Raw genomic sequence first — 376,968 nt, 5'->3', positions numbered from 1 at the left:
AGAACAGATTCCGATGCAACCCCTAATTTCAAATAAATGTTTGTTTGCTTAAAAAACGCTCACAATTAGCGAAATTACCGTGTTTTTTACTATATACAGTAAAAGGATGGCTGATACTGAGTGTAACTGTTTGCGAAAACCCTATAAATGGGTACCATAAGTGCGCTTTATATTCTTATAACCATAAAATCTTTTTAGGTAGAGTCACATGAATCCATCTTTTATTTTGAATATCTTTATCACAGTCATTTTCGCTATTGTTATATATGTCATCTTACCCATGGTAGCAGCGGATATCCCCAATCACTTAGCTGCAGCCCTAGGCATTTTAGTGGGTGGCTTAGTCGTCCCCGCGTTATTGAAAATGTTTCCATCATCTAACGCAACAGGTGAACAAGGCAATTCATCAGAAGTCTCCACACTCTATGTAGGAAACCTTCCCTATCGTGCAGATGAAGAAGCTGTTCAAGAACACTTTGAACAACAAGGCAATGTAGTTTCCGTGCGTTTGATGAAAGATCGCCGCACTGGTAAAAGGAAAGGGTACGGCTTTGTTGAAATGAACGCTAAGGGAGCAGATAAAGCAATCAAAAATCTAAATGACTCGACTTTCCAAGAACGTACTTTAAAAGTGCGTTTGGCAAAAGAGAAAGTTGAGGACGAATAGTTCCATACAATAAAAAGAAGGCCAGCATCAAGCTGGCCTTTTTTTTACTTAGCTAAATTGCAATCTAAGATTACCCCTCTGGTTGATAACCTTTAGGTAAATTGTTCACCAGCTTTTGATTAAATTCATTGAATCGATTAATAGCGGATATTAAATCTGGGGTAGCCACATCTTCACCTAATTTATTTATCAGTTCGTTGATCACATTTTCATAAGACTGACTATCTTCTAGATGAAGTCTTGACCCATCTAACACATTGAGCAGTTTATCAAGATAGTCAGCAATGGGTTTTACAGCTTTCGCTGGGTTACTATCTACACTATCTTCATCAAACCGAGACACAGTTTCGTAGGCTTTGATAACTTGTGTATTTTCTACCTTTGTTAACTGCAATGCAAAACTAGATAACTCTTGTTCATCAAAACCGAGCTCTAAGGCTTGGTTAAAAGCGGTCTCAATATCACCATTAAAAAACTCTTCAGCAAGTTCATTGGCATCAGAAACTAATTGACCAATAGCTTTGAGTTCGTCTTCATCTAACTCACCTTTAACTGAGAACGAAAAGGAGTTTTCTTGATAAAACACTGCGTTTTGTTCAATTACTGCAGTATTAGATTGTGGATCTTCTGCCTGCTCGGGATTCACATCAGATTCTTCTACAGGTCCCGTTGTTGGGTTCTCAGTTGTAGCGTTGGCATTTGACGCTTCATTAGTCTCGCCTGGTTCCGGCACAACAGTCTTATCAACTAACTCTGTTTCCTGTACTTTTTGCTCTACCTGTCGTTGACTTAACTCAAATTGCTCTAAGTCTGCAAACGTAATTTTAACTGTGTCGCCATCTCTGGTGCGAATACTCAGTTCACCAGACTCTTGTTTTGCATAAGAAACACTGGTGGAACTAACAGTAGACTGTGCAGACTTTTCCAAATCCAAAGCTTCAGGATTAAAAATATCTCGTTTAAGATTGGCAATACCTTCTTCTATTAAGCTTTTACTCTTACTAATGCCGTTAGCAATTTCTTCATTCAAAAAACCTGCTAAATCCTGTTCCGCTAGCTTAATGCCTCTTAATACCCCAGATGAAGCTTGTTCAAAGAGATCTTCGAGTTCACTGTCATCGGCCCCTCTATTTTGTGCATTCTTAATAGCACCACCCACGAAACTGAGCACATTTTTTGCAATTTCTTCAAAATCAAATAACGAGTCTTCAGACTCTTTAGATTCAGGAATAGAAAAATTAGGCTTATGCCTATCAACCTCTAGGGTATTGTTGAAAGAATTGGTATATATCTTTACACCCAAAGAGGTACTGGAACTATATTGATCCACTCTTTGTGCTACTTGGTTATTTTGTCCGCTGATAGCTTGCTTTAATCCAGCATCGCGGAGCTGATTCTTAACACTATTGTCGTTACCCAAATGTTGGGGTTTATCACCTAAGAAGGCTTTTAATTGACTAATATTCATGGCAGATACCTCACTATCCTTAACTTAGTATATCGGCCACTACCTTCACATTCTTTAGTTAAATTTGCACAAAAATTATACGGCCTAAGAATTTTACTTTTTTATAGATATTGCAGAATGAATAAAAACACTTTACCTTGCGCCTTTTTATCCCCCGAAAAGATTGAGGCAACACATGCGGCCAACTGAAATTCAAGCTGATAATTATGTTGAACAGCTGAAAAATAAAACAAACCTTATAAAAGAAAGTTTTGCTCAGCACCCTATGCCTCAATTGGAAGTGTTTGCATCCGAGCCATTGCATTATAGGTTAAGGGCCGAGTTTCGGCTCTGGCACGATGGCGATGACCTTCATCATGTCATGTTTGACCAAACTACAAAACAAAAGTACCAAGTCAATAACTTTCCTCCAGCCAGTCAGCTTATTAATGATGTGATGGTTGATTTGGTTTCATTACTGAAAGTAAACGACACGGCCCGAAGAAAACTGTTCCAAATTGACTACTTAGCCACACTAAGCGGGGAAATCATTGCCTCTTTGCTGTATCACAAAGCATTAGATGAACAATGGACTGCAGAAATGCAAAAAATTCGTTCTACATTAAGGCAAAAGTACAAAATAGATATTATTGGTCGAGCAAAGAAACAAAAAATTATACTAGATAAAGACTATGTCTCTGAAGAATTGACAATAAACCAACGTAACTTCGCCTTTAAACAAATTGAAAACAGCTTTACTCAACCTAATGCACGGGTCAACATCAAGATGATTGAGTGGGCTTTGGATATTACTAAAAATAGCCAAGGCGACTTACTTGAACTTTATTGTGGTTCGGGAAATTTTTCGGTGCCCTTAGCCCAAAATTTTGAAAAAGTTCTGGCAACTGAAATTTCTAAAACCTCTGTTGCAGCGGCGCAAGACAACATTGCATTTAATAACATAGACAACTTAAAAATCATTCGCATGTCGAGTGAAGAATTTGTTCAAGCCCAACAAGGCGTTCGTGAATTTCGGCGTTTAGAGGGCGTTAACTTAGCAGATTACCAGTGCAAAACAGTGTTAGTTGACCCCCCACGCGCCGGTTTAGATGACGGCACGGTCGAGATGATCAGTCAGTATGAAAATATAGTGTATATTTCATGCAATCCTGAAACACTTAAACTCAATCTAGACACCTTGTTACTGACACATACCATCACTCGATTTGCCTTATTTGATCAGTTTCCCTACACTCATCATGCTGAATGTGGGGTCTATTTACAAAAAAGCAGTTAGCCCGCAGTTTGTTCTGCTTTAGCTTGCAAAGCACCGTTAACAACAAATCTTAATTGTAGCTTTAGACGCTCAGCAACAATAACTTTTTGCTCATACGATGCATCAAGTGCTTCAGCTCCAGCACTAAAAACTAATTTCACCATTGCTTCAGCTTGTAGGTTGGCAATGTTATAGGGCAAACCGGTAGTAGAGATAGTGTAATCAGTGAGCTCTACATTAAAGTGTTTTATTTCTCGCAAAACGGCGGCTCTAAACGCCATTGATGTACCTGTGTGTTCTCGTAATAATAAACGGAAAACATTGTTATTAGCGGTAATAAATTCCATAAAGGTATCCACTGAGGTATTGATCACACCACCACCGGAAGCGATCCTCACTCTAGCTTGACGCATCAACTGACGCAAAGCTAAACCAGCTTCATCCACTAAGGTTAAGCCTAATTCATCTATATCTTTAAAATGTCGATAAAAAGAAGTGGGTGCGATACCCGCTGCTCGCGCAACCTCTCTAAGACTGATACTCGACAAACTTCGTTGTTCATCTAATAATAAAAATGCCGCTTCGATAATCGAACGGCGTGTACGTAGTTTTTGTTCTTGACGGTTCAATAGTGACAACCTGTTGTTGGTGACCGAGCCAATATTCATATAATTCTAACGTGAAAAAAGTAAAACACATACCGAAGAAATTTAACACTTTATACATATATGACTTGCGAAACGCTAAAGGCAACGTAAAATAGCGTACACATGTAAGCTGAATTTAATATTTTTAAATGAAAAAACCCCGCCTGATTCTTACCAATATATTGGTTTTTACTATTACTGGCTTTATAGCTGCAGTATTGGTACCTTTTGAAGCACTAACAAATGGCTTCGATGCCGTTGAAATTATTGCGTGTGTCTTTTTAATTTATTTTTCAGGCATGTCAATTACTGCCGGCTATCATCGACTATGGTCACACAAAGCATACCAAGCCAATATATTTGTAAGAACAGTTTTGGCTATTGGTGGAGCAATGTCACTGCAAAATAGTATTTTGCATTGGTGCTCCGATCATCGTATCCATCACAAACATGTAGACGATAATGACCAGGATCCTTATTCCGCCAAAAAAGGGTTTTGGTATTCTCATATTGGCTGGATGTTAAGGGAGTATCAAATCCACCGTTATGATGATTACAACAATTGCCGTGACTTACAAAAAGATCCCATAGTGATGTGGCAACATAAGCACTATTTAAAAATTATGCTTAGCGCAAACTTTGGCATCCCCCTATTACTCGGTTGGTTAAATGGCGATGTGTGGGGCATGTTGTTATTAGCTGGGGTATTTCGCCTAGTTGTGGTTCACCACGTTACGTTTTTTATTAACTCCCTAGCGCACATCTGGGGCAAGCAACCCTATACCGATAAAAATACTGCTAGAGATAACGATATCTTAGCATTTTTTACTTTTGGTGAGGGCTACCACAATTTCCACCATATATTTGAATATGACTACAGAAATGGTATTAAGTGGTGGCAATTTGATCCCACTAAATGGTTGATCAAAGGTTTATCTGTTATTGGCTGGACCAGTAATCTTAGACGCTGCCCCGAAGAAAGAATTGAAAAAGCGAAAGTGGCCATGCAACTCAAATTAGCCCAGGAAAAAGTATCTAAATTGCCCAATGCAGATGAAATATTAGCGAAAGTGCAATTTGAATATGAACTTTTAGCACAGCGCATGACCGATTATTACGCCGCAAAAAAACAACTGATGGAAATTAGAAAACAAAGCTTAAAGCGCAGCTATGAAAACCTTGAAGTACATTACAAATATAAAGAGTTAAAACAAAGTTTAGCCTTACAAAAACAAAAATGGTTGCAGCTCAATCAATTTGACTTTTTGCCCACCATGGCAAAATAACAGCTGGGAAAAATCAAATAGATAAGGTCTCTTTTGAGACCTTTTTTTTACAAGTAGAATCGAGTTGGGGATGCGATGACAGCTAAAATAGACATTGTCTCTAAAATTCACGATTGTACTGAATGTGCACATTCATTGCCTTTTCCACCTAATCCAGTATTACAACATTCAAATAATGCAAAGCTTATTCTGATTGGCCAAGCACCTGGCATTAAAGCCCACCAAACGAATACACCATGGAATGATGCCTCAGGCGTTAGATTACGAGAATGGCTAAACCTGCCTGAACATAGATTCTACGACAAAAATACCTTATCTATCGTACCCATGGGATTTTGTTACCCAGGAAAAGGTAAGTCTGGTGATTTACCACCTAGGAAGGAATGCGCACCCAAATGGCATCCGTTTCTAGTTCAACAGGATCCAAGCAAAATAATCCTTTTAGTCGGAAAGTACGCACAAGATTATTATTTAAGAGACAAAAAATCACTGACTGAACGGATTAAAAACTGGCGTAGCTACCAAGCTCAATTTCTACCTTTACCCCATCCTTCACCGAGGAATAATATCTGGTTGAAAAGAAATACCTGGTTTGAAAACGAAATATTGCCACAAATGCAAACAAAAATTAACGAAGTGTTGCTGAGGGAATCAACCTAATTCGGTTTTACAACACCTCTCGAAATGAATCAGAGTAAGTTAGAGATACAAATGTGGGGGATCACTCGTTTAAATTGATTCATCAAAGTGATGCTCTACATCAAAAGTGTTAATAAATACGCCTTGAGTTAATTGTCTTGTGTACCTAAAAATTCGACTAGTTGCTCATATGGCATAGGTTTCGCGAATAAATAACCTTGGGCTTCATCACAACCTAATTTCAACATATAACTTGCCTGCTCTCTTTTTTCAACACCTTCAGCTATCGTAGACAAACCAAGTTTATTGCCAAGGGTGACTATAGTTTCGGCAATAAATGCCGATTTACCTGGCTTTATCTCATTCACAAATGAGCGGTCCACTTTTAAACGATCAAGAGGCAATTGTTGTAGATAACTCATAGATGAGAAACCCGTACCAAAATCATCAATAGCGACTTTTACACCAAACAATTTTAATTCTTGTAAAGCTTCAATCACAATTTGGGGCTCATCCATTACCACACTTTCAGTAATCTCTAACTCAATTCTATCGGGCTGAATATCAAACTCCATGATGATATTTTTCACAGTTTCAATAAAACTTGGATCTCTAAATTGGGGCATAGAAATATTTACGGCCATGCGTAACCCAGTGTGACCTTGGTCAGTCAGCGCTCTTAACTTCCTACATGACTCTTCCAATACCCAAATCCCAATATCAATTATCAGGCCAGAATACTCAGCTAAAGGAACAAATACCGCAGGCGAAACAAACCCGCCGTCAGACGTGGGCCAGCGTAATAATGCTTCCATCCCTACTATTTGTTCAGTGACTAAGTCCACTTGAGGTTGATACCAAAGTTGTAACTTCTTAGCCTGGAAATCTCTGGTCAGTTGCCTGATCATATCTAAACGCCAAGTTGTTTCCTCTTCCATCTCTGGCGCGTAATATTCATAGTTTGTATTAAGATTTTTCTTGGCTTTATTTAATGCAATGTTGCTATGTTTGAGAATATTAATGCCGCTTTGTGGCTTTCCATCTAATCGACAAAAACCAAAACTAGCCGAAAGTGGTAAGGTATGTTCACCTGCTTTAAATGGCGCCACAAAAATTTCATTTAATGTTTGGGGATTAACAAAAAATTCGGCGCCAATTAGGCCAAAGACATCTGATCCAATTCGCCCTATTTTCACCTTGTCTAAAAATGTTTCTTGTATTCGATTGGTCACTGCAAGCAAAGTACTGTTACCGGCATCTTGGCCTAGCCCATCATTAATATCAGCAAAATGATTGATATCAATTAACCCCACAACTGAATTTTCAGATTTGCGTTTAGCAACAACACTATCATCCAACATATTGATAAATTCACTGCGATTAGGCAACTTAGTTAACCAATCTCTAAAGGCTGCTGTGCGGAGTTGATGGAATAAATTGACGTTTTCATAACCAATAGAAATACTAGATAAAAATACTTCGAGTAGTTGTTGGTCAATGGAATTAATTTCTTTGCCTATTTGTAAATAAACGGCAGCCTCGTAACCCGAGCTATTGAGATAGAGCACCGAAAATTCTTTCTCAAATATGTGTTCTTTCAGTTGTAAACAGCAAGTCACAAATTTTACAATGCGTGAATTGTGTAAACTGTCTAGTCTTTCATTGATATAGGAAGCAAATTCACCTGCCGCGCCTAATATATATACGCCATCATCTTCTTTATCTAATACCGAGCCCGCTTTAGCACAGACAACCCCACCCGCTTCCAAACCAATAAGTGAGCTAATTTGAGTGACTACACCTTCACAAAAACTCTTAACAGAATGTTCTTCCATTAGGTTTGCAGCAGAGACAATAATTTTTTGTAGGCCTAAACGACTTTGATTAATGGTCAATATTTGTTGATAAGAACGCAAAGAAGCAATAATGGTTGTCACCAATTTACTGCGGGTTAGCTCAGTTTTAGTTTTGTAGTCATTGATATCGTAATCTTTAATGACTTGTTCTTCGGGCGCATAGCCAGGCTGCCCTGTTCTTAAAATAATGCGTGGTTCCATAATCTTTAATTCTTCGCGCATTATTTTTGCTACATTTAGGCCTGCATCATCAGACTCCATCACCACATCGAGTAAAATAATGGCGATTGAAGATCCCATTTCTTCAATTATTTTTAATGCTTCAGTACCAGAATAAGCATGGATAAAATGCAAAGATTTATCGTTTACAACCAAATCTGACAGAGCAAGCCTAGTTACAGAATGTATTTCTTCATCATCGTCGACCACCAATACATTCCACACACCAGTAATCTCTGGTGTGAATGAATGGACATCTTCTGATAAGAAAATTAATTCATCATTGTCATATTTGCTTGAGCTCATTTACATTCCATAAGTTCGAGATCCTACTGCATGTAATAACCATGCCATAGGTTTGACATTCATTTACATTCAATTCAACAAAACACAAAGAAAAAGCTATGAGGGTATAAAATTACTTACCCGTATAATTAAAGTTAACATTTTTATTTGCTCATGTAACATGAATTAACGCAATATACAGAGCAACAATACAAAATTTATTGCAGTGATTTAAGTTTCATGAAAATAGAATCTCATTCTCCGCCCACTACAAACCCGTTAAAACCAATGCATTCACAAAAAGTAGATGCCAGTGTGGACTCAGCTAAGGGGCAATCAGAAAATAAGATAAATAGGCAATCTACTCAAAAACGTATCTTACATTGGTTTTCTCAAGCTGGCGTGCGTGAAGATACCCGCCCAATAACATCCACTAGCAGCAATGAAAAAATTAAACGTAAGAAAGAACTATTGGCTCAACGAAAATTAAAAAATCTAGAAAATATCCTAGCGAGAGCCTTGGATTTTTGTCTAGATGAAGGAAAAGAAGAAGACTTAGATCCTGATTGGTTTTTTAGTTTCGTAAAAATGGCGGAAGAGATTTTTTCTCCTGCCATGCAGGAACTATGGGGCAAGATATTTGCAGTCGAGACGGCAAGACCGGGTAGTTTTTCTTTAAAAACCTTAGGTATATTAAAGCAGCTCACTCAAAAAGATGCGCAAATTTTTCGTCATGCAGTCAATCTCACCAGCCGCCGTAAAGGTGAAGCGACGCCTAAACTTTTGCTTGGTTATTATCAAAAAACCAGTCTTTGGTCATTCTTCAGCTCCCACAAAGAACTTCAACTTAACTTGGCCACATTTGGCTTAGGGTACCCTGATATTTTGTCACTAATGGATTTAGGTTTAATTCACAATAGTGAAATTGAATCTGGCGAATTACCAACAGGGGTGACGGCAGAATGGCGTTGTGCAGGACAAACATTAAATTTAAATGCAAAACGCACCGGCACCACTTTGGTTTATTACAAATTTACCACTACAGGTGCTGAATTATGTAAATTAGTAACCCAAAAGCGACAAGATACTTACGTAAAGTCGCTCAGAATCACGCTAGGCAATGCGTTTGATATACTGTAGTTAATTCATAGTTGCTAGCGCAACAAATGAAATAGTGCTTGGAAAGCGCTAAATGCCATCGCCAAATTCATGCAGACCACATTCTCTTTTTAATCCAAAGAAACGAGTATCTTGTTCACTCATACCTTCTTCCAAAGAACGTGTACTGTGCCAATCACCAATAGACACATAGCCTTTTTCCCACAACGGGTGGTAAGGAAGATCATGTTCTTTTAAATACATGTGAACATCTTTGTTTGACCAATCAATAATAGGGTAAATCTTATATTGATTTTTCAACTGCTGCACAACAGGCAAGGTCTCTCGCATATCTGATTGACTGCGGCGTAAACCCGCAAACCAACTTTTAACTTGTAGTTCATCGAGCGCTTTTTGCATAGGCTCAACTTTATTCAAGGTATTGTATTTTTCTATGCCTTCTAATCCTTGCTCCCACAATTTCCCCATGCGCGCTTCTTGCCATGCAGATGACACATCAGCACGATAAACTTTCAGATTAAGCTTAAGGCGTGCTGTTAATTCATCCACAAACTGGTAGGTTTCAGCAAACAAATAGCCTGTATCAGTGAGCACCACAGGAATATCAGGATGCTGCTGGGTCACCATATGCAACATTACTGCAGCTTGTGCACCAAAACTTGATGACAACATAAAGTTCTGTGGCAGATTTTCTAAAGCCCAGGTCACTCGTTGTATAGCAGACTGTTTTTCTAAGCGACTATTGGTTTGCGCCAATTCGTCACCTGAAAGACTCAGTTTTACACTGCCTACAACCTTAGATTGAATAGCTTGGGTCATCATAGAAGTCCTTGGCTGAATCAATAACAGGTTTAATCACTTCAGCTCTAATAAGAAAATCACCAAAAGCTTCGCCGGCGTTACGCTCTTTTGACCAACGGCCAATTAAACTATCCAACTCACTCATGATTTCTTTTTCATCAATATTCTCACGATACATTCTAGGAATACGTGTACCTTGACGATCCCCCCCTAAATGGAAGTTGTATTTTCCTGGACCTTTACCAACCAAGCCAACTTCTGCCAGCATTGCACGGCCACAGCCATTTGGGCAACCGGTAACACGATAAATAATACTTTCATCGGGCATACCATGTTTTGCCAAAATCCCTTCAATTTGAGTTACTGCATCAGGTAAATAACGTTCTGCCTCTGCCATGGCTAATGGACAGGTGGGTAACGACACACAAGCCATTGAATCTTTACGTTGCAAACTGACTTCATCTGACATTAGTCCGTGTTCACGGGCTAGCTTTTCGATTTCAGCTTTCTGCTCTTTAGGTACACCCGCCACGATCAAATTCTGATTGGCAGTAAGACGAAAATCGCCACTATGAATTTTTGCAATTTCCGCACAGCCCGTTTTAAGGGTTTTGCCTGGATAATCCAAAATACGGCCATTTTCGATAAACAGAGTAAGATGATGTTTGCCATCGATACCTTCAACCCAACCTATACGATCACCTCGAGAAGTAAACTCATAAGGTCGACTTTCTGCAAAAGTAGCACCTGAGCGTTTTTCTACTTCTGCCTTAAAGTTTTCAACACCCACTCGTTCTAGTGTGTACTTAGTCTTGGCATTTTTACGATTTACACGATTACCCCAATCTCGCTGTGTGGTTACCACAGCTTCAGCAACAGCTAAAGTATGCGCTAAACTGATAAAACCAAAATCGTCGGCTTTACGTGGGAAAGTGGAAGTATCACCATGAGTCATGGCCAATCCACCACCTACTAATACATTAAAACCAACTAATTTTCCGTTTTCAGCGATAGCAACAAAATTCAAGTCATTAGCATGCACGTCAACATCATTTTGCGGCGGAATAACCACTGTTGTTTTAAATTTACGGGGTAAATAATGATTACCTAAAATAGGCTCATGATCTGTTGTTTCTGTTTTTTCACCATCCAACCAAATCTCTGCGTAGGCGCGTGTTTTAGGCAACAAATGTTCACTGATTTTTTTTGCCCACTCATAAGCGTCTTGATGTAACTCAGACTCTACAGGATTAGAAGTACACAACACGTTGCGATTAACATCACCTGCAGTGGCAATAGAATCAACACCCACTTGATTAAGCATTTGGTGCATAGGTTTAACGTTAGGCTTTAACACTCCATGAAACTGAAACGTTTGACGAGTTGTTAAACGAATACTGCCGTAAATGCTTTTTTCTTCTGCAAACTTATCAATGGCTAACCACTGCTCGGTAGTAATAATACCACCGGGCAAACGTGCTCTTAACATGACGTTTTGTAGAGGCTCTAATTTTTGTTTTGCGCGCTCTGCTCGAATATCGCGGTCGTCTTGCTGGTACATCCCGTGAAAACGAATCAGTTGGAAGTTATCACCAACAAATGCACCGGTTAAATCATCATGCAAATCTTCTGCAATGGTGCCACGTAAGAAATCACTTTGGCCTTTCAGGCGTTCGTTATCGGCTAACTTGCCTTCAACTACGAAATTTTTGTTGTCAGTACTCATTAATAAACGTCCTTCTGGTAACGTTTTGCACGGCGCAAGTCAGAAATATACTGTTCTGCTTGCTCTTCGCTTTTGGCACCATGTTCAATCACAATTTGCACTAAAGCGTCTTGTACATCTTTGGCCATATGGTTAGCGTCACCACATACATAAAGGTGGGCGCCCTGCTCAAGCCATTTGTATAACTCTGCACCTTGCTCAAGCATTCGATGCTGCACATACACTTTTTGTTCTTGATCTCTGGAAAATGCCAAGCTGACTTTATTAACGACACCGTCTTTAACAAAACGTTGCCACTCTGTTTGATACAAGAAATCCTGAGTATAATTGGGATTGCCAAAGAACAACCAATTCTCACCACTTGACTCTTCCGCTTCACGTTGTTGCATAAACGCTCTGAAGGGCGCTATTCCTGTACCTGGACCTATCATAATAACAGGGGTATTGCCGTCATCGGGTAACCGGAAATTGTCATTTGTTTCAACAAATACATTTACTTCACCACCTTCATCTAGTCGTGTAGACAAAAAGCTCGAAGCACCACCTTGGTGGGCATGACCATGGGCCTCGTATTCAACTAAGGCAACGGTAAGGTGCACTTCATCTTCTACTTCAGCTTGGCTAGAAGCGATGGAGTAGAGTCGTGGAGTCATGCCTCGCAATGTGTCAACCAGCTCTTGTGCAGTTAACTTTGCAGGAAAATGACGAATGATATCGATGATTTGGCGCTCTGCTAAAAACTCTCGCAATACCGACTTATCATCTAATAACGCATTAAGTTCGACACTTTTGGCGTATTCTGCATACTTGCTGACAAAAGTGGGATAACTTTGAGTTAGCTCTAATTGATTCACCAAAACATCATTAAGACTGTATTCATCACCTGACCAGTTAACCAAGGTATCAGCTTTTAAATCAAGGGCAGCGATTAACTCAGCCACTAGGGTTTCATCATTTTTAAACCACACACCTAATGCATCACCTGGTCGATATTGAATACCTGAATCTTCAAGGGATATTTCAATATGACGGATATCCTTCACTGAATCTCGACCTGTTATCTTCTGACTTTCAAGTAAGGTTGCAGTATAAGGCGATTTTTTAGTGTATTGATTGGCAACGGCAGCATTAGAATTCATCGTTAACGATGGCGCAACAGAGCGAGCACTCTTCGCACTTAACTCGTCTTTCACTTGGTGAGTGACAGTGTCAAACCAAGCCGTAGCAGCGGCGTCATAATCTACATCACAGTCAACACGATCTGTAATGCGAGTTGCTCCGAGATCCTGTAAACGTTTGTCGAAATCTTTGGCTGTTTGGCAGAAATATTCGTAGCTTGTATCGCCTAATCCTAAAACAGCAAACTTTAACTCATTAAGTTTAGGCGCTTTTTTGCCACCTAAAAAGCTGTGCAGTGCAACAGCATCATCAGGCGCTTCGCCTTCGCCATGGGTACTGACAATAACGACAAGATGACTTTCAGTCTTCAATTGCTTCTGCTTATAATCAGCCATACTGGCGATTTTAGCGGGAACATTAAGCGCATCTAATTTGGCTTTATATTCCTGAGCAACGGATTTAGCGTTACCGGTTTGCGAACCATATAAAATAGTCAAAAACTTTGCTGGTCCACTATCGGGTTGTGATAACACTGTAGATTGGCCATTTTGCGCCAAACCAGCCAGATAACCACTTAACCAAGTCAGTTGTTGTGGATTGAGAGTGGCCGTAGCCTGATTTATTTGAGACCACTGGTTTTCATTTAAACCTGCGGCAAGCCCATTGGCTTGATTTATTACTGAAGACATAGAATCGCTAACCGTTATTAATACAACTATAGGTTAGCGATATAAGGACATAACCGGAAAGAATAAAAACTAATTTTTTATAACCAAATCAGATGAAATTAAAAATGCACCTCTAAACCAGCGTATACGCCTTTAAATTCAAGGTTAGAGTAAATATCATCTAAGTCATCCAACTCTAACTGAACAGCCCGATAACCTAATTGAAAAGTGACATCTAACGCCAAATTTTCCATCAAGCTATAAGTCAAGGCTGCTTGGTAATCTGACAAGGTGTGATCATCAATATTTAAGAAACTGCCTTCTGCAAAAGCACCAAAGCCACTAAAGGGAATGCCTATTGCCAACCGCGAATAAAGCATTGGAACAGGCCCAGAAAACGCTTCTCTAGACGTAGAAGAAGGATTATCTTTTTCAGTAACTAAAAGTTCTCCATCAATTTGTTTTGCATTAATGCCTACATCAAAACTAATTAAATCATTATCAAACAACTCGTAGTACAAAATAAAATCTGTAGTTGTTAATTGCACATCGGCGAGCACATCAGTGTTATCAGCATAAATTTCACCACCAAAGGTATATTGGGAATTTAATGTTGTTTCACCTGAGGTGTCCATTAAGGTTCGTTGTATCTTTATATTGGGAATTAAAGGAACCGGATGTTCAAAGGCTACATAAATGTTCGAATTGGTTTGATCTTCAAAATTAAAATCCGCATTGGTGCCATCACTTGAAAAACCACCTGTGGTTTGCATATTCCACCCCTGCGCCCCCGCATAGAGGCCAAGCAAGGTATCAGCTTGTGCAGTAGCACTGGCACCCGAGACAATTAAGCCTAACGTTAGGACTGTCTTTTTCATAATTTAACCTTGATTCAATAGTTCGCTTAGCTCAATTAGAGCAGCATTTGCCCGAGAAATATAGTTCGCCATAACTAATGAATGATTAGCTAAGGTACCAAAACCACTGCCGTTTAATATCATTGGACTCCAAAGAGACTCTTGTGTGGCTTCTAGCTCTCGAATAATTTGTTGTAGACTCACTGCAGCGTTTTTCTTCTCGAGAACTTCAGCAAAATCCACCTCTACTGCCTTTAAAAAATGTATCAATGCCCAACTTGCCCCTCTGGCTTCATAAAAGTTATCATCTAACTTCCACCAGCTGGTTTTTTCAGCCAACCTATTCGCCGTAGGGGTAGATTGCATAGCTTGAGCATCACCCGCTAAATTTGTATCAAGACGTTCTTGACCGACACTGGCACTCAAACGTTGTGAGAAACTGCCCAAGCGTTTTTCTATCTGTTTAAGCCAATCTCTCAAATTATCTGCCCGGGCATAAAACTGGCCCTGTTTTTGGCGACTGTCAGCAAGGCTACTTCTGTAGGCATATAAATTATCAATGCCTTCTTGATATTTTGATTCTGCTGATGGCAACATCCAGCTTAAACTATCTATATTAAATTGCGGTTGGGCTTTAGTTAGAAAGGGATTTTCTAAGGATTGACTTTGTGAGCGACTAAAATCCTGACGCATGGCTAAGGCCAAATCGCGGGTCATTTCTAAGGCACCAAATTCCCAACTAGGCATATTGTCCATCATGACACTTGGTGGCAAGACATCATTTGACAAATAGCCTCCAGGTTTATTTAACAAGGTTTCACTGACTTTTATCAAACTCGTAGTGATAGTGTAACCTGCAACAACCGTTTCATTTTTCTGACTTGCTTGTTGTTGCGCCACAAGTTCAGGTTCAAATAATTCAGGCTCGAAACTCCAATATACTGACACTATCCATAATAAGAAAATAACAAGTGCAAACATGCTTAATAGCCATTTGGGGGTAAGATACTGTTTCATATTTTCTCCTAATGATGTTTATGTACAGAAGGCTGAGTGACATTAGCCGTGATAATAATGGACTCCCCCGCTTTGGTCAGCAATGTAATAGTAACAGACTGATCTTGATGCAAAGGCTGTTTCAATCCAAACAGCATAATATGCAGACCTCCAGGAGAAAACTGCACACTTTCACCGGGCTGAATAATCACCTCTGACTGTTGTTGCATACTCATCATATCATTCACCATAATATGATTATGTATTTCTGCTTTAGCGGCGAAGTCTGCAGAAGCCGCTATCAAAATTTGTTTTGTATCGGAACGGTTCTCAATTGAAAAATAAGCCGCGGTATTTGGCACTCCAGGGGGCAGTAATCTGACGGTTGCGTTTGTTACTATTACCTCAGCGAAAAGGGAACCCGTTACTACACTACTCAGCAATACAATCAATCGAAGCATAAACCACCTAAAGATAATAAATATGCTTTCAATTATTCAGTAATTCTATTTAACATGCCAACCATTAAACACAAAAGTTTGACCTAGGTCTTATGTTAATTTCAGTAGGCGGGAGTTTGTTTGTCTCTCACTAAAAGAAAAATCACTAAGGTAAATAAGATAACCGGCCAAAACACGCTTAATCCAGCAACAAACAATCCAATAACTGCTGCAATTAAGGCAAAAATAATCGCGGCAAAAATACTAAATGCGATAATAAAACCCACTACTACTAATATTGCGACTATAGCTGTCACTGCAAGAATTGAGGTTATCGGCTCAAAATCATATTCGGCAAAAGAAAAATGTAAATCCAGCCACTGGGTTGCTAGGTGACCCAAACTATAGGTCAACACTATCGCTATCAATACCGCCAGAACGATGTTTTTAAACATACCCTACTCCTATCTGTTAGGGATCAAGACTGTAGCAGTGATGTAGGCAATCGCAGTAACCATTGGCAATGTTATTAAACAGACCACAGCCACTATACGAACTAACAATCTAGGCACACTCCAATGTTTAGCTAAACCAGCACATACGCCCGACACTTTACGATGTACTGAATCTTTATATAATCTGTTAACTTCATAATAACGCTTCATTTTTTACTCCTTTGTCTTTAAGTTTTGGCTGTTAGTGGCAACGATTGATTGCCACTAACACATTGTTCAATCAAAACTAAGCCACCTTTTTACGTAAAGCTTCTAACTCTTGCTCAATTTGGCTCTCAGCTTCAAGTTGATTGAACTGTGCATCTAAGCCTTGTGATTCATTGACTAAGTCGTAGGCCTCTACTTGTGACTCTAGGTCATCAATGCGACGTTCATATTGTTCAAAACGAATAATCGCATCATCAACCTTGACTGAATGCGCTTTATTTTTAGCTGTCATTCTTACTGCTACCGAACGCTCTCTCACAATCAGAGACTTTTGCTTAGCACGCGCCTCCACTAGTTTGTCTTGCAATTTCCCCATATCAGCTTGCAATTTAGACAGCGATTCTTCTACTACGTTTTGCTCCTCGGCTAAAACAGTCAGTTTTTGCTGACAAAGATGCTTTTCACCTAATGCTGCTCGAGCCAAATCTTCACGATCTTTCTCTACTGCTAAAGTTGCCTTTGCCTGCCATGAATTGATTTGTTGTTGCAGTTTATCTTCCTGGCGTTGCACCTGTTTTTTCTCAGCTAAGTTAGTCGCTGCTACAGAGCGCAATTCCACCAAGGTTTCTTCCATTTCTTGGATAAGTAATTTAATTACTTTGGATGGATCTTCCGCCTTATCTAAGATGGCGTTGATATTGGCTTGTACTATGTCTGACATTCTCGTAAACATACCCATTTCTATTTCTCCAATCATATTAATCAGTTTTACTGCTGGGCCATTCCAGCACTACTCAATCTATTACAAGTGTTGTGCCAATTTAACAAATAGGAATAAATAATTGATTTATATGGATTTTTATTCAGATATTGGAAGTAGGCTTTAATCTGTTTGTTGCGCTAACCTAACAATTTAGTCAAATCGACTAAATTGTTAGTGAAAATCACAAAGGATATTTTCTAGACTTCCTATGTGTAAATTTCACTCTAAAGGCCATCAAAGGATCTTCGTTATTTGGGCTAAGTGACAGAAAAAATTTGAGCTCCAATTTGATGAGAGCGAGATGACATTGATTACCTGTATTAGGCCACCAAAAATGTTAACAGTATGTAACTAGATACTAAAAACAAGGAACTAATATGCTATAAATGCGTCAAATAAATTCCTGAGATGCGGTTTAGGTGTAGAGGTAATTGTTATGACCGGTAAACGTTTTTTAACTTTTCTTGCCCATAGAGGTATTCCCGCCAGTTGTTTTGCCCAACGTTTGGGATGTCGTTTATCATCCATTAAAAAGCTTCAATCATGTGACAAAGTTCCCCGTCACTATATTAATATGTTGATCAGAGAATTTGGTGTGTATTTGAATGGTCGCGATTTAGATTTGTTAACCAACACCTAAATTTCCTTGCCGCAGTGATGGGAACTGTCAGGCTATGATTAAGCCGCCTACCTTTCAAGATGCACAATTAAGCTCATAAGGTTTTTTATTACTTTTGTTGAGATTTTGCTTTGAAAGTCATTAATTCAAATGAACACTCGTTCAATAATGACCATTGTATTATTGACATACAAAACAGTTCAGTAAGCTAACAAAGATCTAAGATTTATTTTTTGCGTTGAGAGATTAAGACTATTGGACTGGAAAGTTTGCTAAGGTCATAAAAAAACGGTCAATACTACTATTAGAGACCGTTTCTAAAACTAAGGATGCTGTTACATTTAGTTTGCGCTGAATTTTTGCGTAGACACTCAACAAAACTAAAAATTACCGCTCCTGCCACGTAGGCAATGACTGGCGTCAACAACATGATAAATAAAGATATTTGATTAAACATAGTCAATTCCTTATTCAGCTTGTGATTGAGTTGCCTCTACATTTTTAAGATCAGTGATGGTAACTTTAGCGGCATAATTCTTTTCTTCATTAAAACTAACGTTGTTAGCAACAGTCAATACAGCTGAACGTACGTTGTTTTTCACTTCTTGCTGTGCCACTTGCATCGCTTGATTTACCATGCTGCTTACGTATTGTTCTAACGAAACGTTTTCGGCTTGAGCTGTAGAAGCAAAAGCTAAAGTAGAAGTCAGTGCGATGGCAGCAATTTTAGATTTAGTAAACATGATAATTTCCTTTTGGTTTAGTGTGTTAATAACTGTTTTAAATCAGTTATTGTATAAGTCGCATTATCCTTTGCGATAGTTGTGCCAATCATGAAATTAATTTTATCTATTTGATTTATATAAAATTTTATTTTTATACTCGACATTTTAGCTATGCCGAAATAATGTACGATCCTAAAATATGGTTTTTTTTACCATTGCTTTGGTCAATTTAACCAATTACTTCAGTTTGAAATTGTTTAGCTTTAAATTGCGCCTCTAACAATACATCCAAGGCATCAGTTAATAGCTCAACACCTGCATTAGCTTTGGTGCCATTTTGACTCAAGTATCTGCGCCAAATACGCCCACCAGCTTGTCCTTGAAACAAGCCCAACATATGTCTTGCGATATTCCACGGCCGAGCGCCTAAAGCAATTTGCTGCTCTACATAGGGCAACATGGCCATCACCACTTCAGCTCTAGTTTTACAGACTTTGCCAACAGTGTTGCCTTGATAAAATCGCGCGTCCACTTCAGCTAAAATAAAAGGATTACTGTAAACCTCTCGGCCGATCATCACACCGTCTAAATGATTTAAGTGAAGCGCTACATCATCCAAGGTTTTGACACCACCGTTTAGACTGATGTGTAAATCTGCGAACTGTTGCTTTAATTGATAAACGCGGTCATACATCAATGGCGGAACATCACGATTCTGCTTAGGACTTAAACCTTTTAACCATGCTTTTCGGGCATGCACAATAAAAGTATCGCACCCCGAAGCCGCAACAACCTCAATAAAGCGTGTTAAATCTTGGTACTCATCCATATCGTCAATGCCGATACGGGACTTAACGGTAACAGGGATATCAACCTCAGCCTGCATACTCTTTATACATGCTGCCACGACTTCAGGTTCAGCCATTAAACACGCACCAAACCTGCCATTTTGTACCCGATCAGAAGGACAACCCACATTAATATTCACTTCATCATAACCGTACTTTTGCGCCTCTGCTGCACAGCGCGCCATATCAGCTGGATCAGAACCTCCCAATTGCAAAGCTACAGGATGTTCTTCTTGGTTATAAGCAAGATAATCACCTTTGCCAAAAATGATGGCGCCAGTGGTCACCATTTCAGTATACAAAAGTGCGTGTTGTGAAATTTGTCTTAGAAAATATCGACAATGTTTGTCGGTCCAATCCAACATTGGCGCAACAGAAATAGTGCGATTGATGGGTTCACTCATAGATTGCCTCGCCATTGGAAAATTAGGGCGCGCATTTTAGCTGATTTCGCCGGTCAGCACTAGTGAAGCTTATTTAGGCTAAAGAGATCTTATCAAAGCTAGTGATTCAGCCATCTGATTAACAAAATCAATTCTAAGTAAAAGTCATTATTAGTCGCTCCCTTGTTTATTGAAATTATTGTAAAAATACTCTATGCGCACATGATTATTTTATCGTTATTTTTCCTTAAGCAAACATTCACATTAACGATAACCGGTGATATAACAAACACTAACACTTTAAGAGTGCGGCCATGCTGTTGCGGTTGCGAGCAATGTGAAATGAAATCACGATAAATATAAGCACGGGACAACATGTCATTTTTCAAGGAACTTAAACGCCGCAATGTAGTAAAAGTCTCAAGTGTGTATCTGGTCACTGCTTGGCTGGTGATACAAATCATTTCCGTTATTTCCCCTTATCTGCAGTTACCTACACTGTTTGGCACCATTGTTACTGTGGTGCTAATAATAGGTTTTCCTATTGCCTGTATTTTTGCTTGGGCATTTGAATTGACCCCAGAGGGTATTCGTCCCACCAGCGAAGTCGAGCAAAGCACTTCCATCACCAACCAAACAGGGCGAAAAATTAATCTGTGGTTAGTGAGTGTGGTGGTGTTATTACTTGTTTATCTTGCTGTCGATAAATTGTGGTTATCTTCTCCAGCCACACCAGTAGTGCCGGAAGCTGAATTAGTTACTCCCCAAAACCAAACCAAAGTGCTGGCAGTATTGCCATTTTTAAACCTGAGTAATGATCCCGAGCAAGACATCTTTGTTGACGGCCTGACCGAAGAACTACTCAATACACTGGTGCGTATTCGTGATTTAAAAGTACTGGGGCGTACCACCAGTTTTGCCTATAAAAATGTGCAAAAAGATTTAACCGTGATTGCTGCTGAGCTCAAAGCTGATTATTTGATTGAGGGTAGCGTGCGTAAAAGTCAGAACAATTTGCGCATTACTGTACAACTAATTGATGCTCAATCGGGGGCGCACCTTTTCTCAGATACCTTTGATCGTAAACTCGAAGATGTGTTTGTATTGCAAGAAGAAGTCAGTGATCAGGTGGCCTCGGCGCTTAAACTCAAACTTATCCATCAGGATGACCGCTATGCAGCGGCTCTTGATAAACTGGATTATAAAGCCGTTGAACAATTGGTTATCGCCCGTGCTCTAGCAAACCGTAAAACAACCGCGGATATTAATCAGGCCAAACTGATCTTAAATACCTTGCTTGAACAGTACCCTGATACATCAGCCATTTTGGGCCTAGCCGCCTATGTGGGAGTTGTTGATGTGTCTAATACGGAAAATGATGATGTGACTGATGTGCAGATTTTTGGCTTTGCTGAGCAAGCTTTAGCGCTCGACTCTTTAAACCGCGATGCGATTTACTCCTTGGCAGTAAGCTACGACGATTATGCCCAACTAACCGATAAAGCCGTGCAACTTTACCAAAAGGCGATTCGGGCCTACCCCTTTGATTATGATTTTCAGTTTCAGTATTTTACTACTCTTGCAAGTCGTTATGCACCTTGCGAAGATATTGCAAAATTTGTCGATAGTATTGCCCCTGCAGCGCTAGAGTTAGTCTACAAAAACCGCCTGCAATATTTTGTGCTAGATTGTTTGTCACCTGCAGACGCGCAAGATTTTAAACAAAATGCCACAACAGAAGACGTATCTCGTTACGTCTCATACATAAACCCTGAGCTAGGCTTATTGACCGCGCAACGCTTTCATGAAGAGAACCCCAACCAACGCAACACTCATAACTATTTTTATTACTTAAACAAACTAGGCCTACACCAGCGCGCCCAAACATTGTTAGACAATATCGATATGACCAGTAACGGATACTGGGGGACTTTTAGTTATACCGCGGCTTATATTAATGGTTACTCTTTGCCCAACAAATCATTTGATGAGTTATGGAATGCACTGGTACCCAATCAATATTTCAACATTTTTTCAGAAGACGCCATGGTATTAATCGATATTGCCCGAAAGAGTGAACAGCTTGGTGAGTTAAGAAAACGCGTCAAGCAATTGATCCCGCCTACGCCCTCAATTGAGCAATTAAATGTTACAGTTTCGTACATTAGCGTATTACGCAAACTGGGCGACACAAATCAAGCAAAAAAATTAGCAGAGCAAATGTTACTGCTGTTGGAACAATATAAATTAGACCACCGTGCATCTTATGATTTTTACCAATACATGGCTGCATTTGAATTTGCCTTGTCTATTCATGCTGGGCAATACGAGCAGGCACAAAGCTTATTGCAACAACTGCCAGAAAATTCTGGTATTGGATTGTGGGGCCTAGAAGAAGTGCGCTATGAGTTTAATGATATAAGTGATAAACCGGTTATTCAGGCTCTGCAGAGTAAAATTGACAGCGAGCGTCAACGCTTACGCAAAAAGTATGAATTTGAGTAAGGCTTAGATATTTTCGGGTTGTAAGCGCTCGATCGCGCTGCTTAGGCAGTCAGAAAACTCATTATTCAGCCAACTGACTAACATAATATATCCTAAGTAAATGTAACTGGTCATAACCCACTTGTTCATTCAGCGCGTCATATACAGGCTTTAAACGTTCATGGGAATGCTCTGCAAATGCAGCTAAAGCCAAATCAATCTCGCCTTGGTTCAAAGCTGATTGCTCTAATAGTTGATTGGGTTTTGCAATCTTATGCCCATCCTGAACGTAACGGTATAAATGATTAAGGATAGTGCCGTCTTTTACCTTAAATTGTGTCGCCAAAGATGAAATAGATTGGCCTTGTTGATAAGCACTGACTATTTCAGCACTGCGACTATTAGAATGAGTTGCACTACTTTTACTCACAGTTGTTTTGCTGGCAGTTTGAGTATTAGCGACTTCCTGAATATCATTTTTCTGGCAGAACTCACTGATAAGTTCGAGGAAATGCTGACCATATTTATCTAACTTGGCTTGCCCTACGCCATGGATACGCAACAGGCTTTCTTGAGAATGAGGAAAATAATAAGCCATTTCGTTCAGAGTACGATCCGAGAAAATAGCATACGGAGGTAAGTTTGCCGCATCGGCTAACCGCTTGCGATCGGCTTTTAATATTGCAATTAATTTTTGATCACCTGGGTTGGCGATTGCTTTAGAAGCATGACTGCTTGCCGCAACAGGTTGTTGCAACAACGCAAAAAATGGCACCTTACCTTTTAATACATCTGCAGCTTTTTGGGTGAGTTTTAAGCCGCCAAATTGTTCTTCTTGGTTAAGCAACCCTTTTTGAATGAGTTGCCGTGCCAGCGCCATCCACTGCTTTTTAGTAAACTCATTGCCGATGTTGTAGGTTGAAAGCAAGTTATGCTGGTTTTGCAATACTTTCTCAGCGCTAGAGCCGCGCAATACATCAATAATATGACTAGCACCAAACCTTTGACCGGTGCGATGCACGCAGGACAAGAACTTTTGAGCAGGTACGGTTAAATCAGATTTTTCTTTGCTTTCATTGGTGCAGTTATCACAATTAGCGCAATTTTCTTTAGTCGATTTTTCCCCAAAGTAGGCGAGTAGAGGCGTACGTCTACAATCTTCGGCTTCAGCCAACGCTAACATTTGATTGAGGTGCATATTTGCCAAACGTTGTTCTTGTTCGTTACTCATTTGCTCAATAAAGAAACGAATTTTTCCTGTGTCACCGTAGCCAAATAATAATAAACACTCAGCGTCTAAACCATCACGACCAGCACGACCAATTTGTTGGTAATAGCCTTCAATATTTTGGGGTAAGTCGTAATGCAATACAAAACGCACATCGGGTTTATTAATGCCCATCCCAAAGGCAATGGTGGCAACTATGATGTGCACATCATCACGAATAAAACGTTCCTGATAATCGTTGCGTTTAATACTGTTCAGTCCTGCATGATAAGGCAGCACTGAGAATCCATCTTGTTGCAGTTTAGCGGTGAGTTCATCCACTCCTTTACGAGATTGACAATAAATGATCCCTGACTGTTGCGGGTGTTGTTCAACAAAACTTTTACATTGTAGATAAGGGTTGTCTTTAGGGATCACACTGATAAACAGATTCGGGCGATCAAAACTGGAAATATATTCACTACTGTCTTTGATATTGAGCTGCTGCTTAATATCCTCGCGCACTCTGGGTGTTGCTGTTGCAGTTAAAGCGATACAGACCGCATTTGGAAAACGCTCAATAAGACGATTAAGCTGACGATATTCGGGCCGGAAGTCATGGCCCCACTCTGAAATACAATGGGCTTCGTCTATGGCAATACAAGCTACATTACAATTTGTCAGTAGCTCTAAAATATTTGCTTGCAGCGCAGTTTCTGGGGCCAGAAACAATAACTTAATTTGTTGCTGTTTGATGGCATCCAAGTTTTCTTGGTAATCAGAGTCCGACAGCGAACTATTCAGAACACAGGCGGGTATAGCGAGTTCATTAAGTTGCCTGACTTGGTCTTGCATCAAAGATATAAGTGGCGAAATAACTATGCTCAATCCTTCAAACACCACTCCTGGTATTTGATAACACAGGGACTTACCACCACCAGTAGGCATAATAGCCAAAGTATTCTGATGATCTAAAACGTTATTAATAATCCCTTGTTGAGATTCGCGAAACGCTTCAAAACCAAATACATCTTTGAGCACAGTGTTTGCTTGGCTGAGCACTTATTCTCGTCCTTATTTGTACATTAATTACTATTTACCTTATTTACTGATTATAACCTTCTAGGCTTGTGTGACGAACTTTCCTTTTGAAATAGTCGTGCAAGCAAAAAACTAGCACTAAAGAACAACTGTATATCGAGGGTGTTTTTAGTTTAAACTTGCTGCAGTTTTATAGCAGTAGTGATGTTTTACAGTATGTTTTCGAAGACTTTTTCCGCATTGTGTGGTGCCTTATCCTCATTAGGTTATTTTATTAACACTATATTTTGGTTGGTACCGATTTTAATTTGTTCATTTTTTAAATTAATTCCTATCAAAATATGGCAAACCTTTATGTCCTACTTGTTGGATGGTTGTGCCACATTATGGATATCAGTTAATAGCGCTAATCAAAATCTATTTAGCCGTACAAAATTTGAAGCGACTGGACTTGAAGGTTTAAGTCGAAAAGATTGGTACTTGGTCATATCAAACCATAGGTCTTGGGTTGATATCCTAGTTTTGCAGCGTATTTTTAATCACAAAATTCCTTTTCTAAAATTTTTCCTCAAAAAAGAACTGATTTGGGTCCCCTTCTTAGGATTGGCTTGGTGGGCATTAGATTTCCCTTTTATGCATAGATATAGCAAAGCTTTGTTAGCTAAATATCCTCACTTAAAAGGTAAAGATTTAGAAAACACCCGTAAAGCTTGCGAAAAATTTACTTTTAAACCCGTCAGTATTATGAACTTTGTAGAGGGTACCCGTTTAACTGAACACAAACGGTCTCGTCAAGGGGCGCAGTTTCAACATTTACTAAAACCCAAGGCAGGTGGTATGGCGTTTGTTTTAGGCGCCATGGGAGAACAGCTCCATAAACTACTGGATGTGACTATTCATTATCCAGAAGGCACCCCAAGTTACTGGGAGTTTGTCTGTGGTAAAGTCAAAAAGGTGCAGGTAAAAATAAGAGTGTTGTCTATCCAAGATTTGATAAATAGCGATATTTATGGCGCTGATTATTTTGACGACCACAAACAAAGGGTCAAGTTTCAGCGTTGGCTTACAGAGTTATGGGAGCAAAAAGATCGAGATTTGCAGGCGCTTTCGGAAGAAAAAGCTCAAAATGTTTAGTGTGTTTCCCCGTTTTATTGTGTTTCCAGTACATTTGACATTACAAATGCTCAGTCTGGCTTTTTGGGCGATAAACATTACTTTACTCGGCCTGATTAAACTCATTCTGCCTTTCTCATTTGTCTCTAAGCCGATTAATATCATACTCAACTTCATGATGTGTGCATTTGGTTTTTGTAGTGTGGCCTTAATCAAAATAATGAACAAAGTGGAGTTTGATTATGTGATTGAAGGTGAGCTCAGCAAAAAAGAATGGTATCTAATCATATCTAATCACCTTAGTTGGTTAGATATTATTTTATTGACGGATTTTGCTGCTGGTAAAATTCCTGCGCCAAAGTTTTTTCTGAAAAAAGAATTAATTTGGCTGCCCTTTGTTGGTCTCGGCGCATGGGCATTAGACATGCCATTTATGCAAAGATATAGCAAAACCTTCCTACAAAAAAATCCCCATTTACAAGGGAAAGACATAGAAACCACTAAAAAATCTTGCGAAAAATTTCGCCAGCTACCAACTACTGTGATCAACTTTGTGGAAGGCAATCGTTTTACACCAGAAAAACAAAAACTGAAACAAAGTCCATTTGCACACCTTTTACCCCCTAAAGCTGGCGGCATTGCATTTACTCTTGCCACTATGGGGGAATTATTTACTAGTGTGCTGGACATGACTGTAATCTATCCAGATACAAAGGGTAGCCCAATGTATGCAATGTTAAGCGGCCGCCTTAAAAAGGTCATTGTTAGAGTTAATGTTCATCCAGTTACAGACGAAATTGTGGGCGATTATTTTAACAACGAAACCTTTAAACAAAGTTTTCAGAGCTGGTTAAATTCAGTTTGGCAGAACAAAGATAAACTTATATCGAAATTAAAAGAGACAAACTAAGTGCTAAATAATCAATTCCTTACAAATAGTTTAGTGTCCCTCTTAGAAAAAGTGGGCGTGCATACCACACCTGATGATTGGATATTTCAAGGCGTTGCTTTGACAGGTATCTTAATATTTGCAGGCCTTAGTAGCTGGATAACTAAAGGTATCCTCAATAGTAGTCTCAGGAAAATAGTCAGCAAGAGTAAAAACGGTTTCGACGATGAACTTCATCAGCATGGCTTTTTTAGACGTATCGGTCATATCATTCCTGCATTAGTGATCTACTTACTCAGTCAGCTATTAATTGAAAACTTGTCTTTACTCGCCTTCTTGCAAAAATCTTCGATTATTTACCTGCTTATTTCTACAGTTATGGCGGCCAGTGCGCTACTCAATACAGTTGAAGACACTTACAACGCATCAAGTTTAGCTAAGAAAGCACCTATTACTGGATTTATCCAAGTGGGTAAATTATTTGTGGTCATCATTGCTGGTTTGTTGATTATCTCTAATTTAATGGATAAATCACCATTATTGCTGCTGTCAGGTTTAGGCGCATTAACTGCCATATTGCTACTACTTTTCAGAGACACTATCTTAGGTTTTGTTGCAGGTATCCAAATAGCCGCAAATCGTATGGTCAACACAGGCGACTGGATTGAAATGCCCAACTTTGGTGCTGATGGTGAAGTGTTACAAGTTGGCCTGACTACAGTAAAAGTACAAAATTGGGATAAAACGGTTTCGACTATCCCAACTTATACCTTGATCACTGATTCCGTCAAAAACTGGCGAGGCATGACAGAAAGTGGTGGCCGTCGAATTAAACGTTCGCTGAATATCGATATTCAAAGCATCCGTTTTTGTGATCAGGATATGTTAGATGAATTTGCTAAAATTCGTTATATAAAGAATTATATTCAAGGAAAGCTTGAAAAGTTACAACGTTTCCACAGCGAGCAACACATAGACACCACTGATTTAGTGAATAGCCGCAGGCTTACCAACATAGGTACTTTACGCGCCTATATGCAAGCATACTTAGAAAATCACCCCGATATCAACAAAGACATGACTTTGATGGTGCGTCAAAGACCACCTACAGAACTAGGGGTGCCACTAGAAATCTATTGTTTTAGTGCCAATAAAAACTGGATTGAATATGAAGGGATCCAAAGCGACATTTTTGACCACTTACTGGCCATTTTACCTGCTTTTAAACTAAGAGCCTATCAACGTGTTAGTGATAGACCCTAATTTTCTAATCTCTGGCCTTAAGCAGTCGCTAAGGCATAGACAAACACCGCGAATAGCGCCAAAGCAGACACACCAAAAAAGCTATATTCAACTTTGGACTGCATAACGTTATGACCTTCAGGTGTAGGTAAAAAGCTCATGATGAGGCTGCTAATACCCAAAACAAAGGTAATTAATGTAAAACCAAATAAAATGGGTTCGTACCAATTGCTCACTAGTCAATTCCTATGTATATAAAACTTGGTACATTATGCACCAAAAAAACAGAATCCCAAAAGACATAAAAGTAATATCTCCTATGTGTCGCTATATAATACAAGTGGCATAAAACCCCATTTATTAGCGAAACCCACTAACCACCTGTTTATCATCTACTAGATCCAATATCAAAATATCAATAACTAATTGTTTTTTATGACTTTTAATTTATGGCCTAAGCTTTGCTCTGTTTGATGTGTCAATCAATACTAATCACTTAGGAAAATTTTATGCGTACAATGATAATTGCAGGAGCGTTAGCTTGCTGTTCACTTCCAGTATTAGCAAATCAGTGTAACGTTGAATTCAACGGTAATATGCAGTTAGAGAACAATGTATTGGAAGTCACTTTAGCCAACAATACCCGTCTTAGCATTGCTCAGGATAAAATATTGTATGTAGATGGTGTTGCATTAACTTTGGATACCCAACAACAACACTGGGTAGATAACTATTATGACGGTATCAATCAAGCGGCCCCGCAAGCTGCAGCAATTGCGACAGATGCAGTTGCGTTAGCCAGTACCGCGCTGAACGAAGTATTTACTGAATTATTAGGCACAGATAATACCGCGTTAGCCGAATTGTCAGATAAATTGCACGATCTTGACCATCAGATCCAATACAACTTTTATGCAGAAAATGGCGATATTCGTTTGCATTCTGGGTCCTTTGAAAACGGGGAGTTTTTTGGTGAACAATGGGAAGCACAATTTGAAGACGCAATTGAAGGCTTAGTCACAGAGTCAATTGGACACATAATGGTAGCCATTGGCACACAACTTATTTTCAATGGCGGAGATATGGATAAGTTCGAACAAAAAATGCAACGTTTTGGTGAACAAATGGAACAAAAAATAGAATACCAAGCCGAAGCACTAGAAGAGCAATCTGAACAATTATGTGACACCTTAGTCAAAGTCGACGATGCAGAAAACCAGTTACAAATGCACATCAAACAACTTTCTAGTCTTGATGTCATTCAAGTTAGCAAACATTATAAAGCAATGTGATAGCTTAGGGCTTATGCCCAGTGAGATGAAATATATTAATGCAAATTGCAATTATAGGATGTGGCTGGTTGGGATTGCCTCTTGGCCTTAGTTTACAACAAAGTGGTCACAGTATTGTGGCCACTAGTCGTTCTGAAGCAGGCTGTGCAAGAGTAAACTCACTAGGATTAACTTGTTTACAGTTTGAGCTAGGGACATCACTTACAAATAGTAAATTTGCGGCTATTTTCAACTCGAATTTGCTCATTTTAAATATTCCTGTGGGCCGCAAGACTGCCACTTCTGAAGTATTCAGTGCCAATATGGATGCCTTATTAAGGCAAGTTGTCGATAGCAAAATTCAACAAGTTATATTTATCAGTACTAGCTCAGTATACGGTGACCAGAACGGTGTTGTTTCAGAAAAATCCCCCACCTCTCCTAATACACGATCTGCGCAAATCAATTTAGAAGTTGAACGGCTTGTACAAGACTACTTTGCCCCTCAATGCTGCATACTTAGGCTTGCTGGGTTAGTGGGTAAAGATAGGCATCCTGTCAATTATTTAGCAGGAAAATCCGCATTAACAGCGCCGAAAATGAGGGTAAATTTAGTGCATCAAGAAGATGTCATTCAAAGTATTAGATGTATTATTGAAAACCGGGTTTGGGGAGACACTTTAGTGTTAAGTGCAACAGAACATCCTACCAGACAAGAGTATTACACTTGGGCCGCAGAGCGGCTCAACTTAGCCCCCCCTGTATTCAACGAAGAACAAGAACCAGCTGTCGGTAAGTTAATCGATCCAACGAGAAGCTTAAATTTATTAGGTATGACGCTTAACTACCCTAGCCCTTACGATATGCTGTAAAATACTATGCAAAGTCTCCGCTAACACCCAGCATAAACTTAACGCCTCTGAGCTTCTAAGCTAATAGCCTTAAACAAAAAAGCCAAACTTTTTAGGTTTGGCTTTATTAGATTAGCTCAGGCAGGTGTTACCCAATCAGAGCTGCACCAAAATATTTTAAGGCGATAGTATTGATGAGTACTAAAAGCAAAATAACAGGAATAAAAGTACCTACCGAGAAGTCAACATAACGTTCAAACCAGCTGTGTTCATAATTAGGCGCACCTTCATCTAACTCTTTATTAAAATTCGACTTTTTCCAACGATAAATCACAAAAATACAAATTAACAAGCCATTCAATGGCAAAATAGTGTCGTAAAACACATCAATTATCACATCGAAGAATGACTTAGATTGCCCTGCATAACTGATAAACCCAGTGAAAAAATCCAGTATCCCGAATGATGTGGCAGCCATTACCGAAAAAATGACCAGTAGTAGCCCCATCCAACCAAGAGCCTTGCGGCGGCTGAATTTTTTCTCTTCCATTAATGCCGCCACTGGTACTTCAAATATTGAAACAATGGAGGTAATCGCAGCAAAAAACACTAATAAAAAGAAAAAACTAGCAACAGCACTGGCACCCACATAACCAATAGTGGCTTGCAATGCTAAAAATATTTTAGGCAAAAATGTAAATATCATGCCCACCGACGAGTCACTTAAATCATTAGTGTTGATATCGGGATTAAAAGAAAATACAGCTGGCAGAATCAACAAACCGGCGATAAAAGCCACAGCGGTATCTAATAAAGCCACCATTTTTGCTGAGCCGGGAACATCAGTCTTTTTATCCAGATAAGAGCCATAAGTGATCATGATCCCCATACCCAAAGACAACGAAAAGAATGCCTGAGATAAGGCACCGTTAACCACAGCAGCGTTAATTTTGCTGAAGTCAGGTATCACATAATACTTTACGCCTTCAAAGGCATTGTCTAGCGTCAGAACAAAAATCACTAACGCGACTAACATAATAAACAAGGTAGGCATCATAAACTTAGCCGCCTTTTCAATTCCTTGTTTTACTCCACCTTGAAGAATTAAATAAATAATGGCTAATACTGCGACCATGTAATAAAACAGGTCAAAACCATTGATAAAGGAACCAAAAGTATTGGGGTCCGCTAGCATCTCAAGGTTACCAGTTAAGGAATGAAACAAATAACCGAAAATCCAAACAGTGATGACTAAATAAAATACTGCAATCATGAAAGGGGTGATAATCGACAACCAACCTGCCAATTTCCAGCCTTTATGACCGTTTGTCATGGTTGAATAGGCACCCAATGGATCTTTACGACTATTCCTACCTACAGACATTTCAGCCAACATCACAGGCAAACAAATAAAGGCCACAAAAATAGCGTAAATCAACAAAAATGCGCCGCCACCATTTTTAGTCGCTGCTACGGGAAAACCTACCATGTTACCTATGCCTACGGCTGAGCCAGCTGCAGCTAGAATAAAACCTAAACGTGAACCAAACTGTTCGCGAGGAGCGCTCATAACCTATCCTTTTTTATTTTTATAATTTGGCTAGATATTACCAGCAGATTTTCAGAAAGTCTTTTATGTTACGAATGCTTTGATTATAAAAAGTGATAAAAAATCTTTACGGCGGCATCTCGGGATTCACCAAGGGATCTCACTGCCCTGCCAATCAATATAGTGGGGGCCATTTTCAGGACTTAAGTTAGGGATAATTTTCAGTAACTGCGAGACAGTAAAATCAGCAGTAAATAACTTGCCTTCTGGCACCTTTGACTGAAAAGGTTTAGATAACTCTGTGGCAACGGTTCCTGGATGATAGCTGACCATACAGATATTTTTTGCCCGCCTTTGACACTCAATTTGTGCACACTTTATTAGCATGTTGAGTGCAGCTTTACTGGCTCGGTACCCATACCAGCCGCCCAAATGATTGTCGCTGATACTTCCGACCCTTGCACTAAAGAAAACTAAAGTAGAAGGTTGCGAGCCTTTAAGCAGCGCTTCTACATGTTTTAACCACAGTGCTGGTAATATGCTGTTAACAGTGAAGTAGTAACTGAGTTGCTGTTGTTGCAGATCTTCTAGGCGTTTTTCAGGCATAGTTTTTTTATTATCATGACCAGTACCCTGCCCAGTACTCTGTAAAACACCGATACAACACAGCACTAGACTAAATTGAATACTAGACCCTTTAAGCTTTTGGCAATATTCGGCAATCAAATTTTCGTTGTCAGAGTCTAGAGTGTGATAATACACACCTTCAATTGGCGCTAAGGGTAATGTCCGGGAAACGGCATAGACAGCTTGATACTTCTCTGACTGATAAAGTTGTTTGACCAGTGTTTGTCCAATGCCTCCTGAAGCCCCTATAACCAGCGCATTACCTTTAAACATTAGTTTTCCTCTGCTTAGATTGGCAAGGAACGCAGGGTTTTTTAGCAGTTAAAAGATAAGAAATGCGGTAGCGATTTTTAGCAAACAAGTTATAAGCACTATCAGCAAACCATCTTATAACAGGCCATCGTAGTGGCGCGTAAACCCAGCCTTTACCGACCAACTTCCAAGCTAAGTAAGTGACATCCAAGCCACTGATCAAGCTTCCATCCTGCAAATAACCATGAATACGAGCATTTAATGCTTGCCAATCTAACTGTGGATAATCTGCAGAAAAGGAAGGCTTTTGAATATCAACAAAAGTAATGTTTTGTTGTACATCCAACTGTTTTAACTTGTTGATTTCTAATAAACACAAAGGGCAAAAACCATCATAAAAAAGTGTAAGGGGAGAGTTCTGTTTCATTTAGTCTGCACCATTGTTTAGATTTGACACTTTTTACGTGAAAAGAGGCCGAGTGGATTACATTCACTCAACCTTTTTCTATTAGCAGCCTCCGTTTTGTAATTAGAAAGTCTCTCTCGATACTATTTTTACTCAAGTTAATTGCCTTGGTGATTGAACAATAGGCTTTTTCAGGTAATTGCAAACGACTTTCTAATTCGCCACAGGCTGCATGATAAGGCTGATAGAGGTGGAGCTCATCATTAAGTGCTAACACATCAGTATAAGCCTGTTTAAGTTGCCCGCCATTTGCCTTGGCGATTGCGAGGTTTAGTTCAATAACAGGGGAAGGAAGCAGTTGTAACAAACTCATATATAACAATTGAATTTGCCGCCAGTCTGTAGCTTCCCAACTTGTAGCTTTAGCATGTAGCGCACTGATAGCAGCCTGGATCTGATAAGGACCGCGCTGCTTACACTGCAAAGCTAGTTGCATAAAATGATTAGCTTGCTCAATCAGCTCTTGATCCCATAATGCTCTGTTTTGCAGCTCAAGAGGAATGTAAGGCTCATCAACTGAACTACGCGAGCTGCGACGTGCGTCATGAAATAACATTAACGCGGCTAATCCAAACACTTCAGCATTGGGTATCAACTTTACCATTAACAAGCTCAATCTGATGGCTTCGTTTGCTAAATCATGTCTGGTTAACGATTGGCCTTCGTAAGCAGAATAGGATTCGTTGTAAATAAGATAAATCACTTTCAATACAGAGGGCAATCTAATCTTAAGTTGCTCCGAATGGGGGATCTCGTAACTGATCCCTGCATCTCTGATTTTTTTCTTTGCTCGAGTAATACGCTGACCAATAGCCACTTCAGAAGTAAGATAGGCGCGAGCAATTTCTCGTACATCTAAGCCACACAAGGTACGTAAAGTGAGTGCTACTTGCGCCGCTTCATTTAAGGCTGGATGACAACAAGTGAAAATTAACCTCAACCTTTCGTCTGGCACGTCATAGTCTGTTTCAGCCATAGTATCCGGCTGCATATACAGAGAGTCCTCAATCAACTGCAACTTATATTGATTTTGCTGAGAGTGCTGTTGACGTAATTTGTCGATTAATTTGCGCTTAGCGACTAAGTGCAACCAAGCACTTGTATTGACAGGAATGCCTTGAACAGGCCATTTATTGCTCGCCTGTTCGCAGGCGTCTTGCAGCGCATCTTCGGCTAACTGCAAGTCTCGAGAGAAATACACAAGGGAGGCTAACACTTGACCCGATTCAGCGCGAAAAATTCGCGCTAGTCTATCCATAGTCAAAGTATTCTGCCCTTGTAACGGCTACTATTGTTCAAATACCATCACCGGCCTGACTTCAATAGTGCCATAACGTGCACTAGGAATTTTTGCAGCCCATTCTAGGGCTTCATCAAGATCTTTACACTCCATTAAATAGTATCCACCAAGCTGTTCTTTGGTTTCAGCAAAAGGACCATCCGTCAATTCAGATTGACCATTTCGCACTCTTACTGACGTAGCTGTGCTAACGGCCTCTAAGGCATTGCCACCCAGCATAATACCTGCCGCCTCGAGCTGCCCTTCAAATACCTGATATTGCCCTATCAAGGTTTCTACATCTACATCATCTTGATCTTCACCAGCATAAATCAAAGCTAAAAATTGCATATGTCTTTCCTTATTAAATGAATAAAAGTGAGAAACAATAACTGTCTCTCATTATATCGACGAAGCAGCAGAGCATATTCAGACAGGATCTAAAAGAAATTTACTATTTTTAAGTCTTAATTTATAGACACGTCTAACACTACCTGCCCTTTTAGTAAGTCTATTTGTGAAAACAGCTCACTTAAGAGGCGCTGATGTATAGAGGAGCGAAGCATTGTTTATTGCGAAAAATGAATAAAAAAATCGGCTGGCTGAAATATTCGTTTTAAACGATGACAAACAGCTATGCAGGTATTTTTCTGAGAATGAGTGAACAACAGCAAATTGCCTTTGCTGTTGTTACCAAAGCTGGTGCGAACTAGTCGAACCAGCTTGCTTGTATGGGCACACTGAACAGCAGCGGTGCAAATATTTCGTAATGTTCGCGATTTTGTTCACACTTAACGTTATTTAAATACACGGCCTTCCAAGGATCGTTAATTAACCAAAGAGTGTTTTCAATCACAGCCACCCCCTCAATTGAGGCATTATCCATAAGTTCATAGTTTTCACATCCTTGGCTATGTGCTTTGGTCTCAGCAAAAAATTCCATCGGTACAATGACTGTTTCTTTTTTGCCAGATAAATCCACTACCCATAATGTTTCATCGTTTCTGGCAGCGGCGAGTAAAAATTCGCGACCATCAGGTGTTTGGTAATAATCCATGCCATTAATAGGATGGTTACCACTATCAAAAACAGGCAACTTCACATCAAATGCTGTTACAGCTGCAAATTCATCTGATTGCCAAAAATCACTGTGCATTTGTATAGAAAGTACTCTCGCCTGCTTTTTATTGTCTTTTTCAACACCTAGATACAAGGTTCTATCCTGACCAAATGCCAGTGCCTCTACACCATCATTAGGAAAATCGCCAATCTGCATATCAGCACTAAACTGAATGGGACGTACATGGGTCATTAATACACTATCGTTTGTTTGTAACTCGAGTCTGACAAGCAAAGTTGGGTATTGAGTCGAACCTGAATTGCTATATTTTTGCTGACAAGTTTCTGACATAGGTGTGGCGTTGGACGCGTCTTCAGTGACGATATAGAATACTTTGTCGTTTTCAGGATCAACCACCAAGGCTTCTAGATCAGGGTTATCACTGATATAAGCAGCAAAACAACTTGTCTGCAATTGTTCTGATAATATCATTGGAAAATCTAGACCAGTTAACAAGGCTTTTTCTGAAAATATAGAACGCAAGCGTAAACGTTGCGACGGGTGGGCACTACGATCACTCAAGGTCAACAAGCCATCACGCCATTTCACTAAACCAGAAGTCTGTGGGTTAAGCATAACTTGCCCATCTTGTTCCATTATCCAATGGCCATTGACTTGCAATTTTTGCTCTATTTTTTTCTCTGAATTTTGCTTTATTGGTTCCGATTCGGGGCTTTGTCCACAGCCAATCAATAATAAACTGCCAATCCCTATGATAAAACCCACATACGTTCTCATATACGGTCTGTTCCCACTGTAAAAAACCATTAAATTAGAAAATTAGTCTACCCTACTCAAAAACATGAAGAAATATAAAACTAACCATTTGGTCATTATTTGTTGTCACTGTCATTTCTGACTTAACTTGAGGTTGGGATCAGCCTTACCATAGAGAACAGATATAAAAAGCCGCGCCACAAAATATTTTTTGTATAATACAGCTGTGTAAATTCACTCATTTATAGAGTTAGGAAACCTAATGAAATTAACATGGTTAATAGTTTTCATAAGCTGGACGGTTTCAGTTGCTGCTTCACCAACCAAGCAAGTAGAACTATTTATTGCTGCTTACAATCAGCATGATATCGAAAAAATGCTTGAAAAAACGACTCAAGAAGTGAAATGGCTATATAACATCAATGACAATCTAGTGATCGAAACAGAGGGCAAAGACGCTTTGCGAACAGCAATGAATAGGCACTTTAAACAACACTCCAATGCTCGCTCACAGATCAAGCAGTCTTTAACGCTTGGTGAAACTGTGGTGGTAATAGAAGAGGCTTTTTCAAATGATGGCGCAAGCTCTCAATGTGCTTTGTCAATCTATCAAATGAAACACAAGCTGATTCAATCAGTTACCTATTATGCTGCCACAACTTGTGATTAGTAACTTTGACTTCCCATTTTCTTAAACATTTCGATTAGGACTACATGATTAATAACGAATTAAAAATAGGTTTATTTTACGGCTCAACCACGTGTTATACCGAGATGGCCGCCGAAAAAATCCAAACACAGTTTCACCACTTAGTGGGAAGTGCTTGTGTTGAACTATTCAATATTAAAGACACTGCATTAACAAAAACAGAAGAGTTCGACATCCTTATTTTTGGTATTTCCACTTGGGATTTTGGGGAGTTACAGGAAGACTGGGAAGCGACATGGCAAGATATACAAGGACTAAACTTAACTGATAAAACCGTGGCTATTTTTGGTTTAGGTGACCAATTGGGTTATGCAGAGTGGTTTCAAGATGCTGTAGGCATGTTGCACGATGAACTTCTGATACTAGGTTGCGACGTTGTTGGGTATTGGCCCAATCAAGGGTACGAATTCGAAGCTTCAAAAGCGCTCACTGAAGATAAACAATTTTTTGTTGGTTTATGCCTTGATGATGAAAACCAATATGACATGACCGATGAGCGTATCGACAATTGGTGCAAACAGTTAGTTGCTGAAATAAACCTGCTGTAGTTATCACTTTGCACACTTCTGACTCACGTATCCACAAACCCTACTATCGAAACGGTCCTTCTCATCGAGATGGGGCCGATGTGAGTTTTCAAGATATTGTTAAAATTTTTGGCTTTCGTACTGTCACAATTGGTAAATGGGTCACGGCAACAGAACAACAAATTGCCGCCAACCTATTTTTTGATGCCTTGTGTGATTTGATGGATATATTGCAAGTACCAGAGGCAGTCATTTCTCTAAATGGAAGTTTGTCATTGGCCTTTGGTAGCGGTGGAAGAAAACATAGTAGCGCCCACTATGAGTCCAACTCCAAAAAGTTAGCCCTTGCGAAAAATGCTGGGGGTGGTGCGCTCGCTCACGAATGGTTTCATGCATTTGATCACTATATTTGTGACAAATTATTTGTGCACACATCCCATGAACAGTTTGCATCCGAGTGTTGGTTACAAGACAAATCGCAAATATCCCATCAATTAAATGAGAAACTTAGTTTGTGCTTCGAAAGTATTTTTTTATCTACAGATAAATACCAACCAAATAACTATGTTAACCGCAGTGCTCAAGCAGACAGATTACTGAAAATATTTTACTACGCGCGCCCCCAAGAACTTGTTGCACGTGCCTTTGAGGCCTGTATTCAAGACCACCACATCAAAAATGCATTTCTAGTTCAAGGCACTAAACAAAGCCCTGAAGCTAAGATGGGGATCTATCCAGATGAGGCGCTCAGAATAACATTTTCTAAAAACCTACTGGATTATTTTTATCATTTGGGGCAGGCTATGGCCAAGTCTAAAAACTTTAAATAAGAGTATTTTGTTAATTTTAAGCTAATTAATGGATGCTCTATAGCTCAACTGCCTTTATACTAGGCAGTCTCGTTTTAACCCAATTGGCGATTTATACCGATGAAAAGAAAAAAGCACGGCAGTTCTGACGACGAAGCTGCAATTGATATGACTCCCATGTTGGACATAGTGTTCATCATGCTTATCTTCTTTATTGTGACCACTTCTTTCGTGAAAGAAAAAGGTTTAGAAGTTAATCGCCCTAAAGATTCTAATACGCCTCCACCACCGACCAATGTTCAGTCGCTGTCAATCCGTGTCGAAGAAGACGGTACGATAGTACTCAATGGCCGTCAGGTAGATATTCGACGCGTTGAAGCCAATATTCAAAGCTTCTTGGCTGAAAACAATCAAGACAGCGCGGCTGTTCAGGCTCACCCAAAAGCTAAACATGGTGATGTAACTGAAGTTATCAACGAAGTGAAAAAAGCCGGAATCGCAAACGTTTCTGTATTAGTTGCTAAATAAAACCTAACAACTAAGGTAAATAAATGCAAAACGCCGCTATTGGATAAATAGCGGCGTTTTTTTTGGCTTTAAATTAGATTGAATTTAAAGCCATCAACTGAAATAGGCATTACTCAAGGTCTAATGGTTCTGGCGACAGTATAATGCCTGTAGTGTCGGCATATAAATGATCTTCTGGTAAAAATGTCACGCCACCGAAATTAACTGCGACATCAATTTCACCAAATTCTTGTTCATCCGCACTAACTGGAATTGATGCAATTGCATGGATACCAATGTTAATTTCTGCCAAATCATCAACTTCACGCACACTGCCGTAACAAACGATCCCCTCCCACGCATTTTCAAATGCTAACTGAGCAGCACTAGAGTCAATTAACGCTCTGCGCATTGAGCCGCCACCATCAATCAACAAAACCTTGCCCAATCCAGGTTGCTCTAATGCTTTTAGGACTAACCCCTTGTCCTCAAAACATTTGATGGTAGTAATTTCACCACCGTAAGAAGCTCGCCCGCCAAAACTCACAAACATGGGTTCAACCACGTCAACACTGTCGGCAAAAACATCACAAAGAGTAGAAGTATTGTAATCCATGATTGTTCCAAATATAACTGAGTCAGGTTTTAGTATACTGCTAGTGCACAGCAAATCCAGCGTAAACAAGTTTTAGAAACACTTTCGTTTTTTCATAAAGCCTGTCCAAAACCGTCATTTAGTATCCTTATTCCCTAAATAGGCAGTTTGAGGTCAACCTAGGTGTGAGCCATCACATTTATGTCTTTAATATAAGGTGATGCTGCCTTTTAATGCGTTAAGTGGCTAGTTTTCACACGAGTTCAAGTTAGTTATTTGATATTGCATAAAATAAGCAATTCTAAGCTAAGACCTCTTTGTTTTTACCCTAGGTAATGACATGATTACGACCTAAAAATTAATTGGGTTGTTGCAATGGCGCACAAAGTAAAATTAAAAGTAATTGGCTTAACTTTATTGGCAGTATACATACTCACTGCATGTGGCCAAAAACGTGCTTTATATTTGCCTGAAGAGCCAGCCACAAACAACACCTCACTGGACTCACAACCATCAACTGAGTCTACCGAAAAAGGAGAAGATTGATTGGACTACTTTGCCTATAAAGACCAACAACTATTTGCTGAAGATGTATCCCTTGAAACCGTGGCTCAAAAATACGGTACCCCTTGTTATGTATATTCAAAAGCCACAATTGAACGGCATTGGCTTGCATTTAATAAAGCTGCGGGCAGTCAACCACATTTAGTTTGTTACGCGGTAAAAGCCAACTCAAATTTAGCTGTATTAAATGTCATGGCCAAACTGGGTTCAGGTTTTGATATTGTTTCTGGAGGTGAGTTAACACGTGTGCTCAAGGCTGGAGGCGACCCCAGTAAAGTAGTGTTTTCAGGCGTGGGTAAAACCCATGAAGAAATTGCCTTAGCCTTACAACATAATATTAAGTGTTTTAATGTCGAGTCACGGAGTGAATTAGCGCGTATCAATGAAGTCGCTGAGCAAGCAGGTAAAAAAGCGCCGGTCTCTATTAGGGTCAACCCTGACGTCGATGCTAAGACTCATCCATACATTTCTACTGGATTGAAAGACAACAAATTTGGAGTCGAACGCCAACAAGCTATCGAAATATACCAATATGCCAACAGCTTACCCTTTTTAAATGTGGTGGGTATTGACTGTCATATAGGTTCTCAACTTACGGATTTAGCACCTTTTGTTGATGCCCTAGATATACTACTTGCCTTGATTGACGAGCTAGCTAAACAAAATATTCATATACAGCACCTTGATGTAGGAGGTGGACTGGGTGTGACCTATGATGATGAAAAGCCACCACATCCTGACCAATATACACAAGCAATTGCTGAGCGGTTAGTGGGCCGAGAAGAATTATTACTAATCTTTGAACCGGGTAGAGCAATCATGGCCAATGCCGGAGTGTTATTGACCAAGGTCGAATTTTTAAAGCAAGGTGCAGAGAAAAATTTTGCTATTGTTGATGCTGCAATGAATGATCTTATTCGCCCAGCACTTTACTCTGCATGGCAAAGTATTATTCCTCTCAACACCTCACTTACTAGACCTAAGGCTGTTTATGACATAGTAGGGCCTATATGCGAAACCGGTGATTTTCTAGGTAAGAATCGTGAGTTGTCAATTGCGCCTGACGACTATCTTGCAGTGCGCAGTGCTGGTGCATACGGTTTTGTTATGGCCTCTAACTACAATAGTCGCTGTAGAGCCGCAGAAGTGTTAATTGACGGCAGCAGTATGCATCTGGTCAGAGAGCGCGAAAAAATAGAACAATTATTTGAAAGTGAGCACATACCAACTTAGTTTTGGTTGTAGGTGCTTACTCATTAATTAAATCATTTTTTGCGATTATTTAGCCTGTAGCTCGTTAAAGACATAGTCAGTCTTTCGCTGAGATGATATAACTATTTTTATAATATCAATCACGTTAGTTTTAATGCGTGTTGACAAAAAATTTAGCTAAGTAGTCGCAATGCAAATCCAGTTTTCAAAGATGCACGGTCTGGGAAATGATTTTGTTGTTATTGATAACGTAACACAAAACGTTTTTTTTTCTAAAGAGAAGATCCAACAGCTCTCAGACAGAAATTTTGGTATAGGATTCGATCAGCTTTTGATGGTTGAGCCACCATACGATCCTGACCAAGATTTCCATTACAGAATATTCAACGCAGATGGCACTGAGGTATCTCAGTGTGGTAACGGTGCGCGCTGTTTTGCTCGCTTCGTAAAAATGAAAGGTCTAACCAACCGCAATAAAATTGTGGTTAGCACTAAAGCCGGTCGTATGGTGCTCTACCTAGAGAAAGACGGGCAAGTGACGGTAAATATGGGCGTACCTGAGTTTGAGCCAAGCTTAGTACCAATAAAAGCCAATAAGCGTGAAAAAATTTACATATTGAGAGCCCAAGAACACACGTTTTTTTGTGGTGCAGTCTCTATGGGTAATCCACATTGTGTTTTGTTAGTAGATGATGTGGAAACAGCAGATGTGGCTACAATGGGGCCTTTGCTTGAGAAACATGAACGTTTTACCGAAGGTGCAAACGTTGGTTTTATGCAGATAATTAATCCCAGCCATATTAAACTACGTGTTTATGAAAGGGGTGCGGGAGAAACACTAGCTTGTGGTAGCGGAGCATGCGCAGCAGTGGCTGTAGGTCAATTACAAAACAGATTGAGTAAAGATGTAAGAGTTGATTTACCTGGGGGCAGTTTAAAAATACGTTGGCAAGGCAAAGACAATGTATTAAAAATGACTGGCGCTGCAGAGCATATTTTTGATGGATATATAAACTTATGAGTAAAGAGTCGCAAAAATAAAATGGATATAACGACTGCATATGAATCTGAAGAACTAATTGACGCCGAACAAGTCGCTGCTTATTTACTTGAGAACCCTGATTTTTTTGTGCAGTTTCCACAAATTGTAGAGAAAATCAGTATTCCCCATGCACATAAAGGCAGCATTTCTCTGGTAGAACTGCAAAGTGAACAGTTGCGTAAAAAAGTCAGAACTCTGAGCCTTAAGTTAAATCAATTAATTACTATTGCTAAACAAAACGAAGCCATTTACCGCGTCTATGCCGACTTAAATTTACGCATTCTAAAATGTACCAATCTGGATGACCTGAAATTTATTTTGGAAGAAGTGATTCAGGAAAATCTACAGCTGGCATCTGTGACACTCAAACCTTTCAAAGGTGCACATGCTTTACCAGAAATCCAACAACGTCTATTTATTGAAAAACGCTTTAAGCGACATAGGTTTTTCTTTGGCCGTTTAAGTGAACATGAACGTAAATTGTTGTTTAATGATCAGGATGCTAATTCAGTTGCCTTATTACTCATTGGTGATTTAGGAGAACTCGGAATTTTAGCTATTGGTAGCAAAGATCCTGGGCATTTTAATCCTGACATGGACACCTTACTGATCACGCAACTTCAGCAATTTTTAGGTATATTGTTACCCAAATTGCTGACCTATTAGCTAACAATGTTAAAGCCAAGCTTATACTCTTGGTTAGAAAAATATCTAGCGTATCTTAAGTACGAAAAGAATCTAGCCGATAATTCCATAGAAAATTATCAACGGCAGCTGAGTGTTGCTTTTAATAAACTTGAAATTGCATCTTGGGAAACCTTCACTGTTTCGGATGTGCGCAATATCCTAAACGAAGCCCGTAAAAGTAATTTAAGTGCTCGCTCAATTGCATTACGTTTATCTGCTATCCGTGGGTTTTGTTCCTTTCTCGTTCAACAAGGTCAACTTACACAAAATCCCGCTTCATCGATCCAAGCTCCCAAACAAGCCAAACCCTTACCCAAACAATTAAATGTTGATGAAATGCATCAATTGCTGGATATAAAAGAAAATGACCTTCTGGCCATACGCGATAAAGCAATGATGGAGCTTATGTATAGTTGTGGCCTACGTTTATCGGAACTAGCTAACCTGAATATCAGAAGCATACAAACAGACAATCAACTTAGGGTAGTGGGAAAGGGTAATAAAGAACGTTTGTTACCAATAGGTAGAATTGCCTTGGAAGCTTTAGGGGTATGGTTAAAAATAAGACCAGAATTAGCGAGCAGTGAAGAAACGGCATTATTTGTAAGCATGCGTCAAAGTAGACTTGGCACCCGGCAAATTGCGAAACGTATGAAATTATGGGCTAACCGACAAAATCTAGAACAATCTGTTAATCCTCACAAACTGAGGCATAGTTTTGCCACTCATGTCTTAGAATCAAGTTCTGATTTAAGAGGTGTACAAGAGTTATTGGGGCACGCTAATTTGTCTACCACCCAAGTGTATACTCATCTGAACTTTCAACACCTAGCTCACGTATACGACAATGCACACCCCAGAGCTAAAAAATCTAAATAACAATTACACTTAAAAAAGAACAGATAGTCCTAAATGATTTATTATAAAAAACTTAAACCAATTCAAGCTATTACCTTCGACTTAGACGACACGTTATATGAAAACACTAGTGTGATTGTTAAAGCAGAACGTTCTTTAATTGAATTTATGCATGCTCAATATCCAGTCACTAAACACTTAAACAAGACATTTTGGCGCACTCAACAAAAAGCACATATTTTAGCCAATCCTGCCATTAAGAATGACATTGGTGAATTGCGGCGGCTTTCTCTAGAATCTGGATTTTCGGCATTAGGTTTAGTCGGCGATGCGCTAGATACCGCTACAACAAAGAGCTTCGAACATTTCTATTTTCAAAGAAGTAACTTTACTTTAAATAGAAACATTCATTCTTTATTAAAAGATTTAGCTGAGAGGCTACCTTTAGTGGCCATTACTAATGGTAACGTTGACTTAAAGCAGATTGGACTTGATGAGTATTTTTGCCGCAGCTTTAAAGCAAACATAACACTTCCAATGAAACCTCATAAAGCCATGTTTGATGCCGCCCAAAGCTACCTTAACATCCCGCATGAAAACATTTTACATGTAGGAGACAGTTTATCTAAAGACGTTTACGGCGCCCTTAAAGCAGGTTACCAAGCAGCTTGGTATGCAGAAGACAGAAGTATGTATATTCGCAATGAAAGATTACAGATCTTACCTCATGTACAACTGAGTCAGTTAAGCCAGCTTTTAGACCTTATTTAAAACTGATGACTGCATTTAGTCCTCTAAAATATTTTGTTGCATGGTTTCACAAGGTTTTTGGCAAGTAGGCTTACCGACAATTTTAGCGGGTATACCGGCTACTGTTACATGAGGCGGCACGTCACTGAGAACAACACTTCCCGCCCCAACTTTGGCCCCTTCACCTATATTAATGTTACCTAAAATTTTAGCGCCAGCCCCTATCATTACACCTTCACGCACTTTAGGATGTCGATCACCCGCTTCATTACCTGTACCACCAAGGGTCACTGACTGCATAATTGAGACGTTATTTTCAATCACTGCGGTTTCCCCTACTACAATTCCTGTCGCGTGATCAAACATGACTCCTTGCCCGATTATTGCAGCAGGGTGAATGTCTACCGAGAAAGCTTCAGAATTGCGACTTTGTATAAACAAAGCTAAATCCTTTCGATCATCCAACCAAAGCTGATGGGCTAATCTGTGTACTTGAATGGCTTGAAACCCTTTGAAGTTCAGTAATACAGTCAGAAATGAATGTACAGCTGGATCGCGCTTAAATACGGCTTGAATATCAGCAATTGCAGCCATGACTACAGCAGGTTGCATCAGATAGCATTGTTCAAACATTTCTCTCACAGATAGCGAGCTCATTACATCATCGGCCAATTTATTTGACAAAATAAAACTTAAGGCCGTTTCGAAATTATGATGCCCTAAAATACAGGTGTGTACATAACTCGACAACAATGGCTCTTTTTCAATCAAATGCTCTGCTTCGTCTTTTAATTGTTGCCAGAATTCAATACTCATAGTTTCTCTGCCATCTAAATTAAGCAATTACACTCTTATATAGGGATGACTTTAGTGTATTTAAATACAGTGTTGCTGATATACTGGAAAAATATTTTTCTAATGTATTCTTTGTGTAATGGATGTATCTCGACTTCTTGACCAGTTAAACGACAAACAACGCGATGCGGTGGCCGCTCCTGCATCTGACATGCTTATATTAGCTGGCGCAGGCAGCGGTAAAACCCGAGTTTTAGTGCATCGTATTGCGTGGTTAATGGAGGTTGAGGGTATTGCTCCCTATGGTATTTTAGCAGTGACCTTTACCAATAAAGCCGCTAAAGAAATGCGTGGCCGTATTGAACAACTGCAGGGCAGCGCACTCAATAACATGTGGATTGGTACCTTTCATGGTATCGCTCATCGTTTGTTACGCACTCATCATGCAGAAGCCAATCTACCAGAAAACTTCACCATTTTAGATTCAGACGATCAATACCGATTAATTAGACGTGTACTTAAAAGCCTAAATCTTGACGAAAAACATTGGGCTCCCAAACATGTGCAATGGTATATCAATGGCAATAAAGACGAAGGGTTACGTCCACAACACATCGAAACACACGGTGATGCAACACAACAAAAAATGCGTGAAATTTATCAAACCTATCAACAAACATGTGATCGTGCCGGATTAGTTGATTTTGCAGAGTTATTACTCAGGGCTCATGAACTATGGCTAAATAACCCAGCAGTGCTGCAACACTATCAAAAACGTTTTAGAGCCATTTTGGTAGACGAGTTTCAAGATACAAATAATATTCAATATGCTTGGTTACGTATACTTGCCGCCCCAAGCAACAATATGATTATTGTTGGCGATGATGACCAGTCTATTTATGGTTGGCGTGGTGCAAATGTTGAAAATATTCAACATTTCTTGAGAGATTTTAAAGGTGCAAAAACCATAAGGCTCGAGCAAAATTACCGTTCTACTGGCAATATATTAAAAGCAGCAAATGCCGTGATTGATAATAACCAAGGTAGATTAGGTAAAAAACTGTGGACCGAAGATAGCCAAGGTGAGCTGATTTCTTTGTACGCTGGCTTTAACGAATTAGATGAAGCCCGTTTTAATATTTCGCGCATAAAAGAATGGCGAGACAATGGCAATGCCTTATCAGATTGTGCGATTTTATACCGCAATAACGCACAATCACGAGTATTAGAAGAGGCATTATTACAAGAGTCTATCGCATATCGCATATACGGTGGCTTACGTTTTTTTGAACGCCAGGAAATTCGCGATGCCTTAGGTTATCTACGTATAATTAATCAGACCATAGATGACGCAGCCTTTGAACGCATTGTGAACACCCCAACACGGGGACTAGGTGATAAAACCCTATCACAAATTCGCGAGCTAGCACGTGATGCAGAATTATCCATGTGGGATGCTAGCATACAAATACTTGCAGAAAATCGCCTCACGGGTCGTGCTGCGAATGCGCTTACTGCATTTACAAAATTAATCACACAACTAGCCCAGGACATAAAGGCGCTTCCCTTAGAACAACAAGCCGATCACGTGATCAAACACTCTGGCTTATTTGCCATGTACAAAGCGGAAAAAGGCGAAAAAGCCCAAGCCAGAATTGAAAACCTGGAAGAATTAGTCACTGCATGTAAACAATTTGTAGTGCCAGAAGAAGCGGATAATATGACCCCTATGTCTGCATTTTTAGCCCATGCTTCACTTGAAGCCGGAGATAACCAAGCCGATAGTCATCAAGACGCCGTACAAATGATGACCATTCACACTGCCAAAGGTCTAGAATTTCCACTGGTATTTATGGCTGGTGTAGAAGAAGGCATGTTCCCGAGTCAGATGAGCAACGAGGAACCCGGCAAAATAGAAGAAGAACGCCGCCTTTGTTATGTAGGCATGACGCGCGCCATGCAAAAGTTATATATCACTTATGCTGAAAATAGAAGAGTCTATGGCCAGGATAAATATCATACCCCTTCGCGTTTTATCAAAGAGATACCCAGCGACTGTATTGAAGAAGTGCGATTACGCACTACCATAAGCCGACCAGTTCAAAATCGCTTTACTCCAGTTACCGGGCATACCGCATTCGAGTCAACAGGTTTCCAATTAGGTGAGCGAGTATCACATCCAAAATTTGCTGAAGGCACAGTGTTGAATTATGAAGGCAGTGGCGAACATGCAAGAGTACAAATAAATTTTGATGAATTTGGCAGTAAATGGTTAGTGATGTCATTTGCGAAATTAACTAAAGTCTAATTTTTCGAGAGCTTGGTATAAATTAATCTGCTAAATTAAATGTTTAGCTATAGAACTCACTCTATGCAACGTAAAGTATTAATAGTCGAAGACAGCAAAACCAGTATGGATCTGATGCGTAGACTTATTACCAAAGCTAAGTTGCGTCCGATTTGTACCTCTAGTTTAGTAGAAGCTAAGCATGTTTTTTCTAGCTCTGCCCCAGAGGAATACCTTTGTGCCGTAGTAGACTTTGCTTTACCAGACGCCCCCAATGGTGAAGCCATCGACTTTGCGATTGAATCGTTTTTACCCACTATAGTGGTTACCGCTACACTCGATGAATCTACAAGAACTAAGATTCTCAATAAGAATGTGGTGGATTATATTCCCAAAGAAAATGCCCAAGTGTATGACTATCTAACACGTTTGTTGAATCGGCTAGATAAAAATAAAAAAATAGGGGTGTTAGTAGTTGATGGTTCTAGAGTTAGCAGGCAAGCAATGACTGCTTTACTTAGAAGACATAATTTTATCACTTTTGAAGCGGCTGACGCCAAACAAGCTATGGCGTTTTTACACCGTAATTCGAATATTAAACTCGCAATAATAGATGACAATATATCGGGCATTCAGTTGATTTCCGATCTTCGAAAGCTTTATTCCAAAGAAGATCTTGGCATCATTGGTATCTCCTCAGATACAACAAGTGGCCTGTCTGCGAGGTTTATTAAAAGTGGCGCCACTGATTATTTACATACCCCTTTTTGCCATGAAGAATTTTTCTGTCGTATTATGCAAAATGTAGAACGTCTGGAAAATATTGAGACAATTAGACGTGTTGCCAATTTAGACTACTTGACAGGTCTGCCTAACAGACGGCATTTTTTTACAAGAGTCGCTGCTAATCTAAAAATCACGCCCAAATACCAAAGTTTAGCTATTATAGATATCGATCATTTCAAGCAAGTGAATGACACTTTTGGCCATGATTGTGGTGATTACACCTTAAAAGAACTTGCTAAGTTAGTTGCAGATTTTTTTACAGATTACACTGCTGCAAGATTTGGAGGGGAAGAATTTTGTGTCTTCTTTTCCAATGTCACACCGGAAAAAGTGCAAGATATAATGGAAAAATTCCGTAAGGCAATAGAGAGTAAAACCCTCAGATTTGAAAAACAAAATTTGTCATGCACAGTTAGCGTAGGCGTAACCCACAAAAGCAAAGGTGGCATCAATGCTATGCTACGTTTAGCGGACGAACACCTGTATAGCGCAAAAAATGGCGGAAGAAATCAGGTGGTAGGGGACGACCCCGTCGATGGCGACCCCGTCGAAGGCGACCCCGTCGATAACTAACCCAAGGTTAAGAACGCTTATTCACAATTCACTACTCTAGACTTCCTATAAATTCTTGCCGAATCATAGACATAAATCAGTAGTCCAGTCCAAACGAATACAAAAGTCACCACTCGAGCAAGATCCAGAGGTTCGTGATAATACAACACCGCCAGCAAAAACATTAGGCTTGGGCCCACGTATTGGAAAAAGCCTAGAGTGGTAAAACGAATACGTTTAGCTGCTGCAGTAAAACATAACAAAGGCGCGGTAGTCACTATACCCGCAAGTATTAGCTTGATATTCAGGTCTAGAGTATTGGCGAACATATTGCCACTTAAGGGTTCTATAATGACCCAATACAACAATGCAAAGGGCAACATAATGCTGCTTTCAATCATTAATCCTGGCATTGATTCTACATTGGCTTTTTTACGCAATAACCCATATATACTGAAGGTTATAGCTAACGCAAAGGCAACCCAGGGGATTTGTCCGTGACTAAAAATTAAAAACATTACCCCCGTTAACGCCACTAAAACCGCTAAAAACTGCAAACGTGTTAATGTCTCTTGGAAGAAAAATCGAGCAAGAAAAACGTTAAAAAGAGGATTAATAAAGTAGCCTAAACTGGCTTCTAACAAATAATTATTGTTTACCGCCCAGATAAAGGTCAACCAGTTCAGTGCCAACAACATGCCACTTATAGATAAGATTATCATTACTTTTGGATCGCGGATGGCCATTAGAACTTGGCTAAATTTATTTAGAACAAGTAACAACACCCCCAGTACAAGGGTGGACCAAATAATTCTGTGCATCACAATCTCTAAAGCTGGCACACTGGTCAACAGCTTAAAGTACATGGGTGCTATCCCCCACATTGTATAAGCGGCTAAAGCAAAAATAACACCTGCCTTTACTGATTTATCGTTCAACTATTTGACCTAACTTCAACTGAGTTTAATATGGCGGTGCAGTGTGATTGAAGCAATCTGCAAATGCAAACTAATACCTAATTGGGATAGGGTACAAACATGAAAAAAATATGGGATGTATTTTGGCGATTTTTACTATTAGGTTGTATCAGTTTTGGGGGACCGGCGGCACACATTGGGTACTTTCAGCGTACCTTTGTTCAAAAACTCGCTTGGCTTTCGAATGATGCTTACGCCAAACTAATTTCAATAAGTCATATTTTGCCGGGACCTGCCTCAAGCCAAATTGGATTTGCAATAGGCCTTCAAAAGGCCGGATTGGCAGGGGGAATTGCCGCTTTTGTTGGCTTCACCTTACCTTCATTTATCTTAATGTACTGGTTAGCAGTTTCTGTAAACTTAGATAACCCAGCAAATTGGTTAGTATCAGTGAGTAGCGGCTTAAAATTATTAGCCGTAGTTGTTGTGCTAGACGCTGTCATAACTATGTTTAGAAGTTTTTGTAAAAGCCTTTTGTCTTTTTTAATAATGTTACTGAGTATTTTTCTGCTAATCCTATATCAGTCTTTTTACTCACAAATGTTGGTGTTACTTATTGCTTTGCTCATTGGTATCTTCAGCACTAACACGACAGCTATCCCGTTTAGTGTAGGTCAGGGTCTAAAAAAGATATCTTGGCTGCCAGTGCTACTATTTATCGGCCTATTTTTAATGAGTTTAGGGTTGAGTCAAGATGATTCACTTATAGGTCTATTTGCGACTTTTTATAAAAACGGTAGCTTAGTATTTGGTGGTGGTCATGTAGTGTTGCCTCTATTGCAAACTAGTGTTGGCAATACTCTGACTGAGCAACCATTCCTTTTTGGTTATGCCGCTGCTCAAGGTATGCCCGGACCAATGTTCACTATGGCGACCTTTATGGGTGCGCAATGGTTAACTTCAACACCACTCATTGGTGCCATTTTTGCCACATTAGCGATCTTTTTACCTGGTTTTTTATTGATTTTAACCATTAACAAAAGCTGGCAATCCCTAGTCAAACACCCCAAATTTATCAGTGCATCTGCAAGTATCAATGCCGCAGTTGTTGGTTTTTTGGCATTGGCACTTTATGACCCTGTTTTTATTCATGCCGTTCACAGTTATTTTGACTTGGGGATAGTCATGATCGGTTATTTAATCCTAAAAATATTTAGACCACCTATTTTATTGTTGATAGGTGTTTTTATCGGCCTTAAATTTTATTGAAAAAGTATTGTTATCAACTGTTAAATTTAGGCAGAGGCAGAATATTGATTACGGCCGGCTTGTTTTGCTTTAAACAAATTTATATCAGCCTTATCGATTAAATCAATAGGATTAGAGGCGGCATTTTTTTTGTGAGTGGGACTAAAGGCCGAGATACCAATACTTATAGTAACTATAGGGTAGGAGGCCTCTTGAGCAGATTGAATATTGCGATTTTTCACAGTTTCGATTAATTCTTGTGCCACCTGCTTCGCCCCTTTCAAATCTGTAAAGGGTAGTAATAGTACAAATTCTTCACCGCCATATCTGGCGGCTAGGTCTCGCTCTCTTCTTTTACTAGAGGCAATAATAGAGGCAATTATTTTTAAACATGTGTCCCCTTCTAAATGACCAAATTCATCATTAAACAGCTTAAAGTGATCGATATCGATCATCAGTGCGGCGATAGAATGGCTCCCCCGAACAGCCGCATACCATTCCTTATTTAACATAGTGTCTAATTGCATTCTGTTGGCTAAACCTGTTAGCCCATCAGTACATGAGACTTGGGCAAGTTTTTTCTGTTGGGCTACCATTGTCATCTGGTTAGTTACACGAGAAACTAAAATACTTGAGCGTATTTTTTTGTGTATATAGTCTACAGCCCCCATCTGTAAACATTCATCCTCTTCATCGAGGGTTGGCGTTTCGGCCAAAAACATAACTGGAATATGTGCAGTCAATTGACTGTTTTTAACAAAGGTACACAACTCTTGACCAGAGATGATAGGGGTATTCACTACACTTAAAACCAAATCAATATCTTTAAGCATAATACTTTGTAATGCGACTTTGCCATCTTGAGCTATTTCTATATTAAAGGATTTAGCAAAAAGCGAGGTGAGTGTGGATACGCTGACAACATCATCGTCAATAATGAGTAATGTAAGGTGGTGCCGAAAAGCGGTCATAACATCCCTGAATAATACTGCAATTAGCTGCTGACTGAATATTGTTTAGGTTAATTTACCTTAATAAAAAGCTGAAAGCTGTCTAAATCTTACACATTAATAAAAGCATTTTATTACTGAGATTGCGAGTAAAAAAGGTATTAATTTTGCGACAATATTATTAAATACAATATATTCCTGTCCTCATCGCGATATTAACTGTGATTTTGAGCCAGATAACCCCTTCAACAGATGACATTATGTATGTGAAAACATTTAATCACCAATAAGCACCATTGTTTAGGCTGAAGTGAATCCATTAGTGCAGTATTATTATACTAGGTATACAATTTGACTAATTTAATCCCTGTTAGCAAGTGAACCTATAGACAAAAACAAGTAAACTTGGGCTTTATTTATTCCTTTTTGAGCTTCAGTTGTCAGATCTCCCAGTACAATCTTCGCCTGCAATCACCGATGCGCAACATATACTAAAACACACCTTCGGCTATGATCATTTTCGAGATGGCCAAGCGCAAGTTATTGATCAAGTTTTGCAACAAAAAGATGTATTGGTACTTATGCCTACTGGCGGCGGTAAGTCTTTGTGTTATCAAATTCCTGCTATGCTGCTACCCGGCCTGACCATAGTAGTGTCCCCCTTGATATCCTTGATGAAAGACCAAGTCGATGCTCTTTTAACCTATGGTGTTAGTGCCGCTTACATAAATTCAAACTTGTCTCCACAAGAAATGTTTGAAGTGTATAAAGGTATGCAAGATGGCAAATATACTCTCATTTACGTGGCGCCTGAACGGCTTATGCAGTTGGAGTTTATTCAGCGGCTACAAGGGTTGACCATTAGCCTTATTGCAGTAGATGAAGCTCACTGTGTGTCCCATTGGGGCCACGACTTTAGAAAGGACTACAGACTACTTGGACAATTAAAGGCTAGGTTTCCATATATTCCTATTATGGGGCTGACTGCTACTGCTGATCTCGCGACCCGTGCAGATATCACCCAACAACTTAATCTACAGCAACCTTTTATTTTCAAAGGCAGTTTTGATCGTCCTAATATTCGCTATAACCAAGTCACGAAATATAAGGCCACAGACCAAGCAATAGCTTTTGTAAAGCAACAAGAGGGAAGCGGTATTATTTATTGTAATAGCCGCAAAAAAGTGGATGACCTGAGCATGGCTCTGGCCAAAAACGGCATAAATTGTGCGGGTTACCATGCGGGTCTTGAAGGTGAGATCCGCGACAAAATACAGCGTGATTTTATACAAGATAAAGTTGACATCATAGTAGCAACAGTGGCATTTGGCATGGGCATAGACAAATCCAACGTGCGTTTTGTTATACATTTTGATCTGCCCCGTAGCATTGAGTCCTATTACCAAGAAATAGGTCGAGCGGGCAGAGATGGCATGCCTGCCGAGGCGTTATTATTATTCGATGAAAAAGACGCAGCCCGAATTCGCCAGTGGATTTCAACGGGTGAAAATCTACAAAGAAATAACGTAGAACTGCAAAAGTTTGCAGCCATGGAAGCCTTTGGTGAGGCGCAAACCTGTCGGCGCCAAATATTACTCAATTATTTTGCGGAATACTCTGCAGGACACTGTGGCAACTGCGATATTTGTCTCGACCCACCTAAAGCTTTTGATGGTACAGTAGAGGCACAGAAAGTATTGTCTTGTGTGTTTAGACTAAAACAATCTGTTGCCAGTCAGTATTTGATTGATGTACTCAGGGGCAAACAGCTCAAACGCATTCTAGAACACAATCATGATAAATTAAGCACTTTCGCTATTGGCAAAGATAAATCTGACGCTTATTGGCATAATATTATCAATCAATTGATCCACCGAGGATTTCTTCGGGTGGATATCACTCAAAATGCAGTATTAAAACTCACTGAAGAAGCTAGGCCGATATTACAACAAACACAGGAACTTCAGCTTGCAGTACCAAGGCTAAGTCTCGATTTAGGTAAAAAGTCACAATTTGCGGCACCAGAATATGACCGGGCGCTGTTCGCCAAACTCAAACATCTACGTAAAGTCATTGCAGAACAGGATGATGTGCCACCTTTTGTGGTATTCAGCGACGCTACCTTAGCTGATATGGCTGATAAATTTCCTGAATCAGAGTTCGATTTCTTAGATATACATGGTGTGGGTCAAACGAAACTCGAACGATATGGCGAACGTTTTATTGCTGCTATTACTAAGCATCTTTCTAGAAGCTAATAACCTGCGTATATCATCAAGATTGTCCTCAAAAGGTTTACTTTTTAGGGTGATTTAGCGCATACTAATCGACCGTATTTGAGCTGATAAAATCGATGCCTGTAAAAGCTTTTCCAGAAAAAAACGCGGATGCTAAAGTCGAAAAACTGAAGATCCCGCCCCACTCCATTGAAGCTGAGCAATCGGTATTGGGTAGTATGCTAATATCCCCTGACTCATGGGATAAAGTCGCTGAGCTTGTGGTAGAAGAAGACTTTTACAACCGTTCACATCAAATCATTTTTCGCGCCATTATTCGTCTCTTAACAAAGAGTCATCCAATTGATTTAATTACTGTTTCTGAAGATCTAGAAGGATTGGATGAGTTAGAAGCCGCCGGTGGTTTTGCTTATTTAGGTGAACTAGCTAAGAACACTCCGAGCTCGGCTAATGTGTCAGCTTATGCACAAATAATTAAAGAACGTGCCGTAGTTCGAGAATTAATCGGTGTTGCCCATGAAATTGCTGATACAGGTTATAATCCTGAAGGTCGTAATAGCGGCGAAATTCTCGACATGGCCGAAAGTAGAGTATTCGAGATTGCCGAAAAACGAACCGGCAAAGACGAAGGCCCCAAAAATGTCGAAGCTGTTTTAACCAAAACCATCGACCGACTTGAAGTCTTAGTTAAAAGCAATAAAGAAGTCACCGGAGTATCGACTGGTTATACCGACCTTGATAAAAAAACCAGTGGTCTGCAACCTTCAGACTTAATTATTGTTGCTGCTAGACCCTCTATGGGTAAAACCACCTTCGCCATGAACTTGTGCGAAAATGCGATGCTGCTTGAAACAAAACCAGTATTAGTTTTCAGCTTAGAAATGCCCTCAGAACAAATTATGATGAGGATGTTGGCATCTCTTAGCCGAGTTGATCAAACTAAAATTCGTACTGCTCAGCTAGACGATGAAGATTGGGCAAGAATGTCTAATACCATGGCTATGCTAAAAGACAAAGACAATCTATTTATTGACGACTCTTCAGGTTTGACTCCCATGGATGTGCGCACCAGAGCGCGGAAATTAGCCCGTGAAAAGGGCGGTATCAGCTTGATCATGATCGATTATTTACAATTAATGCAGGTACCAGGGTTAAGCGATAATCGAACCTTAGAAATTGCTGAAATTTCACGTTCTCTAAAATCATTGGCAAAAGAATTAGAAGTCCCAGTCGTTGCCTTATCACAGTTAAACCGAAGTCTTGAGCAACGTAGTGATAAAAGGCCCATTAACTCAGATTTACGTGAATCAGGTTCGATCGAGCAAGATGCCGATTTAATTATGTTTATTTATCGAGATGAAGTATATAACGAGCAAAGCACCGACCAAGGTGTGGCTGAAATTATCATAGGTAAACAGCGTAATGGCCCCATAGGAACATCGCGATTAACCTTCCAGGGACAGTTTTCTCGCTTCGATAATTATTCTGGGCCAGATATTCAAGATCAGTACTAATTATTGATAGCTTTTAGTCTATTCCTCCCCGTTTAAAAGCAAAAAAAAGAGATGCAATTGCATCTCTTTTTTTAAACAGCGAGCCGTTATCTTTTAACGTTAACTCTAGTACTTGCAGACACTTTTACTACAATACGACGGTTTGCTTCATGTGCTTTAGCCGTATTTGAAGTATCTAACAACTGAGTTTCACCAAAACCTATAGCGATTAAACGTTCAGACTTAATACCATACTTTTGGATTAACAGAGTTCTAACCGCATTTGCACGCTTTTGAGATAACATAAGATTGTAATCATCAGAACCCGGCGCTGAAGCATGACCTTCAATCACTGCATCTGTAGCAGGGTAACGATCCATGAAATCTGCAACTTCTTGGAACTGAGAATCACCGGCGTTACCAATAACTGAACTATTATTAGCGAACAATACTTTTACATTGATAGACACTTCTTCTTCAGTGAATACGCTACAACCTTTAGCGTCGACTTTATCTGTCAGAGGGGTATCAGCACAATTATCAACATCATCTAACACGCCGTCTTGGTCTGTATCTAATATTAAACTACAACCTTTAGCGCCAACCTGTGTACCAGGTGCAGTATTTGGGCACATATCGATATTATTTGGAATACCATCGTCATCAAGATCGTTTTTACAGCCATAACTGTCTACTACTGTTCCAGCTGGTGTATCAGGACAGTTGTCTAAACGGTTAATCACCCCGTCGCCATCTAGATCCAAAATACAACCCATACTGTCTACTGCTGTACCTGCAGGCGTGTCTGGACATTGGTCCTGACTATCAACAACACCATCATTGTCACCATCTTTAGGCATTGAAGGCGTTGTTGCGCCACCAAAAGCGTAAGCTAAACCCAATTTAATCCCAACATGAGTATTATCATTATCACTAGTTGCGCTATTACCACTGGCTATCGTTCTGTAGGCTGCCAATTCAGTAATAATTTTTAAACGATTACCTAAATCCCAATCTTTAGTGGCATCCCAATACTGTCCGATATCCCAATTATTACCTAAACTCCAATGTTTACCTATACCAAAGTTAACCATTGCATCGTTATCAGAAATTTCTACCTTTTTTAATCCACCAAAAAAATAAACATCATTTTTAGGCAAAAAGTATAAGAGGTCGACGCCAATTCGCGTGCCATACTCATCTAAAAAATTATTAGATACATCCATATTGATGTAAGAAGCTTCTAGCCTAACTGCCCACTCAGGAGTGAATTTAAATCCAAATTCTGCGCCCACTCCATAACCATTATCGAGGAAATCGGGACTTTCATTTTCGGCTGTATAATATTCGACAAAACCAGCAACCCATTTATCATTTTCTTTTGGCTGCTCTTGTGCATTTACATTTGCACTTAAAGCTGCAGTTATCGCACTTAAAACTAATAGTTTTTTCATCTTAACTTGTCCCTTATTGTTCATTTCAAATTTAATTGGCACACTATTTACAGGATCATATATAGATGTATACCTTTATCGCAACTACTTTATTGTAATTAGACTGTCATTCACCACAAATAGTCGCAATTAAGCGACGATTTGCGGCTCGTATTCGATGTTCTCCTAATATTATGCCTTGCCATAAGCCTAAGCCAAGCGCTCCGTCTACAATGGGAATAGTCAAACTATTACCTAATAAACTGGCTTTAATGTGAGCCGGCATATCATCTGCGCCTTCATAGTTATGCACGTAGTACGCCATATTGTCGGGCACCATTTTATTGATATGCATTTCTAAATCTTGGCGCACAGTAGGATCGGCATTTTCATTAATGGTTATACTAGCACTGGTATGTTGAATAAATAAGTGTAGCAACCCCACTTTTACTTTTTCCAAACCTTCAAGCTGACTGATCACTTCGTCAGTGATTAAGTGGTATCCTCGACTCTTGGGAGATAAAATTATAGCTTGTTGTATCCACATATATTTACTGGCGTACTATTTGTTAAAACACATTTCTAAGTATAACTTTCCAGACTCATGTGAAAACGGCATTACCATCTTTTTCCCATCCACTTGATGTTTAATCGTATGATTGATTCCTGAAACCACTACAGGTGTCGCCATTCCAAAATCATAACCTTTTTGTCCTAGTTCATTTTTAGCCCCACCACAAATCATATTAGTGATTTCGCCCACCATATCCTGTACGTCTGAATCGATACTATCGGGCTTTTCTCCTAACATTTTCTGCATTATTTCTAATACTAATCCCTCATCAAAAGAAATTGACATTGAACCTTGAATATTATCACCTACCATTCCAATCAGCCCGGAAACCTCTCCCCTTGCTTGATTGTCACTTTTCTTTTTGGGTTTACCTGGTACTAACTGTATTTGAGCCATGGTATTCATTACATTCAGTAACGCGGCAATAAAAGGGTTAATAAACTCGGCATTCATTGGATTAATTTTTCCTTCTTAAAGGTATGCTCATTGGCAAGCAGCACAAGTACCATGAGCTTCAATTGTTTGGTTCACTACACTAAAGCCAACTGACTGGGCTTGTTTATCTAAGGTATCTTTTAATCCAACAGATTGAATTTCTGTTACATCACCACAAGTATCACAAATCAAAAATTGCACAGGATGGTTACAATCGAAATGGTGGCAGGCAACAAAGGAATTAGTGGATTCTATTTTATGTATTAAACCGAACTCCATTAGAAAATCTAGAGTTCTATATACTGTGGCGGGTTTTGCACTAGATTCAGTGAGTTTTAATGCATCCAGTAATTCATAGGCACCTACTGCCCCTTGTTGTTCAAGCAATAACGCATAAACCTTTTCTCTCAACAGCGTAAATCTTGCACCTTTGCTTTCACAAAATTGCCTCGCTTTATACACTTGAGTCACAGTAGGATGCTGGCCAGTATTAATCACATTTATTCCTTCAAAACAAACCGTTAGATAATAACACTAATTTTTGTAGGTTGCGTATTATAAACATTGATAGTTTGTTAACAGCATCCAATTTGAGCAAATAATAAAGCTAGAATACAATTATCGGTGTATATTCCAGTGTCGTGTTTTACTGTGTTAACTTATAAAAAAATATGACATTTCTGGTAGCTCTATGATCGAACAAAATATAAAAGTGACGGCTGATACAAAAGCTATTTGGTTGATTTTTAGCGGTGAAAAAATTTTTCAATTCACTGAAAATTCGGGATTAATGATAGACACTTGGGAAACACTCAGTTTTGCCCATGCATACCAAGATCAAATAGTTAAAATAGGTAGTCACGACGATTTACCTTGTTTTTTAATCGATATGGGTAACGAACATATCGAACACGATGAACTTTCCCTCATCAGTATGCGCGCTTTACTTATGCAAAACCAGACGAGTTTTTTTGGTGTGGCCTCGCGCGCATGGCAGATTGCATTATTTTTGCGTACGCATCGATTCTGTGGCCAATGTGGCAGCACTATGCAACAAATTGATTGGGAAATGGCAATGCAGTGTTCACGCTGTCAACATCGCTGTTACCCAAGGATTTCTCCTTGTATTATTGTATCCATACGGCATAACAACAAAATATTGCTAGCCCAAGGAAAACCTCAACGTTCTCGGCAAATGTTCTCTACGCTAGCGGGCTTTGTAGAAAGTGGCGAAAGGCTTGAACAAGCGGTACATAGAGAGGTATTTGAAGAAGTGGGAATAAAAATTAAAAACCTCCGCTACTTTTCGAGCCAACCATGGCCTTTCCCTCACTCATTAATGATGGGTTTTTTAGCTGACTTTGATTCAGGTGAAATACAAGTAGATGGTAAAGAAATACTCGAAGCCCATTGGTTTGACCCAGACGAGTTACCCAATACCCCCCCTAAATTATCGATTGCTGGACAACTAATTCAGCATACCTTGGAAGAAATAAAACAGCAGAAAAATATTACGATCCCGCCTCATTCTTAATACAAATTCAGAACATAAAAAACCCCACATAAGTGGGGTTTAAATATTTTAGCGTCTTGGTCTCGTCAACGAGATTCTTGTTTTTGGTTGCTTGCGCATCAGTGTTATAGCAGACAAAACTCTTGGTATGCAAGTTTTTACGAAAAATAGTCCAGTTTATCCTTTTTTCAGCGAATAAAATCGCTACAATACAGCCAATTAAAGCCTATCAGCCTAATTTTGGGCAAATTACTCCCAGTTTGAGGAAATTAATGCAGCCATTGCAAAACGACCGATATTTACGAGCATTGCTACGCCAACCAGTCGACATTACACCAGTATGGATGATGCGCCAAGCTGGTCGATATTTGCCTGAGTATAAAGCCACTAGAGCAGAGGCAGGCGATTTTATGTCGCTATGCAAAAATGCCGAATTAGCTTGCGAAGTAACACTTCAGCCGTTACGCAGATTTGACCTCGACGCCGCCATCTTATTTTCTGATATTTTAACTATCCCAGATGCGATGGGATTGGGGTTATATTTTGAAACTGGAGAAGGCCCTAAATTTTCACGTCCTTTGACTTGTATGGCTGATATTCAAAAATTACCCGTATTGGACCCTGAAGTTGAACTGGGTTACGTTATGAATGCCGTTCGTACTATTCGTAAGAATTTAAATGGCACTGTGCCTTTAATCGGTTTTTCTGGCAGCCCTTGGACCCTAGCGACTTATATGATTGAAGGCGGCTCTAGTAAAGCCTTTACCAAAATCAAAAAGATGGCTTTTAGCGATCCACAAGCTCTACATCTATTACTCGATAAGTTAGCCGACTCAGTTATTTTGTACCTAAACGCACAAATTGCTGCCGGTGCTCAATCTGTAATGGTATTTGATACTTGGGGAGGCGTATTATCAGGACGTGATTATCAGGAGTTTTCATTACAGTACATGCATAAAATTGTTAATGGACTGACGCGAGAAAACGACGGCCGTAAAGTGCCAGTTACCTTATTTACCAAAAATGCTGGTTTGTGGTTGGAGTCTATTGCAGCTACAGGTTGTGATGCAGTTGGCTTAGACTGGACAGTGGATATGGCTGACGCAAAAGCACGTATTGGCGATAAAGTTGCACTGCAAGGTAACATGGATCCTTCTATGTTATATGCGCCTGCCGCCCGTATTGAACAAGAAGTGCAGTTGATTTTGGACGGATTTGGTAAAGGCAACGGCCATGTTTTTAACCTTGGCCATGGTATTCACTTAGATGTGCCACCAGAGAATGCCAAAATATTTATTGATGCGGTGCACAAATTAAGTAAACCTTTTCATCAATAAGTAAAGGAACCACACAACACCTTTGAAAGCCGATCTCTGGTTTTCTTCAATAATGAAATGGTCGCTATGCTTCCGGCCATTTCACTTATGTCTTCGCCTTCAAACTCTGCACATGCATATCCAGAAAATCCCGCGTCTGTGAGTATTTTCATGCACCGGGGATAATCAATGGTCAACTCTTGTCCATTGGGTTTAAATCCATAAGTTTTGGCACTGACACCTCGAGTATAGGGTGCCAGATCCTCTAATCCCTGAAAGTGTCATCACGTCTTTGTGATGATTGATTCTAGGCACCGATGAAAAGATCACTGGCTTAAGGCGATTTCAAACAATTTTCTAGTTTTTTGAGGAGCGGCATACAACTGGGGGATAACGGAAATGGCCGCCAGAGACGACGCTGCTTTTACACGATTTCTGCGATTCATCAACTACCCTATTATTTGGGATAACTATAAGCAACAAGCCTAATCTTGCTTAGTAAATGTTACTACCTCACCTGAAGCGCAGAGCTGCTGCGCTTCAACTTTACTGCAAGCTCGATCGATTTTAAGTAAACCAATACCTGCACCGTTTGAAAGTGTCGTTAATTTGTGGTCATTAGGTCTGCGGTGTCTAACTAGCATATTGCGCCTTTGGGTGAACCAATTAAGTGGCGAATATTTACTGTATAAAATGCGGTTAAGTTTATCGAACCACTTTAACAATTTATCGGGAAATTCATTTTTGATCCCGCTACTGGTTATCTGAGTGATGTTGGGGCTGTTATTTCTGAATCTCAAAGTAATGTCATACACAAAAGAATAATGCACATCTCCCGACAGAATTACAAAATTAGGAGGCGTTTTGCGATTGCGAAAAATATTGAGCATCACACTGGCAGTACCTTTATGGGCCATCCAGTTTTCAGCATCAACAGTTAAGGCTTTTCCAAAAAAGGTAAAAATACGCTGTATAGTTTCGATCAGCTTCACACCAAAAATTGGTGCTGCGGACACCATGATCACAGATTCTTGACCAATTAACTCCTGCTGTAATTCACATAATGCTTCCCAATCCATTAAACCTGAGGGTTTACTTAAACTAGATTCGGAACGCCAGCGTTGGGTACGTGTATCTAAAACCACCAGCTTAGGTAAAGTGTTTAAGCAATAGTGCCATTGTTCCCATTCAAGTATTTTCTGTACAAGAATGTCATGTTGTTGAATGCCACTTGCAGTGAAAAATTCACGACAGGATTCAAACAAAGGTTGTAACTTTGCGGGGTCATTACCCCAGCCCTGACATAACCAATACCCCAGTAATGCGTTGCCTACTATGCGTTTGGCAAACAAGTTACCGTATACAGCTTCCTCCCAGCCACGGGTTAAGTTCCAATCATCGGTAACGTCATGGTCATCAAAAATCATATACACCCGCACATGGGCTAAGGCGCGTCTGACTTTATCTAATCCAGCAACGAAGTTTTCAACAATGACTTGTTCTTCAGCAAATTTCTGTTTAAAAGATTCAGGGATCGCCTCATTACTGATATTCGCCAATTGCCACATTTCAGGTGACCAAGTCAGAATATACATAGCCATCACTTCAGCGAACGAAATTAAGTGATTGCTTGCATTGACCGATGTAAAAATTGGTTTTCTCTTAGCTGCAAAAAACTGGGTATAGGTATTAGCCGTGCTGGGGTCATCAGGCAATAATTCAGGACGTTGATAATAACAATGTGGGTGTTCAAATAGCGCTTGGCTATTATCAATAGTTGCCCCTTCAAGTTCTTCATGAAAAAGCCCTAATCGTTCTATTGTTTGCCCAATAACAACTAATGTAGGCCCTGCAACATCATCGGTATAAACCTGATCACCAGACATCATTAATAAGTCTGGCAATTCGTTTTGCCCTGATAACCCTAACTCAATTTGTTGATCTACAATCACTAACCCATCGTCACTATCATGATGAGGTTTACGACAAGAGCCATGTAACATTTTCCCAATTTGGGTGCGGATTACAAAGCTGGGAAAAGCCTGACCTGAATAAAGCAAAGACGGCAGCAACTCGCATAGAGAACTTTTATTCCCATTTTGATCTTGCAAGCTGATGTCGTAACTTACTCGACTGCCACATTCAATATCTGCTGTGGGTTCAAGTGTAATCAGATTCACAAAAGCGTGAGTGCCAACTTGCACTTGGCTCAATTGTTTATGATCTAATTGAGCATCAAACCAAGTTATTTGCCCTTGCTGACTAAATAACTTAACTGAGAAATCATAAGCTTGGTCTGTTATTAACCAAAAACAAACTTGCTTGGCATTAGCTCGCCGAACGATAGGGCCTGCGAGTATTTTTGGCAAAGATGCAGGTGTATTTTTAAACAAAGTATTAAAGCGCGTATTTATTCAAATATGGCATTTAGATAGGCCGCGATTCTTACACCAGCCATTTGTAAACGCTGTTTAACAATAGGTAGATTTTGATATTGATAATCCCATGATAATTTATCAGTTTCTGGATATAACGTCGCCCGTACCTTAGCACTTTCAGCTATCCATACCTTGGGATCCAGTTCCCCCCATTCTTTGGCTTGTTGTTCTGATATTTTACGACTTAATATTTGTGTCCATTCTGTATAAGACAACTGTTGCCTATCAATCAAACCTGAATCCCAGACCCGATGTAAATTAGAGTCTTCCCAAAAGAATGTTAATTTTACATCGTTTCCGCCTCTATCGATGCCATTACCTGCGTGAAATGGTTGATGTAAATCACCAATAATATGCACGATAAACCTGATGGCGAGCTGCTTTTCAGCTAGGCTAGATTTTTTGCTTTTTAGTTGTTTAGTAAACATTTCCAAAGCAGTCACCGCATTACCTTCTGGTGGCGGGGCGACATCTGCATAAGCCTTGCCATCAAACACATTCACATAGTGCCAAGGGCTAGCGGTTTTTTTCCAAAATTCACTAGGATCAGAACGCATTTCATCTGCATAAGTCGAAGCCTCGGCTAAATCTTCATTGAATAATAATTGGCTAATGGCAAGTTGCGTTTTCGGCGTTAGATACTGCTCGGCAATCGCCCCAGTGACCCTATGACCCACCTGCCCCCAGCTTAATGCTTGAAAACTCATCGCAGCTGCTACAGTACCTATTATTAGTGTTCTAAATTTCATGCTATTGCTCTTCTATTACTTATATTTTTGCTAATTCTTCAATCAACAAATCATGGATACCACCAAAACTGCCGTTACTCATAACCAGAATATGATCTCCGGGTTTCGCATAAGAAACGATAGATTTGACCAATAATTGCATGTCTTTATATAACATCGCGGTTACGTCACTCTGTGCCAGTAAATCATCCATCGACCAACTTAAATTGGCAGGTTCAAAAATAAATACCTGGTTAGCCTGTGACCATGAAGCAGCCAGTGTATCCTTGTGAACTCCCATTTTCATAGTGTTAGAACGAGGCTCTAACACTGCCAAAATACGGCCATCGCCAACCTTAGCTCTTAAGCCATCAATAGTGAACGCAATGGCTGTAGGGTGATGTGCAAAATCGTCATATAGGGTTATACCATTCACTTTGGCTTTGATTTCCATGCGACGTTTTACGTTCACAAACTGCCCAAGTGCGGCAACGGCTAATTCACTTTTAACACCACTGTGTTTTGCAGCTGCGATGGCCATCAATGCATTGTTAACATTATGCTCACCCATTAAATCCCAATGCACTTTGCCTTGAGATTGCCCTTTAAACAACACTTCAAACTCACTGCCCTCAGGGTTACTGTTTTGTACCTGCCAATCACCACCAGTAAACTGCACTGGTGTCCAACACCCCATATCTAGTACTTTGAGTAAATTGTTGTCTGATTTGGGTAAAAGCACTAAACCGTTATTAGGTACCATACGTAATAAATGGTTAAATTGTTTTTGGATGTCACTTAAATCAGAAAAAATATCTGCATGATCAAATTCAAGGTTATTCATCACTAATGTACGAGGGCGGTAGTGAACAAACTTAGAACGTTTATCAAAAAAAGCACTGTCATACTCATCTGCTTCAATGACAAAAAATGGGCTTTCACCCAAACGCGCAGACACATCAAAATTTTGTGGAATACCACCGATCAAAAACCCAGGTTTTAAGCCCGCATACTCTAAAATCCATGCCACCATACTAGCAGTACTGGTTTTACCGTGGGTTCCTGACACAGCTATTACCCAGCGATCTTTTAGTACGTTTTCTAGCAACCATTGCGGGCCACTGGTGTAAGGCAGGTTTCGTTCCAATACATATTCAACCGCCTCATTTCCACGGGATAGCGCATTGCCTATCACCACTATATCTGGTTCATTTTTAAATTGTTTTGTATCGTAACCTTCAAATAACTCAATACCTAAAGACTCTAATTGTGTGCTCATAGGTGGGTATACATTGCTGTCAGAGCCGGTGACTTTATGTCCTAGCTCCTTAGCAATAGCGGCAATGCCCCCCATAAAAGTGCCACAGATACCTAAAATATGTAGATGCATAGATTGCCATTTAAAATGTCTAAGGACGATAGACTACCAGAACAAATAACCCTAACCCAATCAACAATGTAAAAAATTACGTCGTTTCTATGACTCTATTTCGAAGCCCAGTGGGGATTGGTTATAAAGAATACGTTTAGGTTACTGAGTTTCTAAGTTTTTGGAGGTATAATTGTTTCAGCAGTGTTTACAATAATAAAAATCTTGCTGCCCTTGTATACAAATTCAAGACCCTACAACTAAAAGGTATTTATACATAATGAAAAGACTTAACTCGCAACTTCAAGAAGATGGCGCACCTATGGAGCTAATCCTGCTATTGAGAACATTATTAGCAGGCTGTAAAGAAATCGCATTTAGGGTCAGTCAAGGATCTCTAGCCGGAGTATTAGGTTCAACATTAAGTGACAATGTTCAAGGAGAAAGACAAAAGAAGTTAGACGTCATTTCTAACCAAATTCTAAAAGACATTCTGAGTGAATCAGGTTATGTCAAAGCCATTTCTTCAGAGGAAGAAGACAACGTTGTACCTTGTAATCCGGAAGGCAAATATTTAGTCAGTTTTGATCCACTAGACGGTTCATCTAACACCGACATCAATAGCTTAATTGGCACCATATTTTCAATTACACACGCACCACAATGGATGGATGCAGATGATCCTTCAGCATTCTTACAGCCCGGCACACAAAGTGTTGCTGCAGGTTATGTGTTATATGGCCCATCTGCGATGCTCGCCTTAACAACTGGTCGTGGTACACACCTTTACACCCTAGATAAAACTCACGGCGGTTTCTTATTAACCACGCCCAATGTCAAAGTGCCTGAGCAAACGTCTGAGTTCTCAATCAATGCCTCCAATCAACGCCATTGGGAAGCGCCTATTCAAGCCTATGTAAGTGATTTATTAGCAGGCACAGAAGGTCCCCGAGAAAAGGACTTCAACATGCGTTGGGTAGCGGCAATGGTAGGTGATATCCACAGAGTATTATGTCGTGGTGGAATTTTTATGTACCCCTACGACAAACGCGACCCTGAGAAAGCCGGTAAATTACGCTTATTATATGAAGCCAATCCTATGGCTTTCCTAGTAGAACAAGCTGGAGGATTAGCCGAAACGGGCACAGGTCGTATTATGGAAGTAATGCCAACTGAAATCCATCAACGTGTACCGGTTTTAATTGGCTCGAAAGAAGAAATAGAAACCTGTCTAAGCTACAACAAATAACATAATATTAAGTTGTAAATAAACGAATTAAAAAAGCCTCAGATGAGGCTTTTTTAATGTGTGACTAAACTTATAAGAGGGGGGCAATAACCAAACTCACTATCGCCATGACATTAATTAAAATATTCATAGATGGACCAGATGTATCTTTAAAGGGGTCACCAACTGTATCTCCCACAACCACTGCAGCATGAGTATCAGAACCTTTTCCACCTAAGTTACCTTTTTCTACATACTTTTTAGCATTGTCCCAGGCACCACCAGCATTAGCCATCATAAGAGCAAGTAACACACAGCCCAAAAGTGCGCCTCCTAACATACCACCTAAGGCATAGGCTCCTAAACCAAACCCTATTAAAGGTGGCACCCCTACCGCTATCACACCTGGTAAAATCATTTTTTTCAGTGCCGCTTGAGTTGCAATATCAATACAGCGAGCATTATCAGGATCGGCCGTACCTTCCATTAATCCCTCTATTTCTCTGAACTGCCGACGAATTTCATGGATCATTTCAAAAGCGGCATCCCCCACAGCGGTCATAGTGATGGATGCAATTAAGAAGGGCAGTAATCCACCAATAAAGAGTCCAATCAGCACCATAGGATTACCCAAGTTCAGGGTAAAGTCGGGGTATTTATTCACTAAGGTTTCTATAAAGGCAGCAATGATAGCAAGAGCAGCAAGGGCCGCTGCACCTATAGCAAAACCTTTACCAATAGCCGCAGTGGTATTCCCTAGTTCATCGAGGGAATCAGTTATGGCACGGGTCTCTTCTCCTAACCCTGCCATTTCCGCAATGCCGCCTGCATTGTCAGCCACCGGACCATATGCATCAATTGCCATAGTTATACCCACAGTTGCTAACATGCCTACTGCGGCAATACCTACACCATATAACCCTGACAATTGAGTAGAGGCAAAAATAATCCCACAAATGGTCAGTACTGGAACAACGACTGATTGCATACCTACCGCCAAGCCAGTAATCATAACAGTTGCGGCGCCAGTTTCCCCTGATTCAGCTATCTTACGTACCGGTGTTGAGGCGGTGTAATATTCAGTCACTAAGCCAATAATAATACCACCTACTGCACCAGCAACTACCGACCACCAAACATTGTCATTGACACCTAGTTTGGCCACCACAAAATATGCCGCAACAATAAAAATCACTGCCGCTGACATAGTTCCAGCGCGCAAAGCCACTTCTGGTTTACTGGCCGACAGCAATTTCACCATTACGATGCCTGCTACTGAACACAATAAACCAGTTGAAGCCAATGCTAAGGGCAAGAACATTAAAGACTCACGGCTTCCTAATACACCCACAACCATAGTAGAAGCGATAGCAATTGTAGCAATCATTGCGCCACAGTAAGACTCAAAAATATCTGACCCCATGCCCGCTACATCTCCCACGTTGTCGCCAACATTATCAGCAATAACACCAGGGTTACGTGGGTCGTCCTCAGGAATACCTGCTTCAATTTTTCCTACTAAGTCAGCACCTACATCAGCACTTTTAGTAAAAATACCGCCCCCAACACGTGAAAATAGAGCAACGATTGACGCGCCCATACCAAACCCATGGATTACGTGGGCAGTATCAGGATCGCCGCCAAAAAACCAATAAAGCGCCCCTAATCCTAAAAGCCCCATAGATGCCACACAAAGTCCCATAACTGAGCCCCCCATAAAGGCAATAGTCAGAGCCGCGGCAGGCCCCTCATCATGGGCGGCTTGGGTAGTACGCACATTAGCCTTAGTAGCAGTAAACATCCCCATGTAACCTGCAAAAGCAGAACACAATGCGCCAGCTACAAAAGCGATAGTGGTGTATTGACCCAAAGAAAAATACAAAGCAATTCCTACCACCAAGGCAAAAAGAAACAACATTTTGTACTCACGATGCATAAACACCATAGCACCGGAATGAATGGCTTCCCCAATCTTTGCAATCGCTGGATTGGAAACAGGAGATTTTTTAATAATGAGGTAAATTACAAAAGCACAGAGTAGGCCAGCAAATCCCAAGATAGGTGGCAAGTAGAATAGTTCAGTCATAAAGGTTCCCAGAGTTAATGTAACTATGAAACAAAGTAAACCATAGTGAGCAACGCTAAAAATGGCTTCACTTTGCAATACATTTACGCCAATCTCTCATTGCCTACTTCAATCATGAGTAAATGGCTATTTTATTGTTTTATTTACAATTTATTTACATTTGCATTACAACTATAACGAGATAATTGTCTTTAGTTCAAGTTTTAATCAATATTTGTGCTTAGGCGACGTTTTAATTACTTTGTTGAGTTTCATCTTGTGTCTCTAAGCTTTATAATATTGCTCATTAAAATTCAACAATTTTAGGTAATACTATGAGCCTCAATGCTGTATCAGCTGGTAAAAATTTGCCAGACGAAATTAATGTAATAATTGAAATTCCTGCACACTCTGATCCTGTCAAATATGAAGTAGACAAAGAATCAGGTGCGATATTTGTTGACCGTTTTATGGCAACTTGTATGCACTACCCTACTAACTATGGTTATGTCCCACACACTTTGTCTGAAGATGGCGACCCAGCAGACGTATTAGTGATTACACCTTTCCCACTTTTGGCTGGCTCAGTTATTCGTTGTCGTCCAGTAGGTGTATTAAAAATGACTGACGAATCAGGTATAGATGCAAAAATTCTTGCTGTACCAGCTGATAAGTTATCAACAATTTATCGTGGCATTACTGATATTGATCAAATTCCTGAGTTAACTAAGCATCAAATTCAGCATTTCTTTGAGCATTACAAAGATTTAGAGCCGAACAAATGGGTGAAAATTGATGGTTGGGAAGACGCTGCAGCTGCTAAAGCAGAGCTCGTAAACAGCGTGAAGTTGTATGAAGCAGCCATAGATAAACCGGCATTCTAATTTTATTTGAAAATTATATGTGTTGTCTAAGCCGGTTCCTTTAACCGGCTTTTTTATTTGTGTGAATAAAAAATAGTATGCGACAATTAAAATCAATCGTTATTTAGGTCAAACTATTGTGCATTTTTTTTCCTTACCCAAACGCTCTGAAATACGCAAAAACCCACAATTCCTATTACTCGTTATGGCCTTTGTTATGCCATTGGTTTTTTCAGTGTGGAATGCCTTACTCAACAACTTTGTTGTAGAAAAAGCCCAGTTCAGCGGCGCAGAGATCGGCATGTTGCAAAGCTTGCGAGAAGTCCCCGGGTTCTTAGCCTTTACCGCTGTATTTTTATTATTGGTGATAAAAGAACAGACTCTTGCCTTACTCGCACTTGCGGTAATGTGTATTGGTGTGGCGGTCACCGGCTGGCTGCCCTTTGAAATAGGGCTTTATTGCACCACTGTGCTTATGTCAATTGGCTTTCATTATTTCGAAACCATCAATCAATCGTTAACTTTACAGTGGTTGCATAAAGACAAAACTGCACACTTTATGGGAAAACAATTGGCTGTTAAGAGCTTCGCTTCTTTATTAGCTTATGCCTCTATTTGGGTTCTAATGGAAGGGTTTAATGTGGCTTATACCACCATGTATATGTTGGCTGGAGGGATTGGCCTACTGATTGTATGTGTGATGTGGGCGAGTTTCGACACCTTTTCCCATGGCTCAATTCAACATAAGCATATGTTCTTACGGAGGCGTTATTGGCTATATTACGCCTTAGTATTTTTCAGTGGAGCGAGGAGACAAATATTTATGGTATTTGCTTCCTTTATGATGGTTGAAAAATTTGGCTATTCTGTGGGTGATGTAAGTCTACTTTTTATTATCAATTATGTATTTAACCTACTGTTTGCGCCGAAAATTGGAAAATGGATCAGTAAGATTGGAGAGCGCCGCGCATTAACCATAGAGTATCTTGGTTTACTTGTGGTCTTTATTAGTTATGCCTTAGTAGACGATAGCCGTATGGCAGCGGGTTTATATATAATAGATCACCTGTTTTTTGCAATGGCCATCGCAGTGAAGACTTACTTCCAAAAAATCGCCGATCAAAAAGACTTTGCCTCCACCGCTGGCGTCAGCTTTACAATCAATCACATTGCAGCGGTTGTGATCCCAGCATTACTCGGTATGGTGTGGTTAAGTTCACCTAGCCTAGTCTTTTATATAGGTGCGGGTTTTGCGCTTTGCTCTTTATGTTTAGCGCTGAATATTCCCAACACCCCAAGTCTAGGTAATGAAGTTATCAAAAATCCCTTTTTTTGGGCAAATCAAATACAGGCCAATAAACACTCATGATGAAAATTATCCAGGCAACATGTTTAATAGTCACTTTGTTGAATCAGGTGACCTTTGCTAAAGAACCACTCGAACTTTTTTGGGAGGACATGGTGCCAGCAGATTATCAAACGCCCGACACGCCCTTGAGCCACGATGGCAGTATGATGCAAATGGGAGTTGATGCCCCTATAGTCGAAAGTCTAAATGGCAAATTGGTAAAAATACCGGGCTTTGTTGTTCCTTTGGAAGGCGACAATATCAACACCAGTGAATTTTTATTAGTACCTTATTTTGGCGCCTGTATTCATGTGCCGCCCCCTCCTGCCAACCAAATCGTTTATGTGAAGTTTTCTGAAGCTGTGCCGATAGATAATCTAAACGATGCCGTTTGGGTGACAGGTATATTAAACACTCAAGGGTGGGAAGGTGACATAGCAACAGTGGGATATTCTCTAGTAGGCATCAATGTAAGTCCATATGATGGATAGAAAAATATTGTATAAGTAGTCAATCATAAGAAACTTTTGTTGAACAATAATTTGTCTATACTGAATTTTAGAGATGATTTTTAATAAGTGACTGACACACTCACAATGCTGAGTCGCAGACACAATATAAAGGTGATTTGATGAATTTTTTGACAAAAATGTCTATTGCGCAAAAATTGTTTCTTATTCCAATCATTGGAACTGTAGGGTTTTTATTATATTTAGGTATTACTACCTCCACAGCCTTAAAAAACGTCGATTTGTTAAAAAACGTCATTGATGTGCAATATCCAGCCTTAGACGTCACCAAAAATGCATTGGTTAAAATGGAAAAGGTTAAAGAAACCTTAAGCAGTGCTGTCACCACAGGTGATGATGAATCCTTAGAGAATGCCCAAAATTACGCCAAAGATACTCAAAATTTATTGCAAAATATTAAGACTATTGATCCCAAACTCAGCACTGATATAAATGGCATTTTGAAATCCTTTAATGACTACTACAAACTCGCATTTAACGTGTCTAAATCAATGATCGATGGTACCGCTGACTATGCAAAGTTGGGCGAACTGTCTACTACCATGAACAACAACTATGACAACGCCTTTAAAAACCTAACTAATTTTAAAGATGTGCGCACTAAAGCCTTCCAAACGGATATACAAGAAGCAAGTGACAGTGGCCGTGCGACTATTTTAATTGGTGGGGCCATGGCCTTGTTAACTATCATTTTATTATTTGCTACAGCGGTTCCTATTGTTAATGGCATCAAAGGCAGTATTGTCCAGGTAGTTAATTCTCTTAAAGATATAGCCCAAGAAGACGGAGATTTAACGGTAAGAATCAAGTCAAAAAACCAAGATGAAATTGGTGATTTAGTGCATTGGTTTAATGAGTTTATGGAAAAACTTCAAGGCGTCGTGAAAGACATTGTTAATGCCTCCTTACCTTTGTCAAAATTAGCTCAAAATTTGAATCAATTGACTGATGACACCAATAAAACCATAGATGTCCAACAACGTTCTGCTGGGCAAGCAAAAAATGCGGTAGATGAAATGAGTCACAGCGTCGTTGCGGTTGCTGAGAGCGCCGCAGAAGCAGCAAATGCTGCCAGTGATGCATCTATAGCAGCGAGTGATGGACAGGCCGTAGTTAATGACACTGTGCTCAGTATTCAAGAGTTGGCAGCTAACGTAGAAGACACGGCAGAAGTCATCAGGAAGTTAGAATCCGATTCCATTCAAGTAGGAGTGGTACTTGATGTGATAAAAGGTATTGCAGAACAGACCAATCTACTAGCGCTTAATGCAGCAATCGAAGCGGCAAGGGCAGGTGAACAGGGCCGTGGATTTGCAGTAGTCGCAGATGAAGTGCGCACATTAGCGTCAAGAACTCAGCAATCTACAGAGCAAATTCAGCAGACCATTGAACAACTACAAAATGCCGCCCGTTCTGCTGTTAGTGTTATGGCGAAAGGCACAGAACAGGCTGGGAACAGTGTAGAAACCGCCAATAAAGCTGGCGCAAGTTTATCGGTTATTACTGATACAATTAATCGTATTACCGATATGAATGATCAAATCGCTCGATCTACCGGAGAACAACAGAACGTAGCCAAAACCATCAGCAGTAGTGTTGATGAAATTCATAGTCGCACTGAAGAAACAGCCACCAGTTCCAGAGAGCTAGCATCGGTCAGTTCAGAACTGGCAAAATTGGCGCAGCATTTAGAAGGCATAGCAAAACAATTTAAGGTGTAATGTTTTAATTAATAGCCAAAAAAAACCGCTTCAGCGGTTTTTTTTGGCTATTAATTAAGAGGGTAAAAATTCTCTAAAAGAATGTCTTTTATGTCATCCCTTATCGCTACAGATTGTTTCGTTTTAAAATCAAAATGCACTAAAGTGGTTGTGCCAGTTACACACTTAATTTGCTGCTGCCACAACTCTTGGTATACATCAAATGAACTCGTCCCTATGCGGCTAATGTAAGTTCTCACTTGTACTTTATGACCATAATAAATCTGCTCTAAAAAATCGACTTTATAACTGGCCAAAATAAGCGGCCAGTTTTGCAGATCCAATTCAGGGTTAAATAGTTTAAAAATAGGCTCACGAGCACTTTCAAACCACCCCACCAGCACAGTATTACTTACGTGGGCTAAAGCATCTGTTTCGTAAAAACGTACATTAAATTCTTCACTAAACATATTTCAAAGCAACTAATTTAGTAATAAGGGTTTAAGGAAGCGTGCAGTGTGAGATTCTGCCACATTACAAATATCTTCAGGGGTGCCTTGTGCAACGATTTGGCCTCCACCCGAACCGCCTTCAGGCCCAAGATCTACTACCCAATCTGCCGTTTTTATCACATCCAAATTATGTTCAATCACAACAACAGTATTGCCATGGTCACGTAATCTATGCAGCACCTCCAACAACTGTTTAATATCATGGAAGTGCAGACCTGTTGTAGGTTCATCTAATATATACAAGGTTTGCCCTGTATCGCGCTTCGACAATTCTTTCGCTAATTTAACCCGTTGAGCTTCACCACCCGACAAGGTCGTTGCCGCTTGCCCCAAGCGTACATAAGACAGCCCAACATCCATCAAGGTTTGTAGCTTGCGGGCAATAGCAGGGATAACATCAAAGAATGGGCGGGCTTCTTCTACCGTCATATCTAATACCTGATGAATATTCAGACCTTTATACTGAATCTCTAAGGTTTCTCGGTTATAACGTTTGCCTTTACATATATCACAAGGCACATATACATCCGGTAAAAAGTGCATCTCGACTTTGATCACGCCATCACCTTGGCATGCTTCACAGCGTCCACCTTTGACATTGAAGCTAAACCGCCCGGGTTTATAGCCTCGAGACCTAGCTTCTTGGGTACCAGCAAATAATTCACGCACCGGTGTAAAAATCCCCGCGTAAGTCGCAGGGTTAGAGCGTGGAGTACGCCCAATAGGACTTTGGTCAATGTCCACTACCTTGTCCATAAACTCCATACCGGTAATGGTTTTATAAGGGGCAGGCTCACCTGTGGTAGCACCGTTTAATTCTCTATGAGCAATACGATAAAAAGTATCGTTTATTAAAGTGGATTTACCTGATCCAGAAACTCCAGTTACACAGGTCATTAATCCAAGTGGCGCTTTAAAGGTCACATCTTGCAAGTTATTGCCGGTAGCGCCAGTGAGTACTACCCATTTATCTTGATCAATCTCAGTGCGTTTCTCTGGAACTTCAATTCTTTCTTTACCAGATAGGTATTTACCAGTAAGCGAGCGCTCACTGTTTTTTATATCTTCGATAGTACCTTGAGCAACAACTTCGCCGCCATGTACACCTGCGCCAGGGCCAATATCTAAAACAAAATCCGCAGCGCGAATCGCATCTTCATCATGCTCAACCACTATGACTGTATTACCTAAGTCACGAAGATGAACAAGAGTCTCAAGTAACCTTTCATTATCTCGCTGATGCAATCCAATAGAAGGTTCATCAAGCACGTACATCACCCCGACTAATCCCGCCCCTATTTGACTCGCCAACCTAATTCGTTGAGCTTCTCCCCCCGACAAGGTATCGGCACTGCGTGAAAGAGATAAGTAATTTAGGCCTACATTAACCAAAAACGTTAACCTATCATTAATTTCTTTAAATATTTTTTCTGCAATTTTTAATCTTTTGCCCGTTAACTTCAAGTTACTGAAAAATGCCAATGCATCGGCAATCGACATATCAGTAATAATATTTAGTGGCGTTTCGCCTACAAATACGTTTCTGGCTTCTAATCTCAAGCGAGTACCTGAGCAACTAGAGCAATGTTGCTGACTTAAATATTTTGAAAGTTCATCCCTGACTGCATTAGATTCAGTTTCTTTGTAGCGTCGCTCCATATTGGGAATGATCCCTTCGAAGGGATGTTTACGCTCCATAATGTCGCCACGATCGTTGATATATTTAAATTTCAACGAGGTGCCTTTACTACCGTATAACACTGTATCTCTGGCTTTTTCATCTAGCTCTGCAAAAGGCACAGTCAAATCAAATTTGTAGTGTTCCGCCACTGCTTGCAACATCTGAAAATAATAGTAACTGCGTTTGTCCCAGCCTCGAATAGCCCCGCCAGACAAGCTAATTTCTTCATTAGCGATTATGCGATGCGGGTCAAAAAACTGCCGAGTCCCCAAACCATCACAACTTTGGCAAGCTCCGGCAGGGTTATTAAAGGAAAACAGCCTAGGCTCTAACTCAGCCATGCTATAACCACAATGAGGGCAAGCAAAATTAGAAGAAAATACCAGTTCTGGTTTGTCTGGCTCGTCCATAAAAGCCACTGTTGCGGTACCGCCTGATAAATTTAAGGCGGTTTCGAAAGATTCCGCCAACCGAAGTTTTAAATCTTCACGTACCTTAAAACGGTCGATAACCACATCAATAGTGTGTTTTTTGTGTAAATCTAATTCAGGAGGATCCGACAAATCACAAACATTGCCGTCTATTCTTGCTCGAATGAAGCCTTGTGCCGCCAGGTTTTCAAGTGTTTTAAGGTGTTCCCCTTTGCGATCTTGAATGACGGGAGCAAGTAACATCAGTTTAATATCGGCTGGCATATCCAATACGCGGTCAACCATTTGACTAATGGTTTGTGCATCTAATGGAACATGATGCTCAGGACAACGTGGCTCACCTACCCTTGCATATAATAATCGCAAATAATCATAAATTTCGGTAATGGTCCCCACAGTAGAGCGGGGATTGTGGGACGTGGATTTTTGCTCGATAGAAATAGCTGGCGATAAACCTTCAATGTGGTCCACATCAGGTTTTTCCATCATAGATAAAAATTGTCTCGCATAGGCCGACAAGGATTCGACATAACGCCTTTGCCCTTCGGCATACAAGGTATCGAAAGCCAAAGAAGACTTACCCGAACCAGACAAACCTGTGATAACAGTTAATTTGTCTCTGGGAATATCTAGATTGATGTTTTTTAGATTGTGGGTTCGAGCACCGCGTACTTCAATTCTATCCATTTTTAACTTTTATCACATACAAAAGAAGAAGTATTACACACTCTTGAAACCAGCTCTACGGCAACTCAGATTATCTTTTAGTAGGCATAATACAACTAATCAAAAATGTTGTTTAAATTGTTTGTCAAAAAAGAATCTATGCTAGACTAGTCGGCTATTTTGACATCCACCTTTTAGATTTTTTTGATAATAGATTAAACCTTGAATTCCACCGAACTTCGCAGCGCTTTCTCTCTTGCCTTTGTGTATGTATTACGCATGCTTGGCTTATTTATGGTAATGCCAGTCATAGCCATCAGCGCCAAAGAATATCCCGATTATTCAGCTTTTTTAGTGGGTTTGGCCATAGGTGGGTATGGATTAACCCAAGCCTTATTACAAATTCCCATGGGTGTGTTATCCGATAAAATTGGCCGTAAACCTGTTATAGCGGGCGGCTTAGTCATTTTTGCTATTGGTAGCATTGTGGCAGCAACGGCAGATACTTTATTTTGGGTTGTAATCGGACGTTTTCTGCAAGGAGCGGGGGCTATTGCTGGCGCAATAATGGCCTTGGCCGGTGATTTAAGTCGCGAGAACCAACGACCAAAAGTGATGGCGATAATAGGGATTTCGATTGGTTTCTCATTTTACCTAGCATTACTTTTAGGCCCAATTATTGCCAGTAAATTTGGCTTAAGTGGTATATTCTTGATGACGGGTGTGTTGGCAAGCCTATGTGTATTTTTAGTGTTGTTTGTTGTACCTAATGCAAAAAATATTGCGCCTAAGGGCGACACCCTGCCAATTTACGAAGATCTAAAAAAACTATTTACCCATCCACAATTAATACGACTTAATATCAGTGTGTTGTTATTGCATATGCTGATCACTCTGTTATTTGTACAAATCCCAGTATTTTTGGTCGATTTAAATTGGCCACTTGCCACGCATTGGGAAGTGTACTCAATAGTATTAGTTGCTTCGGTTGTTGGTCTTATTGGGCTCATGGCTCTCGCGGCAAAGCGTAAACAGGCCGTCATGCAATTCAGTGTCGCAGGCATGGCGATAGTATTTACACTGTTAATTTTCGGCCAACATTCGATTATTTATTTAATGCTGTTGGTTAGCTTGTTTTTCACCTGTTTCAATTATCTCGAAGCCAATTTTCCAGCCATGGTTTCAAATATCGCCCCAGCGGGGAAAAAAGGCTCAGCTATGGGTGTATATGCTAGCTTTCAATTTTTTGGTGCATTTATTGGCGGCGTGTTATCAGGCAGTATTGGCGAGTTATTAGGCACTCAATGGGTATTTATTCTGGCAAGTGTTTTATGTTGTGTATGGTTGCTTTTGATCAAAGGGATCAACGCGACTGAAAGGCTAAAAAGGTATACACTTAAAACAAATGAACCAACAACAGATCTGACTTTACAACAGCTATCAACACTAAATGGCTTGGTTGATATAACAGTAGTTCCCAATGAACAAGTTATGTATATAAAAGCAGAACAAAATTTCGATATTCAACAAGCTCGACTTGTACTGAATTTAAAAGATTAATTAGGAGGAAACATGGCGAGTAAAGGTGTTAATAAAGTAATTTTGGTGGGCAACTTAGGAAAAGATCCTGAAGTAAGGTATACCCCTAATGGTAAAGCTGTGGCCAATTTGACCTTAGCCACATCAGAAAGCTGGAAAGATCAAAGTGGCCAGATGCAGGAAAAGACTGAATGGCACCGTGTTTCCATGTTTGGAAAGTTAGCCGAAATTGCTGGCGAATATTTGCGTAAAGGCAGCCAAGTTTATATTGAAGGTAAACTTCAAACTCGTAAATGGCAAAACAAAGAAGGTCAAGACCAGTACACAACTGAAATTGTATTAGACCCATTCAATGGCGTTATGCAAATGTTAGGTGGTAGAGGTGGCAGTCAATCTGAAGGGGGTTTCCAAGGGCAACAACGTCCTGCAGCGGCACCACAACAACCCAATCAAGGCTACCAGCAAGCGCCTCAACAAGGCTATCAGCAAGCACCCCAACAGAATCAGCAATACCAAAAGCCACCAGCTCAAGGTAATCCCCAACAATCAAATCAAGGTTTTAACCAAGCGCCTCAGCAAGGCCAATCAGCCCCAATGGCTGAACCAGATTTTGATTTTGATGATGACATTCCTTTTTAGGCTGGAATATAAAACTATCAATATAAATACAAGTATTTAATCAAAACAAGCCCAGCAAATTGCTGGGCTTGTTATTTTTACAGCTAAATTAACAGCCCAAAGTTGGACAGTTTAGCCATATTTTTGGTATTGCTAGTGCGTTATTATCCACATTATATAAAGGTCTCAGTGAAGTTGTGACCTATCCCTCTAATGTAGATAAGGTTCAATGCAGTGAAAAACATCTTAGCTTTGCCATTTTTAGTCATCTTAAATATTCCCTTCTTTGCTGCGGCTGGGATCATTAATTTGGGGACTGCCGATAGTTATATTTTTGCTGCAGCGAATAACGAGCAATGGGGAGGCAGCTTATTACTTGGATCGGAGGCGCATATTTTTGGAAGTGTGGCGGCATCAAACACTTTAGAGTTAGGTGCAGGTGTAATTGTTGATGGTGATGCATGTTCCGGTACCACTAATGATTGGGGGGCAACAGTTGCTGGGGCAACAGGTTCATGTAGCAACTTTACTCAGTTGGCCAATGATATAAATGGCGCGGCGGCGCAAGCATTAACATTTTCAGGTGCTAATTTAGGTAATTTATCGGGAAGCTCTGAAATCTTAGGGAATGGATTTCAGTCATTTTTAATCAATGATTTACTGCTTGCTGGCGGCGATACATTAACTGTCACTGGCGGTGTGGACGACTATTTTGTTTTTAATGTTTTTGGCGGTGCAAAATTAGGTTCTGGTGCCAATATATTATTGCAAGGTGGGGTCGCCGCTGAAAATGTTATCTTTAATTTTGTGTCAAACCCTTCATCTCAAAGTTTTGAGCTCGGTGGTGCAAACATCAGCGGTACCTTTTTATCATCTGGGCGCTCCTTTGTGATTGGAGATGGAGCAACTCTGAATAATTCACGGTTCTATTCTACACAAAGCATTATTGCAAACGTTCAAGATGTACGTTTCCAAAGCAATACTGTGACTCAAGTAACAGTACCTGAGCCTGCAACATTTGCTTTTTTTGTTTTAGGTGTCTTGGGGTTGACCATGAGTAGCCGTAAGCGACAATCCTAATTGGTAAGCATTAAATATCTAAAGATTAAGTTAATGCTAACAACAGCTGTTTTAACTCGTCAAAATTTGGAATATTTAAACACGCTGCTTTTTGTTCTAAGACACTAAAGTCACGATGGCCTGCAGCCGAAAAATATAAACATGACAGCATAAATAACACTAACTCATCTTGCTCACTACCTTTCGCAACCGCTTGACTGACTTTATCCAGATGACCAATTTGTTTGACTAAGCTTGCATCTATATGCCATAGCGACAACATCAATGAAGACGCCGAATAGAGACTGATCCCCATGGACTCTCGAATATGCAAATTCAATGAACCTAAGTCGTCTATTCCTTGCAATGAATACAGCATCATTTCATGTTTATAGGCACTTTTATGACTTAATAAAAAAACGCCTAATAATGAAAACACTAATACCTGCTCTGTTAACGCAATATCGAAATTAAGGTTTTTTGCTACCCTCTTGCGTACAAGTTGAAAGAATTTAGGTGCTAATAAAAAAGCTTGGCTATATTGTTCAATAATGACCTGTTCTAAATGGTTTTGCAGCGCGTCTTTTACAGCAAATACCACTGCAAAATTCACTATGGTTTGAATGCCTAAATTTCGACTGATTGCTTCTTGAAGGTTTTTCGGGGTTTTGCCATATATAGCTTTACTAGCCTGCCCCATAATTCGACCAGAAAAAATAACGTCTTGACTAACAATATCAATCACCCGTTGCAGATTGAGATTATCTTGATCTTTTTCACGCAAAAGCTGCTGGCAACTATCAGGCATAGGAGGCATATTTGCTGCGATTTCGGTCAGTTTTACATAATTACTTTGGGCACTACTGGCTAACGATAATTCACGAAACTGTGATGGAGTAATACCGAATTTTTGTCGAAAAGCGCGCTCAAAAGTAGACCGCTCTGAGTAGCCAAGTCTAATAGCTAACTCTTCAATTTTAGTTTGTTTAGTTAATAATACGTTTACGCAAAGTTCATTTAGAAACTTACTTTGAATCAGTTTATAACTGGTTTCTTCTTGGGTGAGCTTACGCCTAAAGGAGGTCATACTAATGGCCAATTCAGAGGCACATTGTTCAATAGTTAACGATGCAGGCAAATCTCGTTCGCTTAATAAGCGATTAACAGCCACTGTGAGTAACAAAGAGGGTTGTGAACTATTCATCAGCACTTTTTTAATTAATGTGGACTTCCCAATTTTATAGGCACACAAACAGGAAAGAAATTAGGTTATTTTTACAGGATAAAATCTTACATTAGCATGTAAAAAAAACCTAATTTACACCTTGGACTACTTTTTGAAAAAAGGATTTGGTACTTCTAATAGTCAAATACGACAATTATTATCTGTGGATTAGTGATAAAACACGCCCACGGCAAGCTGGTTCATGAGCTTGAGTCACTGAATAATAAACATTTAATATCGATACCGAACAGAGCCGTAAACAGCCCGAGACTCACCTACAAAATAGCGATAACTACCAAAGCCAAAATCAGCTCTTTCTGCATAATCTTTATCGCTTAAGTTAGTCACTCTTATGCTGGCATCTACTGTTTTATTTAATGCCCAGCCCGTTCTCAAATTAAGTAAGTTATGACCGCTATATTCAGCGCTGTTTTCTGGATTAAGATAATAATTACCTTGATGCACCCACTCCAGTTCAATAAAACTACCTGAATCAGCCCGCCAACCTAGTTGTAAACTGCCCATGTGTTCTGGAGCGGTATCTATTTCTTTACCCTTTATATTGATCTGACTAAGCCTAAGATTCGAGTCGTATTGGTGTTTAGCAAAGGTGCCATTGGCAGACACATAGAAATTCTGCCAGTGATAATTGAGTGCTAACTCCACTCCTTGATGCGAGGTTTCACCATTACTGATATTTTGCCTATCGGTATCTTGAAAAATAAAGTTATTTTTTTCCATAGAGAACAAGGTGAGGTCGTAGAAAATCCCTTGTGTCTGGCCTCTTAACCCTAGTTCAAAGGAATCAACATTTTCTGCCTCGAGTTCAGCCAATGTTTGTCCGGCTTGAAGTCTAAATAACTCAGCAGCTTGGGGAGCCCGATAACCGGTAGAGTATTGTGCATAGAGTCGCTTATTTGCGGTTAATGCGTAGTTTGCATTGATTTGATAGGACCATTCATCATAATCGACTATTTGATCTTCAGGCCGTGTAAATCGGCAATTTTCTACTCCTTCGGCACAGGCACTTCCAGCGGTTAAACGATTGTCATAGTCGTACTTAGTGCGCTCATACCTTACACCAGCACTAAGATTTAACTGCCGACTCGCAGACCATTGAAGTTGCGCAAAGGGTGAATATACAGTGGCATTCACTTTGTAATCGTAATGCACACCGGCGGGTATTGTAGGCGAAAAGTCTTCAGCTTGCGTCTCTGTTAATTGCCCATTCGTCAAGTCGACGTCAACACCACTGAGCCAAGTTAAATCACCGTAATCCTTTTGGAATTGTAATTGTGCACCTAGGCTAGTCTGACTGTTTTCTTCTAATGGCTGCCACAGCAGAAAGTGTTGTAAAAATTGCATATCAGCCCACCTAACATAAGGCGTTATGGTGAGGCTCGTTGAGTCATTTTCTACATAGCTAATTTGACTATAGATGCGCATGGACTGACTATCACGAAACGCTTCTGGGTTAGGATTTTGTCTTTTGAGTGCAGCGTCTTTATAGGCTTCAAAACCACTTATAAAGCCAGCCGTTTCCTGATTTAGATTCGTAGCCGCTAGTACACTTTTAACCTGCCATTTCCCTTCTTGATATTGATGTATCAGATTCAATTTTTGTTGTTCAAAACCACTGTCTTGTAGATACCCACCGTCTTTTGTGATGTTGCCGTAAAATAACAGCCCCTGATGTTCATTTGTTGTAGCTAAACTGAACATGCCACGGGAATAGTCATGGGGTCCAATACTCAATGATAAAAGTGAATGCTCTGATTCAAAAGGATCTGGCGTCAGAACATTAATAACGCCATGTACTGCATTTGAACCATACATAGTACTTGCTGGACCCCGTAACACTTCAATTGAAGATGCCTGCTCGGTATTGGCATCAAATAATTGATTAACGTTGCAAAAACCCGGTGCTCGTAATGAAATACCGTCCTGTGCAATAAAAAATGCGCCACAACCACCCGCTCCGGTTAACACTGGAGAACGAATTGCGGTTAGGTGTTCTTGGCCATTTCCTCGGCTAATCCAGCCGCCAGGGATCCGCACCAATGCCTGATTAATATGTTGTTGCTCAATCAACCTTAAACTTTCATCATCTAACCAACTAATATTACTACCAATATCCATAACATTATTGCTAGCACGGGTCGCAGTGACTGTGATGTTGTCAATGTCTTGCTCTTGAGTTATCCCTGAAATCGGAATATTCAATAATATTAAAGCGAAAAAAGGAATTTTGTAGTTCAAATAAACTCCGAGGGTAAGTGTTTTATACATTAAACCTATCAAATTGTGAGTTATTGTACGTTGCAAACCTATGACAGCACCACCTTAGGTTCACTGTTCTTTTATAGGATAAGTGGCTATTGGTATTATTTCGCTGATTACAAAAAGAGTTTAGGACGATTTTTATCACGACACTTAAAAGACTAAAAATACATCCAATGGCGCGGTTGATGTTGAAATCAATGTCATTCTAGGTACAAGTGATCTAGGTATTGCATCTGCCGTGGCCTTAGCTAAAAAGCAAGGTATAAGGTATTTCTTTATCGAACACAAATCATCTAGAGTAATCATGCAACTTCCTGAAAGTATTAAACATTTTAAGTCACCAGATAAATAACACCTTTAAAATCAACCTTGCTAATGGATAATAACCCCTGATTCTTTGGGCTTAATATTTCATTGCTAATTGACCTTATTAAGCACCTTGCATTTGTCTGTAATTCATCCTTTTTTTTGTCATAAATCATTGGAATTGTTAAAAAAACTGTTCTTAACCATTGCCCATATAAAACTAGCGCTTTAAGTCGTTTTTTGCTGTAATGGAGACTAGTAATTAAGAAACAAAGTCTGTGACATGCAAATTGGTTGGCGCGAGTTTATTAAAAGTCGATTTAGTAAGGCCTCAAAATTTCATTCCGTTGGGATTGAAATTGGTGTTGATGAATGTCATGTGTCTACCCTGCAAAAAATTAAAGGCCAGATTAATTGGGTAAAACAAGACTCACTACCCATCGAAAACTGGCAAACCTCCCTTAAAACCTACGTTCAAAATAATAATCTTACAAACACACAGTGTAATGTCGCCTTTTCCATTTCGAAGTATCAACTGTTACAGCTAGATAGGCCTGCGGTGGAAGACGCAGAGTTGAACCAAGCCTTGCAATGGGCAGTTAAAGAACAATTGTTTAGTGACGATGAACTTGCAATTGATTATTTTGATACCCCTGCTGCATCTAACCTCACAAAATTAAATGTTGTAGCTATCAGTAAACGAGAGGTTATAGAAGTTCGCAATGGTGTATTAAAAGCGGGGTTGGCACTGAATATAATTGGAGTTGAAGAACTTGCAACTTGTAATTTAATTGCACCAAGTGATGACGCCATTATTATTTTAAAACAAGAAGAAGGTGGGCAACTCAGTCTAAATATTATTAAACAAAACGAATTATACTTTTCTCGGCGTTTACGTGGCTATGAAAACCTCGCCAATTTTTCACCTGAAGAATTAAAAATGGGTGTGGTTGATAACCTAAGTTTAGAAATTCAACGTTCTATGGATTATTTTGAGAGCCAGTTACGCCAAGCCCCCGTCAAGAAAGTCTATATTTCTTTAGATACCATTCATCAGGACGTGCTTGCAGACTCCATAAAAGAAGTGATTTTTGTGTCAGTGGAAAAATTCATCCCTAATGTGCCTCAAAATACTAATAAACCAATAGCACCATCAAGTCTTGCAGGCTTAGGCGCAGCAATTAATAACGCGAGTTTGATTGCCTGATGAAAAATAGAATTAATCTTTACCTTCCAGAGTTTCACCCAAAGTTACGTTTGCTTTCTTTACACCTTGTTATTGCTACTTGGGTTTTAACCGCTATTTTTTGCGGGTTGCTGTACTTTTATTTGGCATCTGGACTGCAAAATCTTCAATCTGATGTGGACAAAATAAAAGGTGATAAGCAGCAGCAAGAAATATTAGTAAAAGAATTACAAAACGCTGTAGATAACCTAAAAGTTGATCCCGCCCTGCTGCAACAAGTTGAAAAAAATCAGCAACTAGTTAACCTTAAAAAACGCGTGTTAAATGAACTGGCTGGTCAAGAGCAGCTAAAATCAAATGGTTTTTCTAACTTGATGTTAGATCTCGCAAGTCACAATCAAACTGGGTTATGGTTAACCCATATAAACCTAAATGGTGTAAGCGTCGTAATGGAAGGGGCAGCGACAGATTCTGCCCTTGTACCCAAATGGCTTAGTTCTTTGGGCCAAACTGATTATTTTAGCGGCCAAGAATTTGCAGAGACTAGGCTGTATCGGGACTCGGAGAAACAACTCAATTTTATAATTTCCACAGGAAAAGAATCTAAAGTAGAAAAAGGATCTAACAATGAGTAGCGAAAAAGGGTCCGATAATTTATGAAAAATCAGTATGACCTAAAAACAGAATATAGAAAACTATCAGGTAAATTCCACACACTGAGTTTACGTGAACAGTGTCTAATTCTGCTTTGCGGCCTAGTGATATTAATATTACTGATGTACACCTTTGTATTTCAACCATTAATTGTTAATTCAAATAAACTACAACAAAACAATGTGAGCACAAAAAGAGAGCTCGCTTCCTTGTCAGTTCAAGTCGCACAATTAACGGAGAAACTAAACACGGATCCAAACGACCCAGTCAATGAGAGAATCGCTGTTTTAAAAAATGAAATTCAAAGTATGACTACGCAGTTAGAGACACAAACTCACAACTTAGTTCCTGCAAATAAAATGGCAGGCATGTTAGAAAGTGTTTTAGCCGGTAGCAAAGGGCTAAAACTCATTGAGCTACAATCGATTGCCCCTATTCCAATAATGTTGGGGACTGTCGAAGAGGACGAAGAGCCAAAGGCCGGGCTATACCGCCACGGTGTTACTCTTATATTTGAAGGTCAATATTTTGATATTCAACAATATCTAGAAGAATTAGAATCATTGCCTTGGAAGTTTTATTGGAAAAAGTTCGACTACTTAGTGGGTGATTATCCTACTGCGAGTGTTGAATTAGAAATATACACACTTAGCACCAACAAAGCTTTCATAGGGGTCTAAGGGCAGATGCAACCTTTAATCATATTATTAGTTTTTAGCTTTGCCAGCGCGCAAGCCAATACACTGCAAGATCCGACTAAACCTAGTCAGAATCAATCGAACTTTACTGGCCAAGACCCCAATACAATGCTAGCAATGGCTTTAAAATTAACCGCCATCATTAGTACCAATCAGAATAAGCAAGCTATTATTAATGGAAAAAGCTTTACTCAAGGAGAGCTGGTGCAAGGATACAAGGTGATTTTTATAAGTGAAAATCACGTGATTTTAGAAGGTTCTGATGGTCCACAGACACTTTATGTCAATAACAACAACATTAAAAAAGACACAAATAATGGTTTCTAAAAAATTACTTCTTTTGAGCATAATGGTGGCTATTTTTTCATGCCAAAGTCCGCAAAAAACCACACCGGTATCTCATTCTTTGGATTCTGCGATTTCCGAGTATGAAAACGAAACCAAAGCTGTGCAAGATCGCCAGCCATTGGAATCAGTACCTGACGAAATTAATCAAGCATTACTCCCCAGTCCCAGTGACACGCCCAGCCAATTATTTGGCGAATCTAAATATGATATCAATGCCCAAAAAGTGGGGGCCGCCGCCTTTTTTAGTAGCATAGTCAAAGATACGCCGTACAGTGTCGCGATCCATCCTGATGTGACTGGAGATATATCACTGGACCTCAAACAAGTGTCACTAGCGGAAGTGTTTGATTTAGTTTCTGAAATTTATGGTTATGAAATTGAGCGTAAGCGAAATATTTATCGTATTTATCCCTCTGGAATGCGCACTGAAACTTTCGCCATAAATTACTTACTTATGACTCGCGATGGCTCAACTCAAACCAGTATTACTTCTGGAGGGGTATCCCAAGAGTCAGGGAACAACAATAGTAATAATTCGCAAAATGGCTATAGTGGCAACTCAAGTAATTCCGGAAGCAGTAGCAACTTCGGCTCCAGTAGTAATATCAACGGCACCAATATTTCTACTCGCACTGAAACAGATTTTTGGGCCGAACTTTTAGCGACTTTAGAGTCAATGATTGGTGAAGGTGACGGCAAAAGTGTGATGGTGACACCTCAAGCTGGATTAGTCACAGTGCGCGCTTTACCAAAAGAAATTAGAGCGGTAAAAGCGTTTTTAGACGTGTCTGAAGACATTATCCAGCGACAAGTGATTCTTGAAGCCAGAATTATTGAGGTGGCATTAAATGATGGCTATCAACAGGGTATTAATTGGGGACAAATTTTAGCCAACAGTGGTTCCACTGATTTTCAGTTTTCCAATACTGCAGGTAACATAGGAAACAGTATTAGTGCCGCCTTAGGCAACATCACCAGCTTGTCATTTATTAATAAAGACTTTTCCGGCGTATTATCACTATTATCTACTCAAGGTAATGTGCAAGTATTGTCTAGCCCTCGCGTCACCGCCATCAATAATCAAAAAGCGGTGATTAAGGTGGGAGACGATGAATATTTTGTCACCGATGTCTCTAGCCAAAGTACTATCTCTAGCAGTACCACATCAGTGGTTCCCAACATTGAGTTAACCCCTTTCTTTTCAGGCATAGCGTTAGATGTGACACCACAAATTGATGCTGATGGAATGGTGTTATTACACGTACACCCTTCAGTAATCGAAACTGAAGAGCAGGAAAAAATAGTAACCTTGAATGAAGAGCAATATGTACTACCTCTTGCTCAGAGTAATATTCGCGAATCTGATACTGTTATTCGCGCAAAATCTGGTGAGATAGTTGTGATTGGTGGATTGATGCAATCTATTATTTCTGAATCAGAATCAAAGACTCCTTTACTCGGTGATATTCCAATTTTTGGCAATCTGTTCACCAATAAAAGTAACAGTGAAATTAAGAAAGAACTGGTGATTTTGATCAAACCTACTGTGGTAGATAAAGACACATGGAAACAGCAGTTAAGACGTAGCAGGGATCAAATGGCCGATTGGCTGCACGTGGATTAAATCATGTATCTATACCATTACGGTATTAAAGAACTACCTTTTACTTTAACGCCTAATACCAGCTATTTTTTTGGCTTGCCTAGTCATAAAGAAGCCATTCAAGTGTTATTGACGGCACTTAAAACTGGCGAAGGTTTTATTAAAGTAACTGGTGAAGTTGGCACGGGTAAAACCCTAATTTGTCGTAAATTGTTAAATGAATTGCCGCAACATTTTGTCGCGGCATATATTCCCAATCCTTACCTCACCCCTACAGAATTGCGCCGTGCTGTCGCGAGTGAGTTACATGTGTTATTAACAGATCAAGCTGACCAACAGGAATTTACTCAGCGCATTCAACAACGTCTTATCCAAATTAACCATGAAAACAAAGGTGTGGTACTCATTATTGACGAAGCACAAGCACTACCAATAGAGAGTATTGAAGCCCTTAGGTTGATTACCAACCTTGAAACTGAATCCCGCAAGTTGCTGCAAGTAGTGTTATTTGGCCAGCCAGAATTAAACGACAAGTTATCTTTACCAGAATTAAGGCAATTAAAACAACGGGTAACCTTTTCTTATACCTTGCAACTAATGGATGCGGATCAGGTTTATCAATACGTTAGACATCGAATGAATGTTGCCGGTTATCGTGGTGGTGAGTTATTTGATCGAAAATGTTGTTCGTTGCTTTATAAAGCCAGCCAAGGAACCCCCCGAATAGTCAATGTGTTATGCCATAAAGCCCTAATGTTAGCCTATGGCGAAGGCATGCAAAAAATCACGCCATTACACGTAAAACTTTCCATTAAAGATACTGAAGCTGCGAAGCAAAGTAATAATATTGTTGTAATTTCATCTATTGGCTTGTTAATTGTGATGCTGGCTATTAGTTTTGCCTACTTGGCTTGGTCAGGATTCGCGATATGAGTGTAGTGAACAAGATGCTACAAGATCTAGAAGCGCGCCAAACTCAAACTGATGAGATTCAGGCTGATTATCAAGCTCCACCCAAAAAGCAATCAAAGCTTTTGGTTTTGTTGCTGCTGATTTTGGCTCTGGCAGCGATTATTTTTGCCTTAACAGATATAGATAGCCTGTTTGGCGACACTAAAAGCAATCAGGTTAAAGCCACCACAGATTCTCAAGCCTTACCAGCGAAAGCAACGAATAAAATGACAATGGTCTCTGAAAAAGTAGCCCCAGCTCCTATCCACGTAAAAGACATTAAAAATCAGCCCGTTAAGGCCAATATTTCAACTCAGACTCCAGATACAGAGATACAGTTGCCTAATGAGGTTTTAGCTGAGAAAGCCACACCACTACAAAAATCTCATACGGCTACAAACCAAATACAACCTATAGACTCTCAAGGTGAGTCTATAGAAACAACCACTAAGGCAGAGCCCCTCAACGAAACGGCTGCATCTAGTTTTAGTAAAACGGATACTAGTCAGGAAAATAACAGCAATAGTTTAAAACAACGCATAGTCGAAAGCCTCAATGATGATGACCTAGACTTGGCAAAATCATTACTGTATGAATTATTGGAAACTGAACCTACTAATATTAAAGCGAGAAAAAAACTCGCCTCATTGCAATTTGCCCAAGGAAATTATGCCCAATCCAAACAACTTCTTGTTCAAGGAATTGAGTTACATCCTGTTCAAAGTGATTTGAGGTTGATGTTGGCGCGATTGTATATGGTGCAAAAAGCCCCCTCACAAGCAATCAATATATTGACTGAATTTCAACCGAGTACAGGCAATCAAGTAGAATACTTGGGTTATCGGGCGGCGTTAGCGCAGCAACTAAAACAAACAAAATTAGCAATGTCAGATTATCAATCTCTGACAATAATTGAATCGACCAATGCAAAATGGTGGTTAGGCTTAGGGATAGCAAAAGATCAATTAGGTGAAACAAATATGGCGGTGAAGGCTTACACTAAAGCCCTATCCCTCGACCAATTAGATAGTTCGGTGAACGATTTTATCCGACAACGAATTTCAGTACTAGCAGGCGCACAATGAAACCTAAAGCCAAAATACGCTTAGGCGACCTACTTGTCCAACAAGGTATTATCAGCGAAGAACAGTTGATGCAGGCGCTTGCGGCACAAAAAGAATCGGGCCGTAAACTGGGTTATATGTTGATAGAGCTAGGATTAGTTACCGAAAATCAGCTTCTCTCATTTTTATCACAACATTTGAATGTGCCTTTAGTGGATATCAGCAAACATGATGTGCAGCTAGCTGCGGTAAATATGTTGCCTGAAGTACAAGCTCGCCGGCACCGCGCTTTAGTGCTTGAAGATAAAGGCGACAGATTGTTAGTAGCAATGAGCGATCCCGCCGATTTAGCGGCTCTTGACGTTTTGTCTAGACTTTTGCCTAAACCAATAGATGTCGCTGTGGTGAGCGATACTCAACTGATTCAAGCCTACGACAATTTATACCGTCGTACCGAAGAAATAGCCTCATTTGCACAAGAGCTTGCAGAAGAATATCAAGATGATGCCGAATTCGATTTTGATTCAGGCGTGGGCGACGAACAAGACACCGCAGTAGCTAGACTATTACAATCTATTTTTGAAGATGCGGTTCAAGCTAAAGCGTCAGATATTCATATTGAACCGGATGAATCATTGTTACGGATCCGCATGCGGGTAGACGGCGTACTTCAAGAAAATGTTATTCAAGAGAAAAACATTGCTTCGGCCTTAGTGCTTAGGCTTAAGTTAATGTCAGGTCTGGATATATCTGAAAAACGCCTCCCCCAAGATGGCCGAACCAGTATGCGAATCAAAGGGCACTCTATCGATGTGCGGGTATCGACAATGCCAATTCAGGCAGGTGAATCAGTGGTAATGCGTTTACTCGATCAATCTGCAGGTCTACTGACTCTTGACCAAACGGGTATGCCGAATAACCTATTAACTCGTTTTAGAAGCTTATTACATCGACCACACGGTATGATTTTGGTGACTGGACCAACAGGTTCAGGTAAAACCACCACACTATATGGAGCGCTTAGCGAATTAAATAAAGCGGCATCAAAAATCATTACTGTCGAAGACCCAGTCGAATATAGGCTGCCAAGAATTAATCAAGTTCAAACTAATAGTAAAATTGGTCTAAGCTTTGCGAATATATTACGTACTACATTACGTCAAGATCCAGACATTATTATGGTCGGCGAAATGCGTGACCAAGACACTGCCGAAATAGGGTTACGCGGTGCATTAACGGGCCACTTAGTTTTATCCACCCTGCATACCAACGATGCAATTAGCAGCGCAGTGCGATTATTAGATATGGGGGCTCCGGGTTATTTAGTTGCCAGTTCATTGCGTGCAGTTGTAGCGCAAAGGTTAGTGCGTAAAATTTGTAACAATTGCAGCGAAGATTACCGCCTCAATAACGAAGAACTACTTTGGTTGAGCAACTTGGATGACAATTTACAGGCCATCAACTTTAAACGTGGTAGAGGTTGCCAAAGCTGCAATAAAACAGGTTATAAAGGACGTATAGGTGTATTTGAATTACTTGAAATGACCGAAAGCATGATGAATGCATTAAAGCTAAATGACACTATCTCCTTCTCACAAGCGGCACAAAACAGCCCAGGCTTTGTGCCACTGGCGAAGGTGGCCCTGATGTATGCCAAAATGGGCATTACGACAGTTGACGAAGTGCTTAAGTTAATAGAAATGGTGGCAGATGAACGAGCAATTTCTAAACCAGTGAATAGTGACGCTATTGAACAAGAACTAGCACAAGTTGTAGAAGAACAGAGCGCTAATGAAGCGACTAGTAAAGACGAGCCCAACTCTTCTGGCTTTTCCTTTGAACTAGAACCAATAGACAAACCTCCAGGAGGCGACGGTGGCTCAGTTTAGCTATACAGCAAGAAAATCAAGCGGTGAACTTGCCACAGGTGTTTTGGAGGCTGCTGATGCCTCATCTGTGGCGCAAATATTAGTTGGGCGAAGCTTTACTCCCATAGAGATCACTGAAAATAGCCAAGAACAAACGGCTGAATTAACCAAGGTTTCTTTTTTTACACCCAATATTACACTCGATGACTTAGTCATTTTTTCGCGGCAAATGTATTCTTTAGCCAAGTCTGGGATACCTATTTTGCGGGCAGTGAAAGGTCTAGCTGATACTACTGGCTCGAAACGTATGGCAATTGCGCTAGATGATGTGGCAGATCAATTGGAACGAGGTCGTACCCTTTCTTCAGCGTTGCACAAACATGACGATGTATTTGGGCGATTATTTGTCAGCATAGTACATGTGGGAGAAAACACCGGTAAACTCGATGAAGCCTTTTTACAGCTATCATTTTACCTTGAGCGCGAGCAAGAAACCCGTAAACAAATTAAAGCGGCGACCCGTTATCCTATGTTTGTATTGATTGCCATAGTGATTGCAATGGTGATCATGAACATGGTGGTCATTCCTATTTTTGCCGAAATGTTTTTGTCTTTTGGTGCAGAGTTGCCGCTGATGACACGCATTTTATTGGCTACCTCTAACTTTTTTATGACTAAATGGCCCTATTTAGTTGTGGGTACCGCTCTTGGAATATTCCTGTTAATTAGATACTTACGCACAGAGAAAGGCCGTTATAAATGGGACAAAACTAAGTTAAAGTTGCCAATTGTAGGCAGTATTTTTGAGCGTACTTTATTAGGCCGATTTGCCCGTAGCTTTTCTATGATGTTGGTTTCAGGTGTACCACTCACCTCAGCCCTCAACTTAGTAGCAGAAGCTGTTAACAATGCCTTTATGGCCGAACGTATCTTGAATATGCGTAAAAATATCGAAAAAGGTGAAAGTTTGTCCCGAGTGGCCAACAGTAGTCAATTATTCACGCCTTTAGTATTGCAAATGATCAGCGTTGGAGAAGAAACAGGACGAGTCGACGAGCTATTAGCTGAAGTAGCAGAGTTTTATGAACGAGAAGTCGACTACGACTTAAAAAGTCTCACCTCCAAAATAGAGCCTATATTAATCACCATAGTAGCTGGTATGGTATTAGTGTTAGCCCTAGGTATATTTACTCCAATGTGGGACATGATGGGGGCCATAAAAGGCTAACATTATGAACAAAAATCAAGCAGCAGACGAGCGCAACCGTAGTTTATTTATCAACATTATTGTAGTGGTGGTATTTATCAGTTTAATGTTGGGCTTTATAGTGTATCTAAACGATGGCTCCACTAACCTTAGGCGCCTTGCTTTAGAAAACTTAGCTGAACAATTTTCTACTAGTGTGAGTAATTCTCATTGGCAGTGGCAAGGAGAGGGGCGGCCTGAGATTGTAATGTTGATCACTTATGCTAATAAATTAGGTGAGAATAACACCTTAATCGAAACAGATAGAAAACCTATATTTATGAGCCATCTAGGCTGGCCAAAGGCTGAACCAACCTCTAAGGGTTGTGCTGACATTTGGAATATGGTGCTAAATATGCCTATGAACATAGATGGCTTTAAAATTTTTGCAGAATATTATGATGGACTAAAACTCAGCAATAATGCATTAGATTCAGTCTGTCGCTATCGATTATCAACAGGCCCATACTTCGAATACAAAGTGTTTTCGGGTCAAGTCTTAAAGATTAAAGAATGACTACCCTATTTAAAAAAATAACAAGTGAAAAACCTTGTAGGAGCGCCGCTATGAATAACAAGATTAAGAACAACAACGTCAGCGTTGATACAAATATGCCACCCAAAACTGTACATTATGGCTACCGCCCCAAAGTCACTTCGGGTTTTACATTAATTGAACTGGTCATAGTTGTGGTTATTTTGGGTTTATTAGCAGCAACCGCTTTACCTAGACTGCTCGATGTCACTGCAGATGCTGAAGATGCTACCGTAGATGGAGTAGCTGGCGGTTTTGCCACTGGAGTAGGGTTAGTTCGAGCTCAATGGGAGTTAGAAGGGCGCCCCAAAGAAAATAATGGCACTAATTCAACCTTTGTCACCATTGAAAGCCTTCAAGTGGGTATTGACCAAGATACAGGTTACCCCACAGGGCAATTAGATACAGACAGTAGCACTGAAGATGACCAAATGAGCACCTTAGACTGCGAAAGTATTTTCAATTTAATTATGCAAAGTGCGCCGACTATATCTTCTGATTGGAATGACAGACCATTTGAAAATTTCAGGTATTTTACTAATGTAAGAACAGGTGTAGGTTCAGGCGGTAATGATGTTTGTTATTACTACCTAACACAAACTGTTAAAAACCGTACAACAGAGCCGACAGATAACTTAGCTGGCAATGGTTTTATCTACGATCCACGGATTGGCCAAGTAATAGTGTTTAGTAATAATTAGAGCTGCGAGCTGCGAATTAAAACTAAAGAAATTGAACCACAGAGATCACCGAGAACACAGTGGAAAAGCTAAACAATGTTAATTGATTTTTTCTCAGTGTAGTTCTCTAAGGAGAGTAGATTTTAGCTCAAATAACATACTTAGGCATAAACAAAAACAACCAAAAAAGTGCAATTAATTAGTGTTAACTGGTGTTTTAATGGTATAAAACATCTAATAATTTCAGGGACTTATAGTTTAAAAATATTCCTTTGAGGACAAGAAATGCAGCAACAACGTGGTTTTACATTAATCGAATTAATTATCGTGATCGTCATACTAGGTATTTTGGCTGTCACCGCAGCACCTAAATTTCTTGATATTCAAGGTGATGCAACCGCTTCTACCTTACAAGGTGTTAAAGCGGCAGTGCAAGGTGGCTCGCAACTGATATTTGCAAAATCAGCTATTGCAGGCGAGCAAAAAAATGCCAATGATGATGATAGTGCAACGAGAACAGATGACGTTTTAATCAATGGTTCAGACAGAGTTGAAACAGAATATGGGTACCCAGATGCAGATAACCAGACAGCGAACATGGTCAACATCTGGGTCGATCTTGATTTTACTAATGACTGGGCATTTTTTGATAGTAGTTCAGACGCAGTTGCAGCCGGCAAATTTGTAATCACCCCAATAGGTAAAACTGCAGTGGCGGCAGGTGGTGATGCAGATACAAAATGCCAAGTTGTCTATACTAATGGTTCCCCAACAACTTCACCTACTGTTATTACAGAAACAGAAGGTTGTTAGTCTGTTACAACAAATTATAGAAATAGGGAGCGAGTGCTCCCTATTTTGTTTACACCACATGCATTTGAGTTTTTTCACCCAAAAGTTAGATTGATGTTAAATAATCAAGGTTACTCATACAGATACCATGGCTTTACTTTGATAGAGCTTATAGTGGTGATTATTTTAATTAGTATTTTGTCTGTATCCGTTTTCAGTCGTTTCACTGGCACTTCAGGTTTTTCAGAATATACCTATCAGGCCAGACTTGTATCTGCTCTGCGTAATATGCAAAGTCGTGCATTGTATGACAATCGCGATGGTTATTGTTTTAAAATCAATATTGATACTACAGATGCGGCTTTTGGCCCCCCAACACTAGATTATATTAGCGAAACTGCGACTGCAATGAGCGGCACCTGTTCCATCAGTATCGACTTTAGTAATCCTAATTATCTAACCACTACCCCAACAGAAATGGCTGGTGAAGGGGTAGGCTTATCCACCCAACCCAGTTTTAATTCTATCGATTTTGATGATTTAGGCCGCCCAATATTAGAAAATGCAGACTGCAATGCGACATGTAAGATCACTTTGATTGGCGAAGCTGCTGTGTCAGTGTGTATTGAGTCTCAGGGGTATATTCATGCATGTGAATAAAGCAGCTGGTTTTACTCTTATCGAGCTTGTTATCGGCATTATAGTATTTTCTATTGCTTTGGTTTTGTTTACCTCCTTAATTGTTCCGCAAGTGATACGTAGCGTGGATCCTATTTTTCAAGTGCGTGCTGCTGAATTAGGCCAATCTATAATCAATGAAATTGCCGGTAAATCCTTTGATGAAAAATCAGATCGAACTGGCGGTGCCAATTTTTGTGATGCTGCATGTATTGGCAGTATTAACTTAGGTCCCGACGGCAGCGAAACCCGTGCTACTTTTGATGATGTAGACGATTATAATGGCTTAAATGAGTCTGGTGGCGCGATTAAAAACACCTTGGGTGAAAGCAATACACTAAATGATTACAATTTATATGAAGGTTTTAGTCTCAGCGTAAGTGTTGTGTATGACTCAGACATGGACGGTGTTGCAGATACAGTTGTTGGTAATACCAAATTAATCACGGTGACTATTACCACTCCTAATGATGAAGATATTATATTTTCTAGCTTTCGGAGTAATTATTAATGTATCGGCCTACTAAAAACGCAGCCAAAGGTTTTACCTTAATTGAATTAGTGACAGTAATCATAGTGTTAGGTGTAGTTTCTGTGGGTGTTTCAGGGTTTATTCGCACTGGAGTGGAAATTTATAATGACTCTACTGAACGTGATCAACTTCTAGGAGACAGCCGTTTTGCAGTTGAAAGACTCACACGAGAGTTACGCATGGCAGTCCCTAATAGTGCTAGGGTAAAGACAAATAATTCTGGCACAATTCAGTGTATTGAGTTTGTTCCTTCAGAATGGGTTAGTTTTTATACTAGCCTGTCAGTGCTACCAGATACATCGACTTCAGCCACTATAGTAGAATATGCGAATAACCCGGCGGGCTTTGAACTTAAAGCTGGAGATTTCGCTATTGTTTATCCTACTAAGACTCAAGAGAGTAACCACGATGTATACCACTTAGCCAATGGTAAACGTAAAGCAATTACCAGTTGCGCAGATACCGGAGCCGATACGGGTTGCGACACTGCAGATGACCCAGGGGGAACCGCAAAGTTAACTATTAGTAGCGCCTTTAAAGATCATTCACCTGCATCGCGCCTTTATATTGCGAGAAAAACCGTAAGTTACTGTGCCCATCAAAACAACCGCAGTATCTATCGAAATGAAGGCAACATAACTGAGGAGCAAGTTATCTATACTTCAGGTACTTTAATGGCTGAACATATTAATAATGATTTTGCTAACAGCAATGAAGCACCGTTTAGAGTGTATGAAGCCACATTAACTAGAAATAGTTTGGTGCATATTTTACTGGCCTTTGAACACAACGAAGAAATCGTGAATTTTAGTAGCGAAGTGCATGTCCCCAATGTGCCCTAAAAATAAACAGCCATACTCATTGGCAAATAAATCGACTCAAAATGGCAGCATGCTGGTCATTGCTTTATTTGTGATAATTGTATTGGCGTTGTTGGGACTCACAATGACCCGATTATTATCCTCATCTTCAGAGGCTATTATCCATGAAGTTTTGGGTCAACGCGCATTAAATGCCGCAAGAGCTGGAATAGAATGTGCTGTGGCAGAAGAGTTTGGTGCCGGTTGTAACCATCCAAGTTTAAAAGTATTTAATGATGTTCCAGGGTTAGAAAATTGTAGCTACAGTGTCAACCCAGTGTCTAAATTGGTTGAAGACGGCGCTAAAACCTTTACTTTTTGGACTTTTTCCGGCACTGGTCAATGCACAGCGGGTAAAATAAATGTGACACGTTTTGTTTATATTGATGCGATGCTGGAGGTAGATTAACCATGAGACTCCTTACCTTCTTAATCATTTATTTATTTGCCGTTACTCAGACTCTAGCTGCTGAACAATGCAGCGCCATATTTCCTGATGGCGCATCCACACATAGCGCCACTGGTACTATAGACTTTGAATCCAATGCCCAGTTGTTTGGTAGTGATGATAATCTACTTGCCACTACCGCTATTAGTAAAAATGGTGGCTCCTCCTTCAATACCTGTGACACAGCTGACTGCACAGCAACAGGCTCCCCTTCAGTTGCAGCATCTGGCATTACTTTTCAAACGACACTTAGCACAACTGATGTCTCGATAGGCTTCAATCAAGCTGTAGTCATTGGAAATGAAACTAATCCAGGAAATGAGTTTGACGAAATTAATCCCGCAGGGTCTTCTCAAGCTAGCATTAGCTTTTCAGACACGCAGAGCGAGTATTTTGTCGATAGTTTAGTTTTGGGATCTGAAAACACCTTGTATCTACAATCTGGTGCTACCTATTGGTTTAATCAATTTACTCTAAGCAGCCGAGCAAATATCATTATACAGGGTTCTGGCACTGCCATTATTTATGTCAATCAAAGTGTAACAATCACCTCTCGCGGCCTTTTTAATTCCCCTTCTATAAATAGTAGCGGAGATGCGAGTAAATTGGTTATCTATGCATTTTCTAACGTAACCTTAAATAATGACAGCACTTTTACAGGTAGCCTATATGCCCAAGGTAACCTTACTCTTATCTCGTCTAGTTACATCTTTGGTGCAGTGAGCGCCGCTAATATAGATTTTCACAGTCAATCAACCATCACCTCTCAAAACGACGAAGTGGCAGAAACTGATTTTGGAGCCATATGTAGTAATACTGTCACGCCATTAGCAGAATATCGTTTCGAAGAAAGTGATTGGGATGGCACAGCGAATGAAATTATTGACAACACCGGAAATGGCCATCATGGTCAGGTGCTTTCTAATTCTACCCCTGAATTTTTGACACCCGCTTTAACAGGTAACCTCGGCACTTGTAGTTATGCCGTTCAAAACGATGGTGTAATTCAAATAACAGGATTGCCATTAGACACCACTACCAACGATGTCAAAACTACTGTTACCTTCTGGATGAATTGGGATGGTACAAACAGTACTATGCCTATAGGTTGGGATACTCACGATATTTGGATAGTGAGTGGTTCCATAGGATTTAACACTGGAAACGGAGATGTGTTTGGTACCTCAAGTGCCGGCTTGGCTAATGGTTGGCACCATATAGCCGTAGAATTTACCAACGGCAGTGTCACCAACAATAAAATGCACATAGACGGCGTGGAACAAGTGCTCACGCAACGACAGAGTTCACCTAACAACAGTACAGCTTATGTGGATAGTGAACTGAGAATAGGTGGCTGGTCAAGAGGTGGGAACTATAATTTTCACGGACTAATAGACGAAGTACGTGTATATGAAAGTAGTTTGTCGACAACCCAAATAGAAAACATCATGGAAGAGCGGCACCCTTGCCCACCAAGGCCCATTGCTGAATATCACTTTGATGAGTTTAATTGGTATGGGACTACAGGAGAAGTTACAGATAGCAGTAACTATGGACACGACGCCACGCCATTTAATGCATTAGTGACCAACGATATCAGCCCAGTTATTGACGGCGATCCTGGCACTTGCGGCTACGGCCAATTTGATGGCATAGATGACTATGTACAATTGCCGTCAACATTTCCTGATTTAACTGAAAGCCTTACATTTACCGCATGGATTAATGCCGCAGATTTAGATTCTGGCTCACCTATTTTCCTTGATGACCAAAATAACTCACAAGGTTTTGGTTTTAGCCTCGGAAATGGAGGGCCAGGTAAGTTGCGATTTTATTCCCGAGCTGTTGACCCCGTTATGGTGGATACTCAAAACGCTGTAATTAGTGAGGATGATTGGTACTTTGTAGCGGCTGTTCATGATGCCACCACTAAGACAGTGAGGATCTTTGTTAATGGTGTTGCCCTACCTCTCAATACTGGTGGTAGTGACAATACAATTTCTACCTACACTGGCACATGGGGCAGTGACCCAGGTCCGGCTAGTATTGGTGGTAAAACCAACGACTCTAGTGAATCCGGCCCTAGTTTCCATTTTAATGGCGCTATTGATGAGCCAAGAATATATTCGACCGCCCTTAGTGCTGCAGAAATTTCAGCCATTATGGCTGAAACACGAACCTGCCCAACCCCTCCCACCTTGTTATTAGAATACCGTTTCGAAGAAAACAGTTGGGATGGCAGCCCGGATGAAATTCTCGACAACAGTGGTAATGAACATCATGCACGAGTTAGCAAAGATTCTGTACCTGAGAGGGCCTCGCCCGCACTACCAGGTAGTTTAGGCACTTGTGGTTATGCCAGTCAAAATGATGGCGTGATTCAGGTAACAGGACTGCCATTAGATACAACGACAAATGATGTAAAAACCACTGTGACCTTTTGGATGAACTGGGATGGTACTGACAGCATCATGCCCATCGGCTGGGATATTCATGATATTTGGCTCGTTAGTGGTTCCATAGGGTTTAACACGGGTAATAGCGATGTATATGGTGTTTCGAGTGCTGGGTTGGCCAATGGTTGGCACCATATTGCGGTTGAATTTACTAACGGCAGTGTCACCAACAATCGCATTCATATAGACGGCGTAAAACAAGTACTCAGTCAACAACGTGGGTCTCCAAATAAAAGTCGAGCTTTTGTGGATAACGAACTGCGCATAGGCGGCTGGTCTAGAGATTCAAACTATAATTTTCACGGATTAATAGACGAGGTACGTGTATACCAAGGTGTACTGGCCACGGCCGAAGTCGTAAACATTATGAACGAACGACATGAGTGTGCAGCCATTGCGCCCGATCACTTTGAAATACAGCACGATGGTCAAGGTTTTACCTGCGAAGCCGAAACGTTGACCATTAAAGCCTGTGCCAATGAAAACTGCGATATCTTATATGATCAGGAAACTGCAATCACGCTGGCGCCTTCCGGCTGGTCAGGTGGTGATACTTTAGTATTTACCGGAGAATTAACCTCTAGTTTAAATGTAACGGATGAAGGCACTGTCACTTTGGCGAAAACCAGTGCTAATCCTGATGCCGAATTACGCTGTTTTAACGGTGGCACTGAAAGCTGTGACATAACTTTTTCAAATGACGGTTTTGAAATTTACGGTGCAAATATTGGTGATCCTTTGCCTGATCAATTAGCTGCTAGTAACTTTAATAATGTCAATGTACGCGCAGTTCGCAGTGTCGATAATGTGTGTGAAGCTTTGCTAGAAGGCACCCAAGAGATTACTTTATCTTACAACTGCGAGTCACCTGGTCAATGCCTAACCCCCCTCAATGTCATTGAGATAGTTGGAGACGGAACAGGTGAGAATAGCGGCAACATTGAAGTAGAGTTCAATGCTCAAGGTGTTGCTAGTTTAGCCTTACTCAATTATCCAGATGCAGGTCGGTTAACCCTGAGTGTGGCAGCGCAGATTGAAGGTGTCACCTTTGATAATTCAGACCAAGAGCCCGTTGATGTTTACCCTAGTTACTTAAACTTAAGTGTGGCTGAAACCGAATTAATTTATGGTGGCACAGGCAACCAAAATAACTATGTAGCAGGTGAAAACTTTACCTTAGTGATCGGCGCCTATGGTAGCAACGATAAATTATTGCGGAATTATCAGGCCGAGAACCCAGAGTTAAAAGTTCAGAGAGTTTCTCCAAGCAGTGTTGGGGAAAATGGTATTTTCAAATATTCAGATTCTGGCACAACAATGACCAGCACCAGCGCTACTTTTAATAATACTTCTGGACTGAGTTTTAGTGAGGGTGAACATCGCTACGCACTTGCAAATTATACTGAAGTAGGCCGTATTGCAATTGATGTGCAAGACGCAAATTACCTTGGCAATGAAATTGGATTTGCTGGCGAATTGACACTAGGTGATTTCTACCCTGCGTATTTTCAAGTCGCTCTAACTGAAACCCCGACTCTAGCCGATACCTGTAACAATACATTTAGCTATATAGGTAAAAGTATCAATTTTGAAACTTCTCCAGAATTTACTCTGACTGCCTACAATGCCCTTGGTACTAAAACATTAAATTACAGTGATATATATTGGAACTACCAACCAGAAAAACCTTCAGTCACGGATTTAAGTTTTGTTGATAGCTCAACTTATGCCGCATTGAACTCTGCTAGTGTGATTAATTTGGGCGACATACCCGTGATTGCCAACAATGATAATTATGATGCTTCTGGAACGGTCACCATAGACAATGGCAGTTTCCAATATAACAAGGTGGATCCAACAGACGATAGCATTTTTGCTCCTGTCTCCCCTTTTAATGCGCAGCTAACGCTAGAATTTAGCAGTGACTTTTTTGTCAGTACCTTTATTGACCAAAACGGAATTGAAGATACGATTTGTTATCAAGCCAGTCATACTGACGGTACTTGTTTAGGGTGGGACATAGAAGAAGTAACAGGTACCCAAATACGTTACGGTCGTTTGGTATTAGAAAGCACCTATGGGCCTGAAACCGAATCACTTAACGTACCCATAAAAACCGAGTATTTTAATGCTGGCCAATGGTTGTTGAATACCGATGATAGCAATTGCACTAGTATCGAATTCACCGAAGAAAACAATCAAATACAACTATCAGACACAAGCTACGCTCGCTCCTTTAACAGCGTAATCAGTGCTGGAGTGTTAATAGAAGGTGTTTCTGTGGGCAACCAATTCACTCTTGAAGCACCTGATGAAACAGGTGAATTAGATATCTGGTTAGATCCCACAGCTACAGGGGTCACTTGGCCAACTTACCTTAATTATGATTGGAATGGTGATGGCTTCATAAATACTGATGATTTCCCTGAAGCGACCGTCAATTTTGGCCTATTTCGAGGCAACGACAAGATCATTCATTGGAGAGAAGTGTTTAATTAAACCTAATTTACCTTAGGTGAAGCTAATAAAATAGCGATTGCCCGCGTAACATGCTTGCTCTTTTTGTTGTAACTCAATAGCATAGGCTACGCAAAGTTGTGATCTGGTAACATTACGCCTGATTTATGCCATGACAATAAAAGTAGTTGCTATCAAGCAACCAGTTTGGAACCGAATAATGAACCGTATAGCTCAATTTTCTCTTATTATTGCCCTTTCGCTTAGCCAAAATATTTTGGCTGCTAACTTATCGGTTGCAGATGTTGAAAATAAAATATCTGCAAAACAATCCGAATACAACAATTACAACAGTTCACTTGAAGCTCAGATTGCCAACGCTGCAAGCTTAGAAAGAGAACTTGGGGAACTTCGTCAAAACGCCACACTTGCAGATGCAGATAGACAATCGGCTCTGATAGAGATGAATTTACAATATGAAAAAGTCATAGATGATCCTGAGTTAAATATATCTCCGGTCATTGAAACTTACGCAAAGGCGGTACGCACCCACAAAGCCATCAAAGATGCCATTACCGATAAATACAATCAGTGGCAAAGAGAGCTGCAAGAAGTGGAACAAATGCAAATCTCAAAACACAGTTTACTTAACACTATTGAGGGCTTAAAAGAGCAACTAAACAGTGCTCGCATCGACCGCTTGTATCAAGAGTTTAATCGCCAAGAAGCCATAGTCGTCAGCCATAATATTGCCTGCGACAAGGATGAAACCCTAGCAAAATGTATCACTCGCGGTAAATCCCTAGCGAAGCAAAAAGCGTCCAAGCGATTTTTAGACAGTGTCTACGAAGGCTTAAGTGAATCCGTTGAAGCTGAAAAAAGAAGACAATTATCCGATGCTTCCGTGCAAGTATTACGCAGTGAAGTGGCTGATAGTAACTTTAGTGGTCAAGGTAATTATAACATTAAGATGAACCTGCAACTTCAAGGTAATTTAAAACGCTCTGAGGGCTGTGAATTATTAGGGTTAGACAGACGTTATTGTGTCAACTTTAAAGGAAGCGAAAGTACCGAGGTAAGTAGCGTTAAAATGTCACCTATGGCTACTGATGAATCAGTAATGTACGAATTAACAATACGCTCTAACGTCTTTGATGATGAGGTATTCATTGATGGTGTGAGCTATGGTTCGACTAAACTACAAGTGATGTTGCCTTCAGGTGAACATGATATTGAAGTGGTTAAACGTGGTTATGAATCAAGTCGTCAAAAAGTCACTTTGTCTGAGTCTAAAACCCTGAAAGTCGAATTAAATCGTTCCCAATATACTTTTAGCAAAGGTGAACGCATTCAAGATATTTTGGCCGGAGACATACCAGGACCAGACTTAGTGGTGATACCCGCAGGCAGTTTTCGCATGGGAGATATCACGGGTGTTGGACTAGACAATGAACGCCCTGTGCAAACACAGGACTTAAAACAATCTTTTGGTATCAGTGAAACAGAAATTAGCGTCAAGGCCTTTGAAGTTTTCGTAAACTCAACCAGTTATGTGACTGATGCTGAAAAGCAAAAAGGTTGTGCCGCATACGAAGATGGCCAAGCAGTATGGAAAGAGGACCGCAACTGGCGGGCACCTGGTTTTGCACAAAATGAAAACAATCCAGTGGTATGTGTCAGTATGCACGATGCCAAAGCCTACGTAGAGTGGATATCACAAGCGAGTAATCAAGCTTATAAATTACCCAGTGAAGCGCGCTGGGAATATGCCGCTAGAGCGGGTAAGGAAACCGATTATTGGTGGGGTGAAGGCGTGAGCACAGACAACGCTAACTGCGGTTGGTGTGGTAGCCAGTGGTCAAATGTTAGTACTGCACCCGTTGGCTCTTTTGAACGAAATGATTTTGGCTTATTCGATACAGTTGGCAATGTGTGGGAATGGACCACCAGCAAACAAGTGAACGGTAACTCAGTGGTGCGTGGTGGGGCTTGGAATTTTGCACCACGTTTGGCACGAGTGTCGACTCGGATGGAATTAGACAGTAGTTTCCGTTCAAACTATATCGGTTTTAGAGTCGTTCGCGAGCAATAACGCCCTGCAATCAAGAACGAGTATTCGCGAGTCTGAATATGCCTACATTTTCCGACTCGTTATTATTCACTTATAATAAAATGATAGAAATTTCTATTGCCTCTTGCCCTTGATACTCGACCTCACTTTTGTGCACTTCGCCATTTACATCAAAATACGCTAAACATCCCATGACTAAGCCTACCGCTAGATCTTCGAAGTGACGAGACGATAGGTAATACATGGTTAATTCCTGTGGGGATTTTTGCTCATAGTAGAAACGTGGCAACTCAGCATCAGGGTAGAGTTTTGTTACCTCAACATGAATATAATTATCAATATTCTTTAAAAACTCAAAAGGCTCAGTGACACCTTCGAAAAAGTTAGGGTAGCGATTAGAAAACCGCTCAAATAAATGTTTACCAAATATCTCTAGCAAAGTTCCTACAGGTATATCAACGGCTTGGCTAAGGTTTGTTGCCATAGTGACAATTTCTTGATGATTATAAGAGCCAACTGCAGTATATGCACCGTTATTGGGTAAATCGCTTTTTTCTATTATGTCCTCGAGAATATCTGTAGAAAAAACACTTTCAACCATGTCCTTAAACTCTGTGAAAATCATCCCCTTCACAATTCTTTTTCCTTTTTAAGGTAGTTTTGTAAAGTGTCTAAAATACGCCCAGAATTAAAAGGTTTAACTATAAAACCATTTGCCCCACTTTTAATTGCAGAAGTCACATTCTGCGCCGAACTTTCACCAGAAACCATCACAACCATCAGATCCGGATGCTTCTTTCGAATTTGTTTCAAGACCTCAAGACCACTGGTATGTGGTAACTCAATGTCTAAATAAACCAAGTTCACATTATGTAAGATTATTTTTTCAGGTATAGATTCACCCGTGGATGAGTGAAAAAAATTGACGTCGATTTCCTTTTTGTATTCACGAATGCAAACTAATAAAGCGGCGCGTAATAACTCCCTGCTGTATTCGACATCATCTACTAATAATATATTAATCGTTATACTCATTTAACACTTCCGCTAGCTTTTGGTTGAGATGGCTACATTGTTGCACAGCCTGAACATACTGCTTTTGTCTCAGTAATAACAAAGATTCAGCAGCTAGTTTAGTCAAATCATCATAACCAAAACTCTCCGCAGAGCCTTTAATAATATGTGCAGAATTTATTAAGCCTGTATAGTCTAGGTTCTTTATGCTTGCGGTAATTTCTGCGTTTTGTTTAGTTAACTCCATAAAAAACAACGCTTTTATCTTAGGGTCTTGAGCGAACACGTTAGCTCTTTGTGTCTTTTGAGAAATCGCACTGTCAGCAGTAGACAAATGTCGAGTAAGTACAGAGTACAACTTTGTTAACTCAAGCGGTTTGCTCAACACACCACTAAAGCCAATAGCTTCATACTCCTGTATATCCGAGGACATGACATTGGCTGTCAGTGCATAGATAGGGGTATTGACTCCTAGTTGCTGAAGTGATTTTAGCGCCTCTTTTCCATCCATCACTGGCATATAGATATCCATCAAAATTAAATCATACTCTCCTGATAACGCCATTTGTAAACCTTCTAAGCCATTCTTCGCTGAATCTATTTTGGCGCCAGTTTGCTGTAGATTAAAGGATATCAACTGTCGATTTACTTCGGTATCTTCTACCAATAAAATATTGCCGACTAAAGAAGGAATACCCCCAGGTTGTGAAACAATTCTGTCTCTGTTTTTAATTGAGTTGCATTGACCTTCACATTCTTCACAGGCGATAGTTACCGAAAATTTTGAACCAACGCCTAAAGTAGATTGCAGCTCAACCACGCCACCCATTAATTCCACTAGACTTTTAGTGATAAATAGACCGAGCCCAGTTCCACCCAAATTGCTGCTGATATGTGTGTCAGCTTGTCGAAAATATTCAAATATCAAGGCTTGTCTTTCTGCAGCTATGCCTTCGCCAGTATCCACTACATCAATCTGCAAAGTGCTAGTGGTGGCTTGGAATGTCACATGGACACTAATACTTCCTTTTTTGGTAAATTTAATCCCATTGTTTAGCAAATTATGCAAAACCTGCTTAAGCCGAGTGGGGTCTGCGACTATCCATTCAGGAATGACAGATTCGATGACCATTGCAAAATCTAATTTCTCTTTTTTACAATTAAAGAGATAAATTTGTTCTATGTCTTGTAATAAATTTGGAAGATTAAATCTCAATGGTTCAAGTGTTAGTTTTTTAGTTTCAATCTTACTAATATCTAAAATCTCACCTAACAATGTCGTTAAATGACGGCCACTTCCAACAATAGTGTTCAGATACTTAGTACTGTCTTCGTGACTGACTTTATGTTGTAACAATACTTCAGCAAAACCAATAATAGCGGTCAAAGGAGTCATTGTTGCATGGCTCATATTAGCCAAAAAAAGGGATTTTGCTTGATTTGACTCACGGGCTTCAGACTTGGCTTTTTCTGCTTCTCGAGTGCGTTCTACAACTTGTTTTTCTAAGTTTTCTTTGAGTTCTTGCAACTCTTGATTACGCTGAAACAATTCAAGAGATTTTTGTTCTAAAACAATTTCAGCAGCTTGCCGTGCTTGCCGCTCACGTTGATAACGTTTTTCCAGTCTCTCTTCATTCATTTGTATTCTTAGGTATTTGTCATTCAAATGGCCAACCTACTATAGCCAAAAATTGCATTTTGTAGTTCCTTTTAACGCTTAATTCACAAAAATCTAGTGAAACCGTTATTTTTATGGTCTTGTTGATGCTCTGTACTTGCCCAAATCACGGTGCATTGGTACAGTTAGCGGAATATTTTTCTTATCAACCAAAGTGCGGTTTTTACATGTTCAAAAAGCTACGGGGAATGTTTTCCAACGATTTATCAATCGACCTCGGTACTGCAAATACACTTATCTACATCAAGGATCAAGGTATTGTTCTCAATGAACCTTCTGTTGTCGCAATTCGTCAAGAACGCGCAGGCGGACCAAAAAGTGTTGCAGCAGTGGGGCGTGAAGCCAAACAAATGTTGGGTAGAACTCCCGGTAACATAAAAGCGATTCGACCCATGAAAGATGGGGTGATTGCCGACTTTTATGTCACAGAAAAAATGCTTCAACATTTTATCAAACAAGTTCACGACAATAATTTTTTACGCCCAAGCCCAAGAGTGTTGGTGTGTGTACCTTGTGGTTCAACTCAAGTTGAAAGACGAGCAATTCGTGAGTCAGCGTTAGGAGCTGGTGCCCGTGAAGTTTATTTGATTGACGAACCTATGGCCGCGGCAATTGGAGCTGGTTTGCCCGTTTCAGAAGCGACAGGCTCTATGGTTGTCGATATTGGTGGCGGTACTACAGAAGTAGCGATTATTTCACTTAACGGTATCGTATATTCCTCTTCAGTTAGAATTGGTGGTGATAAGTTCGATGAAGCGATTATTTCTTATATTCGACGTAACTTTGGTTCGTTAATTGGCGAGGCAACAGCTGAACGTATTAAACATGAAATTGGCGCAGCTTATCCCGGTGAAGAAGTAAAAGAAATTGAAGTACGCGGCCGTAATCTAGCTGAAGGAGTACCTCGAGGCTTTACATTAAATAGCAATGAAATTCTTGAAGCCTTGCAAGAGCCTTTAACCGGTATTGTATCTGCTGTTATGGTGGCCCTTGAACAGTCTCCACCTGAATTAGCATCTGATATCTCTGAGCGTGGTATGGTGTTAACCGGCGGCGGAGCCTTACTTAAAGACCTTGATCGTCTTCTTATGGAAGAAACAGGTATTCCAGTTGTAATCGCAGATGATCCACTAACTTGTGTCGCCAGAGGTGGTGGTAAAGCATTTGAAATGATCGACATCCATGGAGGCGATCTCTTTAGCTACGAGTAGCAGTATTTGATATTTCATAGTAAACAAGGCGACACCATGTCGCCTTTTGGCAGGCAATAATGAATTTAATGTTTTCAAGTGGCCCCTCCCTGCCTAATAGGTTAGCTCTGGCTCTAGTACTTTCAGTGTCTCTCATTATCTTTGATCACAAATTTGATGGTTTCGGCACCACCAGAGTGTATCTCAATTCACTTGTTAGCCCATTGCAATATTTAGCCAATTTACCCGGTCAATTACTTAACGCTAGTGCAAGTCGATTTGTTTCCCACGAGCGCTTATTTAATGACAATGCAAAGTTAATTCATGATGCCATGCTAATGAACGGCCAACTACAACGATTAACTTTTTTACGAGAAGAAAATGACCGTTTACGTAGCCTGTTAAATTCCCCAGTACAAGACAATACCCGTAAAGTTGTTGCAGAGCTTATGGCGGTAGACAACAACCCCTATAGTCATCAGATAGTGATTAATAAAGGTGCCATTAATGGAGTATTTGAAGGGCAACCCGTTTTAGATGATAAAGGTATTGTAGGGCAAATCATGCAAGTCAGTTCAACCAATAGCCGCGTGTTACTTATAGCAGATGTCACTCATGCCATTCCGGTTAGGGTGGCCCGCAATAATGTACGTTTAATCGTTTCGGGTTCTGGTAGTTTGGATGAAGTATTGATCCAGCATGTTGCCCATAGTAGTGACTTAAAGGTAGGCGACCTCTTGTTATCTTCAGGCTTAGGCAATGTGTATCCAGAAGGGTATCCAGTAGCCACTATTACCTCCATTATTCGAGATGAGAGTAGACCCTTTTCACAAATTAAAGCAAAACCAGTTGCACAGCTTGATCGCTTAAAATACCTATTGTTACTGTGGTCAGAACGCTCTCCAGAAGAAGAGTTAACGGACGAGGTAACAGTAAAATGAGCATCCGCCATTATGCGATTGCGCTGAGCATTGTTATTGCCTTGGTATTACAGATTATGCCCATGCCGGCTATGGCTGACTTATACCGCCCAGATTGGGTATTATTAGTATTGAGTTATTGGGCACTGGCGCTCCCCAACAGAGTCAATGTGGGGGTGGCTTTTTTTACAGGGCTAATTCTCGATATATTGCTTGGCACCAGTATGGGTGTCCATAGTTTCGCTATGTGTTTATGCATATATGTATTAGCTGCCAATTATAAACGCTTACGAAATTATTCCGTTTGGCAACAATCGATCATCATTGGCATTATGGCCTCCCTATACAACTTAGTGATTTTTTGGCTACAACATTTAATCACTGACATTTACTTCTTGTTTGATTATCTATGGCCCGTTGCCAGTTCAATGGTGATATGGCCTTGGTTATTCTGGTTACTGCGTAAAATTCGTCGCCAACTGCGCCTACATTAATGATGCTACTTCTCGCTTCACAGTCTCCACGCAGAGCTGAACTACTTAAACAAATAGGCATTCCATTCAGTCAATATCCAGTGGATATTAACGAAACCGTACTATCTCATGAAACCCCAGATCAATACGTGCGAAGAATGGCTCAAGAAAAATCTAATTTAGGCTTTAAAAGAGCGGGAGCCAAAAAGTTAGTATTAGGCGCAGACACTATAGTCGTAGCCCAAGGCAATATTTTAGGTAAACCAATAGACAAAACTGACGCTTTGCGGATGTTGAACATATTGTCCGATAACACCCACCAAGTGTTCACCGCAGTAACTATAACAAGCGCTAAACAACAAAAAACCCTAGTAGTTGAAACTCAAGTCTGTTTTGGCCCTCTAACTACACAACAAATGTTAGGGTATTGGCAAAGTGGTGAACCACAAGATAAAGCTGGAAGCTACGGAATACAGGGGTTAGGAGGGCAATTTGTGAAATATATTAACGGAAGTTATAGCTCGGTTGTGGGGCTACCCTTATACCAAACAAGATTATTATTGACTGAATTTGGGATTTTAAATGAGTGCTGAGCTATTAATTAATGTTACCCCCTCTGAGTCTCGTGTCGCTTTGATTGAAAATGGAATTTTGCAAGAAATTCACATAGAAAGACATACTAAGCGTGGTTTGGTTGGCAATATTTATCGAGGAAAAGTCAGTAGAGTATTACCTGGTATGCAAGCGGCATTTGTAGACATTGGCTTAGATAAAGCAGCATTTTTACATGCCTCTGACATTGCCATACATAGTGAAGTGGAAGAAGAAGTGTCACCCAGCCATATCGAAAAACGAGATATTCGTGAGCTTGTGAGAGACGGACAAAACATTGTTGTTCAAGTTGTTAAGGATCAAATTGGCACTAAGGGCGCAAGGCTTACCACTGATATTACTATCCCATCACGTTATTTGGTTTTTATGCCAAGTGTTGAACACGTCGGTGTGTCCCAACGTATTGAAGATGAAGCAGAAAGAGAGCGTCTAAAAGCCTTAGTGCAAAGTTTTTGCAGTGAAGATGGTGGTTTTATATTGCGTACTGCTGCCGAAGGGGTAAAAGAACAAGAGCTCACTCAAGATGCCGATTTCCTAAAACGTTTGTGGCAGAAAATTCGCTCGCGAATGAAAAATAAATCCCATATTTTGTATGAAGACTTACCGTTAGCTCGTCGAGTGCTCAGAGACTTTGTAGGCACAAAGTTAGACCGTATTAGAATTGATTCAAAGTTGTCGCTACAAGAATTACAACAATTTACCAAAGAGTATGTGCCAGAATTACATAAACTATTGGAATATTATCCCGGTGAAAGACCCATTTTTGATCTGTACGATGTTGAAAATGAATGCCAGCGCTCATTAGAAAGGCGGGTGGATTTAAAATCTGGTGGTTATTTGATCATCGACCAAACTGAAGCCATGACCACAATTGACATTAATACTGGCGCGTTTGTGGGTCATCGTAATTTGGAAGAAACCATTTTCAATACTAATATTGAGGCCACTCAAGCAATTGCACGACAACTTAGACTACGTAACTTAGGCGGCATGATCCTTATCGATTTTATCGATATGACAGTAGAAGATCACAAAAGAAGAGTGATGCACAGCCTTGAATTAGCCACCAGTAAAGATAGAGCAAAAATCAATATTCACGGTTTTACTGTGTTAGGTTTGATTGAAATGACCCGCAAAAGAACCCGCGAAAGTCTAGAACATATTTTATGTGGCGAATGCCCAGTTTGCAAAGGCCGCGGCTCTATAAAAACTGTAGAAACAGTGTGCTTTGAAATTATGCGTGAAATTGTAAGAGTGAATCGAGCATACGATGCAGATAAATTTGTGGTTTATGCATCACAGAAGGTGGCCGACGCATTGTTAGGGGAAGAATCACACATGTTGGCTGAGCTTGAAGTGTTCGTCACCAAACAAATTAAGGTTCATACTGAGCTTTTATACAATCAAGACAAATTTGATGTTGTTATGATGTAAGCAGATTAAAAACGTGAAAACCAATACCATTCGATACCATCATGATGTGAGCAGATTATAATCGTGAATACCAAAACCAAGGGGGCGTCATTTTATGTCGCCTATCTGATCAAAAAACTCTGGGCATTAGCAGCCTTGAGCTTGGTTGTGGTTGCGGTTACGCTCAGTGTAGCGCGTTATTCTTTGCCCTATATGAATGAACAAAAAAACTATTTAGAACTATGGTTATCTGGTCAAGTTGGGGCACAAATTAAAATTGGCGAAATTACCGCAAGATGGCAAGGTATTGGACCCGCGATAGTACTGCGTGATATCCAGTTAATTCAAAATGAACAATCACCACTTAATCTTACAATTGCAGAAACGTCCATTGAAATTGATTTTTGGCAATCCGTTTTAGCTTGGCAAATCCAATCTAATAAGTTTGACTTGCGAGAAATGGAATTGACTATTGATGTGGCCTCTATTAATCAGAAAAAAAATACCTATCCCATAGTCGATGCCTTAGAAAAACTATTTCTACAGCAGCTTCAGCTGTTTTCTATCAGTCAAAGTAAAATAATTATTAATACGACAAATGAGCAACAGCAAGTGGTGCTCATTGACCAAGTGTCATGGGTGAATAAAGACGAACACCATCAAGGTGTCGGACAAATGCAAGTAGAAGAAATTGCCAAAAATTCCTCATCATTTATTCTCGATTTATATGGTAACCAAGAAACACTTTACGGCACCTTTTTCGCCAAAGGTGAAGAAGTGGATTTATCCCCCTGGATTGAACAATGGATCCCAAGCGAACACAACTTAGTTGAGAGTCGTGGCAGTTTTGTTATGTGGGCGACCATAAAAGATAAATCACTCCAGTCAGTGCAACTTGATTTGTCTAATAGCCGCTTCGACTGGCAAAACCCAGAAAAAGATAGCGCAGAAAATAACGTTAGGTTAGCTGTACTAGGCGGCCAGATTAATGCCAGCCCGGTCAATAATGAATGGCTATTTAATCTCAATAATTTGACCATGCAAATAAACGATAATGTACTGGTATCAAACTGGTTAGGTAAAATAGACCAAACCGGTGCTTTGTCGTTACAACATAAGCAACCACTGCAATTGGCGGCTGTATTACCCATGTTAGCCTTAGCATTGGAGCCTAATCAAACAGCAGCAATTGAATCACTGCAACCTCAAGCAATATTAAATTCATTAGACATTCATCGCTCGTTAGGCGGTGACATGGCAGTTAAAGCCGCAATCACTGACTTAACATGGCAACAAACAAGCTTTGTTCCCGGCATGGCCGGTTTAGCGAGCGATTTAAACTGGTTCAATGGTAACGGACATTTGCATCTAAAAAGTAAATCAGGACAACTGACCATAGACAAGTTGTTACCAGACAATATTGAATACCAGCGTTTTTATGCTGATTTATTTATTCAGACTACTGAAAACAGCATCAATATTATGTCTGATAACGCCCTATTTAAAAGTGATCTGATTAGTTTTAGCCCTAACGTTTTCTATAGTAGCAACGATAAACATTTAGCTTTATCAACAACTATTGAAGCGATTGATGTACTGCAGTTACCGCAACTTTATCCAACAAAACTAATGGGGGTAGACACTAAAAACTACCTAATTGACGCGCTGCAGCAAGGCCAGATAGAAAACGCCCAATTATTATGGCATGGCCAAGTCAACCACTTTCCTTTCGAACAAGGCCAAGGCATTTTTCAAGCACAAGTTAAAGTGAATAATGGGAAATTAAAATTTGCTCGGCAATGGCCCGCACTGAGCAATTTTGATGTCAATTTACTTTTCGAAAATAAAAGTTTGACCATGACCAGTCAAAAAGGCCGATTATTAGATGTTAATCTCACCGACTTGTCTGCAAAAATTCCGCAACTAGATGCAAACGCAGAATTGATTATAGATGCCGATGCCCAAGCCAAGGGGCAGCAAGTGACTGATTTAATGCTGCAAAGTAATCTAGCAGATACTCTCGGAAAAACCTTACAACAAGTCCAGGTGAATGGCGCGTTAAAAACCCAATTAAATTTAATGATCCCACTGTCTGGTGATGAGTTAGTTGCCAAGGGAAAAGTGTTTTTAACTGAAAATAAAGTCGAACTACCTAGCCTAAATATTGTTTTACAACAAGCCAATGGCACAGTGAGTTTTGTCAATAACAAAATAAACACTAGCGATCTTAGGGCGCAATTATTACAGCAACCAATCAAACTCAAATTGACCGGAGCCCAAGAGGACCAAGGTTACCAAACAAATATTAATATAAAGGGGGATTGGCAGGTTACGCCTTTACTGGAATCTTTCTCTCCTGGCTTGGCAAAATATCTATCAGGCAACAGTGGCTGGACTGCTGATATCGCTCTGACTCTGCCAACCCAAGGTTATGAATATTCTGCACAAATATCCAGCGACCTCACGCAAGTTAGCTCTAATCTGCCTGCACCATTTGCTAAGACCTTAAAACAGTCATTGCCTCTACTAGTGACTAGCCAAGGTAATGAACAAGCCTCGTCTATAAAAGTGACTTTAGGGCAGGACGTAGAGTTTAACGGTAATTTACCCCATAAAGATATGCAGTTCTCCCGAGCACATTTAGCCATTGGTCAATCAGATTTAATGGGCATGGGCTTGGGCTTTAGTATTTCTGCAAATATGCAAGAGTTAGATGCCACTCCTTGGTATAACGTCATTAACTCCCTTATCAATGATCTACCTGACAACAATAATCCCCCCTTATTAGAGGCACCAAAACGTATTTTTATTAATGCCGATAGCGCGCTCATCGCGTCACAGCGATTTACTGGGTTAGAGATGGTGGCAAAAAATACCAGTGATAGTTGGCTTTTTGATGTCAATGCCAAAGAAACTCGAATGGAAATGACACTCTATAAAGATTGGCTGAATAAAGGTGTTGATATTAAGGCAGATTTTATTGAATTGACAAAATGGCAGAGCAGTCAATCGATTAACGACGCAGATCAAACTGATACTCCTATGCAATTTGTTGCCAAGATTGATACTTTACCACCCGTAAGCTTTTCTTGTTCTCGTTGCCGCCTCATGGAAAACGATCTAGGAAAAATTGATTTTAATCTGTCCCGCTCTGCTACAGGTATGAAAATAGACCAAGTACGTTTAAATAATGACCATGGCTTATTTTATGGCTCTGGAGATTGGTTTTTAAATAACGGGCAAAGCAGTACACGTTTAATTGGGGAGTTTAGTAGCTCGGATTTTGGCGCTTTCCTCAAAGGTTTTAATTTGGACTCAGGGATCAAGGATTCAAAAACTAACTCCAAATTCGACTTAAGTTGGAAACAAGCACCATACGAATTTAACTTCGACACCCTAAACGGGCAAATAGAATGGCGCTTAAGCGATGGTTATTTAACTGAAGTAAGTGACCAAGGTTCACGAATATTTAGCCTGCTTAGTCTTGATTCCTTGGTCCGTAAACTGCAACTTGATTTTAGAGACATATTCGCCAAAGGATTTTTCTACGATAAAATTACTGGCAGTTTTCAGCTAGAAAATGGTATCGCTTATACTCAGGATACCTTAGTTGATGGTGGGGCAGGTGAGATCTCTATGCATGGTTACACTGACTTAAACGCCCAGCAGCTTAATTACCAAATCGGGTTCACCCCAAATGTGACATCTAGCTTACCAGTGATAGTCGCATGGATGATCAACCCCGCTACAGCGCTAGCAGCACTGGCGCTGGATCAAATGCTGACATCTGCCAAAGTCATTTCTAATATCAAGTTTTCATTAACGGGGAATTTGGATGATCCACAACTCACTGAATTAGGCCGAGATAGTAAAGAAGTGTCCTTGCCAGCAAGAATACAGCCAGAGCTTGAACCAAAAACACCGAACCAATCTATCAATCTTCAATTAGACACACAGGTTAACAACCAAAAACCTGTTGAGGGAACAAAAAGTGGTTAATGTCCGCCCAAATATAGTCGCCATCCAAATGACATCGTCACCGATAGTGGCAGATAACCTTGCATTTGTTGAGCAACATCTACAATTATTGCCGCCACAAAGACCCTGTTTAGTGGTCTTGCCAGAATGTTTTGCTTGTTTTGGAGGGGGTGATCAATTGATGTTAGATATTGCTGAAGACTTAGATCATGGACCGATACAACATAAGCTTAAAGAATTCGCTAAACAGTATGATGTATGGATAGTTGCAGGCAGTTTGCCAGTATTATGTGCAGCAACGAATAAATTTACAGCTTCTAGTTTACTTATTAGTGATCAGGGAGAGATAGTCGAAGAGTATCAAAAAACACACCTCTTCGATGTACAAGTGGCTGATAATACTGGCACCTATTTAGAATCTCGCTTTACCCAGTCAGGTAATAAACTTATCGTTACTGATACGCCTTTTGGGATTCTTGGTTTAGCCATTTGTTACGATATACGCTTTGCGGGTATGTTTGCAGCTATGAATCAAATTGCACAACTCGACGTTTTAGCGTTGCCTGCCGCGTTCACTCAACAAACCGGACAAGCTCACTGGGATGCATTACTGCGGGCACGTGCTATTGAAAATCAATGTTATATTGTTGCCGCAAATCAAACTGGCAAACATAGGAATAAACGACAAACTTTTGGACACTCCTGTATCATCTCACCTTGGGGTGAAAAACTCGTTGAGTTACCCCATGATACCGGCATGATCCATGCTCAAATTGATCACCAATTACTCGCTGAAATCCGCACTAAAATGCCAGTATCTCAGCACAACAAATTCAGGAGTCACCTTGTCTAATTTGGTAGAAGAGAACTTACTAGATGCATCAAATCTAACCCGTGCCACATTAGAAACTGCGCTAGATACCATATATCAACATGATAATGATTTTGCTGATTTATATTTTCAGTCCAGTCAACATGAAACCTGGGTGCTGGAAGACGGCATCATAAAGGAAGGTAGCTACAACATAGAACGTGGCGTGGGAGTGCGTGCAGTAAGCGGTGAAAAAACCGGTTTTGCCTACTCTGATGATATTTCCCCAGAAGCATTACTAAAAGCGGCAAAAGCCTCAAGAAGTATTGCAAGTACGGGTGGTAAACATAAAGTCACTTCGCTCAAACAAAGCCGCCCAACTAGTCGCTACCATGACGAAAATCCACTTTTAGGCATGCAAGAACAAGAAAAAATTGCCCTATTGCGAGCCGCAGATGAATACATACGTAAACAAGAAAGTGCCCTTAGCCAAGTGGTTATTAGTATCAGTGGTGTGTATGAAGAAATTTTGATCGCAGCGACTGACGGCACATTTTGCACCGATATTCGACCACTTATCCGTTTTAATTGTTCAGTATTGATGGACAAAGATGGCCGCCGTGAAAGAGGTAGTTCTGGTGCCGGTGGACGTTTTGCCTATGATTATTTTCTCACTGATGATGGCGGCCGCCCTCGCTACCAACAAATAGCCGATGAAGCCATTCATATGGCCAGAGTGAATATGCAGGCAGTACCTGCCCCCGCAGGTCAAATGCCAGTTGTATTGGGTAGTGGTTGGCCAGGCGTATTGTTACATGAAGCGGTAGGCCATGGTTTAGAAGGAGACTTTAACCGTAAAGGCGCCTCTACATTTAGTGGTCGTATCGGCGAACAAGTTGCTGCTAAAGGCTGTACAGTAGTGGATGATGGCACATTAGCCAATAGACGAGGCTCACTCAGTGTTGATGATGAAGGTACTCCCACTCAATACAATGTGTTAATTGAAGACGGTATCCTAAAAGGCTATATGCAAGACAAACTCAATGCTCGTTTAATGGGCGTTGCTCCCACTGGCAATGGCCGACGTGAATCCTATGCGCATTTACCTATGCCACGGATGACCAATACTTATATGTTGGGCGGAGAATCTTCACCAGAAGAAATCATTGCATCTATAGACAAAGGGATTTATGCGCCTAACTTTGGCGGTGGTCAGGTTGATATCACCTCAGGTAAATTTGTATTTTCCACATCGGAAGCCTACCTAATCGAAAAAGGAAAAATTACCACTCCTATCAAAGGTGCCACGTTAATTGGCAACGGCCCAGAAGCGATGCAAAAAATCTCTATGATAGGTAATGATTTAGCCCTTGATAAGGGCGTAGGCGTATGTGGCAAAGACGGGCAAAGTGTGCCCGTGGGTGTGGGTCAACCCACCCTAAAAGTAGATGAGTTAACTGTTGGCGGTACAGCTTGATACCAAGCCGTACCATTATTAATTAGTTAAGCGTCACCACAAAGGTTACCACTGAAACTATCCCACTTGGCGAAACCACCTCAGCATTAATGGTTGCGGTGGTCGCAAACCCACTGGTTTCACTAAGGTTATTGGTTAAAGTAAATTTAACGCTCGATGCACCATTTGCATTTGTTGATCTCATTACCGAACTAATTTGCCCTGCTAATAAGCCGGCGCTCGACGTAATGGTTATAGTCGAATTACTTGCTATTGGTTGGACAGCAGTATCTGAGAATTTCAAAGTCAAATTGATAACGTCACCACGCTCAAGTGCCAAGGAAGGCTCTGAAGCCGATTGATGGTTACTGAAAATTACCGAGTTTCCTTGATTCAAGATATCTAAAAAGGCCGCTGAGCTTGCTGACACTAGTTCCAAGGAACGACGCACATGTAGCGTATTCGTATTAGAGCTGCTGTCACCACATGCACTAGCAGAATTACACTGAGGCCCATTAAAGAGGCCATCAGGGCCATCGAATTGACCGTTACTGTTATAGTCTAAAAATATTTCAGATGAGTCTTTAATATTATTGGCATTATCATCTCGCCATGCTTCGCTATGATCTACAAAGCCAGTTTGTCCGAATTGACTGGTGCTAAAACCACTGTCGGTATTATCTATAATCGCGGAACCATCAGAGTCATCATAACTATTATTACCATTAGCATCGAACAAAGTTTCATGGCCAATGGCAGTTGCTAAAATGGTGATTCTATGGTCTGTCGGTCGAGGGTCGGCACTTGTCCAAATAACACTACAGGTGCCACTTGTTGTGATGCAACTAGGCTCAATAAAACCACCTTCAGTCGTAAAACTTACGGATGTACCATCGGGTACTGGATTATTAAAGGTATCCGCTAAACGTGCGACGACATTAACCGTTTGACCACTGATGTTGTCTGCCTCTGGGTTGAGGTTATCTGCTGAAAGAGTAAAACTGTTTTGGTCGGGTAAACCGGTATTGACTGCTAGTAAGTCCGATTGAGTCAAAATAGTAGTGCCAGAATCACTGAGCACTTCAGCAGTCACTCTCACAGAAGTCGGCACATTTCCTGAGGTTACTCTCGTACTGACCTGCCCCTGAGAATTGGTGATGCCTGTGGTAGGGGATAAACTCAATCCACCTGTTTGGGTATTCAACGAAAATGTTACATTTTTCTGCGCAAGTGGATTACCTAAGGCTCCATTCACCTGAAAAATCAGGGTAGAAATAGTTTGGCTATTTTGTCCGCCAGTTCCTTGCAATACAAGTTGAGTGGGCTCAGCCGAAACAAAGGTTATTGACCCTACGGATTCAGCAAGGATAGAAATCGAGCGGGTAATAGAGACGGTAGAATCATTCACAACAAGTGATGCAACTATCACATCCTCATTGCCGTCTCCACCTGCACAACTGAGGTCTTCATAGGTGGCAAAAGCCTCGCCATTAACAGTATTCACTTGTTCGTCGATATTAGCAAAACCATCTTCGGCACAACTAGAAGTGAAAGTAATGGGAGTTTGCGTCAAAATGCGTTGATCATTTTCGTCCACTATCGCCAATGAAACTCCCAATGTTGCGCCCGCACTAATTTCAACATTGCCGTTTGCGTCAGTAGCACTTATGCCTAAAGTATTTTCCACAAACACACCATCAGAATTAAAATGGCCCACCCTAATGATTTGCTCATTCACATTGTCTAATGCTTGTATCTCAAAATTAAGTGATGCCAATAATTCTTCGCCATTGACTAATGTTAAGGCAGACAAAGCCGCAGCGCCAATATCTCCGTCTTCTGGCGTTAGTGTGACTTGTGCCGTTCCAGAATTATCTGTTAGGGCATCAGTTGTATTGAGACTCCCCTTACCCGCTGTAAAAGTAACAATAAGGTTTTCTACTGGTTGTGCATTTTTATCCTTCACAACAGCTCGAAGTTGAACTTGTTCGTTCTCTTTAAAGCGGTTAACTGACACACCATTTTTGAGGATAGATAGGTCAATAGTTAAGTCAGACACCACAGTAATGTCAGCAGCCAAAAATTCGTAATTTTTTTGTGATGTGACCTCATCAAAACTTGCCTCCAAAGTCAAAGCACCCACATCACCTGTACTGCTTTCTATATAGATTTGTGCAATACCATTACTATCGGTAAGTTTGGTTTGCTCAGAAAGCTGCCCTAATCCCGTTGAAAAACTGACTATTTCACCGGATACAAGGTCTGAACCTTGCTTTAATGTTGCCTGTATACATAAAGTTTCACCGGCGATAAAACTGGGTTCTGACGTCTCACCACATTGTTCGTCAAGAATAGCTAACGTAATGGTATACGAATCTGCGGTTGTTCCTGAACCAAAAGGGTCGCTGCCATTTTCCCCTGACACACCGCCACAACTGCTTAATAAAAACACAGCAAAAAAAACAAAAAGAAAATTCATCCGCATAAATATCACCCGTTTATGGTTTGTTTTAAATATTGAAAAAGCTCACGAGATGCTTTGGGTGGCTTATTTTCAGCTTGTTGCTTATTCGCTTGACGCACATATTGACGCAGTTTTTGCCGATCCAGTATGGGATAATCAGCAATAATCGAATCAATTTTTTTATCACCCTGTAGCAAAATTTCGTCCCTCAGGATTTCAATTTCATGAAACGCATTATTGAGTTTTTTATGGGCCGACTTAATGTTACTTAACGCCTGCTCTATTGGGGCTATATCGGTATTGCGCATGATCTTGCCAATCAACTGTAATTGACGTCGATATCCTTCCTTTTTGCGCAGAATTTTCCTAGCAAGCATCACCGCATCCAGCAACTCTTCGTGCATAGGCACCTTGGCTAAGGAAGATTGACCAAGATGAACCAAAGACTCACCTAATTTTTGCATTGCAACCATTTGGGCTTTAATTTGAGTTTTACTGAGTTGTTCGTCTTCTTCACTTACGTCGAATTCAACTTCTATATCTTTGTTTTTTTTTGGGGCGACCATGACATTATCTTTAGTGATACACTAATGAAGATTGTAACCCTCAACGCAATAATAAACTACAGTGTAGCCAAATAATGAAGGCCTTATGCAACAACAATTAGCTGAAATACAGAGCATAGTAGAAGACGTTTTAAAATTAGCCAAGGACAAAGGCGCGACTCAAGCAGAAGCTAGCATGTCAAAAGTTGAAGGCATTGCGGTGTCTTCGCGCTTAAAAGAAGTGGAAACAGTTGAATTTACCAACGACGGTGGCTTAGGTATCACTGTATACCAAGGTAAGAAAAAAGGCAGCGCATCAACTGCAGATTTATCACCCCAAGCATTGGCTTTGACAGTAGAAAAAGCCATTGAAATAGCCAAACATACCAGTGACGATGACTGCTCAGGTTTAGCTGACAAAGAGCTCATGGCCTTTGATTATCCGGATTTAGACCTTTTTCATCCAGTTGAACTTGATACTGAATTCGCCATACAACAAGTAATTGCCGCTGAAACAAGTGCATTAAACGTAGACCCACGCATTACCAATTCAGATGGCGCATCTTACAACGCCAATCTAGGCACCAAAGTATATGGCAATAGCCATGGCTTGATCGCTGGTTATAACAGTAGCCGTTACAGCATGAGTTGCGTGGTCATTGGTGAGCAAAACGGTGATATGCAGCGTGATTATAGCTATACAGTTGGCCGTGAAGCTAATAAGTTAACTAGCCCAGTGCAAGTAGGTCGAGAAGCGGCACAGTTTACCTTGGACAGACTAGGTGCTAGGAAAATTAAAACCTGCAAGGTGCCAGTGTTGTTCGATCGAGAAATTGCCGCAGGTTTATTTGGTCACTTTATCAGTGCGATAAGTGGCGGAAGCTTATATCGAAAATCCTCTTTTTTGTTAGATAAATTGGGCCAACAAGTTTTACCGAGTTGGTTCAATATTGTAGAACGCCCACATATTTTGAGAGGGTTGGCCAGTTCCCCTTTTGATCATGAAGGCGTAAAAACCCAAGATATGGATGTAGTCAGCCAAGGGCTGCTCAACCATTATCTTCTCACTAGTTACTCAGCCCGCAAACTCAAAATGCAAACCACAGGTCATGCCGGTGGAATTCATAATTGGTTTATTCAACATAGCGGCGAATCCGATAAAGAAATGCTCAAGAAATTAGGCACAGGTTTATTTGTAACAGAGCTAATGGGTCAAGGTGTCAATATTGTTACCGGCGACTACTCTAGAGGTGCGGCGGGTTTTTGGGTTGAAAATGGTATTATTCAATACCCTGTTCATGAAGTGACCATAGCGGGTAACTTGGCCGACATGTTGCTGAATATAGTGGCAATTGGCGCTGAACAAGAGACCCGTGGCAGCGTGCAAACGGGTTCAGTATTGATGGAACAAATGCAGGTTGCAGGAGAATAGGCTTAATCCCTAGCGGCACTCAATAAGACAACTAATGTTGTCTTATTGAGAAATGTCCTCTGGGGCCGATATATAACCTTGATAACCATTCGCTCGCATAGAAGTAAATTGTTGTAATTGCTCTTTATTTTCAATACCGGTAATGATCACATCAATGTTTAATCCATTAGCGACATTAATTAACGCTCTACACATTTCATTGCCTTGATTTAGTTTTTCGTAGAACGCAAAAGACTGATCCAGTTTAATGTAGTGCGGTTGTAATTTTTGAAGGTAATCAAGTGAGCCCATTTGACGTCCACACTGATCGACACCAACTTTTGCTCCCGCTAAGCGTATTATTTCTGTGAGTTGTTTACACTGTTCAAAAGCGCTAATTAATGCCGATTCAGGCATTTCGAACAACATTTGGTCTGTGTGTTTTGACTGTTGCAGAAACTGAGTCAACCATTGGGCAAACTCAGGATCTTGTAAGCTATCATGAGTTAAGTTAATCGCCACGGGTTGCTTGGTCTGCGCCATTATTTTTTGTTGCTCAATAGTTTCTAACAAACATCTGTCAAGTTGAGCGCCTAAGGATAACAATTCAATAAAGGGCATAAACTCCGCGGCACTCACTATCTTATCGTCAATGCTTAATCGACAATATAGCTCCCGTTGAATAACCTCCTCAGAGTGCATATCACTTACAGATTGCCATTGAAACATAAACTGATTATTGTTTATTGCGCTTTCCAGCTTAGTACGCCATTGCTCTCTGCTATATTTTTGCGGTTGCTGTGCATCAATCCAATGGCTGACTTTGCCTTCCTTAAGAGCTTGTTGTAAGGCATTATCTGACTGAGACAACAAATCAGAAGGCTGCATGTTATCAATACGTTGGCTTACCCCCAAGGCAAACCTAGTGTTGGCATTACAACCGGCCTTGGAAATTTCCTGATTGATAATCCTGATCAGCGTTTGTAAATAACGTTCGATTTGGTGATGTTCTGCTTTAGTAAGCAAAAATGCGAACTCAGTATTGGCTATCCTAGCGATGACACCTTCAGCAATATCGGGTAATTCCGCCATCATCCTTTCAGAGAGCACCTTAATGATTTGATCTCGACCTTGATAACCGTATTTACTATGGATGTCTTCTAGCCAATCGAATTTAGCTAAAATAAGCCCTCCAAATCCCGGCTCATTTAACCAATTATTAATTTGCGCAGATAGGTACTGGCGATTAGGTAACTGTGAAACCTGATCAATCAGTTTATCTTCTTTGAGCGTAGTGACTTGTTGATCTAACGTAAGGAACACCTGCTTTAATTGACCAGACATTGAATTAATCGCAGTGACCACGTCCTTTAATTCTGTGGTTTGCGGTAAAGCGATATCCTCCCCAAAATTTCGCTGCCCGAGTTGCTTAGCCTGTAGTGCAATGTCGTGTAAGGGTTTTAAAATACGATTTAATCTAAACCTGAGCATAAATATGCTTATGATAAACAACAATGACAAAATCATGATTGTATCGTTCATGATCCTCCAAAGTTGCTGATAACCTAAAGCAGGGTGAGCCTCGACTTCAAGGGTAGCCAATTGCATCCAACCAGAAGTAATAACACTTTCCTTTTTTTGTACACCAAATACTTGCAAATTAATGAGCCATTGGGGAACACCTTCAATAACAACCGGATTTTCCCAGGTTTGTTGCTTGCCATCCGCTAACCACTTTAAGGTGACTTTACGATAGAATCCCCCTTCGAATATTACATTAATCAAAGTTTCCGCAGATACCATATCCCCCGTTTCTATATGGGGTTGTAACATTAATCCTAAGGAGGTCATGGTGTTATTAAGGTCAGACTGCATTTGCTGACGCATAAAGTCACGGGTTTGCGTAAACTGAAAATAAACTAAACTGATCATGACCAGTAAAAAAAGGCCAAATAGAAGTGAGTTTATTTGTCTAAATAGGGTCATTGCTTTAAAACTCCAATTTAATCTTGGGTTGTTTGAGTTTTGCCGTGTTTATCCGCTGGCGCAAATCTTGCCACCGCTTAAGACGCGAAGAGTTTCCACTCAAAACACTTTGACCTCTTTCTTTATTTAGCCATAACTGACTAGCGTTAAAGCTGAATACAGGAATAAGATCATTACGTTCATTAGCTGGTTTGATTACACCATCTATATTATCTAAAATTAGGGGGATAGAAGCCGGTGTGTCGTAGTATGCAAGCACCATATGATATTGATTAAGGTGCACGGCTTTGACCATAGTAATTCTCATTTTTTCATCGGCTACACCCAACTCCAGCAAAGTAAAATATTTTGCAATTGAATAGTCTTCGCAATCTCCCCCGTTTACACCGATAAACTCAACAGGAGTAGCCCAATAATTATTCACCCCCCATAATTTAATATCGTCAATAAAATGGAAGGTATTGAAAAAGCGATTCACTTTTTCTAGATTGTCATTTTCTAACGCATTTGTGTCTGGAACCATTAAATTGAGCCAAGCATTACCGCGTTTGGCAGCCCGTTCGCCGTAGCTTTGCTTTAAGGCTTCCACAATTTTGGGACCATCTAATGCTGTTATTTGATCGGCATAAAGCGCAGACAAAAAGGTCATACTTAGGAATAATATGTGAACTGGCTTTTTCAATAACGTCCTTGTTATAAAACTGCTGCTCCTCATATTACTCCCTAATTATCACTGGACTTGGTCAACCATATAGATAGTCCAAAGCATTTCATCCACAGTCACTGTTTTGCTTAACTCAGCGATAATACGCCTATTCGTTTCGTGTGCAGCGGCTGTATCTCTATTATCAGCCAGACGCTCAAAACCGTAACCAATGGAGGAAACTCGCTCAGGGGATATTTTAAAATCATTGACCAAAACCGATGCAACGGCTTTTGCTCGATTTTCGGATAACACTTGGTTATGGGCTGCACTCCCTACTTTACTGGTATGCCCCTCAATAAATACTTTCAGGTCCTGCTTTTCTGCGAGCATTTCTGCTATCTGCTGAATTTTCGGAATGGCTGTAGACGGCAACATATAAGAATCATGAGCAAATTTAATATCCACTTTAAGAGGAACGATATGACTGGTTTTTGCACCACAACCGTAGTTATCAATTATCGCACCCACTATAGTATTCGCACATTTATCCCGGGCTTCAATGACCCCATCCCGATCGTAATCATTTAAGTCTTGTAACTGTTTAACACTAGGCTCCAATTTAACTATGCTGTTGCCAGCACAACCTACAAGCAACCAAGCTCCACAAAGTAATAAAGATACTTTTTTTGCTGAAAAAACCTTAGAAACCGGTAAATTATCCAGATTTGGTTTAGTGCTCATAATCATGTTCTCCTTGCCATGCTGTGGAACGAGTGACCCGCAACGATTCCAGTAATTGTCCAGTTACATTCAACAATCTGTATCTGGCAATCAATTCGTCGAAATTGGCATCTAAATAATCTTTACGTGCCTGAAACAACTCATTTTCTGTATCTAACAAGTCGAGTAGGTTTCTTTGCCCCAAACTAAATTGTTGTTGATAGGCCTCTTGGGTTTCTTTTGAAGTAACTACATGTTGTTGAAGGTATTGTTTTTGTAATCCCAACATTTCATAGGCATTCCAGGCTAAGCGAAAACTCTCAGTGACCTCACGATGAGCACGGTAATTTATTTCTTGTGCTTCTGAAGTTTTATAGGCCGCTCCGCGCTCTAGAGCCACATCTTTGCCTCCTGAATAGAGGTTATAACGCATACGTACCATCACGCTTAAATCATTACGATGGCCACCAACATCTGCGCCGGTTCGATTAAAACCGTCTTCACCGGCGATGTCATTGTCGGCATTTGCAGCCACTTCAAGAGACAATTTGGGATAATAATTGGCTTTAACCGAACCACTATAGGCGCGCGCCGCTTGAATATCTTTTTGGGCAGATTTGATAATAGGGTGACGTTCTATTGCAAAGCGCAATCCACTGGCACTGTCGGTTGGTAACATATCAGCATCTGGTACCGGCATAACTAAATCATCTGGCATAATGTTAGTGACGCTAATAAATTCTGCGCGAGCATCTTCATGGTTATTACGGGCGGCAATTAAATTTGACTGGGCGCGAGCTAAACGACCCGTTACTTGAGACAGATCCGCTATGCTGCCCATTCCAGAATCAGTACGTTCCTTTATCTGACCATAAATTTCTTTATGCGAATCGACGTTTTTTTCGGATAAAGTGACTAATTGCTGGGTTTTTAAATAATTTAAATAGACCTGACTCACTGACAACGCCAAATCTTCAGCTGTACTGACTAAGGTCCACTGTTCAGCACTGGCTTCAAACTTGGTACGTTTAACTTCGTGACTAGTGAACATGCCATCAAACAGCATTTGCTGTATGCTGACACCAAACTCGCCTCTTCCAAGTTCGGTTTCACCATCATCAAACCCCAAATCCGATAAGCGGTTTCCGGGGGTATTAGTGTATTCGTATCCATATCCGGCAGTAATGTCGACTGTTGGTAAATACCCAGCTGAGGCGCGATTCACATCTTCTTCTTTTGATTTGAAACGAGCAAACGCCTGACGAATATCAGGGTGAGTATCCAATGAAAGGGCTACTGTTTGTTCTAAGCTTTGTGCATGTAGTCCTTTTGCGGACATTGCAAACAGGCACAACGAGCAGAGTGCTACTGTTATACGCATAGTGATTTACCTTTTGTCATAAAAAATTCCTTGTTTTTGTTCTATTAGTGAAATGACTTGTACGTTATCGTTCCCTAAGTGCGGCTTCATTAGCCCGCAATAGTGGATTTAATATATATTCTAAAATGGTACGTTTACCTGTTATCACGTCTACGTTTGTCATCATTCCCGGAATAATTGGCATCTCTTCTTGGTTTTTGTTTTTAATGCTTGAAGCGTCAGTACGGACACGAATCACATAAAAACTATTCCCCTCTTCATCTTGGGTGGTATCGGCACTAATATGTTCAACTGTACCAGTTAATCCCCCGTAACGGGTAAAATCATACGCAGTTATTTTAACTACTGCGGGTAATCCTGGGTAGATAAATCCAATATCTCTAGGTTTAATTTTAGCTTCCACCATTAACCTGTCTTCAGTAGGGACAATTTCCGCTATGGTTTGGCCTGGTTTTATCACTCCACCTAATGTATTGATATGTATAGTTTTCACTGTACCAACTACTGGCGATAGAATTAAGGCCTTAGTAACTTTGTCCTGTGCACTGACTTGAGATTCGTTAATGCGTGAGAGTTTATTTTGTAATTCATTCAGTTTTGCCCTTACTTCATTGCGGTAAGACAATACCGTTTCGCGGCGGTTTAATATTGCTTCTTGTAAAGCCGATTTTAATTGCGGGGTTAACAATCGCACACCGTCTAGCTCACCTTTAAGATCATTGACTATGCGTTCTAATTTATACAATTCAATTTTTGACACTATGCCTTTTTCAGCAAGAGGTGTTGTTAAGGCTAGTTCTTTTTTTGCCAAGTTTAAGCTGATCCCTAGCGTATTGATTTTAGATTCGAGCTCCGTTATTTCCTGCTCTTTTTGTTGAATTTGTTGACCTTGGATGGCTAACTGATTGATTAAATTATCTAATCTGCCAGAATATTCTTCTTGTTGTTCCCGCACCATAAATTCTGCATTGAGATTTAAGTCTTCAGGATAGACAGGGACTTTTTTAGTGATTTCAATTTGCAACCTCCAGTCGTCGCTATTTCCCACCAAGATACTGGAAATTTCGGCCCTTAAACGAATAATATTAGCCCGCAAACTGTCAACCTCTTGTTTTTGTTCCGCAAAATCTGAACGAAAACGGGTGTCATCAATTCTGGCTATAGGTTGATCTTTGGTTACTGGCATACCTTCTTGTACAAACCATTGTTGCAAAACGCCGCCATCTAAACTTTGTATAATTTGCACTTGGGAGGAGGGGATCACTTTGCCCATTCCAGAGGTCACCTGATCTAATGCAGAAAAGTAAGCCCAAACAATAAAACTAACTAATAAACCAGCCATAGACCAGATGATTAAACGATGCAAACTAGGCACTTCAGTTAACATTGCACCGTATACATCGTCGGCCATTTCCAAGTCTTTTTGGCTCACCTTCATAAGTTGGCCGCCGCTTTGTTTTTACCGTCTTTAAGTTTCTGCAAGACCTCGTCTTTAGGTCCGTCTATCACTAATCTACCTTTCTCTAAAACGATAATCCTATCCACTAAGGTCAATAATTCCATTTTGTGAGTAATTAATAATAAAGTTCGGTCTGTCGCAGTGGCACTAATAGATTTAATAAATTGTTGTTCGGCCCGAGCATCTAAGCTGGCTGTTGGTTCATCTAACAACAAAATTTGCGGTGCATTTAGAATCGCACGAGCCAGAGCAATCGACTGGCGCTGTCCGCGAGATAAGTTATTACCACTTTCACCTACTTGTTGATCAAGCCCCTGAGTTTCGTGATCGGTAAAGGCATTCACCCCTGATTGTTGTACCGCTCTAATAAGCTGATATTCAGTGACTTGTTTGGTACCAAATAAAATATTGTCACGAATAGTGCCATGAAATAAGATGATATCTTGAGGTAAATAACCAATATTTCGGCGTAGATCACTAGGGTGTATCTGCTGATGATTTAATCCATCAAAGCGAAGATTCCCAGAACTAGGTTGATACAAACCCAACAATAATTTTGCTAAGGTTGTTTTACCTGAACCATTGCGTCCAATTATGGCGATTTTTTCACCTGGCTTGATATCCAACGACATAGGATGCAAGGCTGCGTTTTTAGTATCAGGGTAGGTGAAACTGACATTTTCACCACTAATATTACCAGACAGTTTAGGGCGACTTGCGAGATGGGCTTTGTCTTCGAACTCTCCTTCTTGTTCCATTAAACTATCGAGCTGCCTTAAAGCACTAACGGTTTGATTTGAACGTGTCATTAAACCAGCAAGTTTGGCAACAGGTGAAATGGCACGCCCTGTTAACATCACCGCGGCTATTATCCCCCCCATAGAAATCAGATTATCTGCTACTCGATAAACCCCCAATACCACTACACCAATGACTGAAATCTGCACGATAAAACTTGCAAAGTTGATCACCGAATTAGTGATCATTTTAGATTTAAGTAACCAACTGGAAGTATGGCCGATCATCTGTTGCCAGGCATTTTGTACTACACCTTCAGCACCGTTGGCCTTAATTGATTCTAACGCGCCCAAACACTCAATTAAGTGGCCATGGCGTAGACTTGAAAACTTATTACTTTCTTCAATTGCTGCCCTTAACTTAGGTTGCGTCATAATGGTGTAACCAATAATGAGTACAGAAGCAACAATTGGAAATAAAACTAAATCACCTGCCACTAACCAGATACAAAACATAAATAACAATGCAAAGGGCAAGTCCACTAAAGCGGTAATGGTTGCCGAAGAGAAAAACTCTCTCACGTTGTCAAACTCAGTGATTTGTTTCGCCATGCCCCCAATACTTGGAGCACGTTTCTCCAATGGAATACCCACAACTTTTGCAAACAATTTGGAAGAAACTTCTATATCAACTTTTTTCCCTGCCACATCAATTAAATAACCTCTTAATTGTTTCAATATAAAGTCAAATATGTAAGCTACACCTGCGCCAATGGCCAAAATCCATAGAGACTCAAAGGCTAGATTGGGAACTACTTTATCGTAGATATTCATTACAAAAAGTGGTGAAACTAAAGCAAAAATATTCACCATAATAGATGCAATAATCACATCTCGATAAATTGGTGTTGCGCTTTTAACGTGTTGCCATAACCAATGTTTTTTCGAGTCATTGATATACACATCAAAATTTCTATCGCCACGATATTGCTGCTTGATAAGAAACAAATAACCAACAAAATTAGACTCTAGTTCTTCAATGGTAAGTTGTTCCTCGCCACCCGTTTCAGGCAAGGTAACTATAGCTTTATTTTCTTCTATATTGAGCTCTTGTAACACACAAGCTTGTTTGTCTTTGAGCATCAAAATGCAAGGCAGTAGCATTGAAGGTAATTCGTTTAACCCTTTCCTAACTAACTTTGCACTAAGGCCAGCTCGCGAAGCCGCTTGGGGTAAAAGTTCGGGGGTCAGGTGACTACCAGTAAGAGGAAGTCCAGCCGTTAACGCCTCGGCAGAACATGGATCGCCAAAGTGTTCGGTTAATAACACTAAACTGTCTAATAAAGGATCTGAAGTTAAACGCTGTGATGCGTTTATTGTCCATTGAGTAGATGGTTGCACCGAGGATTGCACTTAGTTTTAGATTCCTTAAAACAAAACACAGCAAACATAACACAATCAATTAAAATATGACTGTGTTATGCAAAATTGTACATTAAAAGAATCCTACTATAACAACTCCGCCGAGTCGAATTCAGCAATAGGTGCATTTGTAGCTGCAGCCTGATCACTTATTATGGTGCCGCCTCCCTCCAATAACCCATTAGTCACGGTTGCCGAAGAACTGAACTCTTGGTCGCTCTGCTCTTTCGACAATACCTTAGCGTCATCTAAAGGTGAATCTTTTAATGAACTGGTAAGCTCAATATTGACTTTAGAAGGGTTATCTTCTCCGATTGCTGCTAAATATGTCTCAAGACCGTCAGTGTTAGCTTCGGTTAATATATCGTCTAAACCGTCTAAGTCTGGTGAGAATTTAAAGGTAGATTTATCTGTATTTATTAAAGATTCTGAATCAAAATCAGTGTCTATTAAACCACTTGTTTCATCAAAAAATGCTGACATACCTTTAGCCAAGGTTGTGACTGGTGCAACAATTTCAATGGATAAATCGGCAGTAGAAGTTTCAGAGTTAAGTGAATCCCCGTCTTGGATTGTGTACGTAAATTCTAACTCAAGGTTGCCTTCACTATTTACAGGGATACCATCTGCAGTAATATCTGCTAACGTCAACCCGTCTTTTTCAACGAAGCTATACCCTCCGTTGATTTCCATAAATAAGCTACCAAACTCAGTTACAATTTCGATAGGGTTGCTAGACGTATTGCTCACATTTAATAGATACACTCCCCCCGAATATTCAACCTGCGTAACGGCCGGGGACCCAGAACCATCCGATCCAAAATCGTCTCGAACATCTGATGAGCTACCTCCCCTAGCTAAACCAGTAACATTCCCTGTGACAGTCCTAGGCTCACCTGCTGTAAATACAAACGAACTCGCATCATCATTAGCGGTAGGAGCATTCGTTTCAACTGCTATGGATACTGTGGCTGTATCAATATCAATGCCATCGCTAAGAGTATATTCAAAAGTCAACTCAGGTGAACCTCCGAGGAAACCTTTATTTTCATAGGTAAAGTCTCCATCGGCATTGATTTGCAATATACCATTGTCTCTAACACCATCGAATACCACACCGACTGTTGACGTAACGGCAGCAACTACTCCATCAATGATCGTAAAAGTCGCAAAACCAGTAGTAGGATTAATTGCTAATTCAACATTATCAATATGCGTAACACTTAACGCAGCACCATCACCACCGTCGGTGTCAATTAGACCATCGCCATCATTATTCGTAATGATATTACCGCTCACTGTTAGCCCTTCATCTACGCTAAATGTATCGTCCTCGGCAACAGGTGGTAAATTCAAATTAGCCACATTCACTGTCACCGTGGCGGTATCGGTGTCGCCGTCTGCATCGGTGATCGTATAAGTGAAGGTGTCTGCACCCACAAAGTTGTTCGCTGGCGTATAACTGAAGCTACCGTCTGGGTTCACGTTGACCGTGCCGCCATTGGTCGAGACCGCATCAAAGGCCGTCACTGTGGTCGGGTTATCACCTAAGTCATCGTTACCCAGTAACGTACCGGATAATTGGGTGTTTTCATCCATTCTAAAGTTGTCGTTTACCGCATCGGGCAGTAAATTCACGTTAGCGACATTGACCGTCACGGTGGCGGTGCTAGTGTCACCGTCGGCATCGGTTATGGTATAAGTGAAGGTATCTGAACCCACGAAATCTGTTACCGGTGTATAAGTAAAATTACCCTCAGCGTCAACGCTCACTGTGCCACCATTGGTTGATGTACCATCGAAACCTGTTACTGTTGTCGCTTCATCACCTAGATCATCGTTACCTAATAGACTGCCGTTTAGCGAAGTATTTTCATTTATGTCGAAGACGTCATCTACAGCTTCTGGCAGGTTATTATCGTTGGCGATGTTCACTGTCACAGTGGCAGTACTAGTGTCGCCATCTGCATCGGTAATGGTATAGGTAAAGGTATCTGTACCTACAAAATCCGCCACTGGGGTATAAGTGAAATTACCATCCGCGTCTACAGTTACCGCACCTCCATTTGTTGAGGTGCTATCAAATTCCGTGACTGTAGTTTCTTCGTCACCTAAATCATCATTACCTAAAAGAGTACCCGTTAATTGAGTGTTTTCTTCTATTTCAAAGGTATCATCAACGGCCTCTGGCAACTTATTAACGTTTGCAATGTTTAGGGTCACCGTTGCTGTACTCGTGTCGCCGTCGGCATCAGTAATGGTATAGGTAAAGCTATCTGAACCTACAAAATCTGTTACTGGGGTATAAGTAAAATTACCTTCGGCATCTACAGTTACCGTTCCACCATTTGCTGAAGTACTGTCAAAATCGGTTACCGTGGTATCTTCGTCGCCTAAATCATCATTTCCTAAAAGGCTACCAGTGAGTTGCGTATTTTCATCCATAGCAAACTCATCATCCACTGCTTCCGGTAACTGATTGACATTAGCGATGTTCACAGTCGCAGTTGCAGTACTGGTGTCTCCATCTGAATCAGTAATGGTATAGCTAAATGTATCGGTTCCTACAAAGTCTGCTACTGGCGTGTAAGTAAAGTTACCCGAGCCATCAACTGTTACTTCACCACCATTGCTAGAGGTACCATCAAATGCGGTCACTGTGGTTGCTTGGTCACCCAAATCATCATTACCTAAGAGAGTTCCCGTTAACTGGGTGTTTTCATCCATAGAAAAGGTATCATCAACTGCCTCTGGCAAAGCATTGGCGTTGTCGATTGGGTCAACTAATGTAGGGACTTCTGGGATACCAGCCGCATTGTCTAGTTCAGTGGTATCGTAACCAGCGCCGGCTAATAATTGATTGCCATCTCTAGCCAAGGTAACAAAACTTGTTCCTTCATTATCGTTTAAACCACCAGCTGCGGTATCTGGCACGTCAACCTCATCGCCGGACTCGATTAGTGCTTGAATTGCGTCGATGTCCGCCTGTGAATCAGTGGGAAAATTTTCTTCGGAAGTTTGTGATTGTGCTATTGCTGTTTCCGGGGCCGCCGCCATTGTTTGAGCATCGCTTGCCAATAATTCTCCAGACTCACCGGTTATTTTCTGTTCTGTGCCATCCGCAAATATCAGAGTGATTTCACTACCTAGAGCAAAGGTTAATACTGTGCCAGGCACTAGACTATCCCCTATTTGCAATACGGTATTTTGTGAGGTTCCACTCTGAACTAATCCTTTAACATCAACTATTTGAGAATCTTTTGAAATAGTGAAATTTTGCATAGATAACATTCCTAATAATTTACTTAAATCACATATTAAACCGAATAAGCCTTCCAACTGAACAGGGCTTCAACTTAATTCTAGTGCTACTTAGTAGTTCATCTTAGTATTTAAATTTATTAACACAGGTAATCAGGGTAACAAAATATCCTTACGATCATCAGTGCAGTTTTGACTAAATAAGCGTCAAAATCGTATGTAATATGATACGCAAGTATGAAAATTAACCGTTTTAATTACCTCATGTCATCAATAAACACTTAGAAATAATCAACGTTTAACTTAGCAACGAAATTTATTAAGATACTAAGATGAGGGAAACTAACAAAAACACCTTGAAGATCTTTAGTGCTATTTGGCTGTATAAGTCGATAATGAGGTATATCATCTTATACATATGAATGAATTTTCTGGGAAGTAGACTTGGACTATTTCAGTATAAAAATAGTCCAATCAACAACTAACGTTTAAGTCTGCGGACTCCTAAACCAAGAAGTGCTAAACCAAAAATAGTAAAGGAAGCTGGTTCAGGTACATCTATAATTCGTTTAAAAACATAATTAATAACATCACTACCAGCTCTATCATTTATATAAGCTGATGAATCACCCGAGCTCTGATACAAGCCATCACCATTACCATCAGCTACAATCGACTCACCTTTTGCGATAGCTACACTACCAGCAAACTCATCGTAGTAAGCAAGATGATCTACCGATGTAATTACAGTTGATGTTGCGAATACTTCGTTGGCCCCTAATGCAAAAAGCATTGCTGCAGCTTCAAGACCATTTAAAGGATTGGCATAGTCACCCCAGCATGTATTCATATCTGCACCAATTAAGTAACAGCTACCGTCAGCGTCATCCCAATCTGGTCCATCTGCTAAATTATATAAACCCACATATGACCAATTAATGCCATCAGAGTCCTGTAGGGTATCACCCACAACTAGGGTTGCGTTAGCTTGACCAAACATCCCAATTGACATGGCAACTGCAAAAATCACTTTTAAGAATTTACTACTCATAACATTCTCCAATTATTAACATCGCATCTTGATGCGACTAACCTTGCTATCTAACAAGCATTTGACCGTAATAGTGGTCTTACTAAATCTTAGCTTAGTGGTTATTTTATATACTTATCGAATTTTAATAACAATACAACAGATAAATCACTACTAATGTATAACTGTACAAAACATCTTACCGTATTGGATACTATACATTAGTATAAAATCTAAAATTGAAGATTGATAAACTTCAATTTAATTCATCGTTAAATTACAACCTGTTGTATTACTACCAAGTCAAATAGGAAACAACGAAGCCAACCTAGACACAACCAAGCAGCATACATGCCATATTTAAAAGTAATGTTAAATCAGCAACTTACACAAACAGGGTAATTTAATTTATCTAAAGTTGTTAAAAATACTGACATAATTTTACATTCAAGGTCGCGCGATCAACTCATGAATTTCTTTTAATGAAGGCAGTCTAAAGGACTCTTGATAAAACAATCGGTTGAGCCTACCCAATAAATTAACAGCTCGACTAGGATCATGGGATTTACGCCTAGAATCACTCGAATTTTGTAGAAACTCCCAAGGTTTCAAATTCCACTCTAAAACCTGTTCATTTGAAATTTTCTGTTCCGCGATACTACTCAAAATACGTTCGGTTTTACTTTCTTGGATGTTAATAGAGACATTGTGATAACGGTTGCTTAGTGGCGCACTGACAGCCTCAATAGCGTAATCAATACCTCGCCAAATTTCATCGTGACTAGGGTGCACACCTCGTGGTGCGTAATAACCCATTACTTCCCACTCTAACTCTGCATTATGCTTGGCGATGGAACTGCCAACTAAGGGGGAAAATGAAAGATCTGGTCGAGCGCCGATATTATATGCATCAACCGAAAGCCCTATATTGATGGCGATATCACCAATATTTTTTTTATCTAAATAAATGGCCTCAAATGCAGCTCGTTTTACCCCCATCCAGCCATAAACAACGGGGGGTACACTCGCGAAGTGACGTACGTCATCGGGTAGATCTTCACCATACTTATCGATAAACAATGGGGTGGGATCCAGTTGCACATTTTCGTCGGGTACCCACACTTCATATTCTTGTCTGTTATCACCTTTACCACGACTTTTAATTCCGTAGGACAAGTTCCGAGGTCGACAAATACTTCTATCCTCATCAACTTTATGAAAAAACTCTGAGCGAAAACGTTTGATAAAAGGTGCATCTAAACCTGCAATCGCTGCAGTAGGGTAACGAAATCCAATATCACTGTTATTGACAATATAAAGTCCAGAAACTTCTCGCTGCAAAATATTCTTCACCCCCGCAAAAGATAGATAGTCTTGTACTATTAAACTTCTCTCTGGTTCAATAGTTAATCTGCGGCCATCTGCGGTGATGAATTTGGGAGTTTTGTGGTACACATAGTCGTTGAGGCCAAGACTTTGTGCATAGGAATTTCTAGCCATCGCCAACTCGCTAAAAAGCGCATCGTGGTTTCGAATATGTTTAAAAAGAGGCCTGTGCTTAACCATAAATGCTCTACAAGTCTGAATTTACTTTATTAATTTTTAATAAGAATTTGTCCAAAAAATCCCCCGCAATACCCGTAATAGATAGACTTGTTTACTACTCATTGAAAGTATTCGAATCGTAGATGACTAAATAAAATCTAAATCAGGTTCAATTCACGGGCTCGATTAACTGCATTAATTCGTTTATCCACAACAAGTTTTGTAAAAATATTTTTTAAATGAAATTTCACTGTATTACCAGTCATACCTAAATTTCTGGCAATTTCTTTATTCGCTTTTCCCATTGCTAAATCTTTCAACACATCCATTTCCCTTTTACTTAACGCCATAGTATGAAACTCACCCATAGGTGTCAGTTGGAGACTTTTATTGAGTGCAACACATGAACGTAAGAAATTAACTTCAAGCAATCTGTCTGAATTCCCAGCGTTTAACTCAATGGCAACAAGCATTAAATCCATAGTAGTAGAAAACTTGAGAAAAGGAGTTTTTATCGACTCACTCGCCGCGAACTGCGCAGCTTCGAGTATATGTTCAACACCTGCTTCAACGGCACTTTTGGAATAGCCCACCGTCCCTTTCAAAACAAGTAATCGAATTAAATATAAAGTTGCCCCAATACTGCGCACTATTTCTAACCCAATATTCAAGCGACTTTCTAAACTTTCAGTCTTATAACCCTCTAAATAAGCCGATCCTAAGGAAAGTGTAATTTCACAAAAAGGTAACCAATTATACCGATAATCTTCTTTATTCAAACATACCCAATCCTCAGAAATTTCTTCAATTGCAAGCGTTATTAAATTGGTATCATGACTTATAAGAGCTGCGGTCAAGCGAAGGGATAATTCGAGTTCGGCTAATCTTTTGATCTGCCTGCTGCGCGCCGTTAAAGTAATTAAATGAATGACGTCCCACGCAAGTTCTTTTTTTTCGTAAATCCTCAAATTCTCGATAATTGATGTAAAACCTGAAGCGTATATTTCAAACCACCCATCAGTATCACAGGCGTTAGACAACAACTCTAACATTTTGACTGAATCCAACTGGCTAGGTTCTTGCCAAAAATTTAGTGCCTGTATATTAATATCACAATTTGTTTTAAGGCGGCTATCATTACCAAAATTGATTTCTGCCATGTTTCCAGCTTCTATTAAATACGCTTGCGACTTATCTAGATTGGCTTGGTGCAATTCAATTTGACCTAAATGAATACAAAGATAGTTCACACCGAGAATAGATTCGGCTTGGCGCATCTCCTGAATCCCAGCTTGTGCTGCCTTTTTTGCAATTAAAAATTTACCGCAAGCAAGAGCGCATAGAGTGAGGGAAGCCCTTAATATAGCTAGTCCTAGGATATCTTTTTTATTCAGCTTACTAGCAACACTTTCTAGCTTGGATATTGAGTCAGGTGATCTGTAATCATCTTTATACAGACTTAAAAGCGAATGAAGTACATAAAAATCTCTCTTCGGTGCTGTAGCTAAACCGACTTCTTCGTCAATAATCTGAATCTTTTTCAGCTGTGCATCTGCCTCTTGAATATTTCCATCTTTCATCATTAAATAAATGTAGGCTAGTCGCACTTGTGGATGGCGCTCAAAATCTTTCACCGAAAAGTTACGTAATAAATTGCGCATCAAACCTACACCACCATAAAGCACAAGCTCCCAACCACCCGCTTTTAGAAAGAGAGCCACAGCTCTGTCTACATCACCAGATAGTTTTGCATGTTTGACAGCTTCATCAATTTGGTTGGATTGCTCAAACCATAACGACGCTTTGCCATGCAGGTCGTAAACCGTTTCCTCACTGTCTCTTTTTAAGTTATTTAACAGTAAATCAGAAAATAAATGGTGATACCTAAACCATGTTTCTTCAATATCAAGAGTGACAATAAGTGATTGAATATTTTTTGAATCATAAATAAGTTTAGGTACATCATCGATACCAGAAACCGCTTTGGCTAAGCCCACATTAAATTTGTCTAAAATAGAGGTGCAAAGTAAAAATCTCTTTTCTAGCGGGGTCGATCGATCGAGGATTTGCTCGGTAAAGTAGCTTACAATATATTGTTGCTTACCGCTGAAAAGGTTGACGATTTCCTTGTTGCCTTTATTTGCCACTATCGCTAGCTGGATTGCTACCGCCCAGCCTTCAGTCTGGTCCAATAACATTTCAGCGCAGTCTTCGCCATACTCATCGCCCACATAGTCTTTTATTTCTTTTAAACTAAAATATAAAGACTGCTTTTCAACTTCAAATGCTGTGCCATTAACCACTTTAGAACCAACTTGCATATCTGGCTGTGAACGAGAACTTAGAATAATATGCAGATTAGCAGGAGCGTGTTCTAGTAGTATGGATACGAAGTGGTTTACTTCGGTACTCTCAGCTTGATAATAATCATCTAGGATCAAGAAAACACTTTTATTAATGTTAACCACTGCATGAATTATTTTTGACACAATTGAATTTATTGAGAGTTCAACCAGACATTGTTCAGCAGCAAAAGTTAACTGCTCCATATCCACACCCGCTCTATCCAAAGCCATAATCATGTAGCTGGCAAACCGCCTAACATCTGAATCGGAGTAATCCAGTGATACCCAACCTACAATATTGCCTTTTTTTAATGACGCTTGGTACCATTGGGTCAGAACTGAAGACTTGCCAAACCCCGCAGGAGCGGTGATCAGCCCTAAGGGATATTGACTTGCTTCTTCCACACAAGACAACGCAGAACCTCTGTGCATAAGAGAGTTTTTTGTCTTTGGCGGTGACAACTTGGTCATAAAGAACCAAGGGGTAGGACTAGAAATTGAGTTGGTCTTTTTAACCATGATTGATTTAACGTAAAGCCCCTATGTTCTATGTGTTGATTACACCTCAATCAGTTTTTTTTAGCAAACCATTTGTCACTTCTAAAGTCATCCTACCTAACCAGCCACCCATAAGGGTAGTTGTAAGATTATGACCTAGATTGTAATACTCTATCGGTCCGACACATTCATACGTGACTGATACACATAAAGAATTCTCACCAATAAATAAAAAGAGAGAAAAGGCATGCTTAATAATTCAAGTTTCCACAAACGCAAAACGTTAATATCGCTTTCCGTTACTGCTGCACTTTTAACGATCCCCCAGAGCTTGATGGCACAACAGCAAAGCCCACAAACAGAAAACGCTGAGATAGAACGTATTGTGGTTGAATCTAGAGGTAGAAAAGAAACCATTATCGAAGTGCCACTCTCTGAAAAATACTTTTCATCTCAAGAAATTTCTGACGCAAGAATTAAAGCCGTAGATGACTTTATTGGCCTAACGCCAGGTATCACTATCGCTAACTCACAAGATGCGGGGACAAACTTCATTACCATTCGTGGTGTATCACAAGTACGAAATGGTGAACCACCTGTAGCCGTTATAGTCGATGGTGTATTACAGACGAATGCTCGAAGCTTCGACCAAGGATTATTCGACCTTGAAAGTATCGAGGTTTTACGGGGACCACAAGGAGCACTATACGGCCGAAATGCCACACAAGGTGCCATCATAATTAATACCCAGAAACCAACCGATTATTTAGAAGGTTATATAGAAGCTGGTATAGGCCGAGGTGATGAATATAAAATTGAAGGCTCGATAACTGGCCCCATCAGTGAAAGTGTGCGATTCAGAGTATCAGGAAATTATACCGCCAGTGATGGTATTTTTGAGAATGTCGCCACAGGCCAAAACGTGGGTTTTAAGGAAGAGTTAAACTTACGGGGTCATCTCAATTTTATTGTCAGTGATGAGCTGCAAATCGATCTTCGAGCCAGCTACACAGATACCACAGCCGACGCCTTACAATTTTCCTTTCAAGGAGTGACCACTGACCCAACTACAGGTGAAGTGGATGGTTTTACCAACATAAATGATTCAAATGTTGTACAAAGAAGACTGTCTGCCAATAACCTTGGCTTTGATGAGCGTGAAGTTAGCCAATTGTCATTGCGAGTAAACTATGAGACAGACTTCGGCACTTTAAAAGCCGTGACTGCCTACGATACTATCGATCAATCAAGTGGCGGTGATCAATTTCCTTACACCGCGAATTCCACCGCAAACCCAGGCTTATCATTTTTCGATGGCACTCAAACACAAAGCGTAGATATATCAACCATGAGCCAAGATATTCGTTTTGTGTCCAACGATGACCAAGCATTCAGATGGATGGTTGGTGCTTATTATCTATCTACCGACCGTTTTATTGCGTCTACAACTGGTTTTGATTTGGACAACGGAATCCTTCCCATTACCAGTACACCTGTTTTAGGCGGGACCATTAATCCTACAGGTACTTATGCTGCTGATGATAATGAAAATACTGCCTATGCAGGGTATTTCAACTTCGCCTATGACATAACCGAAGCGCTTGAGTTCTCTTTTGCTGGTCGATATGACCGTGATGAAAGAGAGCAGATAGTCGACCCTCAGCAGGGTGGTTATGACGTTGATGGTAACTTGGCTTTTGCAATCGGCGAAGCCGGGGCAGTCAATAAAGCCACCTTTTCTCACTTCCAACCTAAAGTCAGCCTACGTTACTTGTTAAGTAATGATGCATCTATCTACACCTCTTGGGGTGAGGGTTTCAGAAGTGGTCAATTCAATCAAAACGGTGTGGGTGTTTCAGCAGAAGCACTGGGCTTAACAGGCATACCCGATGTATTAGACAAGGAAGTAACTGAAACTTTCGAAATTGGTTTTAAAGCTGATTTCTTAGGCGGTGATCTAAAGACTGCTGGCGCACTATTTAATACGAATGTTGAAAATGCGCCATTCTACGTATTTGTTGGGGTTTTGGGTGCTCAAGTATTAGTGGGTATTGAAGAAGTCGATATTACTGGTGGTGAACTTGAAGCCGCCTACGCATTCACAGATGAACTTACAGGTTATCTTGGTTATGCCTATGCAGACAGTGAAGTTAAAGAGTATCAACTTGACCCAACCGCCGTGGGTAATAATGCCCCATATGTTCCAAAATCAACCATCAATGCAGGATTACAATATCGTACCAACCTAACCACTAACCTAGACATTTTTGCTCGAGCTGATTATGAATCACGTGGTAAGCAATTCTGGGATCCTACCAACTTGACTGAAAGAGACACAGTTAACTTAGTTAATTTTGGGCTCGGACTCGAAGATGTCGAGGGCACCTGGGCTTTAACAGCGTCAGTTAATAACCTTTTTGATGAAGAGTATAACGCTGAATATGTCACTGGAGGCTTTGCTTTTTCTGCGCCTCCAGCAATATGGCGTCTAGATTTCAGATATAACTTCATAGATTAATCCGTTATAGAGTCTGAAAAATAAACACTTAAATATAGATTTTAAAAATAGGTAAATATATGAAGTTGATACGTGCAGCAAGTGACATTGGTGGAACCTTTACAGATCTTGTTTACTACACAGTAGACGAGAAAAGTGGTCTCGCTACTGACATCAAAGCAGTCAAAACTCATACCACCCCTACTGAATTTCAGCAGGGGGTCATGGACTCTTTTGACAAAGCCAAAGTAAACCTCAATGAAGTAAAATTTTTCGCTCATGGTTCAACCGTAGTGATTAACGCCCTAACGGAAAGAAAAGGCGTTAAGACGGGTTTAATTACCACACAAGGGTTTAGAGACATATTAGAAATAGCCCGAGGCAATAGACCGGATTTTTTCAACTTACAATATCAAAAGCCCAAGCCTTTTATTCCCAGATATTTACGTCACGAAATCAAAGAACGCATGGATTTCAAGGGAAATATACTAACCCCTATAGATACACAAGATTTGCTCCCCATACTCAAAGCGTTTAAAGAAGAAGGTGTTGAGGCAATAGCCGTATGCTTTTTGCATAGTTATATAAACCCTCTACATGAAGAGTTGGTAGCAACATTTATCAACAAAGAATGGCCAGAGGTGGCGTTAGTTGCATCTCATCAAATATCCAGAGAGTGGCGAGAATACGAGCGTACCAACACTGCTGCTCTTTGTGCTTACGTGCAGCCCATTGCCGAAAAGTATTTAACAAAAATGCAAGCTGCACTAAAAGAACGTGAATTTGATGGTTCGTTTTACGTAATGCAATCAAACGGCGGGATCGACACAGTAGACGCGGTGAAAAAAACACCTATATCTATTGTCGAATCTGGCCCAGCCAGTGGTGTGTTAGGTGCTGCTTCGCTGGGCAAACTAATAAATGAAAACAATATCATTGCCTTTGATATAGGCGGTACTACTGCTAAATGTTCACTGATCGACCAAGGAAGGGTCAATATTACCAACCAATATATGATCGAAAAAGATGACTTGTCGGCGGGGTACCCGGTGATGACACCAGTGGTCGATATTGTTGAAATCGGTAATGGCGGCGGCTCCATTGGCTGGGTTGATGAATACGATAAAATGCATGTCGGCCCCCAGAGTGCCGGCGCATTCCCAGGCCCAGTTGCGTATGCCAATGGAGGCACCGAGCCGACAACCACAGATGCCAACTTAATGCTGGGTAGGATCAACCCCAATTATTTTATTGGTGGTGAAATTACTGCTGATATGGAAGGTGTTCGCAAGGCATTTGAAAATTTGGGCAATAAGTTAGGTTTAACTGCAATAGAAGCAGCAAGAGGCGTCATTCAGCTTGCTAACCATAATATGAGCAACGCTCTAAAATTGATTTCAATCAATAAAGGCTATGATCCTAGAGATTTTGCTTTACTCGCTTTTGGCGGAGGAGGATCTATGCATGCCTGCACGTTGGCAGCTGAGCTCAATATTCCTAAGGTCATCATTCCCGCTAATGCGTCGGTTTTTTCTGCTTGGGGTATGTTGATGTCCGACTTACGCCGAGATTACATTCGCACTCAACCTGTTACTTTCGGTGTTGAACATGCAAACGCTATTTCGAATACGCTAAGCGCCATGCAATCTGAGGCGATAGAAGCATATGAGAAAGAAGGTGTGCAAAAACAGGATATATATTTCGAACAACTCCTAGAAATGCGTTATACAGGTCAAGAACATACGGTGCAAGTTAACGTCGAAGGGAGCGATATATCTAGCGATTATATAATCAAACTGAAAGCGAATTTTAATTATGAGTACAAGAAAAAGTTCACCTATGAATTAACTAACTCCATAGAATTAGTCAGCTATAAAGTCACGGCCTATGCAAAAGTCGATCGCCCTTCATTGGCTAAAATCACTTCAACAGGCCAAATAGAGGATGCACTAAAAGAAACTCGTGAGGTGGACTTTGATCGTGCCGGGATCCTCGATACACCTATTTACAATCGAGATTTATTCTTTGCTGGAGCGACTTTTTCAGGTCCTGCAATAATTGAAGAGTCCGGAAGCACCACTGTTATATTACCTAATCAGCAAGTGCTTGTTGATGACTACGGAAATCTGCATATAGAGACGGAGGCGACTAGCCATGACTAAGCCAAATATTGATCCTATTACCATTGAAATAATCCAAAGTTCAATGAAAGCGATTACCGATGAAATGTTTATCACTATGAGAAAGACGGCGATGAGCTCAGTCATTTACGAAGTACTAGACTTTGGTGTGGCTATGTTTGATAAACATGGTCAACTTGCCAGTTCAGGATCTGGCATTCCCGGATTTATTGGGATGCTTGAACCCGGGGTGCAATCAGTCAGAGCTAAATTTGACGACACATCTATTCATCCTGGCGATATTTTTATTACCAACATCCCCCATAACGGCGGCGTCAGCCATTTAAATGATGTAGTGTTGATATTACCGGTATTTTTTGAAGGTGCCCGTATTGGATGGTTAGCCAACAAAGCCCATTGGGTCGATGTAGGTGGAGCATTCCCTGGCAGTATCAGTGCAGAAGCCACGGAGATTTATCAAGAAGGATTACAACTACCTTGCATAAAAGTCATAGAAAAAGGCAAAGTAAATCAGGCAGTAGTTGACATAATGGAGATCAATAGTCGTCAACCGGAAACCACGGTTGGTGATTTTTGGGCCGGTATCGCCTCGATGCGTGCAGGCGAAAAAAGATTTCTTGGTTTAGCCGAAAAATATGGTGCCGACATATTAGATTATGCCATTGCAGACTATATACAGCTGGCTGAAAAAATATCTAGGAAAGCCTTAAATACACTCCCTGAAGGCGTTTATCATGCCAGTGAAGTCACCGACGACGAATTAGATATTCAAGTCACTATAACTATCTCTAAAGACGAATTTCTGGTTGATTTGACCGGTAATCCGCCGCAACAAGCCAATGCACTCAACGCATCATTTGATGCCACTATGGTTGATGTGCAAATGATATTTAAAGCTATCGCCAGTCCACAAACATTTGCCAACTCTGGTAGTTTTAAACCAGTTCGCTTATTGGTAGACGACGATTCTATGTTCGCGGCTAAATATCCTTCAGCTATGAGCGTTTATTATGAAACAAGCATCATGGTCTTTGATTTATTATGGAAAGCTTTAGCCACAGCAGTACCTGAATCACTTCCAGCGGGTCACTACGCTTCGATCTGTGGGACATTTTTGGGTGGACCACACCCAGACACAGGTGCCGCCCTAGGAATTGTCGAACCTCAAATAGGTGGTTGGGGAGCAAGCAATAGTAGAAACGGCGTGAATGCACTTTATACCGGTTACCACGGCGATACATTTAACGTGCCCGCTGAAGTATCGGAACAAAGAAATGGCATCATGATTGAACGCCTTGAACTGAACGATGAGCCAGGAGGCGAAGGAAAATTTATCGGCGGTAAAGGCATCAAATTATATTATAAAATCCTAGCAGATAATTGGTGGATCACTATGGCTTACGTTAGATCTTGCGTGGGACCATGGGGCATGGAAGGCGGGCTGAGAGGCTCCCATAATTACATCAATGTAGTAAAAAAGGACGGTAAAAAAACACGGTTTAGAATTTGTACCGCATTAACTTTAAATAAGGGAGATGTGATTGAAGTATTTACTGCAAACGGTGGCGGTTTTGGAAAACCTTCTGAACGCCCTAAACAAGCTGTGTTGCAGGATATAAAAAATGGTTACATTACCCCTGAACGAGCAAAAGAAGTATATGGGGTTAGCTGACATCTCATTTAACCAACACTTCGCTGTAGAGACTTCTGTTGGTAATTTTGTCATCGAGTTAAAAGTAAAGCAGGCGCCAATAACGTGCGCCTACTTTATTCAACTTCTGTCGAGTGGAACATTAACAAATGGCACTTTATTTCGTGTGCTAACAGACAAAAATCAACAAGCGGCACCTCGCATTAATGTCGTACAACTGGGTAGTGACAAAAAGCTAGACGAGTTACGCACCACTATTGAACATGAAAGCACATCGATTAGTGGGTTATCCCATAAGAAGTGGTGTGTATCATTAGCTAGGTTCAACCCGGGAGAGGCATATCAGAGCTTTTTCGTTTGTATGCGCGACGAACCTGCGCTCAATTTAGGAGGAACTAGGCACCCAGATGGACAGGGATTTGCTTGTTTTGGCGAAGTAGTTAAAGGATATGAAGTAGTAGAAAAACTATACAAAATAGCCGGACATCAAGAGATGCTTGAACCAGCGATTACTATCGACTCGTACCATTTGGTTAACTAAATAAAACTCGATGTGCACACCTGTTATAACTCCTTAAATAAGAAAATAATATGTCACAAAATTTAGTATCCGACAAAATGCAGCATACCGTTGGAGAATGGTTCACAAAAATACACTTCAACCGCAAGCATTTGTTGATAGGTATGTGCCTATTTATGGCTTTTGCCATCGAGTCATGGGAAATGATGATCCTAATCTACAACAGTGGCGCGATAGCACAAGAATTTGAGCTTTCGACTACTCAAGTGGGCTCCCTTATTTCTGCCTTATTTTTAGGCATGATCCCCGGCGCTTTGTTTTGGGGCAGGTTAATGGGGCAGATAGGGCGTAAAAAAACCTTAATATTAAGTCTTGCTCTGTACGGGATATTCCCTCTCATCAGTGCATTTTCAACCTCTTATGAAATATTATGGGCTACTCGTTTCTTATGTGGTGTGGTATTAGTCGGCAGTTTAGTGGTCACATTTCCGTATTTCGAAGAAATAGTTCCTGTTGCATCAAGAGGCAAAGCCACGGTTTATCTGTCATCTGGTTGGCCTGTAGGTGTGTTAATCGCTATCGGTATTACCTTCGCCCTAGAACCAATGGGGTGGCGCGTTATAGTTGGCATGGGTGCATTCACATCACTGTGGGCCATAATCATCTGGAAATTTGTCCCAGAATCACCTTATTGGTTAGCAGAAAAAAATGATGCTGATGGTGCTGCACAATCCATAACCATTCTTTGTAACGGGCAATTTAATCACCCTAAAGTGATATTAGAAAAACAGCATTCATCTCCATCTGGCAACTTATTAGATTTATTTAAAGGAGCTGTAGCTAAAACCACATTTTTACAAATAACCATCAACTTTTGCTTTTCTTGGGGCTACTGGGCCATGGCCAGTTGGATGCCACTATTACTCAGTAAAAAAGGACTCAGCACACCTGAAGGTTTGGGATTTTTGGCCATATCTGCGTTATTTATGTTCCCCGGATATATATCCGCCAGTTATTTAACTGGGAAATTTGGAAGAAAAAAAATAATGGTGATTTACGTGTTTATGGCGGCTATTGCAGGGTTTGCCTTGGCTAAATCAACCAACGTTAATGAACTATATTTTTGGAATTTTACTTTATCGTTTTTCAGCCTCGGCGCTTGGGGTGTATGGAATACATGGTTAGGCGAAGTGTACGATACTCGAAATAGAGGAAATGGTACCGCCGTAGGTGTTGTATCTCAGCGGGTTGCTAATTCTATTGCACCGATAGTCATTGGCTCGATTTTAGCCAGCAGTAGCTTTAACTTCACCGTCGCCTTTATTTCTATGTTTTTTATATTAACACTAATCGCAACCTTATTTTTAAAGGAAACAGAGGGTGTTTCCTTAAAATAAGTTTTCACAACTATTGATAATTATATATAAAAAAGCCGGGAAAACCGGCTTAACATCAGTACTTATCGAACCGTTAAACCGATTTAATATGAAAGACCCCAACCTCAACCTCTATCACTTCTACCTTAGTACCAGAGACAATAAGTTCGTTAGCTTTCAGTTTCCAGTCGATACCTGAATAACGGTAAACAGGTGTCAATTCAGGGGCAACATCTTCTACTAATACAAAACTATGTCCTACCAAATCACCTTTAGCTTTGGTTGTGTCCACCTTAGATTGCATATTTTTTAAAGGTTTCCACAACAAAACAGCTGATAATGCTGTCACAACGCCTGTACTTAGCATTGCCGCCAACAAGGTATCTGGAATAATACCCACATACAGTAAACCTGCAGTGACCACAGCTGCGCATCCAACAAAAAATAATACAAAGGTCGAAAAACCCAGTACTGCAATTTCAATGACTAACAAAAGAATGCCGAGAATGAGCAAACTTTCAGCTAAATTATTGAATGCCCAATCCATACATTACCCCTTATTTAATTGATTAATAATGGTCATGGCTTGAGCAACTACGCCAGCAGCCTCAGTGGAACCATCGGGTAACAATACGACTGACGATTCTTTGGCAATGGCATGTTTTGCTTCAATGGCTTTAGTGGCCAAATCAAGTTGAATCGCTTTTTGCCCTTCTTCTGTGGCAGCCGCTTCACCCACTTGACGCAATGCTTCGGCTTGCGCGGTCGCCACTGCCACTATTGCTTTGGCTTCACCTTCAGCTCGCAGAACCTGTTCTGCTTTATCGGCTTCTGCTGCTAAAACCACCGAGGCTTTTTCACCTTCAGCACGGTTAATCGCCGCTTGTCTGTCACCTTCCGATTCTAAAATTTGCGCTCGCTTCACTCGTTCCGCTTTCATTTGTGCTTCCATGGCTTCCATTACGGATTGAGGTGGCACTATGTCTTTAATTTCGTAACGAAGCACTTGTATACCCCAAGGGCCAGAGGCTTCATTAATAGCAGCAACAATATTAGTATTTAATACGTCTCTTTCTTCAAAGGTTTTATCTAACTCCATTTTACCTAATTCAGAGCGCATAGTGGTTTGTGCAAGTTGTGTCACAGCAAACTCATAATCGTCTACTCCGTAGGTCGCTTTATAAGGATCAAGTACTCGAAAATACAATACGCCATCAACGTGCAATGAAATATTATCTTTAGTAATCGCATTTTGCTCTGGCACATCCACCGCTTTTTCTTTGAGAGAGCGGTCAGCAGAAATTCTGTCAACAAATGGTAAAATGAAATTCAGACCGGCTTCTTTGGTCGATTGGTATTTGCCAAAGCGTTCAATTACGTAGGCGCGATTTTGTGGGACAAACTTAATAGAGGTCTTGAGTAACACCACTACAAACACTAAAACCAGAGTTTGTGCAGTAAAGATATAATCGAGTAAAACTTCCATAACTGACTTCCTTATTCGACACGGCTATATTTGCCGCAACTTAAGATATATGGCCAAATGATACAATTATCAAGCTTTATCGAATTGCTAGTTTAGCCATGCATAACTGAATTTCATAAACACCGAACGTTCACTTTTGGTCAGGGATGTCAGCTCGTCATCTTGGTAAGCTGAGTCAGAATAACCCACAAAAAATTTGCTGAGAGGGTTGAGCTTGTATGAATACAAAAGCTGCGTACCTAGTCCTTTACTAATGGAGTCAACATCAAAGGTATAGTTTTCTTGATTACGTTCAATATCAGAATACACCAAAATCAATCGCAAAAACTGACGTTGATTAAACTGATAGGTGGCGCGGAAATCTGACAGGTTAGCAGTAAACAGTGGCTGATTTTCTACATCAAGGTTTTGATAGGTGTGACGGAGTTTAAATTGTAAACTTTTGCCTAAATTCCAGTGAATAGTTGGGCGCACTAATAATAGTTTTCCCAATCTGTTGTTATCATAATCGATATTATCACCGAAACGAGAAAACGTACTGAGGTACCAGGATGAACTTGGACGCATCTCAAAATAGAAACTCGCCATTTGTTCAGTAAACAAAGTAGTGTTGTTAGTAATACTTAATTTACTTGGATCATCACGCAGGCCAACTTTGTCGCGTGTAAGCAATCCAATTTCAAAATAGGATTGCAATTGACCATTCATGCTCAGATAAGCTTCCGCTTCTTTTTCAATTAACTCTCCGTTGTCGTTATGGCTGATATCCCAATCACCGGACAGTCTAATTTTATTCCACCAGGTGTTTTCACTGAACCAATTATACCCAGCACCAATTACAGACTGATGGCGGTCGGCCAAAGAACCAAAACCTAAATCTGTACGAATACCCGCGCCACGGCTATTACGATATAAAGAGAAATCCCAATTGCGCTCTTCATGGTCATAACTGACCGTATATGCTTTACCACTAAACGCCTGATTTTTTTTCAAACGTAAGGCAGTTTCTGAATAATCGTCATCTTGCTGACAATTGTCGTCACAAAAGTCTTGGTAGAGATCTATTGGGTATTGAGTATCAGACCTTAATATTTGTGCTCGAAAGGTATCTTTATCAGTTAATTGATATTTAGCATCAATGCCGTTTACATGGTTGTAATACCCCTCAGCATCACGCAGTGTGCTAGTCCAGCCTATTGACAATTGTTCAGATAAATCATACCGATAACGTAGCGCCAAATTGAGGGACGCTTCTTCATAAGAGGCGATACTTGAGCCTAAGTTTCCCGGCACTAAAAAAGTGCTAGATTCATCATTAGCGACAAATAAGCCAAAAGTATGTTGGTCAACTCGTCCGGTTACTTTAGCGCCATAGTCAGGCGCACCTACGTTGCGGGTATACACTAAATTGTAATTACTTGAAAAATAATCAGAGTTTTCTAAGAAAAAGGTACGTTTTTCATCAAAAAATAGCGCAAAGGTGTCGTTAATACTCAGTTGAGCGACATCTGCCTCCACCTGCGAAAAGTCTGGATTAAGCGTGGCTTGAAAAGATATTTCTGGGGTAATGCCCCATTTTAAATCCAAACCTAATTCTTTATTGTCTGAGTCTTCCCACGCTAAGCTGTCTTCGGGCTCTCGACTCTGCCCTTTGCCTAATACTAGTGTTGGCACAATCGCCAAGTTTTTACCTTGTTTAGCTTGTTTAAAACCGCCAATCGATCCCATCTGACATAAGTCACAAGCGTTGTTCCGATCTAGTGGCATATTTGAAATACGTAAACGATCGGTTCTTGGGTAATAACGAACCAGTTCAGCTCCCCAAACCTTATGTTTATTACCCTCTTCAAAGTTTAAAATGCGCAACGGAATAGCCATCTCAACCTGATAACCAGCAGCAACAATTTTACCTGCTGACTGCCAGATACCATCCCAGCTGTCACTTTCACTGCCGGTCATTTCATTTTGAATTGAATCCGCTTGGATGCCGAAAGGATTAACAAAAAATTGATAGGCTAAGCGACTGTCGTTAAAAGTATCAAGCTTAATCCCAACCAAATCATCACTCCAAATGCCATCTCGGTCTCGATAAAAAGCGTTAATGTCTTCTATATTTGGATCCTCAGCAATAAAGGCCACATAGAGAGTATTACCGTTCTCAAACATTTTAACTTTAGTGGTTACCGGAGGACGGGTATTTTCAAACGGGCGAGTAACGTAATTAAGCGCTAGCTCTTTCGCTTGTTGCCATTGTTTATCATCAAGTTCCCCATCCACCTTAATCTCTCCCACTATGTTGGGAATATCTAGTAATGCGAAGTGAGGTAAATGATGGGGTTTAGAGGTGGCTTGCTTGGCGATCGTGACATTTATACTGACAAAAAAAAGCAGCAGACAAATCAAAATTTGTGGCATTTATAATAGGTTCCGGTAACAACTACTGATCCAAAATGGCGTTTTTGGAAAATTGCAAAAAGACTAGACCAAATGCACTACAAAATCTTCTTTATTCGTTAAATCAACCAGTTACTTAGGTGAGTTACATTTATTCTTAGAATTCACATTACCTTGAGTTGCTAGTGGCAACCATGTTTAGCTTCATATTAAGTGTTATCAGTAGCAGTGAAGGTATGACTACTTGAGCGCCACATCAATACAATTAATTACCTGACCAACAGTTGCACACTTATCTAAAATCAAGCGTGCAACTCTGTAAATAGAAAAATTAAAACTGTAAAAAACTAGTTCAATTTCAACTCGCGAGTCATATTTTCGTTTTTGTCTCGATGCACTATTATATTATCTTCAATGCGTATGCCGCCAAAAGGCCGCATTTTATCGACTAGGTTCCAGTTAATAAATTTGGATTGTTCACTGCCTTTTAAATCACTCAATAAACTATCAATAAAATATAAACCTGGTTCAATCGTAAATACTTGTCTTGCTTCAATTGTGCGGGTATTTCGCAAGAACGGATGTTCCTTAGGGGTAGGATTAGGTGTACCTCTGTCATCAGAGACATGGCCAGCAACATCATGCACTTGTAAGCCTAAGAAATGCCCAATGCCATGTGGGAAAAACGTATTCACAATTCCCGATTCCAGCACATCATTAGTCGCTAGATTCACCATACCTGCATCACTTAGAAGTGCAGCGATTTGACGATAGGCACTGCAATGGATCTGCACATAAGACACTCCTGGCTTTAGCTCATCCACACATTGTTGGGTAATTAGATGCACAGACTCGATTAAGTCTGCAAACATTCCCGTCTCTTTGGCATAGGTACGGGTAATATCAGCAGCATAACCATTAAAATTTGCCCCCGCGTCAATTAAGAATGAACGTGAATCACAAGGCGCATCAGTGGCGACATCGGTATAGTGCAAAATTGATGCGTTCTCATTTAGCGCAACAATATTGTTATAGGGTACTTGGTTGTCGCCTTGTCTAACCGCACACAGATAAGCCAGATTAATATCAAACTCACTCAATCCCTGTTCAAACGCAATTTTAGCGGCACGATGTCCATCAACTGCGATTCGATTCGCTTCGCGCATACACACTAACTCGTAATCGGTTTTATAGGCTCTCTGGTAATGTAGGTAATGCATGACTCTATCAGGGTTAACTAAGTCAAAACCCAACGCCTTAGCGACTTCTATATATTCGCCGATATAAGCATACTTACTTTTATCAAAAGGTAAGTGTTTTTCCACCGCATCAGCTTGGGTTAGCAATACGATGTCAAACTGCTGCGCCCAAAAGTCATTGGGCTCATCAGGTACTTTATGCCAGAAATCTTTTGGTCTATAAAACACCAACTTGGGTTTATCCACCCCGTTTACTATCAGCCAACAATTAGGGTTATCAATTACTGGCAACCATGCCTTAAATTGCGGGTTCACTTTAAATGGGTAATTGTTGTCATCCAAAAACAACCGCTTACTTTGCCCCGAATGGATGATCAAGCCGTCAATGCTCTCTCGTTGCAGCGCTTCGCGAGTTCGGCTTTGTAATTCAGATATATGTTGCGGATAAGTTTGCTTTAATAGGGATAGAAGTGACATGCTAGACTCTCATCAAAAAATATAGCGTTAGATTAACATAAGCTTAAGGACTCTTGACCTTTGATACACAGTCAAAACTTTTTTAACTTTTTGGTTGTATTTGCATGGTAGCGAGGTCTTTAAATAGGTTTTCACTCCCCCCTAAATGTTGGCTGTATATTTGCTGGTATGCCAGCACCGCCATAACGTAGTTTCGGGTTTCTTTATAGGGAATGGTTTCTATCCACATGTCTAAGGGAATATTGCCTTTTTCAGGCAGCCACTGCTGCACTCTTCGCCAACCAGCATTATAGGACGCCGTGGCTAAAATAGGATTATTATCCATTTTATCCATTAGGTAACGCATATATTGCGTGCCTAGTTCAACATTGATGTTCGGATTAAACAGGCTATTTCTTTTGACTTTTTTCTTAGCCAGATAACGTGCCGTACCCGGCATCATTTGCATCAAGCCGAGGGCTCCTGCATGAGAAGCGGCATCTGGCATAAAAGAGCTTTCACGTCTTACAATGGCATAGGCCCAAGCAACATCAATATTGTTTTTCTTAGCGTTACTTTGTAGTTGGCTATCGTAAGCCATGGGGAAACGTCGGCTCAAATCATCCAGATAACCTGATTTAGAAAAGCCAAAAATAGCTTGGTCATGCCAATTGTTCTGACTTGCTAACACGGCTGCGGTGACTTTTTGCTGCTGGGATAATTGGCTTTGTAAAAAAATCCACTCACGCCTTGCACTGAGATTTCGACCCAAGGTTCTGAATTCAAAGGCTCGTTGGGCAGCAGGCATCGACGCTATTTCATCCAATTCATCTTGGGCTATCTGCAAGGGATTATCATTCATGCTGGCCATTTCAGATAATTGTCCGCTGGCCAAAAAACCATAATAGTGACGTTGTTTGGCTAATTGTTGTAAACCTTTGTCAGACAATTCTTTAGCGCCGACTTCCCCATAAGCGCGCGCTTTCCAATACTGAAACATATTGCCATCGACAATTTCTCCAGGCACAAAGTTTATGACATCCAACGCATGCTGCCAGTTTCGTTGCCGTAAAACATGGGCTAAATGCCAGCGTAATAATTCAGCATCAGGTTCAAAATCTGTCGCCTTTTCTAACCAAAGTTCAGCCTGTTCGTGGTCCGCAAGGGCTAAAAAAATAGCAAAACGATGAGATATTTGTTTGAGCTGAGAGGATGAAAAAACAAATCTACTCGACAGTTTTTCCCAACTACGTAAAGCCAAGTCTCTATTACTGCTGATTAAACGTTTTAACCCATAGACCTGTATCTCAGTTTCCTTCTCGGGGAATTTACCGGGAAAATTGGATAAACGAGAGACTTGACTAGATGATCGACGCACCTTTAGCCAAAGATCAGCTAAATATTGTTGCTCGGTTGGCAGCAGAGTTTTTAAGTAGGGGATAAGCGTGTGGTTACCTCCATCCGCAGCCAAGGATAACCTTTTCCAGACTAATTCTGGTGTGCGTTTTCCTGCTTTTTGCCATTTTTTGAACAATAGGTCACAGTCACTAGGCTGCGACTTACCCACAACCCATAGCTCTTCAGCCAATTTAAATGCCTGTTCATTTGATGGGTCTTTTTGCAGTAATAATTCAGCATATTTGCAATTTAACGCGGTATTGCCCATATCCCGATAAAAATGACTAAACAGCTCAGGTTGATCTTGTTTGCTTAAATAAGCCAACCATTTTTTGCGCAAAGGTCTATCTAAAGGGGCGGATTCATATTGAGCGAGAAAACTCTCAATTTGATTTTTATTCGCCATAAAGGGAAATTTGCTGAGTGTTTTTAACTCGACATAGGGTTTAAGTGGATACCCCTCCAGTTGTTCCATTATTTTTTTAAACGCACTGCTATTTGGATTGTGCGCAAGCCTCTCAGCTTCAATAAAAAGCTTTCGTTGCTGATCAATTTCGAGCACAGGTGCGGCTAGTACAACTTGTGTCAACAAGATACTAGTGATGGCCAGATGAAGAAAATAACGAATAGTCACAAATTCCAATACTTAAAGAAACCTTAGCTAAGATGTTACACCTGATACTAGCAAACTTGTTTACTGATAAATGCGTGTATTTTGAAAAATTCACACATTAACTGGAATGACCAGTTGAATTGGCTATATTTACCCGCATGTAAAGACTATGACTGATTTTGTTGAAAGTTGTTAAAACTAGGTTGCTCTTTCGATTGGTTTTAACAACAATTCATAAAAATTTGTATTCGGAGGGCCCTAGGCCTGCTCCCAACCCACGCTTTGGCAATAGCCACAGGAGATGATAATGATATACCAAGGTAAAAGCCTCACGGTCAAATTACTGCAAGATGGCATTGCAGAATTAGTATTTGATGCCCAAGGTTCAGTAAACAAGTTTGATCAACAAACAGTAGCTGATTTAGATGCTGCAACACAGGCCCTAGTAGCCAATTCAGATGTTAAGGGTGTAGTGGTTAAATCTGCAAAATCCACCTTTATTGTGGGTGCTGATATTACTGAATTTACTGGTTTATTTGATATGCCAGATGAAGAAGTACTGACTTGGGTAAGTAAAACATCCCAAGTATTTGACCGTTTTGAAGACTTACCTTTTCCTACCATCGCAGCGGTGAATGGTTTTGCACTAGGTGGCGGTTGTGAAATGGCCTTAGCCTGTGATTTAAGAGTGGCAGATACCACCGCCAGCATTGGCTTGCCAGAAGTGAAACTTGGCTTAATGCCAGGTTTTGGCGGTACGGTGCGACTACCTCGTCTAATAGGTGCCGATAACGCACTAGAGTGGATGACAACTGGCCGTGACCGTAAAGCCGCAAAAGCCCTAGCTGAAGGGGCAGTAGATGCTGTCGTAGCACCAGAAAAGCTCACTGATGCTGCGCTTAGCATGCTTAAAGACGCAATCGCTGGAGATTTAGATTGGCAAGCCCGTCGAGCAGAGAAAAAAGCACCTCTGCAACTCAACCAAAACGAAGCCATGATGAGCTTTTCAACGGCAAAAGCCATGGTTGCAGCACAGGCCGGTAAACATTATCCAGCGCCACATATGATGGTAGAGACAATTTCAAAAGCAGCTGGCCTTGATAGAGACGGTGCACTTAAATTAGAAAACCAAGGTTTTGCAATATTAGCGAAAACCGACGCAGCCAAAGCCCAAGTAGGTATTTTCTTGGCTGATCAGTTAGTAAAAAGTAAAGGCAAAAAACAAGCTAAAGCAGCTAAAAAAGCCATCAATCAAACAGCTGTGTTAGGCGCAGGTATTATGGGTGGTGGCATTGCTTACCAGTCTGCTGTAAAAGGCACACCTGTAATAATGAAAGATATTAACCAAGCTGCTTTAGACTTAGGTTTAAAAGAAGCCGCCACCATTTTAGGTAAAGGCATGCAGCGCGGTAAAGTAGACGCGACCAAAATGGCAACAACCCTGAATAACATAGTTCCAACCTTAGAGTATTCAGCCATTAAAGATGTCGACTTGGTCATTGAAGCGGTTGTTGAGAATCCTAAAGTCAAAGGCATAGTACTGGCCGAAACCGAGCAACATGTATCTGACGATACGATTATTTGCTCTAACACTTCAACTATCTCAATCAACCATCTAGCCGAAAGTTTACAAAAACCAGAACGCTTCTGCGGCATGCACTTCTTTAACCCTGTACACAAAATGCCTCTAGTTGAGATTATTCGCGGTGAAAAAACCTCAGAAGACACTATTTCAGCCGTGGTTGCCGCTACACTAAAAATGGGCAAAACCCCCATAGTAGTGAACGATTGTCCGGGGTTTTTAGTGAATCGTGTGTTGTTCCCCTATTTCGCTGGATTCAGCAGATTGCTAATGGATGGCGCTGATTTTGTCGCCGTTGATAAAGTCATGGAGAAAATTTTTGGTTGGCCTATGGGTCCAGCATTTTTACTCGATGTGGTAGGTATGGATACAGCTGACCATGCTTCTAGCGTGATGTCAGATGGCATTCCAGAACGTATGCAAAAAATTGCTAACGACCCTGTGACGCTTTTATACAAAGCACAACGTTTAGGACAAAAGAATGGCAAAGGTTTCTATAATTTCAGTCTAGATAAACGTGGCCGCCCGGTGAAAGTAGCGGCACCAGAAGCTTACGAATTGTTCGCGCCTCACTGCGCCGCTAAACGTGATTTCGATAAAGACGAAATTATTGCACGGGTAATGATCCCTATGGCCAATGAAGCCATTCGTTGTTTAGAAGAAGGCATAGTTGCCAGCGCAGCTGAAGCCGATATGGCGTTACTTTATGGCCTTGGTTTCCCTCCATTCAAAGGAGGCATTTTCCGCTATATCGAAACAATGGGTTTAAGTAACTTTGTCGCATTAGCCGATAAATACGCTGACTTAGGTCCGGTTTATCAGATTTCTGATGGTGTGCGCGAAATGGCTGCATCAAACAAATCATATTTTGCACAATAGTCAGAGGAGAAGATCATGAAAGAAGTCGTAGTAGTAGATTGTATACGTACACCTATGGGTCGCTCTAAAGGCGGTATTTTTCGCAATGTGCGCGCAGAAACCTTATCTGCACACTTAATGTCAAAATTGGTCGAACGTAATCCCAATCTTGATCCTAATGACATAGAAGACATCATTTGGGGTTGCGTGCAACAAACCAAAGAGCAGGGTTTCAATATTGCTCGTAATGCACAATTATTAACCGATATCCCTCGATCTACAGGTGCGGTAACAGTAAACCGTTTATGTGGCTCATCTATGCAAGCTTTACACGACGCCACCAGCGGTATCATGTCCGGTCGCGGCGATGTGTATATGATAGGTGGTGTTGAACACATGGGACACGTGCCTATGGATTTTAATCTAGACTTTCATCCTGGCATCGCTAAACATACTGCTAGAGCATCCGGTAGCATGGGTATGACAGCTGAATTATTAGGTCGTCAAAATGGCATTACCCGGGAAATGCAAGACGCTTTTGGCGCCCGCTCACATCAACGCGCCAATCAAGCCACAATCGAAGGCCGTTGGGCAAACGAAATTGTCGCCACACAAGGCCATGATGCTGATGGCATATTAAAATCCATTAGTGTTGATGAAGTGATCCGCCCTGATTCTACTGTAGAAACCATGGCTGCCTTAAGACCGGTATTCGATCCAGTCAACGGAACAGTTACAGCTGGTACATCATCAGCCTTGTCTGATGGCGCCTCTGCTATGTTGATCATGTCTGCCGACAAAGCCAAAGCTCTAGGATTAACGCCTCGCGCTAAAATTCGTGCTATGGCAGTGGCTGGCTGTGATGCAGCTATCATGGGCTTTGGTCCAGTACCTGCCACCCAAAAAGCGTTAAAACGTGCTGGCATGACTATGGCTGACATTGAGCTGGCAGAGTTTAACGAAGCCTTTGCTGCACAAGCCCTGTCTTGTATTAAACAACTCGGCTGGATTGACAATTACGATGACAGAGTCAACTTGAATGGTGGTGCCATTGCACTAGGTCATCCTTTAGGTTGTTCTGGCTCGCGTATTTCTACAACCTTAATCAATCTAATGGAAGCCGAGGATAAATCTATCGGTTTAGCCACTATGTGTATTGGATTAGGTCAGGGGATTGCAACAATATTTGAGCGTGTTTAACTAGCTAAATATCCAATTGAAATAAGGCATTACTGTTACTCTAAGTAATGCCTTAATTTGGATTAATGAGTGCTAGGAATGCTCAAGTCACCTCGATGTGTGATGTATATAGGCAGGGCAAAAGTGCCGAGGTCTAATTTCACTTTAAGTGTGTAGGAAACAGCTTTGTCTCTTTTTTTCAAAAGATCACCAATAAGACGAATCCCCCCAAACAAATCTGCTTGAACATTGAGTTTTATGTCTGCTTCGCCATAAGCTGGCACTATGGGAAGTTGATTAGCGACACCAGAAAACACCTTATTACCTTCAATGCTAGCACTGTAGGACATGCCTTTTAAATTCAACGATATGCTGTTTGGATTTAGCACTCGCAAACCAATTTCAAAGGTGGGGTTAATGCTAGCACCAGGCAGTAATTTAAAGGAATTGACACTGACATCAGGCTCCTCAAAGTTAGGATTTAAACCAACGCATGCCGACAAGATAAAAGTAGCTATGAAGGCGATGAGTGGCTTTACAATGAGTTTCATGGTGTGTCTCCTTTAACATTCTAGAAAATTTAACGTTAAAGCCTAATCGCACCAACCCTAGATTCACTGCTTGATTGCAAACAGGCTCAACACCTGTTTAATTAGTCTATTTGTAGAGCGCCACTTTTTGTTTAATCACTTGAACTAATCGTTGTTTAACATGAGGTGTTAGCCCAAGACTGATTAAAAACGATGAAAACGCAGAAATAAATACAATACTCTTAAGGATTTTTACCCCAGTGAACAACATGGTTATTATCAAAATAGCAGCATAAGCTAATCCAATCATTCCCAAAAATAAGCACAAGCCTTTTAAATCTTTATTCACAATTTCCCCCTATTTTTACAGGCCATAATGGCTTACTCAAATACATTGGTCATTAATAAAAATGTAACTGAATTTATCAACACAGCCAACTGCAGCAGTTGCCACATTATTACTGTCAATCTGGACGAATAATTAGGCTAAATGTAGTTTAAAAAACGCTAACGTACGTGACCAAGCTAACTCAGCGGCTTTCGGATCATAACGACTAGTAGAATCATTGTGGAAACCATGTTGAGTATTCGGATAAAAGTGTGCCTTGTACTTCACATCATTGGCTTTTAATGTTGCTTCGTACTCAGGCCAAGTTGCATTCACTCTTTTATCGTTTTCAGCAAATTGCAGCAAAATAGGCGCTTTGACATTTTTAACTAGGTTACCTTTTGCAGGTGTGCCATAAAAAGGGACGGCGGCATCAATAAGCTCGGGAGTTGCAGCGGCCAACATATTGCTTACGTAACCACCAAAACAAAACCCCACAACTCCTAACTTACCTGTAGTGGAAGCATGTTGTTTCAGGTAACTGGCAGCGGCTTTAAAATCATGATCAATTTTTTCGCTGTCCATACTGCGCTGCATAGCTCGGCCATCATCGTCATTACCCGGATAGCCACCCAAAGGGAAAAGTGCATCGGGTGCAAAGGCAATAAAACCTTGCTTAGCCAAACGTCTTGCTACATCTCGGACGTAAGGATTGAGTCCACGATTCTCATGAACCACTAATACTGCTGGCGCTTTACTAGTCATTTTGCTCGGAACAACCAAATACCCACGACCTTTGCCGTGTCCTTTGGGCGATTCAAATTCTTGGTAAGTCCCTTTAATATCCTCGTCGTTAAACGACACTTGCTCAGCGAGCGCATAATTTGGGGTCAGAGCACTGGTTACCGCTCCAAGGGTAAGTCCTGCAACAGACAATGAGCCCAAACGGCTCAGAAAAGTACGTCTATCGATATCTCCATGAGCATAATCGTCATACCAATCAAAAGCTTGTTGTGGGATCTGTGTAGGGGCAATATGTGGCATAGAATGTCTCCAAAAGGGTGAAGTTGCGGATAATTAGCATAGCCGAAAAAAACACAAAAAGATCACCTTTACAAAAAAAGCTTTTCCAACCTCTTGCGTTAAAAATTTCACCTTTGTGTTTACAGCTTAAAACCATAAAACATCTAGCCACTTTAATAATCGTTGACTGTCTCGACACTGATTATAGGCGCCAATGTCACGGCTAAACCCAATATAATTAGTGGTTAGCAAAATACTAAAGCAAACTAAAAAAGGGAATTAAAACACTCTAATTTCGTGTATTCACTGCTAATCATGGTGAGGCTGTAAATTTCACCTCACACCTTGTAAACATCTCTTCTACAGGGTGTTTACAAAAGCAACCATAGTCGTAAAGTATACGGTACTTTGCCGCAACTCCAGCCACAAACTGATCAGTTAGATGAACTAACAATACAAGCCTAAATCTGTAAAATGCGCGCCTCACTTTATTCGCGTGTTTTTTCGCCTATTTTTATTTTGAGGTATATCAGTGAATTTTCCTAAGCACAGATTTTATGAAGACGTACTCGCACTTTTTTGTGCAGGGGTATTAGTGTCTTTCGGTGTGGTATTGTTTGGCACACACAACTTACTGACTGGTGGCACTGCTGGCATCGCCATTATTGGCACACATATTATTGATATGAACTTTGGGCTACTATTTTTCTTGGTGAATATACCTTTTTACTACATCGCTTGGACCCAATTAAGTAAACGCTTCACTATTAATACCTTTATTTCAGTCACTATGGTGTCTGTCATGACAGAACAGATAGGGCATTTAATTACTATTAAAAGCATTCACCCGTTATTTGCCACCATAGCTGGCGGCATGTTAATTGGTGTGGGTTTATTGATTATGTTTAGGCATAAATCCAGCCTTGGCGGCTTAGGTATTTTAGCCTTGTATCTACAAAGTAAATTTAATATTCGCGCCGGTAATTTTGGATTATTGGTCGACTCGATGATTCTAGGGTCATCGATGTTTATTTTTAATTTCGATATTGTGATTTTATCTGTGATTGGTGCTATCACTCTAAATCTATTAATCGCAGTCAATCATAAACCAGGCAGGTATCAAGCTTATTTAGAGCCTAAAAAATCGAAAAACAAAGACACAACATTAGAAGAAGAGTTATTAAAAGTCGCTCGTTGAGAAAGGCTTTGAAACCCTAAAAAGCCCAAAATATTTTAGTATATTTTGGGCCCTTAATTTTAGAGAATATTAGAAATTAGAAGCTAGAAGCTAGATGCTAGATGCTAGATGCTAGATGCTAGATTTTAGCTTAACGCTCGTAACATCCATGCGGTTTTTTCATGAATCCGCATTCTGTCAGATACTAGGGCAGCGGTAGATTCGTCATCTGCTTGCTGGGCGCTAGATAACACTTTACGGCAGGTTTTTACAACGGCTTCATGGCCAGCTAGAAGTATTTTGACCATTTCCGTTCCGGAAGGCACACCATCTACTTCTTTGATCGAACTCAAACTAGCAAATTCTTTATAAGTGCCTGGTGCAGCCACATCTAGGGTACGGATACGTTCGGCGATATCATCAACCGCTACAGCCAACTCAGTATAATGTTCTTCGAACATTAGATGTAATTCTCTGAATTGCGCTCCGGTAACATTCCAATGAAAGTTATGGGTTTGCAAATACAAAGTATAAGAATCTGCTAACAGACACTTCAGCCCCTGAGCGATGACTTCTCTGTCTTTCTCATTGATACCAATATTGATATTACTCATTATTTTTTTTCCTGTTGGTAGAGAATGTAGAACAAGATTAGGCCTTATTAGGTTAGATTGCTAATGAATATTCTTAAACAATTCAATCTATTAAACTAATCAGCACTAAAATCTTAATAGGTTATTCACATTAACTGGCAAACAGCTGTTGCATGTCCTGAAATGCTTTAAATTCTAAAGCATTGCCACTAGGATCATGAAAAAACATCGTCCCCTGCTCACCTATCTGCCCTTCAAATCGTATGTGCGGCTCAATCACAAAATCTATGGAACTGGCTTTAAGTTTATCGGCTAATTGTTGCCAATCTTGCCAAGGCAAAACCACACCAAAATGTGGCACCGGCACGTCATGATTATCGACTTGGTTATGATTAGGCAAACTTGGCATCGAACTCACTAGGTGAGTCACCAATTGATGTCCAAAAAAATTCCAGTCAATCCATTGCTCGGAATAACGACCTTTTTCACAGCCTAATAATCCGCCATAAAAAGCATTTGCGTGTTCCAAATCGATCACTGGGATCGCAAGGTGGAAAGGAGTCAGTGTCATATCTCACCTATATCAATTTTTTCAAAAGCTTAAATTTCTTATCTGTAAAAGGCGGATATCGTAATGGCACATCAAACCAAAAACTGCGCTTCATTACCGTTTTTAGGTGACTAAAATTGTCAAATCCTATTTTACCATGATACGCACCTGTACCACTGTTACCCACACCACCAAAAGGTAAGTTAGGATTAGCAGCAAACATAAATCCGTCGTTAATACAGACCATGCCGGCGCTAGTGGACCTTAAAACTTGCTGTTCGAAGTGAGTATTTTTACTGAACAGGTACAAAGCTAATGGTTTTTCACGTTTGTTTACATAAGGTATTGCCTGACTAATAGTATCTACCGTAATTATGGGTAAAATCGGCCCAAAAATTTCTTCTTGCATAAGTAAACTGTCAGCGCTTGGGTCTAACACTATTGTGGGTTCAATGTATTTGTTAGCTATATCATGATGGCCACCATGCACTACATTTTGCTCTGCCAAGTACTTGATGATGCGGGAACAGTGACGTTCACTTACTATCCGCCCATAATCTTTAGAAATTGCCACATCGGCACCATAAAACGCAGTGATTTTGTTTTTAAGTGCTTCTATTAGTTGTCCAGCAAAAGACTTTTCTACTAGCACATAATCAGGAGCAACACAGGTCTGGCCTGCATTCATCCATTTACTCCAGACTATTCTAGCGGCGGTAACATCTAAGTCGGTGGAGCTATCAACGATACAAGGGCTTTTTCCACCCAGCTCTAAAGTAACAGGTGTGAGAAATTCAGCAGCAGCTCGCATCACAATCTTACCGACTACATCACCACCGGTATAAATAATATGATCAAATTTATGTTTGAGTAATTCAGTGGTCTCCTCTACTGCGCCTTCCACCACATCTATGGCATCATTATCTAAATATTGCGAAACCATTTTTGCCAATAAGCCAGACATATTGGCTGATAACTCTGAAGGCTTAATTAGCGCGCAATTACCGGCAGAAATAGCTGCAACAAGTGGTGACAAAACCAGTAACAAAGGATAATTCCATGCACCAATAATCAAAATGGTACCTAAAGGCTCTGGCAATATATAACTTTTACCCGGTTGAGCGACAATTGGGGTTGAGACCTTGCGGGGTTTCATCCATTTTTTAAGATGTTTAATTGAATGCTCAACCTCGCTTACTACCCCCCCTAGCTCAGCAGTCCATGATTCCATATCACAGCGACCTAAATCTTTTTGCATCGCAACAAAAATGTCATCTTGTTGTTCAAGCACCATCTTTTTGATTTGTTCGAGCTGCGTAACACGCCAAGCAAATGACTTAGTATTGCCAGTGGCAAAGGTGTTGTTTAATGACTGAATCTTAGGTGCAATATCAGCAACTAAAGTGGCAGTGAATGCTGCAGATTGAGTGTTAGTTTGCATCGAATACCTCTGGTGATTTTATCCACTACATATCTTATCCCATAAAGTGCCAAGAGGATCACCTGGGAATTGAATTAATTCACCCTAGGCAAAGCCTAAACACCACAACAAAAAAACTAAGCCTGATTGATAACAGGTTTAAATAAAATCCCCTCTGTGCAAAATATGATTAATTAACGAATATTTTTACCTGAACAATTTGTAACGCACCTCACAATTTTGTTATTTGGGCTATTACCCCTCTCATTCCAAGGCATTCACCAAAGGAAAATGACTCTCTAGAGAAATCAAATCAAAAGTCACTTGTTGTACTTTCCCTAATGCCACCTCAGCACCATCAGCACATACAACAAACTCATTCCCCAGACGCTAAATCAAAAAACACATTGAGCCTCAACGGCACCTATGGCCAGAATGTTTGTTTGATTCACTGCTAAAAACTCATTATATTCGATGAACAACCGCTTATTTAAAGAACAAAAAAAATACATCATTAACAATCTATCACTTTCAGCCGTTATAAATTAATCAGCGCGGTATTAGGGAATAAATAATGCAATTAATTCGCTCTCAGGTAAGAAACAAAATTCTATTGCTATTGGTTTGCTCGATGTCGGTCATTGTTATGACAGTATTTATAGGCGTTGCGTCTATCAACGATGCGATGACTGGTTATTCTGAAAGTGTTAATAAAGACACAAAAATCATGCTAGAAGTCGCTGATTTAAATGTACAATTTAAGACGCAAGTGCAAGAGTGGAAAAACACCTTGATCAGAGGGAAAGATCCAGAGCAGTTGCGTAAATATTGGGAACGCTTTAATCAATCAGCCATTAAAATACAATCGAGCTATCAAAATTTATTACAGACCATGGACAATAGCGATCCCGCTATGGTGTATATTCAAAAATTTTCCCAAAATTACCCTGATATGTTATCCGCTTATCGCGCCGGATATGATGTGTTTATAGAGTCCAACAAAAATATTGCACAGGCAGATAGCAGCGTTGCCGGTATAGATAGGGAACCCACAGAGAATCTCATTTTAGCCGTAGATGCCGTCAGTAAAAGTATCTTAGGACTCAAAGCTAAAAATGAATCTAAAGCACAATCGACGTTTTTATTTACTAAAGCCAGCACAGTCATCATCATTATTCTTATATTGGTAGGGATCAGTTGGTTTATCAACGCTAAAATTATCTCCCCACTTAAATCCATAACCTTAGCATCTCAAAAAATCGCAGAAGGCGACTTTACTGATGAAATCAATAACAAAAATCCTGATGAAATTGGTCAAGTTGCCAGAAATTTTATACAAATTCAGGAGGGGTTAAGTAAAGTATTACAGCAAATTTTCAACGATATAAAAGGCTTAGGGAAGATAATTGAAAACATGTTTAACGCTTTCAAGAAGGTAAAACTAAGTTTAAGCATTCAAACCCAAGAAACCTCAAAGCTTGCCGAGAATATGCAAAAACTGTCTGAGTCGAATAATTCCGTAAGTAATGCAATTTCTGAGGCGAATTCATTGGTCAGTGACAGTGCCGAGCTCACAGACGCTGGACAGGCTATGTTTAAGGAAAACTTGAACACCAGTCAAAATATGCTCAAAGCCACAAATCATGCTTCAAGTATCATTGCTGACTTAAAAACAGATACCGACAATATTGGAAATGTTGTTAATGTTATTAATGGTATTGCAGATCAAACCAATTTATTGGCACTCAATGCTGCAATTGAGGCAGCTCGAGCAGGAGAGTCAGGCAGAGGATTTGCAGTAGTGGCAGACGAAGTGAGAAGTTTGGCCACTAAAACCCAAGAATCAACCAAACAAATATCTGACAATATTAGCAAACTACAGAGCGAAGCTGATAGTGCGGTACAGGCAATGTCTCAGGGGAAAGATCAAGCTGAAATTAGCTTGTCACAAACAGAAAAATCCCAAGAATTTATCGATTCACTACACAAAATCATCATGCAAATTAGGCGTTTACATGGTGTTATCGAAGTAGAAATGGATGGTCAATTGGAACAAACAGATACCATTAATCAAGCTATAAACAATATTGAATTACAAAATACTCAATCGCTGCAAGAAGCCCAAATCATGGAAGAAACATCGGAAAAACTAGCAGAAATTTACCAACATATTGAGTCATCAACAAAAGAATTAAAGATCAGAACTTAATGCTACTTTGCCGCATAACAAAGGCGGCAATCACAACTTTGTAATCTAGCCATTTAATCCATGGTTCGATGCACATCACCTTCTAAACTTTCTACATCACTTAAGATGATATTGCCGTCGTATACGTCATAGCTAGAAAATCCCTTTGAAGGGTATTTTTGGGAATTCTCTGTGTTGCTCAATGAAACCGCGTTTAAGTAATCAATACCCTTTTCAGAACTGCCATAATACAAAGTATTAGCATCAATTTTCACATGAAAAAAACCATCAGGTAAGGTTACTTGGGTGCTGCTAAATTTCTGTTGTTTAGCGTCTGCTTTAGTACTTTTAGTCATAACATGAGTGCGAAATAAAGCGTTGCTTCGCCGTTCAATAAAGTAACTATATTCAGGATGTTGCTGATCAGATAGCCCATAGGCCCATTCGCCACTTATCTCTTTAACTCTATTATCCTGCAAACTAATCACTACTAACTCAGGTATACCATTTTTAACCTTAGTTATCGCAGCATCATGTATCGACAACCAATCTACAGAGATAATTGGGGCGTTACTCGTAAAAATAAGATGTTCAGGTTTGAGTGTGGTTAACGGGACCAACTGACTCAAATCGCTTGTGGGGATTGCGTATACTTTATTTTCTACGTTTAACAACACACGCTTATCATCCCCAGAAATAGCCATGTAACCTAACCAATCAGATGAGGAGAAGTTGCTGACTATCTCGGCTTTATTGGTGTGGTAGTTTCCTAGGTAGAGTTGCTGGCGGCCACTGCGTTTTGAAATAAACAAATACTCTAAACTATGATGGAATAGCGTGGGGTAAACATCTGCAACTGCTGAGTTGTCAATATTATCTACTTGGCTTGGTGCAACTAACCAGCGGTTACTAAAATTTTTCTGCTCTGTACTAAAAAGTAAGTTCTTTCCATCTGGAAACAGTGACATTCTTGGAGACAAATTTTCAGAAACACTCACAAACTGGCTGGCATTTTTGCCATACAAATCACTCTTAATAATTTGTTTGGCAGGCGCTGCGCCATAGTAGTAAATTTGCTCTGAATCATGATGCCAAATCGCTTCACTAACATGATAGTCAAAGGTCAAACCTTCAGTCATTTGGTTATCAAGTAAATTGAGTACTAATAACTGGGTTTTGTAATCGCTATCAGCGCTCATTACCAATAGTTTATTGCCATCAGGTGATATATCAATACTGTAATGACCTCTACCCCGAGGTTCAACTTGGGTAACAAAACGATGTTTTTTCGTGGTTAAATCATAAGCATAGATTTGATTTGGCCAAAAATTCTGAGGTTGGGCTGCGTAATAGACGACTTTTTTACTAATATGGTAATCAAGGTCTTTAATCCGTTTACCATTGCAAGCAAATAACTTTTTAGTATTGAGCCATTCTTTATTCTTGCTAATCAAGGCTTGATAAACACCACAACTGTCTGGCTTTTTATCATGGTAGAGAAGGTGAGTAGTTTCTTTTTCTAGCCCAGCAACTACAGCAAAAATATTGCTAATGCTGGTGTTCCCTATGTCGACTTCGGTTATTTTTGCGGTATTAACGTCTTTTATATAGAGTGAATATGCTGTGTTTTCGGACGTTCTTTTTAAAAAGTACAAGTCATTAGCATTGGGGTGCATTCGTGCCGACTCTTCCGCACCATTTGCACGCGTTAGCGAGATGCTATAGCGACTTGTATCTTTGTTGTTACTTTTAAATATTTGCCAAATAACCCAAGCAAAAAATAGCAACATTAGGGTAATGATTGTTTTGTTAGGGTAACTCTTTAGTTTGCTTGGTTGATTGTTAGCCGTTTTTTCGGATTGTTCGCCTTTAGGCTGGTCTATAAGAATTGAGTTTGGGTCTTGAAGCGTACTCACTTCACAAATGAGTCGATAACCGCGTTTTGGAATGGTTTGAATGTACCTAGGGTTTTGGGCGTCGTCAGACAGTAGCTTACGCAAGTTGGCAACCATCTTATTGATGGCATTGTCGGTAACAAGGGAGTTTTCCCACAATTTATCTAAAATATCTTGCCTAGAAATAATGCTATTAGGGTGATCTACAAATAGCAGCAATAGCTCAAACAATTTAGGTTCTATGGCTAACTCATCGTCACCGCAAAATAATCTTGCCTGTTTACAATCAAGGATGAATTCGCCAAGCTGGAGCATAAGTTATTGTTTCTAATCTAAATTCGTTACATACCACACTAAGTTTATCACGTTGTTAATTCGTAACAAAAGCCAACCACATGAATAAATTTCTAATCTCTATCGCATTCAAAGCGAACTAGCAGAATTCACCTTTTGTTCACCTTTTTTCCTCGAATATTCATTACACGAGGAAAAGAAAATGTAACTGTAATTCAATATTTATTACCTAAAGTTACAGGCAAGACTACTTCTATGATTAAACTAATTGTTAGCATTTTTATTGTTGCACTGCTCGCTAATATTACTCATGCCAAGGTACGAGGTGAGTCCAGGACTGAGCGCTTAGCGTCAAAAATATTGGCGGAAGAAAGGGAGTTATTAATTTATCTTCCAAATAACTATCAACAAAATACAACGCTAAACTACCCGGTACTATTTTTACTTGATGGTCAGAGAAACTTTGCTCACGCAGCTGGCACCTTAGATTTGCTAAATCAATCTAATATGGCCCAAGAGATGATTATTGTCGCCATTTTAAATACCCACCGAACGAGAGACTTTACCCCAACGTATGATCAGAGTTATAACCAGTGGGGCATATCGGGTGGCGCAGATAATTTTCTTGATTTTATTGAACAAGAACTTATCCCCTATGTGAATAAACAATACCGCACTAATCACTTTAAGATACTGTCTGGTCACTCCTTAGGCGGTCTATTGTCTATTTATGCATTGCAATCTAGGCCAAAACTTTTCCAAGCCTACTTCGCTTTTAGCCCCAGTTTATGGTGGCATGATCAAATAATATTCAAAGATGCCAAAAACTTTTTAACTCGTACTGCAACGCTACATAAATATTTATACATCAATATGGGTAATGAAGGTGGCCATATGTTGAGTACCTTTGAACGCTACAAGCAGCTGTTAAAGGAACATGCGCCTAAAAACTTGGCATTTAATGCTGAGTTAAACACCGCGGAAAACCATAATACAACCGCACTTGTTGGGCATTCTCTAGCCTATCGTTACTTAAATACCACATTACAAGCGCCTAAAGACGTGGTCGCCAATGGCATACCTGCTATAGAGCAGTTTTTCAAAACTCAGTCTGAAAAGTATGCTTATCAGTCGATACCTAGTTACCGAGCTATCAACAGAGCTGGGTACAATGCTTTAAATAAAAAGGACTTTGCAACGGCCATCAAAATATTCGAAGCCAACGTAAAAACCTACCCGCACAAGGCTGATGCTTACGACAGTTTAGCTGATGGCCTTGAAGCAAATGGCGACCTTAACAATGCGTTAAAGGCACGAGGCTTGGCTATTACAAAAAGTAGTAGTGAAAATGTTGAAAGTAATGCCTTTAAGACTCGCTACGTCAATCTGCTCAATTCAATCACCGAAAAAAACGCCAATTAACCTAAGAAGGAAATGTACATGCGTTCATTTATATTACTGGTTGTATTTTTAAGTTTTACTGCTCAATCTCACGAAACCATTTCCCGAGCTGATATTGGTGAATTTTATATAGAATACCAATCGAAAGGGGACTCAGATTTTGTCATTTTACTCGAAACGGGCTCTGGTGGTGATCTACATCGCTGGGATAACATCTTTGATGACTTAGCGAATTTAGGTCACACTATTCGGTATACAAGAGTTGGTAATGAAAATCCAAGCCAACTTAAAAGACAGTTTAGTGCAGAAGAATACTCAGCCCACCTTGATGCCTTCTTAACAACATTAAATATTTCAAAGCCTATAGTCGTTATTTCCCATTCCTACGGAGCACTGATTACCCGGATGTTTGCAGCCAACTTTCCAGAAAGAGTGGCTGGCATGTTGTTAATTGATCCTAATACAGAAGCTGATAACGACATTATGCGAAGTATTAATTTAGAAGAGGCCAATAGAGAAATTGCAGGCTGGATTGAGCAAGGTTCGAAAAACGGCATGGCGAATGACTTTTTAGATTTTTGGGCTAGGCGACACATGCCCGGTTATCCTCAGATAAAAGATATCCCAGTCACTGTGCTTATCAGTTCAAAAAAATATGAACCCACTCCGCACATTTTTTTCACTGATGAAGGCCGTGCTAAAAAAGCAAAATGGCATAAAGACTGGGTCTCGAATTTCCCACAAGGTAAAGCAATTGTCACCACCCAAAGTGGACATTCTATCGATCTGACAGAGCCTGAATTAGTCTTTAACGAATTAAAAATTATTATCAACACATTGAAAATGTCACTGCAACAATAGAGCATGACAAAATTATTGGCTTGTAATGCCTACTCCCTTCAGTTTAATTCCGCTGACGAGTATTGCTGCCCCAAAAGAAATGTTTACTAACGCAAGAAAATAGTCATTTCCACAATAAAACAGGCATCAATAGTGTTCTTTTGGTACATATACCTTTATTAGATTTGGCTTAGTTGTACTTATATTTTCACTACCCAGCAATATTTTCAAACACATTGAGTAGACCCCCTATTGAGTCTGAATATAAATTGGCAGAGCCCCCGACACCTGACAACTTGTAATTGTGCATAATCTAGAAAAGTGGTTTAACTAAGCGTTATTTGCCCGCCTAGTGTTAAGACGAAAAGATTGATCGTCTATTTACTATTTAACGCGCCACAAAACAACCAAACGAAAGCAACTCGAAACAAGCACATTTCAACAATTCAAATTAAATCAAAATTTAATCATTTTAATTCCATTGCATTTCATTTATAGTTTATTTTGAAACGCATTAATCTTTCATCTTGTTTGTTGTAGTTTCAATATAATAAAAAAAAAGGTGATCGGCGTTATATATACCATTGGAAATGTTAATGGCACATTCGTAACGATATTAAGAAAAAATAGCCGTCTATATATTAATAATTAGGCATTCACCAAAGAGAACATTCAGCAGAGCAATTACTTATGAAGAATTTAAAATATATTTTTGTACTTAGTTTACTGGCTACAACTATAACGGGTTGTTGGGAGCAGAGTCTGGACAGTAATGTTGAGCCTGTTGATGAAGCCCTAGTAGCAGCGGTTGCCGCAGCAGAAGCAGCAGCGGAAGCAGAGGCCGAAGCTGCAGCAGAAGCCGCTGCAATTGCCGCCGCCGAAGCTGCTGCTGCCGCGGCTGCCGAAGCAGCAGCGAGTGCCAATGTAGCGCTGATCACTGAAACAGATGATGATATAAGCCCTCTTGGCAATGATATTGATTATGTTTCTTACAAAATAGTGGGCACCGACTTAGTCATATCACAAGCGCATAAAGCACCTAAAGATGCTTGGCACACCATACGGGTATATTTGAACACTGATGATAGTGACACTACTTCTACGCCAATGCCCGGCGGAGCACCAAGCCTGACTGGACTGGTTGCTGAGTATGGTTATATTTTTGAATACACGGGAGAAGGGTGGAATTCATCGAAACAAGTTGTATCCGAAGGTGTTTGGAGTAGTGCGGACTCAACTGCCACCGCAACAGGTGGCGATACTGTCATTACTACTATAACGATCCCGTTAAGTGAAATTGGGGATCCTGATGACGTAACAGCAATCAAAACTATGTTTGTTGGTACAGGAGCTGGTTGGGGGAATGACCAAGCACCAAATGACGGAATGTATCAACATGTCAAACCAATCGTAATCGAAATTGAAGAAACAGATGAAGATATCAGCCCACTTGGTAATGATATTGCCTCGGTTTCAGTTGCCATGGACGATGCGAGTTTAGTCGTTACACAAACGCACAAAGCAGCCAAAGATGCTTGGCATACCATTCGGGTATATTTGAATACTGATGATAGTGATACAGCAACTACGCCATTGCCTGGTGGAGCAGCAAGCTTAACTGGCTTAAGTGCAGAGTATGCTTATAACTTTGAATATACTGGAGAAGGTTGGAACCCTTCGAAAAACGATGCAGATCAAGGCGTTTGGGTCGCAGCTGAAACTACAGCAACTGCACAAGGTGGTGATTCTATAATCACAACTATGACCATTCCTTTAAGTGAAATTGGTAATCCAACAGATATAACCACAATCAAAATGATGTTTGTAGGCACCGGAGCGGGTTGGGGAACTGATCAAGCACCAGACACTGGTATGTTTGATTACTCTGCTGAAGCACCTTAAGCACTTATTATTTAGCTAGATAAAACGGTGTCTTAGTTAGACACCGTTTTGCTTCAAGCCTTCACAAGGTTAATCCTCTTATTACATGCTAAATGCCACTGTTCAACAAGTAATAAGACTATATGCCCATAACCAAAAGACTGGATCGCAATAGCAGCACAGATCTTTTTCGGTTCTATCAATTTTATTGGCAAACTCGCCACATTATTTCCAGCACTCAGGTTAAGCCTGACGGATACACAGCAGAGTAATGACTTATGAAAAACGCTAACAGTATATTGGCTCTTAGTTTACTACTCACCACTCTAGTAGCTTGTGGGGGCGGCGGTAGCGGACAAAAAGCAGACATTGATGCGCCTATAGCGCCAGTACCTGAACCAATACCAGAACCAATTCCCAGCACTGAGCCAGAAACTGAACCTCTAGCAGGCTTTACTGTGATTAAAAAGCAGTATTTAAAGTCTGATGAAGATATTGCTAACCCTGGCAGAGGTTTTTATCAGCATACAGAAACACAAACGAGCTCTTTTAGCCCATTGAGCAAAGCCGAATTAATCGCGAATAGAAACGACTATCAAGCCTCTGATGGGAGTTATAGCGTAAAAAGCACCATAATTTTACGGGCCTTTATATTAGATAACTATGTGAACAATCCCATATTGTCTAATCAGACTTTAACCAACATTCAGGGCGATTTTGATATTGCTCGTGCAGCTGGCATTAAAATGATAGTGCGTTTTTATTATCATAAAAATTCCACTGCGCCTTACGGCGATCCTGAAAAAGAAGTCATTCTTGCCCATATCCAGCAATTAAAGCCAATCTTGACTGCTAATGCCGATGTTATATTGGCGCTGCAACAAGGTTTTATTGGTGCTTGGGGTGAACAATACTATACCGACAACTTTAGCCCTGCTGGCGATGTCACAGCAAGTTATACACAGCAAAACTGGATTGATAGAAATGAGGTAATAACAGCATTGTTAACTGCCATCGATGCACAAACTATGCTGCAAGTGAGAACGCCACAAGCCAAACAAAAATTCATCTACGGCGCAGATGCAGCCATTACTTCAGGACTAAACGGCACCCCGGGGAGTTTAACCGCCGACAACGCTTTTAGTGGCCAAGACATTGCCCGCGTTGGTTTTCATAACGATTGTTTTTTGACTGACGCTTCTGATACTGGCACCTATGCAGATTATGGAACGGCTGGTGGCACTAAAAAAGGAAATGCAATAGGGATCTTTAAAAACTACCACAAAAATGACAGCCAATTTGTGTTGGTTGGTGGCGAAACCTGCAAAGACGAAAGCTGGGCAACACCGCCTGAGCCATATGCCAATGATTGTAGTGATAACGTGGTGAATACCATGGACGAACTGAATTATAGCTACCTAAATGCTGATTATAACAATTCCGTTAATAATGATTGGACCGAAGGTGCCAATGCCTGCATGGAAGAGATTAAAAACAAGTTGGGTTATCGCTTTTCGATGACCAGCTCTACCGCCGTGATGACAGCTAAGGCCGGCAATTATATCCCATTTTTATTAACCATAAACAATGAGGGTTTCACATCACCTGTCACCCCCATGGAAATACGCCTTATTTTAAAACACCAAGTCACAGCCGCAGAAACAACCATAGTGTTAGACGTTACTCGTAATGATATCCGCACTTGGCAACCAGGCACGACTGAACTCGGTGAATATATTAAGTTGCCAGATGACTTAGCGATAGGCGATTACGATTTATCTATACATATAGCCGACATGTCGAATAATGGTGCAATTGCGGCACGCCCTGAATACAGCATGCAACTGGCTAATATTGACACTTGGGATGCAACCAGCGGATACAATAACTTAGCGCAAACTATCAGTGTTGAGCCTTTTATGGCCGGTGATGTTAAAAATACGCAACCTACAGAGCCGTTAATTACGGTCCCTGAACCTACAACTCCAGCCGAGCCATCCATGGTTAATATATCCATCGATGGCGACACTAGCGATTGGGATAATGTTCCCTTGCTTGCGAGTGCTGAAAATCAACAAGCCTTGTCCCTAAAAGTAACAGATGATGAAACCTACCTATATGTGGCTATTGTAGGCATAGGAATGGGGCCACACTTCGATCTTTTTATCAATACAGACGGTGATAGCGCCACTGGCTTTCAATCTTTCGATTGGCCGTTATCGGGCGCGGATTATTTAATTCAACAAGACACAGTTGGTGTTATTAATTTACATAAATCAACAGGTTCTGATTGGAGTTGGCAACAACAAACCACCACTAGCATTGAAGCGAATAGTACCAATCAATTTGTTGAGCTAAAAATCGAAAAAGCTAACTTTGAAGGTATGAATGCCAGCATAAGTTTCGGCTTAAATGATATTGATGCGCAGTGGCAAGTGCAATCGCGCTTACCATTAACCTCAGAAGTCATGGCACCTTATACTTTGTCAGCGGTTGAGTAAGACCTAGAATGATGTAAAGCCTAAGATAAACGCTTTACAAGAATTGGGGCAGTTAATCTGGTAAGGGTTAACTGCTTTTTTGTTTCTCAAACAATTCATTGGCAAACAAATTGCGTTACAGAAATAGAGTCTGATAGTTGGCTTTGGGCGATCAGAAAACAGTCGACGACGATCACCCCTATTGCTGGTTTACTTAGATTGCGGTCAGTGACATCCTCTCGACTATCTACCGGATGCAATCTGTTCCAACCGCTAACCCGACCAGTAAGCTATGACCGGCCGGTATTACCAAAAAATTGACCGTCATTTGAGGTCAATAATTATAGGTGAACACTGCTTCAGTACTCATTAAAAAGAGCACTGTAATTTGTCAGTTTTTTTGGTCACAAAAAAGGGGTTAATAGAATTAACCCCTTAGTATTATCAATGTAAGAAACGAATGTTTATTCCATCCTTAACTTATCTCGATTAAAACTTATATCGAACACCTGCTTTTGCAGTTCTGCCCCATTCAGCATAACTACCTGGTAAGTTAGTTGTACCATTATAACCATGCCAGCCTTCATCCAATAAGTTATCTAACTGGACATAAGCCTCTAAACCTTCAGCAACGTAAAAGGTTGCTGACGCTGATGACCATGTGGTTGGGTCAGCCATACCTTTATAAGTGTCAGTAACACTGCCATCGGTGTCAAAAACGTTAAGTGGCGACCAATGACTGGTGACAAATGCCTCGGTATGATATGCCGATAAATTTAAGCTCATTTTATCGCTGTTGTACATCAAGCTTAGAGAGTAGGAGGTATCAGGTATATTTTCTAAAACACCCACAGAAAAGTCATTAACAATCGATTCCGTATCAATATAGGTATAGTTAGCTACAACACCAAAACCAGAATCAAAGAAATGTTGTAAGGCAAATTCATATCCCAATATTTTTGCTTGGTCTAAATTTCTCGGCCCTGCAATTGTGAATGCTACTTCTTCATAGATACCTGAAGGCGCCCAACGTATTGGGTTTTCCACAAGGTATGTAGGTTTATCTTCTGGATTAGCTTCATAAAGATCGATTCCAGATTGCACAAAACCTCTAATGTCTTTTTGAAATATTGCCGCACTAATTGAAGAACCTTCTTTATAGTACCATTCAACTGATATGTCAGCTTGCTCAGCGGTTACAGGGCTTAAACTAGGGTCACCAATTTTAGTGATATACCATTGATTATACGTAAGTGAGTCATGATCAACCTGTGTCGATAGCTGATCTATGCCTGGCCTTGAAATCACTTCAGCATATGACAAACGTACGAGTAGCTCTTCAGAAAATTCGAATTGTAGATTCATGGAAGGAAGTAACTTGTCGTAATCATTTTCAACTGTAATGGCAACTGTAGGCCCGTAATCGACTACTGATGCCCATATAGTTTGTGGTGCCTCTGAGACACTTAAAATAGGTGAGTCATAGCCTGAAGAAGTAACGTCAGTTTGCACATATCTTAGCCCGAGGTTACCAGAGATATTCACACTATCTAACTCTAGACTAAAGTTACTTTGCACATACAATGACACAGTTTCTTCTTCAACAGCCCCCGACAAATTAGAGTTAAAAACCGGAAATAATGCATCTGAATAACCCTCAACATAGGGCTCACCCGTAAGAGGGTTGATTACATTAGCATTGCCATCGGCCGACTTAATGGCTTCGAATGCTTTTGCCACATCAAAAACGGCAAATTCGCGAGGAAAGTCACCACTGGCACCATCTAAGAAATTATCAAAAGGGAAAGCCCTTACCACATCGGCATCAACATCATCCCAAGTAAAGGGTGCACCACTATATAGCGACATGTTGGCGCTATTATCATATTGTTCCCGCTCTTTAGTACGCTTGTTATATACCAAACCGTATTCAACACTATCGACAATAGGCATGTCCCAATAAATCTTGTGACCTAAAGAAGCACCAATAACTTCGTCATCAATATTGATGCCTTCCAACCTAGTAAAATGTGGGCCAAATTGACCGTTTCCAACGATATCACTGACCTGGGTAATGCCACCCTCATTATCGGCAAAATCAATACTAATACTTGGTAACCCACCGTCTGTTAATTCCATTCTTGCTGTTGTTTCGCCTGCAACTACAGGGACAGATACAACAAATCTATCTTTACCACCGGCTTCACGTGTGGCGCTAGATATATAAACATCACCAGTAAGAACTGAATTGTCGGTGACATTATAAGTAAAGTTTGCACCCAAATTTAGTGTATCTACAACACGATGTTCTTCAAGAGTGACAAGCTGGGGTAATAAGTTTTGTACTGTAATACCGGTAACCATTGTACCTAAAGGGTTTAATTCAGTTTTTATCCCGCCATATGTAGCATCTGAGCCACTAGCGATTACATCTGGAAAGAAATAAGATTCAGTGTACCCTTTACTCGGTGTATCTAAGCGGGTCCACAAAGCATCAACTACTATATCAAGGTCATTATTAGGTCTGTATTGGAAAGCAGCAGAAATCGCTGTACGCTCTTTGTTTTCTTCGCGAGCGGTATAAGCAATAGTACCTGGGAAGATAAGCTCGTCATCCGCAGGGTCATTGGTAAGTCCATCACCATTGCGGTCCCAAGACCAGTTGGTACTTGTTGAAGGTTCCCACCAATTATCTGATAACTCATCAGTTCGGGTTGGTGCTCTGCTGTATAGAGCAGAAACCAAAATTCCCATAGTATCATCATTAAATGTATGACTACCGACACCCGTTAGTTTGTAACCGAATTTATCAGCCTGTTCGCCATATATCCCTTCTGCTCCAAACGAGCCGTGCGTACCAGCGTTGTCGAACGGTCGTGCAGTTTTAAGGTTAATGGCGCCACCAATACTGCCTTCTAATTGAGAAGCAGTAACTGATTTATGCACCCAAGCTTCAGATATGACCGATGATGGTAAAACATCAAAGGCAAAATCACGGCTTGAAGAATCTGTAGCCATGATACGATTATTAATAGTAACAATACTAAATTCTGGCCCCAATCCACGAATACTAACGCCTTGGCCTTCACCACCAGATGTCCTATCAATTGTGACACCTGTGATATGCGATAACGAATCCGCCACGTTAGCATCTGGAAAAACACCTAATTCTGAAGCAGTTATGCCGTCGACAATAGAATCGCTTTGGCGTTTGATATCTAACGCCTTAATAAGGCTTCGTTTCGTAGAAGAAACGGTTATAACTTCAACTTCATCTTCTGGGTCAACTTCATCTGCAGCATAAATATTTGCCGAACAACAAAGCAAACTTATCGCCAATGTTAATTTCGTTTTGTTAAATTTTTCGTTCATGTTCTCACCGCTGGATTTTAGTTTTAATTATATGTCGGGAACTTTTGTATCAAAAACGAACAATGAAATCAAATGAAATATCCATTTTATTTAAAATAAAGTGAAAGATAATGAAATTAGGCATTGCGATTTTTTGTGTTTCCTTATTGAACTTTGACTTTGAATTTACACGAAACATTTCATTTGAAGCTTAGGGATATAGTCATGTTTAAACAATAAAACGGCCGAAAGACAGCGTAACTCATAAATTCGACTAATGTCCAAGCCGGCTACCCTACTTATATTTAGATAAGTGGGGTAGCCAAAGAAGGTGAATTTCATTGGGCAATAAAAAAGGCCGCAAAAAGCAGCCTTATAAAACATCCCAAAACTTAATTTAAGTATTACACCTCAAAAGGATGTCGTAATACTATTGTCTCGTTTCTTTCTGGACCTGTTGAAATAATATCAATTGGTACACCTAAAAGCTCTTCAATGCGCTTAATATAATTTTTAGCCGCTTGAGGTAAGTCATTATATTGAGTCACACCAAAGGAGTTTTCACTCCAACCAGGCATGCTTTCGTATACAGGTGTTATCAAGTCATATCCGTCTGCAGCCATAGGTGGCACATCACTGATGTTACCTTGCGCATCTTTGTAGCCAGTACAAATACTTAAACTTTCTAAGCCATCAAGAACATCCAGCTTAGTTAAGCAGAAACCTGTAATAGAATTAATTTGTACTGCACGTTTCATGGCCACTGCGTCAAACCAACCTGTGCGTCGTTTTCGACCAGTAGTGGCCCCAAATTCATGACCTTTTACACCAAGATGTTGACCGACTTCACAGTCTAACTCAGTTGGGAAAGGACCTGAACCTACGCGAGTGGTGTAAGCTTTAACTATACCTAACACATAGTCCAAATTAAGTGGACCAAAACCAGCACCAGTAGCAACGCCGCCTACTGTTGTATTAGAAGACGTCACATAAGGGTAAGTGCCGTGATCAATATCAAGTAATGTGCCTTGAGCGCCTTCAAACATAATAGCATCGCCACGTAAACGGGCTTTATCTAATACATCGGTAACGTCAACAACCATGGCTTTTAATATATCTGCCACAGCCAGTGCATCGGCCAAGACTTTTTCATAACTGACCGGCTCAACTTTGTAGTAGTTAGTGAGCATAAAGTTATGGTATTCAAGAATTTCTTTTAATTTGACGGCAAAGTCTTGAGGATTAAATAAGTCTCCTACCCGTAAACCACGACGTGAGACTTTATCTTCATAAGCCGGACCAATACCACGACCAGTGGTACCTATGGCTTTTTTGCCTCGCGCTTTTTCGCGGGCCACATCTAGTTCTACGTGATATGGCAATATAAGCGGACAAGCTTCGCTAATGACTAAGCGTTCTTTAACAGGCACACCGCGGGCTTCTAGCATAGCCGTTTCTTCAAGCAGCGCTTCGGGACTTAGCACCACACCATTACCAATAACGCAGGTCACGTTTTCACGTAGAATTCCTGAAGGAATAAGATGTAAAACGGTTTTTTCACCGTCTATGACAAGTGTATGACCAGCATTGTGGCCACCTTGATAACGCACTACATAAGTTGCTTGATCTGTGAGTAAATCAACAACCTTACCTTTACCCTCATCACCCCATTGGGTGCCGAGTACAACAACATTTTTAGCCATGAATAAGACGGGAGTCGTAAAATTAGGCGGGGATTCTAACAAAAAACAATCTGCATCTAAATAGCAAAATCGTGCAGCTTATAATCAATTGCATTACGACGCCTAAAGCGCCCTAAAATATCAAAGCAAATAAAACAAACTCACCACACCTACAGTGACCAAAATACCTCCCGTAGAGCGTAATTGATTAACGGGCTGCTGCGAGATTTGTTGTAGGAAACGTTGCCATTTTTTGGCAAATAACATCGGCCCAACCCCTTCTACAACTAACACCATGGCAATCGCCATCAGAATTACTTCGCCAAAAGAATACATGTATTACCAATCTGCATAAATAAGAATGGCAGCTAGGATAATACGTTAGATGTCTAACGCAAATAAGTAAAAGCGCTTAAGCCAACTCTACACCCTGAGGATTAAACTTATACCCTACCCCCCAAACAGTTTGCACTATTTGCGGTGATGTGGCGTCTTGCTCAATTTTGGCTCGTAACCTATTGATATGGGAATTCACTGTATGCTCGTAGCCGCTGTGATGATAACCCCAAACCGACTCTAGCAATTGACTGCGGCTAAACACTTGATTGGGATGACTCGCTAAATGATGCAACAGTTCAAATTCAGTCGCGGTCAGTTCAAGTTCATTTTCTTGAAAAACCACTTGATGGTTTTTTTGGTTGATATGCAAAGCCCCAATCACTAAGTCCGCATTGCTATCAACCACTTGGGCATTATTGTTGGCGGCCTGAAAAACATGTACTTTACGCATTTGCGATCTGACTCTAGCCTGAAGTTCCCGCACACTAAAAGGTTTAGTCATATAGTCATCGGCGCCTAACTCTAAACCTAAGACTCGGTCTGTCTCTGAGCTTTTTGCCGTAAGCATAATAATCGCCTGTGAAGGCTTTTGCTCTCGCACTTGACGGCAAATATCTAAACCACTGATGCCTGGCAACATAACGTCTAAAACAAGCAATGAGTAATCATTCTCTAATGCCATTTTTAGCGCTTTGTCACCCTGATCTTGCACTGTAGTCACCACACCCAACTCCTGTAAATTAACACGAATAAGTTCGGCTATATCTTGATCATCTTCGACCAATAAAACACTGTCAGACATGTAATTTATTCCTAGTAAGTTTGAAAAAACGCCCAATAAACAATGTATTGAGCGTTTTAGAGTTCAAACTTTTGTCGTTAAAACTTACTCAATACGTGTGACCATAATACGTACTGCTGGGTTGTCGAACTTATGTTGTACTGTTAACACAGAATGACTTAACCCGTCATCTACAGTGACAACACCAGGGTGCATAGCAACATAACCCGTATCTGTTCTGGTAGCGTTAAACCCTTCACCACCATCTGCTGGTCCCGGCATTGTACCAGCGGCTTCAGAATTCACTTCTGTACCCGCATCATACACTCCTGCTGTAGCTGTCCAGCTGTCTCCCACCGCCAATGTACTTAGGTCTAATGCATCAAGACCGCTAAAGGCGTCATTTGTATTCACTAACATAGTAGCCACTGACAATTTTGCATCTGTCATATCTTGAATAGTCACACTAATGGTTTCACTGCCACCGGGACCAATGGCACCTGCGCCTGAAGCCGAAGCCATACCTAAGGCCAACAAACCACCGTTCATGCCACCCTCTGCCATTTGCTCTAAAGCAACTGAAGGCACTTCTCCTACCGAAAACAAATGCCCGTCAGCATGTAAAACAACCGCAGCCGGAGACAAAGGTTGAGAATTAGTTAAGTTGGTGACAGTCACTTCATAACTCACGTCAACCGGAACGGGTTCTGGTGCAGGCACTTCAACTATCACTTCGACTTCTTTGATAACTTCAACTTCGTCGTCACTACAAGCACTTAATAGAACAGGTAACCCCACTAAAAATGCTATTCGTTTTTTATTTAATCTTAAACGTTTAATCATGACAGTCTCCTTAGTTAACGGTCACTGTGACTTTAGCAACAGGGTTTAACCAGCGGTGAATAGAATTAGTCACGTCACTTGTGCCACCAGCTAAATCGTCATCACCAATATTACCTGGGTGAATATGTACATTTGTATTACTACTAACAGCCGTCACACCACTGCCGCCAGTACCTAATGTTAAAAAAGGAGGAGCTGGCATACCCGGCGTTCCCGGTTCACCGCCACCCACTATTTCATCATTGGCTTCGGTACCTGCATCGTAAGCATTTAGATAAACAGTATAAGTGCCCGCCTCTGCAGGAATGGCCCAGTTATCCAGACCAATAAAGCCGTCATTTGAAGGTAAGATCATCGCAACAACAGACAGCACAGTATTGCCATCAGCCGTCATAAATGAACCTGAAACAGATTCTGTTGGCCCTAAAGGCCCCGCAGTAGGCTCAGCTAAAACGTCGGCACTAATTGACGTCGCTATGGTAGTGAGTCCGGCTAAACTGCCACCCTCTGCCATTTCTTGGATCTCAGGGCTAGCTTCTTCACCGACTTCAAAAAGGCTGGCATCTGGCGAATGAGCTACGGCAGCGATAGGCGTGAAGTACATACCTTGAGTAAGGTTTTGAATGGTAATGGTGACATCTGCTGCTAAAGTTTGGCTAGAAGCAAAAACTAATGCGCTAGCAGCGCAAATTTTCGTAAGCTTGTTCATATTATTTCTCGCGTTAAATTAAGTATATTGACGTTGCGAGATAGAGTCTGCAGGGAAGGTATCGCGAAAGTATCACAAAAAGAATACGAATTTATAAAGGCCGATATTTAGGACTCAATAGCTTATTGAGGGGCCATAAAAAAGGGCATAACAGCTGTTATGCCCAAGACCTTACACACATGAAAACAATTTTATTAGTAGTGTCTTACATTAATAGTTGCCAGATATTGGCTTGTAAACTTGAAGTGGTTAATTTTTCAATTTTTGCAAAGCCTGACTTTGCATCCTATTACCTGACAAAGTACAGGCATACAGAGCGGCGCCAATAACAGGGGTATAAACTGGTGCAGAAACCACATAGTGACACGAGTATTGCTGCAAAGCTTCAGTAAAGGGTTCTAGAATAAGTGCTTTCGAACAAAAAACCCCACCTGAATACGACACCTTCACAGGCTCATCTTCCTGGAATTTTAAGGTTTCCTTAGTACTATTGACGATCCGCGCCAACTCATAGCCTGCGTCCTGCATAATCTCTCTAGCTAGTGTGTCCCCTTGCTCCGCTGCTATTGATACAAGTTTTGATAACGCCGCAATTTTACTACGTTCACCTTGCCATTGTGTTAAGACCAAAGCAGTAATATCCAAGTCGATATCAATATCAAGCTCTTGTTTTACGATCTTGTACAAAGGACCTTTAGGTAAACGGCCATCGGCCATTTGAGAAAACCTATTTAAACACTTTATTCCTATCCAGTAGGCTGAACCTTCGTCACTAAATAACTCTCCCCAACCACCACATCTGGCACCCTTATTTTTTCTTACACCGTAAGCAATTGAACCCGTACCGGCAACGATATTAATACCGTCCATACCACCAGACGCAGCGGCCCAGCCGTTAACCATATCGTTGTCACAGCGATAAAGATTTTTGGGTAAAATACCTGAGGGAATCAAATCAACAATTTTATCTACCTTGCTATCTTCACCAAATGCAGGCAAACCCAAAAATGCAAAAGTGAGATCCTTTACTTCTTTTTTGGCTTTAGCCAGTGTTTTGAGGATACCTTCATGTATTACCTTTTCTGTACCGTCAATTCCTACCTGAATGTGATAACAAGTAGGCTCTTGATGTTCTGCGAGCACATTTCCATGCTGGTCGATGAGCACAAAAGCCGTTTTTGTGCCACCACCATCAACCCCTAAATACATGCCATTTTACCTTTCATAAGTTTATCCTGCTTACAAAGCGTGAATATTCACACCCTGTACCACACGGTTAATGGTACCTGAGGAACTAGGGTTATCAGGTGTATTGCCAATAGCCAACGAGTGTTGCAGGGCATACATTTGAGCACAAACAATAAAAGGGAATAATAAAAAGGTATCGTTCACATTGGCGACGCCATCCAACATGATACATTCCCCTTGTTTAAACACAGGATCATCCTTAGCCGTAACAGACAAAATTTGCCCAACTTCTTGGTCCTTTTGTAACTCTGCCAACAGCTCTAAATCATACTGTCGGGTATATGGGTCATTTGATATATAGATAACAACTAAAGTATCACTGTTCACTACAGCTTTAGGACCATGACGGAAACCGAGGGGAGAGTCATAACTTGATAGTGCTTGGCCATCTGTTAGTTCCAGTAATTTTAATGCACTTTCTTGAGCAAGCCCTTTAGATACACCACTTCCCAGATATACCACTCGTGTAAACTTCTTCATAGCCACACTTTTCAACATTAGATTATAGGTTTTCAATAATGCTGACGTGGCGTTTATAGACAGCGCTAAATCCTGGCCAAAGTTATCCGACGGGCAGAATACGTATAGAGCAGTTAACAACATACAACTAAAACTTGACGTCATGGCGAAACTTCTATCGTTTGTTTCTTCGGGCATCAACAACGCCAACTTGTTATCGCCTTCACAACACTTAAACAGCGCGCCTTGGTCGTTACAAGTAATAGCAAGCTGAGCACAATCATTGAGTAACTTTTCAGCACATTCAAATGCTGCAACACTTTCAGGACTGTTACCCGAACGCGCAAAAGACACCATTAAGGTAGGCACATCAGCTTGAAAATACTCATGGGGGTTAGAGACTAAATCAGTGGTAGGAATGGCCTCCACCCTTACCCCTAATTGTTTCATTATAGCGGGGGCAATACTTGCTCCCACAAAAGCAGATGTTCCCGCGCCCGTCAAAATGATGCGAATATCTTTCTTAGCTAAAATAGGTTGTAGAAAGGCGTCAATTTGCGGCTTATTTTCTTCTAACATCTGTAACGTTTTAGCCCAAGTTTCTGGCTGCTGCTGTATTTCCTTAGCAGTCCAATAAGCATCCGTTTCCCGTAGTGTTGATTCTGAATAATCTAAGTAGGTCATTATTTTTAGTTTTCCTTCGAAATACGTATTAGTTGCCGAAACAGGCCGCTGAATATTGTGTCAATACTTCAGAAATTTTATGAAAAATCAATTCTTTAGTATCCCTAGCAATTTCACCATTAACGATGGCGAGGTATTGATTGGGCATATATTGACTAATTAAAGTAAGTGGTGGTGGGTTATTGTCCAAGTTTTTAAGCAATTTATCTAAAGCTGCTGTTACTTCTGGTTGCGGCCAATAATAACGGATACGGTCACTCAAACTGTATTGACAATCGAGTGTCTGCGCTTTGGGGTCTTCTGAATAATACTTTTTCCAATAAACGGGGTTTTCTTGCATAACTTGCAATAAGGTTTGTTTTAAGTTTGCTCGGTTACCTTTCTCAATCCATTCTTGTTCAATTAAATCCAGAGCCCAACAAGCTTCACGCAAGGCGTAGGTTAACCAAGGCCCCACTTTTAATATTGCAAAATGTCCTTTTACCAAATCACACAAATGTTGTGCAGTTTGATAGTCAGTTGAATGCGCTTCGTATACCATCAATGGGTCGCGCTCAATATATTCACTCAGTGAAACTGCACGTTCTGGTTTGAATGCCATGACTTTATGGTGATCAAACTCAACTCCAGGCTGCACTACTAAACCAATTATTCTCGGCCAAGTATCTTCTAAGCCAGCGTTTAAAAATGCACTTTTATGGATAGAAATTGTTTGGGTAGCCGCCTCAACAGAAGTAGGCGTCAATTCATCAAGCCCTTCGTGGGCCCCTCCGGGAACAGGTACTTCAGTTCCAATTATATAAACAGGCGCTTCTCCACCACTGATTTTCCAGGCATTTTCAGCAACCCGACATAACCTTGCGGCGCGCTGAGCAACAAGGTCGTCACCTAAAGGCACAGGATCATCAGCACAAGACATGGAGCAATCTAAGTGGATTTTTCTGAATCCGGCTTTAACGTATTCTGCAATTAACACGTCTGATTTAGCCATGGCTTCTTCTGCAGTAAGATTTTGCCAACAGTTAGGACCTAAATGATCACCGCCAAGAATAATCTGTTGCTGAGGTAAACCCACTTTGTCTGCAATAGAATAAACAAGCGCACAAAAATCAACGGGTAACAGTCCAGTGTATCCACCATCTTGGTTTACTTGATTGGAAGTCGCTTCCAACACTAAACACTCTTTATTCTTTAACGAATGCAACATCGCCGCTTCAATTACCAGCGGGTGAGAGGAACATACAGAGTAAACACCTGTTACATCTCCACTTTTATGTTGCTGAACCATTTCTAACAACGCTTTCAAATGAATCCCCTTAAATCTAAATCATAAATAATTCGTAACGCTTAGGAGTATCCTAACGCAAATAAATACAAAACGAAACATAATTATACTTCACAAAGTTATTTGAAAGAACAAAAAGCAATAAAACCTCCAAAAACAGAGTTGAAATGTATAAATAGAACCAACTTTACTTCATTTTATTATCTACCCACCTTGACAGAGGTTTCAGTTGGCTTCATTATCAACCAAATTCGAAGACACAACATATTATTTATAACTCACAACAAAACATAATAAATGAGAGGGTAATCGTTATGATTAGGAAACTAGAGAACAACTTTAGAAAAACCGCCATTACTACTGCTGTATTAGCAACCTTTAGCGCTACTGTTACCGTTGCACAAGAAGTAGATGAATCAGAAGTGATTGTAATAACTGGCGTAAGAAGCAGCTTAGCTGAGTCATTGGCCAATAAAAAAGATGCAAAATCCTTGGTCGATTCAATTGCTGCAGAAGAACTTGGTCGCTTTCCTGACGATAACGTTGCCGACTCCCTATCCCATATTGCTGGTATTACAGTAAGTAGAACCCGAGGTGGTGAAGCCCAATATGTCAACATTCGGGGCCTTGGACCAGAATTTAGTATCGTTACCCTAAATAATCGTATTCTAGCCACTGATGACGGTGGTCGAAACTTTGCCTTTGACGTGATTCCATCGGAAATGATCAGTGGCGCGGATGTGTGGAAAACCGTGCAAGCCAAAAATATTGAGGGCAGTATTGGTGGCGCAGTTAACCTTAAGTCGGCACGCGCTTTAGATAACCCCGGAATGCAAGGCATAGTATCTGTCACTGGGGATTACAATGATTTGTCAGAAGAAGTGGGTAAAAAATTCAATGGTGTATTTAGTAATACCTTTGCCGATGACACTGTAGGCTTAATTGTCAGCTTGAGCTCTTCATCTGGAAACGAAAGAGCTGATGAAATGTTTGATAATTATGTTTTTGGTATTGACGATGGCATTAATTATGACGTCAATAAAGATGGTGTAATCAGCTCAAACGAAGAAAATTTAGTGGTTCCTGGTTCCTACGCTTTAGGCTCTTATGCGACGGATTTTAATCGTACTGGCTTGACGTCTTCTCTGCAATGGCGACCAAATAGTCGTCTAGAGTTAACAGCCGATATCATGGTAACCAAATTGGAAGCCGATGCGACTGGATTTACCCAATCCTTTTATATGGTGGATGAAAGCGAGGAGCAAAATCGCTTATCTAATATAGTGCTAGACGGTAACGTTATCACTCAGATGGACATTGCCGATGTCAGTATGGAAGTGGTAACGCTAGACGACCACCGTACTGTTGATACCAGCATGTATGCATTTACCGCAGAATATATGTTAAGCGACGATTTAACGATTAAAGGTGACATCTATCAGTCAAACTCTGAACGTGATTCTGGTGGTAAAAATACTTATGTAGTAGCCGGTAATCCAGGTACGCATACAGGTACCTATAAGTTAAATGAAGGGGGATTACCTGACTATATTCCCAATTGGACTGAAGGTCGTTCATCCGATGATTTTGGTAACGATGACTTTTCACCACACTGGGCAGCACGTGACGGCAGCGATATAAAAGATCAAGTCACCGGATATACCTTAGATGGTGATTGGCAGTTTGATCATGAATTCTTGGTTAATATAGATTTTGGAGTCGCTTACACTAGCCGCAACAAAACCAATACCGCCTATGATAACTACACAGATGGCGCCTGTAACTATTGTGGTTATCCTTTCACTTTTGGCGAAGTGGGCGCTGAAGTTGTATTACCTTTCCCTTATGACAATCTATTTGATGGCGAAGCTGGCAACATTCCCCGTTCTTTCCCAATTTTCAGTATTCCGGCCTATGCTGAGGGACTCGCAGCAGCTGATGGTATGACCCTCACTGATTATAACGGTAATACTCGTACTTTTGGTGCGAACGAATCAGCACTATGGGAACCTGTCTATAACCCAGTCAATTCTTATGACATTACTGAAGACACCACTGCAGTGTATTTCCAGGCTAATTTAGAAGGCGAAAATTGGTATGCCAATGTTGGCGCAAGATGGATAGACACTGAGGTCAGCGCCTCCTATTCTTATAACAGTATTTTGTCTATTCAAATAGTCGATCCTAACTCATCTAACCCATCATGGGATGTGGAATACTCTGACAGTTCTGACCAAGCGGCTAAAGGTAGTTACAGTAAACTACTACCTGCTATTAATGCTGGGATCTACCTGAAAGAAGACGTATTACTCAGAGTTGCGGCAGCTCAATCATTATCTCGCCCAACCCTAGACCAATTAGCACCATTAACAACCGACAACGCACAGTCTGGTTTGTTTACCATGGATATCAGCGGCAACCCCGCTATTGAACCTGTTTTTTCAGACCAATATGATTTAGCCCTTGAATGGTACTTTGATGATAACAGCTTACTTGGTGCATCGATCTTCAGAAAAGATCTAGAAGGTTTTATCACCTCGAATACCACCAACATAGAAATAGCCGGAGAGACCTTTACTGTCACACAGCCCATCAATGGTGATTCTGCTGAAGTAACAGGTTTTGAATTAGTACTACAAAAATTCTTTGAAAACGGCTTTGGGGTAACCGCTAGTTACGCATACACAGATTCAAGCACTATTGTAGACGGTGAAGATGCGGGCGCCTTAACGGGAGTAGCTGATAATTCTTATTCATTATCTCTTATTTATGAAAAAGACAAAATCAGTGCTCAGATTGCACTAGATTACACCGGTGAATTAGTATCAGACCCTTTTAGTCCATTAGGTGATAGCTACCAAAGCACCATGGAAGAAGTATCTATGGTAAGTGCTTCACTCAATTATAGCTTGAGCGACAATGCACAGTTATTCATTGAGGGTAATAACTTGTTAGGTGAGTCCAACCGTATCTTCCAAGGACGTAGCGATTTACCTGGTAATATCCAGATATATGGCAGAACCATTAAGTTTGGTGCACGTTACAACTTCTAGTAGTGGAAATTTCAAGGAGCTTAACAGACGATGTTTGGCTCCTTTATTTTAGATCTAGATTTTATTATTGGGTATTCAAAATGCTAGTTTAATGTCATCCAGAATAACAATAATCTGTAGTAAACGTCTTGCTAACCATCATCATTTGCGGCATCAACCATAAATCAATAATAAGAAGAGAGAAACCAACTATGCAATCTAAAAAATGGCTAATTTTTGCAGTAATAGCGACTTTATCTTGGGGACTTTGGGGAGCACTAACCGGCCTATTCGCAGATGCAAGTATTCCGTCAACTATGGTGTATGCTATCTGGGCATTAACTATGATCCCACCTTGTATCATTGCGCTAAAGTTAATTGGCTGGAAGTTAGAACGCGATCCCCGCTCGATTATATTGGGTTGTACTATTGGTCTATTAGGATCAGGTGGCCAAATGTTATTGTTCCAAGCGGTCAATGTCGGCCCCGCATATTTAATTTTTCCGATTATCTCTTTATCACCCATTATTACTATCGCCTTGTCTTTTGGTTTACTCAAAGAGCGCACCGGGAAGTTAGGAGCAGTAGGCATAGTACTTGCCCTGATCGCCTTGCCATTATTTGAATATTCACCGGGTGGTGGCGAGCAAACTGAAGGCGTTTTGTGGTTTGTGTTAGCACTAATCATCATGGCTGCGTGGGGTTTGCAAGCTTACTTTATGAAGTTTTCAAACGAAACCATGAGTGCTGAAAGTATCTTTTTCTACATGACCATCACCGCACTGGCATTAATTCCTGTGGCTTACGCCATGACTGATTTCGAACAAGAGATAAACTTTAGCCTTGCAACCCTATCGACTACTGCTGGCATTCAAGTCCTGAACGCTATTGGAGCCTTATGTTTGGTTTACGCTTTTAGATTCGGTAAAGCCATAGTGGTTTCTCCACTCACCAATGCAGGCGCACCTCTTATCTCTTCTGTTCTGGCAATTATTTTGATGGGTGTCATACCTTCTGACATGAAAGTCATAGGCATCGCCTTAGCAATTATTGCAGCCATTATTCTTGCCATTGAGCCAGAAGAGAAAGCCAATGTTAACCATAAAGTCCAGTAAACAATGACTGTTATGACGCACTCTAGACTAAACAACAAATTACAACCTAGTGTAGCGCTAATGCTCAGCATTGTTTTGGTGGCTTGCTCTGAAACCCACACTTCAGAGCCGCAACAAAGCTCCCCTGCAGCGCTCGAGGAACACTACACTATGGAGGATTTTCCTAGAGTAGAAAAAATTGATGCCCATGTGCATGCGAACAACAATGATCTGAGTTTCTTAGAACAAGCGAAACTGGATAACTTCACTTTGTTATCAATTAATGTTGATTACCCTGATTTCCCCAACATAGCCGAACAACGCAAGATTGCACTACAGCTTAAAAAGTTAGACGAAGAACATTTCAAATTTGCTTCCACTTTTTCAATGAACAACTGGCAACATGAAGACTGGCAACAAAAAGTGATTGAAGATATCGATTTAGCCATTAAGCAAGGAGCAAAAGCGGTAAAAACATGGAAAAACATCGGTATGACTTACAAGGATAAGACAGGGCAATTAGTGATGATAGATCACCCAAGTTTTGATTCTATCTTCGGGCATATGAAAGACAAAAACTTGCCGTTGATTGGGCACCAAGGTGAGCCCCAAAATTGTTGGTTACCCTTAGAAGAAATGACAGTTAACAACGACAGACAATACTTTGCCGCCCACCCAGAATTCCATATGTATTTGCATCCAGAATTCCCTAGTTACGAAGCTCAAATGGAAGCCCGTGACCGTATGTTAGCCAAAAACTCGCAGCTTGCATTTATGGGAGCCCATATGGCGAGCCTAGAGTGGAGCATCGATAAACTTGCTCAATTTCTTGTTTCTCACCCTAATGCTGTAGTTGATATTGCGGCCCGTTCTGGACAAATTCAGTATCAATCTAAACATGATTACCAAAAAGTACGCGACTTTTTTATTAAGTACCAAGATCGTATTTTATATGCCACTGACTTAACTCATGGCCCAGGAAGAGATGCTGCAGAATTCAAACAAGAAGTACAAGATAAATGGCGACAGGATTGGAAATATCTGAGCACACTAGGTGTATCACAAGTGCCTGAAGTGGATGGGGATGTGAAAGGCTTAGCCCTACCAAAATCAGTTATAAACAAAATTTATCGCCTAAACGCACAACGCTTTTTTAACATTAAACAAAGCTAAAAGAGCAACTTAAGGTATTTACGATTTAATTTTAATGGAGTTCAAATGAACATTAAGTTTCGAAAAAAAATAGCTATCGCGCTGTGTAGCTTAGGCTTTGTTAGTGGCCTATTTGGCTGCAGCCATACCGTTAGCCAAGCGACAATTCAACCCGCCCAAGAAGAAGTAATTTACGCTATCCAGAGTGCCTCAGTAGCCGTTGAGTTTGATAAAAATTTGCACAGTCGAATGGTGTCAAAGCTCGCTTCCACGCCACAAATACTTGGCAGTTTTCAAGCTAGTGAATACGTCATATTAGAAAGTGGCTCAGTTGTATCTGATTTTGAGTTTATCAGTGCAAAGGAGACTAAAATAAACACCGAGCTAGGTGTAGGTACGCAATTCTCACTAGTTGGACAAGCCTCTTCAGGCTTGCAAAAAATAACTAATGTCAGTCGTTTTGCACGTTTTCCTACAATGTTGTTTTTTAATATTACTTACAACAATACCTCTGGCAAACCAATCAAAATAACTAAGTGGGTGAATAACCATTACAGCCTTGATGTAAAAGCTGATTCTCCCTCGAACATAGCTGATTTTTGGTCTTATCAAGGTGCGTCATTTGCCGACAGACGTGACTGGGTCATGCCTCTTACTCCTGGTTTTAGCCAGCACAATTACATGGGTATGAACGCCTCTGATTATGGTAGTGGCACTGCGATTTCAGACGTGTGGCGGCAAGATGTAGGTATCGCAGTTGGCCACAGCGAGGTTGACCCTAAATTAGTATCGATTCCTGTTAGTTTTCCGGAAGGAAGTCGTGCCGCACAATTGCATATAGAACTCGAAAAAACGCTTTTATTGCTACCCGGGGAATCCACTCAGACCATTGAAACCTTTGTTAACCTGCATACCGGTGATTATTACGCGACGTTGAAAAACTATCGTAATACCATGGCCGACAAAGGGTTAAAAATAGACGACATTCCTGACTCAGCATATGAATCCATTTGGTGTGCATGGGGCTACGAGCGTGATTTTAGCGTCGATGAGGTATTGGCCACGTTACCTAAAGCCAAAGAAATGGGCTTAAAATGGGCGGTTCTTGACGATGGCTGGCAGACTGCTGAAGGCGATTGGTATTTGCACCCAGATAAATTTCCGAACGGCGATGCCGATATGCAAGCTTTTGTAAAAGAAATTAATGATCAAGGTTTAAAAGCTAAACTATGGTGGGCTCCATTGGCGGTCGATCCAGGTACAGATTTGTTACATGAACACTCAGACATGTTACTTCTCGATGAGTGGGGAGCGGTACATGATGTAACTTGGTGGAATAGTTTTTACCTATGCCCCGCATACGAAGGCACATTGGAATATACCAAAGAACTAGTCAAAAAAATGATGGGCACTTGGGGTTATTCTGGATTAAAAATTGATGGCCAACACTTAAACGGTGTACCTCCTTGTTACAACCCTAAACACAATCACAAATCCCCAGAAGAATCAGTAGAGAAACTCGCAGAGTTTTGGAAAATGGTTTACGACACGGCACTTGAAATAGATAAAGAAGCGGTAGTTGAAATATGTCCATGTGGCACCTCTTACGCTTTTCATAATTTACCTTACATGAACCAAGCGGTGAGTTCAGATCCACTGACTTCTTGGCAAGTGCGCTTAAAAGGCAAAACCCTAAAAGGTCTGATGGGAGAATCGGCGCCTTATTACGGTGACCACGTGGAACTCAGTGACAACGCCAGTGATTTTGCCTCTTCTATGGGAATAGGAGCAGTAGTAGGCACTAAGTTCACTATTCCTTCTGATAACAAAGCAGCTGAGGCCTTTTTATTGAGCACTGAACAAGAGCAAGAATGGACCAAATGGATAGGTCTGTATAATACAAAAATGTTGCCTAAAGGCGAATACTTAGGTGAATTATACGATATTGGTTTTGACCTACCTGAAGCCCATGCCATCGCAAAAGATGACCGCTTATACTATGGTTTTTATGCAGAAAAATGGGATGAAAAGCTAGAATTAAGGGGCTTAAAAGCCCAGCAATATCAGGTGTTTGACTACATTAATAATAAAAACCTAGGCACAGTAACAGGACCACTTGCCAAGTTACCTGCTAAGTTCGAGGATTATCTACTATTGGAACTGATCCCCCTTGCAAACGCCAAGTAAACCAATGAAATCGTTCAAACAACTAATAAGCTTACTTCTTATAACCCATTTAGGCTTGTGCGTTCATAACGCACAAGCCGTGGTTATTAATGATGATGCTCCTAACTTCACACTTAACTCATTACAGGACCAGCAGCCAATAACGTTGGCACAGTTTAAAGGTAAGGTTGTGTATTTGGATTTTTGGGCGTCTTGGTGCCACCCATGCCGACAATCATTCCCTTTCCTTGCGCAATTACAACAGCAATATCAACAAGATGGTTTTGAAGTAGTATCAGTTAATTTAGATAACAACCCAAAACTAGCGACTGACTTTCTTAAACAATTCCCAGTCAACTTTACCCACCTTCAAGGTTTCGATACGGGTATTAGTGAAAAATATGCCATTGAAGCTATGCCAAGCGCTTTTTTTATTGACGCAAAGGGTCGTGTAAGGCTTATTCACAAGGGCTTCAAAGCCAGTCACAAAAAATTTATTAAGGCGGTGTTAGAGAAATTACTAGCTGAGAATTGAGACTAATAACTGGCAAAGTGAAACCAATAGTTGTTTAAATGTTTCATTGTGACTATTATCCTCAACAATAGACTCAGACCGAAAGTTAACACAAAGGAAGACGAATGCGCGATACCAGCCAAAGACGAGTAGAAATTTCTAGGATGCTCAAAGAAAAAGGCAGTGTTCAAGTACCTAGTCTTTCTGAAATGTTCAAGGTTTCCACTGTGACCATTAGAAAAGATCTTAGGTTTTTAGAAAAACAAGGTCTAGCAACACGCTCATATGGTGGGGCTATGTTAAAAGACAGTACCTTAATCGAAACAGAAGTCACAGTGAACGACAAACAAGTTCTACACGCAGTAGAAAAATGCAGTATTGGAGCGGTCGCCGCCAACTTAGTCGAAAATGGTGATTCAATAATACTCGATTCTGGCTCAACAACCTTACAAATTGCCTCTCATTTAGAAAACAAAGAAAACGTCACAATAGTCACTAATGGCTTGAATATTGTGAACGAATTATCCCATCATGAGCAACTCAATGTGATGCTGTTAGGTGGTACCTTGAGACGTAAAAGCCAGTCTTTTTTTGGTAGCTTGGCAGAAAACACCTTAAAGGAGCTACATGTAGACAAGCTGTTTTTAGGTGTGGATGGCTTCCATATGGAACGAGGCATCACCACTCATTTTGAAGCTGAAGCCTTACTCAATAAATTAATGTGCACAGTCGCCAGTGAGGTCATAGTTGTCACAGATTCATCCAAATTCGGCCATGTATGTTTACACAAAATATTGGAGCCAAGTGGGGTCAGAAAAATTGTGACAGATCAAAACATCCCCAAAGACTACCAAGAAGGTCTACAACGACTAGGTATTGAAGTCATTATTGTAGAAATATAGCGTTACTCAGCATAACCACTACCTAAGGCTCTAAATGGCAAGGTTAATCCCAGTTCGGGTACTTGCAATCCCACCCATTGAGGGAATGTGTTGCTGTTAGGGCCTGGAAATAAGGTGTATTCATTAGCCCAAGGATAACGAGCAACGGCATCAGAAATTTTCGGGATCAACGCACTGGCTTTATCACCTTGTATCGATAAGAGTTTTTCTGGTTTCGCTCCATACCAATAACGATCCGGTGTCGCTGTTTGATACTCACGTAGCGCTGGCAAACCACTCTTGACTCTCCAACCTACCACTTCATAAACGGTATACTCGGTGGCATCTTGTGGTTTAACCGCCATCCATGTATGCACTGCAAACCAACCTCGCCAACTAAACGCATCGGCTGCATAGACTTCAATAACAGCATTTCTCTCTGTGGTTGGATCAGCCGCTATGCCTGCAGGCTCTCGACTTGCATCGCGCCAATCAGAATTGCTACAGCTTACCAATAATCCAAGAAGTAATATTACTACTGCACTTTTATTCAAAACCCACCTCAATTGATTGGATATACCTATGACCTAAAAGAAAACCGCTCAGTGCAGACTGCCCACCTTAGTGCTATTTATTTGCTGGAAACTTGTCTGCATTGTTGACTCTAATTGAAATTGATTAAGGGTTACACTGTAATAGAGTCTTTAACTGCTACTTTTTCCCATAAATGGGAGCAGTTTTTAACGAAAGCTTGATGAATCGGATGCGCTTGGTATTCACTCTGCCCCGCTAAATCATCAAACATCATCAATTCAGATACCTGAAAGCTATTATCAACCACATCACGCTTTTCAGTGGTAGCCGGCAACCCTATATGTAAAACCTTTACTGTTGGGACTTGTCTTAGTGTTTGCAATCCTGCAATCAATTGATCACGGTCAGCGGTAGATTCTGGATTTTTCAACCAAAAATAAGCGGTATGGATCAGTTGTGTTTTTGTTGCCATTAATTGCTCTCCTTTTACAGAACCAGCAACAATACTTGCTCCGGTTATGGCCATAAATTGTCTTCTGCTTAATTTACTCATTTTGACTCGACTCTTTTTATTAGGCTAAGGGCTTCATTATTACTTTTCAGACTGGGTAGTCAAACTTTTTGCAATCGTTTACAAGTATTCCAAAAGAGCACTACTCACTGTATTTTCGAATAACCGCCACTTTGCCATCTTCAATTTCCAATACTTCAACTGTGTCGTAAGAGAGCCTCATAAGTTCTCCCGTTTGCGGGTGTTTTCCAGCTAATTGAGTGTTGTATTTAATCACCACAACTTGGTACCCAACAACGACAGTTGCCAGTGTCGCAGTATATTCAGTATGAGTACCTAGATAATAAAGCATCCCTTCCAACATCCGCTGTTTGCCGTCTGCCTCTCTGGTGGCATCCGGATCATAGGGTAAGTGCTGATGACCCACATCATCTTTAAGCAGACTAAGGTAACGCTGTATATCACTCTTAGTGGCCTGAGGAGATTGTGTAGCTTTCCAAACATTAAAATAATGATGACCGAATTGCTCAGTATCAATTGTACCGGCAATTGCAGCGGCATTAACTGATAAAAATAATAGGCCCAACAACAATACAATTTTTTTCATCTCAAACTCGGCTTTTTTTACAGTGTAACAATAGCAGTGCTCAATTGCGGCTAGTCATCACCCTCAACTTTTATCCATTGCTGATTATGTTTTATCACTTCAAATCTGGCCCATTGATGAAACTCAGAACGTAAACAAATATTAGTCTCATAACCACCGTCACCAGCCAATACTTTGTATATAACTTGGTCCAGATGAGGCCGACTGTTGATTGGCGCCGCATCAACAATTTGCCGGATACTCCATAAGCTACCTATTTTTCCATTACTATAGAAGTGCCCAGCAATAATTTCAGAAGGATGAGTAATATTTTTTTCGGCGTGTTGTTTAGCTAATTCTAACAAATCAGCCAATCCTTCAGGAGTTATATCTACGTAGGAATCTAATTCCTGCATAGCAGCAGCAAAGTCTTCATGGGTTAATTCAAATTGCCTGTCCTTGGGCTTAGTCATAACTGTTTTTTTAAGTTTATGGGCTAAATGAGCAGGATAACGACGCCAAGCAAAAAGTGCATTATATACAACGCTCAGTAGCAAAATCACCACTAAGTTAACAGCAATAGGAAGCAGTAAATATTGGTATCCCAGATCCGTTATTGCAGGCCCCCCAATCACCACTGTCAGTGCTGTAGCGCCACCGGGAGGATGAATGCAGCGTAAATAGTACATAGCCCCAATAGCAATTCCCACTGCCAACCCAGCCACAATAAAAGTATTACCAAATAATTTAAAACAGCTAATACCGATTAAACCTGAGATAAGATGACCACCTGCTACTGCCCATGGTTGCGATAGCGCGCCATGAGGCACCGCAAAAAGTAATACTGCACTGGCCCCCATAGAAGCAATCACTAAAATGCCGCTACTTGGATCTAAAGTACCTGCCTGTATTAAGCTATTGGTTATCCAGATAATGCCTGAAATGCTGATCAAGCCACCCAAGGCTGAAATGATTTTTTCGGTGTGGCTAGTGGAGTTGGCAGTAAAACCACCAAGTAATAGTAACTCGTTAACTAAATGTTTTAACGTCATTTTTTAAATTTTCGCACCAAATTGGTGCTGGATACTAAAAGAAAAATAGTCCTTTTTGCAAGCTATTCGTTATGCTGTTTGCGCAATAAACGTGCAATTTTTTATAAGCACTTAAATTTCAAAATACAACTCAAACCAAAGAGGGGGATAACAAGATAACCACTAAACTAATTGGTCAAACTTAACTTCTGGCAGACACTCAAAACCAGGTTTCGCAAAGAAATAGCCTTGCATCAATTCTATGCCTGCATCCCTTAACCATTGCATTTCTTCTAGAGTCTCAACCCCTTCCGCCAGTGGGATAACATCTAGGTCTCGCAACATATTCAAACAATTTTTTATAATAAATTGTCGTGGTCTGTCTTGGTGGATATTACGAATTAACTCCATATCAAACTTTATAATACAGGTCTGAAAATCAGCTAATAATCCCAAGCCTGCATACCCTGACCCAAAATCATCAATTGCAGTTATGAAACCCAGTTTTTCGTAATATTTCACGATTTTCTTAACGACACTAACATCCTCAATCTTTTCAACCTCTGTAAACTCAAACATGATTTTATCTGTTGGAAAGTTATATTTTTTGGCTGCGTCTAATGTTGTACGAATGCATCGTTCGGGTTGATAAATGGCTTTTGGTAAAAAATTTATGCTCAACATAGACTGAAGTTTAAGCTGAGCTGCCAGTGAAATGGCCTTAACTCGGCATAACTGATCAAACAAATAGCGGTTTTCATCGTTCACTTTGGAAATAACCGAATAAGCGGACTCTTGATTTAACCCACGAACTAGCGCTTCATAGCCAAATATTTCACTTTTATAGCAGTTAACAATGGGCTGAAAAGCCATGGTGAAGTCAAAGTCTAGGCTGCCTTTATCAGCACATTTGTTACACGAGAATCTGTCATAAATGATGGGCTCTTTGCTCATTTTGATTCCTTCCTAAGTAATCAAACCTTAATGTTTAGTCTGCTTCAGTACACTATCATATCTTATCATTAACATAGTGCTTCGCTAGTAAGCAATTGAGGGGCCAGATACAGTCTCTGGCTACCCAATTAGAGCATTTTGTTAGCCATCGCGATTGCCTCTTCTACTGTCCCTGAAAATTGTACTTCTTCTGATTTATCACTTATTCCAACACGATGTAATTTCGCTGCCATTCGTTGCTGTAAATTACTGATGATTAGGAAAATATGTTGTTTAGCTAGGCTCTCTGTAATTGACTCCATTGCAACAATAGCGCTCATATCAAGCATGTTAACCTCTGTCATATCGAGTATGACAACCCGAAGGTTTGGCGTCACTGTGGAAATGGCTTGTAGTGCTTTTTGTGCAGAGCCAAAAAACAATGAGCCATTAATGTCGTATATAGCAATGCTATCTGGCAGATCACCATAATCGGCATGGTTTTTCTCAACCCTAGTTGTACTAGTGATTGTGATGCTTCTACGAATAAACAACATAGAGGCCAGCCCTATACCCACCGCAACGGCAATAGTCATATCAAATAGAACGGTTAGCAAAAAACATAAGATCAAAACAATGACATCATCTCTTGGGGCAATTTTAATCGTCCGAATAAATTCTTTTGGCTCACTCATATTCCATGCAACCACTAATAATAGTGCCGCCATAGAAGCCATAGGAATGTAGGCTAACAAAGGCGTAAGAGCGAGTATCGAACCAAGAATAAACAAACCGTGCACCACAGAAGCGAGCGGTGAACTGCTGCCTGCTCTAATACTTGCGGCAGTGCGGGCAATGGCTGCAGTGGCAGGTATCCCTCCAAAAAGCGGCGCGATAAGATTACCTAGACCTTGTCCAATCAGTTCATCGTTAGAGTTATGTTTTTTTCCTGTCATTCCATCGGCAACCACCGCACATAACAGCGATTCAAGGGAACCCAATATCGCAATGGTAATGGCTGATGGTAATAACAGCTTGATCAGTTCAAAGCTTAGACCAATAGGGGTACCGTCGGCTCCCGGTAAATTCCATGGCCACTCGAAACTTGGCAAGATTGCCGGAATACCATTACCAGTGATGCCATTTATCTCATAGTGAAAGCGACTACCAATTGTCGCAACGGAAAAGTCTTGTGTGAATTGGCTAAGTAACCAAGCGGTAACAGAACCTACTAGGAGGGCGATTAGGTGCCCTGGAATTTTTGAGCGAAAGCGCGGCCACAGTAATAGTGTGGTAATGGTTAAGCCACCAATTAAAAGCTCTTGCCAATCAATGCTGGGGAGTGAATTCACTATCAAAATCAGTTTATCAAGATAATCTCCATCTAGAGATTCGATATTCAGGCCGAGAAAATCTTTGATCTGAAAGGTGCCAATAACCACACCTATGCCCGCAGTAAATCCAATGATTACTGGATAAGGAACAATTTCGATAAGTTTTCCGAACTTCCCTAATCCCATCATTATCAAAACAATACCGGCCATAAAACCACTAACCAATAAACCGCCTATCCCAAACTGCTGAACAATCGGCAATAACACCACCACAAATGCAGCAGTAGGGCCTGATATATTGACTTTTGAGCCACCGCCTATGGCGATGACAATGCCAGCAACAATAGCTGTGTACAAACCATGTTGTGGAGGAACACCACTAGCAATGGCGAGCGCCATAGAAAGGGGCAGTGCAATGACCCCAACCGTTAAACCAGCAAGAATGTTAGCTTGAATATCGGAAATTTTCATTCCGCCACCGAAAGATTTCCTAAATGCAGAAAACAAGCTGTACTCCTTTTATATGCTCTAACAAATAATAAAAGTGGTTCCCATGTAAATTCCGTCAAATGCTCCGGTACAACAGCATCAATAGAAAACAACCGTACATAAAAGAACCAGTGAAAACATTTATCAATCTAGCCTTTACAATTCCTAGAAAAGTAGTGGTAACAGATAAATGCAAAATTGATTGACGCTTAAAGCCCAACAACTTCATATATTTAACAAGCCGCAAAACCGTAGTTAGTACCAACTAACAAAAATTTCGAAAAGCAGAGAAGCGTTAGACACAATACTCCTAAGCTTTTAGTGAAATATTTAGCAGCTAATTATAAATTACCACGGCAATGGCGTAATTCTAAATAACCAATCGTTCTTTTATACTTTTGACAACTTAATCTCGTTTAGAAATATGAAAGTGAGGCTTATCAAGTTTGGAATAGACAACTCGACTACTTGTAGATAATCCTTCGAAGTAATACTGCGTATTGTCATAAAGCTAATCTATTATTTATAGTGAAGTTTAAAAATTCACTAGGAAACAAACTAAAAGTCAGCTTTTATTTTTAATTTAAATGCCACATTAATATGCTGTATTCCATCAAAGGTTTTCACATCGGTTAACCAACTAAATTGGCCTTGAGCGATTGATTGTTGTTTTTCTCTGGCAGATAACTTGGGATCATCTAAAAAATGGATCTTGTGCATCCATTGTTTGCCAAACTCTTCAGATACAACAGTAAAATGAAAATGACCACCTTCACGACCTAAGTGATCAGCGGCGGGTCTAATGGTCTTAAACTCAAATTTACCTTGATTGTCAGTTTTTGCCCATCCTTGTATACGCCAAGTCGATAACTCTCTGTCATTCGCACCAAAATCGAATCCCGCATGATCTCTATGATATACATGCACCAGCACGCTATTAGCGAATGTTTGTCCATCAGGTTTAAAAATCTGTCCATGCACAACAAGGGGTATGCCTGGTTCGTTGGGCGACACTATGACACTGCTAACACTCACACTTTCAGGTCGCATAGCAACCGCTTGGTGCCAACTTTTTAGCCATTGTGGGTCAACTTGACCTTGGCTTTGATTTGGTACAGATAAAATAAAAATCACTAACGTTAGCTTAATGGCATGACTGTCATTAAAAGCCAAAGAGTTTAGGGCGGCACGTTTAACCTTAAACAACATAAAATAGATACCTCATTTCAATGAATGCAATCCAAACATATTGCCCTCAGTATCTAACGGCAAAGTGACAAAACCATAACCTCCAATCGCCATTTTGGTTGAGTGCACTTTGCCTCCGGCTCTTTCTAGTCTTGCTGCTTCGACGGCACAATTGTTACAGGAAAAATAAGTAAAGGACATATTGCTGCTAAAAACAACAAAACACTTTGAATGCTTGGTTTTATAAGGCCAAACGTCAGTATTGCTTATTTTTAATAGCAAAAAACCGGCATTTGCCGGTTTATTTGAAGACTTCTCAATCCTAAAGTGCTTTGAGAATTTATTAGCCTAATACAACAACCCATAAATTTTACGACGATACTTCGACTTCAAAGGATCTCCATCAGGCAAGGCATTTATCATATCTAGAGTCAGCTTTTTCGCTTCACCAAAATTAAGGTCTTTATATAAGACAGATAAGATAAGCTCTAAGGCTTCTTCTATTTGATTGGCTTGATGCAATTGCACTGCAAGTTTCACTTTAAGCTCTAGATCATCAGGATTTTGTGCCAATTGCTCTTGTAAGGCTTTTATTTCAGGAGACTCAGCTGCTTGTTCAGCTAACTCAATTTTACCCAAAATACTATTATATAAAGCATCTTGGTCAACCAAGCCAATTGTGTCTAACAAAGCTTTGGCTTGTTTTATTTGCCCCAATTCAACTTGGCAATCGGCCAGTAATAACTTGATATCAGCCCTTTGCCCATTCATATTATGGGCTTGTTTCAGCACAGTATAAGCTTGCTGGTAGTCTCCAGCGCTGACTAGCTCAACCGCTTGTTCATACAAAGCGTCTTCTGGCTTGGGTAAGTGTTTCTCAAATGCAGCAATAATTTCTGCCTCTGTTTGCACACCGGCAAAACCGTCTATGGGTTGGCCTTCTTTTACCAAGATGACTGTAGGTAAGTTTTGCACACCAAATTGCCCAGCGATTTCTTGCTGTTGCTGACAATCAACACGGGCATGTAATAAACTTCCGCTAAATTTCGCAGCCACATTGGCTAACACTGGCGCCAGCTGTTGGCTGGGTTCATAACCTTCAGCCCAAAACTCCACCATCACGACTTGTGTTTGCGAGTCCTGTAAAATAACTTGTTGGAAATTTTCTGGGGTAATATCAACCACATTGTTCATAATAGAGTCCGTATACTTTTGCTTGAACTTTGGATGGGGCCAAATCATTGAAACTCAAGGCATTGGTTGTTTTAGATAGTGATTAAGTGCAAAATTTAAACTGTCGCCTAGTAGACATTTTGCGTTGATTCGCTATGTTAAATTTGTAATCAAACAGCAAGCTAGAAGTAAACCGCCATGACCCAACAAGCGCCTGTACAATTTAACAGTTTTGCCGAATTTTATCCTTATTACCTGTCTGAGCACCAAAACATGACTTGCCGACGTCTGCATTTTGTTGGTTCAACTTTGATTTTATTACTAATCGCCTATGTCGCCATCACAGAACAATGGATGCTGTTATGGTTATTACCTGTTTTGGGCTACGGCTTTGCTTGGGCTGGTCATTTCTTTTTTGAACATAACAAACCAGCCACCTTCAAATATCCCCTCTACAGCTTGATTGGTGATTGGGTTATGTTTAAAGATATGTTACTCGGCAATATCAAACGTTAGGCTTTTTAAGCTTAACTATTTACATATTGGTAACGATTTTACATCAAACACTGGTAAACCAGTTTTTAAATAGCTGCTTTTTATAAAGTCAATATGGTTTGCTTAAAAAAAGTACAAATTTGTTTGATTTCTAGCCTTTCCAAGCCAACAAAAAACCCTTAAACTTGCGCCCCTTTTTAAAGCACGGTCGATTTTTGCACAATTAAAAGTGAAGGAAAGTCATTCTATATTATGCAGATTGGTCCATATGCTCTAGAAAACAATTTGATGCTAGCTCCCATGGCGGGAGTGACAGACCGACCCTTTAGGCAACTATGTAAACGCCTTGGGGCTGGGTTGGTAGTATCAGAAATGCTCTCGTCCAACCCTAGGGTTTGGAATTCAGATAAATCCAAACAACGGATGGATCATGAAGGTGAAGAGGGTGTGCGTTCGGTGCAAATTGCAGGGTCTGATCCTGAATTAATGGCACAAGCAGCACAGTTTAATGTAGGTAACGGCGCGCAAATTGTTGATATCAATATGGGTTGTCCGGCTAAGAAAGTGAATAAAAAGTTAGCAGGCTCAGCATTGCTGCAAGATCCACTACTGGTTGAGAGAATTATTCAGGCGGTAGTAAAAGCAGTTGATGTGCCTGTTACCTTAAAAATACGCACAGGTTGGAATGTTGAAAATCGCAACGGCTTATTAATAGCCCAAATTGCACAAGACAACGGCATTCAATCATTAGCGGTGCATGGTCGCACCAAAGCCTGTATGTACAAAGGCGACGCAGAATACGACACCATTAAGGCAATTAAACAAGCCGTGTCTATACCTGTAGTTGCCAACGGTGATATAACCAGCGCGCAAAAAGCTAAGCACGTATTGGAATACACCGAAGCAGATGCGCTGATGATCGGTCGCGGGGCTCAAGGACATCCTTGGATCTTCCGCGAGATCTTGCACTATCTGCAAACAGGTCAAATATTGCCTGCGCCTGACATTGATGAAGTGAGTAGCGTTTTGCTGGAACACGTCGCCAATGTTCACCAGTTTTATGGTGATTTTATGGGGTGCAGAATTGCTCGCAAACATGTGGGCTGGTATTTGGCTGAACACGACCAGCAAAGGCTGTTCCGTGCAAAGTTCAACGTCATTGAAGATGCAAGGCAGCAACTTGATGCGTTAACTATGTACTTTGATAAATTGGCAGGCGAACCAGCACTTTCATCGGTGACTGAAGACGTTTCACCTGCTGCTTAATATGACTAACTTAAAGAGCTCGATTGTATATGTTCGAACAAAATGTAACTTCTCCATTTACCACTACGGTAACCACACCTTCGCAAACACAGGCTCAAAAACCTCTTCGTGATTCTGTTAAACAAGCGGTAAACAAGTATTTAAAACAACTTGATAATACCAACATCGAAAACTTATATGAGCTAGTCATGGCCGAAGTAGAAGCGCCAATGTTAGAAGAAATAATGACTTTCACACGTGGAAACCAAACAAAAGCATCTACTATGTTAGGTATCAACCGTGGCACCTTACGTAAGAAGCTAAAACAATACGGCATGAACTAAGTTTATTTGCCTAGTTTTAAGAGCACCTTTGGGTGCTCTTTTTGTTTGTGACAAGCATGACCAAATAGTCAACAAACAAAGATACCAATTTATCTGCCAAAACCTTTGCCCTTTACTAGTGGAATAAAAATGCAACAAGACTCTCCAGCAACTTCTATTCGTCGCGCCCTGTTAAGCGTATCTGATAAATCCGGCCTACTTGAGTTTGCCCAATTCTTGGCAAGCCAAGGTGTAGAGCTTTTATCAACTGGTGGTACTGCAAAATTACTCAGTGACAATGGTTTAACCGTCATTGAAGCATCAGATTACACTGGTCACCCAGAAATTATGGATGGCAGAGTGAAAACTTTGCATCCAAAAATTCATGGCGGCATTCTGGCTCGCCGAGGACAAGACGAACAAGTCATGGCTGACAACAACATTCAACCTATCGATTTAGTCGTAGTGAATTTGTACCCTTTCGCCGCGACCGTTGCTAATGAAGACTGTAGCTTAGAAGACGCCATTGAAAACATCGATATTGGTGGCCCTACTATGGTACGTGCCGCAGCTAAAAACCATAACGATGTTACTATTGTGGTTAACGCTAAAGATTACGCTCGGGTTACTGCCGAAATGCAGTCCAACAACAACTCTGTTACCAAAGCCACACGTTTTGATTTAGCCATTGCCGCATTTGAACACACAGCTGAATACGATGGCATGATTGCCAACTACTTCGGCGCCATGATTGAATCAAGCGAATGTGCTACAAACTGTGGTCATCAGCACAGTGAATTCCCGCGCACTTACAATATGCAATTCACTAAAAAACAAGATTTGCGCTATGGTGAAAACAGCCATCAAAGTGCCGCTTTTTATGTTGAAAATACTATTCAAGAAGCATCGGTTGCTACAGCGACTCAGTTGCAAGGTAAAGAATTGTCTTTCAATAATATTGCCGATACCGATGCAGCGTTAGAGTGTGTAAAGGAATTTGATGTACCAGCCTGCGTTATTGTTAAACACGCCAACCCTTGTGGTGTTGCTTTAGGTGATGACATTTTAAGTGCATACAATCGCGCTTATCAAACCGATCCTACTTCAGCTTTTGGTGGCATTATCGCTTTTAACCGCGAACTCGATGCAGCCACGGCTCAAGCAATAGTTGATCGTCAATTTGTTGAAGTGATTATCGCTCCAACTATTAGTGATGCTGCTGTAGCAGTGGTTGCTGCCAAGAAAAACGTACGCTTATTGGCGTGCGGCGATTGGCAAGGTCAGTTAACCGAAGGCCACGACTTCAAGCGCGTTAATGGCGGTTTATTAGTCCAAGACCGTGACTTTGGCATGGTTGAAGAAGACGAACTTCAAGTGGTCACTAAAGTAAAACCCACTGAGCAACAGTTAAAAGATTTAATGTTCACTTGGAAAGTCGCCAAGTATGTGAAATCAAACGCTATTGTGTATTGCAACGACAGCATGACTATAGGTGTAGGCGCAGGTCAAATGAGCCGCGTATACTCTGCAAAAATTGCTGGCATAAAAGCGGCTGATGAAGGCTTACAAGTTGAAGGTTCGGTCATGGCATCTGATGCATTCTTCCCATTCCGTGATGGTATCGACGCTGCTGCTGCTGCAGGTATCAGTGCCATTATTCAACCCGGTGGCTCAATGCGCGACCAAGAAGTGATTGATGCCGCAGACGAACATGGTATTGCTATGGTCTTCACTGGGATGCGCCACTTTAAACACTAATAGTTTAGTTCAATAAGCGGAGTCACCATTGGGGTTAGTTACCCTCAATAATATTGGCTCCGTTTTTTGTTACCTCTTGAGCATATTGTCGATACAATCTAGTTAATCCTAATGTGAATATAAGAGAGAAGATTATGTTTAAACATGTATTAAAAGTTGCAGTTTCTATATCACTACTAAGCTCAACCCCTGTGTTTGCTGATGCCATTATTGATGCCGTGAGCAATGAAAACCGCCCCGCTGAGCAAAGAATTCGCGATGAATACCGCAATCCGCAACAAACTCTGCGCTTCTTTGATGTTCAAGCAGATATGGCTGTGGCAGAAATTTCCCCTGGTGGAGGTTGGTACAGCAATATTTTAGCGCCATTACTTAAAGACAAAGGCCAATATTATGCGGCACATTTTTACCTTTACGATGGTGCGCCAGGTTATTACAAACGTCTGCTTGATGGGTTTAAACAAAAAGTAGCGACAGACCCAAATTATAAAAATGTCAAAGTCACCGCGTTTCATCACATCAAGGCACAAGACTTTGCTCCTGCTGGCTCTTTAGACCGCGTGTTGACCTTTCGCAATGTGCATAATTGGTATATGGATGCGGGACAAGAAGGTATCGAACAAGCGTTTATCAGCTTTGCTAAGGCTCTCAAAAAAGGTGGTGTGCTTGGCGTGGTGGATCACAAACTACCCGAATCAGCCACTGACGAAATGCAAAAGAGATCCGGTTATATGAAACAATCGGCCGTAGTAGCTGCAGCGAAGAAAGCGGGGTTAACCTTAGTAGCTGAGAGTGACATTAACCTCAATCCATTAGATTCATCTGATCATGAGAAAGGCGTTTGGACCCTTCCACCTAGTTTACGTTTAGGCGACAAAGACCGCGCTAAATATTTAGCTATCGGTGAAAGTACTCGAATGACTCTAAAATTTATAAAACCTTAATTAAAGAAAAACTAACACTATGAAAGTATTGATTATTGGCGGCGGTGGTCGCGAACATGCATTGGCTTGGAAAGCGGCTCAGTCAGCAAAAGTCTCTGAAGTTTTCTTAGCACCAGGTAATGCTGGAACAGCAGCCGAAGATAAACTTACCAATGTTGATGTGGGAGCAGAAGACGTTGCTGGATTATTAGCTTTTGCGAAACAAAACCAGATCGACCTAAGCATAGTCGGCCCTGAAGTACCTTTAGTGTTAGGCGTAGTGGATGCGTTTCAAGCCGAGGGGTTAAAGATATTTGGGCCTTCTCAAGCTGCAGCGCAATTAGAAGGTTCAAAAGCCTTTACTAAAGACTTTTTGGAACGTCACAAAATTCCTACCGCTGACTATCAAAATTTTACCGAAATTGAACCTGCCATTGCTTATGTGCAAGAAAAGGGCGCACCAATTGTAGTCAAAGCCGATGGCCTTGCTGCTGGTAAAGGTGTAATAGTGGCCATGACATTAACCGAAGCAGAAGATGCTATCCGTGACATGTTGGCGGGTAACGCTTTTGGTGAAGCCGGAAGCCGCGTGGTGATCGAAGAGTTCCTCGATGGTGAAGAAGCCAGCTTTATTGTGATGGTGGATGGCAAAAACGTTTTACCTTTTGCCACCAGCCAAGATCACAAACGAGTAGGCAATGGTGATACCGGCCCGAATACCGGAGGTATGGGCGCGTATTCACCTGCGCCAGTTGTGACCCCCGATATCCATCAGCGAGTGCTAGAAGAAGTGATTTATCCTACCGTTGCTGGCATGGCTGAGGAAGGTAATACCTACGTGGGCTTTTTGTATGCAGGGCTAATGATAATGGCCGATGGTACGCCTAAAGTCATTGAATATAATTGCCGTTTTGGTGATCCAGAAACGCAACCCATAATGATGCGTTTGCAATCTGACTTAGTTGAATTGGTCGAAACCGCCCTAGATGGCAAACTTGACCAAATTCGAGCAGCCTTTGACGCCAGAGCTGCTGTAGGCGTAGTCCTTGCTGCAGGTGGTTACCCTGGCAGTTACAATAAAGGTGACGTTATAGAAGGCTTAGAACTTGGCGATGCTAACAGTAAAATATTCCATGCTGGTACTAAAAGTGTTGACGGTAAAATCACGACTAATGGTGGTCGTGTACTCTGTGCAACGGCATTAGGCAATACCGTGACCGAAGCTCAGCAAAATGCATATCAATTAGCTAAAACCATTAGCTGCAAAGACATGTTTTATCGTGATGATATTGCTTATCGCGCCATTGCTCGTGAGCAAAACAGCTAACTAGTCTTTGCTATTTAATGAGTAAAAAAGGCGCCTCGGCGCTTTTTTTGTTTACATAACTAAACCTATTCTTCGCACCTACTACTTGATAGCAATAATGGACTATTGACTTAGAAATTCTGTTTTAAGATTTTCTATATCGGCAATTAAATAAGCCATAGAGGCGCTATTTAAACCATTGTAAATGCCACGGATATGGCGGTTTTTATCTATTAGTAAAATACTTTCAGTATGCAGAAAATCATTGGTATTTTGGATATTTCCTAAATCATCACTGGCAAAATAAGCGGTTTTAGCAAGCTTATAAATGGCATCTTTATCACCCGTTACTACATGCCATTTTCCACTTTTAATATCATGCTCATCGGCATAGGCTTTCAATATTTCAACCGTATCTGTAGTAGGACGAATAGAGTGTTGCAGAATTTTTACCTCAGGGTCTTCAACAAAGGTTTCTTGCACTTTAGCTAACTTAGATCTGATCATTGGGCAAATACCCGGGCAGGTGCTAAAGAAAAATCCAGCAACATAGATTTTATTTTCGAAGCTTTTTTCGGTAACGTTTTTACCGTCCTGATCTACAAAACTGAATGAAGGAATTTGATGAAAATTTTCGAGTTTTGCACTAGTTGGCTCGATCCAATGAGGTGTAAATTCTTTACTGTTGTAAAATGGCAAACTCTCAGCAGATACGTTCAATGCGACCACAAGTAGTAGTGTGCTTGTAACTAGCTTAATAATCTTGCGATGCATAATAATCAGGAGAGATAACTTCATTTTCGAGTCCAACACAGTTATTTGCTTTTCTAAGTCCATAAATTCGCCCATTTTTATATTCAAAATTACTGAACAAAGTCCCATTTTTACGCCAAGCCTGTTGTAATCCAACAGGCTTGCCCGCTAGGGTGTTATAGCGTTTAAACTTAGCGCCACTTCGATACCAATGCCAAGCGACCCCTTCTGATTTCCCTTTTACAAAAAAGGTTTCGGAACGAGGATTGCCATTAAACCACCAACTTCGGGTAATGCCTTCCCTCGCCCCCGACACATAATGTGACTCATAACCTAACAGTCCATCCGCAAACCATTTTCTGGCATATCCATGACGTCTACCATTAACAAACTGGTCTGCGGTAGCAAGCTTACCGGGAGTATGGTAGCTCACCATTTCGCCAGTGAAAGCTTGGTTTTGGTAAACACGCTGGCCTTTTTGGTTGATTGAAATTTCTGATTTATCGACAATCAATGGCCCCTGTAGATGTATCCAAACAGATATACAAATGACTGCCAAGGCGACCAATAAGCAACAAACCTCAAAAATACCTAGGCGGCTTTTAATTAATATCACTCGGGGTGCCTTGGAAGTTCCCAGGGAAAATCAAATAATAATCGCCGTTGAGATATTGCTCAGTTGAAACATGATAATGGTACTCTGCATCTTCTGCCCCTGACCCTGTGTACAAGGTCACTGTGCTGTGGCCATTCGACTCATCAAGGTCAGTGGGATAGTCCCCCACAGCGTAGCACCTACGTCCAAAAATAAAGAAGCCATCTGCCATAATACCAACCAATGCATCATCATCATGAGAAATAGCCTTCGGCTCTAAATGATAATGATAGGTTTGGGGGCCAGTATGTGCGCCATTACGATCGAAACCTTGAATAACACCAAGAGACACATCACCGTTACCTTCAGAATCATTGAAGATTGGAGCGCCACTCAATGCAATACCAATTGCACCAAGGGGAGTGGCAGAGGAGCTGCTTGCTAGTTGTGGAGAAACCGAAACGGTCAAGTTAAAATCGTTGGTATAGTCCTCAATATCTCCTGGCGATCGTTGCGCAGCGAATAAAGAGGCATCTTCAGGCTCAACATATAAACCGCTAGCATTACCTGCGTCCCAATAAGAGGAAGTATGGTCCGGTTTTCCTGCAGATTCTAAAGAAACGCTACATCCGTCTTCAGATAACACAACTGTCACATTAGGTGCAGCCACAAATTCCAGAAAGGCGCTCGACAATTCTGTCGCTGGTGTATCACAGGCTGCTGTTGTGCCCGTGCCAGTACCGGTGTCATTGTCTGAATTAGAGTCGGTGGCTGTTGCGGAATTGTTAGAGTCAGACGAGCTTCCCCCACAGGCGCTCAATACTGACAAAACCGCCACACCAAATAGTGCTGCTAAAAAGTTTTTATGAGTAAACATGACTTTTCCTCTAGAGGGCTATCCTATTATTTAGGTACATTTTTAGTAAATGTGAGCATTAACCTGAGCAGAAAAATAAGTTCTTAGTTGCCAATAAATGTCAATTTCGTCTCGGCATTGGGCTAAATATAATCCAGAACGCCTAAGGAAAATGTGCAAAATTTAAGGAAGCGACTTGAAAGAATTTTTGAATGCCATTCTTGGGTGGCACAACGCAGAATTGAGAGGCTGCTAGCACTTCATGAGAAATAATTAACTGAGTTAACTAAATCTAAGCCTAAACGCCGTGCTGAAAGTCACGCAATGCCTGATTAATTTCCTTTTCTGTGTTCATAATTGGATCGAGATAACAGCACAGTGCTTCTAAAACCTTTACTCTAACTGCTTAGATTCGGGTTACCATACCCATCTATATCAATTTTTTGTTCACCTTATTTATACGGAGAGTGTTATGACTCAAGCTGCCTACGAACAAGCTATTAATCTTATTGATAACGCCAACAGTCAGGATCCTAATATTGTGCAAGCTGAAGGTAAAGCTTGGCCAAAGGAGCAGTTATATAGTCGACGCATGTCCGACATGTTAGCGCGTTACAAGCCTGATGCTGACTTTGTAATAAAACTGGCTATTCACGGCCAGCATATTCAACGCTGGCAATCTCCCCGTAGTGCTTACCCTATGAATAAGCAGGGCTATCATAAGTGGCGTAGTGATCTTTATATCTTTCATGCTGATAAAGTGGCCAGCATCATGGTTCAAGCGGGTTTTAGTGAGCAAGAAATTAAACGGGCTAAAGATGCTGTAGCTAAAGTGGGGATTAAATCAAACCCTGATACCCAGTTACTGGAAGACGTGGTTGGCTTAGTTTTTATTGAAAATTACATGCTTGATTTTGCTGCCAAGCATCCTGAATACACAGAGCAAAAGTGGATAGATATCATCCGTAAAACCTGGAAAAAAATGTCTGCTGATGCGCATGAATTTGTTTTAGCTGGCAAAATAACCCTACCAGAATCACTAACCCCAGTGATTTTAAAAGCCGTGGGCTAATTCCTTCGAAAAAGTATTTGGACCACAGAGATGTATGGGCTGCTGTTGGTAAAAGTTTGCTTACTTATTACGCTCCCCTCCAAGGGGGAGGGAGTCCATACATCTCTGTGGTGAGAAGCTTTCGTCTTTTGCTTTCACTGCTTTTTGCTCATAGACGACTGTCGGACACAGTCGCGCTTTGGCACTAGAAAATTCCAGATTCAGAGTGAATAACAACTAATACAATTTAAGCATTTTGTACCCGTGCAATTTGATTATCTACATCCATTAAATGCCCGGTTTTGAGCCACACTTTTGCACCTTTGTTACCCGCTTTTGCTTTGATTTCACTATTTATTGGCACTCGTAACCAGCTTTCTTTAACCAAAGTGTCGCTTTGCTCATCTAAGGTACCTTCCAATACAAGTAATTCTGCGCCACCTTGCACATTTAGTGATATTTCTGCTTCAGGCTCAAAATACAACAAACTCACCTCTTCGAACGCATCTTTATATAAAGGTGTCACAGCAACTTTGCTAAAATCTGGATGTGCAATCTTTGCCATAAAATCAGTTTGTAAACGTATTTGAGTTCTGTTTTCCATTTGAAACTGCCATAGTTTTACAAAGATAACACAACCATTTTTAGAGCCTGGTTGATGCCGAGATTGTGGTGGGTTTCTTATATAGGAGCCAGTAGGAAAATCGCCATGTTCATCTTGAAATACACCATCAAGTACAATAAATTCCTCGCCACCTGTATGCACATGAGGTGAAAATTCACTGTCGGGGGCGTAGCGCACTATGCTTGTTGCACGTGCAATTTCGTCGCCCACTCTATCAAGCGGTCTTCTGTCTACACCAGGCATAGGTGATGGGATCCACTCAAGTGACTCACTATGTACCACAACACGTTGGCTAAAATCGGCTGCAATTTTCATATCTGACTCCTAAATATTAATATCTGTACTTAACCTGCAACACTTGGGCGCTTAGCTACATTTTCTTGCCATGCAACTAAATGTGTTAGCTCACTAGGTATGGCTATTTGTGCAAAACCTGCAAAGACTAACCCAGCAAATAACGTTATATCTGCAACACTAAAGGTGTCACCAGCTACAAATTGTGAGTTAGCTAATACATCATTAAAATACACTAAACCTTGACTGGCTTTTTCTCCTTGTTTATTACCCCATTCTTTATTTTGATAGGTTTCAAGCACTGGACCTAAGCCATCTGTGGCATGGTGGAAATACGTACCTGCCGCATCAAGTACTGTAGACTCGGCACGTTTTTGCATCATGCTGATGATTGCGCGTTCTTTGGCAGTAGTGCCTGTTAAAGAATCGCCTGCAAATTCAGTATCGATATACTCAATAATTGCCGAACATTCAGATATGTACGTGCCGTCATCTAATTCAAGCACAGGCACAGCACCCAATGGATTTTTAGCCAAAAAGGCATCCGTACGGTGCTCACCATTCATTAAATCTACAGCAATGAACTCAACATTCGAAGTGGCATTTTTTTCTGCTAATGCAATACGGACTCTAAGTGGATTGGGAAAGTTTTCTACGTCATATATTTTCATGGATTATCTCTACTAAATGAGTTTTAAAAAAGAGCTACCAGCCTTACCTACCTACTGATAGGTAGTTTATATTATTTAATTTATACTAAGTCAACTTTTAAAATGAAGAGTGGAGATCAAACATGGCGAAAATAACGTGAAAAGAGTATCTGAAAATAATGAAGATCTGCTCTTGCTTGTAAATAATAATTTGCCAGTTGATAATGCCATCACACTGATCGGAAATAGTAAAATGACCAAAAAAGAAGCTCTATTAAAAGCGGCAGAGGATAAGGTACGCCAAGGTGGCTACAGTAATTTTAGCTTTAGGGAGCTTGCTAACGAAGTAGGTATTAAAAGTGCGAGTGTGCACTATCATTTTCCAACAAAAGCCGATTTAGGCGCCGAGGTCGCACATCAATATACTAATTCGTTTTTAGCCGCATTAGGCGATCCCAACAATATTAAAATAAACGGCACAAACCCTATCGATGTATACACTCAACTATTTAGAAGTGCATTAATCACCGATGACAAAATGTGTTTATGTGGATTATTAGGTGCGCAAAGTGAAAGCCTACCAGACAAAGTACGCCTCGAAGTAAAACGTTTTTTTAATGAAAATTTGGCTTGGTTAACGACTGCACATAATGCCAACGGCGAACCTGATCCGGTACACGCAGCTATTGTTACTATTAGTTTGCTTGAAGGCGCCATGATGATAAGCAAAGCCCTTAACGATCACAGCTATTTTGAAAGTGTAACTCAGTAATTTTACTCTGCACTTTGGTGATATTGGCTATCCTCGAAATACTCATATGAGATGTCGAAGGTCTTGTTTTTACCATTCCTTCTTTGCTTGTTCGATTTAAAAATAAATAATATTTTGAACAAAAATACACAGGTCATAGGTCTTCTCTGAGCTAATCTATATCGAGATACCCATGAAATTACCAATACCGTTATTTAAAGCTAAGGCAATAGAATCCAAATACCCTTCCATTTCTAATCAAGTACAGCCTTCTTTATCCTTACTCACAACTATAGTGATGTTTATCAGCCTAATATTTGTTTCCTTAGTTACACTCACATCTAAGGTTAATGCTGCCGATGCTGCATGGCCTTCAAAAACCTCTTATCGTTATGCAAGCATACAAGGAAAACAAATTTTTTACCGAGAAGCCGGTGAACAACATAAACAAACTATAGTGTTATTACATGGTTACCCGTCGTCGTCACATACTTATCGCGAACTTATTCCGCTGTTGTCTGGGCGTTATCATGTTATTGCCCCTGATTATTTAGGCTCAGGTTATAGTGAACGCCCCGATCCAGCAGCGCAAAAATACACCTTTGATTTACTGGCAGAATACGTAAATGGGTTACTTGAGCATATTAAAGTAGAACGATATAGCTTATATATTCAAGACTTTGGCGCGCCGGTTGGTTTTAAAATGTTACTAAACCATCCAGATAAACTAGAAACACTTATTGTTCAAAATGGTAATGCATATTTAGCGGGGTTAACGCCATCTAGACAGGCGTTCTTTAAACAGGCTAATCAAGATAGATCACAAGCTCAGCTAGATAAACTTTATTCGTTTACTGGAGAGCCAGCCATTATCAACAAGCAGTATTTACGTGACGTACCTAACAACTCAGCTATTATGAACCCAGATAGTTGGACTCACGATTTACATTTTTTACAGACCCAAAAAGACCGACTAATTCAAGTTCAATTGCTGCAAGATTATTACAATAACCTGCTAGATTATCCAAAGTGGCAAGCCTACTTAAGAAAGCATCAACCACCCACACTGATTGTCTGGGGTAAGAAAGACCCAGCCTTTATTGCAGCTGGTGCGCAAGCCTACTTAAAAGATGTGCCAAAGGCAGAGTTACACTTATTAGATTCAGGGCATTTTACAGTGGAAGAAAAGCCGGTAGAAGTCGCAAAATATATAATTGGTTTTATGGAGAGCAGCTGCTCTAAGATCGAAAAGTAGTGGATGATGTCAAATGTCGGGGATTGCATTATGCGCGTTTATACAATTAGTTATGAGTTTTCAGTTTGACAGTTCCAGCAAATATTAAAGGATCCAGTATTTTCTTCATCATATTGAGTACACACCTAGGTTTTGGACCGAGTTTTTATTCGGCAACATTTGAAATTGTTTTTACTTAAGAATTAGAGGAATTTGTTATGCGTCAAAAAGTAGAGTTTATCAGTGGTAATCACACACTCAGCGGGCTTTTAGAAACACCCGAGTCGAATGTTAAATTTTATGCTCTCTTCGCCCATTGTTTTACCTGTGGTAAAGACGTGGCAGCGGCATCTCGTATTAGCAGGGCACTGACTGCTAAAGGTATTGCCGTTTTACGCTTTGACTTTACTGGTTTAGGTAATAGTGATGGTGACTTTGCGAATACAAATTTCTCTTCAAATATACAAGATCTAGTCTCAGCAGCAGATTTTTTACGTAAAGAATATAGCGCACCAAAATTACTCATAGGCCACAGTTTAGGTGGTGCGGCAGTATTGGGCGTCGCTCAGAAAGTGCCTGAGTCAGTGGCGGTTGTGACTATTGGCTCGCCATCAGATGCGGCACATGTGACCCATAATTTTGCTGCTCATATTGACGATATAGAAGCAAACGGTGAAGCTGAAGTAAATCTTGCTGGTCGCAAATTTAAGATACAAAAACAGTTCCTAGACGACATTAATAGCTACGATACTGGGCATATCAGTAAACTCAAAAAAGCTCTGTTAGTGTTGCATTCACCGGTAGATACTATTGTTAACATCTCAGAAGCTGAAAAAATTTATCAAGCCGCGCTGCACCCAAAAAGCTTTGTAAGCTTAGACAGCGCAGATCATTTATTAAGCAATAAAAATGATTCTGAATATGCTGCAGCTGTTATAGCAGCATGGGCAAGTAGGTACGTACCAAATGATGCAGAAACCTATCAAAGTAAGGTAGCTCAGGGGCATGTTTTAGTGGAAGAAAAAGATCACAAGTTCACTCAACATGTTAGCACTGCAAGCCACTACTGGTTGGCAGATGAGCCCGTTAAAGTCGGTGGTAAAAATGCAGGTCCAGATCCTTACGAACACCTACTTGCTGGTTTAGGGGCATGTACGTCAATGACATTAAGAATGTACGCTCAGCGTAAAAAGCTGCCCATAGCACATATAAAAGTAGAACTAACACATACACGCAATTACATCGAAGATTGCGACAATTGTGAACAGCAAAACGGCATAGAAGCGATTGTGCGTAATATTAGTTTTATTGGCGATTTGACAGAACAACAAACAGAAAGGTTTTTAGAAATTGCCGATAAATGTCCAGTTCATAAGACATTACACAGTAATGTAACTGTTGTTAGTAAGCTGGTTGAATAGTGATTCGAATGTATTAATAAAACCTCCCAGACGGTTACCCACTTCAATGCAATTAAGGTGGGTATCACCTTTTAACAGCACGCTTCGCGACATATGTTTTTTGCTACCCGATTGACACGCTTTAACATAGTCACTGGCTCATTCTAGCTCCAAAACACTGCAATGAACTCAACTATACTTCGCATCAATCTTCTTCAACGACCTTAAAAACAATCCCAATCCCCCTACAGCTAATACCAAAATCACAATCAACTCAAAAGTTGTCATTGTACGTAGGTTAAATCTTACTGATGAAATTACACCAAAAATTAGGGCGGTGATTGAGCCCAGGGTTAACAGCCAACCTAAAATGTTTTTAGCGTTAAAAAAGACTAGGCCTATGCCAAAAATAAAGGGGATCATGATCATGCCGCCGGTGACACCGAAGTTGTTACCGAAACCGAATAACCTTGAACTTAGGCCAAAGTTGGACGAGACAGTGATGGAATTAAGTAGCAAATAAAAACCGCCACACATCATAATCACGCCAATAAAAAACTGACCAATACCACCTGAACTGCCACCTGCACCATTCATATCTATTACCTTTCTAAGTTATCTTGTCTACTGTGGCCAATTTAAACATGATTTTCAAATTACTTTTTCTTCTTAAAATCATCTTCTGAGGCACCTGACCATACCTTGCTTAACAGATGCATAGCAGTGGCCACGCGATTGATGGGTTTAATTAAATCTGTGGTATCCGACTGTTGCATATCTATTTTTATAGCTTCTAAAGAATTAGAAATGTGACCTAATTGTTGCACCGCTTGGGTGGTGGGGTCGCCTTCAACTTCTAGGCTTTTTTTACTGCCAAAGGCACTACAGATATGTTGCCAACGGGTGGTTTTTTCTGAATCCATCACCCCCCTCAATATGGCTAATTTAAGTAAGTTTTCTTCGGCGCCTGAGGTGAGGGTTTGTGCTTCACCTGTGTAGTGATCGCCTATCAATTGCATAAGTTCGTCATGATTCATTACAGCCGAGATCTTTTCGGCCATTTTGTTCATGTTCCGATAGCTACCTTGCAATTTGAAGGGCGGTTCTTCACGGTAATCTTCAGCAGTGGCCGCTGAGCGAATATATTCAAGGTTCACTTTTAAGATCACGTCTTGAATGGCCGTTAGATGTTTCAAGACACTAATGATTTCATTCACTTCAGCGCTGCTGTATTGATGACTCAAGTCACTACTATTGTTGTTACCACTTTGTGCCATAGCCACTAATTTATACACATCTTGCATGTCACGCAGTGCTAAAGGAGCTAACACAGGATTCGAGGTGAGGGCATTTTCGATATAACTAAGGGCGAACTGCTCCTCTTTACCACCGAGCACATCACCCAAGTTATAAATATCGGCACGGTTGGCTAACATGTCGGGCACTTTAAACACATCGCCAGATTCGGTATAAGGGTTACCGGCCATCACCACACAGAATTTTTTGCCGCGCATGTCATAGGTTTTAGCTTGGCCTTTCCAGACACCTTCAATGCGTCTAGTGCCATCACACAATGAGATAAACTTTTGCAAAAACTCTGGGTGAGTATGTTGAATATCGTCTAAATACAACATCACATTGCTGCCCATTTCTAGGCCAAGATTGAGCTTTTCGAGCTCTTGCCTTGCGGTAGCATTGGGGGCGTTTTCGGGATCGATTGAGGTAACATCATGGCCAAGTGATGGGCAGTTTATTTTCATAAACACTAAGCCTAAGCGATCCGCCACGTACTCCATCAAAGTCGTCTTACCGTAGCCCGGTGGTGAAATTAGTAATAATAAGCCCATTAAATCGGTACGTTTGTTTTCACCTATAGTGCCCATTTGTTTGGCGAGGTTATCACCAATAATCGGCAAATAGACCTCGTTAATTAAACGGTTACGTACAAAAGAACTAAGGGGCTTGGCTTTGTAAGCGTCAAGTTGTAATTCCTTTTTACTGGCCTGCATTTCTTGCTGGCGCAGTTGATGGTAACGATGAAAATTCGCTACATGCCGATTGTGGTATTGGTTGAGTCGTTCGCTGTATTCATCTAACGCAATATTGAGCTGACTGTTTTCAATGTTTTTATGATCGCTGAGTAGCCCATCTACTGTGATGTTCAGATCAACTTTACTCGGTCTAACATTGAGTTTGCCATGGCAAATAAGTAAGGCCGCGGCCTCTGGTAAATAATGAGTTAATTGTGCCTTGTCTTTTTCGCCTAAGGTAGCCGCAAGCCAAGCGTTAGTTAAACTCCATTGCTCTTCTAAACCTGCAATTTGAGTTTGTTTAGGTTCGGCTTGTTCAAGCAATTGATTAAACTGCGCCATGGCGCTTTGGAATTCATGTAAATGCCCTAGGGTGTCTAACTGTTTAGTGAAATTTTCAGACAAACTTTTAGCGGGTTGACTACTGATAAACGCCAACTTAGGCTGGGCTAATTCAGCACTTAAATAGTCAGTGCTTTGTGCAATTTCATGCTCTTCAAAATGAAGTGAAAACTGCAAACAAAAGGCTTGAATTTTTTGCTGGAGTGTTTGCTGTAATTGTTCAAACCCATTGCGGCTATTAAATGATTTGGCGAGCAATTGGGCACTAAAAGCATGGCTTTGCCAAATTTTTTGTTGGTTTTTTTCGCGACTCGAAAAGGCCCAAAATAACATGGCCAAAGCTCGTGATTTAGGCGAAAAACGCAGTAAATCTGCTTTTTGATGCACTGGTAAAATAGCCTGCAATAGTTTGACAGCATCGGAATCATGCACCCCTTTTTCGTAACCTTCTTGGTAACGTTCAGTCATATACTGGCGCACTAATTCCAGCAATGCTTTGGGGTCATGACACCTTTCATACAAAGCATGAATGGATTGACCATTTTGCTGTAACTCACCATCACGAATAATCAGTGAGGTTAAATATTCGACTCGGCTTACCCTATCATTTTCAGAAACTAAGGCTTGTTGCCAGTAAGGTTTAAGGTCGTTGAGTTCTTGACTATCTAAACGTTCAAAATAGTCAGTCCCCACTAAATGACGGTATAAGCCATCGTCTCGGGGCAACAGAGTTAAATCAAGATTTTGTGAATTGACGCTAAATTTGTGTTTACCCAACTTAATAACAGCGCCGCCATCTTCAAAAATATCCTGTTTATCTCTAAGACTGCGAATACCTTGTTCTTTGGCTGCTTTTAATTGGGCTTCTAAATCGTCAGCTTTAACGGGGTCGTTCAGTTCGCGCAACTGAGTGACAAGATCAGCAATTTTCATCACCATAGGATCAGAAGCAAAATAGGTATTGAGTTGGTCTGCATCCTTAAATGACTGCGCACGCCTGCTCACACCTTTTAAGATTCTTTCTGCGGCACCAAATAAGTTTTGCGAGCGGCGCTGTTGGTCTTCTAGTAGGCTTTGTTTACGACTTTCAAATACGCTGTGTAATTCTTCCCGCTTATCCATAATATCGCTGAGAAACTGGTCATATTCGCTAAATTTGGACTCTAACTCTTCTAACTGGATCATTAATCTGGATAACTGCTCATCGGCTTTTTCGGGCGTATCCACCATAGCAATGGCACTGTTGATACTTTGAGAAAACAACCTAAACTGAGCAGCAAATTCGGCTGATGATTCACCTGAACCTAACTCTTTGCGGCGTTTTTTGCCCTGAGCTTTGACTTGGTTAAGCTTGGCGTAAATTTCTGAAATATCATCGAGAATTTTAGTTCTAATGGTGGCATCGTCGACTTTTAAACCATTAAGGATCTCGGTCAATAAATCTAAACCAATAGACAAGTTATCCAATTCTTCAATGAGCGGCTTTATATCCACCACCAAAGTCACTTGGGCTAAGCTATTTTCTAGGGTGGTTATTTTGTCATGATAAGGCTGTAAGGCTTTATCCGCCGCTAAAAATTCAACTGTGGCACTGCTGACGCTCTCAAATTGTTCACTTACTTGGGTATCTAATTCAGCGATACGCTGGCGATTGATGTAGCGCTGCTCTTTGAGAGTGATTAAATGCCCGCGTTGTTGTCGCAACGCCGTTAAACATTCGACATATTGTTCTGGTGATTGCCAATCGCTTATTTTAATGGTGGCTAATACATCAGCTTGTTTTTGCTCGGCTTGAGTAAGGGCTTTGTCAGCTTGCACCCGAATTTGTTCGACTTTTACAAACTCATCAATCACCAGTTCCGCCGTGGCGGTGATTTGTTTAACCACTTCACCTAAACCGTCTACTTCTGGCTCGGCTAACCAGTAATAACTATCAAACATAGTACGGCAGGTTTTGATTAGATCTTCATATAAATTACGGCTTGGATTGGGATTGGCCACACTGCGGTTGATGGCGATTAAATCAGAAATTCCGCGCACTAATTCTTTGTTGCCAATGCGGCTGAAAAAACTATCGGATGTAGGTTGTTTAGCAGCATGCTCTTGACTGAAATACGGGGTTTCCCACACTTGCATGGGATGAACACGGGTAGCTTCGTCTTCGGCAACAAAGACCACCATAGTGCCATTTTCAAACACGCTGTAACCATGGGCATAAATGGGGTTTTGTAACTCTTTACGAATTAGATTGTAAGAGTACAGACCCACTAAGCCCGACTCAGGCTCGTAAAATACATAGAGTACGTCTTCACCATTGGGCGAACGAATGGTGCGTTTAAACTGCAAGCCTTGAATTTCATCTGGGAAAGATTTAGTTTCACCATTTTGTAGATAATAACCGCCAGGGAAAATAATGCCGTGGTCTTCCGGCAAAGACACACAAGCTAAACCAATAGCATCGATACGGTTCACTTGGTTAGTGCGGGTATTAAAGACTAAAAAGCGATACTGTTTTTCTCGATACGGTTGGATTTTTAGCAATATTAAGCTGCCAATTTGTGCATATTGGATGTCGGCATCTGCTAGGCTTTGGGTTTGATCTTCAACCGATTCGTTATAGATACCCAAACCATCTTCAGTATTGTTTTCTACCTTAATCGTTAATTGACCACCTATGGTTTCGACAAACACCTGATCGAGAATATTAACGTGTGGATGTTGCCCCGTCTCATGGGTTTCTCGCCCAGCTTTATGCCATTCAAAATCATGGGAGGCGGCAACCTTAATCGCTCGCTCGCCGCGGTTGTCGATGTAACTGGCGCTACCGTCTTTATTGACTCGCCATTGAAATACTCGAGTGTCATCAATCTTTCGGCCAATTTGAAACACCGCAAACAGGGTTTGATTTTGTACCTTAAGCTGTATTAATCGCGCTTCTTTGTAATAGACATACAACTCGTTAAATTCTTTAACAAAAGTGCTATCTGCTAAAAAACTGCCAGCCAAGTCTTGGGCGTCCAATTCAAAGCCCGAGTCGTTTTGTTTGAGTTTGTACAGGGCAAACACATCTTGGACTTTGGTTTCTTTTTTTAGCCCAATAAAAACGTTGTAACCAAATAAGATATTATCGCCTACAGGCACTATATCCCTAGCCACACAATTATTTTCGGTGCGCACCCGCACCCGGCTAAGCACATCAAGTTTGGCTTGACCAAACTCTGCAATACGCGCCTGATTAAGGCTTTCGACTTTTTGTTTAAGCTTAGATGCTTGTTCGGTTAAACGGGCGCGAATGACTTCATAGGCACCGCCTTCGGCTACTGCTTGATCAACTTGATTTTGATCAGTCGTAGTTTGCTCTGTCATAGAATATGCTCCCAGCTAAATAATATGGGCAGCGAGCGCTGCCCAGGACCTGTTGATTAGCTCGAAGGGTTGTCTGTACTGCTAGCTTTTTTACTTAATGCTTTAGTTACTAAATCCATAATTTGTGGGTTATCTCCCCCTTCTTTAAGAAATTTAGCGACTAAGGCTGTGATAGCCGTGTCTTTAGCATTACCACTGGCACCACCAAATCCGGCCACTAACTCTTTGGCATCTTCTACAAAACTGGCATCACCATTAAAGTGGTCAGCAAAGGCAGTTTGTAAGGTTTCACTCTTACCTATGGTGCCATCAATTGCTTTACCCACAGACAAAGACTTAACAAAACTATCTAAATAACTAGTGTCACCACCGACAATATCGATATTGGCTTCTTTAAGGGCTTCAGAAAGTACCAATGCTTGCTGTTTGGCAATTTCAACATTAGTGGTGATGGATTCCATATTTTGTTCGTGGTGTTTGTCTAAGCGCATTCTAAATTCTTCATGAGCACGTTGTTGTTCAGACATAGTTCCCATGGCTTCAAACTTCTTGGTCATGCCTTCGGCTTCGGCAGCGGCTTTCTTCGCCATCACTTCGGCTTCGGCTACACCGGTTTTCTCAACAGCATCCGCCATGGCTTCTTGGACTCGTACATCTGCCATGCCTTCTTGCTCTTTGGCTATGGCTTTTGCTTCCATCACCTTAGCTTCAGCAAGGCCTGAAGCCGCAGCAAGTGCTTCATTACCTTCTGCTTCTTTACGTTGTGATAAAGCGCGTTTTTCAGCCACATCTAAATCTGCCGCGGCTATTGTGGCTTTCTCTTTAGCGAGGAATTCACTGGATTTTTCTGCAGCTTCTGCCGCTTTAATATCTTTCACTAAGGCTTCTTCAGCATCTGCTTCAGCTGCTATTACTTTTGATTTTCTTAAACGTTCAGCTTCTGAAATTACCCGTACATCGTTAATTTCTTCTTCTTTTTCAGCCACGGTTTTATCCACTTCGACGCGGCTACGAATGACATCAGCAATCTCACGCTTTTCATGCTCGAGTAATTTTTCATTGGCTATACGTTGCAAGGAGGCTTCTTTTTCACGTTCAATTTGTTCTAATTCACGGGCTTTAATCACCCGCTCTTCTTCAATGGCGACGGCTCGTAAACGATTGTTCTCAGCGACTTCTACTTCACGTTGTTTGTTTTGTTCTTGTACTTCAATTTCTTGTTCTGCTTGCACTCGAGCTTGTTCTGCTTTGAGTTTTTCTTCGTGTTGCACTCTCTCAGTTTCAGCTGATTCACGGGCCACAACCGTTTCAACTTCACGTTTTTGTTTGGCTTCGGCATCGGCTTGTTGACGTTCAAGTTCAAGGATGGCTTCGCGAGTTTCCACGTCTTTACGTTTGATTTTCATCTCTTCGTCACGCTGGAATACATTGGTTTGAATGTGTTGTTCAGCGGTCAGTTGAGTTATTTTACGAATACCTTGAGAGTCTAAAATATTATTGGGATCGAGTTTTTCAAGGGGGGTTTGTTCAAGGTAATCAATGGCCACATCTTCGAGTACATAACCGTTAAGATCGGTGCCAATATTATCAATGATCATATCCCGAAACTTGTCACGCTTAGCGTATAACTCTTCAAACTCTAGGGACTTACCTACGGTTTTTAAGGCTTCTGAAAATTTTGCACTAAACAAGTCTTCTAGAGTCGCAATATTCGAGGCTCGCTCACAACCAATTGCCTGAGCAACTTTCATGACATCGTCACGGTTTTTATTCACCTTAACAAAAAAGCCTACTTTGATATCGGCGCGAATATTGTCATTACAAATCAAACCATCAGAGCCACTTCTGTCCACCTCAATGGTTTTCAGGGAAATATCCATGATTTCCATTTTATGGAATACCGGGATCACCACACCACCAGTAAAAGTGACAGTGGGTTCGTTACCCATTTTATTAATGATCATGGCACGACCCTGCTCAACCTTTTTATACAGGCGAGCTAACATCAAAATAATCCCCATCACTAGGACAAAAATTCCTACTGCAAGAGAGATCCAGAAAATTACATCACTTTCGGCATTCATGTGTGTTTACTCCGTTAACTACGACTAAATTTAAGAAAAGGGGGTTATAGATTGGTTGATGACATTGCCATCACTTCGGCTTCAGAAGCTACGATATAACTATCGTCCTCTGTTGAATATTCTAATAAAACAATACGGCTGCCTTTGCACAAATCATTAGGAGTATTCGCTCTTACTGTATACACCATGCCATCATCCGCGGCCGCTTGGCCAAACGACTCAGTCACAGTTTGAGTGGTAACAGTACAAATCACACCGTTCAAATCTTTCTTAGATACGGCTTCATGGGTATGAAAAATTTTACGTAAAGGTTTACAACTAAGGGCGGCGATGGGCAGAGCCACTATCACTGCAAACATTGCAATAATAAAACCCAAAGCGGTAGCTGACACTATGCCATCAAATAGCGGTGTCAAATATTTTCTAGCTAAATAGGTAAAAGCAAAAGCGTAAATGTCAACTAAGGTCAGCGCTATTGAAAGGGGCACACCGTTAAGACCAAAGGTTTCAAGCCACCCTCCTAGGGAAGAATCGGCATCACTCTCTGCATCGACCTCTATATCAAAAATTTCGATATCCACTAGGCCAGCAAAGGCTAATAGCCAAAATAACATTAAGACAATCAGCGGAATGGTGAATAATATCGTAGGGAAGCTAAACACTTCGCTTAGAAAAAGTTCCATTTTGAGATGCTCCGGCATTAGGTTTTAAGGAATCAACCTAACCTCAAGGGTCACTCGTCAAATTACGTTGAGAACCAAGACTTGTCAAATGAATGTGCCGAAAATGGGCTGATAAGAAGTGTAAAGAAACACAAAAATAACGATTTAATAAAAACGGCTTGCCTGCTTTTTAGAGAAAGCAGGCAAGCAATACAAGTTAATTTAAGTGTGTATTAATCCCAGCTATTAACCCATTGAGACGTTCTGCATTTTTACCAATATCGCTTTTACCTATGCGCGACTTGCTTCTGGCATCGAGCAGGGTCATCTGGCCATCGCTTTGAATACGAATAACAACATCATCAACAAAGCCGAAAAAAGTAGTTGTATCGAAAGCTTCAATCAAACCACTGCTTTTGTCAGAATTAACCAATTCTAAGCCCATAGTATTCACTGCTACTAGCGCCGCATCAAAAACTTGATCCCTTGTTTGCTGATACTTTTGTGTTTGCAATTCAGGATAAGCAGCCCGCTGTTGCTTAGCGATTTCTTCACCTTGATATTCAGCAGGGTTAGGCGCATCTGCTCTAAGCGGCAAAATCGCCACAAATTTAGGCGGGTTAACTAAATCGGTACTGATATCGTGAATGGGAGGCACTGATTTGGCTTTATTCATCATGCTAAGTGGTATGACTATCGCCACAGCAGCACATATCACAGCCACACCTGTTGCCGACCAAGAGAGTGTTTTACGCATAAAAATGACTTGGATTAGCGCCAGAACAATAGCCACAGCACCTACTATAAGCGCAATTCGCATGGCTAAAAACGCGTTCATTAGTCCCAATATTTCCGCCTGATATAACGGACCAGATAGCAACAATAATAATAAGGCCAATACACCTGCTATTAATGTAAGAATTTTCATGAAAAGAATGTCCTGTAATTTATTAACACAATGATAATATAGAAATTAAGTCTATATACCTAATTGATTCACTTAAAGAGTAACCATCACTCACTATGATTAATGATACTTGGATTAGGCTTGGGGTTTTCATTTCAGTGCTTGTGATAATGATGCTCTGGGAATACCTAAGACCCAATCGTCTTTCTCCTGTTAGCACAGGGAAACGCTGGTTCAGCAATTTCTTTTTAGTTTTACTTGGCTCGCTAGTTGCTAGATTAATGGTACCAACTGGTTTGGCTGCAATGGCAATCTATGCACAAAACGATCAGATTGGATTGTGGAATCAAATATCGGTGAGCCTCTGGGTAAGTGTGCCTGTTTCAGTGTTGTTATTTGACTGTTTAATTTATTGGCAACATCGACTTTTTCACCGCGTGCCAATGTTCTGGCGTATTCATAGAGTTCACCATGCTGACCCTCACCTTGACGCCTCAACAGGTTTGCGTTTTCACCCGATAGAAATAGCGCTGAGTTTAATCGTAAAAATTGCAGCGGTACTGTTACTAGGTGCACCTGTATTAGCCATTTTGATTTTTGAAGTGTTGCTTAATGCCACATCTATTTTCAATCATAGTAATATTAAACTCCCGACTAAACTCGACAAGTTATTGAAAATATTTATCGTAACCCAGGCCATGCACCGTATTCATCACAGCCAAGTGGTGCACGAAACTGACAGTAACTTTGGATTTAATCTGTCTATCTGGGACAGGTTATTTGGCAGTTATATTGAGGACGCGGCAAATGGTGATGAGGGTATCAAATTGGGTTTGAAAGAGTATGCAAGCCCGCAAACCAATACCAACCTAAAAGCTTTGTTGTTGATGCCTTTTCGCCAAAAGCCAAACCAATGAACCAAGCTTAGGTCTATTGCGCCGCTGTTTTAATGCATTTTGTGTAGGGTTGATATCTGTCGTACAGCCAATTAAAAACAAAGGTATAAATTAGAATAAAAATTAAAAATCCAGCCTCTAAAGTGACAGCGGCTAACCAAGATATATTTAAATACCAAGTTAATGCAGGGAGAGTAATAACAACCATACCCAATTCAAAACCCAAAGCATGGAAAATCCGCACCCATCCCCCTCTTTCTATTCGATTTTGACCGACCCATTTATCAAACACTATGTTGTAAATGTAGTTCCAAAACATAGCAAACAAAGATAAACCCATACCAACTATCAACATTTTTTGGGTTTCCAACCCAGCAATAACAACTGTAGCAGGCACGACTAAAGCTAATGCTGTAACCTCAAAAAAAATGGCCTGAAAAATCCGCTCCATTACTCTCATTGATTATTTCTTTATTTAGTGACGATGGAAGTATTTTCATCCAAAATAAAGATACAATATAGTGAGATAGCATCTGGAAAAGCGATATGTTTAGTATTGAGCAACTTCAAGCCTTTGTTGCAACGGTGGAAACTGGTTCGTTCTCAGCAGCAGCCAGGCATTTAGGTAAGGTTCAATCGGTAACCAGTCAACATATAATTAATTTAGAAATAGATTGTAATGCCACATTATTTACGCGCACTGGCCGCTACCCAAAACTAACTGAAGTTGGTAAAAAATTACTTCCACAAGCTCAAGCATTACTTAGTCAACATCAGCGTTTTAAAAACTCCGCCTTTGCACTAACAAACCATACACCAAACGAGATCACTATTGCCCTCGATGAAGGCATCCCTTTCCAAAAACTCACTAATATTATTAGTGAGTTGGAGCTCAAATATCCGCAAACCACACTCGAATTTTTAAGTGCATCCAGCCTCGATATTATCGATATGCTTAGCAATGATCAGGCTTTAACGGGTGTTGTTTTCAGCGAGCTAATAATTCCTGACTTTTTAGACTTTGAATGTATTGGTGCAGTAAAATTTGATTTATACATTGCTCAATTTCACCCATTGGCAACTCAAGTATGTAAAAACATTGATGATTTGAGAATGTATCGTCAATTGCTGATTCGCTCTCGCAATACGCTAACCAGTAGCTTTCAATTAAAAATAAGCCCTGACATTTGGTATGCAGATAATTACTTTTTATTACTAGAGTTGGTACTGCAGGGCCATGGTTGGTGTTTGCTTCCAAATCATGTGGCAACTGAATCGGTACAAAACGGCAGCCTAATAAAGCTACCACTAGAATTTAAAGAAATGGGCTGGCTGGCCAATGTTGATGTATTGCAACACCAACGCCATAGCAACCAAGATGAATTTAAAGTGCTCAGGAATTTATTACGAAATCTTTTATGATGTGTGACTAAAATGAATAGCGATGCATCCACAATGATAAATGTGGGCAATCAGTGATGACCAATAGGAATTGGCCACCATTAAAGCAAAGATACTAATAGAATATTTGCTAAGCCATTTAAAATAACTTACCAAAATATCTTTATTTACAAAGACTTAATCATCCCTATCAAAAGAGGGGTCCGGTTGATGGCGTTTTTTGGACTCACTGTTTTTCAGTCTTTTTTCACGTTGCTTTTTTTCAAGCTCAGCTCGAATTTTGGCGGCACTTTTATTTTTTGATGAACCGATTATTTCTTCTTCATCAAAGTCGTCTAACTTAACACGATTGTCTTTACCCATGATACTTAGCTACTTTAAATTAATAAATACTCTATGTTAGGGTTTGATTGTAATGCCAAAATTTAAAAAAATCACCTGTTCAAATATTATCGTATGAGCAAATGAAAAATACAGTCTCACTTTAGCTGTTATTTAACCAACTCTGGATTATTTACTACTTAATACCTTCAGGACAGGTTGCCGCTTTCCATTCACCAATAGTAGTAATATTATTTTTCCCCATAGCCCCCATATCCGCTATGACCTGGCTTTCTATACGCTTTGAGTTAATTGATTTAGTACTAATAGTCATGGTCGTTGCTCCACCTGCACAAGTCAGAACGCCACTAAACTCCTCTGAGGTACTTTTATTCACTTTTAGATCACAATCATTACCCGCAGACTTAAATGATTCCTTCATTTGCTTTTCCATATTATTAAGTGAATCTTGGGTAATACATTGTTTTACGACAGGTATCTTCATTCGACTGGACATCATTGCGCGAATGGTTTCTCTTTGGGATTCAGGAATACTCGCCAGCATAGCTTCAATGTCCATCTCAGACGTTGTTTCCCAATAACCTAACTCCATATTTAACGGCACCAGTTCAACTTCGGCCTTAACTTGATGAGTCGCAATAACTAACAATAATATAAATAGTTTTTTCATCACAATTCCTTTTAATTGAGTTTATTGAGTCAATCTAACCTTTATTAATTTAGCCTGTTAAGTGTTTGGTATCCAGTCATTATCCTCACTGCTGCGGTAATCATACAGGCTGCAGTATAGACCAATGCTATAGGAATAAAGTTCTCAGGGAACAAACAAAACAAACATAATACAACTATGGTTTCGAACCCCTCTGCCAATCCCCCCATATAATGCATACTTTTATTAGGGTATTGCGGATTGTCAATATTGTGTTTGCTGGCCATGATTGCAAAGGCTAAAAAGCAACTTCCCGTTGCTGTAAACGACAACATTAATAAGCTGCCCGCAATAGCATTTTGTTCTGGATGACTGACAATAAAGGCAAAAGGGATGGCAGAGTAAAAAATAAAATCCAAGCTAATATCTAAAAAACCACCTGCATCTGTGGTTTGTGTTTGTCGGGCAACCGCGCCATCTAAGCCATCGCTCAATCGGTTCAGCAATATAAGGATTAATGCAAGGTCAAAATGTTCCGCAATAATAGCAGGTACCGCCATCATCCCTAACACAAAGCCACATACAGTCACTTGGTTTGCAGTGATACCCAAACGAACCAAAGGTTTGGCAGCTAACGCTAGGGGTGGTCTAATAATTTTATTCAGTAAGGGATCAATCATTGCTTATTTTTGCTCTAACGTTTGATAATAATCAGCTAAACATAATTGTTGAGCTGCATCAGGAATGTCTTCTACATCATGAGACACCATAACACTGGGAATGTTTTGCTCGGCGAGTTGCTGAAATGCCCAAGTCCCCATTTTTTCTCTAGTACTGGGATCTAGTGCTGCAAAGGGTTCGTCTAGTAACATCACTTGCGGCTGATTGGCTAATGCTCTAATCAATCCCACCCTAGAACGCTCACCACCACTAAGGTTTTGAGGATAGCGACTTGCAAGATGCGTTAAGTTAATTTGCGCAAGTAAATCCATAGCCGCAGCCCGTCTTTGTTTTTTAGAGGAGCGCAGCGGAGTTTTAGGTAAGGCAAAACAAATATTATCCAGCACATTGAGATGGGGAAATAAATACACATCTTGCATCAATAACCCAACTCGTCTTTGTTCGATAGGCAATTCGGTTAGGTTGTTGCCCGACAGAATAATCTTGCCTTTCATCACTACATGCTGAGGAATATTGCCCAACAACCAATGTAATAAGGTTGATTTTCCGATACCACTAGGGCCAGTGATCACCAGTAACTCACCTTTATGCACCTGAATGTTTGGCAAAGTGATACGCCATGTTTTGGTTTCGATTTGGCAATCAATAATCTCTAGCAACTTCCCCTCCCTTAGTATTCATTTCAACACTGCCTCGAAATCTGCGGGCCAACAAGGCTGCAATAAAAAATGCCATAAAAGGTAACAGGGATTGCAATAACACATAGAGTGCAATCAGATCTTGCTGACTGCCAGTGCCAATGGCGACCGCTTCAGTAGTGATAGTTGTCACTCGTCCTGCCCCTATCATTAAAGTAGGTATGTATTGAGCGATACTCACCGAAAATGCAATGGCAAATGCAGTAAAAACAGCGGGTAATAGCAACCTAAATCGCACCAACCACCAGCTTTCCCATACTGAATAGCCAAAACTTGCAGCTAACAATTCAAAACGAACATCAACATTCTGAAACGGGCCTTTTAATACTAAATAGGCATAGGCAAAAGTAAAAGGTAGGTGGGATAACACTATCCAACCACTATGGTAACTGCCTTGTGACCAGATATGCACAACTTGCCAACCTAACACCATACTCAACTGGGGTAAGATGATAGCTAACAACCAATAATAATCAGGCCAAAATTTTCCTGTTTGTCTTTGTAGTTCCAATGCCAATAAGGCTAAAGCGACCCCAAACAAAGCTGACAATACACCGAGCAACAATGAGTTTTGTAAAGGTAAGGCAAAAAACACCCATTCATCTTGCCACAATCCCATGCTTAGCTCCTTAAACGCCAAGCCTTCACCCTGCCAGTTAAAGCCCAATGACCACAACGCGAATACCACCACCATAATAGCGGTCAACACACCTAATATAGGTAACCAGGCTTTAAATACAGGATTAACGCTTCCCACAAGGAAACGACTACCTTGGGTTGCTAGCGCTTTACATCCAGCATGGGCAAGCTTTTCATGGGCATATAGAATGAATACTGACACCGCCAGCAGTATCAGCAACAGAACATTAGACCAAAACGCTAAGGCTTGATCACCAGCAGCAAAGCTGGTTTGCCAACGATAAACCGATACGGCAAATAGCTCGGGTATATTGGGTCCAACCAACAAACTCACATCTACCACCGACAGCGTATAAGCCGTAGCAGCTAACAAAGCTAAACGAGATTGTTTAAGTAGCGCCGGAAACACCAAAAACCACCAACAACGATAGGCTTCATATCCCAAAGCTTTACCCTGAATTAGCCAATATTTGATCGGTAACTGGCGACCAATAGCACTAAAAATCAATAGGAAAAAAGGGACTTCTTTTATAACTATCGCCATCATCAGCGTAGACAACCCCTTGCGTGGCAATCCTGAATCAGCAAAAAATACGCTGCCATCACTGAACAAAAACACTAGGCCGAGAGCAATAGCCAGATGAGGTAACGATAAAAGTGGTGCGAGGTATTTTTCAAAGGAGCGTAAGCGTTGACTATTGTGATACTGGCTATACACCATAAATGCAATATACAAGGATATTAAGGTGCTAAATATGGCACTGAATAAGGTCATAAAAATCGAAATGGATATACCTTGATAGGCCAAAAAAGGCTTAATATCGGCAAAACTGAGCTGCTCTGGTGGCCACAATCCAATTACTATGCCTAAAATTGGCAGCAATGAAATGAAAGACACCAGCAACCATCCACTGGCGAGCGCTAATTGTGGGATTCGCACTAGCGGCGCTAGCCGCCGTATCGTTGCTGCCATACGTCCTCAATAATCACATGCCATGAACTGTGAAGTTCAGGATGAGCAGGCATAGTGGCATTTTCATCAAACAGAGAAGTAATCACAGCAGGATCACCCCATACACCAGTAAACTTTTCTTGTTGGGCTTTTTCACTCAACATAAAGTTAATCACAACTATAGCCGCATCTGGACTAGGTGCAGACTTAGGGATCGCCAAGTTATGACTATTGGTGATGGCACCATTAGCAAAATAGCGCCTCTCGCTGGACTCAGAAATTTGTTGAGTATTTTTTTCTTTTAACCATTGGTTCGGATTAAAGCTTACTGTCATTGAGAGATTTTTTTGTTGATACAATAAAAATTGTTCCGCTGCCGAACTCGGAAAAGCTTTACCTTGCTGCCATAAGAAGGGGTGTAACTTATCTAAATACTGCCATAAGGCTGGCAGCAACTCCTCTTTGGCTTGCTCTGTCGCGAATTGATACAAGCGAGGATCAGCTTTACTTAAATCGATTAACAATTGTTTTAAAAAAGTGGTGCCATGAAATTCCGGCGGTCTAGGGTAAGTCACGGATTGTGGATGATTTTTAGCAACATCTAACAAAGACTTGGCACTAAGTTGAGGTTGCGGATACGCAGCTTTTTCCGCAATCAAGTTAAATTGCCCAATACCCCAAGGTACTTCAAAGCCGTCCATAGGCTCACCAAAATCGACGGTTATAGGTAATTTATCCACCGCTAAAGAAGCAGAATTAGGAATAGCTGTCCATAAATCACCCAATAAAAATCCCTGCTCCTTGAGGTAGGCAAAATTTTCACCATTGACCCAGATTAAATCAATTGCGCTAGTTCGACCGTTTTCAGCTTTGAGTCGTGACACTGGCTCAGAGGGGTCAGTGACTTTAACGTGAATTAACCTAATTCGATATTGTTGGGCAATTTCTCTGGTTGCCCAACGCAAATAATCGTTCACCGCCTTGGAGCCGCCCCAGGCATAAAAATACACTGACTGCCCCTGCGCGGCCTTTAAGGTTTGTTGCCATTGGGCATTGTTTTGTTGAATAACACTATCAGCCTTTGTACCGGAATTAGCATGGCTGGTAGCTGCGTATAAACACACTAAACAAGCAATAAATAGGCGGCTTAAAACCTTAAAAAGTAGCGATGTCATTTAACCGCCAATCATAATCTAGATAACGAATACTATAGTTTTGTTTTTGCAACCAAGACAGTTGTTGAGGATAGTCGGCCAGATCCCCTTGATACGCTTTAATAAGGTCTTTAAGACTAGTAAACCCTTGCTGCCCTTTCTCAAAATCCTCTCCGTACCATTTAAAAATAGACGAAAGGTACACCTGATTTTCACTTACCTTAACAGTATTACGTTGATCGTCAGATAAAAACTGCGACATTTGAGCATCTAGTTGCTGTTCCAGTTTATCAGCGACGAAAGCTTCCTGCCGCAAGGGAGGACAACTCACAGCAGCACACACTAGGGCTGCATGAATACGTGGACGTTCAAACCACTTACGGATCATATCGTGTTCAATTGCGTCTAAATTGCGCTTTTTATCCAGCAGGGTAAAAAACGATTGTTTCCATGGGCTAGAAAAAAAACTGCCTAAGTCTTTAATGGACTCAGCTTTGCCACTCTGAAACTTTGGGTAGTTCTGAACAATCAGCTGTAAGGTAAAACCGTTATAGGCATTGATCAGAAAGCTAAGCTGCTCATCACTTTTCCAGAGCTGGTATTCACTTTGTTTAACTGCAGATAATTGTGCCAAATATTGGTTTAACTGTTCAGGCTGCTTAAAAAGTTGCCCATAATCTACCCGGGTTTGTTTTTTATTAAGCGACAGTTTGACTACTTCACTCAACACTTGAGTGAAGTTTTGGTGCTGATGGTCAAACGCTTGCACTTGACTTGAAAGCATCATCGAAGCTGCCATAAATAAATAACACACCATTTTAGTTCTAATGAATTTATTAGTCATTTAGTTACGACGCCAAGTATGAAAACGTTCAACAAATGCCAGCAACTTTTCAGGTGTGTGGGCTTTTTTCCAGTTCCCTGCGGCGTACTTGCTCGCTTCAGCCATAGTGGGGTAGATATGAATAGTGCCGAGAAGTTTATTCATACCAAGATTGTATTTCATTGCTAGCACAAACTCTGCAATGAGCTCCCCTGCGTGGGCCCCAACAATAGTTGCACCAAGTATTTTATCTTTACCTGGAGGCGTCAGCACTTTTACAAACCCACGAGCATGATCGTCTGCTAAGGCTCGGTCTAAGCCACCAATATCATAACGGGTCACTTCGTACGCTATATTTTGCTCTTTTGCCGCTTGTTCGTTTAGCCCCACAGTGGCAATTTCAGGATCGGTAAAGGTTGCCCAAGGAATAACCCGATAATCCACTTTGAATGTTTTAAAGGGTCTAAATAACGCATTTACCGCTGCATACCAAGCCTGATGGGCTGCGGTATGGGTAAACTGATAGGGCCCCGCAACGTCGCCAGCGGCCAGTATATTGGGGTATTTTGTTTGTAACATCTCATTGGTCACCACCACTCTATTGGTTTCAATGCCCAGCTTTTCGAGACCAAAACCTTTTAAGTTAGCCATTCTACCCACTGCGATTAATATTTCATCAAAGGGTAACTTCTCTTGTTTACCGTCTTTTTCCAAAACAATAAACTTACCTTCAGCGGTTTTTTCAATGGCGGTAGCAGTTGTATTTAAGCGTACATCTACACCGTCTTCGATTAATTGATCATATAAATATTGGGCGGCGTCTGGATCTTCCTTAGCCAGTAATTGCGGCAACATTTCTACTTGGGTGACTTGTGTGCCCAAACGACCAAAAGCTTGAGATAATTCACTGCCTATAGGACCGCCACCTAACACAACTAGGCGTTTAGGTTGTTCGGTTAAATCCCACAAGTTATCAGCCGTTAGGTAATCTATATCCTGCAGACCTGGAATAGGCGGTACAAAGGCACTGGCACCAGTAGCAATCACAATGTTTTTAGTAGTAAGGGATTGCACCCCATCAGCAGTTTGAATATCAACTTGCCAAGGCGAAACTATTGTTGCGCTACCTGTCACGACTTTTACCCCGAGGGACTCATAACGTTCGATAGAATCATGGGGCTCAATGGTTTTGATCACATTATGTACTTGGTTCATCACCGTTTTAAAATCAACTTCTGGTGCGTGGTAATTCACACCTGCATTGGCAGACACTTTATGGGTATGGGCTAATTTACTGGCATGCAATAAACTTTTTGAAGGCACACAACCTGTATTTAAGCAGTCGCCACCCATTTTATGTTTTTCTACTAAAGTGACCGATGCTTTAACTGCCGCTGCAATATAAGCTGTTACTAATCCTGCAGAACCTGCACCAATCACCACCATATTGCGGTCAAAGGTTTTTGGCTTTTCCCAGCCTTTATACACCCGTTTTTGTTTGATGAAATTTAGAATCAATTTAGCAATAATAGGGAAAATACCCAGCAACACAAAAGATAAAATTAATTCTTTGGAGGCAATGTCAGACACCGCTTCTATTTCAGCCAACTGGGTACCAGCATTAACATACACAGCAGTACCAATAAGCATACCTACTTGGCTAACAAGGTAATAAGTGACCGTTTTGATACTGGTCACACCCATCACTAAATTAATAACAAAAAATGGGAAAATAGGTACCAGTCGTAAACTTAATAGATAGAAAGGCCCATCTTTTTCAACACCTTTATCTATTGCCTTAATACGCTCAGAAAAAGTGGCTTTAACCCAGTCCCTAAGTAGAAATCGAGACACCAGAAATGCCAATGTAGCACCGATAGTTGAAGCAAAAGACGCCAAAAGTAATCCAAAACCTAAGCCAAACAACGCCCCCGACCCTAAGGTTAAAATAATAGCACCTGGCAAGCTAAGGGCTGTGGCGGCAACGTAAATAACAAAATAAACAATGAATGCCTGCAACCAATTTGACTGAATATAGTCAGCCAAATCTTGTTGGTGCGCTTTTAAACTCTCCAGCGTTAAATACTGGCCTATATCAAAAATAAAAAAAGCGGCGATCAACATCACTATAGTGACGAGAAGTAACCCTCGTTTAAAATTCATTCAGTTTTGTCCTTTGGTAGCACTAGTAAATCTGTCTATGTAATACATTTTAAATTTGTTTACACAATTGAACATGACAAGACCCGCGCTTAACCAGTTTAATTTCGTGATAATTACAACAGTGGCTAGTGAATATTGGTATTTGTTTGAAACAAAGAAGGCGGTAGTGCTCCCTTTTCTACCCATTGATTGAGCGCCAGCGCAATGCTGCGTACGTCATAAAGCGCGTTGTGAATATGTCCATGCAGTTCTAACCCCAAATGACTCGCCAATTCCCCACTACATAAATGTGCGCCATCAAGCTTGGCCTTACGAGCCATGTTATGTAAATTATAAAAATTCCCTGTAAAATCAGGCATATGAATACCATTAAACAAACAGTTATCAATCAAAATACGCTTATCATTACCCCAAGAGTAACAAGGTAAGCTACCTTGCGAACAAAAAGAATGGAATTGTAATAATGCCCCTTGAAAGTCGATGCCCATGTCATCCAACACGTGTTGCTCTATACCCGTTAGCTTGATGATATAGTCACTTAAATTAGGATTGATCACTGGTTTAACTAAGGTATTAAAACTAGAAATAACTTGCGCGCCACTTAGAGATAAAGCCACTTTTACCGCAGCAATTTGAATAATCTCTCGATGTTCCCAATCAAGAGACCAGTTACGTTGAGCAGATCCTTCCCAAGCGGTGAATTCGGTATCAAAGATAATAATTTGCATGGCTCATTAATCCCGAATGACCGCTTAAAGTCAAACCCGAAATGATTTTCGAGGCTAATTTTAAGTCCTCCAAAAAGAACTAACACTTGACCAGTGTGCCAAGCTTGCTTATAAATGACATCCATTAAGCAAGTAAAGTGCGTTGAATGTCTGTAAAACATCCTATTATCGCGATCACTGGTTCGTCTGGTGCTGGTACAACTATGACCACCAATGCCATCAGACATATTTTTCGGAACTTGTCGGTCAATGCAGCAGTAGTGGCAGGGGATAGCTTCCATCGATTCACTCGCCCTGAAATGGAAGTTGAAATCCGCAAAGCACAGGAACAAGGCCGGCACATCAGTTATTTTGGCCCTAAAGCCAATGACTTCGAAATGCTCGAATCTCTATTTACCGAATATGCAGAAACCGGAATGGGCAAACATCGTCAATACCTGCATACCTTTGACGAGGCAGTGCCGTTTAACCAAATGCCCGGCACTTTCACGCCTTGGCAAGATTTACCTGAAAACACCGATGTATTGTTCTATGAAGGATTACACGGTGGTGTAGCCAATGACGAGGTAGATGTTGCCAAACACGTTGACTTGCTAGTAGGCATGGTGCCAATAGTTAATTTAGAATGGATTCAAAAAATAGTTCGCGATACCACAGACAGAGGCCACTCTCGCGAAGCGGTTATGAGTAGCATAGTACGCAGCCTAGACGACTATTTTAAATACATCACACCTCAATTTTCACGCACCCATGTTAATTTTCAGCGTGTCCCAACTGTAGATACTTCTAACCCTTTCAGTGCCAGAGAGATACCCAGCCAAGACGAAAGTTTTGTAGTGGTGCGTTTTCGACGGGAGATGAAAAATGTGGACTACCCTTATTTACTGAAAATGATTGATGGCTCGTTTATGTCCCGTATCAATACTATTGTTGTTCCCGGCGGAAAAATGGGCCTTGCGATGGAGTTGATCTTAATGCCACTGCTGGAAGAATTATTAGATAAAAAACGTCGCGCTGGATTTCAAATGGATTGGGTGAGTGAAAAGTAGCGCTTGTACCTATGAATACTGAACAAAAACTCTCGGTAAAAGTCCGCCTCTTGATTGGCATTATTGCCATACCATCACTGATTTTAGCTGCAATGATTATTTCGATGTTGATTAATCAAACCCAAGGCGAGGTGACTTTTTTCGAAGTGATTTATTCATTAGTAGGGGTGTTTGCTATGTACATTGCTCTGACCGGTAAAAAATTCTTTTAAGTGCAACTCCCCCTGATTTTTACTCTATAACAAGCTTTGCATTACCCTAATTTCTATCAGAACATGTTCACACGGCGCCGAATTTCAGCGCCTAATGGTCATCAATCTAAAGCCAGCTCACTAAAACCAAGCTCTGTCACCTTTTTTATAAGGTAATTCACCGTTATATTTGCCCGGAACGGCCTCATAGCGTAACACCTCGGTCGCCCCTACTTTTGAGGTGAAAAAACTAAACAGGGTTAACTGCTTGATCAGAGTAAAATAATGGGGAAGCGGTTTATCATCACTACTATTTCGGTTGTAGGGGGTGACAGGTAAATAGTAAATTTTTTGTTTATTATTATAAGCTTTGGCATCAACATCCAATTGCGAGACAAACTCAGTTTTCTGTTGACTACTCAATAATAAATACGGCGAACCATAAACTTTATTAGCCTGTTCATTGAGGGATTGTAAACCTTGTACGAGTGAGTCTCGTTCTCGTAAGGTATAACAATCATTCGCTAAAATGAGTGCCATTAATCCCACATTGGCGTCTTTGGCACCGGGAGTGCTGGTGCGCGGTAAAATAACTTCGGCCACTTCATTAAACAAGATAACATCGTCTGACTTAAATATTGTTTTGCTTAGCGGTACTTGGCTTTTCATTTCGTAGCCAATCGCATTGCCCCCCACCATGGCAGCTCCTGTTGTTGCCATGATCATTTTTATCAGGTCGCGTCTATCCATCATAGGTTCCTCTTCTTAAGTTCTTCAACCGCATAATTCGCCGCTCTAGCAGTCAACGCCATATAGGTTAAAGAAGGGTTAACACAGGAAGCCGATGTCATGCAGGCACCATCAGTAACAAACACATTAGGCGCATCCCAGATTTGGTTATGTTTATTGAGTACCGATGTTTTGGGATCTTTACCCATTCTGGCGGTTCCCATTTCGTGAATGCCTTTACCTATTGGTGATTCGTCGTCCCAACCTCGCACATTTTTAACCCCTGCGGCCTCTAACATGTCTATTGCATCTTGTTTCATGTCTTTACGCATGCGTAACTCGTTTGCTTGTAATTCAGCATCCATCGACAAAACAGATAACCCCCATTTATCTTTAACACTTTTATCTAAGGTCACTTTGTTTTTGTGATCTGGCAGTATCTCACCAAAGCCACCCATGCCAATATTCCATGACCCGGGTTCAGCCAAAGCGTTTTTAAAGTCGGCCCCTATACCTAACTCTGCCACATTTTGCTGCCAGTTTGAGCGAGACGCTGACCCCTGATAACCAAAACCACGCACATAATCACGTTTGTCCGTACCCCAGTTACGAAATCTAGGGATATAAAATCCACAAGGACGTCTTCCAGAATAATATTTGTCCTCATAACCTTCTATGGTGCCGTGTGCACCCACAGCTAAATGATGATCCATAACGTTATGACCAAGCTCCCCTGAACTCGAACCTAAGCCATTTTCCCAAACATCAGTGGCAGAATTCATCATGATCCAAGTAGAATTCAAAGTTGAAGCGTTTAAGAAAATAATTTTACTATTAAAGACATAAGTGAGATTGGTTTCTGCATCCAAAACTTCAACACCAGTGGCTCTTTTGCTGTTTTTGTCATACAGCACTTGAGTTACTATGGAATAAGGTCTAACAGTCAAGTTGCCGGTTTTCATGGCCACGGGTAAAGTCGAGGATTGGGTGCTGAAATAACCTCCAAATGGACAGCCAAGCCAACATTTATTTCTGTATTGGCAGCCCACCCTATTTTGTTCGGGCATTGGCTGCGTGATGTTCGCGGTGCGGCTATGTATAAGGTGGCGCATGCCTTTGTAGACTTTTGCTATACGTTTTGCGACATCTTTTTCAACCAAATTTAATGGCACTGGAGGTAAAAACTGACCGTCTGGCAGCACATCTAACCCCTCTTGGGTGCCAGCTATACCTGCAAATTTTTCTACATAGTCATACCAAGGCGCTAAATCTGTGTAGCGAATTGGCCAGTCAACGGCTACCCCATCCTTTAGATTGGCAGTGAAATCTTCAGCATTCCAGCGATAGCTTTGTCGCCCCCAAAGTAAAGAACGCCCACCAAGATGATAACCTCTAAACCAATCAAAACGTTTTACTTCAGTGTAAGGGTGTTCTTTATCGTTTGCCCACATACCACTGGTCATTTCATTGAGGGTATATTCTCGAGCTAACTTAGGGTTATCCGCTTTCATTTGTTGGGTAGGCAACCCTCTATGGGGGTAATCCCAAGTCTCATGCATGGCATTAGTATAATCTTTGATGTGTTCAATGTTGCGGCCGCGCTCAAGCATTAATACTTTGAGGCCTTTTTCTGCTAACTCTTTGGCTGCCCAACCTCCGCTGATTCCAGAGCCTACAACTATTGCATCGTATTCATTCGTGGCCATATCTTTCTTTCCTACTTAATCAATTAACTGTTAACGCTACACATCACATATTTGGATGGCTTGCCGTAAAGACTGTGCTCGCCCTTCAGGCGTTTTCGGAGTGGGAATAAACTCTTGCGCTAAATAACCCTGATAACCTGTTTCTAAAATCGCTTTGACAATGGCGGGATAAAATAGCTCTTGAGTATCGTCTATCTCATTGCGGCCAGGTACACCTGCAGTATGGTAATGACCAAAATACTGGTGATATTCACCAATTGTACGAATGATATCGCCTTCACTAATTTGCATATGATAAATGTCATAGAGCAATTTAAAATTAGGTGAATCTAGTCGTTTGCATAGCTCAATCCCCCATGGCGAATTATCAGCCATATAATCTGGGTGGTCGATTTTACTGTTGAATAGCTCCAACTGAATAAAAATGCCCTTTTTTTCTGCCGCAGGTAAAATGCGCCTTAAACCTTTGACTGCATTTTCTAACCCTTCTTTGGGATCCATTCCTCTAGCGTTACCGCTAAAACACACTAAATTTTTGTATCCTGCCTGCGCCATCAGGTCAATGTGGGCAAGATAACGTTTTGTTAATTCATCATGAAACTGCGGATGGATCCAACCATCTACCAAATTTAACTCCGCGCCATTACACATAGACGAATCAATATTATGCTTTTTAAGAGTTGGCCAATCTTCTGGCCCTACTAAATCGATAGCACTGAACCCTAAGGACTTAACCAACAAACACAGTTGTTCGATGTCTAAATCACCATAAGTCCAACGACTAACAGAATGCTGAACATTGCCCTTGAGTCCATCACTACTATGATCTGTAACCATTGGCTGTGGCGCCTTTCCAGCTGCAACTTTACCTGTTATCAAGGCCGCGCTTGAGAGCACCATGCCTTGTAATACTTTACGCCGAGAATGACTCATACTTTTACCGTTTATTTAATCAATTAAATACAATTGGTTTTTAAATGTAGCCTGTAACAATGTATTGAGGTTAACAATTTTACAACACTTTATTTCCATAATGATAATTAGGTTTTATTGGTGAGTCGATTAAAAATATGCTCTGGTGTCACTGAATCCCATGTAATAAAGTATTGAAGTGGGCGGTGCAGAATAAGGTTATGACAAACTTTGTAACAATCCATCTTGCCTAGGCATTAAGGCAACCTTTTGAATTAAACGCCTTTCACATATAGTGTACTTAATCGCATACCTCACTTTGGATTTTGTCATGGGTCAAGAAACAACAAAAATTTTAGTCGTAGATGACGACATGCGTTTACGTAGCTTGCTAGAACGATACTTAGTTGAACAAGGGTACCAGGTAAGAGCGGCAGGCAACTCTGAACAAATGGATAGACTGTTAGAGCGTGAAAATTTTCATCTTATGGTACTTGATTTGATGTTACCCGGAGAAGACGGCCTAACCATTTGCCGGCGTTTGCGTCAAAAAGAAAACGAAATTCCCATAATAATGCTAACCGCCAAAGGTGATGAAGTTGACCGTATTATTGGCCTTGAAATGGGTGCAGACGACTATCTTCCGAAACCTTTTAATCCCAGAGAATTACTCGCTAGAATTAAAGCAGTGCTGCGCCGTAAAACCATTGAAGCGCCCGGAGCCCCCTCTTTTGAAGAACAAGTCATTGAATTTGGTAAGTATTCTCTTAATTTAGGTACCAGAGAAATGAACGTTGAGGGTCAAGCAATGACACTCACAAGTGGTGAATTTGCAGTGCTAAAATCACTGGTGACTCATCCTAGAGAACCCTTGTCTCGTGATAAATTAATGAATCTAGCGCGAGGACGAGATTACAGTGCCTTGGAACGCAGTATCGATGTACAGGTATCCCGTTTACGCAGAATGCTTGAAGAGGACCCTGCAAATCCCCGTTATATACAAACTGTTTGGGGCCTAGGTTATGTATTTGTGCCCGATGGTGAAAGTAATCCTGCGTAATCTTAAGTGAGATTTCTACCTAAAAGTGCCTTTGGGCAAACTGTTTTGTTAATTGGTATTTTACTGTTTATCAACCAAGTTGTGTCTTTGGTGTCTGTGACCTTTTATTTTGTTAGCCCTAATGTGCAGCAAATCAATAATTTACTTGCGACACAAATCAAACTGGCCTTTGTGGAAGACATTGATAGTCAAACCCCACAGCTAGACCCGCGATTTTACCAAACCGCGGGCATGCAGGTTTACAACTTCTCTGATGCTATTAAAAATGGCTTAGAACAAGCCACGCCTTACCAATCTTGGTCGAGGCAAATGTCAGATAGTTTAGGTGGCGAAGCAAAAGTCAGAATCACCCATGGTGAACCCTATTTATATTGGATCAATCCACCGCAAAATCCTGATATCTGGATCACTATTCCTATGGTGGGTTTGGGGCAAGGCGATGGCTCACCTCATTTGGTATACCTATTGATGATTGGCATTCTCAGTGTAGGTGGTAGTTTAATTTTTGTAAGGCGCTTAAACCGCCCATTAAAAGCCCTACAAGATGCCGCCTTGCTGGTAGGAAGAGGGCAAGTGCCAAAACCTTTAAAAGAAGAAGGCTCTACTGAATTAATAGCGGTAACCCATGCGTTTAATCAAATGTCGAAAGGCATCAAACAGCTTGAAGATGACAGAGCGCTGCTAACCGCTGGTATATCTCATGATTTACGTACGCCTCTGACGCGGATCAGACTCGCGTCGGAAATGTTACCTGAATCACAAGATTGGGTGAAAGAAGGCATAGTCCACGATATTGAAGATATGAATGAAATTATCGATCAATTTATTGATTATGTGCGCCAAGACCAACAAGAATGTATGGAAGAAAGTAATTTAAATGAGTTGATAAAAGACGCCACACAAGTCAGAAATATAGAAGAAAATCATATCATCACTTTGGACCTAGAGCCGCTGCCTAAAACACTGATTAGACGAGTGGCATTAAAAAGAGTCTTAGACAACTTAATCGAAAACGCCTTTAGGTATGGTAGCGACAACATCGAAATCACTTCACGACACAATAAAAAAGAAAAGAAGTTGTGTTTTGCTATTCGTGATTTCGGCCCGGGTATTCCAGAAGATCAAATCCAGAGTCTTTTTGAACCCTTCACCCAAGGAGACAAAGCCAGAGGAAGTTTAGGCTCAGGCCTAGGGTTAGCGATTATAAAACGTATAGTTGAAATGCACTCTGGTAAAGTTACATTGCAAAATCATCCTCAAGGAGGCTTAATTGCCACTGTAACTATTGGTTACCACCTAATGGGTTGACCCATTAATGCAAGGACTTATACGATGAGCAAACCACTTAAACTATTTGCCATTACATTGACTTGCTTAATGTTGTCGAAAATCGCTTTCGCGAAAAAAACCTATGAAAAGCAAGAACCTCCTCGAGAACTCACTGTAGAACAAGCCGAAACTGCAGCCGCGAATTATAAGAAGTATTGTGTGTTATGCCACGGAGAAAACCGCGAAGGACACAAAAATGACCACGCGCCGTCATTGCGCGCTAAAAGTTTATTTGAATCAGGCGTACCCCATTCGATATTACGTCCCATTTCTTATGGCCGAGAAGGCACAGCCATGGGAGGTTACCTTGATGAAATGGGAGGACCAATGACACTTGATGAAGTCTGGGATTTAACCTATTGGTTATTCTGGCAATCTGGCGCTGAACGCGTAAAACTCTCTGAAAATCCCGTAGAGGGGGATGTCACCAGAGGAGCTGTGGTATATCAAGAAAATTGCGCTTCTTGTCATGGTGTAAATGGCGAAGGCGTAAATGCGCCTGCCTTAGGCAATCAGTCAGCGTTAGCCCATAACAAAGATGAGTTTATTCGTTATGCCATTGAACATGGCCGCCAAGATACCCCTATGTTAGCCTTTGATGAGAAGTTATCTGCAGCTGACATAGACAATGTCACCGCTTTTATCCGCAGCCGAGCAAGTGGCTGGACGGCTGAAAAAGTCGTATTGAGTGTTTTACCTACACCCGATCAATACATACTTAATCCAGAAAATGAGGATCCAAACTTTACCTTAGACCAAGGAATGTATGTTTCTTCTAAAGATTTATACCAAGCCATTCAAGAAAAGAAAAAAATGGTATTGCTGGATACCCGAGTAGCCTCTGTATGGCAAAGAGCCCATATTAAAGGCGCCATACCTTTTCCTTATTACACTGAGCTAGAAGGGCACTTAGTAGACTTACCTAAAGATGTACAAATTGTCGGTTATTGCTCCTGTCCAAGAGCGGCGACAGAGTATGTCATTAAGCAACTAAGAGAGCTTGGCTACAACAAAACCGCAGTATTATATGAAGGGATTTTTGGTTGGATGAACTTTGGTTACCCAGTGATGCGTGCAGAAGGCATAGTTGATGAAGCAGAGCCACAACACTGATAAAAACAACACGACTTGTTAAGGCGAGTGTTTATCCGTAATTTTGGCATAAATTTACTGTTCAAAAAAGTGCTCGAAATTCTGTTGTAACTGTTCAAAGTATTGGCCCACGTGTAAGCCATCTACAAGTGCATGATGGACTTCAACTGATACTGGCATGGCTATTTCCCCTTGGGTGTTTTTATATTTCCCCATCACAATTCTGGGTACTGAATCATGTTTGTCTTGTTTTTGTGCATGGGAAAAACTGCTGAAATGTAGCCAAGGTAACACCGAACAAAAAATCTTATTGTTGGTGTTATTAGATGATACTAAAGACTTATGACCGTTTTTTATTTTCTCTAATTGCTGAGCCGCGTGCTGATAAAATACTTCAAAATGACTGCATCTACCAAATTCACAAAAACTAAAACTTTCATCACTGTTTAGCACAGTACAACTTAATTCCAACTCCTCATGGATATCGACTTGGTCTTTATTAATGCGATACCTAAAAGGTGTGATTTGATTTGCTGTGTAGCCCAGAAGAAATAAAGAACAGATAAAAAAAGAAAGCTGATTTTGTTTACAGTAATCTAGCGTTTTAGTGACATCAACCGTGGCACACACATTAAAAAAGGGCTGTTTAAACTCAGAATAAAACTCAAAGTGTTCTTTTCTATTCCAACTACTAAGGTTAATTTTTTTCATATAATTCAATGCTGTATCGGAATTGCGAAGATATTAACCTGTTTACATCTGTTATATAAATAGGTGACTTGAATATATTTAGTGATGGCAGTTTGAAGTCGTGCAGGTTTACCAAACCAATTGAGTATATCAAATCATCACAACTCGATTTCTTCCTTCTTTTTTACCTTGGTACAAAGCTTTATCTGCTAAATCCACACAGTGCTCAATAGTAGAAAGTTGTTCACCTTTAAGTGTACAAATACCTAGAGTGGCCGTTATGTCTAATTGGACGTTATTGTTTAAACTGATGTTTGCTTGTTCAATACTCAGGCGAATGTTATTTGCAATGTCATAGGCTTTTTGTGCGTCTATATCTTTTATCACCACAATAAACTCTTCCCCACCAAATCTGCCCGCCAAGTCACTTGCATTGCGTACATTCTGTTTTATCAATCGTGCAACTTGCTTTAAACATAGGTCTCCAGCCAAATGACCATAACTATCATTGATAGTTTTAAAGTGATCGAGATCTATCATCATCACAGACAAAGAACGCGCTTCATTTTTGGCTTGGTCAATCGCAGTTTGTAAAAAACTCATCACTGAGCGACGATTATTCAAACCGGTTAATAAATCCGTCTCGGCTTGCTCACTAATTTGATTACCCAAAGCGCTATAAATTCGATTAAATTCAACCCCTAATTTTGTTGCCATAAAAACCGCCAAACATAACCATACGGCGCGTGACGCTGTTTTACTGTGCGGAACATTTTCATAAGTAAAATCTGGAAAAACACCAACACTCAAGAACAGGCCAATCACCACAATGATGACCGTCAGGCCAGTCAGCCAAGTATATTTGGCATTGCTGACCAAGGCGACAAAAATGGGAATAATAGGAAATAAATAGGCAAATTGACTATTTATACCACCAGATACAAAAGTGATAGGGGCTAGCACCAGCATACCTACATTGGCTAATAACAGGGGATGCCAAGACTTAGGTTTAGTGTATTTTAAATAAACAAATACACCGCCCATTGCTATTGAATTAACTATTCCTACATAAGTAAATAAAACGTCTTGCTCAATCATCAAGGGCCTAATGATTGTTGCCAATGATGTCATGAAAAAAATTAAAAAAGCGGTTTTTAAGGTGATTACATGCCTAATTTTTTCAATAAACACTCAACTGTCCTTACTCAAATCGGTGTAAGCTTAACCTCAGACTAAACGTTATCATTAAAGTTGACTAAACAACTACCCCTGCCCAACGGGAATATTAAAAGTACCCGCATGAATACTCTCTACATCAATGGCATCAAAGCTATATTCAGTATGGCAATATTGACAATTCATTTTGATATCACCGTCTTTAGCGATAATCTCCAACAACTCCTCTTTACTTAATCCAGAAAGGGCAATTGCGCTACGTTCCTTACTGCAATTACATTTAAATACTACTTCTGTTGCTGGGTATAGCTCAATATCTTCTTGATGGTACAAACGATGCAAAATATCTTCAGCGGATAACCCAAATAACTCTTCATTTTTAATGGTATCTGTGAGAGCACTAAGATGTTCAAACGCAGTGTCGACTTTATCTGTTGCTTGACTGCTAGTAGGTAAAATTTGTAAGAACATGCCACAGGCTTTAGCTTGATTTTTTATGAGCTGAGTTCGCAAAATTACCTTAGTGGCTAGCTGTTCAGATTGTTCAAAATATCCTTCTATACATTCGGCCAAAGTAGGCCTGTCTAGCGCGACCATGCCCTGATAACGTTCTCCGTGTTCTGGAGTAATAGTGATCACCAGCACGCCTTTTTGAATCAATTCATTAAAATTTGTAGGCAGTGTTTTTAAGGCTTCATCCCAACGAGCGACTCCCCTTAATTGTTGGTTGTGGGTGCCATTGATAACAGCATAACTGAGCGCGCCTTCTCCTTGAATTTGGATGGCAATATCCCCTTCAAATTTCAACGTCGCAGTTAATAAACTAGCCGCAGCCATTAGTTCACCTAAAAGCTGCTGGATAACAGGTGGATAGGGATAAGAATCGAGAATAGCCTGAAAACTTTTTTCTAAGCGCACCATCTCCCCTCTAACGTTGCCTTGGTTGAAAAGATATCGATGAAGTTGGTCAAATGCCATGTTGTTTACCTTGCGAATTATTGTTGTTTAAATTGTATGATTTGGCGACGTTGTTTTTTATCTGGTCGATGATCAGGTCTAGGGCTATGAAAAATGCTTAGTTTACGTGCTTCTGCGTTACTTGCACGCAACGTTTCGCTGGCCTGGGTTTCCTGATACATCAATTGCGCAAGTGGCGCCCCTTGCCGTTGTTCTTTTAGCTGCATCACAACGACCTCTTTTAAATCATAACCTTGGGGAACTTTTATGCTTGCCCCCAACTCTACTATTTTGCCGGGTTTACTACGTTGCCCGTTGTATTGCACCTTGCCAGATTGCACAGCATCTCTGGCAATGGAACGAGTTTTATAGAAACGGGCAGCCCAAAGCCATTTGTCTAAGCGTACACTTTTGCTTTCATCTAGATTTTTTTGCATAGGTTAGACTCTTTAAATTTGTAATTTTTTGTAACGATCGAAGATTAAGGTTGTCGCTTTTGCCCCTACTAGTTATCATTGCCAAGTTACGCTTTAATTTTAAACATCCCACCGAGAGACAATGACAGTCGTTAATCATACCGCTAATCAATTATGGCTCCAACTAGTCAAAAACCAACAAAAAATAAATTTGTTGGTGGTGATGCTATTGGCAATTTTTTTACTTGCTTATGCAGCCGAGCTGACATGGCGATTATGGCCACAACCTGCTAGCAATAGTAGGCTAGAAAACATGCCCAATGGTCAACCTGTCATAAAACAAAGTTCTAATAACAATTTAAATTTATTAGACATCAAACGACTTAATCTTTTTGGCAATTATAATGCTGCACCTGTTGCCGTTAAAGAAGTCACAGACGCACCAGTCACAAGGCTTAGCTTGACCTTAACGGGCGTAGTTGCCAGCTCTTCAGAGGATGAAGGTGCTGCAATTATTGAAAACCGTAAGCAACAACAAACCTATGGCATTGGTGAAAAAATTGAGGGCACTAACGCTTCGTTGCAAAAAGTGTATGCTGACCGGGTCATTATCAAAAATGGCGCCACCAATGAAACTTTGATGTTGGATGGTGTGGATTACAAGAAAAATGTCGTGCAAGTGACGAGTCAAGAGCCTGTATCTAGTGGACCACAGAACAACTCTGATTCAGAACGCCGAACATTATCCGATGCAGCCATTCAAGCCAGTAGAGATTTGCAGGAACAACCGGCGAGCTTTATTGACTACATTAACGTATCGCCGCACCGCCCTAATGGAGAATTAACTGGGTATCAGGTGAGTCCTGGCAAAAAGCCTGCTCTGTTTCAGGCCGCGGGGTTAAAATCTGGTGATGTGATCACCGATATAAACGGTTTAGATTTAACCGATATGCAACAAGCATTAGAAGCGATGAACATGCTCAAAGAATTGCAATCGTTGCAAATGACTGTGCAACGCGAAGATGAACTTATTACTATTTACCTTGATCTACCCCAAGGGGAAGAGGAACCAGAAACATGATTTTTATGTCACGCAAACGCTCCAATGTATTTAAAGGATTACTCCTAGTTGTTGGCAGTGCGTTTTTTGCTGTTTCGAGCCTAGTGGCCGCAGCGGACTATTCTCCCAATTTTAAAGACACTGAAATCGGTGAATTTATTAACATAGTGGGTAAAAACCTAAAAAGGACCATTATTGTTGATCCCAATGTACGGGGCAAAATAACGGTACGTAGTTATGATCTTTTAAGCGAGGAACAGTACTACCAATTTTTCCTCAACGTTTTGCAAGTATACGGTTATTCAGCAATAGAGATGTCTAGTGGTGTGATTAAGGTCATACGTTCAAAAGACGCAAAATCATCGAATATTCCCGTAGTGGAAGGCAGCCCATTTGACGGCGATGAAATGATCACTCGCGTTATGCCCGTATATAACGTACCAGTTAGAGAGCTCGCTCCTTTACTTCGCCAGCTTAATGATACTGCAGGGGGGGGTAACGTAGTCAGCCACGATGCATCCAATGTTATGATGCTTACTGGCCGCGCCGCTGTTGTGAATCGTTTAGTTGAGATTATTGAACGTGTCGACCAAGCAGGTGACGAAGAAGTTGAAATCGTTGAGTTAAAATTTGCATCGGCTGCAGAATTAGTGCGTATTATCGACAGTATTAATAAATCTCAAGGCAAAACCAACGCTAGTGATAAATCGGCTCCAAGAGTGGTCGCCGATGATAGAACGAATAGCATCATTGTAAGTGGCGATATTAAAGCCCGTACGCGTTTAGTTAACTTGATTGAGCGTATGGATTCTGAATTAGAAAGCAGTGGTAATACCCGAGTCATCTTTCTTAATTATGCAAAGTCAGAAGATTTAGTAAAAGTACTCCAAGGCGTAAGCGCCAGCATTCAAGCTGAAGGTCAAGGCGCGTCTAAAACTCGCCAAACTACGACTCGTGACGTCAGTATAGACGCGCACCAAGATTCAAATGCATTAGTCATTACCGCTGAACCAGATATGATGCGATCACTAGAAGAAGTGATACGCAAGTTAGATGTACGCCGCGCGCAGGTGCAAGTAGAAGCCATTATTGTAGAAGTGTTTGAAGGTGATGGCACCACTCTAGGGGTACAATGGGCCAACGAAAAAGGCGGCGGAACACAGTTTACTAACGGTGTAGTAGGCATAGGTTCACTGGCGATTGGTGTAGAAGAAGCGGCAGATAGCACCACCACCACTACAGGCTTTGATGACGATGGCGACCCCTACTCCTATGACTCTACAACTGAAGGTGATTTCACCACTTTGGCAAGTCTGCTCGGTGGCGTAAATGGCTTTTTATTAGGTGGCGTCACTAACGGCTGGGGAGCCGTTTTACAAGCGGTTAGTACAGATACTAATTCTAATATCCTAGCCACACCTCACCTGACCACTATGGATAATGAAGAAGCGTTTTTCATTGTGGGTCAAGAAGTGCCTATTATTACTGGCTCAACTACGGGTTCAAGCAATTCAAACCCCTTCCAATCGGTAGATCGTCAAGAAGTGGGGATCAAATTAAAGGTAACCCCACAAATCAACGAAGGCGACGCGGTACAACTGTTAATTGAGCAGGAAGTATCGAGCGTCAGCGGTGCGACATCAGTAGACGTTATTATTAACAAACGCGAAATCAAAACCTCAGTGATTGTTGATGATGGTGGCACAATAGTATTAGGTGGTTTAATCGACGATGCGGTACAAGAAAGTGTTTCAAAAGTACCTTTGTTAGGAGATATACCAATCATAGGACACTTGTTTAAGTCGACCTCTACTAGTGTAAGTAAACGTAACTTGATGGTGTTTATTCGCCCAACTATTGTCCGCGATGGCGTGACTATGAACGAAATTAGCCAGAAGAAATACCAATATATACGGGCTGAACAACTAAAACGTCAGTCACAAGGTATTCCTTTAATGCCCTTTACTGAAGGTCCCTCTTTACCTGAATGGGATGAGACCTTAAGTCTTCCACCTTCATATGAAGAATACCTTCTTAACAAAGACAAAGCAGAGGATAAAGACTAGTTATGTCATCCGCCAACCTAAGCGCAGCGGATGCTGAAGAGCAGGCCTTGCTGGAATCGGGCGCAGATCTGGACACGCCGATCGACGAGCCCGAGCATAAACAATTAGCATTTAGCTTTGCGAAACGTCATCAAGTATTACTTGATACTGGTGAAAAACCTGCCATTTTGTTTCACACTCAAAATACTAAGTTTCCTGTATTTGCTGAAGTGAGACGCTTCTTAGGTGCAGAATTTCGCTTGAAGGAAATCGAACTCGATAAGTTTGAGTCCATACTTACCAGTGCTTTCCAAAGAGATTCATCCGCAGCTAAGCAATTAATGGAAGACATCGGTAACGAAAGTGATTTGTTTAGTCTTGCTGAAGAATTGCCCGATACTGAAGACTTGTTAGAAAGCGAAGATGATGCGCCTATTATTAAACTCATCAACGCCATGCTTGGCGAAGCGATCAAAGAAGGCGCCTCAGATATTCATATTGAAACTTTCGAAACACAACTGTTAGTGCGCTTTAGAGTAGATGGGGTTTTGCGAGAAATTTTGCGTCCTAATCGTAAAATGGCCTCGATGTTAGTATCCCGAATCAAAGTTATGTCGAAAATGGACATTGCAGAAAAACGTGTGCCACAGGATGGTCGTATCACCTTGCGTATTGCTGGTCGCGCGGTGGACGTCCGAGTTTCCACTATGCCGTCTAGTCATGGCGAGCGTGTGGTATTACGTTTACTCGATAAAAACAATGTTCGCCTCAACTTACAAGACTTAGGTATGACTAAGGTCAATCGCGATTTCTTTTCTGACCTAGTACGTAAACCACACGGTATTATCCTAGTTACAGGCCCTACTGGGTCAGGAAAATCTACCACTTTGTATGCGGGTTTAAGTGAAATAAATTCCAAAGACCGGAATATTTTAACGGTTGAAGATCCCATAGAATTTGACTTGCAAGGCATTGGTCAAACTCAGGTAAACGCCAAGGTTGATATGACCTTTGCCCGAGGCTTAAGAGCAATATTGCGTCAAGATCCTGATGTGGTCATGGTGGGTGAAATTCGAGACCTAGAGACAGCACAAATTAGTGTACAAGCAAGTTTAACGGGCCACTTAGTGATGTCGACTTTGCACACTAACACCGCTGCTGGTGCTATAACCCGTTTAGAAGATATGGGTATCGAACCTTTCTTATTGTCCTCTAGCTTATTGGCGGTATTGTCACAACGTTTGGTGCGTACTTTATGCCCAGATTGTAAAACGCCCCATATACCCAGCGAACAAGAATGTCAGATTCTAGGCATAAAATCAGCTGATGCTTCTGGTCACGCTATCCATTCACCTAAAGGTTGCGCCGCTTGTAACCAAACTGGCTATAGAGGCAGAACGGGTATTCACGAATTGTTAGTGGTAGACGAAGGTATACGCGAGCTGGTGCATACTGGGCATGGTGAACAAGCCATTGAAAAATATATTCGTAAAAATACCCCCAGTATTCGTGATGATGGTTGTGCCAAAGTATTATTGGGCATTACTTCACTAGAAGAAGTGCTGCGAGTCACAAGGGAAGATTAAATGGCTGCTTTTGCATATCAAGCCATGGACAAAGGTGGCAAAAATAAGAATGGTGTTTTAGAGGGCGATAACCCTAGGCAAATACGTCAACAATTGCGTGAAAAAGGGTTAATCCCCATGCAAGTTGAACAGGTAGCTGATAAAGAGCGTAAGTCTCAAACAAGCTTTACGTTATTTAAAAACAACATATCTGCAGCAGACTTGTCACTATTAACTCGCCAATTATCTACATTGGTGGAAGCGTCTTTACCTATTGAAGAGGCTTTGCTGGCGGTCGCCGAACAATGTGAAAAACCACGTCAAAAGAATATGATGAGGGCGGTCCGCAGTAAAGTGGTAGAGGGTCACACCTTAGCTGACGCTATGGCAGAATTTCCCCATGTGTTTGATGATTTATTTCGAGCTATGGTGGCAGCAGGTGAAAAATCAGGGCACCTTGATACAGTGCTTAACCGTTTAGCCGATTACACTGAAAAGCGCCAACAAACTAAAAGCCAAATCACCCAAGCTATGGTTTATCCAAGCATTATGATGTTTTTTGCCTTTGCCATAGTCATATTGCTATTAACAGTAGTAGTACCCAAAATTGTTGGTCAATTTCAAAATATGGGGCAAGCACTGCCTACCATTACGCAAATATTGATTGATGTAAGTGACTTTTTACGAACTTATGGCTTAGCCCTAGGCGTTGTATTAATGACACTTATAGTAATAATCAATAGCATGCTTCAAAAGCCAGTAATGAAAAAACGCTATCATAAATTTATTCTGGGTTTACCTCTTATTGGAAACTTATCCAAAGGTTTAAATACTGCGAGATTTGCTCGTACTCTGAGTATTTTGACCTCCAGTGCAGTACCGTTATTAGAAAGCATGCGTATTGCGAGTGAAGTGCTTGAGAACTTACATATAAGGGATGCGGTCAACACCGCGGCGGGTTTCGTAAAAGAAGGTTCAAGCTTGAGAGCCTCCTTAGATCAAACCAAGATGTTTCCACCTATGATGATGCATATGATTGCATCGGGTGAACGTAGCGGTGAATTACAACAAATGTTGTCACGGGCAGCAGATAATCAAGACAGACAATTTGAATCTTTGGTGGGTGTGTCACTCAAAATATTCGAACCTATACTCATTGTGACTATGGCAAGCGTAGTATTATTTATTGTACTGGCAATCCTACAACCTATTTTAGCTTTAAACTCTATGGTGAACATCTAATGAAACAACTCGACTCTGTAAACAGAAACAAACGTAAAAACGCCGGTTTTACCCTTATTGAGGTAATGGTGGTATTGCTTATTATTGGCATAATGGCGGGTATGATCGCACCACAAATATTGGGCAACCAAGAGGAAGCGCAACTTAAATCCGCAGCAATTGATATCCAAAGTTTAGAAAATGCCTTAACTCAATATAAATTGAGCAATAACGTATTCCCGACTACGGAACAAGGTTTAGAAGCATTAGTAAGCGAACCGACGGTCGACCCTATTCCTCGCAACTATAGAAAAAATGGGTATATCACGCGTCTTCCTAATGATCCGTGGAATAATCCTTACCAATTAATTAGCCCTGGGGAACTTGGTCAGATTGATATTTTTTCTAATGGCCCAGATGGCGAACCAGGCACCGAAGACGATATTGGTAACTGGAATATCAACGACTACTTAAACTAATTCAATTAATTGCCAATTAAGATGACCATTCGTCGTTCTCCCATAGCAAAACAGTTTGGTTTTAGCCTGATTGAAGTCATGGTGGTGTTGTTTATCATGGGTATGGCAACAGGTGCTGTGATGCTCAGTTATTCCGGCGAAAGTGGTCAAGATTTACTCAAAAAGCAAAGCCAACGTTTGCAAGTAGTCTTTAACATGGCGTCGGATTACGCGGTACTCAACCAAAAACAATTGGGTTTAAGGGTCGAAAGTAAAGACAACATTTATTATTTTATGTACCTCGATGAAGAACAAGAATGGCAAAAACTTGAGCTTGATGAAACCTTCAGTGACCATCAATTGCCAGAAATGTTTAGTTTGGATTTGTCTTTAACAGACTTACCATGGGAAACCGAAGACAGTCTTTTTAGTAGCGACGCATTTGATGAAGGGCTGTCAGTATCTGAGGATGGAGTAGAAATAGGTGATGAAGAAGAAAAGAAGCTAGACCCTCCGCAAGTTTTTATTTTTTCCAGTGGTGAAATTACGCCATTTTCTGTTACTTTAGCTTACGAACCAGCCTTCAGTAACGACCTACCTAGTTACTTCCGCGTTAATGGCCAAGATAACACCCCTTTAACACTAGAAGGGCCCCTAGATGCGCCCTAACACTCACCTTGATTTAAGTAAAAAACAAAGTGCTGGGATGACCTTGCTTGAAGTACTAGTTGCCTTGTTTATTTTTGCCCTAACAGGCACGGCAATTATGAAGGCTGCAAGTGATCATTTAATTGGTGTAGGACAAATTGAAGATATCACATTCGCTACTTGGGTGGCCAATAATCGTCTCAACCAACTGCAAATAGATACCACATGGCCAATCAAAAACAATAAAAAGGGCGAGCAAGAAATGGCTGGCCGCAAATGGTATTGGCAACAGCGAATAAGTAAAACCAGTGACGATGAGATGGTACAAGTAGAAGTCTCTGTTGGCTTAGACGAACAATACCAAGGCACGGTAACCTCAGTTAGCACTTTTATTGCTAAGCAAATTTGAATATGAGCCTCCCTTCCAAACAACCAAACTATGGTTTTACCTTAATAGAGATTCTGGTGGCCATGGCAATTTTCACTATCATTGGATTAGCGAGTACAGGTGTACTCACATCAGTCATTAATAGTGACCAACTTTCATCAGAACGCTTTGAAAAATTGGAAGAGTTACAAAGGGCAATGCTTACCATGGAGCGCGATATATTGCAGATTGTGCCTCGTACAGTCCGTGTTAATAACGAGTCCGTTAGTGCCGTTCTCTCTGGGGGTGAAGACATATTAGACAGTGATACAGATGGTCTTAGTTTTGTACGAGTTGGCTGGTATAACCCACAAATGTTACTACCTCGCAGTACCTTACAAGCAGTAGGTTATCGAGTACAAGAAAAACAACTGCAGCGCCTATACGGTAATTATGTCGACAATGTAATTGGTTACGAACCTAAAATTAAAATCCTACTTTCAGACATAGAGGACTTTAGAGTTTCTTTCTTAACGGATATAAAACAGTTAGAAGAGCCCGAAAAATGGCAAGAGACCTATGCTAATAGTGCCCTTCCATTAGCTATTTCCATCACTATTGTGAGTAAAACTTTTGGTGAAATTCGTCGCGAATTTATGTTGGCAAACGGCGCATGAATCAGTTTAAAAGCCAACAAAGGGGCGTAGCCCTTATCATAGTGTTATTGATAGTGGCAATCGTAAGTGTGCTTGCTACAGAAATGGGTAGCCGTTTGCAGTTGCAAATAAAACGCGCATCTAACATTAAAGAAAACACTCAAGCCTATTGGTATGCAATGGGGGCAGAGCAGTATGCGCGTAAATCCATCAAACAACTGATAAAATTAGATGGCGAGGTGATACACCTTGAACAACAATGGAACCAAGAATTTGCCTACCCTATTGAAGGGGGAGGCATTCAAGCACAATTAATGGATATGCAAAGCTGCTTTAATCTGAATGCTTTACGAGAACCCCAGGCAGACGCTAATAACGCGACATCGGGCACGACAGCTACCACCTTGTTACCGGAACGTATGTTAGCTTTTGAACGTTTATTGCAGAATGTAGATCCCGCAATACCAAGTTATAATATTGATATGCTACGTGACTCTTTAGTTGATTGGTTAGATCAAAATGAGAGTCCCACTGGGTTCGGTGTTGAAGACAGTGAGTATGAAAGTCTGCAATTCCCGTATGTTGCAGCCAATAACTATATGGTACATAAGTCAGAATTACGCTTAATTAATGGAGTGGAAGTCTCGTGGCTCCGCGAGTTACTTAAACTGGTTTGTGTATTACCAAATGACAGTTTATTTTTAATTAATGTCAACACCGTGAGTGAAGAAAATGCAGCTATCATTTCTGCCGCTACTGGGCTTCCCTTAACCGACGCACAATCTTTACTTGCCAATCGTGGTTCCGAGGGTTATCAAACCACGGCTTCTTTTTTAGAAGACCCCAGCATTCAAGCATTGGAGCCAAAGCTTAGTGAAGAACAGAAATTATGGTTTGATGTAAAAACATCACATTTTATATTACACACTAAAACAAAGTACAATGACGCAACTTTTGCGATGCAAACCTTATTTAAGGTCGACTCTAATAACAATGTAAATGCCATCAGGCGTGATTTTAGTGGATTTTGATGGGCTGGTTTTCAATGAGAAAACATTTTTTAATCCATAACAAGCAACAGGGTATATAAACCTTATGGAACAGTTAGTAGTGCGTTTAGGCGCCGATCCAGATGAAGCAATTCATTGGATAGTATGGTCTAACCAAGAAGACGAAATTATTGCCTCTGGAGTATTACCAGATGCAACACAGTTAACCACCTTAGCAGATAGGGCTGGTAGTAGGCCAATTTGTGCCTTAGTACCTACCAGCGATATTTTGCTTAAATGGGTTGAATTACCTGCAAAAGCAGGGCGTAAAGCAATTGCTGCTATTCCTTACATGTTAGAAGAAGAAATAAGTGGCGATATTTCACAGCAATTTTTTGCCATTGGCCCCAAAAATGGTAATAAACAAGCTGTTGCCATTGTTAACAAAGAAAAGTTACAAAGCTGGCTAAACATTATCGAAGCAGCAGGATTATCCTGTGACCAACTTATACCTGACGTATTGGCTTTACCATTAGCAGATAAAAACGCCTGGTCTATATTAGAATTAGGTGAACAACTCTTAGTTCGCAAGGACGATTGGGCCGGTTTACAAGGAGAGAGAGACTGGCTAATCCAAGCCATTAATCATCTTGCTCGACAATACGCAAATGAGAACGAACAAGCACTTTTAGTGAATGATTATTCTGGCGCCGACTTAACCAATGTGGAGAATCTAGAGGTGACAGTCATGCCACTAGAAATGCCAATGAAAGTCTTAGCAAAAGGCGCTGGATCCACTAAATTCAACTTGTTGCAAGGTGAGTACAAAGTTAGCAAAAAAGTTGGAGGCGATTGGAAAAAATGGCGTTTAGCTGCAGTGTTGGCAGTGATTGCACTGTTTACTAGTTTAATTGATAAAAATATAGAGCAGAGTCGACTAGACACACAATTGACCCGTTTAAAGGCGCAGGTGAGTAGCGAATACAAACGCGCATTTCCTAATGCGGGAGCGTATCGGGATCTTAAAAGCACTATGGAGCGCCAAATGAGAGCGCTAGAGCAAGGTGGCGGAGGCGGTGTCTCAATATTAATTATGCTAAGCCAACTCAAGCCAGCCTTTGAAGAATCTAACATTAAACCGCAAACTTTGCGCTTTGATAGTAGTCGAGCAGAGTTGCGTATCCAAGCAGTAGCCAGTAATTTTGGCGCATTAGATAAATTTAAACGTCAGGCAGAAGCTCAGGGATTTACCGTGGAGCAAGGCTCTATTAACCAAAAAGATAATCAGGTAATCGGCACCATGTCGATTAGGAGTTAATATGGACAAGCTCAAAAAAATGTACTTACAACTCAATGGTCGTGAACAACGATTAGTGCTGATTTCTGCAATTCTGGTAGTGGTGGCCATATTTTATTGGGGTATTTGGTCGCCACTCAATACGTCACTAGAGCGAGGAAAGGTCGCAGTCAAGCATCAAACAGAATTACTTGATTGGGTGCAAAAAAATGCGAACAGAGCAATTCAACTTCGCAGTAGTGCAGGCAAAAATGCATCTTTTTCAGGATCCTTGCCACAAGCGGTTAACCAATCTGCCACTCGTATGAATATTGCTATTTCACGGATGCAACCTCAGGGTGAGGAATTACAGGTATGGATAGATCAGGCCCCATTTAATGACTTGTTGAGTTGGCTAGAGTCACTTGAAAAAACCGGTATAAGTATATTAGACATTGACATCGCAGAATCAGATTTACCGGGGCAAGTTAAAATTCGTCGTTTAAAATTAGGGAAATCATGAAGTCAGTATTGAAATGGGGCGGTTTAAGCCTTGTAGTGTATTTTGTATTTTTAATCGTTAAATTACCTGCAGTTCATGTTTTAACACAAATTCAGCTACCCAAAGGGGTCAGTGTTAGTGGCATCAGTGGCACAATTTGGAATGGCCACGCAAGAAGAGTACAAGTAAATGGATTACCAATCTCCAATGTTGGCTGGAATGTCTCCTTTTTGCCACTATTACTTGGAGAAGTACAAGCTGATATTAAAGCTGGCGATTTACGTGACATAGATCAAATCTCTGCAAATGGATATGTGAGTACCAATGGAAAACACGTCGAAGTTAAGAATTTATTAGCTTACTTACCAACCAACTTGGTGATCAGTTTATTACCTTTGCCAATTCCTGTTCAAGCTGATGGACGTTTTAAAGTGCAACTTGATGACGTTGATTATGAAACCGGCTGCCAACAATTCACAGGAAAAGGTCAATGGCTCAACGCGAACTTTACTGGTACCTCTGGGGTAATAGACTTAGGGACTTTTGATGCCAATTTAAGTTGTGAGAATGGCAGTATTGTAGTTGATGTCAAACAACCTAACAGTTTTGGGTTAACCGCAAAAGCCACTATTCCAGCAGATATGAAATTTAAGATTTCAGGGCGTTTCAAACCCGATGCTAACTTACCAACAGAAGTGCATCAGGCCGCACAGTTTTTTGGTAAGCCTGATGCAGATGGGTATTATCCCATTAAGTTTTAAAAGGATTTAGCAGCTTAACTAACCTTAGTCGCCACTCAACCCAATATAGGGCTGGCCTCAATATCAGCCAATAGATAGCGATAATCCTGTATTGAAGGGAAGTCAGATATGTCTCTCACTGGTTGTTTGCTATCTGGGTTGCTAACCGCTAACAAATGTTTAATACCAAAGTCTTGAGCGGCTTTTAGGATCCCTAAACTGTCATCAACAAATAATGTGTGTTTAGGGTTAAATCCGAGTCTAGTATGCAATTTTTGCCATAATTCTTGAGACTCCTTTGTGACTGCAAATTCGTGGGTCGAAATTAATTGGTCAATATGTTGATCTAGCTGAGTATGTTCAACTTTCAGTGATAAGCTGTTTGGATGGGCATTAGTCACTAATATTACTTCTCGCCCCGATGCTTTTAATGCATCTATAAAAGGCAAACTGTCATCTCGCATACTGATGAGATGCTCTATTTCTCGCTTGGCTTCGACAATATCAATATCTAGTTTTTCGGCCCAATAATCTAAACAATACCAACTCAGCGTTCCCATCACCTGTTGGTACTCTAAAGTCATTTTATCTTTAGCTGCCTGCAGTGGAATGCCAAGCTTTACCGCTAACTTTTTAGGCAAATGTTCTAACCAAAAGTGATTGTCATAGTGCAAATCAAGTAAGGTGCCATCCATATCGAGCAACACAGTGTGAATATCTTTCCAAGCAAGCTTTGACAAGTGGCATGTCCTCTATTTAACAGGTATATTTAAAACTCTCGGGGCTATTGACCTTTCATATATCGATGACATATGAAAGGTCAACAGCCCCTTTAATTCATCGATTTAAAGCTTATTTGACTTCGAACACTCAAAATCGGCTGCTATATTAACGTGAAAAATTCATGAGCAACACAGACAATAAAAAATCACTGCCACAAATTCACTCTCGCAATGTGGTAGCCAATAGTGGACTATTTAAAATAGAACAAGTCGATTTAGAGTTTTCCAACGGCGAAACCCGCATTTTTGAACGTATGTGTGGTAGTGGCAGAGGTGCCGTAATGGTGGTGCCTTTTATTAATGACCATGAATTTTTATTGGTTAGAGAATATGCCGCAGGCACTCATAGTTACGAATTAGGCTTCCCAAAAGGCTTAATTGACCCAGGCGAGTCGCCAGAAGTCGCCGCCAATAGAGAGTTAAAAGAAGAAGTAGGCTTTGGTGCAGAAATGTTACACCTGCTTCAAAGTGTTAATATGGCCCCAGCATTTTTTGACGCAAAAATGACGATTTATATTGCCGAAAATTTGTACCCTGAAGTTTTACCCGGCGATGAGCCTGAACCTTTAGAAGTGGTTAAGTGGTCGATAAATAATATTGACACTTTGTTAGCCAAAGAAGATTTTATAGAAGCAAGGTGTATTGCTGCATTGTTACTTGCTGAGAAATGGAAGGGGGCGCGCTAATGCCGACAGAAAACGCACAACAACTTTTAGAGATAGCTAAAAAAACAGCTGTTAAAGCAGGAAAAGTGGTATTAGAAATATACGACAGCGGTGATTTTACCAGTTTTCAAAAAGAAGACGACTCACCAGTCACCACGGCTGATTACAAAGCTAACGAAGTCATTATGGAAATGTTACAAGAGGCCACCCCTAACATTCCAATCATGTCTGAAGAAACCGAATTGGGTGCATTAGAACTACGCAAAACGTGGACTAGGTATTGGCTAATTGATCCTATTGATGGCACCCAAGAGTTTATCGCCCGTAGTGGTGATTTTGCCGTTAACATCGCACTAATTGAAAACAATGTACCTGTTATGGGAGTGATTTACTGGCCCACAGGTGAAACTTTATATTCCGCATTAAAAGGTCATGGCGCATTTAAAGAATGCCCGGTAGAAAGCAAACAAATTTTTGTACGTAACTTAAAAGCGCCTAATGATGACCCAGTAATAATTGCAATCAGTCGCAGACAAGCTCGCGAAAAAGTGATGTCGAGCCTAAGTGAAGATCGTGTTTATCAAACCCTACCTGCGGGCAGTTGTTCCCTTAAAGCCTGTTTTATTGCAGAAGGAAAAGCAGATGTGTTTCTACGGTTTGGCGTCACTGGTGAATGGGATACCGGTGCATCTCAATGTATAGTGGTCGAAGCGGGGGGTAAAATATTAGCACATGATTTTGCACCTTTAAGCTACAACCTTCGTGAAAGTGTTATTAACCCAGACTTTTTCATTATGGGCGATCAGAATGTTGATTGGCAAAGCATAGTCAAATGTGAATTTGGTAATGACAATCAACTTGTTTAACAACATCATTTATATCTAACTGAGTTAATTATGAAATCTTTATGTACAAGCACTATTTCAGTCGTTTTATTTTTGTTTTGTTTTTCTGCCAACGCCAATTGGATGTTGATTGATAATGAATCGAGCTTAAGTTTTGTATCGACTAAAAATCAACATGTGAGTGAAATTCATCATTTCAGAAAACTGCAAGGAGAATTTAGTGCTGAAGGGAAATTACACATTAAAATTGATTTAGGGAGCATAGATTCTGGCATTGAAATTCGCGATACACGTATGCGTGAAAAACTCTTTGTAGTGAATAAATATCCTACTGCTAATTTGAGCGCCCAGTTACCTGAAAGTGTACTCACACTCGAAAAAGGCAACTCGATATTAGTTACACTTCCAGCGGAATTAAGCGTTATGGGTATCAAAAAAACCATTAATGTTACAGCGCAAGTTACCCGTAAAGCTGACAATGGCATAGTGGCCACCAGCACTCAGCCAATATTAATATTGGCTACGGATTATGGTTTAAGCTCAGGGATAGAAATCTTGCAAAAATTGGCAGGGTTAAGTGGCATTGGGCTAACTGTGCCAGTTAATTTTAATTTAGTTTTTGTGGCTCAGTAAACCATTTTGTTAAGGCTGTAACTAAGTCTCCGATAATTCATATTCCCCAAGCTGTTGCTTGGGGATGATATTCACTGTTTCATGTAATTCAGAATAAACTAAAAGCACTTCCCCTAAGGTTAACTGTACCAACACTTGTTGCACTTTGTCCTCCAATGACACATCAGCTTCACCATATTCGGTACCTTCACGTAGTACAAAACCTTCAATAATATTCAATAACGTATCTTTGCTTAAGTCTGAAATTGGGATAATCATAATGGGTTACCAGAAGATAAGGGAGTAGCCCTGTCAGCAATAAAGGGCTTAAAGAAAGTATTGGCCCTTTGCTGCATCCAAATTTTAGGTCGCCATGGTGTACCTTGCATAAAACCTACGTGGCCACCGTTTTCACTTACTTCAAGACACACACTTGGCGATAACGTCTCTATATCAGGCACAATACTTTGATGCATAAAAGGATCATCTTTCGCATGTACTACTAAGGTAGGCGTACCAATACCCTTAAGAAAATTCAGCGAACTACATTTTTGGTAATAATCGTCTGCACTTACAAACCCATGCAGTGGTGCAGTGATATGCTCATCAAAATCTCGAAAATTCTTAAACTGCTTAATCTGTGACTCTGTCACTTTGAGTAACTTGCCATAGTCGATACTTCGCATCTTAATTAGGAGATTATTCACCATGCTTTTTAATAAATATGCCTGATAAACTTTTGAGAACCCCTGATTGATACTATTTGAACAAATAGCTAAATCGAATGGTGTAGATACCGCCATTGCTGCTTTTACAATGGTTTGTTTGGGTTGTTCACTTAATAATTTAAGTAACATATTCGCCCCTAAGGAAAAACCCATGGCTGCTTTAGGTGTTTCCGGAAATTTCTGCTCAAGCCAGTTCAAAAAATACCACGCATCTGCTGTTTCGCCAGAGTGATAAGCCCTAGGGGTCACATTTTGCTCACCGCCACAGCCACGGAAATGCATAAGCACCACTGCATAACCTTGCTTGACAAAATTCGCCATCATATCGTTAGTGTAGTGGGAGCGAATTGATCCCTCCAAACCATGAAATAGGGCAATTAAACCTGTCGATTTTTGAACATCCCCCGCCCAAATTAAATTAACAAAGTCACCATCAGGCAAAGCTAACTTTTCTTTACGATAGTCAAGCTTGGCGCGTTTTTGTATAAAGCGCGGGAAGATAGTTTGTACATGTCTATTTTTAGCCCACCATGGTGGTACAAAATCACTTTCGACAATTTCACCATAACGGACATTTTGGTTAGTTTGGGACTCAGGAAACATTAACAACTAAAGGGTGGTTTATTATTAGGATAGGGTACCTCAATTGCACTAAAACTTAAAAATCTGTTTTTCTTAAATACAATTTTAACCACAGAGGAAGGTAGAAATGGACAGAGCAATGATAATTTTGCTCTGCCACTTTTGAATTAACTTAGGTGATTAAGGGCAATTCCCTAAGCTCCAGATTATATTATCTGTAGAGTATAGGGTATTGAGCCCGTAGGTTGAGCCTGACATGGCCTCATCAGACCCTTGTGCAAAATAGTTTGGCGCATAAGGGCTGCCTGAACTGTAGGCCCTGCCGGCGGTTTTATGGTAGTAGTTATAGGTGCTGTGTTCGACACATGTTTCGCCCCCTGAACCACCACTTCCGCCGCCTGAACCACCACCTGAACCACTGCAAGCTTGTACTGGTCCGGCACAAGAGGCATCGTTATCCTGCCATAAACACTGACTTGTTCCTGAACTCACTTCGAATAATTTAAAGGCAGCGGTGCTGTATTCCAAATAACAATTGGCGTAGTTGGTATAATTGAGTCGCCCCGCATTAATATGTTGCGACAAGGTAGCAGTCTGTCCTGCGTCAATAGTAAAAGTAATGTTATCTGTACTGGTCTGGGCCGCTTGATCACTAGCTGTTACGGTTGCTGTGTTATTGCCACCGGATAAGCTACATTGAGTGGCAGAATAGCTGGTTTGTGTAATAACCGCAGCAACATTACCGTTGTCAAAGGCAACACTAACAGATGCTAAGTCATCATTGGTATCGACTACATTGCCGCTAACGGTTGCACATTGGCCTGAAACACTCACAAGTATATTGCTGAGCACTGGCGCTGCTGGAGGCGGAGGAGGCCCTACACGAATAGAGCTGTTGTTGGGTACAGAATCTTTTCCTTCATTGTCGGTAGCCAGCAAACTCACTTGGTAAAGGTCATCGGCAAGTGCGGTACTGGTGATCACAAAGTTGCCCACTGAATCTACAGAACTTGTGCCACTGTTTAAACTACCATTTACCCCCGCAAAACTTGCGCTAACCTGTTCCACAGTGCCTTCAGCGTCCTGCGCATTACCACTTACCACAATTTGACTGCCAGAAAGGCTTAACTGAATATTACTCAACACAGGGCCAGCGTTACGGTCAACCCGCTGATTGTTAGTTGCAAAGTACTGTCCCAGATATTCGGCATAATTGATGCTGCTGCCACTTATATAAGAGCCACTGGCGCCCTGACCACCCGACCAAGCATGATCAACACCATTGAACCACAATTTGGATACGCGACCGTCTTGCCATAAAGTTTCATCACCCGTTCGCCCCGCGCCTTCGCTAATAGTATTACTACCAGGTAACACACTCACATTGTATAAATCAGCCATACCCTCGGCATTCTGTGTGTTGTAACACAGGTTCACCGTAGAATCCTGATCCCCTTGGGCTATAGACGCAATTTGACTGGAAAAATGGCTGGAATAAGAACCAGCATATTGCTGACAACGAGCTTGTACATCTGCTGATTCGCAGGGACCAAGCGCCCCATTTGAACTGGTTCCTATGCTGGGACCTGCGCTAATCCCCATGCCCGCGAAAATATCAGGAGCCAAACACGCTGTGGTGTTGGCGAAGGCTGCACCTGAAGATAAACCTGCGATATACACCTGATCAGGGTCTATTCCACGGCTACTATCGCCCGTCAGCGTAGTAGCCAGAGAAATAAGATTTTTGTAATCGCCGTTAGTGCGAGACTTGGTTCCTTGCCAATATGACCAGCAACTATAACCGGCTTTGTTCATAGCGTCTGGTACAGCGATCACCATTCCGTGACTTTCCGCCGCTGACTCGAGATTGGCTGTTAAGTATGCATCAACTGACTGCACACAACCGTGCAACACAATCATTAATGCCTTACCTTGCCCAATAGAAGAAGTGCTATCAGGAGTATAAATATTGACTTTAGTAAAACCACCTAACGACTGATTATTTTGCCAACTACCCGCAAATAAGTGATTAGAAAGAAGTAGTGCGCCTATAACGGGCAGGTATAGTAAAACCTTACTAAGGCCGTGTTTAGTTATCATAATATGCTCCAAAATATTTTTATTATTAAGTCATGGATTATTAACCAGGGCACAACTTCAGAAAATGTACTCTATGTACGTCAGGTCAATTATTTACTGCAGCAAAGACTATAGGCGCTTAAAGTTTAAACAGATGTAGGTATTTAGTACTACATCTCAAAAACACTTATGAATTGCTAGGGTATATTTGATAAAAGTGTGTGATGACCACTCTTTGATTTATTTCTAGATAAAAGACAGTTCGAACGATTATTTACCCTAGTCGTATTGGGTGGTTTGGTAGGTGTTTAATAAAAGGTAAAAGTTACTCACAGCCTTATTGCCTGGTATGTTTTAGCATCACTTTTAAGTATCAGGTTTACTATTTAATATTCGAAGTAAAAGTCCAAATTGAATTTAGAATAAACACTACGTTTTTAACTGTGCAAGAACCTTCAATGCTCGGCGTGCGCCGCTCTGCGCAGTGAAAATCTTTAGCTATTATCTAAATGATATCCACAGGTGCACCCAAATCGCACTTTTTGCATACCAGTTTATGACCGAGCATAGATTGTCGGCCATCTGCTGTGGTAACCCACGGGCGGCTAATCCAAGGTGGATTATGTCTGACGTGTTGAAAATGACCGCAGGTTAGTTCAGCTACCCAGTCATTTTCTTCGTCTTTGTGGTAACCAGCAATGGGGCTATACATTTATTTAAAAAAATTCATTTTAAGCTGTGTGAGCGTTTAAAACGTCTGACTTTGATTCTTACATTTTTCATGGGGGAAGAGGTATTAAATTGGATCATACGACCTAACGTCCACTTGTCATACCAAGGTTTTCCATACAACTGTTGATCATCAAGCTTGTCAATTAAGGTTAAAATATTTGAGGTGACTTCTATCCATATCGAAAGTAAGTCAGTGAAATTAATTTCGCGATGCTGGTATTGAAAATGTTGTGCTAATAGCCCTAACTGATTCCACTTAAAACCTGTTTCGGGAAAGTCTACAGGTCTATTTTTTGACGCTTCTTCATGCCATTTAAGCACCAACTCTCCCCAACCAATAAGATATGCCAAGGTGTCGCATATGCTGATGCAGGTGTTTTTTACATTGCCCTCTATTTCACAGATACGAGAATACTCTTCTGGAATACTCAGGTAATCCTTCTCAAGTTTACAAAATGAGTCCCGTATCGCTGCTATTAACTGCGGCTTATTTAGCGCAATAGAAGTCATATTTAGTCCTGGGAATGACTCTTACTCGGCTAACATATTATCAAATTCTTGCTGTTTAATTTCTAACGTTTCCTGAGCTTCTAACCAATACATTTCTGCTTTTTCTAGACTAGATTTATTATCGGCTTGCTCTACTAGTACTTGTTTGAGTAGAGCTTTATTTTCGGCGTTATATAACTCGCTATCACCAAGCTGCTGTTCAAGGGCGGCTAGTTTTTGTTGCGCATCAGCCATGGTTTTTTCGTGTTTCTCAATGGATTTTCGAATAGGTTTAGTTGCTTGTCTAAACTCTGCTTCTAAGCGTTTAGTGTTTTTACGATCAGGTTTATTACTAGTTTTCTCACTTTCTGTGGTAGTGCCTTTATCTCCTTTGAGGATCCAGTCTTTGTAGTCGTCTAAATCACCATCAAAGGTTTGTACTTGCTTGGAATCCACTAAGTAGAAATCATCACATACAGAAGTTAACAAAAACCTGTCATGGGAAACCAATACCATAGCGCCTTCAAAACCTTGTAACGCAATATTCAGTGCATGACGCATATCTAAGTCTAAATGGTTAGTGGGTTCATCTAGTAATAGCAAATTAGGCTTTTGATAAACGGTTAAGGCTAACACCAAACGAGCTTTTTCACCCCCAGACATAGGTGCTACCTTGCTTAGAGCAGTATCACCTCGAAAGCCAAAGCCACCTAAATAATCTCTTAGGCTTTGCTCGGTGGCTTTTTTGTCTAATCTTTGCATATGCGCTATGGCTGAATCATCGCCACGTAAAAACTCCAATTGATGCTGTGCAAAATAGCCAATTCGTAACCCGGCGGAGGTTTCATACAACCCCTCCATGGGAGACTTTTCACCGGCTAACAATTTGATTAAAGTAGATTTACCCGCACCATTTTTTCCTAATAAACCGATGCGACTTCCCGGCACTAGGTTCAAATGCAGTTTTTCTAAGATAATAGTATCTCCATACCCTACTTTGACCTGCTCCATTTTAATAAGTGGATTAGGTAATTTAGGAGGACTGAAGAATTGGAAACTAAACTCGGAAGCAGCCATTACAGGTAGTAAAGTTTCCATTTTAGCCAATTGTTTTACGCGACTTTGTGCCTGCTTAGCTTTACTGGCTTTGGCACCAAATCGATTGATAAAAGATTCGAGGTGGGCTATTTGATCTTGTTGTTTTGCATATTGTAAACTTTGTAAGCGTAAACGTTCGGCACGTTGTTTTTCGTAAGCATCGTAGTTACCCGTATAACTGACCAGTTGCTGCTGCTCAACACTAATAATTTCATTCACTGTACTGTCCAAAAATGACTTATCGTGAGAAATCAGCAGTAACGTCCCCGTGTAGCGTTGCAGCCATTTTTCTAACCAAATAACCGCATCTAAATCGAGATGGTTTGTGGGTTCATCTAACAATAATAAATCAGAATGGCATAGTAACGCTTGGGCTAAATTTAAACGCATTCGCCAACCACCTGAAAAAGCGGAAACAGGGTTTTTCATCACATCATTGGCAAAACCCAACCCCGCTAAAATTGTCGCTGCGCGGGCATCAATATCATAGGCACCTACATGTTCTAACAAACCATGTAAATGAGCAATTTGTTCACCATTGTGGGCTTGTTCAGCTTCAACCAGTTGAGTTTGAAGCTTTCTATATTGTTTATCACCGTCTATCACATAATCTAGGGCAGAGCGTTCGACAGCAGGCGTTTCTTGCGCAACGGATACAATTTGCCAATTTTTTGGGATATTAAAATCCCCTTGCTCGGTATGCAACTCCCCCTTTATTAACGCAAACAAAGAGGACTTACCACAGCCATTGGCACCTATTAATCCCGCTTTATGACCAGGATAAACGGTGGCATTGGCATCTTGCAGCAATACTTTAGTGCCGCGCATTAAAGAAACATCTGAAAATTGGATCATGTAAACCTGTTATAAACTTTTTAGTTAATGACTCGTATAGTCTTATATTAATGGTACTTAAACGAATACGAGGTAACACTCAAATTTGAATGGGGGTATCATACCAAGATGAACAACCGAAAAAATCTCTTAAACCATGGTTAATAAAATTAAAAAACGTTTTGTCGCTGGAGCGACCTGCCCAAAATGCCGCGCGCTCGACACTATCATGTTGTATTTCGAAAATAATGTAGAAAAATTACAGTGTGTAAAATGCAATTATTCAGAATCTCAAGCAGACAAAAAAGTGGCAAAAGCCACACGGGTCAGTGAGAGCGTAATTGGGGTGTTTAAGCCAGAATAGTCGTTGGGACTGCTAATAGTGTGGCGGAGGCATTTCCTCTTTTTCAGAGGCCATATTACTTGGCTCGATGGCGCTGATTTTTGAGACCATTTGTTTGAGTTGAAATTGCAAATCATCGATTTGTTTTTGCTGTAAAATCAGAGCTTGGTTTAGGCTTTCGATGGTGTCTTCTTGAAACGCCATTTTCATTTGTAATTGTTCGATATCTGTTTGTACTGTATTCATTCGTTTTCTATCTTCCACTTTTCTAGTAGGCCACTGCTACTTTCTGAAATTATTTCACTTTCATTCATAAAACCAACTGAATGCACAACCGCCGATGCGGGTTTACTACCTTCACGGGCGGAGACTCGCCATTCATCTAGCTCCTTACCTGTGTTCACATCCCAGCGATTTATCCTTCTTGCTGGTGAACCTGTTAGTAAGTACTTGCCGTCATCAGAAAACACAGCTACCGTAAATATTCGTTGTCTTGCCATATATTGTAAATTACTGACTTCGTTACCTGTAACCAAATCCCAAACCCTAGCATCACGCTTACTGTCAGCGGTAAACGCATAGCGACCTTGATCATCTAGTGACACTTTAGTGACTCTACTGGTGTGCTCAAACTTGTGAATAACTTGTCCGGTTCGCGTATCCCATAAATAGGCCAAATAATCGTTGCCACCTGTTAACGCATAAAAACCATTGGGTGAAATATCCACACTGTTAATTTTCTCTTGATGGCCTAAAAACTCTAAACGTCTTCCTGTTGAAGGCTCAAAAAACATTGCCTTGCCACTGCCTCGCCCGACCAAAATTCCTCGACCTTGGTTTGAAACAGCAATATCTCGAATGCTGGACTCATCAATACGCCAAAATCCTTCGGGCTCTCCAACATTTAAATTCCATAGAGCAAATGCTTCTCTATCCGATGTCACCACATATGAATTATCAAATGCAATATGAATATTTGTCACGGAATTATTGCCATCATCCTGATGTTGCCATACGAATCGCTGTTCATTAGTAGTCAAATCCCAGACCGTAATACCATTGTCGATAGTGGATACAACAGCAATAGTATTGTCTGCCGAAATTTGAGACGCATGAGATCCCCCTTCAGCATGGCGAAATGAACTGACAGGGACATTACTTGAACCACCACAAGCAATAAGTATTAAGGCGCAAAGCAATATTCCAAAGTAATGAGTGTTAAGTCGTAAGTTCAATGGGTTTCCCTTTGGTCATATGGCATTTAGTATATGCGTTTGCATAGCAATCACATACCGCTAGTTGGAGAATTATAATGAAAATGGCCTCAATCACTTTTTTGATTGTTTCAATATTAATATTATGTGCATGTCAGCCGCCTGATGATCCAATGAAAGTTGAGATGGTAGCCCTTGAAACAGACCTACAAAAGCAGTCTTATGCTATGGGCGCTAGCATGGGTCAAATTATAGAAAATAAAATATCAAATCATAAGGCAATAGGCATTGAATACGAAGAATCTTTGTTGGTTAAAGGATTTATTGCGGCTTTACAAAATCAATCACAACTAAATAAAGAGCAAATTCTTTCTATCACCCAAGAAGCAGAAACCCTTGTGCGAGAAAAGCAAATCGAACTAAAAACTCAGAAGGGCAATGAAAATAAAGCGAAGGGCATGGCATTTTTAGCCAATAACGCTAAACGGACTGACATTATTGTTCTCGATTCTGGTTTGCAATATGAAGTAATTAAAAATGCTGAAGGTCAAAAACCTAAGGCCACGGATACAGTAACAGTCAACTACCTAGGTACACTGCTAGATGGAACTGAATTTGATTCTTCTTATACACGGAACAAACCGGCCACTTTTCCGTTAAACCGTGTAATTAAAGGCTGGACTGAAGGCTTACAATTAATGAGTGTGGGCGCAAAATATAAGTTTTATGTGCCTTCACACTTAGCTTATGGTGCCCGTTCGACTGGCAAAATCACAAGCCATTCAACTTTAATATTTGAAGTGGAATTACTCGAAGTCATTACATCAGATAAACCTGCAACGAAATAATCTAAGTTAGCAAGATTTACATTGCTCAATAAAAAGCCGGACACGTTACCGTGGCCGGCTCTACTTTATCATATTGATAATCAGCTAATCTCCGTGCTGAACCTTATTCCCTTACTTTGTTGCCCTTCAAAAGGGCTGTTTATCCCGATTTAACCGGGTAATTTAAAGCGTAAATAGTTGTCTTTCGACTAAATATGTTTTCAACTTATATGTTTGGATGTCGTTGTTTACCTCAAATCAAGTGTTGCCATGTTCAAAGGTAGTATGACTTGCTCTCTAATTTTCAGTTGATTCAATAAAGAGCGTAAAAAAGGGCAACTCATTTTTACGCTAGGTTCATCAAAGTGTTTATTCTGTAAGGGTTTCCGGTAGTTTTTGATTAAAACTTACTACACTTTGATTGATTCTAAGCATAGTCGATAACCGAGTTTTAACACAGCAAATATTGGCAATTTATTGTAATAAATTGCACTAACAAATTTGTTTTTATTACCTCTTAGTGTTGCAACTTTTTGATCATCGTCTACTGCTTTAAAAAGACCAATCTGGCGAGGGTTGTGCAGCAAAACAGCCCATTTGCACATAGTTCAAATTCAGCTAGAAGCAACTCATTTCTGTCATCGAAATATGCTGTAAATACCTATTAAAGCTAAGTTTTAATCCAATTATAAATAGACCCTTTGGTAAAAGCCCTGGAAAATCTATACTAGCCACAATCGAACGATACTTTGAGCTAAATACAAGATTGAAAACAAAGCTAATAACACCTGAAGGTTATAAAAAGCTCTACGATGAACATGACCATCTGTGGATGAAAAAACGTCCCGAAATCACAAAGATTGTTAGTTGGGCAGCGAGCCTCGGAGATAGATCTGAAAATGCTGATTATCAATACAATAAACGGTTATTACGCCAAATAGACAGGCGAGTTAGGTTTTTAAGGAAACTTCTCCCAGAACTACAGGTTGTGCACCACTCTCCAGCACAAGATGGCAAAGTGTTCTTTGGCGCTTGGGTAGAGATTGAAAATAACGAGGGTCAAGTCAAACGTTTTCGAATTGTTGGTCCAGAAGAAATTTATGGTGAGGATAGGAGTTTCATATCTATTGATTCCCCTATGGCAAGGGCGCTAATCAAAAAATCTGTAGATGACGTCTGCACAGTTAAAACCCCCAGCGGCACCAAAGAATGGTTTATAAATTCAATTAAGTACACAGATGCCTTTGAGAAAGAATGACGTTATTGCCACTTTTATTGATCTAGTGCTGGTAATTTCACTCTTGCACCCCTATATAAAGGCTTAAATGAAAATGAATGACATACAGGGTCTTCGATGATGATAGTGGAAAAGATTGCGCTAGAATTACAAGTACAAGCGCAACAGGTACAAGCTGCAGTAAAATTACTAGATGAAGGGTCTACAGTACCTTTTATTGCTCGCTATAGAAAGGAAGCAACTAATGGTCTTGACGACATAGCCCTAAGAAAATTAGAGCAACGCTTAACCTATTTACGCGATTTAGAAGACCGACGCCTAGTCATTATTAAATCAATTGAAGAACAAGAAAAAATGTCTCCTCAATTGAAGGCGAGCTTACTCAAAGCAGACAATAAAACTGAGTTGGAAGATATATATCTTCCATTCAAACCTAAACGCCGCACTAAAGGTCAAATTGCCATTGAGATGGGATTAGAACCTTTGGCTAATGCATTGTTTGACGATCCTCAGCTTACTCCTGAATCTGAAGCCCAAGCATACGTGAAAGCAAATGGTGATGTGCCAGACACTAAATCAGCCTTAGACGGTGCAAAGTACATTTTAATGGAGCGATTTGCAGAAGACGCACTATTGCTGCAAAAAATTCGTCAGTATTTAAACAAACATGCCCACATTAAAAGCCAAGTAATTGCTGGCAAAGAAATAGAGGGCAGTAAATACAAGGATTATTTTTCACATTCAGAACTGTTGAAAAAAGTACCTTCACATAGATCTTTGGCCATGTTTAGAGGCAGAAACGAAAAATTTCTGCAAGTCAGTCTAGATGCAGATCCTGAGAAAGATGAAGGAGATAAAAGTTCGTATTGCGAGCAAATTATCGCTGAACACTTCAATATTAAATTTGCCAACAGACCCGCAGACGCTTGGTTGGCATCAGTGGTGCAATGGACCTGGCGTGTCAAAACTCTTTTGCATATGGAAAACGAATTATTTGGCGCAGTGCGTGAACAAGCGGAACAGGACGCAATTAATGTGTTCGCCAAAAACCTAAATGATTTGTTAATGGCAGCACCTGCCGGTCCTAAGGTCACTATGGGATTAGATCCGGGTTTGCGGACAGGTGTGAAACTAGCGATTGTAGATGCAACTGGCAAGGTTTTAGCCACCTCTACTATCTTTCCTCATGTGCCACAGAATCTGTGGGACAAATCGTTACGCACCCTAGCAACCTTATGCAAGCAACACAAAGTACAACTTATCAGTATTGGTAATGGTACGGGATCAAGAGAAACAGATAAACTTGTAGCCGAAATGATTAAAGCCAATCCTGACTTAGCTGTGAGTAAAATTATAGTCAGTGAAGCAGGAGCCTCAGTTTATTCGGCATCAGAATTGGCTTCAAACGAATTGCCCGATATGGATGTTTCCCTTCGTGGTGCGGTGTCTATTGCTAGGCGATTACAAGATCCATTAGCTGAATTAGTGAAAATTGAACCTAAAGCCATAGGCGTAGGACAATATCAACATGATGTTAGCCAAAGTAACTTAGGAAAATCCCTCGGTACAGTGATTGAAGACTGCGTAAATGCTGTTGGCGTTGACATCAACACGGCATCAGGCGCTTTGCTAAGCCACGTTTCAGGTTTAAATCGTACCTTAGCGAATAATATTGTCAGTTACCGGGATCAACATGGGGCGTTTAAATTTCGAAAAACCCTACTTGAAGTCGAACGACTTGGACCGAAAGCCTATGAACAGGCGGCAGGTTTTTTGCGAATTATGGGAGGAGCGGATCCACTTGATGCATCTGCTGTGCATCCAGAAGCCTACCCTGTCGTTAATTCTATCGTCGCACATGCTGGTATTGCGATGAACGATATAGTCGGTAATACCGAAGTCCTGAAAAAACTTAAACCTGAAGAATTTGTTACCGATTCGTTTGGCCTACCCACTATCACAGACATTATTAGTGAACTTGACAAACCTGGTCGCGATCCTCGCCCTGAATTTAAAACGGCTAATTTTAAAGATGACGTGCAGTCCTTAAAAGACCTAAAAGTCGGCATGATTTTGGAAGGGGTAGTGAGTAACGTTGCCAACTTTGGCGCTTTTGTCGATGTAGGTGTGCATCAAGATGGTCTTGTACATATAAGTGCTATGACAGACAAATTTATTTCTGACCCCAGAGACATAGTCAAAACGGGAGATATTGTCAAAGTAAAAGTGATGGAAGTGGATGTCGAGAGAAAACGGGTGTCTTTTACTATGCGAATGGGCGATACACCTAACCAAACCGCTAAAACATCATCTCAAAAACATACGTCAGATAAAAAGTCGCACACTCGCGGGGCTAAAAATAATCAACAGCAAACTCAACCTAAACAATCAAATCAAATGATGGGTAATGCATTTGCCGATGCTTTTGCCAAAGCAAAAAAATAACTGTTTTCAGTAATTCTTAAACAATCAAGCCCTCAGTTGAGGGCTTGATTGTTTTACGTAAACTAATTTTAAGCAGACTGTTGAAGCCCCTCAGCCCGAGGACTTGTCACTTGATTATAAAAGCTCTCAATCACTGACACTCTGCGAGTAATGTCTAAGTCTCTATTTTTGAGAAATTCATTTACAACTTCCAAATCAAAGTCAGACTCGTCGCTGGGTTTCTGTTCGGCTTCTAACTGACCGATGTCCAGTGAACGAGTCGGAATTCCCACATCAATTTCATCAACAATGTCTTCAAGTGAGGGTACTTCTCCAATAACAGTATTTTGTTTTGTTTCGCCATTTTGAACTTCAGGTATCGCTTGATTATAAGCCTCTTGAGCTTCTTTGGCTCTTTCAGTTGCAATTTCAGTACGCGCTTCAAGAGCCATTTTAGAGGCTTCAGTTGCTACTCGTAAATCTTGCGCACTAGGCTCTGCAGGAGCCAAGGCTGCGGCTCTCACCTGTTGTGCCTTGCGAATAGTTTCCTCTGGGGTTGATGCTTTTGAGATATCGATTGAAACTTCTCCCTCTACCGCATATCTCTTGCCATCAGGTCCTCTTTCATATTCGTATTGGGGTGGATGAGCATATTGTCCACCCAGTGACGCGTGGGCTTGTTCATGGGCCCTGACTTCTGCATCTCGCTGTTTTAGCTCCGTCAGTTGCTGTTGCTGCGCTAGTTGTTGCTGCTTATCTTCGGCATTTTCTTTACCTGCACTGGCATCTTGCCCATTGTCTTGTGTTGCATCATTTTGAGTATCGAGTTGCTGTCCCGCTTGAGGAACGGGTTTTTCATAGGTTAGAGGTTGTGGAGATTTACCAGGTGTTTTAACCTTATCAGCTTCAGAACCCACAGCAGTTTCAGCAGCAGACTTTTCATTGGCGGCAATTTGTGGCACGGCCTCACGTTGAGTATTATCCCTGCGCACAGATTCAGTATTAACGGTGCCAACATTAAATACTGTAGGAGTGGGTACGGGAGGTAGAATATTCATTACTTAGTAACCCTAACTAGGCCAGAATATCCAATATTGTGCCGATAGTACCGTTTGCAGTATCGACTACTTTTGCCGAAGCTTGGGCATTATTTAGATTGACGGACAACCCGACTAAGTTTGAGGTAATCCCTTCACTCCCTTGAGGAAGCGTTTGTTTAATTGCATTGAGCTGGTTTAAGGTCGCATTTGCCAAAAACTCTTGAGGGTCACTAGAGGGCGTTACAAAAGCGGATAAACTAGCTAAGTTTGACGCATTTTGTGTGATGCCGTCAGATGCTCTTTGAATACCTATAGTGCCGCTAACGATGGCAGAATTCACGTTATTACTAATGTTCATTTTTGTACCTCTACAACCAAACCTCTCATGCTCAATTATTAACCATTTTTGGTTTTTTTCAAAGCTTTACCTCACCTTAGTGATTAAACAATCACTTTTGCTAGTTGTTTTGCAAAATCCTCAGTGTTTGAAATAAAAGGAGCATGAGCTGCATCAGGGATAACATCTATGGTTACTTTAGGGTTGAGTTGCTGAAGCATGGGGGTGACTTCCACTGGCACTAGGGTATCTAAACGACCTAAAAATATCTGACAGGGAATGACTAATGTTGTGAATTGTTCGCGAAGATCAACGCTTTGTAACATATCTAAACCTTCAGCTAATGCCATAGAGGAGGGTAAAGGATAATTTTGCAGCGATTGTTTGATAGTTTTTGCATCTTGCCTAGCATTTACACTTCCCATGGCTTGCACTGCCAAAAAGCGTACTAAGGTTTTAGTAAAATCTTGTTGGAGCTGCTGCCTAAAGAAATCCAGTACTTTAGAATCGATGCCCGGCCATGGGGCATGCTTAGAAAATTTAGGACTAGAACAAATCAAAACCAGTTGTTTAAGCTTTTCTGGCTGAGAGTGAGCTATTTGCTGGGCAACTAAGCCACCTAAAGACCAACCAATGAGAATGCAGTTTACTGGAAGATGAGCTGCTACCATAGTTGCGATAGTTTGCAGGTTATACGGAATGGGTAATTGTAGATGATTTACCCCATATCCAGGTAAATCAATAGTGGTAATACAAAACTGCTCTTTTAGCATATCTATCAAGGGCTGCCAAACTCCACTATTCACACCCCATCCATGTAAAAAAACCAAATTTTTACCACAGCCCTGTGTTGATATTTTTAAACTCTCTGACATTTCTTCTACACTAAACCTCGGGAATACTGATTTTACATTGAGCACAGGGACGATAACCAAAATGAAAATCACTCTAGTTCAAAATTGTTTAGTGTGTAAACAATCTAGCGACACTTCAATATGCCAGTTCTGCTTTGATGATCTTACCCTATTTGATATGGACCGATACCAACATAATTTGATGTTATCGCCAAAGGTGAACTTAGGATTGTCAAAAGTAGATTTCCCCCAAGTATTGGCTCTCGCTGATTATCAATGGCCATTATCGAAATTACTGACGGCTTTGAAATTTTCAAAACAAATTCCAAATGCTCAAGGCCTGGCGACACTTTTTGTTAAACACTGCTTAAATTCTATCCCAGCTTTGCCGCAACTGATTATTCCCATGCCACTATATAAAAATCGATATTTATATAGAAAGTTTAATCAAAGCATAGAATTAGCTAAACAAATTTGTAGGCAAACTCAATTAGATATGGACACTTCTATCATTAGCAGAAACAAATCTACCTCGCCTCAAACCAACTTATCGGCCGCCCAAAGACGCAGAAATATGCAAAATGCCTTTGCAGTCAGTGACGCCGCGCAACTGCGTTTGAAACGCTATAAACATATCGTTTTATTTGACGATGTCATCACCACTGGCAGCACTATGAACTGTGCTTACCGCACTTTACTTAAGCATAATCCTCATTTAAAAATTGATGTTTGGAGCATTTGTCTTACCCTTGCGCATTAATAAACCCAGCCATAAAGATGGCATTGCTCATTAGCCGGCTAGTGCCATACCAAACGCCTCTAAAATTAACATTTGTGGCAAAACCAATGACTTTTCCTTTGCCAAAATTATGCGACACAATTGCAGCGCTTCTAGCAATATGATTCTGTAACTCTTCAGCACTGTAGCCACCCATTAGTGGCGATTTAACATAGTGAGCTACAGTCACAAATGGTTTGTCAGGATGGCGCATCACCAATGCACTATTGCGAAACATAGGTAAGCTTTTTGACTTAAAACCAAAGGCCAGTGGATGACTTATATCCAACTCTGTCTCAAATACGGCGCCTGCGATTCTCTGTTTCGCTTTTAACGCATCCTGGTCTTTATAAGCCAATCCAGTTGTATCAAATGCCAACTTGATTTCATTGGTACTTTTAAAGCTAGTCTTAAGCCAATTTTGATCAGAAAACCAATTTGCAGCTGATTTTTGACCAATGAGAACGCCACCGGAATTCAACCAAGCTTCCATTTTCCTGACGGTTTTATCTGGTACTTCTTTATAAGTTCCTTCGACCCAAATCATATGGGTATAACTTTCCAAGGGAAGCTTTCCCAATTCCGCTAGGTCGGTGATTGAAACAGGCATATCTACATGCTGATCAAGATAATGCCATACTTCCCCAATTTCATATTGAGATGTACCTCGTCCCCCCACTAACAAAACTTTAGGTAGCGTAACGTTGAGCATTTTTCGGCTACCTAAATCAATACCTTGGCGGGTTAACCCAGATGTCACTGAATGAATCGCAATATCTAGCCCTGCATTCTCTGCTGCAATTATGTTTAGCAAATTTTCAGGTTGTGCAAGTGCAAGGGGGACAATTACCGCTCCCGCCGAAAAACTCATACCACCTTGAGCCGTTTGTGCAAAAAACGCATCTCCGGCAATTTTCACATTAACTTTATTGGCCAATAATCGCTGCAACAGTTTGGGTGCTTGATAATTTTCCCAAGAAAACGCATAAGCATAGGCACCAGACACTAATTCAGGGGTAACAGTTGCGGGCTTTTTGGCTGATTGAGTATCTAGCTTTGGTTGCCGCTCAACGGCTTGATATTGGATATTGAAGGCGAGTGGTAAATTCCAATTCGACACATCATAAAAAGTATTGTCATCAAATGACTTACGGAGTGAAAATAAAGACTTTATCAGTCGATACTGAGGTTGATCTAGGGGCACAAACATACTATTAATTGTATCAAATACTTGCCCATCTACCTTTACGTCCTTACTCAAAGGATAATATTGAATCTGATGAGCTGACAAAATTTCTAACATCTTTGAAAACCGAGCCTGGTCAAATTTCTCATTTAGAATATAGCCGGCAATTTCATCATCTTTGATTAACGCCTTAGTTTGCTTAGCAAATTCTAGTTGGTAGGCTAGAATGGCTGGTTTATTAGCTAAAGCACCAGCAAAAGTCGAAAGCGAAGTGGTGACTTGATTCTGTATGGTATCAGTAAACGCCAAGGCGCCATGAGCAGTGTCTTGCAAATGCCCTCTACTGCTGGCTTGTTCAAACAAAATACCAATACTTCCGTGGGCATCAGGATAGGTTGAGCCTTTGCCATAATAAAAATCATCATAACTCTCTTGAGTAAAATATAGCTGTTGAGTTTTGTCTAAGGCAGCGGCATGAAAATCCCCCAGAGCAGTAGTCAAGTCAACATTCTTTAATGGTGTCCATGGATTTTTCCTAGAAGGAATTCCCGGCTGGAAAAAATAGGTGCTGTTGCTGCCCATTTCGTGAAAGTCTGTTAATACGTGTGGTCGCCACTGTTGGAATTGTTTAATCCGCGCCCGAGACTCTGGATGAGTTAACAGCAACCAATCTCGATTTAAGTCAAACCAATAATGATTAGTCCGTCCTGAAGGCCAAGCCTGCTGATGTTCTCTGTTATTAGGATCAGAAACTAAATTGTTACTTTTATGCATATTAGCCCACTGAGCAAACCGCGAAAGCCCATCTGGATTGACACTTGGGTCAAGTAAAACAACATTGTCATTAAGTAGCAGATCTATTAATTCACTCTCACCAGCAGCAAGATAATAAGCAATCAAAAGTGCCGCATTCGAGCCTGAAGGTTCGTCACCATGCACGCTATAACCCATCCAAATAATGAGGGGATCATCTTTGTCGATGGACTGACCTAAATTTTGAATATGTTTGGCTTGGATTTTAGCTAAATTTTTCTGATTTTCAGGGGAGCTAAACGCCAACAAGTAAAGTGGGCGATTTTCGTGAGTACGTCCAGTTTCAACTAAACTGACTCGGTCTGATTGTGAAGCTAAGACTTGCATGTAATTAACTATTTGGTCATGACGCACATGCCACTCACCCACAGTAGCGCCTAATGCTTGCGTAGGAGTAGTAATCCCAGCTTTATATTCAGTGTCAATTGGCAAATATGCGGTATCAACAACGGCTGCAACTTGAACACTATTAAACAACAAACCAAATACAAAAACCCGAAACATCCAATCCATAACAACAGCCCTTACAGTCAACACTTGCAAAAATGGTCGCACGTTTTAGATACAATTAACATAAGGAAAAACCATTACTTGAGTGTTTTAGTCAAGTAATTTTGTTATTATGCAGCTATACACATATTAGAGGTAGATTGCCCATGATTAATATTTCAGAAACAGCGCAAGCACATTTCTGTAAGCTGCTCGCAAACCAAGAACCAGACACCAATATTCGAGTGTTTGTAGTTAGCCCTGGTACGCCTAGTGCTGAGTGTGGCGTATCTTATTGTCCACCAGATGCCGTAGAAGAATCAGATACTGTATTGGAATTTAATGGTTTTGATGCTGTTGTCGATTTGGAAAGTGCACCTTTCTTAGAAGAAGCTGAAATTGATTTTGTCACTGATCAAATGGGCTCTCAACTTACCCTTAAAGCGCCAAATGCTAAAGCACGTAAAGTTGATAGCGATGCCCCCTTAGCTGAACGAGTCAGTTATATGATTGAAGCCGAAATCAACCCACAACTTGCCAGCCATGGCGGTAAAGTAACCTTAGTAGAGATCACCGCAGAAAAAGAAGCCGTATTACTATTCGGTGGAGGCTGTAACGGTTGTGCTCAAGTCGATGTCACTTTAAAAGACGGCATCGAAAAACAAATGTTAGAACAATTTTCTGGTGAATTAACAGCCGTTAAAGACGCAACTGAACATCAAGCTGGTGAGCACTCTTACTACTAGATATACCTCTACCTCTGAAAGGAAACTAGCATTAACTGGTTACAGCGTTTAGGTGAAGATCCAAATAAAAGCTGGGCTTTTTTTAAACGCGGCTTAGGCATTTTTTGCTTAGGCGCTGGCATGATATTAATAGGCACTAAAATAGTGCCTATTATTCAAATTCCCGGATTAGTACTCTTGGCTGTGGGAAGCTATTATTCTATTAAAGGTTATTTAGGTATTTTGGCACACCGCATGACCGCAAGCTTTAAACCACCACCTTCTGAGTTCGACAAAGATAAATAAAGTAACCTCCTAAACTGATTCCTCTAGTCAGTAAAAAAAGTAACATTGCTAACCATAGACCTTGATTTTCATCATCTAAAAACACCCAAAAAGTGGGAAAATAAACAACTAACCCACACAACAACATACTATTTCGCATGGCTTTTGCCCGTGTTAACCCCACAAAAACACCATCAAAGAAGAAGCACCAATGAGCAATGATGGGCAAACAATACACATACATTAAATAATCTTTCATGGCTATTTGCAGGTTGGGCTGGTCAGTTAAAATCGAAATAATTTCACTGCCCAAAGCCACAAAAACCAGTGAATAAAGTACAGCCACAAAACTGGACCATAACAACCCATGTAAAGTAACGTAAATAATACCCTTGGCATTTTTTTTACCTTTTTGTTCACCTACTAAAGCTTCAGCGGCATAAGCGACACCATCAAGACCGAGAGCAATTAGGGTAAAAAATTGCATTAAAATGGCATTAATTGCCGCGGCAGTTGAACCAAAGCCCACCCCCTTAAAAATAAGAAAGGCAATACAAGCCTGTAAGACAAGATTACGAAAAAATGTATCACCGTTAAGAGATAATAAAGGTCGAAGGTACACAAGTGAGAACCATTTTTTTTGTATTAATGGTTTACCAATAATCTTTAGTGCAGCCGTCAAGCTCACTATGGCAATAAAATACTCGGCCACCACGCTGGCAAGGGCCACACCAAATACGTCTAGTCCTAAGCCAAAAACAAACCAAAGGTTCAAGGCTAAATTCAATAGATTTGCTAAGACTTGTATAAGCAACACCTGTTTGGCTTTCTGCTGACCAATTAGCCAACCAATTAGGACCAAATTCAATATTGCAGCTGGCGCCCCCCAAATACGGGTCGAGAAATACTCTGATATAACGGCTTCAATAACAGGACTTGCATCAGCAAAGAACAACCCCAAGGTTAAAATACCATCTTTAAGTAGCAACAAAAAGCAACCCAACACAACACTAATTAGCATACCTTGAAACAAACTTTGGTTTAGCTGATTGGGATCTGCACTGCCTTTTGCTTGTGCGCTTAGTCCCGTGCTCGTCATTCTCAAAAAACCACATAACCAGTACAGTTGCGTGATAATCAAAGACGCGACCGACGCACCAGCAAGAAAATGCGCCCCCTGCATGTGTCCCAACACTGCGGTGTCAACTAATCCCATCAAAGGCGTCGTGACATTACTTAAAATCATTGGTATCGCAATAACAATAATCTTTTGATGCAGACTAATCTGAAAGAAGTTTGATAAAGTAGTATTGTTTTTCATTTAGTAATCATTAGGAAATGCATGAGGAAATATTGGAGTATTATTGTTGCGACTTTAACATGTGCGCTGCTTAGCATAAATACTTGGGCGACAGACAATGCAGTCATACTGTTATATCACCATGTCAGTAAAACCACCCCAAGGTTAACATCAGTTTCACCTGAGACTTTTCGCCAACATATGCAATATTTGGCTGATAATCATAGTGTATTACCTCTCAAACAAGTTATTGAAGCCTTACAAAACAATCATCCATTACCAGATAAAACAGTTGTTATCACCTTTGATGATGGTTATGACAATATTTATGATAATGCACATCCTATCCTTAAGGAGTTTGCATTTCCGTATACCATTTTTGTGAACCCACCTCTTATAGGTGAAGTAAATTATCAACTCAATTGGCAACAAGTAAAACGTATGGCCAAGGAAAATGTGAGTTTTGCCAATCATGGCAAACAACACTCTCATATGCTCACTAAAGAGGCCGGGGAATCTCAGCAAGAATGGCTTGATCGCACTATGCAGGATATTGATGATGCCGAAAAAATATTGCAGCAACACCTTGGCTACAGTCTAAAATATTTTGCTTATCCATATGGAGAATTTGACGATCAATTAAAAAGGCGACTCAGGGCACAAGGTTACGTAGGATTTGCTCAGCACAGTGGCGCTATTGCTTCATACAGTGATTTTGCTGCATTGCCACGATATCCCGCCGCTGGGGTATACAGTAATATTCAAACTTTAGAAGTAAAATTGAATAGTTTAGCCATGCCAGTGTCAGACGTTTACATGAAAGACCCTAAGGTTATGCCACCTTTTCACAATCAGGTGGTAACTTTTAATGTTAAAACTGATGACCTTTCCCCACAACAAATCAACTGCTTTCAGAATGGTCAGGTGCTAGACAAATCATTGAGTAAAAATACCATTTCAATAAAAATAAATTCTATCACGCAACCGGGCAGGCATAGGGTCAACTGTACCGCTCCTAGTATGCAGAAAAAAGGGAGGTATTATTGGTATTCACAGCCTTTTTTCATGGCCACAGCTGAGGGTAATTGGTTAGATTAGCAGTTTGCTTAGATGAAAATAGGAGCCAATGCCTAAGGTTTGCATGCTTGGGCTTACCGCCGATTCGCCTTTTTTTATAAACCCATGGCCTAAATAAAAATTGACTGCTTGCGTATTGATACTTTCCACATCAAGACATAACTCAGACTTGCCAAAGTTTAGCGCTTGCTGCTGCATGTACTCTAATAATGCCGTTCCAACACCTTTTCTTTGATGTTGTTCAGACACACCAAAATGACCAATACACCATTCATGCTCTTTAGGTTTGGGGATACAATCTTGTAAAGCTTGGCTCGACTGCAGTACGGATAAGGTATGAGCAATGCCGTAAAATTTCGTTAGCGCGGCCAAAGTAGTCTGGTGAAAAGACTTGGGTAATTCAGTGTGCCATGCGCTCAAACAGCCAACAACTAACTTGTCGACCTCGGCAACCCAGTGATTGTTATAGCCGTATTGACCATCAGCGTTTAATAAACAGCTTTGTAAAAAATTTGCCGCTGACAACTCATGGTTAATATCAAATATTGCGCTAATAGCAATAGGGGCAGAAGAAAAAACTAAGGCCCCTAAAGCTTTGGCATCTCCTTGATGAGCTTGCCTAATCTTCATGGCATCACTGTTTATTGGGCAACAATTGCCGGCATATCTGCGAGTATTTTTTGCCCTTCGCTAATGGGTAACTTTCCCACAACAAAGTCGGGCTTAAAACGCCCCACAACTTGAGCCTTTGGATTGACTACCACCACAGAGGAGCTGTGATCTACCAAATAGTTTGGGTTATCGGTACTTTCAGACATGGAATACATCATCCCCATAGCTCGCACCAAAGGGAATAACTGCGCATGCTCTCCACTAACGGCAATAAAGTCAGTGTGGAAAAAATTGATATATTCGTTTAAACGTTCTGGCGTATCACGTTTAGGATCCACGGACACTAAAATGACTTGAATTGGAAAGTCTGCGGGTATGTTTTGTAATTCCGGATAGATACCTTTTAATTCTGCCAAGGTAGTCGGGCAAATATCTGGGCAATAGGTATAACCAACAAACACTAGACTCCAGTGCCCTTGTAAATTTTTTGCAGTGAATACCTGGTCATTATGATCTACTAACTGAAAATCTGGTAACACTCTAGCAGCGGGATACAGACTCACATATTGGGTTTCTTTATCGCTTCCTGGGGGAGCGATAAAGATGGCCACCACTATGCCTATAATTAGAGCAATGAACGCAATTAGACCTGCTTGAAATTTACTCATATTGTGAACCGCAAATAATGATCAACTAAGAGCACCACAAACAGCACCATGAGATGAATAATTGAAAACTTAAATGTTTGCATTGCCGTTTTATCGGTGGCAATAAATTTTAACTTCCATGCGTAATATAAAAACCCTGCATTTAACAAAGTAGAACCAATAAGGTATATCAAACCAGTCATGCCAATTAAATAAGGCAGCAAACACACAACGCAAAGTAAAACCGTGTACAACAGAATGGAGGTTTTAGTAAAATCGATACCGTGGGTCACTGGTAGCATAGGTATTTGTGCTTTGGCATAGTCTTTTTCACGATGAATAGCCAAGGCCCAAAAATGTGGTGGCGTCCAGATAAAGACAATAAGCACTAACAACAAAGCGTGAGCGTGAACCTCCCCGGTAACCGATGTCCAACCCAATAATGGCGGGATCGCGCCTGCTAGGCCACCAATGACAATATTTTGCGGCGTAGCACGTTTTAAATACATGGTATAAACCACAGCATACCCAAGCAAACCTGCAAGCGTTAACAAAGCTGTTAAACGATTAACCCATAATTCGAGAATGATATAACCAACCACAGTTAAAAATGCAGCAAAAATGAGTGCTTTTTGTGGACTCACTTTACCTTTGGCTACCGGGCGATTAAAGGTACGCGCCATCTTGCCGTCTATTTTTCGATCCACCACATGGTTGACCACAGCTGCTGCTGAAGATAAAAATCCGATACCCGTTAATCCAGCAATAAAAATCTGCCAACTTATCCAACTATCACTGGCTAAACACATACCAACCAAAGCAGTTAATAATAGTAATAACACAACTTTGGGTTTGGTTAATTCATAATAATCTTGGCAAGTAGACCATAAATTAAATTGATTGTTTTGTTGACTTGCGGTCACGCCCTTACTCACCTTTTTCTCCTAAGTTTTACGATACAGCGTGTAACTAATGGCGACTAACACCAACAACAGGCAGGCTGCTACGGCGTTATGCATCACAGCTACAGCAACGGGTAAACTAAATACTACATTGCTTACACCTAAAATAATCTGTACACCCATAACTACTACCATTAAGGCAGACAATCTTTTAATAAAGCTTGAGCTAGCTACCGCATACAACCTGATACCTAACCAAGATAAATACAAAAAGGTAATCAACGCGCCTAGTCTATGCACAATATGCATAGTCATACGTTCATCATAATCATGGGCACCAAATTCGTAATTTTCAGCCTCAGGAATACTAAAAGCCCCTGCAAAGTCTAGTCTCTCATACCAAGTACCTTCACAAATAGGTAACTCAGTGCACGCGAGCGCCGCGTAGTTTGCGGATGTCCAACCTCCTAACGCAATTTGTCCAATCAATATGATTATGCCTAAAATCGCGTATTTCCCGAACTGACGTGTTCTCTGGTCACCACCAGGAATGCGGTAGGGTGTAAGCCTTAAGTACAGTAAGAACAAACAAGAAAGAACTGTAAAACCGCCTAATAAATGCCCCATTACGACTATGGGTAATAAATTAAGGGTCACTGTCCACATGCCCAAAGCACCTTGGAAACAGACTAGAAATACCAGCAAAAGTGGTAATTTTACCGGTTTATTATAGGCTCGACTAAATAAGCTGTTAATGAAAATAACCAATATTAAAAAACCCAAAGCACTAGCAAAGTAACGATGAATCATCTCATTCCATGCTTTGTGTTCTTCAAAGGGGCGTTCTGGGAAAGCTTGTTGTGCTATTTCGATATTTTTAGTGGTGTTAGAAAAACTTAGATGACCATAACAACCTGGCCAGTCAGGACATCCCAAACCAGCGTCAGTTAAGCGAGTGTATGCACCAAGTACAATCACCACCATGGCTAAAAGAATGCTAAAAAACACCAACTTTTTCATCTAAGTATCCTCTAGCCAATACGCGACAGTTTAAGTACCTTGCGCATATCCGACAAAATATCACGACTATGCAGAATCGCTTGTTCTTTATCAGTTTGTAATGGATAACGCAAAAACACATTATTTAGAGTATCAGCAATGAAAATACCATCAGTGGTGGTTTCTTTAAACACTTGTTGTAGACTTTTTAAGTCGGTACTTAACAAACGGATATTTTGTTTTTTTGTCAGTACCGCGAGCTGCGCTAGATTACTTTGTTCATGGGAAATAACCACCACTTCAGCTCTATCACTTTCTTTACCTAAAGCGCTATGCACTTGAGCAATACTATATAAGGCATTTTCACAATCTAAAGAGCAGTCTTGGGGTAAAACGTAGATTAACTTCCACTTGGGTTCCTGTTGTGTACTTTGTAAAACGCTCATGTCTATTGGAGGTGAAATCAGCTCACCTTTATTGGTCACACCTTGATTAAACCAGCCATTGTCTAGGGCAAGTTTTGCCAACAATACAGGTAGTATAAAAACAGCAGCTAGGAGCAACATCATTGTTTTATTATTTTTTTTGGTGGTACTCACTTTTTATTCCTTTTAAATTTATTTCTTTGGGCAATCATAAATACGGCTAACGCGGCAAATGCCAATAAAAACCATTGTACTGCGTAAGCTAAGTGTTTTTCTGGCGCCATCACCACAGCTTGCCAATCTCTTACAAAAGCTGAATGTTGCTGTGCATTTAAAAGCACCACAAAAGGTAATATCTGTTGATTATAATGTTGCTGAATCACCTTGAGATCTACTTGTTGTATAACCTTTGGCCAATTACCGTCAACTAGGGCCGTTTCTTCTACCATGGCGTTATTTAAAGGCAAGGATATAACACCAGCATAACGAGACTTTTCGCCATCAATTTGAATCTTTGGTAAAATTTCTCTGCTATTAGTGGCTGCGACCCAACCAAAGTTGGCAATAATAGTGCCTGAAGTCGTTTGCAAAGGCACTAGTACTTGGTAGCCCACCCTACCTTTATGGATCTTATTATCCACCAAAAAAAATCGAGTGACTTCTGCGGTGCCCTCAAAACTGATTGGCATATCGAGCATATTATCTAGATTACTGCCTAACACTTGTTGTAAATCGACTTGGGCAGTATTACCAGCTTGTTCTAAAGCTAATAATCGCTGCGTTTTTTGCTCTGCCCTTTGTAATTGCCAACTTCCTAAGGCAAACATAATGACAACACATACAAAAGTTACTAAGGTAGCTACAATGGGTAAACGCGAAAGAAAAGTCCACATTTCAGCTTAGGATATCTTTAGGAGTAAATAGATGTTAATCAAAATACTTGTTGGCGGGTTATTAGTATTTATGGTGTTCAATTTATTTAAAGCCATGATGATTATGCTCAAAGACAATCCAAATGGTCCTTCTATGAGTAAGTATATTGGCCGAAGAGTACTTACATCAGCCATTATTGTTGCACTTATTCTATTGGCTGTTGCCACAGGGCTCATTACTCCAAACCCAACACCACACTAAATATTGTAAAGAGCCACTGCAATTCAGTGGCTCTTTACTCTACTCATTCGCTTCGCTAAAAGATATACACAACAGCAAAGAGTATGACCCAAACGACATCAACAAAATGCCAATACCAACTAGCGGCCATAAAAGCAAAATGGTTATCGGGAGTGAAGTGTCCTTTGAAGACTCGAAGTAACATAATAAAAAGAATTATTGCGCCAAGAGTAACGTGAAAACCATGGAATCCAGTTAATAAAAAGAACGTATTGCCGTAAACACCGGATTGTAAAGTTAGATTCATTTCAGTATAGGCATGAATATATTCCTCAACCTGCATCACCATAAAAATAGCGCCCAGCAATACAGTTAAACCAAGCATTAGCTTGAGTTTGCCACGGTTGTTATTTTCTAGCGCAACATGTGCATAGTGACAAGTCACTGAGGAAGTAAGCAGTAACACAGTGTTAATCAGAGGCAAACCCGTCCAAGGCATCGCTTCTGTTGTGAGGCCGCCAGGTGTTTGTACAAGTGGCCAAATAGCTTCAAAAGCAGGCCATAATACTTCGCCAGTCATATCGTTATTCGATGCACCGCCTAACCATGGCACAGAAATAAATCTAGCGTAAAACAAAGCCCCAAAAAATGCGCCAAAGAACATCACTTCTGAAAAAATGAACCAAGACATACCTTGTCGATAAGAACGCCCCAGCTGAGCACTGTACATACCACTCATAGATTCATGTATTTGATTTCTAAACCAACCTACCAACATGGCAATCAACACTATAAAACCCGCACCTAAAATATAAGCACCATAGCCTTCTTTACCGCGGGTACTTTCAATTACAAAATTGCCCGCCCCAACAGCCATTAAAAATAGCGCAACGGCGCCCATAAAGGGCCAAGGACTTTCTGCGGGAACATAGTATTTTTCGTATTCTTTTTCTGACATTGTGTTCTCCTTCATTCTCAATTCATTGCAACAACATCTGCTGTTGCAGTGACGTTGTATAGAGTATATTGCACAGTAAAATAGGTAATATTTTCAGGCAGTTGAGGGTCGACATAAAATTTCATTGGCATCAACATTTCTTCCCCAGCCTGTAACTTTTGTTGCTCGAAACAAAAACATTCCGTTTTATTCATGTATAACGCCGCTGGCCCGGGCGATACTGATGGTACTGCTTGACCAACAATGTCAGTCGTTGCTGGATTTTTTACGTAAAAATTAACTTGGTTGAGTTGACCAGGATGCACTTTAACTTGCCTAGTCTCTGCCCTAAACTCCCAAGGCATACCAGTGTTAATTCGCGTAATAAAATCCACTGTAATTAAGCGGCTCTCATCAATTTCCACCGACTCATATAAGGCAGCAGTATTTGAAGTTTTGCCATTAATGCCCAATGCATCACAAAGCACATCATATAAAGGCACAAGCGCAAAACCGAAGCCAAACATACCCACAACAATGGCTAATAATTTAAGTACCATTCTGTTGTTTTTATTGTGTGTGTTTGACTCGCTCATTGAAAAAATCTCTACCTATTTAACAACAGGTGGCGTTTCAAAAGTGTGATAAGGCGCTGGAGAAGGTATTTCCCATTCCAAGCCTTCCGCTCCTTCCCACACTTGGGCAGAAACAGGCTCACCTTGTTTTTTGCAGGCTTTAATTAGCAATGCTAAGAAAATTAATTGTGATAAACCAAAAGCGAAACCACCAATACTGATCCATTTATTAAAGTCTGCAAACTGCAAGGCATAATCTGGAATACGTCGTGGCATACCAGCCAATCCAACAAAATGCATAGGGAAGAACAACACATTTACCGAAACCAATGAACACCAAAAATGCCATTTGGCTAAGCCAATATGAAACATTTTCCCGGTCCATTTTGGCAACCAGTAATACACTGCCGCCATGATTGAGAATATGGCTCCAGTCACTAATACATAATGGAAATGTGCTACCACGAAGTAAGTATCATGATATTGGAAATCTACCGGCACAATTGCCAACATTAACCCCGACAAACCACCTATGGTAAATAACACAATAAAGGCGATTGCAAACAACATAGGCACTTCGAAGGTCATAGACCCGCGCCACATAGTTGCAACCCAGTTAAAGACCTTCACACCGGTAGGGACTGATATCAGCATAGTAGCAAACATAAAGAATAGCTCTGCGGCCACTGGCATGCCTGTTGTAAACATGTGGTGCGCCCAAACGATAAATGACAACAAGGCGATAGAAGCCGTCGCATAGACCATAGAGGCATACCCAAATAGCCTTTTGCGAGCAAAGGTAGGCACAATCGCCGAGATAATACCAAAAGCAGGCAAAATCATTATGTACACTTCTGGATGACCAAAGAACCAGAAAATATGCTGGAACATGACAGGATCGCCACCACCAGCTGCGTCAAAGAAGCTGGTTCCGAAGAATTTGTCCGTCAACACCATAGTTACTGCACCTGCTAAAACCGGCATTACCGCAATTAACAAAAAGGCAGTAATTAGCCAGGTCCAAACAAAGAGTGGCATTTTCATCCAAGTCATACCTGGCGCACGCATATTGAAGATAGTTACAATAACGTTAATTGCGCCCATAATCGACGACGCACCCATGATATGAACAGCAAACACAAATAGTGCAGTGCCATCGTTACTATAAGTCGTAGAAAGAGGAGCATAGAAAGTCCAACCAAAAGCAGGGCCGCCACCTTCCATAAACAAAGAAGATAAAAGAATCAGGAAAGCAAAGGGTAAAATCCAAAAGCTCCAGTTATTCATTCGAGGCAACGCCATATCTGGCGCCCCTATCATCATAGGTATTAACCAGTTTGCGAGACCTGTAAAGGCGGGCATGACCGCACCAAACACCATAATTAAACCATGAACTGTGGTCATTTGATTAAAGAAATTAGGGTCAACTATTTGCAATCCAGGTTGAAACAATTCTGCGCGGATAACCATAGCCATTGCACCACCAGTTAAAAACATGATGAATGCAAACCACAAATATAAGGTACCAATATCTTTGTGGTTGGTGGTATATAACCAACGTTTTATACCTGGAGGAATATGATGGTCATGGTGATCATCGTCGTGGTGGCCAGTATTCTGGTGATCATCTATGTGAGTGTTGTCAGTAGCTGTTGTCATGGTCACCTTCTCCTATTGTCCGTTCATGGCTGAATTGATGTCTTTGGCTTGTATTAAGTCGCCAGTATCGTTACCCCAAGCATTTCGCTCATAAGTCACCACTGCGGCAATTTCAGACATAGTTAATTGTTTAGAATAGGCTTGCATAGCCGTTCCTGTTACACCATTGAGTAAAATATCGATATGCTTAGGTTGGTCTGCAATAGCAATTTGACTGCCTTTTAACGCTGGGAACACACCCGGTAAACCTTCACCATTTGGCATATGGCAAGCAGCGCAGTTAGCGTTGTAGATTTTTTCGCCAGCATCCATTGCTTCTTCCATTGTCATATTCATAGCCAAAAGCCTTTGCTCTTCTGCTTTGGCTCGTTCTTGAATAGCTTGTTGCTCTGAAATCCACTTATCATATTCAGCAGGTTCTTTGGCAATCACTACTATGGGCATAAAGCCATGATCTTTACCACAAAGCTCTGCACATTGGCCTCGATAAACACCAGGCTCATTCACCTTAGTCCACGCATCGTTGATAAAGCCAGGATTAGCATCCTGTTTGAACCCAAAGTCTGGCACCCACCAAGAATGGATTACATCATCTGAGGTAATAAGAAAACGTACTTTTTGACCAGTAGGAATAACGAGAGGGCGGTCAACTTCCAGTAAATAATTTTCACCTTTAGGCAGTTTGCCTGAAATTTGCTCCGCTTGGGTGGCCATTTTTGAATAATACTCAACGTCATTATCCATATATTTATAATGCCACTTCCACTGTGAACCCGTTACTAAAATGGATACATCAGGCTCACTGGCATCTTCCATATCAATAAGTAGGTTCATCGCAGGGACAGCCATAAAAATCAAAATAATAAAGGGGATCACTGTCCAGGCAATTTCAACTTTTACGCTTTCATGAAAGTTAGCAGGCTTGGCGCCCCTAGATTTCCTATGGAAATACATAGAGATAAACATTGCGATAAAAACACCAGCACCTATCACTACGCAGATAATAAACATCAACATATGCATGTCGTAGACACCAGCGCTGATATCTGTGACGCCTTTGGTCATGTTTAGCTGGTATTGCTCAATTTTATCACTTGTTTCTGCAAAAACCGGCGCTGTCATCAATGCGGTAAGCATCGTTCCAGCCTTGAACAAAATTCTTTTCACATGGCACCTCATATACGTTAAACGTACTTTTTATTTTTCACTGAAACATCAACTCTAAAACAGTTATCTCCACCATTTGAGTTAACGCATAGTTAATTTCTTGTTATTTTTTACTACTGGAATGTTAAGAGTCGCTCATTTAATAGCTAATAGTCTAGCTTTTTTATATAACTTACAACCAACTGATTGTTTTTTAAACAATAAATTGTTAATAAATGATAAATAACGGAAATAAGGAGGGAAATTGATTACAAAGTGGGTAAAGAAGTGAAAATGCCATTAAAAATGGCGCATTATTAAAAAATAACACGCCCCATCAAAATTACATCCAATCAGCGTTACGAATAACCCCAACTGCGATACCTTCGATATTGAAAGGTTGTGTCGCCAAATCGACTTTAATTGGAGAAAACGCTTCGTTTTCAGCATGCAACAACACCTGTCGGCCTTTTTTCTCAAGTCGTTTCACAGTGACATCTTCATCCACTCTGGCCACTACAACCTGTCCGTTGTGGACATCAGTGGTGCGATGCACTGCTAGCAAATCACCATCTAAAATACCAATATCTTTCATACTCATACCATTAACACGGAGTAAGAAATCAGCGCTGGGTTTAAACAAGCTAGGATCCACTCGATAATGCCCTTCAATATGTTCTTGAGCCAAAATGGGCTCGCCTGCAGCTACCCTACCAATCAAAGGTAACCCAAGCTCTTCAAGTTGGTCTTCAAGGGGTATATTCAATTTAATACCACGGGACGTGCCAGGCAATATTTCTATTACACCTTTACGAGCCAGCGCTTTTAAATGTTCTTCCGCAGCATTAGCGGATTTAAAACCTAATTCTCGAGCAATTTCAGCCCGAGTAGGTGGCATACCTGTATCCAACATAGTATTTTTGATTAGTTGGAGTACTTCTTCTTGTCGTGCAGTTAGTGGACGCATAAACAGCCTGTTTTTCTATACAGTTGATGTCAGTATATACAGTTATCTTTAAATCTCAAATTTGTTTTTATGTGCTGGGTTAGGGCTGTAGGTTTCAGATTCAGTGAATTTATTTCCAAACAGGTGAAACTCTTAATTGACAAGGGCTTGAATGCCATATTTGCGTTCGCGTTTTTCAAAGGCATAACTGCCGCCTTCAAGAATGTTACAAATACTGGCTCTAGTTCCTTCATTACTTATTACACACCCATCCTCCAAAGCGCCAGCTTCATAACTAATAACTTCGCCTTCATTTGATGCAACGATAATCTGTTCTGCATCAGTATTAACAACTAAATTTGCATTATGAGTAACAATTATTACTTGACGGTATTTTTTAATTTCCCTAAATAATGGAACAAGTTGCTCCATTATGAATTCATTGTCTAAGTCATCTTCTGGCTGGTCAAAGACGAATGGACTACCAAATGGGTCAGTAGCCAATTTTAAACAGACATAAAATGTACCTCGCTGTCCTACACTTAACTTATCGACAGTTTTACCCTTATATTCAAACTCTGCATTTACATACAAGTAATTTTTAATACTCTCTGGTGAAAAAAGATAATTGAGGAGTTCAAATCTACCACCTTGATTAAAATATTCTGACTTCCAAAAAAAACTTTCAATCGTAATTTGTTCCGGGTCACCTTCACAATTAATTTGTTTATTTCCTGCAATTAATTCAAAGAAATCTTCCGTAGAGTTAACATTAAAGGTTTCTTTTAAGCGTTGAATAGAGGTCTTTCCCTGTGAGCTTCTAAACTTCCCTTTGTTGATGCAATTTTCAATTCCTTCATAAAATGCTTGTGCATTAAAAATAACTGAGCCTTCAATATGAATATCCGAAAGTATCCCCATTACTAAATTATTCTGGTTTTCATCCCATTCGGCTTTTTTCGCCTTTAAACTGGCGAATGCATCATCAATGCTTTTCTTTTTAGAATCTAAAAAGCTTTTATATTCCAATACCAATTCAGCACGTCTTTCAACGTAAGCAAGTCCTTGTCGTGATTTTTCTTCAATTTCACTAAGCTTTGAATTTGCTGTATCAATAATTAATTGAGACTCGGATACCTTTGAAAGTAGCGATGAAATATCTTGGTTAATTCCTTGCTCTTTAAAATTAACAATAATTTCATCATTTTTAGTCGTAAGCATTTGAATTTGAGTACTAAAGTGTTGAATGTTTTGTTTGATTGAATCAGTTGATTCATCAACTGCAATTTCAGGGATTGGACTTAAAAGTTCATTTCTATCATTTGTTTGATTAATCTTTTGATTAATTTCATTTGAGTATCTATCAATTGTCGAAAGTATTCCTCTCAACCCCTCTATTAGCGTTTTATTATTATTAATTAACTGCGAGTTTTCTTGATACTGTTGAATAAGTTTATTATTTTGAGAGTTTGTTAAAGTCCCAATTAATTTTTTATGTTGCTTAATTAATTTACTCTGAAACCCAGTTGTATTAACTCGCTCATTTTGATGGTTCGTTTGTTCCCAATATTCAACAAAACCTCTATATTTTCCTATTATTTCAGTAAGTTCATCGGTAATAACTTTGTCAAAACTTACATTAAGAATATTAAGCATTCTTTTAATTTCATCGCTTAATAAAACAGGTTCTTTACTATATTTTTGAATATCTCCTTGAGATACGTGTAAATATGAGTAGGTATGATCAGTATCATTAAATGTAATTTCTGTGCCATCCCCTTGGTCAAGGTCAATACTTAATGCTTCTACTTTGACTTCCCTAGCATTCTCAGATTGAGAATTATTATTAAATAACGAATGCATTGAATCTAAAAACAAGCTTTTCCCTGTGCCTCTACCGCCAATAATGGCAACCATGTTCGGATTTAAATCAATAATACTAGGCTCAAATTTTATAATTTGATTAGGGAATATTTCTCCTCCTAAACGCACAGATTTAAACCTTGGTTTCTGAAAAGTTAATTCAGTAAAGTCATCCGTTTGTTGAACACGAGAGTCAGGTTCTATTAAAGTTTGCCGCAAACCTTCAAAAGTTGGCTTTGCCTTTATCCAAGTATAATTTTCACCAATACCAAAGCTTCGATTGTCTGACTCGCCATGACCATCTAAGCTATGAGCATCTGAACAAGCGAATACTGGTTTTGGTAACGCTCCATCGTATCGATTGAGATTGTTTAAAAAGAAATCTCTATCTTCTGCTCGCGCTAAAATGATTTGACCTTGCTTCTCTATTTCGATTGCTAAAGCACGAGATCTACCTTCTTTCATATCAGGTCTAAAACCACCATAACCGTTTGGACAAACAGCTATCAAGTAATCTAAGCCAAAAGTTAAATGATCACTTAAATGTTGTAATAGCAATTTAAAATCAACTATTGCATCTGATAGTTGGAGACCTGCTCTATCCATTGAACTATGAGCACAATAGATAGTTTTATTTTCAAATGTAGTATTTACCAAAGGCAAGGTCGATAAAGCAGTATTTATAGCTTCAGTTGTTTTTGTTTGAGAAAATAAGCAATGGACATTAATCCATTCACCATCTTTATTTTGTTGGTTAATTCTAAACTCAATATTGCCTAAAACTGTTATTGGAGCTAGTTGCTTAGTTATTTCTTCACGAATAATCTCCAATTCACTATCTTCAAAATAAAAATAATTGGTTATTCCTACTAATGAAAGTTGGTGTTCCTTAAGCTTGGCAACATATTCTTCAATAGTTGTATCACCATACCCATTCGCTTGATGAGTCATTGGAGAATGAATGTGTAAATCCCACTTATTCCATACTGAACCAATCATTTACTACTCCTTGTAATTTTAAATATCCAATTTAGGCAGACTTTTCACTATTTTCATTGTTTCCAAACTGACAGTGATAACACGTTTGAATAGCTCTAATGGATATTTTGCATTGCCCATAGTTTCAACTGCCCAATCATTAGCATCATTAGTAATTTGCGAATTTTTATCCGTAGATACGCATTGACGTTCAATTACCCAATCTAGTGCTGGTTTCCCATTAACAACATATTCATAAGCTTCGACTGGAATGTTTTTAATCGTGATTTGATTATTGTATATAATAGTGGTTTGGTCTTTTTCTTTGCCGTTTTTGGAATATTTCATTTTAGTAACGTAATAATCTTCGTTATCAAATTCTTTGATTGATTTACCACCTGTATCCAGTGTTACGGGGTAACAATCTACAGTTTCATAATTTAGGTGTAAGTCAGCTAAATCACGACCAGCTCTAGAGAATAACCAAAAATCATTTTCTGTTTTAACGAAAGGAATTCTTGGTAATGTTTTGGTTAGATTTTCTTCGAATCTGTCGTGGTAATCGGTTGAGTGTAAGACACCATAGATATAATAGAAGATGCTTTCAGAATCAATTTTTTCATTTGCATAAAATTTTTGAAAATTAGTAACCACATTATTATGAATCGCATCTACTCGTTCCAATTTTCCATTATCACTAGCTTCATATAGATATAGAGGAAACCCTTGACCACCTGAATGTTGCAGATTCAGGTCTGGTAAGCCGTCTAGCATAAGGGCAGTTAATTTCTTTCCACTGTTTCCTGAACCACTCAAGTAAATAAGTTTATTTTTCGCCAATGCATTTGGAAAAATATTTGGCATTTGACCTACACGATGATTGAACATGCCATCGTGATAAAGCCATTGTTTATTGAAAGGTCGATAGTATGATTTGATGATATTTTGCTCAGAATACCTTGCAACAACACCTTTACCTACTTTGGGCAATAGACTGCTAGACCAGCTTATTTTAGTAGGGTCATTATTAACAAAGCTTTTTAAGTTCTTCGGTAATATTTCACTATAACGGAATACTTCATCATTATAAAATGAAGCCATTTTCTCCATATTGGATGCAAGTTTCTTTTTAGAGGCGTTATAACACCATGCATCACGTGCTGTCTCTATTCCCCTTGAGTAGTTTTTAAAAATAAAGTCCTCTTTAGAGCCTTTTTCCTTAGTTCCCACTACAACATGTTCATAAAAACTATCATCTCGTTGATTAACCCAATCATGATATTTATCAGGGACAATCTCAGTCCATTTACTTTCTTTTGAAATGCCATTCACACTCACGAACTCACTAACAATATCTAACTTTTGCTGTTGTGTGAGGTAGTCACCAATATCATGCCAGTAGATCTTGCCCTTTTCTTTTGACTCAGGTTTTTTCACTAGAAGTGTAATGGCGATAGGTGCTCTGCTGCCACTACCGAAGATTTTACCACCTTCTTTTCTAGACAATTCACCAGATGTCCTTTGATTTCCTCTCAAATGAAACACATATAGATTACTGTATTCTTCAGCTAAACATTTTCTCACGCCATCGGCTGTATTACCTTCTAGAAAGCCTGCATTGGTCACAAAACCAACTATTCCTTTATTCTCTATTCGGTCACTAGCCCAACGTATTGCTCTGATGTACGAATCGTATAGAGCATTTTTATTCGTAGCGGTTGAATGAGCTGCATAAGTTTCACGAATTCCTGCATCCAACTTTTCATAGGATAAATTTGCATTGTTGTCATTGGCACTGGTTTGTCCTGCTGAATACGGAGGATTACCAATAATCACTTGGATATTATCCAAGTTTTTCTGACGAATTCTGCGCTGACTATTATCGGATAAGCGCTCTTGAATCAGGTCATCTTTTTCGTAAAGCTGAAAGGTATCTGTTAAACAGATGCCATTGAACGGTTCATAGTGAGTTAAATCACCTGTTTCATCTTGCTTGCCAACCAATGAGTGATAAACTGCCTCAATGTTGATTGCCGCAATGTAATAGGCTAATAACACTATCTCGTTGGCATGGATTTCATTTTTATATTTATGTTGAAGCTGCTCTTTAGATATTAGGCCACTTTGTAATAAGCGAGTAATAAAAGTTCCCGTACCAGTAAATGGATCTAGGATATGCACTCCTTTACTGCCAAGGGTCTGACCAAACTCTTTTTGGAGTAAGTCATTAACACTATGAATAATAAAATCAACCACCTCTACAGGGGTATACACAATGCCCAATCGCTCAGTCATTTTAGGAAAAGCATTTCGAAAAAACTTGTCGTATAACTCTACGATAATTTTCTGCTTAGCTGAAGCATCATCAATCCCTTCAGCTCGCATTTCAACGCTGGCGTAGAATTGCTCAAGAGTATCAGCCTCTTTATCTAAACGATGCTCATGTAATAGATCTAACACTTCTTGCATGGCAAGAGATACAGGGTTGTTAGTAGCGAAACTATGATCTTTAAATAAAGCATCAAACACTGGTTTCGTAATTAGATGCTGTGCCAGCATCTCAATGACTTCTGAAGGTGAAATCGCTTCGTTTAGGTCATCTCTTAATTCTTCGACAAAATTATTAAAGGCTTGTGCTTCTTTAACATTCTCAGGATTTTCAACAATGGTTTTAATTCGTATGATGTGGGTATCAGCAATTTTGGCAATATCATTTGCCCATTGCTCCCAATGCTTTCGGTTACCACACTTTTTAACAACTTGGGCATAAAGCGCACGTTCAACTTCCGTTACCTGAAAGTCAAATCCGGCTTGTTCAGCGTTGTGCTCTCCGTATTTTTGCTTAGCCCTACCTTTACGTTCACTACCAATTAAAAAATCACCTTTACCAGCTTGTTTTTTAGACTTGGCTTTTTGTTTAGGTGAGATTTTGTCGGTAATGGAAATAACTTCCATCTTGGATGGCGCTTTACCAATTAGATCAAGCTTGTTAATCATTGCATCAAAGCGATCATCATGTGATCTTAATGCTTGCAGAACATCCCACACAACCTTGAATACTTGGTTATCATTAAGCGCTTCATCAGGCTCCATTCCAGTTGGCACTACTACGGGCAATATTACATAACCACGAGTTTTACCCTCTGACTTACGCATAACACGACCTACAGACTGAACTACATCAACCTGAGAGTTTCTTGGTGTTAAGAATAAAACCGCATCTAATGCAGGAACATCAACACCTTCAGATAAACAGCGAACATTACTTAATATTCGACAAACGTTGTCATCTGTTTTTTCTTTTAACCAGTTTATTTTTTCGCTTTTTTCTGACGCATTCATGCTCCCATCAACGTGCTCTGCTTCACAAAATAAACCATCATCAATATCACTAGCTTCTTGATAAGCTTCAACAACGGATTGAAATACAGCGGCAATATTTTTAGAGCTAACTTTATGTTTTGTTGATTTGCGTTTAGAAGTGCTTTGCGGTTCGATCACTTGGCAGAAAGCCACCGCTTTTTTCATTGGCATGTCATCGTCTGCCAAATCTACCCTTGTATCAAGTTTACTTAACGCCTTCCAACAGCCTATTATTTTGGCGGCATCATCAACTTTCAATTCGTTATTTTCATCTTTTAACAATGATTGTATTCTGCGGCTGATATGAGCTTCATCAACAGTTAGCACTATTACTTTGTAATCACATAATAGGTCTCTTCTAACGGCCTCTGAAAAGGTAATTGTGTGCAAGTCATGGCCGTATAAAGTAGGGTCATCCATAGAGCAGAGCACGACATTGTCTTTTTCAGCATTAGCTTTCGCTGAATTGCCATATAGACGAGGCGTGGCAGTCATATATAAACGTTTTTCAGCCCGAATGAAATTTTGATCATGCACTCGAACAAAGGCACTTTCATCGTCATCAGAAAACGTTGCACCTGTAGTACGGTGAGCTTCATCACAAATAATAAGGTCAAAATCAGCGAGTCCATGTTCCTTTTGAGCTTTGCTTATTACTGCAATTGAATGATAGGTAGAATAGACAACGCTCATATGCTCGTTGTCATGACGTAGTTCAAATTCTTTGGCTAATTTGTCTGCTTGTGTTGTTGCCGGGTAACGAAGCTCATGAACAAACGTATGGACAACATCATCTTCATTTTTATCTTTTTTCTTACCTACATCTGAATCTGAACAAACAGCAAAACTATGAAGCGGAATTTCACTTTGTTGTGTCCACTCTGTTAACGTTTGAGACAATAAAGATAAACTTGGGACAAGAAATAAGACTCTTTTACCTTTTCCTGTTTGTTGCTCTGCCAACCTTAAACTTGTAAACGTTTTACCCGTTCCACAAGCCATAATTAACTTACCACGGTCAGCCTTTTTAAACTCTCGGATTACGTTGTCGATAGCGGTTTTTTGATGAGGTCTAGGAGCAAACTTTTTAGTTAGTATAGGGGCTTTATTGGACTCATATTTTGACCAATCTATTAAACTGTTTTCTAAATCATTTAAGTCTATTTTTGACACCGGAATGTGCTGATCCGCCATTGATTCTTCAGCGTGTATACTCCAGTTAGTGGTCGTGGTGACAATTAATCTATGTGTGAAGGGCTTTTTACCTGAAGCGGTAAAGAAACTGTCTATGTCAGACTTTTGAATTCGATAATCTTCGGCATAACATTTACATTGAATAGCATGATATTCATTCGTAGCGTCTGTTTTAGCCACTAAGTCAATGCCTGTATCTCTTGCATCTAAGCCCTTTTCAGCAGCCCAATCCGAGTACAACCAAATGTTGGAATATAAATCTTTATAAGTTGGTTCGTTTTTAAAGTAGGTAACAATGAGTTCTTCGAAGTAAGTACCTTTTTCTCGTTCTGTTTTTGACGTTTGGCGGTAATTTTCTAGTAGTTTACTTAACGGAGTCATGAGTGGAATTGTTCCCTAATATTTAAAATCAGTTTTGGGCTACTAAACAAAAAATGAAAGGCAACCAAATATCAATGTTTATAAGAACAATTTATCACAATCACTTTAATTATAAATCATCTAAATGTTATCTAAGGTTTAGCTTTCATTGCGGGACGTAAAAAAATATGTATTGGTTTCGTTGTGTGTTTTGTCCTATATGAGTTATCAATAAGATGACATTGAGGCAGAAAAATAATTGATGAGTTCAGGGAGTTCTTATTACTTATTGTTTTCAATTTGCCAACTAATGCGACTTTGAGAACAATCAAAACATCTCTTATTATGTTGCCCAATTAACTATGCTATGCCTATATGCTCCTATTTATTAATAAACTGGGAATGAGCTTCTATCAATCTATTTAAAAATGTCATAGCAGCTTTGCTTAAAATATACTTATCCTGAGAAACTTTAAATATAAGGCTCCTACTAGTTAAGTATTCCAACGCCTTGTCCCAATTATCTATCCTTAAAGCCTTTAGTGAACTTGTTAGCAAATCGTCTTGCTTTAATGTATCAATATCGGATTCTTTCAGCCCAAACATTGGATCTTGCAACTGTGCTAAATCGCCTACTGTTGCATAGTACCTTCCAATAAAAAGCAAGATAGATTGAATCTTCATGGCATTATCATCTGATTCATCGTTGTTAGCGTCACGTAGATCTTGAGTGAAGTAAAAGTCTCCTTCTTCATCAAACTTTAGATCAAACCCCATATGCTTAAAGAATAGGGTGAAGTGCTTAACTTTACTAAATACTAGAGTGTATAAATCATCATCTACTATACAGCCGTGGACATCGTCATATCGTTGTTTGTTAAGCACTCGCCCTTGTGAGAATAGTCGATAAATCTCGGTACTTTTGATGTAAGAAATCTCTTCAAAACTATAAATCACTTCGCTTTCCATTAGTCAGCCTCCTGCAAGATGACAATCCTATATACGTAATATTTATTTTCTTGTTGAATGAATGCTTTGTTGTTTGTCTTAATAAGACATTTACCGTCAAGTGTCTTTTTCATGAAATGGACAACCGCATTTATAAGATCAATAAAGTGATATTCTGGTAATAAGCTTTGAAGGCGGTAATGTAAGGTGGCTATTACGTCCTTTGATTCTCTCAACGCGAGCTTTTCTATCAAGTCGTATATTGCTTTTGCTCTTTTTAAGCGATCTTTCGAGGTGAAAGAGACCAAAGCTTGACCTTCTGCTTCAATATCTTCGTTTGATAGAAGTAATTGGTCTTGAATTCGATACTCAAGATCCTTAAATATGTTGTAAAAGTAAGAGCTATTGTTTTCAATTTTTAACCCTTTTGGTCTCGGAATTCGCTTCACATTTTTCATGAAGGGAACTTCATCTGCGAAAGAGTTATCTATTTTTGTACGATTTACACGACCATCCTGAGTCTCTTCATACTTTTTTCTAAAGCGCTCAAAATGCCACTCCATCGCGTTAAACTGGGTTAAACTTTTCTGCGTCTTGCGAATAAAACCGTTTATCTGATTTGAAACGTCTTTTAGCGGGTTAATAATGTTGGTAAAACTGAGTCCATAGCGAAAAACTTGGTCAGAAAGCTCATGTTTACCATGTGCATCAAATAACAACTTTATTGAGTTGATTGTTGCTAGCAGATTACCTCCATCGATCAACTTCACATCAGGATTAACAAACCGTTGGGTAGGCAGAATATGTCTTTCATATAAATGCGTAACATCATCTAGCACTTTTTGCCTGTATTCAACAAAGTCGATTCCGTCTTTGCTCACTTCAAACGATAGCTTTTCCAAGTCACTATTAATACTCTGCATTCTAACTAAGTTTCGTTTAAGCAAATCAAGCAAGCTACCCAGCTTATGAAAGAGTTCTTCTACTAATTCTGTATAGTCATAATCCATTGAATTGAAACTACAGTCATCAGATAGAAGTTTATTTTGAATATGCCAAAAAGAAGCGAGTTCAGCTTTTAATTTTGCATCTGTTAGTTCTTGATATAGAGATGTTTCGCAAAGCCTAAAAATAGAGACAACGGATTCTTGAAACATCAAACGGCTAACGTTATCAACCTGATCTTGATCAGCAACGATGTGTGACTTTGCCAAATTTTCCGTTGCATAAGCTATCTTGAATCGTTGCTGCTCTAGCTTATCAAGGTGCTTTATACTTTCTAACACCTCAAAGGCAACGGCACCCTCACTAATGAAACGCTCATTTTGAGCATCCATTTTTTTAATAACATTAAACATAATGTTAGGTCGTTCTAACATTATTTTAAGTGTTTGGATGGCGCTAAATTGTTTCATTTACACCTTCCAAAAGCTCAATCTGCTCATCTTCTACAAATGATTCAAACGCTTCTTCATTGTAAAATGACTGTGGGCCATCCCAAACTACTCTCGCTCTCTCGGCTGTGTATGGTTTTGCTGTTTTTAAAGCGTCAACATCATAATGATTTCCGATCATGTGAACCAATTCTGCACCAGAGCTATGAGTTCCAGCGGTGAAAAGATAAAAACCACTGTCCTTAATATCATTTAATAGCCACTCGTACTGATTTACATTGATATTTGCTGCCTCATCCATTATTACTGGAAGCTTCACCATACAACTATCAGCACGTAATTTTGCGAGTAAAATCCGTACAAGTTTAAGGTTAATCAGTGCTGTGGTAGACGTTGATTGTTGTTTTGTTTGCCAACTGTCATGACCATCTTTCTTGACTTTATAACTGACTTTTTTGATTACGTCAGACATTACTAGCTTGTTACGTTCACCATCTTTGAAAAACGCATTGCTAAACGCTTGAAGCCTCAGATAAAACTGCTCAGAAAGAGCTTGCTCACTAAACTCGTTATAGCTTTTCTGTATTTCAGAAATGAGGTTTTTAAAACGTTGGTCAACATGGATAGACACTTCAATTTGAGTTAAGTCATTAACCGAAATACCTTCAAAAGAGCGGTTAAGTTGATTCTCAAAGCGGCTAATATGCTCAAAATTTTTATCTAGAATATCAACGTAGTTGCTGACACTTTCATTGTGAGATTTGGTTTTTGATTTTAATAACTGCCTTTGACCTTCAAACTCATCATAAACTTGCTTTACGTTGGAGTAAGCTTGATAGATGGTGCTAGGCATTGGGCTTGGGCTAAACAGATCGTTATCTAGATCTATAAATTCATCCCTTGCGAATTCTCGCAGTCCTTCAAGAATCTTCACTCGCAAATGATCGACCTGTTGCAAGTCATTTTGGAGTAATGACAAATATTCTGGTGTCACAGTAGCAGCATTGTTAAAAACACTCTGCTTATCGAGTTGTTTTTGAATTTTAGGATAGGCTTGCTTAGTACCATTGGCAGTTCCTTGGAGCGTAAATAGCTCGGTTTGTTCGTTGCTGAAAGCTACCTTTTGATGCTTTTCAAATTCTATTTTCTCTGATAATTCAGCTTCTCGCTTTAATAGGCTTTCAACTTGGGGCGTAAACTCGGCAATCACAGCTTGGTTATCACAAAGTTGCTTGTTATAAACCTTTAAAGCACCGATATTATCGTTCAGTTCAGATATAACTGCTTTTTCACGCGCTATAGCCTTTAACTCCCTGTCTAGTTCCTGAAGCTTTTTCTCAACAATTAAAGGATTTGTGGAATCTTGCATTTCAAGTGCAGACTTTTCAGAAAGATCTGTATTTATCTCTGACACAATATTGTCTAATTCTCGCTGTAGGTCTCGACTCATCCTTGTGTTGGATTTTTTAAACTCTTGTCCCCAAAAGTTATATAAATACCCTTGATCACTAAATAAGCCTTTAAAACCTTCAATTGCATCTATTTCATGCTTGTCCAATTCCTTACCCGGATTCGCCAATACCAGTCGTTGATTTATGGAATTAAGTAGTTCCAAGGTATCATTAGGTAACTGTTTTTGAATCGCAAATTCAGAGTTTTTAATTTCTAGCTCAATATTTTGTTGAGTAATTTTATTTTGAGCGACTAGAGCTTCAAGCTTTTTGATTCTTACACGTCTTGCATTTTCATCTTTAAGAGATTGAATTTTATCTTGTGTTTTAATTATTTCTTCATTGAGAATTTCTAGCACTTGTTGCTGACTATAATCTTCACCATAACGACTTAATTCAGACTCTCCCTTATCAATATCTTTTTGAGTTTTAGTGATGCTTTGCTCGGCCGTTTTAATGTTTGCCTTAGCAGTAAACAAATTTTGACTAATTTTCTTAACTTGTTCACTAATAGGAGATAATTGCTGTTGAAGCTCTTTTATTCTATTTGCTGATGTAGTTACTGATCCACTTACCTGTTTTAACTTACTGTTCAGACATAAATAAAAATCAACAAAACGACTCTCAACTTCAGACAATTCACTATACCGAGCAAAATTAGAATTAAGGGCCTCAAACTCTTTTGTCTTATTTTCAATATCAGTTAACTTTTGCTCTTCCAGCTTAAGAGAGTCATGCGCTGCTAAAAAGTTTTGAATATCAAAGTTCAGCGCATCACTCGTCTCTTTTTTTTCTGACTCCACGATATTAGCAACAGCTTTAGCAACTCCTTCATTTGATGTTTCCATATCGAAAAGCATTAAAATTAATGCTCTCAACGACTCTACGTTTTCATCAGATGCATCATTAAGTGGAAAGAGGCTATAGCGCATTTCAGTTTCAGACAGTATGTCTCGTGCATACATCAAGTCCTTTAATTTTTGAGGATCTTTAACTGAAATACAGTACTTATCTTTGGCCTTAATCTTGGCAAACACATCTTGAGTCGATAGTTTTTCTACTCTAGAGCCTATGGTATGTTCGTCATCTTCTTCTACTTGCCAGAATAAATGCTGAATTTTTTGGTAAGGTAAAGCAGTAAAAATACGCTCAAATGAAAGGTTCTTTCCTCTATTTAAAATCTGGCAATGAGTGTATCGTTTGCCAGCAATAACTTTTTCTACTTCAATAATTAAATGCGAGTACTTGCTTGGGAAATAGTGACCAAATGACTCGTTTTTATCATATTCATAGCCATTTGAACTTTTGAAATTAAATTTATCTTTAGCTCGATTAAAATTAACCTCAGGCAGCAGAAATAAACGAATACAATTTAGAAGACTCGATTTACCAACGTTACCTTCGCCAAGCAAAATAGTGTGTTTATCCAATTCGATTTCAGAATAACAAAATCCCGCTGAGTCCACTAAAACTAGCTTTTTAAGAACAAAATTAAATTGGTGAGACATGTTGATTTCCTTATTCAAAAGCTAAAATAGCTTCTTGTTCCATAAAAAGTTTTGTTGTTAAAAAAAGCCTATTAAGTCTTTTTAAACCTAGATCTTCTGCGGCTTTTACTGCCTTGAGGTATTGATCCTTATTTTTAGGTTTTTTAACAAAGTAAATATCTAAATCGTCAGAATTTGGCTCTAAAAATTGAGCTTTACCGCCAACTATGTTTTTCATAGCCTTAAAAATTTTTAAACCACCAAAGTCATAGTCGAAGAAACATAAAACAGACTCGTACTGATTTAAAAATTCTTGGTTATATATGTTGGTAACCTGATTGCCTGAGCCGAAAACTAAATCAGTATTTTCAAATGATAATGAAAGAGAAAAAACTTTGTTCATTTGAGAAAGTAGAGCATCTCTTGAAAAGAAAAGTTCGGAGTTCTCTATTATGAGTACTTGCTTTTTAGGTTGAAATTTAAAGGAAGCATTTTCTTTATTACACACAACAGTGTCAGGATGAATATCATCACATTGTTGGTGGTAAACGAATAGATAACTTGTCGAGGTTTTTACCTTATGGGAGTTACCTAGCAATGTAGCACTAACTCGACTTTCTGGCTCTATCGTCAATTCATACAGGCGCTTTAGTAACTTTTCACATGATATTGTTACGATTACTGAATTTTTTCTAAGAAAGTTAACGGAAGCATTTCTTTCTACATCTTCTTTCAAACTTTCAGGTAACAAAGATAAAAACGCTGAAAAATTGAAAGCTTTCCCATGTTCAATTTTTTCCAAATATTTAGAAATTCTTCCGTCAAACATTAGCTATCCCCGACTTGAGATTCTGATTCTTGGTAGCCGGGAGCAATGGCTAGGTTTTCTGCACCGTATAATGTTTGTCGGTTCCGAAGCCAAAGCTGATATTCACCGCCTGCCAGATTTGCATCTAAAGTACAGTCAACATTCCAACGCCTTAAAAGATATCCAGCCAATGCTGCTCTTACATTCAACTCCAAAACACCGTTTTCCATTCCGTAATCCATAGCTATTGCAATCGGATATTGAACATTATTTGGATGCGCTACGAGCTGCAAAGGCATCATTCGCATCCACTGGTGATCCTCCAATTTGTTTTCATGAGATTCAAAATTCTGAGTCTTAATGGTCACCTTGCTGATCCTCGTTAAAACAAAGTCTCTGAACGATTTGCTTTTACGATCATAAGCTCTAACATGCCAACGTAGTCCATTATCGACAATAGAATGGGGCACAAGCTCTCTAGATTTTGAACCACTGCTTAACGAGGTGTAAATGATACTGACAGATTTTTGATTAAGAATTGCCTGAACAAGTTTTGCTACGACAAATATGTCAGGTACATTTAGTTGACTAGGAGCCTCAACCGGAAATTTAACATCCCCAATTGCGTCAAAGCCATCTGAAATATTGTTAGCAAGTTTTATTAGAGTTTTTCTGGCATCGTGCTTAAAAAGCGGTTTGAATTTATTTGTCTGATAATATTGCTTGGTGGGATTGTCTAGTTCTGCATTGTCCGGCGCTAACTCTTTATAAAGTGAAATATCGCGAGTAGCATTCGCCATTCCCATCTCAAATTTCTTAGTTAAATCACTACGACTAAAAGATCCTTTAAACATTAGCAAAAAATCAATAAAAGCAAGCCGCTGTTTTTGGGCGTAGTTCACATTTATGCTTTCCAAAGTACTCATTAACAAACCAACATATAACCATAATGATTACATAATAGTACATTAATGATTCCATGTGTCAATTAGATATAAATTTGTATTTTTCGATGTATCAGTAATAAATAATCCTCATTAACTACAATTATCATCAAATATCGCTACATATCATTAAACTATCAGTTTTTGTTTTTTTCTAATTTCATATGATTTAGACAGACAAACAGCGAGGAGAAAAGCATGTCTAATCAAAACAACAATCACAAAGGTAATCAAGGAAATAGCAATAAAGGTACTTCAGGAACTAATCCCGCGTATGCTAAAGTTAATGGCAATCGTGGGAAGCAAATGAACCCAAATCAAAACAAATAACTGGTAATGGAGTGACAGGTAATTTATCGCCTGTCACATTTTAAGGATAAATGTGGAAGCAAAAAATACTAAAAAGAACAAACGCAAATTCAAACAGACAAAGCAGCTTGTTAGATTAGCAATCAATGATGGATGGACTCAATCAGAAATAGCAAAAGCTTGTCGAACTCATCAGTCTATCGTTAGTGACTGGTACAAGGGAGTTAATCAAGGAACGGAACAGCAGTTAAAGACACTACTTGAACAATATGGTCACAAATTAAGAAAAAATTCATTTAGAATATATTGGAATATTGAGCCGGAAACCAATTCTCAAGTTTTTCACAAGGTTGAAGGTAAAGTTATTTTGAGCGAAGCCTTTTATGATGCGAGAAGAAATGGGGCAAAGTTAGAAAAGAAAATCCCCCAGCTTAAACTAGTTATTCATCATCAAGGCAACAATAAATTTAGGATTGTCTATCAAAGCCGCTTAACATTCTCAAACACTAATAACGAGTTAGAATCAATGGTTGAGGATGCTATTTGGGGGTCTACTATTTCAGTGCAGTATGATTTGCCTGAGCTATTAAAGATTATTGATAAATATGCAGAAAAAAACCTAGTTAAATACCCAAGTGATGCGAATACATTACCCTTCATTGTTAGACAGGCACTGCTAAATCATGGGTTTAATGTTGAAGGAATTGTTGAATACCCTGCCATCTGGTAATGTACAAAAAAATACAAAAAAGGAACTTGGCACCTTAACGCCAAAACATGTGGGAGACCGCAACCGTTTGAAATACCTTTTTTTGGTAAGCCCTGTAACTAGCCAGTCCGCTACCACAGCGCTATTCAAACAATTGGAGCACATTGTTATCGCTTTGAATTAAGCTAGGCCAAAGGTACTGCCGATCAGCCAAAACATAACATGTGATATGGAATAGGGTGGGTAAAAAGGTCAGCCGTCAGTTTCTGACCGCTGGCTTTTATTCTATTCTGAACGCTACTCAATGGTGCCGATATTTTTTGATTTTTTTAACACTCCATTATTTTAACGTTTATTAAATCTCGACAATTAATAAACATTAAATTATACAAATCAATAACTTGACTCATCCAGCCTGACATTATCATAGCAATTTTTGAAAGACTAATAATTCATCGTAGGGTCAATTTATGGTTCGCAATATTCTTTTAAAATTCCACATTAAATGGCTAACCTTTAGTAAAAATACTCTACCTTTTTAAACGGTAAAATTATGGATAAATTAGAAAATAAACAGTTCTGTGAGTGCTTTGGCTGTGATAGGCAAATGCTGGTTGGAGACAGTTGCCATAACATCACCTATAGCTACGACAAAATTGAATCGTGCCACTTCGCTTGCCCGGCTAAAGCAGTCGCTTTGGGTTCATGGTTGCTTTGAAAAGATGCTGGATAATGGCGAATACAGCGTATTGTAAAAGATGTGGCGAAGTAGTCATTGTTCTACCAATGAATAACGTTAAAGGCAGTGTGTAAATGCGGCGCAAACTAAAGCTCAGATATCAAAAGAAGCGCTATTTAAATCATTTGAAGTTGAAAGCCGATCTTGCTCCCTCCTTATTTAACCCTAGTGAGATAACATACGCTTCTATTACTCAAGTAAAGCGTAAAGGGCAGTATTATCACCAGCAACGACTTTATCTAGAACAAAAGATGAATGCGCGACAACTTAAAAAACATCGAAAAAAACGGCTTAAATCAGGAGCAATTAGCAGCAGGTTTACTGCTATCTGCAAATTACCATTGAAACCAGCGTCTGCTAAGTATCTAAAAATAGGCTAACTTGATGAGGTTGGGTTAGTTGTTATTCACAAACTCATTAATAAGTTGCTCAAAATCAAGCGATTCATTGTTTTTACAGGCGACCAATAATTTTGCTACAAGCGCCTTATTGACAGGAAGACCATCAATTCTATGGTTCGCAATAGCCTCTTTCACATTGTTATAGCTAGCACGCACATTTTCAGAAATACCTTTCTCAATATTTTCACTATTAGCGCAACCATTTAAGGTTTGTACTTTTTTAGAAGAAAAAGTGGTACTCATGATTTCCCTTGTCGCTTATAGCAGTAGGGTTAATTATAACTCAGCGTTAAAATACATCAAAAAAGTGAATTCGATTTTGGCAACTTTGTTTATGGGGCTTGGAACTCCAAAAGCCCCTAAAAGGCGTGAATTGTCTATTTACGTAATAATTGCTGACTCAAGTTTTGCGAGCGGCTCTTATCTTTAGCTGATATGTCGGGTAATTTGATACCTTCGTCACCTGCTACCTCCGCAGGACCGTAATCATCGTAAACTTCGCCCGTATCAGAGTTGATGGCGTAAAGGTTATCTTGAGTTACATCAATGTCATACTGCAAGCCCCAATAATACCAAAACCACTTTTCTTCATTGGTTGTTGAATCCTCAATGATTTGAGTAATAATCCATCTATTGGGATTAATCATCGCTTCAGCTTTCTGCCAGTCTAAAACGAGTGCTTTAGGTAATGTGACAAAGTTAGACTCTTTGTAATAATTAAAGAACTCAAACGCCTCTAGCACTTCAAAGCATTCACTTTTAAAATATTGAGACCAGCGGCGCATGCTCCCGTCATCAAACTGCTGACAAATAGGTTTAATTATTGATGGGCTTGGTAGTGTGATTACACTGCTGTTAGCGAGTTCTAAACGAAGGAATTCGAAAAACTCTTGGTACGACAATATATATTGATATTCCTCAGCAACTTCTCGATGCATACTGCTTAGCTCCTCGTTAGCCAGCAGCTTTTTATACCAGTATTCACCACTTCGATTATCTGGATTTTCTTCATATTCAGCCAACATTTGAGCAGTAAATACGACTGCCATTAAGATAGCCTCACTATCACCAGAGACGATGAGTGATTTTAACGTTTCGAGAATACGCTTTTCTAACAACTCCTCTTCAAATGAAGATTCACTGTAAAACGAGTAAATATCATCTAAAGAAATAGTATCGTATTGCTTCCATACTTTTTCCATAGACTGGCATACCAGCAATGCATTGCCTACATCAAAGCCAATGCCCTGCACGCGATCAAGGCATTGCCTATTGGCTATTGGCTAGTTCAATATTATCAACGTTGATAACGGTAGCAGCTTGAAATGCGGCATAGCTTTTAAAGCCACAGAATGCGGCGAAGGCTTCATATAAATGGCTTTTTTTAATAGCGGTCAGGGTGGGTTTTAGCTCGGTATGAGCTGCAAATATCAAAGGTTTTAAATTTTTCATATACATATCCATATGCTTGAGACAGAGCAATTCTGTTATCAATCATTGCTACACGCGATTACAACACGATCACTCAAGCCATGTATGCATTCTTTAATATTTAAGATAGAAGCGAATATGCTTTTTGCCTTTTCGGGCCGTTTTGCTGTTTTTCACTCGCGTGCAAGTGAGGCTAGCGCCACTAGCAAAGATAAATGATTTAGGGAAATGAGGCAAATTTAACGTCAAAAATATAAAAACTTCGCGATTTCACCTCTGTTTTTTAGATTTAATGATCGCGTCTGTCTGATTTTTAATCGAAACTAGTTATAACCAAAAGCAACAGAACCATTTAATTTTTATAAAAATAATTAATAAGAAATATTATCGTATTTTCATAAGCTTAATGCAAAAAGCCACTAATTTTCACTCCTTTTTTGTAGCTCGACATACAAACCGCATTATACATTTATGTATAATAAATCCTTAGATAACATGAAGTTACGACAAAAAATATACTAGTCTTCTAATTGCAGCAGCCATTTTTTAGTTCTAACATTTTATTCCATTAAAAATTTTGGAAACTAAAAAATGAAAATATCAAAACGTAAAAATTATCTACTGACACTTAAAAAAATACCGTCAACGATAGGGCCAAAACCTATTCCTCCAGTTCAACCTAAAACGTTACTCAGGTTTCGCTTCAAAAGTCTTAACCAGTTAGGTGGAGGGGATCATGTCTGTCGATAGACCCTTCGGTAAAGCCAACACCCATAAACCTGACATTAAACATTATTCTCCCAAATTACGGGCAATGGTCAGTTGCGATAGTTTTCTTGAGAAAAAGAAGTGCTTAGTAATCGACCTTGATAACACTGTTTTATCGTATATGACTCAACCTGATTCAACTTACTTTGAGTTCGAAGGGACGGTGTGTCGTTATACTGCTGATTTCATCGTGCGAACAGAGAACGGCTATGAATTTTGGGAATTAAAACCTACTGCGAAAACATTATCTGAAAAATTTAAACGCAGGCAAGCGATCCTTGAGTTACATTTCAAAAATGTACTAAAAGTCCCCCTTCGCGTAGTCACGGAAGTAGGACTCACAAAGCGTGAATTCATCTCTAATTGTCAGCTACTTTCAGCATTCGTAAATCATTATCAAGACGAAGATATTACTCAAAGAATTATTTCAGACTTATCTGAATTTTCTCATCCTCGCGTGCGTGACGCAGAGCTTATTGCGACTAATTATGGACAATCACCGGATTACGTTTGGGCCATGCTGGCCAATAAAACCCTTAAATTTAATCACGATTTATTGCTAGACCGTGCCACGCAAATAGATATGGAGGCAAGTGACCATGCCTTTTAATCTAGAGTTTAGTGCCTCTATTCAATGCATAGCCTTGAGGCAACAACTGCAAAAATCAAAACGGTATCCCGACGAAGACATTTTTGATCTTTATTACGACTACAAGCAGCTATGGAAGAGCGCAAATTCAAATTCCAAATTACTTACATTACGCGAATTTGAAATGGCCACTCTTTTCATAAAAAAACCAGATTTTAACCCCCAATTTCATCTCAAAACCTAGGAGCATTACATGCAATATACAAAACCTTGGGTAAAACTTCCTTTGGAGCGTTCTTATACCCTTGTCAAAAACTTCTTATGTCATGTCAATGGCATTGGCATTGGCATTGACATTGACAATAAAACGATACCACTTCGCAGTATTTATAGGGCGTATTTAAGCAGTTTACTTGCGAACACAACACCTGTGACTGACAAACAGTTTTTAAACCTTTACCGCCAATTTCAGAAGCATTATCAGTTTAAAAATAGTGGTTCACAACTAGGGAGAAAAAAAGATGCACGCTAATGCAATGTTGTTACGAGAGAACATGCGTATTGATTGGAAAGGCAAAGAAGCAGTCATTCGCAGTGCACAGCCTGATTTCTTGGTAATTGAATACGATGATAAAAAGAAAGATATGCTATCTGGAGACATGGCATATGATGCTTATCTTCACGGTGAAATCACCTTGGTTGAGACCAAACCTTCAGTCGTATACATGCCGTTAACCAACCCTGCGCACGTTGAGGAAGCCAATCGGATGAGTGCTTATCTTAAAGAGCTTGATTCTCGTGCATTCAGTGATTCAATACGCACTAGAGTTAGCGTTACCCAATGCGTATCTAAACGCATCAATGACATGCAACCACCTTCCGAGGGGACATTATACCGTTGGCGTAAAAAATGGTTAGCAAACAACAAAAACGTCATTCCCCTCGTTATCAAACCCAAACAGCAGCGGAAGAAACAGATTGCACAAGCAGAATTAGATTTAGCGTATGAAGTGATTGATGAGGAATATTTACAACTGAATGGTGCCAATAAATTTCAAACTTACATTCGTTTTCAAAATCGTTACGACGCAGAGCTTAAGGATGTAAACAAAAGAAAGTGTATGTGCGCAGAATCATTTTATAAATTGATCAGAGAGTTAGATCCAGCCGAAGTCATTCTCGCTCGTGAAGGTAAAAATGCACTTCGAAGACATGCTCGTACTAGCAATGAGGTTTTTATTACTGACCGTATTATGCAGCATGTAGATATAGACGCTGTTCATTTAAACCTAGGTTTACTGGACGATAATGGCAACTACCTAGGCACAGTTATTCTTTATCTCGCAATTGATGTTCACTCTCGTTACATCGTGGGCTACAAACTTTGTTATGGGATAAACGTTGCTGAAGAATCTTCGGCGGTTATTGAGTTACTTAAACATATCAGTCTTCCCAAAAAACGTAATGGTAACTATCAATCTACTTGGTACGATCTTGGACCACCGACGGAAACATTTGGTGATGCGGGTAAAGCATTTTGCTCAAGTTTGATTATCGCTTTTAGCGCAATGCTCGGCTCTAGTCATACAACCACACAAGCTGGTAGTCCTTGGAAAAAGCCCTTTATTGAGCGCTTCAACAGAACGCTGCGTTCACAGTTTGCCAGTAAAATTCCGGGCTATTTTGGTAGACGTGTCGATGGGAAAACACTTGATGGCACTATCGAGCAAAAGGCTTGTGTATCGGTGACAAAGTTTACACAGTATTTAGAAGAGTACATTTGTGATTTTTATCATCAAAACCCACACAAGGGATTAGACGGGCTTTCGCCGCAGCAAGCCGTTGAAAGTCAGCTAGACAATTTCAAGCCACGCACAATTCCAGATATCAATCAAATAAACGCATGTACAGGTGTGGAGCGAACGGCAACGATTCAAGAGCGCAATGGCATCCAAGTGAATCGTATCAGTTATCGTAACAACGAGCTGAAAGCGATTTACGATAAACTCGTTATGCAGGGTAAAAAGCGTGAAGTCAAAATACTCTATAACCAATTCGACATTTCAAAAATCACACTCATTGAGCCTGATACGTTAACACTTCTCATTATTCCTTGCCGCGATAAGCGTATTCAGCCGGGAACAACCTTAAAAGAATATAAAGCGGGTTTGCCTGTTCAGACCGAAGAAACGAAAGCTTTTCCGTCGAAGCATAATGCTCATAAGCCAAAAGCGAAGAAACGCAAAAATACTAAAAACACCAAGCCTACTGAACCGTCTTCTGAATCTTATACAGAAGCAGAGTTAGAAAATATGGTTGAGCAAGGCAAGGAGCGTTTTGGACAAGATCATACGGGTAAACAGTTCAAGGCTGAGTCAAAAAATACTATTCCTGAATCAGCTAGCTCTAGCCGTTCAGGTCGTAAAACTAAAAGCAAGATAGTTTAATTATGTTAAAGCAAGAAACAATAGAATTTAATAACAAAGCATCACTACATCCAAATTTTGAAGCAGGCATTAATGCTCTTTCAAATGTGATGAAGTACAAAGGAGTTAAGTCATATGGCGTGATGATTCTGGGTGATCCGGGATGTGGTAAAACGTTCCTGCTAGATACCTTCCAGCGCATGCACCCAGACATTTTCACCCGTCGAAAAACAGAAGTACCGATGGTGCGCATAGATTCTCCACCGGAAATCAATGCAGGGTCGATGTATAGTGAATTACTTGAGGCACTTGGCGACCCATGTGCCGATGAAGGGGCACCCAAATCGCTCAGAAAAAGACTAAAGAAACTCCTTAAAAACCTTAACTCTAAGCTTATGAGCATTGATGAGGCCCATGATTTTTTACCCAGTTCTGGGCTTTCCAAGACATCGATAGTGTTAAAAGTCATCAAATGGTTAATGAACAACACCAATGTACCGCTAATTTTAGCAGGGAAGCCTGAAACCAAAAACTTACTTGATTGCGATGACCAGTTAGAGGGTCGGTTTCTGGAAGTCATCAAATTAGAAAATTTTTCATGTATTACTACTGAAAAATCATTAGATAGTGCCGACTTTTTCGATGGCCTGTTTTCGGTGTTTCCTCGACAAACAATTGGGTTGGAGTTCTTAGATGAGTTCGAATCTGCTGACGGTGAATTTCATTACAAGTTAAACAACAATTTTAGTAATTTACTGCGCTTTATCCTCGCCACATCTGGTAACCCTAGGTTGATTAACAAATTGCTGTTGGAGGTTATTGAATCAACTAATAAAGAAGATGTCCTCGCTATTGCTGACTTTGCGACAGCGTGGGAAAAAATATTGCAATCAAAGATGGTATTCAAATTCAATCCTTTTACCGCAGACCTATCTGTAGTGAAGAAAAATGCCAGTGAGAGAGGCTTGTATGAAGAGTAAGCCCAAAATTCTATATCGCCCTTTGCCTACAAAGAAGGAAGCTGTCAAAGGCTATCTAATGCGAGTTGCCTATGAGAATGGGTATGACTTTCTTAACTTATTAAGTAAAGCTATTGGTCATAGTATTGGTCCAGCGCTTTATTTAAATGACTTACCTGAACATAATAAAGTCAACAAAATTCTGAGACACCATCTATGTCTAACGCCCGAAGAATTTGGGCTTTGTGATATAAAAGATCACTCGTTGAGACAAAGCAATCGCTCAGTTATCAATATTACGGATAACAGAATAAAGTTTTGTATTGAATGCTTAAAAGAGACGCCCATGCTGCTTAAAAAGTGGGAAGCAATTCATACGACACACTGTATTAAACATAGATGCGAGCTAGTACACACCTGTCCTAGCTGCGATAAACCTTTTACCGAGAATACAAAACTATTTGATTGCTGCTCACGATGTGAGCTGAAATGGGCAGATATAAATATGGTAAAAAGTTGTCCCCCCGTTTTTCAGCAAATTGATGAAGGTTTAACAGGTGATAAGCAGGTAGCATTCAGAGCTGCGCTTTATCAAATGATTGTTTTTGTTACTAGGCCATTTGACTTGCAATTAGCGGTATATCAGCAGTTTCCAAAATTTATTCTTGAAGCCGACATGATTCAGTATTTTAACTACGCATTTGCCATGTTAACTAATGAGCAGTTCACAAAATCTATGTTAAATCGACGAAAAGAGATTGTCAGAGCACAAGGAAACATACGACTTTTATTACCGCGACTCTCATATTTCGACGAAAAAATTCATCAGTCGATTAAAAGTGTTGAGATGCTTGAACTACAAAATACAGATGAAGATTTAAAGCTTCCAGATGGGTTGGATAATGCAAGTCTTCATAAAAATAGTGAGGATATCCACTCAAAAGACTATCCATTTAAGATTAAACATAACGCAGTAGCTGATTTACTTGGTGTTAGTGCTATAGAGCTAAATCAATTAGCAGGAGAGGAGGTGATAAAAGGCTTTGAATTTATAAGTATGAAAAAACGTAATTGGTTTGACATCCGAACTGTAGAAGACAGCTTACAATCAATAGATCCTTATGTTGAATATTCTGACATTAGCCATAAACAATGGATAAACCTTTACGGCATGTCATCATCATTGCACCGCAATAATCTATCTTTTGCTAAAGCGCTTAAATTAGTCATTTCAAATGGCTTAACAATTATCACTAACAAACATAACTGGCAGCTTTCTGATCTGAAAGTTTGTAGAAATGATGCGGTTAAACTTTTTGAAGCACACTTTATTGCATCTTTATCTGGCCCAATTCAAAAAAGAGATATTCTCAACTACTTCCAATTCAATGGAAAACAGTTCGAAGCGTTCAAGTCATTATTTAAAGATGAGCTTATTTTTGAAAAATGTGATTTTGGCTATATTCCCGGTGAGGCGATAAAACGACTATTCGATAATTACATTTTGCTAAACAAGCAATGCCAATTAAAAAAAGTAAATTTGAAAAAATGTGTCAATGAACTAAAAGCCGCTGGGTTATTACCGGATAACTCTAAAGTTGCACAATCGAACCTTTTTCTCTATAAAAAATCTTCCCATATTCAAGCAGCAGTTAATGCAATCACCCTTCGTTTAGCTCGAAAATAAACGTCCACTTTTCATAGAAAACACTCCATTTTCACAATTTAAGCTATACTCTCTCAAAGCCCTATAGATAGTGCTTTACGCGATTTCGCCCCCTAAAAAACAGATTGCATTTTAGCTGGATTTTTCAGTAGCAAATGCAGGGTTAGTTAGAAAAAATGAGATTCCTTAATTGGAAACTTTTAGCTAAGTACTTGATAAATATAGAACCTACGGTTTCACTTTTCAGTAGCACCTACAGGGCAGAAATAAAATGGTTGTGTCCGATTATCAAAGATAAACAGCTAGGAATGTCTGTGGTATCCTTCGCAAGTTTTTTAACTGCGAGCAAAATAGTATGTTGTGGCTACATAAATTGCTGTTGGCAATTGTATCCGTACCGGTAAAATGGCTGGTAAAGGTAAACAGTATTCCAAGTGATCTAAGATCCGAATTGGGCATAGACAAAGATCGGCCCATTGTTTATTTGCTTCGTACCCATTCTGTTACAGACCAATTAGCGTTAAAAATGTCTGCTGTAGCCTTGGGGCTACCCAAGCCCACACTAAATATTATGATTGCGGGTCAAAGCCATTCTTCCTGTTTATTTTTACAGAAACCGCGCTCTGTGTTCAATCGCAAAACCACAGACACTTCTATTCAAGAAGATGCGGCCAAACTATTCAAGCTGCACAGAGAAAATCCAGATTTGGATATTCAAATAGTGCCAGTGTCTATTCTTTGGGGTAGAGCCCCAGATAAAAACACTTCTGGATGGTCCGACGTTATCGCCAACCAAATGTCCCCAAGTTGGCTACGTAAATTTTTTATTGTGTTGTTTTTAGGTAGAGACAATTTTGTGTGTTACAGCAAAGCCGTTTCTTCAAGAAAAATGATCCAGTTAAAAGGCAGTGATGAGGACATCGCCCATAAGTTAATCCGCGTGGCCGGTACTCATTTTTATCGACGTCATCAAAACTTGACTGGTCCTAACATTCTTGAACGCCATCAATTATATAATGGCGTTTTGGGTGCTAAATCGGTACGTAAAGCTATCGTCGAAGAAGCGCGAAGTAAAAAACTAAGTCATCAACAAGCCAAGCAACAAGCAAAAAAATACGTTAATGAAATTGCTGCTGATTACAGACCCGGGCTAATCAGACTGGGAGAGAGAATTTTAACCAAAATTTGGAACAAAATTTATAACGGCATCGAAGTTAGGCATGCTGAAAAAGTGCGAGCGTTAGCACAAAATGGCCACGAAATTATCTATGTACCTTGTCACCGTAGCCATATGGATTATTTACTGCTCACCTACGTTATTTACCACCAAGGTTTAGTTACACCACATATCGCTGCTGGGATTAACCTTAACTTTCGTCCTGTTGGTGGAATACTACGTAAAGCTGGTGCGTTTTATTTGCGCCGCAGCTTTGCTGGCAACAAACTCTACACTGCGGTGTTTCGTGAGTACTTAGAATTGTTGTTTAACAAAGGGTATTCAGTAAAGTATTTTCCTGAAGGTGGACGCAGTCGAACAGGGCGACTATTACCACCTAAAACGGGCATGCTGGCGATGACATTGCAGGCATTAATCAAAGGTGTTAATCGCCCAGTGAGTATAGTGCCGGTTTATATTGGTTACGAACATGTGATGGAAGTATCTAGCTACCTCAAAGAACTCAATGGCACAGGAAAGAAAAAAGAATCTTTCTTACAGATATTTTCAGCCATTAAGAAACTCAAAAATTATGGCTATGGTTTTCTTAATTTTGGCGAGCCCATTAATTTAACCAATTACCTCGACCAACAAAGGCCTAATTGGCGCGATGAACAAGACAATAATAACGACAAAAAGCCACAATGGCTGACTCCTGTTGTCAACAATCTTGCCACAGATGTGATGGGTCGAATCAACCAAGCCGCAGCCATTAGTGGTATGGCAATTTGTGCTATTTGTTTGTTGTCAGCAAAAAAACATGCGATGGCTCAGACTGAGTTAGAACAGGCCATTGAGCACTTTTTAGAATTGTTAAGTGACGCTCCTTACAGTGTACTGGCCACTATACCGAAAATATCGGGTAAAAAATTACTGGAAAACACCCTCAAGCTGAATAAATTCACTGTATCAGAAGATAATTTTGGTAAGATAATCTCACTAAAAGATCGCAATGCCATTCCTCTTACCTATTACCGAAACAATATTTTGCATATGTTTGCGCTACCGGGGCTAATTGCGGCAATAGTCTTTGCCCACAATGGTTTATCAAAACAACAAATTCTAGATATGGTGGGCAAACTCTATCCATTGTTAAAGCGAGAGTTGTTTATTTATATGAGTGTTGCTCAAGCAGCAGATTATACTGAATCTTTAATCAATAAAATGTTAGAAATGGGGATGCTGGAAACAGACGACACCAAAGTCCAACCACCTGCTGCAACCAGTCAATCCTTTTATTCCGCTTGGTTACTGAATCGTAGTATTCAAGAAACGCTGCAGCGATATGCTGTGGTACTCACGTTATTATCCAGACAAGAACAAGTCAGTCGATCAGAATTAGAAAAGAAAAGTGCACAATTTGCCGAGAGATTAGCCGCATTACATGGCATTAATTCCCCTGAGTTTTTCGATAAAAAAGTACTAGGTACTTTTATCAACGCATTAAAAGAGAATGCATTGATTGAAGCAGATGACAATGGTCAGCTACACCACACCGAACAGAGTGTGATATTAAAAACCGATGTCATTAACTTAATCGAACCTGAGATAGCCCAGCGTTTACAACAGATTTAGTTGCCTCAAACTTATAAAAAACTAGTGGAGTTGAGAGTTTAAAAACTTATATTGTTTACTGATTTTATCTTCTTCATTACAAACACTGAGTAAGTCTTGAATAAAATTATGCAATGCTCGACGTTCAATTTTTTGAATTTGAGCCTGCTGTTTTTCATTTAACATGTGATACATAGATGCGGCACCAAAGTCGCCGAAAATGATATTGGCGTCTTGGTCAAACAAAGTGTTATGTGCATATAAGTCGCCGTGGCAAACCAGATTTTGATGTAAGTGTGTAAATACAAGCTGCATTTGTTCGACTATCTTACTGATCTGCCCAATGGAAAGTGTAAAGCCGACTTTAAAAGTATCCCGAGTACAAGTATCAAAGTCAGGTGGTAAACCTAGATTGTTATAATGTTCAGGGATAAGCTCCATAACCAGAGCTAAACAGTGTTTTTCATTTATCTGTGCCAGTGGCTTAATTAGATTCGCATGCTCACCTACTTTCAGACAGGCTTGCAATTCATCTTCTGGGTATCCGTCGCTAGTCAATTCACTTTTAAATACTTTGATTGCGACCTCTTCAGGAAAAGCTGCGGTAGGCGAATTCCAAACTGCTTTTGAAATCACACCCGAGGCCCCTTGTCCAAGCACATTGTGCAAGGTTAGGCTTGAAGAAGCGACGCTAGGAATGCTCTGAATATCACTTTTAGTACGACTAAAGGGATTACCACTGAATGCTAACCAAGCGAGTTTAGGTAAGTTTAGCAATTGATCTGGAAACTGAGTGATATCGTTCGCTGAAATACGCACTAACTCTAGGTTATACAATTGCGCCAAATTAGCAGGTAATTCCTTAAGTTGATTGCCAGACAAAGCTAATTTTTGCATTCTTGGGCGTTCACCCAAAGAGTCTGGTAAACGAGTTATCTGATTGTCTGTTAAAATTAACCAGCGCAACTTGACTGGTAATGATTGCTCAGGAACGTCCTTAATTTTGTTGGCTTTAAAGCCTATCATTTCCAAACTTTTACACTGCCCAAGACTCTCAGGCAAATCCTCAAAAAGATTATTAGAGGCAAAAATTATCTTCAATTTATTGAGTTGTTTAATCTCAGCGGGTATTGATTTAAGTTGATTATTGGATAAATCTAATATTTCTAATGAATCAGCTAAAGATAAAATTTCAATTGGAAAGGTAGTGAGGTTTTCTGACAAAGTTAAATGAGAAATACCCATCAATTTACCAGACTTTAGCTGTAAGAGTGTTTGCAAAATGCAGGATCCATAATAAGGCTAAAACAAAAGCCAAAAGACTACTAAAAAAGACTTTGAAAAGATAGAAACGACTTGGAGACGGCTGAAGAGTTTAGTAGTAATCCACCTTTATTGCCCAAACACCGACCAACCGGTTTTTCGGGTAAGTAACTCCAACGCTTCTGTGCCAAGTTTACTGTTGCCAATAGTATCCAGCCCCGGTGACCATACTGCGATAGAAGCTTTGCCTGGCGCGATAGCGAGTATGCCTCCACCCACACCACTTTTACCGGGTAGCCCCACTCGATAGGCAAACTCCCCAGAACCATCATAATGACCACACATCAACATCAACGCATTAATACGTTTTGCTCTATTAGGTGACACCACTCTATAACCTGTAATGGGATTAAGACCATCATTAGCTAAAAATAATCCTGCAGTAGCAAGCTGGGCTGTGGTCATGGCAATAGAACAGTGATGAAAATAAGTACCTAATACCGCATCAACAGGATTTTGAAAATGTCCAAAAGAAGCCATAAAATGCGCCAAAGAAGCATTCCTATCACCGGTCATTTCTTCTGAACGCGCCACCTTTTCATCAATGGCGATACTTTCATCATCAGCTAAATAGCGCATAAATTGCAGGATTTCTGCTAAGGTTTCTTTGGGTTGATGACCTTGAATAATGGCGTCTGCAATGGCGATTGCCCCTGCATTGACAAAAGGGTTACGTGGTTTTCCCTGTTCATGCTCAAGTTGCACAATAGAATTAAAAGGGTCACCTGAAGGCTCTCTGCCCACTCTATTCCACACCCTTTCACCAAGTTTTCCTAAGGCTAAGGTCAAAGTAAATACTTTAGAAATACTCTGAATTGAGAATAAAGTTTGCGCACCTCCGGCGCTATAAACTGCTCCATCGGGTAAAGCCACACTGATTGAAAACTGATCAGGGTTAACACAAGCCAATTGGGGAATATAACTAGCGACTATGCCTTTATCGGTTTTAGAGGCTATCTTTGCTGCAATTTCATCAACTATTTTTTGCATTTATAACTCAAAAACACCATTTAAGTCAGACAAGAAAAACTTATATGCAGGGTTATCCGTTTGCTCTTCATACAAATAACCTAATTTGGCTAAATGTTTATCAAATTCACCTCTATCAGCATCGACTATATCAAAACCAGCCAACACTAGACCATCTGCAGCGCCATGATTACGATAATGAAACAATGTAATATTCCACCTTTCTCCCAAGGTATCCAAAAACTTCATTAAGGCCCCAGGATACTCAGGAAATTCAAAGGAAAATAACTTTTCGTTTAGTAGACTAGGAGGCCTGCCGCCTACCATGTAGCGCACATGTAACTTAGCCATTTCATTTTCAGATAAATCAAAACTTTTATATCCATTAACGCTTAGCGAGTCAGTTAACTGGGCTAATTCTTCACGGCCTTTTTTCAACTTAATACCGACAAAAATATGGGCTTCACGATCAGTAGAATAACGGTAGTTAAATTCAGTAATGGCGCGCCCGCCTAGCAGCGCACAAAAATCCCTAAATGCGCCAGTGCGCTCTGGTATTTTAACGGCAATCACCGCTTCTTTTTGTTCACCTAACTCGCAACGTTCAGAGACATAACGTAAGGTATGAAAATTAATATTTGCGCCACATAAAATTCCACCGATTTTTTTGCCCTGCATGGGATTGCTTTTAAGGTATTTGCGTATACCTGCAACCGACAAAGCCCCAGCAGGTTCAGCAATCACACGAGTATCATCAAATATATCTTTGATGGCTGCACAAATTTCGTCTGTGTTGACGGTAATGACTTCATCAACGTATTTTTGGCATAAACGAAAAGGTTCTTCACCAATAATTTTAACGGCCACACCGTCAGCAAAAATACCTACATGATCAAGGGGAACAGGTTTACCTGCTAACATTGCTGCCTGTAAACAGGCTGATTCATCAGACTCGACTGCGATAATTTTAAGATCAGGCTTGAGCTGCTTCAGAAACACCGAGATACCAGCAATGAGACCACCACCACCCACAGCAATAAACAACGTATCCAAATCAGGATTCTGCTCAAGTAATTCACGGGCTATGGTACCTTGCCCTACAATCACATCCTCGTCATCAAAAGGCGAAACCATAGTGTAACCATGCTCTTTCGACAGACGTAAAGCTTCTTCTTTTGCCTGATCGAAACTGGTGCCATGCAACACTATATCGACAAATTCACCGCCAAAATCTCGTACTGCTTCTACTTTTATATCTGGCGCAGTAGCGGGCATCACTATTGTGGCTTTTATGGCTTTTTTCCTCGCTGAATAAGCCACACCTTGGGCATGGTTACCAGCCGACGAAGCCACTACACCTTTGGCGAGTTGTTCATCTGATAATTGGCTTAACTTGTTATAAGCACCGCGCAACTTAAAAGACTTAACCGGTTGCTGGTCTTCTCTTTTCAGCCAAATTTCGTTACCTAAAGAAGCAGATAGTTTTTCTAGCTTTTGAAGATCCGAATTCACCGCCACATCATAAACAGGGGATAACAATATACTCTTTAAGTATTCATTGGCTGAACGGCTCATTTAATCTTCCAATTTTGATGCATCTCGCACCGCACCTTTATCGGCACTGGTGGCTAATAAAGCATAAGCTTTAAGGGCAAGTGACACTTTACGAACACGAGAAACAGGTTTCCATGGCCTTTCACTTGCGTCCATCTTCTCGCGACGCGTTTGTAATGCTTGATCGCTGATATCTATGCCAATTTTACGTGCTGGGATATCGATAAGGATAGTATCACCTTCTTCGACTAAACCAATTCCACCACCACTGGCTGCTTCAGGTGCACAATGTCCAATAGACAAACCTGAGGTACCACCAGAAAAACGTCCATCAGTAATAAGTGCACACTCTTTACCTAAACCCTTGGCTTTAAGATAAGTAGTAGGGTAAAGCATTTCTTGCATACCTGGACCACCTTTAGGACCTTCATAACGAATGATCACCACATCACCGGCAATCACCTGGTCGTCCAGAATTGCTTTTACTGCCTCATCTTGGCTTTCATAGATACGTGCGCGACCAGTAAACTTATGAATAGACTCATCAACGCCCGCGGTTTTTACAATACAACCATTTTCGGCAATGTTACCGAATAACACAGCTAAGCCACCTTCTTCACTAAAGGCATTGGCGCGGTTACGGATACAACCATTTTCGCGATCTGTATCGGCTGTAGGATAACGACAGTTTTGACTGAAGGCTTTAGTAGTACGAATGCCAGCAGGTCCTGCTTTGTAAAATTCCAATGCGTATTCATTTGCAGGATTAGTGATATCCCACTCAGCTATCACTTCACCTATAGTTTTACCTAATACGTGTGGAGAATCGGTATGTAACAATCCGGCACGGTTTATCTCAGCTAAAATACCCAATACACCACCAGCCCGGTGCACATCTTCCATATGATATTGGGGAGTAGAAGGGGCGACTTTACATAAATGTGGTACTTTACGAGATAACCTATCGATGTCATCCAAAGTGAAAGGTATTTCTCCTTCAACGGCAGCGGCTAATAAATGCAATATGGTATTGGTTGAACCGCCCATAGCGATGTCTAAGGTCATAGCGTTTTCAAATGCTTTAAAGTTAGCGATATTTCGCGGCAACACCGACTCGTCATTTTCCTGATAATAACGACGACATAACTCAACAATTTGTGAACCCGCTTGTTTAAACAAACCTTCACGATCGGCATGTGTGGCCAGCATTGAACCATTACCTGGTAAAGATAACCCTAAAGCTTCAGTTAAACAGTTCATTGAGTTAGCAGTAAACATACCTGAACAAGAACCACAAGTTGGGCAAGCAGAACGTTCAACTTGTTCACTCTCTTTGTCGCTCACCTTGTCATCAACACCCGCCACCATAGCGTCCACCAAATCCAATTTAATGATTTGATCAGACAACTTAGTTTTACCGGCTTCCATTGGACCACCAGAAACAAAAATAACCGGTACATTCAAACGCAAAGCGGCCATTAACATGCCGGGAGTGATTTTATCACAGTTGGAAATACACACTATAGCGTCAGCGCAATGAGCATTAACCATATATTCAACTGCATCTGCAATAATTTCCCGTGATGGCAAGCTATACAACATGCCGCTATGGCCCATAGCAATACCGTCATCCACTGCTATGGTATTAAATTCTTTGGCTACGCCACCAGCCGCTTCTATGCTGCGCGCTACTAGTTGTCCCATATCTTTTAGGTGCACATGCCCAGGCACAAATTGAGTAAATGAATTAGATACGGCAATAATTGGCTTACCAAAGTCCCCATCTTTCATGCCTGTGGCTCGCCATAGGGCGCGAGCGCCCGCCATATTGCGTCCTTGGGTACTGGTGGCTGATCGTAACTTTGACATGGTATGTACTCTTTAATTAAATTTATTAAAAATGGCTACTTGGTTAACATTAACCAAACATTGATAAAGCTGTTGTGGGCAATCTATTTCTTAAACTTAGAAGGTAATAACAAAAAACCCCTCGAACTTTCGTGCGGGGGGTTTTAGAATTAACCTCTACCGGCACTATCCCCGCAATAAAATAATCACTAGCCCGTGGACTAGATATGTTGTCACCGCATTGCGCAAAAAAGAATAGAGCATCACATCACAAATTTTATTTATCATTACTGGTTATAGAAATAGCATGAAGGAGATATTTTGATCAAGCATTGCTATATGCCTTTTTAGCGGGTTATATACCCAGACCACCTGAAAAAGGTGGATAAAAAATAACGGGGTTATAAAAGGCCTTAGATAACAATAGTCCTTTTTTAAGACGACTGAATAAAAAATAACAAACCTTAGGGGGCATATGGAAACTTGGTTACATTGGGTTGATTTGGCAGGTGTGGCTGTTTTTGCAATCGCAGGCACCCTAATGGCATATAAAAAACACATGGACGGTTTTGGCGTTGTAGTGCTCGCGTCTGTTACTGCCATTGGCGGTGGTACGTTACGCGACATGATTTTAGATTTACCGGTATTTTGGGTACAAGATCCAAGTTTTTTTTATGTGATCATCCTCGCAGCTTTCTCCACTATTATTTGGTTGCGTAGCAAAGACACCTTTCCTCTTCGCTACCTATTTTTTGCCGATGCCATTGGATTAGCCTTTTTTAATGTCATGGGTTTGCAAAAAGCGTTAACTTACGGAGCCTCTCCTTTAATTGCCATTGCATTAGGTACAATGACTGGAGTTTTTGGAGGGTTAATTCGAGATGTCATTTGTCGAGAAATTCCTATGGTGTTAAAAGGTGAACTCTATGCCACCGCCTGTATTTTAGGTGGAGCAAGTTATATCTTAGGCTTACAACTAGGTTTAAGTACTGTGAGCTGTATGATTATCGGCTTCTGCATTACCTTGTTCTGCCGTTTAGGTGCAATGAAATGGAACTGGCATCTTCCTGTTTTTAATCCTCATGATTCAGTGAAGGATGAATAACTCGCAATTTTAAGATGATTAGCTAGCCTTAAGACTCACCCTGTATGCAAATGGAGTTGCTTCATGTCTTTAGCTGTCGTTTATTCAAGAGCAAGTGTAGGCATTGATGCGCCGCTTATTACCGTTGAAGTACACCTATCCAACGGCCTTCCTTGTTTTAACTTAGTCGGTTTGCCAGAAGCATCGGTTCGGGAAGCCAAAGACAGGGTCCGCAGCGCCTTGATTAATTCGGGCTTTGAGTTCCCAGCTAAACGTATCACTGTAAACCTAGCCCCAGCAGATTTGCCTAAAGAAGGCGGTCGTTTCGATTTAGCCATTGCTATAGGGATTATTGCTGCCACCTTACAGCTGCCAGAAAACCAATTACACAATATTGAACTGGCAGGTGAATTAGCCTTATCTGGAGAAATTCGTGCCATTACAGGAGCTTTACCTTTTACTTATGCCTGCACCCAAGCTAATCGCACCGCCATATTGCCCTTTAAAAACGCCCCAGAAGCCTCTCTGATTAAACAGGCCCAAATTGTCCCAGCGACACAATTATTAGAAGTGTATAGCCACATAAGTGGGCAACAAAGTTTAGACCTATATCACACCCAAACAGTCACTAAACTGGCTGAGTATGAAAATGATTTACAAGATGTTGTTGGTCAAATTGCAGGTAAACGAGCCTTAGAAATTGCCGCTGCCGGTGGCCATAACTTACTTTTTACCGGGCCACCAGGCACTGGTAAAACCATGTTAGCCAGTCGCCTCATCACCATTTTACCCCCTATGACAGATGAAGAAGCACTAGCCACTGCAGCAGTACATTCTATTGTGGGTAAAGCTGTGGATCCCGCCACATGGAAACACCGCGCTTTTCGTCACCCTCATCACACCAGTTCAGCCGTAGCCTTAGTGGGCGGCGGCAGTATTCCAAGACCTGGCGAGATAAGCTTGGCCCATAATGGCGTACTTTTTCTTGATGAACTCCCCGAATTCGACAGAAAAGTATTGGACGTATTACGAGAGCCATTGGAGTCAGGCACAGTGAGTATTTCAAGAGCCGCTCGGCAAGCGCAATTCCCAGCTCGGTTCCAACTAGTCGCCGCCATGAACCCTAGCCCAACAGGCAGTTTAAACGATGGCAGGTGTTCGTCTGAACAAATATTACGTTACTTAAACCGTATTTCAGGACCTTTTTTAGATCGCATAGATCTGCAAGTAGATGTACCTAAATTAGCCAACAATGAATTTTCAGAACAAGTCAAAAGCCGCGGTGAAACCAGTAAAGTGGTACGTGCCAGAGTGATCAAAGCCCACCAACTACAATTAACTCGTTGCGGTAAAACCAACGCTCAATTAGGCAGTAAAGAAGTCCAAAAATATTGTGAATTAAGCCAACAAGATCAACAGTTTTTACAACAAGCAGTAGAAAGATTAGGCCTGTCATTACGCACCTATCACAGAGTATTAAAAGTCGCCCGCACTATTGCCGATCTAGCCAGCACCCCACAAATTCAAAAACAACATCTAGCTGAAGCGCTGCATTATCGGGCGTTTGATAGGATGTTGGCACAGTTAACTAATAACTAATGTTTGAGGCACAGGTTAATAAAAGGGGGATTTCCACCTTAACGCCGGGAACTCATTTACCCTAGCTCTTGTACTTTTACTCAGAAAGTTTACACTTCTGGCTACTTGTCGGAGTGCCCTCGAGGCTGAGACCGTAATTATACGGGATCCGTTGAACCTGATCAGGCTAACACCTGCGTAGGAAACAAAAGTAACTGATTGTTTACCATTTAACCTTATTGGTTAAATAGCAAACTCATATTAACGCCCTAAGTGAATTGCTCATTTATCGGTGTGAATTGAATTAAGTTGCGCAACACTTCTGACAAGCAAATATCCTCTTAACTAACGAGATTTTGCTATGTCTAACAACCCAAGTCGACGTGAACGTCGCGAACAAGCCCAAGCATTTATTGCTAATTTACAACACCAGTCTTACCCCAATTCAACACGTATTTATCTTAATAATTCAGAAGGTGATGTGCGTGTAGGCATGCGGGAAATAGCCTTAAGTGATTCCATCATAGGCGGCAGCAAGGACAAGCCTGACTTCGCCAAAAATGAACCTATCCCAGTTTATGATACTTCTGGTCCTTATACCGATCCAAACATCAGTATTGATGTGAATAAAGGTTTACCCAAATTACGTAGTGCCTGGATAGAGCAACGTCAGGATTGCGAAACTTTATCGGGATCCAATGCTAATTACACCCAGCAACGTTTATCGGACGAGACCTTAGATGAGTTGCGTTTTGAGCACCGACCTTTACCTAAGATAGCCAAACAAGGGCGATGTGTTAGCCAAATGCATTATGCTCGTCGCGGTATAGTCACCAAAGAAATGGAATACATCGCCATACGTGAAAACATGGGCCGTCAACGCATCACTGACGAGATATTACTGCAACAACACCCCGGAGAATCATTCGGAGCCAACCTACCAGAACAAATTACCCCTGAATTTGTACGCCAAGAAGTCGCCCAAGGCCGTGCAATTATTCCCGCGAATATTAATCATCCTGAAAGTGAACCTATGATCATAGGGCGAAATTTTTTAGTTAAAATTAACGCTAACATTGGTAACTCTGCGGTAACTTCGTCTATCGAAGAAGAAGTGGAAAAACTGCTCTGGTCAACGCGCTGGGGCGCAGACACCATAATGGATTTATCGACGGGTCGTAATATTCACGAAACCCGTGAATGGATCATTCGCAATTCCCCTGTACCTATTGGCACTGTACCTATTTACCAAGCGCTGGAAAAAGTCAACGGCATTGCAGAAGACCTCAACTGGCAAGTGTTTTACGACACCTTAGTCGAGCAAGCCGAACAAGGTGTGGATTATTTCACTATCCATGCGGGTGTCTTATTGCGCTATGTACCCATGACCGCCAAACGTGTTACTGGCATTGTGTCACGTGGTGGCTCTATTATGGCTAAGTGGTGTTTATCTCATCATCAAGAAAGTTTCTTATATCTTCGTTTTAGAGAAATCTGCCAGTTGTGCGCCCGTTACGATATCAGTCTTAGCTTGGGTGATGGCCTGCGCCCTGGCTCCATTGCAGATGCCAATGATGAGGCGCAATTTGCCGAATTACATACATTAGGTGAGCTGACTAAAATCGCTTGGGAATATGATGTTCAAGTGATGATTGAAGGTCCAGGACATGTGCCTATGCATATGATTAAAAAGAACATGACTGAAGAATTGCAGCACTGCCACGAAGCGCCATTTTATACCTTAGGGCCGCTTACCACTGATATTGCTCCGGGTTATGATCATTTCACCTCAGGCATTGGGGCAGCTATGATTGGTTGGTTTGGTTGTGCCATGTTGTGTTATGTCACCCCCAAAGAACACTTAGGCCTGCCTGAAAAAGAAGATGTCAAACAAGGGTTAATCACCTACAAAATTGCAGCCCATGCTGCCGATTTAGCCAAAGGTCATCCTGGCGCGCAGATCAGAGATAACGCCTTATCAAAGGCCCGCTTTGAATTTCGCTGGGAAGACCAGTTTAACCTATCTCTTGACCCAGAAACCGCCCGGGACTATCACGATCAAACCATTCCGCAAGAATCTGGCAAGGTTGCGCATTTTTGTTCTATGTGTGGCCCTAAATTCTGCTCCATGAAAATAACAGAAGAAGTCAGAGCTTATGCAGCCAACCTAGAAAATGAACAACAAATTGCGATAAAAATGGTGGATATGCAAGGTCATACCCAAGCGGTACACACCAGTCAATCCGCTATCGAACAGGGCATGCAAAACATGTCGCAGGTATTTAAAGATAAAGGTAGCGAATTGTATCACCGTGCTGACCAAGTGCTCGAAAAGGAAAAGATTTAGTGGACTCGCCCAATAATCAAGCGATATGCATGGCACACCCAAGTGAAGCTCAAACTCAGCATACGCCGCCTGTCATCTGGTCGGTGGCGGGCAGTGACAGCAGTGGTGGCGCCGGCATACAGGCAGATATTAAAACGGCACATGACTTTGCTGTGCATGGGGCGACTATTATCACTGCCATTACGGCACAAAATAGTTTAGGGGTAAGTCACCTTGATGTAGTGTCTGAACAGAGTTTTACTCAGCAACTTGCCAGCCTTACAGAAGACATCCCACCTAAAGTGATAAAGGTGGGTTTGTTAGCATCAGTTGCTCAAGTTAACACCTTAGCCACTTTGATTTTAAAATTTTGGGATACTGGCTCTGGTTTACAACCACGCCCTTTTGTTGTCTTAGATCCTGTTCAAGTCGCTTCAACCGGTGATGTAATGGCGGGCAAAGAGGTAACTGAAGCAATAAAAAACACACTTCTGCCTTTAGTCGACTTGCTGACTCCAAATCTAGTGGAGTTAGCTGTTTTATCTGGCATTGCCTGTGAGGATTTATCTGGGCAGAAATTAGCGGTCGATTTTTTAATTAACAAAGGCTGTAAAGGGATATTGGTCAAAGGTGGCCACGGCAATAGCCAGTATGCTATCGATAAGTATTACGGCCCAGAGCGCTCATTTAGTATGGGCTCTTTGCGTCAAAACAGCCTACATACTCATGGCACGGGCTGTACACTAGCATCAGCTATCAGTGCCGCAATAGCCAAGGGATATCTATTAGACGACGCCCTTGTTATCGCTAAAGCCTATATCAATCAAGGTATTAGATTATCTTATCCATTAGGGCAAGGTACAGGGCCAGTGGCCCATGGTGGATGGCCAGAACAGGCGGCAGACTTCCCTTATATCACCACTACCGAAGACTTAACGCCTAAAGAGCATGAAGAACAGCTAGGCTTTTTACCTTGTAACAAACAGTGGCTAGGTTTATATCCCGTGGTCCCGAATGTGAAATGGTTAACGCTATTATTACAAGCGGGAGTCAAAACAATTCAATTGCGCGTTAAGGACCCTGCAGCAAAAGATTTAGAATCTCAAGTCTATGAAGCAGTCGCCTTGGGACGCGCTTATCAAGCCCAAGTTTTTATTAATGATTACTGGCAGTTGGCAATTAAATACCAAGCCTATGGCGTACATTTAGGTCAAGAAGATCTGCTTTTGGCTGACTTACCTAGCATAAAAGCAGCGGGGTTACGTTTAGGTATTTCTACTCACGGATACCATGAATTACTCATAGCTAAACAACTCAAACCGACCTATATCGCCCTTGGGCACATATTCCCAACCCAAACAAAACAGATGCCATCTAATCCACAAGGTTTAAATAACTTAAAACGCCATGTGAATTTATGTGAGGGTGCAGCCACTGTTGCTATTGGTGGTATTTCAGAACAAAGAGTCAAGGCTGTTCAGCAAACCTCAGTGGACGGCATTGCCATGGTGTCAGCGATTTTACAAGCGCCTAATTGGCAGGCAGTAACCAAGAAATTATTGAAACAATTACTGCCTACTGCAACTAATAACGTTATTGAAGTGGCCCAGCCATGAACAGCAGACTTTCACAACAAGAGCAGTTGCGTTACGCACCACAAATGTTACTACCAGAACTAGGCGAATCAGGTCAGTTACGCCTTAAACAAGCCCAAGTGTTAATTGTAGGCATGGGCGGCTTAGGTTGTCCGGCAGCTATGTATTTGGCAGCTGCCGGTATAGGCCGTTTAGTGATGGCTGACTTTGATACAATAGAACGCAGTAATTTGCATCGACAGATTTTATATCAGAACCAACAAATTGGCAGTAACAAAGCACAACAGGCCGCGATAAACCTAAAGGCCATGGCCCCTGATGTTCGATATCAAGCGGTGACAGAAAAAATCACTGAAGAGAACATAATGAGTCTAATAAAAGATGTGGATTTAGTGCTCGATTGCACCGATAACCTAACAACTCGTTTATTAATCAATCAGGCTTGTGTGCGCTTACAACGGCCACTCATCAGCGGCGCTGCTAGTGGTTTTCAAGGTCAGTTATTAATGCTACCCATGACTTTTAACTCCCCTTGTTATCAATGTATCTACCATTCTACCCCAGAGGATCAAAGCAGTTGTCTACAAGACGGCGTGGTGGGCCCCTTGGTAGGGGTCATTGGCAGTATGCAGGCCTTACAAGGGATTAAATATCTCATTCAAATAAGCCAAGAAGCGAAGTTACATCTATTCGATGCTATCCACATGCAATGGCAAAGTTTGGCAATAGAAATTGACCCAAACTGTGCAATTTGTGCAACCAAAGATTTAAGGAACAACCATGTTTATTAAAGTAAATAATAACACGATACAGATCCCGCCATCATGCACTTTGCAAATATTGATAAACCAACATTATGGGCCTGAAACTGATATAGCAGCAGCCATTAATGACAGTGTCATACCCCACTCTAGATGGGCGTCAACGGCTCTGAATCAAGATGACCATGTCACGCTATTTCAAGCCATAGCAGGGGGTTAAATCTATGCCATTAAAGATTGCAGATAAAACATTTTATTCACGGTTATTTACCGGTACAGGTAAATATTCAAGTGCCGAAGTCATGGCTAATACTATCAAAGCAAGCGGCAGTGAATTGGTGACTGTGGCGTTAAGACGTGCTGATTTACAACAAAAAAATGACAATATACTAAGCCACCTAACACCACTTGGGGTGCAATTACTGCCTAATACATCTGGTGCTCGCACAGCTAAAGAAGCCATATTTGCTGCCCAATTAGGCCGCGAAGCATTAGGCACTCACTGGATAAAATTGGAAATTCACCCCGACCCCAAGTACTTAATGCCTGATCCTATTGAAACTCTGTTAGCTGCCGAACAACTCTGCGCTTTAGGTTTTGTGGTACTACCTTATTGCAGTGCTGACCCGGTTTTATGTAAACGTTTAGCCGAAGTGGGTTGCGCTGCAGTTATGCCTTTGGGCGCTGCAATAGGTTCTAATCAGGGCCTTAGCACTCGTGCGATGTTAGAGATTATTATTGAACAAGCACAAGTGCCAGTCATCATAGATGCCGGCATTGGTGCGCCTTCTGATGCCACCTTAGCCATGGAAATAGGAGCCGATGCGGTATTAGTAAATACCGCCATGGCCGTATCCCCCGACCCAGTTGTTATGGGCAATGCTTTTAAATTGGCGGTGCAAGCAGGACATAACGCCTACCAAGCTGGCTTGGGTGTGCAATGCTCTGGTGCCAATGCCACCAGCTCACTAACAGGTTTTCTCAACGAGATGAGTTTCTAAGACATGCAATATCTACAAAGCAGTTTTTATCAGCAATGGCTGGCGCTTGACGACAGCCAATTACAAGCACATCTCACTCAAGCCAAAGCATCAGACGTGACCCGAGTACTCGCTCAAGCCAATATTGAAGTCGCAGATATGCCTATTTTGTTATCTAAAGCAGCCCAACCTTTTTTAGAACAATTGGCGCAACGTTCACAAGCGTTAACTCGCCAGCGGTTTGGTCATACACTGGGATTTTTTATTCCTTTGTATTTATCAAATTTGTGCGCAAACGACTGCTCTTATTGCGGTTTTTCTATGAGTAATAAACTCAAGCGCACAACTTTAACGCCGCAACAAGTCGAAGCTGAATGCCAAGCTATAAAGGCACTAGGCTTTGACAATATTCTATTAGTCACAGGCGAACACGAAACCAAAGTTGGTATGGCTTATTTCACCCAAGTACTGCCTATCATCAAGCGTTACTTTAGTTATGTCATGTTAGAAGTACAGCCACTATCGACCGAGCAATATAGTGCGGTACGACAGTTAGGTGTCGATGCTGTTTTAGTGTATCAGGAATGCTACCAGCAAGATGTTTATGGGAAGCATCACCTAAAAGGCAACAAAACGGATTTTCGGTGGCGCTTAGAAACCCCGGACAGATTAGGCCAAGCCGAAATGGACAAAGTGGGATTAGGCTGCTTATTAGGCTTAACTGACTGGCGCCTGGACTGCTTAAAACTCGCAATACATTTAGATTACATGCAAAAACGTTATTGGCGAACTCGCTACTCTGTGGCGTTTCCGCGCCTTCGCCCTTGTATGGGTGGCATAGAACCGCAACATCTGCCAAGCAACGCTCAGTTAGTTCAGCTAATTTGCGCCTTTAGATTACTTAGTCCCCAATTAGACATAGTGATGTCCACCAGAGAATCAGCCACCTTGCGAGATAATATTCTTAAGCTAGGCATAACCCAGATAAGCGCAGGATCTAAGACTCAACCAGGGGGCTACGCTGACCAAACTGAAATTCTGAGCCAATTTGATATTGACGACGAACGCAGCCCCGAAAAAATGGCAAAGGTTGTGACTGCAGCAGGCTTAGAAGTTGTCTGGAAAGACTGGGATCCTAGCTATTCTGCTGGGTAAAAACGGTGTTTTTTAAGGCATCAACATCCCCTTTTTGGGGGGAAATCTTGTATGCGATTAAACATCTATTTACATGACACATATAGTGACTCTGAGTACTAGAAAAGCCTTATTGCAAAACTATGTTTAAGTGATAACTCGATAAACCTTTTTCAAAATCATCAATACTGGGATCCTGATAGTGCATGATGTAATCGTCATAATCATCACTATCGTCGCTTTTCAGCAGAATGACCTCAGTTTGAGATATATAACTATCGTTATCGATGATGCCTTCATAGCCATATAACACTGCTGAAATAGGCAGAATACCTGTATTAGGTCCAAACATAGTCCATTTTGCCTTGGTTGCAGTAAATTCATAAGAAAACGAAATAATAGCCATAGGGTAATTTTTTATTTCGCTATAGTCATAATTACCCTCATCCGATAATTCGCTAAAATTAACGCTATCAATATTAACCTTTTCTTCAGGCGCAGAGTTCGCTAATGCAGTACTATAATCGCTTGAGATAACTTGACGTTGACTGGTTATGCTCGACTTACCAAACACAGATGATGTTTCGCTTATAGGGTATGTCGCTATGGTTTTGTATAAAGATTCATTTACATACAGATGGCTATTAAAGACCAAAGTAGAGCTCGCATTTTCAGCAATCCCTGCCGTAAAGTGCTCATCGTCTACAAACAGTTGTGACTGGGTTAATGTTTGATGTGTTTCATCTAGATTAATCTCTTCCCCCACTTCAACCGCAGATAGTGACCATTCATCAGAGGCTTCCGAAAAGTCATTCATAAAATCAGCGGCGCCAATTAGCTTATTGCCATCATTAGTACCTTGAACCATAAAAGAAGTAATAGGCCAGTCTTGGTCAACCTCGCGGCAAAGAGTTACATTACCAAATCGAGTAGATTGGGTACTGACCGACTCCCAATAGTCAAATTCCTGAGAACTATCGACTGCAGTCACGTCCGTTATGGTTCTATGTCGTACCAAAAGATCATGACTTAAACACTCGCATCTAGCATTGTCTTGTAAGCTGTCATAGGTAGCTCGATATACTGTGGGGGTTGCGGAGTTAGCTTGATAATAACTAACGATATCTAAGCTTTCTTCACCATCACCTTCTTGGCTTTTACCTACTAGAGTAAAATTGATGTATTTGTCTGTAGTAGTAAATGTAATGACCCCTTCTTCATCCGCGCTATAACTTTCCAACCATTGCCAGTTTTCGTCTTGCAGTAGCAACTCAATTTGAGTGAAAGGCGTTTCCACTGAACACTGGTTAGCAAGTGAGGCTCGTAAAGAAAATGTGTAAGTGATTCCAGATGAAATGCTGCCATCGCCATCACTATCGCTAGCACCACAAGCTTGTAAAATAGAAACTAAACATAAAGTCGAAAGAGCGCGAATTATTTGAATATACATGGGGCCGCTTTTTTAAATAGTCTTTAAATAAGAATGTGTGCCTGGCGAATAGTTAATTGCCGACAATACAATAGGTTATTTTAGGAACATCACTTTTGATGCACTGCAAAATTGCCTTAGGGTAAACTATAAACTCAAACTATGTGGCAAACAGCGCCTGTAAAAAAGCATTTGCACAAAGTTTCCTTTTTTGAGCCATATTTCCCCTTATTACAGATAACTAGTCATAAATGATTAAATGCTAGGGGTGTCCGAATCTAGGAAACCTGAATTTTGGAGCGCAACAACCAGTATGCGAGGCGACTAAACCTCTCTAACATACTGTTAAAAAGTGTATTTTTAAGAGGAATAGCCGTTCTTAACTGAGGATTTTAAAAGCGTAAACAGCTTTAATTTTTACTGAGAAATTTCAAACTAAGTGATGGGAAACACAGTAGTGGCCATGCCATGAGTTAGATTTGTATGAATAGCGATAAGCTACAAAGCCATCAACATCATAGTCTCCAAATGCGCAGTTTGTGGAAACATATCCATCATAGCCGCGCGTTTTACTTTGTAGCCTTTTGCGACTAAATACTCAGCATCTCTGGCCAAAGTGGCTGCGTCACAGGAAACATATAAAATCTGTTTAGGTCTGAGTTTAACTAAGGTCAGTAAAAACTCAAAAGCCCCGGCTCTTGGAGGGTCGAGTAGAACTTTTGTGACCCCTAAAGAAGTGATAGTTTTTGGGGCGGGTTGGGTTAAATCAGCAGCGATAAACGACAGGTTATCCAACTGATTCTTTTTAGCATTGACTTGACCCGCAGCCACCATACTAGGTTGCACTTCTACCCCAACCACTTGTTTAGCCCGCTTCGCTAAGGGAAGCGAAAAATTGCCTACACCACAAAATAGATCTAACACCACATCGTCTTGATTTGGGGTAAGCCAGTCCATAGCTTGTGCCACCATTTTTTCATTCATAGTAGCATTCACTTGAATAAAATCTTGTGGATAATAGGTCAGATTAAAACCATCTAGTTGATAGTGACGCATGTCTTGTGGAGGCACTTTGGCTCGGTGCTCACCAGGCGTTTGCCAGTATAAATCAACTTGTTGTTGTTCGGCCCATAATTGCCATTTCTGGTGTTCCTCGCTGCTAATAGTAGCCGTTAAGCGCAGCAATACAGATAATCCTTTAGTGTCTTCTAATAATTCTATATGACCAATTTTTGCGGCAACAGAGTCTTGCTTTAACTCAGCCTTTAAGTGCCTAAAAATACCTTGTAGTTGCGGTGTTAATACTAAACAGTTATCAATTGAAACAATGTTTTGTGATGATTTTGCACGAAAACCTAGGCGTAATTGTTGATCTTTAACTCGCACCGCAAGACGGGCTCGTCGGCGATACCCAAAAGGCGAGTCGGTTAATTCTGTCAACCTCTGGTCTGGACATACTTTACGTAATTGCCCTTGCAACCAGTGCATTTTTTCTGCCCGCTGCTGCTCTATTGTTAGATGCTGAAAACTACAACCACCACAGTGTTCATAATGGGGGCACTCGGGCACGACCCGATGCGCGCTCTTTTGCTGGATATCAAGCAGTTTAGCCTCGTCATAACGACGGTTTGATTTAATCACCTGCGCAGTAACAGTTTCACTGGGTAACGCCCCAGCTATAAAAGTCACTTTACCTTGGGAGCGTGCGACACCTTTTGCTTCGTGCGTCAGGCCATCAACCGTAAAATGCTGCACAGGCCCTAGGGCTTGGGAAGGATTTTTACGGCCTCGTTTGTTGTTAGCCGCGCTTTTACTTGGCGACTGGGAGAAAATTGAAGGGGCGCGTTTTTTCAATACAATGACTTTTAAATACTAGGCAATGAAAACTATTATACCAGCACATTTGCTTTTGCCCTTTGAATCAAACAAAAAAGTGTCAAATTCGTTAGATGATTACTCCTAATACTCGACTTCAACACAGGCTTATCGCAGCACGTTACCCTTAAACCTTTTTTGCAAAATAAGTCATTATTTCAGCTTTGCTCAGTTCTTTGGTTTTATTCGAAAAACAATAATAATCAGGGCGTTGATCGCTAAAATATTGCATCTCCATTTCCAACTCTGTTAAGTTTTTAAATAGGCCAACAGGCATATTGTAATCACCGCTTTGTTTGAATCTAAAGAATAAATGGGTGCCACATTCAGTACAAAATCCTCGAGAAGCCCAAGATGATGAATCATACATTTTAATGTTATCGCTTCCTTCAATTTCTACTTGAGTGCCACATTGCACTGCGAAAAAGGGCGCGCCACCCCATCCTCGGCATGCATCACAATGACAGACAGTAAATTTGGGGTTGATTTCATTTGCGGTAATTTTTACTGCGCCACAAAGGCAGTTTGCTTTAGCACTTAACATTGCATACTTTCCCGAATGAATAGACATAAAAATAGCGGAAACCTTTTTGTTTCCGCTTAACCTGTGAAGAAAAGGCGAACAATATTTCCTAAGGCAAGCCAAATTCAGTTTGCCTCCGCTGATTCAGGCGACTACTGCTCCGTTTCTTGCACCATACAAAATCCATTAAGCTTGTTACCGTCTAAATCTCTAAAGTATCCGCCATAAAAACCCGAAGTTGCTCCTTCAGGCCGAAAACCCGGCTTACCTTCACAAGTACCTCCTAGCGCTAATGCTTTATTATAAAAAGCTTGCACTTGCTCAGGCGTTTCTAAGGCAATCGCCACCATATTACCATTGCCAACTGTGGCGGGCTCTTTGTTAAACGGCAGGGTAACTCCAAGTGATGGTTCATTCTCGGCAGTAGCCCATGCTATAAAGTAATTCGGTTCCTCCATAAATCGCTTAGCACCTAAAGTACCAAGTAATGCGTCATAAAATGCCCCTGACTTCGCCAAATCTACTGTGCCTAAAGTTACGTAACCAATCATAAATATCCCCAGTGAGTTGTTTAGTACCTCCACATAGTAGCGGTTTCCTACTGACAGTTACTGTCAGTAGTGTTTCAATAGACTAGATATTAATCATCAACAAGATTTGAGGCCTTGAAAAATGCGAAGAGCTGAGCGACTGAACGACATAGTTCATCATTTGCGAAGAATGCACCAAGCTGTTACCGCAAATGCTTTAGCTGAATCCTTTGAAGTTTCGACACGCACTATATACCGAGATATTCAGAATTTAATTGATTCGGGCGTGCCTATTAATGGTGAGGCGGGGGTAGGGTATGTCATTGATAAAAACTATCACTTACCACCGATAATGTTTGATGCCGATGAATTAGAAGCCATAGCCCTAGGTATTGGTATGGTAGGAAACTGGACAGATGAACAATTCGCAGCCAAAGCACAAAGTGCTTTTAAAAAAATCCAAGCCACCTTGCCAGCGCCCTTAATTCAAGAACTGCATCAAATCAGTACGTTTTCGGCCCCTAGTCATTACAAAATTCCTTGGGAGGTGAGCTTTACCCAAGTAAGAGAGTGTATTCGCCGTAAAAACAAGGTTCAATTCAATTATCTAGACTTACAAAACCAAACCACTCAGCGGATCATTTGGCCATTAGCCCTTGTATCATTTAGCCCAGTTTGGTTATTGACTGGATGGTGTGAGTTACGGCAATCATTTCGCAATTTTCGCCTTGACCGACTATCCGAATTCATAACTTTAAATATCCATTATCCAAATGAAAGAGATAAAAATTTAGCGGCTTATCTAGCGCAAATTAAGCATGAATAATCATATTAATATTTTCAGGCCTTATCTTGTCAGTTTAAAAATTAGGCCACATCAAAATCTATTCGCTCCATTAAATCATGTCTTATTAAACATCTACAATATCAAGAAACTTTGATGCCCTTTACAAATGACCAACGGTCAAATATAGTGACCACCAGTCACTTGTTTGGATGTAAATTGCGTGACACAAAAAAAACGCGTAGTGGTTACCGGTGCAAATGGCCATCTAGGTAGCAATATTGTTAAGCAACTAATTGAACTCGGCTACTATGTTAGAGCGACTGTTAGAGATCTGAATGATCAGCAAAAAACCAGAGTTCTCAAAGCTTTGGGTGCCGAGATTGTTGAGGCTAACCTACTTAATAAAAGCAGCTTAATATCTGCATTTAATGGCATGGATGGCATTTTTCAAATTGCCGCGGGCTTTAAAATGCATGCTAAAAATCCTGAGCTAGAAATACGTAAACCTGCAATGGATGGTACAAATAACGTTATTGAGGCCGCTGCTGAATGTCAGATTAAAAAAGTCATTTATACCTCGTCTGTCGCCTCTGTTGGTTCATCTAAGAAGGGACAAATAAGAAATGAAAGTCACTGGAATGATGATTCCCATGAGTTTTATGCAAAATGTAAAAATGATGCAGAAAGGCTACTTTGGCAAAGAGCGAAAGAGCTTAATATCAATGTGGTTACTATTTTACCAGGCATGATCATAGGCCCTCATTTTAACAAACATACACCATCAACTTATTTATTCGACAAACTCTTGCACGAAAATATGCCGATGATATTACCTGTAGAATTTGCATTAGTTGATGTGAGAGATGTGGCAATTGCCCATATTAAAGCATTTGAAAATGATAAAGCTAAAGGTCGTTATATTGCTGCCGGAGTACCAATTGCAATGCAAGAAGTCATTGGGATCATTAGCAAACAAAGACCCTCACTGACTTTACCAAGCAAATATGCACCGTCATTTTTATATCCGCTTCTACCCTTTTTTGATAAAATGGAATCACTTTTTAGCGGCCGAATGCGCACTGTCACTAAAGGTGTAATAAAGGAATACCTCAATGGTAGTGTACAAAATTTTGATACCGGTAAAATCCAAAACAACCTAAACTGGTCGCCTCGACCGGTGGCACAATCTATTAGAGACACTCTTAACTGGATTGAAGAAAACAAGATACATTTGGAGCAATAAAATAAAACGCGCATATTCTCAACAAGCTAAAGAATTAAAGAAAAATGTCATTCTTGATGCAGCTCAGGACTTACTAAACAGCGGTGATTTTCCATTACCGTCTGTTAATCAAATAATCAAACAAGCCGGTATGGCCAAAGGCACTGTGTATCTTTATTTTTCGAGTCGAGAAGAGATCTACTTATCGTTACTGATGAATTATTTTACCGAGTTTGAACATGAAGTATTGCAAAAGTTGGACGGGATTAAAGAGCAAGAGGTCAGCCAAGTTTTGGTTGATGCATACCTTCAATTTGCCAAGCAATCACCTAAGGCCGTTTACCTTGCTTGTATTGCACCACTCATATTAGAAAATAATTTATCTGCACAATTTATTTGCCAGCTTAAAACACACATCCGTAACCTTACCTTGCAAATTTTACAAAAAATTTCGGATGTCAGTAATGAAGACAACATTGAAACCTTACGTATAAAATTTTTACTCAGTTACAATCTTTTTCTCGCTTCTTGGCAGCATTGTCATCCTGCCCAAAGTGTTCTAAATGTCCTTAGAAATGAAGGGTTGGAAAATATCTTATATGATTTTGAAAAAGAATTTTCACGGGGATTTCATGCAATATGGCAGGGTATTTAAAGAAAATTATTGATACAACCCGTAATACCCAATTAGAACATACTAGTGAATGTCTACTGAAGAGTGATCTCACCAATGATTGCAGCAAATAGAATAAGCTAGATCACAGTTATCAAGATCAGGGTATGCGCTTCATATGAATTATTTCGTAAACTTTAACAATTAAACAAAGCCTGAATAGCCGGCTCATCGGCCCTTTTTTGTAAACAACACAATCCCAATTGATAGGTTTCGATATCATCTAACGTAATGCGATTCACTTTTTGGCCTATGCTGGAATAGTCCAGCACTATCTGCGGCACTATTCCCAAACCACAACCTAAAGCTACCATACTCACTATGGCCTCATTCCCAGCAACTGTGGCATAAACTCTTGGTCTGATACCTTGTTCTGCAAACCAATGATGTACAATACGTTTAGAAGGGCCCGACTCGGGTAAGATGAACGAATGTTGACGCCAATCCACTTGCTCTAAACGATTTAATAAGGTGTCTTTAGGGGCAATAAGCAACAAGGGTATTTCACCGAGCGATAAGAATTTTAGTTCGGCAGGAAAGTCAGGAGTGTGAATAGCAATAGCTGCATCCACTTCTTGTTGCATCACTTTGCTTACCGATAAGGCAGGGTCACCGGTACTTAATTTAATTTCTACTTGAGGATATTTGTGACGAAAATTATCTAAAAGGCTAGGCAAATGACTTTGGCTTGCTGTCACAGAACAAAATAAACTCAGCTCACCTTGTAAATGCTGATGTTCTTGTTGTAATTCCCACTTCACTTTTTTCCATTCAGTTAAAATTTGTTGAGAGAAACTCAGCAATTTTGAACCGGCAGCGGTGAGCTTCACCTTACGATTATCCCGTGCAAACAAAGTAGTGCCGCACTCCTGTTCAAGTCTTTGAATTGCCCGACTCAAAGTAGAAGGACTAACAAACATTGATTCCGCGGTTTTACTAAAATGTAAACTACTCGCTAGATGTTGGAACAACTCTAAACTGCGAATATCCATTAACCTGACCTGCCTTAAGTTGACACCATTGCGTATTATGCAACATTATATTGCAAATATATCGTTTTAAACAACATCGTTTTAGATCTAATATCTAAACATCGCAAGTGACCCAATAACTTGCACTAAACAAGACTAGGAATTTATACATGGCAAATTATTTCAATACATTATCTTTACGTCAGCAACTTGACCAAATTGGTCGTTGTCGTTTTATGCAACGTTCAGAGTTTTCAACAGGTTGTGATTTTCTTAAAGGCAAAAAAATTGTCATAGTGGGTTGTGGCGCACAAGGTTTAAACCAAGGTTTGAACATGCGTGACTCTGGTCTAGATATCTCTTATGCCTTGCGCCAAGCTGCAATTGATGAAAAGCGTGATTCTTTCCAACGTGCAAATGGCAATGGCTTTACCGTTGGTACCTATCAAGAACTTATCCCTACTGCTGACATTGTTTATAACCTTACACCAGATAAGCAACACTCAAGCGTAGTAGAAGCGGTTATGCCTCTTATGAAACAAGGCGCCACTTTAGGTTATTCTCACGGCTTTAATATTGTTGAAGAAGGCCAACAAATTCGTTCTGACTTAACCGTTGTTATGTGTGCACCTAAGTGCCCAGGTACAGAAGTTCGTGAAGAATACAAACGTGGTTTCGGCGTACCTACTCTTATCGCAGTGCACCCTGAAAACGATCCACAAGACCAAGGTTGGGATATCGCTAAAGCATTAGCATCTGCAACTGGTGGAGACCGCGCAGGTGTACTTGAGTCTTCTTTTGTTGCCGAAGTAAAGTCTGACCTAATGGGTGAGCAAACTATCCTATGTGGCATGCAACAAGTGGCAGCTGTTTTAGGCTATGAAAAAATGGTCGCAAATGGCATCGACCCAGGTTATGCCGGTAAATTGATCCAAGACGGGCTAGAAACCATCACCGAAGCGTTAAAAATTGGTGGCGTCACCAATATGATGGACAGACTGTCTAATCCAGCCAAAATCAAAGCCTTTGAATTATCTGAGCAATTGACTGAATTACTTCGCCCTCTTTTTGGCAAACATCAAGATGACATCATCAGCGGAGAATTTTCGCGCACTATGATGGAAGATTGGGCCAATGGTGATGCTAACTTGCTTAAATGGCGTGAAGAAACAGGCGAAACAGGGTTTGAAAACTCCCCAGCATTTGATGGCAACATTGATGAGCAAGAATATTTCGACCACGGTATATTTTTAGTGGCGATGATCAAATCTGGTGTTGAACTCGCTTTTGATGTGATGGTAGAAGCCGGTATTTTACCAGAATCTGCTTACTACGAGTCTTTACATGAAACACCATTGATTTCTAACACTATCGCTCGTAAACGTTTATACGAAATGAACGTTGTTATCTCAGATACTGCAGAATACGGTAACTACTTATTCGCCAACGCAGCTATCCCTCTTTTGGCAGAGAAACTTATGCCTAGCATAGGCACTGACCTTATTGGTAAAGCTTATACCACTGCTACTAACAGTGTTGATAACAAGAAGCTTGTAGATATCAATAAAACCATCAGAGAGCACGGTGTTGAAACTGTTGGCGCTAAGCTACGTGGTTATATGACTGATATGAAAACAATTGTTGAGTCCGCATAAGCGACCACCAATTAACAATTTGAAACGATTTCTGTCGTAAGGTGCTTGATAAAAGCCCTCTTGCCCAGCCATTTTGGCTGGGCTTTTTTATATGTGTGGCTACGAGAAGCCTCACTTAAATAGACGTCAAAGCAATATGATTAATAACGAATTACGAAGAGATCAATAACACTTGTTGACCAAATGAATGATAGTTTTTTGAAGGTGAAATAATTTAGCCGATGCAAGATGTAAAAAAGCGCTATGTATACACCCAAACTGGGTACAACCTATACACAGCGCTTAAAATTGAATGTTCAAGGGTTGAATAAAATCAAACAATCTATTCACTACATGAGTAAGATAAACAAAACTTGCTGAATAAAAGATGAACAACTTATGAACTGAACAACAGATAAGTTGTTTTAAGGCTCAATTGCGTACCAATACAGTACAAACGACAACCCACCAAACCCCAAAAAACCTAAGGCTATGGGTGTAATTGAAGACTCAATAAAACTCCCTACAAATACCGCGGTAGGCACTGAAACAAGGCTACTTAATGAGCCAATAATAGCGGCGCCTAATCCCGCCATTTTACCCAAAGGCTGCATGGCCATAGCATTGATATTACCAAACATAATGCCGATGCAGAAAAACGCACAAAACAACACAGTCACAAATTGCCAAAAGGGCGGCACACCGTCGTTAACTAAACATAAAACACTCAATATCCCCGAAAACAATAACCAACCTAACATTGCCCATGTACACAAGGTGCGCATGCCTAAACGCATGACTAAGGTACCATTAATAAAAGAAGCAAAGCCTATTGAAAAAGCTAACAAAGCAAAATACAAAGGAAACAATTCGCCGGTATCGTAAATATGCTGAAATAACGTTTGAGATGAGCTGATATAGGCCAGAAATGCCCCAAAAATAATCCCAGAGGAAAGGGTATAAAACATCACCAGTTTATGAGTAAGAATAAACTTACTTGAAATCCACAATTGCGACCAACTAAAAGGCAGGCGTTTTTCTTTAGGCAATGTCTCAGGTTGACGAATAAAAAACCATAATCCAGTCAATAACCCAAAAATCAAAAAGGACGAAAAAATATACTGCCATGAGAACCAAAATAGTATGGCTTGGCCAAAACTAGGCGCCAACATAGGGACAAGTATAAAAACCATCATAATAAAAGACATGACTCGCGCCATGGCTTCACCTTCGTATTTATCTCTAATTACAGCTAATGTGGCAATCCGCGGCCCTGACACACCAAAGGCTTGGATAACACGGCCAATCAGCATCACTTCTAACGACTCTGCATAGATACAAACTAGGGAACCGATGGCAAACACAATCAAACCAGAAATTATCGCATAACGCCTGCCTTTGTCGTCAGATAAAGGCCCATAATAGAGTTGACCAAAGGCCATGCCGAAAAAAAACAAAGACACGATTAAATGGGTTTGCCTAGAGTCAGTAATTTCTAGGTCTGCGCCAATTTGAGATAATGCAGGCAATACCGCATCTATACTCAAGGCGACCAAAGACGTCATCAATGCCATAAGCGCAACAAACTCAAACAAGCCAATATCGGGCTTAGTTTTGTTTTTAGTGTTGAGAACTATGGGATTTTGATTGGATGACATGATTAAACCAGTGATTTTTACGGCCAAGGATTCTAGCACTACCTATCAGTTATGCTTAGAATTTTTAGCTAACTCTTTAAGTAGCAACTTATAAAAACGCTTAGTCTGCTAAGTGCTTTTTCAAAAAGGCATTCATGCCCTCAAAAGCGATGTACCTATTGCGTTGGATTCAAGTTAATATTTTTTAAGGCAAATAAAAAAATAGTAATTGTATAGAGAAAAAGTGGGCGTTTATTTCGAAGGAATCTGAAAACTACTCAAACACAGCACTGAATTTTTGCTTTTAAGCACATAAATTGTGCCATATTCAGTTTCTTCTATGGTGATGCTGCCTCCGCCCATTAAAGCCAATAATTCCGGTGTGGTGTTGCTATGACCCACAACTAACACATGATCCTGTGTTTTTAATTCGCTAACCAATTCGGCTAAATTCCGAGGATCATAAACATTTGTTTCTAAGTTTTTTAACGCAGCAACAGGGCTGGCAGTCTCAAGAGTTCGGTTGTAATTAGTCGAATAAAGATGATTCAGAGTTTTATCCGTAAAAAACTCAGCTAGAGCAACGGCTCTGGCTTTTCCTACTTCGGTTAAACTGGGATTATCATTTTGTTGCTTTTCAAAATGACGTACAAAATACCATGTTTGTTGTTCAGCAAAGCTAAGTGTCGAGATAAGCAATAAACAACCACCTAGAAAATATCTGAACATTGACCTATTTCTCTTCTGTAACTTTTGATAAATCTTTTATTCGCCCATTACGCAAACTGTATATCCAGCTATGTACTTGTAATGATTGCCCTCGCTTGTGTGCATCTTTAACTATATTGCTTCGTTTAACATTATCAGCTTGTTCCAGCACATTTAGCTCACAAAGCCGAGCTGACTTTTCGTGCTCGTCAAGTCCGGAAAGCTCCTCTCGATGTTTATACCCAATATCCCTAATATGCCCTAACCAGTTGTCTATTAAGCCAAGCTGCTGATCTTGCAAGGCAGCTTCCACACCACCACAACCGTAATGGCCGCACACAATAACGTGTTTTACTTTCAGCACGTCCACCGCATATTGCAGTACAGACAAACAATTAAAATCAGTGTGAACCACTAAATTCGCTACATTACGGTGTACAAAAATATCACCGGGGATCAGACCCACAATTTGATTAGCAGGAACACGGCTATCAGAACAGCCTATCCATAAATATTCAGGTTTCTGACGTTTGGATAACTTGTTAAAAAATTCAGGATCGGTGCTTTTTAGCTCTTCCGACCATTGTTCGTTGTTTTGCAGAAGTTGTGTTATATCGCTCATTAACCCTCACCTTGTTGAGGCGCAGTATAAAGAAACTGACAAGCACCACAAGTCCAACCTCTATGACACTACTATTCGTATCAAGATGACTGCAGCAGAGCTTCTGTTATCTACGCTTATTATTGATAAATTTGTTTAAAGAGTAATGGGTTTTGCCGATAGTAACACCTTACTTCATAGGTGTTTTTAAACGCAAATATTAGATCTGCGTCATATGACTAATTGAGGAAGAGGACACAAAGTCAATAATAGAGCAACCTAAAAAAGCATAAGACAATCCTATGAATGAAACTAAATGTGCTTCTATCCTATTAGCTGCTGGCTTGTTATTCAGCTCGCCCCAGCTATTGGCAAAAGACTACGAAGAGACTGAAATTAAAGGGCCTGCAACACCCAGCAAAGCCGGAGTAGTGCCCGAAAATATTGATTCGGCGACGCCTGGCTTAATGCCTATTAAACCGCTGAAGGATATTCCTGAAAATGTACTAGCCATTCTTGACGCCTTACCAGAAGCGAAAAGCGAATTTATAAAAAGTGGTAAAAGCAGCGGTATATTAAAATCAGATATTCTATTTGATCTACTCAGCTCGGCTTCTGCCACTGAGGCCGAAGAATATGTTGATACCATAATATCCATCCACGACCAGGTGGAATTTAAAAAAGGACGAGATATTGAATCGATAGAACTTAACAAAGACTCTCCTGAATTTAATAGCTGGCGTTTAAAACGACCTCAGACGATGAACCCCGACAGAGAAGCGGGCCCAATTTCATTAGGCCGTTACTTAGGTGGTGGTCGTTCAGGCATTCCAACCTTTGCCAATGCACCCGTTGCCCTTACACCTGAAGATTTAATAGCCGGTAAGGTCGATGTGGCAATACTAGGAGCACCTTTGGATATGGGATCTGGATGGCGAGATGCTATACATGGTCCAAGAGCAATGCGAATGCTACGCAGAGGTACGGGAGGCCACGACGTATCAACCCTAATCAATCCAAGTTCTGTACTCAACATAGTGGATTATGGCAACGTTGCGATTGACCAATTAAGCACCGAACGCAGTGTACAAGAAGTGCGCTCTATGGTTCGCGAAATTGCTGAAACGGGCGCTATCCCCATCATTATTGGTGGAGACCATTCCCTCGAATATCCAAATGTTGCAGCCATGGCAGACGTCTATGGCAAAGGCAAGATAGCGGTTGTACATTTTGATGCACATTTAGATACTGGAAGAGGACGAGTTCATTTACTTAGTCATGGGCAACCAATTTATCGACTGATGAAAGAAGCGCACGTGCGCCCCGAAGATTTTATACAGGTAGGTTTACGGGCTCACTATAGTAAAAGTTATTATGAGTGGGAAAAAGAAATCGGAATGAAATATCACACTATGGCTGAAGTTGAACGCCGTGGGTGGGATGACGTAATGGAAAGAGTCATCAAAGAAGCAACCGAGAATACAGATTATCTCTATGTCTCTTTTGATGTGGACGTGCTTGACCCAGCATTTCAGCCCGGTACAGGCACCCCTGTTTCAGGCGGATTAACAATGCGCGAGGCTATCCCAATTGTTCGTAGACTTTGTGCTGAAACAAAATTAGTGGGCTTTGATATTGTCGAGCTTGCACCGGCTCTTGACTCAACTTATGTCAGTGCGCTGAATGCAAACAGTTTGATGTTTGCCTGCATGACCGGTATTGCCATGCATAAAAAAGGCATAACCGAAAAAGGCTATATAAGCGAGCTTTCATCAGAGCATGGTCAAGACGATTATTATGGAGATAAGAAATGAGCCTTAAAACATATCTACCCAATACCTCTCTATCTTCGATAGTGATTTCAATGACTGCAATCTGGTTATCTGCATGCGCCAATAACATAGATAATAGTGTTTCCTCTAACGTCAAATTACCCCCTACAGACAATGTGAAACTGCAGCTTTTAACCGACGAGGAATTAGCATTTCTGCGAGATCCAAAACGTTTACGTTGGTTTAATCTGACTGAAGAAAAAGTGCTCAATCAATTGGCCCAACGAGATGAGCAAGGGGTTAAACAATACGTAACCGATATGATGGCAACTATGCGTGCCGCTAGTTTTCAAGATGGCCAAGACAGTACCAGCAACATTAAAAACGGTATTCTCGAGCCTTTATCAACGACAGCTGATGCAACGAGCATTCCTCTGAATGTTGATGCACAAGGTTATAATAAAAGTAAAATTATTCAGCCAGCCATATTCGACAAATACAAACGCACACCTGGCCCTATCAATTTGCAGCGATATATAAATGAACAAGATGGTATCCCTACTTTTGCAGACGCACCAGTCGCGATACGTACTGAAGATTTAGTAGCTGGACAAGTGGAAGTTGCCTTTGTTGGCGTACCGCTTGCGCTAGGTTCTGGATGGCGTGATTCACAACATGCCCCAACTGTGCTCAGAGGTATGTATGGCCTTGGCGGTTATGACATAGCGGGAGGCGTTGATCCAACCCTCACTCTTAGCATCGCCGATTTTGGCAATATCGCCACCTCTTACTTGAGTACCGAACTCAATATTAACCATATCCGCGAGCAAGTTTCAGCCATGATAGAGGCGGGGACTATTCCGTTTATTGTTGGTGGTGACCACTCTATTATGTATCCCAATGTAGCTGCCATGTCTGATAAATACGGTAAATCCGCGTTTAGCGTGGTGCAACTTGACGCACATTTTAACGGTTCTCGTGGTTTAGACCATTATTACTCAGACGTACAAAGTGTGTCGCGTTTAATCGAAGATCAAATCATTGAACCTACAAATTTAATTCAAGTAGGCCTTAGAGGACCTTCTCAAGATAAAGAAGCACTTGAATGGCTGCGCGAAATCGGTGTGAAGTACCACACTATGGTTGAAGTAGAGGAAAAAGGCTGGGAGACAGTACAGAGTAATACTATTGCACAAGCTAAAGGGACTGAATCAACTTTTGTCTCTTTTGATATGAGCGTATTAGACCCCGCATATGCGCCAGGAGCAGGCAGACCCATACCTGGTGGTCTTTCTATCCTTCAAGCCCGTTCCTTAGTGCGCCGTTTGTGTGCAGAAACCAAGGTAATAGGCTTTGAATTGTTAGATGTTGCACCATATTTGGACACGTCCTACAAAACAGCACTAAATGCTAATTACATTATGCATGCTTGTTTAACCGGTATCGCCATGCGAAAACAAGGCATAACAGGCACTAACAGCTTGGATCCCTTGGCCTTTCAACCCTAACGCAGCGGCATTAAGGTAGACGTGAATAAATAATTAGCGGAATAAAACAATATTATCCATTTAGGGAATAATACTTGCTTTTAACATTGCTTAACAAAAGCAATTGATGCGGGTTTTATTCTCTAAATGGTGCAATCCTATTGACGTTTATGGTGCAGCGTTTTTTAAACGCTTTTAAAATTCCCTCAAACAATAATAGATTAAAGCAGTGTTGATAATTTATGTATACGGTTCTTGTAGTAGATGACTCGCCTGATTCGCTGAGTTTGATAAATGATATTTTAGAAAAAGAAGGTATTAGCACTTTGGTAGCCCTCGAAGGGAGCCAAGCCATCACAATTGCAGAACAAATAAAGCCTGACATTATTTTGCTCGATGCGGTGATGCCTAAAATGGACGGATTCGAAACCTGTATTCGTTTAAAACAAAACCGGCTTTTGAATCATATTCCAGTTGTCTTTATGACTGGCCTGAAAGAATCAGACAATGTGTTAAAAGGCTTGAACGCAGGAGGGGTTGATTACATCACTAAACCCGTTAACCCTGAAGAGCTGATCGCACGCATTAAAACTCACATCAATAATGCACAAATAACCTCAAGTGCACAAAAAGCATTGGACAGCATTGGGCAAACCCTATTTTCAGTCAGTAAAACAGGCCAATTAATGTGGGCCACACCACAAACTCACAATTTTTTGTCAACCATCCCCCATGCTGACGACTGGTTAAGCGAGCAATTGCTGCCCTTTGTAGCTGACATAACACGCGGGCCCGTAAAAAATGGCTCTACCTTTAAATTAAAATATGAAGGTGGCTCCTGTGAGTTAGCCTTAGTCTCCAGCCAACCTTCTGGAGACTGCACCTTTCGTATTGGACTCTATACCGAAACATTAACGGGTGAAGAGGTATTAAAATCAAAGCTCAGCATTACCAGTCGAGAGTCTGAAGTACTTTACTGGTTGTCTAATGGCAAAACGAATAAAGAAATTGCCATTATATTAAACATAGGCTCTCGTACCGTAAATAAACATTTAGAGCAGGTGTTTTCCAAATTAGGGGTTGAAAATAGAACCACAGCAGCGGGTATCGCTATTCGCACATTGGCGCAGTCTTAGGGTTATCTTCAGTGCTATTAACTCACAAAAAAAACATGCAAAAACAAGCCTTTAGTGCATTTACACAAGGCGATATAAAAACCGCCCATAGCCTAAGTGTTGAGGTTATTTCCCACGACCCTAACGCCGACGAGTCGTATTTTTTGCTAGCGCTAATTAACGTGCAAATCCATCAATATGTAAAAGCGGGCGAACTCTTCAAACACGCCATTAAAATTAATGATTGCATACGATATCGAGTAGAATTAGCGAAAGTTTATTCATTGCAAGGTATTTCAGATGCTGTCATAGCGATTGTTAATACTATTGATATTCACCAAGTGAAATCATTTTCACAACTCAACACCTTAGGCGTAACACTGAGTATAGTGGGTTTACATAGTCAGGCTTTGGCCTGTTTTGAACGAGCCATAGATCAAAAGCCAGCACCCGAAACCCTTTATAATTATGCGGTATCTGCGAAATTCTGTGGACAGTATAAACAAGCAACAAAGGCGCTTAATCAAGCCATTGCGCTGAAACCCGGTTACCATCAGGCACATTTTGCTTTGGCTGATTTGACAGAAGGAACGGCTTCACAAGCTCATATTGTGACTTTGCAAAATTTATTATCATCCGAAAAACTTAGCACAGAACAAACTATGCATTTAAGTCATGCACTGGCCAAAGAGTTCGAAAAACAAAAAGAATACGGTTTAGCCTATCAGACCTTGCTACAAGCAAAGCAGCAGAAAAAAGTCCACTCGCCTTACCAACGTTCGGCTGATAGCCAGTTATTTGAAGGGCTTAAAGCTGTCTTAGAAAAACCCGTTACTCCTAGCAACTCAAATCTAGGTAATAATAGTGAACGGCCAATTTTTGTTGTAGGCATGCCCCGCTCAGGTACCACTTTGGTAGAACGAATCTTATCGACTCATAGCCAAGTGACTTCAGGGGGTGAATTAGAGGATTTTAGCTTATTGATGAAACATGCAAGTCAATCAGCGAGTCATTCAGTACTTGATGCTAAGGTGTTTTCTGCACACAACAATATCGACTTTGCAACCTTAGCCAAAGCCTATTTAACCCGAACCGCACACATTGGTAAAGGCCAAGGTAAGTTTGTGGACAAACTTCCCTTTAACTTTTTTTATCTACCCTTTATTCGCAAGGCTTTTCCTAAAGCTCGAATAATATGCTTAATGAGAAATCCCCTTGATACCTGCGTGGGAAACTTCAAACAACTTTTTTCTATCAACAACCCTCATTATAACTACACCCAAAGTTTGGAAGATTGTGCGTGGTTTTACCAACAGTTTGAAGCTTGGGTGAGTACTTGGTCAAACCAAGACACACAATATACGCATATGCTTCATTACGAAGAATTAGTCGCTAACCCTGAATTACATATAGGGCAATTGCTGGAATTTTGTAATTTACCTTGGGAACCTGAGTGTTTAAATATCCAAAGCAATACTTCACCAGTGTCGACAGCAAGTAAAATGCAAGTGAGGGAGCCGATTAATCAAAAATCAGTGGGAAGATGGACAAATTTTAGGCCTTACACATCACAAATTGAAACAATTTTCTTATAACTGAATAAAATTGAAATAGCCCTGCGCGCCTTTAAATATAGACATCAACAAACAGTCACCTCTAAATTCAAAATACTGAATGTAAAATCTTTGTTCAATTCTAAGTCAAATGACGTAGACACCGAGGGAAATACACGAGTTCTCAAGTTATACCGCTAACAACATAATGACATGGCAGTGAAATGGAAAGCTGAAATAAGCATTTAGAACATTTTAATTTTACGGTTTTTCTGAACTGCCACGAAATAACTGAACAGCATAATAAGAGACTCACATATGAAGATTACAGGTCAAAACAAACCCAGCAAAGTCGCCATGGCAATCAGTATCGCTCTTTTACCTATTAGTGGATTGTTGACCAGTCAAACTGCATCTGCACAAGAAGTGCCGCTAAGTGCAGCCATTAGCTCAGTAGAAAGAATTGAAGTAACCGCTACAAGACGTTCTGGCACAGTACAAGATGTCCCAATTAATATTTCTGCGCTTTCACCCGACTTAATTGAACAACAAGACATAAGTGAGCTAGAAGACATTGCAAAATGGGTACCTGGCTTAACTATTACTGACCAAGGTGGACGGTATGATGCCCCCATCATAGTCAGAGGTTTAAACACCAACTCATCGGGTCCTGGCTCAGACGGAGGAACCGTAGCGACCTACGTTGGCGAGATACCTTTATTCGTAAACATGCGATTAATTGACATGCAACGTGTTGAAGTACTAATTGGACCTCAAGGCACTTTATATGGTGCAGGTACCTTAGGGGGCGCGCTTCGTTACATCCCAAATCCAGTTGAACTCGATATGACATCAGGTTCTATCTTTGGAGATATTTCGCAAACAACAGAAAGTGATAGTCTAGCGGGAGAGGGTGGTTTCGTATTCAATTTACCCTTGATATCCGACGAGCTAGGTGTACGTATGTCATTAAACTACTTAAATGACCCTGGTTTCATGGACTATACCCATGTTGTAAACGAACCTGGCGTATCGTTACCGGATCCTGATTGGACTGATCCTGAAGCTGTTGCTGCTAACTTACACTCAGTCGCTGACGCGAATGGCGAAAAAACCTTAACAGGAAGAATTGCTCTACGCTGGCAGCCTTCTGAATGGTTTGATAGTACTTTGTCTTACTTTTATCAAAATATGGAATTAGAAGGCCGCTCTATATCTCAGTACAATTCACTTTCGTCAGAAAGTGAATTGTATGGCACAGTGGGTAAATACGAATCTGCCTATCGCTATTTAGAACCATTTGAACGTAAAAATGATCTACTAAGCTTAGAAATGAGTGTTGATTTAGGCTTTGCAGAACTAGTTTCTGCAACAGGTATTACTTCTACAGAAAGAAGTGGAGCCCGTGACCAAACCGACTTACTCATCCGCCTTGCTTATGGATACGAAGAATTTCCTGCCTTTGCAGCCTATACCGATGACGTATCCTCTGATGACACATTTACCCAAGAAGTACGCTTAGTATCAACTTCTGACAGTGCATTTACTTGGATAGTTGGCGGTTATTACAATAAGGCCGAGGGTGAAGGTTATAGTAAAGAACTGACCCCAGGTTTTGATGAGTTTGCCATCGATGTATGGGGAGCCTCTGGTAGCTTGCGTCCTGACTCAATTGAGTATTACTCTCGCAGTGAAAACGAACTGACTGAAAAAGCAATATTTGGTGAATTGAGTTATCAAATAACAGATGACTGGGACGTAACCATTGGAGCAAGAAAATATTGGTATGACGTGTCAGCTTCTTCAGCGGTTGATTTACCTTTATATTACACCGTATTTGGTGACAGAAGTCCTGATTCGTTGGAGTTTGACTATGACACTGTTGCAAACTCAAACGATGGTAACCTATTCAAAATAAACACTAGCTACAAAATTAACGATGACATGTTGGCTTACATGACCATTAGTGAGGGTTTTCGTATAGGTGGTGCTAACGATGTAGCAGCCTGCCCCTCTAATATTGACGAAATTGAAACCCAAATCATATGTGCACTGCCTAACGAGCAACTCTATTTACCAGATACAACTACCAACTATGAATTAGGCCTAAAAACATCTTGGTTTAAAAACAAGTTTTATCTAAATGCGGCGTTGTTTAATGTTGACTGGGACGACGCTCAAGTAAGTGGCGCGACCGTTAATGGGTCGGTAGGGTACACAGCTAATGCTGAAGGCGCTAACTCAAAAGGGTTTGAGTTGTCATCAAGAGCGGTTTTTGACGATATTTCTGTTTACGCCACTTACTCTTATGCCAAGGCTGAACTCAAAGCAGACGCACCGTATTTATTCGGCGTCTTTGATGAAGACGTTCAATACTGGTATGACGGTGCTGACGGAGACCGTTTACCGGGCTCTCCAGAAAGCTCCTTCTCTTTAGGTATAGTGTATACGGGTGAAGTCATGGGTAAGATGCTGGACCTATCTTATGGCTTAACGGGACAAAGTGATGTGTACTCAAAAGTAGGTTTAAAAGATGACGGTGAAGTATTACCAGGCTATGGACTGAGTAATATTACCGCTAAATTATCGGATGAAAGTTGGTCAGTGACTTTTTATGTCAACAACCTATTTAATAAATACACTTTTACATCAGTTAGAGGCGACTTAAGTCAAGTCGGTTTAGGTAAAGAAATCGACCAAAATCGCTATGATTTAACTAGGGGCTATGGACATTATGTCAATACTCCGAGAACTGTAGGCTTGAAATTTAAATATAACTTTGAGCTCTAGTTGCAACAATTGGTCTAGTAAACAGCGGGGAATTCCCCGCTTTTTACTAGATAAATTAACTGATAGTAAAGAAGATGATTATGCCTAAATACAATAAATCGGTTTTGTCATTAATGATGGTTTGCTCACTTATATCAAGTGTTAACTCATTTGCAGATGACCTCACAGATTTGAACATGCCAGCCTCATTTGAAGCAAAAATAAAACACATTTCAACCACTAAAATAGACATCCTAAAATCCCCTCTACCAGCAATGTTATTAGGCAGTATGGAGCGATTTTATAAAGCCATGGAAGGAAAAACCCCTGAAGAAATTGAGCAATTTCTTGATGGAATGATTGAAGTTGAACAAGCAAATCAATTCAACCCCGACACCGACATGGCGTCAATTCCACTTAATACCGAATCGAAACAATTTAATGCTTGGAAAGTAAAACGTCCACAAAGTCTAAATCCCAAACGTGAACCAGGCCCCATCCACTTAAGTCGTTATATGCAATCGCGCCGTGCAGGTATTCGTACTTTTGCCGATGCACCTGTTGCTATTTATCCAGAAGACTTAATTGCTGGTAATGTTGATGTTGCCATAGTGGGTGCACCACTCGATATGGGATCTTACTATCGTGGCCAGCGGTTTGGTCCACAAGCCATGCGTAATGAGTACGGTGCTGGCGGTGTTGATATGAATACTATGGTTAACCCTAGCAAAGTATTGAATATTGTTGATTATGGAGATATTGCCATCGACAATATGAGTACTGAAATTTCTGTACATCATGTTAGAGAGCGAATCAAAGAAATTGCTGAAACAGGCACTATCCCCTTTATTGTAGGCGGTGACCATAGCTTAGAATACCCTGACATTGCAGGTTTGGCAGATGTTCACGGAAAAGGCAGCTTTGGTGTGGTACATTTTGATTCACATTACGATGCTGGTAAAAACAACCCCCATTGGTTGACTCATGGACAGCCTGTTTATCGTGCGGTTAAAGAAGGGCATGTTAATCCAGAGAACTTTATTCAAGTAGGTTTGCGAGGCCCATGGCCAAGTGCTGAGGGTTTTGAGTGGATGCGCAATAACGGAATGCGTTACCACACTATGGCTGAAATTGAAAAAAAGAGCTGGAAAGAAGTAATGAAAACGGCCTTGGCAGAAGCACGTGAAGGTGGCAAAAAGCTATTTATTTCATTTGATGTAGATGTGATTGATCCCGCTTTTATTCCCGGCACTGGTACACCCGTGCCAGGTGGTTTAAACATGAGAGAAGCTATCCCAATTGTTCGAGCACTGTGCTCAGAAAACGACATGGTTGGTTTTGAAATAGTGGAACTGGATCCATTACTAGATCCAACCTATCGTTCGGCCCTAAATGCTAACTTTATAATGCACGCTTGCCTAACGGGTATTGCTATGCGCCGTGAAGGTATTACCAATGGTGATTATTGGTCGGAACTGACCACCGAACATATGCAACCCATGGCCGGTGAAAAAGGACGTGAGCAAAATCTACGTGAAGTGGTAGATTTTGACTACGCCAAACCGAAACAATAACCTAGATAAATACGCAAAAAGCATGAAGGTAAGTGGCTGAAAAGCCTCTTGCCTTCTTATGGTTAAGACGAATTAAGTTGAGAGAATATATGATAAGAAAGCTGTTTCAAGACCCTTTAGTTTTATTTGTTTTTTTCGGCGCGTTGGTGTTTTCTATTTATGCCTATCTTGAGCAAAGTGATAATAATCCGGTGGAATTAAGTGATAGAAACAGACAGTTATTTACCGAACAATTTGAACTGTTAACCGGTAGACAAGCGACACAAGCGGATATTGCTAAAATAGAGAATGATTATATTCAAGAAGAAATATTATTTAGAGAGGCTTTGGAAGCAGGTATTCATTTAGGTAACCCTGAAATACGCGGCACCTTGGTAGAAGAAATGCGCTACCAAGCCACTGGTATCTTTAATGAACCAACAGAAGAACAACTCGTACAGTATTACCTCAAACATATTCAACGATACGTCATAGAACCAGCCATCAGTTTTCAACATGTATTTTTTAATCAATCCCCTGATAAAAGCATGCTTACATTGCTAGCCAATGGAGAAAAAGTGACAGGTGATGAATTTTGGCGTGGACGGATTTTACCAGACTACGGCATAAGTATGATCAGAGGAATGTTTGGTAAAGACTTTTTAGAGCGTCTACAAACGGAGCCTTTGGATACTTGGTATGGCCCCCAAAAATCAATGCTAGGTTGGCATTTTGTAAAAGTAATAGGGACACAGGCAGCCTCACCACTCACCTTTGCAGAAGCCAAAATGCAAGTACAAAACGATTACACTGTTGATGCAATAGCCACTTCTATTGATGACTACATTAGTCAATTTGGTGACAAATATCAGGTTATCCGTCATGTTAATTAAGCGTATAACCCAGTTATTTAAAGTCGTTTTTTTTGCTACGGGATTAACTTTGGTATCAGCCTTACCGGCAATTGCTGACGTTTTTGTATCTGCAGATTTTAGAATTACTCCTGGCGAAGAAACAGGTTCCTATGTATTAAACGCACAATTACCAACTGCTATCATAAATAACACCGATGTGGTTTTTCCAGAGTCTTGTACTTTACAGGGGTTTAATCGCCAAGCATTTGCCGATAAAACTCAGCTAAGGTACGACTTTCAATGTACTCAAGCTTTTAATCAAAACGCCGCAATCATCACTCCTTGGTTTATTGACGGTGCTAAAGTGTTATTGAACATAGATGGCCAATCTACCAGCTTCACTCTTAAACGCAGTTTAGATACCACAGAAATCCCCCTTAACCATACAACTGAGTTAACACTCAGTAAAAGCGAAACCGTAAAACGTTACTTGTGGCAAGGAATGTTGCACATTTGGTTTGGCTGGGATCACCTAGCCTTCGTTTTGTGCTTGTGTTTACTCGCTAGTCATTGGCGTTTACTTACACTTATTACCACTTTTACAGTCGGGCATTCTCTCACTTTAGCCCTAGCGTATTACCAAGTAGTCAATATACCTATCGCGCCTATAGAAATACTCATCGCTTTTTCGATTATGTTAATGGCGCGTGAAGCACTGGTGAGTATGAAATGGAAGCGCTTAGGTTTGCCAACAAAGGCGTTGACTGCTTCGGTGGGCATAGTGCTTCTTTTTGGCTTAATTCATGGTTTAGGCTTTGCCAGTGCCTTATCAGAACTAGGCGTACCGCAAAATGAAATAGGCTTAGCATTGCTGTTTTTTAACCTAGGCGTAGAAGCAGGACAAATACTGTTTATTGCGGCTCTGTATGCGCTATCAAGAGTCTTTTTAACACTTAAAAATAAACAAATTGATTTCTATTTACGCATCAGCGTTTTATACGTCGTCGGTATTCTTGGTTCATTTTGGGTATTTGAACGCCTACTCGGATTTCCCTTTGCTAACCTCAGTTAAGTCATCAAGAGTCTGAATGATTTTTTGAAATTGGCACTGTTGAGCAAAATCTCTTAGGGATTGGTAAGCCTTATCCGGAAATGTATATTCTTCATTAATTTTATTCAGTTTACTGGTAAAGCCGGATAAGTAACCAATTTCTGCTAAAACTTTTAACGCATTGTATTGATTTTTACCCGTGATAGGTTTGGTTGTTATGGGAATTGTGGCGTCGATTACCACGGGTTCATCTATGTCGTGTATCCAAGTTAAATTGAGCCAATGCCCTACTTTTTCTAGCAGTGCATTCACCATAAAAGGTTTTACTAGGTAGTCATTGTGACGACCAATGGCCGTATTAGATACTTCTAGATCTCTTACATTGGCAGACACTATGACAATAGGCTGATTAAAACCGGCGTCCCGCATTTGTTTGGCCGCTTGCCAACCGTTAACATCGGGCATTTTTAAATCAAGTAATATCAAGTCTATTGATTTGTGGTTTAACGCCGACATGGCACTAAACGCTGAATCTGCCGTTTCTACAATAAAGCCAACTGGGCGCATAATATCCCGTATCAGATCTCGCTGAGCCTGTTCGTCATCGACTACCAATATACGTTTAGCTTCGCCTTCGTATCCATTTATACTGCTTTGCGCAATACCTTCGTTTTGAATGGGCTCAATTTTTGGGAGTAAAAGACTCAATTTAAAAATACTACCTTTACCGACTTCACTTTTAACACTGATATCTCCCCCCATTAATTCTGCAAGTGCACTCGATATCGTTAGGCCCAAGCCTGTACCAGCAGTCTTATTTTGGCTTTCTAACACTCGCTCAAAGGGTTTAAAAATAATCTCTTGGTCGCTAGGAGAAATGCCTTCTCCGGTATCTTCAATTGAAAAATATGCCACTTCATTTCGGTACTTAAGGCTAAAACAAACAGAGCCTTGTTGGGTAAATTTAATGGCATTAGATATCAAATTAATCAAAATTTGTCGTAACCGCTGTTTATCTACTGTGACATAGTCGGGAAGATACCCAGGGAAGTGATAGGTAAAATCTAACCCTTTCGATACCGCTTGTAAGCGAAACATATTGACCAACTGCTCAAGTAAGGGGCGCAACTGCACTTCATCTCGATGCACATACAAACGACCCGCTTCAATTTTTGATACTTCCAAAACGCCCTCAATAAGATCAGCTAAATGTTCACCATTGCGTTTCATAGTATTAATTGAGAGACGCGTTTCTTGGCTGAGGGTGGCGTCTTTTGACAATAATTGTGCGTAACCTAATAAGATATTGAGCGGAGTACGTAATTCATGACTTAAGCCAGCTAAATAGCGACTTTTTGCTTGGTTTGCTGATTCAGATGACTTAATAGCAAGTTGATAAGCCTTACTGGTTTTTTCATGGGCACTGACTTCATTGGCCAATGCTGTGGTTTGTCCTCTAAGTTCAGTCAATGCCTCACGGTTACTGGTTCTAGCAAGCGTAAACAACCAACTAACCACACCAACAACGATTAGAATAAAAAAGAAGGTTTTGATTAATAACGACACAAAAATTGCGTCTTGCTGGGCATTGGCGGCCGGCATTTGTTTGTAAATTAAAAACAATATAAGTGCAATGATACTACTGAGTATGGTGGTCAATAGGGCCCATTGGGCTATTGATGTAGAGAATACGTTAGTCGTTTTTTCACTGAAATAGCGCTTAAGGACCGCGCGAACTTGTGCGGAAAACGTAGCATCGCTTCTGCATTTATCACCACACCACACATCAAGAGAACAACACAAAGAACATATAGTTTGATGATAAGCAGGGCAATACGCCATGTCTTGTTCATCAAATTGATTTTCACAAATGCAACATGTAGGTTCTACTTTTAGCGTTTCCTCAGGATGAGTGTCCTCTACCAAATAGTATTTACCCTTAGTAATAATACCTATGATGGGAACTGTAATGAATGGAATCAAAAATGCAATATACGAACCTAAAGCTTGAGCCAACTCCCCCATTAATCCTGAATGAGCAACAAACCCCGCAACCGAAGCAATAATCATTGAAAAAGTACCAACAGGATTAATGTCATAAAGCTTAGAGCGCCTAAACTCTATATGCGGCGGACTTATGCCTAATGGTTTATTAATGATGAGATCAGCAACCACTGAACTTAGCCAGGCTAAGACCAGCACCGAATAGACTTGCAGCATACTCTCAATCGTTTGATACACACCTAGTTCCATTAGGAGCAAAGCAATTAGAATATTAAATACCATCCACACGACTCGCCCAGGATGGTTATGAGTTAAACGGCTAAAAAAGTTTGACCAAGCTAACGAGCCAGCATAGGCGTTGGCCACGTTAATTTTCAATTGCGACAAAATAACAAAAATCGCCGCTATGGCCACACTAAAAGTATGTTCGTTGAGAATGTATCCAAAAGCGATTTGATACATATGGGCTGGATCACTTGCAAGTGAGCGATCAATACCTTGCTGTAAAATAAAGTAAGCTAAAAATGATCCTAGAAACAGTTTTGCGGCACCAACAATCACCCAGCCAGGCCCAGCAAAAATAACGGCCAACCACCATTTTAACGGTTTTTTATCTTCTGATGTGGCAGGTAAGAAACGCAAAAAATCGACTTGTTCACCTATTTGCGCAACCAATGCAAGTAACACCGCTGACGCACCGCCGAATAAAAGAATATTAAAGCTTGCGCCACTTTCACCGGCATCGCCGGTAAAATTGATCCATTCGCTCACATTGCTGGCTGGGTGATTAAATACGTATAACAAAGGTAACAGTTGCAACACCAACCAAATGGGCTGTGTCCACACCTGAAAGCGGCTAATGTTGGTGATCCCATGGGATACCAAAGGAATCACCACCAATGCACTGATGGCATAACCTACCGACAGTGGAATGTTTAGCCATAAAAGCAAAGCCATGGCCATTATAGCGGCTTCTAAAGCAAAAAAAATGAAGGTAAAAGACGCATAAATAAGCGAAGTAATAGTAGAGCCCATATAACCAAAACCAGCGCCCCTACTGAGCAAGTCAGCATCGATGCCATACCTAGCGGCATAATAACTAATAGGCAAACCACTTATAAATATAACTACCACTAACGCCACTATTGCCCAAGCAGCGTTAATAAACCCGTAATTTAATGTAATTGCACCACCTATAGCCTCAAGCACCATAAAAGAAATGATGCCTAGAGCAGTAATCGCAATACGTGAATAAGACCATTTACGGGCCCGTTTTGAGGTGTAGCGTAACGCAAAATCTTCCATCATTTCGTTTGCTACTAGCTGGGTATAAGTACGTCTAGTAAAGGAAGACACCTGCTTTACAGGGATACTTTGATGCGGATGTTTGGCTTTAATGTGCTGAATACCTGTAATGAGGAAAATAAAAATAGCGCGAGTGCGACAAGTCTAGGTCCTTCGATGTTCATCAGCAAGAGGCATATACAGGCATTAACTAAGTAATTTGACTGATGTCTTTTCAACAAGCTAACCGCAATAATCAATTCATCACTTTTGGTAAGCAAAATATTTAACCGAGTACTTTATTTCGCCAAGTACGTTATTCCAAATGTACTAGGGCTAAGAAGTCATCTACAAGGATCCATCATGAAATTAAGAACGATAATAATGATCAGTACTGTTGTGGTAAACACAGTGTTGGGATCATTCGCCTTTGCACAAGAAGACACCATCAAAGTCGGTGTACTACATTCGTTATCAGGCACTATGGCCATTAGTGAAACCACTCTGAAAGACACAGTGTTAATGATGATTGAAGAGCAAAATAAAAAAGGTGGCGTGTTAGGCAAAAAACTTGAAGCTGTAGTGGTTGACCCTGCATCAAACTGGCCATTATTTGCAGAAAAAACCCGTGAATTATTAGCCAAAGACAAAGTCAACGTGATTTTTGGCTGCTGGACGTCTGTATCTCGTAAGTCTGCGTTGCCTGTTTTAGAAGAGCTAAATGGATTACTTTTTTATCCAGTGCAATACGAAGGCGAAGAATCCTCTAAAAATGTGTTTTATACGGGCGCAGCGCCTAACCAACAAGCGATACCAGCTGTGGATTATTTGATGAATGATATAGGTGCGACTCGTTGGGTATTAGCAGGAACAGATTATGTGTACCCACGTACCACTAACAAAATTCTTGAAGCTTATTTATTAGCTAAAGGCGTAAAAGCAGAAGACATTATGATCAACTACACACCTTTTGGTCATTCTGATTGGCAGGGCATAGTCTCAGATATCAAAAAATTTGGATCTCAAGGTAAGAAAACAGCAGTTGTTTCAACTATCAACGGTGATGCCAACATTCCATTTTACAAAGAGCTAGGTAACCAAGGTATTTCTGCTGAAGATATTCCGGTGGTGGCTTTCTCTGTAGGTGAAGAAGAACTGTCTGGTTTTGATACTAAACCTTTAGTAGGTCACTTAGCCGCTTGGAATTATTTCCAAAGTGTTGAATCTGAAAGCAACGATGCCTTTATTGAACAATGGCAAAAATATATTGGGGATGAAGATCGTGTCACCAATGATCCGATGGAAGCCACCTATATCGGCTTTGAAATGTGGGTTAAAGCCGTTGAAAAAGCCGGTACTACTGACGTAGATGCAGTTGAGCAAGCCATGATAGGTGTCGCTGTACCTAACTTAACCGGTGGCACAGCAGTAATGAATGCCAATCATCATTTATCTAAACCTGTTCTTATTGGTGAAATCCAAGAAGATGGTCAATTCGAAGTGGTATGGGAAACCCCAGATACTGTCATTGGTGATGCTTGGTCAGACTTTTTACCTAGCTCTAAAGATCTCATATCTGATTGGACTGCCCCAGTAAGCTGCGGAAACTTTGATGTCAAAACAGCTAAATGTTCAGGTCAAAACTTCTAAGTTTTATGTGTGAGGACGGCGACTGATAATATTTTAGTTCTTTCAGTCCCTGGTTGTTCGGCTTCTCATTTTTTCAGGGGAAGTCGGACTTTTTTAGTTCAAACCGACACTTAGCAAGGAACAGGTAATGCACCGACTATTTATATTATTGCTGCTGTTGTTCATTTCTGGGCAAAGTGATGCTTTGCAGGCAGACCTAGATACAAAAGCCAGTGCAGAATTGACTGAGCTGGTTAATCAGTTACCTAAAACTAAATTAGGTAAAATGGCACCGCTTATTCAGAAAATATCCCAGACCAAACAACCGCAAACTCGAGCCGTATTACAATTTATGCTAGACGGCGATTTGTATTTTTTAAGAGCCAATAAACAAGTTGTGCATGCTCAGGCTACCGAGAATCGCCTTTATGAAATTACCGATGTCTTAAGCCAAGAATCACTGACTGCGGTCAAAAAATCGCGACTCTCTAAAGTAAAAACCAACAATCGCTTACGCAGTGCTTTGCGTAATATTATCGCCAAAATCGATTTAACCGACGACAACAAACAAATACGCTTGCAAGCAGTGCAGCAATTACTTAGCTCTCCAAGCAAAGAATCGGCAGCTATCATCACTGAGTTAATAGCAGACGAAAAAGATCAAGAAGTACAATCGTTAATGGCCACTACCTTGTCGTTACAACAACTTAAAGCCGGTGATTTTGATGAAAAAATTGTAGCCCTTAAAGAACTCAGCGGTTCACTAGAGCCCACAGTTAAAAATGAAATGGTACGTTTACTCGCCAACCTGCCTGAGAAAGAATTAACGACACAACAACAAAGCCTTAAAGTCGCCTTAAATAAAGCCTTAGCTGAAATCGAAAACAGTGCCAGCTTCTACAGCGCAATAGAAACCGTATTTTTTGGCTTAAGCCTAGGCTCAGTATTACTGTTGGCAGCAATAGGACTGGCCATTACTTTTGGGGTAATGGGGGTCATCAATATGGCACACGGCGAAATGATCATGTTAGGTGCCTATACCACTTACGTCATTCAAATAGCCTTTCCCTCCATGATTGAATATTCATTACTGATTGCTGTACCCGCAGCATTTTTGGTATCAGGATTTGTAGGGATATTAATTGAACGTGGTGTCATTCGCTTTTTAAAAGGTCGACCACTGGAAACGCTATTGGCCACTTTTGGCATTAGTTTGATTTTACAGCAACTGGTGAGAACTATTTTTTCGCCTCTAAACCGACAAGTGATTAGTCCAGAATGGATGAGTGGTTCTTGGCAAATCAACCCCATCTTTTCTCTCACTTATAATCGTTTGTACATCATTCTATTTTCAATCTTTGTATTTGTGTCTTTGTTGCTGATCCTTAAGAAAACTTCTCTGGGTCTGCATGTACGCGCAGTCTCGCAAAACCGCGATATGGCGCGAGCCTTAAGTATCAAGAGTGACTGGGTAGATGCCATTACCTTTGGACTTGGTTCTGGCATTGCCGGTGTCGCTGGCGTGGTATTAAGTCAATTAACCAATGTAGGGCCTAACCTAGGGCAGGCCTATATCATCGATTCATTTTTAGTGGTGGTATTTGGTGGCGTGGGCAATTTATGGGGCACTTTAGTAGCCGCCATGTCTCTAGGCCTGACTAATAAGTTTCTAGAGCCACTAACAGGCTCAGTTTTAGCCAATATCATCGTATTAGTTGGTTTGGTGTTGTTTATTCAAAAACGACCCAAAGGACTATTTCCACAAAAAGGGCGGTCGGCAGACTAATGAATAACTCTATCACTGAAGACAGCAATCAAAAGTCACTGTTTCGTAGTAAAGATCCTCTGCATCTTACTATTGGCCTTTTATTTATCACCACTGTGCTGGTGACCTTAGGTAATCTCATTTTTCCTGAGTCATCGGCGTTTCATGTGAGCGATTATACCGTCAGTTTGTTAGGCAAATACCTGTGTTATGCGTTACTGGCCTTAGCCGTAGATTTGGTTTGGGGATATTGCGGTATTTTAAGCTTAGGTCATGGCGCATTTTTTACCTTAGGCGGCTATGCCATGGGCATGTATTTGATGCGCCAAATTGGAGATCGCGGTGTATATGGCAACCCAGATTTACCGGACTTTATGGTCTTTCTGAACTGGACCGAATTACCCTGGTTTTGGGCAGGATCCGACAGCGTAATATGGATGGTGTGCATGGTGTTTTTAGGCCCAGGACTATTGGCCTTTATTTTTGGTAGTTTAGCATTTCGTTCACGTGTGAGCGGGGTGTACTTATCAATCATGACCCAAGCGATGACCTACGCCTTAATGTTGGCATTTTTCCGCAACGAAATGGGCTTTGGTGGAAACAATGGTCTTACTGACTTTAAAGAGATCTTTGGTTTTTCATTACAATCTCCTAGTACTAAGTTGGGCCTATTCATTGCCACTGCTATTGCCTTAGCATTTGCATATTGTGCTTGCCATTTTATCGTTAAATCCAAAATGGGCAGAGTAGTCACAGCCATTCGTGATTCTGAAAGCCGAGTAAGATTTGTGGGTTACAAACCTGAGCATTACAAAGTGTGGATATTTGTGGTCTCGGCCATGTTGGCTGGGCTTGCAGGCGCGTTATATGTGCCGCAAGTGGGCATTATTAATCCGGGTGAGTTTTCGCCACTGAATTCTATTGAAATGGTGATCTGGGTCGCGGTAGGTGGAAGAAATTCCTTATACGGTGCAATTATTGGAGCAATTATTGTCAGCTACGCCAAAACACGCTTTACCGCAATTATGCCAGAAGCGTGGCTCTTTGCCTTAGGCGGATTGTTTGTATTGGTGACTTTGTTATTACCTAAAGGCATCGCAGGGTTACTCCCCAGTATTAAACAAAAATTTGCCAAAACAGCTGATGCAGTGGAGGCAAAATCATGACTGCCAATAAAGCAGGATCGCCCCTAACGGCCCATGAAAACATTGTGCCTGATACGCGCCATGGGGTGATTTTATATGTAGAAGACGTCAACCTGAGTTTTGATGGTTTTAAGGCATTAAATAACCTCAACCTCTATATTAATGATGGTGAGTTGCGCTGTTTGATCGGCGCAAATGGTGCAGGCAAAACAACTTTAATGGATGTGATTACTGGTAAAATCCGCCCCGATACTGGCAAGGTAAATTTTGGACAACAAGTCGATTTATTACAGCTGGATGAATCAGAAATTGCGCGGGCGGGTATTGGACGAAAATTTCAAAAACCCACTGTTTTTGAAGAATTGTCGGTATTTGAAAATATTGAACTGAGCCTTAAAGGTGATAAAGGTATTTGGACCGCCTTATTTCACAAATTAAGCGGCGAACAAAAAGACCGCATCGGTGAGATTTTACACACTATTGGCTTAGTGGCTGAGTGTCACTATCCAGCAGGTAGATTGTCACACGGGCAAAAGCAATGGCTTGAAATTGGCATGTTATTGGCCGCAGAACCAAGAGTGTTGTTGGTGGATGAGCCTGTAGCAGGTATGACAGGGCAAGAAACCGAACGTACTGCAGAATTACTCACCTCTTTGGCAGGCGAACACTCAGTCGTGGTAGTCGAACACGATATGGCTTTTGTGCGTTCAATCGCCAGAAAAGTATCAGTATTGCACCAAGGTTCGGTCTTGGCGGAAGGTACTATGTCTGAGATTCAGGCCAATCCCGATGTAATCCGTGTGTATTTAGGTGAGGAGCAAGGTTAATATGATCACATTAAGCGCAGTCAATCAGAAATACGGCGGCACCCAGATTTTATGGGACTTGGACTTGACCATTAAACCAGGCTCTCGTACCTGCATTATGGGCCGCAATGGGGTCGGCAAAACCACTTTGTTGAAAACCATTATGGGGCTGCTGCCTATTAGTTCCGGCAAACTCACTTTTGGTGATAGAGATATCAGTAATAGTTCAGTTGAATTACGCCCTGACATTGGTATAGGCTATGTGCCTCAAGGGCGGCATATCTTTCCGCAGTTAACCGTGGAAGAAAACTTAACAGTCAGTTTGAATTGTAAGCGTCAAACCAGTAAAACCATACCAGAACACGTATTTGAACTGTTTCCGGTATTAAAGGAAATGTTACATAGACGTGGCGGTGATTTGTCTGGTGGTCAGCAACAGCAACTTGCCATTGGACGCGCTTTGGTACTCAATCCAGAGGTGCTTATTTTGGATGAACCAAATGAAGGCATTCAGCCCAATATCGTGCAGCTAATCCGTGACGTCTTACTTAAATTAAATAAGGAACAAGGCATGACCATTATTTTGGTCGAACAAAAATTGCCTTTTGCCCGAGCCGTGGGTGAAGAATTTGTATTGATGGAAAAAGGCCAAGTCATTTCGTCTGGCCCGATGACAGGGCTAACAGATGAGCTGGTGGGCCAGTATTTAGCCGTTTAAAACAGTGCTTACATTGAGTAACGCTCCTTAACTTAGGTAACCGATGACCGAAGCAGCAATAGATAGAGTAAAAAGTCAGTGGTTAGCAAGCTTAGAATTGCAGTTGGGTCACTCATCTTATGGCACCCAACTGACAAAAACCAAACGTTGTGGTCCCTTAACAATTCAAAAAGCCTTTTATCCTGAAGGTAGAGATTGCGCACATTTGTATTTGTTACATCCACCAGCTGGCATAGTGTCAGGTGATGAATTACAGGTAAAAATTGATGTGCAACCTAAGGCGCACACACTCGTCACCACACCTGGAGCAAACCGCTTTTATCGAGCCCGTACTAATTTAGACATAGGTGATCCTAAGCAAACTCAAGTGACCCAAATTAACTTAGACGCGAATGCCAAGTGTGAACATTTCCCTCTTGAAACTTTGGTGTATAACCAAGCCAATGGGGTGAATAATGTTGCAGTAAAACTCCACAATTCCAGCGTCTACTGTGGCTGGGACATGACTTGTTTAGGCCTGCCTAGCTCAAACGAAAATTTTACTTCTGGGCGTTTTACACAACTCAATACACTATACTGTGACGACATTCTGATTTACCACGATAAAGTATTGATAGAACCCAAAACTAACATTCAACATCACGCCGCAGGATTAGCCGGCAATACAGTATTTGGCACATTTCTAGCTTATGCTGGCTGTGAACAGGTCAGTCATGAACAAAGGTCACAACTGATTGAAGAACTTAGAGAAGTAGTGGATAAAAATAATGCCAACACTTTAATTAGTATTACCGATATTCGGCAACTGTTAGTGATACGTTATTTAGGGCAGCAAGCCCATGAGTGTAAAGGATTATTTATTGAACTTTGGAAACTAATACGTCCTTTGTATATCGAAAAACAAGGCGTACAACCCAGAATTTGGTTTACCTGAAGCGTTAGGCCTGTTGAGCCCAGCTCTTAAATGTATAGTCACAAATGTAGAGATTAAGATGGATTTATTACCAAGAGAAAAAGACAAACTGCTATTGTTCACCGCAGCATTATTAGCCGAACGCCGCCTTAAACGTGGGGTTAAGCTTAATTATCCTGAAGCTATGGCCTATATTTCTATGGAAATCATGGAAGGCGCACGAGATGGTAAAACAGTGGCAGAAATGATGGACTATGGCCGAACCTTATTAACTCGAGACCAAGTGATGGAAGGCATTGCAGAACTTATCAAAGAAGTCCAAGTTGAAGCGACCTTTCCTGATGGCACTAAGTTAGTCACGGTCCACAATCCCATTGTTTAGACACTTTTCATGAACAAATTATATAAAGGCCGCAAAACATGATCCTAGGCGAAATCAAAACAGACTCAGGCGAGCGTGTACTCAATGTTGGCCGCGAAAAGATTGCCATCACAGTTGCCAATTCAGGTGACAGACCCATACAAGTGGGCTCGCACTATCATTTTTATGAAACCAACGCAGCACTGAGCTTTGATCGCGAAAAGTGCAAAGGTTATCGCCTCGATATTACGTCAGGCACAGCAGTTCGCTTTGAGCCGGGGCAAGAACGTCAAGTTACCTTGGTTCCTTTTGCTGGAAAGCGCCATGTATATGGCTTTAGAGCCTTAGTACAAGGAGCATTATAATTATGGCCAGTATAGATAAACATGCTTATGCGCATATGTTTGGTCCCACAGTGGGCGACAGAGTGCGCTTAGCTGATACCGATTTGTGGCTCGAAGTAGAACAAGACGCCACTACCTATGGCGAAGAGGTCAAATTTGGTGGCGGTAAAGTGATCCGTGACGGTATGGGTCAAAGCCAAGCCTCATGTAAAGATACGCCTGATTTGGTGATCACCAACGCCCTAATTGTCGACCACTGGGGCATAGTCAAAGCCGACGTAGGTATTAAAGATGGCCGCATCGCTATCATAGGTAAAGCGGGCAACCCTGATATTCAAGACAACATTGATATTGAAGTGGGTCCTGGTACTGAAGTGATAGCCGGTGAAGGTCAAATACTCACAGCTGGTGGCATCGACGCTCATATTCACTTTATTTGCCCACAACAAATTGACGAAGCTTTGATGTCGGGTGTCACCACTATGATAGGTGGCGGCACAGGACCTGCTACAGGTACCAATGCCACAACCTGCACACCGGGACCTTGGAACATTCACAAGATGTTGCAAGCCACCAACGATTTCCCTATGAATTTTGGCTTTTTAGGCAAAGGCAACGCCAGTTTACCTTTGGCCTTAGAAGAGCAAATTGAAGCTGGTGTTTGTGGCCTAAAACTCCATGAAGATTGGGGCACTACACCTGCGGCTATAGACAACTGTTTATCGGTCGCCGAAAAATACGACGTGCAAATTGCTATTCATACCGACACCTTAAATGAATCCGGTTTTGTGGAAGACACCATAGGCGCATTCAAAGGCCGAACCATACACACCTACCACACTGAAGGTGCTGGTGGTGGGCATTCTCCCGATATTATCCGAGCCTGTGGTGAGGCCAATGTCTTACCCTCGTCAACTAATCCAACACGTCCTTACACCATCAATACTATTGATGAACATTTGGATATGTTGATGGTATGTCACCACTTGGATCCATCGATTCCAGAGGACATTGCCTTTGCCGACTCACGTATTCGTAAAGAAAGTATCGCCGCCGAAGACATCATGCACGACTTAGGTGCCATTAGTATGATTGCTTCTGACTCACAAGCTATGGGTCGTGTGGGTGAAATGATCACCCGTACTTGGCAAACAGCCCACAAAATGAAACAACAAAGAGGCCCGTTAGCCCCAGATACGGAGCGTAATGATAATTTTAGGATCAAGCGTTATATCGCCAAGTACACTATTAACCCTGCAATCAGCCACGGCATTAGCCATGAAGTAGGCTCAATTGAAGTAGGTAAATTGGCCGATTTAGTATTATGGAAACCGGCCTTTTTTGGCATTAAACCGTCGATGATCATCAAATCGGGCTTTATTGCTGCGGCGCCTATGGGTGATGCCAATGCCTCAATCCCTACGCCACAACCCGTTTATTATCGCCCTATGTTTGGGTCATTTGGTAGCGCTTCTGCAAAAACCTCTATGACTTTTATGTCTAAGGCGTCTATCGACTTAGGGGTGCCCGAAAAAATCGGCATGACTCGTATGGTGGCAGAGTGTAAAAACACCCGAAATATCGGCAAAGACGACATGATCCACAACAGCTGGCAACCAGAAATTGAAGTCGACGCACAAACCTATGAGGTACGAGCCAATGGCGAACTACTTACCTGTGAACCCGCCACTGTATTACCATTAGCCCAGCGCTACTGTTTATTTTAATTGTGCTGCGTAGAACGTTCTATTTTGTACAATACATTAGGAATTAATTAAAACATGTTGCAAGCTTTTGAACGCCTCTCTCACAGTCATGATCCCATTGATGATTCAGTCACCTTAGATCATGACACCCGAAAAAAGGCACGTATTAAAATCACCACTGACCAAGGACAAGACTTGGGCATTTTTATGCAGCGAGGCCATCCTTTGCTGGTGGGAGAAGTACTAAAAACCGAGTGTGGTTTGCTTATTGCGGTAAAAGGCAAAGCAGAAGAAGTGTCTACAGCTATCGCCACCGACTGGATGGACTTCAGCCGCATTTGTTACCACTTAGGCAATCGCCACACCACTTTGCAAATTGGTAAGTTATGGGTGCGCTTTAAACCCGACCATGTATTAGAAGAATTGGCAGAAAACTACGGTTTATCAATTAACCGCACACCGGCGATTTTTGAACCTGAGAACGGAGCATATGGAAGCCAAAGTCATGGCCACAGTCATTCCCATTCACATGACTAAAAACAGCATGAGTCAAAACCCTTTGCGTCTTAACAGGTTACTGCAACTATGCAGTGCTAATTTACCTGTAGGTGGGTTTTCGTTTTCTCAGGGGTTGGAATATGCAGTAGAAATGGGCTGGGTGCATGACCCAGCGTCTACCAAAGAATGGATCGCTTTTAATTTAAGCCAGTCCATTGCACATACTGACTTAGCCTTGTTAAATCGTTTACAAAAATCCTTGGCAGAGGATGACTTTGTTAGTTTTCATCAATGGAATCAACACGCTTTAGCATGCCGTGAAAGTAACGAGTTATATTTAGCCGATGTCGCTATGGGTAAAGCTTTGATGCGTTTGCTCAAAGATATTCAAGGCATAGACAGTCAGCAATATGTTGCGTTAATTAAAGAGAAAGAAATCAGCTTTGTGAGTGCCTTTGCTTTAAGTGCTTATCTATTTGGCCTTGAACTCACCACCATGCAAAGTGGTTTTTGTTGGGCTTATATTGATAACCAAGTGGCAGCAGCCACTAAATTAGTGCCATTAGGACAAACCCAAGGGCAAAACTTGTTATTCGAATTAAGCGAACAAGTTGAACATGCGATTGAACAGGCCAATCAGGTGAATGATGATAATATTGGAGCCAGCTTACCGCGTTTAGCCATGGCCAGCGCCTGGCATGAAACCCAGTACACGCGTTTATTTCGGTCTTAGCTTCTAGCTTCTAGCTTCTAGCTTCTAGCTTCTAGCTTCTAGCTTCTAGCT

322 protein-coding genes and 1 riboswitch are annotated in these 376,968 nt (G+C 40.5%); of the genes, 162 read left to right on the top strand and 160 right to left on the bottom strand.

Annotation, left to right across the window (positions count from 1 at the left end; genetic code table 11):
* Nucleotides 1-208: 208 nt before the first annotated feature.
* Nucleotides 209-667, top strand: a complete 459-nt coding sequence (locus tag AAC000_RS05855; RefSeq protein ID WP_339720900.1) for an RNA-binding protein — start codon at nt 209-211, stop codon at nt 665-667.
* 70 nt (nt 668-737) lie between these two features.
* Here the strand turns inward: AAC000_RS05855 and AAC000_RS05850 are convergent, their stop codons facing one another.
* On the bottom strand, nt 738-2,135 hold the full coding sequence (locus AAC000_RS05850; protein ID WP_339720898.1) for a DUF5610 domain-containing protein: 1,398 nt from the start codon (nt 2,133-2,135) through the stop codon (nt 738-740).
* Nucleotides 2,136-2,310: 175 nt separating this feature from the next.
* On the opposite strand from AAC000_RS05850, the gene trmA reads away from it, so the two are divergent.
* On the top strand, nt 2,311-3,411 hold the full coding sequence (gene trmA, locus AAC000_RS05845) for a tRNA (uridine(54)-C5)-methyltransferase TrmA (RefSeq protein ID WP_339720896.1): 1,101 nt from the start codon (nt 2,311-2,313) through the stop codon (nt 3,409-3,411).
* Here the strand turns inward: trmA and fabR are convergent.
* Nucleotides 3,408-4,019, bottom strand: a complete 612-nt coding sequence (gene fabR, locus AAC000_RS05840) for an HTH-type transcriptional repressor FabR (protein WP_339720927.1) — start codon at nt 4,017-4,019, stop codon at nt 3,408-3,410. The two genes, trmA and fabR, sit on opposite strands and share 4 nt — an antisense overlap.
* Nucleotides 4,020-4,186: 167 nt before the next feature.
* Between fabR and AAC000_RS05835 the strand changes: the two genes are divergently transcribed.
* Both AAC000_RS05835 and AAC000_RS05830 read left to right on the top strand, forming a co-directional pair.
* A complete protein-coding gene (locus AAC000_RS05835) occupies nt 4,187-5,323 on the top strand; it encodes a fatty acid desaturase (RefSeq protein WP_339720895.1) in 1,137 nt (378 codons plus the stop codon).
* 75 nt (nt 5,324-5,398) lie between these two features.
* Complete coding sequence (locus AAC000_RS05830) at nt 5,399-5,983, top strand: uracil-DNA glycosylase family protein (RefSeq protein WP_339720893.1); 585 nt, start codon at nt 5,399-5,401, stop codon at nt 5,981-5,983.
* A 128-nt stretch (nt 5,984-6,111) separates the two neighbouring features.
* On the opposite strand, the gene AAC000_RS05825 is transcribed toward AAC000_RS05830, so the two are convergent.
* Nucleotides 6,112-8,343 (bottom strand): EAL domain-containing protein, encoded by a 2,232-nt coding sequence (locus AAC000_RS05825; RefSeq protein WP_339720891.1) that lies wholly within the window; start codon nt 8,341-8,343, stop codon nt 6,112-6,114.
* 219 nt (nt 8,344-8,562) lie between these two features.
* Between AAC000_RS05825 and AAC000_RS05820 the strand changes: the two genes are divergently transcribed.
* Nucleotides 8,563-9,462 carry a TIGR03899 family protein gene (locus AAC000_RS05820; RefSeq protein WP_339720889.1) on the top strand — a complete coding sequence of 300 codons (900 nt, stop codon included), beginning with the start codon at nt 8,563-8,565 and terminating at the stop codon, nt 9,460-9,462.
* Nucleotides 9,463-9,510: 48 nt separating this feature from the next.
* On the opposite strand, the gene AAC000_RS05815 is transcribed toward AAC000_RS05820, so the two are convergent.
* From AAC000_RS05815 to pspA, 9 genes are all read right to left on the bottom strand, one after another.
* Nucleotides 9,511-10,260, bottom strand: coding sequence for a phosphoadenylyl-sulfate reductase (locus AAC000_RS05815; protein WP_339720925.1), 750 nt, complete (start codon nt 10,258-10,260; stop codon nt 9,511-9,513).
* On the bottom strand, nt 10,238-11,968 hold the full coding sequence (gene cysI, locus AAC000_RS05810) for an assimilatory sulfite reductase (NADPH) hemoprotein subunit (RefSeq protein ID WP_339720887.1): 1,731 nt from the start codon (nt 11,966-11,968) through the stop codon (nt 10,238-10,240). The genes AAC000_RS05815 and cysI overlap by 23 nt, the downstream gene beginning before the upstream one ends.
* Entirely contained in the window at nt 11,968-13,776 is a 1,809-nt protein-coding gene (locus AAC000_RS05805; protein ID WP_339720886.1) for an assimilatory sulfite reductase (NADPH) flavoprotein subunit, read from the bottom strand. Before AAC000_RS05805 ends, cysI begins: the two co-directional genes overlap by 1 nt.
* 98 nt (nt 13,777-13,874) lie before the next feature.
* Nucleotides 13,875-14,633, bottom strand: coding sequence for a TIGR04219 family outer membrane beta-barrel protein (locus AAC000_RS05800; RefSeq protein ID WP_339720885.1), 759 nt, complete (start codon nt 14,631-14,633; stop codon nt 13,875-13,877).
* Between the two features lie 3 nt (nt 14,634-14,636).
* Complete coding sequence (locus AAC000_RS05795) at nt 14,637-15,629, bottom strand: DUF2333 family protein (protein ID WP_339720884.1); 993 nt, start codon at nt 15,627-15,629, stop codon at nt 14,637-14,639.
* Between the two features lie 8 nt (nt 15,630-15,637).
* Nucleotides 15,638-16,069: a copper chaperone PCu(A)C gene (locus AAC000_RS05790; protein ID WP_339720883.1), complete on the bottom strand. Its 432-nt coding sequence runs from the start codon at nt 16,067-16,069 to the stop codon at nt 15,638-15,640.
* Nucleotides 16,070-16,170: 101 nt separating this feature from the next.
* On the bottom strand, nt 16,171-16,503 hold the full coding sequence (locus AAC000_RS05785; protein ID WP_339720881.1) for a hypothetical protein: 333 nt from the start codon (nt 16,501-16,503) through the stop codon (nt 16,171-16,173).
* A gap of 9 nt (nt 16,504-16,512) precedes the next feature.
* Nucleotides 16,513-16,713, bottom strand: coding sequence for a PspC domain-containing protein (locus tag AAC000_RS05780; protein ID WP_339720880.1), 201 nt, complete (start codon nt 16,711-16,713; stop codon nt 16,513-16,515).
* A gap of 76 nt (nt 16,714-16,789) precedes the next feature.
* Nucleotides 16,790-17,449, bottom strand: coding sequence for a phage shock protein PspA (gene pspA, locus AAC000_RS05775; RefSeq protein WP_339720923.1), 660 nt, complete (start codon nt 17,447-17,449; stop codon nt 16,790-16,792).
* A 460-nt stretch (nt 17,450-17,909) separates the two neighbouring features.
* Between pspA and AAC000_RS05770 the strand changes: the two genes are divergently transcribed.
* Nucleotides 17,910-18,113 carry a hypothetical protein gene (locus AAC000_RS05770; protein WP_339720878.1) on the top strand — a complete coding sequence of 68 codons (204 nt, stop codon included), beginning with the start codon at nt 17,910-17,912 and terminating at the stop codon, nt 18,111-18,113.
* A 283-nt stretch (nt 18,114-18,396) separates the two neighbouring features.
* Here the strand turns inward: AAC000_RS05770 and AAC000_RS05765 are convergent, their stop codons facing one another.
* The 3 genes from AAC000_RS05765 to dusA all read right to left on the bottom strand — a co-directional run bounded on the left by AAC000_RS05765 (nt 18,397) and on the right by dusA (nt 20,069).
* The gene (locus tag AAC000_RS05765) at nt 18,397-18,549 is read right to left on the bottom strand and encodes a hypothetical protein (protein WP_339720876.1); all 153 of its coding nucleotides are present in this window, start codon (nt 18,547-18,549) and stop codon (nt 18,397-18,399) included.
* Between the two features lie 10 nt (nt 18,550-18,559).
* Nucleotides 18,560-18,835: a hypothetical protein gene (locus AAC000_RS05760; RefSeq protein ID WP_339720874.1), complete on the bottom strand. Its 276-nt coding sequence runs from the start codon at nt 18,833-18,835 to the stop codon at nt 18,560-18,562.
* Nucleotides 18,836-19,046: 211 nt separating this feature from the next.
* Nucleotides 19,047-20,069 carry a tRNA dihydrouridine(20/20a) synthase DusA gene (gene dusA / locus AAC000_RS05755; RefSeq protein ID WP_339720872.1) on the bottom strand — a complete coding sequence of 341 codons (1,023 nt, stop codon included), beginning with the start codon at nt 20,067-20,069 and terminating at the stop codon, nt 19,047-19,049.
* A 354-nt stretch (nt 20,070-20,423) separates the two neighbouring features.
* Between dusA and AAC000_RS05750 the strand changes: the two genes are divergently transcribed.
* Nucleotides 20,424-22,553, top strand: coding sequence for a tetratricopeptide repeat protein (locus tag AAC000_RS05750; protein ID WP_339720870.1), 2,130 nt, complete (start codon nt 20,424-20,426; stop codon nt 22,551-22,553).
* 61 nt (nt 22,554-22,614) lie between these two features.
* Here the strand turns inward: AAC000_RS05750 and recQ (AAC000_RS05745) are convergent, their stop codons facing one another.
* Complete coding sequence (gene recQ / locus AAC000_RS05745) at nt 22,615-24,801, bottom strand: DNA helicase RecQ (protein ID WP_339720868.1); 2,187 nt, start codon at nt 24,799-24,801, stop codon at nt 22,615-22,617.
* Nucleotides 24,802-24,984: 183 nt separating this feature from the next.
* Between recQ (AAC000_RS05745) and AAC000_RS05740 the strand changes: the two genes are divergently transcribed.
* Genes AAC000_RS05740 through AAC000_RS05730 form a run of 3 tightly spaced genes read left to right on the top strand, consistent with a single transcriptional unit; the run spans nt 24,985 to nt 28,045 of the window.
* Nucleotides 24,985-25,914 carry an acyltransferase gene (locus AAC000_RS05740; protein ID WP_339720866.1) on the top strand — a complete coding sequence of 310 codons (930 nt, stop codon included), beginning with the start codon at nt 24,985-24,987 and terminating at the stop codon, nt 25,912-25,914.
* Nucleotides 25,907-26,803, top strand: a complete 897-nt coding sequence (locus AAC000_RS05735) for an acyltransferase (protein WP_339720865.1) — start codon at nt 25,907-25,909, stop codon at nt 26,801-26,803. The genes AAC000_RS05740 and AAC000_RS05735 overlap by 8 nt, the downstream gene beginning before the upstream one ends.
* Nucleotides 26,804-28,045 (top strand): mechanosensitive ion channel family protein, encoded by a 1,242-nt coding sequence (locus tag AAC000_RS05730; protein ID WP_339720863.1) that lies wholly within the window; start codon nt 26,804-26,806, stop codon nt 28,043-28,045.
* A gap of 17 nt (nt 28,046-28,062) precedes the next feature.
* Here the strand turns inward: AAC000_RS05730 and AAC000_RS05725 are convergent, their stop codons facing one another.
* Entirely contained in the window at nt 28,063-28,260 is a 198-nt protein-coding gene (locus tag AAC000_RS05725) for a hypothetical protein (RefSeq protein WP_339720861.1), read from the bottom strand.
* A gap of 273 nt (nt 28,261-28,533) precedes the next feature.
* Here AAC000_RS05725 and AAC000_RS05720 point away from each other — a divergent pair, with 273 nt between their 5' ends.
* Both AAC000_RS05720 and AAC000_RS05715 read left to right on the top strand, forming a co-directional pair.
* Nucleotides 28,534-29,316, top strand: coding sequence for a DUF2884 family protein (locus tag AAC000_RS05720; protein WP_339720859.1), 783 nt, complete (start codon nt 28,534-28,536; stop codon nt 29,314-29,316).
* Between the two features lie 38 nt (nt 29,317-29,354).
* On the top strand, nt 29,355-30,167 hold the full coding sequence (locus AAC000_RS05715) for an SDR family oxidoreductase (RefSeq protein ID WP_339720858.1): 813 nt from the start codon (nt 29,355-29,357) through the stop codon (nt 30,165-30,167).
* A gap of 127 nt (nt 30,168-30,294) precedes the next feature.
* On the opposite strand, the gene AAC000_RS05710 is transcribed toward AAC000_RS05715, so the two are convergent.
* The 6 genes from AAC000_RS05710 to AAC000_RS05685 form a co-directional block, all read right to left on the bottom strand.
* Entirely contained in the window at nt 30,295-31,716 is a 1,422-nt protein-coding gene (locus AAC000_RS05710; protein WP_339720857.1) for a sodium-dependent transporter, read from the bottom strand.
* 126 nt (nt 31,717-31,842) lie between these two features.
* Nucleotides 31,843-32,595: an SDR family NAD(P)-dependent oxidoreductase gene (locus AAC000_RS05705; protein WP_339720855.1), complete on the bottom strand. Its 753-nt coding sequence runs from the start codon at nt 32,593-32,595 to the stop codon at nt 31,843-31,845.
* Complete coding sequence (locus tag AAC000_RS05700) at nt 32,588-33,001, bottom strand: DUF393 domain-containing protein (RefSeq protein WP_339720853.1); 414 nt, start codon at nt 32,999-33,001, stop codon at nt 32,588-32,590. Before AAC000_RS05700 ends, AAC000_RS05705 begins: the two co-directional genes overlap by 8 nt.
* A gap of 67 nt (nt 33,002-33,068) precedes the next feature.
* On the bottom strand, nt 33,069-34,298 hold the full coding sequence (locus tag AAC000_RS05695) for a sigma-70 family RNA polymerase sigma factor (RefSeq protein WP_339720851.1): 1,230 nt from the start codon (nt 34,296-34,298) through the stop codon (nt 33,069-33,071).
* 30 nt (nt 34,299-34,328) lie between these two features.
* On the bottom strand, nt 34,329-34,670 hold the full coding sequence (locus AAC000_RS05690) for a YciI family protein (protein ID WP_339720849.1): 342 nt from the start codon (nt 34,668-34,670) through the stop codon (nt 34,329-34,331).
* A gap of 358 nt (nt 34,671-35,028) precedes the next feature.
* Nucleotides 35,029-36,177, bottom strand: coding sequence for a hypothetical protein (locus tag AAC000_RS05685; protein ID WP_339720848.1), 1,149 nt, complete (start codon nt 36,175-36,177; stop codon nt 35,029-35,031).
* A 241-nt stretch (nt 36,178-36,418) separates the two neighbouring features.
* Here AAC000_RS05685 and AAC000_RS05680 point away from each other — a divergent pair, with 241 nt between their 5' ends.
* The 4 genes from AAC000_RS05680 to AAC000_RS05665 all read left to right on the top strand — a co-directional run bounded on the left by AAC000_RS05680 (nt 36,419) and on the right by AAC000_RS05665 (nt 38,729).
* Nucleotides 36,419-36,826, top strand: coding sequence for a nuclear transport factor 2 family protein (locus tag AAC000_RS05680; RefSeq protein WP_339720846.1), 408 nt, complete (start codon nt 36,419-36,421; stop codon nt 36,824-36,826).
* 44 nt (nt 36,827-36,870) lie between these two features.
* Nucleotides 36,871-37,413: a flavodoxin FldB gene (gene fldB, locus AAC000_RS05675; RefSeq protein ID WP_339720844.1), complete on the top strand. Its 543-nt coding sequence runs from the start codon at nt 36,871-36,873 to the stop codon at nt 37,411-37,413.
* Between the two features lie 8 nt (nt 37,414-37,421).
* The gene (locus tag AAC000_RS05670) at nt 37,422-38,222 is read left to right on the top strand and encodes a CLCA_X family protein (protein WP_339720843.1); all 801 of its coding nucleotides are present in this window, start codon (nt 37,422-37,424) and stop codon (nt 38,220-38,222) included.
* 99 nt (nt 38,223-38,321) lie between these two features.
* Complete coding sequence (locus AAC000_RS05665; protein WP_339720842.1) at nt 38,322-38,729, top strand: biopolymer transporter ExbD; 408 nt, start codon at nt 38,322-38,324, stop codon at nt 38,727-38,729.
* A 109-nt stretch (nt 38,730-38,838) separates the two neighbouring features.
* Here the strand turns inward: AAC000_RS05665 and rraA are convergent, their stop codons facing one another.
* Nucleotides 38,839-39,324, bottom strand: coding sequence for a ribonuclease E activity regulator RraA (gene rraA, locus AAC000_RS05660; protein WP_339720841.1), 486 nt, complete (start codon nt 39,322-39,324; stop codon nt 38,839-38,841).
* A 354-nt stretch (nt 39,325-39,678) separates the two neighbouring features.
* Between rraA and AAC000_RS05655 the strand changes: the two genes are divergently transcribed.
* The 6 genes from AAC000_RS05655 to AAC000_RS05630 all read left to right on the top strand — a co-directional run bounded on the left by AAC000_RS05655 (nt 39,679) and on the right by AAC000_RS05630 (nt 44,437).
* Nucleotides 39,679-39,849, top strand: a complete 171-nt coding sequence (locus AAC000_RS05655) for a hypothetical protein (protein WP_339720840.1) — start codon at nt 39,679-39,681, stop codon at nt 39,847-39,849.
* Entirely contained in the window at nt 39,850-41,100 is a 1,251-nt protein-coding gene (lysA, locus tag AAC000_RS05650; RefSeq protein WP_339720838.1) for a diaminopimelate decarboxylase, read from the top strand. It abuts the gene before it with no gap.
* A gap of 169 nt (nt 41,101-41,269) precedes the next feature.
* Nucleotides 41,270-42,100 carry a diaminopimelate epimerase gene (gene dapF / locus AAC000_RS05645; RefSeq protein WP_339720836.1) on the top strand — a complete coding sequence of 277 codons (831 nt, stop codon included), beginning with the start codon at nt 41,270-41,272 and terminating at the stop codon, nt 42,098-42,100.
* A 21-nt stretch (nt 42,101-42,121) separates the two neighbouring features.
* Entirely contained in the window at nt 42,122-42,787 is a 666-nt protein-coding gene (locus tag AAC000_RS05640) for a DUF484 family protein (RefSeq protein ID WP_339720835.1), read from the top strand.
* 6 nt (nt 42,788-42,793) lie between these two features.
* Nucleotides 42,794-43,687, top strand: a complete 894-nt coding sequence (gene xerC / locus AAC000_RS05635; protein WP_339720834.1) for a tyrosine recombinase XerC — start codon at nt 42,794-42,796, stop codon at nt 43,685-43,687.
* Nucleotides 43,688-43,720: 33 nt separating this feature from the next.
* Nucleotides 43,721-44,437 carry an HAD-IA family hydrolase gene (locus AAC000_RS05630; RefSeq protein WP_339720832.1) on the top strand — a complete coding sequence of 239 codons (717 nt, stop codon included), beginning with the start codon at nt 43,721-43,723 and terminating at the stop codon, nt 44,435-44,437.
* Nucleotides 44,438-44,452: 15 nt separating this feature from the next.
* On the opposite strand, the gene cysE is transcribed toward AAC000_RS05630, so the two are convergent.
* A complete protein-coding gene (gene cysE, locus AAC000_RS05625) occupies nt 44,453-45,232 on the bottom strand; it encodes a serine O-acetyltransferase (protein ID WP_339720830.1) in 780 nt (259 codons plus the stop codon).
* 118 nt (nt 45,233-45,350) lie between these two features.
* Here cysE and uvrD point away from each other — a divergent pair, with 118 nt between their 5' ends.
* Together uvrD and AAC000_RS05615 are read left to right on the top strand one after the other, a co-directional pair.
* The gene (gene uvrD / locus AAC000_RS05620) at nt 45,351-47,519 is read left to right on the top strand and encodes a DNA helicase II (RefSeq protein ID WP_339720828.1); all 2,169 of its coding nucleotides are present in this window, start codon (nt 45,351-45,353) and stop codon (nt 47,517-47,519) included.
* Nucleotides 47,520-47,582: 63 nt separating this feature from the next.
* A complete protein-coding gene (locus AAC000_RS05615) occupies nt 47,583-48,857 on the top strand; it encodes a diguanylate cyclase (protein ID WP_339720827.1) in 1,275 nt (424 codons plus the stop codon).
* A 17-nt stretch (nt 48,858-48,874) separates the two neighbouring features.
* Here the strand turns inward: AAC000_RS05615 and rarD are convergent, their stop codons facing one another.
* The gene (gene rarD, locus AAC000_RS05610; protein WP_339720825.1) at nt 48,875-49,774 is read right to left on the bottom strand and encodes an EamA family transporter RarD; all 900 of its coding nucleotides are present in this window, start codon (nt 49,772-49,774) and stop codon (nt 48,875-48,877) included.
* A 99-nt stretch (nt 49,775-49,873) separates the two neighbouring features.
* Between rarD and chrA the strand changes: the two genes are divergently transcribed.
* Entirely contained in the window at nt 49,874-51,022 is a 1,149-nt protein-coding gene (gene chrA / locus AAC000_RS05605) for a chromate efflux transporter (protein WP_339720824.1), read from the top strand.
* Between the two features lie 26 nt (nt 51,023-51,048).
* On the opposite strand, the gene AAC000_RS05600 is transcribed toward chrA, so the two are convergent.
* Nucleotides 51,049-51,972: a diguanylate cyclase gene (locus tag AAC000_RS05600; RefSeq protein WP_339720823.1), complete on the bottom strand. Its 924-nt coding sequence runs from the start codon at nt 51,970-51,972 to the stop codon at nt 51,049-51,051.
* Between the two features lie 416 nt (nt 51,973-52,388).
* On the opposite strand from AAC000_RS05600, the gene recQ (AAC000_RS05595) reads away from it, so the two are divergent.
* Nucleotides 52,389-54,209: a DNA helicase RecQ gene (gene recQ, locus AAC000_RS05595; RefSeq protein WP_339720822.1), complete on the top strand. Its 1,821-nt coding sequence runs from the start codon at nt 52,389-52,391 to the stop codon at nt 54,207-54,209.
* A 95-nt stretch (nt 54,210-54,304) separates the two neighbouring features.
* A complete protein-coding gene (gene dnaB / locus AAC000_RS05590) occupies nt 54,305-55,702 on the top strand; it encodes a replicative DNA helicase (protein WP_339720820.1) in 1,398 nt (465 codons plus the stop codon).
* 86 nt (nt 55,703-55,788) lie between these two features.
* On the opposite strand, the gene AAC000_RS05585 is transcribed toward dnaB, so the two are convergent.
* The 4 genes from AAC000_RS05585 to AAC000_RS05570 form a co-directional block, all read right to left on the bottom strand.
* Nucleotides 55,789-57,135, bottom strand: coding sequence for an OmpA family protein (locus AAC000_RS05585; RefSeq protein WP_339720819.1), 1,347 nt, complete (start codon nt 57,133-57,135; stop codon nt 55,789-55,791).
* A 106-nt stretch (nt 57,136-57,241) separates the two neighbouring features.
* Nucleotides 57,242-57,661 (bottom strand): secondary thiamine-phosphate synthase enzyme YjbQ, encoded by a 420-nt coding sequence (locus AAC000_RS05580; RefSeq protein ID WP_339720818.1) that lies wholly within the window; start codon nt 57,659-57,661, stop codon nt 57,242-57,244.
* A gap of 15 nt (nt 57,662-57,676) precedes the next feature.
* Nucleotides 57,677-58,141, bottom strand: a complete 465-nt coding sequence (locus AAC000_RS05575) for a chemotaxis protein CheX (protein ID WP_339720817.1) — start codon at nt 58,139-58,141, stop codon at nt 57,677-57,679.
* A 30-nt stretch (nt 58,142-58,171) separates the two neighbouring features.
* Complete coding sequence (locus tag AAC000_RS05570; RefSeq protein WP_339720815.1) at nt 58,172-58,621, bottom strand: transcriptional repressor; 450 nt, start codon at nt 58,619-58,621, stop codon at nt 58,172-58,174.
* 193 nt (nt 58,622-58,814) lie between these two features.
* Between AAC000_RS05570 and nudC the strand changes: the two genes are divergently transcribed.
* Together nudC and hemE are read left to right on the top strand one after the other, a co-directional pair.
* Nucleotides 58,815-59,657, top strand: a complete 843-nt coding sequence (nudC, locus tag AAC000_RS05565) for an NAD(+) diphosphatase (protein ID WP_339720814.1) — start codon at nt 58,815-58,817, stop codon at nt 59,655-59,657.
* Nucleotides 59,658-59,908: 251 nt separating this feature from the next.
* Nucleotides 59,909-60,973, top strand: coding sequence for a uroporphyrinogen decarboxylase (gene hemE, locus AAC000_RS05560; RefSeq protein ID WP_339720812.1), 1,065 nt, complete (start codon nt 59,909-59,911; stop codon nt 60,971-60,973).
* On the opposite strand, the gene AAC000_RS05555 is transcribed toward hemE, so the two are convergent.
* The 4 genes from AAC000_RS05555 to mpl all read right to left on the bottom strand — a co-directional run bounded on the left by AAC000_RS05555 (nt 60,967) and on the right by mpl (nt 65,508).
* Nucleotides 60,967-61,125, bottom strand: a complete 159-nt coding sequence (locus AAC000_RS05555) for a hypothetical protein (protein WP_339720811.1) — start codon at nt 61,123-61,125, stop codon at nt 60,967-60,969. The two genes, hemE and AAC000_RS05555, sit on opposite strands and share 7 nt — an antisense overlap.
* Nucleotides 61,126-61,437: 312 nt before the next feature.
* The gene (locus AAC000_RS05550; RefSeq protein WP_339720810.1) at nt 61,438-63,345 is read right to left on the bottom strand and encodes an alkaline phosphatase family protein; all 1,908 of its coding nucleotides are present in this window, start codon (nt 63,343-63,345) and stop codon (nt 61,438-61,440) included.
* A 17-nt stretch (nt 63,346-63,362) separates the two neighbouring features.
* Nucleotides 63,363-64,139 (bottom strand): S1/P1 nuclease, encoded by a 777-nt coding sequence (locus AAC000_RS05545; RefSeq protein ID WP_339720809.1) that lies wholly within the window; start codon nt 64,137-64,139, stop codon nt 63,363-63,365.
* A gap of 19 nt (nt 64,140-64,158) precedes the next feature.
* Complete coding sequence (gene mpl / locus AAC000_RS05540) at nt 64,159-65,508, bottom strand: UDP-N-acetylmuramate:L-alanyl-gamma-D-glutamyl-meso-diaminopimelate ligase (RefSeq protein WP_339720807.1); 1,350 nt, start codon at nt 65,506-65,508, stop codon at nt 64,159-64,161.
* 259 nt (nt 65,509-65,767) lie between these two features.
* On the opposite strand from mpl, the gene AAC000_RS05535 reads away from it, so the two are divergent.
* Complete coding sequence (locus AAC000_RS05535) at nt 65,768-66,736, top strand: class 1 fructose-bisphosphatase (RefSeq protein ID WP_339720806.1); 969 nt, start codon at nt 65,768-65,770, stop codon at nt 66,734-66,736.
* Between the two features lie 70 nt (nt 66,737-66,806).
* Here the strand turns inward: AAC000_RS05535 and AAC000_RS05530 are convergent, their stop codons facing one another.
* Nucleotides 66,807-68,801 carry a sodium-translocating pyrophosphatase gene (locus tag AAC000_RS05530; protein ID WP_339720805.1) on the bottom strand — a complete coding sequence of 665 codons (1,995 nt, stop codon included), beginning with the start codon at nt 68,799-68,801 and terminating at the stop codon, nt 66,807-66,809.
* 314 nt (nt 68,802-69,115) lie between these two features.
* Between AAC000_RS05530 and ppa the strand changes: the two genes are divergently transcribed.
* From ppa to AAC000_RS05510, 4 genes are all read left to right on the top strand, one after another.
* Entirely contained in the window at nt 69,116-69,664 is a 549-nt protein-coding gene (gene ppa / locus AAC000_RS05525) for an inorganic diphosphatase (RefSeq protein ID WP_339720804.1), read from the top strand.
* A gap of 184 nt (nt 69,665-69,848) precedes the next feature.
* Nucleotides 69,849-71,012 carry an MFS transporter gene (locus tag AAC000_RS05520; RefSeq protein ID WP_339720921.1) on the top strand — a complete coding sequence of 388 codons (1,164 nt, stop codon included), beginning with the start codon at nt 69,849-69,851 and terminating at the stop codon, nt 71,010-71,012.
* Nucleotides 71,009-71,482: a DUF3299 domain-containing protein gene (locus tag AAC000_RS05515; RefSeq protein WP_339720803.1), complete on the top strand. Its 474-nt coding sequence runs from the start codon at nt 71,009-71,011 to the stop codon at nt 71,480-71,482. Before AAC000_RS05520 ends, AAC000_RS05515 begins: the two co-directional genes overlap by 4 nt.
* Nucleotides 71,483-71,622: 140 nt before the next feature.
* Nucleotides 71,623-73,242 carry a methyl-accepting chemotaxis protein gene (locus AAC000_RS05510; RefSeq protein ID WP_339720801.1) on the top strand — a complete coding sequence of 540 codons (1,620 nt, stop codon included), beginning with the start codon at nt 71,623-71,625 and terminating at the stop codon, nt 73,240-73,242.
* 50 nt (nt 73,243-73,292) lie between these two features.
* Here the strand turns inward: AAC000_RS05510 and AAC000_RS05505 are convergent, their stop codons facing one another.
* Nucleotides 73,293-73,691, bottom strand: coding sequence for a thioesterase family protein (locus AAC000_RS05505; protein WP_339720800.1), 399 nt, complete (start codon nt 73,689-73,691; stop codon nt 73,293-73,295).
* A 12-nt stretch (nt 73,692-73,703) separates the two neighbouring features.
* Nucleotides 73,704-76,532: an excinuclease ABC subunit UvrA gene (gene uvrA / locus AAC000_RS05500; protein ID WP_339720799.1), complete on the bottom strand. Its 2,829-nt coding sequence runs from the start codon at nt 76,530-76,532 to the stop codon at nt 73,704-73,706.
* 201 nt (nt 76,533-76,733) lie between these two features.
* On the opposite strand from uvrA, the gene AAC000_RS05495 reads away from it, so the two are divergent.
* The 3 genes from AAC000_RS05495 (at nt 76,734) to AAC000_RS05485 (ending at nt 79,748) form a co-directional block, all read left to right on the top strand.
* Complete coding sequence (locus tag AAC000_RS05495) at nt 76,734-78,071, top strand: MFS transporter (protein WP_339720798.1); 1,338 nt, start codon at nt 76,734-76,736, stop codon at nt 78,069-78,071.
* 12 nt (nt 78,072-78,083) lie between these two features.
* Nucleotides 78,084-78,689 (top strand): single-stranded DNA-binding protein, encoded by a 606-nt coding sequence (gene ssb / locus AAC000_RS05490; RefSeq protein WP_339720797.1) that lies wholly within the window; start codon nt 78,084-78,086, stop codon nt 78,687-78,689.
* Between the two features lie 213 nt (nt 78,690-78,902).
* The gene (locus AAC000_RS05485; RefSeq protein ID WP_339720796.1) at nt 78,903-79,748 is read left to right on the top strand and encodes a PEP-CTERM sorting domain-containing protein; all 846 of its coding nucleotides are present in this window, start codon (nt 78,903-78,905) and stop codon (nt 79,746-79,748) included.
* A 25-nt stretch (nt 79,749-79,773) separates the two neighbouring features.
* Here the strand turns inward: AAC000_RS05485 and AAC000_RS05480 are convergent, their stop codons facing one another.
* Together AAC000_RS05480 and AAC000_RS05475 are read right to left on the bottom strand one after the other, a co-directional pair.
* Nucleotides 79,774-80,931 (bottom strand): AraC family transcriptional regulator, encoded by a 1,158-nt coding sequence (locus AAC000_RS05480; RefSeq protein ID WP_339720795.1) that lies wholly within the window; start codon nt 80,929-80,931, stop codon nt 79,774-79,776.
* A gap of 252 nt (nt 80,932-81,183) precedes the next feature.
* Nucleotides 81,184-83,211 carry a TonB-dependent receptor gene (locus AAC000_RS05475; protein WP_339720794.1) on the bottom strand — a complete coding sequence of 676 codons (2,028 nt, stop codon included), beginning with the start codon at nt 83,209-83,211 and terminating at the stop codon, nt 81,184-81,186.
* A 613-nt stretch (nt 83,212-83,824) separates the two neighbouring features.
* Between AAC000_RS05475 and AAC000_RS05470 the strand changes: the two genes are divergently transcribed.
* From AAC000_RS05470 to AAC000_RS05385, 18 genes are all read left to right on the top strand, one after another.
* Nucleotides 83,825-84,748, top strand: a complete 924-nt coding sequence (locus tag AAC000_RS05470; protein WP_339720793.1) for an MSHA biogenesis protein MshI — start codon at nt 83,825-83,827, stop codon at nt 84,746-84,748.
* A complete protein-coding gene (locus AAC000_RS05465; protein WP_339720792.1) occupies nt 84,748-85,362 on the top strand; it encodes a PilN domain-containing protein in 615 nt (204 codons plus the stop codon). The genes AAC000_RS05470 and AAC000_RS05465 overlap by 1 nt, the downstream gene beginning before the upstream one ends.
* Nucleotides 85,363-85,383: 21 nt before the next feature.
* A complete protein-coding gene (gene gspM, locus AAC000_RS05460) occupies nt 85,384-86,061 on the top strand; it encodes a type II secretion system protein GspM (protein ID WP_339720791.1) in 678 nt (225 codons plus the stop codon).
* A 6-nt stretch (nt 86,062-86,067) separates the two neighbouring features.
* Nucleotides 86,068-86,406 (top strand): hypothetical protein, encoded by a 339-nt coding sequence (locus AAC000_RS05455; RefSeq protein ID WP_339720789.1) that lies wholly within the window; start codon nt 86,068-86,070, stop codon nt 86,404-86,406.
* Nucleotides 86,396-88,051 (top strand): pilus (MSHA type) biogenesis protein MshL, encoded by a 1,656-nt coding sequence (gene mshL / locus AAC000_RS05450; protein ID WP_339720787.1) that lies wholly within the window; start codon nt 86,396-86,398, stop codon nt 88,049-88,051. The genes AAC000_RS05455 and mshL overlap by 11 nt, the downstream gene beginning before the upstream one ends.
* Before the next feature lie 3 nt (nt 88,052-88,054).
* On the top strand, nt 88,055-88,963 hold the full coding sequence (locus AAC000_RS05445; RefSeq protein ID WP_339720785.1) for an AAA family ATPase: 909 nt from the start codon (nt 88,055-88,057) through the stop codon (nt 88,961-88,963).
* A complete protein-coding gene (locus AAC000_RS05440) occupies nt 88,960-90,066 on the top strand; it encodes a tetratricopeptide repeat protein (RefSeq protein ID WP_339720783.1) in 1,107 nt (368 codons plus the stop codon). Before AAC000_RS05445 ends, AAC000_RS05440 begins: the two co-directional genes overlap by 4 nt.
* A complete protein-coding gene (locus AAC000_RS05435; protein ID WP_339720781.1) occupies nt 90,063-91,934 on the top strand; it encodes an ATPase, T2SS/T4P/T4SS family in 1,872 nt (623 codons plus the stop codon). The genes AAC000_RS05440 and AAC000_RS05435 overlap by 4 nt, the downstream gene beginning before the upstream one ends.
* Nucleotides 91,921-93,141 (top strand): type II secretion system F family protein, encoded by a 1,221-nt coding sequence (locus AAC000_RS05430; RefSeq protein WP_339720779.1) that lies wholly within the window; start codon nt 91,921-91,923, stop codon nt 93,139-93,141. The genes AAC000_RS05435 and AAC000_RS05430 overlap by 14 nt, the downstream gene beginning before the upstream one ends.
* 4 nt (nt 93,142-93,145) lie before the next feature.
* Nucleotides 93,146-93,676, top strand: coding sequence for a hypothetical protein (locus tag AAC000_RS05425; RefSeq protein WP_339720777.1), 531 nt, complete (start codon nt 93,146-93,148; stop codon nt 93,674-93,676).
* Nucleotides 93,677-93,771: 95 nt separating this feature from the next.
* The gene (locus AAC000_RS05420; protein ID WP_339720919.1) at nt 93,772-94,395 is read left to right on the top strand and encodes a type II secretion system protein; all 624 of its coding nucleotides are present in this window, start codon (nt 93,772-93,774) and stop codon (nt 94,393-94,395) included.
* Between the two features lie 264 nt (nt 94,396-94,659).
* Nucleotides 94,660-95,187, top strand: a complete 528-nt coding sequence (locus AAC000_RS05415; protein WP_339720775.1) for a prepilin-type N-terminal cleavage/methylation domain-containing protein — start codon at nt 94,660-94,662, stop codon at nt 95,185-95,187.
* 93 nt (nt 95,188-95,280) lie between these two features.
* Nucleotides 95,281-95,826 carry a prepilin-type N-terminal cleavage/methylation domain-containing protein gene (locus tag AAC000_RS05410; protein ID WP_339720773.1) on the top strand — a complete coding sequence of 182 codons (546 nt, stop codon included), beginning with the start codon at nt 95,281-95,283 and terminating at the stop codon, nt 95,824-95,826.
* Nucleotides 95,813-96,355 carry a type II secretion system protein gene (locus tag AAC000_RS05405; RefSeq protein ID WP_339720771.1) on the top strand — a complete coding sequence of 181 codons (543 nt, stop codon included), beginning with the start codon at nt 95,813-95,815 and terminating at the stop codon, nt 96,353-96,355. The genes AAC000_RS05410 and AAC000_RS05405 overlap by 14 nt, the downstream gene beginning before the upstream one ends.
* The gene (locus AAC000_RS05400) at nt 96,355-97,218 is read left to right on the top strand and encodes a prepilin-type N-terminal cleavage/methylation domain-containing protein (protein ID WP_339720769.1); all 864 of its coding nucleotides are present in this window, start codon (nt 96,355-96,357) and stop codon (nt 97,216-97,218) included. The genes AAC000_RS05405 and AAC000_RS05400 overlap by 1 nt, the downstream gene beginning before the upstream one ends.
* Nucleotides 97,208-97,645, top strand: coding sequence for an MSHA biogenesis protein MshP (locus AAC000_RS05395; RefSeq protein WP_339720767.1), 438 nt, complete (start codon nt 97,208-97,210; stop codon nt 97,643-97,645). The genes AAC000_RS05400 and AAC000_RS05395 overlap by 11 nt, the downstream gene beginning before the upstream one ends.
* Nucleotides 97,646-97,647: 2 nt before the next feature.
* Complete coding sequence (locus AAC000_RS05390) at nt 97,648-102,639, top strand: LamG domain-containing protein (RefSeq protein WP_339720766.1); 4,992 nt, start codon at nt 97,648-97,650, stop codon at nt 102,637-102,639.
* 178 nt (nt 102,640-102,817) lie between these two features.
* Nucleotides 102,818-104,689: an SUMF1/EgtB/PvdO family nonheme iron enzyme gene (locus AAC000_RS05385; protein ID WP_339720764.1), complete on the top strand. Its 1,872-nt coding sequence runs from the start codon at nt 102,818-102,820 to the stop codon at nt 104,687-104,689.
* A 70-nt stretch (nt 104,690-104,759) separates the two neighbouring features.
* On the opposite strand, the gene AAC000_RS05380 is transcribed toward AAC000_RS05385, so the two are convergent.
* From AAC000_RS05380 to AAC000_RS05370, 3 genes are read right to left on the bottom strand one after another with little or no spacing between them, the layout of a single operon-like run.
* A complete protein-coding gene (locus AAC000_RS05380) occupies nt 104,760-105,293 on the bottom strand; it encodes a heme NO-binding domain-containing protein (RefSeq protein WP_339720917.1) in 534 nt (177 codons plus the stop codon).
* 5 nt (nt 105,294-105,298) lie between these two features.
* Nucleotides 105,299-105,703, bottom strand: a complete 405-nt coding sequence (locus tag AAC000_RS05375; RefSeq protein WP_339720762.1) for a response regulator — start codon at nt 105,701-105,703, stop codon at nt 105,299-105,301.
* On the bottom strand, nt 105,687-107,321 hold the full coding sequence (locus AAC000_RS05370) for an ATP-binding protein (protein ID WP_339720760.1): 1,635 nt from the start codon (nt 107,319-107,321) through the stop codon (nt 105,687-105,689). The genes AAC000_RS05375 and AAC000_RS05370 overlap by 17 nt, the downstream gene beginning before the upstream one ends.
* Before the next feature lie 206 nt (nt 107,322-107,527).
* On the opposite strand from AAC000_RS05370, the gene AAC000_RS05365 reads away from it, so the two are divergent.
* From AAC000_RS05365 to tldD, 8 genes are all read left to right on the top strand, one after another.
* Entirely contained in the window at nt 107,528-108,571 is a 1,044-nt protein-coding gene (locus AAC000_RS05365; protein WP_039989107.1) for a rod shape-determining protein, read from the top strand.
* A gap of 59 nt (nt 108,572-108,630) precedes the next feature.
* Nucleotides 108,631-109,491, top strand: a complete 861-nt coding sequence (gene mreC / locus AAC000_RS05360; RefSeq protein WP_339720758.1) for a rod shape-determining protein MreC — start codon at nt 108,631-108,633, stop codon at nt 109,489-109,491.
* Nucleotides 109,488-109,964: a rod shape-determining protein MreD gene (gene mreD, locus AAC000_RS05355; protein ID WP_339720757.1), complete on the top strand. Its 477-nt coding sequence runs from the start codon at nt 109,488-109,490 to the stop codon at nt 109,962-109,964. Before mreC ends, mreD begins: the two co-directional genes overlap by 4 nt.
* A gap of 2 nt (nt 109,965-109,966) precedes the next feature.
* A complete protein-coding gene (locus AAC000_RS05350) occupies nt 109,967-110,536 on the top strand; it encodes a Maf family protein (RefSeq protein ID WP_339720915.1) in 570 nt (189 codons plus the stop codon).
* Nucleotides 110,526-111,989 carry a ribonuclease G gene (rng, locus tag AAC000_RS05345; protein ID WP_339720755.1) on the top strand — a complete coding sequence of 488 codons (1,464 nt, stop codon included), beginning with the start codon at nt 110,526-110,528 and terminating at the stop codon, nt 111,987-111,989. The genes AAC000_RS05350 and rng overlap by 11 nt, the downstream gene beginning before the upstream one ends.
* 63 nt (nt 111,990-112,052) lie before the next feature.
* Complete coding sequence (locus AAC000_RS05340) at nt 112,053-115,967, top strand: YhdP family protein (RefSeq protein ID WP_339720753.1); 3,915 nt, start codon at nt 112,053-112,055, stop codon at nt 115,965-115,967.
* 28 nt (nt 115,968-115,995) lie between these two features.
* Nucleotides 115,996-116,799, top strand: a complete 804-nt coding sequence (locus AAC000_RS05335; protein WP_339720914.1) for a carbon-nitrogen hydrolase family protein — start codon at nt 115,996-115,998, stop codon at nt 116,797-116,799.
* Nucleotides 116,792-118,234, top strand: coding sequence for a metalloprotease TldD (gene tldD / locus AAC000_RS05330; protein WP_339720751.1), 1,443 nt, complete (start codon nt 116,792-116,794; stop codon nt 118,232-118,234). The genes AAC000_RS05335 and tldD overlap by 8 nt, the downstream gene beginning before the upstream one ends.
* Before the next feature lie 22 nt (nt 118,235-118,256).
* Here the strand turns inward: tldD and AAC000_RS05325 are convergent, their stop codons facing one another.
* Nucleotides 118,257-120,698 (bottom strand): Ig-like domain-containing protein, encoded by a 2,442-nt coding sequence (locus AAC000_RS05325; protein ID WP_339720750.1) that lies wholly within the window; start codon nt 120,696-120,698, stop codon nt 118,257-118,259.
* Nucleotides 120,699-120,703: 5 nt separating this feature from the next.
* Nucleotides 120,704-121,243, bottom strand: a complete 540-nt coding sequence (gene yjgA / locus AAC000_RS05320) for a ribosome biogenesis factor YjgA (RefSeq protein ID WP_339720748.1) — start codon at nt 121,241-121,243, stop codon at nt 120,704-120,706.
* Between the two features lie 85 nt (nt 121,244-121,328).
* Between yjgA and pmbA the strand changes: the two genes are divergently transcribed.
* On the top strand, nt 121,329-122,654 hold the full coding sequence (pmbA, locus tag AAC000_RS05315; protein WP_339720746.1) for a metalloprotease PmbA: 1,326 nt from the start codon (nt 121,329-121,331) through the stop codon (nt 122,652-122,654).
* 42 nt (nt 122,655-122,696) lie between these two features.
* On the opposite strand, the gene AAC000_RS05310 is transcribed toward pmbA, so the two are convergent.
* The 10 genes from AAC000_RS05310 to AAC000_RS05265 form a co-directional block, all read right to left on the bottom strand.
* A complete protein-coding gene (locus AAC000_RS05310) occupies nt 122,697-124,619 on the bottom strand; it encodes an EAL domain-containing protein (protein WP_339720745.1) in 1,923 nt (640 codons plus the stop codon).
* A 4-nt stretch (nt 124,620-124,623) separates the two neighbouring features.
* Nucleotides 124,624-125,334 carry a transglutaminase-like cysteine peptidase gene (locus AAC000_RS05305; protein WP_339720744.1) on the bottom strand — a complete coding sequence of 237 codons (711 nt, stop codon included), beginning with the start codon at nt 125,332-125,334 and terminating at the stop codon, nt 124,624-124,626.
* A 15-nt stretch (nt 125,335-125,349) separates the two neighbouring features.
* Nucleotides 125,350-126,006: an OmpA family protein gene (locus AAC000_RS05300; protein WP_339720743.1), complete on the bottom strand. Its 657-nt coding sequence runs from the start codon at nt 126,004-126,006 to the stop codon at nt 125,350-125,352.
* Nucleotides 125,996-127,366 carry a TolC family outer membrane protein gene (locus AAC000_RS05295; protein ID WP_339720741.1) on the bottom strand — a complete coding sequence of 457 codons (1,371 nt, stop codon included), beginning with the start codon at nt 127,364-127,366 and terminating at the stop codon, nt 125,996-125,998. Before AAC000_RS05295 ends, AAC000_RS05300 begins: the two co-directional genes overlap by 11 nt.
* A gap of 64 nt (nt 127,367-127,430) precedes the next feature.
* Nucleotides 127,431-128,804, bottom strand: a complete 1,374-nt coding sequence (locus AAC000_RS05290; RefSeq protein WP_339720740.1) for an HlyD family type I secretion periplasmic adaptor subunit — start codon at nt 128,802-128,804, stop codon at nt 127,431-127,433.
* Nucleotides 128,801-130,975, bottom strand: coding sequence for a type I secretion system permease/ATPase (locus AAC000_RS05285; RefSeq protein WP_339720738.1), 2,175 nt, complete (start codon nt 130,973-130,975; stop codon nt 128,801-128,803). Before AAC000_RS05285 ends, AAC000_RS05290 begins: the two co-directional genes overlap by 4 nt.
* 96 nt (nt 130,976-131,071) lie before the next feature.
* Nucleotides 131,072-134,266, bottom strand: a complete 3,195-nt coding sequence (locus AAC000_RS05280; RefSeq protein WP_339720736.1) for an Ig-like domain-containing protein — start codon at nt 134,264-134,266, stop codon at nt 131,072-131,074.
* A gap of 460 nt (nt 134,267-134,726) precedes the next feature.
* Entirely contained in the window at nt 134,727-135,296 is a 570-nt protein-coding gene (locus AAC000_RS05275; RefSeq protein ID WP_339720734.1) for a PEP-CTERM sorting domain-containing protein, read from the bottom strand.
* Nucleotides 135,297-135,722: 426 nt separating this feature from the next.
* Nucleotides 135,723-136,841 carry a hypothetical protein gene (locus AAC000_RS05270; RefSeq protein WP_339720732.1) on the bottom strand — a complete coding sequence of 373 codons (1,119 nt, stop codon included), beginning with the start codon at nt 136,839-136,841 and terminating at the stop codon, nt 135,723-135,725.
* 137 nt (nt 136,842-136,978) lie between these two features.
* Entirely contained in the window at nt 136,979-139,570 is a 2,592-nt protein-coding gene (locus tag AAC000_RS05265) for a LuxR C-terminal-related transcriptional regulator (protein ID WP_339720730.1), read from the bottom strand.
* Between the two features lie 340 nt (nt 139,571-139,910).
* On the opposite strand from AAC000_RS05265, the gene AAC000_RS05260 reads away from it, so the two are divergent.
* The 5 genes from AAC000_RS05260 to AAC000_RS05240 are packed head-to-tail and all read left to right on the top strand — an operon-like array spanning nt 139,911 to nt 147,869.
* Nucleotides 139,911-142,181, top strand: a complete 2,271-nt coding sequence (locus AAC000_RS05260; protein WP_339720728.1) for a TonB-dependent receptor — start codon at nt 139,911-139,913, stop codon at nt 142,179-142,181.
* 59 nt (nt 142,182-142,240) lie between these two features.
* Nucleotides 142,241-144,322: a hydantoinase/oxoprolinase family protein gene (locus AAC000_RS05255; RefSeq protein WP_339720726.1), complete on the top strand. Its 2,082-nt coding sequence runs from the start codon at nt 142,241-142,243 to the stop codon at nt 144,320-144,322.
* Nucleotides 144,315-145,973: a hydantoinase B/oxoprolinase family protein gene (locus AAC000_RS05250; protein ID WP_339720724.1), complete on the top strand. Its 1,659-nt coding sequence runs from the start codon at nt 144,315-144,317 to the stop codon at nt 145,971-145,973. The genes AAC000_RS05255 and AAC000_RS05250 overlap by 8 nt, the downstream gene beginning before the upstream one ends.
* Nucleotides 145,924-146,493 carry a peptidylprolyl isomerase gene (locus tag AAC000_RS05245; protein ID WP_339720722.1) on the top strand — a complete coding sequence of 190 codons (570 nt, stop codon included), beginning with the start codon at nt 145,924-145,926 and terminating at the stop codon, nt 146,491-146,493. The genes AAC000_RS05250 and AAC000_RS05245 overlap by 50 nt, the downstream gene beginning before the upstream one ends.
* Nucleotides 146,494-146,543: 50 nt before the next feature.
* Entirely contained in the window at nt 146,544-147,869 is a 1,326-nt protein-coding gene (locus tag AAC000_RS05240) for an MFS transporter (RefSeq protein WP_339720720.1), read from the top strand.
* A 73-nt stretch (nt 147,870-147,942) separates the two neighbouring features.
* Here the strand turns inward: AAC000_RS05240 and AAC000_RS05235 are convergent, their stop codons facing one another.
* The 5 genes from AAC000_RS05235 to AAC000_RS05215 all read right to left on the bottom strand — a co-directional run bounded on the left by AAC000_RS05235 (nt 147,943) and on the right by AAC000_RS05215 (nt 155,415).
* The gene (locus tag AAC000_RS05235) at nt 147,943-148,395 is read right to left on the bottom strand and encodes an NfeD family protein (protein ID WP_339720718.1); all 453 of its coding nucleotides are present in this window, start codon (nt 148,393-148,395) and stop codon (nt 147,943-147,945) included.
* A gap of 3 nt (nt 148,396-148,398) precedes the next feature.
* Nucleotides 148,399-149,334 carry a slipin family protein gene (locus AAC000_RS05230; RefSeq protein WP_339720716.1) on the bottom strand — a complete coding sequence of 312 codons (936 nt, stop codon included), beginning with the start codon at nt 149,332-149,334 and terminating at the stop codon, nt 148,399-148,401.
* A gap of 87 nt (nt 149,335-149,421) precedes the next feature.
* Nucleotides 149,422-151,749, bottom strand: a complete 2,328-nt coding sequence (locus AAC000_RS05225; RefSeq protein WP_339720715.1) for a DUF5916 domain-containing protein — start codon at nt 151,747-151,749, stop codon at nt 149,422-149,424.
* A 326-nt stretch (nt 151,750-152,075) separates the two neighbouring features.
* Nucleotides 152,076-153,404, bottom strand: a complete 1,329-nt coding sequence (gene pepQ, locus AAC000_RS05220; protein ID WP_339720714.1) for a Xaa-Pro dipeptidase — start codon at nt 153,402-153,404, stop codon at nt 152,076-152,078.
* Nucleotides 153,405-153,486: 82 nt separating this feature from the next.
* On the bottom strand, nt 153,487-155,415 hold the full coding sequence (locus tag AAC000_RS05215) for a transglycosylase SLT domain-containing protein (RefSeq protein WP_339720912.1): 1,929 nt from the start codon (nt 155,413-155,415) through the stop codon (nt 153,487-153,489).
* Between the two features lie 286 nt (nt 155,416-155,701).
* Here AAC000_RS05215 and fadB point away from each other — a divergent pair, with 286 nt between their 5' ends.
* Together fadB and fadA are read left to right on the top strand one after the other, a co-directional pair.
* Nucleotides 155,702-157,855: a fatty acid oxidation complex subunit alpha FadB gene (fadB, locus tag AAC000_RS05210; RefSeq protein ID WP_339720713.1), complete on the top strand. Its 2,154-nt coding sequence runs from the start codon at nt 155,702-155,704 to the stop codon at nt 157,853-157,855.
* A gap of 15 nt (nt 157,856-157,870) precedes the next feature.
* Complete coding sequence (gene fadA, locus AAC000_RS05205; RefSeq protein ID WP_339720712.1) at nt 157,871-159,034, top strand: acetyl-CoA C-acyltransferase FadA; 1,164 nt, start codon at nt 157,871-157,873, stop codon at nt 159,032-159,034.
* Between the two features lie 62 nt (nt 159,035-159,096).
* On the opposite strand, the gene AAC000_RS05200 is transcribed toward fadA, so the two are convergent.
* The 3 genes from AAC000_RS05200 to AAC000_RS05190 form a co-directional block, all read right to left on the bottom strand.
* Nucleotides 159,097-159,564 (bottom strand): LEA type 2 family protein, encoded by a 468-nt coding sequence (locus AAC000_RS05200; RefSeq protein ID WP_339720711.1) that lies wholly within the window; start codon nt 159,562-159,564, stop codon nt 159,097-159,099.
* 106 nt (nt 159,565-159,670) lie between these two features.
* Nucleotides 159,671-159,892, bottom strand: coding sequence for a hypothetical protein (locus AAC000_RS05195; protein WP_339720710.1), 222 nt, complete (start codon nt 159,890-159,892; stop codon nt 159,671-159,673).
* 132 nt (nt 159,893-160,024) lie between these two features.
* Entirely contained in the window at nt 160,025-160,915 is an 891-nt protein-coding gene (locus AAC000_RS05190) for a dienelactone hydrolase family protein (protein WP_339720709.1), read from the bottom strand.
* Nucleotides 160,916-161,426: 511 nt separating this feature from the next.
* Here AAC000_RS05190 and AAC000_RS05185 point away from each other — a divergent pair.
* Nucleotides 161,427-162,092 carry a YitT family protein gene (locus AAC000_RS05185; protein WP_339720708.1) on the top strand — a complete coding sequence of 222 codons (666 nt, stop codon included), beginning with the start codon at nt 161,427-161,429 and terminating at the stop codon, nt 162,090-162,092.
* Between the two features lie 125 nt (nt 162,093-162,217).
* On the opposite strand, the gene AAC000_RS05180 is transcribed toward AAC000_RS05185, so the two are convergent.
* The 3 genes from AAC000_RS05180 to AAC000_RS05170 all read right to left on the bottom strand — a co-directional run bounded on the left by AAC000_RS05180 (nt 162,218) and on the right by AAC000_RS05170 (nt 164,655).
* On the bottom strand, nt 162,218-162,685 hold the full coding sequence (locus AAC000_RS05180; RefSeq protein WP_339720707.1) for a Dps family protein: 468 nt from the start codon (nt 162,683-162,685) through the stop codon (nt 162,218-162,220).
* A gap of 130 nt (nt 162,686-162,815) precedes the next feature.
* Nucleotides 162,816-163,235, bottom strand: coding sequence for a VOC family protein (locus AAC000_RS05175; RefSeq protein ID WP_339720705.1), 420 nt, complete (start codon nt 163,233-163,235; stop codon nt 162,816-162,818).
* Between the two features lie 7 nt (nt 163,236-163,242).
* The gene (locus tag AAC000_RS05170; protein WP_339720703.1) at nt 163,243-164,655 is read right to left on the bottom strand and encodes an aldehyde dehydrogenase family protein; all 1,413 of its coding nucleotides are present in this window, start codon (nt 164,653-164,655) and stop codon (nt 163,243-163,245) included.
* 553 nt (nt 164,656-165,208) lie between these two features.
* On the opposite strand from AAC000_RS05170, the gene AAC000_RS05165 reads away from it, so the two are divergent.
* Nucleotides 165,209-166,843, top strand: coding sequence for a methyl-accepting chemotaxis protein (locus AAC000_RS05165; RefSeq protein ID WP_339720701.1), 1,635 nt, complete (start codon nt 165,209-165,211; stop codon nt 166,841-166,843).
* A gap of 53 nt (nt 166,844-166,896) precedes the next feature.
* Here AAC000_RS05165 and AAC000_RS05160 read toward each other — a convergent pair whose 3' ends face one another.
* A complete protein-coding gene (locus AAC000_RS05160; RefSeq protein WP_339720699.1) occupies nt 166,897-169,032 on the bottom strand; it encodes a winged helix-turn-helix domain-containing protein in 2,136 nt (711 codons plus the stop codon).
* Nucleotides 169,033-169,266: 234 nt separating this feature from the next.
* Here AAC000_RS05160 and AAC000_RS05155 point away from each other — a divergent pair, with 234 nt between their 5' ends.
* The 4 genes from AAC000_RS05155 (at nt 169,267) to AAC000_RS05140 (ending at nt 175,634) form a co-directional block, all read left to right on the top strand.
* Nucleotides 169,267-170,433 carry an alpha/beta hydrolase-fold protein gene (locus AAC000_RS05155; protein WP_339720697.1) on the top strand — a complete coding sequence of 389 codons (1,167 nt, stop codon included), beginning with the start codon at nt 169,267-169,269 and terminating at the stop codon, nt 170,431-170,433.
* An 18-nt stretch (nt 170,434-170,451) separates the two neighbouring features.
* Nucleotides 170,452-171,273 (top strand): alpha/beta hydrolase, encoded by an 822-nt coding sequence (locus AAC000_RS05150; protein WP_339720695.1) that lies wholly within the window; start codon nt 170,452-170,454, stop codon nt 171,271-171,273.
* Between the two features lie 669 nt (nt 171,274-171,942).
* A complete protein-coding gene (locus AAC000_RS05145) occupies nt 171,943-173,154 on the top strand; it encodes a hypothetical protein (protein WP_339720693.1) in 1,212 nt (403 codons plus the stop codon).
* Nucleotides 173,155-173,411: 257 nt separating this feature from the next.
* On the top strand, nt 173,412-175,634 hold the full coding sequence (locus AAC000_RS05140) for a DUF4832 domain-containing protein (protein ID WP_339720692.1): 2,223 nt from the start codon (nt 173,412-173,414) through the stop codon (nt 175,632-175,634).
* 468 nt (nt 175,635-176,102) lie between these two features.
* Here the strand turns inward: AAC000_RS05140 and AAC000_RS05135 are convergent, their stop codons facing one another.
* The 9 genes from AAC000_RS05135 to AAC000_RS05095 form a co-directional block, all read right to left on the bottom strand.
* Nucleotides 176,103-178,985 (bottom strand): TonB-dependent receptor, encoded by a 2,883-nt coding sequence (locus AAC000_RS05135; RefSeq protein WP_339720691.1) that lies wholly within the window; start codon nt 178,983-178,985, stop codon nt 176,103-176,105.
* A 383-nt stretch (nt 178,986-179,368) separates the two neighbouring features.
* Nucleotides 179,369-180,667 (bottom strand): adenylosuccinate synthase, encoded by a 1,299-nt coding sequence (locus AAC000_RS05130; protein WP_339720690.1) that lies wholly within the window; start codon nt 180,665-180,667, stop codon nt 179,369-179,371.
* 120 nt (nt 180,668-180,787) lie between these two features.
* Nucleotides 180,788-180,982 (bottom strand): DUF2065 domain-containing protein, encoded by a 195-nt coding sequence (locus AAC000_RS05125; protein WP_339720689.1) that lies wholly within the window; start codon nt 180,980-180,982, stop codon nt 180,788-180,790.
* Nucleotides 180,983-181,058: 76 nt separating this feature from the next.
* Nucleotides 181,059-181,787 carry a response regulator transcription factor gene (locus AAC000_RS05120; protein WP_339720688.1) on the bottom strand — a complete coding sequence of 243 codons (729 nt, stop codon included), beginning with the start codon at nt 181,785-181,787 and terminating at the stop codon, nt 181,059-181,061.
* A gap of 84 nt (nt 181,788-181,871) precedes the next feature.
* Nucleotides 181,872-182,609 (bottom strand): spondin domain-containing protein, encoded by a 738-nt coding sequence (locus AAC000_RS05115; RefSeq protein ID WP_339720686.1) that lies wholly within the window; start codon nt 182,607-182,609, stop codon nt 181,872-181,874.
* Between the two features lie 10 nt (nt 182,610-182,619).
* The gene (locus AAC000_RS05110; RefSeq protein WP_339720685.1) at nt 182,620-183,318 is read right to left on the bottom strand and encodes a spondin domain-containing protein; all 699 of its coding nucleotides are present in this window, start codon (nt 183,316-183,318) and stop codon (nt 182,620-182,622) included.
* Nucleotides 183,319-183,567: 249 nt separating this feature from the next.
* Nucleotides 183,568-184,527, bottom strand: coding sequence for a BadF/BadG/BcrA/BcrD ATPase family protein (locus tag AAC000_RS05105; RefSeq protein WP_339720683.1), 960 nt, complete (start codon nt 184,525-184,527; stop codon nt 183,568-183,570).
* 30 nt (nt 184,528-184,557) lie between these two features.
* Complete coding sequence (locus AAC000_RS05100) at nt 184,558-185,709, bottom strand: SIS domain-containing protein (protein ID WP_339720681.1); 1,152 nt, start codon at nt 185,707-185,709, stop codon at nt 184,558-184,560.
* A gap of 28 nt (nt 185,710-185,737) precedes the next feature.
* On the bottom strand, nt 185,738-187,015 hold the full coding sequence (locus AAC000_RS05095; RefSeq protein WP_339720679.1) for a D-tagatose-bisphosphate aldolase, class II, non-catalytic subunit: 1,278 nt from the start codon (nt 187,013-187,015) through the stop codon (nt 185,738-185,740).
* 293 nt (nt 187,016-187,308) lie between these two features.
* Between AAC000_RS05095 and AAC000_RS05090 the strand changes: the two genes are divergently transcribed.
* The 6 genes from AAC000_RS05090 to agaR all read left to right on the top strand — a co-directional run bounded on the left by AAC000_RS05090 (nt 187,309) and on the right by agaR (nt 195,854).
* Complete coding sequence (locus AAC000_RS05090) at nt 187,309-190,047, top strand: TonB-dependent receptor (protein WP_339720677.1); 2,739 nt, start codon at nt 187,309-187,311, stop codon at nt 190,045-190,047.
* A 191-nt stretch (nt 190,048-190,238) separates the two neighbouring features.
* Nucleotides 190,239-191,141 (top strand): DMT family transporter, encoded by a 903-nt coding sequence (locus AAC000_RS05085; RefSeq protein WP_339720675.1) that lies wholly within the window; start codon nt 190,239-190,241, stop codon nt 191,139-191,141.
* A gap of 12 nt (nt 191,142-191,153) precedes the next feature.
* Entirely contained in the window at nt 191,154-192,293 is a 1,140-nt protein-coding gene (locus AAC000_RS05080) for an amidohydrolase family protein (RefSeq protein WP_339720673.1), read from the top strand.
* 45 nt (nt 192,294-192,338) lie between these two features.
* Nucleotides 192,339-194,459, top strand: a complete 2,121-nt coding sequence (locus tag AAC000_RS05075; protein WP_339720672.1) for a glycoside hydrolase family 36 protein — start codon at nt 192,339-192,341, stop codon at nt 194,457-194,459.
* 4 nt (nt 194,460-194,463) lie between these two features.
* Nucleotides 194,464-194,973: a TlpA disulfide reductase family protein gene (locus tag AAC000_RS05070; RefSeq protein ID WP_339720671.1), complete on the top strand. Its 510-nt coding sequence runs from the start codon at nt 194,464-194,466 to the stop codon at nt 194,971-194,973.
* A 104-nt stretch (nt 194,974-195,077) separates the two neighbouring features.
* Nucleotides 195,078-195,854, top strand: a complete 777-nt coding sequence (gene agaR, locus AAC000_RS05065) for a transcriptional repressor AgaR (RefSeq protein WP_339720669.1) — start codon at nt 195,078-195,080, stop codon at nt 195,852-195,854.
* Nucleotides 195,855-195,856: 2 nt separating this feature from the next.
* Here the strand turns inward: agaR and AAC000_RS05060 are convergent, their stop codons facing one another.
* From AAC000_RS05060 to AAC000_RS05020, 9 genes are all read right to left on the bottom strand, one after another.
* The gene (locus AAC000_RS05060; RefSeq protein WP_339720667.1) at nt 195,857-196,387 is read right to left on the bottom strand and encodes a DUF3750 domain-containing protein; all 531 of its coding nucleotides are present in this window, start codon (nt 196,385-196,387) and stop codon (nt 195,857-195,859) included.
* A 131-nt stretch (nt 196,388-196,518) separates the two neighbouring features.
* On the bottom strand, nt 196,519-196,920 hold the full coding sequence (locus AAC000_RS05055; RefSeq protein ID WP_339720666.1) for a Dabb family protein: 402 nt from the start codon (nt 196,918-196,920) through the stop codon (nt 196,519-196,521).
* Nucleotides 196,921-197,020: 100 nt separating this feature from the next.
* Entirely contained in the window at nt 197,021-197,485 is a 465-nt protein-coding gene (locus tag AAC000_RS05050; protein WP_339720664.1) for a nuclear transport factor 2 family protein, read from the bottom strand.
* A gap of 50 nt (nt 197,486-197,535) precedes the next feature.
* Nucleotides 197,536-198,516 (bottom strand): HPP family protein, encoded by a 981-nt coding sequence (locus AAC000_RS05045; protein WP_339720662.1) that lies wholly within the window; start codon nt 198,514-198,516, stop codon nt 197,536-197,538.
* Nucleotides 198,517-198,678: 162 nt separating this feature from the next.
* On the bottom strand, nt 198,679-199,449 hold the full coding sequence (locus AAC000_RS05040) for an EAL domain-containing protein (protein ID WP_339720660.1): 771 nt from the start codon (nt 199,447-199,449) through the stop codon (nt 198,679-198,681).
* Between the two features lie 128 nt (nt 199,450-199,577).
* A complete protein-coding gene (gene dauA, locus AAC000_RS05035) occupies nt 199,578-201,269 on the bottom strand; it encodes a C4-dicarboxylic acid transporter DauA (protein WP_339720658.1) in 1,692 nt (563 codons plus the stop codon).
* Between the two features lie 540 nt (nt 201,270-201,809).
* Complete coding sequence (locus AAC000_RS05030) at nt 201,810-202,460, bottom strand: hypothetical protein (protein WP_339720656.1); 651 nt, start codon at nt 202,458-202,460, stop codon at nt 201,810-201,812.
* 12 nt (nt 202,461-202,472) lie between these two features.
* Nucleotides 202,473-202,640, bottom strand: coding sequence for a hypothetical protein (locus tag AAC000_RS05025; protein ID WP_339720654.1), 168 nt, complete (start codon nt 202,638-202,640; stop codon nt 202,473-202,475).
* A gap of 147 nt (nt 202,641-202,787) precedes the next feature.
* On the bottom strand, nt 202,788-203,633 hold the full coding sequence (locus tag AAC000_RS05020) for a co-chaperone YbbN (protein ID WP_339720652.1): 846 nt from the start codon (nt 203,631-203,633) through the stop codon (nt 202,788-202,790).
* A gap of 177 nt (nt 203,634-203,810) precedes the next feature.
* Between AAC000_RS05020 and AAC000_RS05015 the strand changes: the two genes are divergently transcribed.
* The 6 genes from AAC000_RS05015 to purD all read left to right on the top strand — a co-directional run bounded on the left by AAC000_RS05015 (nt 203,811) and on the right by purD (nt 209,683).
* Entirely contained in the window at nt 203,811-204,128 is a 318-nt protein-coding gene (locus AAC000_RS05015; protein ID WP_339720650.1) for a DUF962 domain-containing protein, read from the top strand.
* 231 nt (nt 204,129-204,359) lie between these two features.
* The gene (dusB, locus tag AAC000_RS05010) at nt 204,360-205,373 is read left to right on the top strand and encodes a tRNA dihydrouridine synthase DusB (protein WP_339720648.1); all 1,014 of its coding nucleotides are present in this window, start codon (nt 204,360-204,362) and stop codon (nt 205,371-205,373) included.
* A 29-nt stretch (nt 205,374-205,402) separates the two neighbouring features.
* A complete protein-coding gene (fis, locus tag AAC000_RS05005; RefSeq protein ID WP_007619851.1) occupies nt 205,403-205,696 on the top strand; it encodes a DNA-binding transcriptional regulator Fis in 294 nt (97 codons plus the stop codon).
* A gap of 129 nt (nt 205,697-205,825) precedes the next feature.
* Nucleotides 205,826-207,433 (top strand): bifunctional phosphoribosylaminoimidazolecarboxamide formyltransferase/IMP cyclohydrolase, encoded by a 1,608-nt coding sequence (gene purH / locus AAC000_RS05000; protein WP_339720645.1) that lies wholly within the window; start codon nt 205,826-205,828, stop codon nt 207,431-207,433.
* Between the two features lie 134 nt (nt 207,434-207,567).
* Entirely contained in the window at nt 207,568-208,377 is an 810-nt protein-coding gene (locus tag AAC000_RS04995; RefSeq protein WP_339720643.1) for a methyltransferase, read from the top strand.
* Nucleotides 208,378-208,396: 19 nt separating this feature from the next.
* A complete protein-coding gene (gene purD, locus AAC000_RS04990; protein WP_339720641.1) occupies nt 208,397-209,683 on the top strand; it encodes a phosphoribosylamine--glycine ligase in 1,287 nt (428 codons plus the stop codon).
* 102 nt (nt 209,684-209,785) lie between these two features.
* Here the strand turns inward: purD and AAC000_RS04985 are convergent, their stop codons facing one another.
* From AAC000_RS04985 to AAC000_RS04975, 3 genes are read right to left on the bottom strand one after another with little or no spacing between them, the layout of a single operon-like run.
* Nucleotides 209,786-210,460, bottom strand: coding sequence for an SCO family protein (locus tag AAC000_RS04985; protein ID WP_339720640.1), 675 nt, complete (start codon nt 210,458-210,460; stop codon nt 209,786-209,788).
* On the bottom strand, nt 210,417-211,031 hold the full coding sequence (locus AAC000_RS04980) for a toxin-antitoxin system YwqK family antitoxin (protein WP_339720639.1): 615 nt from the start codon (nt 211,029-211,031) through the stop codon (nt 210,417-210,419). The genes AAC000_RS04985 and AAC000_RS04980 overlap by 44 nt, the downstream gene beginning before the upstream one ends.
* Complete coding sequence (locus AAC000_RS04975) at nt 211,018-211,887, bottom strand: YHYH protein (protein WP_339720638.1); 870 nt, start codon at nt 211,885-211,887, stop codon at nt 211,018-211,020. The genes AAC000_RS04980 and AAC000_RS04975 overlap by 14 nt, the downstream gene beginning before the upstream one ends.
* A 451-nt stretch (nt 211,888-212,338) precedes the next feature.
* Between AAC000_RS04975 and AAC000_RS04970 the strand changes: the two genes are divergently transcribed.
* A complete protein-coding gene (locus AAC000_RS04970) occupies nt 212,339-212,938 on the top strand; it encodes a DUF4202 domain-containing protein (RefSeq protein WP_339720637.1) in 600 nt (199 codons plus the stop codon).
* Nucleotides 212,939-213,164: 226 nt separating this feature from the next.
* Here AAC000_RS04970 and AAC000_RS04965 read toward each other — a convergent pair whose 3' ends face one another.
* On the bottom strand, nt 213,165-213,857 hold the full coding sequence (locus AAC000_RS04965) for a cupin domain-containing protein (protein ID WP_339720635.1): 693 nt from the start codon (nt 213,855-213,857) through the stop codon (nt 213,165-213,167).
* A 29-nt stretch (nt 213,858-213,886) separates the two neighbouring features.
* Nucleotides 213,887-214,507, bottom strand: coding sequence for a glutathione S-transferase (locus AAC000_RS04960; RefSeq protein WP_339720634.1), 621 nt, complete (start codon nt 214,505-214,507; stop codon nt 213,887-213,889).
* A 232-nt stretch (nt 214,508-214,739) separates the two neighbouring features.
* On the opposite strand from AAC000_RS04960, the gene AAC000_RS04955 reads away from it, so the two are divergent.
* The 3 genes from AAC000_RS04955 (at nt 214,740) to AAC000_RS04945 (ending at nt 217,892) form a co-directional block, all read left to right on the top strand.
* Nucleotides 214,740-215,258: a TetR/AcrR family transcriptional regulator gene (locus tag AAC000_RS04955; RefSeq protein ID WP_339720910.1), complete on the top strand. Its 519-nt coding sequence runs from the start codon at nt 214,740-214,742 to the stop codon at nt 215,256-215,258.
* A 172-nt stretch (nt 215,259-215,430) separates the two neighbouring features.
* Nucleotides 215,431-216,492 (top strand): alpha/beta hydrolase, encoded by a 1,062-nt coding sequence (locus AAC000_RS04950; protein ID WP_339720632.1) that lies wholly within the window; start codon nt 215,431-215,433, stop codon nt 216,490-216,492.
* Nucleotides 216,493-216,689: 197 nt separating this feature from the next.
* A complete protein-coding gene (locus AAC000_RS04945; protein WP_339720630.1) occupies nt 216,690-217,892 on the top strand; it encodes a bifunctional alpha/beta hydrolase/OsmC family protein in 1,203 nt (400 codons plus the stop codon).
* Nucleotides 217,893-218,060: 168 nt separating this feature from the next.
* Here the strand turns inward: AAC000_RS04945 and AAC000_RS04940 are convergent, their stop codons facing one another.
* From AAC000_RS04940 to AAC000_RS04920, 5 genes are all read right to left on the bottom strand, one after another.
* Nucleotides 218,061-218,468 (bottom strand): hypothetical protein, encoded by a 408-nt coding sequence (locus AAC000_RS04940; protein WP_339720628.1) that lies wholly within the window; start codon nt 218,466-218,468, stop codon nt 218,061-218,063.
* A gap of 59 nt (nt 218,469-218,527) precedes the next feature.
* Nucleotides 218,528-223,609 carry a DNA repair ATPase gene (locus AAC000_RS04935; RefSeq protein WP_339720626.1) on the bottom strand — a complete coding sequence of 1,694 codons (5,082 nt, stop codon included), beginning with the start codon at nt 223,607-223,609 and terminating at the stop codon, nt 218,528-218,530.
* A gap of 56 nt (nt 223,610-223,665) precedes the next feature.
* Nucleotides 223,666-225,693, bottom strand: coding sequence for a hypothetical protein (locus AAC000_RS04930; RefSeq protein ID WP_339720624.1), 2,028 nt, complete (start codon nt 225,691-225,693; stop codon nt 223,666-223,668).
* 44 nt (nt 225,694-225,737) lie between these two features.
* Nucleotides 225,738-226,376, bottom strand: a complete 639-nt coding sequence (locus tag AAC000_RS04925; RefSeq protein ID WP_339720622.1) for a hypothetical protein — start codon at nt 226,374-226,376, stop codon at nt 225,738-225,740.
* 196 nt (nt 226,377-226,572) lie between these two features.
* Entirely contained in the window at nt 226,573-227,283 is a 711-nt protein-coding gene (locus AAC000_RS04920; RefSeq protein WP_339720621.1) for a DUF1499 domain-containing protein, read from the bottom strand.
* Nucleotides 227,284-227,378: 95 nt separating this feature from the next.
* Here AAC000_RS04920 and AAC000_RS04915 point away from each other — a divergent pair, with 95 nt between their 5' ends.
* On the top strand, nt 227,379-228,179 hold the full coding sequence (locus AAC000_RS04915) for a sterol desaturase family protein (protein WP_339720619.1): 801 nt from the start codon (nt 227,379-227,381) through the stop codon (nt 228,177-228,179).
* A 13-nt stretch (nt 228,180-228,192) separates the two neighbouring features.
* Here AAC000_RS04915 and AAC000_RS04910 read toward each other — a convergent pair whose 3' ends face one another.
* Nucleotides 228,193-228,618, bottom strand: a complete 426-nt coding sequence (locus AAC000_RS04910) for a PACE efflux transporter (RefSeq protein WP_339720617.1) — start codon at nt 228,616-228,618, stop codon at nt 228,193-228,195.
* 86 nt (nt 228,619-228,704) lie between these two features.
* Between AAC000_RS04910 and AAC000_RS04905 the strand changes: the two genes are divergently transcribed.
* Nucleotides 228,705-229,580 carry a LysR family transcriptional regulator gene (locus tag AAC000_RS04905; protein ID WP_339720615.1) on the top strand — a complete coding sequence of 292 codons (876 nt, stop codon included), beginning with the start codon at nt 228,705-228,707 and terminating at the stop codon, nt 229,578-229,580.
* Nucleotides 229,581-229,736: 156 nt separating this feature from the next.
* On the opposite strand, the gene AAC000_RS04900 is transcribed toward AAC000_RS04905, so the two are convergent.
* From AAC000_RS04900 to AAC000_RS04860, 9 genes are all read right to left on the bottom strand, one after another.
* Nucleotides 229,737-229,922, bottom strand: coding sequence for a hypothetical protein (locus tag AAC000_RS04900; RefSeq protein WP_339720613.1), 186 nt, complete (start codon nt 229,920-229,922; stop codon nt 229,737-229,739).
* A gap of 154 nt (nt 229,923-230,076) precedes the next feature.
* Nucleotides 230,077-230,571 (bottom strand): DUF3617 family protein, encoded by a 495-nt coding sequence (locus AAC000_RS04895; RefSeq protein WP_339720611.1) that lies wholly within the window; start codon nt 230,569-230,571, stop codon nt 230,077-230,079.
* A gap of 44 nt (nt 230,572-230,615) precedes the next feature.
* Nucleotides 230,616-231,230, bottom strand: a complete 615-nt coding sequence (locus AAC000_RS04890; protein WP_339720609.1) for a CDP-alcohol phosphatidyltransferase family protein — start codon at nt 231,228-231,230, stop codon at nt 230,616-230,618.
* Between the two features lie 3 nt (nt 231,231-231,233).
* Nucleotides 231,234-231,890 carry an ATP-binding cassette domain-containing protein gene (locus AAC000_RS04885; protein WP_339720608.1) on the bottom strand — a complete coding sequence of 219 codons (657 nt, stop codon included), beginning with the start codon at nt 231,888-231,890 and terminating at the stop codon, nt 231,234-231,236.
* Nucleotides 231,874-233,541: an ABC transporter permease gene (locus tag AAC000_RS04880; protein ID WP_339720606.1), complete on the bottom strand. Its 1,668-nt coding sequence runs from the start codon at nt 233,539-233,541 to the stop codon at nt 231,874-231,876. Before AAC000_RS04880 ends, AAC000_RS04885 begins: the two co-directional genes overlap by 17 nt.
* On the bottom strand, nt 233,517-234,695 hold the full coding sequence (locus tag AAC000_RS04875; protein WP_339720604.1) for an ABC transporter substrate-binding protein: 1,179 nt from the start codon (nt 234,693-234,695) through the stop codon (nt 233,517-233,519). The genes AAC000_RS04880 and AAC000_RS04875 overlap by 25 nt, the downstream gene beginning before the upstream one ends.
* Complete coding sequence (locus AAC000_RS04870) at nt 234,676-235,518, bottom strand: DUF547 domain-containing protein (RefSeq protein ID WP_339720603.1); 843 nt, start codon at nt 235,516-235,518, stop codon at nt 234,676-234,678. Before AAC000_RS04870 ends, AAC000_RS04875 begins: the two co-directional genes overlap by 20 nt.
* Nucleotides 235,519-237,660, bottom strand: coding sequence for an FAD-dependent oxidoreductase (locus AAC000_RS04865; protein ID WP_339720601.1), 2,142 nt, complete (start codon nt 237,658-237,660; stop codon nt 235,519-235,521).
* A 125-nt stretch (nt 237,661-237,785) separates the two neighbouring features.
* The gene (locus AAC000_RS04860) at nt 237,786-238,388 is read right to left on the bottom strand and encodes a 3'-5' exonuclease (protein ID WP_339720599.1); all 603 of its coding nucleotides are present in this window, start codon (nt 238,386-238,388) and stop codon (nt 237,786-237,788) included.
* A gap of 146 nt (nt 238,389-238,534) precedes the next feature.
* On the opposite strand from AAC000_RS04860, the gene AAC000_RS04855 reads away from it, so the two are divergent.
* Together AAC000_RS04855 and AAC000_RS04850 are read left to right on the top strand one after the other, a co-directional pair.
* A complete protein-coding gene (locus AAC000_RS04855; protein ID WP_339720597.1) occupies nt 238,535-239,437 on the top strand; it encodes a phosphoribulokinase in 903 nt (300 codons plus the stop codon).
* An 11-nt stretch (nt 239,438-239,448) separates the two neighbouring features.
* A complete protein-coding gene (locus AAC000_RS04850) occupies nt 239,449-239,649 on the top strand; it encodes a hypothetical protein (protein ID WP_339720595.1) in 201 nt (66 codons plus the stop codon).
* 120 nt (nt 239,650-239,769) lie between these two features.
* Here AAC000_RS04850 and AAC000_RS04845 read toward each other — a convergent pair whose 3' ends face one another.
* From AAC000_RS04845 to AAC000_RS04835, 3 genes are read right to left on the bottom strand one after another with little or no spacing between them, the layout of a single operon-like run.
* Nucleotides 239,770-240,381: a gluconate 2-dehydrogenase subunit 3 family protein gene (locus tag AAC000_RS04845; protein WP_339720593.1), complete on the bottom strand. Its 612-nt coding sequence runs from the start codon at nt 240,379-240,381 to the stop codon at nt 239,770-239,772.
* Entirely contained in the window at nt 240,378-242,063 is a 1,686-nt protein-coding gene (locus AAC000_RS04840; RefSeq protein WP_339720591.1) for a GMC family oxidoreductase, read from the bottom strand. The genes AAC000_RS04845 and AAC000_RS04840 overlap by 4 nt, the downstream gene beginning before the upstream one ends.
* A gap of 36 nt (nt 242,064-242,099) precedes the next feature.
* The gene (locus AAC000_RS04835; protein ID WP_339720589.1) at nt 242,100-242,996 is read right to left on the bottom strand and encodes a TIM barrel protein; all 897 of its coding nucleotides are present in this window, start codon (nt 242,994-242,996) and stop codon (nt 242,100-242,102) included.
* A gap of 310 nt (nt 242,997-243,306) precedes the next feature.
* On the opposite strand from AAC000_RS04835, the gene ompR reads away from it, so the two are divergent.
* From ompR to AAC000_RS04820, 3 genes are read left to right on the top strand one after another with little or no spacing between them, the layout of a single operon-like run.
* Nucleotides 243,307-244,035: a two-component system response regulator OmpR gene (gene ompR / locus AAC000_RS04830; protein ID WP_339720587.1), complete on the top strand. Its 729-nt coding sequence runs from the start codon at nt 243,307-243,309 to the stop codon at nt 244,033-244,035.
* 6 nt (nt 244,036-244,041) lie between these two features.
* Nucleotides 244,042-245,343: a two-component system sensor histidine kinase EnvZ gene (gene envZ / locus AAC000_RS04825; RefSeq protein ID WP_339720585.1), complete on the top strand. Its 1,302-nt coding sequence runs from the start codon at nt 244,042-244,044 to the stop codon at nt 245,341-245,343.
* A 24-nt stretch (nt 245,344-245,367) separates the two neighbouring features.
* Nucleotides 245,368-246,477, top strand: a complete 1,110-nt coding sequence (locus AAC000_RS04820) for a c-type cytochrome (protein ID WP_339720584.1) — start codon at nt 245,368-245,370, stop codon at nt 246,475-246,477.
* A gap of 54 nt (nt 246,478-246,531) precedes the next feature.
* Here AAC000_RS04820 and AAC000_RS04815 read toward each other — a convergent pair whose 3' ends face one another.
* The 4 genes from AAC000_RS04815 to hslR all read right to left on the bottom strand — a co-directional run bounded on the left by AAC000_RS04815 (nt 246,532) and on the right by hslR (nt 249,716).
* Nucleotides 246,532-247,167 (bottom strand): chloramphenicol acetyltransferase, encoded by a 636-nt coding sequence (locus AAC000_RS04815; protein ID WP_339720582.1) that lies wholly within the window; start codon nt 247,165-247,167, stop codon nt 246,532-246,534.
* A 129-nt stretch (nt 247,168-247,296) separates the two neighbouring features.
* Nucleotides 247,297-248,337 (bottom strand): GGDEF domain-containing protein, encoded by a 1,041-nt coding sequence (locus tag AAC000_RS04810; protein WP_339720579.1) that lies wholly within the window; start codon nt 248,335-248,337, stop codon nt 247,297-247,299.
* A gap of 72 nt (nt 248,338-248,409) precedes the next feature.
* The gene (hslO, locus tag AAC000_RS04805) at nt 248,410-249,300 is read right to left on the bottom strand and encodes an Hsp33 family molecular chaperone HslO (protein ID WP_339720577.1); all 891 of its coding nucleotides are present in this window, start codon (nt 249,298-249,300) and stop codon (nt 248,410-248,412) included.
* 17 nt (nt 249,301-249,317) lie between these two features.
* Nucleotides 249,318-249,716 carry a ribosome-associated heat shock protein Hsp15 gene (gene hslR, locus AAC000_RS04800; RefSeq protein WP_339720576.1) on the bottom strand — a complete coding sequence of 133 codons (399 nt, stop codon included), beginning with the start codon at nt 249,714-249,716 and terminating at the stop codon, nt 249,318-249,320.
* Between the two features lie 121 nt (nt 249,717-249,837).
* Here hslR and gspC point away from each other — a divergent pair, with 121 nt between their 5' ends.
* The 12 genes from gspC to AAC000_RS04740 all read left to right on the top strand — a co-directional run bounded on the left by gspC (nt 249,838) and on the right by AAC000_RS04740 (nt 261,243).
* Nucleotides 249,838-250,776 carry a type II secretion system protein GspC gene (gene gspC, locus AAC000_RS04795; RefSeq protein WP_339720575.1) on the top strand — a complete coding sequence of 313 codons (939 nt, stop codon included), beginning with the start codon at nt 249,838-249,840 and terminating at the stop codon, nt 250,774-250,776.
* Nucleotides 250,773-252,821 carry a type II secretion system secretin GspD gene (gene gspD / locus AAC000_RS04790; RefSeq protein WP_339720573.1) on the top strand — a complete coding sequence of 683 codons (2,049 nt, stop codon included), beginning with the start codon at nt 250,773-250,775 and terminating at the stop codon, nt 252,819-252,821. Before gspC ends, gspD begins: the two co-directional genes overlap by 4 nt.
* A 2-nt stretch (nt 252,822-252,823) precedes the next feature.
* The gene (gspE, locus tag AAC000_RS04785) at nt 252,824-254,386 is read left to right on the top strand and encodes a type II secretion system ATPase GspE (protein WP_339720571.1); all 1,563 of its coding nucleotides are present in this window, start codon (nt 252,824-252,826) and stop codon (nt 254,384-254,386) included.
* The gene (gene gspF / locus AAC000_RS04780; protein WP_339720570.1) at nt 254,387-255,607 is read left to right on the top strand and encodes a type II secretion system inner membrane protein GspF; all 1,221 of its coding nucleotides are present in this window, start codon (nt 254,387-254,389) and stop codon (nt 255,605-255,607) included.
* Entirely contained in the window at nt 255,607-256,065 is a 459-nt protein-coding gene (gene gspG / locus AAC000_RS04775) for a type II secretion system major pseudopilin GspG (RefSeq protein WP_339720569.1), read from the top strand. Before gspF ends, gspG begins: the two co-directional genes overlap by 1 nt.
* 21 nt (nt 256,066-256,086) lie before the next feature.
* Nucleotides 256,087-256,713 carry a type II secretion system minor pseudopilin GspH gene (gene gspH / locus AAC000_RS04770; RefSeq protein WP_339720567.1) on the top strand — a complete coding sequence of 209 codons (627 nt, stop codon included), beginning with the start codon at nt 256,087-256,089 and terminating at the stop codon, nt 256,711-256,713.
* A complete protein-coding gene (gene gspI / locus AAC000_RS04765) occupies nt 256,703-257,101 on the top strand; it encodes a type II secretion system minor pseudopilin GspI (protein ID WP_339720565.1) in 399 nt (132 codons plus the stop codon). The genes gspH and gspI overlap by 11 nt, the downstream gene beginning before the upstream one ends.
* A gap of 2 nt (nt 257,102-257,103) precedes the next feature.
* The gene (gene gspJ, locus AAC000_RS04760; RefSeq protein WP_339720563.1) at nt 257,104-257,736 is read left to right on the top strand and encodes a type II secretion system minor pseudopilin GspJ; all 633 of its coding nucleotides are present in this window, start codon (nt 257,104-257,106) and stop codon (nt 257,734-257,736) included.
* Nucleotides 257,733-258,746, top strand: coding sequence for a type II secretion system minor pseudopilin GspK (gene gspK, locus AAC000_RS04755; RefSeq protein ID WP_339720561.1), 1,014 nt, complete (start codon nt 257,733-257,735; stop codon nt 258,744-258,746). The genes gspJ and gspK overlap by 4 nt, the downstream gene beginning before the upstream one ends.
* 64 nt (nt 258,747-258,810) lie before the next feature.
* Nucleotides 258,811-260,022 carry a type II secretion system protein GspL gene (gspL, locus tag AAC000_RS04750; protein ID WP_339720559.1) on the top strand — a complete coding sequence of 404 codons (1,212 nt, stop codon included), beginning with the start codon at nt 258,811-258,813 and terminating at the stop codon, nt 260,020-260,022.
* Nucleotide 260,023: 1 nt separating this feature from the next.
* Entirely contained in the window at nt 260,024-260,503 is a 480-nt protein-coding gene (locus AAC000_RS04745; protein WP_339720557.1) for a type II secretion system protein M, read from the top strand.
* A complete protein-coding gene (locus AAC000_RS04740) occupies nt 260,500-261,243 on the top strand; it encodes a type II secretion system protein N (protein ID WP_339720556.1) in 744 nt (247 codons plus the stop codon). The genes AAC000_RS04745 and AAC000_RS04740 overlap by 4 nt, the downstream gene beginning before the upstream one ends.
* Nucleotides 261,244-261,278: 35 nt before the next feature.
* Here AAC000_RS04740 and yrfG read toward each other — a convergent pair whose 3' ends face one another.
* Nucleotides 261,279-261,962, bottom strand: coding sequence for a GMP/IMP nucleotidase (gene yrfG, locus AAC000_RS04735; RefSeq protein WP_339720554.1), 684 nt, complete (start codon nt 261,960-261,962; stop codon nt 261,279-261,281).
* Between the two features lie 164 nt (nt 261,963-262,126).
* Between yrfG and nudE the strand changes: the two genes are divergently transcribed.
* The 3 genes from nudE to AAC000_RS04720 are packed head-to-tail and all read left to right on the top strand — an operon-like array spanning nt 262,127 to nt 264,147.
* Nucleotides 262,127-262,690, top strand: coding sequence for an ADP compounds hydrolase NudE (nudE, locus tag AAC000_RS04730; RefSeq protein ID WP_339720552.1), 564 nt, complete (start codon nt 262,127-262,129; stop codon nt 262,688-262,690).
* Complete coding sequence (gene cysQ, locus AAC000_RS04725) at nt 262,690-263,535, top strand: 3'(2'),5'-bisphosphate nucleotidase CysQ (RefSeq protein ID WP_339720551.1); 846 nt, start codon at nt 262,690-262,692, stop codon at nt 263,533-263,535. Before nudE ends, cysQ begins: the two co-directional genes overlap by 1 nt.
* 30 nt (nt 263,536-263,565) lie before the next feature.
* Entirely contained in the window at nt 263,566-264,147 is a 582-nt protein-coding gene (locus AAC000_RS04720) for a YceI family protein (RefSeq protein ID WP_339720549.1), read from the top strand.
* Nucleotides 264,148-264,168: 21 nt separating this feature from the next.
* Here AAC000_RS04720 and AAC000_RS04715 read toward each other — a convergent pair whose 3' ends face one another.
* The 6 genes from AAC000_RS04715 to AAC000_RS04690 all read right to left on the bottom strand — a co-directional run bounded on the left by AAC000_RS04715 (nt 264,169) and on the right by AAC000_RS04690 (nt 270,689).
* Nucleotides 264,169-264,405 carry a YheU family protein gene (locus AAC000_RS04715; RefSeq protein WP_339720548.1) on the bottom strand — a complete coding sequence of 79 codons (237 nt, stop codon included), beginning with the start codon at nt 264,403-264,405 and terminating at the stop codon, nt 264,169-264,171.
* On the bottom strand, nt 264,402-265,457 hold the full coding sequence (locus tag AAC000_RS04710) for a hydrolase (RefSeq protein WP_339720546.1): 1,056 nt from the start codon (nt 265,455-265,457) through the stop codon (nt 264,402-264,404). The genes AAC000_RS04715 and AAC000_RS04710 overlap by 4 nt, the downstream gene beginning before the upstream one ends.
* A gap of 159 nt (nt 265,458-265,616) precedes the next feature.
* A complete protein-coding gene (locus tag AAC000_RS04705) occupies nt 265,617-267,536 on the bottom strand; it encodes a PHB depolymerase family esterase (RefSeq protein WP_339720544.1) in 1,920 nt (639 codons plus the stop codon).
* Between the two features lie 484 nt (nt 267,537-268,020).
* Entirely contained in the window at nt 268,021-268,227 is a 207-nt protein-coding gene (locus tag AAC000_RS04700) for a DUF3565 domain-containing protein (RefSeq protein ID WP_339720542.1), read from the bottom strand.
* A gap of 14 nt (nt 268,228-268,241) precedes the next feature.
* A complete protein-coding gene (locus tag AAC000_RS04695; RefSeq protein ID WP_339720541.1) occupies nt 268,242-268,757 on the bottom strand; it encodes a ClbS/DfsB family four-helix bundle protein in 516 nt (171 codons plus the stop codon).
* A 21-nt stretch (nt 268,758-268,778) separates the two neighbouring features.
* On the bottom strand, nt 268,779-270,689 hold the full coding sequence (locus AAC000_RS04690; RefSeq protein ID WP_339720539.1) for an ATP-binding cassette domain-containing protein: 1,911 nt from the start codon (nt 270,687-270,689) through the stop codon (nt 268,779-268,781).
* Between the two features lie 136 nt (nt 270,690-270,825).
* Between AAC000_RS04690 and AAC000_RS04685 the strand changes: the two genes are divergently transcribed.
* Nucleotides 270,826-271,032, top strand: coding sequence for a YheV family putative zinc ribbon protein (locus AAC000_RS04685; protein ID WP_339720538.1), 207 nt, complete (start codon nt 270,826-270,828; stop codon nt 271,030-271,032).
* Between the two features lie 12 nt (nt 271,033-271,044).
* On the opposite strand, the gene AAC000_RS04680 is transcribed toward AAC000_RS04685, so the two are convergent.
* A complete protein-coding gene (locus AAC000_RS04680) occupies nt 271,045-271,257 on the bottom strand; it encodes a SlyX family protein (protein ID WP_339720537.1) in 213 nt (70 codons plus the stop codon).
* Nucleotides 271,254-272,189: a hypothetical protein gene (locus tag AAC000_RS04675; protein ID WP_339720908.1), complete on the bottom strand. Its 936-nt coding sequence runs from the start codon at nt 272,187-272,189 to the stop codon at nt 271,254-271,256. Before AAC000_RS04675 ends, AAC000_RS04680 begins: the two co-directional genes overlap by 4 nt.
* Before the next feature lie 134 nt (nt 272,190-272,323).
* On the opposite strand from AAC000_RS04675, the gene AAC000_RS04670 reads away from it, so the two are divergent.
* The 3 genes from AAC000_RS04670 (at nt 272,324) to AAC000_RS04660 (ending at nt 276,734) form a co-directional block, all read left to right on the top strand.
* The gene (locus tag AAC000_RS04670; protein WP_339720535.1) at nt 272,324-273,073 is read left to right on the top strand and encodes an FKBP-type peptidyl-prolyl cis-trans isomerase; all 750 of its coding nucleotides are present in this window, start codon (nt 272,324-272,326) and stop codon (nt 273,071-273,073) included.
* Nucleotides 273,074-273,818: 745 nt separating this feature from the next.
* On the top strand, nt 273,819-274,310 hold the full coding sequence (greB, locus tag AAC000_RS04665; RefSeq protein ID WP_339720533.1) for a transcription elongation factor GreB: 492 nt from the start codon (nt 273,819-273,821) through the stop codon (nt 274,308-274,310).
* 99 nt (nt 274,311-274,409) lie between these two features.
* Complete coding sequence (locus tag AAC000_RS04660) at nt 274,410-276,734, top strand: Tex family protein (protein ID WP_339720906.1); 2,325 nt, start codon at nt 274,410-274,412, stop codon at nt 276,732-276,734.
* A gap of 68 nt (nt 276,735-276,802) precedes the next feature.
* Here the strand turns inward: AAC000_RS04660 and AAC000_RS04655 are convergent, their stop codons facing one another.
* From AAC000_RS04655 to bioH, 3 genes are all read right to left on the bottom strand, one after another.
* Entirely contained in the window at nt 276,803-277,771 is a 969-nt protein-coding gene (locus tag AAC000_RS04655; protein WP_339720531.1) for a putative metalloprotease CJM1_0395 family protein, read from the bottom strand.
* Between the two features lie 16 nt (nt 277,772-277,787).
* Nucleotides 277,788-278,111 carry a hypothetical protein gene (locus AAC000_RS04650; protein WP_339720530.1) on the bottom strand — a complete coding sequence of 108 codons (324 nt, stop codon included), beginning with the start codon at nt 278,109-278,111 and terminating at the stop codon, nt 277,788-277,790.
* An 83-nt stretch (nt 278,112-278,194) separates the two neighbouring features.
* A complete protein-coding gene (gene bioH, locus AAC000_RS04645) occupies nt 278,195-278,965 on the bottom strand; it encodes a pimeloyl-ACP methyl ester esterase BioH (RefSeq protein WP_339720529.1) in 771 nt (256 codons plus the stop codon).
* 61 nt (nt 278,966-279,026) lie between these two features.
* Between bioH and AAC000_RS04640 the strand changes: the two genes are divergently transcribed.
* Nucleotides 279,027-279,704 (top strand): phosphoribosyltransferase family protein, encoded by a 678-nt coding sequence (locus AAC000_RS04640; RefSeq protein WP_339720527.1) that lies wholly within the window; start codon nt 279,027-279,029, stop codon nt 279,702-279,704.
* Here AAC000_RS04640 and AAC000_RS04635 read toward each other — a convergent pair.
* On the bottom strand, nt 279,688-282,234 hold the full coding sequence (locus AAC000_RS04635; protein ID WP_339720525.1) for a M14 family zinc carboxypeptidase: 2,547 nt from the start codon (nt 282,232-282,234) through the stop codon (nt 279,688-279,690). The two genes, AAC000_RS04640 and AAC000_RS04635, sit on opposite strands and share 17 nt — an antisense overlap.
* A 143-nt stretch (nt 282,235-282,377) precedes the next feature.
* Between AAC000_RS04635 and nfuA the strand changes: the two genes are divergently transcribed.
* The gene (nfuA, locus tag AAC000_RS04630; protein WP_339720523.1) at nt 282,378-282,956 is read left to right on the top strand and encodes a Fe-S biogenesis protein NfuA; all 579 of its coding nucleotides are present in this window, start codon (nt 282,378-282,380) and stop codon (nt 282,954-282,956) included.
* Between the two features lie 247 nt (nt 282,957-283,203).
* On the opposite strand, the gene AAC000_RS04625 is transcribed toward nfuA, so the two are convergent.
* Nucleotides 283,204-284,541, bottom strand: a complete 1,338-nt coding sequence (locus AAC000_RS04625) for an MATE family efflux transporter (protein WP_339720520.1) — start codon at nt 284,539-284,541, stop codon at nt 283,204-283,206.
* A gap of 21 nt (nt 284,542-284,562) precedes the next feature.
* On the opposite strand from AAC000_RS04625, the gene AAC000_RS04620 reads away from it, so the two are divergent.
* Nucleotides 284,563-285,618 carry a polysaccharide deacetylase family protein gene (locus AAC000_RS04620; protein WP_339720518.1) on the top strand — a complete coding sequence of 352 codons (1,056 nt, stop codon included), beginning with the start codon at nt 284,563-284,565 and terminating at the stop codon, nt 285,616-285,618.
* On the opposite strand, the gene AAC000_RS04615 is transcribed toward AAC000_RS04620, so the two are convergent.
* The 6 genes from AAC000_RS04615 to AAC000_RS04590 are packed head-to-tail and all read right to left on the bottom strand — an operon-like array spanning nt 285,610 to nt 290,075.
* Nucleotides 285,610-286,227, bottom strand: coding sequence for a GNAT family N-acetyltransferase (locus AAC000_RS04615; protein ID WP_339720516.1), 618 nt, complete (start codon nt 286,225-286,227; stop codon nt 285,610-285,612). The two genes, AAC000_RS04620 and AAC000_RS04615, sit on opposite strands and share 9 nt — an antisense overlap.
* A gap of 11 nt (nt 286,228-286,238) precedes the next feature.
* Nucleotides 286,239-286,877 (bottom strand): SCO family protein, encoded by a 639-nt coding sequence (locus tag AAC000_RS04610; protein ID WP_339720514.1) that lies wholly within the window; start codon nt 286,875-286,877, stop codon nt 286,239-286,241.
* On the bottom strand, nt 286,874-287,791 hold the full coding sequence (gene cyoE, locus AAC000_RS04605) for a heme o synthase (protein ID WP_339720512.1): 918 nt from the start codon (nt 287,789-287,791) through the stop codon (nt 286,874-286,876). Before cyoE ends, AAC000_RS04610 begins: the two co-directional genes overlap by 4 nt.
* A gap of 9 nt (nt 287,792-287,800) precedes the next feature.
* Nucleotides 287,801-288,778 (bottom strand): COX15/CtaA family protein, encoded by a 978-nt coding sequence (locus tag AAC000_RS04600; protein WP_339720510.1) that lies wholly within the window; start codon nt 288,776-288,778, stop codon nt 287,801-287,803.
* Nucleotides 288,779-288,789: 11 nt separating this feature from the next.
* Entirely contained in the window at nt 288,790-289,356 is a 567-nt protein-coding gene (locus AAC000_RS04595) for a hypothetical protein (protein ID WP_339720508.1), read from the bottom strand.
* Nucleotides 289,353-290,075 (bottom strand): SURF1 family protein, encoded by a 723-nt coding sequence (locus AAC000_RS04590; protein WP_339720506.1) that lies wholly within the window; start codon nt 290,073-290,075, stop codon nt 289,353-289,355. Before AAC000_RS04590 ends, AAC000_RS04595 begins: the two co-directional genes overlap by 4 nt.
* A 31-nt stretch (nt 290,076-290,106) precedes the next feature.
* On the opposite strand from AAC000_RS04590, the gene AAC000_RS04585 reads away from it, so the two are divergent.
* Entirely contained in the window at nt 290,107-290,316 is a 210-nt protein-coding gene (locus AAC000_RS04585; RefSeq protein ID WP_339720504.1) for a DUF2909 domain-containing protein, read from the top strand.
* A gap of 55 nt (nt 290,317-290,371) precedes the next feature.
* Here AAC000_RS04585 and AAC000_RS04580 read toward each other — a convergent pair whose 3' ends face one another.
* The 12 genes from AAC000_RS04580 to AAC000_RS04525 form a co-directional block, all read right to left on the bottom strand.
* Complete coding sequence (locus AAC000_RS04580) at nt 290,372-291,253, bottom strand: cytochrome c oxidase subunit 3 (protein WP_339720502.1); 882 nt, start codon at nt 291,251-291,253, stop codon at nt 290,372-290,374.
* Nucleotides 291,254-291,270: 17 nt separating this feature from the next.
* Nucleotides 291,271-291,828 (bottom strand): cytochrome c oxidase assembly protein, encoded by a 558-nt coding sequence (locus AAC000_RS04575; protein WP_339720501.1) that lies wholly within the window; start codon nt 291,826-291,828, stop codon nt 291,271-291,273.
* A gap of 15 nt (nt 291,829-291,843) precedes the next feature.
* Complete coding sequence (gene ctaD, locus AAC000_RS04570) at nt 291,844-293,466, bottom strand: cytochrome c oxidase subunit I (RefSeq protein WP_339720499.1); 1,623 nt, start codon at nt 293,464-293,466, stop codon at nt 291,844-291,846.
* A 12-nt stretch (nt 293,467-293,478) separates the two neighbouring features.
* On the bottom strand, nt 293,479-294,588 hold the full coding sequence (gene coxB / locus AAC000_RS04565; protein WP_339720903.1) for a cytochrome c oxidase subunit II: 1,110 nt from the start codon (nt 294,586-294,588) through the stop codon (nt 293,479-293,481).
* A 367-nt stretch (nt 294,589-294,955) separates the two neighbouring features.
* Nucleotides 294,956-295,579, bottom strand: a complete 624-nt coding sequence (gene lexA, locus AAC000_RS04560; protein WP_339720498.1) for a transcriptional repressor LexA — start codon at nt 295,577-295,579, stop codon at nt 294,956-294,958.
* Nucleotides 295,580-295,711: 132 nt separating this feature from the next.
* On the bottom strand, nt 295,712-298,420 hold the full coding sequence (locus AAC000_RS04555; protein ID WP_339720497.1) for a TrlF family AAA-like ATPase: 2,709 nt from the start codon (nt 298,418-298,420) through the stop codon (nt 295,712-295,714).
* An 18-nt stretch (nt 298,421-298,438) separates the two neighbouring features.
* A complete protein-coding gene (locus AAC000_RS04550; protein ID WP_339720495.1) occupies nt 298,439-303,337 on the bottom strand; it encodes a type ISP restriction/modification enzyme in 4,899 nt (1,632 codons plus the stop codon).
* 360 nt (nt 303,338-303,697) lie between these two features.
* Entirely contained in the window at nt 303,698-304,285 is a 588-nt protein-coding gene (locus AAC000_RS04545; RefSeq protein WP_339720494.1) for a hypothetical protein, read from the bottom strand.
* A complete protein-coding gene (locus tag AAC000_RS04540) occupies nt 304,285-305,679 on the bottom strand; it encodes a hypothetical protein (RefSeq protein ID WP_339720492.1) in 1,395 nt (464 codons plus the stop codon). The genes AAC000_RS04545 and AAC000_RS04540 overlap by 1 nt, the downstream gene beginning before the upstream one ends.
* Nucleotides 305,666-308,617 carry a hypothetical protein gene (locus AAC000_RS04535; RefSeq protein ID WP_339720490.1) on the bottom strand — a complete coding sequence of 984 codons (2,952 nt, stop codon included), beginning with the start codon at nt 308,615-308,617 and terminating at the stop codon, nt 305,666-305,668. The genes AAC000_RS04540 and AAC000_RS04535 overlap by 14 nt, the downstream gene beginning before the upstream one ends.
* Nucleotides 308,618-308,627: 10 nt before the next feature.
* On the bottom strand, nt 308,628-309,425 hold the full coding sequence (locus AAC000_RS04530; protein WP_339720488.1) for a hypothetical protein: 798 nt from the start codon (nt 309,423-309,425) through the stop codon (nt 308,628-308,630).
* Nucleotides 309,425-310,330, bottom strand: coding sequence for a WYL domain-containing protein (locus AAC000_RS04525; RefSeq protein ID WP_339720486.1), 906 nt, complete (start codon nt 310,328-310,330; stop codon nt 309,425-309,427). The genes AAC000_RS04530 and AAC000_RS04525 overlap by 1 nt, the downstream gene beginning before the upstream one ends.
* Nucleotides 310,331-310,546: 216 nt before the next feature.
* On the opposite strand from AAC000_RS04525, the gene AAC000_RS04520 reads away from it, so the two are divergent.
* Both AAC000_RS04520 and AAC000_RS04515 read left to right on the top strand, forming a co-directional pair.
* Nucleotides 310,547-310,678 carry a hypothetical protein gene (locus tag AAC000_RS04520; protein ID WP_339720484.1) on the top strand — a complete coding sequence of 44 codons (132 nt, stop codon included), beginning with the start codon at nt 310,547-310,549 and terminating at the stop codon, nt 310,676-310,678.
* Nucleotides 310,679-310,730: 52 nt separating this feature from the next.
* Nucleotides 310,731-311,387: a hypothetical protein gene (locus AAC000_RS04515; RefSeq protein ID WP_339720483.1), complete on the top strand. Its 657-nt coding sequence runs from the start codon at nt 310,731-310,733 to the stop codon at nt 311,385-311,387.
* Nucleotides 311,388-312,500: 1,113 nt separating this feature from the next.
* Here AAC000_RS04515 and AAC000_RS04510 read toward each other — a convergent pair.
* From AAC000_RS04510 to AAC000_RS04500, 3 genes are all read right to left on the bottom strand, one after another.
* A complete protein-coding gene (locus AAC000_RS04510) occupies nt 312,501-312,749 on the bottom strand; it encodes a hypothetical protein (RefSeq protein ID WP_339720481.1) in 249 nt (82 codons plus the stop codon).
* A gap of 134 nt (nt 312,750-312,883) precedes the next feature.
* A complete protein-coding gene (locus tag AAC000_RS04505; protein WP_339720479.1) occupies nt 312,884-313,708 on the bottom strand; it encodes a hypothetical protein in 825 nt (274 codons plus the stop codon).
* 67 nt (nt 313,709-313,775) lie between these two features.
* Complete coding sequence (locus AAC000_RS04500) at nt 313,776-313,958, bottom strand: hypothetical protein (protein ID WP_339720477.1); 183 nt, start codon at nt 313,956-313,958, stop codon at nt 313,776-313,778.
* A gap of 715 nt (nt 313,959-314,673) precedes the next feature.
* Between AAC000_RS04500 and AAC000_RS04495 the strand changes: the two genes are divergently transcribed.
* The 6 genes from AAC000_RS04495 to plsB all read left to right on the top strand — a co-directional run bounded on the left by AAC000_RS04495 (nt 314,674) and on the right by plsB (nt 323,136).
* Entirely contained in the window at nt 314,674-315,315 is a 642-nt protein-coding gene (locus AAC000_RS04495; protein ID WP_339720475.1) for a hypothetical protein, read from the top strand.
* A gap of 232 nt (nt 315,316-315,547) precedes the next feature.
* On the top strand, nt 315,548-315,826 hold the full coding sequence (locus AAC000_RS04490) for a hypothetical protein (protein ID WP_339720473.1): 279 nt from the start codon (nt 315,548-315,550) through the stop codon (nt 315,824-315,826).
* Nucleotides 315,816-317,741, top strand: a complete 1,926-nt coding sequence (locus tag AAC000_RS04485; RefSeq protein WP_339720471.1) for a hypothetical protein — start codon at nt 315,816-315,818, stop codon at nt 317,739-317,741. Before AAC000_RS04490 ends, AAC000_RS04485 begins: the two co-directional genes overlap by 11 nt.
* Before the next feature lie 2 nt (nt 317,742-317,743).
* Nucleotides 317,744-318,700, top strand: a complete 957-nt coding sequence (locus tag AAC000_RS04480) for a TniB family NTP-binding protein (protein ID WP_339720469.1) — start codon at nt 317,744-317,746, stop codon at nt 318,698-318,700.
* The gene (locus tag AAC000_RS04475; RefSeq protein ID WP_339720467.1) at nt 318,690-320,366 is read left to right on the top strand and encodes a TniQ family protein; all 1,677 of its coding nucleotides are present in this window, start codon (nt 318,690-318,692) and stop codon (nt 320,364-320,366) included. The genes AAC000_RS04480 and AAC000_RS04475 overlap by 11 nt, the downstream gene beginning before the upstream one ends.
* A gap of 334 nt (nt 320,367-320,700) precedes the next feature.
* Nucleotides 320,701-323,136 carry a glycerol-3-phosphate 1-O-acyltransferase PlsB gene (gene plsB, locus AAC000_RS04470; RefSeq protein WP_339720465.1) on the top strand — a complete coding sequence of 812 codons (2,436 nt, stop codon included), beginning with the start codon at nt 320,701-320,703 and terminating at the stop codon, nt 323,134-323,136.
* A gap of 21 nt (nt 323,137-323,157) precedes the next feature.
* Here the strand turns inward: plsB and AAC000_RS04465 are convergent, their stop codons facing one another.
* From AAC000_RS04465 to ilvD, 4 genes are all read right to left on the bottom strand, one after another.
* Nucleotides 323,158-324,396: a leucine-rich repeat-containing protein kinase family protein gene (locus AAC000_RS04465; RefSeq protein ID WP_339720463.1), complete on the bottom strand. Its 1,239-nt coding sequence runs from the start codon at nt 324,394-324,396 to the stop codon at nt 323,158-323,160.
* A gap of 111 nt (nt 324,397-324,507) precedes the next feature.
* Nucleotides 324,508-325,428, bottom strand: coding sequence for a glutaminase (locus AAC000_RS04460; protein ID WP_339720461.1), 921 nt, complete (start codon nt 325,426-325,428; stop codon nt 324,508-324,510).
* Entirely contained in the window at nt 325,429-326,982 is a 1,554-nt protein-coding gene (gene ilvA / locus AAC000_RS04455; RefSeq protein WP_339720459.1) for a threonine ammonia-lyase, biosynthetic, read from the bottom strand. It lies immediately after the preceding gene.
* A complete protein-coding gene (gene ilvD / locus AAC000_RS04450; RefSeq protein ID WP_339720458.1) occupies nt 326,983-328,830 on the bottom strand; it encodes a dihydroxy-acid dehydratase in 1,848 nt (615 codons plus the stop codon).
* 454 nt (nt 328,831-329,284) lie between these two features.
* Here ilvD and AAC000_RS04445 point away from each other — a divergent pair, with 454 nt between their 5' ends.
* The 8 genes from AAC000_RS04445 (at nt 329,285) to thiH (ending at nt 338,288) form a co-directional block, all read left to right on the top strand.
* Nucleotides 329,285-329,914, top strand: coding sequence for a trimeric intracellular cation channel family protein (locus AAC000_RS04445; protein WP_339720456.1), 630 nt, complete (start codon nt 329,285-329,287; stop codon nt 329,912-329,914).
* A 63-nt stretch (nt 329,915-329,977) separates the two neighbouring features.
* Nucleotides 329,978-331,492, top strand: a complete 1,515-nt coding sequence (locus AAC000_RS04440; RefSeq protein WP_339720455.1) for a YifB family Mg chelatase-like AAA ATPase — start codon at nt 329,978-329,980, stop codon at nt 331,490-331,492.
* Nucleotides 331,493-331,591: 99 nt separating this feature from the next.
* Nucleotides 331,592-331,693: riboswitch (TPP riboswitch) on the top strand.
* A gap of 139 nt (nt 331,694-331,832) precedes the next feature.
* Nucleotides 331,833-333,818, top strand: coding sequence for a phosphomethylpyrimidine synthase ThiC (thiC, locus tag AAC000_RS04435; protein WP_339720453.1), 1,986 nt, complete (start codon nt 331,833-331,835; stop codon nt 333,816-333,818).
* A 29-nt stretch (nt 333,819-333,847) separates the two neighbouring features.
* Nucleotides 333,848-335,413 (top strand): thiamine phosphate synthase, encoded by a 1,566-nt coding sequence (gene thiE / locus AAC000_RS04430; RefSeq protein WP_339720452.1) that lies wholly within the window; start codon nt 333,848-333,850, stop codon nt 335,411-335,413.
* Nucleotides 335,410-336,183, top strand: a complete 774-nt coding sequence (locus AAC000_RS04425; RefSeq protein WP_339720450.1) for a HesA/MoeB/ThiF family protein — start codon at nt 335,410-335,412, stop codon at nt 336,181-336,183. Before thiE ends, AAC000_RS04425 begins: the two co-directional genes overlap by 4 nt.
* A complete protein-coding gene (gene thiS, locus AAC000_RS04420) occupies nt 336,173-336,373 on the top strand; it encodes a sulfur carrier protein ThiS (RefSeq protein ID WP_339720449.1) in 201 nt (66 codons plus the stop codon). The genes AAC000_RS04425 and thiS overlap by 11 nt, the downstream gene beginning before the upstream one ends.
* 4 nt (nt 336,374-336,377) lie before the next feature.
* A complete protein-coding gene (locus AAC000_RS04415; protein WP_339720447.1) occupies nt 336,378-337,154 on the top strand; it encodes a thiazole synthase in 777 nt (258 codons plus the stop codon).
* Nucleotides 337,155-337,157: 3 nt separating this feature from the next.
* Nucleotides 337,158-338,288, top strand: a complete 1,131-nt coding sequence (gene thiH / locus AAC000_RS04410) for a 2-iminoacetate synthase ThiH (RefSeq protein WP_339720446.1) — start codon at nt 337,158-337,160, stop codon at nt 338,286-338,288.
* A 109-nt stretch (nt 338,289-338,397) separates the two neighbouring features.
* On the opposite strand, the gene AAC000_RS04405 is transcribed toward thiH, so the two are convergent.
* From AAC000_RS04405 to AAC000_RS04390, 4 genes are all read right to left on the bottom strand, one after another.
* Entirely contained in the window at nt 338,398-339,717 is a 1,320-nt protein-coding gene (locus AAC000_RS04405) for a hypothetical protein (protein ID WP_339720444.1), read from the bottom strand.
* 477 nt (nt 339,718-340,194) lie between these two features.
* A complete protein-coding gene (gene rlmD / locus AAC000_RS04400) occupies nt 340,195-341,550 on the bottom strand; it encodes a 23S rRNA (uracil(1939)-C(5))-methyltransferase RlmD (RefSeq protein WP_339720442.1) in 1,356 nt (451 codons plus the stop codon).
* 148 nt (nt 341,551-341,698) lie between these two features.
* Entirely contained in the window at nt 341,699-342,115 is a 417-nt protein-coding gene (locus AAC000_RS04395) for a GFA family protein (RefSeq protein ID WP_339720901.1), read from the bottom strand.
* Nucleotides 342,116-342,246: 131 nt separating this feature from the next.
* Nucleotides 342,247-342,645 carry a VOC family protein gene (locus tag AAC000_RS04390; RefSeq protein WP_339720441.1) on the bottom strand — a complete coding sequence of 133 codons (399 nt, stop codon included), beginning with the start codon at nt 342,643-342,645 and terminating at the stop codon, nt 342,247-342,249.
* Nucleotides 342,646-342,766: 121 nt separating this feature from the next.
* Here AAC000_RS04390 and AAC000_RS04385 point away from each other — a divergent pair, with 121 nt between their 5' ends.
* The 3 genes from AAC000_RS04385 to AAC000_RS04375 all read left to right on the top strand — a co-directional run bounded on the left by AAC000_RS04385 (nt 342,767) and on the right by AAC000_RS04375 (nt 345,288).
* Nucleotides 342,767-343,450 carry a YafY family protein gene (locus AAC000_RS04385; protein ID WP_339720439.1) on the top strand — a complete coding sequence of 228 codons (684 nt, stop codon included), beginning with the start codon at nt 342,767-342,769 and terminating at the stop codon, nt 343,448-343,450.
* A gap of 181 nt (nt 343,451-343,631) precedes the next feature.
* Complete coding sequence (locus AAC000_RS04380) at nt 343,632-344,654, top strand: NAD-dependent epimerase/dehydratase family protein (RefSeq protein ID WP_339720437.1); 1,023 nt, start codon at nt 343,632-343,634, stop codon at nt 344,652-344,654.
* Nucleotides 344,623-345,288 (top strand): TetR/AcrR family transcriptional regulator, encoded by a 666-nt coding sequence (locus AAC000_RS04375; RefSeq protein WP_339720436.1) that lies wholly within the window; start codon nt 344,623-344,625, stop codon nt 345,286-345,288. Before AAC000_RS04380 ends, AAC000_RS04375 begins: the two co-directional genes overlap by 32 nt.
* Before the next feature lie 155 nt (nt 345,289-345,443).
* Here AAC000_RS04375 and ilvY read toward each other — a convergent pair whose 3' ends face one another.
* Entirely contained in the window at nt 345,444-346,298 is an 855-nt protein-coding gene (gene ilvY, locus AAC000_RS04370) for an HTH-type transcriptional activator IlvY (RefSeq protein WP_339720434.1), read from the bottom strand.
* 149 nt (nt 346,299-346,447) lie between these two features.
* On the opposite strand from ilvY, the gene ilvC reads away from it, so the two are divergent.
* Nucleotides 346,448-347,932 carry a ketol-acid reductoisomerase gene (gene ilvC / locus AAC000_RS04365; protein WP_339720433.1) on the top strand — a complete coding sequence of 495 codons (1,485 nt, stop codon included), beginning with the start codon at nt 346,448-346,450 and terminating at the stop codon, nt 347,930-347,932.
* A gap of 404 nt (nt 347,933-348,336) precedes the next feature.
* On the opposite strand, the gene AAC000_RS04360 is transcribed toward ilvC, so the two are convergent.
* From AAC000_RS04360 to can, 3 genes are all read right to left on the bottom strand, one after another.
* Nucleotides 348,337-349,569 carry a multidrug effflux MFS transporter gene (locus AAC000_RS04360; protein WP_339720431.1) on the bottom strand — a complete coding sequence of 411 codons (1,233 nt, stop codon included), beginning with the start codon at nt 349,567-349,569 and terminating at the stop codon, nt 348,337-348,339.
* Nucleotides 349,570-349,800: 231 nt separating this feature from the next.
* On the bottom strand, nt 349,801-350,277 hold the full coding sequence (locus tag AAC000_RS04355) for a histidine phosphatase family protein (protein ID WP_339720429.1): 477 nt from the start codon (nt 350,275-350,277) through the stop codon (nt 349,801-349,803).
* A 4-nt stretch (nt 350,278-350,281) separates the two neighbouring features.
* Nucleotides 350,282-350,878: a carbonate dehydratase gene (gene can, locus AAC000_RS04350; RefSeq protein ID WP_339720427.1), complete on the bottom strand. Its 597-nt coding sequence runs from the start codon at nt 350,876-350,878 to the stop codon at nt 350,282-350,284.
* 281 nt (nt 350,879-351,159) lie between these two features.
* Here can and AAC000_RS04345 point away from each other — a divergent pair, with 281 nt between their 5' ends.
* From AAC000_RS04345 to AAC000_RS04310, 8 genes are all read left to right on the top strand, one after another.
* Complete coding sequence (locus AAC000_RS04345) at nt 351,160-352,671, top strand: agmatinase family protein (RefSeq protein WP_339720425.1); 1,512 nt, start codon at nt 351,160-351,162, stop codon at nt 352,669-352,671.
* Nucleotides 352,668-354,137 carry an agmatinase family protein gene (locus AAC000_RS04340; RefSeq protein WP_339720423.1) on the top strand — a complete coding sequence of 490 codons (1,470 nt, stop codon included), beginning with the start codon at nt 352,668-352,670 and terminating at the stop codon, nt 354,135-354,137. Before AAC000_RS04345 ends, AAC000_RS04340 begins: the two co-directional genes overlap by 4 nt.
* Before the next feature lie 221 nt (nt 354,138-354,358).
* Complete coding sequence (locus tag AAC000_RS04335) at nt 354,359-355,252, top strand: response regulator (protein ID WP_339720421.1); 894 nt, start codon at nt 354,359-354,361, stop codon at nt 355,250-355,252.
* A gap of 35 nt (nt 355,253-355,287) precedes the next feature.
* A complete protein-coding gene (locus AAC000_RS04330; protein WP_339720419.1) occupies nt 355,288-356,826 on the top strand; it encodes a sulfotransferase in 1,539 nt (512 codons plus the stop codon).
* A gap of 276 nt (nt 356,827-357,102) precedes the next feature.
* Nucleotides 357,103-359,574, top strand: coding sequence for a TonB-dependent receptor (locus AAC000_RS04325; protein WP_339720417.1), 2,472 nt, complete (start codon nt 357,103-357,105; stop codon nt 359,572-359,574).
* Between the two features lie 80 nt (nt 359,575-359,654).
* Entirely contained in the window at nt 359,655-361,127 is a 1,473-nt protein-coding gene (locus tag AAC000_RS04320) for an agmatinase family protein (RefSeq protein ID WP_339720416.1), read from the top strand.
* Nucleotides 361,128-361,216: 89 nt separating this feature from the next.
* On the top strand, nt 361,217-361,999 hold the full coding sequence (locus tag AAC000_RS04315; RefSeq protein ID WP_339720414.1) for a peptidylprolyl isomerase: 783 nt from the start codon (nt 361,217-361,219) through the stop codon (nt 361,997-361,999).
* Nucleotides 361,989-363,032 carry a HupE/UreJ family protein gene (locus AAC000_RS04310; RefSeq protein WP_339720413.1) on the top strand — a complete coding sequence of 348 codons (1,044 nt, stop codon included), beginning with the start codon at nt 361,989-361,991 and terminating at the stop codon, nt 363,030-363,032. Before AAC000_RS04315 ends, AAC000_RS04310 begins: the two co-directional genes overlap by 11 nt.
* On the opposite strand, the gene AAC000_RS04305 is transcribed toward AAC000_RS04310, so the two are convergent.
* A complete protein-coding gene (locus AAC000_RS04305) occupies nt 363,000-366,371 on the bottom strand; it encodes an ATP-binding protein (protein WP_339720411.1) in 3,372 nt (1,123 codons plus the stop codon). The two genes, AAC000_RS04310 and AAC000_RS04305, sit on opposite strands and share 33 nt — an antisense overlap.
* Nucleotides 366,372-366,662: 291 nt before the next feature.
* Between AAC000_RS04305 and urtA the strand changes: the two genes are divergently transcribed.
* From urtA to AAC000_RS04250, 11 genes are all read left to right on the top strand, one after another.
* Entirely contained in the window at nt 366,663-367,949 is a 1,287-nt protein-coding gene (gene urtA, locus AAC000_RS04300; RefSeq protein WP_339720410.1) for an urea ABC transporter substrate-binding protein, read from the top strand.
* 127 nt (nt 367,950-368,076) lie between these two features.
* Nucleotides 368,077-369,714 (top strand): urea ABC transporter permease subunit UrtB, encoded by a 1,638-nt coding sequence (gene urtB, locus AAC000_RS04295; protein ID WP_339720409.1) that lies wholly within the window; start codon nt 368,077-368,079, stop codon nt 369,712-369,714.
* Nucleotides 369,714-370,859 (top strand): urea ABC transporter permease subunit UrtC, encoded by a 1,146-nt coding sequence (gene urtC / locus AAC000_RS04290; protein WP_339720407.1) that lies wholly within the window; start codon nt 369,714-369,716, stop codon nt 370,857-370,859. Before urtB ends, urtC begins: the two co-directional genes overlap by 1 nt.
* Nucleotides 370,856-371,665, top strand: coding sequence for an urea ABC transporter ATP-binding protein UrtD (gene urtD, locus AAC000_RS04285; protein ID WP_339720405.1), 810 nt, complete (start codon nt 370,856-370,858; stop codon nt 371,663-371,665). The genes urtC and urtD overlap by 4 nt, the downstream gene beginning before the upstream one ends.
* 1 nt (nt 371,666) lies before the next feature.
* Nucleotides 371,667-372,362: an urea ABC transporter ATP-binding subunit UrtE gene (gene urtE / locus AAC000_RS04280; RefSeq protein WP_339720403.1), complete on the top strand. Its 696-nt coding sequence runs from the start codon at nt 371,667-371,669 to the stop codon at nt 372,360-372,362.
* A 43-nt stretch (nt 372,363-372,405) separates the two neighbouring features.
* Nucleotides 372,406-373,296: an urease accessory protein UreD gene (locus tag AAC000_RS04275; protein WP_339720401.1), complete on the top strand. Its 891-nt coding sequence runs from the start codon at nt 372,406-372,408 to the stop codon at nt 373,294-373,296.
* A 58-nt stretch (nt 373,297-373,354) separates the two neighbouring features.
* Entirely contained in the window at nt 373,355-373,657 is a 303-nt protein-coding gene (gene ureA, locus AAC000_RS04270; RefSeq protein WP_339720399.1) for an urease subunit gamma, read from the top strand.
* Between the two features lie 38 nt (nt 373,658-373,695).
* Entirely contained in the window at nt 373,696-374,001 is a 306-nt protein-coding gene (locus AAC000_RS04265) for an urease subunit beta (RefSeq protein WP_339720397.1), read from the top strand.
* A gap of 2 nt (nt 374,002-374,003) precedes the next feature.
* Nucleotides 374,004-375,707: an urease subunit alpha gene (gene ureC, locus AAC000_RS04260; protein WP_339720396.1), complete on the top strand. Its 1,704-nt coding sequence runs from the start codon at nt 374,004-374,006 to the stop codon at nt 375,705-375,707.
* Between the two features lie 54 nt (nt 375,708-375,761).
* Nucleotides 375,762-376,223, top strand: coding sequence for an urease accessory protein UreE (gene ureE, locus AAC000_RS04255; RefSeq protein ID WP_339720395.1), 462 nt, complete (start codon nt 375,762-375,764; stop codon nt 376,221-376,223).
* Nucleotides 376,177-376,917: an urease accessory protein UreF gene (locus AAC000_RS04250; protein WP_339720394.1), complete on the top strand. Its 741-nt coding sequence runs from the start codon at nt 376,177-376,179 to the stop codon at nt 376,915-376,917. The genes ureE and AAC000_RS04250 overlap by 47 nt, the downstream gene beginning before the upstream one ends.
* The last annotated feature ends 51 nt before the right edge of the window (nt 376,918-376,968 follow it).

Source organism: uncultured Paraglaciecola sp., from assembly GCF_963977085.1.
In the GTDB taxonomy this organism is placed as follows: Bacteria; Pseudomonadota; Gammaproteobacteria; order Enterobacterales; family Alteromonadaceae; genus Paraglaciecola.
The sequence above is the reverse complement of the archived record's forward strand: the minus strand, read 5'-3'. Positions and strand labels throughout refer to the sequence as shown.

Excerpts from the sequence above, each read along its gene's own strand:
- AAC000_RS05855 (WP_339720900.1), top strand. The coding sequence starts at position 209 with ATGAATCCATCTTTTATTTTGAATATCTTTATCACAGTCATTTTCGCT.
- AAC000_RS05850 (WP_339720898.1), bottom strand. The coding sequence starts at position 2,135 with ATGAATATTAGTCAATTAAAAGCCTTCTTAGGTGATAAACCCCAACAT.
- trmA (WP_339720896.1), top strand. The coding sequence starts at position 2,311 with ATGCGGCCAACTGAAATTCAAGCTGATAATTATGTTGAACAGCTGAAA.
- AAC000_RS05835 (WP_339720895.1), top strand. The coding sequence starts at position 4,187 with ATGAAAAAACCCCGCCTGATTCTTACCAATATATTGGTTTTTACTATT.
- AAC000_RS05830 (WP_339720893.1), top strand. The coding sequence starts at position 5,399 with ATGACAGCTAAAATAGACATTGTCTCTAAAATTCACGATTGTACTGAA.
- AAC000_RS05825 (WP_339720891.1), bottom strand. The coding sequence starts at position 8,343 with ATGAGCTCAAGCAAATATGACAATGATGAATTAATTTTCTTATCAGAA.
- AAC000_RS05820 (WP_339720889.1), top strand. The coding sequence starts at position 8,563 with ATGAAAATAGAATCTCATTCTCCGCCCACTACAAACCCGTTAAAACCA.
- AAC000_RS05815 (WP_339720925.1), bottom strand. The coding sequence starts at position 10,260 with ATGACCCAAGCTATTCAATCTAAGGTTGTAGGCAGTGTAAAACTGAGT.
- cysI (WP_339720887.1), bottom strand. The coding sequence starts at position 11,968 with ATGAGTACTGACAACAAAAATTTCGTAGTTGAAGGCAAGTTAGCCGAT.
- AAC000_RS05805 (WP_339720886.1), bottom strand. The coding sequence starts at position 13,776 with ATGTCTTCAGTAATAAATCAAGCCAATGGGCTTGCCGCAGGTTTAAAT.
- AAC000_RS05800 (WP_339720885.1), bottom strand. The coding sequence starts at position 14,633 with ATGAAAAAGACAGTCCTAACGTTAGGCTTAATTGTCTCGGGTGCCAGT.
- AAC000_RS05795 (WP_339720884.1), bottom strand. The coding sequence starts at position 15,629 with ATGAAACAGTATCTTACCCCCAAATGGCTATTAAGCATGTTTGCACTT.
- AAC000_RS05790 (WP_339720883.1), bottom strand. The coding sequence starts at position 16,069 with ATGCTTCGATTGATTGTATTGCTGAGTAGTGTAGTAACGGGTTCCCTT.
- AAC000_RS05785 (WP_339720881.1), bottom strand. The coding sequence starts at position 16,503 with ATGTTTAAAAACATCGTTCTGGCGGTATTGATAGCGATAGTGTTGACC.
- AAC000_RS05780 (WP_339720880.1), bottom strand. The coding sequence starts at position 16,713 with ATGAAGCGTTATTATGAAGTTAACAGATTATATAAAGATTCAGTACAT.
- pspA (WP_339720923.1), bottom strand. The coding sequence starts at position 17,449 with ATGGGTATGTTTACGAGAATGTCAGACATAGTACAAGCCAATATCAAC.
- AAC000_RS05770 (WP_339720878.1), top strand. The coding sequence starts at position 17,910 with ATGACCGGTAAACGTTTTTTAACTTTTCTTGCCCATAGAGGTATTCCC.
- AAC000_RS05765 (WP_339720876.1), bottom strand. The coding sequence starts at position 18,549 with ATGTTTAATCAAATATCTTTATTTATCATGTTGTTGACGCCAGTCATT.
- AAC000_RS05760 (WP_339720874.1), bottom strand. The coding sequence starts at position 18,835 with ATGTTTACTAAATCTAAAATTGCTGCCATCGCACTGACTTCTACTTTA.
- dusA (WP_339720872.1), bottom strand. The coding sequence starts at position 20,069 with ATGAGTGAACCCATCAATCGCACTATTTCTGTTGCGCCAATGTTGGAT.
- AAC000_RS05750 (WP_339720870.1), top strand. The coding sequence starts at position 20,424 with ATGTCATTTTTCAAGGAACTTAAACGCCGCAATGTAGTAAAAGTCTCA.
- AAC000_RS05740 (WP_339720866.1), top strand. The coding sequence starts at position 24,985 with ATGTTTTACAGTATGTTTTCGAAGACTTTTTCCGCATTGTGTGGTGCC.
- AAC000_RS05735 (WP_339720865.1), top strand. The coding sequence starts at position 25,907 with ATGTTTAGTGTGTTTCCCCGTTTTATTGTGTTTCCAGTACATTTGACA.
- AAC000_RS05720 (WP_339720859.1), top strand. The coding sequence starts at position 28,534 with ATGCGTACAATGATAATTGCAGGAGCGTTAGCTTGCTGTTCACTTCCA.
- AAC000_RS05715 (WP_339720858.1), top strand. The coding sequence starts at position 29,355 with ATGCAAATTGCAATTATAGGATGTGGCTGGTTGGGATTGCCTCTTGGC.
- AAC000_RS05710 (WP_339720857.1), bottom strand. The coding sequence starts at position 31,716 with ATGAGCGCTCCTCGCGAACAGTTTGGTTCACGTTTAGGTTTTATTCTA.
- AAC000_RS05705 (WP_339720855.1), bottom strand. The coding sequence starts at position 32,595 with ATGTTTAAAGGTAATGCGCTGGTTATAGGGGCTTCAGGAGGCATTGGA.
- AAC000_RS05700 (WP_339720853.1), bottom strand. The coding sequence starts at position 33,001 with ATGAAACAGAACTCTCCCCTTACACTTTTTTATGATGGTTTTTGCCCT.
- AAC000_RS05695 (WP_339720851.1), bottom strand. The coding sequence starts at position 34,298 with ATGGATAGACTAGCGCGAATTTTTCGCGCTGAATCGGGTCAAGTGTTA.
- AAC000_RS05690 (WP_339720849.1), bottom strand. The coding sequence starts at position 34,670 with ATGCAATTTTTAGCTTTGATTTATGCTGGTGAAGATCAAGATGATGTA.
- AAC000_RS05685 (WP_339720848.1), bottom strand. The coding sequence starts at position 36,177 with ATGAGAACGTATGTGGGTTTTATCATAGGGATTGGCAGTTTATTATTG.
- AAC000_RS05680 (WP_339720846.1), top strand. The coding sequence starts at position 36,419 with ATGAAATTAACATGGTTAATAGTTTTCATAAGCTGGACGGTTTCAGTT.
- fldB (WP_339720844.1), top strand. The coding sequence starts at position 36,871 with ATGATTAATAACGAATTAAAAATAGGTTTATTTTACGGCTCAACCACG.
- AAC000_RS05665 (WP_339720842.1), top strand. The coding sequence starts at position 38,322 with ATGAAAAGAAAAAAGCACGGCAGTTCTGACGACGAAGCTGCAATTGAT.
- rraA (WP_339720841.1), bottom strand. The coding sequence starts at position 39,324 with ATGGATTACAATACTTCTACTCTTTGTGATGTTTTTGCCGACAGTGTT.
- AAC000_RS05655 (WP_339720840.1), top strand. The coding sequence starts at position 39,679 with ATGGCGCACAAAGTAAAATTAAAAGTAATTGGCTTAACTTTATTGGCA.
- dapF (WP_339720836.1), top strand. The coding sequence starts at position 41,270 with ATGCAAATCCAGTTTTCAAAGATGCACGGTCTGGGAAATGATTTTGTT.
- AAC000_RS05640 (WP_339720835.1), top strand. The coding sequence starts at position 42,122 with ATGGATATAACGACTGCATATGAATCTGAAGAACTAATTGACGCCGAA.
- xerC (WP_339720834.1), top strand. The coding sequence starts at position 42,794 with ATGTTAAAGCCAAGCTTATACTCTTGGTTAGAAAAATATCTAGCGTAT.
- AAC000_RS05630 (WP_339720832.1), top strand. The coding sequence starts at position 43,721 with ATGATTTATTATAAAAAACTTAAACCAATTCAAGCTATTACCTTCGAC.
- cysE (WP_339720830.1), bottom strand. The coding sequence starts at position 45,232 with ATGAGTATTGAATTCTGGCAACAATTAAAAGACGAAGCAGAGCATTTG.
- uvrD (WP_339720828.1), top strand. The coding sequence starts at position 45,351 with ATGGATGTATCTCGACTTCTTGACCAGTTAAACGACAAACAACGCGAT.
- AAC000_RS05615 (WP_339720827.1), top strand. The coding sequence starts at position 47,583 with ATGCAACGTAAAGTATTAATAGTCGAAGACAGCAAAACCAGTATGGAT.
- chrA (WP_339720824.1), top strand. The coding sequence starts at position 49,874 with ATGAAAAAAATATGGGATGTATTTTGGCGATTTTTACTATTAGGTTGT.
- AAC000_RS05600 (WP_339720823.1), bottom strand. The coding sequence starts at position 51,972 with ATGACCGCTTTTCGGCACCACCTTACATTACTCATTATTGACGATGAT.
- dnaB (WP_339720820.1), top strand. The coding sequence starts at position 54,305 with ATGCCTGTAAAAGCTTTTCCAGAAAAAAACGCGGATGCTAAAGTCGAA.
- AAC000_RS05585 (WP_339720819.1), bottom strand. The coding sequence starts at position 57,135 with ATGAAAAAACTATTAGTTTTAAGTGCGATAACTGCAGCTTTAAGTGCA.
- AAC000_RS05580 (WP_339720818.1), bottom strand. The coding sequence starts at position 57,661 with ATGTGGATACAACAAGCTATAATTTTATCTCCCAAGAGTCGAGGATAC.
- AAC000_RS05575 (WP_339720817.1), bottom strand. The coding sequence starts at position 58,141 with ATGAATGCCGAGTTTATTAACCCTTTTATTGCCGCGTTACTGAATGTA.
- nudC (WP_339720814.1), top strand. The coding sequence starts at position 58,815 with ATGATCGAACAAAATATAAAAGTGACGGCTGATACAAAAGCTATTTGG.
- hemE (WP_339720812.1), top strand. The coding sequence starts at position 59,909 with ATGCAGCCATTGCAAAACGACCGATATTTACGAGCATTGCTACGCCAA.
- AAC000_RS05555 (WP_339720811.1), bottom strand. The coding sequence starts at position 61,125 with ATGAAAATACTCACAGACGCGGGATTTTCTGGATATGCATGTGCAGAG.
- AAC000_RS05545 (WP_339720809.1), bottom strand. The coding sequence starts at position 64,139 with ATGAAATTTAGAACACTAATAATAGGTACTGTAGCAGCTGCGATGAGT.
- mpl (WP_339720807.1), bottom strand. The coding sequence starts at position 65,508 with ATGCATCTACATATTTTAGGTATCTGTGGCACTTTTATGGGGGGCATT.
- AAC000_RS05535 (WP_339720806.1), top strand. The coding sequence starts at position 65,768 with ATGAAAAGACTTAACTCGCAACTTCAAGAAGATGGCGCACCTATGGAG.
- AAC000_RS05530 (WP_339720805.1), bottom strand. The coding sequence starts at position 68,801 with ATGACTGAACTATTCTACTTGCCACCTATCTTGGGATTTGCTGGCCTA.
- ppa (WP_339720804.1), top strand. The coding sequence starts at position 69,116 with ATGAGCCTCAATGCTGTATCAGCTGGTAAAAATTTGCCAGACGAAATT.
- AAC000_RS05520 (WP_339720921.1), top strand. The coding sequence starts at position 69,849 with ATGGCCTTTGTTATGCCATTGGTTTTTTCAGTGTGGAATGCCTTACTC.
- AAC000_RS05515 (WP_339720803.1), top strand. The coding sequence starts at position 71,009 with ATGATGAAAATTATCCAGGCAACATGTTTAATAGTCACTTTGTTGAAT.
- AAC000_RS05510 (WP_339720801.1), top strand. The coding sequence starts at position 71,623 with ATGAATTTTTTGACAAAAATGTCTATTGCGCAAAAATTGTTTCTTATT.
- AAC000_RS05505 (WP_339720800.1), bottom strand. The coding sequence starts at position 73,691 with ATGTTTAGTGAAGAATTTAATGTACGTTTTTACGAAACAGATGCTTTA.
- uvrA (WP_339720799.1), bottom strand. The coding sequence starts at position 76,532 with ATGGATAGAATTGAAGTACGCGGTGCTCGAACCCACAATCTAAAAAAC.
- ssb (WP_339720797.1), top strand. The coding sequence starts at position 78,084 with ATGGCGAGTAAAGGTGTTAATAAAGTAATTTTGGTGGGCAACTTAGGA.
- AAC000_RS05480 (WP_339720795.1), bottom strand. The coding sequence starts at position 80,931 with ATGAATAGTTCACAACCCTCTTTGTTACTCACAGTGGCTGTTAATCGC.
- AAC000_RS05470 (WP_339720793.1), top strand. The coding sequence starts at position 83,825 with ATGCAAATTGGTTGGCGCGAGTTTATTAAAAGTCGATTTAGTAAGGCC.
- AAC000_RS05465 (WP_339720792.1), top strand. The coding sequence starts at position 84,748 with ATGAAAAATAGAATTAATCTTTACCTTCCAGAGTTTCACCCAAAGTTA.
- gspM (WP_339720791.1), top strand. The coding sequence starts at position 85,384 with ATGAAAAATCAGTATGACCTAAAAACAGAATATAGAAAACTATCAGGT.
- AAC000_RS05455 (WP_339720789.1), top strand. The coding sequence starts at position 86,068 with ATGCAACCTTTAATCATATTATTAGTTTTTAGCTTTGCCAGCGCGCAA.
- mshL (WP_339720787.1), top strand. The coding sequence starts at position 86,396 with ATGGTTTCTAAAAAATTACTTCTTTTGAGCATAATGGTGGCTATTTTT.
- AAC000_RS05445 (WP_339720785.1), top strand. The coding sequence starts at position 88,055 with ATGTATCTATACCATTACGGTATTAAAGAACTACCTTTTACTTTAACG.
- AAC000_RS05440 (WP_339720783.1), top strand. The coding sequence starts at position 88,960 with ATGAGTGTAGTGAACAAGATGCTACAAGATCTAGAAGCGCGCCAAACT.
- AAC000_RS05435 (WP_339720781.1), top strand. The coding sequence starts at position 90,063 with ATGAAACCTAAAGCCAAAATACGCTTAGGCGACCTACTTGTCCAACAA.
- AAC000_RS05425 (WP_339720777.1), top strand. The coding sequence starts at position 93,146 with ATGAACAAAAATCAAGCAGCAGACGAGCGCAACCGTAGTTTATTTATC.
- AAC000_RS05420 (WP_339720919.1), top strand. The coding sequence starts at position 93,772 with ATGCCACCCAAAACTGTACATTATGGCTACCGCCCCAAAGTCACTTCG.
- AAC000_RS05415 (WP_339720775.1), top strand. The coding sequence starts at position 94,660 with ATGCAGCAACAACGTGGTTTTACATTAATCGAATTAATTATCGTGATC.
- AAC000_RS05410 (WP_339720773.1), top strand. The coding sequence starts at position 95,281 with ATGTTAAATAATCAAGGTTACTCATACAGATACCATGGCTTTACTTTG.
- AAC000_RS05405 (WP_339720771.1), top strand. The coding sequence starts at position 95,813 with ATGCATGTGAATAAAGCAGCTGGTTTTACTCTTATCGAGCTTGTTATC.
- AAC000_RS05400 (WP_339720769.1), top strand. The coding sequence starts at position 96,355 with ATGTATCGGCCTACTAAAAACGCAGCCAAAGGTTTTACCTTAATTGAA.
- AAC000_RS05395 (WP_339720767.1), top strand. The coding sequence starts at position 97,208 with ATGTGCCCTAAAAATAAACAGCCATACTCATTGGCAAATAAATCGACT.
- AAC000_RS05390 (WP_339720766.1), top strand. The coding sequence starts at position 97,648 with ATGAGACTCCTTACCTTCTTAATCATTTATTTATTTGCCGTTACTCAG.
- AAC000_RS05385 (WP_339720764.1), top strand. The coding sequence starts at position 102,818 with ATGAACCGTATAGCTCAATTTTCTCTTATTATTGCCCTTTCGCTTAGC.
- AAC000_RS05380 (WP_339720917.1), bottom strand. The coding sequence starts at position 105,293 with ATGATTTTCACAGAGTTTAAGGACATGGTTGAAAGTGTTTTTTCTACA.
- AAC000_RS05375 (WP_339720762.1), bottom strand. The coding sequence starts at position 105,703 with ATGAGTATAACGATTAATATATTATTAGTAGATGATGTCGAATACAGC.
- AAC000_RS05370 (WP_339720760.1), bottom strand. The coding sequence starts at position 107,321 with ATGAATGAAGAGAGACTGGAAAAACGTTATCAACGTGAGCGGCAAGCA.
- AAC000_RS05365 (WP_039989107.1), top strand. The coding sequence starts at position 107,528 with ATGTTCAAAAAGCTACGGGGAATGTTTTCCAACGATTTATCAATCGAC.
- mreC (WP_339720758.1), top strand. The coding sequence starts at position 108,631 with ATGAATTTAATGTTTTCAAGTGGCCCCTCCCTGCCTAATAGGTTAGCT.
- mreD (WP_339720757.1), top strand. The coding sequence starts at position 109,488 with ATGAGCATCCGCCATTATGCGATTGCGCTGAGCATTGTTATTGCCTTG.
- AAC000_RS05350 (WP_339720915.1), top strand. The coding sequence starts at position 109,967 with ATGCTACTTCTCGCTTCACAGTCTCCACGCAGAGCTGAACTACTTAAA.
- rng (WP_339720755.1), top strand. The coding sequence starts at position 110,526 with ATGAGTGCTGAGCTATTAATTAATGTTACCCCCTCTGAGTCTCGTGTC.
- AAC000_RS05335 (WP_339720914.1), top strand. The coding sequence starts at position 115,996 with ATGACATCGTCACCGATAGTGGCAGATAACCTTGCATTTGTTGAGCAA.
- AAC000_RS05325 (WP_339720750.1), bottom strand. The coding sequence starts at position 120,698 with ATGCGGATGAATTTTCTTTTTGTTTTTTTTGCTGTGTTTTTATTAAGC.
- yjgA (WP_339720748.1), bottom strand. The coding sequence starts at position 121,243 with ATGGTCGCCCCAAAAAAAAACAAAGATATAGAAGTTGAATTCGACGTA.
- pmbA (WP_339720746.1), top strand. The coding sequence starts at position 121,329 with ATGCAACAACAATTAGCTGAAATACAGAGCATAGTAGAAGACGTTTTA.
- AAC000_RS05310 (WP_339720745.1), bottom strand. The coding sequence starts at position 124,619 with ATGACCCTATTTAGACAAATAAACTCACTTCTATTTGGCCTTTTTTTA.
- AAC000_RS05305 (WP_339720744.1), bottom strand. The coding sequence starts at position 125,334 with ATGAGGAGCAGCAGTTTTATAACAAGGACGTTATTGAAAAAGCCAGTT.
- AAC000_RS05300 (WP_339720743.1), bottom strand. The coding sequence starts at position 126,006 with ATGAGCACTAAACCAAATCTGGATAATTTACCGGTTTCTAAGGTTTTT.
- AAC000_RS05295 (WP_339720741.1), bottom strand. The coding sequence starts at position 127,366 with ATGCGTATAACAGTAGCACTCTGCTCGTTGTGCCTGTTTGCAATGTCC.
- AAC000_RS05290 (WP_339720740.1), bottom strand. The coding sequence starts at position 128,804 with ATGAAGGTGAGCCAAAAAGACTTGGAAATGGCCGACGATGTATACGGT.
- AAC000_RS05280 (WP_339720736.1), bottom strand. The coding sequence starts at position 134,266 with ATGCAAAATTTCACTATTTCAAAAGATTCTCAAATAGTTGATGTTAAA.
- AAC000_RS05275 (WP_339720734.1), bottom strand. The coding sequence starts at position 135,296 with ATGAGTAGTAAATTCTTAAAAGTGATTTTTGCAGTTGCCATGTCAATT.
- AAC000_RS05270 (WP_339720732.1), bottom strand. The coding sequence starts at position 136,841 with ATGGTTAAGCACAGGCCTCTTTTTAAACATATTCGAAACCACGATGCG.
- AAC000_RS05260 (WP_339720728.1), top strand. The coding sequence starts at position 139,911 with ATGCTTAATAATTCAAGTTTCCACAAACGCAAAACGTTAATATCGCTT.
- AAC000_RS05255 (WP_339720726.1), top strand. The coding sequence starts at position 142,241 with ATGAAGTTGATACGTGCAGCAAGTGACATTGGTGGAACCTTTACAGAT.
- AAC000_RS05250 (WP_339720724.1), top strand. The coding sequence starts at position 144,315 with ATGACTAAGCCAAATATTGATCCTATTACCATTGAAATAATCCAAAGT.
- AAC000_RS05245 (WP_339720722.1), top strand. The coding sequence starts at position 145,924 with ATGGTTACATTACCCCTGAACGAGCAAAAGAAGTATATGGGGTTAGCT.
- AAC000_RS05240 (WP_339720720.1), top strand. The coding sequence starts at position 146,544 with ATGTCACAAAATTTAGTATCCGACAAAATGCAGCATACCGTTGGAGAA.
- AAC000_RS05235 (WP_339720718.1), bottom strand. The coding sequence starts at position 148,395 with ATGGATTGGGCATTCAATAATTTAGCTGAAAGTTTGCTCATTCTCGGC.
- AAC000_RS05230 (WP_339720716.1), bottom strand. The coding sequence starts at position 149,334 with ATGGAAGTTTTACTCGATTATATCTTTACTGCACAAACTCTGGTTTTA.
- AAC000_RS05225 (WP_339720715.1), bottom strand. The coding sequence starts at position 151,749 with ATGCCACAAATTTTGATTTGTCTGCTGCTTTTTTTTGTCAGTATAAAT.
- pepQ (WP_339720714.1), bottom strand. The coding sequence starts at position 153,404 with ATGTCACTTCTATCCCTATTAAAGCAAACTTATCCGCAACATATATCT.
- fadB (WP_339720713.1), top strand. The coding sequence starts at position 155,702 with ATGATATACCAAGGTAAAAGCCTCACGGTCAAATTACTGCAAGATGGC.
- fadA (WP_339720712.1), top strand. The coding sequence starts at position 157,871 with ATGAAAGAAGTCGTAGTAGTAGATTGTATACGTACACCTATGGGTCGC.
- AAC000_RS05200 (WP_339720711.1), bottom strand. The coding sequence starts at position 159,564 with ATGAAACTCATTGTAAAGCCACTCATCGCCTTCATAGCTACTTTTATC.
- AAC000_RS05190 (WP_339720709.1), bottom strand. The coding sequence starts at position 160,915 with ATGCCACATATTGCCCCTACACAGATCCCACAACAAGCTTTTGATTGG.
- AAC000_RS05180 (WP_339720707.1), bottom strand. The coding sequence starts at position 162,685 with ATGAGTAATATCAATATTGGTATCAATGAGAAAGACAGAGAAGTCATC.
- AAC000_RS05175 (WP_339720705.1), bottom strand. The coding sequence starts at position 163,235 with ATGACACTGACTCCTTTCCACCTTGCGATCCCAGTGATCGATTTGGAA.
- AAC000_RS05170 (WP_339720703.1), bottom strand. The coding sequence starts at position 164,655 with ATGCAAACTAACACTCAATCTGCAGCATTCACTGCCACTTTAGTTGCT.
- AAC000_RS05165 (WP_339720701.1), top strand. The coding sequence starts at position 165,209 with ATGCAATTAATTCGCTCTCAGGTAAGAAACAAAATTCTATTGCTATTG.
- AAC000_RS05160 (WP_339720699.1), bottom strand. The coding sequence starts at position 169,032 with ATGCTCCAGCTTGGCGAATTCATCCTTGATTGTAAACAGGCAAGATTA.
- AAC000_RS05155 (WP_339720697.1), top strand. The coding sequence starts at position 169,267 with ATGATTAAACTAATTGTTAGCATTTTTATTGTTGCACTGCTCGCTAAT.
- AAC000_RS05150 (WP_339720695.1), top strand. The coding sequence starts at position 170,452 with ATGCGTTCATTTATATTACTGGTTGTATTTTTAAGTTTTACTGCTCAA.
- AAC000_RS05145 (WP_339720693.1), top strand. The coding sequence starts at position 171,943 with ATGAAGAATTTAAAATATATTTTTGTACTTAGTTTACTGGCTACAACT.
- AAC000_RS05140 (WP_339720692.1), top strand. The coding sequence starts at position 173,412 with ATGAAAAACGCTAACAGTATATTGGCTCTTAGTTTACTACTCACCACT.
- AAC000_RS05135 (WP_339720691.1), bottom strand. The coding sequence starts at position 178,985 with ATGAACGAAAAATTTAACAAAACGAAATTAACATTGGCGATAAGTTTG.
- AAC000_RS05130 (WP_339720690.1), bottom strand. The coding sequence starts at position 180,667 with ATGGCTAAAAATGTTGTTGTACTCGGCACCCAATGGGGTGATGAGGGT.
- AAC000_RS05125 (WP_339720689.1), bottom strand. The coding sequence starts at position 180,982 with ATGTATTCTTTTGGCGAAGTAATTCTGATGGCGATTGCCATGGTGTTA.
- AAC000_RS05120 (WP_339720688.1), bottom strand. The coding sequence starts at position 181,787 with ATGTCTGACAGTGTTTTATTGGTCGAAGATGATCAAGATATAGCCGAA.
- AAC000_RS05115 (WP_339720686.1), bottom strand. The coding sequence starts at position 182,609 with ATGATTAAACGTTTAAGATTAAATAAAAAACGAATAGCATTTTTAGTG.
- AAC000_RS05110 (WP_339720685.1), bottom strand. The coding sequence starts at position 183,318 with ATGAACAAGCTTACGAAAATTTGCGCTGCTAGCGCATTAGTTTTTGCT.
- AAC000_RS05105 (WP_339720683.1), bottom strand. The coding sequence starts at position 184,527 with ATGTATTTAGGGGTTGATGGTGGTGGCACAAAAACGGCTTTTGTGCTC.
- AAC000_RS05100 (WP_339720681.1), bottom strand. The coding sequence starts at position 185,709 with ATGACCTACTTAGATTATTCAGAATCAACACTACGGGAAACGGATGCT.
- AAC000_RS05090 (WP_339720677.1), top strand. The coding sequence starts at position 187,309 with ATGATTAGGAAACTAGAGAACAACTTTAGAAAAACCGCCATTACTACT.
- AAC000_RS05085 (WP_339720675.1), top strand. The coding sequence starts at position 190,239 with ATGCAATCTAAAAAATGGCTAATTTTTGCAGTAATAGCGACTTTATCT.
- AAC000_RS05080 (WP_339720673.1), top strand. The coding sequence starts at position 191,154 with ATGACGCACTCTAGACTAAACAACAAATTACAACCTAGTGTAGCGCTA.
- AAC000_RS05075 (WP_339720672.1), top strand. The coding sequence starts at position 192,339 with ATGAACATTAAGTTTCGAAAAAAAATAGCTATCGCGCTGTGTAGCTTA.
- AAC000_RS05070 (WP_339720671.1), top strand. The coding sequence starts at position 194,464 with ATGAAATCGTTCAAACAACTAATAAGCTTACTTCTTATAACCCATTTA.
- agaR (WP_339720669.1), top strand. The coding sequence starts at position 195,078 with ATGCGCGATACCAGCCAAAGACGAGTAGAAATTTCTAGGATGCTCAAA.
- AAC000_RS05055 (WP_339720666.1), bottom strand. The coding sequence starts at position 196,920 with ATGAGTAAATTAAGCAGAAGACAATTTATGGCCATAACCGGAGCAAGT.
- AAC000_RS05050 (WP_339720664.1), bottom strand. The coding sequence starts at position 197,485 with ATGAAAAAAATTGTATTGTTGTTGGGCCTATTATTTTTATCAGTTAAT.
- AAC000_RS05045 (WP_339720662.1), bottom strand. The coding sequence starts at position 198,516 with ATGACGTTAAAACATTTAGTTAACGAGTTACTATTACTTGGTGGTTTT.
- AAC000_RS05040 (WP_339720660.1), bottom strand. The coding sequence starts at position 199,449 with ATGAGCAAAGAGCCCATCATTTATGACAGATTCTCGTGTAACAAATGT.
- AAC000_RS05030 (WP_339720656.1), bottom strand. The coding sequence starts at position 202,460 with ATGTTGTTTAAGGTTAAACGTGCCGCCCTAAACTCTTTGGCTTTTAAT.
- AAC000_RS05025 (WP_339720654.1), bottom strand. The coding sequence starts at position 202,640 with ATGTCCTTTACTTATTTTTCCTGTAACAATTGTGCCGTCGAAGCAGCA.
- AAC000_RS05020 (WP_339720652.1), bottom strand. The coding sequence starts at position 203,633 with ATGAACAATGTGGTTGATATTACCCCAGAAAATTTCCAACAAGTTATT.
- AAC000_RS05015 (WP_339720650.1), top strand. The coding sequence starts at position 203,811 with ATGACCCAACAAGCGCCTGTACAATTTAACAGTTTTGCCGAATTTTAT.
- dusB (WP_339720648.1), top strand. The coding sequence starts at position 204,360 with ATGCAGATTGGTCCATATGCTCTAGAAAACAATTTGATGCTAGCTCCC.
- fis (WP_007619851.1), top strand. The coding sequence starts at position 205,403 with ATGTTCGAACAAAATGTAACTTCTCCATTTACCACTACGGTAACCACA.
- purH (WP_339720645.1), top strand. The coding sequence starts at position 205,826 with ATGCAACAAGACTCTCCAGCAACTTCTATTCGTCGCGCCCTGTTAAGC.
- AAC000_RS04995 (WP_339720643.1), top strand. The coding sequence starts at position 207,568 with ATGTTTAAACATGTATTAAAAGTTGCAGTTTCTATATCACTACTAAGC.
- purD (WP_339720641.1), top strand. The coding sequence starts at position 208,397 with ATGAAAGTATTGATTATTGGCGGCGGTGGTCGCGAACATGCATTGGCT.
- AAC000_RS04985 (WP_339720640.1), bottom strand. The coding sequence starts at position 210,460 with ATGAAGTTATCTCTCCTGATTATTATGCATCGCAAGATTATTAAGCTA.
- AAC000_RS04975 (WP_339720638.1), bottom strand. The coding sequence starts at position 211,887 with ATGTTTACTCATAAAAACTTTTTAGCAGCACTATTTGGTGTGGCGGTT.
- AAC000_RS04970 (WP_339720637.1), top strand. The coding sequence starts at position 212,339 with ATGACTCAAGCTGCCTACGAACAAGCTATTAATCTTATTGATAACGCC.
- AAC000_RS04965 (WP_339720635.1), bottom strand. The coding sequence starts at position 213,857 with ATGAAAATTGCAGCCGATTTTAGCCAACGTGTTGTGGTACATAGTGAG.
- AAC000_RS04960 (WP_339720634.1), bottom strand. The coding sequence starts at position 214,507 with ATGAAAATATATGACGTAGAAAACTTTCCCAATCCACTTAGAGTCCGT.
- AAC000_RS04955 (WP_339720910.1), top strand. The coding sequence starts at position 214,740 with ATGACCAAAAAAGAAGCTCTATTAAAAGCGGCAGAGGATAAGGTACGC.
- AAC000_RS04950 (WP_339720632.1), top strand. The coding sequence starts at position 215,431 with ATGAAATTACCAATACCGTTATTTAAAGCTAAGGCAATAGAATCCAAA.
- AAC000_RS04945 (WP_339720630.1), top strand. The coding sequence starts at position 216,690 with ATGCGTCAAAAAGTAGAGTTTATCAGTGGTAATCACACACTCAGCGGG.
- AAC000_RS04940 (WP_339720628.1), bottom strand. The coding sequence starts at position 218,468 with ATGAATGGTGCAGGTGGCAGTTCAGGTGGTATTGGTCAGTTTTTTATT.
- AAC000_RS04935 (WP_339720626.1), bottom strand. The coding sequence starts at position 223,609 with ATGACAGAGCAAACTACGACTGATCAAAATCAAGTTGATCAAGCAGTA.
- AAC000_RS04930 (WP_339720624.1), bottom strand. The coding sequence starts at position 225,693 with ATGAATGCCGAAAGTGATGTAATTTTCTGGATCTCTCTTGCAGTAGGA.
- AAC000_RS04925 (WP_339720622.1), bottom strand. The coding sequence starts at position 226,376 with ATGGAACTTTTTCTAAGCGAAGTGTTTAGCTTCCCTACGATATTATTC.
- AAC000_RS04920 (WP_339720621.1), bottom strand. The coding sequence starts at position 227,283 with ATGAAAATTCTTACATTAATAGCAGGTGTATTGGCCTTATTATTATTG.
- AAC000_RS04915 (WP_339720619.1), top strand. The coding sequence starts at position 227,379 with ATGATTAATGATACTTGGATTAGGCTTGGGGTTTTCATTTCAGTGCTT.
- AAC000_RS04910 (WP_339720617.1), bottom strand. The coding sequence starts at position 228,618 with ATGAGAGTAATGGAGCGGATTTTTCAGGCCATTTTTTTTGAGGTTACA.
- AAC000_RS04905 (WP_339720615.1), top strand. The coding sequence starts at position 228,705 with ATGTTTAGTATTGAGCAACTTCAAGCCTTTGTTGCAACGGTGGAAACT.
- AAC000_RS04900 (WP_339720613.1), bottom strand. The coding sequence starts at position 229,922 with ATGGGTAAAGACAATCGTGTTAAGTTAGACGACTTTGATGAAGAAGAA.
- AAC000_RS04895 (WP_339720611.1), bottom strand. The coding sequence starts at position 230,571 with ATGAAAAAACTATTTATATTATTGTTAGTTATTGCGACTCATCAAGTT.
- AAC000_RS04890 (WP_339720609.1), bottom strand. The coding sequence starts at position 231,230 with ATGATTGATCCCTTACTGAATAAAATTATTAGACCACCCCTAGCGTTA.
- AAC000_RS04880 (WP_339720606.1), bottom strand. The coding sequence starts at position 233,541 with ATGGCAGCAACGATACGGCGGCTAGCGCCGCTAGTGCGAATCCCACAA.
- AAC000_RS04875 (WP_339720604.1), bottom strand. The coding sequence starts at position 234,695 with ATGACATCGCTACTTTTTAAGGTTTTAAGCCGCCTATTTATTGCTTGT.
- AAC000_RS04870 (WP_339720603.1), bottom strand. The coding sequence starts at position 235,518 with ATGACTAATAAATTCATTAGAACTAAAATGGTGTGTTATTTATTTATG.
- AAC000_RS04865 (WP_339720601.1), bottom strand. The coding sequence starts at position 237,660 with ATGAATTTTAAACGAGGGTTACTTCTCGTCACTATAGTGATGTTGATC.
- AAC000_RS04860 (WP_339720599.1), bottom strand. The coding sequence starts at position 238,388 with ATGCAAATTATTATCTTTGATACCGAATTCACCGCTTGGGAAGGATCT.
- AAC000_RS04855 (WP_339720597.1), top strand. The coding sequence starts at position 238,535 with ATGTCTGTAAAACATCCTATTATCGCGATCACTGGTTCGTCTGGTGCT.
- AAC000_RS04850 (WP_339720595.1), top strand. The coding sequence starts at position 239,449 with ATGAATACTGAACAAAAACTCTCGGTAAAAGTCCGCCTCTTGATTGGC.
- AAC000_RS04845 (WP_339720593.1), bottom strand. The coding sequence starts at position 240,381 with ATGATGGATAGACGCGACCTGATAAAAATGATCATGGCAACAACAGGA.
- AAC000_RS04840 (WP_339720591.1), bottom strand. The coding sequence starts at position 242,063 with ATGGCCACGAATGAATACGATGCAATAGTTGTAGGCTCTGGAATCAGC.
- AAC000_RS04835 (WP_339720589.1), bottom strand. The coding sequence starts at position 242,996 with ATGAGTCATTCTCGGCGTAAAGTATTACAAGGCATGGTGCTCTCAAGC.
- ompR (WP_339720587.1), top strand. The coding sequence starts at position 243,307 with ATGGGTCAAGAAACAACAAAAATTTTAGTCGTAGATGACGACATGCGT.
- AAC000_RS04820 (WP_339720584.1), top strand. The coding sequence starts at position 245,368 with ATGAGCAAACCACTTAAACTATTTGCCATTACATTGACTTGCTTAATG.
- AAC000_RS04815 (WP_339720582.1), bottom strand. The coding sequence starts at position 247,167 with ATGAAAAAAATTAACCTTAGTAGTTGGAATAGAAAAGAACACTTTGAG.
- hslO (WP_339720577.1), bottom strand. The coding sequence starts at position 249,300 with ATGGCATTTGACCAACTTCATCGATATCTTTTCAACCAAGGCAACGTT.
- hslR (WP_339720576.1), bottom strand. The coding sequence starts at position 249,716 with ATGCAAAAAAATCTAGATGAAAGCAAAAGTGTACGCTTAGACAAATGG.
- gspC (WP_339720575.1), top strand. The coding sequence starts at position 249,838 with ATGACAGTCGTTAATCATACCGCTAATCAATTATGGCTCCAACTAGTC.
- gspD (WP_339720573.1), top strand. The coding sequence starts at position 250,773 with ATGATTTTTATGTCACGCAAACGCTCCAATGTATTTAAAGGATTACTC.
- gspE (WP_339720571.1), top strand. The coding sequence starts at position 252,824 with ATGTCATCCGCCAACCTAAGCGCAGCGGATGCTGAAGAGCAGGCCTTG.
- gspF (WP_339720570.1), top strand. The coding sequence starts at position 254,387 with ATGGCTGCTTTTGCATATCAAGCCATGGACAAAGGTGGCAAAAATAAG.
- gspG (WP_339720569.1), top strand. The coding sequence starts at position 255,607 with ATGAAACAACTCGACTCTGTAAACAGAAACAAACGTAAAAACGCCGGT.
- gspH (WP_339720567.1), top strand. The coding sequence starts at position 256,087 with ATGACCATTCGTCGTTCTCCCATAGCAAAACAGTTTGGTTTTAGCCTG.
- gspI (WP_339720565.1), top strand. The coding sequence starts at position 256,703 with ATGCGCCCTAACACTCACCTTGATTTAAGTAAAAAACAAAGTGCTGGG.
- gspJ (WP_339720563.1), top strand. The coding sequence starts at position 257,104 with ATGAGCCTCCCTTCCAAACAACCAAACTATGGTTTTACCTTAATAGAG.
- gspK (WP_339720561.1), top strand. The coding sequence starts at position 257,733 with ATGAATCAGTTTAAAAGCCAACAAAGGGGCGTAGCCCTTATCATAGTG.
- gspL (WP_339720559.1), top strand. The coding sequence starts at position 258,811 with ATGGAACAGTTAGTAGTGCGTTTAGGCGCCGATCCAGATGAAGCAATT.
- AAC000_RS04745 (WP_339720557.1), top strand. The coding sequence starts at position 260,024 with ATGGACAAGCTCAAAAAAATGTACTTACAACTCAATGGTCGTGAACAA.
- AAC000_RS04740 (WP_339720556.1), top strand. The coding sequence starts at position 260,500 with ATGAAGTCAGTATTGAAATGGGGCGGTTTAAGCCTTGTAGTGTATTTT.
- nudE (WP_339720552.1), top strand. The coding sequence starts at position 262,127 with ATGAGCAACACAGACAATAAAAAATCACTGCCACAAATTCACTCTCGC.
- cysQ (WP_339720551.1), top strand. The coding sequence starts at position 262,690 with ATGCCGACAGAAAACGCACAACAACTTTTAGAGATAGCTAAAAAAACA.
- AAC000_RS04720 (WP_339720549.1), top strand. The coding sequence starts at position 263,566 with ATGAAATCTTTATGTACAAGCACTATTTCAGTCGTTTTATTTTTGTTT.
- AAC000_RS04715 (WP_339720548.1), bottom strand. The coding sequence starts at position 264,405 with ATGATTATCCCAATTTCAGACTTAAGCAAAGATACGTTATTGAATATT.
- AAC000_RS04710 (WP_339720546.1), bottom strand. The coding sequence starts at position 265,457 with ATGTTTCCTGAGTCCCAAACTAACCAAAATGTCCGTTATGGTGAAATT.
- AAC000_RS04705 (WP_339720544.1), bottom strand. The coding sequence starts at position 267,536 with ATGATAACTAAACACGGCCTTAGTAAGGTTTTACTATACCTGCCCGTT.
- AAC000_RS04700 (WP_339720542.1), bottom strand. The coding sequence starts at position 268,227 with ATGTATAGCCCCATTGCTGGTTACCACAAAGACGAAGAAAATGACTGG.
- AAC000_RS04695 (WP_339720541.1), bottom strand. The coding sequence starts at position 268,757 with ATGACTTCTATTGCGCTAAATAAGCCGCAGTTAATAGCAGCGATACGG.
- AAC000_RS04690 (WP_339720539.1), bottom strand. The coding sequence starts at position 270,689 with ATGATCCAATTTTCAGATGTTTCTTTAATGCGCGGCACTAAAGTATTG.
- AAC000_RS04685 (WP_339720538.1), top strand. The coding sequence starts at position 270,826 with ATGGTTAATAAAATTAAAAAACGTTTTGTCGCTGGAGCGACCTGCCCA.
- AAC000_RS04680 (WP_339720537.1), bottom strand. The coding sequence starts at position 271,257 with ATGAATACAGTACAAACAGATATCGAACAATTACAAATGAAAATGGCG.
- AAC000_RS04670 (WP_339720535.1), top strand. The coding sequence starts at position 272,324 with ATGAAAATGGCCTCAATCACTTTTTTGATTGTTTCAATATTAATATTA.
- AAC000_RS04660 (WP_339720906.1), top strand. The coding sequence starts at position 274,410 with ATGATAGTGGAAAAGATTGCGCTAGAATTACAAGTACAAGCGCAACAG.
- AAC000_RS04655 (WP_339720531.1), bottom strand. The coding sequence starts at position 277,771 with ATGAATATTCTACCTCCCGTACCCACTCCTACAGTATTTAATGTTGGC.
- AAC000_RS04650 (WP_339720530.1), bottom strand. The coding sequence starts at position 278,111 with ATGAACATTAGTAATAACGTGAATTCTGCCATCGTTAGCGGCACTATA.
- bioH (WP_339720529.1), bottom strand. The coding sequence starts at position 278,965 with ATGTCAGAGAGTTTAAAAATATCAACACAGGGCTGTGGTAAAAATTTG.
- AAC000_RS04640 (WP_339720527.1), top strand. The coding sequence starts at position 279,027 with ATGAAAATCACTCTAGTTCAAAATTGTTTAGTGTGTAAACAATCTAGC.
- AAC000_RS04635 (WP_339720525.1), bottom strand. The coding sequence starts at position 282,234 with ATGGATTGGATGTTTCGGGTTTTTGTATTTGGTTTGTTGTTTAATAGT.
- nfuA (WP_339720523.1), top strand. The coding sequence starts at position 282,378 with ATGATTAATATTTCAGAAACAGCGCAAGCACATTTCTGTAAGCTGCTC.
- AAC000_RS04625 (WP_339720520.1), bottom strand. The coding sequence starts at position 284,541 with ATGAAAAACAATACTACTTTATCAAACTTCTTTCAGATTAGTCTGCAT.
- AAC000_RS04620 (WP_339720518.1), top strand. The coding sequence starts at position 284,563 with ATGAGGAAATATTGGAGTATTATTGTTGCGACTTTAACATGTGCGCTG.
- AAC000_RS04615 (WP_339720516.1), bottom strand. The coding sequence starts at position 286,227 with ATGAAGATTAGGCAAGCTCATCAAGGAGATGCCAAAGCTTTAGGGGCC.
- AAC000_RS04610 (WP_339720514.1), bottom strand. The coding sequence starts at position 286,877 with ATGAGTAAATTTCAAGCAGGTCTAATTGCGTTCATTGCTCTAATTATA.
- AAC000_RS04600 (WP_339720510.1), bottom strand. The coding sequence starts at position 288,778 with ATGAAAAAGTTGGTGTTTTTTAGCATTCTTTTAGCCATGGTGGTGATT.
- AAC000_RS04590 (WP_339720506.1), bottom strand. The coding sequence starts at position 290,075 with ATGTGGACTTTTCTTTCGCGTTTACCCATTGTAGCTACCTTAGTAACT.
- AAC000_RS04585 (WP_339720504.1), top strand. The coding sequence starts at position 290,107 with ATGTTAATCAAAATACTTGTTGGCGGGTTATTAGTATTTATGGTGTTC.
- AAC000_RS04580 (WP_339720502.1), bottom strand. The coding sequence starts at position 291,253 with ATGTCAGAAAAAGAATACGAAAAATACTATGTTCCCGCAGAAAGTCCT.
- AAC000_RS04575 (WP_339720501.1), bottom strand. The coding sequence starts at position 291,828 with ATGAGCGAGTCAAACACACACAATAAAAACAACAGAATGGTACTTAAA.
- ctaD (WP_339720499.1), bottom strand. The coding sequence starts at position 293,466 with ATGACAACAGCTACTGACAACACTCACATAGATGATCACCAGAATACT.
- coxB (WP_339720903.1), bottom strand. The coding sequence starts at position 294,588 with ATGACAGCGCCGGTTTTTGCAGAAACAAGTGATAAAATTGAGCAATAC.
- lexA (WP_339720498.1), bottom strand. The coding sequence starts at position 295,579 with ATGCGTCCACTAACTGCACGACAAGAAGAAGTACTCCAACTAATCAAA.
- AAC000_RS04555 (WP_339720497.1), bottom strand. The coding sequence starts at position 298,420 with ATGATTGGTTCAGTATGGAATAAGTGGGATTTACACATTCATTCTCCA.
- AAC000_RS04550 (WP_339720495.1), bottom strand. The coding sequence starts at position 303,337 with ATGACTCCGTTAAGTAAACTACTAGAAAATTACCGCCAAACGTCAAAA.
- AAC000_RS04545 (WP_339720494.1), bottom strand. The coding sequence starts at position 304,285 with ATGGAAAGCGAAGTGATTTATAGTTTTGAAGAGATTTCTTACATCAAA.
- AAC000_RS04540 (WP_339720492.1), bottom strand. The coding sequence starts at position 305,679 with ATGAAACAATTTAGCGCCATCCAAACACTTAAAATAATGTTAGAACGA.
- AAC000_RS04535 (WP_339720490.1), bottom strand. The coding sequence starts at position 308,617 with ATGTCTCACCAATTTAATTTTGTTCTTAAAAAGCTAGTTTTAGTGGAC.
- AAC000_RS04530 (WP_339720488.1), bottom strand. The coding sequence starts at position 309,425 with ATGTTTGACGGAAGAATTTCTAAATATTTGGAAAAAATTGAACATGGG.
- AAC000_RS04525 (WP_339720486.1), bottom strand. The coding sequence starts at position 310,330 with ATGAGTACTTTGGAAAGCATAAATGTGAACTACGCCCAAAAACAGCGG.
- AAC000_RS04520 (WP_339720484.1), top strand. The coding sequence starts at position 310,547 with ATGTCTAATCAAAACAACAATCACAAAGGTAATCAAGGAAATAGCAAT.
- AAC000_RS04510 (WP_339720481.1), bottom strand. The coding sequence starts at position 312,749 with ATGAGTACCACTTTTTCTTCTAAAAAAGTACAAACCTTAAATGGTTGC.
- AAC000_RS04505 (WP_339720479.1), bottom strand. The coding sequence starts at position 313,708 with ATGGAAAAAGTATGGAAGCAATACGATACTATTTCTTTAGATGATATT.
- AAC000_RS04500 (WP_339720477.1), bottom strand. The coding sequence starts at position 313,958 with ATGAAAAATTTAAAACCTTTGATATTTGCAGCTCATACCGAGCTAAAA.
- AAC000_RS04495 (WP_339720475.1), top strand. The coding sequence starts at position 314,674 with ATGTCTGTCGATAGACCCTTCGGTAAAGCCAACACCCATAAACCTGAC.
- AAC000_RS04490 (WP_339720473.1), top strand. The coding sequence starts at position 315,548 with ATGCAATATACAAAACCTTGGGTAAAACTTCCTTTGGAGCGTTCTTAT.
- AAC000_RS04485 (WP_339720471.1), top strand. The coding sequence starts at position 315,816 with ATGCACGCTAATGCAATGTTGTTACGAGAGAACATGCGTATTGATTGG.
- AAC000_RS04480 (WP_339720469.1), top strand. The coding sequence starts at position 317,744 with ATGTTAAAGCAAGAAACAATAGAATTTAATAACAAAGCATCACTACAT.
- AAC000_RS04475 (WP_339720467.1), top strand. The coding sequence starts at position 318,690 with ATGAAGAGTAAGCCCAAAATTCTATATCGCCCTTTGCCTACAAAGAAG.
- plsB (WP_339720465.1), top strand. The coding sequence starts at position 320,701 with ATGTTGTGGCTACATAAATTGCTGTTGGCAATTGTATCCGTACCGGTA.
- AAC000_RS04460 (WP_339720461.1), bottom strand. The coding sequence starts at position 325,428 with ATGCAAAAAATAGTTGATGAAATTGCAGCAAAGATAGCCTCTAAAACC.
- ilvA (WP_339720459.1), bottom strand. The coding sequence starts at position 326,982 with ATGAGCCGTTCAGCCAATGAATACTTAAAGAGTATATTGTTATCCCCT.
- ilvD (WP_339720458.1), bottom strand. The coding sequence starts at position 328,830 with ATGTCAAAGTTACGATCAGCCACCAGTACCCAAGGACGCAATATGGCG.
- AAC000_RS04445 (WP_339720456.1), top strand. The coding sequence starts at position 329,285 with ATGGAAACTTGGTTACATTGGGTTGATTTGGCAGGTGTGGCTGTTTTT.
- AAC000_RS04440 (WP_339720455.1), top strand. The coding sequence starts at position 329,978 with ATGTCTTTAGCTGTCGTTTATTCAAGAGCAAGTGTAGGCATTGATGCG.
- thiC (WP_339720453.1), top strand. The coding sequence starts at position 331,833 with ATGTCTAACAACCCAAGTCGACGTGAACGTCGCGAACAAGCCCAAGCA.
- thiE (WP_339720452.1), top strand. The coding sequence starts at position 333,848 with ATGGCACACCCAAGTGAAGCTCAAACTCAGCATACGCCGCCTGTCATC.
- AAC000_RS04425 (WP_339720450.1), top strand. The coding sequence starts at position 335,410 with ATGAACAGCAGACTTTCACAACAAGAGCAGTTGCGTTACGCACCACAA.
- thiS (WP_339720449.1), top strand. The coding sequence starts at position 336,173 with ATGTTTATTAAAGTAAATAATAACACGATACAGATCCCGCCATCATGC.
- AAC000_RS04415 (WP_339720447.1), top strand. The coding sequence starts at position 336,378 with ATGCCATTAAAGATTGCAGATAAAACATTTTATTCACGGTTATTTACC.
- thiH (WP_339720446.1), top strand. The coding sequence starts at position 337,158 with ATGCAATATCTACAAAGCAGTTTTTATCAGCAATGGCTGGCGCTTGAC.
- AAC000_RS04405 (WP_339720444.1), bottom strand. The coding sequence starts at position 339,717 with ATGTATATTCAAATAATTCGCGCTCTTTCGACTTTATGTTTAGTTTCT.
- AAC000_RS04395 (WP_339720901.1), bottom strand. The coding sequence starts at position 342,115 with ATGTTAAGTGCTAAAGCAAACTGCCTTTGTGGCGCAGTAAAAATTACC.
- AAC000_RS04390 (WP_339720441.1), bottom strand. The coding sequence starts at position 342,645 with ATGATTGGTTACGTAACTTTAGGCACAGTAGATTTGGCGAAGTCAGGG.
- AAC000_RS04385 (WP_339720439.1), top strand. The coding sequence starts at position 342,767 with ATGCGAAGAGCTGAGCGACTGAACGACATAGTTCATCATTTGCGAAGA.
- ilvY (WP_339720434.1), bottom strand. The coding sequence starts at position 346,298 with ATGGATATTCGCAGTTTAGAGTTGTTCCAACATCTAGCGAGTAGTTTA.
- ilvC (WP_339720433.1), top strand. The coding sequence starts at position 346,448 with ATGGCAAATTATTTCAATACATTATCTTTACGTCAGCAACTTGACCAA.
- AAC000_RS04360 (WP_339720431.1), bottom strand. The coding sequence starts at position 349,569 with ATGTCATCCAATCAAAATCCCATAGTTCTCAACACTAAAAACAAAACT.
- AAC000_RS04355 (WP_339720429.1), bottom strand. The coding sequence starts at position 350,277 with ATGTTCAGATATTTTCTAGGTGGTTGTTTATTGCTTATCTCGACACTT.
- can (WP_339720427.1), bottom strand. The coding sequence starts at position 350,878 with ATGAGCGATATAACACAACTTCTGCAAAACAACGAACAATGGTCGGAA.
- AAC000_RS04345 (WP_339720425.1), top strand. The coding sequence starts at position 351,160 with ATGAATGAAACTAAATGTGCTTCTATCCTATTAGCTGCTGGCTTGTTA.
- AAC000_RS04340 (WP_339720423.1), top strand. The coding sequence starts at position 352,668 with ATGAGCCTTAAAACATATCTACCCAATACCTCTCTATCTTCGATAGTG.
- AAC000_RS04335 (WP_339720421.1), top strand. The coding sequence starts at position 354,359 with ATGTATACGGTTCTTGTAGTAGATGACTCGCCTGATTCGCTGAGTTTG.
- AAC000_RS04330 (WP_339720419.1), top strand. The coding sequence starts at position 355,288 with ATGCAAAAACAAGCCTTTAGTGCATTTACACAAGGCGATATAAAAACC.
- AAC000_RS04325 (WP_339720417.1), top strand. The coding sequence starts at position 357,103 with ATGAAGATTACAGGTCAAAACAAACCCAGCAAAGTCGCCATGGCAATC.
- AAC000_RS04320 (WP_339720416.1), top strand. The coding sequence starts at position 359,655 with ATGCCTAAATACAATAAATCGGTTTTGTCATTAATGATGGTTTGCTCA.
- AAC000_RS04315 (WP_339720414.1), top strand. The coding sequence starts at position 361,217 with ATGATAAGAAAGCTGTTTCAAGACCCTTTAGTTTTATTTGTTTTTTTC.
- AAC000_RS04310 (WP_339720413.1), top strand. The coding sequence starts at position 361,989 with ATGTTAATTAAGCGTATAACCCAGTTATTTAAAGTCGTTTTTTTTGCT.
- urtA (WP_339720410.1), top strand. The coding sequence starts at position 366,663 with ATGAAATTAAGAACGATAATAATGATCAGTACTGTTGTGGTAAACACA.
- urtB (WP_339720409.1), top strand. The coding sequence starts at position 368,077 with ATGCACCGACTATTTATATTATTGCTGCTGTTGTTCATTTCTGGGCAA.
- urtC (WP_339720407.1), top strand. The coding sequence starts at position 369,714 with ATGAATAACTCTATCACTGAAGACAGCAATCAAAAGTCACTGTTTCGT.
- urtD (WP_339720405.1), top strand. The coding sequence starts at position 370,856 with ATGACTGCCAATAAAGCAGGATCGCCCCTAACGGCCCATGAAAACATT.
- urtE (WP_339720403.1), top strand. The coding sequence starts at position 371,667 with ATGATCACATTAAGCGCAGTCAATCAGAAATACGGCGGCACCCAGATT.
- AAC000_RS04275 (WP_339720401.1), top strand. The coding sequence starts at position 372,406 with ATGACCGAAGCAGCAATAGATAGAGTAAAAAGTCAGTGGTTAGCAAGC.
- ureA (WP_339720399.1), top strand. The coding sequence starts at position 373,355 with ATGGATTTATTACCAAGAGAAAAAGACAAACTGCTATTGTTCACCGCA.
- AAC000_RS04265 (WP_339720397.1), top strand. The coding sequence starts at position 373,696 with ATGATCCTAGGCGAAATCAAAACAGACTCAGGCGAGCGTGTACTCAAT.
- ureC (WP_339720396.1), top strand. The coding sequence starts at position 374,004 with ATGGCCAGTATAGATAAACATGCTTATGCGCATATGTTTGGTCCCACA.
- ureE (WP_339720395.1), top strand. The coding sequence starts at position 375,762 with ATGTTGCAAGCTTTTGAACGCCTCTCTCACAGTCATGATCCCATTGAT.
- AAC000_RS04250 (WP_339720394.1), top strand. The coding sequence starts at position 376,177 with ATGGAAGCCAAAGTCATGGCCACAGTCATTCCCATTCACATGACTAAA.